At 35.1% G+C, this 461,373-nt stretch carries 364 protein-coding genes, 8 tRNA genes, 3 pseudogenes and 1 riboswitch (2 of these 376 running past the window's edge); of the genes and pseudogenes, 269 read left to right on the top strand and 106 right to left on the bottom strand.

Annotated features, from left to right (window positions below):
• The 4 genes from metF to QWY91_RS09970 form a co-directional block, all read left to right on the top strand.
• Nucleotides 1-890, top strand: the 3' portion of a protein-coding gene (gene metF, locus QWY91_RS09985) for a methylenetetrahydrofolate reductase [NAD(P)H] (RefSeq protein ID WP_290234424.1). It extends 67 nt beyond the left edge of the window; 890 of the gene's 957 nt are visible here — the last part of the coding sequence; its start codon lies beyond the left edge, outside the window; it ends in the stop codon at nt 888-890.
• Between the two features lie 497 nt (nt 891-1,387).
• Nucleotides 1,388-1,489, top strand: a riboswitch (SAM riboswitch).
• Nucleotides 1,490-1,612: 123 nt separating this feature from the next.
• Nucleotides 1,613-4,999: a bifunctional aspartate kinase/homoserine dehydrogenase I gene (gene thrA / locus QWY91_RS09980; protein WP_386270375.1), complete on the top strand. Its 3,387-nt coding sequence runs from the start codon at nt 1,613-1,615 to the stop codon at nt 4,997-4,999.
• A 281-nt stretch (nt 5,000-5,280) separates the two neighbouring features.
• Complete coding sequence (locus tag QWY91_RS09975) at nt 5,281-5,529, top strand: retropepsin-like aspartic protease (protein ID WP_290234422.1); 249 nt, start codon at nt 5,281-5,283, stop codon at nt 5,527-5,529.
• Nucleotides 5,530-5,597: 68 nt separating this feature from the next.
• A complete protein-coding gene (locus tag QWY91_RS09970; RefSeq protein WP_290234419.1) occupies nt 5,598-6,041 on the top strand; it encodes a hypothetical protein in 444 nt (147 codons plus the stop codon).
• Nucleotides 6,042-6,056: 15 nt separating this feature from the next.
• Here QWY91_RS09970 and gldA read toward each other — a convergent pair whose 3' ends face one another.
• On the bottom strand, nt 6,057-6,953 hold the full coding sequence (gldA, locus tag QWY91_RS09965; protein WP_290234417.1) for a gliding motility-associated ABC transporter ATP-binding subunit GldA: 897 nt from the start codon (nt 6,951-6,953) through the stop codon (nt 6,057-6,059).
• Between the two features lie 419 nt (nt 6,954-7,372).
• Between gldA and QWY91_RS09960 the strand changes: the two genes are divergently transcribed.
• Genes QWY91_RS09960 through QWY91_RS09945 form a run of 4 tightly spaced genes read left to right on the top strand, consistent with a single transcriptional unit; the run spans nt 7,373 to nt 11,281 of the window.
• Nucleotides 7,373-8,197, top strand: a complete 825-nt coding sequence (locus QWY91_RS09960; protein ID WP_290234414.1) for a prephenate dehydratase — start codon at nt 7,373-7,375, stop codon at nt 8,195-8,197.
• The gene (locus tag QWY91_RS09955; protein WP_290234412.1) at nt 8,197-9,342 is read left to right on the top strand and encodes a pyridoxal phosphate-dependent aminotransferase; all 1,146 of its coding nucleotides are present in this window, start codon (nt 8,197-8,199) and stop codon (nt 9,340-9,342) included. The genes QWY91_RS09960 and QWY91_RS09955 overlap by 1 nt, the downstream gene beginning before the upstream one ends.
• Nucleotides 9,339-10,187 (top strand): prephenate dehydrogenase, encoded by an 849-nt coding sequence (locus QWY91_RS09950; protein WP_290234409.1) that lies wholly within the window; start codon nt 9,339-9,341, stop codon nt 10,185-10,187. The genes QWY91_RS09955 and QWY91_RS09950 overlap by 4 nt, the downstream gene beginning before the upstream one ends.
• Nucleotides 10,188-10,198: 11 nt before the next feature.
• Nucleotides 10,199-11,281: a bifunctional 3-deoxy-7-phosphoheptulonate synthase/chorismate mutase type II gene (locus tag QWY91_RS09945; RefSeq protein ID WP_290234407.1), complete on the top strand. Its 1,083-nt coding sequence runs from the start codon at nt 10,199-10,201 to the stop codon at nt 11,279-11,281.
• Nucleotides 11,282-11,373: 92 nt separating this feature from the next.
• Here the strand turns inward: QWY91_RS09945 and QWY91_RS09940 are convergent, their stop codons facing one another.
• A complete protein-coding gene (locus QWY91_RS09940) occupies nt 11,374-12,015 on the bottom strand; it encodes a hypothetical protein (protein WP_290234405.1) in 642 nt (213 codons plus the stop codon).
• 61 nt (nt 12,016-12,076) lie between these two features.
• On the opposite strand from QWY91_RS09940, the gene rsgA reads away from it, so the two are divergent.
• From rsgA to QWY91_RS09890, 10 genes are all read left to right on the top strand, one after another.
• Nucleotides 12,077-13,024, top strand: a complete 948-nt coding sequence (rsgA, locus tag QWY91_RS09935; protein WP_290234403.1) for a ribosome small subunit-dependent GTPase A — start codon at nt 12,077-12,079, stop codon at nt 13,022-13,024.
• On the top strand, nt 13,021-13,473 hold the full coding sequence (dtd, locus tag QWY91_RS09930) for a D-aminoacyl-tRNA deacylase (protein ID WP_290234401.1): 453 nt from the start codon (nt 13,021-13,023) through the stop codon (nt 13,471-13,473). Before rsgA ends, dtd begins: the two co-directional genes overlap by 4 nt.
• Nucleotides 13,474-13,524: 51 nt before the next feature.
• Entirely contained in the window at nt 13,525-15,435 is a 1,911-nt protein-coding gene (locus QWY91_RS09925) for a DUF3858 domain-containing protein (protein WP_290234397.1), read from the top strand.
• 11 nt (nt 15,436-15,446) lie between these two features.
• Nucleotides 15,447-17,450, top strand: coding sequence for a DUF3858 domain-containing protein (locus QWY91_RS09920; protein WP_290234395.1), 2,004 nt, complete (start codon nt 15,447-15,449; stop codon nt 17,448-17,450).
• On the top strand, nt 17,419-17,745 hold the full coding sequence (locus tag QWY91_RS09915) for a nucleotide pyrophosphohydrolase (RefSeq protein ID WP_290234393.1): 327 nt from the start codon (nt 17,419-17,421) through the stop codon (nt 17,743-17,745). Before QWY91_RS09920 ends, QWY91_RS09915 begins: the two co-directional genes overlap by 32 nt.
• 1 nt (nt 17,746) lies before the next feature.
• On the top strand, nt 17,747-18,010 hold the full coding sequence (locus QWY91_RS09910) for a hypothetical protein (protein WP_290234392.1): 264 nt from the start codon (nt 17,747-17,749) through the stop codon (nt 18,008-18,010).
• 15 nt (nt 18,011-18,025) lie between these two features.
• Nucleotides 18,026-19,249 (top strand): 3-phosphoshikimate 1-carboxyvinyltransferase, encoded by a 1,224-nt coding sequence (locus tag QWY91_RS09905; protein ID WP_290234390.1) that lies wholly within the window; start codon nt 18,026-18,028, stop codon nt 19,247-19,249.
• A 92-nt stretch (nt 19,250-19,341) separates the two neighbouring features.
• Entirely contained in the window at nt 19,342-20,391 is a 1,050-nt protein-coding gene (gene queA / locus QWY91_RS09900) for a tRNA preQ1(34) S-adenosylmethionine ribosyltransferase-isomerase QueA (protein WP_290237085.1), read from the top strand.
• Nucleotides 20,392-20,492: 101 nt separating this feature from the next.
• Complete coding sequence (gene rlmN / locus QWY91_RS09895; protein WP_290234389.1) at nt 20,493-21,539, top strand: dual-specificity RNA methyltransferase RlmN; 1,047 nt, start codon at nt 20,493-20,495, stop codon at nt 21,537-21,539.
• A 43-nt stretch (nt 21,540-21,582) separates the two neighbouring features.
• Entirely contained in the window at nt 21,583-22,560 is a 978-nt protein-coding gene (locus tag QWY91_RS09890) for a polyprenyl synthetase family protein (protein ID WP_290234387.1), read from the top strand.
• 43 nt (nt 22,561-22,603) lie between these two features.
• Here the strand turns inward: QWY91_RS09890 and QWY91_RS09885 are convergent, their stop codons facing one another.
• The 4 genes from QWY91_RS09885 to QWY91_RS09870 form a co-directional block, all read right to left on the bottom strand.
• Complete coding sequence (locus tag QWY91_RS09885) at nt 22,604-22,846, bottom strand: hypothetical protein (RefSeq protein ID WP_290234385.1); 243 nt, start codon at nt 22,844-22,846, stop codon at nt 22,604-22,606.
• 84 nt (nt 22,847-22,930) lie between these two features.
• Nucleotides 22,931-23,146, bottom strand: a complete 216-nt coding sequence (locus tag QWY91_RS09880; protein WP_290234383.1) for a hypothetical protein — start codon at nt 23,144-23,146, stop codon at nt 22,931-22,933.
• A gap of 48 nt (nt 23,147-23,194) precedes the next feature.
• Complete coding sequence (locus QWY91_RS09875; protein WP_290234381.1) at nt 23,195-23,962, bottom strand: TIGR03915 family putative DNA repair protein; 768 nt, start codon at nt 23,960-23,962, stop codon at nt 23,195-23,197.
• Nucleotides 23,952-25,223, bottom strand: coding sequence for a putative DNA modification/repair radical SAM protein (locus tag QWY91_RS09870; protein ID WP_290234378.1), 1,272 nt, complete (start codon nt 25,221-25,223; stop codon nt 23,952-23,954). The genes QWY91_RS09875 and QWY91_RS09870 overlap by 11 nt, the downstream gene beginning before the upstream one ends.
• A 125-nt stretch (nt 25,224-25,348) precedes the next feature.
• Between QWY91_RS09870 and QWY91_RS09865 the strand changes: the two genes are divergently transcribed.
• From QWY91_RS09865 to bglX (QWY91_RS09840), 6 genes are all read left to right on the top strand, one after another.
• Nucleotides 25,349-28,105: a LuxR C-terminal-related transcriptional regulator gene (locus QWY91_RS09865; RefSeq protein WP_290234376.1), complete on the top strand. Its 2,757-nt coding sequence runs from the start codon at nt 25,349-25,351 to the stop codon at nt 28,103-28,105.
• 223 nt (nt 28,106-28,328) lie between these two features.
• The gene (locus QWY91_RS09860; protein WP_290234373.1) at nt 28,329-31,304 is read left to right on the top strand and encodes a SusC/RagA family TonB-linked outer membrane protein; all 2,976 of its coding nucleotides are present in this window, start codon (nt 28,329-28,331) and stop codon (nt 31,302-31,304) included.
• 14 nt (nt 31,305-31,318) lie between these two features.
• On the top strand, nt 31,319-32,797 hold the full coding sequence (locus QWY91_RS09855; RefSeq protein ID WP_290234370.1) for a RagB/SusD family nutrient uptake outer membrane protein: 1,479 nt from the start codon (nt 31,319-31,321) through the stop codon (nt 32,795-32,797).
• Nucleotides 32,798-32,859: 62 nt separating this feature from the next.
• Complete coding sequence (locus QWY91_RS09850) at nt 32,860-34,242, top strand: glucoamylase family protein (RefSeq protein ID WP_290234368.1); 1,383 nt, start codon at nt 32,860-32,862, stop codon at nt 34,240-34,242.
• A 41-nt stretch (nt 34,243-34,283) separates the two neighbouring features.
• Complete coding sequence (locus QWY91_RS09845; RefSeq protein ID WP_290234364.1) at nt 34,284-35,015, top strand: carboxylesterase family protein; 732 nt, start codon at nt 34,284-34,286, stop codon at nt 35,013-35,015.
• 141 nt (nt 35,016-35,156) lie between these two features.
• On the top strand, nt 35,157-37,454 hold the full coding sequence (bglX, locus tag QWY91_RS09840; RefSeq protein WP_290234360.1) for a beta-glucosidase BglX: 2,298 nt from the start codon (nt 35,157-35,159) through the stop codon (nt 37,452-37,454).
• 72 nt (nt 37,455-37,526) lie between these two features.
• Here the strand turns inward: bglX (QWY91_RS09840) and QWY91_RS09835 are convergent, their stop codons facing one another.
• Nucleotides 37,527-38,423: an alpha/beta hydrolase gene (locus tag QWY91_RS09835; protein WP_290234358.1), complete on the bottom strand. Its 897-nt coding sequence runs from the start codon at nt 38,421-38,423 to the stop codon at nt 37,527-37,529.
• A 106-nt stretch (nt 38,424-38,529) separates the two neighbouring features.
• On the opposite strand from QWY91_RS09835, the gene QWY91_RS09830 reads away from it, so the two are divergent.
• Complete coding sequence (locus QWY91_RS09830) at nt 38,530-38,979, top strand: GatB/YqeY domain-containing protein (protein ID WP_290234355.1); 450 nt, start codon at nt 38,530-38,532, stop codon at nt 38,977-38,979.
• Nucleotides 38,980-39,007: 28 nt separating this feature from the next.
• Nucleotides 39,008-39,081 (top strand) — tRNA-Arg (locus QWY91_RS09825).
• A 137-nt stretch (nt 39,082-39,218) separates the two neighbouring features.
• On the opposite strand, the gene QWY91_RS09820 is transcribed toward QWY91_RS09825, so the two are convergent.
• From QWY91_RS09820 to QWY91_RS09810, 3 genes are read right to left on the bottom strand one after another with little or no spacing between them, the layout of a single operon-like run.
• Nucleotides 39,219-39,509, bottom strand: a complete 291-nt coding sequence (locus QWY91_RS09820; protein ID WP_290234353.1) for a DUF3861 domain-containing protein — start codon at nt 39,507-39,509, stop codon at nt 39,219-39,221.
• A 4-nt stretch (nt 39,510-39,513) separates the two neighbouring features.
• Nucleotides 39,514-39,975 (bottom strand): DUF2798 domain-containing protein, encoded by a 462-nt coding sequence (locus QWY91_RS09815; RefSeq protein WP_290234352.1) that lies wholly within the window; start codon nt 39,973-39,975, stop codon nt 39,514-39,516.
• Between the two features lie 57 nt (nt 39,976-40,032).
• Nucleotides 40,033-40,617 carry a Crp/Fnr family transcriptional regulator gene (locus QWY91_RS09810; RefSeq protein ID WP_290234349.1) on the bottom strand — a complete coding sequence of 195 codons (585 nt, stop codon included), beginning with the start codon at nt 40,615-40,617 and terminating at the stop codon, nt 40,033-40,035.
• Nucleotides 40,618-40,967: 350 nt separating this feature from the next.
• Here QWY91_RS09810 and QWY91_RS09805 point away from each other — a divergent pair, with 350 nt between their 5' ends.
• The 5 genes from QWY91_RS09805 (at nt 40,968) to QWY91_RS09785 (ending at nt 48,454) form a co-directional block, all read left to right on the top strand.
• A complete protein-coding gene (locus QWY91_RS09805; RefSeq protein ID WP_290234347.1) occupies nt 40,968-41,900 on the top strand; it encodes a FecR family protein in 933 nt (310 codons plus the stop codon).
• A complete protein-coding gene (locus QWY91_RS09800; protein ID WP_290234345.1) occupies nt 41,893-42,480 on the top strand; it encodes an RNA polymerase sigma factor in 588 nt (195 codons plus the stop codon). The genes QWY91_RS09805 and QWY91_RS09800 overlap by 8 nt, the downstream gene beginning before the upstream one ends.
• A 79-nt stretch (nt 42,481-42,559) precedes the next feature.
• Entirely contained in the window at nt 42,560-45,499 is a 2,940-nt protein-coding gene (locus tag QWY91_RS09795; RefSeq protein ID WP_290234342.1) for a TonB-dependent receptor domain-containing protein, read from the top strand.
• Nucleotides 45,500-45,714: 215 nt separating this feature from the next.
• Complete coding sequence (locus tag QWY91_RS09790; protein WP_290234339.1) at nt 45,715-47,121, top strand: tetratricopeptide repeat protein; 1,407 nt, start codon at nt 45,715-45,717, stop codon at nt 47,119-47,121.
• Nucleotides 47,122-47,131: 10 nt separating this feature from the next.
• On the top strand, nt 47,132-48,454 hold the full coding sequence (locus QWY91_RS09785) for an alkaline phosphatase family protein (RefSeq protein ID WP_290234338.1): 1,323 nt from the start codon (nt 47,132-47,134) through the stop codon (nt 48,452-48,454).
• A 68-nt stretch (nt 48,455-48,522) separates the two neighbouring features.
• Here QWY91_RS09785 and QWY91_RS09780 read toward each other — a convergent pair whose 3' ends face one another.
• Nucleotides 48,523-51,498 (bottom strand): AsmA-like C-terminal region-containing protein, encoded by a 2,976-nt coding sequence (locus QWY91_RS09780; RefSeq protein ID WP_290234336.1) that lies wholly within the window; start codon nt 51,496-51,498, stop codon nt 48,523-48,525.
• Between the two features lie 447 nt (nt 51,499-51,945).
• Between QWY91_RS09780 and QWY91_RS09775 the strand changes: the two genes are divergently transcribed.
• From QWY91_RS09775 to QWY91_RS09750, 6 genes are all read left to right on the top strand, one after another.
• On the top strand, nt 51,946-53,703 hold the full coding sequence (locus QWY91_RS09775; RefSeq protein WP_290234334.1) for a phage tail-like protein: 1,758 nt from the start codon (nt 51,946-51,948) through the stop codon (nt 53,701-53,703).
• 341 nt (nt 53,704-54,044) lie between these two features.
• Nucleotides 54,045-55,757, top strand: coding sequence for a sulfatase family protein (locus QWY91_RS09770; RefSeq protein WP_290234331.1), 1,713 nt, complete (start codon nt 54,045-54,047; stop codon nt 55,755-55,757).
• Between the two features lie 71 nt (nt 55,758-55,828).
• On the top strand, nt 55,829-58,117 hold the full coding sequence (locus QWY91_RS09765) for a TonB-dependent receptor (protein WP_290234329.1): 2,289 nt from the start codon (nt 55,829-55,831) through the stop codon (nt 58,115-58,117).
• A 62-nt stretch (nt 58,118-58,179) separates the two neighbouring features.
• Nucleotides 58,180-60,489 (top strand): glycoside hydrolase family 3 protein, encoded by a 2,310-nt coding sequence (locus QWY91_RS09760; RefSeq protein ID WP_290234327.1) that lies wholly within the window; start codon nt 58,180-58,182, stop codon nt 60,487-60,489.
• Nucleotide 60,490: 1 nt separating this feature from the next.
• A complete protein-coding gene (locus QWY91_RS09755; protein WP_290234326.1) occupies nt 60,491-61,381 on the top strand; it encodes an alpha/beta hydrolase in 891 nt (296 codons plus the stop codon).
• 6 nt (nt 61,382-61,387) lie between these two features.
• Entirely contained in the window at nt 61,388-63,739 is a 2,352-nt protein-coding gene (locus tag QWY91_RS09750; protein WP_290234323.1) for a beta-glucosidase, read from the top strand.
• Nucleotides 63,740-63,887: 148 nt separating this feature from the next.
• On the opposite strand, the gene QWY91_RS09745 is transcribed toward QWY91_RS09750, so the two are convergent.
• The 8 genes from QWY91_RS09745 to QWY91_RS09710 all read right to left on the bottom strand — a co-directional run bounded on the left by QWY91_RS09745 (nt 63,888) and on the right by QWY91_RS09710 (nt 75,442).
• On the bottom strand, nt 63,888-65,450 hold the full coding sequence (locus QWY91_RS09745) for a carboxylesterase/lipase family protein (protein WP_290234320.1): 1,563 nt from the start codon (nt 65,448-65,450) through the stop codon (nt 63,888-63,890).
• A gap of 415 nt (nt 65,451-65,865) precedes the next feature.
• Nucleotides 65,866-67,146 (bottom strand): TolC family protein, encoded by a 1,281-nt coding sequence (locus tag QWY91_RS09740; RefSeq protein WP_290234318.1) that lies wholly within the window; start codon nt 67,144-67,146, stop codon nt 65,866-65,868.
• A 69-nt stretch (nt 67,147-67,215) separates the two neighbouring features.
• A complete protein-coding gene (locus QWY91_RS09735; RefSeq protein ID WP_290234315.1) occupies nt 67,216-70,350 on the bottom strand; it encodes an efflux RND transporter permease subunit in 3,135 nt (1,044 codons plus the stop codon).
• Nucleotides 70,351-70,387: 37 nt separating this feature from the next.
• Complete coding sequence (locus tag QWY91_RS09730; protein WP_290234313.1) at nt 70,388-71,443, bottom strand: efflux RND transporter periplasmic adaptor subunit; 1,056 nt, start codon at nt 71,441-71,443, stop codon at nt 70,388-70,390.
• A 314-nt stretch (nt 71,444-71,757) separates the two neighbouring features.
• The gene (locus tag QWY91_RS09725; protein WP_290234310.1) at nt 71,758-72,669 is read right to left on the bottom strand and encodes an AraC family transcriptional regulator; all 912 of its coding nucleotides are present in this window, start codon (nt 72,667-72,669) and stop codon (nt 71,758-71,760) included.
• Nucleotides 72,670-72,876: 207 nt separating this feature from the next.
• Nucleotides 72,877-73,572: a nitroreductase family protein gene (locus tag QWY91_RS09720; protein ID WP_290234308.1), complete on the bottom strand. Its 696-nt coding sequence runs from the start codon at nt 73,570-73,572 to the stop codon at nt 72,877-72,879.
• A gap of 91 nt (nt 73,573-73,663) precedes the next feature.
• Nucleotides 73,664-74,575 (bottom strand): bifunctional metallophosphatase/5'-nucleotidase, encoded by a 912-nt coding sequence (locus tag QWY91_RS09715; RefSeq protein ID WP_290234307.1) that lies wholly within the window; start codon nt 74,573-74,575, stop codon nt 73,664-73,666.
• Nucleotides 74,576-74,677: 102 nt separating this feature from the next.
• A complete protein-coding gene (locus QWY91_RS09710) occupies nt 74,678-75,442 on the bottom strand; it encodes a 5'-nucleotidase C-terminal domain-containing protein (protein ID WP_290234305.1) in 765 nt (254 codons plus the stop codon).
• Nucleotides 75,443-75,775: 333 nt separating this feature from the next.
• Between QWY91_RS09710 and dapA the strand changes: the two genes are divergently transcribed.
• The 12 genes from dapA to QWY91_RS09650 all read left to right on the top strand — a co-directional run bounded on the left by dapA (nt 75,776) and on the right by QWY91_RS09650 (nt 87,843).
• Nucleotides 75,776-76,666 (top strand): 4-hydroxy-tetrahydrodipicolinate synthase, encoded by an 891-nt coding sequence (dapA, locus tag QWY91_RS09705; RefSeq protein ID WP_290234302.1) that lies wholly within the window; start codon nt 75,776-75,778, stop codon nt 76,664-76,666.
• A 198-nt stretch (nt 76,667-76,864) separates the two neighbouring features.
• Nucleotides 76,865-77,698 (top strand): outer membrane protein assembly factor BamD, encoded by an 834-nt coding sequence (locus tag QWY91_RS09700; protein WP_290234300.1) that lies wholly within the window; start codon nt 76,865-76,867, stop codon nt 77,696-77,698.
• A 10-nt stretch (nt 77,699-77,708) separates the two neighbouring features.
• Complete coding sequence (locus tag QWY91_RS09695; RefSeq protein ID WP_290234299.1) at nt 77,709-78,041, top strand: DNA-directed RNA polymerase subunit omega; 333 nt, start codon at nt 77,709-77,711, stop codon at nt 78,039-78,041.
• A gap of 30 nt (nt 78,042-78,071) precedes the next feature.
• Nucleotides 78,072-79,274, top strand: coding sequence for a bifunctional phosphopantothenoylcysteine decarboxylase/phosphopantothenate--cysteine ligase CoaBC (gene coaBC, locus QWY91_RS09690; protein ID WP_290234296.1), 1,203 nt, complete (start codon nt 78,072-78,074; stop codon nt 79,272-79,274).
• Nucleotides 79,267-80,151, top strand: coding sequence for a type IX secretion system protein PorD (gene porD / locus QWY91_RS09685; protein WP_290234295.1), 885 nt, complete (start codon nt 79,267-79,269; stop codon nt 80,149-80,151). Before coaBC ends, porD begins: the two co-directional genes overlap by 8 nt.
• A 71-nt stretch (nt 80,152-80,222) precedes the next feature.
• Nucleotides 80,223-81,878 carry a DNA repair protein RecN gene (gene recN, locus QWY91_RS09680; RefSeq protein ID WP_290234292.1) on the top strand — a complete coding sequence of 552 codons (1,656 nt, stop codon included), beginning with the start codon at nt 80,223-80,225 and terminating at the stop codon, nt 81,876-81,878.
• 78 nt (nt 81,879-81,956) lie between these two features.
• Entirely contained in the window at nt 81,957-82,784 is an 828-nt protein-coding gene (locus tag QWY91_RS09675) for an enoyl-ACP reductase FabI (protein ID WP_290234291.1), read from the top strand.
• 139 nt (nt 82,785-82,923) lie between these two features.
• A complete protein-coding gene (locus QWY91_RS09670; protein WP_290234288.1) occupies nt 82,924-83,931 on the top strand; it encodes a glycosyltransferase family 2 protein in 1,008 nt (335 codons plus the stop codon).
• The gene (locus QWY91_RS09665; protein ID WP_290234284.1) at nt 83,924-84,880 is read left to right on the top strand and encodes a YbbR-like domain-containing protein; all 957 of its coding nucleotides are present in this window, start codon (nt 83,924-83,926) and stop codon (nt 84,878-84,880) included. Before QWY91_RS09670 ends, QWY91_RS09665 begins: the two co-directional genes overlap by 8 nt.
• Nucleotides 84,877-85,470 carry a dephospho-CoA kinase gene (gene coaE / locus QWY91_RS09660; RefSeq protein ID WP_290234281.1) on the top strand — a complete coding sequence of 198 codons (594 nt, stop codon included), beginning with the start codon at nt 84,877-84,879 and terminating at the stop codon, nt 85,468-85,470. The genes QWY91_RS09665 and coaE overlap by 4 nt, the downstream gene beginning before the upstream one ends.
• A gap of 63 nt (nt 85,471-85,533) precedes the next feature.
• Nucleotides 85,534-87,114, top strand: coding sequence for a sensor histidine kinase (locus tag QWY91_RS09655; RefSeq protein WP_290237084.1), 1,581 nt, complete (start codon nt 85,534-85,536; stop codon nt 87,112-87,114).
• 3 nt (nt 87,115-87,117) lie between these two features.
• Nucleotides 87,118-87,843 carry a response regulator transcription factor gene (locus QWY91_RS09650; RefSeq protein WP_270059027.1) on the top strand — a complete coding sequence of 242 codons (726 nt, stop codon included), beginning with the start codon at nt 87,118-87,120 and terminating at the stop codon, nt 87,841-87,843.
• Between the two features lie 102 nt (nt 87,844-87,945).
• On the opposite strand, the gene miaA is transcribed toward QWY91_RS09650, so the two are convergent.
• From miaA to QWY91_RS09610, 8 genes and pseudogenes are all read right to left on the bottom strand, one after another.
• Complete coding sequence (gene miaA, locus QWY91_RS09645; RefSeq protein ID WP_290234274.1) at nt 87,946-88,863, bottom strand: tRNA (adenosine(37)-N6)-dimethylallyltransferase MiaA; 918 nt, start codon at nt 88,861-88,863, stop codon at nt 87,946-87,948.
• Nucleotides 88,856-89,686, bottom strand: a complete 831-nt coding sequence (locus QWY91_RS09640) for an ion transporter (protein WP_290234270.1) — start codon at nt 89,684-89,686, stop codon at nt 88,856-88,858. The genes miaA and QWY91_RS09640 overlap by 8 nt, the downstream gene beginning before the upstream one ends.
• Nucleotides 89,687-89,707: 21 nt before the next feature.
• Nucleotides 89,708-91,708: a DUF3858 domain-containing protein gene (locus QWY91_RS09635; protein ID WP_290234268.1), complete on the bottom strand. Its 2,001-nt coding sequence runs from the start codon at nt 91,706-91,708 to the stop codon at nt 89,708-89,710.
• A 1-nt stretch (nt 91,709) separates the two neighbouring features.
• Nucleotides 91,710-93,074: an exonuclease domain-containing protein gene (locus tag QWY91_RS09630; protein ID WP_290234267.1), complete on the bottom strand. Its 1,365-nt coding sequence runs from the start codon at nt 93,072-93,074 to the stop codon at nt 91,710-91,712.
• Between the two features lie 18 nt (nt 93,075-93,092).
• Nucleotides 93,093-93,752: a YggS family pyridoxal phosphate-dependent enzyme gene (locus QWY91_RS09625; protein ID WP_290234265.1), complete on the bottom strand. Its 660-nt coding sequence runs from the start codon at nt 93,750-93,752 to the stop codon at nt 93,093-93,095.
• Between the two features lie 83 nt (nt 93,753-93,835).
• Complete coding sequence (locus QWY91_RS09620) at nt 93,836-95,071, bottom strand: DUF1015 domain-containing protein (RefSeq protein ID WP_290234263.1); 1,236 nt, start codon at nt 95,069-95,071, stop codon at nt 93,836-93,838.
• Between the two features lie 205 nt (nt 95,072-95,276).
• Nucleotides 95,277-96,163, bottom strand: a pseudogene (locus QWY91_RS09615) (3-hydroxybutyryl-CoA dehydrogenase).
• A gap of 21 nt (nt 96,164-96,184) precedes the next feature.
• Nucleotides 96,185-97,144: a Gfo/Idh/MocA family protein gene (locus tag QWY91_RS09610; protein ID WP_290234262.1), complete on the bottom strand. Its 960-nt coding sequence runs from the start codon at nt 97,142-97,144 to the stop codon at nt 96,185-96,187.
• Nucleotides 97,145-97,383: 239 nt separating this feature from the next.
• Here QWY91_RS09610 and QWY91_RS09605 point away from each other — a divergent pair, with 239 nt between their 5' ends.
• Entirely contained in the window at nt 97,384-98,028 is a 645-nt protein-coding gene (locus QWY91_RS09605; protein ID WP_290234259.1) for a protein-L-isoaspartate(D-aspartate) O-methyltransferase, read from the top strand.
• Nucleotides 98,029-98,331: 303 nt separating this feature from the next.
• Here the strand turns inward: QWY91_RS09605 and QWY91_RS09600 are convergent, their stop codons facing one another.
• Together QWY91_RS09600 and QWY91_RS09595 are read right to left on the bottom strand one after the other, a co-directional pair.
• Nucleotides 98,332-99,336, bottom strand: a complete 1,005-nt coding sequence (locus QWY91_RS09600; RefSeq protein ID WP_290234257.1) for a M28 family metallopeptidase — start codon at nt 99,334-99,336, stop codon at nt 98,332-98,334.
• Between the two features lie 97 nt (nt 99,337-99,433).
• Nucleotides 99,434-100,141, bottom strand: a complete 708-nt coding sequence (locus QWY91_RS09595; RefSeq protein WP_290234255.1) for an SGNH/GDSL hydrolase family protein — start codon at nt 100,139-100,141, stop codon at nt 99,434-99,436.
• A gap of 197 nt (nt 100,142-100,338) precedes the next feature.
• On the opposite strand from QWY91_RS09595, the gene QWY91_RS09590 reads away from it, so the two are divergent.
• Nucleotides 100,339-100,423 (top strand) — tRNA-Ser (locus tag QWY91_RS09590).
• A gap of 68 nt (nt 100,424-100,491) precedes the next feature.
• Here the strand turns inward: QWY91_RS09590 and QWY91_RS09585 are convergent.
• Both QWY91_RS09585 and QWY91_RS09580 read right to left on the bottom strand, forming a co-directional pair.
• A complete protein-coding gene (locus QWY91_RS09585) occupies nt 100,492-101,061 on the bottom strand; it encodes a hypothetical protein (RefSeq protein WP_290234253.1) in 570 nt (189 codons plus the stop codon).
• Nucleotides 101,062-101,369: 308 nt separating this feature from the next.
• Nucleotides 101,370-104,531: an Eco57I restriction-modification methylase domain-containing protein gene (locus tag QWY91_RS09580; RefSeq protein WP_290234250.1), complete on the bottom strand. Its 3,162-nt coding sequence runs from the start codon at nt 104,529-104,531 to the stop codon at nt 101,370-101,372.
• Nucleotides 104,532-104,960: 429 nt separating this feature from the next.
• Here QWY91_RS09580 and QWY91_RS09575 point away from each other — a divergent pair, with 429 nt between their 5' ends.
• From QWY91_RS09575 to QWY91_RS09555, 5 genes are read left to right on the top strand one after another with little or no spacing between them, the layout of a single operon-like run.
• Nucleotides 104,961-108,062 (top strand): SusC/RagA family TonB-linked outer membrane protein, encoded by a 3,102-nt coding sequence (locus QWY91_RS09575; RefSeq protein WP_290234247.1) that lies wholly within the window; start codon nt 104,961-104,963, stop codon nt 108,060-108,062.
• A gap of 11 nt (nt 108,063-108,073) precedes the next feature.
• The gene (locus tag QWY91_RS09570; protein ID WP_290234245.1) at nt 108,074-109,603 is read left to right on the top strand and encodes a RagB/SusD family nutrient uptake outer membrane protein; all 1,530 of its coding nucleotides are present in this window, start codon (nt 108,074-108,076) and stop codon (nt 109,601-109,603) included.
• Between the two features lie 25 nt (nt 109,604-109,628).
• A complete protein-coding gene (locus QWY91_RS09565) occupies nt 109,629-110,660 on the top strand; it encodes an IPT/TIG domain-containing protein (protein ID WP_290234242.1) in 1,032 nt (343 codons plus the stop codon).
• 56 nt (nt 110,661-110,716) lie between these two features.
• Complete coding sequence (locus QWY91_RS09560; RefSeq protein ID WP_290234239.1) at nt 110,717-111,940, top strand: glycoside hydrolase family 27 protein; 1,224 nt, start codon at nt 110,717-110,719, stop codon at nt 111,938-111,940.
• Nucleotides 111,941-111,948: 8 nt separating this feature from the next.
• Entirely contained in the window at nt 111,949-112,944 is a 996-nt protein-coding gene (locus QWY91_RS09555) for a glycoside hydrolase family 5 protein (protein ID WP_290234236.1), read from the top strand.
• Between the two features lie 82 nt (nt 112,945-113,026).
• Here the strand turns inward: QWY91_RS09555 and QWY91_RS09550 are convergent, their stop codons facing one another.
• Nucleotides 113,027-113,902: an AraC family transcriptional regulator gene (locus QWY91_RS09550; RefSeq protein WP_290234234.1), complete on the bottom strand. Its 876-nt coding sequence runs from the start codon at nt 113,900-113,902 to the stop codon at nt 113,027-113,029.
• A 191-nt stretch (nt 113,903-114,093) separates the two neighbouring features.
• Here QWY91_RS09550 and QWY91_RS09545 point away from each other — a divergent pair, with 191 nt between their 5' ends.
• The 6 genes from QWY91_RS09545 to bglX (QWY91_RS09520) are packed head-to-tail and all read left to right on the top strand — an operon-like array spanning nt 114,094 to nt 123,068.
• A complete protein-coding gene (locus QWY91_RS09545; RefSeq protein WP_290234232.1) occupies nt 114,094-115,212 on the top strand; it encodes a glycoside hydrolase family 26 protein in 1,119 nt (372 codons plus the stop codon).
• A 9-nt stretch (nt 115,213-115,221) separates the two neighbouring features.
• Nucleotides 115,222-117,057, top strand: a complete 1,836-nt coding sequence (locus tag QWY91_RS09540) for a sodium:solute symporter family protein (protein WP_290234230.1) — start codon at nt 115,222-115,224, stop codon at nt 117,055-117,057.
• 45 nt (nt 117,058-117,102) lie between these two features.
• Nucleotides 117,103-118,281 (top strand): glycoside hydrolase family 130 protein, encoded by a 1,179-nt coding sequence (locus QWY91_RS09535; RefSeq protein WP_290234228.1) that lies wholly within the window; start codon nt 117,103-117,105, stop codon nt 118,279-118,281.
• Nucleotides 118,262-119,452, top strand: coding sequence for an AGE family epimerase/isomerase (locus tag QWY91_RS09530; protein WP_290234227.1), 1,191 nt, complete (start codon nt 118,262-118,264; stop codon nt 119,450-119,452). The genes QWY91_RS09535 and QWY91_RS09530 overlap by 20 nt, the downstream gene beginning before the upstream one ends.
• A gap of 31 nt (nt 119,453-119,483) precedes the next feature.
• Nucleotides 119,484-120,767 (top strand): glycoside hydrolase 5 family protein, encoded by a 1,284-nt coding sequence (locus QWY91_RS09525; RefSeq protein ID WP_290234225.1) that lies wholly within the window; start codon nt 119,484-119,486, stop codon nt 120,765-120,767.
• A 3-nt stretch (nt 120,768-120,770) separates the two neighbouring features.
• On the top strand, nt 120,771-123,068 hold the full coding sequence (bglX, locus tag QWY91_RS09520) for a beta-glucosidase BglX (RefSeq protein ID WP_290234223.1): 2,298 nt from the start codon (nt 120,771-120,773) through the stop codon (nt 123,066-123,068).
• A gap of 363 nt (nt 123,069-123,431) precedes the next feature.
• Here bglX (QWY91_RS09520) and QWY91_RS09515 read toward each other — a convergent pair whose 3' ends face one another.
• Nucleotides 123,432-124,808, bottom strand: coding sequence for a sialate O-acetylesterase (locus QWY91_RS09515; protein WP_290234222.1), 1,377 nt, complete (start codon nt 124,806-124,808; stop codon nt 123,432-123,434).
• A gap of 450 nt (nt 124,809-125,258) precedes the next feature.
• Between QWY91_RS09515 and QWY91_RS09510 the strand changes: the two genes are divergently transcribed.
• From QWY91_RS09510 to QWY91_RS09465, 10 genes are all read left to right on the top strand, one after another.
• The gene (locus tag QWY91_RS09510) at nt 125,259-129,395 is read left to right on the top strand and encodes a hybrid sensor histidine kinase/response regulator transcription factor (protein WP_290234220.1); all 4,137 of its coding nucleotides are present in this window, start codon (nt 125,259-125,261) and stop codon (nt 129,393-129,395) included.
• A 311-nt stretch (nt 129,396-129,706) separates the two neighbouring features.
• Nucleotides 129,707-132,814 carry a SusC/RagA family TonB-linked outer membrane protein gene (locus QWY91_RS09505; RefSeq protein ID WP_290234219.1) on the top strand — a complete coding sequence of 1,036 codons (3,108 nt, stop codon included), beginning with the start codon at nt 129,707-129,709 and terminating at the stop codon, nt 132,812-132,814.
• Between the two features lie 11 nt (nt 132,815-132,825).
• The gene (locus QWY91_RS09500) at nt 132,826-134,403 is read left to right on the top strand and encodes a RagB/SusD family nutrient uptake outer membrane protein (RefSeq protein ID WP_290234216.1); all 1,578 of its coding nucleotides are present in this window, start codon (nt 132,826-132,828) and stop codon (nt 134,401-134,403) included.
• A 23-nt stretch (nt 134,404-134,426) separates the two neighbouring features.
• Nucleotides 134,427-135,272 (top strand): hypothetical protein, encoded by an 846-nt coding sequence (locus QWY91_RS09495; RefSeq protein WP_290234213.1) that lies wholly within the window; start codon nt 134,427-134,429, stop codon nt 135,270-135,272.
• 51 nt (nt 135,273-135,323) lie between these two features.
• Entirely contained in the window at nt 135,324-137,831 is a 2,508-nt protein-coding gene (galB, locus tag QWY91_RS09490) for a beta-galactosidase GalB (RefSeq protein WP_386270388.1), read from the top strand.
• 53 nt (nt 137,832-137,884) lie between these two features.
• Nucleotides 137,885-140,254 (top strand): glycoside hydrolase family 31 protein, encoded by a 2,370-nt coding sequence (locus QWY91_RS09485; RefSeq protein ID WP_290237083.1) that lies wholly within the window; start codon nt 137,885-137,887, stop codon nt 140,252-140,254.
• 87 nt (nt 140,255-140,341) lie between these two features.
• A complete protein-coding gene (locus tag QWY91_RS09480; protein WP_290234208.1) occupies nt 140,342-142,348 on the top strand; it encodes a glycoside hydrolase family 97 protein in 2,007 nt (668 codons plus the stop codon).
• Between the two features lie 57 nt (nt 142,349-142,405).
• The gene (locus QWY91_RS09475) at nt 142,406-144,655 is read left to right on the top strand and encodes a glycoside hydrolase family 3 C-terminal domain-containing protein (protein ID WP_290234207.1); all 2,250 of its coding nucleotides are present in this window, start codon (nt 142,406-142,408) and stop codon (nt 144,653-144,655) included.
• 2 nt (nt 144,656-144,657) lie between these two features.
• Nucleotides 144,658-146,184: an alpha-L-fucosidase gene (locus QWY91_RS09470; RefSeq protein WP_290234206.1), complete on the top strand. Its 1,527-nt coding sequence runs from the start codon at nt 144,658-144,660 to the stop codon at nt 146,182-146,184.
• Between the two features lie 59 nt (nt 146,185-146,243).
• Entirely contained in the window at nt 146,244-147,692 is a 1,449-nt protein-coding gene (locus QWY91_RS09465; RefSeq protein WP_290234205.1) for a cellulase family glycosylhydrolase, read from the top strand.
• A gap of 125 nt (nt 147,693-147,817) precedes the next feature.
• Here the strand turns inward: QWY91_RS09465 and QWY91_RS09460 are convergent, their stop codons facing one another.
• Nucleotides 147,818-148,144 (bottom strand): DMT family transporter, encoded by a 327-nt coding sequence (locus QWY91_RS09460; protein WP_290234204.1) that lies wholly within the window; start codon nt 148,142-148,144, stop codon nt 147,818-147,820.
• Nucleotides 148,145-148,462: 318 nt separating this feature from the next.
• Here QWY91_RS09460 and QWY91_RS09455 point away from each other — a divergent pair, with 318 nt between their 5' ends.
• Nucleotides 148,463-148,684 (top strand): hypothetical protein, encoded by a 222-nt coding sequence (locus tag QWY91_RS09455; RefSeq protein ID WP_290234202.1) that lies wholly within the window; start codon nt 148,463-148,465, stop codon nt 148,682-148,684.
• A 65-nt stretch (nt 148,685-148,749) separates the two neighbouring features.
• Here the strand turns inward: QWY91_RS09455 and QWY91_RS09450 are convergent, their stop codons facing one another.
• The gene (locus tag QWY91_RS09450) at nt 148,750-149,955 is read right to left on the bottom strand and encodes a response regulator (RefSeq protein ID WP_290234201.1); all 1,206 of its coding nucleotides are present in this window, start codon (nt 149,953-149,955) and stop codon (nt 148,750-148,752) included.
• Between the two features lie 175 nt (nt 149,956-150,130).
• On the opposite strand from QWY91_RS09450, the gene QWY91_RS09445 reads away from it, so the two are divergent.
• From QWY91_RS09445 to QWY91_RS09435, 3 genes are read left to right on the top strand one after another with little or no spacing between them, the layout of a single operon-like run.
• Nucleotides 150,131-153,220: a putative glycosyltransferase family protein gene (locus QWY91_RS09445; protein ID WP_290234199.1), complete on the top strand. Its 3,090-nt coding sequence runs from the start codon at nt 150,131-150,133 to the stop codon at nt 153,218-153,220.
• Nucleotides 153,220-154,446 carry a hypothetical protein gene (locus QWY91_RS09440; protein WP_290234197.1) on the top strand — a complete coding sequence of 409 codons (1,227 nt, stop codon included), beginning with the start codon at nt 153,220-153,222 and terminating at the stop codon, nt 154,444-154,446. Before QWY91_RS09445 ends, QWY91_RS09440 begins: the two co-directional genes overlap by 1 nt.
• 1 nt (nt 154,447) lies before the next feature.
• Nucleotides 154,448-155,989 (top strand): cellulase family glycosylhydrolase, encoded by a 1,542-nt coding sequence (locus tag QWY91_RS09435; protein ID WP_290234196.1) that lies wholly within the window; start codon nt 154,448-154,450, stop codon nt 155,987-155,989.
• A 5-nt stretch (nt 155,990-155,994) separates the two neighbouring features.
• Here QWY91_RS09435 and QWY91_RS09430 read toward each other — a convergent pair whose 3' ends face one another.
• Together QWY91_RS09430 and QWY91_RS09425 are read right to left on the bottom strand one after the other, a co-directional pair.
• The gene (locus QWY91_RS09430; RefSeq protein WP_290234194.1) at nt 155,995-157,194 is read right to left on the bottom strand and encodes a glycosyltransferase; all 1,200 of its coding nucleotides are present in this window, start codon (nt 157,192-157,194) and stop codon (nt 155,995-155,997) included.
• Between the two features lie 129 nt (nt 157,195-157,323).
• Complete coding sequence (locus tag QWY91_RS09425; RefSeq protein ID WP_290234191.1) at nt 157,324-158,571, bottom strand: oligosaccharide flippase family protein; 1,248 nt, start codon at nt 158,569-158,571, stop codon at nt 157,324-157,326.
• A 149-nt stretch (nt 158,572-158,720) separates the two neighbouring features.
• Between QWY91_RS09425 and QWY91_RS09420 the strand changes: the two genes are divergently transcribed.
• Nucleotides 158,721-160,781, top strand: coding sequence for a tetratricopeptide repeat protein (locus QWY91_RS09420; protein WP_290234190.1), 2,061 nt, complete (start codon nt 158,721-158,723; stop codon nt 160,779-160,781).
• 46 nt (nt 160,782-160,827) lie between these two features.
• On the opposite strand, the gene QWY91_RS09415 is transcribed toward QWY91_RS09420, so the two are convergent.
• From QWY91_RS09415 to QWY91_RS09400, 4 genes are all read right to left on the bottom strand, one after another.
• Nucleotides 160,828-161,964: a peptidase associated/transthyretin-like domain-containing protein gene (locus tag QWY91_RS09415; protein ID WP_290234188.1), complete on the bottom strand. Its 1,137-nt coding sequence runs from the start codon at nt 161,962-161,964 to the stop codon at nt 160,828-160,830.
• A gap of 88 nt (nt 161,965-162,052) precedes the next feature.
• Nucleotides 162,053-162,589, bottom strand: coding sequence for a YfiT family bacillithiol transferase (locus QWY91_RS09410; protein WP_290234184.1), 537 nt, complete (start codon nt 162,587-162,589; stop codon nt 162,053-162,055).
• A 193-nt stretch (nt 162,590-162,782) separates the two neighbouring features.
• Nucleotides 162,783-165,224: a DUF4114 domain-containing protein gene (locus tag QWY91_RS09405; RefSeq protein WP_290234181.1), complete on the bottom strand. Its 2,442-nt coding sequence runs from the start codon at nt 165,222-165,224 to the stop codon at nt 162,783-162,785.
• A 279-nt stretch (nt 165,225-165,503) separates the two neighbouring features.
• Complete coding sequence (locus QWY91_RS09400; protein ID WP_290234179.1) at nt 165,504-165,692, bottom strand: hypothetical protein; 189 nt, start codon at nt 165,690-165,692, stop codon at nt 165,504-165,506.
• Between the two features lie 396 nt (nt 165,693-166,088).
• Between QWY91_RS09400 and QWY91_RS09395 the strand changes: the two genes are divergently transcribed.
• The 13 genes and pseudogenes from QWY91_RS09395 to QWY91_RS09340 all read left to right on the top strand — a co-directional run bounded on the left by QWY91_RS09395 (nt 166,089) and on the right by QWY91_RS09340 (nt 181,681).
• Nucleotides 166,089-166,958: a glycerophosphodiester phosphodiesterase family protein gene (locus QWY91_RS09395; RefSeq protein ID WP_290234176.1), complete on the top strand. Its 870-nt coding sequence runs from the start codon at nt 166,089-166,091 to the stop codon at nt 166,956-166,958.
• A gap of 1,156 nt (nt 166,959-168,114) precedes the next feature.
• On the top strand, nt 168,115-168,444 hold the full coding sequence (locus QWY91_RS09390; protein WP_290234173.1) for a glycoside hydrolase family protein: 330 nt from the start codon (nt 168,115-168,117) through the stop codon (nt 168,442-168,444).
• Nucleotides 168,445-168,732: 288 nt separating this feature from the next.
• The gene (locus QWY91_RS09385; RefSeq protein WP_290237082.1) at nt 168,733-169,050 is read left to right on the top strand and encodes a PA14 domain-containing protein; all 318 of its coding nucleotides are present in this window, start codon (nt 168,733-168,735) and stop codon (nt 169,048-169,050) included.
• 49 nt (nt 169,051-169,099) lie between these two features.
• Nucleotides 169,100-169,354, top strand: a pseudogene (locus tag QWY91_RS09380) (hypothetical protein); the annotation flags it as partial.
• Nucleotides 169,288-169,815, top strand: a complete 528-nt coding sequence (locus tag QWY91_RS19370) for a fibronectin type III-like domain-contianing protein (RefSeq protein ID WP_353958663.1) — start codon at nt 169,288-169,290, stop codon at nt 169,813-169,815. The pseudogene QWY91_RS09380 and the gene QWY91_RS19370, both read left to right, overlap by 67 nt.
• A gap of 439 nt (nt 169,816-170,254) precedes the next feature.
• Complete coding sequence (locus tag QWY91_RS09375; RefSeq protein WP_290234171.1) at nt 170,255-173,560, top strand: SusC/RagA family TonB-linked outer membrane protein; 3,306 nt, start codon at nt 170,255-170,257, stop codon at nt 173,558-173,560.
• 10 nt (nt 173,561-173,570) lie between these two features.
• Complete coding sequence (locus QWY91_RS09370; RefSeq protein WP_290234169.1) at nt 173,571-175,379, top strand: RagB/SusD family nutrient uptake outer membrane protein; 1,809 nt, start codon at nt 173,571-173,573, stop codon at nt 175,377-175,379.
• Nucleotides 175,369-177,051, top strand: a complete 1,683-nt coding sequence (locus tag QWY91_RS09365) for a fibronectin type III domain-containing protein (protein ID WP_290234166.1) — start codon at nt 175,369-175,371, stop codon at nt 177,049-177,051. Before QWY91_RS09370 ends, QWY91_RS09365 begins: the two co-directional genes overlap by 11 nt.
• Before the next feature lie 55 nt (nt 177,052-177,106).
• Nucleotides 177,107-177,277 carry a hypothetical protein gene (locus tag QWY91_RS09360; protein ID WP_290234162.1) on the top strand — a complete coding sequence of 57 codons (171 nt, stop codon included), beginning with the start codon at nt 177,107-177,109 and terminating at the stop codon, nt 177,275-177,277.
• Between the two features lie 41 nt (nt 177,278-177,318).
• Entirely contained in the window at nt 177,319-177,957 is a 639-nt protein-coding gene (locus tag QWY91_RS09355) for a hypothetical protein (RefSeq protein ID WP_290234159.1), read from the top strand.
• Nucleotides 177,958-177,973: 16 nt separating this feature from the next.
• Complete coding sequence (locus tag QWY91_RS09350; RefSeq protein WP_290234156.1) at nt 177,974-180,199, top strand: pectinesterase family protein; 2,226 nt, start codon at nt 177,974-177,976, stop codon at nt 180,197-180,199.
• Between the two features lie 135 nt (nt 180,200-180,334).
• A complete protein-coding gene (locus QWY91_RS09345) occupies nt 180,335-180,619 on the top strand; it encodes an ArsR/SmtB family transcription factor (RefSeq protein WP_290234153.1) in 285 nt (94 codons plus the stop codon).
• Between the two features lie 21 nt (nt 180,620-180,640).
• Nucleotides 180,641-181,681 carry an LLM class flavin-dependent oxidoreductase gene (locus QWY91_RS09340; RefSeq protein ID WP_290234151.1) on the top strand — a complete coding sequence of 347 codons (1,041 nt, stop codon included), beginning with the start codon at nt 180,641-180,643 and terminating at the stop codon, nt 181,679-181,681.
• Nucleotides 181,682-181,811: 130 nt separating this feature from the next.
• Here QWY91_RS09340 and QWY91_RS09335 read toward each other — a convergent pair whose 3' ends face one another.
• Complete coding sequence (locus QWY91_RS09335; RefSeq protein ID WP_290234148.1) at nt 181,812-182,210, bottom strand: response regulator; 399 nt, start codon at nt 182,208-182,210, stop codon at nt 181,812-181,814.
• Between the two features lie 143 nt (nt 182,211-182,353).
• Here QWY91_RS09335 and QWY91_RS09330 point away from each other — a divergent pair, with 143 nt between their 5' ends.
• Nucleotides 182,354-183,265: a bestrophin family protein gene (locus tag QWY91_RS09330; protein ID WP_290234145.1), complete on the top strand. Its 912-nt coding sequence runs from the start codon at nt 182,354-182,356 to the stop codon at nt 183,263-183,265.
• A 145-nt stretch (nt 183,266-183,410) separates the two neighbouring features.
• On the opposite strand, the gene hxlA is transcribed toward QWY91_RS09330, so the two are convergent.
• Nucleotides 183,411-184,037: a 3-hexulose-6-phosphate synthase gene (gene hxlA, locus QWY91_RS09325; protein WP_290234142.1), complete on the bottom strand. Its 627-nt coding sequence runs from the start codon at nt 184,035-184,037 to the stop codon at nt 183,411-183,413.
• Nucleotides 184,038-184,084: 47 nt separating this feature from the next.
• On the bottom strand, nt 184,085-184,669 hold the full coding sequence (gene hxlB / locus QWY91_RS09320) for a 6-phospho-3-hexuloisomerase (RefSeq protein WP_290234140.1): 585 nt from the start codon (nt 184,667-184,669) through the stop codon (nt 184,085-184,087).
• A 191-nt stretch (nt 184,670-184,860) separates the two neighbouring features.
• Between hxlB and QWY91_RS09315 the strand changes: the two genes are divergently transcribed.
• The 4 genes from QWY91_RS09315 (at nt 184,861) to QWY91_RS09300 (ending at nt 187,333) form a co-directional block, all read left to right on the top strand.
• Entirely contained in the window at nt 184,861-185,703 is an 843-nt protein-coding gene (locus QWY91_RS09315; RefSeq protein ID WP_290234137.1) for a helix-turn-helix domain-containing protein, read from the top strand.
• Between the two features lie 109 nt (nt 185,704-185,812).
• Nucleotides 185,813-186,613 carry a porin gene (locus QWY91_RS09310; protein WP_290234134.1) on the top strand — a complete coding sequence of 267 codons (801 nt, stop codon included), beginning with the start codon at nt 185,813-185,815 and terminating at the stop codon, nt 186,611-186,613.
• 62 nt (nt 186,614-186,675) lie between these two features.
• Complete coding sequence (locus tag QWY91_RS09305) at nt 186,676-187,029, top strand: porin (protein WP_290234132.1); 354 nt, start codon at nt 186,676-186,678, stop codon at nt 187,027-187,029.
• A 127-nt stretch (nt 187,030-187,156) separates the two neighbouring features.
• A complete protein-coding gene (locus QWY91_RS09300; RefSeq protein WP_290234128.1) occupies nt 187,157-187,333 on the top strand; it encodes a BF3379 family histone-like protein in 177 nt (58 codons plus the stop codon).
• Nucleotides 187,334-187,427: 94 nt separating this feature from the next.
• Here QWY91_RS09300 and QWY91_RS09295 read toward each other — a convergent pair whose 3' ends face one another.
• From QWY91_RS09295 to QWY91_RS09270, 6 genes are all read right to left on the bottom strand, one after another.
• The gene (locus QWY91_RS09295) at nt 187,428-187,988 is read right to left on the bottom strand and encodes a hypothetical protein (RefSeq protein WP_290234126.1); all 561 of its coding nucleotides are present in this window, start codon (nt 187,986-187,988) and stop codon (nt 187,428-187,430) included.
• Complete coding sequence (locus QWY91_RS09290; protein ID WP_290234123.1) at nt 187,981-188,460, bottom strand: RNA polymerase sigma factor; 480 nt, start codon at nt 188,458-188,460, stop codon at nt 187,981-187,983. The genes QWY91_RS09295 and QWY91_RS09290 overlap by 8 nt, the downstream gene beginning before the upstream one ends.
• The gene (locus QWY91_RS09285) at nt 188,453-189,298 is read right to left on the bottom strand and encodes an alpha/beta fold hydrolase (protein ID WP_290234120.1); all 846 of its coding nucleotides are present in this window, start codon (nt 189,296-189,298) and stop codon (nt 188,453-188,455) included. The genes QWY91_RS09290 and QWY91_RS09285 overlap by 8 nt, the downstream gene beginning before the upstream one ends.
• A 115-nt stretch (nt 189,299-189,413) precedes the next feature.
• Nucleotides 189,414-191,036, bottom strand: a complete 1,623-nt coding sequence (locus tag QWY91_RS09280; protein ID WP_290234118.1) for an ArnT family glycosyltransferase — start codon at nt 191,034-191,036, stop codon at nt 189,414-189,416.
• Complete coding sequence (locus tag QWY91_RS09275; protein WP_290234116.1) at nt 191,026-191,664, bottom strand: lipid-A-disaccharide synthase N-terminal domain-containing protein; 639 nt, start codon at nt 191,662-191,664, stop codon at nt 191,026-191,028. The genes QWY91_RS09280 and QWY91_RS09275 overlap by 11 nt, the downstream gene beginning before the upstream one ends.
• The gene (locus tag QWY91_RS09270) at nt 191,661-192,374 is read right to left on the bottom strand and encodes a glycosyltransferase (protein ID WP_290234114.1); all 714 of its coding nucleotides are present in this window, start codon (nt 192,372-192,374) and stop codon (nt 191,661-191,663) included. The genes QWY91_RS09275 and QWY91_RS09270 overlap by 4 nt, the downstream gene beginning before the upstream one ends.
• 137 nt (nt 192,375-192,511) lie before the next feature.
• Here QWY91_RS09270 and QWY91_RS09265 point away from each other — a divergent pair, with 137 nt between their 5' ends.
• Nucleotides 192,512-193,453, top strand: coding sequence for an NAD-dependent epimerase/dehydratase family protein (locus QWY91_RS09265; protein ID WP_290234112.1), 942 nt, complete (start codon nt 192,512-192,514; stop codon nt 193,451-193,453).
• On the opposite strand, the gene meaB is transcribed toward QWY91_RS09265, so the two are convergent.
• Complete coding sequence (meaB, locus tag QWY91_RS09260) at nt 193,448-194,533, bottom strand: methylmalonyl Co-A mutase-associated GTPase MeaB (protein WP_290234110.1); 1,086 nt, start codon at nt 194,531-194,533, stop codon at nt 193,448-193,450. The genes QWY91_RS09265 and meaB overlap by 6 nt on opposite strands.
• 96 nt (nt 194,534-194,629) lie before the next feature.
• Here meaB and QWY91_RS09255 point away from each other — a divergent pair, with 96 nt between their 5' ends.
• Nucleotides 194,630-195,058, top strand: a complete 429-nt coding sequence (locus QWY91_RS09255) for an organic hydroperoxide resistance protein (protein WP_290234108.1) — start codon at nt 194,630-194,632, stop codon at nt 195,056-195,058.
• Between the two features lie 17 nt (nt 195,059-195,075).
• Here the strand turns inward: QWY91_RS09255 and QWY91_RS09250 are convergent, their stop codons facing one another.
• On the bottom strand, nt 195,076-195,666 hold the full coding sequence (locus tag QWY91_RS09250; protein WP_290234106.1) for a DUF2911 domain-containing protein: 591 nt from the start codon (nt 195,664-195,666) through the stop codon (nt 195,076-195,078).
• A gap of 165 nt (nt 195,667-195,831) precedes the next feature.
• Here QWY91_RS09250 and QWY91_RS09245 point away from each other — a divergent pair, with 165 nt between their 5' ends.
• From QWY91_RS09245 to QWY91_RS09230, 4 genes are read left to right on the top strand one after another with little or no spacing between them, the layout of a single operon-like run.
• Nucleotides 195,832-196,398 (top strand): RNA polymerase sigma factor, encoded by a 567-nt coding sequence (locus QWY91_RS09245; protein WP_290234104.1) that lies wholly within the window; start codon nt 195,832-195,834, stop codon nt 196,396-196,398.
• 54 nt (nt 196,399-196,452) lie between these two features.
• Nucleotides 196,453-197,079 (top strand): hypothetical protein, encoded by a 627-nt coding sequence (locus QWY91_RS09240; protein ID WP_290234101.1) that lies wholly within the window; start codon nt 196,453-196,455, stop codon nt 197,077-197,079.
• Nucleotides 197,060-198,448, top strand: a complete 1,389-nt coding sequence (locus QWY91_RS09235) for a YggN family protein (RefSeq protein ID WP_290234100.1) — start codon at nt 197,060-197,062, stop codon at nt 198,446-198,448. Before QWY91_RS09240 ends, QWY91_RS09235 begins: the two co-directional genes overlap by 20 nt.
• 25 nt (nt 198,449-198,473) lie before the next feature.
• On the top strand, nt 198,474-199,172 hold the full coding sequence (locus QWY91_RS09230) for a peptidoglycan DD-metalloendopeptidase family protein (protein WP_290237081.1): 699 nt from the start codon (nt 198,474-198,476) through the stop codon (nt 199,170-199,172).
• Nucleotides 199,173-199,185: 13 nt separating this feature from the next.
• Here QWY91_RS09230 and QWY91_RS09225 read toward each other — a convergent pair whose 3' ends face one another.
• From QWY91_RS09225 to QWY91_RS09190, 8 genes are all read right to left on the bottom strand, one after another.
• Nucleotides 199,186-199,665, bottom strand: a complete 480-nt coding sequence (locus QWY91_RS09225) for a DUF4199 domain-containing protein (RefSeq protein ID WP_290234098.1) — start codon at nt 199,663-199,665, stop codon at nt 199,186-199,188.
• A 658-nt stretch (nt 199,666-200,323) separates the two neighbouring features.
• The gene (secA, locus tag QWY91_RS09220; RefSeq protein WP_290234095.1) at nt 200,324-203,704 is read right to left on the bottom strand and encodes a preprotein translocase subunit SecA; all 3,381 of its coding nucleotides are present in this window, start codon (nt 203,702-203,704) and stop codon (nt 200,324-200,326) included.
• A gap of 89 nt (nt 203,705-203,793) precedes the next feature.
• A complete protein-coding gene (locus QWY91_RS09215; RefSeq protein ID WP_008272287.1) occupies nt 203,794-204,015 on the bottom strand; it encodes a DUF2795 domain-containing protein in 222 nt (73 codons plus the stop codon).
• 156 nt (nt 204,016-204,171) lie between these two features.
• Nucleotides 204,172-204,744 (bottom strand): cob(I)yrinic acid a,c-diamide adenosyltransferase, encoded by a 573-nt coding sequence (locus QWY91_RS09210; RefSeq protein ID WP_290234093.1) that lies wholly within the window; start codon nt 204,742-204,744, stop codon nt 204,172-204,174.
• Nucleotides 204,745-204,804: 60 nt separating this feature from the next.
• The gene (locus tag QWY91_RS09205; protein ID WP_290234090.1) at nt 204,805-204,978 is read right to left on the bottom strand and encodes a hypothetical protein; all 174 of its coding nucleotides are present in this window, start codon (nt 204,976-204,978) and stop codon (nt 204,805-204,807) included.
• A gap of 218 nt (nt 204,979-205,196) precedes the next feature.
• Nucleotides 205,197-205,907 (bottom strand): ABC transporter ATP-binding protein, encoded by a 711-nt coding sequence (locus QWY91_RS09200; RefSeq protein ID WP_290234087.1) that lies wholly within the window; start codon nt 205,905-205,907, stop codon nt 205,197-205,199.
• Nucleotides 205,908-205,951: 44 nt separating this feature from the next.
• On the bottom strand, nt 205,952-206,722 hold the full coding sequence (locus QWY91_RS09195; protein ID WP_290234084.1) for an O-methyltransferase: 771 nt from the start codon (nt 206,720-206,722) through the stop codon (nt 205,952-205,954).
• A 616-nt stretch (nt 206,723-207,338) separates the two neighbouring features.
• Nucleotides 207,339-209,207, bottom strand: coding sequence for an ABC-F family ATP-binding cassette domain-containing protein (locus tag QWY91_RS09190; RefSeq protein ID WP_290234082.1), 1,869 nt, complete (start codon nt 209,205-209,207; stop codon nt 207,339-207,341).
• A gap of 107 nt (nt 209,208-209,314) precedes the next feature.
• On the opposite strand from QWY91_RS09190, the gene QWY91_RS09185 reads away from it, so the two are divergent.
• The 29 genes from QWY91_RS09185 (at nt 209,315) to QWY91_RS09045 (ending at nt 242,024) form a co-directional block, all read left to right on the top strand.
• Entirely contained in the window at nt 209,315-210,106 is a 792-nt protein-coding gene (locus QWY91_RS09185) for a polysaccharide biosynthesis/export family protein (RefSeq protein ID WP_290234079.1), read from the top strand.
• Nucleotides 210,107-212,578, top strand: coding sequence for a polysaccharide biosynthesis tyrosine autokinase (locus tag QWY91_RS09180; protein WP_290234076.1), 2,472 nt, complete (start codon nt 210,107-210,109; stop codon nt 212,576-212,578).
• A 28-nt stretch (nt 212,579-212,606) separates the two neighbouring features.
• Entirely contained in the window at nt 212,607-213,374 is a 768-nt protein-coding gene (locus QWY91_RS09175; protein ID WP_290234074.1) for a class I SAM-dependent methyltransferase, read from the top strand.
• Between the two features lie 88 nt (nt 213,375-213,462).
• Nucleotides 213,463-214,323 (top strand): ABC transporter permease, encoded by an 861-nt coding sequence (locus QWY91_RS09170; RefSeq protein ID WP_290234072.1) that lies wholly within the window; start codon nt 213,463-213,465, stop codon nt 214,321-214,323.
• Nucleotides 214,323-215,606, top strand: a complete 1,284-nt coding sequence (locus QWY91_RS09165) for an ABC transporter ATP-binding protein (RefSeq protein WP_290234070.1) — start codon at nt 214,323-214,325, stop codon at nt 215,604-215,606. Before QWY91_RS09170 ends, QWY91_RS09165 begins: the two co-directional genes overlap by 1 nt.
• Nucleotides 215,603-216,310, top strand: a complete 708-nt coding sequence (locus QWY91_RS09160; RefSeq protein WP_290234066.1) for a sulfotransferase family 2 domain-containing protein — start codon at nt 215,603-215,605, stop codon at nt 216,308-216,310. The genes QWY91_RS09165 and QWY91_RS09160 overlap by 4 nt, the downstream gene beginning before the upstream one ends.
• Nucleotides 216,311-216,313: 3 nt before the next feature.
• A complete protein-coding gene (locus tag QWY91_RS09155) occupies nt 216,314-217,189 on the top strand; it encodes a glycosyltransferase family 2 protein (RefSeq protein ID WP_290234063.1) in 876 nt (291 codons plus the stop codon).
• The gene (locus tag QWY91_RS09150; protein ID WP_290234061.1) at nt 217,186-218,082 is read left to right on the top strand and encodes a glycosyltransferase family 2 protein; all 897 of its coding nucleotides are present in this window, start codon (nt 217,186-217,188) and stop codon (nt 218,080-218,082) included. Before QWY91_RS09155 ends, QWY91_RS09150 begins: the two co-directional genes overlap by 4 nt.
• 11 nt (nt 218,083-218,093) lie before the next feature.
• Nucleotides 218,094-219,032 (top strand): glycosyltransferase family 2 protein, encoded by a 939-nt coding sequence (locus tag QWY91_RS09145; protein ID WP_290234058.1) that lies wholly within the window; start codon nt 218,094-218,096, stop codon nt 219,030-219,032.
• A 3-nt stretch (nt 219,033-219,035) separates the two neighbouring features.
• Nucleotides 219,036-220,025, top strand: a complete 990-nt coding sequence (locus QWY91_RS09140) for a glycosyltransferase family 2 protein (protein WP_290234056.1) — start codon at nt 219,036-219,038, stop codon at nt 220,023-220,025.
• Nucleotides 220,026-220,040: 15 nt separating this feature from the next.
• Nucleotides 220,041-221,129, top strand: coding sequence for a glycosyltransferase (locus tag QWY91_RS09135; RefSeq protein ID WP_290234052.1), 1,089 nt, complete (start codon nt 220,041-220,043; stop codon nt 221,127-221,129).
• Between the two features lie 3 nt (nt 221,130-221,132).
• Nucleotides 221,133-222,275 carry a glycosyltransferase gene (locus QWY91_RS09130; protein WP_290234050.1) on the top strand — a complete coding sequence of 381 codons (1,143 nt, stop codon included), beginning with the start codon at nt 221,133-221,135 and terminating at the stop codon, nt 222,273-222,275.
• Nucleotides 222,275-223,297 (top strand): glycosyltransferase family A protein, encoded by a 1,023-nt coding sequence (locus QWY91_RS09125; RefSeq protein WP_290234048.1) that lies wholly within the window; start codon nt 222,275-222,277, stop codon nt 223,295-223,297. The genes QWY91_RS09130 and QWY91_RS09125 overlap by 1 nt, the downstream gene beginning before the upstream one ends.
• Before the next feature lie 89 nt (nt 223,298-223,386).
• Nucleotides 223,387-224,856 (top strand): hypothetical protein, encoded by a 1,470-nt coding sequence (locus tag QWY91_RS09120; protein ID WP_290234047.1) that lies wholly within the window; start codon nt 223,387-223,389, stop codon nt 224,854-224,856.
• Nucleotides 224,856-225,929, top strand: a complete 1,074-nt coding sequence (locus QWY91_RS09115) for a glycosyltransferase family 2 protein (protein WP_290234045.1) — start codon at nt 224,856-224,858, stop codon at nt 225,927-225,929. The genes QWY91_RS09120 and QWY91_RS09115 overlap by 1 nt, the downstream gene beginning before the upstream one ends.
• Complete coding sequence (locus QWY91_RS09110; protein WP_290234042.1) at nt 225,922-227,067, top strand: glycosyltransferase; 1,146 nt, start codon at nt 225,922-225,924, stop codon at nt 227,065-227,067. Before QWY91_RS09115 ends, QWY91_RS09110 begins: the two co-directional genes overlap by 8 nt.
• A 1-nt stretch (nt 227,068) precedes the next feature.
• Nucleotides 227,069-227,884 carry a polysaccharide pyruvyl transferase family protein gene (locus QWY91_RS09105; protein ID WP_290234040.1) on the top strand — a complete coding sequence of 272 codons (816 nt, stop codon included), beginning with the start codon at nt 227,069-227,071 and terminating at the stop codon, nt 227,882-227,884.
• A 108-nt stretch (nt 227,885-227,992) separates the two neighbouring features.
• Nucleotides 227,993-229,147 carry an acylneuraminate cytidylyltransferase gene (locus QWY91_RS09100; protein WP_290234037.1) on the top strand — a complete coding sequence of 385 codons (1,155 nt, stop codon included), beginning with the start codon at nt 227,993-227,995 and terminating at the stop codon, nt 229,145-229,147.
• Entirely contained in the window at nt 229,144-230,019 is an 876-nt protein-coding gene (locus tag QWY91_RS09095) for an N-acetylneuraminate synthase family protein (RefSeq protein WP_290234034.1), read from the top strand. The genes QWY91_RS09100 and QWY91_RS09095 overlap by 4 nt, the downstream gene beginning before the upstream one ends.
• Nucleotides 230,019-231,416: a glycosyltransferase family protein gene (locus QWY91_RS09090; protein WP_290234030.1), complete on the top strand. Its 1,398-nt coding sequence runs from the start codon at nt 230,019-230,021 to the stop codon at nt 231,414-231,416. The genes QWY91_RS09095 and QWY91_RS09090 overlap by 1 nt, the downstream gene beginning before the upstream one ends.
• Nucleotides 231,416-232,576: a glycosyltransferase family 4 protein gene (locus tag QWY91_RS09085; protein WP_290234028.1), complete on the top strand. Its 1,161-nt coding sequence runs from the start codon at nt 231,416-231,418 to the stop codon at nt 232,574-232,576. The genes QWY91_RS09090 and QWY91_RS09085 overlap by 1 nt, the downstream gene beginning before the upstream one ends.
• Nucleotides 232,569-234,101 (top strand): glycosyltransferase family 2 protein, encoded by a 1,533-nt coding sequence (locus QWY91_RS09080; protein WP_290234026.1) that lies wholly within the window; start codon nt 232,569-232,571, stop codon nt 234,099-234,101. The genes QWY91_RS09085 and QWY91_RS09080 overlap by 8 nt, the downstream gene beginning before the upstream one ends.
• A gap of 1 nt (nt 234,102) precedes the next feature.
• The gene (locus QWY91_RS09075; protein ID WP_290234023.1) at nt 234,103-235,095 is read left to right on the top strand and encodes a glycosyltransferase family 2 protein; all 993 of its coding nucleotides are present in this window, start codon (nt 234,103-234,105) and stop codon (nt 235,093-235,095) included.
• A gap of 9 nt (nt 235,096-235,104) precedes the next feature.
• Nucleotides 235,105-236,217 carry a glycosyltransferase family 4 protein gene (locus tag QWY91_RS09070; protein ID WP_290234020.1) on the top strand — a complete coding sequence of 371 codons (1,113 nt, stop codon included), beginning with the start codon at nt 235,105-235,107 and terminating at the stop codon, nt 236,215-236,217.
• Entirely contained in the window at nt 236,214-237,272 is a 1,059-nt protein-coding gene (locus tag QWY91_RS09065; RefSeq protein WP_290234017.1) for a glycosyltransferase family 4 protein, read from the top strand. The genes QWY91_RS09070 and QWY91_RS09065 overlap by 4 nt, the downstream gene beginning before the upstream one ends.
• The gene (locus QWY91_RS09060) at nt 237,263-238,627 is read left to right on the top strand and encodes an O-antigen ligase family protein (protein ID WP_290234015.1); all 1,365 of its coding nucleotides are present in this window, start codon (nt 237,263-237,265) and stop codon (nt 238,625-238,627) included. Before QWY91_RS09065 ends, QWY91_RS09060 begins: the two co-directional genes overlap by 10 nt.
• Entirely contained in the window at nt 238,584-239,606 is a 1,023-nt protein-coding gene (locus QWY91_RS09055) for a glycosyltransferase family 4 protein (RefSeq protein ID WP_290234012.1), read from the top strand. Before QWY91_RS09060 ends, QWY91_RS09055 begins: the two co-directional genes overlap by 44 nt.
• Nucleotides 239,596-240,603 (top strand): glycosyltransferase family 4 protein, encoded by a 1,008-nt coding sequence (locus QWY91_RS09050; RefSeq protein ID WP_290234010.1) that lies wholly within the window; start codon nt 239,596-239,598, stop codon nt 240,601-240,603. The genes QWY91_RS09055 and QWY91_RS09050 overlap by 11 nt, the downstream gene beginning before the upstream one ends.
• A gap of 32 nt (nt 240,604-240,635) precedes the next feature.
• A complete protein-coding gene (locus QWY91_RS09045; protein ID WP_290234008.1) occupies nt 240,636-242,024 on the top strand; it encodes an exopolysaccharide biosynthesis polyprenyl glycosylphosphotransferase in 1,389 nt (462 codons plus the stop codon).
• Nucleotides 242,025-242,208: 184 nt separating this feature from the next.
• On the opposite strand, the gene lnt is transcribed toward QWY91_RS09045, so the two are convergent.
• On the bottom strand, nt 242,209-243,801 hold the full coding sequence (lnt, locus tag QWY91_RS09040) for an apolipoprotein N-acyltransferase (protein ID WP_290234005.1): 1,593 nt from the start codon (nt 243,799-243,801) through the stop codon (nt 242,209-242,211).
• Between the two features lie 173 nt (nt 243,802-243,974).
• On the opposite strand from lnt, the gene QWY91_RS09035 reads away from it, so the two are divergent.
• The gene (locus QWY91_RS09035; RefSeq protein WP_290234004.1) at nt 243,975-244,715 is read left to right on the top strand and encodes a CDP-alcohol phosphatidyltransferase family protein; all 741 of its coding nucleotides are present in this window, start codon (nt 243,975-243,977) and stop codon (nt 244,713-244,715) included.
• An 11-nt stretch (nt 244,716-244,726) separates the two neighbouring features.
• Here QWY91_RS09035 and lptB read toward each other — a convergent pair.
• The 4 genes and pseudogenes from lptB to QWY91_RS09015 all read right to left on the bottom strand — a co-directional run bounded on the left by lptB (nt 244,727) and on the right by QWY91_RS09015 (nt 247,661).
• Nucleotides 244,727-245,466: pseudogene (gene lptB, locus QWY91_RS09030) on the bottom strand (LPS export ABC transporter ATP-binding protein).
• Nucleotides 245,467-245,506: 40 nt separating this feature from the next.
• Complete coding sequence (locus QWY91_RS09025; protein WP_290234002.1) at nt 245,507-245,863, bottom strand: carboxymuconolactone decarboxylase family protein; 357 nt, start codon at nt 245,861-245,863, stop codon at nt 245,507-245,509.
• Complete coding sequence (gene tatC, locus QWY91_RS09020) at nt 245,860-246,696, bottom strand: twin-arginine translocase subunit TatC (protein ID WP_290237080.1); 837 nt, start codon at nt 246,694-246,696, stop codon at nt 245,860-245,862. Before tatC ends, QWY91_RS09025 begins: the two co-directional genes overlap by 4 nt.
• Nucleotides 246,696-247,661 (bottom strand): KpsF/GutQ family sugar-phosphate isomerase, encoded by a 966-nt coding sequence (locus tag QWY91_RS09015; RefSeq protein WP_290234001.1) that lies wholly within the window; start codon nt 247,659-247,661, stop codon nt 246,696-246,698. Before QWY91_RS09015 ends, tatC begins: the two co-directional genes overlap by 1 nt.
• An 85-nt stretch (nt 247,662-247,746) precedes the next feature.
• Between QWY91_RS09015 and recQ the strand changes: the two genes are divergently transcribed.
• The gene (gene recQ / locus QWY91_RS09010; RefSeq protein WP_290233998.1) at nt 247,747-249,942 is read left to right on the top strand and encodes a DNA helicase RecQ; all 2,196 of its coding nucleotides are present in this window, start codon (nt 247,747-247,749) and stop codon (nt 249,940-249,942) included.
• A gap of 153 nt (nt 249,943-250,095) precedes the next feature.
• On the top strand, nt 250,096-250,299 hold the full coding sequence (locus tag QWY91_RS09005; RefSeq protein WP_290233996.1) for a hypothetical protein: 204 nt from the start codon (nt 250,096-250,098) through the stop codon (nt 250,297-250,299).
• Nucleotides 250,300-250,376: 77 nt separating this feature from the next.
• Here the strand turns inward: QWY91_RS09005 and QWY91_RS09000 are convergent, their stop codons facing one another.
• Both QWY91_RS09000 and QWY91_RS08995 read right to left on the bottom strand, forming a co-directional pair.
• Nucleotides 250,377-251,162 carry a hypothetical protein gene (locus QWY91_RS09000; RefSeq protein WP_290233995.1) on the bottom strand — a complete coding sequence of 262 codons (786 nt, stop codon included), beginning with the start codon at nt 251,160-251,162 and terminating at the stop codon, nt 250,377-250,379.
• A 25-nt stretch (nt 251,163-251,187) separates the two neighbouring features.
• Complete coding sequence (locus QWY91_RS08995; RefSeq protein WP_290233992.1) at nt 251,188-251,895, bottom strand: class I SAM-dependent methyltransferase; 708 nt, start codon at nt 251,893-251,895, stop codon at nt 251,188-251,190.
• A 20-nt stretch (nt 251,896-251,915) separates the two neighbouring features.
• Here QWY91_RS08995 and QWY91_RS08990 point away from each other — a divergent pair, with 20 nt between their 5' ends.
• Nucleotides 251,916-252,410, top strand: coding sequence for a YkgJ family cysteine cluster protein (locus tag QWY91_RS08990; protein WP_290233989.1), 495 nt, complete (start codon nt 251,916-251,918; stop codon nt 252,408-252,410).
• A gap of 6 nt (nt 252,411-252,416) precedes the next feature.
• On the opposite strand, the gene QWY91_RS08985 is transcribed toward QWY91_RS08990, so the two are convergent.
• Nucleotides 252,417-253,655: an exo-beta-N-acetylmuramidase NamZ family protein gene (locus QWY91_RS08985; RefSeq protein ID WP_290237079.1), complete on the bottom strand. Its 1,239-nt coding sequence runs from the start codon at nt 253,653-253,655 to the stop codon at nt 252,417-252,419.
• A gap of 13 nt (nt 253,656-253,668) precedes the next feature.
• Here QWY91_RS08985 and QWY91_RS08980 point away from each other — a divergent pair, with 13 nt between their 5' ends.
• Nucleotides 253,669-254,901: an ABC transporter permease gene (locus QWY91_RS08980; protein WP_290233986.1), complete on the top strand. Its 1,233-nt coding sequence runs from the start codon at nt 253,669-253,671 to the stop codon at nt 254,899-254,901.
• A gap of 11 nt (nt 254,902-254,912) precedes the next feature.
• On the opposite strand, the gene QWY91_RS08975 is transcribed toward QWY91_RS08980, so the two are convergent.
• On the bottom strand, nt 254,913-255,374 hold the full coding sequence (locus tag QWY91_RS08975) for a copper resistance protein NlpE N-terminal domain-containing protein (protein WP_290233983.1): 462 nt from the start codon (nt 255,372-255,374) through the stop codon (nt 254,913-254,915).
• Nucleotides 255,375-255,516: 142 nt separating this feature from the next.
• Here QWY91_RS08975 and QWY91_RS08970 point away from each other — a divergent pair, with 142 nt between their 5' ends.
• From QWY91_RS08970 to QWY91_RS08840, 27 genes are all read left to right on the top strand, one after another.
• Complete coding sequence (locus QWY91_RS08970) at nt 255,517-256,494, top strand: PLP-dependent cysteine synthase family protein (protein ID WP_290233981.1); 978 nt, start codon at nt 255,517-255,519, stop codon at nt 256,492-256,494.
• A 96-nt stretch (nt 256,495-256,590) separates the two neighbouring features.
• Complete coding sequence (locus tag QWY91_RS08965; RefSeq protein ID WP_290233980.1) at nt 256,591-258,684, top strand: amino acid carrier protein; 2,094 nt, start codon at nt 256,591-256,593, stop codon at nt 258,682-258,684.
• A gap of 346 nt (nt 258,685-259,030) precedes the next feature.
• Nucleotides 259,031-259,756, top strand: coding sequence for an SGNH/GDSL hydrolase family protein (locus QWY91_RS08960; protein ID WP_290233978.1), 726 nt, complete (start codon nt 259,031-259,033; stop codon nt 259,754-259,756).
• A gap of 60 nt (nt 259,757-259,816) precedes the next feature.
• Nucleotides 259,817-261,094 carry a DUF2851 family protein gene (locus QWY91_RS08955; protein WP_290233976.1) on the top strand — a complete coding sequence of 426 codons (1,278 nt, stop codon included), beginning with the start codon at nt 259,817-259,819 and terminating at the stop codon, nt 261,092-261,094.
• Between the two features lie 16 nt (nt 261,095-261,110).
• The gene (locus QWY91_RS08950) at nt 261,111-261,338 is read left to right on the top strand and encodes a PspC domain-containing protein (RefSeq protein ID WP_290233974.1); all 228 of its coding nucleotides are present in this window, start codon (nt 261,111-261,113) and stop codon (nt 261,336-261,338) included.
• A 155-nt stretch (nt 261,339-261,493) separates the two neighbouring features.
• Nucleotides 261,494-263,578, top strand: coding sequence for an amino acid carrier protein (locus QWY91_RS08945; protein ID WP_290233972.1), 2,085 nt, complete (start codon nt 261,494-261,496; stop codon nt 263,576-263,578).
• Between the two features lie 16 nt (nt 263,579-263,594).
• Nucleotides 263,595-264,440 (top strand): ComEA family DNA-binding protein, encoded by an 846-nt coding sequence (locus QWY91_RS08940; RefSeq protein WP_290233970.1) that lies wholly within the window; start codon nt 263,595-263,597, stop codon nt 264,438-264,440.
• 124 nt (nt 264,441-264,564) lie between these two features.
• The gene (locus tag QWY91_RS08935; RefSeq protein ID WP_290233968.1) at nt 264,565-265,749 is read left to right on the top strand and encodes an acyl-CoA dehydrogenase family protein; all 1,185 of its coding nucleotides are present in this window, start codon (nt 264,565-264,567) and stop codon (nt 265,747-265,749) included.
• Nucleotides 265,750-265,888: 139 nt separating this feature from the next.
• Nucleotides 265,889-266,083 (top strand): 30S ribosomal protein S21, encoded by a 195-nt coding sequence (gene rpsU / locus QWY91_RS08930; protein ID WP_290233967.1) that lies wholly within the window; start codon nt 265,889-265,891, stop codon nt 266,081-266,083.
• 114 nt (nt 266,084-266,197) lie between these two features.
• Nucleotides 266,198-267,091 carry a tyrosine-type recombinase/integrase gene (locus QWY91_RS08925; protein WP_290233965.1) on the top strand — a complete coding sequence of 298 codons (894 nt, stop codon included), beginning with the start codon at nt 266,198-266,200 and terminating at the stop codon, nt 267,089-267,091.
• Nucleotides 267,092-267,124: 33 nt separating this feature from the next.
• Nucleotides 267,125-267,427 carry a ribosome hibernation-promoting factor, HPF/YfiA family gene (gene hpf / locus QWY91_RS08920; protein WP_290233964.1) on the top strand — a complete coding sequence of 101 codons (303 nt, stop codon included), beginning with the start codon at nt 267,125-267,127 and terminating at the stop codon, nt 267,425-267,427.
• 96 nt (nt 267,428-267,523) lie between these two features.
• Nucleotides 267,524-267,597, top strand: a tRNA-Thr gene (locus tag QWY91_RS08915).
• Nucleotides 267,598-267,793: 196 nt separating this feature from the next.
• Nucleotides 267,794-267,875 (top strand) — tRNA-Tyr (locus QWY91_RS08910).
• Nucleotides 267,876-267,911: 36 nt separating this feature from the next.
• A tRNA-Gly gene (locus QWY91_RS08905) sits at nt 267,912-267,984 on the top strand.
• 95 nt (nt 267,985-268,079) lie between these two features.
• Nucleotides 268,080-268,151, top strand: a tRNA-Thr gene (locus QWY91_RS08900).
• Nucleotides 268,152-268,208: 57 nt separating this feature from the next.
• Nucleotides 268,209-269,396: an elongation factor Tu gene (gene tuf, locus QWY91_RS08895; RefSeq protein ID WP_290233962.1), complete on the top strand. Its 1,188-nt coding sequence runs from the start codon at nt 268,209-268,211 to the stop codon at nt 269,394-269,396.
• 54 nt (nt 269,397-269,450) lie between these two features.
• A tRNA-Trp gene (locus QWY91_RS08890) sits at nt 269,451-269,523 on the top strand.
• Between the two features lie 15 nt (nt 269,524-269,538).
• Entirely contained in the window at nt 269,539-269,736 is a 198-nt protein-coding gene (gene secE, locus QWY91_RS08885; RefSeq protein ID WP_290233960.1) for a preprotein translocase subunit SecE, read from the top strand.
• 7 nt (nt 269,737-269,743) lie between these two features.
• Nucleotides 269,744-270,295, top strand: coding sequence for a transcription termination/antitermination protein NusG (gene nusG / locus QWY91_RS08880; RefSeq protein WP_290233958.1), 552 nt, complete (start codon nt 269,744-269,746; stop codon nt 270,293-270,295).
• Nucleotides 270,296-270,366: 71 nt separating this feature from the next.
• Nucleotides 270,367-270,804: a 50S ribosomal protein L11 gene (gene rplK / locus QWY91_RS08875; RefSeq protein ID WP_270058895.1), complete on the top strand. Its 438-nt coding sequence runs from the start codon at nt 270,367-270,369 to the stop codon at nt 270,802-270,804.
• Nucleotides 270,805-270,823: 19 nt separating this feature from the next.
• On the top strand, nt 270,824-271,522 hold the full coding sequence (rplA, locus tag QWY91_RS08870) for a 50S ribosomal protein L1 (RefSeq protein WP_290233956.1): 699 nt from the start codon (nt 270,824-270,826) through the stop codon (nt 271,520-271,522).
• 9 nt (nt 271,523-271,531) lie between these two features.
• On the top strand, nt 271,532-272,053 hold the full coding sequence (gene rplJ, locus QWY91_RS08865; RefSeq protein WP_290233953.1) for a 50S ribosomal protein L10: 522 nt from the start codon (nt 271,532-271,534) through the stop codon (nt 272,051-272,053).
• Nucleotides 272,054-272,110: 57 nt separating this feature from the next.
• Entirely contained in the window at nt 272,111-272,488 is a 378-nt protein-coding gene (rplL, locus tag QWY91_RS08860) for a 50S ribosomal protein L7/L12 (RefSeq protein ID WP_290233951.1), read from the top strand.
• A gap of 131 nt (nt 272,489-272,619) precedes the next feature.
• Nucleotides 272,620-276,432 (top strand): DNA-directed RNA polymerase subunit beta, encoded by a 3,813-nt coding sequence (gene rpoB, locus QWY91_RS08855; protein ID WP_290233950.1) that lies wholly within the window; start codon nt 272,620-272,622, stop codon nt 276,430-276,432.
• Nucleotides 276,433-276,506: 74 nt separating this feature from the next.
• Nucleotides 276,507-280,808: a DNA-directed RNA polymerase subunit beta' gene (gene rpoC / locus QWY91_RS08850; RefSeq protein WP_290233947.1), complete on the top strand. Its 4,302-nt coding sequence runs from the start codon at nt 276,507-276,509 to the stop codon at nt 280,806-280,808.
• A gap of 189 nt (nt 280,809-280,997) precedes the next feature.
• Nucleotides 280,998-281,312 (top strand): DUF3467 domain-containing protein, encoded by a 315-nt coding sequence (locus QWY91_RS08845; RefSeq protein ID WP_270058889.1) that lies wholly within the window; start codon nt 280,998-281,000, stop codon nt 281,310-281,312.
• 123 nt (nt 281,313-281,435) lie between these two features.
• Nucleotides 281,436-283,013 carry a Ppx/GppA phosphatase family protein gene (locus tag QWY91_RS08840; RefSeq protein ID WP_290233912.1) on the top strand — a complete coding sequence of 526 codons (1,578 nt, stop codon included), beginning with the start codon at nt 281,436-281,438 and terminating at the stop codon, nt 283,011-283,013.
• 3 nt (nt 283,014-283,016) lie between these two features.
• Here the strand turns inward: QWY91_RS08840 and QWY91_RS08835 are convergent, their stop codons facing one another.
• Nucleotides 283,017-284,384 (bottom strand): alanine/glycine:cation symporter family protein, encoded by a 1,368-nt coding sequence (locus tag QWY91_RS08835; protein ID WP_290233910.1) that lies wholly within the window; start codon nt 284,382-284,384, stop codon nt 283,017-283,019.
• Nucleotides 284,385-284,498: 114 nt separating this feature from the next.
• Nucleotides 284,499-286,088: a peptide chain release factor 3 gene (locus tag QWY91_RS08830; protein WP_290233907.1), complete on the bottom strand. Its 1,590-nt coding sequence runs from the start codon at nt 286,086-286,088 to the stop codon at nt 284,499-284,501.
• A gap of 162 nt (nt 286,089-286,250) precedes the next feature.
• On the opposite strand from QWY91_RS08830, the gene idi reads away from it, so the two are divergent.
• The 4 genes from idi (at nt 286,251) to QWY91_RS08810 (ending at nt 287,639) form a co-directional block, all read left to right on the top strand.
• Nucleotides 286,251-286,766 carry an isopentenyl-diphosphate Delta-isomerase gene (gene idi / locus QWY91_RS08825; protein WP_290237078.1) on the top strand — a complete coding sequence of 172 codons (516 nt, stop codon included), beginning with the start codon at nt 286,251-286,253 and terminating at the stop codon, nt 286,764-286,766.
• Nucleotides 286,766-287,176 carry a 6-pyruvoyl trahydropterin synthase family protein gene (locus QWY91_RS08820; RefSeq protein ID WP_290233905.1) on the top strand — a complete coding sequence of 137 codons (411 nt, stop codon included), beginning with the start codon at nt 286,766-286,768 and terminating at the stop codon, nt 287,174-287,176. Before idi ends, QWY91_RS08820 begins: the two co-directional genes overlap by 1 nt.
• A gap of 115 nt (nt 287,177-287,291) precedes the next feature.
• Complete coding sequence (locus QWY91_RS08815) at nt 287,292-287,555, top strand: hypothetical protein (RefSeq protein WP_290233901.1); 264 nt, start codon at nt 287,292-287,294, stop codon at nt 287,553-287,555.
• Between the two features lie 10 nt (nt 287,556-287,565).
• Nucleotides 287,566-287,639 (top strand) — tRNA-Thr (locus tag QWY91_RS08810).
• Nucleotides 287,640-287,815: 176 nt separating this feature from the next.
• Here QWY91_RS08810 and mqo read toward each other — a convergent pair.
• From mqo to QWY91_RS08770, 8 genes are all read right to left on the bottom strand, one after another.
• Entirely contained in the window at nt 287,816-289,324 is a 1,509-nt protein-coding gene (mqo, locus tag QWY91_RS08805) for a malate dehydrogenase (quinone) (protein ID WP_290233899.1), read from the bottom strand.
• 130 nt (nt 289,325-289,454) lie between these two features.
• Nucleotides 289,455-290,204 (bottom strand): DUF4369 domain-containing protein, encoded by a 750-nt coding sequence (locus QWY91_RS08800; protein WP_290233897.1) that lies wholly within the window; start codon nt 290,202-290,204, stop codon nt 289,455-289,457.
• Between the two features lie 115 nt (nt 290,205-290,319).
• A complete protein-coding gene (locus QWY91_RS08795) occupies nt 290,320-291,585 on the bottom strand; it encodes a DUF819 family protein (RefSeq protein WP_290237077.1) in 1,266 nt (421 codons plus the stop codon).
• Between the two features lie 67 nt (nt 291,586-291,652).
• On the bottom strand, nt 291,653-292,468 hold the full coding sequence (locus tag QWY91_RS08790; RefSeq protein ID WP_290233895.1) for an HAD family hydrolase: 816 nt from the start codon (nt 292,466-292,468) through the stop codon (nt 291,653-291,655).
• The gene (locus tag QWY91_RS08785; protein WP_290233893.1) at nt 292,458-292,637 is read right to left on the bottom strand and encodes a type II toxin-antitoxin system antitoxin; all 180 of its coding nucleotides are present in this window, start codon (nt 292,635-292,637) and stop codon (nt 292,458-292,460) included. The genes QWY91_RS08790 and QWY91_RS08785 overlap by 11 nt, the downstream gene beginning before the upstream one ends.
• A 3-nt stretch (nt 292,638-292,640) precedes the next feature.
• Nucleotides 292,641-293,543, bottom strand: coding sequence for an alpha/beta hydrolase (locus QWY91_RS08780; RefSeq protein ID WP_290233890.1), 903 nt, complete (start codon nt 293,541-293,543; stop codon nt 292,641-292,643).
• Nucleotides 293,540-294,022, bottom strand: coding sequence for a hypothetical protein (locus QWY91_RS08775; protein ID WP_290233888.1), 483 nt, complete (start codon nt 294,020-294,022; stop codon nt 293,540-293,542). Before QWY91_RS08775 ends, QWY91_RS08780 begins: the two co-directional genes overlap by 4 nt.
• Nucleotides 294,023-294,024: 2 nt before the next feature.
• Nucleotides 294,025-294,885 carry an SPFH domain-containing protein gene (locus tag QWY91_RS08770; RefSeq protein ID WP_290233885.1) on the bottom strand — a complete coding sequence of 287 codons (861 nt, stop codon included), beginning with the start codon at nt 294,883-294,885 and terminating at the stop codon, nt 294,025-294,027.
• A gap of 127 nt (nt 294,886-295,012) precedes the next feature.
• On the opposite strand from QWY91_RS08770, the gene QWY91_RS08765 reads away from it, so the two are divergent.
• Nucleotides 295,013-295,795: a S1/P1 nuclease gene (locus QWY91_RS08765; protein WP_290233883.1), complete on the top strand. Its 783-nt coding sequence runs from the start codon at nt 295,013-295,015 to the stop codon at nt 295,793-295,795.
• On the opposite strand, the gene QWY91_RS08760 is transcribed toward QWY91_RS08765, so the two are convergent.
• Together QWY91_RS08760 and QWY91_RS08755 are read right to left on the bottom strand one after the other, a co-directional pair.
• On the bottom strand, nt 295,792-296,367 hold the full coding sequence (locus QWY91_RS08760; protein ID WP_290233881.1) for an alpha-ketoglutarate-dependent dioxygenase AlkB family protein: 576 nt from the start codon (nt 296,365-296,367) through the stop codon (nt 295,792-295,794). The genes QWY91_RS08765 and QWY91_RS08760 overlap by 4 nt on opposite strands.
• Before the next feature lie 4 nt (nt 296,368-296,371).
• The gene (locus QWY91_RS08755) at nt 296,372-296,731 is read right to left on the bottom strand and encodes a DoxX family protein (protein ID WP_290233879.1); all 360 of its coding nucleotides are present in this window, start codon (nt 296,729-296,731) and stop codon (nt 296,372-296,374) included.
• Between the two features lie 135 nt (nt 296,732-296,866).
• Between QWY91_RS08755 and QWY91_RS08750 the strand changes: the two genes are divergently transcribed.
• Complete coding sequence (locus tag QWY91_RS08750) at nt 296,867-299,077, top strand: tetratricopeptide repeat-containing hybrid sensor histidine kinase/response regulator (RefSeq protein ID WP_290233877.1); 2,211 nt, start codon at nt 296,867-296,869, stop codon at nt 299,075-299,077.
• 73 nt (nt 299,078-299,150) lie between these two features.
• Here the strand turns inward: QWY91_RS08750 and QWY91_RS08745 are convergent, their stop codons facing one another.
• Both QWY91_RS08745 and htpG read right to left on the bottom strand, forming a co-directional pair.
• Complete coding sequence (locus tag QWY91_RS08745) at nt 299,151-299,975, bottom strand: hypothetical protein (RefSeq protein WP_290233874.1); 825 nt, start codon at nt 299,973-299,975, stop codon at nt 299,151-299,153.
• Nucleotides 299,976-300,077: 102 nt separating this feature from the next.
• Nucleotides 300,078-301,961 (bottom strand): molecular chaperone HtpG, encoded by a 1,884-nt coding sequence (htpG, locus tag QWY91_RS08740; protein ID WP_290233872.1) that lies wholly within the window; start codon nt 301,959-301,961, stop codon nt 300,078-300,080.
• A gap of 223 nt (nt 301,962-302,184) precedes the next feature.
• On the opposite strand from htpG, the gene QWY91_RS08735 reads away from it, so the two are divergent.
• The 3 genes from QWY91_RS08735 (at nt 302,185) to QWY91_RS08725 (ending at nt 305,439) form a co-directional block, all read left to right on the top strand.
• Nucleotides 302,185-302,859 carry a TetR family transcriptional regulator C-terminal domain-containing protein gene (locus QWY91_RS08735; RefSeq protein ID WP_290233870.1) on the top strand — a complete coding sequence of 225 codons (675 nt, stop codon included), beginning with the start codon at nt 302,185-302,187 and terminating at the stop codon, nt 302,857-302,859.
• Between the two features lie 52 nt (nt 302,860-302,911).
• A complete protein-coding gene (locus QWY91_RS08730; RefSeq protein ID WP_290233867.1) occupies nt 302,912-304,219 on the top strand; it encodes an ABC1 kinase family protein in 1,308 nt (435 codons plus the stop codon).
• Between the two features lie 212 nt (nt 304,220-304,431).
• Nucleotides 304,432-305,439, top strand: a complete 1,008-nt coding sequence (locus QWY91_RS08725) for a 3-oxoacyl-ACP synthase III family protein (RefSeq protein ID WP_290233865.1) — start codon at nt 304,432-304,434, stop codon at nt 305,437-305,439.
• 36 nt (nt 305,440-305,475) lie between these two features.
• On the opposite strand, the gene QWY91_RS08720 is transcribed toward QWY91_RS08725, so the two are convergent.
• The 3 genes from QWY91_RS08720 to QWY91_RS08710 all read right to left on the bottom strand — a co-directional run bounded on the left by QWY91_RS08720 (nt 305,476) and on the right by QWY91_RS08710 (nt 306,750).
• A complete protein-coding gene (locus tag QWY91_RS08720; protein WP_290233863.1) occupies nt 305,476-305,688 on the bottom strand; it encodes a hypothetical protein in 213 nt (70 codons plus the stop codon).
• On the bottom strand, nt 305,681-305,929 hold the full coding sequence (locus tag QWY91_RS08715) for a putative signal transducing protein (protein WP_290233861.1): 249 nt from the start codon (nt 305,927-305,929) through the stop codon (nt 305,681-305,683). The genes QWY91_RS08720 and QWY91_RS08715 overlap by 8 nt, the downstream gene beginning before the upstream one ends.
• Before the next feature lie 86 nt (nt 305,930-306,015).
• Nucleotides 306,016-306,750 carry a hypothetical protein gene (locus QWY91_RS08710; protein ID WP_290233859.1) on the bottom strand — a complete coding sequence of 245 codons (735 nt, stop codon included), beginning with the start codon at nt 306,748-306,750 and terminating at the stop codon, nt 306,016-306,018.
• A gap of 196 nt (nt 306,751-306,946) precedes the next feature.
• On the opposite strand from QWY91_RS08710, the gene QWY91_RS08705 reads away from it, so the two are divergent.
• Entirely contained in the window at nt 306,947-307,531 is a 585-nt protein-coding gene (locus tag QWY91_RS08705; RefSeq protein WP_290233855.1) for a DUF4136 domain-containing protein, read from the top strand.
• An 82-nt stretch (nt 307,532-307,613) separates the two neighbouring features.
• Here QWY91_RS08705 and pheT read toward each other — a convergent pair whose 3' ends face one another.
• Nucleotides 307,614-310,040 carry a phenylalanine--tRNA ligase subunit beta gene (gene pheT / locus QWY91_RS08700; protein WP_290233852.1) on the bottom strand — a complete coding sequence of 809 codons (2,427 nt, stop codon included), beginning with the start codon at nt 310,038-310,040 and terminating at the stop codon, nt 307,614-307,616.
• 152 nt (nt 310,041-310,192) lie between these two features.
• Nucleotides 310,193-312,292, bottom strand: coding sequence for an ATP-dependent DNA helicase RecG (recG, locus tag QWY91_RS08695; protein ID WP_290237076.1), 2,100 nt, complete (start codon nt 312,290-312,292; stop codon nt 310,193-310,195).
• A gap of 161 nt (nt 312,293-312,453) precedes the next feature.
• On the opposite strand from recG, the gene QWY91_RS08690 reads away from it, so the two are divergent.
• From QWY91_RS08690 to QWY91_RS08680, 3 genes are read left to right on the top strand one after another with little or no spacing between them, the layout of a single operon-like run.
• On the top strand, nt 312,454-314,565 hold the full coding sequence (locus QWY91_RS08690; RefSeq protein ID WP_290233850.1) for a M1 family metallopeptidase: 2,112 nt from the start codon (nt 312,454-312,456) through the stop codon (nt 314,563-314,565).
• 3 nt (nt 314,566-314,568) lie between these two features.
• A complete protein-coding gene (locus tag QWY91_RS08685) occupies nt 314,569-315,471 on the top strand; it encodes a patatin-like phospholipase family protein (protein WP_290233848.1) in 903 nt (300 codons plus the stop codon).
• On the top strand, nt 315,471-316,379 hold the full coding sequence (locus tag QWY91_RS08680) for a patatin-like phospholipase family protein (RefSeq protein WP_290233846.1): 909 nt from the start codon (nt 315,471-315,473) through the stop codon (nt 316,377-316,379). Before QWY91_RS08685 ends, QWY91_RS08680 begins: the two co-directional genes overlap by 1 nt.
• Before the next feature lie 238 nt (nt 316,380-316,617).
• Here the strand turns inward: QWY91_RS08680 and QWY91_RS08675 are convergent, their stop codons facing one another.
• The 4 genes from QWY91_RS08675 to QWY91_RS08660 form a co-directional block, all read right to left on the bottom strand.
• A complete protein-coding gene (locus QWY91_RS08675; RefSeq protein WP_290233844.1) occupies nt 316,618-317,766 on the bottom strand; it encodes an acyltransferase family protein in 1,149 nt (382 codons plus the stop codon).
• Nucleotides 317,767-317,858: 92 nt separating this feature from the next.
• Nucleotides 317,859-318,734, bottom strand: a complete 876-nt coding sequence (locus tag QWY91_RS08670) for a LytR/AlgR family response regulator transcription factor (RefSeq protein ID WP_290233841.1) — start codon at nt 318,732-318,734, stop codon at nt 317,859-317,861.
• A gap of 153 nt (nt 318,735-318,887) precedes the next feature.
• A complete protein-coding gene (locus QWY91_RS08665; RefSeq protein WP_290233839.1) occupies nt 318,888-319,409 on the bottom strand; it encodes a DUF7935 family protein in 522 nt (173 codons plus the stop codon).
• A 95-nt stretch (nt 319,410-319,504) separates the two neighbouring features.
• On the bottom strand, nt 319,505-320,791 hold the full coding sequence (locus tag QWY91_RS08660; protein WP_290233836.1) for an amidohydrolase: 1,287 nt from the start codon (nt 320,789-320,791) through the stop codon (nt 319,505-319,507).
• A gap of 170 nt (nt 320,792-320,961) precedes the next feature.
• On the opposite strand from QWY91_RS08660, the gene QWY91_RS08655 reads away from it, so the two are divergent.
• The 3 genes from QWY91_RS08655 to QWY91_RS08645 all read left to right on the top strand — a co-directional run bounded on the left by QWY91_RS08655 (nt 320,962) and on the right by QWY91_RS08645 (nt 324,234).
• A complete protein-coding gene (locus QWY91_RS08655; RefSeq protein WP_290237075.1) occupies nt 320,962-323,286 on the top strand; it encodes an ATP-dependent helicase in 2,325 nt (774 codons plus the stop codon).
• Between the two features lie 111 nt (nt 323,287-323,397).
• Complete coding sequence (locus tag QWY91_RS08650) at nt 323,398-323,610, top strand: hypervirulence associated TUDOR domain-containing protein (protein ID WP_290233835.1); 213 nt, start codon at nt 323,398-323,400, stop codon at nt 323,608-323,610.
• 3 nt (nt 323,611-323,613) lie between these two features.
• Nucleotides 323,614-324,234 carry an L-threonylcarbamoyladenylate synthase gene (locus QWY91_RS08645; protein ID WP_290233832.1) on the top strand — a complete coding sequence of 207 codons (621 nt, stop codon included), beginning with the start codon at nt 323,614-323,616 and terminating at the stop codon, nt 324,232-324,234.
• A 353-nt stretch (nt 324,235-324,587) separates the two neighbouring features.
• Here QWY91_RS08645 and QWY91_RS08640 read toward each other — a convergent pair whose 3' ends face one another.
• From QWY91_RS08640 to QWY91_RS08630, 3 genes are all read right to left on the bottom strand, one after another.
• Nucleotides 324,588-325,433: an OmpA/MotB family protein gene (locus QWY91_RS08640; RefSeq protein ID WP_290233829.1), complete on the bottom strand. Its 846-nt coding sequence runs from the start codon at nt 325,431-325,433 to the stop codon at nt 324,588-324,590.
• Nucleotides 325,434-325,526: 93 nt separating this feature from the next.
• A complete protein-coding gene (locus tag QWY91_RS08635) occupies nt 325,527-326,522 on the bottom strand; it encodes a glycosyltransferase family 2 protein (protein WP_290233826.1) in 996 nt (331 codons plus the stop codon).
• Nucleotides 326,523-326,972, bottom strand: a complete 450-nt coding sequence (locus tag QWY91_RS08630; RefSeq protein WP_290237074.1) for a type I restriction enzyme HsdR N-terminal domain-containing protein — start codon at nt 326,970-326,972, stop codon at nt 326,523-326,525.
• Nucleotides 326,973-327,054: 82 nt separating this feature from the next.
• Between QWY91_RS08630 and holA the strand changes: the two genes are divergently transcribed.
• The 9 genes from holA (at nt 327,055) to QWY91_RS08585 (ending at nt 333,986) form a co-directional block, all read left to right on the top strand.
• On the top strand, nt 327,055-328,059 hold the full coding sequence (gene holA, locus QWY91_RS08625) for a DNA polymerase III subunit delta (protein WP_290233824.1): 1,005 nt from the start codon (nt 327,055-327,057) through the stop codon (nt 328,057-328,059).
• Complete coding sequence (gene menA, locus QWY91_RS08620; protein WP_290233822.1) at nt 328,060-328,962, top strand: 1,4-dihydroxy-2-naphthoate octaprenyltransferase; 903 nt, start codon at nt 328,060-328,062, stop codon at nt 328,960-328,962.
• Nucleotides 328,963-329,054: 92 nt separating this feature from the next.
• Nucleotides 329,055-329,738: a metal-dependent hydrolase gene (locus QWY91_RS08615; RefSeq protein ID WP_290233818.1), complete on the top strand. Its 684-nt coding sequence runs from the start codon at nt 329,055-329,057 to the stop codon at nt 329,736-329,738.
• Entirely contained in the window at nt 329,739-330,773 is a 1,035-nt protein-coding gene (locus tag QWY91_RS08610; protein ID WP_290233817.1) for an o-succinylbenzoate synthase, read from the top strand.
• 8 nt (nt 330,774-330,781) lie between these two features.
• Complete coding sequence (locus QWY91_RS08605; RefSeq protein WP_290233814.1) at nt 330,782-331,777, top strand: CPBP family intramembrane glutamic endopeptidase; 996 nt, start codon at nt 330,782-330,784, stop codon at nt 331,775-331,777.
• Nucleotides 331,778-331,850: 73 nt separating this feature from the next.
• Nucleotides 331,851-332,948, top strand: a complete 1,098-nt coding sequence (locus QWY91_RS08600) for an AMP-binding protein (protein WP_290233811.1) — start codon at nt 331,851-331,853, stop codon at nt 332,946-332,948.
• Nucleotides 332,949-333,106: 158 nt separating this feature from the next.
• The gene (locus QWY91_RS08595; protein ID WP_290233808.1) at nt 333,107-333,502 is read left to right on the top strand and encodes a hypothetical protein; all 396 of its coding nucleotides are present in this window, start codon (nt 333,107-333,109) and stop codon (nt 333,500-333,502) included.
• Nucleotides 333,502-333,702 (top strand): helix-turn-helix transcriptional regulator, encoded by a 201-nt coding sequence (locus QWY91_RS08590; RefSeq protein ID WP_290233806.1) that lies wholly within the window; start codon nt 333,502-333,504, stop codon nt 333,700-333,702. Before QWY91_RS08595 ends, QWY91_RS08590 begins: the two co-directional genes overlap by 1 nt.
• A 65-nt stretch (nt 333,703-333,767) precedes the next feature.
• A complete protein-coding gene (locus tag QWY91_RS08585) occupies nt 333,768-333,986 on the top strand; it encodes a PLD nuclease N-terminal domain-containing protein (RefSeq protein ID WP_290233803.1) in 219 nt (72 codons plus the stop codon).
• A 186-nt stretch (nt 333,987-334,172) separates the two neighbouring features.
• On the opposite strand, the gene QWY91_RS08580 is transcribed toward QWY91_RS08585, so the two are convergent.
• From QWY91_RS08580 to QWY91_RS08565, 4 genes are all read right to left on the bottom strand, one after another.
• Nucleotides 334,173-334,832 carry a hypothetical protein gene (locus QWY91_RS08580; RefSeq protein WP_290233802.1) on the bottom strand — a complete coding sequence of 220 codons (660 nt, stop codon included), beginning with the start codon at nt 334,830-334,832 and terminating at the stop codon, nt 334,173-334,175.
• 7 nt (nt 334,833-334,839) lie between these two features.
• The gene (locus tag QWY91_RS08575; RefSeq protein ID WP_290233799.1) at nt 334,840-336,750 is read right to left on the bottom strand and encodes an AHH domain-containing protein; all 1,911 of its coding nucleotides are present in this window, start codon (nt 336,748-336,750) and stop codon (nt 334,840-334,842) included.
• Between the two features lie 228 nt (nt 336,751-336,978).
• The gene (locus tag QWY91_RS08570) at nt 336,979-338,610 is read right to left on the bottom strand and encodes a M1 family metallopeptidase (protein WP_290233797.1); all 1,632 of its coding nucleotides are present in this window, start codon (nt 338,608-338,610) and stop codon (nt 336,979-336,981) included.
• Nucleotides 338,611-338,807: 197 nt separating this feature from the next.
• Nucleotides 338,808-340,436, bottom strand: a complete 1,629-nt coding sequence (locus QWY91_RS08565; RefSeq protein ID WP_290233794.1) for an acyl-CoA carboxylase subunit beta — start codon at nt 340,434-340,436, stop codon at nt 338,808-338,810.
• Between the two features lie 181 nt (nt 340,437-340,617).
• Between QWY91_RS08565 and QWY91_RS08560 the strand changes: the two genes are divergently transcribed.
• The 3 genes from QWY91_RS08560 (at nt 340,618) to ettA (ending at nt 343,078) form a co-directional block, all read left to right on the top strand.
• Nucleotides 340,618-340,797 (top strand): CAL67264 family membrane protein, encoded by a 180-nt coding sequence (locus QWY91_RS08560; RefSeq protein WP_270058836.1) that lies wholly within the window; start codon nt 340,618-340,620, stop codon nt 340,795-340,797.
• A gap of 25 nt (nt 340,798-340,822) precedes the next feature.
• On the top strand, nt 340,823-341,284 hold the full coding sequence (locus QWY91_RS08555; protein WP_290233788.1) for a DinB family protein: 462 nt from the start codon (nt 340,823-340,825) through the stop codon (nt 341,282-341,284).
• 102 nt (nt 341,285-341,386) lie between these two features.
• On the top strand, nt 341,387-343,078 hold the full coding sequence (ettA, locus tag QWY91_RS08550) for an energy-dependent translational throttle protein EttA (protein WP_290233787.1): 1,692 nt from the start codon (nt 341,387-341,389) through the stop codon (nt 343,076-343,078).
• Nucleotides 343,079-343,123: 45 nt separating this feature from the next.
• Here the strand turns inward: ettA and QWY91_RS08545 are convergent, their stop codons facing one another.
• From QWY91_RS08545 to QWY91_RS08535, 3 genes are all read right to left on the bottom strand, one after another.
• Nucleotides 343,124-343,750 carry a response regulator transcription factor gene (locus QWY91_RS08545; protein ID WP_290233784.1) on the bottom strand — a complete coding sequence of 209 codons (627 nt, stop codon included), beginning with the start codon at nt 343,748-343,750 and terminating at the stop codon, nt 343,124-343,126.
• Nucleotides 343,747-345,552, bottom strand: a complete 1,806-nt coding sequence (locus QWY91_RS08540; protein ID WP_290233782.1) for a sensor histidine kinase — start codon at nt 345,550-345,552, stop codon at nt 343,747-343,749. Before QWY91_RS08540 ends, QWY91_RS08545 begins: the two co-directional genes overlap by 4 nt.
• A 146-nt stretch (nt 345,553-345,698) precedes the next feature.
• Complete coding sequence (locus QWY91_RS08535; RefSeq protein WP_290233780.1) at nt 345,699-346,997, bottom strand: DUF2254 domain-containing protein; 1,299 nt, start codon at nt 346,995-346,997, stop codon at nt 345,699-345,701.
• Nucleotides 346,998-347,165: 168 nt separating this feature from the next.
• Here QWY91_RS08535 and QWY91_RS08530 point away from each other — a divergent pair, with 168 nt between their 5' ends.
• Nucleotides 347,166-347,606 (top strand): Hsp20/alpha crystallin family protein, encoded by a 441-nt coding sequence (locus tag QWY91_RS08530; RefSeq protein ID WP_290233778.1) that lies wholly within the window; start codon nt 347,166-347,168, stop codon nt 347,604-347,606.
• A 60-nt stretch (nt 347,607-347,666) separates the two neighbouring features.
• Here the strand turns inward: QWY91_RS08530 and QWY91_RS08525 are convergent, their stop codons facing one another.
• Complete coding sequence (locus QWY91_RS08525) at nt 347,667-348,263, bottom strand: hypothetical protein (protein ID WP_290233775.1); 597 nt, start codon at nt 348,261-348,263, stop codon at nt 347,667-347,669.
• Between the two features lie 183 nt (nt 348,264-348,446).
• On the opposite strand from QWY91_RS08525, the gene QWY91_RS08520 reads away from it, so the two are divergent.
• From QWY91_RS08520 to QWY91_RS08450, 15 genes are all read left to right on the top strand, one after another.
• On the top strand, nt 348,447-349,829 hold the full coding sequence (locus QWY91_RS08520) for a M20/M25/M40 family metallo-hydrolase (protein WP_290233773.1): 1,383 nt from the start codon (nt 348,447-348,449) through the stop codon (nt 349,827-349,829).
• Complete coding sequence (locus tag QWY91_RS08515; protein ID WP_290233771.1) at nt 349,830-350,237, top strand: hypothetical protein; 408 nt, start codon at nt 349,830-349,832, stop codon at nt 350,235-350,237.
• Nucleotides 350,238-350,338: 101 nt separating this feature from the next.
• Nucleotides 350,339-351,712 carry an MATE family efflux transporter gene (locus QWY91_RS08510; RefSeq protein WP_290233769.1) on the top strand — a complete coding sequence of 458 codons (1,374 nt, stop codon included), beginning with the start codon at nt 350,339-350,341 and terminating at the stop codon, nt 351,710-351,712.
• Nucleotides 351,713-351,723: 11 nt separating this feature from the next.
• The gene (locus QWY91_RS08505) at nt 351,724-351,954 is read left to right on the top strand and encodes a DUF8828 family protein (protein ID WP_290233766.1); all 231 of its coding nucleotides are present in this window, start codon (nt 351,724-351,726) and stop codon (nt 351,952-351,954) included.
• Between the two features lie 2 nt (nt 351,955-351,956).
• Nucleotides 351,957-352,523, top strand: a complete 567-nt coding sequence (locus QWY91_RS08500) for a phosphatase PAP2 family protein (RefSeq protein ID WP_290233764.1) — start codon at nt 351,957-351,959, stop codon at nt 352,521-352,523.
• A gap of 137 nt (nt 352,524-352,660) precedes the next feature.
• Nucleotides 352,661-354,274, top strand: a complete 1,614-nt coding sequence (gene xylE / locus QWY91_RS08495; protein WP_290233761.1) for a D-xylose transporter XylE — start codon at nt 352,661-352,663, stop codon at nt 354,272-354,274.
• A 170-nt stretch (nt 354,275-354,444) separates the two neighbouring features.
• The gene (locus tag QWY91_RS08490; protein WP_290233758.1) at nt 354,445-354,783 is read left to right on the top strand and encodes a hypothetical protein; all 339 of its coding nucleotides are present in this window, start codon (nt 354,445-354,447) and stop codon (nt 354,781-354,783) included.
• Nucleotides 354,784-354,851: 68 nt separating this feature from the next.
• Nucleotides 354,852-357,233 carry a TonB-dependent receptor gene (locus QWY91_RS08485; protein WP_290233757.1) on the top strand — a complete coding sequence of 794 codons (2,382 nt, stop codon included), beginning with the start codon at nt 354,852-354,854 and terminating at the stop codon, nt 357,231-357,233.
• Complete coding sequence (locus QWY91_RS08480) at nt 357,230-357,559, top strand: hypothetical protein (protein ID WP_290233754.1); 330 nt, start codon at nt 357,230-357,232, stop codon at nt 357,557-357,559. The genes QWY91_RS08485 and QWY91_RS08480 overlap by 4 nt, the downstream gene beginning before the upstream one ends.
• A 59-nt stretch (nt 357,560-357,618) precedes the next feature.
• A complete protein-coding gene (locus QWY91_RS08475) occupies nt 357,619-358,752 on the top strand; it encodes a DUF4625 domain-containing protein (protein ID WP_290233752.1) in 1,134 nt (377 codons plus the stop codon).
• Nucleotides 358,753-358,945: 193 nt separating this feature from the next.
• Nucleotides 358,946-360,358: an MBL fold metallo-hydrolase gene (locus tag QWY91_RS08470; RefSeq protein ID WP_290233749.1), complete on the top strand. Its 1,413-nt coding sequence runs from the start codon at nt 358,946-358,948 to the stop codon at nt 360,356-360,358.
• 137 nt (nt 360,359-360,495) lie between these two features.
• Nucleotides 360,496-361,623 carry a formylglycine-generating enzyme family protein gene (locus tag QWY91_RS08465; protein WP_290233745.1) on the top strand — a complete coding sequence of 376 codons (1,128 nt, stop codon included), beginning with the start codon at nt 360,496-360,498 and terminating at the stop codon, nt 361,621-361,623.
• A gap of 803 nt (nt 361,624-362,426) precedes the next feature.
• On the top strand, nt 362,427-363,914 hold the full coding sequence (locus QWY91_RS08460) for a xylulokinase (RefSeq protein ID WP_290233743.1): 1,488 nt from the start codon (nt 362,427-362,429) through the stop codon (nt 363,912-363,914).
• 4 nt (nt 363,915-363,918) lie between these two features.
• Entirely contained in the window at nt 363,919-365,229 is a 1,311-nt protein-coding gene (gene xylA / locus QWY91_RS08455) for a xylose isomerase (RefSeq protein WP_290233740.1), read from the top strand.
• Between the two features lie 247 nt (nt 365,230-365,476).
• Nucleotides 365,477-365,782 carry a hypothetical protein gene (locus QWY91_RS08450; protein ID WP_290233738.1) on the top strand — a complete coding sequence of 102 codons (306 nt, stop codon included), beginning with the start codon at nt 365,477-365,479 and terminating at the stop codon, nt 365,780-365,782.
• Nucleotides 365,783-365,816: 34 nt separating this feature from the next.
• Here QWY91_RS08450 and moeB read toward each other — a convergent pair whose 3' ends face one another.
• Both moeB and QWY91_RS08440 read right to left on the bottom strand, forming a co-directional pair.
• Entirely contained in the window at nt 365,817-366,908 is a 1,092-nt protein-coding gene (gene moeB, locus QWY91_RS08445) for a HesA/MoeB/ThiF family protein (RefSeq protein WP_290233736.1), read from the bottom strand.
• Nucleotides 366,909-367,244: 336 nt separating this feature from the next.
• On the bottom strand, nt 367,245-369,047 hold the full coding sequence (locus tag QWY91_RS08440) for an alpha-amylase family glycosyl hydrolase (protein ID WP_290233734.1): 1,803 nt from the start codon (nt 369,045-369,047) through the stop codon (nt 367,245-367,247).
• A 154-nt stretch (nt 369,048-369,201) separates the two neighbouring features.
• On the opposite strand from QWY91_RS08440, the gene QWY91_RS08435 reads away from it, so the two are divergent.
• The 13 genes from QWY91_RS08435 to QWY91_RS08375 all read left to right on the top strand — a co-directional run bounded on the left by QWY91_RS08435 (nt 369,202) and on the right by QWY91_RS08375 (nt 384,958).
• Complete coding sequence (locus tag QWY91_RS08435) at nt 369,202-372,048, top strand: glycosyl hydrolase 115 family protein (RefSeq protein ID WP_290233732.1); 2,847 nt, start codon at nt 369,202-369,204, stop codon at nt 372,046-372,048.
• Nucleotides 372,049-372,057: 9 nt separating this feature from the next.
• Nucleotides 372,058-373,242, top strand: a complete 1,185-nt coding sequence (gene uxuA / locus QWY91_RS08430) for a mannonate dehydratase (RefSeq protein ID WP_290233728.1) — start codon at nt 372,058-372,060, stop codon at nt 373,240-373,242.
• 4 nt (nt 373,243-373,246) lie between these two features.
• On the top strand, nt 373,247-374,053 hold the full coding sequence (locus QWY91_RS08425) for an SDR family oxidoreductase (RefSeq protein ID WP_290233726.1): 807 nt from the start codon (nt 373,247-373,249) through the stop codon (nt 374,051-374,053).
• A 184-nt stretch (nt 374,054-374,237) separates the two neighbouring features.
• Nucleotides 374,238-375,071 carry a 5-dehydro-4-deoxy-D-glucuronate isomerase gene (kduI, locus tag QWY91_RS08420; RefSeq protein WP_290233725.1) on the top strand — a complete coding sequence of 278 codons (834 nt, stop codon included), beginning with the start codon at nt 374,238-374,240 and terminating at the stop codon, nt 375,069-375,071.
• Nucleotides 375,072-375,077: 6 nt separating this feature from the next.
• Nucleotides 375,078-375,842 (top strand): SDR family NAD(P)-dependent oxidoreductase, encoded by a 765-nt coding sequence (locus tag QWY91_RS08415; protein WP_290237073.1) that lies wholly within the window; start codon nt 375,078-375,080, stop codon nt 375,840-375,842.
• Nucleotides 375,843-375,871: 29 nt separating this feature from the next.
• Nucleotides 375,872-377,275, top strand: a complete 1,404-nt coding sequence (gene uxaC / locus QWY91_RS08410; RefSeq protein ID WP_290233722.1) for a glucuronate isomerase — start codon at nt 375,872-375,874, stop codon at nt 377,273-377,275.
• Nucleotides 377,276-378,298, top strand: a complete 1,023-nt coding sequence (locus tag QWY91_RS08405; RefSeq protein ID WP_290233717.1) for a sugar kinase — start codon at nt 377,276-377,278, stop codon at nt 378,296-378,298. It abuts the gene before it with no gap.
• Between the two features lie 136 nt (nt 378,299-378,434).
• A complete protein-coding gene (locus tag QWY91_RS08400; RefSeq protein ID WP_290233716.1) occupies nt 378,435-379,103 on the top strand; it encodes a bifunctional 4-hydroxy-2-oxoglutarate aldolase/2-dehydro-3-deoxy-phosphogluconate aldolase in 669 nt (222 codons plus the stop codon).
• A complete protein-coding gene (locus QWY91_RS08395; protein WP_290233713.1) occupies nt 379,103-380,089 on the top strand; it encodes a TRAP transporter substrate-binding protein in 987 nt (328 codons plus the stop codon). Before QWY91_RS08400 ends, QWY91_RS08395 begins: the two co-directional genes overlap by 1 nt.
• A gap of 4 nt (nt 380,090-380,093) precedes the next feature.
• The gene (locus tag QWY91_RS08390; protein WP_290233712.1) at nt 380,094-380,561 is read left to right on the top strand and encodes a TRAP transporter small permease; all 468 of its coding nucleotides are present in this window, start codon (nt 380,094-380,096) and stop codon (nt 380,559-380,561) included.
• Nucleotides 380,558-381,847: a TRAP transporter large permease gene (locus QWY91_RS08385; RefSeq protein WP_290233709.1), complete on the top strand. Its 1,290-nt coding sequence runs from the start codon at nt 380,558-380,560 to the stop codon at nt 381,845-381,847. The genes QWY91_RS08390 and QWY91_RS08385 overlap by 4 nt, the downstream gene beginning before the upstream one ends.
• A 14-nt stretch (nt 381,848-381,861) precedes the next feature.
• Nucleotides 381,862-383,313 (top strand): tagaturonate reductase, encoded by a 1,452-nt coding sequence (locus QWY91_RS08380; protein ID WP_290233706.1) that lies wholly within the window; start codon nt 381,862-381,864, stop codon nt 383,311-383,313.
• Between the two features lie 28 nt (nt 383,314-383,341).
• Nucleotides 383,342-384,958, top strand: a complete 1,617-nt coding sequence (locus tag QWY91_RS08375) for a UxaA family hydrolase (RefSeq protein ID WP_290233704.1) — start codon at nt 383,342-383,344, stop codon at nt 384,956-384,958.
• Here the strand turns inward: QWY91_RS08375 and QWY91_RS08370 are convergent.
• A complete protein-coding gene (locus QWY91_RS08370; protein ID WP_290233701.1) occupies nt 384,953-385,975 on the bottom strand; it encodes a LacI family DNA-binding transcriptional regulator in 1,023 nt (340 codons plus the stop codon). The genes QWY91_RS08375 and QWY91_RS08370 overlap by 6 nt on opposite strands.
• A gap of 260 nt (nt 385,976-386,235) precedes the next feature.
• Between QWY91_RS08370 and QWY91_RS08365 the strand changes: the two genes are divergently transcribed.
• The 50 genes from QWY91_RS08365 to QWY91_RS08120 all read left to right on the top strand — a co-directional run.
• Complete coding sequence (locus QWY91_RS08365) at nt 386,236-386,358, top strand: hypothetical protein (RefSeq protein ID WP_290233696.1); 123 nt, start codon at nt 386,236-386,238, stop codon at nt 386,356-386,358.
• Between the two features lie 157 nt (nt 386,359-386,515).
• Entirely contained in the window at nt 386,516-387,949 is a 1,434-nt protein-coding gene (locus tag QWY91_RS08360; RefSeq protein ID WP_290233695.1) for a glycoside hydrolase family 28 protein, read from the top strand.
• A gap of 58 nt (nt 387,950-388,007) precedes the next feature.
• Nucleotides 388,008-391,088: a SusC/RagA family TonB-linked outer membrane protein gene (locus QWY91_RS08355; protein WP_290233692.1), complete on the top strand. Its 3,081-nt coding sequence runs from the start codon at nt 388,008-388,010 to the stop codon at nt 391,086-391,088.
• Nucleotides 391,089-391,091: 3 nt separating this feature from the next.
• On the top strand, nt 391,092-392,705 hold the full coding sequence (locus tag QWY91_RS08350; protein WP_290233690.1) for a RagB/SusD family nutrient uptake outer membrane protein: 1,614 nt from the start codon (nt 391,092-391,094) through the stop codon (nt 392,703-392,705).
• Between the two features lie 110 nt (nt 392,706-392,815).
• Nucleotides 392,816-393,847, top strand: coding sequence for a DUF4861 family protein (locus QWY91_RS08345; protein ID WP_290233688.1), 1,032 nt, complete (start codon nt 392,816-392,818; stop codon nt 393,845-393,847).
• Between the two features lies 1 nt (nt 393,848).
• Complete coding sequence (locus QWY91_RS08340) at nt 393,849-395,117, top strand: glycoside hydrolase family 88/105 protein (protein WP_290233687.1); 1,269 nt, start codon at nt 393,849-393,851, stop codon at nt 395,115-395,117.
• A 6-nt stretch (nt 395,118-395,123) separates the two neighbouring features.
• Complete coding sequence (locus tag QWY91_RS08335) at nt 395,124-396,752, top strand: glycoside hydrolase family 43 protein (protein WP_290233685.1); 1,629 nt, start codon at nt 395,124-395,126, stop codon at nt 396,750-396,752.
• A gap of 3 nt (nt 396,753-396,755) precedes the next feature.
• Complete coding sequence (locus QWY91_RS08330; protein WP_290233682.1) at nt 396,756-397,601, top strand: rhamnogalacturonan acetylesterase; 846 nt, start codon at nt 396,756-396,758, stop codon at nt 397,599-397,601.
• Nucleotides 397,601-400,051 carry a glycoside hydrolase family 95 protein gene (locus QWY91_RS08325; RefSeq protein ID WP_290233679.1) on the top strand — a complete coding sequence of 817 codons (2,451 nt, stop codon included), beginning with the start codon at nt 397,601-397,603 and terminating at the stop codon, nt 400,049-400,051. The genes QWY91_RS08330 and QWY91_RS08325 overlap by 1 nt, the downstream gene beginning before the upstream one ends.
• Nucleotides 400,051-401,010, top strand: coding sequence for an alpha/beta hydrolase (locus tag QWY91_RS08320; RefSeq protein WP_290233677.1), 960 nt, complete (start codon nt 400,051-400,053; stop codon nt 401,008-401,010). The genes QWY91_RS08325 and QWY91_RS08320 overlap by 1 nt, the downstream gene beginning before the upstream one ends.
• Nucleotides 401,011-401,012: 2 nt before the next feature.
• Complete coding sequence (locus QWY91_RS08315; RefSeq protein ID WP_290233674.1) at nt 401,013-401,996, top strand: pectinesterase family protein; 984 nt, start codon at nt 401,013-401,015, stop codon at nt 401,994-401,996.
• A 22-nt stretch (nt 401,997-402,018) separates the two neighbouring features.
• Entirely contained in the window at nt 402,019-403,254 is a 1,236-nt protein-coding gene (locus QWY91_RS08310; protein WP_290233671.1) for a right-handed parallel beta-helix repeat-containing protein, read from the top strand.
• Nucleotides 403,255-403,264: 10 nt separating this feature from the next.
• Nucleotides 403,265-404,029: a rhamnogalacturonan acetylesterase gene (locus QWY91_RS08305; RefSeq protein ID WP_290233667.1), complete on the top strand. Its 765-nt coding sequence runs from the start codon at nt 403,265-403,267 to the stop codon at nt 404,027-404,029.
• Nucleotides 404,029-404,376, top strand: a complete 348-nt coding sequence (locus tag QWY91_RS08300; RefSeq protein ID WP_290233664.1) for a cupin domain-containing protein — start codon at nt 404,029-404,031, stop codon at nt 404,374-404,376. The genes QWY91_RS08305 and QWY91_RS08300 overlap by 1 nt, the downstream gene beginning before the upstream one ends.
• Entirely contained in the window at nt 404,366-405,739 is a 1,374-nt protein-coding gene (locus QWY91_RS08295; protein WP_290233660.1) for a glycoside hydrolase family 28 protein, read from the top strand. The genes QWY91_RS08300 and QWY91_RS08295 overlap by 11 nt, the downstream gene beginning before the upstream one ends.
• Before the next feature lie 16 nt (nt 405,740-405,755).
• Nucleotides 405,756-406,997 (top strand): tagaturonate epimerase family protein, encoded by a 1,242-nt coding sequence (locus tag QWY91_RS08290; protein ID WP_290233659.1) that lies wholly within the window; start codon nt 405,756-405,758, stop codon nt 406,995-406,997.
• A 70-nt stretch (nt 406,998-407,067) separates the two neighbouring features.
• Nucleotides 407,068-407,919 (top strand): alpha/beta hydrolase, encoded by an 852-nt coding sequence (locus QWY91_RS08285; protein WP_290233656.1) that lies wholly within the window; start codon nt 407,068-407,070, stop codon nt 407,917-407,919.
• Between the two features lie 103 nt (nt 407,920-408,022).
• Complete coding sequence (locus QWY91_RS08280) at nt 408,023-408,661, top strand: DUF3826 domain-containing protein (protein WP_290233653.1); 639 nt, start codon at nt 408,023-408,025, stop codon at nt 408,659-408,661.
• Complete coding sequence (locus tag QWY91_RS08275; RefSeq protein WP_290233650.1) at nt 408,642-409,448, top strand: SDR family NAD(P)-dependent oxidoreductase; 807 nt, start codon at nt 408,642-408,644, stop codon at nt 409,446-409,448. The genes QWY91_RS08280 and QWY91_RS08275 overlap by 20 nt, the downstream gene beginning before the upstream one ends.
• Before the next feature lie 12 nt (nt 409,449-409,460).
• Nucleotides 409,461-410,324: a fumarylacetoacetate hydrolase family protein gene (locus QWY91_RS08270; RefSeq protein WP_290233647.1), complete on the top strand. Its 864-nt coding sequence runs from the start codon at nt 409,461-409,463 to the stop codon at nt 410,322-410,324.
• Nucleotides 410,325-410,403: 79 nt separating this feature from the next.
• Entirely contained in the window at nt 410,404-411,330 is a 927-nt protein-coding gene (locus QWY91_RS08265) for a dihydrodipicolinate synthase family protein (protein ID WP_290233644.1), read from the top strand.
• The gene (locus QWY91_RS08260) at nt 411,330-412,829 is read left to right on the top strand and encodes a sodium:solute symporter family protein (RefSeq protein WP_290233641.1); all 1,500 of its coding nucleotides are present in this window, start codon (nt 411,330-411,332) and stop codon (nt 412,827-412,829) included. The genes QWY91_RS08265 and QWY91_RS08260 overlap by 1 nt, the downstream gene beginning before the upstream one ends.
• 11 nt (nt 412,830-412,840) lie before the next feature.
• Nucleotides 412,841-414,550: a hypothetical protein gene (locus QWY91_RS08255; protein ID WP_290233638.1), complete on the top strand. Its 1,710-nt coding sequence runs from the start codon at nt 412,841-412,843 to the stop codon at nt 414,548-414,550.
• A 12-nt stretch (nt 414,551-414,562) separates the two neighbouring features.
• Entirely contained in the window at nt 414,563-416,167 is a 1,605-nt protein-coding gene (locus tag QWY91_RS08250; protein WP_290233635.1) for a glycoside hydrolase family 28 protein, read from the top strand.
• Nucleotides 416,168-416,454: 287 nt separating this feature from the next.
• Entirely contained in the window at nt 416,455-419,535 is a 3,081-nt protein-coding gene (locus tag QWY91_RS08245) for a SusC/RagA family TonB-linked outer membrane protein (protein WP_290233633.1), read from the top strand.
• Between the two features lie 11 nt (nt 419,536-419,546).
• Nucleotides 419,547-421,088 carry a RagB/SusD family nutrient uptake outer membrane protein gene (locus tag QWY91_RS08240; RefSeq protein WP_290233630.1) on the top strand — a complete coding sequence of 514 codons (1,542 nt, stop codon included), beginning with the start codon at nt 419,547-419,549 and terminating at the stop codon, nt 421,086-421,088.
• A 130-nt stretch (nt 421,089-421,218) separates the two neighbouring features.
• Nucleotides 421,219-424,218 carry a SusC/RagA family TonB-linked outer membrane protein gene (locus QWY91_RS08235; protein ID WP_290233628.1) on the top strand — a complete coding sequence of 1,000 codons (3,000 nt, stop codon included), beginning with the start codon at nt 421,219-421,221 and terminating at the stop codon, nt 424,216-424,218.
• A gap of 14 nt (nt 424,219-424,232) precedes the next feature.
• Entirely contained in the window at nt 424,233-425,864 is a 1,632-nt protein-coding gene (locus QWY91_RS08230) for a RagB/SusD family nutrient uptake outer membrane protein (protein WP_290233625.1), read from the top strand.
• Between the two features lie 50 nt (nt 425,865-425,914).
• Nucleotides 425,915-428,740 carry a glycoside hydrolase family 2 TIM barrel-domain containing protein gene (locus QWY91_RS08225; protein WP_290233622.1) on the top strand — a complete coding sequence of 942 codons (2,826 nt, stop codon included), beginning with the start codon at nt 425,915-425,917 and terminating at the stop codon, nt 428,738-428,740.
• A gap of 160 nt (nt 428,741-428,900) precedes the next feature.
• A complete protein-coding gene (locus tag QWY91_RS08220) occupies nt 428,901-429,485 on the top strand; it encodes an RNA polymerase sigma factor (RefSeq protein WP_290233618.1) in 585 nt (194 codons plus the stop codon).
• A gap of 160 nt (nt 429,486-429,645) precedes the next feature.
• Nucleotides 429,646-430,680 carry a FecR family protein gene (locus QWY91_RS08215; RefSeq protein ID WP_290233617.1) on the top strand — a complete coding sequence of 345 codons (1,035 nt, stop codon included), beginning with the start codon at nt 429,646-429,648 and terminating at the stop codon, nt 430,678-430,680.
• A gap of 104 nt (nt 430,681-430,784) precedes the next feature.
• A complete protein-coding gene (locus QWY91_RS08210) occupies nt 430,785-434,084 on the top strand; it encodes a SusC/RagA family TonB-linked outer membrane protein (protein ID WP_290233615.1) in 3,300 nt (1,099 codons plus the stop codon).
• Between the two features lie 15 nt (nt 434,085-434,099).
• Entirely contained in the window at nt 434,100-435,596 is a 1,497-nt protein-coding gene (locus tag QWY91_RS08205) for a RagB/SusD family nutrient uptake outer membrane protein (RefSeq protein WP_290233613.1), read from the top strand.
• Between the two features lie 85 nt (nt 435,597-435,681).
• Nucleotides 435,682-437,577, top strand: a complete 1,896-nt coding sequence (locus QWY91_RS08200) for a right-handed parallel beta-helix repeat-containing protein (protein ID WP_290233610.1) — start codon at nt 435,682-435,684, stop codon at nt 437,575-437,577.
• On the top strand, nt 437,561-438,655 hold the full coding sequence (locus QWY91_RS08195) for a Gfo/Idh/MocA family protein (protein ID WP_290233608.1): 1,095 nt from the start codon (nt 437,561-437,563) through the stop codon (nt 438,653-438,655). Before QWY91_RS08200 ends, QWY91_RS08195 begins: the two co-directional genes overlap by 17 nt.
• Before the next feature lie 15 nt (nt 438,656-438,670).
• Nucleotides 438,671-440,254: a sodium:solute symporter gene (locus QWY91_RS08190; protein WP_290233606.1), complete on the top strand. Its 1,584-nt coding sequence runs from the start codon at nt 438,671-438,673 to the stop codon at nt 440,252-440,254.
• 9 nt (nt 440,255-440,263) lie between these two features.
• Entirely contained in the window at nt 440,264-442,990 is a 2,727-nt protein-coding gene (locus QWY91_RS08185) for an alpha-d-galacturonidase (RefSeq protein ID WP_290233602.1), read from the top strand.
• An 80-nt stretch (nt 442,991-443,070) separates the two neighbouring features.
• Nucleotides 443,071-445,269, top strand: a complete 2,199-nt coding sequence (locus QWY91_RS08180; RefSeq protein WP_290233601.1) for an alpha-L-rhamnosidase-related protein — start codon at nt 443,071-443,073, stop codon at nt 445,267-445,269.
• A gap of 5 nt (nt 445,270-445,274) precedes the next feature.
• Nucleotides 445,275-445,718 carry a MaoC/PaaZ C-terminal domain-containing protein gene (locus QWY91_RS08175; RefSeq protein WP_290233598.1) on the top strand — a complete coding sequence of 148 codons (444 nt, stop codon included), beginning with the start codon at nt 445,275-445,277 and terminating at the stop codon, nt 445,716-445,718.
• Nucleotides 445,718-446,881, top strand: a complete 1,164-nt coding sequence (locus QWY91_RS08170; protein WP_290233596.1) for an ABC transporter substrate-binding protein — start codon at nt 445,718-445,720, stop codon at nt 446,879-446,881. Before QWY91_RS08175 ends, QWY91_RS08170 begins: the two co-directional genes overlap by 1 nt.
• On the top strand, nt 446,871-448,040 hold the full coding sequence (locus QWY91_RS08165) for a CaiB/BaiF CoA transferase family protein (RefSeq protein ID WP_290233593.1): 1,170 nt from the start codon (nt 446,871-446,873) through the stop codon (nt 448,038-448,040). Before QWY91_RS08170 ends, QWY91_RS08165 begins: the two co-directional genes overlap by 11 nt.
• Nucleotides 448,037-449,179: a CaiB/BaiF CoA transferase family protein gene (locus tag QWY91_RS08160; RefSeq protein WP_290233590.1), complete on the top strand. Its 1,143-nt coding sequence runs from the start codon at nt 448,037-448,039 to the stop codon at nt 449,177-449,179. The genes QWY91_RS08165 and QWY91_RS08160 overlap by 4 nt, the downstream gene beginning before the upstream one ends.
• A 9-nt stretch (nt 449,180-449,188) precedes the next feature.
• Nucleotides 449,189-450,052, top strand: a complete 864-nt coding sequence (locus QWY91_RS08155) for an amidohydrolase family protein (RefSeq protein WP_290233588.1) — start codon at nt 449,189-449,191, stop codon at nt 450,050-450,052.
• Complete coding sequence (locus tag QWY91_RS08150; protein WP_290233585.1) at nt 450,049-451,083, top strand: L-rhamnose/proton symporter RhaT; 1,035 nt, start codon at nt 450,049-450,051, stop codon at nt 451,081-451,083. The genes QWY91_RS08155 and QWY91_RS08150 overlap by 4 nt, the downstream gene beginning before the upstream one ends.
• Complete coding sequence (locus QWY91_RS08145) at nt 451,080-452,126, top strand: Gfo/Idh/MocA family protein (protein ID WP_290233582.1); 1,047 nt, start codon at nt 451,080-451,082, stop codon at nt 452,124-452,126. The genes QWY91_RS08150 and QWY91_RS08145 overlap by 4 nt, the downstream gene beginning before the upstream one ends.
• 20 nt (nt 452,127-452,146) lie before the next feature.
• On the top strand, nt 452,147-452,467 hold the full coding sequence (locus QWY91_RS08140) for a hypothetical protein (protein WP_290233581.1): 321 nt from the start codon (nt 452,147-452,149) through the stop codon (nt 452,465-452,467).
• The gene (locus QWY91_RS08135) at nt 452,464-453,708 is read left to right on the top strand and encodes a glucuronyl esterase domain-containing protein (RefSeq protein WP_290233579.1); all 1,245 of its coding nucleotides are present in this window, start codon (nt 452,464-452,466) and stop codon (nt 453,706-453,708) included. The genes QWY91_RS08140 and QWY91_RS08135 overlap by 4 nt, the downstream gene beginning before the upstream one ends.
• A gap of 86 nt (nt 453,709-453,794) precedes the next feature.
• Nucleotides 453,795-454,928, top strand: a complete 1,134-nt coding sequence (locus QWY91_RS08130; protein WP_290233576.1) for a glycoside hydrolase family 130 protein — start codon at nt 453,795-453,797, stop codon at nt 454,926-454,928.
• A complete protein-coding gene (locus tag QWY91_RS08125; protein WP_290233575.1) occupies nt 454,909-458,202 on the top strand; it encodes a glycoside hydrolase family 2 TIM barrel-domain containing protein in 3,294 nt (1,097 codons plus the stop codon). The genes QWY91_RS08130 and QWY91_RS08125 overlap by 20 nt, the downstream gene beginning before the upstream one ends.
• Nucleotides 458,202-461,373, top strand: the 5' portion of a protein-coding gene (locus tag QWY91_RS08120) for a glycosyl hydrolase (protein ID WP_290233574.1). Its footprint extends 230 nt past the window's final position; only the first 3,172 of its 3,402 coding nucleotides appear in the window; its start codon is at nt 458,202-458,204; its stop codon lies off the right edge, out of view. Before QWY91_RS08125 ends, QWY91_RS08120 begins: the two co-directional genes overlap by 1 nt.

The following is a 461,373-nucleotide window of genomic DNA, read 5'->3' as shown; positions in this document are numbered from 1 at the left end:
CGCAAAAGGGGAAAAACATTCAGGAATTATATGATAATATAGATCCTCTGATGGAATTTAATCCTCCGTTTATAGATGTGACAACTTCTAGAGAAGAGCATATTTATATAAAACGAGAAGATGGATTGTTGGAGCGTAAAATTACCAGAATGCGCCCAGGTACGGTAGGAATTTGTGCAGCTATTAAACATAAATATAATGTAGACACGATTCCGCATGTGTTGTGTGGCGGTTTCACTAAAGAAGAAACTGAATATTTATTAGTCGATTGTCATTATTTAGGAATCGAAAATATCATGGCGCTTCGCGGAGATGCGATGAAACATCAGCGTTATTTTGAACCTACTAGCGGAGGACATTGTTATGCAAATGAACTTGTAGGACAGATAAAAAACCTCTCTAGAGGAAAATATTTAAATGAAGTGATAGATTCTGAAAATCATGCAGATTTCTGTGTTGGTGTAGCGGGATATCCTGAAAAGCATTTGGAATCTCCTTCTTTAGAAACCGATCTTAAAAAGTTGAAAGCTAAAGTAGATGCCGGTGCCGATTATGTAGTGACCCAAATGTTCTTTAATAATCAGGCGTTTTTTGAATTCGTAGATAAGGCTAGAGAAATGGGAATTAACGTACCAATTATTCCGGGGATCAAACCTATTGCAGTAAAAAAACATTTACAATTATTACCGCATGTCTTTAGTATAGATCTTCCGCAGGATTTAATAAATAGCGTTGAGGCTTGTAAAAGTAATAAGGAAGTCCGCCAGGTTGGTATCGAATGGGCTATTCAGCAAACTAAAGAATTGAAAGAAGCTGGAGTACCATTATTACATTTTTATTCCATGGGAAAAAGCTCGAATATTAAAAAGATTGCTGAAGCGGTTTTTTAGTCTTTAGATCGCTTTGCTGTTAGATTTTAGATGTTAGAAAATAGACCTTTTTAAAGCGGATTAAAAAGAAAGAAATTAAGAGTCGGGATTTTTCAACAATTTTTAATTATATCTAATATCGTCCTACTTTTTGTTATCGTAGTAAAAACAATGAAGAATTGCGCGGCTGGCAGTGGAGTTCTGCCTAGCGAAGCGGTTGCAGAACGCATGTGTAATTTTTCAGCAGTTTTTCAAGATATCAAAAATAAGACTAGACCTTTTTGTTTCTTTTTATGGCAATGATAAAAAGAAATTATATGGACTTCTCGATACATCAAATTTACATTTCCTTTTAAAATTTACTACTCGAAGTGAAAAAAATGTAGTGGGTTGAATATTAGAAGATGACAGATAGCCGAAATCTAAAATTCTCACTACTAAATACTATTTGAAAAAAATGTTGGTCGATCGCAAATTATTACCGTAATTTGTTAAAACGAAGTTCAGAAACTTACTGATTGTTATCAAGAAAGGCTGAGGGAATAGACCCGCAGAAGCCTTAGCAACCCTTTGCCAACAAAGAAGGTGCTACGTTCTACCGATTATCGGATAGATAACAGAAATATTCTTCAACGAATTATTCTCAAAACTTTTCTTGATAGTAACTAAGCACGCACCCATTAAATGGATGTTCAGCTTATTTCAGTCTGTTTTAAATTTTTAAAGTTTAAAAATTAGAAAAGTTGAAACAAGATTTATTACAATTACAACTTAAAGAGTTTACTACGATTAGTGGTGTAACTCAAGATATCACATTATCGTATCATGTATTTGGTCAGCCTTTACATACTGCGCCGATTGTAATGATTAATCATGCACTTACAGGAAATTCTGAAGTAGCAGGCGAAACTGGTTGGTGGAAAGATATTGTTGGTAAAGAGAAATGTATCGATACAGATAGCTATACTATTCTGGCATTTAATGTTCCCGGGAATGGTTACGACGGGATTCTAATCGAAAATTATAAAGATTTTGTAGCTCGAGATATAGCAAGAATCTTTCTTTCGGGTTTAGATTCGTTAAAAATCGATCATCTTTTTGCACTGGTTGGTGGTTCGCTAGGCGGCGGAATCGCCTGGGAAATGGCTGCGCTAAATCCAAAGATTACCGATAATCTAATCACAGTAGCAACCGATTGGAAATCTACCGATTGGTTAATCGCAAATTGCCAAATTCAGGAGTTATTTTTAAATAATTCTAAAAATCCTGTGCACGATGCTCGTATGCACGCGATGTTGTGCTATCGCACGCCAGAATCTTTTAAATCACGTTTTAAACGTACCACAAACGAAGAACTTCAGGTTTTTAATGTAGAAAGCTGGTTGTTGCATCATGGCGCTAAACTTCAGGAAAGATTTCAGGTAGGTGCTTATAAATTTATGAATCAGCTTCTAAAAACTATCGATGTTTCTCGCGGTAGGGCAGAGTTAGATAAAGTATTAGAAAGTATCAATGCGAATATTTGCATTATCGGGGTAGATTCTGATTTGTTTTTTACTGCGGAAGAAAATAGAGAAACCTACAAACAATTAGCACAAAATAGTAACAAAGTGACTTATGGCGAAATCCACTCGCTACACGGTCACGATGCATTTTTAATTGAATTTAAACAACTGGAAAATATAATTACCGGTATTTTTCAAAAAGCGAATAAGATGAAAGTAGTAAAGTTTGGCGGAAAATCTCTAGCCAACGGAGAAGGTATATCTAGAGTTTTAGAAATTATAGAAGAAAAGATACAAAACGAAGAACGTATTGCGGTAGTGGTTTCAGCACGAGGAAAAACCACCGATCAGCTTCAAAATTTATTAGAAAAAGCTTCAGAGAACGAAGATGTTTCTTCAGCATTCGAAAAGTTTAAAGCCTATCAGATTTCAGAATATAGTTTTGTAGATTTTTCCGAAGAATTTAAAAGTATAGAAAAGCTATTAGAAGGTGTTCGTTTACTTGGCGATTACAGTCCTAAAATTAAAGATCAGTTACTTTCTCAGGGCGAATTAATGTCGGCTAAATTAATTACTGAAATTTTAAAACAACGCGGGTATAAAGCAAATTTTACCGATACTCGCCTGCTGATTAAAACCGATGAAAAATTCGGAAATGCACAGCCATTAGAAGCACTTTCTAAAGAAAATGTAGTGAAGCATTTTGAAGAATTTAAAGGAAAAACGGTAAATATTGTTACTGGTTTTATAGGCTCTAATGTTAAAAACGAAACCACAACTTTAGGTAGAAACGGAAGCAATTATACCGCCTCTTTAATAGCTAATTATTTAGATGCCGAAGAATTACAGAATTATACACATGTAGACGGGATTTACACCGCAAATCCAGATTTGGTGCCCAGTGCGCAGCGAATTGAGCAGCTTTCGTATAACGAAGCAAACGAGCTTGCTAATTTTGGAGCAACAATTTTACACGCCAAAACTATTATTCCGTTAATCGAAAAGAATATTCCGCTTCGAATTTTAAATACGTTCAATAACGACAATCAGGGAACTTTAATTACCGCGAAACCTAATAAAGAAGGCATGAAGTCGCTTTCGGTTTTAGAACATATGGCGTTGCTGAATTTAGAAGGTCGTGGTTTGTTAGGTAAATCGGGAATAGATGCGCGAATTTTCCGAGCGTTAGGAGATGCAGAAATTAGTGTAAGTATTATTTCTCAGGGTTCTTCGGAACGTGGAATAGGTTTAGTAGTAGATGCCGAAAATGCAGGACGAGCGGTTAAAGCTTTAGAGCGAGAATTCGAAAGTGATTTTTACTCGAAAGATGTCAATAAAATTTCGGTGGTCGATGATGTTTCTGTCATTTCTATTGTGGGGCAGGACTTAAGTACCTTCCACAAACCTTACGATGCGTTAATTAGAAACCAGATTGTTCCATTACTTTTCAATAATACTGTAACCGGAAAAAACGTGAGTTTGGTCGTGAAGAAAGCAAAGTTGAATAAAGCTTTGAATGTAATTCACGGGGAGATTTTTGAGATTTGTAAAAAGATCAATATTGCGATTTTTGGTCATGGTACGGTTGGCGGAACCTTGATCGATCAGATCTTAAACTCAGCAGCTACTATTGAAGAGCGTAAAAAAGTAAAACTGAATATTTTTGCGGTTTCGAATTCCAGAAAATTAGTATTGAATGCTAGAGGAATTAATGCAGATTGGAAAACGGAATTAGAAAATTCAAACCAGGAAGCGTCAATCGAAGATGTAATTAATTATACCGAATTATTTCATCTGGAAAATTTAATTGCAGTAGATAATACGGCGAGTCAGCAATTTGTTCAGCATTATAATATGTTGGTAAATCATGGGTTCGATTTGGTTTCTTCCAATAAAATCGCTAATACCTTAGATTTCAAATTTTATAAGGAATTACGAGAGAATCTGGAGAAAAATCAGAAGCAATATTTATATGAAACCAATGTTGGTGCAGGCTTACCTTTAATTGATACTATTCGAATTTTACATCTATCCGGAGAGAATATTACCCGAATTCGTGGTGTGTTTTCAGGAACATTGAGTTATTTATTTAATTCTTTTTCTGCTGAAGATCGGAAATTTAGTAGTGTTTTAAAAGAAGCTATCGATAAAGGTTTTACTGAACCTGATCCTCGAGAAGATTTAAATGGAAATGATGTTGGCCGAAAATTATTGATTTTGGCTAGAGAACTGGATCTTCAGAATGAATTTGGCGATGTGAAAATAAATAATCTTGTACCGGAAGATTTACGGGGTGACGATGCTTCAACTTTTGTGTCTAGATTGGAAGAATTAGATGCTACTTATCAGAAAATAAAAGAGGAGCAAGAACCAAATCACGTATTACGATATATTGGAGATTTGTCGGGAGATTTGCAACAAGATAAAGGAGAATTGGAAGTGAAATTGGTTTCTGTTCCAGATGATAGTAGTTTAGGACAAGTAAAAGGAGCCGATTCTATTTTTGAAATTTATACGGAATCTTATGGTGATCGTCCAATAGTTATTCAGGGCGCGGGAGCCGGAGCTGCAGTTACCGCTCGTGGGGTTTTTGGTGATATTTTAAAACTTTCAGAAAAGAAATAGATTGGAAATAGAATATTCATTTTATCATTAAAAGATTACGTCACCCTGAACTTGTTTCAGGGTCTCATCTCATATTTTAAATACCTAAGCCTCATATTCGATAAAATATGAGGCTTTTTTGTAACAAATCTATTTCTGAATCGTGTTATAAGAAAGAGGATATTATGAAGAGAGGATTTTTATTAGTTACGTTTTTACTTATTTCTAGCATTTTTTACGCACAGAATTATTCCTAAGAAAAGATTGAAATTCCGTTTAAATTGACTCCGAATGGTCATATCATGATTAAGGCGACTGTGAACGGAGTAAGCGGCAATTTTGTGTTCGACACCGGAGCAGGTTTAAATTTGCTAACTAAAGATTTTGCTGATAAAATCGATAATCTTGATAAAACGCATCATTTTTATACTGGCCATCGTGCAACTGGAGAAGCTATTACTACCGATTTATATCAGTCTGATATTTTAGAAATAGGCGATTTTAGTATAAATAACGAACAGTTTGCAGTTATGATATCGATTTTCCGTTAGATGGATTAATTTCTTTAACTCCGCTTCAGCAAAAAGCTTTTACGATTGATTTTGCTGAAGAAAAATTGGTGATAGAATCTAAAAAATCACTTCAGCAGCGAAAAGCAAATATGAAATTTGAAATGCCGTTAGAAATCAACAACGATCGTAATGTTAAAGTAAGCATCGGTACAATGGTGAAACTGGATTCTTTAGAATTGCATGTTGGTCTGGATAGCGGTGCCGGTTTCGATGTTTTCCGATTTAATTCTAGATATATGGAAGCGCTTGGGATTGATTCTACACAGATAGAAACTAAATATATCCCAAGTTCTTTTAAGCCCGAAGAAGGAAATCAGTACTATTTTACTGAAGTTACTAGTCTTACCGATCTAAAAAAGAATGCTGAAAATACCGATTTTCGAGCAACATTTATTGATGGTTTAATTCATGAAGGAATTATGAGTATCAACTGGATTGGTGAAATAATTACTTTTGATATGCCAGACAAGCGAATAATTGTAACTAAATGATGTAGGTTGATTTTTCTATTTTTGAGTCAGCTCCGTAAATAAACTTTCTAGATTTTTAGTTTTTTGGTTTAGCTGAAGCGTTTTTAGACCGTTATCATGCGCAAAGTCAAAAACCGCAGATCGCATATCTTCAGAGGTATCGAAAGTTAGCTCATATTCAAAACCACCGATATTTTTAGCATCTTTTAGATGCGGCAAGCGTTGTAAGGCGATCATTTCAATTCGATAATCAAATTCTACCAAGATAATTTGTTCCTGTCCTTTTCGAAGATCAGTTAGTTTTTGATTGGCTACAATTTCCCCATGGTTAATAATGATCACGCGTTCGCAGAGTGCTTCCACCTCTTGCATAATATGCGTAGAGAGGAAGATGGTTTTATTCTTGGCAATATTCTTAATTAAACTTCGAATTTCGATTAGCTGATTAGGATCTAGACCGGTTGTGGGTTCATCTAAAATTAGTACTTCAGGATCGTGCAAAAGTGCCGCGGCCAAACCTACACGTTGACGATATCCTTTAGAAAGCTGATCGATTTTTTTATTGGCTTCTGGAGTAAGATTCGTTAATTCGATAACTTCTTCTATTCGGTCTTTTTTAATTCCGTAGACTTTCGCATTGAAGCCTAAATATTCCCGAACATACATTTCAGTATATAAAGGATTGTGTTCGGGTAGGTAACCAATGCTTTTTTGTAGATTATGCAACTGGGTGTCGATTGCATAATTATTCACACTGGCAGTGCCTTCTGAAGGTTGAATATATCCGGTTAAAATCTTCATTAATGTAGATTTTCCGGCACCATTAGGTCCAAGAAAACCAACAACCTCTCCTTTTTCAATATCAAATGAAACCTGATTTAGCGCTTTTTGTTCTCCGTAAAATTTGGAAATTTTTTCTACTGAAATAGACATATTAGAAGATTTTGATCAAAAATAAGCATAAAATATACCTTTGAAAGCTTATTTAGGAGTTTTAGGTCGCAACCTCTTCAAGCGGTTTATAGCGCTTCACTATTTTTTATCTAAAATCGGGCGCTGTTATTAAGATTTGAATGCAAATTTTCTTCAAAAGAAACGGAATAAGCTTAAGATTCGTAAAAAATCAATTAAATTTAAAAAAAGACAGCAAATGATTTTTCAAATAAAAATATAATTATACTTTAGTCGATGTAATAACAGACAAATGAATCATTTAATTACTTGGAACACATTCTTTTATTTTTATTTCTATTTTAAAGAATAGAGATCGGGAATGGTATGTAATTAAATAAACAATATTATATAAAAGTCTCGATCTAAACGTCGGGACTTTTTTTTATATCAAATTTTGAATGAATAAAGTGGTAGCGATACAGGGAATCCAAGGCTCATTTCATCATCTGGTGGCGCAAGAGTTTTATGGTAAAGAGGTGCAGGTAAAAGAATGTATGTCTTTTCAGGAGCTTGCGCAAAGTCTGGTAAATGATGAAACTGAGGAAGCTGTGATGGCGATAGAAAACTCGATCGCCGGTTCAATTCTTCCTAATTACGCACTTATAGACGAAAACAATCTAAAAGTAGTTGGTGAGCATTACATCCCGATTGCGATGAATATGATGGCGCTTAAAGGACAAAAAATCGAGGATATTAAAAAAGTATATTCTCACCCAATGGCTTTATTGCAGTGTAAAGAATTCTTTAAGCAATATCCACACATTAAGTTGATTGAAGATACCGATACTGCTGAGGTCGCCAGAAGAATTGCAGCAAAAGAATCCAAACACGTTGCCGCTGTAGCCAGCACTGCTGCAGCTTCAATTTTTGGACTGGATATTTTAGCTTCAGATATTCATACAAAAAAGAGTAATTCTACTCGATTTTTGATCATTAGTAAAAAGGAAAAAGAACCGAACGGCGAAAAGATCGATAAAGCTTCACTGAAGTTTGAGTTAGAAAGCCGCACCGGTAGTTTGGTTTCCGTATTAAATATCATGAGAGATTTTGATCTGAATATGACCAAAATCCAAAGTATGCCGATTATCGAAACTCCGTGGAAATACAGCTTTTTTATTGATATCACTTTCGATGATTTTCAACGATTTTCTAAAGCCATGGAAGTTTTAGGAATAATGACCGAGCAATTAAGAATTTTTGGAACATATAAAAATAAAGTGTAATGATACCAGCCAATAGGTTAGAACACGTAAAGGAATACTATTTCTCATCGAAATTGAGAGAAGTTCGTACCTTACAGGCCGCCGGTAAGCCGATTATCAATTTAGGAATTGGTAGCCCAGATTTACCGCCACCGCCACAGGTAACTGCAGCCTTAAATGAAGGTTTAACTCATAACGGGGCACATCAATATCAGCCGTACAAAGGGACAGCTGAATTTAGAAATGCAATTACCGGGTTCTATCAAAAATATTATCAGGTATCATTAAACCCGGAGACTGAAACCGTTCCTTTAATGGGAAGTAAAGAAGGAATTCTACATATTTCCATGGCATTTTTAAATGAAGGTGACGAGGTTCTAATTCCTAATCCCGGCTATCCAACTTATACGTCGGTTTCTAAACTAGTCGGAGCCAATGCGATTTATTATGATCTGAATGAAGAAGGAAGCTGGTTGCCAAACTTTACAGCATTAGAGCAAAAAGATCTAAGCAAGGTAAAAATTATGTGGGTTAATTATCCACATATGCCAACAGGAGCTTCAGCAACAGATGAGGTTTTTGAAAAGCTGGTAGCCTTCGGGAAAAAGCATCAAATTCTTATTGTAAATGATAATCCATATAGCTTTATTCTGAATGAACATCCTAAAAGTATTTTAAAAGCTGAAGGAGCTAAAGAGGTTGCTTTAGAATTAAACAGTTTGAGCAAAAGCTTCAATATGGCAGGATGGCGAGTTGGAATGTTATGCGGAAGCGAAGAAAATATCAATACAGTGTTGAAGGTGAAAACCAATATGGATAGTGGGATGTTTTATCCAGTACAGGCAGGAGCAACTGAAGCATTGAAATTAGATAAAAACTGGTTCGATTCTCAGAATAAAATTTATCAAAGCCGAAGAGCTAAGATTTTGGAATTAGCTTCAGCTTTAAATTGCACACCGGGTAAAGAACAGGCGGGAATGTTTATCTGGTGTAAAGTACCAGAAGGAAAAACTTCCGAAGAATTTGTGGACAATCTGTTATATGAGCACAGCATTTTTACAGCTCCAGGATTCATTTTTGGAGATATGGGCGAAGGTTATATTCGATTTTCGCTTTGTACTGCGGAAGAAAATATAGACGAAGCCATTAAACGTATTAAGGCATGAAAGTAAGTATTATAGGTGTAGGCCTTATTGGTGGTTCATTTGCTTTGGCGATTAAAGAATCTTTTCCTGAAAGTACGATTATCGGTATCGATAAAAGCGAAGTTCATGTAAAAGAAGCTTTAAAAATCGGTTTTATTGATGAAGCCGGAACAATGGAAGATCTGGCCGATAGTGATGCTGTGATTGTTGCCGTTCCCGTAGATATTAGCATCAAGGTTTTGATTGAAGCTTTAGATAAAGCCGGTGATAATACCTTGGTGATCGATGCGGGATCTACTAAATTCAAGTTATGTGAAGCGGTAAAAGATCATCCAAAACGTAGAAATTATTTATCTGCTCATCCTATTGCAGGAACCGAATTCTCTGGACCTTCAGCAGCGATAAAAGATTTATATAAAGATAAGACCAATATCGTTTGTGAAGTAGAAAAGACAGCTTTTAAACTTCAGGAACGAGGAATGGAAATTTTCAGAAAAATAGGAATGCGTATTCGATATATGGATCCAGATTCTCACGATCGTCATATTGCTTATGTGTCGCATTTATCGCATATAAGTTCTTTTATGCTGGGTAAAACAGTACTCGAAAAAGAGAAAAACGAGCGTGATATTTTCGATTTGGCGGGTAGTGGATTTGCTTCAACAGTAAGGCTGGCAAAAAGTTCGCCGGCAATGTGGTCGCCTATTTTTGAACAAAACAAAGAGAACGTGCTGGAAACTTTGAATGAGTATATTCAGAATCTAAGCACATTTAGAGATTTGATTGCCAATGACGAATTTGGCGAAGTGTACAACGAAATGGAACGTACAAATCATATAAAATCAATTTTAAACGGAATTAGCTAAAATTATTTATCATGGAAAACAAGAAAGAATTAAGAAATTGGTTAGACGCATTCGGATTAGATCATCCTTTGGTAATCGCAGGACCATGTAGTGCCGAGACTGAAGCGCAAGTACTAAAAGTAGCTCACCAGTTAAAAGATACCGATGCTACAGTATTACGAGCAGGAATCTGGAAACCAAGAACAAGACCTGGAAATTTTGAAGGTGTTGGTGCGCTAGGTTTAAAATGGTTGCAAAAAGCAAAAGAAGAAACAGGGATGTTAACTACTACTGAAGTTGCAAACCCTCACCATGTAGAGCATGCGTTAAAACATGATATCGATATTCTTTGGATTGGAGCCAGAACTACGGTTTCTCCATTTATGATTCAGGAAATTGCAGATGCATTACAAGGAACAGATAAAACTGTTTTAATAAAGAATCCTGTAAATCCAGATTTAGCTTTATGGTTGGGAGCTGTAGAGCGTATGTATACTGCCGATATTAAAAATCTTGGTGTAATCCATAGAGGATTTTCTAGCTACGAGAAAACAAAATACCGTAACAATCCAGAATGGCAGATCGCGATCGAATTACAAAATAAATTTCCGGATCTTCCACTAATTTTAGATCCATCGCATATTGCAGGACGTCGTGATATTATTTTTGATCTATGTCAAACTGCTTTAGATCTTAATTTCGATGGATTGATGGTAGAAACTCATTATGATCCAGATAATGCTTGGAGTGATGCGAAGCAGCAAATTACACCAGCTACATTAGTTCAGATTATGAAAGATCTTAAAATTAGAAAAGAAGTTTCAGAAAGCGAAGACTATCAAAATAAATTACAGAATCTAAGAGCTAAAATCGATATTGCAGATAATCAACTAATCGAACTTTTAGCGAAACGTATGAAAGTTTCAGAAGAAATAGGACATGTGAAAAAATCACAAAACGTAGCTATTCTTCAGACAAAACGTTGGAATGAGATCTTAGGAAAAATGGTATTAGAAGGTAACCAACATGGTCTTAGTGAAGAGTTTGTATTAAAGTTATTTAAAGCTGTTCACCAGGAATCAATTAACCACCAACAGTCTATATTGGATAGCTAGGAATTCAATTTATTCTTGATTTTCCCAAAATAAAAATGGCTGCTCACGTTTTACCGGAGCAGCCATTTTTATTTCTAAGAAATTTAATATTCTTATTTTGTATAAGCTAATCTTCTAGATGCTTTTCTCATTAGTTTATTAATCAATTGGTCGTTAGAGCTTCCTAAGCTTCCAACAACACGCTTGTTATAATTCCAAAGTAAAGTTCCATCTTCAGCATTATTTATACTCATGTTCACGGTAGCCGAATTAGTTGTTCCCCAAAAACCAACAAGCAGTCCTAAGGCAATAGAAGCACCATCAGACATAGGTTTATCGGTTTCGAATTTACCTGTAATTACGGCATCTACCTCTAAAAGCTGAGCAAGTTCCTCTGGAGTTGTAATTTCCATGTCTATTTCATTTTTCTTTAAAATAGCATTGGTTTTGTTAGGATCTTGGACATCAATTAAAAGTTTTCCTCGTTTTTTTCTTTTCAGAAACCAAGAGTACATAGCGGTCTGGATCGATTGTCCTTCACTGATTTCCATTTCCTTTAATTGTTCTGGGGTAATTTCTTTCATTTGTTTAGGTCGAAGACTTACCTTTGCTGAAAATGGAATAATTGCTATAGATTGATGATCTTTAGCAATAGTTTCAAAATCCGGATGCTCAAAAAGATGTGTTTGAGCTTCAACGGTTAAGCCTACTAATAAAGTAAGCACAATAAGCAGTTTAAATGTAATTTTGTTCATTTGTAATTTAATTGAGAATGCTAATATATCTTAAAAATTTGTTAATAAACAAATTTATTTAATGAAAGGAACGGTTTATAAATCTACGGGAAGTTGGTATCAGGTAAAAGCTGAGAATGGTGATTTTTATAATTGCCGTATAAAAGGGAAGTTCCGTATTAAAGGAATCAAAAGTACTAATCCTGTTGCGGTAGGGGACGAGGTAGAGATCGATCTTGATGATGACTCTGAGGAAACTCAGGGTGTAATCAAAAAGATTAGTGATCGGGATAATTATATTATTCGGAAGTCGGTAAATTTATCTAAGCAAACACATATTATTGCCGCTAATATCGATCAGGTTTTTTTGATGGTTACTTTTAATAACCCGCCAACTTTCACCACTTTTATTGATCGCTTTCTAATTACGGCGGAAGCTTACCATGTGCAAGCTGTATTGCTTTTCAATAAAATAGATACTTATGATGAAGAAGAAATTTTAGAAATTAAATTTTTGGCTAAACTTTATCGCGATATTGGTTATGAATGCCTTGGTATTTCAGCAAAAACCGGTAAAAATGTTGATAAAGTAAAGGAAATGATGCTTGGGAAAACTTCGATGTTTTCGGGGCATAGTGGTACCGGGAAATCTACATTAATCAATGCTTTAGAACCTTCACTTAACCTTAAAACTCTAGAAATTTCTGGACAACATAAACAGGGACAGCATACGACGACTTTTGCTGAAATGTTCGACTTAAGTTTCGACGCTCGAATTATAGACACCCCGGGAATTAAAGGATTTGGAGTGGTGGATATCGAAAAAGAAGAGCTTGGTAATTATTTTCCTGAATTTTTTGAACTGAAACAAGATTGCAAATTTCACAATTGTCTGCATCTCAACGAACCGCATTGTGCTGTAAAAGATGCGCTGGACGATGGTGAAATATCCTGGTCTAGATATAAAAGTTATTTGCAAATTATAGAAGGGGAAGACGATCCTTATCGCGTAGATCAATACAAAAAATGAGAGTAGTTTTACAACGAGTAACAAAAGCTTCGGTAACTATCGAAAATCAATTAAATGCTGAAATTGATTTAGGGCTCTTATTGTTAGTTGGGATAGAGCCAGAAGATGCTTCTGAAGATATCGAATGGCTTTGTCGCAAAATTGTAAATATGCGAATTTTTAATGATGCTGAATGCGTTATGAATAATTCGCTATTGGATGCTGGTGGGGATGCAATAATTGTAAGTCAGTTTACACTTCATGCCAGTACCAAGAAAGGAAATCGTCCCAGTTATATTAAAGCAGCAAAGCCGGATATTGCGATTCCGCTTTACGAAGAATTTATCCAAACTTTCGAAAAGCATCTGGGGAAAAAGGTTGGTACAGGTAAATTTGGTGCCGATATGCAGGTAGAGCTTTTAAACGATGGTCCGGTAACTATCTTAATAGATTCTAAAAATAAAAGTTAAAATATCTTAAAATTTTGATATATTGCAAAACGAAATTCATCAGTTTTAGCAATGAAATTTTTATTCTCCAGCTTAATGCTTCTCACTGGAATGCTGTGTTTTGCACAAAATTCTTATCAAAGCATCGTACTTAAAAATGAACTTACAGAGCAAGCCAATGCAATTCTAAGAGATGAGCATGTGCTTATCGAGATCGAAGATGTCGACGATATGACCATTACGACAAAGCGAGTGGTCACTGTCCTAAACAAATACGGCGAAGGTTTTGTAAGAGCTTATGATTTTTATGATGATGGTGATGCAAAGATAAAGTCGCAGTCTGCATTGATTTTCAATAAGATGGGGCAGGAAATTAAGAAATTTAAGCAGCGAGATTTTAAGGATCAAAGCGCTGTAGGCTCTTCAAATTTATACTCCGATAATCGTGTTAGCTATTTGGATTATTCAGCAATGGATTATCCATATACTGTTGTTTATGAGAGTGAAGTTAATATGTCGACTACCGTTTTTATACGAGCTTTTCAGCCAGTAAGCAGCTACTTTTTGAGTGTCGCTTCCAGTAAATACGAATTAAAAAATCCAAATCGTATACCTATACGTTACATCGAAACAAACTTGGATAGTATTCAGGTTGAGAAAAATATAAATGATTTTGAGCTCACCTATACCTTCAAAGATATACCAGCTTATAACTACGAGCCTTATAGTCCTGAAGTTTCTGATATGGCACCAAAAGTTAAGGTGGCTTTAAATGACTTTAGCTTGATGGGCGTAGAAGGAAACGCAAGCGACTGGAAAGCGTTTGGGAAATGGCAGTACGAAAATCTTTTAAAGGGTAGAGATGAACTTTACGCCACGACTATAGCTGAAGTTTCAGAATTAGTAAAAGATGCCGCTAACGATTATGAAAAAGCGAAGCTTATCTACGAATACATGCAAAGTAAAACACGATATATAAGTGTACAACTAGGTATAGGTGGTTGGGAACCAATATTAGCTCAGGAAGTAGATCGCGTTGGTTATGGCGATTGTAAGGGCTTAACTAATTATACCAAAGCCTTGTTAGCATCGCAGGGAATAAAGGCAAATTATGCCGTAGTATATGCGGGAGACGAGCAAAAAGATATCGATCCGGCATTTGCATCGATGCAGGGAAATCATGTTATTTTAAATGTTCCTGGAATTGCTGAAGAAGATGTCTGGTTAGAATGTACCAGCCAGTCTATTCCTTTTAATTATTTGGGCGATTTTACCGATAACCGTCATGTTCTTTTAATCAAAGAAGAAGGTGGTGAAATTGTGAAAACTCCAAAATATACAGGTGAAAGAAATCTCGAACAAACGTTTTGTGAAATAGATCTTTCTGAAGATGCGTTTACAGCAACGGTGACGAGAGAGAGCAAGGGGATTCCATACGGTAATAATTATCATATTGAGAATCAGAAAGAAAAGGATAAGAATATTTACTATAAAGAGAAATTAGGGAATTTACAGGGAATTCATATTGATCAATTGAAATTTGAAAATAACAAAGATCAGACTAGCTTCTCAGAACAATTAGATTTTAGTGGTAAGAAATTTCACACCACGGCTGGAAATAGAATTTTACTTCCTTTAAATTTTATTCAGCCAGAAATTAATGCGGTAACTAAAACTGAAAATCGTAAGTATCCTATAGAGATAGTTCGGGGCTTTACCAACAAAGATCAGTTTGATTTTAAAATACCAGAAGCTTATGCGGTAGAAGCATTGCCAGATTCAGTAAAAATAGAAACAGATTTTGGTAAGTTTAGTTTTTCTGTTAAGGTGTCTGATAAAGATCCCAGGCTGCTTCAGGTAAAGCGATCGATAAGCATCAACGAAGGAAAATGGTCTCCAAATCAATTTAGCGATTTTAGAGCGTTTTTAAATAAAATCAACATCCTAAGTAATCAAAAAGCTGTTTTGGTTAAAAACGGCTAAAACCTACAATTATGCGTTCTAAATTTTATCTTTTAGTTGCGATTCTAATCATCGGAAGCGCAATGCAGGCTCAGAATTACAAATTCGGTAAAGTTTCTGAAGAAGAAGTTGCAGAAACTGAAGACCCTTCAAATAAAGAAGCAGATGCAGCTTATCTTTATAAGAAGCAATTTACGTATTACGATTATAATAGTAATACAGGTTTTTCATTAGTTACTAAATATCGTTATCGTATTAAACTTTACAATGAAGATGGTTTTGATTGGGGTACTGTGAATTTGACAAGGCATATTAGTGGGAATGATGAAGAAAAAATTTATGCTATAAAGGGATATACTTATAATTTGGAAAACGGAAAACTTGTCGAAGAGAAATTAAGGAAAAATGAGATTTTTTATGAAGAAACTTCAAAATATCGAGCAACGGTAAAATTCACGATGCCTTCTTTAAAAGCAGGTAGCGTTGTGGAATTTGAATATGAAAAAAGATCTCCATTTTTAACTTCTTTAGACGAAACAGAATTACAGGCTAGAATTCCAATTAAAAAACTAGACGTGAAAATTGAGATTCCTGAATTTTTTGGTTTTGTGGCTCATTACAATCAACTCTCCTCTCTATTTTTTCCAATAGAGCAAGATCAGGAACAATTTAATATGAATGCACAGCATACAAAATTTATGCAAACCGTATACGAGATTTCTGAAGAAGAGATTCCTGCATTAAAAGAAGAAGTTTATATCGACTATTTAGATAATTACGCAGCGAGAATTAAATGGGAATTGCAGTATACTAAATTCCCAGATACTCCTATGGAATATTTTAGCCATAATTGGGACGATGTAGCGAAGTCTATTTATGATGAAGGAGGTTTTGCCAACGAGCTAAGAAAAAGTAGCTTCTTTAAAGATGATCTTGAAGCCTTGTTGCAGGGTGTAAACCAACCACAAGCTAAGATTGCGGCAATCTATAATTTCGTTAAAAGCAAAGTTGTTTGGAATGATTATATAGGTTTTATCGCAGAAAATGGAATTCGCAAAGCGTATAAAGAAGGAAGCGGAAATACGGGTGATATAAATCTATTATTAACTGCAATGCTTAACTATGCCGGTTTAAATGCAGATCCGGTTTTGGTAAGTACAAAAAGTAATGGGGTGCCTGTATTTCCAACAAGATCTGGCTTCAATTATGTAATTGTAAGCGTAGCGATAGATGATCAACTAATTTTGCTAGATGCTACAGATCGTAATGCTGCTCCTGGAGAGTTGCCAGAAAGAGCTAGAAACTGGCAAGGGAGAATTATTAAAGATGATGGTCGATCTGATTGGGTTTCGTTACTTCCTAACTATCGTTCTATAGAAAGAAATTTTATAAATGTTCAGATCACTGAAGATTTTAAACTAAAAGGAAAGTATACAGGGATGTATAATCAATTGGTAGCAAAACGATTTCGAGATGATTTTGTAGGAGTAGATGCTGAAAGTTATAAACAGCTTTTACAGGAAGATAAAGGCGATATTACCATTACTAACCTAAAAAAGGAAAATGTCAAAAAAATAGGAGCAGATATAAAAGAAAGTTACCAATTTGAATTAAATCATGGTATAGAAGTTATTGGTGATAATATTTATTTGAATCCTCTTTTATTTTTAGCTGAAAAAGAAAATCCTTTTAAGGCAGATGAAAGAACATATCCGGTGTACATGGATTTTCCTGTAACGTATTCTACAGTAGTTAATTTTATGGTTCCCGAAGGATATGAGTTGGAATCTCTGCCAGAAAATACTATTGTGAATATCAATGAAAACGGTGCTGTTTTTAAATTTATAATAAATTCAAGTGCAAATTTCCTTAGGTTAGAGTCTTCCATCGATCTAAATAGATCAATTTATCCGGCTGAAGATTATGTCCATTTAAAAAACTTCTTCGATGAAATTGTGAGTAAACATTCAGAAGCTATAGTTTTGTCTAAAATTGAAGAAAGCGATGAATCTACAGAACTCACAGAAGGCCGTTGATAATTGGATCAAAGAACACGGAGTAAGATATTTTAACGAATTAACCAATATGGCGCAGCTAACCGAAGAGGTTGGCGAAGTAGCGCGTATTATTGCTCGGCGCTATGGTGAGCAAAGCGAAAAAGAAAGCGACAAGGATAAAGACCTGGGCGAAGAACTTGCAGATGTAATGTTTGTAGTATTATGCCTTGCGAATCAAACTGGGGTAAACCTTCAGGAAGCTTTTGATAAAAAGTTGGATATTAAAACCAAACGAGATCACGACAGACATCATAATAACGAAAAACTGAAATAAAATGAAGTTTAAGGAAATTATGTCCAGTAAAAAATATTGGAAGTCTGTAGCTATTTTGGGCTTTTTATTCGTTTTAATCTACAACGTTGTGATGATGGTTATCGATTATGGAGGATTTGCTTTTAAAGATTACTATCAAGAGAAGATGGCAGACGGTAAAATGATTACTTTTGTTATAGGTCAGATTGTAGGAATGGTCGTTTATGGTATGATTGTATCATATGGCCAATTCCGAAGAAAAGAAAAAGACCAACTAAAAAAATAATCAACTTTATTTTCCATGAAGTTTAAAGTAAATCATTCAAGCCAGAATATAAAAGGAGCCTTGCAAATTACAGGTTCCAAAAGTGAATCTAATCGCCTTTTAATTATAGAATCGCTTTTTAAAAATCTTGAGATTACAAATCTTTCTAATAGTGACGATTCTCAGGTTATGAAAAAAGCCTTGACTTCTAACGAAGTTGAGGTAGATATACATCATGCCGGCACCGCTATGCGTTTTCTTACCGCTTATTTTGCGGTAAAAGAAGGTAGAGAGACGGTTTTAACCGGTAGTAAGCGTATGCAAGAGCGGCCAATTAAATTATTGGTAGAAGCGCTTCGATCTATGGGAGCTGAAATTACCTACGAGAAAAACGAAGGATATCCACCAATTCGAATTCAGGGTAAAAAACTTCAGGCAAATTCGGTTAGTTTACAGGCAAATATTAGTAGTCAGTATATTTCAGCTTTGATGCTAATAGGAGCTTCACTTCCGCATGGATTAACGATAAGTCTAGAAGGACAGGTTACCAGTACACCGTATATTCTTATGACCCTAGAGATGCTTCAGCGTTCAGGTATTCAGGGAAGTTTTGAGGATAATACTATTACTATTGAAGCCTGTTCAGCATTAAGTCCTAAAACTATTCCGGTAGAATCAGATTGGAGTTCCGCATCGTATTTTTATAGTATAGCTGCCTTATGTGAAGAAGCGGAGATTAGTTTATCGAATTATAGAAAAGAAAGTTTACAGGGAGATTCTTGTCTGGCTAAAATTTACAAGCAGTTTGGTGTAACTACCAGTTTTGGAGAAAATAGCATAATGCTTAAAAAATCAAAATGTTCTAAACCTGCAAGTATTTCAGAAGATCTACGAAATTCACCAGATATTGCACAAACTATAGCGGTTACTTGTCTAGGCTTGGGTGTGGGATGTAAACTTACAGGATTGCACACGCTTAAGATCAAAGAAACGGATCGTTTAGTTGCACTTAAAAACGAAATAGAGAAATTGGGAGGTGAAGTTGTAATTTCTAACGATCATTTAGAATTGCTGCCTGCAACCAGTTTAAAAGAAAATATTGAAATTGCTACATATAACGATCATCGTATGGCTATGGCATTTGCGCCAATTGCTTTAAAAACACCGGTGATTATAGAGGATGCAATGGTGGTATCAAAGAGTTATCCTGATTTTTATAAAGATTTGGAAAGCTTAAATTTTACGGTTCAAAACGCCTAATTTAAATTAAATTCTTAAATAATACCGCAATTACTTGACAACCCCTGTTTTGAGGTTGTATATTTGCAGCCTTTAAAATTTCAAATATGGGAATGAAACTTTCAAACTTCAATTTCGAACTTCCGCCGGAATTACTTGCCGAGTATCCAGCAGAAAATAGAGATGAAGCGCGCCTAATGGTTCTTAACCGAAAAGAGCAAACTATAGAGCACAAACAATTTAAAGATCTTATCAGTTATTTTGAGCCAGAAGATGTGATGGTTCTAAATAATACAAAGGTTTTTCCTGCTCGTTTGTACGGGAACAAAGAAAAAACTGGTGCCAGAATTGAAGTTTTCTTATTAAGAGAATTAAATCCTGAAACTAAATTATGGGATGTTTTAGTAGATCCTGCTCGAAAAATTAGAATCGGGAACAAACTTTATTTTGGAGAAGATGAAAGTTTAGTTGCCGAGGTTATAGATAACACCACTTCTAGAGGAAGAACATTACGTTTTCTTTACGATGGATCTTACGAGGATTTTAGAAGAAAACTAAAAGAGCTTGGAGAAACACCGCTTCCTAAATATATAAAAAGAGATGTGCAACCTGAAGATCAGGAGCGTTATCAAACTATTTATGCAAAAGAAGAAGGAGCTGTAGCAGCGCCAACTGCGGGACTTCACTTTTCTAAGCACTTGCTAAAGCGTTTGGAGATTAAAGGTGTTAATTTTGCTGAAGTAACCCTTCACGTAGGATTAGGAACTTTTAGTCCTGTTGAAGTAGAAGATCTTAGCAAGCATAAAATGGATAGTGAGGAAGCCTTCGTTAAAGGTGATGCTGTAACAACGATTAATAAAGCTAAAACAGAGAAACGTAAGATTTGTGCCGTTGGTACTACTGTGATGCGTGTTTTAGAAAGTTCAGTTTCTTCTAATCAAACATTAAACGAATTTGGTGGATGGACAAATAAATTTATTTTCCCTCCTTACGATTTTAGTATCGCTAATTGTATGGTAACAAACTTCCATACTCCAAAATCGACATTAATGATGATGATTTCTGCTTTTGCTGGTCATGATTTTATGATGAGAGCTTACGAAGAAGCAGTGAAAGAAAAATATAGATTTTATACTTATGGTGACGCCATGTTAATTATATAAGTAAATAGAATATCGATTAAAAAGCCACAATTATTTCAATTGTGGCTTTTTGCATTTAATGAGGTAATAAATTATCCTTAGAATCTTTGTAATTTTGTACTGTGGAAAAGAAGAAAAAAGATATACGCGCATTAACTAAAATACAACTACAAGAATTTTTTGTAGAGAATGGCGATAAATCCTTTAGAGGTTCGCAGGTTTACGAATGGCTTTGGAGTAAGGGAGCGCACAGTTTTGAAGAAATGACGAACATTTCTAAACAAACGCGAGCGATGCTTCATGATAACTTTGTGATCAATCATATTCGTGTCGATCAAATGCAGCGAAGTAATGATGGGACTATTAAGAACGCTGTAAAGCTTCATGATAATCTTACGGTAGAATCTGTTCTTATTCCCACAGCGAAGCGTACAACGGCTTGTGTGTCTTCTCAGGTTGGATGTAGTCTCGATTGCCAATTTTGCGCGACAGCGCGTTTAAAGCGTATGCGAAATCTCAATCCAGATGAAATTTACGATCAGGTTGTCGCTATTGATAATGAAAGTAGATTATATTTTGATCGGCCTTTAAGTAATATTGTATTTATGGGAATGGGAGAACCGCTTATGAATTATAATAATGTGATGAAGGCTGTAGATAAAATTACTTCAAATGAAGGATTAGGGATGTCTGCAAAGCGAATTACGATTTCGACCTCGGGAGTGCCTAAAATGATCAAGAAACTGGCAGACGATGAAGCCAGAATAAAACTCGCAGTGTCTTTACATGCCGCTACAGACGAAGTTCGAACTAAGATTATGCCTTTTAATGAAACATTTCCATTAGAAGATCTTAGAGAATCGCTAGAATACTGGTACTCTAAAACCAAGAGTAGAATCACCTACGAATATATTGTTTGGAAAGATGTAAACGATACTCGTAAAGATGCTATGGCTTTAGTTAGATTTTGTAAATACGTTCCTTGTAAAGTTAATTTGATCGAATATAACCCAATCGATGATGGTGATTTTCAGCAAGCTTCTTCACAGGCGACAGATATGTATCAAAATTTATTAGAACAAAATGGAATTACTGTGACCGTTCGTCGCTCTCGTGGTAAAGATATAGATGCTGCTTGTGGCCAATTGGCGAATAAATCGGCTTCTTAATTAATCCTCGTTTTTCCTGAAATAACCTATCTTTGGGCACTTTATGAAGGTAATCTCTCAAATAAAACTTCCTGTTGAAAAGGAAATGGAACTTTTCGAAAAAAAGTTCTTCCAATCGATGTCTTCACAAGTAGCGTTACTCAACAGGATTACACATTACATCGTAAACCGCAAAGGGAAGCAAATGCGTCCCATGTTTGTGTTTTTGGTAGCCAAGATGGTTTCCGATGGGAAAGTGAATGAAAGGACGTATAGAGGCGCTTCAGTAATAGAATTAATTCATACCGCAACACTAGTACACGATGATGTTGTGGACGATAGTAATCGTCGTCGAGGTTTTTTCAGTATAAATGCGCTTTGGAAAAACAAAATTGCGGTGCTGGTTGGTGATTACCTTTTATCTAAAGGTTTGCTACTTTCTATAGATAATAATGATTTTGATTTGCTGAAGATTATCTCGGTAGCTGTTCGAGAAATGAGTGAAGGCGAATTACTTCAAATAGAAAAAGCTCGTCGTCTGGATATTACAGAAGAAATTTATTATGAAATTATTCGGCAGAAAACGGCTACTTTAATCGCTGCCTGTTGTAGCTTAGGTGCTGCGTCAGTTAAACCGGAATCGGAAGATGTGGAAGAAATGCGCCGATTTGGAGAGCTTATTGGAATGGCGTTTCAGATTAAAGATGATCTTTTTGATTATGGAGATGATAAAATTGGAAAGCCTACCGGAATTGATATTAAGGAGCAGAAAATGACCTTGCCCTTAATTTACGCCTTGAATAATTCAGATAAAAAAGAAAAGTCTTGGGTTATAAATTCGATTAAAAACCATAATAAAGATAAAAAGCGTGTAAAAGAAGTAATTGCTTTTGTAAAGCAAAAAGGCGGCTTGGATTATGCGACCAAAAGGATGGAGGCCTTCCAGGAAGAGGCTTTAAAAATCATCGAAAATTATCCACAATCTCAATATAAAGATTCTTTAGAACTAATGGTTAATTATGTAATCGAAAGAAAAAAGTAAAGGCTACAATTCTGTAGCCTTTGTTATTAGGTTTTGCGATAGCTTACATATCATCATTAGCTTCTTCGCCGTTAACGTCATCGGTTTCATGAATTTCTTCATCAACCTCTTCTTTAACTTTTTCGGCACCTCTTTCAATTTTCTCTCCAGCTTCCTCTACATTGTCTTCGATATCTTCGCCAATAGCTTCTACTGCTTCCTCAGTTTTCTCTCCAGTGGATTCTCTACATGAATAAAGCGATATTGCAAAAACTGCAACGAAAACTGCTAAAATTAGTTTTTTCATGATTATTATATTTTTTTGTTAATTACAATAGCTAAAAAAAGCCACTACAAAGAGTGGCTTTCGTTTTTTCACTAAATGCGAAAATTACATATCGTCGTTGTTCTCTACTTCGTCCTCAACTTCTTGACCTGCATCTTCTACAGCATCTTCAGTATCTTCGGCAGCGTCTTCAACGCCATCTTCGATATCGTCACCCATTTGTTCCATATTTTCCTCAGCATTCTCTTCAGTAGTTTCTCTACAAGAATACATTGAAATTGTCATTGTTGCTACAGCAAATAATAAAAATAATTTTTTCATCGTTATAATGTTTAATTAGTTGAACAAGCAAATTTAAACTATTTTTTATTACATGACAGTGGTCTTTTCCGTTAAATATTTCCAATAACGTTTAGGTACATTTTGAAGGTGTAATTTTGAGTTTTTTCGGGATTTTATATTGGTGGATGTGAAATATGATTTCCATAATTTTTGAAAGTCAATTTCTTTATTATGGAGAATATTCTCTTTATTTTTTGAATTATTGTTAAAATTAAGGCTTATGGGTTCTACTTTTTTTAAATTATAATAAAGGCCAAATTTGCGTTTTTTATCATAAATTATCCATTTTTGATCGGGATATCGGTTCTTAAAATGTTTTAAAATTAGGGGTAAAACGTTAAAATCTGGAGCTATTTTTGCAAAAAATATTCCGTCTTTTAGCAATTCGAATCTAATAAACGCTTCCATTCTATGCTTTTCGCGTCCTACTTTTCTATCTATTTGCGAAATTTTTAAGATCGGTGGATAGGAAAAATCATCAGAGAGATCGGTTTTATGTTTAAATATATGCTGAAAAAAAGCTACAATTTCAATTTCAATTCCGGGGATTTCTGAAAGGAAAGATCTATAAATGCGATGTACCGCTTTTTTAGATGTATACGCTTGAAAGCTTTGTAGAACTCTTTCTGATTTTTCAGTATCTGTGTATATAAGTTCTTTCTCAGCGAAAAAGTCGGGTTTTTCATTTCCTTCAGGATGAATACTAAAATCTATTATCTTTTCTTCATATATCTGGAATATACATGTGAGCAGTCCCTGGAAGGTTCCATCATAAATAAGAATTTTATGAGGCATGATCAAATAAATTTAATTGCGTAGAATAGTCTTTTCTGAACTTGCTCGAACTTGTTTTTATAATCTTAGATTTGATTTGTTCTGCAGTTAGATCTTTTTTCTCCCATAATCGCGAATCACATACGATAAAATATTTTGCACGATTTAAGGCAACACCTATCGCTTTAAGATGTTCCCAGTTTAGTTTACGGTATTTTCTTGCCTGTAAAATTTTAAATACCGATCGCATTCCCAAACCTGGTACTCTTGCTAACATAGATTTATCGGCAGTATTGATATTGATAGGAAATAAGTGTTGATTTCTAAGCGCCCAACTTAATTTTGGATCTATATCTAAATCTAAATTTGGATGATTTGTGTTCAATAATTCCCTGACGTCAAAACCGTAGAAACGAAGAAGCCAATCGGTTTGGTATAATCTGTTCTCACGCAGCATAGGCACCTGAGAGGTGATGGCAGGAAGTCGTGGATCTACAGCTACAGGAACATAACCGGAATAGTAGACCCTCTTCATATTATATTTTTTATAATAATAATGAGCAGAGTACATAATATCGCGGTCACTTTCACCCGTTGCGCCTACAATCATTTGAGTACTCTGTCCTGCAGGTGCATATTTAGGTGTACTTCTTATTAGCTTACGGTCTTCCTTAAACTGAATAATTTCATTTTTTACCTTTTCCATTGGTTTGGTGAAATCTTCATGCTTTTTCTCTGGAGCGAGAAGTTTTAATCCAGAAACTGTAGGAACTTCAATATTGACACTTAAACGATCGGCATAAAGACCTGCCTCATACATTAGCTCATCACTAGCGCCGGGAATAGATTTTAGATGAATGTAACCATTAAAATTTTCTTCTTCTCTTAATTTTTTAGCTACTCTAATTAAGCGCTCCATGGTATGATCTGGACTTTTAAAAATGCCAGAGCTAAGAAAGAGTCCTTCAATATAATTTCGTCTATAGAAATTGATTGTTAGATCAACTACTTCCTGAACCTTGAAAGCAGCTCGTTTAATATCATTACTTCTTCTAGTTACGCAGTACGCGCAATCAAAAATACAATGGTTAGTTAGTAAGATCTTGAGCAAAGAGACACAGCGACCGTCCTCTGTATAACTATGACAAATTCCCATTCCAGAAGAATCCCCCAAGCCATTATTCTTATTTTTTCGATTGCTTCCGCTGCTTGAGCATGAGACATCATATTTAGCTGCATCAGCTAAAATTTCCAACTTCTCATTTATTCTTTCGAAATTCATCCTCGTCTTTTTTCAAAAATAGGAATAAATCCTATTGTAAGGATATTTTCCAATGTTAAATCTTTTGCTAAATAATTTTAGTTATTATAATCTAATATTTATTGTAATTTTGAAGAATGAAAAGCATGAACCCTACCTGCTCAAAAGAAGTTTTTAAAAGCTTGCTTTTATTTTTCAATATATTATTGATCAGTAATTTAGCTGTTGAAAATTCTACTGCACAACAACTAAATCCACCTATACAAAATTATACATCGTTCGAATATGGTGCTGCTAACCAAAACTGGGATTTGTCTATAAACGATAGTGGGATTATATATGCAGCAAATAATAAAGGGTTATTAGTCTTTAATGGCTTAAAGTGGAAAACTTATAATTTAAAAAGTGGTTCCATTATTCGCTCTGTATATGCTCATGCGGGAAAAGTGTATACAGGTTCGTATTTAGAGTTCGGGTATTGGAAGAAAAATACTAAAGGAACTTTTGTTTATCATTCACTAGAACATCTTTTCAAAGAAATAGAGCTAAGTAGTGAAGAATTTTGGGGTATTAAGGCATATCATGGTAATATCTATTTTCGATCCTTCGCTGGTTTATATAAATATGACGGAGAGCAAATAATAAAAATTGAAAGCGGAGTTTTTACGAGTATGCGGTTGTATAAAGATCGCTTATTCGTCGCTAAGGGCAGGGATGGTTTATTCATTTTAGATGAAAATGATAGACTTATTCATTTTAAACCTTCAGAAATAATTCAAAATACAGTTGCAGATATAATTGTGCACAACGAAAAATTAGTAGTTGGAACTAAAGATAGATTATATCAATTGAATGAGAAAAGCAATCAATTTGAAGTAGTCAGCCCATTAATCAATAGTTTCATTAGCAAGGCAGAGCTCAATAAGGTGAGTAGTTTGTCTGATGATATTTTAGTGGTTGGTACTTTAAAAAATGGTTTTTTAACATGGAATAGTGAAACTGGAGAATTTCAAACTTTCGATAGAACTAACGGCCTGCAAAATAATACCATTCTTTCTATGGATGCTTTTCATGGTAATTTATGGTTAGGTCTCGATAACGGAATTGATAGAGTAGAAGTTCAATCTCCAATTAATTTTTATACCGATAGCTTTGGAGAGTTGGGTACTGTTTACGATATGATTAAAGAAGATGATCATTTTTTTCTTGCCAGTAATACAGGTGTTTATTATTTGGATGATAATGGACTAAAATTGCTTCAGGGAGCGGAGGGACATTCTTGGAATTTGACAAAAGCAGAAGAGAAGATTATTAGCAATAGTAATGCTGCCACTTTTCAGGTTTTTAAAGATCGAGTGCTAGCTTTAGATAAGGCAACCGGAAGTTTTGATAGTGAAATATCTCCTAGCAATGATTTATGGATCGGAACCTATACTGGGATTGCAAAATTGAAAGACACAGGCTTGGTTCGCTACGAGAATTTAGATTTCCCTGTAAAGACCATTTTGTTTGAAAATGAACGTGTTTTATGGGCAGCCCATCCCTATGAAGGTGTTTATCGAATTAGCCTGAGTGCAGATCAGAAAAAAACTACTGAAATCTATCGATTACCTAGTTCAGATAGTCTTCAATTTTTTAATCCCGAAATCTATAAGATCAATAATCAAATTGCAGTTTATTCTAACTCTAAATGGTATCGTTACAATTCGTTTTCAGATCATCTAGAAATTTTTGAGGAACTGAAGCATTTAAACGCATATCGACTTCTAAATACGCGAAGAGGTAATTACTGGTTTATAAATACGCGGAATAACGATTTGTTATATACAGATCTTAAGAATCAAAATCTAATTGTTCCATCCTGGCGATTGGAAGATCGCTTAGTTAAGGACTATGAGAATATTATTTCCACTTCAGATTCTACATTTTACGTCACACTTAAAGATGGATTTGCTAAACTAAATCTGAAAGGCTTAGAAGGGGAACGCAAAGATGTTTTTATTGCAAAGCCTTTTGTGACAGGTTTTAGAGGTGTGGAAAAGAAGTATGAATTAAACGATATTCCTGAAGTTAGTTTTAAAGACGCCAGATTGTTACAGTTTGATATTGGCTATCCACTTTCTGACTCACGTGAAATTGAATATCGATTAATAGGAGGAGATACTGTAAAAGGACTTTTAGATAATGGCGATTTGGAATTTCAAAATTTATCCTACGGAAATTACGAATTGCAATTGCAACCTCTGGGAAGTAAAAATGAAACAACTGAATCATTTAAGTTCACGGTACTTTCGCCTTGGTATTTATCAAATATGATGAAGTTAGTTTACGTTATAATATTTATTCTTTTGATAGCCTTGATATATTGGTATAATCGACAACGATTAAAAAAACACCGTAGCCTTATTGAGCAGAAATTCGAGAAAGAACATAAGGAACGTATAAATCGTCTGGAAAAAGAGCGGCTTTTGGACGAAATTGATATGAAGCGCAAGGAGTTGGCAAATACAACCATGATCGCAGCCAAGAAAAATGAAGTTCTTATGGAAATTCAGGGTGAATTGAATAAGGATAAGTCAAAAATGAATGAATATCGCTTAAAGAACATTATGACTAAAATTAATGCTGCGATAAAAAACAAAGATGAGTGGCAGGTTTTTGAAACCAATTTTAATGAAATACACGAAGATTTCTTCAAAGATGTTCTTGCAGTTTATCCAGGTTTAACAAGTAAGGATTTGAAATTATGCTCTTATCTAAAAATGAATCTGACTTCAAAAGAAATTGCTCCGCTAATGGGAATTTCAGTAAGAGGGGTAGAAGTACATCGATATCGTCTCCGAAAAAAAATGGAATTGGATAAAAACGAGAATCTAACAAATTATCTTATTAAAAATTTCTAAATTTTTAAAAATACGCGCTTATTTTTCTGATTTAATACTACTACAACACTACATCATCCCGCTATTTCATCTTCTGTAATTTACTACAAATTCCACTTAGATCACTTATTATCAGGTAATTAAAAATATAATTCATGTGATGTAGTAGATGTGTACTATATCGTTTGCGTTGTTTGAGCTTCTAAAGCTATATTTCGCTAAAATTAAGTAAACATTAAACCGTATGAAATTCAAATTAATTACTGTTTTTGTCATGCTTCTATCTTATATAGGTATGGCACAAGAGACCAAAACCATTAGCGGTACTGTTACAGATACTGCCGATGTGCCACTGCCTGGTGCACAATTAAAAGTACAGGGGAAAGAGATTTTTACTGTTACCGATTTTGATGGTAATTTTTCTCTAGAAGAGGTGGTAGAAGGTGATACTTTTAAAGTTACCTTTTTAGGTTTTCAACCTACTGATATTACTGTTGGTTCGCAAGATCAATACAATATTAAACTTCAGGAAGAAGCTTCGGCTTTGAACGAAGTCGTTGTAATTGGGTATGGAAAAGCCGAATCTCGTGATTTAGCGGGAACAATCTCAAACCTTAAGGCTGAAGAAATTAATGATTCTCCTACGACGTCTGCGTTGCAGGCTGCGCAAGGTAAACTTCCTGGTGTACAGGTTGTAAATGATGGATCACCGGGATCTGTTGGTAATGTAAGAATTAGAGGTGCAATTTCTGTACTTGGTGGTGCAGATCCGCTTTATGTAGTTGATGGAGTTATTACTCAGGATATAAGTGGTATTGCAAACTCAGATATTGAAAGTTTTGATGTCTTAAAAGATGCTTCTTCTACTGCTATATACGGTGCTAGAGGTGCGAATGGTGTGGTTTTAATTACCACCAAATCTGGAAAAGGAAAAATGAAAATTTCTCTTTCTTCTACTACAGGTATTAATACTTTGGTAAACGGAGTAGACATGGCTAACGCACAAGAGTATGCGCGTTATACAAATGAAGCTTTAGTTCGTGGAGGCAACGAACCTGCATTTTCTGATGCAGAAATTGGAGGCCTTCAAACTACAGATTGGATGGACCAGATAACTAGAGAAGGTTTATATCAAAATTATAATATATCTGTTTCAGGAAGTAAGGAAGATGTAGATTACTACGTTTCTGCCAACTATTTGGACGAAGAAGGGATATTAAAAGATAACGATTATGAGCGTTTAACTGTACGTTTAAATAATACGTATCATTTGACTGAAAATATCCGTATTGGTCATAATGTAAGTTTAGTGAGACAAAGAGGTTTTAATCCTTCATTTTCTAATTTCACGAATGCTTACAAACAATCACCACATATTCCTGTAAGAGACGAAAATGGAAACTATAGAAGTACTAACGTGAATAACGTTGGAAATCCTGTAGCGAATATTGAAAACAATAAGAACGTTAATGAGCAAGTACGAATTTTAGGTAATGCTTGGGGTGAAATTGACATTTTCGATTGGTTAACTTATCGTTCTAGTTTAGGTGTGAATGTGCTTAGAGAGAAAAATAGAAGTTATGGCGCTAGATACATTGTAGCTAACGAAAGTGGTAATCAAATTAATAATCAAAATCAGATATTAACGATACGTGATTATGATGAGGAGCGATTCAACTGGGATAACTTTTTAACTTTTGATAAAAAATTCGGTAAACATGACATCAATCTTACTTTAGGATTAACTTCAGAAAGAATAGCATCTGAGGAATTAGAAGCTGCACGTCGAGGTGTACCACCTTCAGACAACTTATTGTACTTAGGGATAGGTGAGCAAGAAGGGCAAACGATAACTAATGAGGGTGACCGCTCTAGTCGTCTTGCTTATTTCTCACGTTTACTTTATAATTTTGATAAGCGATATGTATTTAATGCAACTATTCGTAGAGAAGGTTCGTCCAAATTTGCAGAATCTCAGCGTATAAAATACTATCCATCTTTTGGTGTTGCCTGGAATATTGATAATGAAGAATTTTTTAGCAATCAAGACTTCCTTAGTAACCTTAAATTAAGAGGTAGTTATGGATTGGTTGGTAATGATCGTATTGATTCTGGTCTTTTCCTTCAATTAATAGATTTTTCAGCTTATCCATTCCCAGGTGGTGTTGCAATTGGAGGTTCTTCAATTCAGCAGTATGATGAGAATCTTACTTGGGAAACCACTACAGAACTGGATTTAGGTATTGAGTTTGGATTGTTGGATAATAGATTGAGTGGGGAATTCACGTATTACGACAAACAAACCGATGATATACTTTTCCCATTGGCTTTGCCACAAACTTCAGGTGATGATAGTTTTGTAACTAACGCAGGAAGTATTCAGAATACAGGTGTCGAGTTTGCTTTAAACTGGTCTGATGCTTCAGAGAGTGGAGATTTCAGCTATAATATTGGTTTCAATATTACTAAAAATGAGAACGAGCTTACTAACATTAATCCGGTGATAGCAAATGCAACTCCGTTTATTGATAGTGGAGATCTAGAAAATGGACAAATTGTTACTAGAACGGTAGAAGGTAATGAACTTGGTACATTTTGGTTATATAAAACAGATGGTGTTTTTGAAAATCAAACGGAGATCGATAATAGCGCGCAACCAGGAGCTAAAGTTGGAGACTTTAGATATGTAGATACTAATGGTGATGGATCTATTACGCAAACCGATAGACAATACATGGGATCTTATCAGCCAGATTTTTACTACGGTATTAATTTAGGAGTAACATATAAGCAAGTAGACTTTTCTACCTCTTTATTCGGAAACTCAGGAAACAAAGTATTTAATGGTTTAAGAGCACAAAGATTTAGTGGAGAGAACATAGATTCAGATTTATTCGGAGAGAGATATACCGCAGGTAATACTAACGGAGGTCCGGCTGCTTTCAATGAAGTGCCTCTTCCATCTGATTATTACTTAGAGGATGGCGATTTTCTTCGAGTAAATAACATTACCGTAGGTTACAATTTCTCAGAAAATATTCTGGAAGCAGTTCAACTTTCGCGCTTAAGAGTGTATGCTACAGCACAAAATGCACTAACGTTCACAAAATATAGCGGATTTAATCCTGAATTACCAAGAGGAATTCTTGATAGCGGTTTAGAATTGGATGCTTATCCAACCACAGCTAAGTTTCTTTTAGGATTAAATATTGACTTTTAAAAAATAGTATGATAATGAAAAATTTAAGACTTCAATATAAAACAATGACAAAGACCTTAGTAGTGGTTTCTGCACTACTGGCAATGTCTTGTTCAGACGATTATTTAGACGTAAAACCTGAAGGTCAGGCTACTACAGGTAGTGGGTATTTTCAGGGAGAAAATGTAGAACAGGCAGTTGTTGCTTCTTATTCTCACTTGTTAGATTATAGTCAGCATTCTTTTTCTTTCTCTGGTATTTTCAGTATAGCATCAGACGATGCAGATAAAGGAAGTTCCCCAGGAGATACAGGAGCAGATAAAGCTAAATTAGATAATTTTACTCACGAGCCTACAGATGTTTCCGTAGGTGGAATATGGGGAGCAAATTATCGCGGTGTTGCTACCGCAAATACTGGGATTGATATTGTAAATGAACCTGCAAATAATTTAGCTGAATCAAGTATAGCAGAATATCAGGCAGAATTCAAATTCTTTAGAGCATATCATTATTTCACGCTAGTAAAAGTTTTTGGTGGAGTTCCGATTATTACTGAAGAAACAGATCCTAACGATCAGGAAGCGCTTCTTGTAAGAGATAGTAGCGAAGATGTTTACAATTTTATCGTAGAAGATTTAACTGAAGCTTCAGAAAATTTACCACAAACTCCTGCGCAAACAGGTAGAGTTACCAGAGGGACAGCTAAAACTTTACTTGCCAAAGTACAGATGTATCAAGGGAACTGGGAAGAAGTTTTAGAGCTGACTAATGAGGTGATCGCTTCAGGGCAGTATGCTTTACATCCTAACTACGAAGAGCTTTGGAGAATACAGAATGAAAATACTGTTGAGTCAATATTTGAAGTTCAGGGAAGCTCTTCAGAAAATTTAGGAATTAACAACCTTGCAGAGCACCATGGAGTGCGTGGCCAATGGGGATGGGGATTTGATGTTCCTTCACAAAGTCTCGTAGATGCTTATGACGCTGCTGGAGATGATATTCGTAGGGATGCAACAATTATTTTCCGTGGAGAAGAAATGTACGATAATGATCTTTATGAAAGTGATCCAAATATCTCTGCCGTAGTAAGTGAAGATGCACCTAATCCTTACTATAGTGAGAAGATGTATTTTGGCCCACTTGCAGCGAATGCATTGGATAAAAATCTAATATTGCTTCGTTACGCAGATGTATTACTTATGAATGCTGAAGCAAATAATGAGTTAGGAAATTCAAGTGCAGCTCTTGCAAGTCTTAATGAAGTAAGATCTCGTGTAGACTTATCAGCAATTACTACCACCTCTCAATCTGAACTTAGACAAACCATTTGGAAAGAAAGAAGATTAGAATTTGGTATGGAATTCGATCGATATTTTGATGTGATTCGACAAGGTAGGGGACAACAGATTTTTGGACCGCTTGGTTTTCAGTCTGGTAAAAATGAAGTATTCCCAATTCCTCAAGATCAGATAAGCCTTTCAGGAGGGCTATTAAAACAAAACCCTGGATACTAATAAATCTATTTAAAGGTGTTTCGGGATGTTCCCGAAGCACCTTTACTTTTTAAGCTTAACCGATGAATCTAAATAAACACATATTATATCTTTTGTTTTTGGGCCTCGCATTTACCGCATGCAATGACGCTTCAAAAGAAAAATCAGAAGACAAAAAAGAAACTACTCAGGATTCAAACAAACTGAGTGAAGAAGCTTTACTGGATACCGTCCAAAAGCAAACCTTAAAATATTTTTGGGATTTTGCTGAACCTAATAGCGGAATGGCCAGAGAGCGATACCATCCAAACGGAGATTATGGCGAAAATGATCCCGACATCGTCACTACAGGAGGATCTGGATTTGGTTTAATGGCAATTGTTGCTGGTGTAGAAAGAGGTTTTATTCCTCGAGCAGAAGCCGTTAAGCGTTTCGATAAAATCGCAACTTTCCTAGAAGAAACACCAAAATATCATGGTGCTTTTCCTCACTGGATCAATGGAAGAACTGCCGGAACTCAGGAATTTGGTAACGACAGTAAAGACAATGGCGGTGATATTGTAGAAACCTCATTTTTAGCTCAGGGATTTCTGGTAGTGCGCCAATATTTGCAAGATGGCAATGAAGAGGAAAAAGCTGTAGCAGCGAAATTCGATAAATTATGGGAGAATATTGAATGGGATTGGTACACCAATAATAAAAACGGCATTTTTTGGCATTGGTCACCAAATTATGAGTTTCAGAAAAACTTTATGATCGAAGGTTACAATGAATGTCTAATCACTTATATCATGGCTGCAAGTTCTCCAGGACATGGCATAAAACCAGCAGTTTACCATGATGGATGGGCAAGAAGCGGAAATATTACTACAGATAAAAAAGCTTACGGAATTCCGCTAATATTAAAATTTAATACCAATGGCGATAAAGCGGGACCACTTTTTTGGGCGCATTATTCTTACTTAGGTTTAAATCCAAAAGGATTGAGTGATCGTTATGCAAATTATTGGGATTTAAATGTAAATCATAGCAATATTAATTACGAATATGCTCAGGAAAATCCTAGTAACTTCAAAACATATAGCGAAAATAGCTGGGGCTTAACTGCAAGTTATACTAAGAATGAAGACGGAAGTGTAGGATATACAGCACATTCTCCAGATGATGATAAAGGTGTAGTAGCACCAACTGCAGCGGTAAGTTCTATCCCTTATACGCCAAAAAAGTCTTTAAAAGCAATGCGATATTTTTACGAAGATCAGCATGATTTACTTTGGGGACCTGCCGGTTTTTACGATGCATTCAGTTTAGATGGCGGTGATTGGGTAGCTGAAAGATATTTAGCGATCGATCAGGGACCAATGATGGTAATGATAGAAAATTATAGAAGCGGACTTATTTGGGATCTGTTTATGAGTGCTCCTGAAGTTAAAAATGGACTCGAAAGACTCGATTTTAAAAGATAAAGGAATCAAGTTCAAGTAAGCTAAACTCAAAAAAAATAAATATGAAAATATCCAAAATCGCAATATTAGGATTGTTTATTTTCTTCGGAATTACTTCGGAAGCACAAACCGACGGCATTTCAGAAAATCAATTTAAAGAAACAGTTGAAGTTCCTGTAGATATGGGATACTTGCTTTATAAACCTGAAGCCTATAAGAAATCTAAAGAAGATTATCCTTTAATTGTATTTCTACACGGTGCTGGAGAGCGTGGTACCGATCTTCAGAAAGTAAAAGTAAATGGCCCATTTCAATATTTAAAAGAAGGAAACGAAATCGATGCGGTAATTCTTGCCCCGCAGTGCCCAGAAGGTACGTACTGGCAACCCGATGAAGTTGCAGGTCTAATAAAGAAAATTATTAAAGAAGAACATATTGATCCCAGTAGAGTTTACTTAACCGGTCTAAGTATGGGCGGTTATGGTGTGTGGGCTACAGGTGGAAAATATCCTGAATTATTTGCTGCAATGGCTCCGGTTTGTGGTGCAATTTACAGACCAATTTATAGAAATGCGCAGCATCTTAAAACAATGCCAATCTGGGTTTTTCATGGAGCGATGGACGATGTAGTTTTACCACAAAACAGCAACAATATGGTGATGGCTTTAAAACAAGCCGGTAACGAAGATGTAAAATATACGATCTATCCTTTTGCCAATCACAACAGCTGGACTGAAACTTATAATAACCCTGAATTATATAACTGGTTATTAAGTCAGGAGAAAAAGAAATAAAGAAGTGTATGCATTTCAGCAATATTAGAAATCTGGAAAGCATTTAAACAGATTTCAGAAATAATAGATAGTGCCTAGAATTTTAAAGAATGCATGGCAAATCTATCGAATAATACTTAGTACAACCCTAAATAAATTTACATGATAAAGAAAAGTTTAATCACACTATCACTAATTACCGGATGCTTTTTTGCCCCAATAAAAAACGCGACTGCACAAACCACAAGTGATTCTAAGATGAATGCTAAAGTTGATGAGATTTTAGCCGAAATGACTATCGAAGAAAAGATAGGTCAGCTTAACTTATTAAATCCAGGTGGCGGTGTTGCAACCGGAGCTGTGGTAAGTGATAACGTTCAGCAAAAAATTAAAGACGGTGAAGTAGGCGGACTTTTTGGTGTGGCCGGTCCCGATAAAATTAGAATTGCACAGGATTATGCCGTAAATGATACCCGATTGGGAATTCCGTTACTTATCGGGTCTGATGTAATTCACGGGTACAAAACAACATTTCCAATTCCGTTAGGAACTTCTGCGAGCTGGGATCTAGAAATGATCAAAAAAACGGCACAAATCGCAGCGCAAGAGGCGACCGCAGATGGAATTAACTGGAATTTCTCGCCAATGGTAGACATCGCTCGCGATCCAAGATGGGGACGAATTGCTGAAGGCGCCGGGGAAGATCCTTACTTGGGATCACAGATCGCTAAAGCAATGGTCGAAGGTTACCAGGGTGACGATCTTACTAAAGAAAATACGATGATCGCTACCGTTAAGCACTTCGCTTTGTACGGAGCTTCAGAAGCTGGTAGAGATTACAATACTACCGATATGAGCCGTGTAAAGATGTTTAACGAATACTTGCCACCCTACAAGGCAGCTATCGATGCTGGTGCAGCCAGTGTGATGAGTTCGTTCAACGACGTAGACGGTGTTCCTGCAACTGGTAATAAATGGTTATTAACAGATTTGTTACGTGACCGCTGGGGATTTGATGGTTTTGTAACTTCAGATTATACCTCTTTAAATGAAATGATCGCTCATGGTATGGGAGATCTTCAGGATGTTTCTGCTTTGGCCTTAAAAGCCGGGTTAGATATGGATATGGTTGGTGAAGGTTTTTTAAAAACGCTAAAAAAATCTTTAGATGAAGGAAAAGTTACAGAAGAGGAAATTACGACTGCAGCACGCCGAATCTTAGAAGCAAAATATAAATTAGGCCTTTTTGAAGATCCTTATAAATACTTAGACGAAAACCGACCTGAGAAGGATATTCTTTCCGAAGAAAGTAGAGCTTTTTCAAGAAAAGTAGCTGCTCACTCTTTTGTTTTATTGAAAAAAGATGCGCGTGTATTACCGCTTCAAAAAAATGCTAAAATTGCGCTTGTTGGTCCATTAGCCAATAATAAAAACAATATGTTGGGAACCTGGGCGCCAACGGGAGATCCACAACTTTCTATTCCGGTTTTAGAAGGAATAAAAAATGTTGCTCCAAAGGCTAAAATTAGTTACGCTCAGGGAGCGAATATCACCGATGATAAGCAATTTGCTGAGAACATAAATGTTTTTGGACCACGGGCTGAAATTAGTGAAACTTCTCCTGAAAAAATGTTGGAAGAAGCACTTAAAGTGGCTAAAAAATCTGATGTGATTGTCGCTGTGGTTGGTGAAGCAAGTGAAATGAGTGGTGAAGCTGCAAGTAGAACCAATCTATTGATTCCTGAAAGTCAGAAAAAAATGATTCGTGAATTGGCTAAATTAGGAAAGCCAATGGCGCTAGTTTTAATGAGTGGTCGTCCTTTAAATATTTCAGAAGAATCTGAATTAAATGTAGATATTCTACAAGTTTGGCATCCAGGTGTTGAAGCAGGTAACGCCATTGCAGATGTGATTTTTGGCGATTACAACCCTTCAGGAAAAATTACCGCATCTTGGCCAAGAAATGTTGGGCAGGTACCGGTTTATTATTCCATGAAAAGAACAGGGAGACCCGGTGAAGCTGAAGGATTTGAGAAATTTAAATCTGAATTTTTAGATGTAGATAATTCTCCTCTTTATCCTTTTGGATACGGACTTAGTTATACCGATTTTGAATATAGTGATATAAAAGCAAGTTCAGAAGACTTAACTATGGATGGTACAATCACTTTGAGCGCAACTATTACGAATACTGGAGAGCATGATGGGGAAGAGGTAGTACAATTGTATATTCACGATAAAGTGAGAAGTATTACGCCACCAATGAAACAGCTTATTGGTTTCGAAAAAATGATGCTGAAAAAAGGAGAATCTAAGACCGTAACTTTTGAAGTTAGCGCTGATGATTTAAAATTTTATAACAGTAGTCTTGAGCATGTTGCTGAAGCCGGCGAATTTGAATTTTTTATCGCAGGAAGTTCAGATAACGAGTTTAAAAATACATTTACACTTAAGGAATAAACCAATTCTAACTAACCAGTTTTATAATTTCCAAAACAAAAAACCGATGATAAATTCATCGGTTTTTTGTTTTTAAAAAGTATGCTCAATTTGTTGATTTTGATTATTTAAAAAGACATCATCAAAATATTGAAAAACCATTGGTAAAAATTCAAAAGGAATTCTAGATATTTCGTGTCCGGCTTCAGGAAAGGTATTAAGCATGTAAGATGTATTTAATTCCTTCAATTTATTAGCAAGACTTCGGGAACCATCAAGAATTAGATAACCAGGTTCTTCTTTTCCGCAGAAATGGTGCGGTGCAGTGTTGTAAGGAACCAGATTATCGGCAGTTCCATGGAAAAATATAGTAGGAACTGCATTTACTTCATCAATATAACACTTATCGACAATCGCGCCCGCTAAAGATAAAATACCCTGAAATTTAATATTCTCGTATTTAGCGGCATCTTTAAAAAGCAAGTCGCGATTGAAAGCGGCGCTTAGAACAGCTTCGGCGCCTGCGCTACTTCCGCCAATAATAATTTTTTCAGGATCGATATCAAACTGCTGTTTCTCCTGAATCATAAAGTTTACAGCATCCAAAAAATCTTCAGCAGCCAGTTTAAAAGTTCCTATTTTTCCTTCGGTATCAAAATCACAACCAAAAGATTGATCTTTTCGAGTTAAGCGATAGGAGATTTGCACCGCAACATAGCCATAACTGGCAGCGATTTTGGCCAATTTCACCTCGTCAGTATTACGCGGACTTCCATAACCAAATCCGCCCCCGTGCATAAAAATAAATACTGGTCTGTTTTTAAATGAATTTTCAGGTTCGTAAATATCTAGGTAAAGATCTTGTTTGTCTTTTTTTGCGTAATTAAGCGTTTTACGCGGTTTCACTTTATAGAGACTGTCGGTAAAATGTTGTTGTGCAGAAACTTGTAGTGTAAGAATTAAAAATATGCAAATAGAAAGGCTTCTCATTACTTCAAAATGTTTTTGATATAAGTTGAAAATAGCGATTTTTGGCTGAATTTAAAGTGGTTTTTTCGATTTTAAAATTTTATCTTCGCACTTCAAATTTATTACGATGAGCTTAGAAAAAGACGTAATGACGCAGATGAAAGCTGCGATGAAAGCAAAAGATTCGGCAGCTTTAGAAGCTTTAAGAGCGGTTAAAGGAGCCATACTTTTGGCAAAGACTGAAAATAGTCAGCAGGAATTAACGAAAGAGCAAGAAGTGAAAATTGTTCAGAAGTTGGTAAAACAGCGTAAAGATAGCGCGCAGGTTTACAGAGAGCAGAATAGAGAAGATTTAGCTGAACCGGAAGAGAAGCAGATTGAAGTGATTGCTCAATTTCTACCAGAACAGTTAAGTGAAGCTGAAATTGAAGCTAAAGTAGAAGCAATTATTGCTGAAACTGGAGCTGATGGAATGAAGGATATGGGTAAAGTTATGGGAATAGCTTCTCAACAACTTGCTGGTAAAGCTGACGGAAAAACGATTTCTACTGTAGTTAAGCAAAAGCTTAGCAATTAATAATATTATCCCGAGTATTCTCGGGAATGGCCCCGTAGTTCAACTGAATAGAATATCAGATTTCGGCTCTGAGGGTTGCAGGTTTGAATCCTGCCGGGGTCACTTTTTAAGAATAACAATAGATTAAAAAACCACGCAAATCCTAGGGATTGTGTGGTTTTTTGTTTTAATATCCTTTATTAAATCTAGATCTTTCTTTTATTAGTCAATTGCTATTGGATGAATTATTATTCATGGAACTAACTCTTCTTTAGTTTTGTCATAAACTTTTTTATTTCAGGAGCGAGTTCAGAAAATAGTTCGTTTTTCCTGTTTTTTAGCATGACTTCAGTGAAGAGTTTTAGACCTATGGCAAATTCAATAGATTGATTTTCGTTTTTAAAATGTTTTTTTTCTTTGATGCGATCGATAATTTGAAAAATTTCATCATGATTTTCAAAGTCTATCTCCAAAGTTTTAGCTTGGTAATCTGCTTCTTTTGCAGTCTGAATCTGAGCTAATTTCAAATTATATTTATTACTTCTTTTCATCGTCTTAGCTTACTTGACTTTCAACTTTAAATCTCTGAATACGATTCATAATCCAGGGTTTTATTATAAAAGAAATAAGCAATCCTAGACAAATACCAATAGGTACAGACTTTAGAAAAGCACTAAACCACTGATTTACGAAAGACGATGTAAATCCAAAATTGATGGTCACTACAATAAAAGAGATAAAAAACTCCATCGTACAGCCAATTAGTACGCCTATTAAAATCTTTTTTGCCAGTGAATCATTTTTAAGGAAAAGCGATACTAATTTTGTAATCATTAGTGTACTAAGCATTCCTAGTGGCGAGAAGATAAAAAGGCCTATTACTATTGAAGTAAACCATTCTTCAAGAAATTGAGGTGCAAAACCTAAGTTCACCCAAGTAAAGAAAAAGGTAATGGAGCCTACAATGGTTAATAGTATTAAAAATATGGGAGAGAAAAGCTTTATTTTTCGCATCATCTATTTTTTATGAGGCGCAAATTTCAATATTTAAGCACTTTAAAACATTGATCTAGTTTATTGTTTTTCGGTATAGAATTCTTTACGTACTCTACTAATAATTTCTGGAGTGAGATCTAAATAATTGGCAATATTTACGTTAGAGAGTCTGTTTTTTAAATTTTGATTTTCTGTGACGAATTGAATGTATTTCTCTTTTGCAGTTTTTCCTGAACGACTAATCATACCGTGATGGGAATGCTCATACACAGATTCTAGTAATTGTCTGTAATATTTTTCCAGCGCGGGGATTTTTTCTAAAATGTCATCTTTATCCTGAAGTGTTAGCGTTAAAATTTCACTGTCTTCGATCGCCTGAATGTACAAGAGAGATGCTTTTTTATTGTTGAAACTACTAGGGTCGATAAGCCAATAATCTTCGGGTGCAAAATAGATAACATGCTTATTCCCTTTATCATTAATATGATAAACCTGAAAACATCCTTTACTTACAAAAGCTTCAAAATTAGAAGGATCGCCTTCTCGAATAAAAAACTCATTTTTCGCATATCTTTTTGGTGTAAATTTTTCCTTTAGAATAGCCCATTCATCCTCTTTTAAATTGACTGAGTTTTTAATATTTTCCTTTAGTTTGCTAAACACCTTTTTTGATTTTCTTCGACTCTTTTTCCATTGAAACGCTTGTTGCAAGATATAATTTTCTGAATTATGAATAAATGGATAATGGTGGAAAAGTCCTCGGTTTTCTTTACATCGATGCTTAAAATATGAGTAGTCTTAGACTATGTACTGAATGAAACCTTTAATGAAAATTCCTTTTTCAGATTTTTTGAACTATGTCGTCTTATTGCCGGCTTCAAAATTATCGATAACAGAAACTACCCGTATTAAGCTTCCGTTATTAACAATTTTTTTCATTTTACAATTTATTGATTTTCGTTTTTACGGGTTAATTCAACTTTCGGGACTCCTAATAGTAAAGGACCTGATGAATGAAAAAAATAACTAATAAAGAACGTAAATGTATTCGGTATTTATCTGGAGAGATGTCTCTGGAAGACCGGTCGGTTTTTGAAATTGAGCTATCCTTGGATGAAGAGCTAAATGATTTCTTTAAAACCTATAATGCTGTATGGAATGATTACGATAAGGAAGAAGCAATTCCGGTAAGCTTTCAGGAAAATGCATTTACTCATAAAAATATAGCGCTAGTAAGCACATTTATATTACTAGGCTTTGTATTATTTATAAGTTTTTCTTGGTTTGATACGCTTCCTAGCAATAATCAAATCACTGCTAATAATGGCCAAAGAAAGATAATTTATTTAAATGATAGTAGCAAGGTGATCTTAAATAGTAATAGCACACTCTACTATCCTACGGTGTTTGAGGATTCTAGAGAAGTTAAACTTGATGGAGAAGCTTATTTTGAAATTACTAAAATTCCTGATCATCCTTTTATAGTAAATAGTCAAAACTTCAAAGTAAAAGTTCTAGGGACACATTTTTCAGTAAATAACAGAGCTGCTAAAAAGGAAATTGCATTAGATGAAGGTAAAGTAGAGTTTATCCAGAATAACAATAATGATAAAATCACTTTATCACCTCAAGAACGTCTTATTTGGGATACCGAAAATAATCAGGTTCATAAAGAGAATTTTGATCCTAGAAAGGAACTCGCCTGGACAACTAATACATTACTTCTTGATAATGTTTTATTTAAAAATGCACTTAAAGATATTAACCAATTCTATGGAGTCCATTTCGTAATTAATGATAATGATTTACTAAATCAACATATTACAGGAAGCTTCAAAGACCAGAATCTGGATCATTTTATTCAATCTCTAGAATTTATTGCAAGTGTAGAGATTCAGGAGTTACAAGAAAAGATTTTCCTAATTAAATCTATTGATCATGATTAAGCCATTAAAATCAATAATTCCCAGCAAAAGTACAGATCAACAGCTTTTTAGAAGGATGAGTAATGGTGAATATAAAGCATTGAATATTCTTTTTAATAAATATTATACTCCTCTTTGTCAGTTTGGGCGACTATACGAAAGAGACGAGACGCTGGTAGAAGAAAAAATATCCGACGTTTTTATTCAGTTATGGAATAAAAGAAAACTATTGAAAGATATCGCTAATCCAAAATCATATTTATATGTAACAGTTAGAAATAAATTATTAAAAAAAAGTACTAATAAGATAGATCTTCAGTATCTCGATGATCATTCTAATCATACTGGTTATTTGCATGCACCTAGTATCGAGGAAGAAACGATCGTTCAGGAAACTAAAGATAGTATTCAGCATTATTTAAATAAAATATTGAATGTTCTACCTAAAAAGTCCAGAAGGATCTTTGTAATGAGCAGGGTAGAAGGATTTAAATATAAAGAGATTGCTGAAATTATGGAGATCTCTCCAAGAACAGTAGAAACCCACATCGCTATCGCCGTCAAATACCTAAGTAAGCAACAAAAATTTCCAAAACCCTAAAAGCAGAAAATCATTGAAGAGTTAATTCAAAATTTAACTCAAAAAAACTAACAAAAAAATGGTAAGAAAATTATTTTTAATGCTCATAATATGTTTGAGTATAAATGTTTACCCTAATACTATTGGGGATTTAAAAAAATCATATTTAAACTCCGTAAAACCAGAACGAAATTTAATTGTTCTTGATTTGAAAGACAGTCCATTAAATGCTGTCTTTACAGAAATTGAATCACAAATTGATAAAAAGTTTATTTATTTACCAGATCATCAAATATTTAAGTCTAAAGTTTCATTAGCATTTAAAGAAGTTGCCTTAGAGGAGGTTCTTAAAAGGATAGAAAAGCTTGTAGATTTAAAATTTAGAATTACAGAAAACGGAATATTAGTTAAAGAAGCTAATAACTCTTCAGCTGCAAGTCTTCAGCAGGTTAATATTGAAGGAACGGTAATCGATGAGCAATCGTTACCAGTACCGGGAGCCACTGTAATGCTGATTTCAGAAAAAAGAGGAACCGCTACAGATTTTGACGGAAATTTCAGCATATCTCTACGTGATAGTAATTTTCCTATAGAGCTTAAAGTTACTTACGTAGGTTATAAAACAAAATATGTACCTGTTACTGAAGCAATGGATGATTTACAAATTGTTTTAGAAGCTTCAGCAGAAAGTCTAAATGAAGTAGTTATAACTGGGCAGGGCGCTGATGTTAGAAAAAAACGTTTAGCTACCTCTGTAGTTACTATAGATGAAGAAAAGTTAAATAAGATCTCGGCACAGCGAATAGATCAAAAATTATCGGCAGAATTGCCCAATGCTCAGATTAATCTTACTGGAGGCCAAGCGGGAGCAACGTCTATTATTAGAGCCAGAGGAGTAAATTCTGCATTTTTAAGTTCTACTCCAATTATTTATTTAGATGGTGTTCGAATGGATAACCTGAATACGCAAATGCAACTTGGCGGAACTTCTCAAGGTTCAGCCATTAGTGCCTTGGCTGACATTCCCATGGATAATATTGAAAAAATTGAATATATCAACGGAGGTGCCGCAACTACTTTATACGGCTCTGATGCAGCAAATGGAGTGATACAAATTTTTACTAAAAAAGGAGGTAAATTAGGCACAAATTTAACCGTAGCGGTAGAGAGTGGTGTAGAGACTCCTACCAATGATTATTTACATTTTGACCAAACAGACGATTTATTATTTAGAAATGGAGTGTATCAAAAATACAGGCTAAATCTAAGTGGTAAAGGAGAGAAAGGTTTTGGTTATACATTTTCAGGGAGCTTTAGAAATAGTTCTGGCGTACAGATTCAAGATCAAAATAATAATTTGAAAGCAGATTTTAGTACAGGTTTTAAAGCCTCGCTTAATGACCAACTGAATTATGAAAGTTCTTTTATTTATGTTCATAATGAATATAAAAGAAATAGAAATGGAAACCAGGGAGGTTATACTGGATTATGGTTCGCTGAGGATGGCGCATCTGCAATTACCGGCCCTGGCTTTAATAATCGATTAGATGAGCTAAACGATCAAGAATATCAGGAAATTAAAGATTATATTAGTAATGCTGAAAGCCTGCAGGATAATCAGATCGTTGTTAATCGTTTTACAACCTCACAGATTTTAAAATATAAGCCGCTTAAAAACTTAAACTTTAGATTTACAGGCGGTCTGGATTATCGTGCTCAAGATCAAAGTACAGTTGTAACGAATGAATACCTTACTGCTACAAGAGGGCAGGAGGTTATGGATGAAGGAAGTATTCAGAATGTTCAGAGAAACTATCTGGGGCTTACATTAGAACTTACTGGACAGCATAATTGGGATTTAGATAATTTCTCCTTAATTACGACTTTTGGAGGCCAATTTTTTAGAACCAAAGATCATCAAATTCTTTATAGCGGAACTAATATTAGAGACGGAGCGCAAACAATTAGTGATGCAGCCGTAAGAGATAGTGATGAGTATTTGAGCGAAGTTTTAAATTATGGATTTTATCTTCAGGAGAATATTGGATTTAAAGATAAGTTGTTTCTGGATTTGGGTATTCGTGGAGATCGTAACCCTTCATTTGGAGAAAATATAGGAACACAATTTTATCCAAAAGCGGGACTGTCTTATATGCTTTCTTCGGAATCATGGTTCAATTCAAAATTATTTAATTCGTTTCGTCTGCGAGGTAGTTATGGAGTTGCAGGAAATTTGCCACCAGCGTATGCCAACGAAAAAACTATTCGATTTAATGGATTTTTGGGAGAACAATCTGCTTACTTTGGACAGCCAGGAAATGATAATCTAAAACCAGAGAAAACAAGTACTTTTGAAGGTGGTGTCGATATATCACTTTTAGATAGTAGAATAAATCTTTCAGCAGGTTATTATAGGGCACAAACTAAAGATGGCTTGTTTTACGTACCATCTGCACCATCTACCGGATATAGCGTTAGTCAATTATATAACATTGGCGAAATCGAGAATTATGGTTTAGAATTGAGTGCTAATTTTATTCCTATTGATACCAAAGATGTTAATCTTAGTATTAATGCTTCCTTTAATACTTTGCATAATGAAGTATTAGATTCAGGCGGAGCTCCTGCCTTTAATATAAATGGATTTAGTTCACGTACATTACAAACGGTTGTTCAGGAAGGATACCCTATAGGTTTCTTAAGAGGTAATAAGGGTACGTTTGATGAAAATGGTGTGCTGGATACTACCGATCCGCAATCTTATTTAGGTACCACAATTCCCGATGTTTTTGGAAATCTTAGCTTAAATTTCACTTACAAGAATTTCAATTTATTTACCAATGCTTCTTATCAGTCTGGTGGATACGCTCATAATTGGGATGCTCAATTTAGATATTATTACGGAGCATCAGAAGACTATATCCCTGCTGGTGAAATAGAGGCTAATGGTAGAGCTAATTGGTTAGCATTTACCGATCGATTTGTAGAGAAAACAGATTTTCTGAAAATAAGAACTATTGGTGTTAGTTATACATATTAACCTGAAAATAAGGATCTTTATAAATCTGTAACCTTTGGTGTTACTGCCGTTAATCCCTTAAACTTTGCTTCCTCATCGTTCGATCCAGAGGCTACCATTAGTGGAGCAGCCCAAGGACAGGGAGGAGCAAGTACTGGCGGTATATCTTACGCAACATACTCTGCACCTAGACAATTTCTAGGGTCAATTAGAATTAACTTATAAAAACATTCATAATGTATTCTTATATACGTAAAAGCACAATTGCAGCGATTCTACTTTTCTTGTTAGTAGGCTGTGTAGAAAATCCTAATGTAACTGAAGAAGTTTATTTAGAAAACCCTAATGCAATGCGAAGTTGGGTGGTAGGTTTAAAACGTCAGCTAGCTATAACAACTAACACTGTTAATATTAATACCGCTATAGCCTCAGATAACTATTTCAATAATTATTCGCAATACAGTAAAGTTTTTGATCGATTACAAATCGATTATTTTGATACCGATGTAAATAGTTTACAGGTTGATATACAGGAGTTGAGAGAAATGGCAACATATGGAATTGAAAATGTTTTACCGGCAGATATCTCTACTACTAGCGAACAGGAAGCCTATCTACATTTCAGTCTTGCTTACGCTAATCTTTTAGGAGGTGAATTATTTATTGGTTTACCTAACAGTAGTTTGGGTACTGTAGAATCTGGAGAAAATTTGCTTCAAAACGCTTTAAATAGTTTTGATGACGCCATTGCATTAGAAACTTCTGATGAAATGATAAAAGTATATCAATTATTAAAAGCAAGGGCTTACTACAACTTAGGAGATCGAGATAATGCTATGAGCATTGCAAGTCAGCTTTTAGATGAAAATATTCTTTTCCAAATTGATTTTGACGGGAAAAACGGAGTGAGTAACGAAATGCAAAACGCGACTTTCGATGCGCTACCAAATCGACTAGCTCCATTGCCTAGATTAGACTTTTTAGATCCAAAATATTATTCTGTAGGAACTCCACAAACCGATCAAAAACCTGTAGCAATTGCAAAAGTAGAAGAAGCGTATTTGATTTTAGCTGAAGGACAATTGGCACAGTCAGATTTAGCCGGAGCTAAAACTACACTTTCAGCATTAATAGATGTCGTAGAAAACCGCCCTAAGGCAATGGTAGATGATAGCAGAGAAACTAGAAACGGAGGGAATCGAGAGGATTATCCTACAGATGCAGTAGCAGTTAAGTTTTCAAATGGAGATGAGTTTAAGCAGGGATATATTTTGAACAGGCAAGAAGAATCTATACCTGTGCATACTGTTTCTGGTACTAATATTACCAAAGAAGATGTGATTAATACAGCATCCGTAGATGAACTTCTTTATTTAACCTATGTACTTCGTCAGGAAATATTTATAAGTGAAGGAAGACGATTGACAGATCTTGGAATCAAATTTCCAATTTCTCAAATTGAACAAGATAATAATCCAAATGTAGATGATAGCTACACCATAGCACAAATTCCTCCATTTTTATCTGGTGAAACCATCGATGATTTTACTGTAAATGAAAACGGCGATATAATAATAACAGAAGATTTAAACAAACAAATCATAGACAATAAAGAATCATCGATTGTTGTTCCATTTTTTTAAAAAATAATTTATGACCATAAAAAAAATAATATTCGTTTTCGGTATAACACTTTTGCCTTTTTTGGCAAATGCTCAAAAAGTAGAGCATGTTATATTAGTAAGTATAGATGGCTTTCGACCAGATTTTTATAGAGAGAGCAAATGGCCTACTCCTAATTTAAAAATGCTGGCTGAAAATGGTGTATCAGCAGATGAGGTAAGAACAATTTTTCCTTCAGTCACTTATCCTTCTCATACCACATTAACAACGGGCGTATTGCCTGAGAAACATGGTATTTATTATAACACTATAATTGAGGACGATGGAAGTCCTGGAGGATGGGTTTATGATTTTAAAGAAATAAAGGCGCGTACGTTGTGGGAGGCTGCAAAAGATGAAAACTTGAAAACAGCTTCAGTATCCTGGCCAATAACTGTAGAAAACCCTTTTATAAATTACAATATTCCTGAATTTTGGTCTTTTACAGATCCAATGGACCGACGTGGAGCTACATCAGAACACTCAAATCCAAAAGGTCTTTTTGAGGAGGTTATGGAAAATGCGACTGGAGATTTAACTAAGAATCAATATAATCTCACTTCACTTAGAATGGATCAAAACTTAGGAAGAATAGCAACGTATATTTTGGAAGAATACCAGCCAAATCTCTTGACCTTACATCTCCCTAATTTAGATGGAGCCGAACATACCTACGGAAGAGAAGGCGTAGAGGTTGCCAGAGCAATATCCGGAGCAGATCAGGTAGTTGGGCAAATCTTTGATGCTGTTAAACGTATGGGGATGGCAGATAATACAGTAATTATAGTTACTGGAGATCATGGTTTTGTAACAACTCATACCAGTATTGCTCCAAATATTTGGCTTAAGGAAATGGGACTTGAGGATAAGGCATATTTCTTCTCTGTGGGGGGGTCAGCTTTTTTGCATGTGTTAGCCAAAAATAAAGACAAAGTAATTGCGGCAGTAGCAGAAGGATTGGAAAATCTGCCTTTAGTCCAGCAAGAAATGTTTAGAATCGTAAAACGAGAGGAGATCGAAAATATGCAAAGTGACCCTAGGGTGAAATTTGCAATATCAGCTGCACCCGGATTTGCTTTCAGTAATGAGAAAGAGGGAGATTTGCTTCAGAAGAAAAAAGGAGGAAAGCATGGGTACTTTCCCGATTTCTATAATATATACACAGGATTTATTGCAGCTGGAAAAAACATTGATCAAAATGTGAAAATTCAGCATATGCAATTAGAAGATATAGCAGTAATAGTAGCTAAACTTTTAAATCTAAGTTTGCCTGAAGCCACAGGTGTTTTGTATCCAGGTATTTTAGTTGAATAAAGTTTGATTTGTTTTTGATTTGAATAGGTCGTCTTATCTGTAGACGGCCTATTTTTTTATTCTAAATATCACTCAAACTTTAATTCTTCTAAAATTTTAGCTTTCTTCCTAATAACACTAGAATCAGCCTTTTTTTGTAAACGCTTTTTATCTGTAAAGTAATACTTGTATTTGGCGCGGGTGATAGAAATATCATAGTCGTCAAAATCTTTGCCGGCAACATCGACTCCAGTTTTAAAAGGCACAGGAGATTTTAAAACGGAGATGTGATAATCATAAGTCATATCTAAATGTTGCACGCCACCAATAGCTAAACGATAACGATCAATTTCTAGCAACGCCGGAAGAATATGAACATCATCTTCTTCAAATTCCATTTCAACTTCTAAATTTTTAACTGGGTTTTTCTCTTTACTTTTAAACATAAAGGTTTTTGCCAGCTCTCTAAAAGTAGGTCCGTCGAGCACCATAATATCTTTAGCCTTCATGGCAGCAATTCCTCGTAAACTTGAAGCTTCAAAATCTAATTGTTGGTTGAGGTTCGCTTTTCCTTTAATTCTAAAATCTGCTTTACCTTCAAAAGCTTTAGTGGCTGGAATTAAAGAATCTAAAGCAGGAACCATTTCGTGTAATTTCCCCATTTCAATATCCGTCATATAAAACTCAAAGTCGAGAGAAGGTTTTTGCTTGTCTTTTGCTGTATAGGTTAAACTGGCATCTAAATTTGCTGCTAGGGTATTGAAGTGTAAATGATTCAACTTAAGATTCCCATTTTCAACCAATGCTTTTCCGTAAATGTTGTTTAATTCCATCTTCCCAAATTCCAATTTTTTAATATTGGTATTGAGCTGAAATGCTAAATTCTCCGGTACTTTAAATGCGTGCTTTTCTTGTGCTAAGCTAGCGTTTTTATTGGTTATGGTTTCATTCGTATCTTCCGTAGCGGCAACTTGATCTGCTAGGCCGGCAAAAACTTTCATTAATTGGTTGGCATTAATTCGAGTAGCGTTTACCGATAGATTTGCAGTGACTAATTCGCCGTTTTTTAAGCCAATGGCGTGATCGAGATTTCCCGTGAGTTCAACATCAGAATCCCCAAAATTTAAAGTAGTTTTATCTAAAGTAAGGTTGTCATTTTCAAATGCAATTTTAGAAGTAGGCATTTCTAAACGATGAACAAGCTTTGGATCGTAAGCCATTAAATTTTTAAAATTCACAGTACCTTTAGGAAGCCATTTTTTAGGGGCTTTTTTAGTAAGCTCAAGCTCATAATTTCCCTGGGCAATGGCCACATAAGATGTATGGAGTCCTACCGCAATACTATCAATGCTAAATTGAGAGTTGATTGAAGTTGATTGGTCTTTTTCTTTGGGATGTACTTCGGCATCAATTTGTGCATTCTGAATAAAACCCCAAATTGAATCTTGTGCTTTAAAGTTTAATTTTTTAAGCGCAATCTGACCGTTTAGTTGTGCTTTGCGTTTTCCAGTTTGTTTTACCCAAACTTTTCCCGCTAATTTTTCTGCGGAAGCTTGAAACTGATTTTTAAATTCAACATTAGAATTGATAATATCAATTTTAGAGGCTAAAGTGTTGTATTCCTCTTTATCTTTAAAGAAATGAAGGTCTAAACGTTTTGAATTAATCGACAGACTATCTTTTATCGAAGCAACCGCTAAGTCTTTCAGCTGAACTTCACCTTCAATTTCTAAATCTTCAAACTCGCTATTTTGTAATTGAGAAGCTAAGAAATTAGTATTTATTTTTGTGAAAATAGTTCCAGCAGCTTTAATGTTTTCGTCAAAAGGAAAAGCTTGGTAAAGTTGGGTAAGGTTTAAATTTCCATTCACTTGTAATTGAACTTTTGGGTCGAGTAATACTTGCTGAATATCTCCTGAACTTTGCAAATTAATTCCGGTACCCACCACTTTTAAATCTTGTATAGTGGCGAAAGAGTTTTCAGGTTTTTGCGCATCTATTTCTGAAGTGATATGCGCGGTTAAATCACTAATTTTTCCGGGGAAATCTGTGTACGCCAAAGAGGCATTTTCTAGTTGTAAACTTCCGCTTAGTTTAGGGTATTCATCTTTAGCATAAAAACCTTCGGTATGTAGCTGAAGTTGCAAATCTCCCTGGGTTGTGACTTCCTTTTTAGCTAAATAGGTAGAAGGAATTAAATCAATAATGTTCTTCAACGATTTCGTTTGAAGTTCACTGTCAATATTGATAAAGCTACGTTTTTGTTGCGGATAGAATTGAACTTCACCTTTGTTTTGAAAAGCAATATCATTCACTATAAAATTACTTTTTTGAATGCTCAATAAGGTGTCTGAAAATGAAAAATACAGCTCAGCATCCATTCCGGTTTTTTCAATTTTAAACTGTTTCTCCGGAACACGATAAATGGCAATTTCTTTATTCAGATTTTTAAGGTTAAGCCCTAAACCCTTGTCATCTTTAGCAAGATTTAAAATCAGATTAAAATCGTTGATGGCATAATTTAGCTGAGAAACGCCATCTTTATAGCGAGCGTGTGCGTGATTGATTTCTAAATTTTCAATATTAAACGCCTTAATTTCTAATTGATCGGTAGTGTCTTGTGGTTCTTCTTCGGCCAACTCGGGCTTTAAAATGTTCCAATTAGAATCGCCTAAAGAATCTAACTGAAAGTAAATTTGAGGTTCATTAAGCTGAATATTCTTAATATCAACTTCATCTTTTTGCAAAAATTTATAGAGATTAAATGAAAGTTTAGCCTCTTTAAATTGAACCAAGGTATCTTGATCTGCATAGTTGGGAGGAGGCAATAAAAGCCCCTCTTCAAATTTCAATCCGAAATTTGGAAAGCTTGAAAAAAAAGTAAGTTCAATGCGTTCACATTTTACTTCACCTACTAAAAATTCATTGGCAATAGCCAGCGCTTTTGGGGTGATTTTTTCTGGGGTAAATATAAAATTCAGTAAAACACCAATTGCTAAACTTAGAACTAAAACAAGAGCAACAAGTATTCTTAAACTTCTTCGAATTATTTTCTTTGTTTTCATTCTAGTATAGAATATAGTTTTCTGGGGTAAGAGAACAATTTTTTATTACAAATATTGAAATCTTTCAACGTATTGTAAAATCTAATATTTTATAAACGTATTAAATCTGTTGCCAGATTTTAAAATAAGAAAAGGTTTATTTGGAAGAAGATACGCCGGTTCTGAAGAAATGATCAAGTAAACAAACGAAACGCATCTTGATATTGCACAAATCTCAAAGAAAATATAAATGTGTGTTCCGACTAATTTTTTCAGTAATTATAAATGAGCAAAGCTATTAATGACCACATTAAAATATCTGAATTTTTGCATAACATGAGGTTTTCTTAAAACCGTTCGATCTCATATTGATTGAATTCAACGATACCCCTTTGCAACTCATCGAATAACTGGTCCTTAGAGTAGGGTTTAGAAATAAATTTGTCTGGATATAAAAATCCCTACGCTATGAAAACCAATAATATAATCTTTTTTATCTGTCTTTTAATGTCAGGTATGGCCTCTTCACAAATCGGTATAAATACAACCAAGCCCGATCCTTCCTCTATAGTAGATATTCGAAGTAAACATGCCGGTGTACTAATCCCAAGAGTTGAACTAAATTCTTTAGTAGATCGAGTTACTGTGCCAAATCCCGTTCTTGGTTTATTGGTTTACAATGATATTAAACTTAAGGATTTAGAAGAGCGTTTTTATTTTTGGGATGGTGAAAAATGGGATAAAATTCAATCTCAAAATGATTTCGATTATTTGGAAAATAGGATCGATAGTTTGAACTCTGGTAGCGGCGCTGGTTCATTTGCATGGGGTTTAGAGGGGAATGATCTTGGATATTCAGGAACATCAGATAGGTTTATTGGAAGTACTACGTATTCAGAATTAAACTTTAAAGTAAATAACGAGCAGATAGGTAATTTTCATCCTAACGGAGGAGTAAGCTTAGGTATAGGCGCTATTACAGATAATAGTCAGCGTTCCTTTGCATTGGGGCAAGAATCTGATGCCAGTGGTAATCAAGATGCTTTTGCGATAGGTACAAAAGCCAAAGCTAATACAAATAGATCTGTAGCCTTAGGTTATAATGCAGAAACAAATCAAACTAATGCCTTTGCCCTTGGTGTAAATTCAAAAGCTGACGGTACAAGTTCATTTGCAGTAGGAAGTAATTCAAAAGCTTCAGCTACCGATGCTTTTGCCATAGGTACAGGAGCAGATGCGTCTTCCAGCGCCTCTTTAGCGATAGGGCAGAATAGTAGATCTTCCAACGTAAATTCATTAGCTATCGGGGTTTCAGCGAATGCGTCAAATCAATTTAGTATCGCACTAGGTAATGGTGCAACTTCTAGTGGAATGCACGCCATGTCGATTGGAGGAAGTTCTACCGCAACCGCAGATAAATCTATAGCTTATGGTTTTAAATCTGTAGCAGATGGTGTAAATTCTATAGCTTTGGGTTACGAGGCCAAAACAAAAGGATTAAATGCTGTGGCTATCGGTTATGGAGCGAAAGCTGATCAAGATAATACTGTAATTATAGGGAATGCTGGATATGACAGTAATGGAGGGAAGAATGATTGGTATAAATCTAAAGTAGGAATAGGAACTTATAAACCAGAAGCTAGTTTAGATCTACACGGAAGCTTCAAATTAGTGGATGGGACAGAAGGAGCTGGTAAAGTTTTAACTTCAGACGGTAACGGAAACGCGAGTTGGAAAGATGCTTCTAGCGCCGGTGGTTCTTCTACAAATAATAATGATGAAGTTTTTGGAGATATTTATAATGATGGGGCACAATCTTTACGAAAAGATAGAAGCGCTTTTAGTATTAATTTCAATAAATCTTCTTACCTAAAGAATTCGCAAATGTCTAGTAACGGCATAATGGTAGAAAAATCTGGTGTTTATGAGGCCAATGCTACAATTTCTTTGCAGATTGACAATAATGTTACTGAAAATACTATTTATGAATTTTATTTCGCAAAATGGTCTAACAAAGTTGATGGTTCTTCAGTTTTTATAACCATAGATAGTTCTGTGAAGGGTGGCGAAATCTTTACAATTAGTTTAAATAAGCTCGTTGAACTGAATCAATGGGAACAATTAGCAGTTTATGCCAGAAAGTATAATAATAGGGGAGAAGGTGATAAATTATCTTTGGTAAGTGGAAGCTCAAATTTCAACTTGAAAAGAGTAGGGACACTCTAAAATAAAAGTAGTCTAATCCAAATTATGATTTTTGAACAGAAATTTTCAAGCCCCTAGTAAGGGGCTTTTCTTATTTTTTGAATTATCTGAATATATCAAATCAGTAATTTTAGAGCATAGTGATTACTAAATATTAATATTATTTAAATTTAAGTGTGAATTTATTTTAGGATCCATTTTTCTCGTAATTTCAATAATAACAAGGAATTCAGAAAGAATTAAGTTTTATTAACTTGAAAAGTTTGCTGAAATCACATTGCTTCTTTTTGAAACTTGAATAAAATGCTGTAATATTGCTTTTAAATGAAACAATGGAATATTGCGAAAACGATGTAAGTTCTATGAGTAAAAGATTATTTAAACCTTTAATTGTTATTGCGATTTTGCTAGTTAATAACATGTTTTCTCAGCAAAATGAGCGTCCAAACATCGTTTGGATCACTTGTGAAGATATCTCTCCATATATAGCTGCGTTTGGTGATGAAGTAATAAAAACGCCTAATATCGATAAGTTAGCAGAAGAAGGTGTGAAATACACTTCAACCTATACGGTAGCAGGAGTTTGCTCGCCAAGTAGAGCTGGTATTATTACTGGTATGCATCCTATTTCTACAGGAGCTCAGCACATGAGAACCAAAGCGATTGAAGCTAAATTTATGCCTGAAGGAGTACCAATGTATGATGCTGTTTTGCCTGCTGAAGTAAAAGCTTTCCCAGAATATTTACGTAAAGAAGGATATTATACAACTAATAATATGAAAGAAGATTATCAGTTTAAAGCTCCGGTAACAGTTTGGGATGAGAGTAGCTCAGCGGCGAGTTATAAATATAGAGATAAAGATCAGCCTTTTTTTAGTGTATATAATTTGTTTATTACTCACGAATCTCAGGTAATGGAGTATCCAGAAACTTTAACTGTAGATCCTGATGATGTAGAAGAAGAAATTCCTGCGTATTATGAAGACTCTCCTACAGTGAGAAAAGATTTTGCCAATTTGCTTACGCATATCGAAATGATGGATGCTCAGGTTGGTGAACTGATAGCGCAATTGAAAGAAGATGGACTATATGAGAATAGCTACATTTTCTTTTTTAGTGATCACGGAGGAAATCTACCTTGGATGAAAAGAGAAATTTTAGAAAGAGGTACTCATATTCCTTTTGTGGTAAAATATCCAAAAGGGGATCATGCTCAAACTGAAGTAAAGGATTTAACAAGTTCAATAGATTTTGCGCCTACAGTTTTGTCTATTGCAGGAATTGAGCCGCCAGAATATTTGCAGGGACAAGCTTTTATTGGTGAATATGCTTCAGAAAATAAAAGAGATTATGTGTATGCTGCCAGAGATAGAATGGATGCACAATACGATAGAGTACGTTCGGTAAGAGATGATAATTTCAGATATATTTATAATTATCATCCTGAACTTCCAAAATATCAGGATCTTAATTACAGAAAAGGTATTCCGTTAATGCAGGAAATCCTTGATAAAAAAGAAGCCGGAAAAATCACTAATCCTTATTTAGCAGATTGGTTTGAACCTACAAAACCAGTTGAAGAATTATATAATGTAAGCGAGGATCCAGATGAAGTACATAATCTAGCAGAAAATCCAGAGTATCAAGATAAATTGAAAGAAATGCGTTTAGCGTATTTAGACTGGGTTTCCCGAGTGGGTGATTTGTCTTATATGTCAGAACCTGAAATGGTAAAAGAGTATATGTGGAAAGGTAATGGAGAAGCACCACAAACTAAACCAGTAGAAATCATTCAGGCTAAAGATGGAATTCATTTGGTAGCGCAAACACCGGGCACTTCTATTGGATATAGAATTGTAAAGAAATCTGATAAAGAAGAAAAATCAGAACACGTGGTTAAATCCTGGGATTATGAAATTATATTTAAGATGAAATCTGAAGGAGACCTTGTGGAAACTCCTAAACGATGGAAGGTTTATGACAGCCAGACTTTAAAACTAAAAAAGGGAGAGCGTTTAGAAATTAACGCTATGCGTATAGGTTATAAACCATATAAGACAGAATTCGTAAAATAAAAAAACATTTTCCCATTTTGAGAATAACTCAGAATGGGAAATTTTTAAATCAATTTTTTAAAAGTTTCAAAATGAAGCATTATATTAGTGGGATTATTACTAAAAGGAGTTTAGGCTTATTCTTTGCCGGATTTTCTTTATGCTTTACGCAATCGATTTTTGCACAAGAGGAAAAAGAAAAAAATATAAGTGTTCAAGACTCAGTTGCATTGCAGCAAGATTTAAAAGGAGATAAAGACGCAGACGGAAAGAAAAACGGAAGCGATCGAAATGTGATGTTAAACGCATCCAGCAATTCTGGTCCCAGAGATGTAAATATAGGATTACCAGGAAGTGTAGGAGGTATAACTATATTTGAAAATGATTTACCAGTAGTGTATTTGTTTTGGCCAGAATTACCGAACAAAACCTGGAGACAAAGTGTAAGTTTAAAAAGTACCGGTCTTCTGAAAATGGATGAACTTGCTAGTACCACTGGCGATTTAGGTTTTGCAGTAAACTCCTACACACAAACCGGTACGGAAGAATTTCAATTAAAAGGAAAACTTTCAGGAAGCCATTTTGGATGGTTTCAGGGAGATGTAAATGTTTCAGGGCCTATTTCAGAAAACGGATGGTCTTTTACCGCAGGAGCTTTTGTAAACTTTGATCCTAGTACTTACGATTTAGGATATAACGATTACGCCGATCAAACAAAGATTTTTAGAGCAGGCTTAACTAAGCGATTCGAAGATGGCAAGGGAGAATTTAATGTTTCTTATAAATATGCAGATTCTTATGTAACTCAGAATTATGCTGTTTTTGAATATGGACCAGATGGAGAAGCTAAAGAAACAGACAATTTTAGAATTGGCCGTGATTCTTATATGGTGCGAGATGGAAGAGTTCGATTTAAAGATGTAGATGGCGGAGATTATTACTGGGGAGAATTTGATGGTAATGCTAATACCAATGTTTCTCATAACCTAGATATCTTTGGTAATTATAAAATGGATAATGGGTGGAATTTTAAATATTCTACGCGTTTACACTTAGCAAAAGCATCGTTGTTATATAGCATTCCTATTAGTATACTGGATGCTAACGCCTCAGATAATTATACAATTGCTAATACCGGAGAAGCTTATACGGGAGCTGTAGGAACTCAATTGGGAATGAATTCACCTGAAATCCCAACAACCTCAATTATGGGAAGATTTTCTATTAATAAGAAAATCGATGATCACGATTTAACTTTTGGAATTTTAGAACAGTATTATAATGTAGATGATTTTGTGTCTAATAGATCTGTTTTCTTTCAAACAGTAGAAAATCAACCACAGCGATTGATAAGTCCAGCTACAGATCAATATGGATTCTATGGTTATAATGGAGGTTCAGAATTTCACAGCGGTAAAGAAAATAAATTATCTGTTTATGGTAGTGACAATTGGCAGGTTAACGATCGTTTGAATTTAAGCTATGGTTTATTTTTAAGACATCAACACCTAGATGGTGAATATTCACTCACTCCTAGAGGAGCAGATTTCACAATTCAGGATGCTGCAATTGAGCCTATTAACAAAGATTGGTTTCATATAGCAGGTAAATTTAACGCTACTTATAATTTAACCAATAAATTCGGATTATTAGCGAATTTCCAATATACTGAAGAAAACGGTAGATTAGAAAGTTATTCAGCTGCAGCAACTCCTAACACTAAAACAAGTAAAAGTCCGCTAGGCGCTTTTGGAGTATTCTATAATAGTGATTGGTTAAGCTTAGTTTCTCAAGTTACTTATTTGACAAAAAACAATTACCTAAAGCGTTTCAATTTAGTTAATCCGCAGGATGATACTGAGCAACAGCAAACAACAACTTATTATGATATTGAAACATTAGGGTGGACAACAGACGTTGTACTTACTCCATTTAAAGGTTTCAGTATGCATGGTTTGTTAACGCTACAAGATCCAAAATATAAAGATTTTAATTTTTCTGCTTTTGGTAACGACTATGATTTTAGTGATAAAACAGTATTAGAAATTTCTAAAGTTCTAGTAGAGCTAGATCCTAGTTATACGTATAAAGATTGGAGAGTTTGGGCAAGCTTTAGATACTTTAGTGAGCAATACGCCAATATTAATAACGCGCTAACTTTTGCTCCACGTTGGGAAAACTTTGGAGGATTAAGCTATAAATATAATGAGCATATCAATATTGGAGTTACTTTAATAAACTTCTTAAACCAAACAGGAGCTAAAGGAACTATTAATGGAGCTGAATTGATTCAAGATCCAGAACCATATTACGGAAGATTGTTAACTGGTTCTTACATACGCCCGTTTACAGCACAACTTTCTGTAAACTTCAATTTCTAAAATATAAACATTAGCAAAAAGCATTCAAATCTGAATGCTTTTTGACTTTTATACTACAAGCTATGAAAACAAAAACGTGTTTAGTACTAAGCTTAGCTCTAGGGATTCAAATGGGATTTTCACAACAAAATGATATCAAAACAGTAACGAGTAAATCGGGTACTGTTTTGAAGTATCATAAAGATTTTGGTGTGAAAATTATAAAAGACGGTAAAGAGTCTTTTAAAGATTTGAACCAAAACGGAAAGCTGGATGCTTACGAAGATTGGCGCCTTCCGGTAGAAGAGCGTGCTAAAGATTTGGCTTCAAAAATGACGGTTGAGCAAATTGCAGGATTAATGTTATATAGTCAGCATCAGTCTATTCCTTCAGGTGAAGTTGGTTTTGGAGCAGGGACTTACGATGGAAAGCCTTTTTCTAAAAGTGGAGCGAAAGCTTCAGCAATTTCAGACCAGCAAAAGCAGTTTTTAAAAGACGATGAATTACGTCACGTTCTTTTAACAGCAGTAAAATCCCCTGAAGTTGCTGCAAAATGGAATAACAATGTACAAGCTTACGTAGAAGGTTTAGGCTTAGGGATTCCGGCAAATAATAGTTCAGATCCAAGAAACACTGCTACCGTAACTTCAGAATTTAATGCGGGTGCTGGTGGAACTATTTCTTTATGGCCTGATGGTTTGGCAATGGGCGCTACTTTCGATCCTGAATTGGTAAAACAATTTGGCGAAATAGCGGCACAAGAATACCGTGCTTTAGGAATTACCACGGCACTTTCTCCTCAAGTAGATTTAGGTACAGAACCACGTTGGTATCGTATTGCTTATGTGTTTAGTGAATCTCCAGAGCTTGTAAAAGCAATGGGAAAAGCCTATATCGAAGGTTTTCAAACTTCAGATAAAGATTCAGAAATCAACAATGGTTGGGGTTACCAAAGTGTAAATGCGATGGTAAAACACTGGCCGGGTGGTGGTCCTGAAGAAGGTGGGCGAGATGCACACTGGGCAATGGGAAAATTTGCGGTTTATCCTGGAGATAACTTCAAAGATCACTTAAAACCTTTTACTGAAGGTGCTTTTAAATTAGATGGAGGTACAGAAAAAGCTGCAGCTGTAATGCCGTATTACACTATTAGTTTTGGTCGTGACGATATCTATAATGAAAATGTGGGTAACGGATTCAGTAAATATATGATTACTGAATTGCTTCGTGATCAATATGGTTACGACGGCGTGGTTTGTACCGATTGGTTAATTACTTCAGATGAAGGAGCAACACCAGCTACTTTTGCAGGAAAACCTTGGGGAACCGAAGAGCTTTCTGTTGCCGAGCGTCACTATAAAGTTTTAAAAGCAGGAGTAGATCAGTTTGGTGGAAACAACCAAAAAGGTCCTGTTTTAGAAGCTTACCAAATGGGAGTTGAAGAATTTGGAGAAGATTACATGCGTAAACGCTTTGAGCGCTCTGCAGTTCGTTTACTCAAAAATATCTTTAGAACCGGTTTATTCGAAAATCCTTATTTAGATGTTGAAGAAACCAAAGCTATTGTAGGTAATTCAGAGTTTATGCAGGCAGGATATGATGCTCAGGTAAAATCTGTAGTAATGCTGAAAAATAAGAATCAGGTATTGCCGGTTAAAGAAAAGCAAAGCGTTTATATTCCTAAAATTTATACGCCGGTAACTACCGACTGGTGGGGGAATCCAACACCCGCAAAACTAGATTATCCGGTAGATATAGAATTAATAAAGAATTATTATAACGTAACCGATAATCCAAAAGAGGGAGATTTCGCCTTGGTTTTTGTGAAAAATCCACAAACTAAAGAAGCGGGGTATAGCGAAGTAGATCGTAAAGAAGGAGGTAATGGGTATGTACCTATTTCACTTCAGTATGAAACCTATACCGCAACTACCGCAAGAGAACATAGTATTGCAGCTGGAGATCCGGTAATAGATCCTGAAATTAAAGATCGCTCTTACAAAGGAAAAACCTCAACTTCTTCTAACATTATGGATTTAAGAACTATTGAAGATACTAAAATGTTGATGGGAGATAAACCGGTAATTGTTTCTGTAACGGCGAACAAACCGATGATCTTTAGTGAGTTTGAAAGTAAGGTAGATGGGATTGTACTCAGCTTTGGAATTTCAACGCAAGCGGTGATGGATATTGTTTCAGGTAAAGAGGAACCCTCAGGATTATTGCCTTTGCAAATGCCGGCCAATATGGAAACGGTAGAGGCACAAAAAGAAGATGTTCCTTTCGATATGATTCCGTATAAAGATTCAGAAGGAAATACATACGATTTCGGTTATGGTTTAGACTGGGATGGTGTAATTAAAGATGAAAGAACTTTAAAATTTAAAAAATAAAATGAAAAAATTCTCAAAAATAATCACTTCAGTTGTACTACTGTTAGCTGTTTTTCAAATGACAGCCCAAGACCAGGTAGTAAAACTTTACGAAGGAAAAGCACCGGGATCTGAAGATTGGAACTGGAAAGAAGCACAACAGTATTCTAAAATTTTTGAGACTGAAGTGGTGTACAATGTTACCGATCCTTCTTTATTGGTTTTTAAACCTGAAAACCCTAATGGAACCTCCATAATTATTGCTCCGGGTGGGGGGTTTCAAACCTTATCTATTAACCGAGAAGGGATTGAAGTAGCTAAAGAATTAGCATCAAAAGGAGTGACTGCTTTTGTCTTAAAATACAGATTGATTCATTCTAAAACCGATAATCCGGCGAAAGAACTTATCAATAATTTACAAGATCGTGATGCCCATTACAAGCGTAGTGAGCGTGTACAAAAGATGGCGGGTAACGATTGTAAAGCAGCTATCCAATATGTAAGAAATAACGCTGATAAGTTTGGGATCAATACCGATAAAGTTGGTGTTATTGGTTTTTCAGCTGGAGCAACAGTTATTTTAGAAAGTGTACTTAATAATCATGAAGCTGAAAATTTACCAAATTTTGCAGCTTCACTTTACGGAGGACCAACAGATGATTTAATGAATGCTGAAATTCCACAAAATGAGCTTCCTTTATTTATCGCCGCAGCAAGTGACGATCAATTAAAATTGGCTCCAAAAAGCATAGCATTATATAACAAATGGCTTCAAGCCGAATATCAGGTAGAACTACATATGTATGCAAAAGGTGGTCACGGCTTTGGAATGAAAACTCAAAATTTACCGGTAGACTCTTGGTACAAGAGATTTGAAGACTGGTTAACTCAATATAAATACCTCAATAAATAATAGAATATGAAAATGAAAAATTTAAAAGTTTTAGCTTTTATAGCTTTAGGAACTTTTCAATTTGCGAATGCACAAAAAGCACCACAATTAGGAAAAGCTTCTGTAGATGAAGTCATCAATGCAATGACGCCAGAAGAGAAAGCAGAATTGTTAGTAGGTCCCGGGATGCCTGGTTATGCAGGTTTAGTTCCTTTAGAAGGAGAGCCAAACGTACGCGTTTTAGGTCAAGCCGGAGGAAACGAAGAAGTAAACCGTTTGGGGATTCCTAAAACTGTTTTTGCTGATGGTCCTGCGGGATTAAGAATTCAGCCAAAGCGAGAAAATAATCCAAATACCTATTATGCGACTGCATTTCCTGTAGGAACTGCCTTAGCTTCTTCTTGGAATACCGAGTTGATCGAAGAAGTGGGTAAAGCGATGGGTGAAGAAGTAAAAGAATACGGAGTAGATGTTTTGTTAGCTCCAGCTTTAAATATTCATAGAAATCCGTTAAACGGAAGAAATTTTGAATATTATTCTGAAGATCCTTTAGTAGCTGGTAAAATTGCTTCAGCTTACGTAAAAGGAATTCAATCTCACGATGTAGGTACGTCAATTAAGCACTTTGCTGCTAATAATCAAGAAACTAATCGTTTATCGGTTAATGCACATATTTCAGAACGTGCAATGCGCGAAATTTATTTACGTGGTTTTGAGATTACGGTAAAAGAATCGAATCCGTGGACGATTATGACTGCTTATAATAAAATTAACGGGGTGTATGCTTCAGCTAATGAAGATTTACTAACCAAAGTTTTAAGAGATGAGTGGGGTTACAAAGGATTAGTAATGACAGACTGGTTTGGTGGTTATCCAGGTTTTGGTTCGATCACAGCAGAAGGAAGCGTTAGTGATGTTGTTGCTCAGATGGAAGCTGGTAACGATTTATTAATGCCGGGTACTAAAAACCAAAAAGAAGCTTTAGTTAAAGCGATTAAAGAAGGTAAGGTAGACGAAGCAGCTATTGATAGAAACTTACGTAATATCTTAAATTATATTTTAAAAACACCTACGGTAGCTAAATACAAATACAGTGATAAACCAGACTTAAAAGCGCACGCCGAGGTGACTCGTAATGCTGCAACAGAAGGTATGGTATTATTGAAAAACGACGAAAACGCATTACCTTTTACTAATAAAAAAGGTACTGTTGCTGTTTTTGGAGATACCTCTTATGATTTTATTGCTGGTGGTACTGGTAGTGGAGATGTAAATGAAGCGTATACCGTTTCTTTAATCGAAGGCTTAGCTAATACAGGTTACACCATTGATGAAGATCTTCAAAATGCTTACGTTCCTTATGTAAAAGAAGCGACAGCAAAAGAAATGAAGCGTCGTCAAGAAGAAGGTGGTATATTAGCCTCTGTACAACGTCTTCCTGAAATGCCTTTAGCAAAAGATATGGTAGCTGAAAAAGCTGCATCTTCTGAAGTTGCTGTAATTACTATTGGTAGAAACGCTGGTGAACAACACGATAGAAAAATAGATAATGATTTCTATTTAGGTCAAGATGAAATTAAAATGATCAATACGGTAAGTGATGCTTTTCACGCCGAAGGAAAAAAAGTGATCGTTATTTTAAACATTGGTGGTGTGATTGAAACTGCGAGCTGGAAAGATAAAGTAGATGCTGTTTTACTAGCTTGGCAAGCCGGTCAAGAAGGAGGAAACTCTGTTGCAGATGTATTCTCTGGAGCTAAAAACCCTTCAGGAAAATTAACAATGACCTTCCCAATGGATTATAACAACGAACCTTCTGCGGCTAACTTCCCGGGAGTTCCTGCAAACAATCCTAAAGAAGTATTTTACGAAGAAGGAATCTACGTAGGATACCGTTACTTCAATACATTTAATGTGAAACCATCTTACGAGTTTGGATTTGGAGAATCATATACTTCTTTTGAATATTCAGACTTAAAATTAAGCGAAACTAATTTTGAAGATGAGCTTGAAGTTTCTGTAAAAGTAAAAAATACCGGAAAAGTAGCGGGTAAAGAAGTAGTAGAGGTTTACGTTTCTGCTCCAGCAAAAATGGTAGATAAACCTGCTGAAGAATTACGTGCTTTCGGAAAAACTAAACTTTTAAAACCAGGAAAATCTCAGAAGTTGAAGTTTACGATTAAAGCAAAAGATTTAGCTTCTTTCGTAGATGCTAAAAGTGCTTGGATCGCTGAAAAAGGAACCTACAACTTAAAAGTTGGAGCTTCTTCTTTAGACATTAAATTGAATAAAGAGTTCACTTTAGCTAAAGACATTACTGTAGAGAAAGTAAACAACGCTTTCGATCTTGATACAGAAATGGAAACGTTGAAGAATTAATTCTTTAAATAAAGTCATTACAAAAAAGCCTTATCATTTGATAGGGCTTTTTGTTTTTATAAGATTTATTAATCTGAATAGATTTGTGTGGCCTGATTTGAATTAAGAAGCTGTTTCTATTGCTGTCTTTAGTACGTGCCAAGTTATTTTATTCAGTAATTTTTCCTTCAGGAGATAGTCTCCATTTGAAGTAGTCATCCAAAACAAGTAATGCTTCTTTATCTGGTACAGGTCCCGTGTGTGGATTTGAAGTTAAGTACATAACTTCAGAATCGGTTGAGCCAAATATCGGCCACTTTGGAACTGAATCTCCATTAGGGTTTCCGTATTTCGCAAAGTTAGTCCAATAAGTGCTCATTGTCTCAGCAAGGTCAATATCTTCTGATGTGATCTCAGGTCGTTGTTTGTCTAAAGTTTCAAAAACATACACAATATCTTGACCATGTGGAGAACCATGATCATACTGGGGGGAATCTTCTTGGAAATCCTGATGTTGATCAAAATAATACAAATAGACAGGAGACTCACCTGTTTTAGATTGAAGATTTGCCCAGGTCCATGTTTGCCAGCCAAAGGCTGCATCTCGGTTTAAATTTCTTGCGCTTCTGGTTATTTTATTTGTTCCTAATGGGTAAGCAGCCAATAGTGTGTCTGCATATTTACCATAGCGTTTTTCAGCATTTGTCTTAAATTCCTCCGGACTGCGCTCTCTGGTAAAACTCAATCCTTCGTCAGAATTGTAACCGATTAATACCGGGATATCATTATATTTACCTTGCTCGTAGAGTGTATATTGATTCTTAGGTATAACATAACCATCAATGATAGGCCAGGCTCCACCCATTCCCATTCCCATAGGCAACTTATCTACGTCCATATTTCGCATTTTCTCCACTGAATTTGCTCCGGCAGATTCTGCGTAACTTTTCCCTGCATTTTCTGCTTGTTCAAGAGTTTTCATATTTTCTCCAGGATACGTAACCGGTCGGGTTGGGCCAAAGGAACCGCCACTCTGCGATATAGCTCCGTGAAATAAGCCTTTAGCCAATGGAGATGCACATAGCATGCTTACTGAAATACCTCCAGCAGATTCACCAAAAATAGTCACCTGATCGGGATCACCACCAAATGCTTCAATATTTTTTTGTACCCATTGTAGTCCTGCAATTTGATCGAGCAATCCGTAATTACCAGAAACTCCATTTGGGTTTTCAGCACTTAATTCAGGGTGTGCCATAAAGCCCAGTTGGCCTACACGATAAGCAATGCTAACGACCACCACATCTTTTTGAGCAAGATTTTCACCAGTACAAACTGGTTCTGCTGTTGATCCAAAACTGAATCCACCGCCGTAAATCCAAACCATTACCGGTAATTTTTCTTGTTTATTTTTAGCAGGGGTCCAAACGTTTAGGTACAGACAGTCTTCGCTTTTTCCTGCTGGCGGATTACCAGGTTGATACGGAGACGGAGCGAATTCTGTTACGTTTTTAACTCCCTCCCAATGTGCAGCAGGTTGTGGAGCTTTCCACCTTAAATCTCCCAAAGGTGGCGCTGCAAAAGGAACACCTTTAAAAACCGCCAAATCTTTTTCAATTTTGCCTTTTAAGATTCCTTGCTCTACCGATACCTGAGACATTGCAGTGTCTTGAGAATAGACCTTTGTAGTAAAGCATAAGATGCAGAAAACTATGCTGAGAAAATAATTCATTTTGGTTATAATTTAATTGATTTTTTTTGACTTATTTTTAGATACGCTTTTATTTCGCTGTTTAAGACTACTGCATGAATTACTCTTTAATTTATTCAATTGAAGATCATTTATATTCCAGTTCTTTAGTTTGAACGAAATCGTTGTACTAATTTAAATGTTTTATTTACATTTCTTCTAATAAAGAATAGTATTTGATTAAGACAAGCTGGACTTTATTAATATTTAAATATTGAATTTCAGTATTTTATATCTAAACTAAAAAGCCCTTAAAAACGAGAATCGTTGTTTTTAAGGGCTTTTTTATAAAATGTTTATTCAATAATCGAGATAAAAAGACTCTTATACTAATAGAAATCAAAATCTGTTTCCTCCTAATTTATTACAGGGTTTCCGCAAGAGATTGTTTGAGCAATTAGTAGTCTGCAATAGCTTTTTTATACTTTGCTTCGTTAATTTTTAAGGTAGCTTTTGTTTCAATTAGATTAGCATAGGCTTTTTGCCATAGCACTTGTCCTTCCAACACATCTTTTCCGGTAATTATACCCGAATCAAATTGATTTTTGAGTAACCTTAAGTTTTCTTGAGCTTGTTCTAAAGATTCTTCAGAAAGTTTTACTTCTAAAATAGAACGATTTAAGCTTAAACTAGCATTCTTGATTTCGATACCTAATTCTTCTTTGGTGTTTTCAAGTTTAAGTTTTTGAACTTTAACTTCAGCCTGTTGCTCAGCTACTTTATGTTTTCGGCCACCCCAATCAAAAATGGGAATGCTTAAATTTACAAGTCCAATGGCTGAGGTGAAACTATCAGAACCGTCAGAAAAATCTATTTGTTTCCCTGCGGAATAAATTCCATTTACAGCAACAGATAGGGAAGGCTTACGATCTGCTTTTAATAAATCGGTTTGAATGTTTTGAATTTGTACCGATTCTTCTAACATATTAATTTCAGGACGTTGATTTACAAATTCACTAGGATCTTCAATATTCTTTGGAATGATTTCTAACTCGTTAAATTCATCTTCCAAAATAAAATCCATTGTATTTAAACCAATGAGTTGCGCAAAAGAATATTTAGAAACAATTAGACCATCTTTAGCTTCCTGCAAGGTTATTTGGGCATTATTAAGTCTCACCTTTACACGTAATACATCATTTTTATTAATAAATCCTGCGTTGTATTTATTGGTAAGATCGGTATGAAGTGTATCCAATAGTTTGAGCGATTTTTTAGCCAAATTCACTTTTTCGTAAATGCTTACTAAATTCCAATATTGAGTTTCGGTTTCTAATAGAATCTCTTGCTGCGTTAACTCTTGTTGTGAGGTTTGCAATTGTACAGAAGATTGTGCTAGCTTTTTTCTGTTACGGATTTTTCCGCCTGCATAAAGAACTTCACTCAACACCAAACTCCCATTAACACTAGTTTCAGGCAACATAGTTTGCATTGGCTCGCCTAAATATAAGCCTACAACACTTGCTTCTAAACTGGGTTTATTCGCTGCCTTTGCTGAAGATAAAGCTTCAAAAGCTCCTTTTAATTCTTCATTAGCTTGTTTAATCTCTCGGTTATTAGATAGTGCCATTTTTTTGGCAGCATCGAGCTCTATTTTTATATTCTGTGCTGTGCTGTTCAGACTCAACAGAAAAACACTAACACAAAATAGGCGTGTTATGATTTTATAAATAGTCATGTGTTTTATTTTCAATTAAAGAATAGAGCAGTATTTCAATTTAAATCCATACTGCTCATCTTGATTTATTTAAGAATGCTTGGGTTTGTAAAGAATAGGATCGTTAACATCAGTTTGATTTCTATCCACATCTTGTTTAGGCTTTATACAAAGACTATATAATACCGGCACTACAAAGAGCGTAAGCACCATAGAAAATAATAATCCAAAAGCTAGTACACTTCCTAATGGGGCCCACATTGGCGATTGGCTTACTATCATTGGGATTACCCCAACGGCGGCAGCTCCAGAAGTTAAGAAGATAGGGCGCATTCTACGTTTAGAAGCTGCCATTGCAGCGGCTTTAATAGAATAGCCGTGATCTAAAATCAACTCATCTGTATAATCGACCAGAATAATTCCGTTACGCACCACAATACCAATGAGACTTATAATTCCCATAAAAGCGGTCATTCCTAAAGGATTTCCGGTGACAAACAATCCGGTAAAAGCTCCTAGTAAACTCAATGGAAACGTACTCAGTACAATTAAACTTTTTCCTAAGTTTTTAAATTGAAAGAGTAGCGTTAGAAAAATAAGAATCAAGCTCACTCCCAAAGAAGTCATCATATTAGGTTGATTGTCACGGGTAGATTCTGCATCCCCTCCGTATTCAATATGTACTCCTCTAGGCAATTCAATCTCATCTATTTTAGGTTGAACAGCTCTAAGAATACTAGATGGAGTAATTCCCATTTGAGCTTCAGAAAGAACAGATAATGCTTTAAGACCATTACGGTGGGCAACCATTCCGGTATGCCAAGACATATCTAAACTCGCCACATCTTTAAGCGGAACTTTTTTACCGTATGCAGAACTGATGTGAATGTTAGACAATGCATCAAAATCTTTACGGTTTATAGAATCATAGCGCACAAAAATATCTACCGGTTTATCGGCTTCCCACATTGTAGATAATGCGTAACCTTTTAAACCAGCACCTAAAGCCTGAGTAATTGCCGCATTACTTATTCCTAATCGGGCAGCACGATCTTCATCTATATCTAATTTGAGTCCTAAATAATCGTTTTCTGAATCTAATCTTACATAATTAGGACCTTCAGCATTTTCAAGAATATCTTTAACCTGAAGCGCCACTTTGTTAAGATCATTATCGTTTTCTCCAAAAACTCTTACCGCAATTGGTGCACCTTCTTGTAAACTCAATTGTTTAACCTGAATATGCCCATCTGGTAAATAGTTTTTAAACTTCTCGAGATATTCTTTAGCCAGATCATCTGCATCATCATTGCTCGTTGTGGTAATGAAAATCTGCGCGTAATTTCTACGTGGCGTTTCGGGAGCATAAGCAGTATGAAAACGAGGAGAACTCATTCCTATAAAACTTGTGACATCAGTAATTCGTTCTTCTTTTCTTAAGATATTTTCTAGATCAATAACCGTTTCTTCGGTACGTTCTAGACTTGCTCCAACCGGTAAACGAACTTCTAAATTGAATTGATTACGTTCACTTTTAGGAAAGAATTTCTCTTTTAAGTTTCCTGCAACTCCAAAGGCACTGATGACTGATAGAAAACCAACTAACAAGGTAACTTTTGGCCAGCGGAAAGCCGTTTCAATACATTTATCAAAAAACAGCTGTAAATAATCTAGCAAACTCTTTTTGCGCACTTTACGTTCGCTCATTTTGTGTTTAAGTCCTTTTTTGATAAATACATAGCAGGTATAAGGCGTAAACACTAAAGCAACCACTAAAGAAGTACATAAGGCCAAGCCAATAGCTACGGGTAAAGAAGACATAAAATCTTGAGCAACACCATCCATAAAAATAGCTAGTGGAGCAAAGGCAAAAATAATTGCAATAGTCGCTGTAAAAATAGGGAGCGAAAGTTGCTTTGCAGATGTCCACGCTGCCGTCCAGGGCGTGATTCCTTCATCTAGTTTTTCAATGTAATTATCTACGACCACAATGGCATCATCTACCACCATCCCGAGAACAATAATTAAACCGGCTAAAGTTACCTGATGTAAATACAAGCCAACCATATTCATTAATCCAAAGGTGATAATAATAGAAATAGGGGCAGTAATTGAAGCAACAGCAGCCACTCGAAAGGGAAGTAAAAGCATCACGACAATAATTACTGAAGCAATAGCCATCCCAAATTCGATCATAAAATGACCAATACTATCGTCTACAATTTCAGGTTGGTTAACGATGGTTTTAATATGAATATCTGAAGGAAATTCAGCTCTAATCTTATCTATTTTTTCTTGAACGGTCTCTCCAAAAGCAACAATATTATTGCCGGGCTGCATATTGATAGACAAAACCATTGCTTGTTCTTCACCTACACGCACATAAGATTCTCTTTCTTCAAAACGGCGTTCTATCGTTGCTACATCTTCTAAGCGAACAACAATTCCTTCTGGAGTGGTGTAGATAATTTGATTGGCGATTTCTTTTTCAGACTGAAATCTACCAGAACTGTAAACAGGTATCAAGGTGTTTGATCCCATATTTAATTCCCCAGAATATTGAGTGACGTTAGCTTGCTGAAGTTTGTTAATTAACAAGCTCATATCAAAGCCATACTGGCGTAATTTTTCATCGTTTACACTGATGTAAATTTGACGCTGTTGCTCTCCACTTCTGTTAATTTTAGAAACTGTAGGGATTACTTTAAGTCCGTCATCTAACTTATCTACATATTCTTCAATTTCAGCATAAGTACGTTCTGAAGAAGAAACAGAGAGAATCATGGCGGTAACATCACTAAAATTGCTATTTACAAAAGGTCCAACAACACCTTTAGGTAGGTTGGGCAGCAAATTAGACTGCATGTCTAATTGTAGCGTATGCCAAAATTGTTTTCTGTTTTTTACTGAAGAATAAATCTCTACCGTAATAAAAGATTGTCCTTCTCGGGTTTCAGATTTCGTTTTAGCCTTTCTTATCTCTTCAAAAGAAAAAAGGTATTCTTCAATCTTATCGGTTACTTCCTGTTCTACTTGATACTCATCTGCTCCAGGATAGAATGCATAAATCATCGCGGTAGGCATTACAATATCCGGATCTTCACTTCTAGGCATATTAAAAAGTGAATACAAACCAAGTATAAGTAATAGAACTATTACTACTTTCACTACCTGGTTGTGTTTCATCACCGATTCCAAATAGTGTATTTTTCTTTTCTTTGTCATATTAAAATCCTCTTAGAATTTTTTAAAATTTGATCTATTAATACTGAATAGGACTTCCATCAACCAGTTTAGAGTTTCCTTCTGTAATTAGAAGATCTCCTTCTTGTAGTCCACTCGAAATAATTACCTGATTCATTCCTGTAGCACGTTCTATCGTGATACGTTTTTTAATTGCTGTTTTATTAGGTTGTGCAAGAAAAACATAGGCGATATTATCGGTATCTTTTAAAATACTCGTAGTTGGTATGCTGATTCTGTCTTGAGAAATTCCTGTATTAATATGAAGTTTACTTAGCATACCCGGTAGAATCGCACCATCATTATTGTCTAATTTCACCTTCACTTCAAAAGTTCGGGAGTAGTTATCTGCCTGAGGAACCAAAATACTTACTTGACTTGTACGCTTTTCGTTTAAAGCAGGGATCTCAACTTCTACAGAATCTCCAATAGATACGTGAGCAATATCACTTTCTGAAATAGAAGCGGTAGCGTACATAACATTGGTTTTTGTGAGTATGAAAGCCGGAGAACCGGGAGATTGCATAGCGCCAGATTCTGTTACTTTTTTAGTAATTATCCCTGTAAAAGGAGCTACTAGTTTAGTGTCTTCAAGATCTTTGGCAGCCAAATTCATATTAGCTTTCGCCTGAGCTTTATTTGCTTTAGTGACAACTAGATCACGTTCTGGTAAGCTTTTTAAATCAAATAGATCCTGACTACGTTTAAGTTGATCTTCAGCTCTGGTATAGTTGGCTTCAGCAACAGCAAAAGCGCTTTGGTAACGCGTTTGTTCTAAAGATGCTAAAAGCTGGCCTTTGTTAACATGCTGACCTTCTTCTGCATATATAGCCTGAACCCGACCATTAACACTAAACGACAAGCTAACAGTATTGTCGGCTTCTAGATTACCACTGTAATTAAACTGTTCTGAGCCTTTGCTGCCGGTCACTTTTTGAACTGAAACACGATAAGCGGTGGCCTCTTGTTTTTTTTGAGCGGAGTCGTTACAGCTAGTTAATGTTGAAATCATTAAAAGCATAGTCACTACTAAAGGATATGCACTGTTCTTTCTTAGAAAAAAAATAAGCTTCATTGTTAAGTTCTAATTATTATAAATATTGATTTCTATGATGAGTGCCTTAATTGTTAAAATTCAGTAAGGTGCTCATTTCGACGTGCAAAGGTGCGGTATATTTAAAGCTGTGGTAAGGTTAGAATACAGCCAAAATTGGTCTAAAACCATCATTTTATGTTCGTAAAAAGATTGAGTTTAGTCAATTTTTATCAATATTTATATAGAGAAGATTGTTCTTACGCTAAGTAATATAAGGGCGCGTATATGGTGTAACTTAAAAATTACACGTTATAGGTGTTTTTAAAAATGGTCTAAAAAGCGCTATAGTGGAATTAGCCTTGGGCGAGGTTATTACGATAGGCGGAGGGGGAATGTCCTGTAGCTTTTTTAAAATATTTACCAAAAAAAGATTGATCACTAAAATTGAGAGCTTCGGTTATTTGAGCGATACTTAGACTTCTGTTTTCTAATAAAATTTTGGCTTCAAGGATCACTGCTTCATCAATTAATTGGCGAGCTGTTTTCCCTGAAATACTTTTAAGCATTTTAGTAAGATGTCCGGGAGTAACATTTAATTTATCAGCATAAAACAGTACACTGCGTTCTTCTTTAATGTGTAACTTTAATGAGTTAATAAAGTTTGCTGAAAGTTCTTCTTTTCTAGAAATTTCAATAGGCAATAAAGGATGTTGCTTTTCATATAAAGCCCTTAACTCATAAAAAATTAAATTGAAGGCATGAATGATCTTATGCTCGATATGATCTTCATCAATATTTTTTGTTTTAAGACGAAGATAGGTCGCTATAGAAATGAAAATTTCTAATTCATCAGCATTTAAAGAAACCTTTTTACTGTTAGTCGAAGAAAGTAGCTTAAAGGATTCTAGCGTCCTGCTTTGAAGCGTGTTTTTGAGTGCGAAATTTTTTGTAAACGTGAGGATGATTGCTTTCGAATCTTCTAAAAAATCTATGGATTGTGTGACCATATGGCCCGAAACCGAAATTAGATCGTTAGGCTCTAGAATATGCGTATTTAAATTAAGCTCTAATTTAACTTTACCCTTTAAAAGCAATATGATGAGGTGATGATTGGTACGGAAGGGAAACGTAAAGCCGGAAGCCTCTCCTTTTAAATGGCTTTCTTCAAAAATGCTAAAACCCTCTAGGAAATTTCTATTACCTCTTAATAGATGAAGCTCTTGCTGATCATATTCCTTAATTGCATATGGTTTCCAATCGTTCATTTAAAAAAGAAATAATTTTGTCAAATATAATTGACTTTTTTTAATTGAATAAATTAGGTTGAAATCAATAAAAAATACTTCAGTAAGCAGTAATTGTAAAATGTGTATTTTAAAGATGAGAATTTGAAGAAATAATTTTATAAAAAAAGCCTTATCATATCGATAAGGCTTTTTCAATGCTTTTGAAATCTTCTCTAAATCGAGAAATTATTTCTTTAAATCTCCAATCGTTTTATCCATTGGTGCGTCGTTAAATTCGGCAGCATCATCGATCGTCATTTCTGTAATAAAGTCTTCTTTAGGTGTACGAACTTTTTTCATATTTACCAACCAGTCGTTTTCTTCTTCGCGGTAACCTAAAGGTAAAAGCAGTGTGCTTTTATAACCACTACCTTCTAATTTTAATAGCTGATCTAGTTTTTCAGGAACAAAACCTTCTACTGGTGTTGCATCAACTTTTTGTTCAGCAGCTGCAGCAATTGCCATAGCGAAAGAAATATAACTTTGCTTTGAAGCATGCTCGGCTTGCCATACTTTACCTAATGGCTCATAAAGTCCAAGAATATTTGCTTTATAATCGTCCATTGTTTCATGTGGTAAACCACGCTCGTCCATGGTGTAGTTGAATACTTTAGAAACACGCTCATCAGTATAATGATCCCATGCAGCGAAAACTAAAAGATGAGAGCAATCGCTAACCTGACTCTGATTCCAAGAAATACCTTTTATTTTATCTAATAAATCCTGGTCTGAAATCACAATGATTTTATACGGCTGTAAACCTGAAGAAGAAGGAGCCAAACGCGCGGCTTCTAATATATAATCCAATTTATCTTGAGGCACTTTTTTGCCATTCATTTTCTTAGTGGCATATCGCCAATGTAAATCTTCTAATAAACTCATTATGCTATTTTTTTTAAAGTAATGGCTTAGGCGTGATAAAGATCATTTGCTTACAAGATAAACAATTTTAGATTTACGCGCCCTTGGTATTTTAAGGTTGAACCTTCATGCTTTTTCCGTTGCTAGCGGCTGAATTCTTTCCATCCAGATAGAAATCAATTCGGCCTAAATAAAGTCCGTAGCATCCTACTTGATTAATCATCACATTTTTTTCAACTTTATTCTTAACCACAATTGGTTCATCTAAAAAAGTATGAGTGTGCCCGCCAATAATCAAATCGATATTATCGGTTTTAGAGGCTAGTTTATGATCGTCTACTTTTTGACTATCGTATTTATATCCTAAATGTGAAAGACAAATTACCAGATCGCAGTTTTCTTCGTTCTTCAGAATAGCGCTCATATCTGTAGCAACTTCTATCGGGTCAAGATACTGCGTTTCCTTATATAGCTTGTCGTTAACGAGACCTTTCAATTCGATTCCTACACCAAAAACGCCAATTTTCACATCATTTTTTGTAAACACTTTATAGGGTTTAGTCTGCCCGTGCATGATGGTATTGCTGAAGTCATAATTCGAAATAAGGAAATCAAAGCCGGCATTCGGAAGTTGTGAAAATAACCCATCGATACCGTTATCAAAATCATGATTCCCTAAAGTAGCGGCATCATATTTTAATTTACTCATAAGTTTGAATTCCAACTCTCCACCATAGAAATTAAAATAAGGCGTTCCCTGAAAAATATCTCCCGCATCCAGCAAAAGAGTATTAGGGTTTTCCTGTCTAATTTTTTCAATTAAAACAGCTCTTTTAGCCACTCCGCCCATATTTGGATTTCTATGGTGATCTGGGCCAAATGCTTCGATGTGACTATGCACATCGTTAGTGTGCAAAATCGTAATATGTTTAGAAGCTTCAAAAAAACTAAGTGAAGATAAACCACCTAATCCTACAAATGCTGAAGCTGCTGATGTTTGCTGAATAAAATTTCTTCTTTTCATTCCTATAAATTCAGATTGGGAATTTGTTTTTTAATCTTTTAAAGGCTGTATAAGCAATCTTTAGAAACCGCTTGGCTTTTTTTCTATCGCTAAGAGGTTCAGCTATTCTTTAATAAATCTATCGTCCTGTTTTGCTGCAATCGTATCGATTTTTTCGAAATAATCAATAATAGCATTTCTCAATTTATAATCAATATTGTATAAATTAATCGGGTCTTTAAAAAAGTTCATGCTATCTCCACCTTGTTGCAAATAATCTGATGTAGCCACAAAATAATTTTGCGCTTCATTAATTGGTTTTCCGTTTACGCTGGCTTCAGTGATATGATAATCTTTATCCATTTTAATTTTAATGCCACTCACAGGATGTGCAGATTTTCCATTTTCCAGATAAGAAAGCAACTCTTTTACCTTTTTTCCAGATAATTCAGCAATTACAATTTGATTTTCAAAAGGCATCATGTTGTAGGCATCACGAGTTGTAATATCCCCTTTGTTTAATTCAGCACGAATTCCGCCATAATTCAGCAAAATAAAATCAATAGAATTACCAGTGCGATTTTCAAAAACAGGATTCGATTGTTCTATTACAATATCGGCCATTAGATTACCAATACCGGTATTCATCCCTTTTTCACCTTTGCTTAATACACTTGGATTATAAGCTAGAGGATTGTCGAGCGTTTCATTTAGATGTTTTTTAAAGGGAGCGATAAAATTCTCAATTTCCTGATCGGCGCTTACAGTACTGTCAATTGGGATTTCTCGACCGTCAACTTTAGTCTCTGGTGTTTCGGGGTTAAATTTGCACGATTGTAAAGCAAAAATGCTAACTGCGAAAAAAAATAACCAAACGTCTTTTCTCATGTCTATATTTGTTGCGCTGCAAAGGTAAAACAGATTCAGAAAGTATGCTGAGTTTCTTCGGAAGAATTTGAACGCGTTAAATACTGATGTGTATTTATTGTAACAAAAAAAACAAACCTGTTAAATATAGAAACAGGCAGCGATATTGAAGATGTCCTGCTAGTAAAATTCTATATGAAATTATTTACATTTGTCGGCCAGCATCATGTGAAATTTGCTTGAATAAAGCTTTTGATAAAATAGAAATTTATTAACTGAAGAGTGATCATTAGTATAGATTACTATTTAAAAAATGATGCTGAAATATTGATAAAATTAAACGAATACGAGAAGATGAGCGCGTTTGTAGGCACAGGAGTAGCATTGGTAACTCCTTTTAAAAATGATCTAAGTGTAGATTTTGAAGCTTTAGAGCGATTGGTAGAAGATCAAATCGCAAATGGTATCGATTATCTTGTGGTTTTAGGAACTACGGGAGAATACACAACGCTTACTAAACAGGAAAAAGAACAGGTAATTAAATGCATCGTCACAGTAAATAATAATCGTCTTCCTTTAGTTTTGGGAATAGGTGGAAATAATACTATGGCAGTGGTAGAGGAAGTGAAAACTACAAACCTAAAAGATTTTCAGGCCGTTCTATCGGTTTCACCATATTATAGTAAACCCTCGCAAGAAGGAATTTTTCAGCATTTTAAACTGGTAGCAGAAGCTTCACCGCTTCCTATAATTCTATATAATGTGCCTGGAAGAACAGGATCTAATATGTTACCAGAAACTATTGCTAGAATCGCTAATGAATGTGATAATGTAATAGGAGTGAAGGAAGCTGCGGGAGATATTGTGCAAGCCATGAAGTTAATTAGTCATGTGCCAGAAGGTTTTAAAGTGATTTCTGGTGACGATATGATTACACTGCCAATGACGCTTGCTGGTGGGGCAGGAGTAATTTCTGTTATAGGACAGGGCTTTCCTGCTGAATTTTCACACATGGTTCAATTAGGTTTAGAAGGAAACGCAAAAGAAGCTTACCAATTACATTACAAAATAGCAGCATCTATAGATTTGGCTTTTGCTGAAGGGAACCCGGTAGGTATCAAAGCTATTTTAGAAAAGAAGGAAATATGCAGTAAGAATGTAAGATTACCATTGGTAAATGCTTCAGAGGGCTTACAAATCAAAATTGGTGATTTTATTAATCAATTTTATACCGCTATCGTTTAGCAGAAATTCGATTAATTTCGATATAAATTTAAGCTGCTATAGGCAGCTTTTTTTCGTTTAGAGTAAAGGAAAATTTACGAATAGAAAAATAAACTTCGCTCAGGTATAATAAATAAAGGCTTTTACTGTTAATGTTGTACGTACGGAAAGTTTTTTTTATAATTCCAAAAACTGTACTTTTGCAAGATGTTTTTACAAATGATGAGAAAAGGATTACTCTTACTAGGTTTTATTTTTATTCTTCAGTCCTGTAGTGACTACCAAAAAGTGTTGAAAAGCGAAAATGCAGGTGACAAATACACCTTCGCAGAAAAACTTTACAATGAAGCTAAAGAAGAAGACAGTAACCGCAAATATAGAAAGGCGCTTCGTCTCTTTGAGCAGATTTTACCACAGTACCGCGGGAAACCTCAGGGAGAGAAATTAAGTTACCTTTATGCCGATTCTTATTATCAGGTAGGAGATTATTATTTGTCTAGCTTTGAGTTTGAGCGTTTTGTTCAGTCTTATCCAAATAGTGATAAGGTAGAAGAAGCGTCTTTTAAATCGGCTAAAAGTTATTACGAAGAATCACCGCGTTTTGATTTAGATCAAACAGATACAAATAAGGCTGTAGAAGCACTACAAAATTATCTTAACAAGTATCCTGATGGTAAATACGCAGAGCAAGCCAATGTAATGGCGACTGAGTTACGTTTGAAGTTAGAGAAAAAAGCATTTGAAATAGCAAAACAATATTGGAGAATTGGTGGGAATTATCGTGAAGGAAACTTTACGGCAGCAATTACCTCTTTCAATAATTTTATAGCAGATTATCCTGGTACACCATATCGCGAAGAAGCGTTTTACCTAAGATTTGATGCAGCATATTCCTATGCTATTAATAGTTATAGGAATTTAATGCAAGAACGTTTACAAGAAGCACAAGAATATTATCAGGCGTACAAGAAAAGTTATCCTGATGGTGAGTATGTTGCGAATGTAGACGAAGCATACGAGGAGATACAAGCAAGGTTGAAAACTTTTAATTAGTTTAAGGAAAATGGATATTAAAAAAACTGAAGCAGCGGTTAACACTACTACGCTCGACAAAAATCAGATTGATGCCCCTACAGATAACATCTACGAGGCAATTTCAATCATCGCTAAAAGAGCTAATCAGATCAATTCAGAGATCAAAAAAGAGCTACTGGAAAAGCTGGATGAGTTTGCAACTTACAACGATAGTTTAGACGAAATTTTCGAAAACAAGGAGCAAATTGAAGTTTCTAAGTTTTACGAAAGACTTCCTAAGCCACATGCTTTGGCAGTAGAAGAATGGTTAGGCGATAAAATTTACTATCGTAACACCAAAGATTCAGAAGAAGCAATCTAATTAAGATTCTTAATAATAGATTCTAATATTATGTCTGTACTACGAGGCAAAAAAATACTTTTGGGTATAACCGGCGGTATTGCAGCTTACAAAACGGCCTCGTTAGTTCGACTTTTTATTAAGGCCGGCGCAGAAGTCCGCGTGGTGATGACGCCGGCTGCAAAAGATTTTATAACTCCGCTTACCCTTTCTACACTTTCCAAAAACGAAGTTTATTCTTCTTTTACTGAAGAGGAAAACGAAGTTTGGAATAATCATGTAGAATTAGGATTATGGGCAGATTTAATGCTCATTGCACCCGCAACAGCCAATACACTCTCTAAGATGGCTTCGGGTAATAGTGACAATTTGTTACTAGCAACCTATGCTTCGGCAAAATGCCCGGTCTATTTTGCTCCTGCAATGGATTTAGACATGTATAAGCATCCCTCTACCAAAAATAATTTTGAAACTTTAGAAAATTACGGTAATTCAATGATTCCTGCGGGAACCGGGGAACTTGCCAGTGGACTAAGCGGTAAAGGTAGAATGGCTGAACCTGAAGAAATTATTCAGTTTTTAGAAAATCATTTGTCGGCTTCTTTGCCTTTAAAAGGTAAGCGAGTGATGATCACCGCAGGTCCAACTTACGAAGCTATAGATCCTGTACGTTTTATTGGGAATCATAGTAGCGGTAAAATGGGTTATGAAATTGCAAAAGCTGCCTCAAATTTAGGCGCTGAGGTAATTTTGGTTTCTGGTCCTACACATTTGCAGATAGAAAAAGATCTGGTGAATTTAATTAAAGTCACCACTACCCAGCAAATGTATGATGCAGTTACGGAGCATTTTGGAAATGTAGATGCAGTTATAGCAGCTGCGGCAGTTTCAGATTACACGCCAGAAAAAGTAGCTGATCAGAAAATTAAAAAAGCAGACGAGACTTTAACTATAAAACTCACCAAAACTCAGGATATTTTAAAAGCTTTAGGGGAAAATAAGCAGCACCAAAAATTAATAGGTTTTGCTTTAGAAACCAATAACGAATTAGAGAATGCAAAATCTAAGCTGAAAAAGAAGAGTCTTGATTTTGTTGTTTTAAATTCGCTACAGGATAAAGGTGCGGGATTTCAAAAAGATACCAATAAAGTAAGTTTTGTTTTTTCTGAAGAAGTAAAAACTTTTGGGTTAAAGCCCAAATCTGAAGTCGCTCAGGATATTCTAAATGAATTAATCAATCTGTTTCATGAATAGAATAATTGCAATATTAGTTTTGTTTTCTTGCTTTCAGTTGAAGGCACAGGAACTTAATTGCAGTGTTCAAATCAACGCAGAACAAACAGGGCAGGCTAATTTAAGCGTTTTTAAAACCTTAAAAAGTTCCCTTCAGGAATTTGTAAATACAACTAGCTGGACGGGTAGAGAATTGCCGCCAGAGCAACGAATTAATTGTAGTATGTTTATTACAATAAATTCTTTTGAAGGAGAAAATTTTTCAGCAAGTATCCAGGTGCAATCTTCCAGGCCTGTCTTTGCGTCAGATATGGTTTCTCCTATATTCAATTATAGTGATGACGATTTCAATTTTGCTTATCGAGAATATCAGCCATTAAATTATAATCAGAATTCTTATAGCTCTAATTTGGTTTCTGTGGTAAGTTTTTATGTTTATACAATCTTAGGCTTAGATGCCGATTCTTTTCAGCAAGATGGCGGAACTCCTTTTTTTGAAGAAGCTAAACAAATTGTCACGGTAGCCCAGCAAAGTAATAGCAGTGGCTGGCAACCAAGCGGGAATACCAGGTCCCGCTTCAGGATGAATGCAGATTTACTTTCAAATTCTTTTAAAGAATATAGAAATGCAATGTATACTTATCATAGACAAGGCTTGGATAGGATGCACGAAGATCTTACTGAAGGAAAGAAATCTATTGCTGTAGCTTTGGAAAGCTTAAGGACAATGAATTCTGTTCGCCGAAATTCGTTATTATTACGAATGTTTTTTGATGCAAAATCAGATGAAATAATCGATGTTTTTTCTGATGGCCCCGATGTTGGTACTCGCGGGCTTACCCAAAAGCTAAACAGCATGGCACCAAGTTATGCTAGAAAGTGGCGCCAAATCCAATAAGAATATTTCTTTTAAAGGCAGTTGATTTCCGCCAATATCTCCCTTATATTTAGACTCAAATTCTAAGAAAATTGCTTACATCTTTATCTATTAAAAATTACGCGTTGATCGAAGATATCAACATGAATTTACAGCCTGGTTTTACCATTATTACTGGAGAAACCGGAGCAGGGAAATCTATTATGCTGGGTGCATTAGGTTTGCTTTTAGGAAATCGGGCAGATTATAGTTCGATTAAAAATCCTGATAAAAAATGTGTAATAGAAGGAGTTTTTGATGTTTCTAATTATGGCTTAACGAACTTTTTTGAAAAAGCCGACTTAGATTACGAATCCAAAACGATTATTAGAAGAGAAATTTTAGCTTCTGGGAAATCTCGTGCCTTTGTAAATGACACGCCGGTAACGCTGGCAAGTTTAAATGGATTAGGAAATTATTTAATTGATATTCACAGTCAGCATGAAACTTTAAGCTTAGGAAACACCGATTATCAGTTTCAGGTAATAGATACTATCGCCAATAATGATGCTTTAAATTTAGAATATCGAGAAGCTTTAAAAGATCTTCGAGCTTTACAAAAGCGTCAGGAAGTTTTAAAAGAAGAACAGGCACAGGCAACCAAAGAGTACGATTATAATGTGTTTTTGCTGAATGAAATAGATGAGGCAAAGCTAGAATCTGGAATGCTGGAAGAGCTAGAGGCCCGCTATGAAGAGCTAAATAATGTTGAAGAATTAACCGAACAGGTAAATTCGGCAATCAACTTTATCGCTCAGGAAGAAATAGGGAGCTTAAGCACACTAAAAGAGGTTCGAAATAATTTAGCTAAAATATCGAGATTTTCAGCGAATTACGAAAGTATGCACGAACGTGTGCAAAGTGTGATTATCGAATTAGATGATATTAATGCTGAGTTGGAAGCGGCTTTAGAAAGTACAGAAGCCGATCCTCAGGAATTGGAGAAGACAAACGATAAGCTTCAGATAATTTACAACCTTCAGAAGAAGCATAACGTTTCAGAAATTTCAGAATTACTAGAAATTGCAGATGATCTAAGAAAGCAGGTGGCTGTTAGTGAAAATGCAGACGAAGCTTTAGCTGAAATCGCTTCAGCAATAAAAAAACAAGAAGGTAAATTATCGAAATTTGCCAAAAGTCTTCACGATCGCAGGCAAAAAATTATTCCTCCGTTTGTAAAAGAAACAGAGGCAATGCTAAGCGGATTGGGAATGCCAAATGCTAAATTGAAAATTAGCTTAGAACAGGGAGAAAAGTTTTTTGCTAACGGAAACGATACTTTAGGATGGTATTTAGCGGCAAATAAAGGCGGAAGTTTCAAAGAAATACGCAAAGCAGCTTCGGGAGGAGAATTATCCCGAATCATGTTGGCCGTAAAAAGTATTTTAGCAGCTCAAAGTAATCTGCCAACGATTATTTTTGATGAAATTGATACCGGAGTATCTGGTGATATTGCACAAAAAATGGGTGAGATTTTACAGAAAATGGGGCAGAGTATGCAGGTGTTAGCGATTACACATTTACCACAAATTGCCGGTAAAGGAAGTGCTCATTTTAAAATATTTAAAGAAGATACGGGAGAAGTAACCAGTACCAAGATTAGAAGATTAGAACGAGAAGAGCGTATCGACGAATTAGCGATGATGTTGGGAGGAAATGCTATTGGAGAATCGGCTAGGGCACACGCGGTATCGCTGCTTGAGAATTAATAGATTTTAAAAAACCTTTGGCTGCAGTGAATTTTACTATCTTTACCGGCTGAAAGAATCTAAAAAACATATTTCGACATGTCATATAACCTTTTAAAAGGAAAAAAAGGAATCATTTTCGGGGCATTAGATGAGAATTCTATTGCATGGAAAACAGCGGTAAAAGCCCACGAAGAAGGTGCTGAATTTGTGCTTACCAACGCACCAATTGCCATGAGAATGGGAAGCATTAAAAACTTAGCTGAACAAACCGGAGCTGAAATTATTCCTGCGGATGCTACAAAAGTTGAAGACCTAGAAAATCTTGTAGACAAAGCGGTAGAAATTCTTGGAGGAAAAATAGACTTTGTACTTCACTCTATCGGGATGTCTGTAAACGTTAGAAAAGGAAAGCATTACACCGATCAAAATTATGATTTTACGGCTAAAGGCTGGGATGTTTCTGCAGTTTCTTTCCACAAAACAATGCAAGCACTTTACAAAAAAGATGCAATGAATGAATGGGGTAGTATCGTAGCGCTTTCTTATATGGCGGCACAACGTGTATTTCCAGATTATAACGATATGGCCGATAATAAAGCCTATTTAGAAAGTATCGCTCGTAGTTTTGGTTATTTCTTCGGAAAAGATAAAAAAGTGAGAGTAAATACTATTTCTCAATCGCCAACACCAACTACAGCAGGACAGGGTGTAAAAGGTTTTGATGGGTTTATTGCATACGCCGATAAAATGTCTCCACTAGGTAACGCAACAGCACAAGAATGTGCTGATTATACCATTACTTTATTTTCTGACCTAACTAAGAAAGTAACTTTACAGAATTTATATCACGACGGAGGTTTCTCTAACGTAGGCGTTAGCCAAGAAGTTATGGAAGCTTTTGTAGAGAAAGAAGGCGAAAAGTAATTTTTGCTGAAATTTAAAACTGAATTTATCTTCAAGTTTTGGCTTATCTATATCGTTAAGCTTAGCTTAATTTGAGATAAATTCAGTTTTTCTTTTTTAACTTCACTTATAAAATAACATAGCTGTTATTCATCTGAAAATGAATAGAGAATATTCTTTTATCGTTCCTGTTTACAATCGTCCTGAAGAGACTAGAGAGTTGCTACAGAGCATGACCGCTCTAAATTTTAATCGAGATTTTGAGGTTGTAATTGTAGAAGATGGTTCTAGCCATACCTCAAAAGAGATTATTAAAGAGTTTGAAGGTACACTTCATATTAGCTATTATTTTAAGGATAATTCAGGTCCCGGTAAATCCAGAAATTATGGGATGCAGCGAGCTAAAGGAAATTATTTCCTGATTTTAGATAGTGATGTAATTTTGCCTGAAGATTATTTAACTCAGGTTGATAATGGTTTAGAAAAGAATTATTGTGATTGCTTTGGCGGTCCCGATGGTGCTCATAAAACCTTTAGCGATATTCAAAAAGCTATAGATTTTAGTATGACTTCTTTTCTTACCACCGGAGGAATTCGTGGTGGGAAGAAAGCCGTCAATAAATTCCAGCCTAGAAGTTTTAATATGGGACTTTCTAAACAAGCTTTTAAAGCAACAGGTGGTTTTGGTAGCATTCATCCTGGTGAAGATCCAGATCTTTCTTTACGTTTAGAAAAGCTGAACTTTACAACCTGTCTTATTCCTAAGGCGGTCGTATTCCATAAAAGAAGAATAGATTGGGAGAAATTTTATAGTCAGGTTTATAAATTTGGTCTTACCCGACCTATCTTAAATCGTTGGCATAAAGGGAGTGGTAAGATTACCTATTGGTTTCCCTCGGTATTTATTACAGGATTTGTAATTTCTTCATTAGCCACACGTTTAGATATTTGGTGGATGTTAGGATTATATGTATTTTATTTTCTGGTATTATTTTTTATGGCCAGTATCAAAACAAAAAGCCTCAAAATTGGATCATTAGCCGTTATAGCAACGATAATTCAGTTTTTTGGATATGGTTATGGATTTTTAAAATCTTCATATACCATGTTAATTCGTAAAACAGATCCGGAGGAAGCTTATCCGGGATTATTTTTTAAAGATGCGTAGTTACGGAAACATAGGAGGAAAAAAAATCAAAAAAGCCAACGTACAGGTCTTCGGCTTCTTTTTGATATTTTCTGCAATTTTATGGGTGTTGGTTCAACTCTCCAAAGAGTATAACCGTAATGTAGAAATCCCTCTTACTTATGTAAATATGCCGCTCGATAAAAGCTTGCATGATTCTCCTAAAAGTTTGAAATTTAATTTGGAGGCTAAAGGTTTTTTATTGATCTGGAAGTATCAGCTATTTAAACCGGGATTAACGATAGATTTAAGTAATACTTCAGAGGTTGGCTCTCAATTAATCTATAATATCAAAGACAATAGAAATACGATCGAAAATCAGTTAAATATAGATTTCGATAATGCTAATTTCCTGAAAGACTCTCTGGTTTTCGATTTTCAGCCAAGAAAAGAAAAAAGAATCCTCGTTTCACCCAAAACTGATTTGAATTATGATGTAGGTTTCTCGGCTATCGAAAATGTACATCTAGAACCCGATAGTGTAACAGTTAGCGGCCCTCAAAATATTATAGATACTTTAACCAGTATTACTACGAAGTCCATTAAAGGTGATAATTTAAGTAAAAGTATTTCTGGTACGATTGCGATCGATACCAGTAATTTGGGAATGCTAAATTTCTACCGAAATACAGTAGACTACAACCAGAAAATCGAAAAATTTACCGAAGGAAATGTTGAAATTTCAGTAGAAGTGATTAACGTTCCAAGAGGAACTAATCTTACTATATTCCCTAAAAAAGTAGTGGTTTATTATCAGGTAAACCTTAAAAATTACGAGTACGTAAAAGGAGAGCAGTTTAAAATTATATGTGATTTTAATGAAATTCAGGATGGTGTTGGCTACATGCTGGCTAAGGTTAGTAAGAAACCAAGGTATGTGAACAATGTGCGTTTAAACGAGCGTAAAATTCAATTTATCATTAAACGATGATCAAAGTAGGGCTTACAGGAGGTATTGGTAGTGGTAAAACCACCGTTTCTAAGATGTTTAAAGAACTTGGCGTTCCTGTTTACATCGCAGATGATGCCGGTAAGGAACTTATGAACTCGTCTACTGAAATTCGTGAAAAGATTATCAATTTATTAGGGAAAGAATCCTATAACGAAGATTCGCCAAATCGTCCATTTATCGCTTCTAAAGTATTTAAAGATAAAGAACTTTTAGAGCAGCTAAATGGTATAATTCATCCTGCCGTTGCGCAGCATTTTAAAGAATGGATTGCGCGCCAATCTTATCCATATATTATATACGAAGCCGCAATTTTATTCGAAAAGGGTAGCCAGAAAAATTTTGATTTTACAGTTTTGGTTTCTGCGCCAAAAGAAATACGAATTAAAAGACTTCTAGAGCGAGATAATTCTAATCGGGAAGACATCGAAGCCAGAATGGACAATCAATGGGATGATGCTGCTAAGCGTAGAATAGCGGATTTCGAGATTATAAATGAAGAAATTGAACATTCTAAGAAACAAGTTGTACAATTAAACGATATTATCTTAAAGTCGGCTAAAATTTCCTAAGTTCTCTGTTAACATTTGGTTAAACCGGTTATGCTCTAAATGTTAAAATATTACTTTTGGGGCATGAATAGGAAGTTGTTTGTACTACTCGTTGTCTTAATGAGTTTATCTCTTATCGGTATTATTTTCGTACAGGGCTACTGGATTAAGAGTACAGTTGAGGACAGAGAAGAACAGTTTTCTTATAGCGCAAAACAGGTTTTAATTAAAGTTTCAGAACAAATTCAGAATAAAGAATTTGAGCGCTATATTTTTGAGTACGAAGCTCAGCTACAAAATTCTGAACAAACGATAGATAAAGTTACTTTAACCGAATATCTAATCGCTACACGTGATGAGTTAAAGAATGAAGACGTTTTTAACTTTGGCAGTATACAAGAGGCAGATTATAAGATTTCTTCTGATTTTCTTGGTGCCGAGCAGAAGAACGATAGCATTCAGATGAAGAAGCTTATAAACCGTAAAGTAACCAAAATCGTAAAAGATGTAGGTAAGGATAGCGGTGCTACTCAAACACCTTCAGATATTATGGAGCGTGTGATGCGTTTAGAGGATTACGAGAAGGAGATTTTGCGAGATGTTATATCTGAAGCAGCTGCGAGACAACCCTTAAGAAAACGAGTTTCAGAGAAAACGATACGTAATTTGCTAAGACGTGAATTAGCAAGTCGCGATCTTAATACTAAATTTGAGTTTGCTGTATTTAGCAATTCTATAGAGACAGGAGTGCATTCAGAAAAATTTGATGTAGCTCATCCTGCTACCTATGGCGTGCCATTATTTTTAGATAGAGCAGGAAATAGCAATTATCAGTTACTGGTTAATTTTAAAGGCAAAAAAGGTGTCGTATTATCTTCAGTGACTCTAATGGCTGTTTTATCTATAGTGTTTACTCTAATCATCGTTATAGCATATTCTAGTGCGTTATCACAGTTAATAAGACAGCGTCAAATATCGCAGATCAAAACTGACTTTATCAATAATATGACGCATGAATTTAAAACGCCAATTGCTACAATTAATCTGGCGTTAGATGCGATAAAAAATCCGAAAATTATTGCAGATGAAACTAAAGTGTTTCGATATCTGAAAATGATTAGAGATGAAAATAAAAGAATGCACGCTCAGGTCGAAAATGTATTGCGAATTTCGAAATTAGAAAGAAATGAGCTCGATTTAAGAAAAGAGCGCATGCAATTGCATGACATTGTTTTAGACGCAATAACTCATGTAGAGTTAATTGTTGAAGATCGCGGAGGTTATATTCAGACGCATTTTGGAGCCTTAAAATCTTCAATATTAGCAAACGAGGATCATTTTACCAATGTGATAGTGAATATCCTTGATAATGCGATTAAGTATAGTGAAAAAGAGCCCAGAATCGATATTTATACTGAAAATGTAAAGAATTACATTATTGTGAAAATAAGAGATCAGGGGGCGGGAATGACAAAAGGTGTTCAGAAAAAAATATTTGAAAAATTTTATAGAGAACACACTGGTGATATTCATAATGTAAAAGGACATGGTTTAGGATTAGCTTATGTAAAGCAAATTTTGGACGATCACCACGGTCAAATTAGCGTTAATAGCGAAAAAGGAAAAGGAAGTACGTTTATAATTAAATTACCACTAATATCATAATATATGGAAACTGAAAACAAGAAAATTTTACTAGTAGAGGACGATCCAAACTTCGGAACCGTTCTTAAAGATTACCTTGCAATGAACGATTACGAGGTGACTCACGCAAAAAACGGAATGGAAGGATTCGAAAAATTTAAGAAAGATGATTTCGATCTTTGTATTCTAGATGTGATGATGCCTTATAAAGATGGATTTACCTTGGCGAAAGAAATTCGTGAAAAGAACGAGGAAATTCCAATTATCTTCTTAACCGCAAAAGCGATGAAAGAGGATGTATTAAAAGGATACAAAGTAGGAGCAGACGATTACCTAAACAAACCTTTTGATAGCGAAGTATTGCTTATGAAGATTAAAGCAATCATGCAGCGTAAAGCTACAGATAGTGTTGCAGATAGTAAGCAATTTGAGTTTGAAATCGGAGGTTTTCACCTAAATTCTAAACTTAGATTTTTAACCTATAAGGACGAAGAAGCTCAAAAACTTTCTCCTAAAGAAAACGAATTACTTCGTCTGTTGGCCTTACATGAAAATGATTTAATGCCAAGAGAGTTAGCCTTAACTAAAATTTGGAGAGACGATAACTACTTTACTTCTAGAAGTATGGATGTTTATATCGCAAAATTACGTAAGTATCTTAAGAAAGATGAAAACGTAGAGATTTTGAACATTCACGGTGAAGGATTTAGACTTGTTGTAAAAAACAAGGAAGAAGAAAGCAAAGCATAATTTTAATAAAATAAAAATTTTCAGTTTCAGGGGAAGGAATATTCTGTTTTAAAAGAGCAGAATATTCCAATACCTTTACTGAATTAGCTTTGTTAAAATTATTTAATGTAGTTTTTTTATTTCTTCGGAAATAAAAGCATTGATGTCTTCAGGTTTGCTCTTATAATCAAACCAATGAATATTGTCATTTTTTCTGAACCACGTAAGCTGTCTTTTGGCAAAACGACGCGTATTTTTTTTAATTTCTGAAATGGCAAAATCCAACTCGATTTCGTTATCTAAATAACTGAAGAGTTCTTTGTAGCCAACAGTATTTAAGGCATTCAAATGTTTTTTTGGATAGAGGTTCTTGGCTTCTTCTAAAAGTCCGGCTTGCATCATCAAATCTACTCGTTGATTAATGCGATCGTAGATTATTTGTCGATCTGCCGTAAGACCAATCTCTATGGTTTTAAAATTTCTTTGCGATTTTTTCTGGTTACGGAAAGAGGAAAACTTTTTGCCAGTACCTATACAAATTTCAAGCGCCCTAATAATACGATGTGGATTTTCTATATCAGCATTTGCGTAATATTCAGGATCTAAATTTTGCAATTTTCTTTGAAGTGGTTGTAAACCTTCTTTCGCTAAAATTTTATTAAGTTTTTTACGAATTTCAGGATTAATATCCGGGAAATTATCTAAACCTTCAATGACACTTTTTATATACAATCCACTTCCTCCAACCATAACCACTACATCATGATTCAGAAATAATTCAGTTAATTTTGAAATAGCTTCTTTTTCAAAATCACCAACAGAATATTGATCTTCTATAGAAATTTGTTGTATAAAATGATGTTTGGCAGCCGATAATTCTTCAGGAGAAGGCACCGCAGTACCAATATTCATTTCCTTAAAAAACTGTCTGGAATCTGCTGAAATAATTTCAGTATCAAAATAATTTGCGATATGTATTCCTAGTGCGGTTTTTCCAATCGCTGTGGGTCCAACAACACTAATAAGTATTTTGTTATTCATTTAATTTATTTCCGCAATTATGACAAAATTCGGCATCGGCTAAGTGTTGGTCTTCGTTGCAATGAGGACAAACCTGAGTATTGTCGGCAATACTTTCGTCGGTAGCTTTGCTATATTCTGCACCAACGATACCCGTAGGGACTGCGATAATTCCGTATCCAACAATCATTAATAGTGAAGCTAATAGTCGCCCAAGTGGTGTGATAGGAGCTATATCGCCAAATCCTACCGTAGTAAGCGTTACAATACACCAGTAGATGCTTATTGGAATATTTGTAAATCCACCGGCTTTCCCTTCTATTAGGTGCATTAAGGTGCCCGTAATTATACAAATAATAAAGACGGCGAATAAGAACACAAGTATCTTCGCTTTACTTTTTTGAAGCGCAATCATCAGTTTGTTAGATTCGCCAACGTAACGGGTGATTTTAAGTACTCTAAAAACTCGTAATAATCGTAAAGCTCTAATAGCAAAAAACAGATTCTTGCCGCCCATAAAAAAGCCGAGATAGCTTGGAACAGTAGATAACAGATCTACAATTCCGTAGAAACTAAAAATATAGCTTTTAGGCCGCTTTATAACCACTATCCTTGCAATATATTCGATGGTGAAGAAAATTGTAATAACCCATTCTGCAATAAAAAACTCCCAGTAATACTTTACGTGAAGATGAGTTATGCTTTCTAACATAACTAAGGCGACACTAAAAACGATAAGCACTAAAAGTACAATATCGAATATTTTCCCCATTGGAGTATCAGCTTCATAAATGATTTCGTAAAGCTTTTTCTTCCACTGTGGCCTGTTATCTATACTCTTCAAACGTAATTTGTTTTAGCGAATTTAAATGTTCTTTTCCTGCAATACAATTATAGATTGGGTTTGAATAGTTACCAGTTTATCCATAAACTCTTTAAGATAAGGATAATATTCTGAAGCATACATAGCTTGTGAAAATACTACTCTTAAATTTACAAAGATATTTTCAGTATCTATTTTTTGTGCTGTAAATTGGATCTTTGCTGCGTTATTAGGAATACCGATCACTTGTTGTGAAGGTATTTCTTTAATATCAAGGTTAGCAGGTATTTTAATTAATATACTGCTGGAATAAACATCCTTGTAACCAAAGTCTATTGGATATTTTCTTTTCTCTAGTTTAAAAGGATTTTCTTTCCAAAACAGAAAAGTGAAGGGATTTAAGTAAACCTTATTTCCAACTTTCTGAGAAGGATTTTTAATCTCGTAGGTAAGACTCAAATTTTCATCTGTATCTTCTTCCCCTTCGTAAGTTAGATCAATAAGGTCGTAACTATCACGAACAGTATTTAGGGCTTTTAAAAGGTTTTCTTTATCTGTATCTCTTTCAATTTTTTTGCGTGCTGCGGACGCATGATAGCCTACAAGGTTTTGTTTAGATTTAGTAATAGAACTTCCGTCCTTATTTACGATCAAGCTATCACGATAAGCGATTTGAGAATAGCCCTCTGGATTAATATCTATCCAACTACTCTCGTTATCAAAATCTAGTTTTCTACCATATTGGTTGAGCGCTCTAAAAGGAAGTTGACCAAATTCTAAAAACTCATCTGTGGCATCTAGCATATATTCTTTGCCATCATTATCCAATAAAACAAAGAGGTAATTGAAATCGGATAATACAGGTATTATCTTTTTTGGAAACCCCTGGTTACGTGTCGCACTAATTACCGGATAAACTTTATATCCTTCGTTATTATAAAAATTATGAAGTAAAACATTTAAAGAAGAGACATTACCGGTATGATCTTCCAAAAGATCTTTTAAATTCATTTTATCGAAAAGTCCATATTCTTCATTCCATTTGTAGTGATCTCGTACAAAATTATATATGGCTTTAGCTTTATCGAGATTATTATCTTGAGACGCAATTTCTGCTGGTAATAATTCATTCACCAGTCGGTCTTTTCTTAGTTGTCTGCCAATATTTTTATCTGTTCTAAATTCTTTGTCTACATCCTTCCATTCTTTAGTATACTTGCGCTCATAACCATCTAACATGGTGATTTGCTTAAGCTCATACTCGATACGTGAGATGTAATTATATTTAGAAGTAAGATATTCCTCTTCAATAAATGCAGGGATTTCTTTCATTGCATAGGTAGTAACGATGCAATCTCCTGCATTTTGAGATTGTCCTGCATAAAAGCACTTTTTCTTTACTTCAGCATCATTTTGATCTAACTGCAATTCGCCTCTTTTTATGATATTGTAATCATAATTTGCCGGAATTTCAGTTCTATATCGGCTGTAGGCTTTTGGAATTTCCTTCTGAAACCACCAGGTATTAAAATTGAATGTATACGGAGTTTCCTTGGTGTAAGAGTAAACCAATACAGCGCCAGGCTGAACGTCTGGAAAGGTGAATTTTATATAATCATATTTTTCGTCCTCTTCAGTAAAAATTTTACTTTGGGATAATGCGGTACTACGGATTGATGATCCATCCAGATAGGATGTAAACGCCTTTAAATCGTGGATTTTTTCAGATTTGCTACTACCTTTATAAAGAGGTATAACAATACTGGCTTCATCGTAACCTTCTTTATTTAAGATTTTAATTTTCGCTTCATAATCTGTAAATAAATGAAAATCGCTATCATCATCAATTCTGCTGAAGCCATTTTCAAAAATGTAAAAAGCATTTGCAGTGGTGTCTGGTAAGTAGATTGTTGCTGCCAGATCTTCTTTGGTAACCCTGATGTTGTCTACATTGAAGTTTTGTTTGTTGAAAAGAGAATCTGCTTCTTGAGCGAAAAGGCTAGTGCTGAAAATTAGCAAAAGCGGTAATAATAATTTATTCATTTTACTGAAAATTGATGATTTTAAGCTTTTTATTTCTTCTTAAATAACTTTGGATGATATGTTGAGCATCTCTATCATTCGTCATAGGTGTAATGATAGATTTAATAATGCCTAATTTATTTATTTGATGATTCAGATTATAATAACCAACACCTTTAAATTTTCCGCCTTCAATTAAAAGTGCACTTTTTTCGTCGATCTCGCGACCACGATCAATAACCAACATATTTTGATCTGTATAGGAATACTTCTGGATAAGTTGTAACACTCGCTCATTGTAATCCTCTGGGCTTTCTTCGCCTACGCAAGCACCGTGACAAGTTTTAATGGTGTAGTTGAAGCAACTTCCCGTACCGGGATGCTCGCCAGAAAGTCTTGCGCAAAGCTCATATTCTTCTATCCAATTGGTAAGCGTATTTCTTGCAGATCGTAGACTGCTGAAGGTCGTAATACAATTTTTTGCAGATCTTGCTTTGCTTATTTTTAAATTGATATAGCCATCATTATCGGTATAATGATAAAGACCATGAGTGAAAATGTTCTTCTTTAGAGCCCGATTATATTTGGGTTTATTATTTTTTATTTCCTGATTTTCACGAAGCAGCGCTATAAGTTCGTTTCCGGTAGATTCGTAAGATACCGATGCTACTTCCTTCTGCATTTCTCTAGCCTTCGCATGCTCGTTCGTAAAATGCTGATTAATGCGTTTCTTTATATTCTTACTTTTACCAATATAAATAATCTCACCATCTTCGTCATGCAGATAATAAATCCCGGTTATCGAAGGTAAATCATCTAGAATATAAACCAGTTTACTATCTAATTGTCGTTTAGGTTCTTGCCTAACGTTATCTTTTAAAATTTCTTTTTTGGTGTCTTTGGCCAACAGCATTTTAAACAACTTAACGGTAGCCTGTGCATCACCATTAGCACGATGTCTATCGCTTAACGGAATTCCCAAAGCTCTTACCAGTTTTCCTAAACTGTAAGAAGGCATATCTGGGATTAGTTTTTTAGAAAGCTCTACGGTACATAAAGATTTTCGCTGAAATTCGAATCCTAAGCGTTTATATTCTGTTCTAAGAATTCGGTAATCAAATTTTGCATTGTGAGCAACGATAATGCAATCCTCAGTGATCTCTATTATTCGCCGAGCCACTTCGTAAAACTTAGGCGCATTACGAAGCATCTCGTTATTAATTCCCGTAAGACCAACCACAAAAGGTTGGATAGGACGTTCGGGGTTAATCAAACTTATAAATTGATCTACTACTTTTTCCCCATCAAATTTATAGATAGCAATTTCGGTGATGCCTTCCTCGTTATACTTTCCGCCTGTCGTCTCTATGTCTAAAATTGCGTACAAAAAATTTCCCTTCTATTTTTAGTTGTAATTACGAGCTCCAAATATAGAACTTCCAATTCTAATCATGGTGGTTCCGTGTTTTACGGCAACTTTATAATCGCCACTCATTCCCATGGAAAGCTCCTTGATAGCTGGATATTTTATTCTGAAATCTTTAAATACCGAATGAAGATAATCAAACTCTTCAGCAACTTTATCATCATTTTCAGTATTCGTTGCCATTCCCATTAATCCAACCACGGCAACATTTTCAAATTCCTTATATTCATTAGATTGTAAAATCGCTTCAGCATCACCTGCAGAAATACCAAATTTAGAATCTTCTTCAGCAATTTTAATCTGAAGCAAACATCTAATAATACGATCGTGCTTTTTGGCTTGTTTATTCACTTCTTTTAAAAGCTTTAAACTATCTACCGCATGGATTAATCCAACGTACGGCGCCATGTATTTTACCTTATTTCGCTGTACGTGGCCAACCATATGCCATTCAATATCTTTTGGTAAAGCTTCCCACTTGTCAGTCATTTCCTGGATTTTGTTTTCTCCAAAAATGCGCTGTCCTACTTCGTAAGCTTCCATAATATCTTCATTGGGCTTAGTTTTGCTAATAGCCACAAGATCTACAGTATCAGGAAGTTCTTCAGTATATTTTTTGATATTTTCAGCAACACTCATTCTCGTTCTGTTCTTTAATTTGCTAGGTTGTTTTATAACTACTGCAAGATAATAATTAATAGAATCAAATAAAGTATTCCTTCTTAAAACTCGTAAATGGTAAGTCCGCTTCGCAATTTAGGTTCAATATAAGTGCTTTTTGGAGGCATGGTAAGACCTTCGTCTGCAATTTTTTTAATTTCTGAAATGGAAACCGGTAACATTCCAAAACCAATCGCAAATTCGCCGTTATCGATAAGGTTTTTCATTTCCAGAATATCATTTTTGCCGGGAATATAACTGATGCGTTTATCATTTCGTAAATCGTTAATTCCCAAAATAGGTTTTAGAACAAGATCATATAAAATCTGGCAGTCTAGCTGGCTAAGCGTATCTGTAAAATGCATGCTGGTTTTGCGCAAATACAACGAATAGAATTCGCCATCCAGATACATCTTAAAATGATGCTTTTGCTCCGGTTTGTATGCATCTAACTTTCTATTTTCAATTCTGAAATGCTCATCAAGTTTAATGAGAAAATCTTCCTTAGAATAGTCATTTAGATCGGTGATTAAACGGCGAAATTGGTAAATTTTTAAATGATTTTCAGGTATAAAATAGCTCAGAAAATGATTGTAAGATTCCTTCCCGGTATGATGTTCGTTGTTTTTAGCCGATTCTTGAGATAATAGAAATGAGGAAGCCGAGCGATGGTGTCCGTCGGCAATATAAATACTTTCCATTTTCGAAAAGAACTGCTGAATTTGCTCAATTTCGGCTTTACTGTCAACCTTCCAGAGATAATGCATTTCGCGTTGTCGCGTTGCGAACTCATATTCGGGATTTTGTTGCATAATTTTCGCAAGAATTTCCTGAATTTCCGGTTGATCTTCATACGTAAGCAATACCGGTTCGGTATTAAAACCTACTGTTTTTACATAATCTTTAAATAAAGATTCTCGACTTGCGATGGTCTCCTCATGCTTTTTGATGATTCCATTTTTATAATCCTCGGCGCTGGCAGCAGCAATTATTCCGCAGCAGGATAAATCACGAGTTTCCATCTTGTAAATGTAAAAACATGGATTTTCGTCCTGAACAAAGGTATTTTCCTCTTTAAATTCCAGATAGCGATTTTTTATGAGCTGAAATTTTTGAGTTCCGCTTATGGTTTGCTGAAATTTATAACCAGGATTAAGAATATGAAGAAAGGAATATGGATTATAATCCAAACGAGCACGCATTTCAGCTTCGTTGTATTCGCCGTAAGGTCGGGAAGCCACCAATCCCGCTTTAGCGCGTTGTGGTCGTACTGCTTTAAATGGAGTTATTTTTACCAATTCTTCTGAAATTTAATTCAATGTTTTTTATCTCTCTGAAATACAATCGCGAGAAATAATAGATATTTATCGCTGAGGTGTTATTGGTTTAACTCTAGAGTCTCAATTAAAAAATGTCATGATAAGATTCTAAAAGAACTCTGATGTTTATCGGATTAAGATGCCGTCTTATTTAGACTGATATTTTAAAAAATAAGCTTCAATTTTATACAAACTGAGCTGATATTTTTTCAGCTTTTTTACTTTCCGAATAATCATAAAAGCCTTCACCAGATTTTACGCCCATTTTCCCGGCCTGTACCATGTTTACCAGTAATGGACAAGGAGCATATTTTGGATTTTTAAAGCCATTATACATCACTTCTAAAATAGAAAGACAAACATCAAGACCAATAAAATCGGCCAATTGCAAAGGTCCCATAGGATGTGCCATTCCCAATTTCATTACCGTATCAATTTCGTAAACACCGGCAACGCCATTGTAAAGCGTTTCAATCGCTTCATTAATCATCGGCATTAAAATTCGGTTTGCAACAAATCCGGGTAATCATTCACCTCAACTGGTGCTTTATGTAGATTTTCAGCAAGTTTCATAATGGTTTCCGTTACCTTATCAGAAGTGTTGTAGCCTCTAATAATTTCAACCAACTTCATGATTGGCACCGGATTCATAAAATGCATACCAATAACACGCTCCTGATTTTTAACTAAGGAAGCAATTTTGGTAATCGAAATAGATGAAGTATTTGAAGCTAAAATGACGTTCTCGTCGCAGATATCGTTTAACTGACTAAAAATTTTCAGTTTTAAATCTTCATTTTCGGTAGCCGCTTCAACAACAAGATCAACATTTTTTACTCCTGAAGGAATATCAATAAAGCTTGAAATATTGTCTAACGTCTGCTGTTTATCTTCTTCAGAAATCTTCTCTTTTGCGAGCATACGATCTAGATTTTTAGTTATCGTATCTACTCCTTTTTGAAGATTTTCTTTAGAAACATCAATAAGATTTACGCTAAATCCATATTGGGCAAATGTATGTGCGATTCCATTTCCCATTGTTCCCGCACCAATTACTGCAATAGTTTTCATACTGTATTCCGGTTTTGTGGTTTAAAAATTAGCAATCACCGCATTGGCGATTTTCAGTGCTTTTGCACCTTGTTCTAAAGTCACGATCGGGGTAGTATCGTTATTAATAGCATCGGCAAAAGTTTCCAATTCATCTAGAATAGCATTGTTTGGGGAAACCGATGGATTATCAAAATAAATTTGTTTTTTAACTCCTTCAGCGTTTTGCAAAATCATCGCAAAATCATCTGGCGTGGTTGGCGCATCCTTCATTTTTACAACTTCACATTTCTTCTCTAAGAAATCGACCGAGATATAGGCATCTCGTTGAAAAAATCTGGATTTACGCATATTTTTCATCGAAATTCGGCTAGCTGTTAAATTAGCAACACAGCCATTTTCGAATTCAATTCTTGCATTGGCAATATCTGGAGTATCACTAATTACTGAAACGCCGCTTGCGTTGATACTCTTAACTTCAGACTTCACCACACTTAAAATCGCATCGATATCATGAATCATTAAATCCAATACCACAGGAACATCTGTTCCGCGGGGATTAAATTCAGCCAAACGATGCGCCTCGATAAACATTGGATTTTCAATACGATCTACAACCGATCGAAAAGCCGGGTTAAAACGCTCTACGTGGCCTACCTGTCCTTTCACGCCATTCTCTGAAGCTAATTTAATAAGTTCTTCAGCTTCCTCGAAAGTATTAGTGATAGGCTTTTCTATAAACAAGTGTTTTTTTGCTGAAATCACTTTTTTAGCCACATCAAAATGTGCAAGCGTAGGAGTAACCACGTCTATAACATCTGCATCTGCGATTAGCTGATCCAGATTATCATAAGCTGTATAGCCAAATTCTGAAGCAATTTTTTCTGAATTTTCCTTATCGGCGTCGTAAAAACCAATAAGATTATATTTTGAAGATTGATTGAGTAATTTTAAATGGATTTTACCCAGGTGGCCGGCACCTAGTACCCCAACTTTAAGCATAAGCTTTAATTTTTTACAAAAATACTATTTTGATTGTAAACAGATTATATTTTTATCTTAATATCATGCTTGGTTTTGCTTGGAGCAATAGAATTTGTTTCCCTATTTTTGCTCGATAATTATTATTTTGAAGAGGCTTTTTTAGTTGAAAATAAGACTAGAAATCTTAAGCTTTTTCAAAATAAAAACTACTTGAATTAAGCCGTTTTAAACGGTGTAAACAAAAAAACTGCTGAGAATTGTATAAGGATACTTTTAGACATAAAGGGAAGAGACAACAATTGGTAAATACAATAACCAAAAAAGGAATTACAGACCATCGTGTGTTAAACGCGGTTGGTAAAATTCCGCGTCATCTTTTTATGGATAGTAGTTTCGAAGATCATGCATATCAAGACAAAGCTTTTCCTATAGCGGCAGATCAAACTATTTCTCAGCCCTTTACGGTGGCTTTTCAAAGTGAACTTTTAGAAATTACTGAAGGTGAAAATGTATTGGAGATCGGTACCGGAAGCGGATACCAAACTGCGGTTTTGTGCGAACTTGGAGCCAGAGTTTACAGTATCGAACGCCAACGAGAACTGTATCGAAAAACAAAGGCGTTTTTAAATAAAATCGGCTATCGTCCTAAATATTTAAGTTTTGGCGATGGCTATAAAGGTTTGCCATCTTACGCTCCTTTTGATAAGATTATTGTAACTGCGGGAGCACCATTTGTGCCGAAGGATTTATTGGGGCAACTGAAAGTAGGAGGTAGGCTCGTAATCCCGGTAGGAGATGATGTACAGATTATGACTTTATTTGTTCGAAAATCTCCAACAGAATTCGATAAAACTGAGTTTGGTGAATTTCGATTTGTACCGCTATTAGAGGATAAAAATTGATTCAATTATCAGGTAGCAGTAATCAAAAACCAATTAACAATTATCAATAACTAATTAGCAGTTAACAATTCTCATTTTTCAATAGGTGTTAAATTGTTTGCAGTCGCATTGGACATTAGACATTATTTAATGAATCTTAATTGTGCAAGTCCTTTGAGAATCGAAACAATTTAGAATCATTTATTTCTGGAAATAGAACATACTAAACTACCAACAATCCAAAATACTATTCAGCAACAGTTAAAAATTAAAAAAGCCTCATGAAAATCATGAAGCTTTTTTTGATTGTTTCCGCAGAAATAATTATTCAGCTTTATCAACAACTAAACGTTCTTCGCGGTTAGCGATTTCCCAAGCGGTTAAGAACACAAGTTGGGCTCTTTTAGATAATGCTTCGTAGTTAATTTTATCTGGCGTATCGCTAATTTTGTGATAATCGGCGTGTACTCCATTAAAGTAAAAAATTACTGGCACATTGTTTTTTGCAAAGTTGTAATGGTCACTTCTATAATAAAAACGGTTTGGATCATTCTCGTCGTTATACGTGTAATCCAAATCCATATTCATAAAATTAGCGTTTACATTTTCACTAAGTTCATGAAGATCTGTACTTAATTTATCACTACCAATAAGGTAGATGTAATTGTCGTTACCTTCGTGATCTGGATCTATACGACCGATCATATCTATATTTAGATTGGCAACAGTTTCCTCTAATGGGAAAATTGGATTATCGGTATAAAATTTAGAACCAACAAGTCCTTTTTCTTCTCCGGTATTGTTCAGGAAAACGATAGATCGTTTTGGCGTGTAACCATCTTTAACAGCTTCAGAAAATGCCTGTGCGATCTCTACAACGCCCATACTTCCAGAGGCATCATCATCGGCACCGTTAAATACATTTCCTTCATTATCCATCCCTATGTGATCGTAGTGCGAAGAAATTACTAAAACTTCTTCTGGCTTTTCACTTCCTTTGATATACGCTACTACATTTTCAGAAGCTTTGGTGTCTCCTCTAAAGTAACTTTTTGGAACTTCCTGAAAATAATCATCACCTCCTAAAGCAGAAGGAATATCAAACTTTTTATATTGCTCTTTTAAATATTCGGCAGCTTTTTTCTGTCCAGGTTCTCCTGTTTCACGACCTTCAAACTCGTCGCTTGCAAAAGTGTACACGCGTTCTTTAAGATCTGAAGACGTAATAGTTTCAGCATATTTCATTGGATCGGCTTTGTCTACATCTTTTTGATGAGCGCCACAGCCTACTAAACTTGCAGTTAGTGCAAATACTAGAATTTTTTTCATATGAATTTATCGAATTTTATATAAGAATGCACAATATAGCAGTTTATCTGAAATTAAGGAGTTCTGCTGGTTTTTTTCTTCGGAAGTAAGCTAGCAATTACTCCTTCAGCGCCTTATCGATAGCCTTTTTAACCATAGGTTCCATCACATCGTATCCTGCTGAAGTTGGATGCACGCCATCTGCAGCGTATTCTTTTTTCATTCCTTGTTGCTCATTCGCTAGGGCAGGGAAATAGTCCAGAAAGATATGGCCGTTTTCCTTAGCATAGTCTTTTAGCCAGTTGTTTACTTCAGCGATTTTAGAAACGGGTTCCAATCCTGGTCGCCAAGGATAATCATCTACCGGTAAAATAGAACTTAAAACCACTTTTATATTATTGGCTTTGGCTAGTTGTGCCATGGCTTTAATATTATCGGTAATCATCTTTACTGAAGAACGTCCCGTATTTCCCGCAACATCATTTGTACCCGCTAAAATCACCACTACTTTAGGCTTAAGATCGATCACATCTGGAGTAAATCTTATAAGCATTTGTGGTGTGGTTTGTCCGCCAATCCCACGCCCTATATAATTATTTTCTTTAAAAAACTCTGGGTGCTTGTCGTACCAACCATGCGTGATCGAGTTGCCCATAAAAACAGCAGTAACCGGTTTGCCTTCCATTTTTACTTGCTGGTTGGCTTCACGATACCATTTTAAATTTGCCCAATCCTGGCTCATAAGTTTTTTGTATTGCTGTTGCTGAGCAAAAGCCCCGGCACTGATGGTTAAAATGCCTAAATAGATTAAATGTTTGAGTTTCATGATGTAATTAAATTATACCCGTAAATTTAAATAAAAGAAGGTAGGCATTTTTCTATCTCTAAAAAAAATCAATCCTTTTTTACTGAAAATCAGTTTTGTATATATTGAATGAATTTTTTTTCAAAATTTCTTGTGTAGAAATGAAAAAGCTTACTATATTTGAACCCGCAATCAGCGAATAGCTGATGAGACACTCAGGAGAAATGGCAGAGTGGTCGAATGCGGCAGTCTTGAAAACTGTTGAGGGTCACACCTCCGGGGGTTCGAATCCCTCTTTCTCCGCAATAAAAACCGCAGATTTATCTGCGGTTTTTTTATTTATGAGAGTATTTAAAAAAAGAGTTTTACTTCTAAAGTTGGCCGCTACGTTTTCCCATCATTGGTTTTAGTTTATCCCATAGTGATTGCTCTAGGAGTTCCATAAGGTTTAAATGTTCTTTTTTATCGTACTCGGGAATGCTGGGTTTAAATACTGAATTTTTTATTTGAATATCTGCGGGTATCCAATATTTTAAATTTAAAGCGTAGGTTGATTTCGCTCCCGCTCCTAAATGTTCGTGCATTCGCTTTAGAAAACTATTTCCTTGACTAATTCCTACATAAAGTGTTTTGCTAGATCTTTGATTAAACTTAGAATAACAGCGATCTTCGTATTTATTTTCTTTAGCAGCTTTAAAAGCTTTCTCTATTTCTTCTTCGTTAGAATCATCAATTAATTGAATACAATAAATGGGATCAAAATCAATCTCGCTAAAAGCATTTTTAGTCAGTTGGCCGATATCGCAAGCTGACTCCTTTAATTGAGTTGAATTTATTTCTAAGCTGAAATTAGTAGATTCAACCTCAACTTTATCAATTAAAAGTAGTGTGTTCTTCAATAAAATTGTGCTGTAATCTTTTAGCTCCTTCCAATCGATCATGATTTAATCTTTTCTGTGTCATGCTGTGCTTGACACAATATCTCATCCTACTTTTTTAATTTTGATAAGATCCTGAAATCGAAGATTCAACGAAGTTAATCAAGTTTAGGGTGACGATGTTTTAATATTTAAGCTATCTATGCGATAGCGTTTCATCTCTCACCATTCCTATTTTCGTTTAGCGGTGCTGGTGAATCGCCAGATTGTAATTTCAACTAACTACGAATTTTCTACAATGGCGATTTAGCTCGCGTCATTCTATTTTTTAAGTGCTCGTGAATAAAAATCATAAGCTTTTATAGAAAAGATTAAGATTGTTCAACGATTTTTATTTCTTCATCGGTTAGGCCGTATAATTCGTACACCATTTGGTCGATTTGGTGGTCGAGCTGATTGATTTGCGTTTGCAACTCTACCGCTTTTTTCTTGTTGTCTTCAAAAAGTTCCATCCACTCAAACTCCGCTTTTTTGGTGAGTTTTGGGATTTCTTCTTGCTCGTTTTTACGGCGTTCTCGATTTTCCTTAGTAATGGCTTTATTGAGTTCTTTAATAAACTCCCCAAAATCTAGCTCATGCCAGTTTTGGAGTTTTTTAGTGAGTTTTTCTATCGGAAATTGCGATAATAAGTAGTTTTGGAATTTATTTACAACCACCTTGATTTTCTTATTTTTTTCTATAATTTCAATTGCAGCAATCTGAAGATTATTGCTTTTAGAAAGATTAATCTCTTCACTTATAGGCAAACTCTTTATATCTTTAGGATTTAGCTTTGGGAATGTTTTTTTTGCAAAGTTTGAAACTTTTACAGAAGCAAACCAACTGATCATTTTTGAGTTAACAATAGCTAACAACTTATATAAAATATTTTTGTCAAGTTTTTCATCCAATTTAAATGGAGTAATGCTATGCCCATAATAAAATCTATCTTCTAAATAAGTGCATTGAATACGTCTTCCTGATCCAGGAACCTCTCTAAATAGTAATCGAGCACCTTCAAAGAATCTCGGTTCTCTTGGCGAAGCTAACCAATCACCGTATTGAAGCCATTCTGTTCCTGTAACATAATAGTATCTTCCGATATTTTTTCCATCTAACCAAATACCGCAAGAATCATCTATTTTATTGGGATGATGAAAAGCTCTAGATTTTATGATTTCCTTGGATTGTCCTTTATAACTATCATAAGGTGTTAATCCTTGAATAGCTTCTCCATAACTCCCCAGTTTTTTAGATTTATTGAAAATTTTTTCAGTTATTTTTATAGTTAAGGGACTTACTTGGTAATCAATTATTAATAGCGGTTCTGACTTCCATCTAGATATTTCATAATACCATTTGGGTTGATTAAGTGGTATTATTTTAAAGTATTTATTTTTAGTGGAATCTTCTTTTCTAAATGTAGCAATTACGCTATTTACGTTTACATCTTCAAACACTTTTTCACCACAAAATTTGAATTCTAAAGGAATTGAATGGTTTAATAAATATTTTCGGATATTTAAGGATTTATCTAATCTCAAAAATAATTCAGGAGTTATAAAGGAGAGTAAACCAGAATTTTTTAAAATAGTGATTCCTTTTTCATAAAAATATAAATAACTTTCAAATTTATATTGATAGCTTATATAGCTTTTTTGGATAAATTTTTTATTTGTTTCATTGAATTCAGCCCCATAAGGCGGATTCCCAATCACCACATCAAAACCACCCTTAGCAAAAACTTCCGGAAATTCGGTTTCCCATTTAAAAGCTTTATCGCCGGCAACACTTTTAGCGTCTATTAGCGAGTTTCCGCATTTTATACTATTGCTTAAATCGTTTAATTTTCTACGGGGTTGTGCGGTACGTAGCCAAAGGGAAAGTTTGGCAATTTCTACACTTTCTTCGTTAATATCTACGCCATAAATATTGTTCTCTAAAATGGTATTTTCAATATCGCTAAACACAATAGCACCGCCCAATACTTTCGCTTTTAGCTCGTCGATATAGGTGTGTTCTGCAATGAGAAACTCTAACGCCTGGTTTAAAAATGCTCCCGATCCACAAGCAGGATCACAAATAGTTAGCTGTAATAACCAATCTCGATACGTATCTAGCGTGGCGAGTAATTTCTTTTTGGTGGCAATGTGGGTTCCTTTTTTAACTTCAAAATACTCTTCTTCCCGAAATTCGAGTTCGGTTTTCTTTTCTTCGCAAAGCTTGCCTACCGTATTTTCTACAATATATTTGGTAATATATTTAGGCGTGTAAAACACCCCATCTTTTTTACGTTTACTCTTTTGTTTGTCAAAATTATCGCCTTCAATTTCCGCATTTACGCTTTCAATTTCGTTGAGCGAATTTTCAAAAATATGCCCGAGAATGTTTACATCTACTTGGCTTTCAAAATCGTATTTCGATAATTTTGCGGTGTGTTTTGCTAGTAATTCATCGTTAATTTCTAGTAAATTTAGTAGCGCATCCGGTTTAAAAAGTCCGCCATTATAGGCAAAAATTTCAGCTTTTTTATCGGTGCCTTTTCGGCCGGTGTCTAAATACTTAAAATAGAGTTTAAAACGCTCGTATAGTGGTTGGTTAACATCGAGATCTTTTAATTGGTGCCAATCCTCTATAATTTGTAAAATGGCGTTGGGTGGTAACAATCCGCGATCTTCTGCAAAAAAGATAAACAAAAACCGATCGATTAATTTCTGCGATTTTTTAAATAATGTGAGTTTTACATTTTTTTCTAACCGATCAAATTCCGTTTGTAAAGCTTCATTATCGCTTTGCTGCGTTTCCGAAACCAATTCAGAATGTCGCAAATTTTTCAACTTCTTTGCATTATTCCTTACTAAATCGCGGTATAATTCGCGTTTAAAAATAGAATAATCTTTATAAAAACCTTTGGTAATTTGTTCTTCTTCAACTAAAGAAGCTTCTTTAATTTTTAAGGGTAACCCGCTTATTAAATTATCCTGCTGAAGGCATAAATATAGCAGTGCAAACTGATCTTGCGTTAATTGAAATAAATTGAACTCTAAAAACTCGGTGGCATCGTTAATATAAAACCGAAGTTTCTCGAAATTGGATGTAATTACATATACACAGCCCTTTTGGTTGGCTTTATAATCAAAGGCTTGCTGCCGAATCCCTTCTAAGTGTTTGGTGTTGGTTCCTTTTAGCTCGATAACGCCTAAGGCTACTTCATCTTTTAAAATAGCACCATCAGCCTTGCGCGAGTTGGTTTGGTTTTTATATTCGGCTACCAAATTGTAATTGGTATTGGGCTTCATGGTATAACCTAGAATGTTTACAAAGAGCTCCGTTAAAAAAATACCCTGATATTCTTCTTCTTTAGAGCTTTTAATATTTTCCTGAATTTTAGAATCTAAAAAATAGCGACTAAAGGTTTTGTAAGCTTTGCTAATTACTAAATTATCTTGAGCTTTTAGATGTTTTTTTAATACGGAAGTCTGAAATAATGCCATTAGCTAATTAAAAATATCTTTAAAATTTAAAAATAACTAAAAGTATTTTTTAGCATCTGTTTTAATTATAAAATTTAAAGGAAATAGTAGTCTTCTGTTTCATCAGCACTTAATCATCTGTGTAGATTTTTTCTACTTACTACATGTAACACCGCTTCACCCTATGATATTCAATAATTTTGAAAATTTGTAAAGAGATGATATTCAAGATGGAAAAATGTTTTAGCAAAGAAGATAAAGTAACCCATTTCGGAATTATCAATCATCGTATGATTTTGATAACAAATTGACAAAATAATATTAATATACTAACCACTATACTTATAAATTTGAATTCTATATTCTACATACCATTTTTTGAAGAATACTTAAATTTTTCTACGAAAAGGTTGTAGTAATTTAAATACTTACAAATTTAAATTAGATCAAATGAAAGAATTAAAGAAAGGCTTGTGGATTCCTTTTTTACTATTGGCTACTTTAACTGTTTTTGGTCAGCAAAAGACCATAGAAGGTACGGTAAGAGATTCGGATAATATTCCGCTACCCGGTGTATCGGTAATAGAGAAAGGAACCAATAATGGTGTAATTACCAATTTTGACGGTAATTATAGTATTGATGTTAGTGAAGGAGCTACCATTTTATTTAGCTATGTGGGCTATAACTCTAAGGAATTTAGCGTTTCAGGTAAATCTAATATCGATTTAATATTAGAGGAAAATATTGAAGGCTTGGGAGAAGTAGTGCTTATAGGTTATGGATCTCAAAGAAAGGAACAGATTAATAGCGCGGTGTCGGTAGTCGATATGGAAAATATTAGAGACCAACCTCAGGCAACCGTAGATCAAATGTTACAAGGCCAGGCGGCCGGAGTTACCGTAACTAATGATTCAGGGAAACCGGGAGCGGCGGTTTCAGTAAAAATTAGAGGAGCAACATCTTTAACCGGAAGTAATGAGCCGTTGTATATTATAGATGGTATACCGGTTTCGGGAGATGCGCGTAATACTGCGACTAGTGGAAGACCAATAGCAGGAGGAAATTTTGCTGGTGATGGGGAAACTACAGTAAACCCATTGGCATCGATCAATCCTAGTGATATCGAGAGTGTAACTGTTCTAAAGGATGCCTCGGCTACTGCGATTTATGGTTCTCGCGGGGCTAATGGTGTTGTTTTAATTACTACAAAATCTGGTAAAAGTGAGATAGGGAAAATTACTTATGATTCTTATATCGCATTTAGATCACAATCTAAACTTTTGGATGTGATGAATCTTAGACAATATGCTACGCAGCAAAATGCATTAGCAGATATTTATGGACTAGAAACGAGAATAGAATTTCAAAATCCAGACTTACTAGGAGAGGGGACCGATTGGCAGGAAAAGTTATTTAAAACAGCCGCTACAAAAAATCATCAGTTATCATTTTCGGGAAGAAAGAAAGATTTTACGTATTACCTTTCAGGTGGTTACTACGATCAAGAAGGTACTATCGAAGGCTCTAGTTTAAAGCGCTATACGTTTAGAACAAATTTAGATGGTAATGTGAGAGATTGGTTGCGAGTAGGAGCTAATTTATCTACATCTGTAACTGATGAAAATTTGGTGTTTAACTCGAGTAGTAATGGTATTATAAATTACTCTGTACTGTCTGCTCCAGATTTAGCGGCGTATACTGGTGATGGAGAATTCCAGGTTCAGGAAAATAACGACTTAAATATCTTTTTCAACAATCCTTTAGGAATGGCATTGTCGATTGATACCGATCTTATCCGTAAAAGCTTTTTAGGGAATACCTATTTAGAAGCTGATATTATCGACGGTTTAAAGTATCGATTAGAGTTTGGTGCAAATACAGAATTTAGTGAATTCGACAAGTATACACCTAAAGCAGAATTTTTAAATACTGAAGAGGCTGTTCTTAATGTAAGAAGACAAAATTGGTATAGCTGGAACTTGAAGAATTTATTAACCTATAATAAGAGTTTCGGGAAACACAACCTGAATGTGTTATTAGGACACGAATCTTCAGAAAATGTATGGTCGGGAGTTGTTTCTCAAGGGAATGGCTTTGTAAGCGATCAAATTAGAGCATTAAATGTTGCAGATGTCACTACTTCTACAGATTATAAAGGGAGTGCTGCTTTACTTTCATTCTTTGGTCGTGTAATGTACGATTTCAATAATAAGTATAGTATTAGTGCGACCTATAGAGCTGATGGTTCTTCAAAATTTGCTGAAGGAAATAGATGGGGATACTTCCCAGGAGTTTCCGGATCCTGGAGAATATCTTCAGAATCTTTTATGGATGATCTAGAATTTTTAAGTGATCTAAGATTCCGTGCAGGTTATGGCGAAACTGGTAATCAAAATATCGGGAATTATACTTACGGTAGTGCACTATCTTCTTTTAATTCTTTAGACGGAGTTGGATTTTTAGTGGCTAATCTAGGTAACCCAGATTTAAAGTGGGAGTCTATGAAGCAAACCAACTTTGGTTTGGATATGGCATTTTTTTCGAATAGACTTCAGCTAACGGTAGAGCGTTATAATAAAGCTTCAAAGGACTTTTTATATACCATTCCGTTACCGGCTTATTTAACAGGTGATCAAGGTTACGAAGGTGGTGTTAACAATCCTACGGTTAATGTTGGTGAGATGGAAAATATTGGGTGGGATTTTTCTTTAAAGTATAACACAGCTGGCGATAATGATTTCTCTTGGAATACTTCTTTAATCGTATCTCAATATAATAATGAATTGACCCAGATAAACGAGAGTCTTAATTTGATTCAGGAAATTGCAGATTTAAATTACAATGATTTAACGGTAACCAATTCAGTAATAGGAAAGCCAATTGGTCAGTTCTATGGCCTAGAAGCTGATGGATTAATCACAGCAGAAGAACTTGGGAATGTAGGAATGTACTTTGGTGAAACCCCCGAAGTTGGCGATGTTAGATATGTGGATATTAACAATGATGGTAACATATCTGAGGATGATTTTACATTTATAGGAAATCCGCATCCAGACTTTACTTTTGGCTTTACTAATAATTTTGAATACAAGGGAATCACACTGTCTGTATTTTTACAAGGTTCTTACGGAAATGATCTACTTAACTTAACCAGAAAGTACGGAACTTTTAATGCAAATCTTTACATTAATCAGCTAGCAGAAGCAGGTGATTTTTGGACACAAGAAAATACTGATGCTAGTTTACCACGGCCTCAGTTAGCAGATCATGATAACAACCGATTGTCTTCACGTTTTGTAGAAGATGGTTCTTATCTAAGATTACAAAATGTAACGCTAGGGTACAATTTACCTACAGATGCGATCTCTCAAGTCAACTTATCTAGATTAAGAATTTATGTAGGTGCCCAAAACCTATATACGCTTACAGATTACAGTGGATATGATCCAGAGGTTGGATCGATAAATCAAAATTCATTACTAATGGGAATCGATAATGGTCGATATCCTTCACCGGTAACTTATACCATGGGACTAAATCTTGAATTCTAATTTAATAAAACATGATACAATTTTTATATAACTTCCGTAGACTTGCTTTAGGCTTGGTTTTATTAGCTAGTATCTCTTCTTGTAGCGACTTTTTAGAGCGACCACCAGAAGATAATTATTCAGATAATGATTTTTATTATACTAACGATCAGGTAAATTCTCGAATTGCACCTTTATATTATAAGCCGTGGTGGAACATGTTTAGTACCTCTTTCTGGCCAATGACAGAAACAATTTCAGGGAATATGTTTAACTATACGCATTTATCCTTTACTCAGTTCACGGTAACATCGTCTAATCCCATGTTAGAAAACACGTGGGGTAGTTTATATTCTGTAGTCGCACAATCTAACGAACTTATCAATAATTTAGACGATCGGGTTGGTGGCGATGTAGATCAGGAAACCATAGATATTGTAAAAGGTGAAGCCTATTTTCTAAGAGCAGTGGCTTATTTCTATCTTGTTAGATTTTGGGAAGAAGTTCCGATAATAGAAAATACGTATGATTATATCTATAGCCCACAAGTTCCTAAGAATCCAGAACAAGATATTTACCGATTTATAGAAAGTGATTTAACTATGGCGATAGATTTGCTGCCTGAAAAAATTAGAGGTGCAGATTATGCCAGTAATAAGAGAGTTTCAGTTGGTTCTGCGAAGGCAGTACTTGCAAAAGTGTATTTATCTCAGGAGAAATTTGCTGAAGCTAAAAATTTATCAGCTGAGGTAATTAACTCTGGAGAATTTCAGCTTTTAGATAATTATGCCGACTTATTTTTAACTGAAAATAATAATAACGAAGAATCGATTTTCGCTATACAATGGACGATTTCGACAGATTATGGATCTGGTAACCAAAGTAATATTGCTAATTCTGCCGGTGGTTATGGCCTTGGTAATATAGGGGATTGGAATGTTTTTGGACCGTCGCAGGATATCCTGGATATTTACCCTGGCGGTGATCAACGAGAGGTAGAAAATATTATGATTCCCGGCTATACTTACGACAACCTTTATACTTCTTCGGGAGAACAGTTTACCGTTCCAGAAGATATTGATGCAGCATCATCTGGTTCTGCAATAAAAAAGTATGTGGTAGGCGGAGACGATCCTTATGATAACTGGGGAATGACGGCTAATAATACGTACATCATGCGATATGCAGATTTGCTTATGCTTTATGCGGAAGCTACTATGGGAGGAACAGGAACTACTTCAGATGCTACGGCACTCATGTATTTTAATAGAATAAGAGAAAGAGCTGGATTAGTGGAATTGCCTAGTATTACTAACGAAACATTATTGGAAGAACGTAGAAGAGAATTTGCTTTCGAAGGAGAATATTGGTTCGATATTAAGCGATTATTATCTACCAACGATGCAGTGGAATATTTAAGTTCTCAAAATAGAGGAGATCAAAACTTTGATCAATTTTACACGGCTACAGCAGAAGATTTAATTTATCCGATACCAGCAAACGAATCGGCGTCAAACCCATTACTGTTAGAAGAAGCAGTACCATATGATTTTGAGGATTAATGCAATAATTTTAAAACGAATCAAAATGAAAAATATAAACAATAGTATCAAATATGGTGTTATGGTGATTTGTTTATCACTAAGCATACTGTTTACATCCTGTGACGATAATGACGATTTAGTTACAGCGCCAGAAATAGAAAGTATAAGTCTTGCTGCAAACGATTCTGTCGTGATGGGTGGGATGCGTCAAAATATGTATATTCTTAGAGGAAGTGGATTTAGTTCTTTGCAAAAGATATATTTCAATGATTATGATACTTATTATAATCCAACCTTAGTAACCGATGAGGTTATTTTTGTAACGATAGATGCAAACACGCCGTACGATCAGCCTTCAGAAATGTTGAGACTTGTGACCAGTACAGCTGAATTAGAATATGAGTTTGATATTTTGCAGCCGGCACCGGGGATTACATCTTTTAGTCCTAAAACAGGAGATGTAGGAACGCAGGTAACTATTGTAGGAACTGTTTTTGTAAATTTAGAAAGCGTTTATTTTGGTGAAAATCAAGCGACGATTATATCCAATACTGATACCGAAATTGTGGTTGAAGCTCCAGCAGTTTCTGCGCCATCGCCAATTATAATTACTACAGCTGGTGGAACTACAGAATCTGAGAAGTTATTCGGAGGCTTGTTATTTAAATTATATGATGAACAGTTAAATCCAGATTGGTGGATTGGTGGCTGGGGTGTTACCAACGATTTTGCTAATACCGAGAATGTACTTACAGGAGAAGTTTCTTTAAAAGTTGAAATTAATGCATGGTCTGGTTTTCAGATTGGGAATGGTGGAGCTCCTGTTTTAGCAGCCGACTATAATACATTACAATTCGAAATTTATCCGGAGAATGACGGTAACATTATGGTGGTGTCTAATGGAGATTTTGATAATGGTTATCTTGTTTCTGTTACAGGTGGAGAGTGGCAAACTGTATCCATACCGGTAGCCGATTTAAGCCTTGCAGGGCTGGAGTCTTTAGATAGCGTTATTCTGCAAGAATTTAATGGTACAGGTAATGTTTATTATATCGATGATTTTGGTTTACTGTAAGAGTTTATCAGCGACTTTTAAAAACAATTAATAAATTTTAGAATTTGATAATCAAGATGATTAATAAACTAATATTAGCTATAATATGTTTATGTTTTACTGGACCTAATATTCAGGCTCAAAAATTTGATAATCTTGCTGAGACACCCCCTATGGGGTGGAACAGCTGGAATACTTTTGAAACTAATATCAATGAGCAGTTAGTAAAAGATATTGCAGATAAATTTGTAGAATTAGGGCTTAAGGATGCAGGTTATGAATATATAGTTCTTGATGACGGGTGGATGTCCAGAGAAAGAGATGAAGAAGGAAATCTTGTTCCCGATCCTGAAAAATTCCCGAATGGGATGAAAGCTGTGGCAGACTATGTGCATGCTAAAGGCTTAAAATTTGGACTCTACAATTGTGCCGGAGGAAAAACATGTGCAGGATATCCCGGTAGTAGAGGGCATCAATATCAAGATGCTAAATTATATGCCTCTTGGGGAGTAGATTTCTTAAAATACGATTGGTGCGATACCGGAAAATTAAATGCAAAGGAATCTTACATAACGATGAGAGATGCTCTTTATGAAGCAGGCCGTCCAGTTGTATTTAGTATATGTGAATGGGGAGATAACGATCCCTGGGAATGGGCAGAAGATGTAGGACATATGTGGCGAGTTACCGGCGATATTATTAATTGTTGGGACTGCGAAGTAGGCCATGGATCCTGGGCATCTTTCGGGATCTGGAAAGTAATAGAATTAAGAAGTAAGGAGAAAACAAGAGAAGTAGCAGGGCCAGGACATTGGAATGATTATGACATGATGGAAGTTGGTAATGGAATGACAGATGCCGAGGATCGTAGCCATTTTGCAATGTGGAGCATGCTTAATTCACCTTTAATAATGGGGAATGATCTTAGAAAGGCAACTAAGGAAACCCTTAAAACACTTACTAATAAAGAAGTAATAGGTGTAAATAAAGATCCTTTAGCAGTACCTGCTTTTCGATTTAATAATGAAAATAATATAGAGATTTGGGCGAAACCTTTAGAAAATGATGCTTGGGCGCTTGTTTTTATTAATCGTAACGATGAAGCGGTTAGCATAGATTTCGACTGGAAGAAACATCAATTGGCAGACGATTTAAGTCAGCAGTACTTCAAGCCTTTAGATAAAGATTATGAGATTAGAGATCTGTTTCAGCATAAAAATATGGGAAATACCAGTAAGAATTTAAAAGCATTAATTGGTGTACACGATGTTTTGATGGTTACTTTAACTCCAAATTCGTAAATTCTGATATGAATTTTAAATTTTGTCTTTTTGCTATTTTGATGTTGGTGTGTTTTGACCTATCGGCACAAAAGGCTATGGATCGTTTGAAAGTAGATCACAATGAATTTGTAAATGCAAAAGCAGAAGTTTTAGTATTTAGAGGCGTAAATACGAGCGATCCAGACAAATTGGTGAATGACGATTTATGGAGCGAGGATTATTTTAAAGAAATAAAGAATTGGGGAGCAACAATAGTACGATTTCCAATTCATCCTGAAGCATGGCGAGAAAGAGGAGAGAAGGAATATTTGAAAATTCTAGATCAGGGTATTGAATGGGCTAATAAATATGATTTATATGTGATTTTGGATTGGCACAGTATCGGTAATCTTAAAACCGAGCGTTATTTGGCAGATATGTATTTTACTACGTTGCAAGAGACGCTTGCTTTCTGGAAACTGATGGCTCAGCATTACGGCGATAATACAACCGTTGCTTTTTACGAGCTTTTCAATGAGCCAACCACCTATAATAATAAGTTTGGTAAAATTTCCTGGAAAGAGTGGAAAGAGATTATGGAACAGCTTATAACAGCAATTCGTTCTAACGGAGGTAAAGGTATTCCGCTAGTTGCAGGGTTTAACTGGGCCTACGATTTAAATCCTATTAAAAAAAATCCCATCAATGCGGCTAATATTGGTTACGTGGCTCATCCTTACCCGCAAAAACGGAAAAATCCTTGGGAGAAAAAATGGACGAATGATTGGGGTTTCGCAAAAGAAAAATATCCCGTTATTTTAACCGAAATTGGATTTTGTGATGCGTCCTCACCCGGTGCCCACGAGCCTGTCATTGGTGATGAGGAATATGGGGATGCAATAACTAATTATTCAGATAAAAATAATATCTCATACCTGGTTTGGGTTTTCGATAAAGATTGGTCACCAAGAATGTACAAGGATAGAAATTTTACGCCAAGCCGTCAAGGACGATATTTCAAAAAAAAGATGCTTAGTTATTAAGAATTTGAATTTACAAAATAGAAGAAAACAATCGATTAACGACTGATTGTATTTTGTCAATTTTAGAATCGAAATTGTCAATTTAAAGGACTCTTTTTATTCCGCTAAATTCTTCTCTGTATTTACTTGGAGTACATTTTTTACTGTTTTTAAATACTCTGTTGAAGTTGGCGATATTATTGAATCCACATTTAAAAGCAATTTCTGCGATGCTCAAATCTTTTTCAATTAACCATCTGGCAGCATAACCGATTCGAGTATCATTAACGTACTCTACCAGGGTTTTTCCTGTTCTTTTTTTGATGAATCGATTAAAAGAAACCTGACTCATATTTACCAGATCAGCTACTTCTTTTAAACTTATTTTTTGATGGTAGTTAAGCTGAACGTACTCGTAGATTATTTTAATTTTATCGCTGTTTTCAAAATTTTTAAAGTCGGACGTATAAGTAGAAAGTAGCTTTTGATTTCTTGAACTTGCTAAATCATGTAGGATAGAGATTAGTTCTAGAAAGTAATCTATGCTGTCTATTTTTGATAAACTCATGATGCGAGGAGCAATTTCATCTGATATTTTTTTTGAAAATAAAATACCATGTGCCGATCGCTCGAACATATCTTTTATAGGTTTCATAATACGCCTATCCAAAAGTTTAGTGTCAAATAAATCATTATGAAATTGAATTGTTATCTCGTGAATTTTAGTGCTTTTACAATTGTGAAGCTCCCACCCGTGTTGAAGATTTGGTCCTACAAGAACCAGTTCAATATCGTCAATTTCTTCCATAGAATCACCTACCACGCGTCGAACTCCCTTTCCATTCAGCAGAAAATTCAATTCGTATTCCGGGTGAAAATGAATAGGAAAATCAAATTCATCTTTAATTCTGTCAAACACCAAAAAGCTATCTTCTGGAGCAAGAGGTGTGATCTCGCGATGTACATTTGTTTGTATCATATTGGATAAAAAGAAAAAAATCAATTATTAAATGATAAAATTATATTAATAGAGGATTACTTCCTCTGCTAAATTTGAGAATTGATAATTTATCATGCTAATTGAGAATGAATTATTAAAATAACGCAGCAAACATTATATATTTAAAATCGTGTCTAATATACAGTTAGCATAGAAAATAAAAAATTTAAATGAAATATTTTGTCAGAATACTAATACTATTTAATCTAATTTTTGTTGCTTCCTGTGGTTCATTACCTCGTCAATCAAATACTATTCTTGCAGATCGCGAAGCTAATCCTAATGTGGTAGCATTACGAAAACGTTTGTTGGAAATAGCAAAAGAAGGTATAGCCTTTGGTCAACAGGACGCAACTGCGTATGGATTAGACTGGTATTTACAAGATCAACCTGAAGTTCTGACGAGTGACGTAAAGAAAGTCGTGAACAAACAGCCAGCTTTGCTAGGTTTTGATCTTGGTCATATGGAATTAGGAAATACTTACAATCTCGATACAGTGCCTTTTGCTTTGATGAAGCAACATACGCAGAAAATATACGAAAAAGGAGGTCTCATTACTTTTAGCTGGCATTTAAATAATCCGGTTAGCGGCGGAAGTTCTTGGGATACAACTTCAGCTGTCACTGAAATATTAAAAGATGGACCCGTAAATCAAAAATATGAGGATTGGGTAAAGAAAATTAGTATGTTTTTTAAGTCATTAAAAGACGAAGAAGGAAAACAAATCCCTGTAATATTTAGACCACTTCACGAAATGAACGGGGCCTGGTTTTGGTGGGGAAAAGGACGTTGCACTCCAGAGGAATACAAGAAATTGTGGATAAAGACACAAGAGTTATTATTAGCAAACGATGTGCATAACTTACTATACGCCTACTCTCCAAATATAATGTCTTCTTCTGAAGATTTTGAAATGTTTTATCCTGGCGATGATTACGTAGATATTCTGGGTGTAGATATTTACAACCATAGCGGTGATCCAGAGTTTATGAAAGCCGTTAGTAGTAATCTTAAGATACTGAAGGAGAAAAGTAGTGGCAAAAATATGCCTTTTGCGTTATCTGAAACTGGAAACTTCAGCATGGCTGCTAATCCTGAATGGTGGACAGAGGTGCTTTATTCAACTATCCAAAATAGCGGAATATCCTGGGTAATGGTTTGGAGAAATGCTAGAAAAGATCACTACTTCAGTACATATCCTTCTGAGGTTACAGAAAATGACTTTATGCAATTTGAGCAAAAAGAAGATATCCTTTTTCTTCCAGAGCTTAAATCAATACACAACTAACTAAACTTTATGTTACAATTAATAGACGTACTTATAATTCTAGCCTATTTGGTAGGAACCATTGTTATTGGTCTAGCCGCTAGAAAACAGGCTCAAAAAAGTAAAGACGATTACTTAATGGGAGGTAAGTCGCTTCCTTGGTATATGTTAGGTTTATCGAACGCATCTGGGATGTTTGATATTTCAGGGACTATGTGGCTGGTGACCCTAACTTTTGTCTATGGTTTTAAGAGTATCTGGATTCCGTGGTTATGGCCTGTTTTTAATCAGGTATTTTTAATGGTTTACTTATCTGTATGGTTACGTCGATCTAATGTGACTACCGGTGCCGAGTGGATTTTATTCCGATTCGATAGCGGGAAAGGTGGCCGTAGATCCCATACCATCATTGTGATATTTGCTATACTTAGTTGTTTGGGTTTTCTGGCTTACGGTTTTATAGGTTTAGGGAAGTTTGTAGAGATATTTATTCCTTGGGAGTTGATCTCTCCGTTTATTCCTTTTGATGTTGCACCAGCTTATATTCCACATTTCTACGGAATAATCTTTACGCTTTTTGCTGTTTTTTATTCGGTATTGGGAGGAATGTCGGGTATCGTATGGACAGATGTTTTACAATACGGAATTATGACGATTTCCTCGATAGCTATAGCGGTTATTGCATGGCAGGCATTTGGAGAGAATACTTTAAACGTTCCTGATGATTGGATGAATCCCTTTTTCGGCTGGGAACTCGATATGGATTGGACAGGTATTATTGATGAAGTAAATACTAAAATAGCCGAAGATGGGTATACGCTGTTTGGTCTGTTTTTTATGTTGATGGTATTTAAAGGAATCTTATCGAGTATTGCAGGTCCTGCTCCTAACTATGATATGCAGAAAATACTTTCTACTAAATCTCCTTTAGAGGCAGCAAAAATGAGTGCCTTTTCTTTAGGAGCCTTAATTCCAACACGATATTTGATGGTTGGTGGTTTTTCGATCTTAGCAGTTCTTTTTTACGATCAATTAGATTTAAAAACAGCCGGAGTGCTGGATTTCGAAAAAGTTTTACCTGCAGCGATAGAGCAATTTGTACCGGTAGGTCTTCTAGGATTACTATTAGCAGGTCTACTTGCAGCCTTCATGTCTACGTTTGCAGGTACACTAAATGCAGCCCAGGCTTATTTGGTAAACGATATTTATCTAAAATATAAAGAGCCAGATGCTTCTTCAAAGAAAATAAAGAAAATGAATTACCTAAGTGGTATCGTAGTGGTTCTAATTAGTATTGTACTTGGGTTTTTTGTACAAGATGTAAATTCAATATTACAATGGATAGTTTCTGCACTTTATGGTAGCTATGTAGTATCAAACGTATTAAAATGGCACTGGTGGCGTTTTAACGGCGAAGGATATTTTTGGGGAATGTTATCTGGGATTTTACCGGCATTAATATTTCCAATATTTACCGATACGCTAGATTTATATTATTTCCCAATCATTCTTTTAATTTCCATTGTTGGTGCTATTGTAGGAACGTATTCTGCGCCTCCTACTAATGAAGCAGTTTTAATGGATTTCTATAAAAAAACCAATCCTTGGGGATTTTGGAAACAAATTGCCGATAAAGTGGCGTTGGCCGATAACAGCTTTAAAAAGAATAAAGGCTTTTCCAGAGATATGTTTAATGTAGTGATAGGAACCTTTGCTCAGACTTTAATGGTTATCATTCCTATTTACATCATTATTAGAGAATATTCATTAGTGCTCTATTGTTCCATAGCTTTATGTATTGCGATAGTGATCTTAAAATTTAATTGGTGGGATAGAGTAAAAAAAGATAATACCCAAATAAGTTAAAAATTCAAGCCAATGAAACCTTCAGTAGATATAAAAAATAATTCAATGAAAACGATCCCCAATTTTGCTCAGCTAGAGGCAAATCATCGTAAACTGATTGAAAAAACTAATAAACCATTATCACTGTTTAATGGAATATATCAGCGTTACGAAAATCCTGTCGTAACAAATGCTCATGCGCCTTTAGAGTGGCGTTATGATCTAAATCCAGAGACTAATCCTAACGGTCTGGAAAGAATTGGGATTAATGCTACCTTTAATCCGGGAGCTATTAAATGGAACGGTAAGTATCTTTTAGCAGTACGTGTAGAAGGAAACGATCGAAAATCGTTTTTTGGAATTGCAGAAAGTCCTAACGGAATCGACAATTTTGAATTTTGGGAGAAGCCTATAGCCTTACCGCAATATGGAGAGCCAGATACCAACGTGTACGATATGCGATTAACAGAACATGAAGATGGTTGGATCTATGGTATTTTCTGTACAGAACGAAAAGATAAAGAGCGTTTAGAAGATACTACTGCAGCAGTTGCTAATGCCGGGATTGTTCGAACTAAAGATCTACAGAATTGGGAGCGTTTACCCGATTTAATATCCAATTCGGGGCAACAACGAAATGTTTTGATGCATCCAGAATTTGTCGATGGAAAGTATGCTTTATATACGCGCCCACAAGACGGATTTATCGAAGTAGGTAAAGGCGGCGGAATTGGTTTAGGGTATATTAAAGATATGGCTAATCCTGTGTTAGAAGATGAAACCATTATCAATCATAAAGCCTATCATACTATTTATGAAATGAAAAATGGTCAAGGACCTGCACCTATAAAAACAGAAGAAGGTTGGCTGCATTTAGCGCATGGCGTTCGGAATACAGCAGGAGGTTTACGCTATACGCTATATATGTTTATGACCGATTTAAATGATCTTTCAAAAGTGATTTATCAGCCCGCAGGGTATTTTATGGCTCCAAATTACGAGGAAACTGTAGGGGATGTTCCTAATGTTTTATTTGTAAACGGATGGATTAAAGATGAAGATGGAAAAGTATTTATTTACTATGCTTCTTCAGATACTCGTTGCCATGTTGCGGTTAGCTCGGTAGATCGTTTGGTAGATTATGCAAAAAATACACCAAAAGATAATTTTACTTCAGCGAGTTCAGTAAACGAAATTATCGATTTGGTAGATCGAAATAAAGCCTATGGAAATTCAAAAAGCTAATTTTAAAAAAGAATTATATCAGGAGTTAGAAACCATTGTCCAGTATTGGCAAAAAAACAGTATTGATGCTGATTTTGGCGGATTTATAGGAAGAAGAGATCACTTCAATAAACCAGATTTTAAAGCCGATAAAGGGGTTATTTTGAATACGCGTTTGTTATGGACGTTTTCGAAAATAGCTAATTTCAATAAAGATTTTAATACTGAAAAAGAAGCCAATCGTGCTTTTCAATATCTGAAAAAATATTTTAGAGATGCTGAATTTGGTGGCGTTTTTTGGGTACTCGATTATCTGGGAAATCCTGTAAATCGTAGAAAACAAATTTACGCGCAGGCTTTTTTAATTTATGCGTTAGCCGAATATTATAAGCTTTCGAAAAATGAAGAAGCACTTAATTGGGCTTTAGAAGTTTTCGGATTGATAGAAAAGCATGCCAAGGAAGCTGAATTTGGCGGTTATATTGAAGCTTTTAATCAGGATTGGTCACCAATCGACGATATGCGACTTAGCGAGAAAGATCTAAATGCTTCTAAAACCATGAATACGCATCTTCATATTCTAGAAGCCTATACAACTTTAGCTGAGGTTACTAATTCTGAAAAAGTAAAAGCTGCTTTAGAAAATCTAGTAACGCTTCATCTTGATAAATTTTTTGATGCTGAAATTGGCCATTTTCAATTGTTTTTTGATACAGAATGGAAAGTGCAAACACATTTAGTTTCCTACGGCCACGATATTGAAGCTGCATGGTTATTACTAGCAGCAGCACACCAAGTAAATAATCCAACGCTTACTAAGAAGGTAGAAAAAGCAGCGCTTTATATTTCCGAAGTATTTTTAAAAGAAGCTTACGAGAAATCTGCCGGTATTATTAATGAAAAAGACTTAGATACCAATCATGTAGATACCGATAGACATTGGTGGCCACAAGCAGAAGCGATGGTTGGTTTGGCGTATGCAAATAGTATTCAGTATTCTAAAGAATATGAAGCAAGTATATACGATATCTGGAATTTCACCAAAGAATATATTATTGATAAAGAACATGGCGAATGGCATTTCAGAATCGATAAAAATTTCAAGGCTCATGAAGATGAAAACCGATTAGGAATGTGGAAATGCCCGTATCACAATAGCCGAGCGCTAATAGAGCTCATAGAAAAAATTTAAAACTTGTTGAATCAGCCTAACTAAAATTAAAATGATAAAAAGACTATTTTCAGTAATTATACTTTGCATTCTTTGTTATTCATGTCAAAGTGTAAAACCAATTACCGTTAAAGACGGTCAATTTTATAAAGGAAAACAACCTTATTATTTTGTAGGTGCTAATTATTGGTACGGGCCATTAATTGCAGCGCCTAATATTGGCGATCGAGAACGGTTAATTAAGGAACTCGATATGCTTGATAGTTTGGGAGTCGATAATTTAAGAATTCTAGTAGGAGGCGAAGGCGGTATCGAAGATTCTCAGGTAAATCCTGCGTTACAATACGAGCAGGGAAAATACAATCAAGATTTGTTAGAAGGGCTCGATTTTTTAATGAACGAAATGCGTAAACGTAATATGTACGCTGTTTTGTATCTTAACAATAACTGGATCTGGTCTGGCGGAATGTCTACCTATTTGCGTTGGAATGGTTATGGGGATGTACCTAATCCATTTTTAGAAGAATATACATGGCCTCAATATTTTGAGTATACGCAACAATTCCATACGTGCGAACCTTGTCAGGAGGCTTTCAAAAAACATATTAAATTTATAATGACAAGAACCAATTCGGTTAACGGAATGGTGTACACCGATGATAATACAATTATGTCTTGGCAAGTAGCTAACGAACCAAGAATTTTTTCTGAAGAAGATAGAAAGCCATTTGCATCGTGGTTAGCAGAAACGGTAACCTATATGGATTCTTTAGATCCTAACACACTAATTTCTACCGGTGCTGAAGGGAAAGCAAGCTATTTACAAGATTTAGATACGTATAAAAATTTACATGCTACCGATAAAATAGATTATCTAACCGCACACATGTGGCCAAAAAACTGGGGTTGGTATGATAAAAATAACGAAGCAGCTACTTTACAAACATCTATCAAAAATGCTCATAATTATATCGAGGAGCATATTGAAGTAGCTAAGGCTTTACATAAGCCATTAGTACTTTCAGAATTTGGATTTCCTAGAGATGGAGAAAGCTTAGAGCGTGGTTCTCCGGTAACCTATAGAAATCAATTTTATACTTCGATATTAGAAGAATTAAAGACAAGTTTTGAAAATCAGAATGTATTAAGCGGACTTAATTTTTGGGGTTTTGCCGGAATTGCAAAAACAAACCCAAATCAGCCAAAATGGAAAACCGGAGACGATTTTACTGCAGATCCGCCACAAGAGCCACAAGGATTAAATTCCATCTTTGCTGAAGATACATCAACGCTGCAGCTAATGAAAACTTATAACAGTATACTTTCTAACGACTAGTTTATGAAACTCAAAAGAATAACAACGCCCATTCTTATAGCTGCCATAAGCTTAACTGCAAATGCACAAACTTCTTCATCTATGAAACTTTCTGAAGCAGAAATTACAACAAAAGTAGATTCGTTACTTAAACTAATGACTCTTGAAGAAAAAGTAGGTCAGACTGTACAGTATAACGGTTTTTGGGATGTTACCGGGCCGGCACCAAATGGAGCTAACGAAGCTAAGAAATACGACGATTTAAAAAACGGAAGAGTAGGTTCCATGCTAAGTGTTCGTGGTGTTAAAGAAGTGCGTGCGGTACAAAAGATTGCAGTTGAAGAAAGTAGATTGGGAATTCCCTTAATTATTGGTTTCGACGTAATTCATGGGTATAAAACTTTAAGTCCGATTCCTCTGGCAGAAGCAGCTAGTTGGGATTTAGAAGCCATAAAAAAGTCGGCTCAAGTTGCCGCTTCAGAAGCAGCAGCATCAGGAATAAACTGGACATTTGCTCCGATGGTAGATATTTCTAGAGATCCGCGTTGGGGAAGAGTAATGGAAGGCGGCGGAGAAGATCCGTATTTAGGAAGTAAAATCGCTGTTGCTCGAGTAACAGGATTTCAGGGAGAAGACCTTACCGACCCGTTAACTATAGCAGCTTGTGCGAAACACTTTGCAGGATACGGATTTGCAGAAGCAGGTAGAGAATATAACAAAGCTGAATTTAGCGCAGTAACCCTTCATAATGTAGTATTGCCTCCATTTAAAGCCGCAGTAGAAGCCGGAACGAGAACTTTAATGAATGGTTTTAATGAGTGGAACGGTCTTCCAGTAACAGCAAATAAATATTTATTGCGTGATGTTTTAAAAGATAAATGGGATTTTAGCGGATTTGTAGTTTCAGATTGGGCATCTATCCAGGAAATGATCACTTGGGGATATGCTAAAGATGAAAAAGAAGCAGCGATACGTGCCATAAATGCGGGAACCGATATGGACATGGAAGGGTATGTTTACAACGAAGCGTTAGAAGAATTAGTGGAAAATGGAACTATTGATGAAGAAGTATTAAACGATGCTGTTCGCCGAATTTTAAGCGTGAAGTTTGAATTAGGATTGTTTGAAGATCCATATCGATATTGTGATGAGGAAAGAGAAAAAACAGTTATAGGTAGTAAAGAAAATCATGAAGCAGTATTAGATATGGCTAAAAAGTCGATCGTACTGCTGAAGAATGAAAAAAACTTGTTGCCACTTCAGAAGAAAAATCAGCATATAGCGATTATTGGCCCGTTGGTAGATGATGATAATAGTCCTTTAGGAAGTTGGCGTTTAGGATCTGATGATCATACTGGCGTTAGCTTTTTAGAAGGTATGCAGGCTTATAAAGGCAATAAAATATCGTATGAGAAAGGTGTAAGCTTAATTTCGAACGATCCGCAATTTACTAAAGAATTACATGTAAATACTTCAGATACCACTGGATTTTCTAAAGCTATTGAAACCGCAAAGACAGCCGATGTTGTTGTTATGGTTTTGGGAGAGCATGGTTTCCAAACCGGTGAAGGTAGAAGTAGAACAGTGCTAGAATTACCGGGTTTACAACAAGAATTATTAGAAAAAGTGTATGAGGTAAACAAAAACATCGTACTTGTTTTAAATAACGGAAGACCGCTACTACTTAATTGGGCAGCCGAAAATATTCCTGCTATAGTTGAAGCTTGGCAGCTAGGTACTGAAAGCGGAAATGCAATTGCTCAGGTATTATACGGAGACTACAACCCGAGTGGAAAACTACCAATGACTTTCCCGAGAAGTGTAGGCCAAATTCCTATTTACTATAATAAAAGAAATACAGGAAGACCCGTAGATCCGGCACCGGGACAAGAGCAAGTATTCTGGTCGAAGTATATTGATGAGGAAAACTCACCATTATATTCGTTTGGATACGGATTAAGTTATACCAGTTTTGAATACACTAATTTAAAATTGAACAAAGATTCTTTTAAAACTTCAGGAGAAATAGATGTACAGGTTACATTAAAAAATATAGGTGATGTGGCCGGTAGAGAAGTCGCACAGCTTTATATTCATGATAAATATGCAAGTATAATTAGACCAGTGAAAGAACTAAAAGGATTTCAATTAGTAGATCTGAAAAAGGGTGAATCTAAAACCATACATTTTACGTTAACCGATAAGGAGTTAGGTTTTTATGATGCTGAAGGAAATTATAAAGTAGAATCTGGTGAATTTTCAGTCTTTGTTGGCGGAAGTTCAGAAGCTTCTTTAGAGACAACATTTACTTTAGAAGATTAGCCTATAATATGTACTACATACAATTAAAAAACCTCATCTTAAGATGAGGTTTTTTGGTTTATATCAATAATCAATTGATTGTCCGCAATCAGTAATAATTGTTTTTTTTTCGTCATTTCGAATTTGATCCGGAATCTCAAATGTATTAGGTTGTTGTTGAGACCATGAATAAAGTTCAGTTTGACGAAACTTTATTCGAAGAGTGTAAATATCTCTAGATTTGTCTCGCTATTAAATTTTAAAGTTTGAAAAGGTGTTCTGCTAAAATGCTCCTTGGGCTTGCCACGGAGAAATTTACTATGATTCATTCCGGAGTTTTAAAATAATCAATGATAGATGTTTTGATGCTATTTTTTTACTGAATTAATCAATCGTCGTTTCGAAACTTGAAGCAGGTAGATCAGCTGAATTATATAAGTTAGGAACAATTGCATTTTTCCAGGCAAAGCGTACATAAGCAGGATTTTTGAAAGGAGATCTTAGAATTACTTTGTTGTTTTTAATTTTAGCTTTTACAGCTTTAAATTCTTTATTTTCTCCGGCAACTTCAAATTGTTTATCAGCATTTTTCAAATACAATCTTTCTGAATTCGAAAAGCTGATAATAATTTTATTTTTTTCAGCATGAACACTTTCAACTAACGGCCCGTAAATTTCACCAGAGAATTGATGATATTTTTCTTTTAAAGCAATATTAGCGAAACGCTCGCCAACGGGCTTTTTATTTCTTGGATGAATATCTTCTAAATTTCCTACATCTCCCGTTGCAACCATACCGGTATTCGGTAATTCTAGCACTTCTCGTTGTGTATTTCTAATCATAACTCCATCATCATTATCATCTCCGTAATTATAAGGAGCAATTTGTGCGTAATAGAACGGGAAGTTATCATCCCATTTGCTCCGCCATGATTGTATTAAGGTGCTAAACGTATTTTTATAAGAACCAGCATTAGGCGTATTGCTTTCTCCTTGATACCATAATACTCCGGCAATTTTAAAAGGAATTAATGGAGCAATCATCGCATTGTAGTTGTAAGCCGGCTCATTAGGACCCCATTTTTCTTGCGGTAATTTTGTAGCTGACGCTGTTAAAGTAGCATCTTTATCAAAAGCTTCAGAGGGAATCCAAACTTCAGCAGCAGTTCCGCCCCAATACGAACCAATTATACCAACAGGAACATCTAATTCTGTAGTTAATTTTTCAGCAAAGAAATAAGCGATAGCACTAAAATATTGCATTGTTTCCGGGCTATTTACTTGCCAGGAAGCACTAATATCAAGTTGAGGTGTTGTAGCTGTTTTTTTGGGAACTCTAAAAAAACGAATATTCTTATTAGTAGCATTTTTAATTGCCTTTTTATCGCCAATCATTCCGGCAGAAGCGCTCCATTCCATATTCGATTGTCCGGAAGCCAACCAGACTTCACCGAGCAATACATTTTTTAGATGTATATGATTATAGCCAAAAAAGTCTAAGGAAACAGGTTTTTTAGTATTAGTTGTTTTTAAGGTTAGTTTCCACTTTGCATGTCGATCTGTTGTTGTTGTAAGTGTGTCTTTAGAATTCCAAGAAGCAACTAGTTTTATTTCTTCACCGGGACTACCCCATCCCCAAATAACGACATCACTATTCCTTTGCAAAACCATGTTGTCTGAAAATATGCTGGGTAAACTAACATTGGCAATTGCATTTATGCTGAATAAAAATAAGGCTACGTAAATACTAATATTCTTCATATTACGACTAATAATTTTGAAGGAGAAATTTATTGAATTAATCTTCTAAAATAAGCTATCCAATTAAAGATGCCTACTTAGAATAGATCAATTACTTGTATTATTTTTGCAAAAGAATAGCCTTAAGTTATACAAAAGGCGAGAAGTGCTAAATTTATTAGAGTTTTAGAAAATTGAGAGAATTAGCTAAGGTTAAATTGATGTGCAAGTTTGGCTACATTCTAAAAATAATCTAAACTTGTAGTCATTTAAACTATTAGATTCTGAAGGCAATTACGATTTTTTAGTCTGTTGTAGTTTTTGGTGTGTTTTGATTCAAATTCTATAATTTTAAATCGATTTTTAAATGATTTTGTAATTTTCTGTATTCTCAGCCTTCAGCCTATAAACCTTGATAACTTTAAAGGAGCGATCATAAAGTATTACATTTATAACTAATCTAAACCGATAATGAGAGGTATTTACTTCTTATATTTTTTTATTTTTTATTCCATTTCCTGCTGGTCTCAGTCAGGTAATGTTTTAGAGGTATTAGATCCCCAATATAGGTTTTCTCATAAAGGCGTAATAGACGGTCTTTCACCCGGAGTTGTTAATGATTTCTATAAAGAGAACAAGGGTTTTCTATGGATTGCGACAACTTCTGGATTAAACCGTTATGATGGTTATGAGTTTGATCTTTACAGTCCTAAAACGTCAAATGCATCAGCCATTCAATCAAGATATTTTAAGAGGGTTTTTAGTGGACCTTTAAGTCGTATATGGTGCAAAACGCCGGAAGGAATAAACATATTCGATCCTGTTTCTGAAAGTTTTACTGCAGACCAAACCGAGATTCTGAAAAAATTAGGAGTTTCTGGTAAGCCTATAAGAGATATTGTAGAAATTGAGAGCGATATTTTTTTGCTTATTCATGAGAAAAATGAGATAACAAAGTATGATCGTAACAGCAAAAAGGTATTTGTATCAGATGAATATAACGCACTTTTAAAAAATGAAGAGTTAGAAATATCTTCGGTGGTCACGCAAGAGGACGGGAATTTATTTATAATTTTTAAAAACGGGTTGATTCATCAACTTGACTCAGAGAAGCTTTCCCTAGAAGCGGAATACGATCAGCTTCAAAAGAACTTCGATGATACTTCTCATGATTTTAGAATGATAAGTGATGACAAAGGAGATCTTTGGATTCATCTTTTTCAGGATTACGGGGTTTTTTATTTTAAGTATAGGGAAGCAAAATTGTTCAATTTCACAAAAGATTCAGAACAGCTTCAACTAAGCACCAATCTGGTGAGTGATATTGAAAAAGATGGAGATGGTAATATTTGGGTAGGATCAGATTTAGGAGGCATTAATGTGATAAATCCCAGCGAGCTGTCGGTAAGATACATCAAGAATAATCCGGAAATTGGGAATTCGCTATCTCAAAATAGTATCACTTCACTTTACCGTGATGATAAAGGTATAGTTTGGGTTGGTACTTTTAAAAACGGAATTGATTATTACCATCCTAACATTATACGTTTCCCTTTACAGAAAAAAATATTATCTGATCCTGCAAGCTTACCTTTTAATGACGTAAATGTTTTTGCTGAAGATGATGCCGGCAATTTATTTATAGGAACCAACGGTGGAGGTCTAATCGAATTAAATAAAAAAACAGGAAAATATATACAATATAAGCACAATCCTGTTGATCCAAAGAGCATTTCTAGCGATGTCATCGTTAGTATGGTACATGATAGCAAAAATCGATTATGGATAGGCACCTATTTGGGAGGTTTAAATTTGATGACTAGTGAAGGTTTTAAACATTTCCGTAGTAATTCTGAAGATAGTGCGAGTATTGCAGGAGATAATATTTGGGAGCTTTTTGAAGATTCTACTGGTAAATTATGGATAGGGACTCTAACTGGTGGTGTTGATATTTATGATGAAGAGCGAAATCGTTTTATTCACTCCTACGATAGCGGAGGTAAATATCCAATCCATGCAAATTATATATCTTCTATTGCAGAAGACCAGAATGGCCAAATTTGGATAGGAACTTCTAACGGCGTAGATGTCATAAATAAAGAAAAGGGAACTGTTGATCATTTAACGCATCAACCAGATGATAAATCGAGTTTAAGTGATAATAACATCTTAGCCATTTATAAAGACGATGATGATCATATATGGGTAGGATCACAGCAGGGATTAAACTTATATAATCACCAAGAGAAAGTTTTTTATCACTACGGAAAAGAGGACGGCTTACCCGGCGATAAAATTATCGGTATTGTTGAAGATAACGACAAAGATCTATGGATAACTTCTTCTTTTGGTATTGCACAATTGAAGAAAGGTAATCAAGATTCTTTAAAGAGTAAAATTGATTCCGATTTCAAAATATATAATGATCTTGATGGTTTACAGGGCAATCTCTTCAATGAGAATTCTATTTTTAAAAATAGTGAGGGTGAAATTTTAGTTGGCGGTTTGCATGGTTATAATGTTTTCAAACCGCAAGAGTTTAAATATAATCAGGAACAACCTGAAATCATTTTTACAAAATTCAACTTATTCAACCAGGAAATCAAAGCAGGTGAAATTGTAAAAAAAAGAACCATTTTAGAAAAACCTTTACATGAAACTGAAGCAATCACGCTGAAGCATAATCAGAATTTCTTTTCGATTGAATTTGCTGCTTTAGATTTCTTTCAGCCTTCTAAAAATAGTTATCGCTACAAATTAACTGGTGTAGATAATGGATGGCAAAACTTAAGAAGTTCGCAAAGAACAGCATCCTATACCAATATTGATCCCGGCGAATATACATTTATAGTCCAGGCTTCTAATAACGATCAGGTTTGGAATAGGGATGGGAAGCAGTTGAGCATAACGATTTTGCCTCCTTTTTATAAAACGATTTACGCTTATATACTCTATGTAGTATTCATTTTAAGCTTATTGTATTTTGCTCGAAGAAGAATTATTAAAAAACAACAGCGAAGTTTTGAGGTGAAACAAGAAAAAAAAGAAGCAGAGCATTTACACAAAATGGATCTAATGAAAATTAGATTTTTTACGAATATTAGTCATGAGTTCAAAACGCCGCTTTCGATGATTCTATCTCCAATTTCAAGATTGAAAGAACAGCAGCACTTAGGTTCTCATGTAAAGGAACAAATTGATACGATTAACGATAATGCTCAGCGTTTACTAAACTTGATAAATCAAATTCTGGATTTAGGTAACGTCAAGAATGATACACTTCTTAATTCTTCAAAAGCTAATATTGTTGAATTTATAGACGACATCGTTACCGATTTTAGGGAGTATGCAGAAAGTCGTGGTATCAAACTTAATTTTCATAGTAAACAAAAAACATTTTATACCGTCTTCGATCTGGATAAACTCGATAAGATCATTTATAACTTACTATCGAATGCAGTTAAATTTACACCGAAAGGAGGAAAGATAAATGTTCATTTAGATGTTCAGGGATCACTCTCAAATAGTCCCGAAGAGAATAAAAAATGGGTTATTATTGAAGTTGAAGATACTGGAGTAGGAATTGCTGAAAAAGATCAAGAACATATTTTTGATCGGTTTTATAAGGCAGATCTAGACACTGATATTAATAAAACAGGAAGCGGTATTGGTTTAGCCTTGGTAAAGGAATATGTGAAGCTGTATAATGGGAAAATTTCATGTGCTAGTGAACCTGGTAAAGGAACAAGCTTTACTATCAAATTGCCATTGCAAAACATTCCTGAAAAAGAAATGTCTAATAGTTTTCAGAAAAACACCAATAAAATTATAGGTCAGGACGACAATCTTCCTACAGTATTGATTATTGATGATTCTCGCGAATTTTTAAATTATCTGGGACAACAGTTAAAAGAGCAGTACAACATATTTATAGCTACAGATGGCGAAACTGGCTGGAAGAAAACCTTATCTATAGTCCCAGATCTAATTGTATGCGATTGGGAGATGCCTGGTATCAAGGGCACAGATCTATGTCTTAAAATTAGAAATGATTCTCGTACAAAGCAGATTCCTTTTGTATTACTATCAGGGAATCAAAGCGAAGAATATAAATTGGCGGGCTTAAAGGCTGGAGCAAATGATTACGTGACTAAACCATTCAAGTTAGAAGTTTTAAAGTCTAGAATAGAGAACCTTATCCAACAGAGAAAGTCATTTCAAGAAGCGTATCGTAAAAAAATTGAAGTTCCAGATGTTGTGAACCGGGTGCAGATAGAGAGTGAGGATGAAAAATTGATGCGTAAAGTACTTCAGATTTTAAAGAAAAAATATCAGGATCCAGAATTTACGGTTGAGCAGCTAGCTCTAGATATTGGTGTGAGCAGGTCTTATCTATACAATAAATCAATGAGTCTTTTTGAGAAATCCCCATTAGAACTCATTACTGATATCAGACTAGAAAAAGGAAAAGAGTTGCTGAAAAAAAGCCAGCTTACTATTTCTGAAATAGCATTTCAAACAGGCTTCAATAATCCAAAATACTTCACCAAAAATTTCAAGAAGAAGTATAAGATGTTGCCTTCCGCTTACAAAAAAGGTCAATCTTAGTATTATTTAACTTAACTCTTATTTCCTAGCATTTTTCGGGAATCTCTTAATTTTCAATTTTGATCCAAAATCAAATGGTCTAAATGTTAAACTTTGCTGAGGCCAATGTTTTAGAGGGTTCAGAGAAATCATAAAAACATATTGTCCCTTTATAAAACGATTCGATACCCTAAGACAGCCTCTGTATTTGATAATTTTGTCCTCATTACTATAACGTTTGAAATTATTGTCTTTTCATTTTAAGCGCTATAATTTTTTAAATAAAAGAAAATTGAGGATTATTTTAAGAATTTCTTATTAAAGAAGTGTATATGAAACAACAAACTATTTTTAAAATGAGGTTAAAACCTTATTTCTTAGCTACGATTTTTTTTGTGTGCAGCATGTCTACTGTCTGGGCACAGCAGAAGGAGATCACAGGTGTTGTCACCTCGGCTGACGATGGAATGCCGATTCCCGGAGTTAGTGTAATTGTAGAAGGAACCAGTAGAGGTACTACTACAGATTTTGATGGTAATTATCAAATAGAAGCTGCATCTGCAGAAAGTTTATCATTTAGCTACATCGGTTTCGAGACTAAAACACTTAGTGTTGGAAATCAAACTGAATTAAATGTGAGTCTACAGGTATCAACATCAGAGTTGGATGAAATTGTAGTAGTTGGTTATGGTACGCAGCGTAAAAAAGTATCTACCGCTGCCACATCTATGGTAGAATCTGAAGATTTGATTCAAACTGCGAGTATAGATGCAACGAGTGCTTTGCAGGGACAAACTTCTGGGGTAAACATTACTTCAACTTCAGGACAACCTGGGGCTAATATGACCGTAAATATTAGAGGTGTAGGAACCGCTGGTAATAATTCTCCTTTATATGTTGTAGATGGAGTTGTTGTAGAAAACGGTATTGGCTATTTGGACCCTTCAATAATAGAACGAGTAGATATTCTAAAAGATGCTTCCGCTGCTTCTATTTATGGTGCTCGTGCTGCTAACGGTGTAGTATTGGTAACTACTAAAAAAGGTAAGGAAGGCGTAACTAGTGTATCTGTGAATAGCTATGTAGGTTTTCAGGAAGTAGCCAGAACTTTAGATCTATTAGACAGTCGAGAATATGGAATAATTATGAATGAAGCCCGAGTAAATTCAGGATATGCTCCTTTATATACTCAGGAAGAGTTGAATAATGCTGCAAATACAGATTGGCAAGATGAATTATTTAATAATGGTGCCATCAAACAAAATCATTCAGTATTAATTTCCGGAGGAACTGAAAAAGTAAATTACTCTACAGGACTTTCTTATTACGGACAGGAAGGAATTATTGGTAGCCAAACCGATCAGTCAAAATACGATCGTATTACTTTCAATAATAACATCACTTACGAGATAATTGAAGATCATTTAAAAATTGGAGAAAATTTCTCCTATTCAAATGAATATAATAAAGGGGTGTCTGATGCCGGAATTTATAGTAACAACATAAGAGGATTTTTAAATGCTCCGCCTACGATGTCGGTTTACGACGAAAATGGTGATTATGCGGGATCAGATATTAGTTCCGATATTACAAATCCATTAGGTTCACTTTATTACGGTAATTTTAATGAAAGCAAAACAAATAGGGCTGTAGGTAATATTTTTGCTGAAGTCTCTCATAGCGACTTTACCTTTAGAACTAGTTTTGGAGCAGATATTAATGATAATACGTATAGAGCTTTTAATCCAATTTATGAGCTATCTAGTGTAGCGTATAATAATACCTCACAAGTTACCCAAAGCGCTAACAAATCAATTTCTTGGATTTGGGAAAATACCTTGAATTATCAAACTACAGTAGCAGATGTTCATAATATTGATGTTCTTCTAGGGACTTCAGCCAGACAAAATATATACGAGGGTCAATCGGCTACAGGAAGAGATCTTACCTTCAATGATTTTGAGCATGCTTATTTATCTAATGCTACAGATCAAACACAAAATTCTGTTAGCGGTAATAGAGTAGATTATAGTATTCAATCTTATTTTACAAGATTATTATACGATTACGACAGTAAATATTTATTTACAGCCACATTAAGAAGAGATGGTTCTTCTGAGTTCGGTAGTAATAATAAATACGCTTATTTTCCTGCATTTTCTGTAGGTTGGAATATCGATAGAGAGAACTTTTTCCCGGATAATTCTTTTATAAATTCTCTTAAATTAAGAGGAAGTTGGGGACAAAACGGGAATGATCAGTTTAGCCAGCAGTTTGCTTATATTTCTACGATTAGTTCTTACAATAAAAATTACCATTTTGGTACTGGTGATAACGAAATGCCATTAGAAGTAGGATCCAGTCCAGACGATTTATCTAATCCAGATCTTAAGTGGGAAACTTCAGAGCAATTTGACCTTGGTTTTGATGCCAGAATATTTTCAGATATCACAGTAACTTTCGATTATTATCGTAAAGAAACTAAAGACTGGTTAGTACAAGCTTCCGTTCCTCTTATCGCTGGAGCCAACGCTCCATTTATCAATGGAGGTGATATTCGTAACGAAGGGGTAGAATTTAGTGCTAGTTATAACACCGATTTAGGGGAAGATTGGAGTCTTACTGTAAATGGTAATATTTCTTATAACAAGAATGAAGTTCTAAGAATTGCGAATTCTGAAGGTATAATTCATGGAGATAGTAATTTACTTTTTCAGGGATTGGACGAGATGAACAGAGTTGAAGTTGGACATCCAATTGGTTATTTCTACGGATTAAAAACCGACGGGATTTTTCAGAATGAAGATGAGATTCAGCAATATGCTCAAAACGGAGCTTTAATTCAACCAAATGCTCAACCCGGTGATGTTCGATTTTTAGACTTAAATGATGACGGCAGAATTAATCAGGATGATAAAACTGAAATTGGAAATCCAAACCCAGATGTAAACTTTGGTTTTAATGTGCAATTACAATACAAAGCCTTTGATTTCTCTGTTTACACTTACGGGATGGCAGGTTTTCAAAATGTTTACGGGGTAAGAGATTATTCACGACCGTTTAATAATTATACTACAGAAATTGTAAATCGTTGGACAGGTGAAGGTAGTTCTAACACATTACCAAGAACAACCTGGGGAACAACTTCTAACGGAAACTACACCCGCTTCTCTGATCTTTACGTAGAAGATGCCGATTTCTTGAGAATCAAAACAGTTAATTTGGGTGTAGATTTAACCAAACTTACCGATCAACTTGATGCCTTTTCAAGATTCCGTATATACGTGACAAGCAACAACCTATACACATTTACAAATTACAAAGGTATGGATCCTGAAATCGGATTCGGAAATGCTAATCAATCATGGGCTCGAGGAATAGATGTTGGATATTATCCACAACCTAGAACTTATATGGTAGGCTTAAATGTGAATTTCTAAAAGATAAAATAATGAAAAAGTATATAAAGATATTAGGGATAGCTACATTAGGAATTATGGCTTCCTGTTCTGATGATTTTATTGAAAACAGTCCTTATACTGAAAGAACTGAAGATAATTTTTACAAAACTCCAGATGATGCTTTCGAAGGTTTAGTTGCAGCTTACGACGTTTTGCAACGAGAAGGTTATGGAGGATTCTTGATGGTTTCAGAAATAGCTTCCGATAATTGCTTCGGAGGTTTTGGTACAGCCGATAATCAGGTTTCTCTAGAATGGGATCGTTTTGAATATGGATCTGATTTAGAGATGAATCGTCCTGTTTGGGAAATTTCATACATGGGTATCTATAGAGCCAACATCGTACTTGAAAATCTGGACGGCATCGATTGGACAGGAAATGAAGATCTAAGAACTCAATACGAAGCAGAAGCGAGATTTTTAAGAGCGCATTATCATTTTGAACTTGCCAGAATGTTCGGTGAAATTGTGCCTTTAGATCACTCTTTAAGTCCAGAAGAATTTGAAAGTCCAAGAGCTCCGGCGGAAGAAACCTACGCACTGATAGCCGAAGATTTCAAATTTGCCGCAGATAATCTAAGCGATGACAATTACAGCTTAAATAATAGTGCAGATTATGGTAGAGTTACAAAATGGGCAGCTGAAGCTTACTTAGCTAAAACATTCTTATTTTATACCGATTATTATGAGACTTCAGATTTGGCCGGAGTCGTTTCTAAACAAGAAGCAACAATCTATATTAATGATGTCGTAAATAATAGTGGTCACGAACTAATTGAAGATTTCTCAAGGCTTTGGCTTGCCTCTTCTATCGATAATTATGTAGGTGAAGGCAATGCTGAGATGGTTTGGGCAATTCGATTTAATGGTTCCGGTAATGGAGATTGGGGACTTAACGAAGGAAATCGCTTTCAGGTAAATATTGCAACCCGAGGAAGTAATTTAGGCCCATACGCTTACGGTTGGGGAGGTGCTCCGGTAAATCCTGAACTATACGATGCCTACCAAATAGGTGATACAAGACGTGATGCTACAATAATTAACTACGAAGAAGAAGGGCTGGAATTTGATAACGATGTACGTAGCCAACGCCAGCATACAGGATTATCCTGGAAAAAATATGCACCTATTACTAATGAAGCTGGGGAAGCAGTAGTAGCAGCAAATGGTGGTGATATTCAAATTGATGGTTACGAAGATTTTGCAGTGATCCGTTTTTCAGATGTATTATTAATGGCTGCAGAATTGAATATGGATAGCGATCAGGGATTTGCTAAGGATTGTTTAGACCGCGTAAGAGCGAGAGCATTTCAAGACGATGATCATTCTATAGCTGTAACCAAAGAGAATATAATGGAAGAAAGAAGGCTAGAGCTTGCTTTAGAAGGAAAGCGCTATTTCGACCTTATTCGTTGGGGATTAGATCGTGCAAAACAGGCGATTGATAATTCTGGTGACGGTGCACAATTCGACGTGACCTTTAGAACTGAAACTAATGGATGGTTTCCAATTCCACAATCTCAAATTCTTTTATCTAATGGAGCTATAGAGCAAAATCCAGGTTGGTAATTCTAATTTAAATTCAAGAAATTATGAAAAATATTAATTACATCGTACTTGCAATATTCGGTTTGTTGCTGGCTTCTTGCCAAGATGAATATAGCTTTCCAGAAGTAGCGTTAGAAGGTGATCAGCTAAATTTCATGGTAACTCAGGCTGATGGAAATGACAATGAGATACATCTTCGTAGCATAGAATCAGACTTTATCTCCTACTGGAGTTATTCTGATTCCGAAGGAAATGAAATAGGTACATCTAATGAGGATAGTTTAAGTATAACCTTTCCTTTTGCTGGTACTTACAACGTTTACTATACCGCTTACACTAAAGGTGGCCCGGTTGAAGCCGATCCTGTTACCGTAGAAGTATCATCAAATGATGAAGAATATTTTAGCGCAGACGAGTGGGCAATGCTAACCAATGGTGTTGAAGGAAAAACCTGGGTTTTAGATATGGCTAATCCTATTGGATGGGCAGGTTTGGACTACCCCCATAACGAAAGCGGAGCAGATTATTGGAACTGGTTTCCAGATTATGCTGGTAACGAATGGGTAATGGAAAATAAAGATTGGGGAGAAATTTCATTTAATCTTGATGGTGGTTACAATGTATCTGTAACACAAACGGCATTAAATTCTGATAGCCAAACAAGTTCAGCAGGAACTTTTAATTATAACATCGACAATCATAGAATAAGATTCAATGGTGGTGTAGAGTTACTTTACGGAGGTGATTATTATGGCGATGTGAGTAACTGGACTTCTGTAAATGTAGTTGAGATTTCAAACAATTCATTAAGATTAGCAGTAGTTCGTGATCAATCCAGAACTGGAGAAGGCATGGCTCAGATCGTTTTCCACTACAGACCAAAGGAATAGATATCAATAAACCGGTAGCAACAAAATCTACCGGTTTTCTATAAACTAACTATGATTGCTTTGAAACAGTACATTACTCGTTACTTCTCTACTGGAATATTTATTTTATTCGTATTGTGTTTTCTTTCCTGTAATAGTCAGGTTACGACATCTGACTTTGAGGATCGTAAAGTCTTATTTACAGAAGGATGGGAATTTCAACAGAACGAAGATATAACCAATATCAAAAAGATATTAGACTCAGATAGTTGGGATGATGTCAATCTACCCCATGATTGGAGTATTTCTAAAGATTTTGATGAGAATAGCCCTACCGGTGTAGGTGGTGGAGCACTTCGTGGCGGTATCGGCTGGTACAAAAAAAGCTTCGCAATTTCAGCTAAAGATAGTTCTTCTGTATTCAAAATTCAATTCGACGGAGTTTATCAGAATAGCGAGATTTGGATCAACGGAACCAATCTTGGTAAACGCCCTAATGGATATATCGGTTTTGAATATGATATTACCAGATATTTAAAATTTGGAGAGGAAGAGAATGTTATTTTGGTAAAAGCCGATAATAACGATCAGCCAAATTCCAGATGGTATTCGGGCAGCGGTATTTATAGAAACGTGTGGCTTAAAAAGTTGAATAAAGTACATGTCCCACAATGGGGAACCTTTGTGACCACTCCTGAAATCAATAATGAAGAAGCCGTTGTAAATATCAAAGCTAAGATTGCAAACCAATTTTCTGCAAAAAAGAATATTTCTGTTGAAATAAAGATACTGAACGGCGATAAGCTTATCACTAAAACCAAAGGTTCAGAATTTCAGATATCTTCAAATAATGAGAATGAAGTAGAAGAACAGCTTACGATTACAAATCCAAAATTATGGTCTGTAGATAAGCCTTTCCTATATACAGCGCAAGTAAATATAATTCAGGGAGATGAAGTTTTAGACCGCTACGAAACCAAATTTGGGATTCGCGATTTTAAATTTGACTTAGAAAAGGGTTTTATCTTAAATGGAAAATCCTTAAAAATTCGCGGTGTCTGTCTCCACCATGATCTTGGACCGTTAGGAGCAGCGATCAACACTCGCGCCATAGAACGCCAGTTAGAAATTCTAAAAGAGATGGGCGTCAACGGTATACGAACAGCACATAACCCGCCAGCTCCAGAATTACTTGATTTATGTGATCAAATGGGATTCATCGTAATGGACGAAGCTTTTGATATGTGGACTAAATCTAAAACTAAAAGCGATTATAGCCAATATTGGGAAGAATGGCACGAGAAAGATTTAAGAGATCTAATTAAAAGAGATCGCAATCATGCCAGTGTTTTTATGTGGAGTATCGGTAACGAAATTCAGGAGCAATGGAGTGAAGAAGGTGCTAAAATAGGTAATGAGTTATCTGAAGTGGTGAAGAGCATGGATACCACCAGACCGGTTACAGCAGGTATGAATCCGCCAGTACATGTTTCTGATGAAGAGGTTACCATACAATTTGAAGAAACTGCAGATCAACCTAATGCGCTTGCAGGTTCAGGAGCTTTGGATATTATAGGTTATAATTATGCTCATCAAACTTGGGAGAAACACCAACTGAATTTTCCAAATACACCATTTATTGCCACCGAAACAACTTCTGGTCTACAAACCAGAGGCTATTACGAATTTCCTTCAGATACAACCAAAATTTGGCCGGTACGCTGGGATAAAAAGTTTACTGGGGGTAATAAAGATAATACAGTTTCTGCATTCGATCAGGTGCGTACACCATGGGGATCGTTGCACGAAACCAGTTGGAAAATCATTAAAAAGAACGATTTCCTTTCTGGATTTTATATCTGGACAGGCTTTGATTATCTAGGAGAGCCTACACCTTATGAGTGGCCTTCCAGAAGTTCTTATTTCGGAGTTATTGATTTAGCAGGTTTCCCTAAAGATGTGTATTACATGTATAAAAGTGAATGGTCTAAAGACACCGTTCTTCATGTCTTACCACATTGGAATTGGGAAAAAGGAAAAACTGTAGATGTTTGGGCTTATTACAATAATGCAGATGAAGTTGAATTGTTTCTGAATGGAGAATCCAAAGGAACTAAACGGAAGCAAGACGACGATCTTCATGTGATGTGGCGTTTCCCCTTCCAGCCAGGAACACTTAAGGCGGTTTCTAGAAAAGAAGGAAAAATCGTCAAAGAAACCATTATTGAAACTGCAGGTAGTGCGGAAAAATTAGTGCTATCGCCAGATCGAAAAACAATAAAAGCAGATGGAAAAGACTTATCATTTGTTACGGTAACCATTACCGATAAACAAGGCAACATTGTTCCTAGAGCGAATCATAACATATCCTTCAGCTTAGAAGGACCTGGAAAAATTTATGGAGTTGCTAGCGGCGATCCCACTAATCATCAATCTTTCAAAGGAACCGAGCATACTGCCCTAAACGGAAAATGCCTAGTGATCCTGAAAGCTGATGAAGAAGCCGGAACATTAAAATTAACTGCAACTGCTGAAGGTTTAGAAAAAACTTCAGTAATCATACAATCGAAAAATAAATAGTGTACTCAATGATCTTTAAAACGTTTAAAAATTACCCTAGTCCTTTAAAGATAATGCTATCGGTAGCATTAGGAATTAGTTCTTTGGGATTTTCACAAGTTCAGAATGCAGATGTTTTGAACGAACCCGTAGATGTAAGTAAGGATTTTGAAAACTATCAGAATACTTTTTATTTCGCTGATGAGTTGATGGATTTTAATCCTAAAACAGGAAAAGGAACTTTAAAATATAAGCGTTACGAGTATCAAACGCGACAGGCATTCAATAATATGTTGATGAAGCCAGATACCGTTGCTGCTAATGAATTTCCTGCTACAGAATACGCAGAAGCGCCTGAACTTCCTTTTGAAATTCAGTTTGTTTCAGATCGTACAGTTCGCTTAAAAATGACTTCCGGTCCGCAATTCAATCAACCAGAAACTTCTCTTATGTTGGTTGATGGTACTGCTCCAAATCACCCTGAATTATGGGATTATTCAAAAATAGACGAAGGACATCAATTTAAAAGTGAGCACGGTAAAGTAGAAATCATAGCTAAACCATGGCACGTAAATATCTATGATGAAAACGGGAAGCTATTAACCAGTACGTTGCATAATTCAGATGTTCAAAATACGTATACACCGGTACTTCCTTTTTCTTTTGTAAGGAGAAATAGTGATTATTCCAGAAGTTTTAGTCCGGTTTTTAGTCTTCAACCAGATGAGAAAATTTTTGGATGTGGAGAATCTTTCACCCAATTCAACAAGCGCGGTCAAAAAGTAGTTTTATATACCGATGATGCTAATGGGGTACAAAACGAAACCATGTATAAACCTATTCCTTTTTATATGAGTAGTCGAGGCTATGGGGTATTTATGCATACTTCGACTCCAATTACGGTAGACTTTGGGAAATATTTTAATGCAGCAAATAAGATGATGCTTGGCGATGATGTTGCAGATTTGTTTTTCTTCCTGGGAGACCCTAAAGATATTTTGGATGAATATACAGATCTAACAGGTAAAGCCGCAATGCCACCACTTTGGTCTTTTGGTTTTTGGATGAGTAGAATAACTTATTTTTCTGAAAAAGAAGGCCGTGAAGTAGCTAAAAACCTTAGAGACTATGAAATCCCAAGTGATGTAATCCACTTCGATACGGGCTGGTTTGATGTTGATTGGAGAAATAATTACGAATTTGCTAAGGAACGTTTTGATGATCCTGAAGCCATGATGGCAGATATGAAGGAGGATGGATTTCATGTAAGTCTATGGCAATTACCATACTTTACACCTAAAAACACTCTTTTTAATGAAATCGTAGATAATAACTATGCGGTTAAAGATCGAAAAGGAAATATCCCTTACGAAGATGCTATACTGGATTTTTCGAATCCCGAAACCGTAGAATGGTATCAGGGAAAACTGAAACATCTGCTGGATCTTGGAGTAAGTGTCTTTAAAGTAGATTTTGGAGAAGCAGCACCTTTTAGCGGTATCTATCATTCGGGAAGAACAGGTTTTTACGAACACAATCTATTCCCATTACGCTACAATAAAGCAGTTGCAGAAATTACTAAAAAAATTAATGGCTATACGCTAATATGGGCAAGAAGTACCTGGGCGGGGAGCCAACGTTATCCTTTACATTGGGGTGGTGATGCTGCCACTACAAATTCGGCAATGTCTGCAACCTTAAGAGGTGGTTTGTCCTTAGGACTTAGTGGTTTTAGCTTTTGGAGCCACGATGTTGGTGGTTTTGTAACCAAATCTCCTGAAAATATTTACAGAAGATGGACGCCATTTGGAATGTTATCGTCACATGTAAGAAGTCACGGGGAGCCACCAACAGAACCTTGGGAATACAGCAAAAGTTTCTTGAAAGATTTTAGAAATGCAGATAATATGAGGTATAAACTTATGCCTTATATCTACGCACAGGCTAAAGCAAGTTCAGAGAAAGGACTTCCAATGATGAGAGCATTATTTGTAGAATATCCCGATGATGCCGGATCCTGGCTTATTGATAATGAATATTTATTTGGCGAAAGCATGCTGGTAGCTCCTTTATTCGAAGAAGAAACTTCCAGAGATGTGTATTTACCAAAAGGCACCTGGATAGATTATCAAACGCATAAAGTTTATCAAGGTGGATGGCATACGATCGAGGCTGGCGATATCGCGATAATAGCTTTGGTTAAAAACGGAACCATTTTACCGCATATCAAACTAGCACAATCTACTAAAGATATGGACTGGACTAATTTGGATCTTCAGGTGTTTGCTGATAAGACAACCAATTCAGCCACCGGAAAAATTTATTTACCTGACGGAAAAAAATTAGAAAATATTTCAGTTGAAAAAGATGGGAATTTATATCAGCTGAAGCAAAATCCTTTATCAGACAAAATCAATTTCAAAACAGAAACAATAATAAAATAACCCCGAAAACCTGAAATCTTACTTACAGTCTTCAACTGATATTAGATGAATTCCGTAGTAAAAAATTAAGATAAAAATCCATTTACAATGTACAATAAAATACCCCTTATTATTGCGGCAAACTTGCTATTTCTCTGCTGCACGTCGCAAGAAAAAAAACAGTCTTATACTTTAGATTCTCCAAAAGGCGAAAATAGTATAACCTTCAATTTAGACGGAAATTCCCCGAAATATGCTGTAAATCATGGTGAAACGAAAGTTATTTTACCTTCAGAAATGGGTTTCGTCTTTAAAGATGGCGATAGTCTTCAGCATAACCTAGAGATTATTGATGTTGAAGAATCTTCAGAGGATGAAACCTGGCAACAGGTATGGGGAGAAAAGCATGAGATTAGAAATCACTATAATCAGCTTACTGTTCATCTAAAAGAAAACGCTGAAAAACAGCGAAAATTAGATATTGAATTTCGTGCTTTTGATGATGGTATTGCATTTAGATATGTTTTCCCAGAGCAAGGTATCAAAGACAGTATTTTTATAATGGACGAGCTTACCACTTTTAATCTTGCAGATGATGGCAAGGCGTGGTGGATCCCTGCTTACGACGAGCAACGCTATGAGAATCTATTTACAGATTCTAAAGTGAGTACCCTAGATACCGTCCATACTCCGCTAACCATTGAGAGTGAGAGTGGATTAGCTATCAGTTTTCATGAAGCTAATCTTATAGATTTTGCCAGTACTACTTTGGCGCATACCAATGGTACGACACTTAAAACAGATTTAGTCCCTTGGGCAGATGGAGTAAAAGTAAGGACTACCAAATCTTTTACAACACCATGGAGAACCTTGCAAATAGCCTCTAAACCTACAGATTTAATTACAAGTTATTTGATTTTAAACTTGAATGAACCCAATGCAATAGCAGATACTAGTTGGATAAAGACATTTAAATATTTAGGAATATGGTGGGGTATGCATATTGGTAAATTTTCTTTTTGGGAAGGAGAAAAGCAAGGTGCTACTACAAAAAATGCAAGACAGTATGTAGACTATTCTAATAAGTTAGGAATAGATCATCTTTTAATTGAAGGATGGAATAAAGGTTGGACGCCTTCCTGGTACGAAAATGCAATGCATCAGTTTAGTTTTACTAAAGACGCTGATGATTTTGATCTTAAAGAGGTTACTGATTATGCTGCTGAAAATGGAGTAGAGATTGTTGGTTATCACGAAACAGGATCTAATCTTGAGAATTATTTGAGTCAGATAGATTCCGCTTTTGCTTTATATAAAGAACGAGGAATTCACACCGTAAAAATTGGTCATGTAGGTTCTAAGCTGAATATGAAAGAATGGCATCATGGCCAGTACGGCGTTAATTATTTTAGATATGTGGTGAAAAAGGCTGCAGAATATGGGCTGGAAGTTTATTTCCACGAACCTATAAAAGATACCGGAGAGCGTCGAACATATCCTAATATGATGGCGCGTGAAGGTGCCCGAGGACAGGAGTACAACGCGTGGAGTGATGGGAATCCGCCATCACATACTGCAATACTACCTTTTACACGCTTACTTGCGGGACCTATGGATTTTACTCCTGCAGTTTTCGATGTAGAAGTAAAACAAGGTTACCCGGGAAGAAGAGTGCATAGTACTACAGCTAAGCAGTTAGCATTAATGGTGGTTCTATATTCTCCTTTGCAAATGTTGGCCGATCTTCCTGAAAATTATGTAGATAAACCGGCTTTTCAATTTCTTACCGATGTCCCTACCGATTGGGAGGATACTAAAGTTCTAAATGGCGAAATTGGAAAATACATCACTACCGTAAGAAAAGATATAGCTAGCGAGGATTGGTATTTAGGTAGCATTACCAACGAAGAATCCCGAAATTTAGAAATAACTCTTGATTTTCTAGATGAAGGAGCAACTTACGAAGCACAAATTTATGCTGATGCACCTGGCACCGGGCAGGAAAACAATCCAACAGCAGTCGCTATTAATAAGAAAAAAGTAAACGCTGGTGATAGCCTAACATTGAAGCTTGGCGAGAGTGGTGGAGCGGCAATCAGATTTAAGAAACAATAATAGAACCATACCAATTAAAAAATAAAAGCTTTTATAGCGTTTATAAACTGATTTTATATGAAAATTAAATCTAAAATAATAACTGTCTTTAGTTTGAGTCTTTTTCTGAATTTTATGGCCTGTAAAGGCGATAAAAAGCTTGTTAAAAATGACCAAAATGAGAGTACAGAAAAAAGATATTTAGGAAAACCGGTTACTAAAGATTTTGATTCCAAAATAGATGAGCTTATTGCTGAAATGACATTGGAAGAAAAAACCGGACTTTTACATGGTAATAGCATGTTTGCTACCGCAGCAGTAGAGCGTTTGGATATTCCAGAGCTAAAGATGGCAGACGGTCCCTTAGGAGTGCGAGAAGAATTGGAAAAAGAATCCTGGACACCATTAGGTCTTGATGATGATTATGCGACCTACTATCCTGCTGGTGCCGGTTTATCGGCAACATGGAATCCAGAGCTTGCTTATACCTTTGGGAATAGCGTAGGCGAGGAAACAAGAGCTCGTGGTAAAGATGTGCTTCTATCGCCGGCCATCAATATTATCCGTACACCGCTAGGTGGTCGTACTTACGAATATTTTACAGAAGATCCATTTCTGAATAAAAAACTCGCTGTTCCTTTTGTTGTAGGTATTCAAGATAATGATGTAGCTGCATGTGTAAAGCACTTTGCCGCGAATAATCAGGAAACACATCGCGATTATGTTAATGTGAAAATCGCTGAAAGACCTTTGCGTGAAATCTATTTACCAGCTTTTGAAGCTACTGTGAAAGAAGCGCATGCTTATTCTATGATGGGTGCTTACAATAAATTTAGAGGCGAATATCTTTGTGAGAATGATTATATGCTGAATCAGGTTCTTAGGGATGAGTGGGGATTTGAAGGTGTAGTGATCTCAGATTGGGCTGCAGTACATACTACTGTAAATTCTTTAGAAAGCGGACTTGATATTGAAATGGGAACGCCTAAAGATTTCGATAAATATTTTCTAGCTCAGCCGCTTATTGACGCTGCGAAGGCCGGAGAGATTTCTGAAGAAGAAATTAATAAGCACGTAAAACGTGTGCTTCGTGTAATGTATTCTGTAAAAAGTATGGGATCTGATGATCGCAAAAAGGGAAGTATAAGCACAGAAGCGCATTTTAAAGATGCCTATAATATTGCAGCAGAATCGGTTGTTTTGTTGAAAAATGAAAATGACTTATTGCCATTAAAAGCTAGCGGAATTAAAACTTTGGCTGTGATTGGTGATAATGCAAAGAAGAAAAATGCACTGGGAGGATTTGGTGCTGGTGTAAAAACGAAACGTGAAGTTACTCCACTGGAAGGATTGAAAAATCGTTTACCAAAATCGGTGAATATTCAATTTGCCCAGGGATACGAAGAGCGTTATTCTAAAACTGAAAAAGCAAAATTAGGAGATGTTACGCTTAGTGGTCCTGTAACTATCGACGAACTTGATCCCAAATTGGTAGAAGAAGCGGTGAATGCTGCTAAAAATGCAGATGCTGCAATCATATTTGCCGGTTCTAATAGAGATTACGAAACAGAAGCTTCAGACCGTGCAAGTCTAGATTTACCATTTGGTCAAAAAGAATTGATAGAAAAAGTATTAGAAGCAAATCCAAATACCATCGTTGTGATGATTGCTGGAGCACCATACGATATAGACGAGATTAGTCAAAAATCTTCAGCTTTAGTTTGGAGTTGGTTCAATGGTTCAGAAGGAGGAAATGCGTTAGCAGATGTTTTATTAGGAGATGTAAATCCTTCAGGTAAATTACCGTGGACAATGCCTAAAAAGCTGGAAGATTCTCCAGCCCATGCTACTAACAGTTTTCCTGGTGATGAAACAGTAAGTTATGACGAAGGAATATTAGTGGGATACCGTTGGTTTGATACTAAAAATATAGCTCCGCTTTATCCTTTTGGATACGGACTTTCATATACAGATTTCAATTTTTCTGAAATTGAAACTAGCGAGAAAATGTATACTGAAAACGATACAATTTCAATACATCTAAATGTTGAAAATACAGGAAAGTTAGCTGGAAAAGAAGTGGTTCAGGTATATGTATCTAAAAAACAAAGTAGTGTTGAGAGAGCTGATAAAGAACTAAAAGCCTTCAAAAAAGTTGAGGTTTCAGCAGGAGCAAATACTTCAGTAAATCTTCAACTTCCGGTAAAAGAGCTTGCTTATTACGACGTTTCATCAAAAGATTGGGTAGTAGAACCGGGTACATATAAATTGAAATTAGGAAATAGTTCCAGAAATATTTTAGGGGAACTAGAGATCACAATTCAGTAATTATGAAATCAAAATTTCTCCAATATTGGTTATTTTCATGCTTAATTATTTTTGCGTCTTGTAAAAATGACAAGAAAACGAGTTCAGCAGAAAAGGATACAGCCGCATCAAAAGAATATGCAGCAGATTGGGATTCTCTAGCGAAATACAATGAAGCCGCAGATTGGTTTAAGAAAGCCAAGTTCGGTATTTACGCCCATTGGGGAGTTCTTTCTGTACCTGCTTATGCGAACGACTGGTATCCCAGAAATATGCATATTAAAGGCAGTGATGAATATAAACATCATGTAGCTACATACGGCGAACCATCAGAATTTGGTTATCACGATTTTGTACCCATGTTTAAAGCTGAAAAGTTTAATGCTGAAGAATGGGCGAAATTATTCAAAAAGGCTGGAGCAAGATTTGCCGGAATCGTAGCAGAACATCACGATGGCTGGAGCAACTGGGACAGTGAAACCAATCCTTGGAATGCAGCAGATATGGGACCGCATCGCGATTTGGTTAGAGAGCTTGAGAAAGCTATTCATGGCAATGGGATGAAGTTTATCACTTCTTTCCACAAAGCAAGAACACTACAATTATTTCAGCAAGATTCTACAAAATGGGAGGATGATACTTCGTATTTTCCTTACGATCCAGAAATGCCAACCTCATCACAAGATTCTTTGATAAGCATCATGTATGGGAATATTCCAAAAAAGCAATTTTACAAAAATTGGTTATCAGAACTTCATGAGGTAATTCATCAATATGGTCCAGATTTGATCTATTTTGATAGTAAACTGGATAAAATTCCAGATTCGATCAAAGTACAATTTGTAGCCGATTATTTTAATTATGCTGAAAAGAATAATAAAGAGGTCGTTATTACTCATAAAGAAGGAGAGTTACCTAAATCGGTAAGTCTGGAAGATCTCGAAAAAGGTAGAATGAACCAGAAAACCGAAGAATATTGGTTAACAGATGAAACTGTATCTGTGGGAAGCTGGAGTTATACCAATGATCTTGGATTAAAAACTTCAGACGAAATTATTGATTTGCTAGCTGATATTGTAAGTAAAAACGGTGCTTTAATGTTGAACGTTTCACCTATGGCTAATGGTGTAATTCCTGAAAATCAACAACAAATTTTGTTGGAAATCGGTAAGTGGCTAGAGGTTAACGGAGAAGCTATTTACGATACTGATACCTGGAATGTTTACGGGGAAGGCCCTACAAAACAGGAAAAATCGGGAATGTTTTTGGATAAAATCACTTATACCGCCCAAGATGTTCGATATACTAGAAAAGGAGATGCTGTTTATGTTATTTTCTTAGGATGGCCGGGAAGTAATAAAGAGGTGTTATTAAAATCTTTTTCAGAATCATCTGCTAACGAGAAATTCTCTATCGTAAATGCAAACTTCTTAGGTAATGAAGAAGAAGTTCAATTTGATTTGCAAGCTGATGGTCTAAAATTATCTACACCTTCAAAAAAGCTTAGCGAAAGTGCATGGGTTTTAAAATTAGAAACTACTACTAAATAAACTGATAACCAGCAAATCTTAGGATTTGCTGGTTAAAATATTAACCTAAAACTGTTATTATGAAATTACTAAAACTAACATTTGTTTTTTTGGCTGTAATAGCCATACCTTTTTTGGTCTCTTGCTCAGACGATGATGAGGTTGTTGCTTCAAAGTCATTGGATTTTTCTGTGTATCCTGGCGAAATCGATTTCGCATCCAATGGAGGGAATAACGTTCTAAATATCAATAGTAGCGAAGCCTGGACTATTGAAGGAGGAGGAGAGTGGCTTTCCTGGTCTGAAGGTTCTGCAGAGGGAAGCAAAAAAGTGAATTTAAGCGCTTCACAAAATCAGGATACCATTTCGCGTTCTTCGATGGTCACTATAACTTCAGGGGACCAGTCTTTTGACGTTAATATTTCTCAGCAGGCTATGGTTCCAGAACCTTCAGATGAAATTGTTTTTGCAGTAGAACCAGATAGTACAGACATGAGTGAAATGAGTGCTGTTGAATTTGCCAGCCAAATAGATATTGGATGGAACTTAGGAAATTCTTTAGAAGCTATTGGAGGAGAAACTGAATGGGGAAATCCTATGGTTTCAAAGCGTTTAATAGATTCTGTAAAGGCAGCTGGATTTGAGGCCGTTCGTATTCCTGTGGCCTGGAGTAAATTTTCAGATGAAGCGAATTATGTAATTCAGGATAGCTGGATGGACAGAGTAGAGGAAGTGGTAAACTACGTTCTTGATAACGACATGTATGTTATTATGAATATTCACTGGGATGGTGGATGGATGCAGCCAACGTATGCAGATCAAGATGAAGTAAATGAGCGTCTGGATATTTTGTGGACGCAAATTGGTAATCATTTTATGGATTATGGACCAAAACTTTTATTTGCCGGTACTAATGAAGTTATGGTAGAAAATAACTATAATGCTCCTACCGAAGAGTTTTACACTGTTCAAAATAGTTTTAATCAAACTTTTGTGGATGCTGTTAGATCTACAGGTGGAAAAAATGCTTACCGATATCTGGTAGTACAAGGTTTCAATACCAATATAGATCATACTATTAATTTTGCTGAAATTCCTGATGATGTTGTAGAAGAACGCTTAATGATGGAAGTGCATTACTATGATCCTTATAATTTTGCGCTAAATGCAGATAGCAATATTACGCAGTGGGGAAGCAATGCAACCGATCCAAATAAAGTTGAAACCTGGGCTAACGAATCTCACGTAGATCAACAATTTCAGCGAATGAAGACTAATTTTATCGATCAGGGTGTCGCAGTAATTTTGGGAGAATACGGAGCAATTGCTCGTACAAAAATTTCGGGACATCAGGCCTATAGAGAAGACTATTTTGAATATATAACCCAGGCAGCACAAACCAATGGTTTAGTGCCAATCTACTGGGATAATGGAGATATGGGACAAAATGGATTTGCAATGTTTAATCGCAATACAGGTGAAACATTATATCCAGATTTGATGGATGCATTGGTGGAAACCAATCAATAATCTTTTGAAAATACATTCTATAAAAATGAAAAGGAGCTCATTAGAGCTCCTTTTTTTTATTCAAAGAGGGTTAATTCCGGTATCAATTTTTCAGCATTGCTAAATCTAGGCGGAGTTTCTGGCTATTAATGTGATACCAATTTTAAGCCAATGATAGACCCAATAAGTGTCGTGATAAAAAACAATCTCCAAAAGCTGGCAGGTTCTTTAAAAACAAAAATCCCCAATAATACGGTTCCTGCTGCTCCGATGCCAGTCCATACTGCATAAGCAGTTCCTATTGGCAAACTCTTCGTTACTTTTATAAGTAAGCTCATGCTAAACACAAGGCACAGTAAAAATGCACCAAACCAAAGTTTGGATATAATTCCTTCAGTTTGATTCGCTTTACCCAGGCATAAAGCAAAAGACATTTCAAAAAGACCAGCAATTATTAGGAGAAACCAATTCATAGCATTAGATATTTCAGCAAAAATAGAAAAGAATTATCAATGCTATTTTGAGGTTTAAATCAATGCATATTTTTTAATAAAGTATTCTTTTTCGTAGAGCTTCGTTTATATCAGTTAAAATAACATTTGAAGCCACCATTATACTCGATTAGAATGAATGAGTTTGAACGGAACTAAAAGTCTTGTTTTTATAACTATTTATGGGTCAAAATCTTATCTGTGTTCAATGTTAAGTTTTTCAAAGTATAGCAAAACTTAATACACTTCTTAATCAAAAGTTAACAGAAAGTTATATAATTGTGAAATAATTAGTTTCCGATGGAGGTAATAGTGCAAAAAATGAATAAAGTTTATATTGAAAAAAGGCGAACTCTTGGTCTTTATCATATCGTACATCAAAGCGATTGTCCTATAATTCCCAATAATTCAGATTGTGTTGAAATGAATAGCTCACCTGAAATAGACGCAACCATTACAACTTTAAAAAAGAAGTATGATGAACTTGAAAAATGTCAGGTTTGTTTCAATAAAGAAGAGTAAATAATTCAATTTTCATAGTAAATAAAAAAGCTAAAGTCGTTTTTATAACTTTAGCTTTTCTAATATTAGATTACTTTTTGCTTACCTGATTCTAAGACGTAATTGTAATTTTCTTTCTCTATATTTTCAGTGTTTTTTCGTTTGTAATGAATCGCAATGTGCCCTAACTGAAAGACGATTTTTATTGAATCTTTCATCGATAGTTTAGAGCCGTCAGCATGAACCCATCTTTTTAAAGGCTGCTCACAGATAAATGATTCTGCTTTTTTAGCACCAAAATATTTTTTCATCCTCATAAATATTTCAACATCAAAAAGCCACTTGGTAATAAAGGTATCTTTAAACGCTATTTTGATAATTTCCTTATCCATTATTTTAGCCCCACATTGGGTGTCTTTAAAATTCATTCTAAGAATTTTGCGGATAATATAATTGATCGTTAAGCTAATAATTTGTCTGGCAGATTCTTTTGCGATGTTTGCTCCCATTCTGGAAATTCGGCTACCACTAACAATTTTAAAATTAGAGTTTTCGATAGTCTTTACTAAATCATCAAAATCACTAAGATCTGTAGATAGATCGGCATCCAAAAATCCAATATAATCTAAGTCGGTATACTCGGCCATGTGCAGCATACCAAGTCGAACAGCTTCAGCTTTTCCGCCATTTTTTTCGCAATCATATACGGTAATGTAATCTTCTCGACCTTTTCTTAGATCCTTTAAAACCTTTAGTGTGTTATCTTTACTTCCATCGTTAACAAAGCATAAATGATAACCAGAATGTCCTTCAACAAAATTGGTAAACTCTTTACTTAATAATCTGTTTTCTTCATTGTAACAAGGGATTACAACACCAACACATCTTTTCTCTATAATCGTATTTTGCGAAACACTTTTTTGTTCCTTATTAACTGAACCTATTAAGCGCTTTACTCTTGCTGAAACTTCATCAAGACTCAAAGGCTTTTTCATATAATCTTCCACGCCTAAATCGAAACTCTCAACAATCAAATTATCATCGGTATTACCAGATAAAACCATAACTGGCGTCTGGCTATTCTTTGTACCTCTTATATATCTAATAATTTCTATACCTGAAATTACTGGCATATTAATATCAACTATTACTAAATTTGGCTGAAAACTATCAAATATAGATTTCGCTTTTAGAGCGTCAGTCTCTGTGATTACTTCATAACCAAGTTCTGTTAATCTTCTTTTTAAAGGCAAAAGCACTAATTGCTGATCGTCGATGGCTAAAATTTTCATGGCTTTGGTTTATTATTGTGATTCAAAAATAGATTGATTTCTAGTGTGTTACGATCTTATTAGATGAAGATCGAATTTTACTTAGATGAATGGTTAAGTTGTATCGATAAATGGATTGCGGTATCGATAAACATTCCTTTATATTTATTGTAGTTTTATAGGAGTATTATAACGAATGAAGGAAAAGACTAATAAATATTTAATAGTTGCATTGATTATAGGCGTTCTTTTTCACGGAACTGCTATTTTCTTCACTATAGAAAATACTTACGATGCTTTAATTCATCTGTTTTTTGCAGATCATTATGCGAATAGTTGGTGGGAACCATGGAATTATGAGTGGTACACCGGTTTTACCGTAATGGGCTATCCGCCGCTCGTCCATCAGGCAATGGGCTTGTTAAGTTATATTGGTGGATTAAAATTCGGGTTGTTCACGGTGGGGATTATAGGCATTATGCTCTTTATCACCGGAGTGTATCGATTCTCCCTAATGATGCTGGCCGATCGTAAAGCAGCCGGTTATGCGGCCTTATTAGCGGTTTTTTCCTCATCTTTTGTAGAAACGCTTCATATTTTTGGTCAGTTGCCAAGTATTGTTGGTGTTTCAATTTTGATGCATTGTATGCCTGAAATATATATGTGGATCAAAACCGGCAAGCTTGGCTCGCTGGTGAGAGCGATTTCTTTGTTAGCAGTAACAGTTACGTCACATCACGTTACGCCAATCTTCGGAATGGTCTTTTTTATTTTTCCTTTAATCGGGATGGCAGTGATGGATAACTCACGCGAAAGAGTGAACCATATTAAGGAAGTTACTTTTAATGTGTTCCTGAAATCATTTATTGAAGCTTTTAAAAGAATCGTTTTATTCGGCGGAATATCGCTGGTAATTATCGTTACCTGTATTCTCCCGTATTGGATCAATTCAAAGAAGAATCCAATTACTCAGGTTCCAATTCCGCATGGTAGTCGGGATAATTTTCTTGAAGTAACCTCTTCGGGATTGGTGTTTTTTACGATTCCATGGGGGATTTTGTTATTCTTGTTGCCCTATATTTTTTATCGATATTATTCAAAAAGGTACATCTTTTTTGGTCTTTCCTTTACATTATTGACCATTTTGGGAACAGGAGGAACTACGCCGGTGCCTAAAATGATGTTGGGCGATACGGCATTTAATATTTTAACCTTAGATAGATTTACGCTTTGGGCGTCGATTATGGCTTTACCGATATTCGGTGAATTTGGTTATCGTTTTGCTGAAGGTGATTTGCGATGGCGAATTCAGGAGAAATTGGGAGCGGTTTATCATCGAGTTTTAGGCGCATTTTTAGTGGGTTTATTTCTTTTTATGGCGATATTCACCATTACGCTGGGCTATTTTAGACCGATGCAGCCACAAAAAATTAAAACCCTGCCTATTACCAATTTCCTGAATCAGGATCAGCATGATCACTGGCGATTTTTAACGCTGGGATTTGGCGATCAGATGGCTTGGCTTTCTGCGCAAACTAATGCCTTAACCGTCGATGGAAATTACCATAGCGCAAGGCGTTTGCCCGAATTAACGACCCGAGCAGTGGAGCGATTGGAAAACTCAAAATTCCGTGGAGTTGAAGGAATCGGTTCATTACAACAGTTTTTGACCGTTCCAGAAAAATATAACCTGAAGTACATCTTTTCTAACGATAAGTTTTACGATCCTATTTTATATTTCTCGGGTTGGCAGCGGTTGCAGCAATTAGAAAACGGAATTATGGTTTGGGAAAAGCTCAACGTGCCCCCGCTTAGTAAAATTCTGCCAAAAGAAGATGTTCCGGTTTTCTTGAAAATTATGTGGGGCGTGATTCCTGTTTTAACCGTTTTAATTGCCTTTTTTATAAATATCCAGTTAATCTGGTTTCAGACGTTGAAAATCAAAATTCCTAATAAGCCAGATTTTTTAAAGTTTAAAACCAATTATGATGGATTCAGCTGGAATCTCATCAAGATTAGTCATATTTGGGCCGTCATTTTAAGTGGAGTTATTTTCTACGGAGTTTATCTCTTTTACATTAAAAATGCGACTCAAATTAGTGCTGAAAATGTAGTCAAATCTTACTATGATGCACTCGATTTTAAAGAATTTGAAAGAGCACATTCGTATCTAGATCCTAAAAGTGATGTGACCATTGCGCAGTATATGTTAGAAGTTTCAGTGACCGATGGGATTTTAAGTTCCTACGCTAAAATGGACTCGATTGGTTTAGAAGTTTTAAGCGAATCTAAAGACCGTGCAAAAATCCTAGCGCATACCGAGTGGATTACGCCACTCGAAAAGATCGATAAAACCTACGAGCACGATGTAGTAAAAATAGGAGGAAAGTGGTTTATAAAACCAAGTACTTTCGATCTGGATATTCCGCCAGATCAATTATTTTCAGATAATCTTACGCAGTTTTACAATCACGGCCGGCGTAGAATTACCACGCAGCAAACCTATCATCAGGATGTTTTAAAACAGCCGGTTTTAGAGGTGCTTTCAGCAAAATTGGTTAAAAAAGGCGATCGTTATGCGATTATTGGGGAAATTCAAAATGTAGATAATGTTCCCGCAGATGTCGTGATTAAAGGAACGCTTTATAACGAGGATAATAAAGAACTTGCCGGGTATAGCGCAAAATATGTGATGAGTCATAAGTTACTTCCGAAGGAAATTAGCAGTTTTAGAGTCGATTTTGAAGGTATTGCGTGGTTAGGAAAAGATGATAAAATTCCCGAAACTTTTAATCCAGATGAATTTACACCGGTAGAATTACCCGAGCCACCAACAAAATTCAATTTGCAATGTGCAGGAAATGTTGCGAATACCGATTTGTATAAAAATGTTGCGCTATCTGATATTACGTATTCTAAAGATGAAATCTCTGGAACTTTGTTTAACTACGGAATACAGGAAGTGACTATTCCAGAGCTTATCTTTTCGTTTTATGATGAAAATACGCAGCTTGTCTGGGTAGAACAAGATTTTATGCGAGAAGGAGTGCGGGTGCAACGCAAACAATATTTTGATTACGATTTGCCCAATCTTGAAGAAGTAGAGATTATTAATTCTTCTATGGATAATATTTTTGTAAACGGGCTACCAAATAAAGAGATCGCAATAAAAGTAATTCCCGATCGTAAAGAAAATCACCCTAAAGAGCAGATGCAGTCCTTGGACGGGAAAGGTTTTAATTTTATTAAATTAGAATTGAATAATTACGTAGGAAATCCAAAATAATGAAGCTAAAATTAAAGATCATCATATTGCTGAGTTTGGTCGTTTTAGGCTCTTCTTTTGGATATTTTTATACAGAAATATATTCAGCTGATGTTGAACTTTTAAATTCTAAATCAGCATACATTGCAGGAGAGGAAATCCAATTTAACTTTAGCAATATTGATGAAGAATGTAGGTTGTATCTTCATCATTCCTATTCGCAAACCATTCTAAAACCCGAAATCGATAATGATAAATTTAGCTTTTCTATTCCTAAATTTCTGAGCACTAAAAGTGGAAATGTAAATTGGATTTTGCTGAAAAAAGAAAAGAAACTAAAAACAGGCAATTTTGAGATCTTACCAAAAGTAGCCTCAGAAACGGTGATCGAAAGTTATTTTGGACCAAGAAGTATTCAGGCGGGAGATCGTGATTTTTCGATGTTAGTCGTCGTGCCTATGGATGCAATGGATAATCCTTTGCCCGATAGTACAAGTGTGATGCTTCATAAACAATATTACCAAGAGATTGATTCCGTAGAAATCTTTACCGATAAACTCATGGCCTGGAGAAATATTATGGCCTATCGAAAAACTGGAAACATCAATGTTTCTTCGAATGTTTTGGGGGTAAATTCTATAGAATTAACGACCAATGTTTTTCCATCTAATGCTACCGATTTTGAGATTTCATCTTTTAGAAATCATGATTTTGCCGACGGGAATCAGATTGCAGAATTTACTACTTCAGAAATAAAGGACGAATGGGGAAACATTATTAGCGACGGAACTTTAGTTTCTTTTTATATCGAAAATGAAGCAGGAACCATGCTTACTACCCGAGGAAGTTCTATTGAAGGTGTGGCTACGGCAAAAATAATTCATCCCGATCATCCCGATACCTGGAAGATCAAAGGGTATGTGACCGGCTTGGCAGAAAGTAATGAGATTGAAATTAGTTTTAGACAGGCTTTAAAAGATTTTGACGTTGAATTTTCTAACGGAAATCGATTGATAAAAGTTGGTCCGCTACAAAGTTTTATGAATCAACTAATTCCCGATGGTGCCGTTGTTAAACTAAGAATTTATCATAAAAATGAATTTGTTGAAGTGAAGCAGGAAACTTCCAACGATGGTTTTGTGACCTTTCGATTGCCTAAAAGTTTTTATCCTGAAAAAACCTATAGTTTTAAAATTGAAGCTTTAGGAAAAAGCAAAACCACAGACGTATTGAAATATGAAGAATAAGATGAGTAAAAATATCTATCGGGCGGGTTTGATCCTCACTTTTGTTGGGCTTAATGCTTTGGTGGTTTTTGGATTAAGTTCGGTTTTAGCCTGGTTAAATACGGGAGCCGAGCGCACGGGAATGTTGCATACTGAAGTTTTGAGCAAAGATGTGTATCTACCCGATATCGAATGGAAAAGTTTGGAAAACCCCGGTCGGCCAATGGAGCAACAGACATTAGGTGAAATTCAGCAGGATTATTTAAATGCGTGGTATGTAAAGCATGTAGCGTATAAAACCAATAATCCCTACGGAATCGAAGATTATTATACCGATAGCTCGCGCGTTAACCTTTTTAAGACTATAAAATTTAATAAGAAAAACGATATTCATCTAGAAGCGACCACTTTAAATCATTATCCAAAATTAGAGTTTTATAGTGCAGACGGGCAGTTAGTGGTGATTACCGATAACGAGGTGGTCGAGTATCAGGAAATTTATGAAAGCGATCAAAAATTGTTGACTCATCAGGATACCTCATCTTATCGAGTAATGATGCTGTTGGAAGACGGTTTTTGGCGAATTCGGCATATAGTAAAACAGCCTGCAAAACCACAAAAGGATTCTGTTTCTACCAATAAACTGGCTGAAGTTAAAGGCAAAAAAATCTATGTAGAAAATAAAGAATTCAAAGTAAAAGGAATCAATTATTACCCAAAAGCTTCTCCTTGGGATATGTTTGGAGAAAACTTCAATAAAGATACTATCGCCAAAGATTTTCAGATTATAAGAAATGCGGGTTTAAATAGTATTCGGATTTTTCTTCAGTATGAAGATTTTGGTAAGGCAGAAGTGCTTCCGCAGAAATTAGATAAACTTAGAACCGTTTTAGATATTGCTGAAGAAAAGGATCTAAAAGTAGTAGTTACTTTATTTGATTTTTATGGAGATTATTCGGTGTTGGATTGGACGCTAACACATCGGCATGCCGATCAGATTGTTTCAGCATTCAAAGATCATCCGGCGGTATTGGCCTGGGATTTAAAAAACGAACCCGATCTGGATTTCGAAAGCCGCGGTAAAGATTTAGTGTTACAATGGCTTTCACATATAGCAGATGAAGTTAGAAAACACGATCCCAATCATTTAATTACGGTGGGATGGTCTTCGCCAGAGGCCGCTGTAAATCTTCAGGAAGAATTGGATTTTGTGTCTTTTCATTTCTATAAGAACCTTGAAAAATTAGCTTCGGACTATAAGATTCTTGAAGATAATATTCCGAATAAACCTTTAGTAATGCAAGAATTTGGGATGAGTTCGTATCATGGATTATGGAATCCTTTTGGAACCGATGAAGAAGATCAGGCGCAATACCATAAAAAAATGCAAGACTTCTTTAAAAAAGAAGATCTTGCATTTATGTCTTGGACGCTGTATGATTTCGAGGAAGTTCCTTCGCAGGTGGTGGGTAGATTACCATGGAGAAAAAGCAGACAAAGATTCTTTGGATTTTTAGATCATCGGGGAGAACCAAAGCCTGCTTTTAACTACATTACTAACTAGCATCATCACACAACACTCACTCCATTTTTTATATTTCTATGTATTATTTTTTCAAATTCTTCTAAATACATATCGGCAATTTTCTCCATTGGTAAAGAACAAGATGCTTCGTAATTCTTTTTACCCAATTCTCTACGATACCCATCGTTAGAAATTATAGCATCGATAGACTTTGCTAAAGAATCTACATTAGATGGGGTGAAAAACTGCCCACGATAGCCTTCTTCTCTTACAAGGATTCCCAAGTCACCTAAATCTGGAAGCACCACGGCTTTCCCATAACTTCCTGCCTGATGTAAAACTCCGGAGCTTCCGGTAGTTGAGGTGTAGGGAAACACAACTACCGCACTCTCTCCAAAGATTACCGGTACATCTTTTTCTTCAACATACCCGGTAAATGTAAGATTAGGAACATTCTTATACTTCTCCTTCATGCTTTCAATATAACCCGGGGTATTTGGGCTATCTGTTCCTGCAATTACAATTTCCATTTCCTCATTCGAGGTTTTTCTTAATTGTTCTATGGCTTCGATTAAGATTTCAACTTTCTTATAAGTTCCAAATTTGCCAAAAGTCATGATCTTTTTTGGACCTTGTGGCAGATCGTAGTTTGGTTCTGGTGGTGTTTCGAATGCACCATGCGGAATCAACATTACGTTCTTTTTTCTATATTTTGACTTCAGAATATATTCATACTTACTAATAGTTACGGCAACCAAATCTGCCTGTAAAACCAATCTTGTTAGCGTGGTGCCGATGCCGTTGTATAATTTTTGCATCAATTTATTCTGAGTAAACCCAGCTTTCTCTAAGTCAACTGTTTCAAGAATATTGTGTAATAACACGATTGTTGGGATTTTCTTTACTCTGAAAATCATAGGAAGCATTAATCCTAGAGCCGCCGCAATTTTCTTATCACCAAACTTCATGAATTGCAGATTGAATAAAATAGCATCTGGTTTTTCAGCTGAAATTGCTTTGTAAATATTCAAGACGTTTGCATAGCTATTAAACTTCCAGCAATCTTTAACCGTGATTTTGCAATTCGCATCAAAGTCAATTTGCTTTTCTTCTTCAGTATGATCGGTAATTAATACGATCTCTTCAACTTCATCTTTTAAAGCAAAATGCTTTACCAAGTGGTATCCATACTCCGTTAATGTTACTTTACTAGGAGGGAACGCTGTTACAATTGCTAGTTTCATGGTAATTTGGTTTTAAAATTCCTTTTTACAGGAACTAGTTATGTGAGGAGTACCTCGATTAATTTTTATTGATAGTTCAAATATCTACTTAAACCTCGCTTTATTTTTTCTTCTTCGATAAATGGTAAATTACTGTAGGTGAGTTTTCTTTTTGTGTTGATAAAAGAAATAACCAAGCTGAATTAAAAGCAGTAAAACCATGATGATAATCTGTACTATAACCACCTGTTCTAAAGAATCATGGAAGAAAACGATCAATCCTACCTGGCCTAAACCAAATACTCCAGATAAAGCCACCGGCATATAGGTATCGATCGATAAAAAGTAGTACACAAATACATTAGAAATAGCAAATAGAGACGTTGCCAGGGCATACTTCCAAAGTAATGGCGCAATACTGGTGTACGCATCACCAAACATGATATCTATAATTAACTCAGGTACAAAATAGGTCACCGTAATAATACTTATAGCCAAAAGGCTAACAAAACCAACGTATTTAAAAAGTACAGGTAATGTGTTCTCGCCATTCTTCTTTTTTTGCACCACGGTTGGCAATAAGATCATCACAAACATCCAGGCTACAAAGTAAACTAATCGACCAATCAAAGCTAAAGAAGCGTATAATCCTGCGTCGTAAGAGTCGAAGTAATGTTTAACCAGTAAGATGTCACTATTATTAATAATTATCTGTGTTAGCTCGTAAAAAGCGGTAATAGCGATAAAGTTTACCAAGCTTTTACGATCAGATGCTTCTAAGGTCACTTTGGTAAAAAAGTTGCCACTTTTTTTAAACGGAATTAACCCAAAAACAAAAGAGATTAAAATTCCTGAAGCGATTAAAACCGAAGATCCATTAGCCAAAAGCGTTACCAATAGTAAAGTGATTACTAAACGGCTAAACATTTCGGTTTGATAGGTGGCTGAAAGTTTATAGAAACTTTTGCTTCCCTGATAAAAACCGCGGTTTACGCTCATTAAAAAGTAAAGCGGAATCCCAACGCCAAAAATGACAAACATCCATTTGCTATCGGTATTAAAAACCTGCTGAAGTTGTCCTGCAAAAAGTACCACCGCTATCGAGGAAATAATTCCAATAATAAGGCTTGCTTTTTTTACGTAGTTTAGAAAATGGAGTTGTTTTTCAGTCTCATAACCGGCCGTAAACTTTGCTACAGTTAACTGAAAAGTCATCGCTATAAAAGACAAAACCAGTAAAAAAGTAATTAAAATCGCAGCATTAGCGAATTGCTCTGGTCCCAAAATTCTACCTAACAATAGGTTGTAGAGGTAGTTACCTACATTTACTCCCATTGCGCTTAACATAAAGAACTGTTCGGGAGTAATTTTTCTTACCTTTAGTTGTGATAAAAGCATTGTTAGTTCGGTTTTAGATTAATTATTAGAGCAAATATCCACCACATTTCAGTGAAAAGAAATTCTATTTCGTTGAGCGGAAGTTTTATGTAGATGAATGAAGGCGAGAACAGACTTAACTTGCAACTACAAAAATTAACCAATTACCCATGAAAAAACTTAGCCTATTATTTTTCTTGTTTTTAGGAATTCAGTTACTATCTGCTCAAGACATGCAAGAAGGTTTTGAATATCTTGAAAAGGGAGATTTTGCAAAAGCAGAAACTTTTTTTGAAGGCATTTTAAAAGATTATCCAGATAATAAGACCGCTAATTTGTGTTATGGTAGAGCAGTCGGTTTAAATGGAGAAGCGCAAAAAGCGACTTCAATTTTTACCGATTTACTAAAAGAGTATCCCGGAGATCTAGAAATCGAATTAAATTATGCCGAATCACTTTTATGGGGAAAACATTACGATGACGCTAAAGAATATTACAGCGATCTGGTACAAAAATATCCTGAAAACTTTGCTGCACTTTTAGGTTTTGCCAATACGCTTTCTAATTTAAAAGAATACGATAATGCCCTAACTTATGTAAATCGAGCTTTGGGAACTTCACCAGGAAATCCTAATGCTATGGTTTCTAAAAAATATATACGCCTTGGATTTGCATATCAAAAAATGCAAAATCAGCAATATGAGCCAGCGATTGCGTTATTGAATGAAAATTTGGAAGACTTTTCTGGCGACCGGGAAACATTACTGAACAAAGCAAATATCTATTTGATCACTAAAGAAACCGAAGAAGCTAAAAATGTATATTTAGAATTAGCTAAAAACGCTAAGGATAGTGTTGTTGCTTTTAACGGGATGGCTTTGGCAGCTCATATTGCTGAAGATGATAAAGAATCTCGGGACCTTGCTGAAAAAGCAATTGAAAAAGCTGAAACTTTAGGAGATTCAGTTTCAATACAGGCTTCAAAAGAACGATACGCTCAAACTTTGGTTTGGAATAAAGACTTCAAAAATGCCGAATCTTATATTTCAGAATTACTTGAAACTTATGGAGAAGAAAATTGGGTTTTATCTTTAAGAGCAACTTTAGGGATGTATCGCAGCGACTTTAAAGAAAGTGTGTCCGATTATCAACAAATATTAGAAAAAGACTCGGCTTCTTTCGACGGAAATCTTGGAATTGCGAACGCTTATTTTGCCGATGGTGAAACTGAAAATGCTTATGATGCGGGATATCAAACTTTAGAAGTCTTTCCAAATCAAAAAGATGCGACTAATTTTTTAGGAAAATTAGATCGAAGTTTTACGCCAACGGTAGAAGAGAAAATAAATTACACGTTCGATAATGGAGATAACAAGGCCTATGCCACCAATACGAATATTGAATTTCCGGTAAGTACAAAATTGAGCTTCAACGCTAATTACCACTATCGAAAAACAAGAAATAGTATTACTGAAAATGAAGCTACTTCAAATAATTTCAGTTTAGGCGGAAGTTATAAATTTCATCCAAAAGCGAGTTTTCACGTTTTAGGAGGAATAAATTCAGCAAACTCTTTCAGCAATAATTATAACCAGTTTTTAGCGCAAGCTTTTTTTAAGATAAAGCCTTACAAGTTACAGGATTTAGAAGTTGGGTATAATCGAGAGGTGCAAAACTTTAATGCTGATCTTTTAGATCGAGAAATTGTAGTAAATAATTACTATCTGAATTATAATATGGGAACCAATTTTAATTTAGGTTGGTTCACGCAGTATTATTTTAGCTCGCAAAGCGATGAGAATAGTAGAAATTTATTGTTTACCTCTTTGTATTATAATTTCTTGTCGAAGCCGGTTTTAAAAGGTGGGGTTAATTATCAATTCTTAAGTTTTAAGAATCAGGTGCCAACAGTTTATTTTAGTCCGGAGCGATTTAATGCGGTTGAGGTTTTTGCAGATTTTCTAATGGATGAAAATGCAGTTGAAGCTAAGAGTTTGTACTATGGCTTAACTGCAGCCGTAGGGTATCAGTTTATCGAGGACGATCCTAAACAGTCGACTTACCGAATCCAGGGAAAATTTGGTTATAAATTTTCTGAGCGTTGTTTAGCGAATTTCTACGGAACCCGAAGTAACATTGCTTCAGCTACAGCAGCCGGATTTACTTTTACTGAATTTGGATTTAGACTGAAGTGGATCTTTTTAAATAAGCCGGTTTTTGAAACGAGGTAAAATAATGATCAGGAATAGGAATTTTAACTATTCCTGATTTTTGGAATTAATTACCATAAATATCGTTTAAAATCTCCAATTCTGCTGTGGTCATGGGAAGCATTTCACTATTGGTCCATTGCTGCTTTTGTTTGAATTTAGCCACGGTTTTATTGAATGCCTTTTTCGAATTATAATTACTTCTAAATTTTTTGACTTTTTTTCCTTGAATCAATTTATTGAATGCAATTTTACCCTTCATCTCATAATGATAGATGGAATCATTTTTTAAAAGCGCTGTTTTATCATTTGCGATTTCTGCGTAAGACAGAAATTGTTTACTGTTCTTGTTGGTGTTGAATTTAATTAACGAAGCAACTCGTGTAGTATAATTTGGTTCCTCATGTGTTAGTTCTGGCATTTCGTTTCTTAGATATTCAACTTTTATTTCTTTTATGGCGAGTTGGTTTTTACTCAAAAAAATATGTCCGTTTGCTAAATTTTCTTCTCCAGATATGTCAATTTTATAGATTTCTTCTTCCTCGTTTTCAATTCTACCTGCAAAGCTAAAGTTCATTGTTTTTAGTTTTTCTAATACTGGAGCATTCTTTAGGCTAGGATCCATTATATTTAAAAACTCAGCTACACCACTTAAAAGATTCAATGGCTCATATTTTTCTGTCTTTTTAACCTCAGAAATTTTGGTTTTATTTTCCGCTTCGAGAGAAGCTTTGTAGGATAAAAAGTCTGTTTCGATCATTTCTACTCCTTTTCCCTCTTTCTTTAAACTATATCTAAATATGCCTTCTTGATTAAAAGGCTGTGAAAAAAAGTTCTTTGGGATATTCTTAAATGCTTTTAAAATGGTGTCTTTCGCATTAAAATTATGCAAAACAACTTCATCTAAATTATAAGCGAGCGCTTTTAAATATAAGGTATCCTTTAACTGTGTGGCAGTCAATTGTCGTGTTTGATAGCCTACATGAGAGAGTTTATAGTTTTTAAAATCCTTAGGCGTGAAAACAATCCCGTCCTGATTGCTTACACTTCCCTGATTAGTACCATACTCTAGATTGGCGTATGGAATAGGCTCTAGACTTAGCGAATCTAAAACTAGCGCTTGTTGGGATAACATAGTTGCGGAACACATCGTACAGAGAGCAAATACAAGTACTCTGAAAACCTGAGAATGATAAATAATCATAGAATAAAGTCTTAAACTGATGGGGTAAATTAGTTAAAAGACTTATAACGGCAATGTCTAAAATTTATTTTTTTAGTTTCCTTGCAAACTACTCAAATTTCCCTTTGTAGAATAATGCTTGTTCGATATGCGCAAGGTGGTGATTAGAATGCCATGCGTACATTCCAATAGCTGTTTTTAGACTGTATTTTTGATTCCTTTCTGGGTGATAGAAAGTTTTTTGAAGTTCATTTTCGCTAAAATTCTCGATTAATTTTACCCAACGATGATGTAAACCTTCTAACAATATTAAGCTTTGGTGAATATCAGACGAATAATCATCGAGCTCTGCCCAGGCTGTTTCATCATAACCTCTAATGGCAGGATCTTTTTCGGTTAAAGCGATTTTAAATCGAATAATACTATTCATGTGACTATCGGCAAGGTGATGGATCACTTGCTTTATCGTCCAGCCTTTAGGGCGATATTGCCAGGATAATTCAGCTTCAGAAAGATTACCAGTAAGATTCTTCAATATAGAAGGTAGATCTGCAATATCTTTTGTCCAGATTTTAATTTGTTCCGAAGTGATTTCCGTAGGATTTATAAAAGTGCCTATAGGATATTTTAGTTGCTCGAGTGTCATGCTCTTAGATTGAAAAACGAATTTAGTAAATTATCTCGGGGTAAGCCCACAAGACATTTTTTGGAAATAGATTTTTAATTTTGAGGCAAGCCTCGGGGTATTATACCCTTTGGCGGTGCCAATAAAAAAGAAAATGCCGGGTAACCACTCCCGGCATTTTCACTCATAACTAACCTAACCAACTAACCAATCATTAATTCACAACTAAACTTATTTGTGACTTGTCTTTATTATCTACGATAATTATGCTGTTATAGATTCCCGGAGGTACACTTTTTAATTGTATAGGGACTTCTATTTTTCCGTTTTCTAATTCATATTCTTTGTTATGTACCATTCTACCAATCATATCAAAGATCATTACTTTTACTTTTTTACTTTTTTTTGGTAAAACCAAATTGGTATTATTTCTAAAAGGATTTGGGTAATTAAATGCTTTTCTAATAGGATTTTCTACCACAGCAATTGGTTGCTCCTGTGAAGGTATATCCCTGAAAGTTGTAAACTGAACATTCTCTACATTTACATTAAATTCCTGAAATTTTGTATAATCTCCCTTTACTGAGAATACAATTCCTTTTAAAGCTTCTCCTTTAAACGCTTCAGAATCATTACGGAAATCTGATAATCTTATATTATGTGTTTTTGCTTCAGTATTATTTTCTATAGCGTAACGATATCTCTTATTCCAGTCTGTTAAGCCTTCAGTTACTAAAATTACTTCAACAGGAAGATTGGTTTTAGTTATAAATTCCAGAGCTTCAAAATTTTCAGCATAAAAAAGTTGATCGCCTGCAAGAATATTTCTGAAGATATTTAAGGTTCCGTAAAGCTCACCATTTACCTGTACGTTTCTTTCGATTTGATAAGAATTACTGCTGAAATTATCCAATTTCGCCTCTTCTATTCTGAAGGAATTAATTTTAGTTTCAGTATCAGCATAATCAATTCCCCATGGCCCATCAGCAAGATAAAGCGCATCTGATTTTGGTGAATTATTCCCCTGAATTTCTAAACCTACATCAAATAAACTTCCGGCATCTACGACAACTTCCTCTTCGTAAGATGAAGACAAACCTATGCTTTGATTGAATTCATTTTCTGAAGCAACTTCAGTAGCCCGGATATTCCCCTGAAGATTTACAGCAGTAGCGCCCGAATTATTCTTTATTTTTAAATGTAGATTTCCGTTTTTATAAACTCCTTTTTTTACAAATACACTTGGGATTTCATTATTTTTATTGCTGAAGCTTAATCCGTTAACCGATTGAAAGGTATCAATAACATGCTTTGCTAAAGTGCTAACCTGGCCCATAGAACCTCCCCAAACCTGAAAGTTTGCATAGTTACCGGCAGGATAATCACCAATATTCCAAAAGCTGTATAACCTATTCCCAGAATTATTTAACTGAATAGAAAAATTAAGCGCATATTCTAACTGCCCGCTAGCTCTTAAAATTTTGATCATAATGATCTTGTGACCTGCTAATTTTATTGTTCTAATATCTTCTAAGCTAGAACTATTTAATCGGTCACAAATTACCTTAGAGTGATCGTAGATTCCGCCATCGGTTAATGTAGCCAGCGCTGCCGCGACTCTTTTGTCTCCTTCGTAATAATCTACAGAAAATATTTCTTTGGCATTAGTGATCGCAAGTAAGTCCTCTGGACTCGACTCGTAAGATTGCTCAGAACCAAACATTCCAGTCTCTGGTAGTAGGGATCCCAGATTTACCTGTGAGTTTTTCATGAAATGGCTCTGAGCTTTATATTTAGATTGTTTTCTTTTACTGGTTTTAAAGTTGTTTTGTTTAATTCTATTAAAGTTTCTTTTTGCAATTAAAGAAGCTAAATCACCATTACTTTCTAATCCACCCATATTTGCAGAACTTACATCTGTAGCAGATTTTATATCCACAAAATTGGCAGTTCTAATCGCATCGTAAGGGTTAGCAGTTACATAGAAAAGAGCATCATTAAAATCTTGATCACAACTGGCGTAATCTCTTCTTATATCTTCAAAACCAAGAATTACACGTTTGTTTTCTGGATCTTCTAATAATACATTGTGATATCTTAAATCTTCATCGGCTTCAGGATTATAATCGGGATTAGAAAATAATTGCCATAACCCATCGGTTACTTGGCCTTTCCATGCATTTGCTAAAAGAACCCAACCGATTGCGGTACCTGCTTTAAAATCACCAATTTTAACTTTATCTCCGGCATATAGTCCGCCGCCAGAACCAGCAGCAGAAACATTTGGGAAAATAATCGTAATATCTTCTCGATTAGGTCTTGGTGGTTTTGGCGCATTAATATCGTAGGTGTAAAAACCCAATACATTTTTATAACCAGCACCTTCCTGAACAAATGTAACCCACACCGCAGCATCTTTATCCAGAATTAGATCGGTATCATAGCCGGCACTAATGTAGTGAGGATTATAATCTGGTACAGGATAACCTTCAGGAAGTGCATCAGAAATCCTTTGTATAGTTTCTGCACTTATATCATCTCGACCAACTAAGTAATCTGGAACACCTTGATTGTCATAGGTTCCTAAAAAATTATAATTCTGTGCGCTTGTGGCTAAAGAACACAAAAAACCAAAAAGAAGTAGTAGTTGTTTCATAACGCGACTTATTTATAGCACGAAAATAAAGCAGGGACTACTTTTTTAGGAACTTAAATCGTTAGGCTATTTTTTAGTGTCGACGAGTGGTAATGGTTCTGGGATAAACTGAATGAAATTTTACGATTTAAAAAATGAACTCGTAGAAGTAGGAAAGAAAATTATGAGTGTGTTGACTTATCGAACGAAAAATTACGGCTGATAAGTCAACACATCATATAAAATTAATTGAAACTGTCTGAATCGGGTTTTTCGTCGATTCGACTTTGGAGGTTGTTCTTACTTTTCTAAATTAACTACCGCAATAAGCACATAATTGTCCTTACGGTTCATGGTTAAATTCACAGATTGAATGCTGTATTGTTCTTCTAAATGATTTAGCATTCGTTCTCTAACAAGGTTTTCTATTATAAAAGGATTTTCAAAATCAATAGGTTCATGAATTTCCAGATTAAAAATCTTCTGCATTATTTAAAATTTATAGTTTAATAGTTTCTCGCATCAACGAACACTAGTACCACATTATTGTAATCGTAGCTTCTTTTGTCTAATTTTTCAGAAAGCAAATAGTATCGGAATTTAAATGTTTTCTTCCGAAAGCATCTTTCAATTAATCCAGATCTAATATTCAATTAGCAATTAATAACTATAGGATAACTTCTAGTATATTTTCTTATTGTAATTTTGAAGCAATAAGAATGGTTTTTTTCATAGAAAATCAGTTTAGTGGGTTTAGAAATTGAGGAGCGATTTCTCCTCAATTTTCTAAACATCAATTTTACGATTCAAATTAAATAGTATTCTTATTTTAAAACGTCTGCAATATACTGTGAAGCGAAGAGAGAATTCAAATATTAAAAACCCATGAAATACCAAGCTTTATTTATATTCCTGCTAATTTCTAGGTTTTGTGGAGCGCAATCAAACTCTTCATTTCAGTACACTAGCGAAAATCTTTTTGATCCTTCTGCCGATGTAATTCTAGTAGCTGCCCACAGAGGGATGCATATTAACTTTCCTGAGAATTCATTAAAGTCTATCGAGGATGCCATTCTTCATAATATTGATATTGTTGAAGTTGATGTTCGTTTAACCAAAGATGGAATTCCGATTCTAATTCATGATAAGAAAGTTGATCGCACCACTACAGGTTCTGGTAAGGTGAAAGATTTAACTTATCAGGAAATTTGCGAATTTTCTCTTTTGGATAGTGCTGGAATGCCTACTGAGTTTCAAGTTCCGTCACTTGCAGAAGCATTAGATTTTGGTAAGAATCAGGTCGTATTCGATATCGATCTTAAAGTGAAGTCTAGACATATTAAAAAAGTGGCTCAGGTTATAGAAGAATGCGAAGCTGTTAATTCCGTATTTTTCTACGATAGCAGATATGCTGTGATGCGAAAAATAGCGAAGTATCTTCCTTCAGCAATGCGTATGACAAAAGTGAATCCCAATCGACGAGCTATAAAAAGAGCAATGGTAAGTGTTAATCCAGATATTGTTCATCTGGGTAATTCAGAAAGCCAAAGGGAATCCTCGTTTATAGAAAAAATGCAGGGGAAATATCGGAAACCTGTTTTTGCAAACGCTCTAGGCAAATTGGATAAGGCGTTGGAAGTTAGTCCAGATACCCTCAATTACTTCATAAATAAAAGAATCAATATTATTCAAACCGATAAACCCGATGTTGTATTGGAATACCTCATTGCAAATGGAAGACATATAAAAATTTAATTCTATAGAAATTTAAAGCAGGTATCGCTTGCTTTAATTATAATCGTCAATCTATTAAGGATCTGATGATTCTAAAGGGTTGTGCTGTAAAGACATTTTTTAATGGTGTAATTCTACAGCGGTATCATTTCTCCTTGATTTAATTTTAGCCGGTAAATAGCCTAATTCTTCTAAGAAAGATTCACTGCTCACATACTTGGCTGTGGCCCTTAGTTTTGACAACGATATCTGCTTTATTCATGGCTATTTCATAGTTATTTTATAATCTTATGGCATTTCTTAGATTGGTAGTGGGATGTCTAGTAAGTGGTTCTATAATACAATCTGAAGGGATATGATATTTGGTAATTACCGTTTTTTTTCATTTCGATAGCCGCGAAATCTTCAGCTCTTAAAGGATGAGCGTGACCACCGCTAATTATTATTAATAGGGCTTTACCTCCAAAATATTATTTTACGCCAAGTTTGATGTTTAGAATTTCTAATGCCGATAGGCAATCACGATAATTTTCGGGCCGTTACCCAAAATTAAAATCGAAACATACGAAAACTCTTCAAAATCGATATTCTTGATGTTTTTAACTGTTTTTTGTTCTGTAATACCTCTAAAGGCTCGCAGCACGTTGGTTCATCACGATGATTCATGTATAACAGGAATACTACAAAGTTAAGCGATCGTGACATATTGAGGCAATTTTACTCTTCCATAAATATTTAGGTTATAATATATGCCTTTAGCACTAAGATTCCATATTTTATGAATGCCTGATCTTCTAGATGATAAAAGAAATATAGGCGTCAGCATAAAGAATATAAGTTTTTATTAATTCTTTTAGAATCATTATAAATTTCTTTTTTTTCATTGTTGGGGCTATCAAGATTTTTTGAGTAGTTTTTTATAACTTTTAAAATAGTTTATTTGGGCTTTTAGGAGTTTCGATAAGCTAGTATCTTCCAGTAAAACCTACTGAATCTTACTTTTGTTTTGAATGGCATTTCAAAAATGAAAGCTATTTTATGCTATTATTTTATAAATAGGCTTAGGTGTTTCTTGGACAAAGTTTGTAAGAAAAGCCATGTAATTGGTAGTGAAATGTCCGGAGGTGTTAAAAATGTAAATATTTCAGATTGTAAATTTATATGAAACGATACGGGTTTGCGTTTTAAGAGTACTCGTGGTCGTGGCGGAGTAGTCGAAGATATTTATATATCTAATATCAATGTGACGGGAATTACCACGGATGCCTTACGTTTTAATTTATATTACGGCGGAAAGGCTCCGAATCTTTCAGATCTTACCAATATAAAGAAAGATGAAAATGATTCTCCCGAAGTTTCCATAGAAACACCGGCTTTCAAGAATATTTATATGAATAATATTCAGATTATTGAAGCCGAATCTGCCGGATATCTTAAGGGACTTCCAGAAATGAACCTGAAAAATATAAAGCTTGAAAATTTAACGGAGCGCCTAAAAATGCGGTGACCATTTTATATAGGATAAAAAAACAAATTATCTACAGAAGTTGAGATCCTTTACGAAGAAGGCACACCAATTGCCAGTGAAATCCCAAATATGTCTACGATACCTTCCATCTACTTAGAAAATAGCGAAGGAAAGCAGGGTTTAGATGCCTTTTATTGCGATAATAAAGATTGAGAAGGAGAAGCATTATTTTCAAGAACCGACGATAATAGTGATTTTATTTGGGATATCAATCCGCCTGATCCTCGTTTAGCTTTGCAAAATTATAGCGTAAAATAGGAAGGTTTTATAAAAGTTCCTGAAAGTGGACCCTATTACTTTAGCGATTGGGGAAAACCTTATTTTGATTTTAAAATCGGCGACACGACTGGAGGCGGGAAACATAAACATCATCCGTCCTTGAATCCAAAAGAAATAAAACTTGAAGCTGGAAAAAAGTATCCTATCACAGTAAAATATAGCAATTTATACGGAAATTCTGAAGCAAGTATGAAATGGAGCAGGCCAAACAGCAGTTCTAAAGCCAAGGCCATTAAAATAGCAGGGCAGTCTGATATCGTTGTTTTGGCTTTAGGTTTAAATGAAAGATTTAAGGTGAGGAAATGATCGTTGAGGTTGAAGGTTTTTCTCGGGGAGATCGTACAAGCTTACATTTGCAAAAAATCACGTCGATTTATTGAAGGCTGTTGTAGCAACCGGCATACCCGTATTTCTGATCCTGATTATTGGTAGTGCATTGTCGATTAATTATGCTAATGAAATTGTAGACGGAATTCTAGCTGCAGGACATCTCGGAGAGCAGGGTGGAAATGTAATTGTCGATGTTTATTTGGCAATTATAATCTGGCAGAAGGCTACGATGAATCTATTAAAAATCTACCGATCAATTGCCAGATTTCGAAGATTATAATATGGAGAGGGGGGACTTACAAGTATTATAGAGGAGATCCTTTTTATATTTTTGGAAATGGTTTAAGCTATACCAGCTTTAAATATTCAGATCTTCAAATAACCATTATCGATATAGATAAAGAACTGAATTTCTCTGTAAAGGTTACAATTACTGGATATTATAATGAAGATGAAAATGTTCAGCTATATGTTCAGGATGAAAAAGCGAGTACGCCAGTACCTATTCTTCGATTAGCAGCTTTTGATCGTATTTATCATAAAAATGGAGAAACCAAAGAAATTAATTTGAGCATAAATCCAAGGCAACTAGCCATGATCAATAAGAATGATAAATTGGTGATAGAACCAGGTTGGTTTGGTGCAAATGTCAGAGGAAAATTGCCTGAAATCACAAAAACTCAGATAAATTTTTTAAAGATATTTCGAATTAAAGAAGAAGATATTTCTGTTAATTATTAATGATAATTATATTTGTTTTAAATTTTCGGGGGAAATTATTTAGTTTCTGAGAAATTTATTCCAAAAGTTTTATTCTATGAGTTCAAATACCTCGAAAACTTGTCTCTCTAATAAATTTTTAAAGTTCTAAAATCCTCTGTGGACTTGCCATGGACAAATTTACTGAAAAATCGAATACATAGGCTGTAATCTGATGCTCTGATAGTGGATTTTGATGCTAAATTGATTAACGTATTTATTTAAATATTGATGTATAATGAATATTTAAAATAATTTTATAAAATATACCGTTAATATTTGATAATTAATTATCTATTATGTAAACTTGTAATGAAATTAACTTTCTTGTAACATTTCAATCGAAAACGATGTAGTTCGTTTTAAAAGAAATTAAAAAAAATTAAACTAACGTGTAATCGATTGCAAAACGAATTTACTTATGAAATACAACTACCATAAGATGAAAAATTCTTATTTGAAAATCACAAAATTTGAGCTTAAGAAGAATGAAATTTTGAGTTTCGTGATTTTTGTTCTATTTGCTTTTACGGGTTATTCCCAGGAAATAACAGGTATAGTGAAAGATACTAAAACAGGTGAACCTTTAATGGGGGTAACGGTTTTAGAAAAAGGTACGCAAAATGGTGCGGTAACAGATTTTGACGGTAATTTTAATATTACTGTTTCGAGTACAAATACGATATTGGTGTTTTCCTATGTAGGTTTTAAAACTCAAGAGAGAAACTTGGATGGAGCTAAGACTATAGAAGTTGCATTGGAAGAGGATCTAAATCAGTTAGGCGAAGTTGTTGTGGTAGATTATGGATATGGTAATGTAAAGAAGGAAGATATGACTGGATCTGTTGCCACAATGTCAAGCAAAGAATTTGCAAAAATTCCTGTCTCCAGTGCAGCTGAGGCATTAGCAGGTAGACTACCAGGGGTTAATGTGCAAACTGCAGATGGGGAACCTGGTGCTGCGATTAATATTAGAGTTCGTGGTGGCGGATCTATAACGCAAGATAACTCACCTTTGTACGTGGTGGACGGCTTTATTGTTGGCGGTATAAACGATATTCCACCTAATGATATAGAGACTATTAATGTTTTGAAAGATGCCGCTGCTACGGCAATTTATGGTGCTCAAGCTGCGAATGGAGTAGTTGTTGTAACTACAAAAAGTCCAATCGTTGGTAGAGTTTCTATAGATTATAACAATTTTTTTCAATGGAACTTTCTTCCTAAAGATAGGAAATATGAAGTTTTATCTCCTTACGAATACGTTTTCGCTAATTATGAATATGCAAAACTAAGGTCTGAAGCAGATGTTAGAAATTATGAACGCTATTTTGGAGTATACGATGATATCGATTTATACCGATCGATGAATGGTACAGATTGGCAGGACGAATTATTTGGAGACGCTAAAGTTACCCAATTTCATAATTTAACGGTAAGTGGAGGAACTCAACAAACAAAGGTACGCCTAAGCGTTAGTAATAATAATGATGAAGGATTACTTTTAGGATCAGGCTACGAAAGAACAGCGATCAACTTTAAATTGAACCAGCAATTGGTTGAAGATAAACTAGATTTGGATGTGTCAGCTCGTATTACCGATACTGAAATTGACGGAGCAGGAACGTCAAGAAATGCACAGATTGGAATTAAGGAAGCAGTTCAAACTAGGCCGGTAAATGGATTAGCAGATGAATTAGATATAGATCTAAATCAATTAGGATCTGATAATGATTTTCAGCAGTTTTTATTGAGTCTAATAAGTCCGGTTGAATTATCTAAACAAGATTGGAGAAAGAGAACCGAGAACGACTATGTTTTGAATGCTGCAGTAAACTGGAATATTTTAGATAATCTTAGTTTTAAAACAACTTATACAAGATCTAAAGATTACAGAGAAGAATTACGGTTTTACGGTCCGTTAACAGGAGAGTCTTTCAATAATGGAGGAAGCTTACCTTTAGGGTATAAGGATAACAGAGAGAGCTATTCTTATCGATGGCTAAATACATTGAATTTTAAATATAAAGAATTAGAAAATCATAGTTTTGATTTGCTTTTAGGTCACGAGGTTTATTCTAATGGAGGAGATCAATCTTTCATCAGAGCAGAAGATTTTAGACTATCCATAACCCCTGAAGAACTTTTTGCGAACATGGCTTTTGGTAGAGTAGATAACCAATATACCAGAGAATTTACAGAGAGTAACAGGCTATCCTTCTTTGGTAGGTTAGATTATCAATTTATGGGAAAATATTTAGCAACGGTAACTGTAAGAGCAGATGAATCCAGTAAATTTTCAAAAGAAAATCGTCTTGGTATCTTCCCTGCCGTAGCATTGGCCTGGAAGATAGATCAGGAAGATTGGTTAAAGGATTCAGATGCGATTAATTCGTTAAAATTGAGAGTTAGTTACGGGCAAACCGGTAATGACAGAATTGATAATACAGCTACTCAATTCTTATTTAGCGCGACAACCAACCGGGGTCCTGGTTTTGGAAATACAGACAATGTATATTACACTCCAAGTAGTGATGTTTTGTACAATCCGGATCTGGTTTGGGAAACTACAATAAATAGAAACTTAGGTTTGGATTTTGGACTTTTTAGAAACAGATTAAATGGTAGTTTAGATGTATATTATAATACTACAAAAGACTTGCTACTTAGGTCTGCTATTCCTAATAATACAGGCTTTGCAGAGCAATGGAACAATATAGGAAGTACATCTAATCGCGGGGTAGAACTAGGCTTTAACGCATATATTGTAGAGAATGAAGATTTCAATTTCTCTACAACTTTTAACTTTGGGTTGAATAGGGCAAAGATCGAAGAATTAGATGGTACTGATGAACGATTTTTTAGATCGAACTGGGCAAGTACAGATCTAAATAATATCAACGATTATTATTTAAAGTTAGGAGGGACTATTGGTGATATTTACGGTTACGTAACCGATGGATACTATATGGTAGACGATTTTGAAAGCTATGATGAAGTTGCCGAGGAATATATATTGAAAGAGGGTGTACCGGCATCTGGTGCTGTGGTAGGAAATTCAGATATCCGCCCTGGGTTTCTTAAACTGAAAGACATAAATGGCGATGGAGTTATAAATGCTGATGACCGCCAGGTAATAGGAAATACCTTACCTAAGTTTCAAGGTGGTTTAGGATTTAATGCGAGTTGGAAAGGCTTTGATGCTTCGATCTTTTTTAACTTTCAGTATGGTAATGATGTTTACAACACAGGGAAAATTCAATTTAATCAATTTCGTCGCGTAACCTATGGTAACTTATTACAAACCATGAGTACAGATAATCGTTACACTTACATAGATGCCAGTGGAGATATAACTGGAACACCCGGAGGAATTGTTACAGACTTAGATCAATTAGCAGAATTGAATCAAGATAAAAATATGTGGTCTCATGCGAGCCATGGTATTGCAGGTGCCGTAGTTCATTCCTGGGCAATCGAGGATGGATCTTTTGTAAGATTAAATAACTTAACTCTTGGTTACAGCCTGCCAAAAGATTTAATCTCTAAAGTGGGAATGAATCAATTTAGAATATATGCGAGTGGAAGAAACCTGCATATATGGACCAATTATTCAGGATATGATCCTGAGGTAAGTACATCTGGAAGTAATTTAACTCCAGGTGTAGACTATTCTTCTTTTCCAAGAAGTAGGTCGTATACATTGGGACTTAATTTAACTTTCTAAAAAATTTACTATGAAAAATAGAATTTTATATATCATATTTTTAGGGATTTTGACGATCTCCTGTTCAGACGATTTTATGGAACCGGTATCAAGATCGACCTTTGATAATCAATATATTTACTCAAATGTAGATGATGCCAGAAATGGGGTTAACGCAGTTTATTCCTATTTTAATCAGGATGCGTTTAGATCTCGATTATCTAATAATATGGCAGGGAATACCGATATAGAACATGCATCTGGCTGGACCAGTGAGTCAGACCGGTATCAAATTTGGGATCTGGAAGCTTTACCAAGTAACCGTGACTTAGATATTGTATGGACATACGCTTATAGAGCAATTAGGGATGCAAATATTTCTATAGAAAGTATAAAAGCTAGTGGCTCATTGGAATCTGAAGATCCAAACGAACAATCTGATTTTTATCAATTATTGGGTGAGGCGTACACTTTAAGAGCGTATTGGTACAGCATGCTTATCTTTTATTTTGGAGATGTACCTTATGTAACATCAGCACCAGTTGCTGGAGATGATTTCAATTTGCCAAAAACAGATCGAAATGAAATTCTTTCCGGAGTTATTCAGGATCTAATTGATGTCGAATCTAATATGAAATGGGCAGATGAATTGCCTTACGGAATAGAACAAGTAAGCCGTGAATACACTTTGGGAATGATTGCAAGATTATCCTTGCAAAGAGGTGGTTATTTTTTAACTCCAGACCTAAGCATGGATAGGGAAAGTGATTATTTAGATTACTATCAAATTGCAAAAGATTATTCCCAGAAATTAATTGAATTAAAGGATCGCTCTTTACCTGAAGATTTTAGACAGGTATTTTTAAATCAGGCAAAATTCATTTCACCTGTAAATAGCGATATTTTGTTTGAAGTTCCCTTTTCTACAAATAGTGGAGATGTAGGTTGGAATATAGGTATGACTGTTATAGGTGGCCCAACAGCATCACATGATTATGGATCGGGAAATAATTATATGTCTATTCCTCCTACCTATTATTTTTCTTTTGATACATTGGATATCCGTAGAGATGTTACCTGCGGATTGTACCAAATAAATGAACAATTTGAGAAAGAATTCGTAGAAGCTTCTTACGATATTTCACAAGGTAAATGGAGTAGGCACTTTTTAGATAACCCACCAGGAGCATCTTCAGCAAAAGGAACAGGAATAAACTGGCCAATGCTTAGATATTCTGATGTTTTATTAATGTACGCAGAAGCCGAAAATGAATTAAACGGCCCAACAGCTTCAGCACAGGAAGCTCTTGCAAGAGTAAGACAACGTGCTTTTGAAGATACATTCTGGCCAGAAAAAGTGGATCAATATATTAATTCTATTTCTGGATCTAAAGAAAGCTTTTTCGAAGCAATAGTCGATGAAAGAGCTTGGGAGTTTGGTGGCGAAATGATTAGAAAGTATGAGTTAATTCGTTGGGGTATTTATGCTGAAAAAACAAAAGAAACCGTAGAAGAATTAAAAAATCTAGCTGATGCTGCATTTGCAGGAACTACAAACCTGCCAATTTATATGTATTGGAGAACTGATGAAAGCGGCGATTTTGAGATCTTGAATCCTAATCGAAAAGTAGTTGCTCCGCCAGATGAAACCTGGAATCAGGTTCCGTTTTTATTAAGCCTGCATAGTGACGAAACTCAATATCAGGAATGGATTCTTTACGATTGGGAAAATTACTACAATGGTCCAAATCCAGGTGTGGCAAGATATATATTCCCAATACCTACAATTGCTATCGAGAACAGTCAGGGAACTTTAAAAAATGATGGTTATGGTTTTTAATATATTAAGAGGACTTAAAATTAAGTATGCCCTAAATATTTTTGTTATTCTTGTTGGAGTGATCATGTTTAGTGCTTGTGAAAAAGATGATGAGGATTTTGATAGAACACGTCTTTTTAGACCCGTTTTAAATGAAGATCTATATTCTGAAGGAAACGTAATTATCGTAAATCTAGGTAATATGCGGAGTGCTGAATCGTATACGATAGAAGTTAGTCGTGATACGTTTGCTAATGTAGATTTTACAATAGAAACAGATACTAATTATGTAGAGATTAACGAAGATTTAATCGGTCAAGAACTCTATTGGAACACTTTATATCAAATTAGAGCAACAGCGCATGCTGATGATCCTGAATTTGATAGTAAAATTTCAGATCTGGGAAATGTAAGAACCCAAAGATTTCCATCAATACTGAATGTTCCAAGTCGCTTTGATGTGATCGATACGGCTGCCAGGGTAACCTGGACGGCAGCAGGAGCTCCGGTAACCGGAATCCAGATATATGCTGCGGAAGATCTTTCTTTAAATACGCCACTTTTCGAAGAACGATCGGTGAATCAGGAAGAAAGGGATTCAACTGAAGCTACCGTTACAGGTTTAGACCCAGATACCGAATATCAGATCGCGCTGTATAGTGAAGATCAATTAAGAGGTTGGGTAAATTATACTACTTTACCAATGGATATCGATCCTAATGATGCTAATGTTATAGATATTAGAGGTGCTACAGATTCGCTGGCGGTTTCTAATGCAGTTGCGTCTGCTCCAGATGGTGCAGTTGTTTTAATTTCTAGAGGAAGCGTTTATAAATTTCCGGAGCAAAACTTAAATAAATCCATTACCATTCGTGCAACTTACGGTTTTGGTGAAAAACAAGCCATGCTGTACACTACAGGTAACTGGGATATAGATGATAATTCAAACATTGATCATGTTCGATTTATAGATCTTAAACTTCGAGGAGAGGATTATACTGGTGATTACGTATTCAATCCAAACAGAAGCAATGTAAATGTAGGTGAAGTATTATTTGAAAAATGTCATATTTCTAATTTTAGAGGGATAATGAGAATAAGAACAACAGTGCAGGTAGAAGAATTTACCATTAGTAATTCTATCGTAGACACTATTGGAGGATACGGAATACTTACTACTGACACTGATCCATCTACAGATACACCAACTGCATCGGTACAGGAGATCAACTTATTGAACAGTTCATTTAATTATATCGATACCGGGATTCAGTCTAGAAACAACTCACAGTCTATAACCATAAACGGTTGTTCCTTTGCCAATTTTATCAATACCGGAGGCCAGTTTTTTAGATATAGAGGAGGTGATGGTAATGATAACGTAACTAACGGAATTACGATAAGTAATTCAATATTTGGGCATAGTTGGGATTTAAGCGATAGCGATAACTACGGAATCCAGGGAATTGGCCAGGGATTAGGAAATACCAACTTCAATATTGTAAATAACTATTCTACGGCGAATTTCTTCTTTAGTGGGGGCGAAATTCCAGGTTTCCCAATTGCGAATTACAATGGTACCCAGGATGATCTTTGGATGAATGTAGCTACTGAGAATAATTTTAATTTTCAGGATAGAGGATTCTCAGGAAGATTTGATACTGGTGATCCACGATGGAGAATAGAATTATAGACTAAATAATGATCAAAGCTGGAATTTTTCCAGCTTTGTTTTTTAATCCAATATTTTGAAAATTATTCTATATTTTTTTGCAGCACTCATTTTTTCTTGCTCTGGTGATCTTGATCAAAGTGAGGAAGAATCGCCTGTTGGCCACGAGCCTGTTCAGGAAGAAGCTTTCGCATTTCCTAATGCTGAAGGTTTTGGCAAGAATGCGACTGGTGGTCGTGGGGTGTAATATATAACTGGCAGGGCAATAGTATCTATTGCTGAGAAGCCATGAACGTTAACATTGTAAATAACTATTATAAACCGGGACCTTCAACCTCAAAAAAAGAACGAATCGTAGCCATCGATAAAAACCTTAATGTGGATAGTGAAGTTTATAATATTTGGGGTAAATTTTTCATTGATGTAAATTTTGTAGAGGGTAGCGAAAGAGCAAGTGAAAATAATTGGGAGTTGGGAGTATATAATCAAATACATAGCAAATACGGTAGTTTAACCCCAGAAGATAAGAATGCAATGAAGATTGAATCTCCTCATCCTATCGATGATAATGTAGAAACTCAGAGTGCTCAGCGGTCTTATGAAGCCGTAATGGCTAAGTCTGGCAATACCATGTTTAGAGATAAAGTAGATGAGCATGTAATTGCAGATGTACAAAATAAAAGTTTCACCTATACTGGATCGCGTGGAAGCACAAACGGAATAATTGATACCCAAAGTGATGTTGGTGGCTATCCAGAATTAGATAAGGGAACTGCTTTAAAAGATTCAGATTTAGACGGAATGCCAGACGATTGGGAAATTGAAAACAATTTGGATCCTGAGAAGTTTGATGCAAACGATAACGATCTTAGTACAGGTTACGATAATCTGGAAGTATATTTAAATAGCCTAAGCCCAAACATATAATCCGAAAAAAACAATCATGAAATACCGAATATCGATAAAATATCAGCCTTTTTTTATACTGAATCTTTTTCTATTATTTTTCTTTAGTTTAAACTCTGCTTCAGGACAAAATCTGGCATTTCCTGGTGCTGAAGGTTTTGGGAGATACACCAAAGGAGGAAGAGATGGTATCGTTTATAAAGTAACGAATCTTGACGACAGCGGGGAAGGAAGTCTTAGAAAAGGAATTCAAAAAAAAGAACCAAGGATTATCGTTTTTGAGGTTTCAGGAACCATTAATTTAGAATCATCTTTAGATATAAATCGCGGTGATCTCACTATAGCCGGGCAAACAGCACCGGGAGGAGGAATCACTTTAAAAGGATATCCGATAAAAGTTAAGGCGAATAACGTCATCATTCAATATTTACGGTTTAGGATGGGCGATATTAATGGTGTAGAAGACGATGCTCTAGGAGGTCGCGGTAATTCAGATATTATGATCGATCATTGCTCGATAAGTTGGGCAACAGACGAAAATTCTTCATTTTATTGGAACAAAAATTTCACCATGCAGTGGTGTATAATTTCAGAAGCATTAAATAGATCGGTACATCATAAAGGTGCACATGGTTATGGCGGAATCTGGGGCGGGCAAAATGCCAGTTTTCATCATAATTTAATTGCAAGCAATAGTAGTAGAAATCCACGTTTCGGAGGATCGTCTTCGGTTCCTAATAAAGAAGATGAACTGGTCGATTTCAGAAATAATGTCATTTTTAATTGGGGATTCAATAGTATTTATGGTGGCGAAAAAGGACGATACAATGTGGTAAATAATTACTTTAAACCTGGGCCTGCCACAAAAGAAGATGTAAAAGACCGAATTTTAAATCCTAGTAAACCTTACGGCCAATTTTTCGTAGCCGGAAATTATGTAGAAGGTTCACAAACTGTGAGTAGAGATAACTGGAAAGGTGGTGTACAATGTGACGATCCGGCTAAAACTAAAGCATCTAAAATGTTCGATATTTTGAATAATATTAATACTGAAGAAGCTTATGCTGCTTACAACAATGTCCTGAAACAAGCCGGTGCCAGTCTTTATAGAGATGAGGTGGATCAACGAATAATTACAGAAGTAAGATCTGGTAAAACCACTCTTGAAAACGGAATTATAGATTCACAGGAAGACGTTGGTGGATGGCCCAATCTAAAAAATGGAAAAAGTAAAAAAGATAGCGATGGCGATGGAATACCAGATGAATGGGAGAAAGTAAATAATCTAAATCCTAATAAAAACGACGCTACGCAATATCAATTAAGTGAGCAGTATACCAATCTCGAAATTTACATTCAGGAATTAACAAAATCGGCCCAGTATGATTTTATCGTAGCAAGTGATGGGAGTGGCGATTTTAAAACCCTTAAAGTACTAATTAACAAACTGCCCGATTTCAGAAAAAATGCGACGCGAGTGTTTATAAAAAATGGGATTTATAAAGAAAAACTGGTTTTACCAGCTTCTAAAACCAATATTCAGTTTATCGGGGAAAGTAAAGACAGTACAATAATTACTTATGATGATTATGCGAGCAAACTTAATCGCTTTGGGGAAGGTTTGGGAACAACAGGATCGACGTCTTTCTTTATTTTTGGGGACCATTTTTTTGCAGAAAACATTACTTTCGAAAATAGTGCCGGTCGCGTGGGGCAAGCCGTAGCCGTTAGGGTAGACGGAAACAAAGCTCATTTTAAGAATTGCAATTTTCTGGGCAATCAGGATACGCTTTATCTACATGGCAAAAATAGTCAGCAATTTTATGAAAACTGTTATATCGAGGGAACGGTAGATTTTATTTTTGGCTGGTCTTCAGCCGTATTTTATCAATGTAAGATTAAAAGTAAACGAGACGGCTATGTGACAGCAGCTTCTACCGAAGAAGGTGCGAAATACGGTATTGTTTTTATAGAATGTGATTTTACTGCGGAAGGAATTGAAGCAAATTCGGTTTACCTTGGAAGACCATGGAGAAATTATGCGCAAACAGTCCTTATCAATTGTCATCTTGGAGATCATATTAGAATTGAAGGCTGGCATAACTGGGGAAAACCAGAAGCTGAGGAAACCGTGTTTTATGCAGAATATAATTCAACCGGCCCGGGTGCATCAAATAATCGGGTTGATTGGGCAAAAAGCTTATCTAAAAAACGAGCGAATAACTTTATTAGGATATTGGAAAATATAAAAGAAAAGGAATAGAAAAAAATTATGTTTTTGTGAAAAATAGTATAGGATTAGTGTTTATAAATTTTCTCTACTCGACGTAAGGTTTTTGCACTATTTGCTACAAACTATGTGTAATGCTGTATTAGCTAAATTATTTAATTAGAGAATTTGAATTTAAAAGAAGTAGAGAAAATAGCTAAGGCTTTAAGTGATCGAAATCGACTGCTTATTATGAAGGCGATCCAAAAGAACGAAGGTAAGTTAGATTGTTCTGCGATTGTCGATTCATTAGATTTATCACAACCTTCCATAAGTCATCATATTAAAAGACTGGTAGAAGCCGATTTGATAATTCCGTATAAGGAAGGACGATTTTATTTTTATTCTCTGAATCAGAATATCTTAAACGATTATTTAGCTACACTCAAAAACTTACAAAGCTTCAACGATTAATATATTGAAACATTTAAATATATGAATAGTAAAGACATAAAATATTCGATACTTGAGCTTGCTCATGTGTCAAAAGGAAATACATACAAACAGACCTTAAATAATTCACTAGAATTAGCAAAATTAGCTGAAGATGCAGGTTATCATAGGTTTTGGTTTGCAGAACACCATAATATGGAGCACGTTGGGAGTACTGCGACTTCAATTCTTATGGGATATATAGCTGATAATACTTCTAAAATTAAAGTTGGTTCTGGAGGAATTATGCTACCAAACCATTCGCCATTAGTGATTGCTGAACAGTTTGGAACTTTAGCACAATTATATCCTGGCCGTATAGATCTTGGTTTAGGAAGAGCTCCCGGAACAGATCCTAAAACTGCGAGTGCAATACGATCTGATTTTATGCAGGCTGCACAATCTTTCCCAAACGAAATTGCTAAGATTGAACGTTATTTTTCGTCAGAGAATAAAACTTCAGAAGTTAGAGCTCCTATAGCTGAAAGTGCAGATGTGCCGCTTTATATTTTAGGTTCTAGTACTGATAGTGCGCACTTAGCTGCCAGAAAAGGTCTACCTTATGCTTTTGCCAGCCACTTTGCAACAAAACATTTACAAAATGCATTACGAATTTATAGAGAAGAATTTTCTGCTTCAGAAGTTTTAGAGAAGCCTTACTGTATGGCAGGTGTAAATGTAATAATTGCTGAAACCGATGAAAAAGCAGATGAATTATTTACAACATTAATACGAATGTTTCTGGGGATTTTAACCGGAGAAAGAGATGGCTTGAAACCGCCAACTCCTATGACATCTGAATTGAAAGGCGTTTTAAATCATCCATCAGTTCAGCAAATGCTTAAATATTCTTTCGTAGGAAGCAAAGCAACTGTAAAGAAACAAGTGAATGAATTTTTGGATGAAACTAATGTAGATGAATTAATAGCAGTTTCTGCGATGTATGATGCTGAAGATCGAATAAAATCAGTTAGTACATTTGCTGAAATAATGCAGGAAATCAATAAAGAATCCAAGAAACTTGAAGATCAAAAAGTGGTGTAATTCTTAAAAAATAAAGATCACACTTCTCAAAGCTGACTATTCTGAAAATGAACTAGTCAGCTTTTTTATTGATACTAAGGAAGTTTTAGGTAAATATTTTCTAAGGTTTTTTGAAAATAGCGTTGAGGTACTAAATTTTTTCTACCAAGAGTTTTTGAAATAGATTTTTACTTGGTTCAACTTTAATAGGTTTACTAAGATAACCATCCATACCTACCATTTCACCTTTTTCTATCATATTCTCTAATTTATTACCGCTTAGGGCTACTATGCGCGTAGGGCGCTTAGCTTCTATTTTTTTTATCAATCTACTTGCTTCAAATCCATCAATTCCCGGTAACTGAATATCCATTAAAATAAGATCAAAAATTGGTGAATCTCTATAAATCGCTACGCCTTCTTCACCGGTAGCAGCAGTTATAACTTCAGCACAATCAAAAATTTTATTGATAATCGTCTTTACTAAAAACAGATTAACCGGATTATCATCTACCGCTAAAATTTTAATTGGTTTCTCGAACTCTTTCATAGTAAATCTTAAAAATACTAAGCACGTTTTTTAATTGATGGTTATATACTTAAATAAGGAGTAAAAGTATTAAAATACTTATGAATATCCATTTGTATTGAAATAATATCATTTTTTATTTAAATTAGGTGAAAAATCTATGAATGTTAATATCCAATAAAGTTAGAATATCCAGTGTTATAGAGGGATCCTGGACTTATTTTTTAATTGATTTTCTAACCTGTAGTGTAACTTATGCGTTATCAGAATATTTTAATATTATTAATATTCCTATCCCGGCATTGCTGCCAACAATTTTAGGTACAGCACTTGCATTTTTTATTGGTTTCAACAATAATCAGGCTTACGATCGTTGGTGGGAAGCTAGAAAGATATGGGGCGGACTCGTAAATGATAGTAGAAGCTGGGCGAGACAATTATTATTTCTGAAAAAAACAACGGAAGAAATTCAAGGAGAAGACAGAAATTTCATTGAAATTTTAGTGCGCAGACATATCGGTTTTGTTTACGCTTTAAACAGAGGTCTGAGGAAATCTGCAGAAACCGATTATTTAAATTTCTTAAGTGATGATGATTTTGAATACCTAAGACATGAATCCAATAAAGCGAATGCAGTTTTAAATCTTCAGACAAGAGATTTAAACGAATGGTATCAAAAAGGAAAGGTTGATGGATTTCAGTTTATGCAATTAAACCAAATGCTTATCAATTTTTGTGATCATATGGGGAAATCTGAGCGTATCGCTAATACCGTTTTCCCAACTACTTATAATTACTACACGAGAGTTTTTGTCTGGATATTTATTGTGTGCTCAACCCTTGTTACTGCAGAAAGCATCGGAGTTTGGTCGATCGTTTTTGGAACCTTAATAGGATATGTATTTCTAACCATTCATAAAATAGGGGTTTCCCTTCTTAATCCTTTTGAAATGTTACCTACCGGAATTCCTTTAAACTTAATATCACGAACTATAGAAATAAATCTATTAGAAATGCTTAGAGATAAGAATATTCCAAAACAAGTGGAAAGTGTAAATGAAGAATATGTACTTTAAGGAAAGAAACCTTCTTTTGAATTTATTTCGGTGAATTTCAAAATAACTAGTAATTCTAGGTATTTTAATATGGAAGCACAAAAAAGGGCTGGTAATTACCAGCCCTTAGACAAATCTACATTATAAATAATGTATTATTTTAGAACTAGTTTAAAGCTTCTTTCAATGCTTTAGCTGCTGCTGCTGGATCTTCAGCACCATAAATAGCGCCACCGGCTACGGCAACAACTGCTCCAGATTCTTTAACCTTTTTAATGCTATCGATGTTAACACCACCTGCGATAGATACTGGCACACCAGCTCTAGAAGCTTCTTCTACAAGAACATCAATAGAGTATCCTGGTTTTGCTTGCTCATCTAAACCTGCGTGTAATTCTACAAATTCTACACCTAGTTTGCTTACTTCTTGCGCACGTTGTACACGATCTTTAACACCAATAGTATCAACAACTACCGCTCTATCGTATTTTGTAGCAGCTTCAACAGCACCAATGATAGTAGCATCATCAATAGATCCTAAGATAGTGATATAATCTGCTCCTGCTTTAAAAGCCATTTCAGCTTCTAATCCACCAGCATCTGCAGTTTTAAAATCAGCAAAAACCATTTTGTCTGGAAATGCTTCTTTCATTGCAGTAATTGCACGTACACCTTCACTTTTAATAAGTGGTGTTCCTAATTCAATAATATCGATATAAGGAGCTACTTTTGTAGCTAAAGCTATTGCATCTTCTGTGTTTAGTAGGTCGATTGCTACTTGTAATTTAGTCATAATCCTCTATGTTTAATTTATATTCTTCTCTTTCTTTACTTTTTGATCTATTCCATATTCGCATGCATCTCCCACAATTTCTCTGCGCTGCTATCAGATTGCTTCCATAAATAGTGGATAAGAGCATCGAAAATCAATAAAAACGATTGCTCAAAAAGGCTTCCTGCGTATTGCTGAGAAATAGAATTGCCATGCTCTTGTTTTCCCGCTGCCGGGATTACTATTGTGTGATCTGCTAATTCTGCTAATGGAGAAGAGTTATCTGTTGTAAAGCATACCAAATCTGCTTCGTTTTTCTTAGCAGTTTCAGCAGCATTTAATATAGATTTTGTCGTCCCCGAGCCAGATACCGCAATTAAAAGATCCTCTTTAGTGATAGCCGGAGTGGTAGTTTCACCAACGACAAAAACTTTATACCCCAAATGCATTAAACGCATCGTTGCTGCCTGTACCATAAAGCCAGTTCTACCCGCGCCAGTTAAAAATATCTTTTTAGCATTTTTAATTGGATTTTCTATCGCCTTAAGGCTGTCTAAATTTAAAGAGTGATAAAGATTTACATGTTCATTAATAATGATCTCGTAAGCATTTTGAATGCTAGTATTGTGGTTATCCTGATTGTTATTGTCCATAATAATCGTCTTTAAATTATCTCCCTGTTTTAGGAGGTACAAAATTAAGTCACGCTAGAGATCAAATTGGTATAAAATCTGGCAGATATGTGGTACAATTTGCCAGATTGTGATTTTTGTTGGGTAAAATTAGCTAGTTTTGTGGTACTTTTTGGAAAAGCCATTTTTTCCAATCTTTAATGATTTTGAATATGCTAAGTGATAAGGTTTTATATATACGAGATTTGATTGATTGTCCTGCCTCTTATTTGGATGATCCCGGGAGAAGAGAATTTTTTGAAATTGTATGGCTTAAAGATGAGAAAGCTTTGCATGTTCCTCAACATTCATTTCAGACCGTGCAGGGAGACTGGATTTATTTAATCCCGCCATACCGGGTGCATCAACTGAATAAAGCAGGAAAAAAAGGAGTGCTATTGTCTTTTAAAAGAGAACTGCTGGAAGATGATCTGAAGGAATTTTTATTAGACGTTTTCAGAATGTTCAATATTCAGGGCGAATTTTCATGTTTGCAGGTAACCGAGCAAAGTTCTAAAGGCTTAAATTCAGTTTATAATTTACTATCTGAAGAATATCAAAAGGATGAGATGAATCTAATTATGATGAAAGCACTTTTGAAAGTGTTTTTGTTGCAATTAATTCAGTTAAAAGATGAGCATTTTACTCAACATGATATTAACGAAAAGCGCATTTATGAGTTTATGCTGCTGCTGGAATCTAATTATTTAGAAGAGCGAGATACTTCTTTTTATGCTGAAAAATTAGGAATAAGCGCTAAGCGATTAAACCAGATTCTTAAAGAGAAATTAGAAAAAACCGGACTTCAGCTAATTCATGACCGACTAATTCTAGAAGCAAAACGACAAATTATACATAGTGAAAATACGATTAAAGAGATTTCATTTAACCTGAAATTTAAAGATCGATCTTACTTCAGTAGGTTTTTTAAACAACATTCAGGGATGACGCCGCAGGAGTTTCAGGCGAGTGTAAAAAGTCACGTTATTCAGCATGAAAACACTTTAATTAGCTGATATTTAGATTCTTTATTTCTGTTTAAATGTAAATTAAATGTTTCTTTAAGGCTAATTCAATGTTAAGAGATTAATTATTTCTATTTTTGAAACCATACTATTGTGACTTATGAAGTGTGGTTTTCCTTTTCTGAGGTTTCTTATAATAATTGCTGTTTGCTTAAATGCGAGTGTCTCTTTTTCCCAAACCAATGAGGAGAATTCTGAGGATGTTTTGCAGGATTGGCAGTTTCAATATGGAGCGAACGGATTCGAATTTAGATCGAGAGACAATCAATATTCACTTCAGATTCAAAGTAGATTACAGTTTCGATTTGCAACACCCGGGGATAACGATCCTCTTTCTTTCAACGACTTTAGTGAAAATAGCGGAAATGTATTCAAAATAAATCGCTCGCGTATTAAAGTAGGTGGGCATGCTTATAAACCCTGGCTAAAGTATTACTGGGAATACGATTTAGGGCAATCGAATTTGTTAGATTATAGATTAATGATCGAGCCCTGGGAATTCTTGAATTTTAAAATTGGTCAGTTTAAGGTAGAATATAGTAGAGAACGTCGTATAAGTAGTGGAGCGCAACAAACTGTAGATCGTTCTATTTTAAATAAAGCTTTTACCGTAGATAGGCAACAGGGAATAGAACTTTATGGAAGATTAAGAAGATCGGGATCGCTCGATTTTAATTACTGGCTGGGTGTTTTTACTGGTGCCGGTCGTGGCGCTACAGAAAATGATAGCAAGGATCTAATGTATTTTGGTCGTTTGCAATGGAACATTTTTGGAGAAAATATTGGTTTTAGAAGTAGTGATTTAAGCATTCATAAGAAACCGGGAGCGATAATCGCTGTGGCTGGATCTACTAATAGGAGTCAGCATACCAGATTTTCTTCATCTGGCGGGGATTTTTAGAAGGTTACGAGGGGCAAAACCCGGGGCAGTACCATCTTAAACAAGCCAATATCGAAACCGCATTGGTTTATCAGGGTTTCAGTTGGCAATCAGAAATTCATTGGAAAAAAATCGAAGATCGCATAAATTTGAGAGAAACGAATTTGAGCGGTTACTATCTGCAAGCTGGTTATTTGGTGCATCAAACTTTTAGCTGGTGGCCAAAACCTTTAGAAATAGCTGCACGGTACGCCAATTATACTCCGAATACGCAAGCGGAATCTAATTTAGATGAAATGACCTTAGCCTTCAACTGGTTTTTTAAAGGGCATCGTAATAAACTCACTATGGAGATATCAGAATTTGATCTGATCACTGAAGATTTGGGAACAAAAGATGAGTTGAGATTCCGAATTCAATGGGACATTTCAATCTAATTTTATTAGCAGTTCTAATAATATGCTAAAATTGGGCTTTCTAACGGGGAATTTTGAAAGAAAAGCCTGTAAAAATCGAATATTATTTTATTTTCGCCTGTCTAATTAATCTTATAAATATTATAACATGGAAAAGTTGGTAGAAAATATCAATGAGACATTCGAATCTTTTAAAGCTGATGCTGAAGCTCAGTTAGAAACTGGAAACAAAGCAGCCGGAACTCGTGCTAGAAAAACTTCTCTAGCTTTAGAAAAGCTACTTAAAGAATTCCGTAAAGAATCTATCGCAGCTTCTAAACAATAAAACAAAAAGCCTCTCCAAATTGGAGAGGCTTTTTTACTTCATGCCTTTTTTAGAAGTCCATTCCACTTTTTATATTATTTTTTTAATCTACTTTTTAAAACTGTATTTGCTCTAAATTCTTGATAATTGTCAGTTCTTTTTTAATCTGAAAAGCAATTAGAAATAGGAGCGCTACGAATGTTAACACAGCTGAAACTATAATATAAGTATAGAATCCCGAAGAAAGATTTTGTTTAAAACCGGGCAGCAGCAATAAGAATCCAATAACATATATCCCAAATAAAATTGGCGTCCAGATATAATGAATTTTTTTTCTGGATTTGTAATAGCGCAGCAATTGGTTATCGAATGCTTTCATACTTTGATAACTAACAAAATTTTCTTTTTGAATACCACTCGCATATTCAACACCCATTCGAATACTAAGACATGCAAGCATTACTCCCAAACCTAAAAATGTCTGGGAATATTTATAAGCTGAGATATAGAAGAAAAAACCAATCAAAATGATAATCGTGATACCTAAAACTAACTTTGTTATTTTTTGTTTACGATTTATATAATTCGATTTTTTTATAATTTCTTCGGAATTGTTTTGTGGTGCTGGTGTTTCTTTTAGCAGCCATTCATTCTTTATTTTTTCAAAATCATTCATTTTTTACACATTTTGAAAGTTGATCTTTAATTCGGTGAATTCTTGTTCTTACTGAAGCATGATTGATTCCAATCACCCTGGCAATTTCTTTTTGCGGCAAACCTTCAAGTTCTAATAATATGATCGATTTATTTTCTGCTGAAAGCTGATCGATGCAACGATACATACTGGAAAATTGAGTTTCGGTTTCTGATTGCTCTATGGGATTGTCGCCGGCAATTTCTATTTTTAGCGGTTTGGTCTTTTTCTTCCGTAATTCCTGTAAACACGTATTTACGGTAATTCTATAAATCCAGGTAGAAGTGGAAGCTTCACCTCTAAAATCATCTAAATATTGCCACACTTTTATAAAAATTTCTTGCGCTAAATCTTTAGATAAATCTTCGTCGCCACCTAGATACCCTAAACAAAGACGAAAAACTTTTGGGTAATTTGTGGTATATGTTTTCTCGAATATGATTTTCTTATTCATCGATACTTAAGGCGATATTAATTTCATCTTTTAACCATTCTGGCTGGTCATACATTATAAAATGCTTTGAATTTTTAGCAAAAATAAGTTCGTAGCTTTTCAGGTTTTCGTACTGGTTTTTATAATTTTTTTCAGCTGTTTCTTTTCCATAAGGAAGGTCTGCAGCAAGAATATAAACCGGAATATCAATATTAGATAATTTCTGGCGTAAATCTAATTTCAGAAGATCAGTATACCCATAAACATAGGTTTTGCGATCAGCCTTCATAAAATCTTTAGTAATCAACTCTTGGTCTTCAGGATTTGTGCTCATCCCAATAGCCATTTGTATAGCCATATTTTTAAATTCCGAAGTATCCATTTTTAATAAAAGCTCATTATATGGATTTTCATATGCTATGGCATCACTATTATAATTTGGCAACATTAGGGCACCCATGGCAGGTAAAGCGTCTATTAAGATCAATTTTTTAAAGTTTGCGTTTTCTGAAGTCAACCACAATCCTAAAGTTCCACCCATACTGTGACCTATTATTACCGGATTTTTAAGCTTATTTTTAATAACGTAAGTTTCGATATCCTCTTTGATTGTTTTAAGCCATGGAGTAGGGATAGGAGCAACATCGCCGAAACCTGCAAAAGTGAATGCGTGTATTTCGTGATTTTTAGAAAGGTCTTCGATTAAAGTCTTATAAACTTCAGATGTACTTGTGAAACCGGGAAGAAGTAAAATCGGCTCGCCGCTGCCATACTTTGTAACTTCAAAACTGCTTTGACTAAATGTATGGTTTGTAAAAAGCAGTGAACAAAAACTAAGGAATAAAATGAAATTTTTCATAAGAAAAGATTTAAGATTTATCCTTTAGATACTTTTTGCGCTAAATGTTACATACTTAATTTAAATATTTTCTGAAAAGAATGGAAGAGTTGCTTAGATGTTTATTCTATTGTTATTACTCTTTTTTGAGTAAATAAAAATCGCGAATCAAGCGATCTTTATATCCAGATTTGTTCGGATTTACTTGATTTAAGTCATACCGATCAACTTTTTCGATAGAATACTTAGAAAACATTTCTGAAGTGATAGTGTCATTTGGCGGTATTAGTAAGCCAAAAATTTTCTCTTTCGGCAAAGAGAAACTAGCATTATCTTTTAATATGGGAATCGGCTCACCATAATTCCAAATAATTTCCGGACTAAAAGACTTGTATTCGTAAACTTCAAATTGCTGTTTTTCGGATAGCTTTCTTAATTCAGAAAATGCCTTGTAATTAGGATTATTAATAAGAGTATCCACGAGTGGAAAACCAAAAATTATGGTTATACAGATAAAGCTTATAGTGAGATAAAAAATCTTTGCAATTTTTTTCTTTTTGAAGAAGTAGAATATTCCAAACCCAATACCTGCTAAGGCAATAGATGTTAGAATGTACCATAAATAATAAATTCCGCTAAGTTTTAAAAAAAATGGAGCAACGATAGGAAAAGTAATACCTAAAATCGCGATGAGCCCAAAATTAAAATGAACAATCCATTTCTCTTTCAGCTTTGAAATTGAATAATTTCTGAATAAATATTCTATGTAAAATGAGGTATTTAGTGCCATAGGAATCAGCACCGGTAGGAGATATCTAGACTTTTTCTCGGGGATGATTGAAAGAAGTATTACTGAAATAAGTGTCCATAGAATAGCAAATTGGTATGCTTTTTTATTGCTAACTTTATTTTTTAAGTAAGGGTAAAGTAACGCAACGAAAGACGGAATTGTCCAGATGCCACTTTGTGTAAAGAAGCTCCAATAATAATAAAACGGCCTTGTATTGTAATTGCCCCAGTTAGCTGCTTCGTCTTTAGCGATATCTAAAAATGCAATGGGGTCTGCTATTCTTACATAAGCAAACCACCATAATCCAACTGATAAACCAAGAATTAAAAACACGATCAGAGCAGGCCATTTTCTTTTAGAATGGTGAAGTTTATAAACTATAGTATAAGCAATTACAAAAGGTAAGAATAGCGTATAAAAAGACACTGGACCTTTACTTAGTATAGAAAATCCAAAGAAGATTCCTCCCAACAATGTGTTGTGCCATAACTTTTTATCATCATTAAATAATTGGAACAAAAAGTAAATAGATACCATCATAAATGAATGAGTAAAAATGTCCCATTGTCCATTTCTACCAGAAAAGATGATATAAAAAGAAGTAACTGCAACAAGTGCTGCTATAAATGCTTGTTTCCTTGTAATATTTATTAATTCTGAAAATTTGTATAAAGAAACTGTAAGCAAAGTTGCTGCGCAGGCAGCTGGCATGCGTAAAGCCCATAAACGCTCAATGCCAAATATTTTAGCCGAAATTGCAGTTAACCAGGTAGGTAAAGGAGGTTTTTCGTATCTAGGAATATCGTTTAAAGTGGTAAGCAACCAATGATCTAAAGTTAACATCTCTCTAGCCGAACCAAAATTTCGAGCTTCCATAATATTTATGTAGATAGCATCCAGATTAAAGAAAAATATGAGGATGCAAACACAAATTAGGGCAAGCAAATATCTATGAAATTTAAGCTTCATTTAATTGTTGTTTAGTTTTTTGATTTAAGATAATATTTCTTACATAAACTATACTTCCAAAAATATGTCCTGTAAATAAAACGGGATCTTTTCTAATAATGGCGTAAACTAAAATTAAACTGGCGCCAATAAGGCTTAATATCCAAAATCCCAATGGGAGGACACTTTCCTTTTTTCTTTCAGAATAGATCCATTGATATAGAAACCGAAGATTAAAAATAATTTGAGCAATCGTACCTAATATCACCAGCCAGAAAGGAATGCTTTCGTTACCAAAGAAACGTTGCAAATCTAATGTTCCATTATTGTAATTGTAAAGTAGTATAAAAGCAGGAAATAAATATATGAGTAACTGAAATATGCGTTTGATTTTATCCCATTCTCCTTGCAGCTGTAAATTTCTAATATAGATATAGTAGGTAATAGCCTGTCCAAACATGATCGAGAAATCATCCTGTAAATCGCCATAAATAAAGAGCAGAAAAGACGCTATTAAACTCAACTTCCAGAAAATACTCGGACTCAAGACTTTTTGATGTTTTTCAGAAAGGATCCATTGCAACAATAAACGTCCAGAAAAAAGAATTTGAGCAATAAAACCTACACTATATATAAGCCAGGGATTCATCCTTTTTTCGCTACATTGTAGTTAATATATTTCTTCTTCATCCAGAGGTAAGCAAAACAATCTACTAGTGGCCCAAAAAGCCTATTCCACAGATGAAATTTAGCTTCACCAGCAATCCGTGGATAATGTCTTACGTGTATCTGTTTTACTTTTCCATTCTGTAACATTATCATAGCTGGTAGAAAACGGTGTAATCCTTTAAACATCGGGATTTTTTTCGCATAGTCTGCTTTTATAATTTTTAAAGGACAACCGGTATCATTCATTCCATCATGGGTAAAACTTTTACGAATTCCATTAGCAATAAGTGAAGACATGTTTTTAACGAAAGAATCTTTACGATCAGCGCGCCATCCAGTAACTAGATCATACTCACCAATATCTTTCATTAAAAGATTAAAATCTTCGGGATCTGTCTGAAGGTCAGAGTCTATATAGCCAATTAAAGGTGTAGTGGCGTGATCAAACCCAGCTTTTATGGCGGCACTCAGTCCGCAATTTTTTTCAAAAGAGATAAAATAAAAAGACTCATTTAGACTACAAATCTTTTCTATAAAGGAAAGGCTATTATCAGAGGATCCATCGTTAACTAATAGTATACAGGTTGGTTTGCTGGCAATTTTAAGGTATAGAGAAAGTTGTTCTTCTAATCTTTCCAGATTTTCTTCCTCATTATAAATTGGTACAATAATCGTAAATTGATATTCCATGCTTACAAATTATTTACAAATGTATCTTTTAATAGAAAAAGTAAGAAGGTTATAAAGATAAATATAGATTATAAGTGAAAATCCACGTAATTTGGACTCAATAGTTTTATTTTACTGTTGTAATTACAATTAAATTTATGAAAGTTTTAGTTACTGGTGCTGCTGGTTTTATTGGATCCCATGCTGCTGAGGCACTTAATAAAGAAGGTTATCAGGTTACAGGAATAGATAATTTCTCAGAATATTATGATGTCAAATTAAAAAAGCTGAATTCTGAGTGTCTGCAAAGACATAATGTAAAAGTTATTAATGCAGATTTAAGAAAAACTGAAGATTTTAAAAAGCTTTCTACCAATTTTGATTTTATTGTTCATTTTGCAGCACAACCAGGAATTTCTAAAAGTAGCAGTTTTGATCAATACCTTCAAAATAATATAATCGGAACGCAGAATCTAATAGAGTTTGCTCACCAAAACAGAAAATTGAAGCATTTTTTTAATATTTCTACATCTTCAGTTTACGGTTTAGAGGCTACCTTTCCTGAAAATACTGCACCGCAACCGGCTTCCTACTATGGAGTCACCAAACTAGCCGCAGAGCAATTGGTTTTGGCCGAATCTCGTGCAAAACGATTAAATAGTAGTTCTTTAAGATTGTATTCGGTTTATGGACCACGAGAGCGTCCTGAGAAACTCTATACCAAATTAATATCCTGCGCATATCGCAATGAGAAGTTTCCACTTTTTTCCGGAAGCGAAAAACATTTAAGAAGTTTTACTTACGTGGGTGATATAATAGATGGACTACTTTCTGCAGTTAAAAAGCATCACGAATTAAATGGTGAGATAATCAATCTAGGTACAGAAGCAGAGTATACTACCCAGGAGGGTATTGATTATGTTGAAAAACTATTAGGTAAAAAGATCGAATTACAAACTGTGCCGAAGCGAAAAGGCGATCAATGGCACAATAGAGCTAATATTACTAAAGCTAAAAAAATACTGGAATATACCCCTAAAACGACTTTAAAAGAAGGCCTGCAAAAACAAATTAATTGGTATAAAAGTAATTTCCTATAGTTTACTATACTTTTCTAAAAGCTGTTTTGCAGCAATAAAAGGAGTTGTTTTTTGATCGAAGATTTCTTGTAATTGTTCTTCCAAGGCAACTTTTATCTCAGGGTTTTGATAAAAAGACTGTTTCAATTGTTCGTTAATGGTTTGCAGTAGCCAAAACTTACTTTGTTGTTTTCGGTTTTGCTCGAAATAGCCATTTTTCTTGGTGTTTTTTTCAAAGGACTCGATAAGATCCCAAACCGCCGCAATTCCTTCATTGTACAAAGCACTACTCATCAATACTTCGGGTTTCCAGGTACTTCCCTTGGCAGGATAGAGTTGTAGCGCCCGTTTAAACTCTAATTTGGCATTTTTGGCAGGTTTTAAATTTTCACCATCGGCTTTGTTAATAACGATAGCATCAGCCATTTCCATAATTCCACGTTTTATGCCTTGTAATTCATCACCAGCTCCGGCTAATTTCAACAATAAAAAGAAATCGGTCATGCTATGCACGGTGGTTTCACTTTGACCTACACCTACGGTTTCAATCAAAATCACATCAAAGCCGGCGGCTTCACATAAAATAATACTTTCTCGTGTTTTTCTGGCAACGCCCCCAAGAGAATCGCCAGAAGGACTTGGACGGATAAATGCATGATTTTCTTTTACCAGATTTTCCATTCGAGTTTTATCACCCAGAATACTTCCTTTAGAAATACTGCTGCTGGGATCCACAGCCAAAACAGCCACTTTTTTACCTAATTTTAAAAGATGACTTCCAAATGTCTCGATAAAAGTACTTTTACCTACGCCCGGTACACCGGTAATTCCTATTCTAATCGATTTCCCTGCGGAAGCTAAAGCTCCTTCTATAATTTCTGAAGCTTGTTGCTGATGCTTCACTTGGTTGCTTTCTACAAGTGTAATTGCTTTGCCTAAAGCTGTTTTATTTCCATTTAATAATTGCTGAAGAAGCGTTGTCGTATTTTGCTTTCTTTTCCGAAGATTCTTAATTCTTTCAGCAGCGCTATCACTTACATTTTCTGAAGCAGAAATGCCTTTGTGTTGAGATAATGCAGATTTGTTTGTGGACTTCGCCAAGGTGCGCTTATTTATGACAAATTTATGAATTCATTCTTTGAATGCGAATTTATGGAATAGTATATTGTTATTGAATAATATAAAAAATTCAAAAAGATGAAAACTTTGTATTCAGCTAAAGTAACTACCGAAGGAGGTAGAGACGGTAGAACTACTAGCGAAGACGGAATATTAGATATGAAACTTTCCAAGCCAAAAAGTCTTGGAGGAGAAGGTGGAGACCATAGTAATCCAGAGCAGTTATTTGCTGCAGGATATTCAGCTTGCTTTGGAAGTGCTTTAGAAATGATTGCTAAAAATGCTGATGTAGATCTTGGCGATTATAGCGTAACTGCTACGATCGATTTGGGACAAACAGAAGATAAAGACTTAGAGCTTTCTGCTATTTTGGATATTTATATTCCAGACATCGATGTAGAAACCGGTGAAAATCTAATTAACGAAGCTCACGAAGTTTGCCCTTATTCTAGAGCAACCAGAGATAATATCGACGTGACTTTAAACCTTCTTATTGACGAAGATTAATTTTTTGGAATAAAGATTTAATTTAGAGAAGAGGCTTCTAGTGTAGGAGTCTCTTTTATTTTTATAGGAACTGTCACACTAGTTTGATCCCAGGATAACGCTAGAAAGACTAAATCATTAGCTTCTTCAAAATAAATAGTGAATTGTTCTACAGTTTTATTTAGATTACTCACGGGAACTTCAACAATCAGTGCATCAAAATCTACATCGCGATAAGGCAAGCCTTTAAGATCTATCCCCCAGGGATACATTTTTGTATTAAAAATTACTTCCCAACTATCTTTTTTAGGGATCGTCCATAATGTATAATCTCCTTTTTTCAACAAACTGCCATCTACCATAACATCTTTATTGGTTTTAAAGATGGTAGCCTCGTTTGCACCCGTACGCCAAACAGAATCGTAAGGAACAAGATCCCCAAAAATTTCTCTTCCTTTTTTATAAGGACGATTATAGAAAACTTCAAGACTTAAGTCTTCATTATTAAAGACCACAGTATCATCTGGGCTATATGCTTTGGTATTATAACGAACTGCAAAAAAGATCACTGCTGCCACCAAAAGGCTTATTCCTAAAATTTTTAATAGTAACTTCAGGTTATTATTCATAGTTAAATATTAGGGCTAAACTTAGCATTTGCATCTGGCGGTTTAATATTCTAAAATAAGGATATAAATTGATTCTACATTTTTAATTAAAAGAAATCGAGTTTTTGCAACATGTTTAATTTTAGATCGTCTTTAAAGTGAACAACAACCAATCAAAAAACCATTTTGTTACAACATCAGTTAATAGAAGATTGTAAGAACAACAGCCGCAAAGCGCAGCTAAAGCTTTACAATAAATACTGTGAAGGTATGTATTACGTGGCATTTAGGTTTATGAACGATACCCAGGAGGCAGAGGATGCGATGCAGGAAGCTTTTATAAAAGCTTTTGCAAAACTGCATCAATTTACCGGAGAGGTCACCTTTGGAGCCTGGTTAAAAAAAATCGTCATAAACAAATGTCTAGATAAGCTAAAAGCAAAGAAGCTAGAGCTAGTTGCGATGAACGAGCAAGTTCTTGGAAAAGTCGACGAAGAAGAAGACTGGAGCGTTAATGATGGGATTACCGTCGAAGATATTAAAATAACGATCAGTGAACTTCCAGAAAAGTATCGTTATTCTTTAATGCTATTTTTAGTAGAAGGTTACGATCACGAAGAAATTTCAGAAATACTGAATATTACTCAGGTAGCTTCCAGGACGCTGGTACACCGCGGAAAGAAAAAATTGCAAGAAAAGATCAGGAATCTTGATAATCAATCAGGAGAAATGAATAGAAAAACACAGTTTTAAATCGAAGGATTTTTTTAGATGATCATTCGATAAAAAATTAAAAAGCTAAGAGATATGGGACAGGATATAAGAAAAATGCTGAAGGAAGATAAGGAAAGACAGAAACATAAAATGCCAGATGGGCATCAGTCCAGATTTGAGGATCGTTTAAATACAGCTTTTCCTGAAAAGAAAAAATCAGGCAATAGTAGGTGGTATTTGCAAATCGCAGCAATATTGGTAGTGGCGTTAGCTGCAGGAGGATTTTTCTATTTCAGTGGAAATTTTAATGGAATAGACTCCAACGGAACTCAGGTTGTAGAAACTACAGATGAGAAGCCTACTGAAAAAGAAGCACAAGATTCAGCAATAACAAAACAATTTCAGTTAAGTGAGGTGTCGCCACAGTATAAAAAGATCGAAGATTATTATATGGCAAGCCTTAATATGGAACTCGCAAAACTGGAAATTAACGATAAAAATAAAGAGCTTATCGATTCTTTCATGAAGCAACTTACAGAGCTGGATAAGGAATACAAAAGATTAAATAACGAATTAAACGAGTTGGGGCCCAATGAACAAACCATCGAAGCTATGGTCGCTAACTTACAGCTTAGATTAGAATTGTTGTTCAAACTAAAACAAAAGCTAAAAGACATTAAAGAATCAAAAGATAATAGTTATGAAAATATACAAGCTTAATTATATAGTACTCTTCCTTTTTGGATGTAGTATAACAATGTCTGCACAAGATATGTTGCAGCGTGAGTATGATGTAAACGATAATGTAATCGTAGATGTAGATGCAAAAAACACTAATATCATCTTAGAAAGTTGGAACAAAAACAGCGTTTCTATAGAAGCTTTCATAAACGAAGGTGTTTCTAATAACGAAGCAAACACATTAATGGATAATTGGAAGTTGTCTACCAGTGGGTCTAAGAGTAAAGTGCAAATATTATCAAAATCAGATAACAATAATTGGAATATAACTGCTAATGATGCAGAACTGAACGATGCGCTAGCGCAATTACCAGAATTATTAGGACCGATAATGAATAATTTAGTAAACCCATTATTAGAAAGTATGGCGCAAAATCCGTTACCGCCAGATATGTTTGCGAATATGGGCGAGTTGAATTTCGATTACGAAGCTTATCGCAAAGACGGAGATGCTTATCTGGAACGATATGAAAAACAAGTTGATAAAAAATTCGGCAAAGATTTAGAAAAGAAGATGGAGAAGTGGGCCTCGAGTTTTGAGCAAAATGCAGAAATTAATGAGGAAGAGTTCGAAAAAAGCATGGAAAAGTGGGGCGAGTCCTTTGGATCCAGTATGGAAAAATGGGGCGAATCTTTTGGAAAGAAAATGGAAGCCTGGGGAGAAAACATTGAAAAACAAATGGAAGAAAAGTATGGTGACGAAGGCGGTCCTAGCAAGATTATAATGACTCGTAATAACAGCAATTCTAAAGCCCAAAAAACCATTAGAATCAAGGCTCCTAAAAACGCCAGGATTAAACTGAACGTTCGCTACGGGAAAGTGGAGTTGGATGAAGCTCAAAATTTAAGAGCGGAGCTTTCTCACGCCTCTTTCAAAGCAAATAGAGTTAGTGGTAAAGATACGCATGTAAAAGTTTCTTATACTCCGGTAAAAGTGGATAATTGGGATTACGGAGTGCTAAATGCGTCTTATTTACCAAGCTGTGATATTAATACCATAAAAAGTATCAAACTAATTTCTAATAGTAGTGATATAGCAATTAACAGATTAAATGAAACCGGAATTTTATCGGGTACTTTTGGAAGTTTAGAGATCAATAATTTGGGGAGTAATTTCAAGAATTTGGATATTAATTTGGAGAATAGCGACTTAAAATTAAAGTTACCACAATCTTCTTTCAGGTTTAGTTATAACGGAACACAAAGCGATGTGAGATATCCGGGGAGTTTAAAGGTAGATAAAACTTCATCTTACGATAATGAAATCCTTAAGGGGTATAATAAAAGTTCTAATTCAGATTCACAGATTAGTATTTCAGCAAGATTTAGTGATGTTTTGCTAAATTAGGACACAAAGGTTACTTTTGGCAAAAATGCAATCTATGAAGGCTAATTTTGCTGAATACATTTCCGGGTTAACTGCAGGTTTTACTCCAGTTGTAGGAGGCGATCTTAAACAGGAAGATTTTATTGCTATCGACTTGTCTGCAAATAATCCGGAACTTTTAAAATTAGAGCAGCTTTCTTCGGAAGCGTTTTCATTCTTCATAGAGCACAATCTAAAAGTTGCTGGTAAAAAGGCAGCTTTTGGCGGTTATAATGAGGTAAGAAAACTTTACCAGCGTAGCCGGCTTTTCAATAAAAACGTAGATGAATTTTTAAACCGAAATATCCATATTGGTCTTGATATTTGGACAGCTGAAGGTACCGATGTTCTCGCTGTTTTAGATGGGAAAATTCATAGTTTTAAGGATAATACCAATTTTGGTGATTACGGGCCTACGATTATTGTAGAACATAACTTTCAGGAAGAAACTTTCTACTCCTTGTATGGACATTTAAGTAGAAATTCTTTAAAAAATATTGAAGTAGGGCAGCAGGTACAAGCGCAATCTAAAATAGCCGAATTGGGTGCTGCGGAAGAAAACGGAGATTACGCACCACATTTACATTTTCAAATCATAAGAGATATACAGGGAAATAATGGCGATTATCCAGGAGTTGCCTCTAAAAAAGATTTAGATTTTTATCTTGAGAATTGTCCAGACCCTAATTTATTGCTGAAGATATAAGCTTATTATTTTATTACTCTTTTTTTCTAGTAATTAAGGCCACAATCGCTCCGGTCACTATTCCCATAGCAAGCGCATTAAAAATCTGCATAAATAGATACATTTTTGTGCTATGCATCGTTTCAGCGTTTTCTGCGGTCATGCCCTGTTGTTCAGAAAATTCGATCATGTTCTGTAAATAATCTGGACTAATTACTGTAATCGCAAAATACTGAATTAGCGGAGTAAGAATGGTAATTACGCCAGTAAGTATAACGCCGCTCATAAATCCCTGTTGCCATCCAAATTCTTCATTTGTAAAGTATTTATCACGCTTTTCTTTCAAAGCCGCGTAATAAATTAAAAAAGCTATCACAGCAAAAAATAATGAATACACACCTTGTACATCAATATTCTCATCATGCCAGCCCATTACTTTTTCAAAAGTAATCCAGATAAGTTGAGCGATCACAAAAGTGATCCCCCATTTTACTTCAACCTTAAATTTTTTCATTTTGGATACTAGTGTTTCAGAAACAAAAATAAGAAAGCCTTTGTTAAGTGCGGTTAGGTAGAGATAGAATTTTGACTTTAGATCGCTTCGCTAATAGAACATAGAACATAGAATAAAGAAAATAGACTAAAGTAGAGAATGGAGAGAAGAGACTTCAAGAAATAAGAATCTGAAATGAAGATCGTTTATTTTGAATTGAGTTATGAAATTTGAACTATAGAAATTTATCGCAGTAAACATTCAAATTGGTAATTTTTGGCTTCAATTTTAATGAATTGTCGCTGTAAACTGTCAACTCCCATATTTTGAATTCTACAAGTTGTCGTCTCGATATATCTGAGCTCTTACAAGTAGTTAAGTAACGTTGAAAGATCTCATTCCGGCTCTAAAAGGATTTCTCGACTTGTTTCTCGCTAGAAATGAGTTATTTTTTAATTGATTATCCGTAATAATTATTTGTTTTCGTCATTCCAGACTTGTTCCGGAATCTCATAGGGTATTAAAAAAGATAAACTTGTGGATGAGCCCCTGAATCAAGTTCAGGGTGACGACAGCTTATTATAATTCATTCCGGATATTCAATTTTTTAATTATATTCATCTTTAAAACAAAAAAAGCTGCCTCTAGGAGACAGCTTTTTAAATCTATATTAGGTAAATTATTCCGCTTTTTTAACGAAAACCCATTGTCCGCTTTCCAGTAATGGAATAGCTTGCTTATATTTTACCGTTTTATTTTCACCTCTAGTAACATGTTTAATTACTATTTTATCATTACGACCAATTTTTGGTTGTTCGCGAGTAATAGTTTCAGTTACCTGGGGGCGCTGTTTCTGTTGCGTTGCAGCACTTGCAGCTTGTCCTGCCGCACGAGTTTGAGCAGCACGCTCATCTAAATTCTGAATTTCCTCTTTAGAAACTTCAACTTTTTCCTGACGGCGTTTTCTTGCTTCGTGAATATTAGACATATTTCCTTCAGGAATTTCTCCTTTAAACAAGAATCCAATTACATCACGATTTACATCTTCCAGCATCGCTTTAAATAATTCAAATGCTTCGAATTTGTAAATCAATAATGGATCTTTTTGCTCGTGTACCGCTAACTGAACACTTTGTTTTAACTCATCCATCTTACGAAGATGCGTTTTCCAAGCATCATCGATAATTGCAAGTGTAATATTTTTCTCGAAATCTTTGATAAGCTGAGCTCCTTCAGATTCGTAAGCTTTTTCAAGATTAGTTACTACTTGAAGCGTTTTTTGGCCATCACTAAATGGAACCGAAATACGCTCAAAATTGTTGCTTTCATCTTCGTAAACTTGTTGGATTACAGGATAAGCACGAGCGGCGCTGTGTTTAGTTTTCTCCTGATAATGCTCGTAAGCTGCTTTGTAAACTTCAGCAGTTATTTTTTCCGTATTCATTTTTCCGAAGTCAGCTTCAGAAATTGGAGAACTCATAGAGAAATAACGAATCAATTCGAATTCGAAATTCTTGTAATCGTTCGCCATTTTATTCGTTTCAGAAATTAATTCAGAAATATCGAATATCATATTAGCAAGGTCTACTCGTAAACGCTCACCGTATAAAGCATGGTAACGACGTTTGTAAATAACCTCACGTTGCGCATTCATTACATCATCATATTCTAATAGACGTTTACGAATACCAAAGTTATTTTCTTCAACTTTTTTCTGTGCTCTTTCGATAGATTTAGAAATCATTCCATGCTGAATCACTTCGCCTTCTTCCAGACCCATACGGTCCATAAGCTTGGCAATTCTTTCAGATCCAAACAAACGCATCAAGTTATCTTCTAACGATGCGTAGAACTGTGAACTACCTGGATTTCCCTGACGACCAGCACGACCTCTTAACTGGCGATCGACACGACGAGAATCGTGACGTTCTGTACCAATAATCGCTAAACCACCAGCTTCTTTTACTTCTTTAGAAAGTTTAATATCGGTACCACGACCAGCCATGTTGGTAGCAATTGTTACAATACCACCGTTACCAGCTTCAGCAACAATATCTGCCTCTTTTTTATGCAATTTCGCATTCAGAACGTTGTGAGGAACGTTTCTAAGTTTAAGCATTCTACTTAAAAGCTCAGAAATTTCTACGGAAGTTGTACCAATAAGCACCGGTCTTCCAGCTCTGGAAAGCTCGGTTACATCATCGATTACCGCATTATATTTTTCTCGTTTCGTTTTGTAAACAAGATCATCTTTATCGTTTCTGGCAATTGGGCGGTTGGTAGGAATTTCAACAACATCTAATTCGTAAATCTCCCAAAATTCACCAGCTTCAGTAACCGCAGTACCCGTCATTCCTGAAAGTTTGCGGTACATTCTAAAGTAATTTTGAAGGGTTACGGTAGCAAAAGTTTGCGTAGCATCTTCAATTTTTACATTTTCTTTAGCTTCGATCGCCTGGTGTAAACCATCGCTATAACGACGCCCGTCCATAATACGACCGGTTTGCTCGTCTACGATTTTTACTTTATTATCCATTACCACATATTCGGTATCTTTTTCGAATAGAGTGTAGGCTTTTAAAAGCTGTCTTAGTGTATGGATACGTTCACTTTTCACGCTATAATCGCGGAAAAGCTCTTCTTTTTTCTCTGCTTCTTCTTCTTTAGAAAGACCTTCCTTTTCGATTTTGGCGATTTCCATACCAATTTCTGGTAAGACGAAAAAGTTAGGATCATTTTGTCCAGAAAGATGTTCGATACCTTTATCGGTAAGATCGATCTGGTTATTTTTTTCTTCGATAGTAAAGTACAATTCGGCATCAACCTTATGCATTTCGCGGTTGTTATCCTGCATGTAATGATTCTCAGTCTTCTGTAGTAATTGTTTATTACCTTCCTGACTTAAATACTTAATTAATGCTTTATTCTTCGGAAGCGCTCTATAAGCACGTAGAAGTTGCATTCCGCCTTCTTTTTGATCTCCTTCAGCAATTAGTTTTTTAGCAGCCTGTAGAAATTCGGTTGCTTTTTTACGCTGAATTTCAAAAATATTAGCAACAGCTGGTTTTAGCTGATCAAATTCGTGCACATCTCCTTTAGGAATAGGTCCTGAAATAATTAACGGAGTACGAGCATCATCGATTAAAACCGAATCCACCTCATCCACAATCGCATAATTATGAGGACGCTGCACCAAATCGTCTGGAGCGTGAGACATGTTATCTCTAAGATAATCGAAACCAAATTCGTTATTTGTTCCGTAAGTAATATCTGCGTTGTAAGCTTTTCTACGTGAAGCTGAATTAGGACGGTGATAGTCTACACAATCTACACTCAATCCATGAAATTCAAAAATAGGTGCCATCCAGGCACTATCACGTTTTGCCAGATAATCGTTAACAGTTACCAGGTGAACCCCATTACCGGTAAGTGCATTAAGATAAACAGGAAGTGTGGCAACAAGTGTTTTACCTTCCCCAGTTTGCATCTCGGCAATTTTACCCTGGTGCATCGCTACACCACCAATTAACTGCACATCGTAGTGAATCATATCCCAGGTTACCGGTTTACCGGCAGCATCCCAAGAGTTGTTCCATATCGCTTTATCGTCCTGAAGATTTACGTAATCTTTCTCTGCAGAAATCTCGCGATCATAAGCAGAAGCAGTAACTTCTAATTTTGGATTATGAGCAAAGCGTTTTGCTGTTTCTTTTACCGTGGCGAAAGCCTCTGGTAAAATCTCGTTTAAAACACCCTCTGAGATTTCGTAAGATTTATCTTTTAATCCGTCGATTTCAGCGTAAATATCTTCTTTACGCGTAATATCATCAGAAGTATCAGCTTCATTTTCAAGATTTTCAATCTGTTGATTTACATCTTTTAAAGCCTCTGCAATTTTTGATTTAAACTGAGTAGTTTTAGCGCGAAGCTCATCCAAACTTAATGCCTCAAAATCAGCTTCAAGCGCTTTAATTTTATTTACGATTGGTTGTATTTCTTTGACATCCTTTTTGGATTTGTCGCCAACAAATACTTTTAATACAGATTCTAAAAAACTCATAGTTTTCCTATTATTAGGGGTTCAAATATACGCAAAAAAAAAGCCTCATTAAATAATGAGACTTTTAACTTTATTGGTATAAATGTAATTTAATATTCATCTTCATTCCACAGATAATCTTCATCTGTTGGATAGTCGGGCCATATTTCTTCTATAGAATCATACGAGTCACCTTCATCTTCTATGGCCTGAAGGTTTTCTACAACCTCTAGTGGTGCTCCTGTTCTAATGGCATAATCAATTAACTCATCTTTGGTTGCCGGCCATGGTGCATCACTAAGATAAGATGCTAATTCTAAAGTCCAGTACATTAGTTAATCGGGTTTTTTAATTTCTGCAAAAATAATTTTTTTACTGAAATTCCCAAGAAAAAAGTCTAATTTTTATTCAATATTATTAAGAACATAAGCAAAAGAACTAAAAAGTAATGAAAACAGCGGTTGTTGAACCTCTCTTTTGCTGATTCCTTATGATTTTTCAGGAATCCATTTAATTTCTTCAGCTTGTAATTGTTTGGTCAATAGTCGTGCCAGCACAAACAGGTAGTCAGAGAGTCGGTTTAAGTATTTTAGCACTTCATCATCAAAAGGCTCTTCATTATATAGTGCTGTACTTAAGCGTTCTGCGCGGCGACAAACACACCTGGCTATGTGACAGAATGACACGCTTTGATGCCCTCCCGGTAGCACAAAATGGGTCATTTCGGGAAGTTCCTCGTTCATTCGATCCATTTCAGTTTCTAATAGATGAATGTGTTCTTCGGTAATTCTGGGAATATTTAAGCGAGATTTGCCATTTTTTAGCGTCGCTTTTTCAGGATCTGTAGCTAAAATCGACCCCACTGTAAACAATTTATGCTGGATATCTAATAAAACTTCAGCGGTTTTGGTATCTATTTTTTGATCTCGAATTAAGCCAATATGAGCATTAAGTTCGTCTACTGTTCCGTAGCTCTCGATGCGAATATGATGCTTCGGGACACGAGTGCCTCCAAATAATGCAGTCGTGCCTTTATCGCCAGTTTTAGTATAAATTTTCATTCAGTATTTTTTTCAGAAGAACAAATAGGAGCGCGAAGTTACAAAAGTAAATAGTGTAGCTTATTTAGTAGTTCTCTCTTTTTCTTCTTCTTTTTTGCGAGCCTGATATCTTCTACGGAAGTCGGTATTTTCGTTTCGTCTTTTTTTGCGCTGTTTGGCGCCCATAGAGAAGACAAGCAAACCAATGGCTATGATAACGAGATAAATATAAGATTCCTGATCTAAATGAAACACAAGCTTAAGATTCTAGGTTAAGACTGCAAAGTTAAGATTTTTATGGAAAGCAAATAATTGTTATTGATCAACTACAAGCTTTCTTTAGTTGAAATAAATGCTTCAAGAATAAAAATCTTAGCAGTTTTCAATTAAAGTAATTTGAGAATAGTTTGAAATAAAACATTTACAAACTAAGCATTCCAAATTTTAAATAAATATGAAATCCAGCTTCGAATTTATATATTCTGACTACTCACTACTTCTTTTCTAGTATCACTTTCAATAACACCATCACGAAGTCTAATAATTCTATGTGCGTGCTCTGCAATATCTTCTTCGTGAGTTACAAGGATTACGGTATTTCCGGCAGCATGTATTTCATCAAAAAGATTCATGATCTCTACCGAGGTTTTAGAATCCAGGTTTCCCGTCGGTTCATCGGCAAGAATGATAGAAGGTTTGTTAACCAAGGCTCTTCCCACAGCAACACGTTGGCGCTGCCCACCAGAAAGTTGATTAGGTTTATGATCCATACGATCACCAAGCCCAACATTGGTTAAAACTTCTTCAGCTCTTTTTTTACGATCGGCTTTAGATGCACCAGCATAAATCATAGGAAGTGCCACGTTATCTAATGCAGTAGTTCGCGGTAAAAGGTTAAATGTTTGAAAAACAAAGCCAATTTCTTTATTACGAACTTCAGCAAGATCGCTATCGGTCATTTGGCTTACATCTTTTCCGTTTAGGATATACGAACCGCCGGTTGGTGTATCTAAGCAGCCTAAAAGATTCATTAAGGTTGATTTTCCCGAACCAGAAGGTCCCATAAAAGCGACATATTCACCTCGATCGATATCCAAATCGATGCCTTTTAGCACTTTTACAATCTCCTGTCCCAAAGGAAAGTTACGAATGATGTTTCTAATTTCGATTACCTTACTGCTCATAGAAAACCAATTTATAGCAATATGACGCTAAGATTTATATTTTGTTACAATCTAATTTTAAAATGTTGCTTAGCCTGTTCGCTACGGAAGAAAACAAGTCCCAAATAAAACGTATCTACAGTTACCTGCACTGCGGGATGATCTTGAATTTCTTCCCAAGCTTCTTCCATTTCTTCGGAAAGATGAATGTCATCAAAAATAAAAACGGAATTATTATGCGCCGTTTTAAGCAGCGCTTCAAAATAGTGAAGGGTGGCTGTTTTTTGATGATTACCATCGAAATAGATGAAATCAAACTTAGAGGATTGGGAGAGATTTGATAAATAGTTGTCAAATTCACCAATTTTAGACTGAATATTTTTGAAGCCAAATTTGTCGAATTGCTGCTTGGCGATTTTCGCAGTTTGGGGACAGCCTTCTAAAGTTATTAAATTTGCATTTTCTACGGAAGCAATTGCTGCGGAAGCAATACCCAAACTTGTACCAAGTTCCAGACAATCTTTAAGCTGAAGATATTTCGTAATACGGAATAAAAATTTAACCTTTTTTGAAGTAATTCCAGCGACTTTAGCAATTTCAGTAACCTTTCTTTTATTGCTTTTAAAAACTCGACTACCAGCACCAAAATCGGTGACTTCAATTTCAGAAGTGTTTTTTAGAAGATCAACTTTGTATTCTTTGATTTGTTGGTATTCAGGATATTTATTTTTATCGTAAAAACAATTAGTCACCAAATCGTATACAAAAGGAGAATGCAATCCATGCTGATTTTGCGAAGCAAGTAGAAATTTTATATAAGCTTTTAATTGATGCAATTTTCTAGTTAGGACTTTATGGTTTGAATGATCAATAATCAATTTTTAATCTTGCTGTTGTAAAAAAGCAGCTCAAAAATATATAAATTCAATATTAACGCTTAGCTAAATTTTAAGTAATTTTCGTAATCAAACTATAAAATTCTCTTGTCTAAATTATAGAGGCAAAGTAATCCTCTTACTACTTCTTAATTCTAATTCGTAAATTATGTTCCTTTCTTTTTTCCATGTGCATTCCTCTCCCTACGGTCGTCGGATGCAATAAAAAGAAACAAAAAAGTCTAGGCTTACGAAAATTGCTCTAAATTGTATGTTTGGAAGCTAAATTTTAGGAACTCGCTTCGCTCAAACAGCCTAAAATTTTACGCTTCTTTCACTTCCAATTTTAAAAGCAATTTTCGATAGGCCGGTTTTCGAAGCTAGTAGTCTTTAGTTCTTAACGAAGAAATGATTCAAAATTTATCATTCAACATTCAACATTCAACATAAATTTTTAGCATATTTTCAAATCAGCACATCTTCAAATTATCTTCTGTCTCTTCTCTCTTCTCTCTTTTCCCTTCTCTCTTGCTTTCAGAAACAAGATCTTAAATCACGGAAGGGTTATATCAAAATTCTAGCTTTCCATTTTCTCCATAAGCTCAAACCATCTTTCTGTTTTCGATTCAATTTGCTTATTGATGTTTTCTAACTCCAAAGAGGTTTCATCCACTTCTTCGCCGCTCAGTTCCTGAAGAAATTTTTTCTGAACTTCTTCTTTCTTTTTTTCAAGTTTAGCGATTTCTTTCTCTAATTTTTGATATTCCTTTTGTTCGTTATAATTCAGACTAGATCCTGTACTATTCGTTTTCCAATCGGTTTTGGAGTCTTTAGAGGGGCTTTCTATTTTCTCTTCGGCAGGTTCAATACTTCCTTCGTAACTTCGGTAATCAGAATAATTACCAGGGAAATCTTCAATTTTATTATTTCCGGGGAAAACAAAAAGGTGATCTACGATCTTATCCATAAAATACCTATCGTGAGAAACGACCAATAGACATCCCGGATAATCTAAAAGAAAACTCTCCAGTACGTTAAGTGTAACAATATCTAAATCGTTAGTAGGCTCATCCAGAATTAAAAAGTTTGGGTTCTGAATTAAAACGGTACACAAATACAATCGCTTTTTCTCGCCACCGCTTAGTTTTTCAACAAAATCGTATTGCTTTTTACGGTCAAATAGAAAGCGCTCCAATAATTGCTGAGCAGAAATTTGTCTTCCTTTCTTAAGTGGAATAAAATCCCCAAATTCTCGAATTACATCAATAACTTTCTGCCCTGGCTTTACTTTGATGCCATTTTGGGTGTAATATCCAAATTTGATAGTTTCTCCAACAACAACTTTACCGCTGTCTGGCTGAAGTGAGCCTGTAAGAATATTTAAAAATGTCGATTTTCCAGTACCGTTTTTACCAATAATCCCAGCACGTTCTCCTTTCTGAAAATTGTAGTCGAAATTTTCGAAAAGCAATTTGTCTTCGAAACTTTTAGAAATATTGTGGAGTTCGACCATTTTGCTCCCAAGACGCTCCATGTTAATTTCCAGTTGCACTTGGTGATCTTTACGCCTTTTGGAAGCTCGATCTTTTATTTCATGAAAATCGTCGATTCTCGATTTTGATTTCGTAGTACGTGCCTTAGGCTGTTTGCGCATCCAATCCAATTCCTTTTTAAAAAGCTGTTTGGCTTTATCGGTATTGATATCTTCCATCGCCATTCTGGATTCTTTTTTGTCCAGGTAGTAAGAATAGTTTCCTTTATAGGTATAGAGATTTCCTTCGTCTAGTTCTACAATTTCGTTACATACACGTTCCAGAAAATACCTGTCGTGAGTAACCATAAAAATGGTGAAATTTTCTTTTCTGAAAAATTCTTCCAGCCACTCGATCATATCCAGATCTAAATGGTTGGTAGGCTCATCCATAATAATGAAATTAGGCTTTTGCAAAAGCATATTCGCTAACGCCAGTCGCTTTTTTTGTCCGCCCGAAAGATTTTTTACTTCTTTCTGAAGATCTTCTAATTTTAGCTGAAAAAGAATCTGTTTATACTGAGTCTCGAAATCCCAGGCTTGTGCCGCATCCATTTCTTCAAAAGCTTTTTGATAAGCTTCCGCATCTGAAGGATTTTCTAACGCAGTTTCATAACGTTTGATGATTTCAAGAATTTCGTTTTCCGCAGAAAAGATAGTTTGTTCTACCGTTAAATTAGGATCTAAGTCGGGTTCCTGAGGTAAAAACGCAGTCTTAATATTCTTACGATAGACTACATTACCTTCATCTGGAGCATCAAAGCCAGCCAGGATATTTAGAAGTGAGGTTTTTCCGGTTCCGTTTTTAGCAACAAAACCAACCTTTTGCCCTTCATTTATTCCAAAGGAGATATCGGTAAATAGAATTCGTTCGCCATAGGATTTGGCAATATTTTCAACAGAAAGATAATTCACAAGTGTTCAGTTTAACCGCAAATAAAGTTAAATTATCGATATTCATCTTAATTATTTCATTATTAATTGACAAGAATTATATTTGTTAAAAATTTGTGAAGCCCCTTATGTCTAGAATTTTATTATTCCTAGTGCTTGCGCTATCTTTATTGTCTACTTCCTGTATTTCTACAAAGAAGTTATCTTATCTTCAGGAAGATAAGGCGAGCATTGATAGTATTGTAGATGTACATCGTCTAAATAAACCTTACCGCGTACAAGTTGGCGATCTTCTGAGTATAAGAGTGAAAGCTTTAGATCAGGATATCGTAGGTATGTTTAACCCTGTGAATGAAGGGAATACTGATGCTACCGGAGAAGAAAGAATGTATTACGATGGTTTTGCTGTTGATGAACATGGTAATATTAGAGTACCAACCTTAGGAGAATTGAATGTGATGGGGTATACGGTCGAGGAAATAAGGGAGAAGATAGAAAATCAATTATTATCGGAATATTTTAGAGCAGAGGCGAACATTTTTGTAACTGTAAAGCTTGCGGGAATACGGTATACTACCATTGGAGAAATAGGCGCTGGGAGTAATGTTCTTTATAAAGAGCGAGTTACGATAATGGAAGCGATAGCCAATGCGGGAGGAATTAGCGATGTCGGAAACAGAGAAGATGTGAAGATCTTAAGGCAATATCCCCATGGCGAGGAAGTGCATCATATAGATTTAACGAATTTAGACGCTGTTAAGAGTGCGTACTACTATATTCAGCCTAATGATTTGATCATTGTAGATCCATTACCTCAAAAATCTTTAGGGGCTGGTACAACCGGAATCGAAAGTTTTAGAACCATAGGCACAGTTTTTTCGTTAATTTCAACAACAATCTTATTATTTACTAGGTTTTAAATGGCGAATGAAGAGGATCATATTTCAGATGTAGGATCAACCTTTGATTTTAAAGGTTTTGTGCTAAAAGTTATTAGTTACTGGAAACTTATATTGTTTTCAGTAACAGTAAGTTTAGCAGTTGCTTACTATAATAATGTTAGAAAATTGCCGGTATATCAATTAGCAAATTCAATTTCTATTAAGGACGATCAAAATCCTTTTTTTACCAGTAATACAAGCTTAACATTTAATTGGGGTGGTACATCAGACAAAGTAAATACGGCTATTACCATTTTAAGATCAAGAACTCACAATGAAGAAGTTGTAGAGCGTCTTGGGTTTTACGTGGATTACAAAAAAGATGGAGAATATCAACGAGTAGACGCCTATGGCGAGACTCCGTTCGAAGTAGTTGTGGATACGAATAAGTTCCAAGCTTTAAATATCAGCTATAAAATTGTACCTGTAAGTGAAGAAAATTTCAAAATTACGGCATCAGTTCCTGGTAGATTAACACTCCAATCTTATGGTTCTAAAGACAAAAAAGCCGGTGGGACCAAAGAAATAGAGTTTAGTAAAACATTCAAATTTGGAGAAAAAATTAAAACTCCTTTTTTGAATGCTACATTAATACGCTCAGAAAAAAGACTTCAGGAAGACAAGAGTTTTTATGTTAGCTTTTTGAATTTTGATTCTGCCGTTTCCAGATATAAAAATGTTTCTGTAAAGCCAGAATCTAATGGTGCATCAGTTTTAACGCTAACCCAATCTGGTAACAATAAAGCAAGAATAGTCGATTATCTAAATGGATCGGTTAATGTTCTTAGTGACAATATGTTAGCGAGAAAGAATCTTTTTGCTACGAAGACTATCGCATTTATAGATAGTAGTTTAAATGTGAAATCTCGCGAATTAAGGTTGGTAGAAAGCGAACTTAATTCTTATAAAAATGATAATGAGATCTTAGATATCTCCGCGGAAAGTCAGCAGCTTTCTAGTAAGCTTTTAGATCTCGATTCTAGAAAGGAAAATATAACCAGACAGTTGTCGTATTACCAAACGCTGAGAACCTATTTAGAAACTCGAAACGATTATTCTGATATTCCGGCGCCATCGGTAGCAGGAATTTCTGAAGGTAGTATAGCTAATGCTGTTTCTCGTTTAATAACCTTAGCTGAAGAACGAAGCAACTACCAGTACTCGTTAAAAGAAGGAGCTCCAATTTTCGCAGATATCGACAGGCAAATTAATAGTGTTAAATCTGTTTTGCTTGAAAATATTACAAGTTCCAAAGGATTGCTTCAAAGTGAATTGAGGGATATCAACGGACAAATATCCACTGCCGAATCAAAAATTAGAGAGCTGCCGAAGGAAGAGCAGGATTTATTAAAAATTCAGCGAAAGTATAATATTAGTGAAAAAACATACAATCTGTTTTTAGAAAAACGTAATGAAGCGGGACTTATAAAAGCAGCCAACGTTAGCGATGTGCTAATCATAGACAAAGCTAAGGACATTGGTGGAGGAAGGGTAGGACCTAATACGCAGCTCAATTACGTAATGGCAGTAATGGTTGGGGGAGTTATACCGTTGACCTTTGTGTTTTTATTGGTTTTTTTAAATACTAATATCCACAACGCTCAGGAAGTAGAGCGTTTATCTCCCATACCAATTTTAGGAATGATAGGTAAAAGCAAGATGAGTAGTAATCTTGCGGTTTTTGAAAGTCCAAAAGCTTCAATTTCTGAAGGCTTTAGAGGCTTGCGATCCAGTTTACAGTTTATGTACAAAAAACAGGGCGTTGAAGGAGCTAAAACGCTTTTGATCACTTCTTCTGTTTCAGGAGAAGGGAAAACCTTTTGCGCAATGAATATGGCCACCGTTTTCGCAATGAGCGAAAAGAAAACGGTACTTGTGGGGCTGGATTTGCGTAAGCCCAAAATTTTTGATGATTTTGGATTGAATAATGAATTAGGAGTTAGCAATTATTTAATTCAAGATGCAAGTTCTAAAGAAATTATTCAGGAAAGTAAAATACCTTTTCTGGATGTAATTACCGCAGGGCCGGTGCCACCAAACCCATCAGAATTACTGATGAATGATCAAATGGAAGCGCTGATAAAAGAACTTAGGCAAACTTACGATTATATTATTTTGGATACACCACCAATTGGTTTGGTCGCAGATGCATTAAATCTAGTAAAATTTACCGATGCCACTATTTATATGGTGCGACAGGATTATACCAAAAGGGGTATGTTAGAGTCGATTAATCAGAAATATGCCAAAGGAGAGATAAAAAATATAAGTTTTGTACTGAATCACTTCGTACATCGAGCGAAATATGGCTATGGCTATGGCTATGGTTACGGCTATGGTTACGGCTACGGCTATGGTTATAATCGTTATAATAACGGGTATGGTGAAGCGCCATCTACACGATCTCAATTCAAGAAATCATGGGAGAAGTTTAAGCGCAAGTTTGAATAAAATAAGTTATTAGTGACTGTCTAATATTATGAAAGCGAGAACCAGAGAAGAAATAAATCAGACCGAAAGAGATTATTGGAATCAGAATAAATTGGATAGGACTAAAATCAAGAAGCTAAGAAGGCATGCTTTTTTTTATTCTTATAAGCGAGAGAGAAAGATTATCAATAAACTACTTCTGGAATTTGATGATAAAGATGTTCTAGAAATTGGTTCTTATACCTGGGCGGCCTGGTTTGATAAATCCACCAAACCTAAAAGTTTAACCTGTATAAATATTTCAGAACAGGAATTAGAAAATGGCAAAAAGCACGCGAGTTCGAGAGATTTTCCAATAAACCATTATTTGATGGATGCCAATGATTTATCTTTTGCAGATGAATCTTTTGATATTGTGTTCGGGGGAGCAATACTTCATCATTTGGATATCGAAAAATCAATAAGCCATATTCATAGAGTATTAAAGCCTGGCGGTAAGATAATTTTTTTGGAACCCCTAAATATGAATCCGATTTATAAGATTTACAGAAAAATGAATCCACAAGAGAGAACGCCAGATGAACACGCTTTGGTTTCAAAAGACATTAAAATAATCAAAGAGAAATTCACATTTGATCATTATTTTTTTGATTTTTTCACTGTCATGTTTGGAGTCGTTTCTCTAAAAGTTTATGGTGATAAAAACTACGATAACTGGATAAATAAATTAGCGTCTAATTTGGATATTTTTATTTCAAAAATTCCTTTTTTTTATGTGCTCTTCGCCAGAGTCATCCTTTACGGAAATAAAAAATAACAAAAATATTTAAGTTGAGATAGAATTTAAATTATTAGAAAATAGCGAGAATAATAAATCAAAAAGCTGCAAAGCCTCCAAAAAGTTTATGAATTCCATAGAAGATAACTGGTTATATGAAATTAGTCCCAAAAGGAAGCTAATCGACCTTAATTTCCAAGAGATTTGGCGATATAGGGATTTGTTGATTTTGTTCGTAAAGCGAGATATCACAACGGTTTATAAGCAAACTATACTTGGGCCGCTTTGGTTCTTTATTCAGCCTCTATTTACTTCTGTAATATATACGTTGGTGTTCAATAATATCGCAAGTGTATCTACAGGTAGCGTTCCTAATTTTCTATTCAATCTTACGGGAATTACAGCATGGAATTATTTTAATCAATGCTTTACCAGTACATCGAACACTTTTAATCAAAATGCAGCCCTTTTTGGTAAAGTGTATTTTCCTCGGGTTATTGTTCCTCTGAGTAAAGTAATTGCTGGATTAGTAAAATTCGGAATTCAGATTCTTATTCTAATTGTTTTTTACATCTATTTTATTTATCAAGGTAGTTCGGTTACACCAAATGCTAATCTCATTCTATTTCCTGTGTATGTGATATTAATGGCTTTTATGGGTTTAGGATTTGGGATGATTATTTCAGCAATGACAACTAAATATCGTGATCTTACCGTACTTATCGGTTTTGCGACCTCTTTGCTAGTTTATATTTCAGCGGTGCCTTATCCTTTAAGTCAGGTGGAAGAAAAGATGCCAGACATTGCATGGATTGTTCGTTTAAATCCGTTAACCCAGATTATAGAAGGATTTCGATATATGATTTTAGATGAAGGTATTTTTAACCTAGGATCTTTTTTATACACTATAGGAATTAGTCTAGCTTTATTTCTTATAGGTTTGATTACCTTTAATAGAACAGAAAAGAATTTTATAGATACTGTATAATGAGTGTCATTTTAAAAGCAGAAAATATTTCAAAACAGTATCGATTGGGTACGGTTGGTACAGGCACTATAAGCCATGATTTTAATCGGTGGTGGCATCAAATAAGAGGGAAAGAAGATCCTTATTTGAAAGTAGGAGCGGTAAACGATCGATCTGCAAAAGCAAATGAAGATTATGTTTGGGCGCTTCGAGATATTAATTTTGAAGTAAAGACGGGAGAGGTTTTAGGTATTATTGGTAAAAATGGTGCCGGAAAATCTACTTTATTAAAATTACTTTCGAGGGTAACTTCGCCCACTACCGGAAGTATTAAAACAAAAGGACGTATTGCTTCGTTGCTTGAAGTTGGGACGGGTTTTCATCCAGAACTGACTGGCCGGGAAAATATATATCTTAATGGTGCTATTCTAGGAATGACAAAGCCGGAGATACGTGCTAAAATCGATGAAATTATAGCTTTTTCCGGTTGCGAAATGTACATTGATACACCGGTGAAAAGATATAGCAGCGGGATGCGAGTACGTTTAGGTTTTGCAGTAGCAGCTCATCTAGAACCTGAAATATTAGTAGTCGATGAGGTTTTAGCCGTTGGTGATGCTGAATTTCAAAAGAAAGCTATTGGAAAAATGCAAGATCTATCTACAGGTGAAGGAAGAACGGTCCTTTTCGTGAGTCATAATATGGCCTCTATTCAACAGCTATGTACGCGATGTTTGGTTCTGAAAAATGGTTCTGTTCAATTTGAAGGGGATGTAAAAGAAGGAATAAACCAATATTTAGCAGAAGAAAAGGACGATAAGCAAAGTGGGCAATTTTTTCCGCTCTCAATAAAAAATGCCAGAATCCATGAGCTTGCTATATATGACAACCAAAAGAAAATTAATAATTTAATATCAGGTGAATCGTATTACTTCCGAATTTCTATCGAAAACATTTCCAATAAATCGATGGAATTGAATTTAAGACTTCAATTTTTCGATGAAAATAAGCGTCTGATAACTACGTTAAATACTTATCATACAGATGATTTTTTGCGTATTTCAGTTTCTGAAAAGATAACAACACAATGTGTTATAGAAAAATTAGCGATTACCTCTGGTAATTATATATTGGGGGTGCAATTATTAAATTTAGACGATCGAGAGTTATTATATGAAAATGAAAGATTTCTTGATTTTAAGGTTGCGAACGGCGACTTTTATAAAACCGGGAAATTACCTACTATAAAAAATCTAGGATTTCTACTGTCTGAATATAGCTGGCAAAAACTTAAAGATGCATGATTTCACATAAACATAAATGCATTTTTATTCATATTTCGAAATGTGCTGGATCCAGTATTGAAACTGCCTTTGGAATAGATGTTTCAAATAATTCTGAAAGTAATAACAGCAATCTTTTTGGATGGAATGAAGAATTAAAAATGCACCTTCAACATGCTACTCCAGAAGAATTGATTCAAAATAATTTATTAAGTTCTCATGAATGGAACAACTACTATAAGTTTATAATTGTAAGGAATCCATGGGATCGGCTATATTCAGACTATTGTTGGTTGAGTAAAGAACAAAATATTAACGATAGCTTTTTCAATTATATAAATGCTACTGGGAAATTTAGTAAAGTTCTAAACTGTAAAAATATTCTATATAGAGGTGATCATTTAAAATCTCAAATCAATTATTTTTGCCTAGATAATCAAAAAATAGATTATGATCAGGTGATATTTTTTGAACAAATCCAGAATGGATTAGAAAAAGTTTGTCGGGATTTGGAATTACCAAGTTCTTTTTTTAGCAAGAAAGTGAATATGGGAAAGAAGAAAAAAAATCATTATTCTTTTTTCTATAATCAAAGAAGAAAAGATATTGTAAAGGAAAAATTTAAAAATGACATAGAATTTCTGAACTATTTTTTTGAAGACAGAAAGGATGGATTAATAGATTATATTCGTAGTAATTCATCATCTAAATCCTTTATAATTTAAATCATGTCTTGTTTAGTATCTATCTGTATACCAACATATAATGGTGGAGTCTACTTACAAGAGGCTTTAGATTCCATTCTTCAGCAGAATTTTAGAGATTTTGAAATAATAATAAGTGATGACCAATCTAAAGATGAGACCCTTAAAATTGCTAATAAATTTAAAGAAGCTGTAGATTTTCCCGTTAAAATTTATAATCATAATCCAAATGGTATCGGTGCAAATTGGAATAATTGTCTTGAAAAAGCTAAGGGTAAGTATATTAAATTTTTATTTCAAGACGATATCCTATATTCTACTTGTATATCAGACATGACAAAGTTCTTAGAAGATAACAAAGATATATCTTTAGTGGCGTCTAAAAGAGATTTTATCGTAGAATCTAATTTGAATAAAGATTTAAAAAAATGGATACAGACCTATGGGAATCTTCAATGTCAATTCAAAAATCTATCGCAAACTTTGGTTTTGGATAAAAAAGTTTTTCGATCAGATTTTTTTTTACAATCACCTTTAAATAAGATAGGAGAACCTTCTGTAGTTATGTTTAGAAATGATATTCTAAAAAAAGTAGGATATTTTCGGGAAGATTTGAAGCAAATTTTAGATTATGAGTTTTATTATCGAATCTTAAAAAAACAACAAATTGCAATCTTAAATAAAAAATTAGTAGCTTTTAGAATTCACGATGATCAGGCTACAAATATCAATAGATCTTCTAAGATCAATGATTATAAAATATACAACGAAATTTTATATAAGGAATATTTTTGGTTATTAAATAAAGATTACCAAAAGAAGTATTTTTTAGAATTTCATCCATTCGCACCTATAGTAAAATATGCGATTAAACTAAAAAATAAAGTTTTGAAAGCATGATAATAGTCGTTACTTACAATGGTCTAAAATGGATTGATGAATGCTTGCAATCATGTGGTGATTTTCCTGTAGTTGTAGTCGATAATAATAGTTCGGATAATACAAAAGATTTTATTAAAACAAATTATCCGAATGTTCATCTTATAGAGCAAAATAAAAATTTAGGTTTTGGGCAAGCTAATAATATAGGGATTGAGTATGCAATTAATCATGGCGCAGATTATGTTTTCTTATTAAATCAGGACGCTTATTTAATAGAAGATTGTTTAGGAAAATTAATAAAAATCATTCAGGACAAATTAGAATATGGAATTTTAAGTCCGTTCCATTATACAAAAAGTTTTACAGGATTAGATGCAAATTTTTCAATGTTCATGTCAAGATATAATATTTCGAGGGATTATATTTTCGACGCAAATGAAAACAAGATAAAAGATATCTATTCAATTCCCTTTGTAAATGCTGCCGGTTGGCTTATACCTAAAAGAACGCTCAAAAAAGTAGGCTATTTTGATTCGCTATTTTTTCATTATGGAGAGGATCGAAATTATTGTCAAAGAGTTTTGTATCATAATATGAAAATTGGAATTGTTCCTAATGCTAAAATGATTCATGATCGTGAATTTAGAGAGGTAAAACCCGTCTTGAAATATTCAGATGACTACTATGAAGAATATATAAGATATTCTAAAGTCGAATGGGCTGATATAAACTTAAAAAACTTTGATAGTAAATTTTCATTGCATTTAAAACAAATTAGACGAAGCTATTTTAAATCATTTTTCAAGTTTAAATTTCGAAAAGCAAAAGAGATTTTATCTAAATATAGAATTCTAAAAGGACTCTATCCATCCTTAAAAAATAGTAGGAACAGAAATTCAATTAAAATTTAATAATTAAGTTCATGCATCCACATCTTGTTTCTATCATCATACCTACTTATAATCGATCTAATTTAATTGGAGAAACTCTTGACTCTATAATAGCTCAGAGTTACAAAAACTGGAATTGTACTATAATTGATGATGGATCTGATGATTATACGACTGAATTATTGGAATTTTATATTCAAAAGGATAATCGATTTTCTTTCTATAAAAGAACGGAAAACTATTTACCTGGAGGCAATGGAGCTAGAAATTATGGTTTGAATTTAGCAAAAGGTGATTATATTATTTTTTTTGATAGCGACGATTTAATGACGGAAGATCATATAGAAGTTAAAATAAAGTCACTATTAAAACATAAGGTTGATTACGTCATTACTAGAACTAGATTTTTACATGGTAGCAAATGTGATTTTGACCATTATTATACTTTTGAAAAATACGAAATAACACTTTACAATTATCTGTTTCAAAAAATTAATTGGTTAACCTATGATACTTTAATCAAAGCAACTTTAGCAAAATCAATATTATTCAATGAAAAATTATATACTGGTCAAGAGTATAATTATTACTCTAAGTTGACAGCTAAATCTACCCATTGTATTTTTATAGATAAAGTTGTTACTTTAAGGAGAAAACATGAAGTTTCCAAACAAGGTGGATTAAAAAATGATAAAAAGGCTGAAATAGAAAGTGCAATATTGAAAACTTGGTTTACTTACATAGATTTAGAAGATAAAATGAGTATAACCATTAAAAGAAAAGTTTTATTCAATATTCTCGATTGGTGTTATTTATCAGGTAAAACCTTAGTGCCGGATAAATCTATCTTTCTTGATCGTCTAAATGAAAATTTCAAAAACGGTGCTTTAAAATATAGATTAATGATTTGTTTCAAAAAATATTTGGGAAGAGGATATTTTTTTAGGCAAAAATTTAAAGTACAATTATAAAAAGTGGTTGATTCAAAATTAGTTTCCATAATCATCCCAAGTTATAACCGGGCTCATTTTATCGGTGAGACCCTGGACTCTGTGATTGCACAAACTTATCAAAACTGGGAATGTATTGTGGTAGATGATGGATCTACAGATTATACTGAGGAACTCTTGGAATTTTATTGCCATAAAGATGTTCGAATTCAATATCGTCATCGACCTGATCATAAACCGAAAGGAGCGAATGCATGCAGAAATTATGGGTTTAAATTAAGTAAGGGGCAATATGTAATTTGGTTAGATAGCGACGATATTTTATTAGAAGAATGTTTAATGCGACGAGTAAGTCGTATAGCAAAAACCAGTCTTGATTTTATTTTTTCTAACACCGCTGGTTTGGAATCATATTCAAATAAAACAAACGAACAGCTTAATTTGTTGTCCACTAAAGATAATCTTTGTGACTTTTTGTATTTTTTTGCAAGTTATAATTTACCTTGGTGGTCCACTTTAAGTGTAACCTACAGAAGAGAGTATTTGCTAAATTTTAGTTTCGATGAAAATCTAAAAAGATTTCAAGATATTGATTTCTACATTCAAATTCTAATTGAAGAGCCTTCTTTTGAGCACTTAGATTTGATCGATAATTTATATCGTTTTGACAAAAGCTACAAGATCGAAAGCGTTGTATCCAGTGACTTAATTTTATCTTGTTTTCTTAGACTCAATATGAAGTATTTTAAATACTATACTGACGATCCAAAATTACGCCAATGCTTTCGAAAATTTTTGTATAAATTAATAAAAACCTATCTCTATGAAAATAATTTAACTTTTTTTAAATTTTATTTTAAATCAATTTTAAATTATAGAATGCACTTTCTTTTGGATTTTAAAGATTTTGCAATAATCCTCCTAAATCTTTTAATATCAGTTTTAAATATTAGGAATTATAATGGTATTGGAATGCATAAGGTGAAAATTATTACCGATAGAAACTTAAATTAATTATTATAAAAGAAATTGAAAATTTTAATAGTAACGCCATTTTTCGATAATTTAGGAGGAAGTGAACTTGAAACTATCCATACGGCAAATTATATTAGTGAACTTTCTCATGTCTCGAAGGTATTTATATTTTCAAATGAAAATCCTAATTATAAGTTTTTGGAAGGTATTGAGATAAGTAATAAAATAGAATTTATATCTTATCCTTATATCATCAGAACCACTTTTTTAAAAAAATGGAATGCTAAATATCTTTACTGGAAACTAGTTTATTTTTTCAAGCAAATTGATTTTGTTTATATTATAACAAAAAATACCCAGGATTTTTATTATCCAATTATCAAATCTTTTTTTAATAAAAAAAAGATAATTATAAAATATACTACTATAAGATATATTCAATTATCGCCTTTACATATTTCTTTACTTAATAGTGTAAATCAAAATCTAGTGACATCAGAAAATCAAGTAGATTATTTTATTAGACAAGGAATTAATAATATAAGTTGCAATGAGGTTTTAACTTTCTCGGAAAGCATTCTTTTAGGTCAATCACCATGCAAAATTTACAAATATGATTTCGGAGTTATTTCTAGAATTAGTCCTGAAAAACAATTAGAGGATACAATCTATTTAATATCTGAACTCAAAGCTAGAGGTCTTAGGAAGCGTTTAATTATTATAGGAACTGGTGAGATTTCATATAGGAACTTTTTAATTTCAGAAGTTAGTCGTTTGAAATTAAATGATTTAGTAGATTTTGATTTTAATGAAATACCATATGATGTAGTGCATACTAAATTTAGTCTGTTTAAAATTTTTCTAATTACTTCATCTTATGAAGGAGGCCCTAATATTGCTTTAGAGTTGATGGCAGCTGCAAAAGTAATTCTTACGTATAATGTGGGTGCAATGCCAATTAGACTTGGAAAATTCGAGTTTTTAGTAACTTCTAATTTTCATGGTCTTATATTGAATTCTATCTATTTACTTTCTCTTCCTGATGAAATGTTTTTGAAGCTTTCCAATGATATTAGATCAGAATATTTAATGAAATTTAGAAATGAATTTACAGAGGATTATTTAAAAAGTAAATTAATTTAAATAATGAAAATATTGCTTATTTCTATGCCTTCCATCCATGTTATTAGGTGGATAGAGAATATAAAAGATCAGAATTGGGAATTATATTGGTTTGATATTTTAGATAGAGGCAAACTAAAAACCAACTTGGAAATAACGCAATATACAAATTGGAAAAAACGAAAATTACCATATATAAAAGGAGAATATTTTTTAAGTAAGAAAACACCAGATTTTTATCAAAAAATTAAATATATCTTAGAAATAACGGAGTCTGAGCAATTCGAATTAATCTTAAATGAAATTGATCCAGATGTTGTACACAGTTTCGAAATGCAGGAGTGTTCTTATCCTTTAGCAAATATTCTTGATAAAGAAAAATACAGACATATTCCTTGGATATATTCATGTTGGGGCAGTGATATTTATTACTATCGAAATTTAAAAAGCCATAAAAGAGAGATTATTGATGTATTAAAGAGAATTAATTATTTACACACAGATAATAATCGTGATCAAAATATAGCACGAGAATTAGGATTTAGAGGAAAAACATTTGGTGTCTACCCCGGAGGTGGAGGTTACCAAATTCCATCAAAAGAAGTGTTTTATAATCCCAAAAGGAATATCATTCTGGTTAAAGGCTATCAACATACGTTTGGAAGAGGTTTAGTAGTAGTAAAAGCTTTAGAAGAAATTTTATCAAAAATACTTGAAAGTGGATTTCAGGTGACAATATTTGCGGCTCATCCTACAGTTATAGACTATATTGAAGAAAAGTCTTTGCCCTTTAAGACATATTCTCGCCATGCTTTAAATCATATAGATGTATTAAATATAATGCAAAAAACTTCTATATACATAGGAAATAGTGTTTCAGATGGAATACCAAATACATTGATAGAAGCTATAGTGAATGGAGCTTTTCCTATTCAATCCAATCCCGGCGGTGCCAGCGAAGAGATAATTGAAAATGGCAAGAATGGTTTGTTAATCGATGATGCAGATTCTATTGCAACTGTCGAATCTTTAATCAGGAAAGTTTTAGATGATAAAGAGCTCATTTCTATGGCTCCTAGTATAAATTATTACTTATCAAAATCTCGTTTTGATTATAATTTGGTAAAAAAGCAAATTATATACAGTTATAATAAAATATTGGACTGATGAGAAAAGGAAATAATCCCAATAAAGATAAAGTTCTCTATGATGCTAGGTTTGTACATCAGGTTATTATCCCGGTTTATATCCCCAATCAACAAGATTATTTTAAGGATGCTTTTAAAATTTTCAAAAAGTGCATTCAATCGGTCTTAGAAACTATAAGTTTAGAATATACGTTTATTACTATAATAAATAATGGAAGTTGTGCTGAAGTTGAAAACTATCTTTTAGTTTTAAAAAGTGAGAAGAAAATTCAGGAACTTATCAATACGTCCAATATTGGTAAATTAAATGCAATCTACAAAGGTGTAGTAGGGCATAATTTTGATATAATAACTATTGCAGATGCCGATACCATGTTTCTACCGGGTTGGCAGTATGAAACTATTCAGATTTTTAATTCGTTTCCAAAAGTTGGAACGGTTGGGATAGTGCCGCAGTTTAATATGTATGCGAACTTTTGTACTAATGTAATTTTTGATAATTTTTTCAATAAAAAAATGCGCTTTTTAAAGGTGGCTGAACCTAAAGAGATGCAACTATTTTATCAAAGTATTGGTTGGGATATGAAAGAAGATCATTATTACTTGCAATATATTTTAGGGATAGAAAAGAGCGATGTGAAAGCCTGTATTGGTTCCAGTCATTTTGTAGCGACATATAGAAAAGAGGTTTTGAGCGAAATAGAAAAATATATACCGGCAAAGATGGGCAGCGATAGTGAACGTTTGTTAGATGTAGCTGCACAAAATAAGGACTTATGGAAACTTACAACCTTTAAAAATTACGCCTACCATATGGGGAACGTTTATGAGGATTGGATGGATGAGGTGAAATTTCATCAAACCAAAAAGAAATTAGAGTATAAGAGGCTTCAATTAACTCAACCTTCAAAATTAGCTTTTCTGATAAAAAATAAGTTTTTTAAAACTATTTTGCGCATCAAACTCATTAATGATTTCTTCTTCAGATACAAAGGTTTATCTAAAAATGTGTTAAAGCAATATAATAAAACTTATTATTAAGTTATGATATAAATATAAGTCCATTTTATGGTAGAGATGAGATTACTCTTGAAAATTGGAAGAATTAATCAGATTAGTTTTAGAAGAAAATGAAAAATAACACCAATTTTGAATTAGATATTTATTTTCGTGAATTGGAAAATAAATTTCCTGTTGAACAATGGTGCATCAGTGGAATATATGTATGGCCTTATATCCGCATTAAGTTATATCTTTTTTTACTTTCAGAACAAATAAATCGAGATAAAGAGAATAAAGTTGATAAAACTAGTTCAATTAGTCGAAAAAAAATAAAAAATAGAAGTTTCAAAAAAACAGTAAAGCTGTTAAAGGCAATAATTAGTCATGAAATATTTTTTTCAAAACTTCAGAGAAAAAAGATAGTATTTGTAGGTTCTCATTTTCACAGAATTCAAGAACAGGGTTTTGCTTTTAATCGTTTTTTTGACAGTATGATTAAAAGTAATCATCTGGAAAATGAAGTTTACTTTTTAGAATATCAAAAAATTATAGCTAATAGCTATAATAAAAAGGTGATTATTAATTTACAAAAGCGAATTGATGCTTTCAGAAATATTGATACAGCCTTCAAGTCTAAAAAAAAATCCTTTGAAAATGATAGTGAACTTTATAAATACGATTCTTTTTTAAAGGAAGTGACGAAGGAGTTTATTAAAGTTGAATCTCTCAATTTGGAGGCGAAGAATTTAAGAAATTGGGTTAAGAAGATAAATTCCCTTTCTAATTTCTATATTCGGTTTTTCAAAAAAGTTTCTCCCGACAAACTAATTTTTTGCGGTTATTATGCGTGGGATAATTTGTATGCTGCAATCTATAGTGCAAATAAACTCAATATTAAAACTATAGATTTTCAGCATGGTCCACAAACAAATCATATGGTTTTTTCTGATTGGTTTAAGATACCAGAGTCTGGTTACAATCTGATGCCCAAAGAATATTGGGTATGGGATCAAGAGTCTAAACTTAATATTGAAAAATGGTCGGCAGATAAAAAAGATATCATCGTTAAAATTGCTGGTCACCCTTACTTGCAATATAAAAAAACGAATGATAAAAGTGTAAAGAGCGCAGTTGTATTTAGCATGCAAACATTTCCACTGGAAAGAATGATTCCGAAAGAGATAATAACGTTGATGAAAAATTGGAGTTATAAGTGGATTTTTAGATTGCATCCTAGAAACTCTTTTTCCATTTCAGAAATAGAGAATTTTTTTGATAACTTTGGAGTCGATCGTCATATTTATGATTTAGAATTACCTAATGAAAAATCTCTTCCAGAAACCTTTTCTATTGCTCATTTACATTTTACAGGATTTTCTGGCTGTACTTTAGAAGCTAGGTCCTTAGGTGTGCCTACAATTTTGATCGATCCAATAGGTAGTGATTTTTTTAAAGAATATTTTGATGAAAAATTGATATTTTGGCTTAGCCCCAAATCTGATGATTTCTTTGAAAAATCAACCCAAATTCTGAATGATTTTGTGTTACAAAAATCTGGTCAAAATAGGTCAAAAGTTATAAATCCATTACATTTTTAATGCTTAGTCTTGTTCTTACATATCGCAACCGTCAACTAGAAATTGTAAAACGTTGTTTAGATTCTTTACGAGAGCAAAGCGATCAAGATTTCAAGGTTTTCTTAGTCAATTATGGAAGTTCAGACAAATTCACCACTGCTTTAGAGAAGCAAATTAAAAACTATAATTTTATAGACTATATTTTTGTATCCACATACGGTCAACTTTGGAATAAGAGCAGAGCAATAAACATAGCATTACAAAAATGTAATTCACCTCTTTTTTTAATGGGGGATATCGATTTGTTGTATCATCCGGAAATGGTGAGAAAATGTAAACAAATATCGCAGAAAAATGATATAGTTTACTTTAAGTATGCGTTCTTAGATAAAAAAGAATCCTCTAAAGATGGAACTTTCTTTGACTACAATCCTTCATTTACGGGAAATGAAGGGGTCACAGGAACAACTTTATATAAAACATCTATATTAAAAAAAATAAATGGTTACGACGAGTTTTATCATGGTTGGGGTGCAGAAGATACCGATGTACACTTGCGATTAAAGAATGCTGGTTTTTCAGTGCATTTTTTTGACGAAGAAATTTTAGTTAAACATCAGTGGCATCCTAAGCAATACCGAAGCAAAAAAAGTGAATTTCCTTATCATACCAATTTAGAGAAAATTAATCATCGATATATGATGATGCAAAATCAGAATAAAGTTACTCATGCTAATTTGAAATTTGTTTGGGGCGAAATGCCAAATATTGTAAAATTTACAGAATTACGAAATCCTATAAATAGAATTATATTAACTTCAGAATGTAATCAATTTGATGCATTTCTTACAGGTGTTTTTCCTATTTTATCAGAATCATCTTCGATTAAAATTAAGACTGATAGTCTTGGAAAATCTATTAAAAATAGATTAAAGAAAACTATTGGAAAAAAATATATACGAACATATTCGATGGAATATATTAATAATAAGCTTTTAGAAGCTATTATTCTACAGCATAGGCTTTCTATATATCACTACCAAATAGATTGGGAAAAAGAAGAACTAACTTTAAAAATAGTTCCCGATGCCTAAAAAAAGGAAGATTTTAATGGTATCAATGCCAAGCTTACATTTTTTTAGATGGGTCGATCAACTAAAAGATAGCGATTTTGAAGTGTATTGGTTTGATATCACCGGGGCCGGGAATTTTATAGAACGTATAAGCTGGGTACATCAAATCACCAACTGGAAATTGCGATGGAATTTCCCGGGTAGAATCTTTTTGAAATCTAGATTTCCCCAATTGTATCAGGGTATCTCAAAATATAATGAACGTACTCTTTCGCAGGAATTTGAAAAAACGGTTAATGAAATTCAGCCTGATACCGTACACAGTTTTGCATTATATGTTTCCTGTACTCCTATTTTATCTGTTATGAAAAAGCATACTGAATTAAAATGGATATACAGTTCTTGGGGGAGCGATCTGTTTTATTTTCAAAATAACACTAATTATTTAGCGGATATAAAGAAGGTGCTCAAGCGTGTAAATTATTTAATAACAGATTGTAAGCGAGATTTTCAAATAGCTGAAAAATATGGTTTTAGAGGACAATTTTTAGGAGTTTTTCCTGGGGGTGGAGGTTTTAAAATTGGCGAACTTAATAATTTCAGGGAAACACAAGAGGATAGGAAATTAATTTTAATAAAGGGATATCAAGGACGTTCTGGTAGAGCAGTACCTATATTAAAAGCTATTTCAAAACTGACAGAAGAACTTCAATTATATAAGATTGTAATTTTTGGTGCCGATCCAGAAGTTTTTGAATACTTAAAAAAGTCTGATTTAAGAACTTGGGATAATATTCAGGTTTTAGGAAAAATTCCACATGATAGAGTGTTAAAGCTAATGGGATCTTCTAAAATTTATATAGGTAATAGTAATTCAGATGGGATGCCGAATACATTATTAGAAGCAATTTGTATGGATGTTTTTCCTATTCAGTCGAATCCGGGAAATGTAACTTCAGAAATAATAGAACATGGTAAAAATGGTTTACTAATTTCTGATTGTGATGATGTTGTTGAAATAATATCACATTTAAAGCAAGCGATAACTACAGATATATCTAATACTTATAAGATAGTTAACGATGATTTGAAGCAATCATTAGATTTCGAAAATGTCAAAAATCGTGTTTTAAAAGTCTATAAAGCAATATTAAATTAAAATGCCAAAAAAAATCCGACTTTTCTGGTGGAACGAACGTGAAATACAACATAAAGCTAAAGAGAACTATGGTGATCTCTTGGGTAAATATTTAGTCGAAAAAATATCCGGGAAAAAAGCGGAATTTGCTTGGCCAAAGAAATGGAGCTATAAAGATTGGTTTTCGCCAATATATGCTACCGTTGGTAGCATATTAACGCACGTCAATACAAAATGTATAGTTTGGGGAAGTGGCATTATTAGTAAAACATTACCAGTTAAAAACGCTAAATTTCTAGCTGTAAGAGGCCCACAGACAAGAAAGTTCTTAATAGATAAAGGTTATCAGGTTCCCGAAGTATATGGCGATCCTGCCATTCTGTTGCCAGATTATTACCAACCATCAATACCGAAAGTTTATAAAATAGGTATCATTCCACATTATAATGACTACCAATTGGCTAAGAAATTAATTGTTGGGCTAGAGGGAGTAATACTGATTGATTTCATGACAAACGATGTTGAAAAAACTACGCGAGAAATTTTAGCTTGTGAGCGTATTATTTCTTCTTCTCTACACGGTATAATTGTGAGTCATGCATATCGAATTCCGGCGGTTTGGCAGAAATTTTCAGATAAAGTATTTGGAGATGACATTAAATATCAAGATTATATGGAGTCTGTTCAAATTCCATTTTACCAACCTGGAATTAGAGAAAACTCATATTCATTTTCAGAATTAGATTCTTTATTTGATTCTTATCATACTTTACCAGATACAAAAAGAGTCGAAGAACTCAAAAAGGGCTTATTAGATGTGTGTCCTTTCAAGCAGTGATACCATTCGTCGCCTAATATTGACTAATTATAGAGAAATTTTAGCTTTCATCGAAATTAAATTATGAGGAATTTATAAGTAGTATATTTGTAATCAATTTACAGGTTAATGAAAGCAATCGGTTTTATTCCATTACGAAAGGGTTCTAAAGGTATTTTAGGTAAGAATAAGCGCAAAATGTTAGGTCGACCTTTATTTTGTTGGGTACTTACCGAAGCAATATTTTCGAAACTTGACGAGATAATTGTTTTTACCGATGATGAAGAAATCATCGATTTTATTGAAACACAATTCCATTGGTCCAAAAAAGTGAAAGCAGTATTACGTTCAGAAGAAAGCGCTACAGATACGGCTTCCACTGAAGCTGCTATTTTGGAATATTCTAAAGCAGTAGATTATAACTTCGATTTATTTTGCTTATTGCAGGCAACATCTCCGTTCACTACGCTAGATGATATAAATGCAGGTATTTCCAAAATTGAAGAAGGGGCAGACGCTTCTTTAAGTGTAGTGAAAACTCATCGTTTTACATGGGATAGTAACGGAAAATCATTGAATTACGATTATAAAAATAGACCGAGACGCCAGGATTTTAAAGGATTGCTAGTTGAAAATGGTGCTGTATACTGTACTACAACGAAAGCATTAAAAAGTAGTAGAAACCGTATTAGCGGAAATATCACACCTTTTGAAATGCCCGAGGTTTCCTATACCGAAATTGATAGCGAAGCCGATTGGCTAAGTGCAGAGAACTTGTTAGCAACGAGGCTAAGAAACCAAAAAGAGAGTAAGAAAATCACCCATTTAGTATTAGATGTAGATGGTGTTTTTACTGATGGGAAAGTATTGTTTTCTGAAAATGGAGAATTAGCAAAATCTTTTGACATGCGCGATGGTATGGGATTGGAAATCCTACGACAGCATCAAGTTACTGTAATGGTAATGACATCAGAAAATTCTGCTCTTGTAGCTGCAAGAATGAAAAAACTAAAAATAGATACCGTCTTTCTTGGAGCAAAAGATAAGTTTGGATTACTTCAAGAATATTGTATAAAAAACAATCTGGCGATGAGTAGTTTGGCTTATGTAGGCGATGATGTAAACGATATGGCTAACATGTGTTGCGTAGGCTGGTCTTTTGCTCCACAAAATGCGATGGATGAAATTAAAAGGATTGCTGACGTAAATTTAGCAAAGAAATCAGGAGAGGGTGCTATTCGAGAAGTAGCTCAATTTATACAAAAATACAATACTAGATTTTGAACACTTATAAAAAACCTTACGTAATCGCCGAAATTGGATGTAACCACAAAGGCGATATGGAAATTGCAAAAGAGCTAATTAAGGTAGCCAAAATATTTTGCAAAGTAGATGCTGTAAAATTTCAGAAACGTAATAATAAAGAGTTGCTAACTGAAAATCAGTATAACGCTCCGCATCCTAATCCCATAAATGCTTATGGAGAAACATATGGAGAACACCGTGAGTTTTTAGAATTTACAAAGGCTCAGCATCAGGAGCTGAAAGACTTTTGTGAAGAAATGGAAATTTCCTATTCTACTTCGGTATGGGATTTAACTTCGGCACAGGAAATTGCATCTTTAAGTCCAGAGTTTATTAAGATTCCTTCAGCATGTAATAATCATTTCGAAATGTTGGGCTGGTTGTGCGATAATTATTCAGGAGAAATTCATATTTCAACCGGAATGACAACTAAAAATGAAATTTCAGAATTAGTTGAATTTTTTATTGAAAAAGGGAGAAATAAAGATTTAGTAATTTATAATTGTACCTCTGGATATCCTGTTCCTTTTGATGATGTATGTCTTTTAGAAATTTCAAGGATGAAATCGCTTTATGAAAATAAAGTAAAGCATATTGGTTTTTCTGGACATCATTTAGGAATTGCAGTAGATATAGCTGCTTTTACGTTAGGAGCAAATGTGGTAGAAAGACATTATACATTAGATCGTACCTGGAAAGGAACCGATCATGCTGCTTCTTTAGAACCTTCTGGAATGCGAAAGTTAAGTCGAGACTTAAACGCAGTATATCAAGCTTTATCTTTTAAAGAGAAAGATATTTTAGATATTGAAGAAGTACAACGAGAGAAATTGAAATTCAGGAAAAATTAATGGCAAAAAGAAAGGTCTTTGTTTTTCTGCCAGATGGCGTAGGCTTACGCAATTTCGCGTATACTAATTTTAATGATCTAGGTCAGGAAATGGGCATGGATGTTATTTATTGGAATAATAGCATTTTTCCATTGCAAGAAGAATTAGGACTTAAGGAGGTTAAAATAGGATTGAATAATTTAAATCCTATGACACCAATTTATTCTAGAGCTCGTAAGCGAATAGAACTTAATTTATGGCAGAAAGAATTTAACGATCCGGTTTACGAGACTTACAAATTCCCTTTAAAATATAACGGACTCAAGAAGACTACTCGTAGTGTGATGACGAGCTTTTTAATTGCTACTAATAATTCAGAAAATGGTTTAAAAGCTATTAAAAGGCGCATCTCTAAATTAGAATATAAAAATCCTAAATACCAGTACTGTAAAAATCAACTGGAGAAATATAAGCCTGATTTAGTTTTGTGTACAACCCAACGTGCTACTCAGGCCATAAGCGCATTGCTGGCCGCTAAAGATTTAGGAATTCCTACAGCTACTTTTATTTATAGTTGGGACAATGTGCCTAAAGCTATGTTGGTGGTAGAAACCGATTACTACTTTGTTTGGAGCGGTTTAATGAAATCTGAAATGTTGAAATACTATCCTTTTCTAAAGGAAAATCAGATTATCGTTACTGGAACTCCTCAATTTGAACCTCATTTTAATCCAGACTTAGTTATACCTAAAGCTAAATTTTTTGCAGATTACGGATTAGATGAAGCCAAAGAATATATTTGTTTTTCAGGAGATGATACAACTACATCTCCACTAGATCAATATTACTTAGAAGATTTAGCCTTAGCAGTACGCCAGCTAAACAAGCAAGATCATAATTTAGGCATTATATTTAGAAAAGCACCAGTAGATCACACAGGGAGATATCAAAAAATTGTAGAGAAATACAAAGAGGAGATCACGCAAATCGATCCGGCCTGGAAAGCGATGGGAGAACAATGGAATACAATTCTTCCTGAACCTTTTGATTTTTCATTGTTAGCAACAGTTTGTGAACATTCTGAATTGGTTGCTAATGTATGCTCTTCTATGGTTTTTGATTTTGCCATTCATAATAAGCCTTGTATTTATTTCAATTACGAACAACCTCAATTACAAAAAGGTATTCGAGATATTGGACAAAACTACAAATATGTGCACTTTAGATCAATGCCTTCAGAAAATGCAGTGGCTTGGGCTACTTCCAAAGAAGGTTTACAAGATACTTTAGAGAATTTATTAAAAGATCCAAAACCTATTGTAGCTCAGGCACAAAATTGGTTTACGGTGATAGTTGGGAAACATCCGAAAGTTGCTTCTAAGAATATTTGGAATACTATAAAAAATATCTTGAACTAATGCATATAGGTTTTCTAACACCCGAATATCCTCATGATAAAATAAGTCATTCCGGCGGTTTAGGAAGTAGCTTGCAAAATTTGGTAAGATCATTACAAGCAAAAGGAATAAAAATAAGTGTTTTTGTATATGGTCAAAAAGCGGATACCGAATTTGAAGAAAATGGGATTCATTTTTATTGTATTAAACAGAAGACCTACAAAATTGGCGGATTTTATTTATATCGAAAATATATAAATAGAAAACTAAATTATTGTATCCGAGATACCAAGATAGATTTATTAGAAGTTCCAGATTGGACAGGGATAACAGCTTTTATGAATTTTACAATTCCGGTAATTATGCGTTTTCATGGTAGTGATACCTATTTTTGCCATTTAGAAAATCGTCCTCAGAAATTTAAAAATCGTTTTTTTGAAAAACACGCCGTAAAGCGTGTTTCTGCATTTATTGCACCAACAACTTTTGCGGGTGTTCTTTCTAAAGAGTTGTTCAAGATCAATGATGCAGTAATAAAAACAATTCATTATGGATTGGATTTATCACAATTCGATAATGAAAATCCAGAGAATTTTGAATCTTTCTCTATTTTATATTTAGGTACTTTAATTCGTAAAAAAGGTGTTTTAGAATTACTTGATATTTTTGAAAAAGTAAAGCAGAGTTACCCAAATTCAACATTACTATTAATTGGAGGGGATTCTGCGGATATCAAAACAGGAAGTTCTTCAACCTGGAAATTACTTCAGCAAAAAATTAAGGAAAAGGATATTTCCGGTATTCAGTATTTAGGTAAGATGCCATATCCTGAAGTGAAAAAGCATATTAAAAAAGCTCATGTTTGTGTTTTTCCCTCCTATGCAGAAACTCTGGGAATGGTTACTATAGAATCGATGGCTTTACAAAAAGCAGTGGTCAATACTAATATTGGTTGGGCTAAAGAAATAATAGCTCATGGAGAAGATGGACTGATGGAACACCCATCAAATCATGAAGCTTTTGCAGAAGCGATAAAACAGATTTTTGAAGGTGATCATTTTAGAGAAAAGCTTCAAAAAAATGCCCGATTAAAAGTTGAGGCAAATTTTGATATTCAGCAAAAAGCAATTGAAAATATTGAATTTTATAAGGAAATTTTAGCTACCCAAATTTATGATTAAGCTAATTCATCAACATAGCAAGAAGGTGTATGCTGTTTATAAAGATAGGGAGCAGTTAAGTGGCTATTCAGAAAATCTGGTTAAAACTTTTTGGAAATTGGCTGAAGATTTCCCTACAGAAAAAATTATATGGATAGAAGAAGCACAACAAAATAATTTAAATGAGAAGGCTTTTGATGATGTCTTTCATCATCATTTAATAATGGCTTCTTGTGCCATTAAATCTTTATATTTTAGTAGCGATATTGGCTATGTAGATCAATTTCCATTTGCTAATATTAATCTAGAAGTTCAATATCCTACTTGGCTTATGAGTAGCGATATGGGAGGAATTTATGCTTCAGTCGTTCTGAAATTCAAAAATGAATTTCAAAATATATCCAATTTTGAATATTTACTAAATGCGATTGCCAAATTAGGACAGCACCATGGACTATTTTGTTATCATGCGCCACAATTAGCGATAAAAATTGAAAAGAATTTAGAATATACTGCTACGGTAGTTGATTTGTTCTCTTTTGCTTTTCAATTTTATAAAAAAGTAAGAGGAATTATTTTATTATTATGTTTCATCCGATACAAAAAAAAATATCCTTTAAAATCATTGATTTTTAGTTGTTTAAAAACTAATTTTTTTTCCGTAGAAATAGATTTTTCCGATATAACCATTCAATCGTCTAAAGCTTCTATAGATCACTCAATAGATGTGGTTATTCCCACCATTGGAAGACCTAAGCATTTATTAAATGTTTTAGAAGATTTGAAAAAGCAAAATTTCCTTCCTCAAAAAGTAATCATCGTAGAACAAAACCCGGATAAGGGAACGACATCAGATTTTGATTTTATTATTGAAGACTGGCCATTCGAAATTCAGCATATTTTCACTCATCAAACAGGAGCCTGTAATGCAAGAAATAGTGCTTTACAGAGAGTTACCGCTTCATGGGTTTTCTTTTGTGATGATGATAATAAATTTGAAGCTAATTTATTAGAGAGTGCTTTTTCTAAAATTGAAAAATATGGATTGGAAGTTTTAGTAACTGCGTACCGAACAAAACAAGAAGTTCTATTGTATAAAAATCCGAAGCAATGGGGAACATTTGGAGCAGGCAATACTATTATAAAAAAAGCCTGTCTAAAAGAAGTAGCATTTGATCTATCTTTTGAATATGGCTATGGTGAAGATATGGATTTTGGCATGCAATTGCGAAATCAAGGTATTGATATTGTATACCATCCAGAAATTGAAATTGTTCACTTAAAAGCTCCAATGGGAGGTTTTAGAACTAAAATCATAAAGCCCTGGGAGCAAAAAGAACCATTTCCTAAACCATCGCCAACGGTTATGCGTTTTATTCAGAAAAATTATACACGAGCACAGCGAAGAGCGTATAAAATTATTTTATGGCTTAAATTTTACAAAGTTCAGGATATTAAAAATCCTTTAAAGTATAGGAAAAGCATGCAAAAGCGTTGGGAAACAAGCAAATCCTGGGCACAACAAATTTCAAAGAAAGCAATTTAAAATGGAAAGTAAGTTTTCCTTAATAATTTGTACATATCAGCGACCTAATGCGCTTTTAAAACTGCTGAGATCAGTGGAGGAACAATCATTATATCCTTCCCAAATAATTATTGTGGATGGTTCAACAACTCCAGACAGTAAGAGCTTGATTGCAAAACAGAACTTTAGAAATATCGAATATTTTTTGGTTACTGAAAAAGATAGAGGTCTAACCAAACAAAGAAATTTTGGAATAGATAGAGTAAGCTGTGATAGTTTAATCACGTGTTTTTTAGATGATGACGTAGTGCTACAATCTAATTATTTTCAGAAGCTTATGGAGACTTATCAAAAATATCCGGGGGCTTTGGGTGTAGGAGGTTATATTATTGAACCAAATACAGAATGGAAAAAAACAGAAAATAATAAAACTTTATTCAACGAATTTGAATTTGATGGTTGGAAGAGAACATTAGGCAGTAGGAATAGTTTGCGAAAAAAGTTCGGCTTATTAAGTGATCAGCCTCCTGGATTTATGCCAAAGTTTTCTCATGGTTTCTCAACAGGTTTTTTGCCTCCATCGGATAAAATTTATCCGGTAGAATTTTTTATGGGATGTGCAATGTCCTTTAGAACTGAATTTTTCTCGAAACTTAGGTTTTCAGCTTATTTTGAAGGCTATGGATTATATGAGGATATGGATTTTTGTTTGAGATTATCTAAACTAGGTTCGTTGTACGTAAATACTGCAGCAAAACTTCATCATTATCATGAGCCGTCCGGTCGTCCTAACCAATTTGAATATGGAAAGATGGTTGTTGAAAATGGTTGGTATGTTTGGCGAATTAAGTATAATAGACCGACAATAAAAGCAAAACTAATGTGGTATAAAATAACCGGCTTACTAACATTGGTGCGTTTAGCAAACGTCTTTACAACTTCGAAAAAACAGGAAGCATTTACTGAATTTTTAGGCAGATGCTGGGCAATTTTTGCTGTAACTTTTAAAATGTGATTTTTGGTCATGAAATTTGCCGTTATTACTCATGTGATACATAAAAAGTTAGATAAAAAATTTCTAGCCTATGCTCCTTATGTGCTTGAAATGAACCGCTGGTTTAAAAATGTAGACGAGGTAAAAATTGTAGCTCCTTTAGAAGGAAATCAGTCTTCTAAAATTGCAGTAGCTTATGAGGCTTCACAATTAGAATTAAAGAAAATTCCGCGATTTTCTTTAATTTCAGTAGCAGCAATTTTTAAAACCATTTTTAGACTGCCATTGCTTTGCTGGGAAATTATCAAAGCAATGACTTGGGCAGATCATATCCATTTACGGTGCCCAGGTAACATGGGATTATTGGGGTGTATTATGCAGATTTTTTTTCCTTCCAAACCTAAAACTGTAAAATATGCGGGTAATTGGGATCCAGCTTCAAAACAACCATGGTCTTATAGACTTCAAAAATGGATAACTTCAAGCACTTTTTTAAGTAAAAATATAAAAGTACTCGTATATGGAGATTGGCCGAAACAAACTAAAAATATCAAATCGTTTTTTACGGCCTCTTTTTCTGAAACAGAAATTGTAAAAACTGAATATAAAGAAATCGATGGTAAGATAGTATTTATATTCGTGGGGAGTTTGGTGGAAGGCAAGCAGCCACTATATGCAATTAAAGTTGTAGAAAGTTTAAATAAAGGGGGCGTAAATGCTTTTTTAAATTTATACGGTGAAGGCCCTCTCAAAGAAAGTTTAGAGCTTTATATTAAAGAAAATAATCTTTCGACTTTTGTTCAAATCTGGGGAGGAATTCCATTGAAATATCTAAAGCAGGAATATAAAAATGCTCATTTTTCAATTCTACCATCTAAAAGTGAAGGCTGGCCTAAAGCTGTTGCAGAAGCTATGTTTTTTAATTGTGTTCCCATTGCTACTGCGGTATCCTGTGTTCCCTGGATGCTGAATTACGGAAAAAGGGGAGTAATACTTAACCAAAATTTTGAAGAAAATATATCTAATATCACTAGAGTAATTGAAAATCCCCTAGCGTATAAAGCTATGGCAAAAGATGCTGGACAATGGTCACAAAAATATACGCTGGAATATTTTGAATCTGAAATTCGTAAGCTTTTATGAGATTATTGCAGATTATAGATTCCTTGGAAGCTGGTGGGGCTGAACGCATGGCAGTTAATTTTTACAACTATCTGAATGGTGTAAAAGGTATTCGTGCTTTTTTAGTAGCTACTAGAAAAGAAGGGATTTTAAAAAAAGAATTAAAGATCCCGTCTAATTATCTGTATTTGGGAAGAAAAAGAGCTATAGATATCAAAGCTATTTTAAAATTAGTAAGATTTGCCAAGGAAAAAAGTATAACCCATGTGCATGCCCATGGTAGTTCTTATTTTATTGGAAGTATGTTAAAGCTAGCTATTCCGAAATTAGTTTTTATATGGCATGATCATTATGGCAATAGTGAATTTCTTAACGAAAGGCGCTATTCAGTTTTAAAATTATGCAGCAATAATTTTGATGGAATAATTGCAGTAAATAAAAAATTGGCAGATTGGAATAGCAAAAAATTAAATTGTACCAATTGCACCCAAATAAACAATTTTGTTCAACTTGCTGAAAATGCAGATGAAAATGTGAAGTTGGAGGGGAACCAAAAAGTAAAATTGATTTGTGTAGCAAATTTTAGACCTCAAAAAAATCATCTATTTTTACTGAATGTTATCGCTAAACTGAGTGATAAAGATCTGAGTCTACACCTTTTTGGTAAGCACTTTAATGATGAATACGGTAATAATATCTTAGAGCTGATAGAGAAGATGACTAATGTTTTTTATTATGGTTCAAAGCCCATTAATAGGGAAATACTTAATCAAGCTTCCATCGGTATTTTAGTTTCGAAATCAGAAGGCTTACCACTAGTTCTATTGGAGTATGCTGAAGCTCAATTAGCTGTTATTTGTACAGATGTAGGTGAGTGCAAAGCCGTTATTGAAGATACCGGAATAATAATTAATTCTGGCAATGAAGATGAGTTGCTGGCGGCAATTAATTCTTATGCCGAAGATAGTACCAAGCTAAATAGCTCCGCATTAAAATTTCATGAATTAGTGAAAAGAAAATTTGGAGCTGAAAAAATTATAAAACAAACCATTGAGTTCTATAAAAGATGCAGTTGACGATAGATCAAAATAGAAAAGAATACTTTCGACTTTTGCTGCTTCATGTGGCTATAGCATTTGCAATATATTTATATAGACCTATCTCTGTACTTATTAGCCATGGGATGTTGTTATTTTGGTTAATTTATATTCTTCAGAAAAAGAATAAAAATAATGAGGCTCTAATGGCAGCAGCCTACGTTGCAGGAAGCGAAGTGTATTTTAGAATGACTGCCGGTATGATATTTTATGAAACCGGAAAATATATGGTTGTGGTTTACATACTTATAGGTATGTTTTTTAAAGGAACATCTTCTAAAACAGTACCCTACTGGTTTTTTATATTAATGATGGTACCTGGTATTTTGGTTTCAGCAATTAATATAAGCTATGGTGCTGAGTTTAGGAAGTTAGTTGCATTTAATTTAAGTGGTCCTGTTTGTTTAGGTGTAGTAGCAATTTATTGTTACTATAAAAAGATAAAAAAAGCAGATTTCGAGAAGGTAATTTTAATGTTGCTTTTACCACTTATATCGAATATGATATATCTGTATTTATATACACCTTCTCTAAAAGACTCAATTATCAGTGTTTCAGCAAATTACTCTGCTACAGGAGGATATGGTCCTAATCAAATTTCTACCATTTTCGGGATGGGATTCTTTCTTATTTCTACAAGACTTTTTCTAGTAAGAGACAAATTAATAAATCTTGTGGATTTTGTTTTGCTTGGTTTAATGGCGTATCGGGCAATAGTTACGTTTTCCAGAGGTGGTGTTATTACTGGCGTAATCTGTATCAGCACATTTTTGCTGTTCTTTTATTATAAACAAAATGCAAAAACTAGATCAAGTATTTTCAGGAAAATACTATTTATAGCAGTTGCAGGGGTGGCAGTATGGTCATTTACATTAGTTGAGACCTCTGGGTTAATAGGGAATCGATATACTAATAAAGATGCTTCGGGGAAATTAAAAGAAGATATTACTACCGGAAGATCAGAATTAATCGAAACCGAGTTGCATGCATTTACAAGCAATCCTATACTTGGAATCGGAATTGGAAAAGGAAAAGAATATCGAGAGGAACAATTGGGTATCATAATAGCAACACATAATGAAATTAGCCGAATGCTATCAGAACAGGGTATTCTTGGTCTTATTAGTTTATTGATTTTAATTTTTGTTCCTGTAGTATTTTGGTTTAAATTCGAAAACAATTATTATTTTTTGGCCTTTTTAGCCTTTTGGTTTTTAACAATTAACCATTCAGCCATGCGAATTGCTTTACCAGCCTTCGTTTATGGCCTGGCATTACTTTATATAGTAGATGACAAAAAAGATCCTGTACATAGGAAACGACTTGCGCGTTAATAGTTTTACAGCGACCTATATTTCTTTCCTAAGTAAAATGCTTAGACAGGAAGGATTTGAGGTGAAAACTGCATCATCTAAGCGAAATAAGGCAGTGCGTCTTTTGGAGATGCTTGGCCTAATTGTCAGGTTTCAGAAATCTACAGATATCGTCCTTATTGATACTTATGGAGCTACAAATTTTTACTATGCGTATTTAGTAGGCCGTTTCTGTCAAATGTATAACATACCATATATACCAATTTTACATGGTGGTAATTTGCCTGAACGTTTGGATAAAAATCCTAAATTCAGTCGGAATTTATTTGGTAATGCCTTTCAAAACATTGCGCCTTCGAATTTTCTGAAGAGCGAATTCGAAAAAAGAAATTTTAATCGAATCTGCCTTATTCCTAATTCAATAGATCTACAAAATTACCCTTATAAATTACGTAAAGATTTTAGGCCTAAATTGTTATGGGTGCGCCGCTTTCAGTATAGATATAATCCTAAAATGGCATTAGAAGTTTTAGAGCTGTTATCGACCAAGTATAGTGATGCAGAATTATGTATGGTTGGTCCCGAGAAAGATGGGAGTATGCAGGATTGTAGACGCTTAGCAAAAAAGAAGAATCTAAAAGTTAAGTTTACCGATAAGCTTAAAAAATTAGAATGGGCAGCATTGTCTAAGGATTTCGATTTTTTTATTAATACTACTACAATTGATAATACACCACTTAGTGTTATTGAAGCTATGAGCTTAGGTTTGCCCATAATCTCAACAAATGTAGGTGGGATGCCTAATCTGATTACCCATACTAGAGATGGTATTTTAGTTCCTTCGGGAGATGCGCAAGAAATGGTTTCAGAAATATCTAAAATTATTGAAGATCCAATGACAGGAGAATCTCTAGCTTCAAATGCACGAAGTAAGGCTGAATCTTTTGATTGGCAAATGATAAGAAAAGAATGGTTAGAGGTTATTAATAATGGCTGCTAAAAAAATTCTTTATATAGGAAATAAACTAGCAAATACTGGGCGTACACCAACTTCGGCTGATATTTTACCTGGATTACTCGAAAAAGAGGGGTATGTGGTATATTCATTTTCAGCAAAAGAGAATAAAATTTTACGTCTGCTAGAAATGCTTAGAAGCGTGCTACTATTTAGCGATAAGGTAGATTGGATAATTATAGATGTATATAGTACGCAAAATTTTTGGTACGCCTATTTATGCGGAAAGCTTAGTAAAACGAAAGGCGTTCATTATATAAATATTTTACATGGCGGAAATCTGGAGAAAAGGCTACGCAAAAAGTTCTTTTCGTTTTTCCGAAACGCTAAATATAATATCGCGCCATCCGAATTTTTTTATTCAAAATTTTCGGCTGTAGGATTAACGAATTTGAAGTTTATTCCAAATTCAATAAAGCTAGATGAATATAATTTTAAAGAGCGTTTTCAAGTTTCACCAAAGATAATTTGGGTTCGTGCATTTGCTGAAATTTATAATCCAATGTTAGCGATTCAGCTACTCGAGTTGTTAGTACAGAAATACGCTAACGCAGCGCTTTACATGGTTGGTCCAGATAAAGATGGTAGTATGCTGAAGTGTAAAAACTATGCTGAAATGAATAAGTTACCAATCACTTTTACAGGAAAACTAGATAAAAAACAGTGGCACAAATTAGCTGGAGATTGTGATATTTTCTTGAATACTTCTACCATTGATAATACACCAGTAAGTATCGTAGAAGCTATGGCGCTAGGTTTGCCTTTGCTAAGCTCTAAAGTTGGCGGTATTCCTTATCTTATTGAAGATGGTAAAGATGGAATTTTATTTGAAAGTAACAATCTGAATGATTTAGCCAATAAAACTTTTAAATTATTAGATAAGCAGTTAGATGCGAATAGTATAGCGAAAAATGCTAGAAAGAAAGTTGAAAAATTTGACTGGGAAAATGTAAAAGGTCAGTGGAACGATTTACTGACTTAAAAGAGTATATTTAATTGCATAAATTAACGGAAATGGCAGACAAACCCCTACTACATTTCGAAATTTCAGAAAGGAAGGTTCTTCTACGAATATTCGATGTGTTGTTTGTTCTTTTAACGCTTACATTACTGCAAAGTTTTACCAATTTTAGTTACTTCAGGATAAGTAAGGAATTTTGGTATTGGACAGTTTTGCTGGTGGTCTATTTAAAACTTTTTGCTCATGTTTTTGAACTATACGACCTTCAGAAAGCAAGTCATTTTGATATAGTACTTAAAAATGTCCTGTTAACTACTTCAGTAACCGTTCTATTTTTCATTTTAACTCCGCTGTTAAGTCCGAGTTTACCCGATAACAGAATTCAGATTCTATATTTTTTTCTTACAATTTTATGTACACTTTTATTGTGGCGTTGGGCTTATATCTCTCTAATCGCTTCACCAAGATTCAATAAAAGAGTAATTGTCGTTGGTGATAGTTTCGATATTCAAATGATTGCAGAAGCTTTTAAGAAAGCAGATCCAAATTACGAGGTCGTTGGTTTTGTAAATACTGATGAACAAGTTGAGGTTGAAGACGAAAATTTTTTAAGGTTCGAAGTTGATAATTTAAGAAAATCAGTTGAAGAATATCATATTAAAGAAATTGTTGTTTCAAGCGGTTACAAAGGCGGATTAATGCTTCCGCTTTACAACGAACTGAGTTTTCTTTTGAATGAGGGATTCCCAATTAGAGATTATATGCAGGTTTATGAAGATATTACTGCAAGAATTCCGGTGCAAAATGTAGATCACGATTTCTACAGATATTTTCCATTTAGCCGAAGTAATCAAAACAAATTCTACCTTTTCAGTTTACGTTTGTTTGATATTCTCTTCTCTTTAATGGGAATATTTATTGGTCTCGTTCTTACGCCTTTCGTGCTATTAGGAAATGCATTAGCTAACCGTGGACCATTGTTTTATACGCAAGAAAGAATTGGACAAAATAGCAAAACATTTAAGATTGTTAAGTTTAGAACGATGGTTAAGAATGCAGAAGAGCAGGGGCCAAGATATGCTGAAAAAAATGATCTTCGAACCACGCCCTTTGGTAAATTTATGAGAAAAGCCAGAATCGATGAAATTCCGCAATTTCTGAATTTATTAAAAGGGGAAATGAGTTTGATAGGTCCAAGACCAGAACGCCCGGTCTTTGTACAAGAGCTTTCGAAAAGTATTCCTTTTTATAATATTCGGCATGTAATAAAACCTGGTTTAACGGGCTGGGCGCAAGTAAAAGGAGATTATAGCGGAGAAGAAGCCGGCGCTTTAGAAAAACTTCAGTATGATCTATTTTATATAAAACATCGAAGCATTTTCTTAGACCTCAATATCATTCTGAAAACCTTGAGTACTGTAATTTCTATGCGCGGACAGTAGTCAGCATATATATGTTTATACTTTTAAAATTGAGAAACTAGAATATAGTTTAGACAGAACAAAAAGTATTTTTTAATGCTGAAATATCTAAAAATGTAATTTTTATAAACCCAATTTCGATGAATTTGCCATTAATTTTCAAATACTCAGATTGAAAGCTAATAAGTAACCTCACCGCTTTTTGCTAAAAATACTTACTGCGTTTAATTCCTACCATAGCAAATAGGAATATAAAGAGCGCTAAAAACTTCGAAACTCGGGCGATATAATCTCCATATTTGGAGTAAAAAGTAATTTTATTATTCAGAATAATATCTCCAGATATGGTTCCGTGTTCCTCATATTCTAATTTTTGTTGAATTTCGCCAATAGGATTAATAATTTCTGAAATTCCCGTATTTGCACTTCTGGCAACCGATCTTCTATTTTCAATAGCTCTTAATTTGGCATAGCTTGCATGTTGTCGATGTCCCGCCGTATTGCCCCACCAAGCGTCATTTGTGATAATGCTCAAGAAATTGGCTCCATTCTTTACATAACCGGTAACATATTCACCATAAATGGATTCGTAACAAATAATTGGAGCTGTTGAAATACTATCTTTTATTTTGAATACCGCTCTTTCTTTTTGCGTAGTTTTCATAGCGACTGTTCCGCCCAAATCGATCATTACATCGCCCAAAATAGGTTTAAGAATATCCTGATAAGGGAAATTTTCAACTCCGACAACTAATTTTGATTTATGATAAATCTGGTTTTCAGTATTATTTTTAATTAGAAAAGCCGAATTGTAATCATTAAACCAGTCATTTTCGCCTAATTGGTTGGATTGAGAATTCACTAAGTTTGGATTTGAAAAACGCTCGTAAAATGAAACGCCACCTAAAAAGCTCAAATTTGGCTGAAGCTGTGAAATTTGTCTTCCAAAAAAGGCAGCTTCAGATTTGTTGAATCTTGATAAAACTGTTCCGTCGGCAAAAACGGTCTCAGGAGCCAAAACAATTTCAGTTGAATCTGTAATTTTTTCCGAAGTCATATTCAGCAATAACTCGCCGATTTTTGTATCGTTCGTGTTATACTTTTCGGTATAAGGATTAATGTTGGGCTGAAGTATTAAAGCGTTAATTCTTTCTTGCGGCATCGTATAGTTCCATAACAAAATGTAAGAAGCAAGAATTGGTAGCCCGATTAATAAAATTGTTTTCACACCGGCGCGATATAAAATCGTTTTATCCTTAAATTCATTGAAAGCAAGGATAGCCTTAAAAATCACAAAATTGCTTAGTAGAATCCAAAGTGTTCCTCCAAAAGTTCCCGTAAATTCATACCACTGTATCCAATTAATGTATTCTGAAAATCCGTTACCAAGATTTAGCCAGGGCCATGAAAAATCCCATCCTAAATGAACTTTTTCGAACACGATCCAGAGGCTTATAAAAAAACTAGCGGAAGCTCTAAATCCAGTTCGTTTGGCGATAATGTGATAAATCAAAAACACGATCGACATGAGTAAAGAGTTCGCTAAAATAGCGAATGCACCGCCAAAAGGCGTTGAGAAATAGATCCAATAAGTTGTAATAACATTCCAAATAAAGAAGCTTACATAAGCAACTCCAAAGACTTTCCATTTTTGGAATTTAGCTTCAGAATTTCGAATATTGAATTCTGCTAAAAGCAGGGGCGTAAATCCTAAAAATAGAAGCAGCGGAAAACCATTAGTAGGCCAACCAAAAGCAAGTAAAAGTCCGCTTAAAATTGCAAAAAGAATATTCTTCATAATTAAAATTTTTAAGCTGAAATCTATTTTTTGAAGGTAATCAGCTTTAGGAAATTGCTTTCGATTTTGCAGGCAAAAATACTAAACTCAGTTTGAAAAAAGGTTTTAAGGAAATTTTATTAGACATTGAAGTGTAAATACCTATTTTAGAGGATTAATAATCTAACCAATCAATGAAGAAACATATTCCCAATCTTATAACGCTTTGTAATTTATTTAGTGGAAGTATTGCTGTGATTTTTGCCGTTCAGGGAAATTTAGTCGCTGCAGCATTCTTCGTAGCATTAGGAATATTCTTCGATTTTTTTGATGGTTTAGCTGCCAGGGCTTTAAATGTGAAAAGCGATGTGGGTTTACAATTAGACTCTTTAGCAGACGTGGTGACGAGTGGAGTAGTACCTGGGATAGTAATGTTTCAATTATTTACTATGGCATTGCCTGGCGAAGATGGCGTTCCACAGTGGACTTCTGAAACGAATTGGTTAGAGTTTACATTTAATCCGTTAGCTTTATTTGGACTACTTATCATTTTAGGATCGGGTTACAGACTCGCTAAATTTAATGTTGATGATCGCCAAACTGATTCTTTTATTGGTTTACCCACTCCGGCAAATGCTTTATTGATCTTATCGCTACCACTTATTTTAACCTATCAGCCTAATAGCTTTGCTACAGATATCATTTTGAATGAATGGTTTCTTTTTGCATTAACCATCATTAGCTTTATTATTTTGAATGCTGAATTACCATTGTTCGCTTTGAAATTTAAAAACTATGGTTTTAAGGGAAATGAGATCAGGTATATTTTCCTAATTCTCTGTGTCGTTTTAATCGTGCTGTTTCAGTTCCTGGCAGTGCCGATGATTATTTTGAGCTATGTGCTATTATCTATTTTTTCCGGAAATAAAAGCTGAAAGTAGATTTTCTAATCAAACAATTTCTTCTTTCTAAGCTCGAAGTTTTGTCCTAGATAAACCTTACGAACCATCTCGTCTTCGGCAAGTTCTTCAGGGATACCATGTTTCAGGATACTTCCTTCAAACATGAGATACGTACGATCGGTAATCGCTAAGGTCTCCTGGACGTTGTGATCGGTAATTAAAATTCCGATGTTTTTGTTTTTTAACTGTGCCACAATACGCTGGATGTCTTCAACCGCAACTGGATCTACCCGGCAAAAGGTTCATCTAAAAGAATAAATTTTGGATCGGTAGCTAAAGCACGAGCGATTTCTGTCCGTCTTCTTTCTCCACCACTTAATAAATCCCCTCGGTTAGTTCGAATATGGTTTAATCCAAATTCTTCGATTAGGGATTCCATTTTCATTTCCCGCTCTTTCTTAGAAAGTTTGGTGAGCTGAAGCACACTCATAATATTATCTTCTATACTCAGCTTCCTAAAAACTGAAGCTTCTTGTGCCAAATAGCCAATCCCATGTTGTGCCCGTTTATACATCGGGAATTTAGTAATGTTTTCTTTATCAAGAACAATACTACCACTATTTGGTTTGATCAAGCCAACAATCATATAGAAAGAAGTAGTTTTTCCGGCACCATTAGGACCTAGAAGACCTACGATTTCCCCCTGATTAACTTCAAGAGAAATCCCTTTTACTACTTTTCTACCTTTATATTGCTTTATAAGATTATCGGCTTTTAACTTCATGTCTTCGATTTAGTTCAGTATAAACATAAATTATACCGATTTATTTTTCGGTATTAGCTTCTTCAAGAGAGTCCCAGTATTCAAAAGCTCTTCTTAAATGCGGTATTACAATTGTACCACCTATAAGCGTACCGATACTTAAAGTCTCCATTACTTCTTCACGTTTCAATCCTTCTTTAAAACTGCTTTCTAAGTGATATTTAACGCAATCATCACAACGTAGCACAAGAGAAGCCACAAGACCTAAAAGTTCTTTCGTTCTTTTGTCTAAAGCACCTTCAGCAAAAGCATTGGTGTCTAAATTGAAAATACGTTTTAGAACTTTATTATTCTCTCCAAGAATCTTATCGTTCATTTTTTGGCGATACGAATTAAACTCGTCAACCTGATTGATCATAGCTTATTTTTTTCTTTAATTTCTTTTTTGTAGATAACTTTTGATATTACAATACTTACTTCGTAAAGTATCAATACCGGTACTGCAACGATAATCTGACTGACAATATCTGGCGGAGTAATTACAGCCGATAAAATTAGTACAATTACTAATGCATATTTTCTATATTTTTTTAAGAATTGTGGAGTAACCACACCAACTTTAGTTAGAAAGTAAATAAGTATAGGAAGCTCGAAAATTAATCCTGAAGCAATAACTGTCGTTCTAACTAAGCCTATATAATCACTTAAATCGAATTCATTTAAAACAAGTTCACTAACCTTATATTTTCCTAGAAAATTGATGGATAATGGCGTAACCACATAGTATCCAAAAAGTACGCCAAGAAAAAATAAAAGTGAGGTTACAAAAATAAAACCTTTAGCATGTTTTCTTTCTTTCTCGTGCATAGCAGGTGCGACAAATTTCCAGAATTCAAACATAATTATAGGAAAGGCAATAATAAACCCTGCTGTAATAGAAGTCCAAATATGAGCAGAGAATTGACCGCCCATAGTTCTACTTTGTATCGTAAATGGTAACTCTTGAAAGCAAAATCCACCGTCGATGCCAAGTGCTTCAGATACTCTACATAACATACTATATGACCAGAAATCACCTTTACTTGGGCCAAATAAAAGAACATCAAAAATAAAGCTTTTTAAAAGAAAGGCTATTGTTGCTGCAATTACTACTGCAAGAACAGCTCTTATCAAATGCCATCTTAATTCTTCAAGATGATCTAAAAAAGACATTTCTGGTTCCTCTTGCTGAGGCTGGCTTATTTTTTTCATCATAAAATTCCTTCTCTTATTAAATTATGAATATGCACCACGCCACTATACGTTCCGTTTTTTGTAGCTAATAATTGCGATATTTTGTTCTCCTCTAAGACATCGAGAGCTTCCACAGCTAAAGCATCTTCATCGATACTTTTCGGGTTTTTGCTCATAATATCTTTAGCAGTAAGATTTTTAAATTCTTCGTTATTCTTCAGCATTCTACGAATGTCACCATCTGTAATAATACCAATAATTCGATCCTTCTCCAAAACAGCCGTTACTCCTAGCATATTTTCAGAAATAACAATAATAGCATCGGTGACTGTAGTCTCAGGAGAAACACTGGGTTTCATATTCTGGGCCGCAATATCCTTAACTCGCAAATATAGCTTTTTTCCGAGACTGCCACCTGGATGATATTTTGCGAAATCTTCACTAGAAAATCCTCGTAGTTTTAAAAGACAAATGGCTAAAGCATCACCAATTACTAATTGCGCTGTAGTACTAGTTGTAGGAGCAAGATTATTTGGACAGGCTTCTTTTTCTACATAAGAATTAAGAATAAAATCGGCCGATTTGCCTAGAAACGAATCTTTGTCTGCAGTAATGGCTATAAGTGTATTATGGAAATCTTTGATAAAAGGGACCAATACCTTTATTTCAGGGCTATTTCCACTCTTACTAATACATAATACAATATCATCTTTTTGAATAATACCTAGATCACCATGAATAGCATCTGCAGCGTGCATAAAAATAGCAGGAGTTCCGGTAGAATTTAGCGTTGCAACAATTTTATTAGCAATAGCTGCACTTTTTCCAACCCCGGTTACAATTACTCTACCTTTAGCATTGTAAATATTTTCTACCGCCGCTACAAAGTCATTATCAATAAGATGTTCTAAATTTGCAATGGCTTTAGCTTCAATTTTTACAGTTTCCTTTGCGGCGCTTAGAATTTTTTGCTGAAGTTTCAAATTTTGAAATAATTATGGATTGCAGATACTAAAGAAATATGTATATTTAGATGTGCAAATGTATGTAAAATTGTAACACAATTGAATGAGTTTGACTGAAATTGATTTACATAAAGAACTGAAGAAATATTTTGGTTTTAGCCAATTTAAAGGTCTTCAGGAAGATGTTATTGCAAGTATCGTGAATAGAAATGATACTTTTGTAATTATGCCAACAGGAGGAGGTAAGTCCCTATGCTACCAGCTGCCTGCATTAATTGAAGAAGGAACTGCAATTGTTGTATCGCCCCTTATCGCCTTAATGAAAAACCAGGTAGATGCCATTCGAGGAATTTCTTCGGAATATGGCGTTGCTCACGTTCTTAATTCGTCGCTAAATAAGACTGAAGTTAAGCAGGTGAAGGAAGATATAGTGAATGGCGTTACTAAACTTTTATATGTAGCTCCCGAATCTTTGACAAAAGAGGATTATGTTGATTTTCTAAAACAGCAAAAAATCTCTTTTTTAGCAATTGATGAAGCGCACTGTATTAGTGAATGGGGCCATGACTTTAGGCCTGAATATCGAAATTTGAAAAGCATAATACAGCGTATAGGAGATAATATTCCAATTATTGCGCTTACCGCAACAGCTACCCCGAAAGTTCAGGAAGATATTCTTAAGAATTTGGGCGTTCAAAAAGCAAAAACATTCAAAGCTAGTTTTAATAGGCCTAATCTTTATTATGAGGTTCGACCTAAAACCAAGAATGTAGATGCCGATATTATTCGTTTTGTAAAACAGAATAATGGTAAGAGCGGAATTATTTATTGCCTTAGCCGTAAAAAAGTAGAAGAGTTAGCACAAACCCTACAGGTAAATGGGATCAATGCGATACCTTATCACGCAGGTTTAGATGCCAAAACACGTTCCAAACATCAGGACATGTTCTTGATGGAAGATGTAGATGTGGTTGTAGCAACTATTGCTTTTGGTATGGGAATCGATAAACCCGATGTGCGATTTGTAATTCATCATGATATTCCAAAAAGTATAGAAAGTTACTATCAGGAAACCGGAAGAGCCGGTCGTGATGGTGGCGAAGGGCATTGTCTGGCATTCTATGCGTATAAGGATATAGAAAAATTAGAGAAGTTTATGAGTGGTAAACCTGTTGCAGAGCAGGAGGTAGGCCATGCATTGCTTCAAGAGGTAGTGGCTTATGCTGAAACTTCAATTTCGAGAAGAAAATTTATACTTCATTATTTTGGAGAAGAATTCAGCCTGGAAACAGGTGATGGAGCTTCGATGGACGATAACGTTCGTAATCCTAAAAAGCAACATGAGGCTAAAGAAGAATTGGAACTTCTTATTAATGTAATTAAAGACACAAAGCAATTATATAAATCGAAAGAGGTTGTAAAAACGATTGTCGGAAAAAGTAATGCTTTAATTCTATCTCATAAAACCGATCAAAATCCACTTTTTGGTAAAGGAAAAGATAAGAATGAAGGATTTTGGATGGCACTTACAAGACAGGCACTTGTGGCCGGTTATTTACGTAAAGACATTGAAACCTACGGTGTTATTAAATTAACAGCAAAAGGAGAAGAATTTCTGAAAAATCCTGAGCCATTCATGATGACTCACGATCATATATTTAGTGAATCTTCAGATAATGCAGCGGTATCTTCCAAAGTGTCAACTGGAGTCGATGATAAATTGGTGAGCATGCTTAAAGAGCTGCGAAAAAAGGTAGCTAAGAAAAATGGTGTACCTCCTTTTGTAGTTTTTCAGGATCCTTCTATAGACGACATGGCGCTTAAATATCCTGTAGACCTTAAAGAGCTTGGAAATATCTTTGGAGTCGGAGAAGGCAAAGCAAAAAAATACGGTAAAGATTTCGTGAATCTTATCGCCAGGTATGTTGAGGATAATGAAGTAATACGACCAGACGATTTGGTTGTGAAGTCTACTGGAGCGAATAGTGCTTTAAAACTTTTTATTATACAGAGTGTAGATCGCAAATTACCATTAGATGATATTGCCTCTGCAAAGGGTATGACGATGCCTGAGTTTATCAAGGAGATGGAAGCTATTGTTTATAGTGGAACAAAGCTGAATATCGATTACTATCTGGAAGATGTTTTAGATGAAGATCAACAGGAAGAACTCCATGATTATTTTCTGGAAGCTGAAACCGATAAAGTTGAAGAAGCTTTAGAAGAGTTTGATGGTGATTATGACGATGAAGAAATTCGTTTATACCGAATTAAATTTATTAGTGAAGTTGCAAATTAAAATTTGTGAAATGAATAAACTGAAATCTGCTTTTCTTACGAAAAAATTTAAGTATGGTCTTTATTTTGGTCTGGTGATTGGAATAATTTTAGGAATCTATCTAATAAACTCTGGTGTAATTAGATAATATATATGTAGTACAAATTAAGATTTATGAGTATACTTTCAAATCCGAACAAAAATCAAGCTAAATGGTTATTAGTTGTTGGTCTAATTTTACTGGCCTTTGGCGGAAGTTTTGAATACTTCGTTGGTGGATATGATTCCTGGAATGGAGCAATATATGGATTTTCATTTTCATTAATGATTATTTCAATATTTACTATGGCTAAATTAAAAACTTCAAAAGGCAATTAGTAAATATATTTAAAAGAACAAAAAAAGCCTTTTTAGAATTTCTAAAAAGGCTTTTTTTGTTATGATTTTTTCAGAATTTATTTTCCGCCATTAGCGCGTAAATCGGCAATACATTCTGGTCCCATTTCTGGAGGTGTACCACGAACCTGATTTATAATGCCGCTACCAAATTCCAGAGAAGCGCGCATTAAACAATTTTCTTCAGTACAGTGGCCATCATTTTCTTCATCTTCATGATCGCTTTGTAATTCTGTTCCCACATTTACAAGTCCGAATAAATGCCCAAATTCGTGATTTAAAACAGCGGTTTCTATCACACTTTTACTAGGAGCGTTTACTCTGTTTGCAAACTTATTAATCGTTTCTCCATAAATAACCATAGAAGTATTTCGGTAAGCAGAGCCTAAGATGAAACGCTCGTCGGTGTCTCCTTCATTACTTCCATCTGCAAAATAAATATAAACGCTAATTTCATCTCCAACACTATAATAGCTGCGTTCTTCTTTTTCAATATCATAAACTTCTTCTATTTCGAAAGATGATAGGCCAGAGGATTCTACCTCTCGATAAGTTATAGCTATACCGTCTGGTTTGAATGTTCTTTCTTCTAAGAACGCTTTAAAGTTTTCCATCGCAGTGGTAGTCGGCTGAAAGCCGCTTACATAAAGCACCTCGATATTCATCGAAGTATACTCATCATCACTCAAAAGATCGTGTGCAGATTCTCCCAATCCACGCTGATTTAATGATTTATCAATTACCGGGGCGTCATCTGTGATATCATTTCCGTTGCTGTCGCTAGAACATGAGGTTACTGCAACGAACAGGCAAAGCGTATAAAAAAGTTTGTACAAATTTTTCATAGATAGTATTATTCAGTTTTCAAATTTAATCATTTTTTAGCGTCAGTTTGGCTAAATAATCAAAGTGGTCGCCTTCTACTATTAACTCGCAATTAAAATTATTCTTTTTAGCAGCCAATTTCAGCATGTCAAAATCTAAATATAGCCAGGGAAAATATTCCGATTGCTTACCTTTATAACTTATACTAAAGTCGATCTCTCCAATATATTTACGATCAAATTCGTCATTAGGTTCTTCTTCGTCTTCCAAAAAGCTGAGGTCTGAAGAATCTATTAAGATCTGTCCTTCAGGTTTTAAAAGTTCTTTGCAAATGTTTAAAAAGTTATCGGTGTTGATGAGGTTACCTATAATGCCGGTTCCATTCATTAAGAATAAAAGCGTGTCATATTGCTCATTTTCAGCATAAAAATCTTGCACTTTAGCATTATCTACTCTGCGTTCTTTTGCTATAGCGATTGAACCTTCAGAAGTATCAATTGCTTTTACATCAATTCCTTTTTGCTGAAGATAAAGCGAATGACTACCAGCACCACAACCTACATCCAACACTTTGCCATGCGAAAGTTGCAAGGCTTTTTGCTCGGTTTTAGGCATTTCAGAATAGCTTCTGAAGAGATACTCGATAGCGATCTCATCGTCATCAAAATCTGGTGAATGTACAATAATAGGGGTTTCATCTTTATCGAAATAGAAAGCTTTCATAGCCATCCCGAAGATATCTTTTTCCTTCATAAACTTGTTATCTTTGTGGCATGCACGAAATATTAAAAGAGCTGCCAGGAAAGGCCAAAGATAAGCAGAAGGAAAATAAAAAGTTTTTTTCTAAGCTAAAGAAACGTCCACCAAAAGATTTAGACGTTCAAATGCAGGAAATGCATGAGGAAGAATTCTCTAGAACTAATTGTTTAGACTGCGCTAATTGCTGCAAAACTACCGGTCCGCTTTTTACGAATAAGGATATTGAACGCATCAGTAAATTCCTCAAACTGAAACCGCAGCAGTTTATCGATCAATATCTTCGGGTTGATGAAGATAAAGATTACGTATTACAGGAAGTTCCCTGTGCATTTTTAGGGCATGATAATTATTGTTTAATCTACGAAGTTCGGCCAAAAGCCTGCAGAGAATATCCACATACCGATAGAAAAGACTTCCATAAAATATCGAATCTTACTATAAAGAATACCGCGATTTGCCCAGCTGCTTATAATATTATTGAAGAAATGAAGAGGCGTTTGAAAGTTTAGTATAAATTAGTACAGCAAATATTGTTGTCTTTTGTCTTTAAACTTTTCAAGGCCCGGCTGCCAGGTTTTTTTAATAGCTTCTGCAGTTAATCCATTTTCGATTTGTTGCTGAAGTTTTTTTGTACCGGCAAGTTTGGTGAAAAAACTATTAAAAAATTTCGATTTTTCCTTAGTATTTTGGTAAGCGACTATTAACCATTCTAAATTGATTTCATTTAAATACTGTGTTTTACTAAGATCTTTTCCGTAGCATTTCACATTTAAATGTTTAGGGTTTTTAGAGCCATCCATTGATTTTGGAGTGTAAGAGTAATCGAACTTTTCAGGATTAAAATATGGTGATCCAAAAACCTGAAATTGTTTATCGGTGCCACGACCTGCATTTACATTGGTGCCTTCAAAAAAGCAAAGACTAGGGTAGAGGTTTATAGATTTATCGTTGGGTAAATTGGGAGAAGGTTTTACAGGTAAGCTATATTTCTTTTGATGATCGTAATTTAGCATGGTTATCACTTTAAGATCACATGAAATTCCGTTTTTTAACCAGCCTTCACCATTAATCATTTTTGCGTATTCGCCCATGCTAAGTCCGTGTACGGTTGGAATTGGATGCATGCCCACAAAGCTTTGATACTCTTTCTCTAAAATAGGACCATCGACATAGTGACCATTAGGATTTGGACGATCAAATACTAAAAGCTGTATATCATTTTCGGCACAAGCTTCCATTACGTAATGTAGCGAAGAGATGTAAGTATAAAATCTTGCGCCAACATCTTGTAGATCGAAGATCAAAATATCTATATCCTTCAGTTGTTCTGATTTTGGTTTTTTATTGCTTCCGTAGAGAGAAATTACCGGGAGGCCAGTTTTAGGATCTTTACCGTCCTCAACCTTCTCTCCGGCATCTGCTTTTCCTCTAAAGCCATGTTCAGGCGCAAAAACTTTAATTAGATTGACATTTAAGGCTAAAAGAGAATCAACTAAATGGATAGACGCTTTATTTTTATTCTGAATTAAAGAAGACTGATTACCTACTATACCGACTTTTTTATTCTGAAGAAGTGGTAGATAAACTTCAGTTCGATTAGCACCTACCTCAATTTCTTCTGAAGTTATATCGTTTACCTGTTCTTTAATAGAAGGTTTTTTTTCAGGATCTTTTTTCTCAGCTTCCATGTTTCCGCAGGAAAGAATTAAAATAAGAGGGAATAAAAATGTACTTTTGAACAACCGATTAATCATATAAGTGTAGATCTTGAATTTTGAGTTTTTCATAGTAAAACGTTTAATAAACGCCAATAAGGATAAAAGTAGTATATCCTCACCTATAATAAAAATTGCGATTACAGCAATTGCGATAGGAGTGATTATGATGCTGGTTTCTTTTGCTACGGGGCTTGGGCTTCAGGAAAAAATAAGAGAAAAAATTGCCGCTTTTAATGGCCATATTGTAATTACGAATTACGATAATAACAGTAGCGAAGTTACTCTGGAACCAGTTTCTATAAATCAGGATTTTTATCCAGATTTTGAAAGTGTGAGCGGGATAACGCATGTGCAGGGTACAGCAACCAAAGCTGGGATTATAAGAACCGCAGATGATTTTGAAGGTGTGATCGTAAAAGGAGTAGGTGGCGATTACGACTGGCATTATTTTAAAGAATTTCTTGTAGAAGGCAGATTGCCTGATTTTTCTTCTAATTTAAATGATGAAGTTTTAGTTTCACGTTACTTAGCGAATAGACTTGGGTTATCACTTGATGATCGTGCGCCTACATATTTTGTGCGAGAAGGAAAAGATCGCCCTTTAGTAAGAGGATTTAAAATAGTTGGTATTTATAATTCAGGATTTCAGGATTTTGATGAGTTATATTTAATAGCAGATCTAAGGCATATTCAGAAACTAAATAATTGGGAAGACGACGAAGTTGGAAATTTTGAAGTTTTTATCGACGATTTTGATAAGCTTGATGAAAAGTGGAATGAAGTTTATTTAAATACCGGCTCTTTTTTAGATGCTCAAAATATTAGTCAGAAGTATTATAATATTTTCGAATGGCTTTCACTTTTCGATTTTAATATTGCGCTGATAATTGGTATTATGATCTTGGTTGCGGGAATAAATATGATCACTGCCTTATTGGTGTTGATCTTGGAAAGAACACAGATGATCGGAATTTTTAAAGCGCTAGGAACTCAAGATTGGTCGATTCGTAAGATTTTTTTATATAACGCCGGTTATCTAATCTTTCTAGGTTTGTTTTGGGGTAATCTTATTGGTCTTGGAATATTGTTTATTCAGAAATATCTAAAATTGATTCCTTTAGATCCTGAAACTTACTACGTGAGTGAAGTTCCTATTTCTATCCAGTGGGATTATATTTTGGCTGTGAATGTGGGTACTTTGATACTTTGTATGATAATGTTGTTGATACCCTCTATGATTATCTCAAAGATATCACCGGTAAAAGCGATAAAGTTCGAATAAACGGATAGTGTTTATTTTGTTATCGAATCTTTGGAGATCATTCTAAGCGTATAGTTTTTAGTACTATCTGCTGCCATTCTTTCGACTTCGGGATTATTCCAGGAAAGCACATTATCAGAAACACGAAATTTTTGATTGTTCAATATGATTAGTGAGTCATTTTCACTCCATTTAAATTGTCCGCTTTCTGTTTTTATTTCTCCGGCAGTATCGTCATTTTCGTTATAATTCTGAACAATTTTATAAGAACCATCTTCTTTCAACTGAAGTTCCACAACGATACCTTTACAATCGGTACACGGTAAAGTTACCTGATAGCTACCAGCATAATCCCATTTTTGTTTTGGGCTCTTTTGCTGCCACTCAGCCTTTGTGTTTTCGGGTTGTCCCTTATTTTCATTCTTGCACGAAACACTAAATAACAAAGTCATAACTGATAGAAAGATAACCTGTTGCGCGATAAAATTTCTCATGTCTGCCAAATTTTGCGCAAAAGTAATTTGATTTATATAAAATCAAATCAAAAAAAATACTAAAATTTCATGTCAAGTTTTAATTTTTCTTAAACACTATTCTCTTGTTATAATACCTACATTGTGATTTCAAAAGAAATTGATGAAATACGCAGAAAATATACTTGAAACCATAGGAAACACACCTTTGGTTAAAATGAATAAGCTTACCAAAGAAATAGACGCACTTGTACTTGCAAAATATGAGACTTTTAATCCCGGAAATTCTGTTAAGGATCGTATGGCCATAAAAATGGTAGAGGAAGCCGAAGCGCAGGGCTTAATTAAACCTGGGGGAACTATTATAGAAGGTACCAGCGGAAATACAGGAATGGGATTAGCTCTTGCGGCAATTGTAAAAGGCTATAAAATGGTTTGCGTTTTATCTGATAAACAAAGTAAAGAGAAAATAGATATTCTTAAAGCTGTAGGTAGCGAAGTTATAGTTTGCCCTACAGACGTTGCTCCCGATGATCCTCAAAGTTATTATTCTGTAGCAAAAAGAATGGCTCAGGAAACGCCAAATTCATGGTATGTAAATCAATACGACAATTTAGCGAATACAAAGGCGCACTACGAAAGCACAGGTCCTGAAATTTGGGAACAGACTGATGGTAAAGTAACTCACTTTGTAGTTGGTGTAGGTACAGGAGGCACCATTTCTGGTGTAGGAAAATATCTTAAAGAACAAAACCCGAACATTAAAGTTTGGGGAATCGATACTTATGGTTCGGTCTTTAAAAAGTATCACGAAACTGGGGAATTTGACGAAAAGGAAATATATCCTTATGTAACCGAAGGCATCGGGGAAGATATTTTACCCAAAAATGTAGACTTTAGCGTTATAGACGGTTTTACGAAAGTTTCAGATAAAGATGCTGCTATTTTCACAAGGAGATTAGCTAAGGAAGAAGGTTTTTTCTTGGGGAATTCTGCCGGTGCAGCAGCTAAAGGATTGTTACAATTAAAAAAACATTTTACAAAAGATGATGTTGTAGTGGTTTTATTCCACGATCACGGAAGTCGATATGTAGGAAAAATGTTCAATGATGAATGGATGAAAGCCCACGATTTTATATAACATTTTTGATGTTAACTATAATTATTTGGTTTCTACCATTCTTTTCGTTAGCCTAAGGCCAATAATATACAAGACTATAAATTTAATACTATACTTATGATAAGAAATTACATCGTCTTTCTCGTATTTTTTCAGTGCTGCTGTGCCACTTTGTTAGCGCAGGAAGATTCGAATTTCCAGGTCACGGTTGCTACCAGTAATCCATCGCAGGAAATTAATGATGCCGAAGCAGTTGTGAAAGTACAGGGAGGAACGCCTCCTTACGAATATAAATGGAGCCAAAAAGATACTCCTTTAGATGCAAGTAAGGCTACAGGCTTTATCGAAGGTCGCGAACAGCAAGTTGTAGTGACAGATGCTGACGGTAACGAGGTGAAAAAAACGTTTAAGGTAGAAGCTGAGGCAATTGCTGAAAAGGTAAATAGCCGTGTACAACCCGCAGTAGACTTCTTGGAAAGTATATTATTCTGGGATCCCTTTGAGCCTATGGGTTTATATGATCCTGTTGTTTATACGGAAGACCGACCTGTATTAATTCCCGATTTCGATGCAAAAACCGAACAGAAATATACCCTTAAGAGTTGGGTGGCTCCGGAAGGAAACAAAATAAAAGAAGGGGATAAAATAGCAGTGGTTCAGAAAGGTAATGAAAAAGAAGTTCCCGTTTATGCACCTGCAGGAGGAACTCTTAATCATGTAGTAAAAGAAGGAGCCGTTGTTTTTAATCCTGAAGATAAAACCGATGTGATCAAACAAAATGCGCATCAGGTAGCAAAGATCACTTACGATTCGCCACAGCCGGTGTTGCATCCTAATGGTGATGTGAAAAAGAATAGTATTCCTTTTATAGTAATCTGGCTTATTTTAGGAAGTATCTTCTTTACGTTTCGTCTTGGATTTATCAATGTTAGAGGATTTTCTCATTCTATAGAATTAGCGAAAGGAAAATATGATAATCCAGATGCCCCTGGTAGAATTCGCCATTTTGAGGCGATGACCACGGCGGTGTCTGCTACTGTAGGACTGGGTAATATTGCCGGTGTAGCGGTTGCAATTTCTCTAGGTGGAGCAGGAGCTACATTTTGGATGTTTATTGCAGGTTTCTTCGCGATGTCTTTAAAGTTTGTGGAATGTACTTTGGGAGTAAAATACAGACACATTAATGATGAAGGAAGAATTTTTGGTGGACCAATGAATTACCTTCGTTACGGACTTGAAAAAAGAAACATGAAAGGTCTTGGTAAAGGTCTTGCTATTTTATTTGCGATTTTAGGAGTTGGAGCCTCTTTTGGTGGTGGAAATATGATTCAGTCTAATCAGGCTTTTAAAATTGTTTCAGATCAGCTTCCATTTTTAGAAGGTAACGGATTCTTTTTCGGAATTGGTTTCGCGGTTTTGGTAGGAATTGTAATTCTTGGCGGAATAAAAAGTATCGCTAAAGTAACCGGGAAAGTAGTGCCATTTATGGCATTAGTTTATGTATTGGGTTGTCTTGTAGTAATAGGAACCAATATTGAAAATATAGGAAATGCATTTCACGCAATATTCGAAGGTGCTTTTTCTGCAAGTGCGCTAAAAGGTGGATTTATAGGTGTTTTAATTGTTGGTCTTCAAAGAGCAGCATTTTCTAGTGAAGCAGGTGTTGGTTCAGCAGCTATTGCGCATAGTGCTTCGAAAACAAAAAATCCTATTGCAGATGGATACACATCTTTAGTAGAGCCTTTTATCGATACTATGGTGGTTTGTACAATGACTGCGTTAGTGTTGATTTTTACAGGAATGCACGAAGTTGATGGCATGGGAGGCGTAGAATTAACTGCCGATGCATTTGGTAGCGTAATCTCTTGGTTTCCTGCAGTGCTTGCTTTTGCAGTATTTCTTTTTGCTTTTTCAACGATGGTATCATGGTCTTACTACGGAATGCGTTCTTGGACTTACCTTTTTGGAAGAAGTAAAAAATCTGAAATTATCTACAAAGTATTGTTTTTAATATTCGTGATTATAGGAGCTTCAGTAAGTTTAGGTGCGGTACTTAGCTTTTCTGATATGATGATTTTAGCGATGTCTTTCCCTAATATTATCGGTCTTTATATTATGTCTTCGGAAATCAGAGAAGATCTAAAAGATTATCTGAAGCGTTTGAAAAATGGTGAAATCTTCATCAACCCGAAATATGAAAATGCAGATTAATTGCATCTTATTTTTAATTAAATAATAGCTAGGTAGATTATTCTATCTTTTGGAAGCCATAATAACCTTATGGCTTCCGTTATATCTGGTATAAAGCATTTCAAAAATTCAAGGCTATTTCATGGTCTCGCGAAAGACATTTCGAGGAAGAAAAAACTTCTATCCTAAATTTTGGCTTCATTTTACTCGGGAATTCGAAAGAGTTGGATCGTCTGCTGATGTTTTAAGAAAATCTTTAAGTAGCAAAGCTTCTGAAATGTTTATTTTTACTGCATAGTTCATTTCAACTAAATGCTTTTCAATATCTAATTTTTCAATAATACCTTTGAGTAATAAAACCAAGAATATGAGAATTTTTTACCTATTTTCAATAGTGATCTTCATGGCATTCAATATTTCATGTAGTTCGGGTAGAAGTGTCAACCAGGAGCGTGACAATTCTCCGGAGGCAGCAAAGGATGAGCCAAAATATAGTTACCTGGCTTTGGGTGATTCTTATACGATTGGGGAAAGCGTGGATGCTTCGCAGCGATGGCCGGTTCAGCTAAGCGAACAATTAAAAGATCGCGGGTATGCAATGGCTGCACCTAAGATTATAGCGAAGACGGGTTGGACAACAGCCGATTTAATTGCCGGAATTAATTCTGAATTAAATGTGCAGCGCGATTTCGATCTTGTTTCTATTCTTATTGGTGTTAATAATCAATATCAGAATAAGCCCATAACAGAGTACGAAGAAGAACTAAGAGAAATTTTTCGAAAAGCGATCAATCATTCTAAAACAATGGAAGCCGGAGTTTTTGCAGTGAGTATTCCCGATTATGGGTTTACGCCATTTGGTGCGGCGCATAAAGATGAGATTGGACGAGATATTGATGCTTTTAATGAAGTTTTTAAACGTGTTGCCCAAGATTTTAATGTGAGCTTTTATAATATTACTCCTATTTCTAGAAGAGCCGAAGATAATCCTGATTTGGTCGCTGATGATGATTTACATCCCAGCGCACTTATGTACAAAATTTGGGTGGAAGATTTTATCTTGAATGTTGTAGAAAAATTACCTCAGGAATAATATACTTTTTCATAATTCTGAAGATTAGTGATTTATGTAATTCTTTCTTAACTTTAAGAGGTGAAGGAAGATTTTCTACATTATATCTGGCAATTTCAGAAATTCGATCAGTCTCCACTTGAAACTGTAAATGGTGAATTTTTAGAAATTTATCATCCCGGAACGCATAATCTTGATAGCGGTCCCGATTTTTTCGCTGCTAAACTAAAAGTTGATACTCAGGTTTGGGCGGGAAATGTAGAAATTCACTTAAGATCTTCAGATTGGTACCTACATCAGCACGAAATCGATTCGGCATACGATAATGTGATTCTTCATGTGGTTTGGGAACATGATGCCGATATTTATAGAAAAGATGAATCTATTTTACCAACGCTTGAACTTAAAAATATCGTTTATCCCGAGATTCAGCATAATTATTATAGACTATTTACTTCAGATAAAGATTGGATAAATTGCGAACAGTTTTTTCCTAATTTCAACGATTTTGATGTGGAGTCCTGGTTAACACGTTTGTATTTTGAACGTCTGGAAACGAAGAATAGTTTGATTACTGAATTGCTTAACCAAAGCAATAACGATTGGGAAGCGGTTTTATTTAAATTATTAGCTAAAAATTTTGGATTAAATAGAAACGGAGACGCATTTCTAAATCTAGCAAATACTATCGATTTTGAAGTTATTAGAAAACTTTCGAAAGATCAATTTCAGTTAGAAGCAGTTTTGCTTGGACATGCGGGTTTGCTCGAAGATAATTTCGAATCAGATTATTTTCATCGCTTAAAGAATGAATATTTATATCTTCAGAAGAAATTCAGTTTAGGGAATGCTATAGAAACTAGCCCGGTATTTTCTAGGCTTCGACCAGATAATTTTCCAACGATACGTCTTGTACAATTGGCGTCAGTTTTGGTCGAAACCAGTTCACTTTTTTCAGCTGTAATTAAAGCAAAAACGAAACAAGAAATTTATACTATTTTTTCTATTGATGTTCCTGAGTTTTGGAAAACTCACTATAACTTCCGCAGTAATCACAAGCCTAGAAATAAAAAGCTATCTAAAAATTTTATCGATTTACTAATCATTAATACCATAGTCCCACTTCTATATGCTTTTTCGAAAAATCGCTTAACTGAAAATGAGTATTATCTGGACCTTATTGCTGAGGTAAGCTTAGAGAAAAACACGACTGTTCAGAATTTTCAGACTTTAAAACCAAGAATCTTTAAAAATGCGATGCATTCTCAATCATTGCTTCAGCTTAAAAAGAATTATTGCGATCCTAATCGATGTTTAAAATGTGCTTTAGGAGCAAAGTTTATAAAAGGTAAATATTAGTTATATTTGGGGTGTGATGAAGAATATTTACAATTTGCGATATTATCTAGAACGTAATGGATTTTACGTTTCCTCTCGTTTAGCCGATAAAATTGGCATGCGGGCAAAAAGTGTTAGGCTGTTTTTTATATATGTAACCTTTTTTACCTTCGGGATAGGTTTTGCAGTTTACTTAACACTTGCGTTCTGGTTAAGGCTTAAAGATCTAGTGTATACCAAGCGTACTTCGGTTTTCGATCTTTAATATGTTTCCCCATTAAATTACGGGGTGTGTTGATGATTATTTGAAGTTTCATTAACAAAACCTTGACATTTTAACGACTTAAAATTTGAAATAGCCTAATTTTTTAGCATCTTGCTGGGCGGAAATTTAAATCTAAACTAAACACTAATCTTAATATGAGAAAGTACTTACTTTCAATGTTATTGCTACTCCCCATAGCACTACTTCAGGCGCAAGAGCTGGAAGTAAATACCAAAGTCGGGAACCCCTCAAATAAAATTAACGACGGTTTTATAGACGTTGAAGTAACTGGAGGAACTCCACCTTACACATACAAGTGGTCTGATAAAGACACTCCATTAAGTTCCTCGAAAGCTGAAGGACTTACCGAAGGTGTTCCTTATATGGTAGTTGTTCAGGATAGTAATGGTAATTCTAAAACTGTTGAGGCGAAAGTTCAAGCAGAGGCAATTACAGAAAATTTTAATGGCGTTTTTACTCCAGCGGTTCAAGGTTTAACCGCTGTTCTTTTTTGGGATCCTTTTGCAGCTATAGGAGTATACGATCCTATTGTTTACGCAGATTCCAAAAATGTTGAAACTCCGGGTTGGACAGCCGAAGTTCAGGATAAATTTGTTTTGAAAAATTGGCTGGTAGAAGAAGGAACTCATGTAGAGAAAGGCGATCAAATTGCCGTGGTGACTTCAACTAATAATCCTGAGAGACCAGTATACGCCAGCGCATCTGGTAACCTGAAGTATTTGGTTAAAGAAGGCGGAACAATTTATGATTATCAAAGAACAGAAGATTTAATTGAAACTGGAGCGCATTTCTTAGCGCAAATCGAATATGATGAGCCGGTTATCTTAACGCATCCAAATGGTGATCCTCAAACGCATCCAATTCCTTTTATTGTAATATGGTTAGTTTTTGGAGCTTTATTCTTTACCATTAGAATGGGCTTTATCAATATTAGAGGATTTAAACACTCATTTCAATTAGCGAGTGGTAAATATGATGATCCTGATGCTCCTGGTACAATTACGCATTTCCAGGCATTGGCAACTGCAGTTTCTGCTACGGTTGGTCTTGGAAATATTGCCGGTGTAGCGGTAGCAGTTTCACTTGGTGGAGCAGGAGCTACTTTTTGGATGATTATTGCAGGTTTACTTGGGATGTCTTCAAAATTTGTGGAATGTACGCTGGGAGTAAAATATAGACATATTAATTCTGAAGGCCGAGTTTTTGGAGGACCTATGAATTACCTGCGTTACGGTTTGGAAAAGCGTAATATGAAGAGTTTTGGTAAATTTTTAGCCGGATTCTTTGCAATATTAGGTGTTGGTGCTTCTTTTGGTGGAGGTAACATGTTCCAGGCTAACCAATCCTTTGAAATTTTATCGGGACAATTTCCTATGTTAGAAGGTAATGGATTTTGGTTCGGGATTATCTTAGCTGTACTTGTGGGTATCGTAATTATTGGTGGTATTAACAGTATTGCCAACGTAACCGGTAAGATTGTTCCAGTAATGGCAGGAGTGTATATTTTAGGTGCATTTGTTGTAATCGGAATTAATATAGAAAATATAGGGCCTGCATTTAATGCAATTTGGGATGGTGCATTTAGCCCTTCTGCATTAAAAGGAGGTGTAATAGGTGTGCTTATTGTAGGATTCCAAAGAGCAGCATTCTCTAACGAGGCCGGTGTAGGTTCTGCAGCTATTGCGCATAGTGTTGTAAAAACTAATAATCCACCTTCTGAAGGTTTTGTAGCTTTATTAGAACCTTTTATAGATACGGTTGTGGTTTGTACTTTAACTGCTTTAGTTCTAATATTTACAGGAATGCACGAGGTTGAAGGCGTAGGAGGTACGCAGTTAACATCAGATGCTTTTGCAAGTGTGATAGACTGGTTCCCTTATGTGCTTTCTGTAGCAGTGTTCTTATTCGCTTTTTCAACGATGATTTCTTGGTCTTATTACGGAATGAGAGCCTGGACGTTCCTTTTTGGAAAAAGCACGAAATCAGAACTTATTTATAAAGTATTCTTTTTAGTATTTGTTGTAATTGGAGCGTCAATAAGTCTTGGTGCTGTACTTGATTTCTCTGATATGATGATTTTATCGATGTCTTTCCCTAATATCATTGGTCTTTATATTATGAGTGGTGAAGTTAGAGAAGATCTTCGTGAATATTTCAGAAAGCTGAAAGCAGGAGAATTATTTACTAAGGACGGAAAGCCAAAGACAACTATGCAATAGTGAAATAAAAGTATTTATGAAATACTGGAAATCCCATTTCGTTTTCAATAAAAGTGAACGGAATGGGATTTTTGTTTTAATAGTAATTATTGTTCTTCTTCAAATTATATATTATAGCGATCCTTTTTCCGCTTCAGAAGAAAGTATTTCAGAAAAGGAAGCTATTGAATTAAAATCTTTTCAAAGTAAACTTGATAGTTTAAAAAACATCCAAGGTAATAAGGATACGATTTATCCTTTCAACCCTAATTATCTAAGTGATTATAAGGCTTATCGTTTAGGGATGTCTGTAGAGGAAATTGATCGACTTTTGAAGTATAGAGCAACCGGAAAATGGATAAATTCTTCTTCAGATTTTCAAAAGGTTACTAAGGTTTCTGATAGTTTATTGAACAGTATCTCGCCGAATTTCAAATTTCCAGATTGGATAAAAGCTACTTCCGTTTCAAAAAAGTCAAGCTTTACAAAAATTGATATCAATACCGCTACTGCTGTAGATCTTATGCAGGTAAAGGGAATAGGTGAGAGCCTTGGAAAGAGATTAGTGAAATATCGAACGCTTATTGGTGGTTATCGTAGTTTTATTCAGCTTCAGGATGTCTATGGCTTAACATCCGAAACCAGGCTAGAACTTGAAAGTCATATGAAGAAAATTCCGCAGAATTTTTCCAAACATAATATTAACGAAGTTACTGTGATTGAGCTTTCGGAAATACCTTATTTAAATTACGAACTTGCCAGAGCGCTTGTAAACTATAGAATTTTACATGAGAAAATAAATTCGGTTGAAGATTTGATAAAAATAGAAGGCTTTCCAGTGGATAAAATTGATAGAATTCAATTATATTTAAGTTTTAATTGATACATTGTAAAAAAGTACTGTGTTCTTAATTTTAAGCTTGTTTTAGATTCTAGTTTTAAAAATGGCTATATTTTTGCGGTGTTTTTAATAGAATCATATCGAAGATTTTTCAATAGTATACTAAATGAATTCCATGTATTTTAACGAAGAGCATGCTCTGTTTAGAGAGAGTTTTAGAGATTTTTTACAGAAAGAAGTAGTTCCGCACATCGATAAATGGGAGGAGACTGGAACTATTGATCGTTTTATCTGGCAGAAATTTGGCGAGATGGGTTATTTTGGCCTATATCAGCCGGAAGAATACGGTGGGTTAAATCTTGATATATTCTATACGATTATTTTTCTTGAAGAATTACAGAAAATTAATTCAGGTGGTTTTGCAGCTGCTATGTGGGCGCATGCTTATTTAGCAATGACACACGTTAAAATAGAAGCTAATGACGCTTTAAAAGAGAAGTATCTTATACCAAGTATAAATGGTGAAATGATAGGAGCGCTTTGTGTTAGTGAACCTTTTGGTGGCTCTGATGTAGCAGGTATGCGAACTACGGCAGAAAAGAAAGGCGATACCTACATATTGAATGGCTCAAAAACCTTTATAACAAACGGAGTTTATGCAGATTATTTAGTTGTCGCTGCTAAAACAAGCCCGGAGTTAAAGAGTAAAGGGATGAGCATCTTTATTGTTGATAGAAATGCAAAAGGAGTTTCTGCTTCTAAATTAAATAAACTAGGTTGGAAAGCTTCAGATACAGGAGAAATCGCATTTGATAATGTAGAGATTCCTGCAGATCATTTATTGGGAGAAGAGGATAAGGGGTTCTCTTATATAATGCAACATTTTGCTATGGAGCGTTTAATTATGGGAGTGAACGCACATGCAAGAGCTGAATTTGCTTTAGATTACGCTATAGATTACATGAATGAGCGTGAAGCATTTGGAAGGAAGATCAACGAATTTCAGGCGCTTAGACATAAAATTGCAGATATGGTAAGCGAGGTGACTGTAATTAAAGAGTTTAATTATGCTACCGCTTATAAATTAGGTAATGGGGAGTATCCTGTTAAAGAAGCGAGTATGTCTAAGTTGTTAAGTACCAAAATAGCTGATGAGGTTATTTATGGTAGTTTACAAATGCTAGGCGGTTATGGTTATATGGAAGATTATCCTTTGGCCAGAATGTTTAGAGATAGTCGATTAGGACCTATTGGTGGAGGTACTTCTGAAATTTTACGAGAGATAATTTCTAAAATGGTGATTGATAAGAAAGAATATAAAGCGCCTGTAAAAGAAGTTTTTAAATCTTAAGATAATGATTGAAAGCGTAGTTCATATTACGCAAATTTCATTCAAATTATAATTTTTGAATAATAATTAAATATTAGTTGGTTGTAAGTAAAATTCGATTATATTTGCAGCCTAATTTTCAACGAAAGGAGGTGGATCTATGTTAATAATACCAGTAAAAGACGGAGAGAACATTGATAGAGCGCTTAAGCGTTTTAAGCGTAAATTCGATAAGACAGGAACAATGCGACAGCTAAGAAGTCGTCAGCATTTTACAAAGCCGTCTGTAGAACGTAGGGCGCAAGTGCAAAAAGCGCAATATATTCAGCACCTTAGAGATGAAGAAGATATCTAGTATCTCCTTTCTTATTAAAGTATGAATGTAATCATTGAAGCCCTGCTTCTTTGGTAAAAATATCTAACTGTTGGTAAATTAAGTTTCTTAACTTTGTTTATCAACAGTTTTTTTATGTCTATTATTCAGTTTAAAGACTACCTTCTCTTAGAGAAGAATTATTCAGCTCATACCATTAAAGCTTATGAAGCTGATTTACTTTCCTTTCAGGATTTTATTGAAACTGAATTCGACGGCTGTGATTTTCAGCAAATAAATTATTCTCAGATTCGTAGTTGGATTGTTTCGCTATCTGAAGCCGGTGTTTCTAACAGGAGCATAAATCGTAAGATTTCTTCAGTTAAATCTTTTTATAAATTTTTACAGAAAGTAGGAGAGGTGGTTGTTTCTCCACTTCAAAAGCATAAACCGCTTAAAACCGGTAAGAAAGTCCAGATTCCATTCTCAGAAAAAGAAATTACAAAAGCACTAGAAAGTATAAATATCGATACGTTCGAAGGTGCTAGAGATAAAGCAATCATAGAATTATTTTACTCAACAGGATTAAGGCGTATCGAATTAATCAATCTCAAGCTAGCAGATTTGGATTCATCTCAACTTAATATTAAAGTTTTAGGTAAAAGAAATAAGGAGCGATATGTGCCGTTATTAAAATATGTCTTTAAAAGTATAGAATATTACCTAGCAAAACGTGAGAATGAACAATTGAAAGTGTCTGCGGATTATTATTTGTTTGTTTCCTCCAAGGGAGATAAAATGAGTGAAAGTCTTGTTTATAGAATTATAAATAACTATTTTAGTAAGGCGTCGGGTAAGTTAAAAAAGAGTCCGCATATACTTAGGCACTCTTTTGCGACGCACTTACTTAATCAGGGAGCAGATTTAAATGCTGTAAAAGAATTGTTAGGGCACTCTAGCCTGGCTGCAACACAAGTTTATACTCATAATAGTATTGCAGAGCTTAAAAACATTCATAAAACAGCTCATCCTCGCAATAGTAAGAACTAGCTTAACCTTTTGTTTAATTAAATTTTTGACGTTATGAAAGTAAATGTGCAATCTGTAAACTTTAATGCAGATCAAAAGCTGATTGATTTTATTCAGAAGAAAATGGATAAACTTGAGAATTATTACAGCAAAGTGGTTTATGCAGACGTTTTTTTAAAAGTTCAAAATACCAGCGACAAAGCCAATAAAATTACAGAAATTCTTTTAAGTATTCCTGGAGAAGAAATAATGGTGAAGAAGACTTGTAAAAAATTTGAAGGGTGTGTGGATGAGTGTGTTAACTCTCTACAAAGACAATTGATTAAAAGAAAAGAGAAATCGAAATTATATGCTTGATGAAAAAAAATCAAATTTTATTTTGAGAAAGGAATAATTTGTATACATTTGCAGTCCGTTAGAAATAGCGGGCTTTTTTGTGAAAGAAAGTATGTTGCCGATGTAGCTCAGCTGGCTAGAGCAGCTGATTTGTAATCAGCAGGTCGTGGGTTCGAGTCCCTCCATCGGCTCTTGAAATTTTGAATCTGAAAGCTTTGGTTTTCTTAACTTATTGGAAGTAAGTGAGCTGAAAATTTTTCAAAAAATTTTTGAAAAAAGCTTTGGATGGTGCTGATAAATTACTTTAATTTGCAGCCGATTTGATACCATCATAAAGCTTTGCCTTTTGGGTTGTAGTTCTATGAAATAATGGTATGATAATTTTGAGGGGAGATACTCAAGCGGCCAACGAGGGCAGACTGTAAATCTGCTGACTACGTCTTCGCAGGTTCGAATCCTGCTCTCCCCACAATAACCAACAAAGAATTTTAATTCTTTTTAAAATGCGAAAGTAGCTCAGTTGGTAGAGCGTCAGCCTTCCAAGCTGAATGTCGCCGGTTCGAACCCGGTCTTTCGCTCTAAGAAATTATCATACGAGTTCAACAATATCCGTAAGCTACATGATGGCTTATGGTTTTTGTTGTTTAGCGAAATTGGGCTTGTCCCTTTTTTTGCCGACGTAGCTCAGGGGTAGAGCGTTTCCTTGGTAAGGAAGAGGTCACGAGTTCAATTCTCGTCGTTGGCTCTGGTTTAGTATAAAATTGAACACTAATATATAACTAAGATTAAATAAGTATTAATTATGGCAAAGGAAACTTATGATCGTTCCAAACCGCACCTTAACATCGGTACGATTGGACACGTAGATCACGGAAAAACTACTTTAACTGCAGCTATTACTAAAGTTTTGGCTGACGCTGGATTTTCTGAAGCAAGAGCTTTCGATCAAATCGATAACGCTCCTGAGGAAAAAGATAGAGGTATTACTATTAACTCTTCTCACGTAGAGTATGCGACTGGAAACCGTCACTACGCTCACGTTGATTGTCCTGGTCACGCCGATTATGTAAAGAACATGGTAACTGGTGCTGCTCAGATGGACGGTGCTATCCTTGTTGTTGCTGCAACTGATGGTCCTATGCCACAAACTCGTGAACACATACTTCTTGGACGTCAGGTTGGTATCCCAAGAATCGTTGTATTCTTAAATAAAGTTGACCTTGTTGATGATGAAGAGCTTTTAGAGCTTGTTGAAATGGAAGTAAGAGATCTTCTTTCTTTCTATGAATATGATGGTGATAATGGTCCTGTTATTTCTGGATCTGCTCTTGGTGCTTTAGAAGGTGATGATAAATGGACTCAGTCTGTATTAGACCTTATGGAAGCAGTTGATAGCTGGATTGAACTTCCTCAGCGTGATGTTGATAAAGATTTCCTTTTACCTATCGAAGATGTATTCTCTATTACAGGTCGTGGTACAGTAGCAACTGGACGTATCGAAACTGGTGTTGCTAACACTGGAGATCCTGTAGAGATCATCGGTATGGGAGCTGGTAAATTAACTTCTACAATTACTGGAGTTGAAATGTTCCGTAAAATTCTTGATAGAGGTGAAGCTGGTGATAACGTTGGTATCCTATTAAGAGGTATTGAGAAAACTCAAATCTCTAGAGGTATGGTTATTACTAAGCCAGGTTCTGTAACTCCTCACGCTAAATTTAAAGCAGAGGTTTATATTCTTAAAAAAGAAGAAGGTGGACGTCACACTCCATTTCATAATAACTACCGTCCTCAGTTTTACGTACGTACAACTGATGTAACTGGAACAATTAACCTTCCAGAAGGAGTAGAAATGGTAATGCCTGGTGATAACCTTACAATTCATGTAGAGCTTATTCAGCCAATTGCAATGAATGTTGGTCTACGTTTCGCTATCCGTGAAGGTGGTAGAACTGTAGGTGCTGGTCAGGTAACTGAAATTTTAGACTAATATAGTTTGAATATATAAGGTATCCTGTTTTTCAGGATACCTTCTCTTTATCTTACGGGTTTAGCTCAGTTGGTAGAGCACTGGTCTCCAAAACCAGGTGTCGGGAGTTCGAGCCTCTCAACCCGTGCAAATATATTTAGTAATGGCAGGAATTGTTAATTATTTATCTGAGTCTTATAACGAATTAAAAAACCATGTTACCTGGACAAGTTGGCCTGAAGCTCAAAGGTTAACAATACTCGTTGCAGTTTTTTCAATTGTTTTCTCATTAGTAATATGGGGTGTTGATACTTTATTCAGCAACGTAATTGAAGGATACTTTGAATGGGTAAAATCGTAATCTAATTATGGCAGACGTTAAGGATAAAAAGTGGTATGTTGTTCGTGCTGTAAGTGGACAAGAAAATAAAGTTAAAGATTATATAGAGCGAGAAATCGCACATATGGGGATGGAAGATTGGGTGGACCAAGTTCTAGTTCCTACCGAAAAAGTTATTCAGATTAGAAATGGAAAGAAAATTAACAAGGAAAGAGTTTATTTTCCTGGTTATATAATGGTTCAAGCTAATCTGGGTGGTGAAATTCCTCATATTATAAAAGGTATTAATGGTGTTATAGGTTTTCTAGGTGAAACTAAGGGTGGAGATCCAGTTCCGTTAAGACAATCTGAAGTTAATCGTATGCTAGGTAAAGTAGACGAATTAGCTGTTAAGACCGATAATATAGCAATTCCATTTACTTTAGGAGAAACCATTAAAGTTATTGATGGTCCATTCAACGGGTTTAATGGAACTGTAGAAAAAATTAATGAAGAGAAAAGAAAGCTTGAAGTTATGGTTAAGATCTTTGGAAGAAAAACTCCATTAGAGCTTAGTTATATGCAAGTTGAAAAAGTATAATTGTTACAAAGTTTTTTGATAGTTTTTTATTTGCTTCCACTCTAATAAACTATCTTCTAAAAATGTAAAAAATGGCAAAAGAAGTAAGTAAAGTTGTAAAACTACAAGTTCGCGGAGGTGCTGCTAACCCTTCACCACCAGTTGGACCTGCTTTAGGTGCTGCCGGAGTAAATATCATGGAATTCTGTAAGCAATTCAATGGTAGAACTCAGGATAAACAAGGTAAAGTGCTACCAGTAGCAATTACTGTTTATTCTGATAAGTCTTTTGATTTTGTAATCAAGACTCCACCAGCAGCTGTACAGCTAATGGAAGCAGCAAAGACTAAAAAAGGTTCAGGTGAGCCGAACAGAAAGAAAGTAGCAAGTGTGTCTTGGGATCAAATTAAAGATATCGCAGAAGATAAAATGCAGGATTTAAATGCATTTACTGTGGAATCTGCAATGAAAATGGTTGCTGGTACTGCTCGTTCTATGGGTATAACTGTAAAAGGTGATGCACCGTTTTAATCCAAAAAGAATTTAGAAAATGGCAAAGTTGACTAAAAAACAAAAAGAAGCTCAGTCTAAAATCGAAAACGGGAGAACCTATTCGGTTGCAGAAGCTTCTGCCTTAATAAAAGAAGTTTCTAGTGAGGGCTTCGATGCTTCAGTGGATTTAGCGGTTCGTTTGAATGTTGATCCTCGTAAAGCCAATCAAATGGTAAGAGGTGTTGTAACACTTCCTCATGGAACTGGTAAAGATGTTAAAGTTCTTGCGTTAGTTACTCCAGATAAAGAAGAAGAAGCTAAAAACGCAGGTGCAGATTACGTAGGTCTTGATGAGTATCTTGAGAAAATCAAAGGTGGTTGGACAGATGTTGATGTTATCATTACGATGCCTAGCGTTATGGGTAAATTAGGTCCATTAGGTCGTATTTTAGGACCTAGAGGTTTAATGCCTAACCCAAAGACAGGTACGGTAACTATGGATATCTCTAAAGCGGTATCTGATGTGAAGGCTGGTAAAATCGACTTTAAAGTAGATAAAACTGGTATCGTACATGCAGGCGTTGGAAAAGTATCTTTCGAATCTGATAAGATTGCTGGAAACGCGAGAGAATTATTAACTACGCTTGTAAAACTGAAACCTCAGGCAGCAAAAGGTGTGTATATTAAAAGTATTCACATGTCCAGTACTATGGGCCCTGGTGTAGCAATAGATACAAAAAGGTTTACTGAGCAATAATAAGGTATTATGACAAGAGAAGAAAAATCAAAAGTAATAAAAGATTTAACTGCCCAGTTAGCTGATACTTCAACTATCTATATTGCAGATATCTCAGGTTTAGATGCCGGAACAACCTCTAATTTACGTAGAGCTTGTTTTAAAGCTAATGTACAACTTGCGGTAGTTAAGAATACGTTACTAACTAAAGCAATGGAGGCTTCAGATAAAGATTTTGGAGAACTTCCTGCCACTTTAAAAGGTAACACCTCTATTATGATTGCTGAAACTGGTAATGCTCCAGCTAAAGTAATCAAGGAATTTAGAAAGAAAAACGAAAAACCGATTCTTAAGGGAGCTTTTATAGACGAAGCTATCTATGTTGGAGACGAGTATTTAGAAGCTCTTTCTAACATTAAATCTAAAGAAGAGGTTGTTGGGGATATCATTGGATTGTTACAATCTCCTGCTAAAAATGTTGTTTCGGCACTTAAATCTAGTGGTGGAAAAATCGCAGGAATCCTTAAAACTCTTTCTGAAAAAGAGGACTAGTATAGTACGCACTTTTTAATAAATATAACTTTTACAAAAATTTTAAAACGATAGAAAATGGCAGATTTAAAAGAATTCGCAGAACAGTTAGTTAACTTAACAGTTAAGGAAGTTAATGAGTTAGCTGATATATTAAAAGAAGAATATGGTATTGAGCCTGCTGCTGCAGCTGTAGCGGTTGCTGGTGGTGCTGCCGGTGGCGGTGAAGAAGCTGCTGAAGAGCAAACAGAGTTTGATGTAATTCTTAACGCTCCAGGAGGATCTAAATTAGCAGTAGTTAAATTAGTAAAAGAACTTACTGGTTTAGGTCTTAAAGATGCTAAAGCATTGGTAGATGGTGCGCCAGCTCCAGTTAAAGAAGGAGTTGCTAAAGATGAAGCAGAAGCTTTAAAATCTCAATTAGAAGAAGCAGGAGCTGAGGTTGAGCTTAAATAAGCTTGACGAGAGCAATATTATTTAGGTTTAGACCTCAGGATACGCTCCTGAAGGTCTAAACCCTTTTTGCGTATATAGAGCTTAGGCTTTTTATCGCACCATTTTTTATATAAATTATAATCCGTCCATTGATGTTAGCAAAGCAAACTGAAAGATTGAGTTTCTCTTCTGTAAAGAACAGACCTGACTATCCTGACTTTTTGGATATCCAGATCAAGTCTTTTCAGGATTTCTTTCAATTAGAAACAAAATCAGAAGAGCGGGGAAATGAAGGTCTTTACAATACCTTCCTTGAAAATTTCCCAATTACGGATACCCGTAACCAATTTGTATTAGAATTTTTAGATTATTTCGTAGATCCACCACGATATTCTATTCAAGAGTGTATCGAACGTGGTCTTACCTATAGCGTGCCTTTAAAAGCTAGGCTTAAGCTATATTGTACAGATCCCGAGCATGAGGATTTTGAAACTATCGTTCAGGATGTTTACTTAGGAACTATTCCTTATATGACGCCTAGTGGAACGTTTTGCATTAATGGAGCAGAACGTGTTGTTGTATCTCAGCTTCACCGTTCTCCAGGAGTATTCTTTGGACAATCATTCCATGCAAATGGAACTAAATTATATTCTGCCAGAGTAATTCCTTTTAAAGGTTCCTGGATAGAATTTGCTACTGATATCAATAGCGTTATGTACGCTTATATTGATAGAAAGAAAAAATTACCTGTAACAACTCTTTTCCGCGCAATTGGATTTGAGCGCGATAAGGATATTTTAGAAATCTTTGATCTTGCAGAAGAAGTTAAGGTTTCTAAAACAGGACTTAAAAAAGTTTTAGGTAGAAAATTAGCAGCTCGTGTTCTTAATACATGGTATGAGGATTTCGTAGATGAAGATACTGGAGAAGTTGTATCTATAGAACGTAACGAGATTGTTTTAGATCGTGATACTGAACTCGACAAAGATCATATTGAAGAGATTCTTGAAACAGGAACTAAAACAATTCTTCTTCACAAAGAAGATAATTCTACCGGTGATTATGCAATAATTCATAATACACTTCAAAAAGATCCAACAAACTCTGAAAAAGAGGCTGTTGAGCATATTTATCGTCAGCTACGTAATGCTGAACCGCCAGATGAGGAAACTGCTCGTGGAATTATCGACAAGCTTTTCTTCTCAGACCAACGTTATAGTCTTGGTGAAGTAGGACGTTATAGAATGAATAAAAAGCTTGGTCTTGATATCGGTATGGATAAGCAGGTGCTTACCAAAGAAGATATCATTACCATTATAAAATATTTAATTGAGTTAATTAACTCTAAAGCAGAGATCGATGATATCGATCACCTGTCTAACCGTCGTGTTAGAACTGTTGGAGAGCAATTATCTCAACAATTTGGAGTTGGTTTAGCACGTATGGCTCGTACCATTCGTGAACGAATGAATGTTAGAGATAATGAGGTATTTACACCTATAGATCTTATTAACGCGAAGACGCTGTCTTCAGTGATTAATTCATTTTTCGGTACAAATCAGCTTTCTCAGTTTATGGATCAAACAAATCCACTAGCTGAGATTACTCATAAGCGTCGTCTTTCTGCATTAGGACCTGGTGGTCTTTCTAGAGAGCGTGCTGGTTTTGAGGTACGTGATGTTCACTACACTCACTACGGAAGATTATGTCCTATTGAAACTCCAGAAGGACCTAACATTGGTCTTATTTCTTCTCTTTCTGTATATTCGAAAGTAAATGGAATGGGATTCATTGAAACTCCTTATAGGAAAGTTTCAGAAGGACAAATCAATATTTCAGAAGAGCCGATTTATCTAAGTGCAGAAGAGGAAGAAGGAAAAATGATTGCTCAGGCAAACATTCCTACGACAGATGATGGCACAATAGACACAGATAAGGTAATTGCTCGTATGGAGGGTGACTTCCCGGTAGTAGATCCTAAAGAGGTTCATTATACCGATGTTGCTCCTAACCAGATTTCGTCAATTTCGGCTTCATTGATTCCGTTCTTGGAGCATGATGATGCCAACCGTGCATTAATGGGATCTAACATGATGCGTCAGGCAGTGCCGTTGTTAAGTGCAGATTCTCCTATTGTAGGAACTGGATTAGAAAGACAGGTAGCTACAGATTCGCGAGTATTGATTAATGCTGAAGGAGAGGGTGAAGTAGAATATGTAGACGCTCAGAAAATTACTATTAAGTACGATCGTACGGAAGAAGATAGAATGGTTAGTTTTGATTCAGATTCTAAAACATATAATCTTATTAAATTCCGTAAAACAAACCAAGGTAGTTCTATTAACCTGAAGCCAATTGTGAGCGTTGGGGATAGAGTAACTAAAGGACAGGTATTATGTCAGGGTTATGCAACCGATAAAGGTGAATTAGCACTTGGACGTAATATGAAAGTGGCCTTTATGCCTTGGAAAGGGTATAACTTTGAGGATGCAATTGTAATTTCAGAGAAAGTTGTAAGAGATGATATCTTTACTTCAATTCATATCGATGAGTACTCACTAGAAGTTCGTGATACTAAATTAGGTAACGAAGAACTTACTAATGATATTCCAAACGTTTCAGAAGATGCTACTAAGGATCTTGATGAGCATGGTATGATCAGAGTAGGTGCTGAAGTTAAGCCAGGAGATATTCTTATTGGTAAAATTACTCCTAAAGGGGAAAGTGATCCAACACCAGAAGAAAAACTTCTTAGAGCGATTTTCGGAGATAAAGCAGGAGATGTTAAGGATGCTTCATTAAAAGCTTCACCATCATTAAGTGGTGTTGTAATTAATAAGAAGTTGTTTGCTCGTGCAATTAAAGATAAGCGCAAGAGAGCACAAGATAAAGAAGACGTTGCTGTTTTAGAAAAGAAATACGAAGCTAAGTTTGCAGTACTTAAGTCAAATTTAATTGATAAGTTATTTGCAATCGTAGGTGGAAAAACAGCTCAGGGTGTTCAAAATGATTTAGGTGAAGAGGTATTACCAAAAGGTAAGAAGTATACATTAAAGATGTTAAACTCTGTAGATGATTATGCTCACCTTACTCAGGGTACCTGGACAACAGATGATCATACTAATGCACTTGTAGCAGATCTTCTTCATAATTATAAAATTAAGGAGAACGATCTTCAGGGTAACCTAAGAAGAGAGAAGTTTACCATTTCTGTAGGAGATGAGCTTCCTTCTGGAATCTTAAAACTTGCTAAAGTTTATATTGCTAAAAAACGTAAGCTTAAAGTAGGGGATAAAATGGCAGGACGTCACGGTAACAAAGGTATTGTTGCTCGTATCGTTCGTCAGGAAGACATGCCATTCTTAGATGATGGAACACCAGTAGATATTGTATTGAATCCACTTGGGGTACCTTCTCGTATGAACATCGGTCAGATTTATGAAACTGTTCTTGGATGGGCTGGTCAGAAATTAGGTAAAAAGTATGCAACACCAATTTTTGATGGGGCATCTTTAGACCAGATCAATGAGCTTACAGATGAAGCTGGCATTCCTAGATTTGGACATACTTATTTATTTGATGGTGGTACAGGACAACGTTTTGATCAGAGAGCTACCGTAGGTGTTATCTACATGCTTAAGCTAGGTCACATGATCGACGATAAGATGCACGCACGTTCTATTGGACCGTACTCTCTTATTACTCAGCAGCCACTTGGTGGTAAGGCTCAGTTTGGAGGTCAGCGTTTTGGTGAGATGGAGGTTTGGGCTCTTGAGGCATATGGTGCATCAAGTACGCTACGTGAAATCTTAACCGTAAAATCTGATGACGTGATAGGAAGGGCTAAAACTTACGAAAGTATTGTAAAAGGAGAGCCTATGCCAGAACCAGGATTGCCAGAATCTTTCAATGTATTGATGCATGAGTTGAAAGGTCTTGGACTGGATTTAAAATTAGAAGAATAAAACACTGTTTATCGGAGCGGGCATACCGCTCCGGTTTTCAGGATTTTCACAATAATTAGATAGCAGCATTTATTATGGCTAGAAATAATGATAAGAATACAGTACAGAGATTTAATAAAATCTCTATCGGTTTAGCTTCTCCTGAGTCTATCCTCGCAGAGTCTCGTGGTGAAGTTCTTAAACCGGAAACTATCAATTATCGTACGCACAAACCCGAGCGTGACGGATTGTTCTGTGAGCGTATTTTTGGTCCTGTAAAGGATTACGAATGTGCCTGTGGAAAATATAAGAGAATACGTTACAAAGGGATCGTTTGTGACCGTTGTGGTGTAGAGGTAACAGAGAAGAAAGTACGTAGAGACCGTGTTGGGCACATTAATTTGGTAGTTCCTGTAGCTCATATCTGGTATTTCCGTTCTTTACCAAATAAAATTGGTTATTTACTAGGTCTTCCTTCTAAGAAATTAGATATGATTATTTACTACGAGAGATACGTAGTAATTCAGGCTGGTAATGCCAAAAATGAGGATGGAGAGCCTTTAAAGAAAATGGATTTCCTAACTGAAGAAGAGTATCTTAATATTCTAGATGAACTTCCTCAGGAAAATCAATATTTAGAAGATAGCGACCCAACTAAGTTTATCGCTAAGATGGGAGCTGAATGTCTTATCGAAATTCTTAAGAGAATAGATCTTAATGAACTTTCTTACGAATTAAGACACAAAGCAAATAACGAAACTTCTAAGCAACGTAAGACGGAAGCTTTAAAACGTCTTCAGGTTGTAGAAGCACTTCGTGATGCAAATAAAAACCGTGAGAATCTACCGGAATGGATGATTATGAAAGTAATCCCGGTAATTCCACCAGAATTAAGACCTCTTGTACCTTTAGATGGTGGTCGTTTCGCTACTTCAGATCTTAATGATCTTTATAGAAGGGTGATTATTCGTAACAACCGTTTGAAGCGTTTGATGGAAATTAAAGCTCCAGAAGTTATTTTACGTAACGAAAAACGTATGCTTCAGGAGTCTGTAGATTCATTATTCGATAATACAAGAAAGTCTTCTGCAGTAAAAACTGATTCCAACCGTCCACTTAAATCGCTTTCGGATTCATTGAAAGGTAAACAGGGACGTTTCCGTCAAAACTTACTTGGTAAGCGTGTGGATTATTCAGCACGTTCGGTAATCGTTGTAGGACCAGAACTTAAAATGTTCGAGTGTGGTCTTCCAAAGAATATGGCGGCAGAACTTTACAAGCCTTTCGTAATTAGAAAACTAATCGAAAGAGGAATTGTAAAAACTGTAAAATCTGCGAAAAAGATTATAGATAAAAAAGAGCCGGTAGTATGGGATATCTTAGAGAACGTTCTTAAAGGACATCCAATATTACTAAACCGTGCTCCTACGCTTCACCGTCTAGGTATTCAGGCATTCCAGCCTAAATTGATCGAAGGTAAAGCGATACAGTTACACCCATTAGCATGTACGGCATTTAACGCCGATTTTGATGGGGATCAAATGGCGGTTCACTTACCATTAGGACCAGAGGCAATTTTAGAGGCGCAACTATTAATGTTAGCTTCTCACAATATCCTTAACCCTGCAAATGGTTCGCCAATTACAGTACCTTCTCAGGATATGGTTCTTGGTCTTTATTATATGACCAAGCTTAAGCGATCTACAGAAGAAGAAGTTGTTTTAGGTGAAGGATTAACATTCTATTCTGCTGAAGAAGTAGTTATTGCTTATAACCAGAATAGAGTAGATCTTAACGCTCCGATTAAAATTAGAGCTAAAGATTATAATGAAGAAGGAAAACTTGTTTACCAAATTATCGAATCTACTGTAGGTAGAGTTTTATTTAATGAAACTGTACCAGAAGTAGCTGGATATATTAACGAGGTACTTACTAAAAAATCTCTTCGTGAGATTATTGGTAATATTCTTAAAATGACTAGTGTTCCTGAAACTTCAGAATTCCTTGACGAGATTAAGTCTCTTGGATATGGATTTGCATTCCGTGGTGGATTGTCTTTCAGCTTAGGTGATATTATTATACCAGCTGAGAAACAAACAATGATCGATGAAGCGAATGAGCAGGTAGAAGGAATTATTGGTAACTATAACATGGGTCTTATTACCAATAACGAGCGTTACAATCAGGTTATTGATATCTGGACATCTACCAATGCTGGTCTTACTGAATTAGCAATGAAGCGAATTCGTGAAGATAAGCAAGGGTTTAACTCGGTGTTTATGATGCTTGATTCTGGTGCTCGTGGATCTAAAGAGCAGATTCGTCAGCTTACCGGTATGCGTGGTCTTATGGCCAAGCCTAAGAAATCTAACTCTGGTGGAGGTGAAATTATTGAAAATCCGATTCTTTCTAACTTTAAAGAGGGTCTTTCAATTCTTGAGTACTTTATTTCTACTCACGGTGCTCGTAAAGGTCTTGCGGATACGGCTCTTAAAACTGCCGATGCAGGTTACCTAACACGTCGTTTGGTTGATGTTTCTCAGGATGTTATTGTAAATGAAGAAGACTGTGGAACATTAAGAGGTGTAGAAGTTAAGCCACTTAAAAAGAACGAAGAGATTGTAGAATCTCTTGGAGAAAGAATTTTAGGTCGTATTTCTTTAAATGATGTTTATAATCCAAGTACCGAGGAGCTAATCGTTGAGTCTGGAGCAGAAATTACAGAAGACATTGTTAAGACAATAGAAAACGCACCTATAGAAAGCGTAGAAGTACGTTCTCCACTTACCTGTGAAGCTAAAAAAGGTATTTGTGTTAACTGTTACGGTCGTAACCTTGCTACAAACAAACTTGTACAAAGAGGTGAAGCTGTAGGTGTTGTTGCTGCTCAGTCTATTGGAGAGCCAGGAACACAGCTAACGCTACGTACTTTCCACGTTGGGGGTATTGCAGGAAACATTTCAGAAGAAAACAAACTTATTACTAAGTTTAGTGGTATTGCTGAAATTGATGATCTTAAAGTAGTAAAAGGAGAGGCTCCTGATGGTAGCACTTCAGATATTGTAATTTCACGTACAGCGGAAATTAAGGTTAAGGATAAGAAGACAGGTGTTGTTCTGAGTACAAACAATATTCCTTACGGTTCTGAAATCTTTATTGAAAATGGTGTTGAAATAGATGAAGGAACTACAGTATGTCAGTGGGATCCATATAATGGTGTTATTATCTCTGAATTTGCTGGTAAGATCAAATATGAAAATATAGATCAAGGTGTAACTTATCAAGTTGAAATAGATGAGCAAACAGGATTCCAGGAAAAAGTAATTTCTGAATCTCGTAATAAAAAGCTTATTCCAACCTTGCATATCTTAGGTAAGAAAGACGAAGTGATTCGTTCTTATAACTTACCTGTAGGTGCTCACCTTATGGTTGATAATGCAGAAAAAATTGGTGTTGGTAAGATTTTGGTTAAGATTCCTCGTAAATCATCTAAAGCAGGTGATATTACTGGTGGTCTTCCAAGGGTAACAGAGCTTTTCGAAGCACGTAACCCATCTAATCCGGCAGTAGTTAGTGCTATTGATGGTGTGGTTTCTTTTGGTAAGATAAAACGTGGTAACCGTGAAATTATCGTTGAGTCTAAACTTGGTGAGGTTAAAAAGTATTTAGTAAAACTTTCTAACCAGATCCTAGTGCAGGAAAATGATTACGTTCGTGCAGGTATGCCATTATCCGATGGATCAATCACTCCGGAAGATATTTTGAATATTAAAGGGCCAAACGCAGTACAACAATATCTTGTTAACGAAGTACAGGAAGTTTATAGATTACAAGGGGTAAAGATTAACGATAAGCACTTTGAGGTAGTAGTACGTCAAATGATGCGTAAAGTAAGAATCGTTGATCCAGGAGATACTATTTTCCTAGAAAACCAACTTGTTCATAAATCTGACTTTATTGAAGAGAACGATAAAATCTTCGGAATGAAAGTTATCGAAGATGCTGGTGAATCTGAAAACTTGAAACCAGGACAAATCGTATCTTTAAGAGAGCTTAGAGATGAGAATTCAACACTTAGAAGAGAAGATAAGAATCTGGCTACCGCTAGAGACGTTGTTTCAGCAACTGCAACACCGGTTCTACAAGGTATTACCAGAGCGTCACTTCAAACTAAGTCGTTTATTTCTGCGGCATCCTTCCAGGAAACAACTAAAGTATTGAACGAAGCTGCGGTAAGCGGTAAGATCGATTCTCTAGAAGGTCTTAAGGAAAATGTAATTGTAGGGCATAGAATTCCTGCAGGTACAGGTATGCGTAAATACGATAGCATCATAGTTGGTTCTAAAGAAGAATTCGACGAAATGCTAGAGAAAAAGCAAGAAGTAAACTATAATTAAAAACGAAGTTCTGAAAACGAACATACGTGATAAATAGTAAAATCCCGTCCTGAGAAATTCAGTGACGGGATTTTTTGTATTTTTAAATAATATAAAGTGATAGTGCTTAAGAAGACGTTTTACATCAAATGCTTTTTATCCAACTATCGCACCGAATTCAATCTGTACGATTGAGCTAAAAAAATAAACATGAGTGAAGAAAAGAAGCCAAAACAGGGACAAATTAATATTGAACTGGATGAAGCAGTTGCAGAGGGAACCTATTCTAACCTTGCGATTATAAACCATTCGGTTTCAGAATTTGTTGTGGATTTTGTAAATATCATGCCTGGTAAACCGAAAAGCAAAGTAAAAAGCAGAATTATACTTACGCCACAGCACGCTAAACGATTTTTAAAAGCTTTAGCTGATAATGTTGAGCGTTTCGAAAAACAACATGGCGAAATAAAAGATTACGAGAAAACACCAATTCCTATGAATTTTGGTCCTACAGGACAAGCTTAATAAGCTCGCTAGTATAATTTAAACCCACGGTATATGCCGTGGGTTTTTCTTTTTTACGTTAGTACCTGATATTTGCTTAACTTTAGAAATACTTAAAAGTTATTCCATTTTTAAACATATTTTATGACCGATCAAAATTCACAATCTCAACCAACCAAAAGAATAGCAGCAGTCGATCTTGGTACGAATTCATTTCATGCAGTTTTAGTGGACATTTATCCTGATGGCAGTTTTCGCACGGTTAATAAGCTGAAAGCAATGGTCAGCCTTGCAGAGAAAGGTATGGAAGATCGATTAAGTAGAGAGGCAATGGATCGTGGATTAGAAGCCTTAAGTCATATTAAGTTTTTATGTGACAGTCATAACGTAGAACAAATTTTGGCGTATGCAACCAGCGCCATCAGAGAAGCCAAAAATGGAGGGGACTTTATTAAGGAAGTGGCAGACGAAGTAGGAATAATTGTTCGAGCCATATCTGGTAAAATGGAGGCAGAAATGATTGGTTTAGCTATTAAGCACAGTGTTGTTATCGAGGAAGAAATGGTTTTGATGGCCGACATTGGTGGCGGTAGTGTTGAATTTATTATTGGAAATCAAGATGAGTTTATCTATTACAATAGTCTGAAACTGGGAGTCGCAAGAATGGCGGCCGCTTTTATCGATTCAGATCCAATCGAAAAAAAGACTATCGAGAAATTAGAAGCACATTTTAAAAAAGAATTAGCTGAAGTATTACGTCTGGCCAAAAAGCATAATGTAAAAACCATCATTGGTTCTTCTGGTACAATGGAAAATATTGCAGAAATGGTCGCAAAGCGTAATGATATTACTGCGAAAAGAACACTTAACGAGCTAAGTTTCCAATCGGAGTCTTTTCTAGATTTATATCATGATTTTATCAAACTAGATAAAAAAGGAAGATTAAAAGAGAAGGGCTTAGAAGAAAAGAGAGTTGATATTATTAATCCCGGTATGGTTTTATTGAAATTTTTAATAGAACAATTTTCTATCCAAAATATTAAAATTTCTGAAGGAGCCTTGCGAGAGGGAATGATTTTAAATTATATCGATAAGAAGAAGGATGAGCTTCATCTAGATTTAGTGGCAAGTTTTGAAGACCCTCGGCGCCGAAGTGTTTTTGAGTTATTACGAAAATGTAATTGGGCAAAAGAGCATTCTCAACACGTCGCCAAATTTGCATTACAGCTTTTCGATGAATTTCAGGCAGATCTTAATTTAGAACAAAGCGATCGAGAACTGTTGGAATATGCAAGTTTGATGCATGATATTGGATATTATATTTCTCATAGAAAACATCATAAACATGCGCTCTATTTAATCCGATATTCCGATTTACTTGGGTTTACAGAAGATGAAATTAATATCATGGCTAATGTAGCACGTTACCACCGAAAATCCGCTCCAAAAAAAGGGCACAAACCCTATAAAAAATTAGATAAGAAATTAAGAAAGAGGGTTAAAAAACTCGCTGCTATAATTAGGGTTGCAGATGGTCTGGATAGAAGCCACTATCAAAATGTTCAGAATCTAGCGGTTGAACATACTGCGGAAAAAATCAATCTAGTTATCACTACTCACAGCGATCCAGAATTAGAAATATGGGGTGCTATGCGTAAAACTGCTTTATTGGAAGAGTTAACCGGAAAGAAAGTAGATGTATTTCCCAAATCTGAGAATTAAAAGTTATCCGTATTTTTTAAAATATAACTTAGCTTGTTTCATTACTCGTGGTGCTAATATCAACGTTGAAATCATGGTTGGTATCGCCATTAGCGCAAAGAAACCATCAATTATATTCAGTATAATACTTTGCTCTGTGGTTGCACCAAGCATAATACTGATAATGTAAAAATAATTGTACCAGTGCTTGTGTTTCGCGCCAACAAGAAACGACAGACATTTTGTTCCGTAGTAAGAATATGAGAATAAAGAGGAAATACTAAAAGCTGCGATACATATTAAAAGCAAATATGGTCCGACACCAGGAATGGAATCTCCAAAAGCCTTTGCCGTTAAAGCAACGCCACTTGCTTCGCTGGTTTGCCAAACTCCGGTCACCAAAATTGTAAGAGCGGTAAGTGTACAAACAATTAACGTATCAATTGCTGGTCCTAACATGGCAACAAGACCTTCGCGAATGGGCTGGGATGTTTTACTAGCACCGTGAGCCATTGTAGCGGTGCCAATACCAGCTTCGTTAGAAAAAGCTCCCCTTCGTATTCCTAATAGAATTAAACCGCCTAAGAGTCCGCCAAAAAGCGGATCGCCCTGATAATTATCTGCTGCAAAGGCATCTGTAAAAATTAAAGAAAGATACTGCGGAAGCTGTTCAAAATTTATCGCTAAAATTGCCACTACAGAAATAAAATATAAGACTACCATCGCAGGCACAAGTTTAGAAACTGTACGACTAATGCGATACAACCCACCTAATACCACAACAGAAGTTATGATAGTTAGAATAACGCCAATGGTAATATTAGAAACATTACCGGTCTCAATCCCATTGGGTTCTAATAGAATAAAGTTAATGGCTTTTGTAAGCTGATTTACATTGAAAATAGGTAGTGCGCCAATCAGTCCGGCTACACTAAAAAATATGGCTAAAAACTTCCAATTTCGGCCTAAGCCTTCAGTAATAAAATACATTACGCCACCCTGAATTTTCCCTTCAGAATCTTTGCCGCGATACATCACCGCCAATGTATTAGTGAAAAACTTAGTTCCCATTCCAACAACAGCACTAACCCATAACCAAAAAACGGCACCGGGACCACCAACTGCAATAGCAACAGCGACACCAGCGATATTTCCCATACCAACGGTACTACTCAAAGCTGTGGCTAAAGCCTGGAAATGACTAATTTCTCCAGGATCATTTGGATCGTCATATTTTCCCTTTAGAAGATCTATAGAATGCCCCAGATATCTAAATGGAAGAAATTTGGAATAAATCAATAAAAAAATTCCTCCACCAATAAGTAAGATCACTAAAGGCAATCCCCATACGGCAGAGGCAAAATCTGCGACGAACTTGTCGATACTTTCCATAGTTCAGCTTTATGCTGAAAATATAGTAAATAAACAGCTATTCTTAGTCTTTTCAGCTTAAGTTTATAGCTAGTTTATGCTATAATATTTCAGTATATCCTGAAATTGAATTACTTAAAATTCCGAAGTAAAATGGAATTTAATAGACGGATATTTTTGCTGCGTCATCTGTAGCGAAAATTGGGAGTCGGCTAAAAATACCAACTGGCCTTGTTTGTCTTTCGCTAAAAATTTAGATTTTACACGCTTAAAGTCTTTAAACTCTTCGCTCTTTTCATCTTCAGCTTCTACCCAGGTTGCTTTAAATACGTTCAGGTTTTCGTAAGTACACTTCGCACCATATTCGTGCTCCAAACGATATTGAATAACCTCAAACTGTAATGCACCAACGGTACCAATTACTTTACGACCATTAAACTCAAGCGTAAATAACTGGGCAACACCTTCGTCCATCAATTGATCAACGCCTTTTTCCAATTGCTTAGATTTCATAGGATCGGCATTGTTAATATACCTAAAATGCTCTGGTGAGAAACTAGGAATTCCGCGGTAATTCAGGTTTTCTCCTTCAGTTAAAGTATCACCAATTTTAAAGTTTCCGGTATCATGTAATCCAACAATATCACCGGCATAAGAAGTATCTACAATCTCTTTCTTTTCAGCAAAAAAAGCATTCGGACTCGAAAATTTCAGGTTTTTATTATGGCGAACGTGGAGGTAGTTTTTATTTCTTTCGAACTTTCCAGATACGATTTTAATAAATGCTAGGCGGTCACGATGCTTAGGATCCATATTGGCATGGATTTTAAAAACAAAGCCTGTAAATTTATCCTCGGCAGGTTCTACTATACGAGTATCACTTTCTTTTGGTCTTGGTGGTGGCGCAATATCGATAAAGCAATCCAGCAATTCGCGCACTCCAAAATTATTTAAAGCTGAACCAAAAAATACCGGTTGTAAACGGCCTTCCAGGTAGGCCTTGTTATCAAACTTAGGATAAACACCCTGTGCTAGTTCTAATTCCTCACGAAGCTCATCTGCGGAATCAGTACCAATTAGATCATCTAATTCTGAAGAACTTAGATCTGAAATTTCGATAGTATCTTCGATATCTTTTCTAGGATCTCCTGTAAAAAGATTGACATTTTTCTCCCAAATATTGTAAATCCCTTTAAAATCATACCCCATACCAATAGGATAGGAAAGTGGCGTTACGGTAAGATTTAATTTTTGTTCGATTTCATCTAAAAGCTCAAAAGCATCTTTACCTTCACGATCCATTTTATTGATAAAAACGATCATGGGAATGTTACGCATTCGGCAAACTTCAACTAGTTTTTCAGTCTGTTCCTCAACCCCTTTTGCTACATCGATAACTACAATTACGCTATCTACTGCTGTTAAGGTTCTAAAAGTATCTTCAGCAAAATCTTTGTGACCGGGAGTATCCAGAATATTAATCTTAATATCTTTATATTCGAATGCCAAAACCGAAGTAGCTACAGAAATTCCACGCTGGCGTTCAATTTCCATAAAGTCACTCGTTGCTCCTTTTTTGATTTTGTTAGATTTTACAGCACCCGCCTCCTGAATAGCACCTCCAAAAAGAAGGAGTTTTTCTGTAAGCGTTGTCTTACCCGCATCAGGGTGAGAGATAATACCAAAGGTTCTTCTGCGTCTTAGTTCTTTCTGAAAAGTTTTCATCTACCGATATTTGTGGCGCAAAAATACTATTATTTTAAGGAATTTTAAACATGCCTTATGTTTAGTATTTGAAGCTTAATGATTAATATTGATTTTTAGCTGTAGAAATAGGCATTTTTAAGATGAGCACTATTTTGTACATTTGGAGATCTAAATTTTATGATGGGAACAGATCAAGTAATTTTAGTTAACGAGAAAGACGAGCAAATCGGCTTGATGGAAAAAATTGAAGCGCACGAAAAAGCGCTCTTACATCGGGCATTTTCGGTTTTTGTATTCAATAAAGAAGGGAAGCTTATGTTGCAACAGCGTGCATTAACCAAATACCATACACCGGGACTTTGGACAAACACCTGTTGTAGCCACCAACGTGAAGGCGAATCTAATGTAGAGGCAGGCAAACGTAGGTTGATGGAAGAAATGGGTTTTAGTACCGATCTTAAAGATACCATATCTTTTATTTATAAAGCACCTTTTGAAAACGGCTTAACCGAACATGAGTTTGATCATATTCTGGTAGGACATTTTGATGAAAATCCAAAACCTAATCCTGATGAAGTACACGCTTGGAAATGGGTAAGCCTGGAAGAGGTAAAGGAAGATATGAAGGTAAATCCCGGGGTTTATACCGAATGGTTTAAGATCATATTCGATAAATATTATAATCATATTTCGTAATGAGATTAACTGTAAACAGAAAAGCTCATTTTAACGCGGCACACCGATTGTATAAAAAAGAGTGGAGCGACCAGAAGAACTTTGATGTATTTGGGAAGTGTAGTAATCCAAACTATCACGGGCATAACTACGAACTTACCGTTTCGGTAACCGGTGAAATAGATCCGGAAACTGGTTTTGTAATGGATTTAAAACGATTAAAAGATCTTATTTATACGGAAGTAGAAACTCCTTTTGATCATAAAAATCTAAATGTTGAGGTTGAAGAATTTAAAAGTTTAAATCCAACTGCTGAAAATATCGCTGTAGTGATCTGGAATAAATTAAGAGATAAGCTACGAGAAAATTTAGACCTTCAGGTAACTTTGTACGAAACGCCACGCAATTTTGTGACTTATAAAGGCGAATAAATTTTTAGATTATAATCTGAACGAAGTTAAGGCCATAATTTTTTTGAAAAAAAAATCCAGAAAAGTGTTTTTATATTCGGAAAATGAATTAAATTCGCAGCCGAAATTATAAGATATGGCAAGTAAAAGATTACTTAAGCGGGACGCGAATAATGTATTCGGTGATATTATTGAAGCTGCATACATCCATCAGGAAACAACTCCTGAAGATTCTGCAAAAACTGAAGCCATAGTGGACGAAGCTATCGCAGATTTTGACGAAATTATCGCTGAGATCAACAAGAAAGATGTTGAAAATAAAAAACAACATTTTAAAGCAGTTCAAAAAGATTTGAAAGTAAAAGCTGAAAAGCTTGTTGGAAAAATAAATGCTCTTTAATTAGAGTGACGCCGATGTAGCTCAGCTGGCTAGAGCAGCTGATTTGTAATCAGCAGGTCGTGGGTTCGAGTCCCTCCATCGGCTCAGAATAAAAAAACCTCCTTAGAATTTCTAAGGAGGTTTTTTGTTTTTATATACTTTGTAAATTAAGATTCAAGATTCAAGATTCAAGATTCAAGATTCAAGATTCAAGATTCAAGATTCAAGTCCATATTCTATTATTTAAAATTTAATTTTCACTACTCACTATTCACAACCAATTAATGCAAGGCATCCAATTCTAGCAGCTTAGACGTTTTTCGCTGAATTTCTCTAAATTCCTCTTTATTGTCTTCTGAAATTTCTCTGTTCCAGAAAGGGATCATTTCGTCCAACTTCGCTTTTACAGGTTCTTGTTCTAATTTTTCAGGAAAAGCGATCTTCAAAATATCTATCATTATGTGAACTGTAGTTGAAGCTCCCGGGGAAGCTCCTAAAAGGGCTGTAATCCTTCCATCTTTAGAATGTACCACATCGGTACCAAATTCAAGTGTTCCGCCTTGTTCTTCATCCTTTTTAATGATTTGAACTCTTTGTCCGGCTACTTTCAATTCCCATTCATCCGATTTAGCATTTTTTACAAAATTCCGTAGCTCGTCCATTCGATCTTCATGATCCATCTGGATTTGCCCAAGTAAATATTTAGTAAGTGGTATATTGTGCCAAAAAACGCCCCACATCGATGGAATGTTGGTGAAATTGATCGATTTAGGTAAGTCTAAATAGGAGCCTTCTTTTAAAAACTTAGTGCTAAAACCTGCAAAAGGACCAAATAATAACTGTTTTTTGCCATCAATATAACGGGTATCTAAATGTGGTGTAGACATTGGTGGCGCATCTGGGCCAGCCTTACTATACACTTTAGCATCGTGCTTCTCAATTACGTCCTGATTTTTACAAAACAACCATTGGCCGCTTACAGGAAAACCACCATAGCCTTCTTTTTCTTCGATCTCTACTTTTTGCAGCAAAGGCAAAGCTCCACCGCCAGCGCCTATAAATACGTGTTTGCTGTCGTAATAGGTTTTATACCCCGTTTTATTATACTTAGCTTCTATAAGCCATTCGTCTTTTGTGTAAGGATCGATATCTAAAACATCATGATCTAAAAGAATAGGAACTTTATATTCTTCTTCTAAGATTCTAAAAAATTGCTCGGTTAAATTACCAAAATTAACACCGGTTCCCAGTTCCATTCGCGTTCCCGCCACAGGTTCGTCAATATTACGACCTTCCATAATTAGCGGAAACCATTTTTCTAAATCTTCAGGTTTTTCAGAAAATTTCATTTCTTCAAACATGAAGCTTTTGGTCATTTCAGCATGTCTTTTTTTGAGAAAATCAACATTGTCTTGTCCCGTCACCCAGCTATGATGTGGCGAGGAGTGAATAAAGCTTTTAGGCTTTTTTAGCAACCCTTTTTCTAGTAAGTAAGACCAAAATTGCTTTGATTGCTCATATTGCTGAAAAATTTGCTTGGCTTTAGAAATGTCAATCGAGCCGTCTTCTTTTTCCGGAGTATAATTAAGTTCACAGAATGCAGAATGTCCCGTACCTGAATTATTCCAGGCTTCTGTACTTTCCTGAGCTACTTTTTTAAGACGTTCAAAAATAATAATCTTAGCATCGGGATCGATAATTTTAGTCATAAGTGCTAGCGTCGCACTCATAATTCCGCCACCTACGCAAATAAGATCGTATTTTTCTTTTGGATTTGGTTTAGCAATCATAAAAGCCTTTTTCTCAAATTTAAAGAAAAGGCTAGGGAACAACTACTAAGGTTCTCTTAAAGATTTAATGAGAATGCTACCGATTTTTCAGGCTTGTAGTTAAATTTTAATTCAGCTGTTGCTTTGAATCTTAAGAATTAGCTTCAGTATTATCAGCTTCAATTTCGTCTTCTAATTTTTCTTCCTCGCGGCGCTCTTTCAGGAATTTTTTAAGCTGTTTACCGTATTTCGATTTTCTAACATCTTTTTCTAAAGAGCTATAAATAGTGTCTAGATATTTGATGTTGGCATCAAAAACCTCAGATAAGGCTAGGTAAGGAGCAACTTCTAGATCTTTATTGTTAAGAGCAAAGTTTACCGTGTAAAGATATTTGCGCTTTAAAAGGCTTTCGTAGCGTTTGTCTAATTCTATAAGTTTATCATCATCTTCGGCTTTTTGAGCTTCGAAGTTTTCTTTTATAATTTCCAGGTTGCTATCATTAAACCTGCTCATCATTTTACGATATTCTATAAGTTTCTCCTGATTTACAGAACCGGTAATTTTCGCATCGGTTTCAAATTTTTCAAGCGAAGTTATAATCTTTGTTTCGCCTTCATCTGCAAAGAAATCTAAGCGATCGTCAAATTCAGAATTGTCCACTTTGTTTAAATATAGATACATCATCTGTGGACTATCGATATCTGCTTGTAGTAAGAAATTAGAATCGCCGTTAATTTCTACAGAGTCTACACTCACCAAAGAAGTGTCATCGATCATTTGAAGAAAAAGCGTACCTTTTTTAAGTCCTTTAATGTTTCCAGAAACTTTAAGGTTCGTTTCTTTTTGGGAACAGGCGATAATGGTAAGAACAAGAAGTAAAAGTAAGCTAATTTTTTTCATTGTATCGTATTGGTTTAAGCAGCGCAAATATCTTATAATTTTCTATTTTATCTAACTATTGAAGATGTAAAATTTATTTTTTAATTTTTTACTGAAGGACAAATCAATTAATTATCTAACTTCCTGAAGCGATCTGCATAAGCATGGTACATAATATGGCTCCGTAAGTTCCAACCACATATCCAAATACGGCCAATAGAACACCAACAGTTGCTAATGATGGATGAAAAGCTGCGGCTACTACTGGAGCTGAAGCTGCACCACCAACGTTTGCCTGGCTTCCTACCGCAAGGAAGAAGTAAGGTGCTTTTATCAATTTAGCGGTTACCAGTAAAATGACTACATGTATAGTCATCCAAACTAAACCTATGGCTATTAATCCAGGATTTTCGAAAACCGAACCAAGATCCATTTTCATACCTATAGTGGCCACTAAAACATAAATAAAAATGCTTCCAATTTTACTAGCTCCGGCTCCTTCGTATTGTTTAAATTTAGTAAAAGACAGTAGAATTCCAAGAGCGGTGGCAATGGTGATCATCCAGAAAAATTCCGAAGAAAAAGAGGCTAATGTGCTTTTTTTATCCTGAAAAACATCAAAAGTACGCACTAAGAAACTTGAAATTTCATCGGCACCAAAATGAGCAATCCCAACTGCTCCAAAGGCAAGTGCTAGGATAATCATAAAATCGGATAAACTGGGAATTCGCTTTACACTATCTGAATATGCCGAAACCTTATTTTTTAAATCGGTTATGGCAGAGTTATCTGCTTGCAGCCATTGGTCGATTCGGTCGCTTTTACCAACGCCTAAAAGAACGATAGCCATCCAAAGGTTCGCAACAACAATATCTACAAGTACCATACCACCATACTTTTCCTGGTTGTACTGATAAATCTCTAACATCGCAGCCTGGTTTGCACCGCCGCCAATCCAACTACCGGCAAGAGTAGATAGACCACGCCATGTAGCATCGAACCCTGCGCCACCAACAGTTTCTGGTGATATTGCAGAAATGAGTAAAATAGCAATTGGGCCACCAATAATAATTCCTATAGTGGCAGCAAAGAACATAATTAAAGCTTTGGGACCTAAATTAAATATTGCTTTTAGATCGATACTTAAAGTCATTAATACTAATGACGCAGGTAGAAGATACCTACTAGCCATAAAGTATAAATTAGAAACCGAAGCATCAATTAATCCAGCCGAATTCAGTATAGCCGGAATTAAATAACACATTAATACTCCCGGAACAATCTTATAAAATTTTGCCCAAAATCCAGTTTTGATCGATGAGGTATAAAAAACAAAACCAAGCGACAGCATTAGTAATCCTAATACCACAGCATCATTTGTAAAAACCGGCATGTCTTCCATAAAAATAAGATTTGCAGGCAAAATACAAATTATATTCTACCTGCATAATTTTAGTTTTTAATAGAAATTATAATGAAAACATTGCCTGAAGACTTTTGGCTACGCCATCTTCTTTTCCGTGTCCTGTCATTTTAGTAGCAACGTCTTTTACCTCTTGGCGAGCATTCGAAACGGCAACACCCATGCCTACACCGCCAACCATTTCTACATCATTGTAATTATCACCAAAAGCGATAGTATCCTTAGTAGATATTTTATAATGATGATCTAGTAGATATTGAATTGCTGAAAATTTTGAAATCTCTTTATTGGCAACTTCCAAATAGTTTTTATTTGAGCGATAGAAGTGAAGTTTATCTTTATAATTTTCGCTTAAGAAATCGCTAATCTTATCTATTTTTTCTTCGTCACCCATGGCCATGATCTTATGCGGGCCTTTATTTTCTGAAGTCCATTTTTCAATAACTTCAGCATTTGATTTTATTTGGGGGCTTACCTTAGTATTATTTTCTTCGCGATTAGACCAAAAATCGGTTTGCGGCACATACCATTCATCGTGGTGGTATAAACTAAGGTGTACATCAAGATTGTTTTCAGTATTAAATTGATGTATCGCTTTTAGAGAATCCATTGGGATTTCTACCGAGCTGATTGGTTTATCGTCAACCAAAACTAGTCCGCCGTTATAGGCAATTATGGGAAGTTCTCTTATATCGAGTTCTTCCTGCAGATGATGCATTGCATCTGGCATTCTAGCTGAAATTAATACAACAGGTAGTTTTTCTTTTACTTCTTTAATAGTTTTTATAGTGAAATCGGAAAGTTCTCTTTCTCCATTTAAGAGCGTACCGTCGATGTCTGAAAAGACAATTTTATAATTCATTAGTTTTCTTTTTTTTATCTTTAGGGTGTCTTTTTGCTTCTTTTAAACATTTGCTAAGCATCCATTCAATCTGCCCATTGGTACTCCGAAATTCATCGGAAGCCCATTTCTCAACAGCTTTTAGCATGTCTTCATCTACCCGTAATGCAAATGCTTTTTTCTTAGCCATATTCTATAATTCCTGAATGAATTTTGTTAGTGCTGGGATTAACTCCGGATGCACTATCAATTCTCCCTCTTCATTTGTTCGTGTTTCGGCTTCAGATTTTAAAACATGATTCATATTTTTCAAAAGTAACAATTCAGCATCATTTACCACAATTTTTAAGGCTTTTGCATCTTCAATACTCACCTGCTTATCTTTATCACCGTTGATAATTAAGATAGGAATGGACAATTCTTGGATTTCTTTTTTAGGTTCGTAGTGATCCCAGGATTTTATGAATTGTTGTACCGATGGTCTAAAAATACTCATCAAAAATGGATTTACTTTTTTGATCGTATCGGTATCTTGTAATTCCTGAAAGTGAACTCTTGTTGTGTCCCCATAAGCGGGTGATTGATTGGTCACCTGCTCTATGATTTTAGTGCTCATTTTTTCTGAAGGCCCGGCAAGAGAAATAAAGCCAGAAGCACGATCTTTTGCGGCAATCATACCAACTAGAGATCCCTGGCTATGGCCAATTACGACTATTTTTTTATAGCCCAATGTATCTTTTAAGTAGTGGATTCCGGTAACCGCATCTTCAATAAAATCTTCGAAAGAAAGATCAGCTTCCGTTAGGTTGAGTTCACCAAGTCTAAAAATTCTTTTGTCGTATCGAAAGCTAGCAATATTATTTTCAGCCAAGCCATGTGCTAACATTTCTAGACTATGATTATTTATAACTGGAATATTACCATCGCGATCGGTAGGTCCAGATCCTGCGATAATCAGTGCGGCAACTTCGGTTTTTTCTGAAGGCTCGCAGATTGTACCGTGAACATATTTATTCACTTCTATATCTTTATCTTCAAATTGAGCGAAACAAAAATTGATGCTCAAAATCGATAATATGAATAGTATTTTTTTCATTCTTCAGAATTATTAAAGTATCTACGAATTACCTGGTCGACTTTATTTGGTTGCTGTGTCCCGATTAGAAAATAGCGTCCCTTTCTTGTTTTCAGCTGAATTCCCTTGTTTCCTTTTACATTATAGGCTTTTGGTTTGCTTAAGCCACGAATTCCCCAGCCACCATATTCGCTAACGGGTTTGTATTTTCTAGTATGCACTTTTTCAAGCTCTTTCCATCTAAACTCTTTTTTAGTAAATCGAAATGGACTAAACCAAACTTCGACTCCATATTTGTCGATTTTTGTGTGCATTTTTACTAAAAATATTCCAACGCCTATTATAGGTCCTATTGCTTTACTTACTATATTGAAGGTAGAGAATTGCTCTAGCGGTTTTTCGTAGGAGAAAAAGTTTATTATAATCCCTAGGATGACTATTGTACAGATAACGATTAACCACCATTGCGTAAACCGTTGCTCTTCTTTAAATACTCTCATATTTAATGGTTAAGTGTACCGGCATTTACAACGGGAGAGGCATCTTTATCGCCACAAAGTATCACCATTAGATTGCTTACCATGGCAGCACGGCGTTCTTCATCTAGATTCACAATTTCTTTTTTACTTAATTCATCCAAAGCCATTTCTACCATACTAACGGCGCCTTCAACGATTTTATGTCGAGCGGCTACAATAGCTGTGGCTTGTTGTCTTTTAAGCATTGCACTGGCAATTTCGTTAGCATAAGCCAAATAACCAATACGGGATTCTAACACTTCGATTCCGGCGATTTCTAAGCGCTCATCTAGTTCTTTTTCTAGTGCATCGCTCACTTCGTTAACACTACTTCTTAAGGTAATATCTTCATCTAAACCTTCATCTGCAAAATTATCGTAAGGATACATGCTAGCCAGCTTTCTAACCGCTGCATCGGTTTGGACCACTACAAAATTTTCAAAATTATCAACATCAAAAGAGGCTTTGTAAGTATCATTTACACGCCAAACCAAGATAGTGCTTATCATTACCGGGTTTCCCAGTTTATCGTTTACTTTCAGTCGTTCACTGTCAAAGTTTCTGGCACGCAAAGAAATCTTCTTTTTGGTGTAAAAAGGATTCACCCAAAAAAGACCATTCTTTTTTACAGTACCGCGATAATCTCCAAATAATAAAAGCACCCGCGATTCATTAGGATTCACTAGAATAAACCCCGGTGCAAGCAAGATGGCTAAGAAAATTCCTAAAATAAACCATGGATTTTTGATAGCAATAAAGCCTAAAATACTTCCGAGAAATAGGATTGCAAAGATGAAAAGCATGAAATAGCCATTCGATGGAGATGAAGATTTTTCTTGTGTCATTTGTGGTTAAATTTTTAATTGATATTAAAATGATATCACTAATATATTGAAATAAAATTGATCGCTTTAGATGTTTAACATTTAAATTACTTAAGCTTAGTTATATTTGCAGCAAAATTGAAACAGAATGAAAAGAGTATTGATTGTACTTTGCGTCGTATTAATTAGCAATCTTAGTTTAGCCAACGATATAGAGTGGGGCAAAACAGGCCATAGAACCACTGGTGAAATTGCGCAAGTCCATTTAAACAGAAGAGCTAAGAAAGCAATTGATAAATTACTTAACGGGAATAGTCTTGCGTTTGTAGCAAATCATGGGGATGACATTAAAAGTGATCCTTCTTATAGAAAATATAGCCCTTGGCATTACGTAAATATAGATCCAGAGGCAACTGAATACGATGCTGAACATGCTAGTGAAGATGGCGATCTTGTTGGCGGAATTAGAAAGTGTATCGAAGTTCTGGAAGATAAAAACGCAAGTAGAGAAGATAAGCAGTTCCATTTAAAAATGCTTGTTCATTTTGTGGGAGATTTGCATCAACCATTTCACGTTGGGCATGCTGCAGATTTAGGAGGCAATAGAGTAGATGTAGAATGGTTTGGAAAAAAGACCAATATTCATAGTGTTTGGGACAGTAAAATGATCGATTCTTATCAGATGAGTTATACTGAACTTGCTGAAAATCGTGATGAATTAAGCAAAATGCAAATTAAGGCTATCGAGAGCGGAAACTTATTAGATTGGGTGTACGAGAGTAGAGATCTTGCTGAAGAATTATACAAATCTGTTGAAGAAGATAATGATCTTGGTTACAAATATATGTACCAGTGGTTTCCAACAGTTAGACAACAATTACAAAAGGGCGGTATACGTCTTGCAAAGATTTTAAATGAAATTTATGGCTAATCCAAGATTTGCCTAAAAGTGAGGTTAATTCGTGGCGAAACTTGTTTTTTAGTTTTAGGAAGCTGATGTTTCCAGTAATGCTGAGTTTCCCCTGCCATTATAAGTAAACTACCATGAGCTAGAACAAATTTTTGTTTTAGCTCTTTTTTTGTTTTATGCTGAAGATGAAACATCCTTTCTCCTCCTAAACTTACCGAGGCGATAATCGGGTTTTTTCCCAGTTCTTTTTCATCATCACTGTGCCATCCCATACTGTCCCGCCCATCGCGATATAAATTAGCTAGACAAACATTGAATTTTGAATCTGCCGCTTCTTCAATCTTTTCTTCTAATTGCAGAAGTACTTCAGGTAAAGGATTAGGTTTCATTACGATATTCGAATAGGAATAAGACTTCTTGCCAAAAAGATTCGTCAACCTTGGTTGCATCATTTCTTTTCCGAAGATTTTAATGGGTTCCTGAATCCAGTTGGTTTCATTATATAACTCTTCGAAAACCGAGTTTGCAAATTCAGAATTTAAAAAATCGGAATCATATATTAATTTGGCCTGGGGAAGATCAAATTGTTGCATTACATTAAAATTTCAGGTAAAACCACGCCCACCAAATTAATAAAAGCTGCAACAGAATTCTAAGAATTAAAAGCCATTTTGGTAATCCTGCGCCCGCTTCAGGAGAAGAAAGCATGTGAAAGTGAACAGTAAAAAAAATAAGCAACATGGCAATAATTCCGTATATCGCGTAGTTTTTAGTCATAGAAAAGCAAACCGCAATTCCCAGAATAATTTCAGCAATTCCACTTAAATAAACCATGTTAAGGTGCGCCGGTATATATAGCGGCATGATCCTCACATACATTTTTGGTTTTATAAAGTGATTGATGCCAGCTATAGTATACATGAATCCCATTAAATACAAATGCCATGGATATTGCATAAACGTTGTCTTTTTTAATATAAAATAAATTTACGGCTGTTTAACCAAGTTTTTATCATGTTTGGCTTATTTTTTTGGGTAATTGGCTTAAATCGAGTAATTTTCGCTGTTTTATGTTTTTAACTTTCATTTAGCTTGACAAAAAAAATACTCATCTTAGGATTTTTAGCAAATCTGGCATCTTTATCTTTGGATGCCCAGGTGAGTAAGGATAGCCTTGAAAATCTATTAGAGACTTCTATACAGTATTTTGATAATTATAATTATCATAAGGGTATCCAATGCTCAATGAATTTGATAGGCTTGGCTGAAAAGGAAGCGGGTCAGAATTATTATTTATATCATGCTCATAATAATTTAGGAACTGCCTACGAAGAGCTAAGAGACACCACCAGAGCTAAATCTCATTACATAAAATCTTTAAAGTTTGCAGCTGCAGCAGATAATGATACTTTGCTGATGTGGTCTTATAATAATTTAGGAAATATTTATTCTGAGGCTAGCGATAATTATCAAAAGGGTATCGATTATTATAACCGAGTAATAGATCTTGCTACCAAATTAGATAATAAAGAAGAACTTATAGCTCCAAACATTAATATTGCCTGGACCTATCTTGATAACGATCAAGCTTCTAAAGCGAAAACGTATTTAGATAATGCCACAAAAATTCTGAAAAATCAGGAGATGTCTTATATAAATGCTGAACTTAATACGCTTTATGGTAGGTATTTCTTAGCATCAAATGAAATTGATTCTGCCGAGGTCTATTTTGAAAATGCAGTAAATATTGTAAATCGCGATAGCTTAGAATACGAAGGTGCCGAAGCTTATAAGTGGTACGCTGAAATGCTTTTCAAAGCAGGAAACTATCAAGAAGCCTATAACGCTTTAAAGCAGCAAAATTTTTATGATTCGAAAACTTTTGAGCATATAAAGACTACTCAAATACAGGCCGCTAATGCGAGATTCGACGTTAATGAATATCAAAAAAATCTGGAAATTGCTAGAAAAGAAAAGGAATATCAACAGAAAATAATCGACAAATCTAACGAAAAGCTCATTCTACTGATAGTTGCCGCTATTGTCTTATCTATAATCTTGATATTTCTTTACAAAATCAACAGTTCACGAAGAGTATTAATTAGCGAGCTGCAAGAAAAAAATCTGGAGCTCCAAAAATCGAAAGAAGCGACCGAGCGGCTTTCTAATCTGAAAACACAATTTTTTTCTACCGTAAGCCATGAGCTTAGAACACCACTGTACGGCGTTATTGGCTTAACCTCTTTATTGCTTGAAGATAAACATCTAAAGAGTCATCAAGATGATTTGAAGTCTCTAAAGTTCTCAGCAGATTATCTTCTCGCTTTAATAAACGATGTACTGCAAATTAATAAAATGGAATCTAAAGAGGTGAAAATAGAAAACAACCCATTTCATTTAGGAGATTTGCTGCATAGTATTACGAATACACTTGAATTTACCCGAATTCAGAATAGAAATAAAATGCATCTTGAAATTGATGAAGTTGTACCTCAATATTTAATAGGAGACTCGGTAAGATTGTCACAAATAATGGTGAATCTTATGGGAAATGCTTTAAAATTCACCGAGAGAGGAAACATTTGGGTACGGGTAAAACGTGTGGAAGAAACTTCAGAGGAATGCAAACTTCAATTTGAAGTAGAGGACGACGGTATCGGAATACCGCAAAGCAAGCAAAAAGAGATTTTCGAAGAATTTTCTCAAATAAAACCTACTAACTATAATTACCAGGGAACAGGTTTAGGTTTACCAATTGTGAAAAAGATGCTTAAATTATTCGAATCTGATATTCATTTAAATAGCATTGAGAATAAAGGTTCAAATTTTAGTTTTGAAATCTGTTTTCAGATAGATAAAGAAAAATTAGATTTGTCTAAAGCTGAAACGGAAAATACAAACAGTTCTATACCAGAAGATATGCCTAAAGACTTACAAAGTCGTATTTTAATCGTTGATGATAATCGCATAAATCAGATCGTAACCAAGAGAATTTTAGAGCAGAAAAAATTTGATTGTGAAATTGCCCAAGATGGGAATGAAGCTGTAGAAAAAGTTAAGGATGGCAACTTTGATCTGGTTTTAATGGATGTAAATATGCCCGGAATAAGCGGGATGGAAGCTACCCGAAAAATACGGGAATTTAATATTGAAATTCCTGTGATTGCTTTAACTGCTGTAGAAGTAGAAGAAATTAGAGAGGAAATTCACAATGCAGGGATGAATGATATCATCATTAAACCCTATGATACACAGCAATTCTATCAGGTAGTTTATAGAAATATTATGCCGATAGTTTTATAGCTGCTTCGTAGCATTTTCTGAAATTTAGAAAATGCATTTATCTAAAGAACTACTAAGTTCTCCAAAACGCATACTACTTCTGAATCTCCTTAGCTTGCTTTGGAGCTTTAAAAAAGTTCTGTTTAGGATCGATAAAATGAATATTGAATATTTCTGCTTCACCAATTTGATCTTCTAATCCGTTTTCTTTAGACCAATTATGGAATGTCCATTTTGTTGCAAATGGAATCTTATCAATGAGTTTGTAGTCATTATAGTTAATAGCATGAGGATTTGCTTCCGCAGTATTTATTTCTTTATTGAGCGTCACGATATAAGCGGCAGCATCTAATTTTCCATCTTCTGCCGGATAAATTATATACCAGTCATCCGGCGCATCACCTATATTTTCTCCAAAACTAAGTTTGGCTGAATTTACCAACGAGCTTTCCATCAATCTCTTTTCTGGCATTTCCCATTTTGTGCCTCTGTCAGTAAGTTTAAATGGTAGTGAGAAAAAATATTGCCAGGTAAACATATCGAATCTTGCATCTTTATAATTTTGATCTGCCAGAAGGATCCAAGCTTTTTCTCCATCATATACTAACGAAATTCCATCTTGCTTTTCCACTTTAATTTTTCCGGAATTGGTTAGGGTAGTAATTTTTGCCTTTAATCGCTCTTTTCCACCAAAGGTTAGGGAGATATCGAATTCTACCGCTTCATGCTTTAAAAAAGACGATTTTTGATGTGCTTTTTCAATCGAAACTGGGAATTGCATTGCCGGAGAAATGGCGCCATCACCTATACTGCCGTTGGGCTCGGTCATTATTTTATCTTCCGAAGTATTTGATTCAGGCTTATTTTTACAGGCAAATAGTAGAAAGATAGTGTAAAATAGAAGTAGTTTTTTCATCATCGTAGTTTTTAGTTTAGTAGTTTTTTTGCTTAAAGCTTTCAATAAAAAAAGCGCTACTCTAATAAGAGCAACGCTTTTTTGAATATAGTTAATGTGAAAAGATTATTTCACCATATCAAAGCTACGCTTGATAAAGTTAGTCAATTCTTCACCTTTTAGAAGGTTTTGTGAAAGTCTCGCAAGGTCTAAAGACTGTTTAATTAGACGTTGTTGAGTTTCTTCTTCTGCACCTAGAATTTCAGATGTTAATGGATGGTTTGTATTTACCACAAGATTGTACATCTCTGGCATGTTACCCATTCCAAACATACCACCGCCACCGGTTTGTTGCATTTCTTTCATTCTACGCATAAACTCTGGCTGCGTGATTATAAGTGGCGCTGCATCACTATCCATCGCTTCCATTTGAATAGTATACTTTTCTTTTGGCACAACTTTTTCAAAATCACCTTTTAATTTCTCTTTCTCATCATCAGATAATTTAGAGATTTTCTCTTCATCGGTTTTGATGAGGTTATCTACATGATCAGAATCTACTCTGGTAAACGTAACTTTTTCTTCTGAAGATTCTAATTTCTGTAACAGGTGAGAAATAATAGGAGAATCTAATAACAATACTTTATAACCTTTGTCTTTCGCAGCCTGGATGTAGCTGTGTTGCTCATTTTGATTAGAAGCATAAAGAACAACAAGATTACCTTCCTTATCGGTTTGGTTATCTTTTATCGTTTCTTTTAATTCTTCAAAAGTATAGTACTCGTTATCGATTGTCGGGTAAAGAGCAAATTTCTGCGCTTTTTCGAAAAATTTATCTTCGGTAAGCATACCGTATTCGATAACCACTTTAATATCATTCCATTTTTCTTGGAAATCTTCACGATTATTGTTGAACAGTGATTTCAATTTATCAGCAACTTTTCTTGTGATATAGCTTGAAATTTTCTTCACTGCACCATCTGCCTGAAGATAAGAACGAGATACGTTTAAAGGAATATCTGGTGAATCGATAACTCCGCGTAACATGGTCAAAAATTCAGGAACAATACCTTCAACATTATCAGTTACGAAAACCTGGTTTTGGTAAAGCTGAATTTTATCTTTTTGAACGCTCATATCCTGAGTCATCTTAGGGAAATAAAGAATCCCAGTAAGATTAAACGGATAGTCTACATTTAAGTGAATATGGAATAAAGGATCCTCGAATTGCATTGGATACAACTCACGATAAAAATCGTTATATTCCTTTTCTTCTAAATCTGTAGGCTGTTTTGTCCAAGCTGGATTTGGGTTGTTGATAATATTATCAACTGTCTTCGTTTCTGGCTTAGCATCTTCTGGAGCATCATCAGGAAGCGGAAGTGTTTCTTCTTTGGTTCCAAATCGAATTGGGATAGGCATAAACTTGTTATACTTCACCAATAGCTCTTCAATTCTATTATCTTCTAAAAATTCTTCATCCTCTTCGTTTACATGAAGAATAATTTCTGTACCGCGTTCTTGCTTGTCAGAATCTTCTAAGGTAAACTGTGTAGTTCCCTCACAAGTCCAGTGCGCTGCAGGTTCATCTTTATAAGATTTTGTTATAATTTCTACTTTATGGGCAACCATAAATGCCGAGTAGAAACCAAGTCCAAAATGCCCAATTATACCACTATCTTTAGCAGAATCTTTATATTTGTCCAGAAATTCTTCAGCACCAGAGAAAGCTACTTCGTTGATGTATTTTTCAACTTCTTCTTTGGTCATCCCAATACCCTGATCGGTAATATGGATTTTTTTGTTCTCTTTATCTACTTTAATGTCAATTACAGGATTACCATAATCAACATCTGTTTCACCAATATTTGTAAGGTGTTTTAATTTTAATGTTGCATCGGTAGCGTTAGAAATTAATTCTCTAAGGAAAATTTCGTGGTCGCTGTAAAGAAACTTCTTAATCAGCGGGAAAATGTTATCTACAGATACATTAATCTTTCCAGTTGCCATATATTTTTAGTTTTTAGTGTCAAATACAATCTCTACTAACCAAAAAAAATACCATTACAGTTTTGCTGTCAACATGGCATAAGTCTTGCATTAATATTATGGCTACAATAGCTAAAATATTGAAGTTCAAAAATAAGAGAAGAAATTTTTAACAAACATTTTGTTTAACTAATATCATTTTAAGTTAAACAATTTATATATTTGATAAGAGAAAAAGGAAATTATGGCAACGACAAAGAAAGCAACTACAACAAAAAAGAAATTAGATTCACATAAACTAATTAGTCTTTACATGGACTATGTGTTGGAGAATGAGCATGCGCCAAAGACTGTCTATAAATTTTGTAAAGAGAATGGAATAGCCGAGGAAGAGTTTTATAATTTCTACGGAAGTTTTGAAGGTTTGGAGAAAGGAATCTGGGAAGCATTCTATCTTAACACCATCGGAGTAATCGAAAAGAGCCCAGAATATCCTGGTTTTTCGAATCGTGAAAAAATGCTCACTTTCTATTACACCTTTTTTGAAGTGTTAACAGCGAATAGAAGTTACGTGCTATTCACATTGAAGAAGGAATCGACCCGAATGAAAAATCTCGAGCAGTTAAAAGGTTTACGAAAAAATGTAAAGTCTTTTGCTAAAGGTTTAATTCAGGATGATAATAAAGAAAAATCTTTAAAGTTTTTACAACAGCCAGAAGAAGTATTTTCTGAATCTGCATGGATACAATTGTTATTCTTACTTAAATTCTGGATGGACGACAATTCCGCTCAGTTTGAAAGTACAGATGTGGCTATAGAAAAATCTGTAAATACAGTATTTGATGTTTTCGATAATTCACCTCTAGAAAGAGTGGTTGACTTTGGGAAATTTCTATACAAGGAACGAATGGTAAAATAAATCATTCAAAAATTGCTATGAAAAAGGCCGAAAGGTCATAAAGAAAGATTAGATGAAATCGATAGATAAAATTCCCACGGGAAAAATCGGAAGAACCAGTAAGTTGGTTCAAACCGGGGCCAAAATCGGCGGTAATTACATTAAATATTATAGTAAAAAGGCGTTCAATAAAGATTTAACCAGAGATGATCTTGATAAAGACAATGCCAGTGATATTTATGACGGCTTAAAAAGCCTAAAGGGTAGCGCATTAAAAGTAGCACAAATGCTTTCTATGGAAAAAAGTTTGTTGCCAAGCGCTTACGTAGAAAAGTTTAGCCTTTCACAATTTAGTGTTCCGCCATTGTCAGCACCTTTAGTTCGTAAAACTTTCAAGAAATACAACGGAAATTACCCAGAGGATTTGTACGATCAATTCACGATGGAATCGGTAAATGCTGCAAGTATCGGGCAGGTTCATAAGGCTACTAAGGATGGAAGAAAGCTGGCCGTAAAAATTCAGTATCCCGGAGTGGCAGATAGTATTAGCTCAGATTTAGCAATGGTAAAACCAATTGCCACAAGAATGTTTAATCTTCAGGGACAGGATTCTGAAAAATACTTTAAAGAAGTTGAAGGTAAACTGTTGGAAGAAACAGATTATATCCTAGAAGTAAAACAGAGTAAAGAGATTTCTGAAGCTTGTGCGCATATTCCTAATCTGAAATTCCCAAAATATTACGAAGATCTATCTAGCGAACGAATTATTTCGATGGACTGGATGGACGGCAAGCACCTAAGCGAATTTGCTAAAGAAAATAAAGATCAGGATCAAGCAAATAAGGTAGGGCAGGCATTATGGGATTTTTATATGTTTCAGATGCACGGACTTAAAGAAGTACATGCCGATCCACATCCCGGAAATTTTTTAGTGGATAAAGAAGGAAATTTGATAGCTATCGACTTTGGATGTATCAAGAAAGTGCCCGATGATTTTTATGTTCCTTACTTCGAATTAGCGCAAAAGGAAAACATTAATAATCCTGAGTTTTTTAACGAGAAACTTTATGAGCTAGAAATCTTAAGGGAAGATGATACGGAGAATGAAATTAAATATTTTTCAGAGTTATTTCATCAAATGTTGAATTTGTTTACTAGTCCGTTTCACTCAGAAACCTTTGACTTTTCCGATCCCGAATTTTGGGATTCTATTACCCGGTTAAGCGAAAAGTATAGTAAGGACGAGGAATTAAGAAAGATGAATGGAAATCGAGGAAGTAAACACTTCCTATACATAAATAGAACATTTTTTGGTTTATATAATTTACTCCATGATCTTGAAGCAAAAGTAGAGATTAACAATTTTAGAGCATATTTATAGATTAGAGTTTTGATTTATTGGTTAGGTTGAGAAGCGCAATTTTATTTTAAAATTGCGCTTCTCTTTTTTTAAAAAATGCTTTTTCATAAAAGATTATATAATTAGGACAGCAAAATCTTTAGTTTTTTAATCTTTATGAGATTATAAGCTTAATAATTTAGATATTTGCTAAATTTAGAAGTGTGATTTTTAATAATTTAAAAATAATTTAAATGTATCAGTCTAAAATTGCCGGATTAGGAAAATATGTGCCAGAGAATGTGGTCACAAATGAGGATCTGTCTAAAATAATGGATACGAATGATGCTTGGATACAGGAACGTACCGGCATTAAGGAAAGAAGACATATTAAAAAAGGTGATGGCAATACTACCGCGGGGATGGGTGCTAAGGCCGCAAAAATAGCTTTAGAAAGAGCGAATATCAGTAAAGATGATATCGATCTTATTGTTTTTGCAACTTTAAGTCCTGACTATTATTTTCCTGGGTGCGGAGTGCAGATACAGGAGATGTTAGATATTCATACTTGTCCCGCATTAGATGTGCGTAATCAATGTAGTGGTTTTATTTATGGTCTTTCGGTTGCCGATCAGTTCATAAAAACCGGGATGTATAAAAATGTACTTTTAATCGGAAGTGAAAATCATAGTGGAGGATTGGATTTTACCACGCGTGGTCGATCGGTTTCGGTAATCTTTGGAGATGGAGCGGGAGCAGCGGTACTAACTAGAAACGATCATGTGGGACAAGGTGTTTTGTCTACACATTTACATTCGGAAGGTAAACATGCGCTCGAATTAAGTTTGAAGGGACCAAGCACAAATCATTGGGTTCCTGAAATTATTGCTGAAAATCCTCAAGAAGATATTCCATATTACCCTTACATGAACGGACTGTTTGTTTTCAAAAATGCGGTTGTTCGCTTTTCTGAAGTAATCATGGAGGGTTTAAAAGCAAATGGCTTAGAGATAAAAGATATCGATATGTTGATACCGCATCAGGCGAATCTTCGGATTTCTCAGTTTATTCAGCAGAAATTTAAATTGAAAGATGAACAGGTGTACAACAACATCCAGAAATACGGAAATACAACTGCTGCATCTATTCCTATTGCCTTAACAGAAGCTTGGGAAGAAGGAAAAATTAAGGAAGGAGATACCGTCGTTTTAGCCGCTTTTGGTAGTGGTTTTACATGGGCAAGTGCAGTAATGAAATGGTAGAAATTTGACAATAAAAAAAGCGGCTTTTGCCGCTTTTCAGTTTAATTCTTTTAAAGTTTTAAAAAACCTGTAAATCGCGAGAACGCCTACGACAACAAAGCCAATAGCTATTACGAACTCAAGTTCACGTTTTTTATATATTTCATAAAGCGTAATTACGCGATAAGTACCATATCCTAAAGAAAATATTCCCACGATTAAATACGCATAAATTCTGTTTTTAGAGGGAAGTTTTTTCTGTTTACTCATGTTCTGCAACATCATTTGGAAATGTCGCTTTCACTATAGCAGCGGCTTCGTTATAATGACTTTTTATCACAAAAAGCTGAACCTGTCCCGGTATTCCACCACCAAAACCTGCTCTCAATCCAGATTCCATATCATTTCTAACGCGATTAGAAATTCCGGATTTTCTAAACAATTCTTGTAAATATTGAACATTTACATCACTTCCTGTATACACGCGATCGTATGTTTCTTCAGTACTCATAATTTTCAGTTTAAGAATTCTAAAATACGAAGATTGCCAGTCTTTGCAGACTAATTTAATTAGAGTTTAACGTTCTCTAATTTTTGTTAGGCGTTGTAGTATTTGCTTTCCCAGATTGTTTCGCTAAAATTTTTACCTTTTTTAAATCCGTAAAATATAGCAAGACCACCAACCCATTTAAACACAAAAAATAAAATCATTAAAAATTCGGTTACATCTTGTTCACCAGCGTGAAAAAATAATTTATCCGGAATCAAAAATGTGATTACTAAGCTTAATAAAAACATTGAAAAAATGAAGTTTTCTAGCTGCTTAAAAGGCCACATTAATAATTTTCTGAAGGGGTGAAGATCATTGCCCCATTTGTGAACCAGATAATAATAATCATTTCCCATGGGAGCCATTAAAAGAGGATCGTCAGCATTATCTAATTTAAATAAATGGGCAGGTGCAATAATTCTAAAACCTCTAAGACTTGTGTTGTGATCGTTTTCCAGTTTACGTATTGCCATAATGGCATCGTAAGGAATTTTCGCTTTAAAATATTTTGAGCTCAAAAACCGTAAACGATAATTAACGCATATCTTTTCTATGTCGCTTATATGAAAAATACGATCTGCTTCAAGAAGATCAAAATTGAAATTATTCAGATCATTTTCATCACCGCCATCTTCTAATTTTTGGAGGATAGAGGCATCTTGTTGATCGTTTTCCTTAAATATCGAATAAATTTCCTGTAGAAACTGATCTTCTTTTTTTCGTTTATTTCTGGATTTTAGAAGTTGCTTTTCAATGTTGGTTCGGGGGAAGTTCATCATCATCAATCACTTTGCATGAACTACTAAATTATACATTATCAGTGTAAATACCAATCCTGTAAATGTTAATTCAGAATTTATGTTTCAGGTCAGTTTTCTCTTTACGTTTCTAAATGCCTGTTAAATTTATGTCTAAACTTTACTAAATGTTTTTGTCATACCAGTGAAAGCTGGTATTATGCGCAAAAATTTTTAAACTATGAAACTACTTAAGTGGTCAGGATTTCTTATAACTATTCTTCTTTTCGCAAGTTGTGGCGGAAGTAAATCTACCGATGTGGGTGAGAACCCAAAGGATTTAAAAAGTTATAATACTTATGCTTTTTTGCCTAATCAGAATAAAATTACCACTCCGGGATACAACAACGAGGAGATTAATTACGAGATTGTAAATACGGTAAACGAGAACATGAAAGATGAAGGTTATCGTTATGAAAAAGATCAGCCAAACGTGCTAATTTATGTGCACACGATGTTTGATGAAAAAGTTGAGGTAAACGCCGACCCTGTATACACCAGTTATTCTTACTATCGTCCAGATTTTTATATTGGTGATTATTACAAGCCTTTTATGTATAAAGATTACTATACAATTCAGCGAATTACTGGAGATAACATCGAACAGATCCCATACAAATCAAAAACTATTGTGATCGATTTTATAAACCGAAAAAACAATCAAATTATTTGGAGAGGGACAACCGATAACGTAGAAATTACTGATCGTCGTACCGCTCGTGCTGTTAGAAATTATGTAGATGAAATTTTTAAACAATTTCCATAATAAAACACCAGCTTACAGATAAAAAAGAAGGCTGAAATTATACAATTTCAGCCTTCTTTTTTTGTTTTATTTGAACCGAAAATTATCGAAGTTCAGCTTTTAATTCATTTTCGAATCTATACTGAAGTTTACTCATAATTTTATCGATTTGCTTATCGGTCATTGTTTTATTTTCATCCTGAAATGTAAAACTCACCGCATAACTCTTTTTACCTTCCGGAAGATTTTCGCCTTGATAAACATCAAAGAGATTGACTTCTTTTAGTAATTTCTTTTCAGTTTGGGTAGCGATATTTTCGATCTCAGCATAAGAAATCGCTTCGTCTAATAATAAAGCGAAATCACGTCTTACTGCAGGATATTTAGGAATACCTACAAATTTATTTGATTGCGTTTTAGTAATTTCGATTACTGCATCCCAATTAAAATCTGCAAATAAAACTTCCTGATCGATATCAAAATGCTTCAGGATCGATTTTTTAATCACTCCAAATTCCACCAATTTCGATTTTCCTGAACTCAATATAATTCCTTCAGCAAAAACATCAGATTTTACAGCGCTAGATTTTAGGATTTTAATTCCTAATCTTTGGAAAACCGCTTCAATAACTCCCTTCATATAAAAGAAAGTTCCTTTTTGTGCAGCAGAACTCCAACTTTCGCTGGCCTTATCGCCACTTACAAAAATTGAAAGATGTTTGTTTTCAACACGACCACCAGTGTAATTGTGATAAGTTTTTCCGAATTCGAAAAGTTTTAGATCTCTTCTTTTTCGGTTTAAATTATATCGAATACTTTCTAGCCCGCTAAATAACATCGATTGTCTCATTACTGAAAGATCGCCACTAAGGGGATTCAGCATTTCAACATTATATTCACCTTTTAGTTGTTCACTAAGTTCTAAGTGCGACGGACTTGTAAGTGAATTGGCCATGGTTTCGTAAAAACCTTGTCCTACTAGCTGATTCGCTATAATATTCTGAAGCTTATAATCTTCGAATTTCGATGAAATAGAAACCGAAGCATTAAACTTTTCGTTGAATTTTATGTTGTTATAACCATACACTCGCAGAATCTCTTCGATAACATCAGATTCTCGTTGAACGTCTACCCGATAAGAAGGGATTGTGAGTCCCATCCCTGTTTCGGTAACATTATTCACTCTAATTTCTAAAGAGGCCAAAATCGATTTTATAGTTTCCTCTTCAAGATTCTCTCCAATAAGTTTATTCACCTTATCGAAAGTTAAGAATACCTGAAAATCTTCTATTTTCTTGAAGTAAAGATCATCGACATCGCTGGTGATTTCTCCTCCTGCTAATTCGCTGATAAGAAGTGCAGCACGTTTAAGCGCATATTCTGTAATGCTAGGATCTATTCCTCTCTCAAAACGGAAAGAAGCATCGGTATTTAAACCGTGTCTTTTTGCTGTTTTACGAACGCTTACAGGATTAAAATACGCACTTTCTAAGAATATTTGCGAGGTACCTTCAGAAACTCCACTATTTAATCCGCCAAAAACACCGGCAATACAAAGTGGTTTTTCTTTATCACAGATCATCAGATCTTCTTCATGAAGTTCTCTTTCCACTTCATCTAAAGTCGTAAACTTAGTACCAGCTTCCAGCGTTTTTACATGAATTTCGTTACCTGCAATTTTAGAGGCATCAAAAGCATGTAGCGGCTGTCCCAACTCGTGCATTACATAATTTGTAATATCTACAACGTTATTTTTAGGCGTAATACCAATTGCTTTTAAACGGTTTTGTAGCCATTTAGGAGAGTCTTGTATTTTTACATCGCTCACTGTAATTCCGCAATAACGTGGAGCTAGAGAAGAATCATCAACAAAAATTGGGATTCTTAAACTTCTATTATCCACATGAAAATTACTTACAGAAGGAGTAATAAGCTCTAAACTTTTATTATCCTGGTGGTAACCGGCTTTTAAATCTCTTGCCACACCCCAATGGCTCATCGCATCGGCGCGGTTTGGTGTAAGACCAATTTCAAAAACCTGATCATTCTCGATTTCAAAAACTTCAGCAACAGGTGTTCCTGGAATAAGATCTTCTTCCATCACCATAATACCATCATGGCTTGATCCAAGACCAATTTCGCTTTCAGAACAAATCATTCCAAAGCTATGTTCACCTCTAATTTTGCCTTTTTTGATTTTCCATTCTTCACCTTTTTCATCATAAAGAACGGTACCTATAGTTGCTACCGGAACTTTTTGTCCTGCTGCAATATTAGGAGCGCCACAAACAATTTGTACTTCTTCACCATCTCCAAGATTTACCTTGGTGATGTTAAGTTTATCTGCATTTGGATGTTTCTCGCAGCTTAGTACATGCCCAACTACGATGCCTTCCAAACCACCCTTTACACTTTGAAAACTCTGAATTCCCTCTACCTCTAAACCTAGATCAGTTAGTAATTCGCCAGTTTTTTCGGCACCTTCAGGAAGCTTTATAAATTGTTTTAACCAGTTGTATGAAATTTTCATCTATGTAATTTTACAATCTACAAAGATAGCATTACCATTGATTTTGGCATAATCTAAGGTTCGTAAAATTATAGCCTATTTTGAAAGAATTTTATAGACTTTTTTAAGCTGAAATTAGGCACAAATAAATACCGAAACAACTGAAGTTTCCGCTAAGAAATATAATTCCAGATATTTTGATGTTTTGCAAGCTGTCCGTAGGTGAAGCGCAACACCTTATTTTTCTCTAAAGCCAATTTTGGATCTTCTTTTAGCACTTTCATCGCAACGTGACGAGCTGTTTTAAGCAGATCGTTATCCTTAACAATATCGGCGATTTTTAAATTTAGGACACCACTTTGTTGCGTTCCCATAATATCGCCAGGACCGCGAAGTTTCAAATCCACTTCAGCAATTTGAAAACCGTCGTTGGTTGCCGTCATGGTTTCTAGCCTTGTCTTACTGTCGTTAGATAATTTATGTCCGGTCATTAAAATACAATAACTCTGTTCAGCACCACGACCAACTCGTCCACGTAACTGGTGTAACTGTGAAAGTCCAAATCGCTCTGCACTTTCTATGATCATAACGCTGGCATTAGGTACATTTACACCAACTTCGATCACAGTAGTGGCGACCATAATTTCGGTCTTTCCTTCCGCAAAGCGCTGCATTTCGTAATCCTTATCCGCAGGCTTCATTTGCCCGTGTACTATCGAAATTTGATAATCAGGAAACTCACGAGCAATACTCTCATAGCCATCCATCAAATCTTTGTAGTCCATTTTTTCAGATTCCTGAATTAATGGGTATACCACATAAACTTGGCGTCCTTTATCAATTTCTTCTTTTATAAACCTGAAAACTTTCAAGCGATTGCTATCAAAACGATGCACCGTTCTAATTGGTTTTCTACCGGGTGGCAATTCATCAATTACAGAAATATCTAAATCGCCATACAAACTCATCGCCAAGGTACGCGGAATCGGTGTTGCCGTCATTACTAAAACGTGCGGAGGGATTTTATTTTTACGCCATAATTTTGCGCGTTGTGCTACACCAAAACGGTGTTGCTCATCGATAATAGCCAAACCAAGATTATGGAATTTCACCTTATCTTCTAAAAGTGCATGTGTTCCAATTAAAATATCGATCTCGCCAGTTTCCAATTTTTCATGTAATTCTCGACGATGTGCTTTTTTAGAAGAACCGGTAAGCAAGAAGATCGAAAGATCCATTTGCGCACAAAGTTCTACCAAACCATGATAATGCTGAATTGCCAAAATCTCTGTAGGCGCCATTAAGCAAGCCTGAAAATCGTTGTCGATCGCAATAAGCATACTCATTAAAGCGACAATGGTTTTTCCTGAGCCTACATCACCTTGTAATAAACGATTCATTTGCGCGCCAGTTCCTAAATCGGCTCTAATTTCTTTAACCACTCTCTTTTGCGCACCAGTAAGATCGAAGGGTAGATGATTTTTATAAAATCCACTGAAATTTTCTCCAATTTCGCCAAAAACAAAGCCTTTTATTTTTTGTTTCCGAAGCTGATTTTTAAGCAGTAACTGCAGCTGAATGTAAAACAGCTCTTCAAATTTTAAACGGAATTGAGCTTTTGCAAGCAACTCCGCATTTTTTGGAAAATGAATATTAAATAGCGCTTCAGCTTTAGAGATTAGGCGAAATTCTTCTTTAATTTCATCACTTAAAGTATCATAAAAACGTGCTTTAGTTTCAGCAAAAAGCTGTTGTAGCATTTTGTTTACCGCGCGATTGGTAATCCCTTTTTTCTGCAATAATTCCGTAGAAGGATAAATAGGTTGCATTGCCGCACGCAATTGCTTTTTAAAATCGGCTAGCGTATCCATTTCGGGATGCGCCATGCTAAACGTACCATTAAACCAGTTAGTCTTTCCAAAAACTACGTATGGTGTATTCAGTTTCAAATTTTCCCGAATCCATTTATGTCCTCTAAACCAAACCAGTTCCATACGGCCGGTATCGTCTACAAAATCAGCAACCAAACGCTTCCCGCGTTTTTGCTCTACCATTTTAATATGAGTGATTTTTCCTACTACCTGTACTTCAGCAGAATTCCGTTTTAATTCAGAAATCTTATAAAAACGGGTTTTATCCAGATAGCGATTAGGGAAGAAATTCACCAGATCCTGATAGGTGTGAATACCTAATTCTTTCCGTAGGACATCAGCCCGGTTTGGGCCAACACCTTTTAAATAATCAATCGGAGTTTGTAGAATATTAGGATTCATAAAAAACGAAGATATTAAAATGCCTAATTTTAGAATTATTTCAGGCATATTTTATGCTATTTCTTTTTAAAATTATGATTGAAAGCCGAAAGATTGCGTTTAAAAGCAAGCTCTGGCGCTAAATTTTGTAATTTGCCATTACCAAACTACAGTTATTACCAATGAAGAAGGTTTTCTTTTCCCTAATAGTTTTAAACGCTTTTTTAATAAAGGCACAATCGATCTCTAGCGATAATCAAATTGAATTTGTTGATTTTAAAACGGTTGATGCTGAAATTAGCATTTATCCCGAAGCCGCTATTGTAAAAGGCAATGTGAATTATGAATTTGAAGTTTTAAAACAGGTAGATTCTATCTTTATTGATGCTGAAAACATGAGTTTTCGGGACGTATTTATAAATGGAGAGGAAGCCGATTTTCGTTTAGCTGAAGACAAAATCTGGATTAAAAATAAACTCAATCCTTCTGAAGAAAATCAACTTCAGCTGAAATATTCAGTTTCGCCAAAACAAACTATGTATTTTATAAATTGGAATCAGCCAGATTCCGAAGAAATTAGTAAACAGGTTTGGACACAGGGGCAAGGACGTTACACTTCGCATTGGTTGCCCAGCTTTGATGATATGCGAGAAAAAACTGTTTTTAATCTGAAGGTCAATTTCAATAAAGAATATCGGGTAATTGCAAATGGAATTTTAGAAAAAGAAAAAATGCTAAACGATTCTATTAAACAATGGAGTTTTAGCATGGAAGATCCTATGAGTAGCTATCTGGTTGCAGTCGCGGCAGGGGATTACGAAAGCAAGGAACTGCAAAGCGCAGCTGGGATACCTATTTCTTTATTTTATGAAACAAAAGATGAAAATTTAGCAGAGCCTACATATCGATATTCTAAGAAAATATTCGATTTTTTAGTAGACGAAATCGGCGTTGAATTTCCGTGGAAAAATTATAAACAGATTCCGGTTGAAGATTTCCTTTATGCCGGAATGGAAAACACCGGAACGACTATTTTTTCTGAATCTATGCTTACCGATAGTATTGGTTTTAAAGATCGTAATTATATAAATGTAAATGCTCATGAGCTGGCTCACCAATGGTTTGGTGATTTAGTGACCGAGACCGAAAGTAAACATCACTGGTTACACGAAGGATTTGCAACTTACTATGCTTTACTCGCCGAAAAGCAATTATTTGGTGAGGATTACTATTACTGGAAACTCTATGAAACCGCGGAGCAGTTAAAGAAAATGAGTGATCGCGGAGAAGGTGAAGCTTTACTTAATCCTAAAGCAAGCTCACTTACTTTTTATCAAAAGGGGGCTTGGGCATTGCATATTTTAAGAGAAAAATTAGGATATGAAGCTTTTAAAACCGGCGTTAAAAATTACCTGAAGTTATATAGTTTTAAGAATGTAACCACCGATAATTTTCTTGCTGAAATGGAAAATGTTAGCGGCCAGGATTTATCGCAATTTAAAAAAGATTGGTTAGAGCAATCGGCTTTTAAAGCAAATGCAGCGCTTAATTCTTTAGAACAGTCTGCTTTTATAAGAAGATATTTAGATATTGCTGCCGTAAGAGAGCAAAGCGTTGGGATTAAATACAATGTTTTAAACGGAGCTTTAGATTTTCCGGTAAACGATTATATAGGCCAGGAAGCGGTAATCCAACTGCAGGGGAATACTTCACAAGAGACGATAGATCTTTATAAGAAAGCTTTTGAGACCGGAAACATTTTTGTGCGACAAACCATTGCTTCTAGCATGAAAGAAATTCCAACGTCTTTAAAATCGGAATATGAAGATTTGCTGAATGATGATTCCTATCTCACTAAAGAATATGCTTTGATGACGTTGTGGACAAATTTTCCACAAGAACGTTCTAAATATTTAACCAAGACAAAAAATATCCAAGGCTTCTACGATAAGAATGTGCGGATGCTTTGGTTAACTTTAAATTTAGTAACTCCTGAATTTGATGCTGCTAATAGTCAGGCAAATTACGCGGAACTTTCGGGATATACTCAGACAAAATTTCCTTTCGAAATTCGGAAAAATGCCTTTAGTTATTTATTTCAGATAGATGCGTTTACAGATCAAAACCTAAAAGATTTAATGCAAGGCACACAACATCATACGTATCGTTTTCGAGATTATTGTAGGCAATTGCTAAAGGAACTACTAGGGCATCAAAAATACCGTCAAAAACTACAAAACTTATCTAATTCTTTTTCTGAAAAAGAACAAGAATATTTACAATCTCAATTATAAAAGATGAAGGCATTAGTGATTTCAGGAGGTGGTAGTAAAGGAGCTTTTGCGGGCGGTGTAGCGCAGCATTTAATTGAAGAAATGGGCAAAGATTACGACATGTATTTAGGAACCTCTACCGGTAGTCTACTTATATCGCATCTCGCTTTAAAGAAAGTCGAAAAGATAAAAAAAGTCTATACTTCAGTTAACGAGTCTAGTATCTTCAATTTACGTCCTTTCTTAATTAAGCATAAACATGGTTATGATCAGATTAGTATCAATCACTTCAATGTATTACGGAATTTAGCCAGAGGCCGAAAAACGTTTGGAGAAAGCAAAAATCTCAAAAAGCTTATTTTAAATACCTTTTCCGAAGAAGAATTTCAGCAATTAAAACATTCAGAAAAAGATATTTTAGTAACCGTTTCTAACTTGTCGCTTAATGAAGTGGAGTATAAATCGATCAAGGATTTCGAATATCAGGATTTTATAGAATGGATTTGGATTTCTTGTAACTATACGCCGTTTATGAGTTTAGTGCAGAAAAACGGTTGTGAATATGCCGATGGTGGTTTTGGATCGATGGTCCCGATCGAAGAAGCCGTTAAACGCGGCGCTACAGAAATTGATGCAATTATTTTAAAGACCGAGGTTAGTCATTTTAATCGTATGCCTTCCAAAAATGTGTTCGGTTTAATTACGAATTTATTCAATTTTGTGACCGATAGGGTGGAAAATCAAAATATTAAGATTGGTAAGTTTGCTGCAGCAAATAAAGATGTAATTATTAATTTCTACTACACACCAACGATATTGACTACGAATTCCCTTATTTTTGAACAAGAAAAAATGAAGCGTTGGTGGGAGAGTGGTCTCAACTACGCTAAACTGAAGAGTGAAGAAGTAAACCAAATCGAACCCTAATGCGAGCATTGGTGATTTCGGGCGGCGGCAGTAAAGGAGCATTTGCAGGCGGAGTAGCCCAATATTTAATGGAAGCCGAAAAGAAAAAGTATGACCTTTTTCTAGGCACTTCTACCGGAAGTCTTTTGATTCCGCATCTGGCGGAAGGTAATATTCAAAAAGTTTACGATCTCTACACGAATGTAAATCAGCGTAAAATTTTTAGTTTAAATCCTTTTATAGTTAAGAAAAAGGAAGGCCGGGAATATGTGACGATTAACTACTTTAACATGTTCTGGCAGTTTTTAAAACAGAAGCGAACTTTTGGAGAAAGTAAGAATCTTTTAAAGCATATTCGCAGGAATTTTTCTGAAGAGAATTTCAGAAATCTAAAGAATCAGGTAGGCGATGTGATTGTAACCGTATCGAATTTATCCAGAAACCGAGTAGAATACAAGTCTATTCACGATTTCTCTTACGATGATTTTTGCGACTGGATCTGGATTTCCTGTAATTATATTCCATTTATGAGTCTGGCCAAAAAAAATGGTTACGAATATGCCGATGGTGGTTTAGGCTGTGTAGTTCCTATTCGGGAAGCGATAAAACGAGGTGCAACTGAGGTTGATGCCATTATTTTAGAGGCTGAAAATATGGAATACAATAAGGTTTTGGGTAAAAATCCATTCAGTTTAATGATGAATTTATACAGCTTTGTTTTAGATCAAGTCGAATATCATGATGTGATTGAAGGAAAACTTGCAGCGCTTAATAAAAATGTGAAGTTGAATATTTTCTATACTCCGACAAAACTTACCGAAAATTCGCTTGTTTTCAATAAAAAATTAATGACCGAATGGTGGAAGCAGGGCTATGATTACGCTGAGAAAAAAGTAAAACAAGATAAAGAAGCTGAAAAGAAGGCCTAAAGCTGAGGTTTAGTAGAAATTAGAATTTAGAAAAGAGAATTGAAACCGCTTCACCGTTAGAAAATGGATGATTTGATAATGTGCTGATTTGGAAATTTGATGAGGCGGGAATGAGACAATTTGAAAATGAGACTTCTCCATTCCGCTGCGCTTTGTCATCTTGCCGGCGAGGCAGGGGCAAAAAATTATACCACTATTTGCGATGAAATGTAGATATCTTTTTAGTGCCTTTCCAGAATTATTTTATTCGTTTCTTCTTCATCCCAAATAAAAATCTCATAGGGTTATATGGTCTAATTAGTAAATGATACGTTAGAACTATTATGGAAAAACATACAATTAGTAAAAATAAAATTTTCAAAGACACTGCATCTTTAGTTCCGACGACATAGTAGGCTATTATTACAATAATTGTTTGATGTAAAATATAAAATGGATACACTGCTGTGTTCATATAACTAAGTAGCTTACTTTTTTTGTTTAAATATTTCTTTCCGTAGCCTAAAATTGCTAAAACCCACATCCAAGAATTGAAGTTTATAAGACCTATAAAAAGATATGTTTGTGGTTTTTCAATCCAATTTTCCCAAATATCAAAAGGTTCCCAGCCGTTCCAACGCAAAATATCTATTAATACAATAGATAAAAAAGCAAACTTCAAGAATAAGTTTCTTTTAGATTGCACTATGTCCATTACCTGATAAAATTTAAAGAAAAGTAAACCACCAATGATAAAGAATATAAAGAAGGAGTGTCTTGCTATGTCATTTATTAAGTCGTGCGTAGTTTCATAACGAACCGACAAAAATGTATATGGAATTATAGCTATAAAGACGTAAGCAAAAATAGAATAATGCTTTTTAAAAAATGAATCTAATATCCGTGTGAATTTATTGTTCTTTTTTAATGCATAGAATAGTGGAATTGATAATATGTTATAACAAAATAAGTAAGGGATAAACCACAAATGTAACCAATGAAAATTCCCATTTGGCCACCATTTAAATTCTAAAAATGATTGATAAAATTCGATATAATTTTGGTCAATTCCTTCTAATTTTCTTTCAAAATATATTTGTGGAGCTACAAGAATAAAAGTCCAAATAATAGTTGGAATTATTAAACGCATAAATCTCTGAATGGTAAATGCTTTCCAATCTAATCGGTCCATTAAAATGTAGGAAATGTATCCAGAAACAAAGAAAAGTAAAGGCATTCTAAAAGTGGCCATCCAATAATTTATTTCCAAGAGAACATTGCTTGTTTCTGTATTTTTGATATGCCAATCCCATTCTGCCACGAACACCATAAAAACGTGATAAAAGAACATCATTAAAATGGCTATTACTCTTAATGAATCGATGTAGTAATATCTACTTGTTTTCATTCCTATTTTTTTCGTCGAAAATAGAATTACTTAAGCTTATTATGTAGAATTTGTGATGGTTGACAAGCCTTTGTGATAGTTAGCAAAACCTCTTATGCGCGTTTCATGTTTAAATTAAAATGTTCAATCATATTTCTTGAGACAGGAACGATATATTGATCAATTTGAAGTTGATAACCTTGAGCATTCCCTTTAATGTTTTCTATGTATTTACTATTTACGAGATACGAGCGATGTGTTTTAATTATGGATGGATGTGTTTTTAAATTAGCTTCTAGGTTTTTCATCGTACCCCGAATTAGTTCCTTATCCTGAGGATTTTTCTGAAGATATATTTCCAAATAATTCCCTTCAGATTTTGCGAACATAAAATCGTCTATGTTGAATTCAAAATTGTTAATTTTAATTCTGTCTTTACTATGGAAAGCTAAATTGGAATTATCGTTAATTGTATTATTCAAAGAATTTGCATTACTCCTATGTTTGTTATTTAATCTATTGAAGTTGTAAGGGATTAAAATAGTAACAAATAAAGAGCCTACTAAAAATGTATTTCTAATCTCTTCTTGCAAATAATGTAATGACCAATTGTTTTCGTTATTATAAATCAAATCCCGAATCAAATATTGACCTAGACCTACAAGGGTAAAAAAAAGTAAGATTAAAATCACCTCTTTTGCTATATTCCATTTGTGTTCGAGTCTAAATAATTTTCCTATTATAGAAAGTATAATAAGAATGATTACGGGTGTAATAGAATGAATTATCGATATCCAGAAATAATTCATTTTATGTTCTGAAAACTCGACATTAAAAGGTTCGAACGCGTAATTGAAAGAGAAGGTCATGAATAAAAAAAGAATAATAATTATTCTTAGACTTTTTCCTTCATAATAGAAAGGATATGGTTGTAAAAGAAGTGTAGTAATAAAATTCTTCACATTAGAGTAATAAAAATTTATCTGCATTAAAGAAAACTATTGATAATCTCTCTTTTGCTTGAATGATTTTTCTTCTTTGATAAGTTTTATTGTAATTCTAATCTATTATAAAATCTAATTCAGAAATATAGATCGTTGTAAGTATTTTTACGCCTTTAGTTAAAAACTATCAACTAAAGATTAAACAAACTCCTTTACTTCATTCTTTACATAAGTCAGTGCAGCAACCGTTGGTGCATCTTCGTCCATTAGAATAGTTAATACTTTTTCCTGCAGCATCGCGGCATTTTCTACCGTGTTATCTGCAGCGGTCTGTCTAATTAATGAAATAGTAGCATTTTTGGCTGTTTTTACATAATTCCAGCATTCATTAGAAACATAAATTTGCTGTGCCAGATTATGTTCAAATTCCTGATCGATCGCAGATACCAAAGTATTCGCATATTGAATTTTATCGGCATTTTCCGGGCGAATTCTAACGAGTAAATTTCCTGGTGAAATACGTTCTAAGAAAAGAGCCATTCGCTCATAAGCCTGAAGTTTTAACGGTAATGCTGTTTTTTGATTTTCCTGATGTAGAAGAAATCGGCGTCTTCGGTTTTCGTTTTCAGAATAGGTCTTAAAAAAATAAAAAGCCACGCCTCCAACAATCAAAGCTGGTAAAATGGTATAAAGTAATTGCAATAAATCGGTATCGCTCATGGTATTTGTTCTAAAATCGAAAGGTACCCTTTCTTGATTTAAACGCCAAAGTTAAAGAAAAAGTACCTTTCGGAAATTTTAGAATTTCCTGTTTATTATTGTGGCGGATTCAAATAATCCAACGCCAATTGTGTCATTGCTTTTACACCGAGTAATAATCCGCTTTCATCAATAAAAAAGTCGGGCGTATGATGTGGCGCTGGTTCATCACTGTTTAAAGGTTGTCCACCTAAAAAGAAATAAAGACCCGGAACTTCTTCCTGAAAAAATGAAAAATCTTCGCCTCCCGTAGTTGCTTTTACTAATTCTACATGATCTTCACCAGCCACCTTTTGTAAGCTTGGAAGCATCTGGCTGGTTAGTGCAATATCGTTATAAGTAACCGCAGTATTATTCTGAATTTCAATAGTAGCTTCACCGCCATATGCTTCAGCTAGTTTAGGAACCATTTCCCTCATTCGGCTTAAAATCTTTTCACGCATATTTGGTTCTAGCGTTCGCACAGTTCCAATCATTTCAGCACTTTCAGGAATAATATTAAAACGTACGCCACTGGTTATTTTTCCAACAGTAATTACCGCAGCAGCATCGATCAATTTAGAATCACGGCTAATAATTGTTTGTAAACCATCGATAATTTTTGCTGATATAAGAATAGGATCAGTACCACTCCAGGGTTGTGAACCATGGGTCTGTTTTCCTTTTACATTGATCACAAAACGTTCTACCGCAGCCATCGTACCTTCAGGTTTATAGCGGATGGTGCCAACAGGTGTTTCAGAATTTATATGTAATCCAAAAATCGCATCTACATCGGGATTTTTTAAAACCCCTTCTTTGATCATCAATGCGGCGCCACCTTCTTCACCCGGTGGTGGTCCTTCTTCAGCAGGTTGAAAGATAAATTTTACGGTACCATGAATTTTATCTTTGTGCCTAGAAAGAACTTCAGCAACGCCCATTAGAATCGCGGTGTGCGTATCATGACCACAAGCATGCATTACTCCGGTTTGTGCTCCTATAAATTCGGTAGTTACTTCAGATTTAAAAGGGAGATCATTTCTTTCCGTTACCGGTAAAGCATCAATATCTGCTCGTAATGCGACCACTTTTCCGGGATGATCACCTTTCAGCAAAGCGACTACTCCGGTTTTAGCAACTTCAGTTTCAACTTTAAGTCCTAGGTTTTTTAAATGTTTTGTGATTTTTTCAGCAGTTTCAAATTCACGATTCGAGAGTTCAGGATGCTCGTGGAAATCTCTTCGCCATTCGATCACCTTATCTTCTATAGAGGTGATATCTTTTTGGATATCGTTATCTAATTGCTGACCGTAACTGAGTAGAGAGAAAAAGGAGAGGGATAAAAAGTACAGTTTTTTCATGTAATATTGTTAAAATGGAATTGATTAGTGAGTAATGAAGTAATCTGACTAAAAATAATAAAAATTCTAAACTATTCTGAATAAGCTAATCGGTGTTTAAAACTAATGAGCTGCTAAGTTTAGAAATTGATTCATTTTGGTTAAATTCACGCTTTTAAAATTTGAAGGAATTGGAAGCTTATTTATCCGAATTGAATGATGCCCAAAGGGCACCAACGTTGCAGATTGAAGGTCCTATGATTGTAATTGCGGGTGCCGGCTCTGGCAAAACCCGTGTGCTTACCTATAGGATCGCATACATGATGAGTAAAGGTATTGATGCCTTTAATATTCTTGCGCTAACTTTTACCAATAAAGCCGCGAGAGAGATGCAGCATCGTATCGCGCAGATTGTAGGTAGAAGTGAAGCTAAAAATCTGTGGATGGGAACATTCCACTCGGTTTTTGCTAAGATTTTGCGTTTTGAAGCCGATAAGTTAGGTTATCCTTCCAATTTTACGATTTATGACACGCAGGATTCACAAAGTGTGATTAGAGCGATTATAAAAGATATGCAGCTTGATAAAGATGTGTATAAATATAAGCAGGTATATAGCCGAATTTCGTCTTATAAAAACAGTTTGATTACTGTGAAAGCTTACTTCAATAATCCTGAATTAATGGAGGCCGATGCGATGAGCAAAAAGCCAAGAATGGGCGAAATTTATCAGGAATATGTACAGCGTTGTTTCAAAGCGGGAGCAATGGATTTTGATGATTTATTGCTGAAAACCAATGAGCTTTTAAATCGCTTTCCTGAAGTACTTCAGAAATATCAAAACCGTTTCCGTTATATTTTAGTAGATGAGTACCAGGATACCAACCACTCGCAGTATCTTATTGTAAAAGCATTGTCTGATAAATTTCAGAATATATGTGTGGTGGGTGATGATGCGCAAAGTATTTATGCCTTTCGAGGCGCGAATATTAATAATATCCTGAACTTCCAGAAAGATTACGAAGGTGTAGAGATGTACCGCTTGGAGCAGAATTACCGTTCTACCGGAAATATTGTAAATGCAGCCAACTCGATTATCGATAAAAACCAGACCAAACTGGATAAGGTGGTCTGGACAGCTAATGATGATGGCCCAAAAATAGTGGTTAATAGATTGCTTACCGATGGTGAAGAAGGAAGATATGTAGCAAGTTCTATTTTCGAGAATAAGATGCAGAATCAAATGGCGAATGGTGATTTCGCTATTTTATACCGAACCAATGCGCAAAGTCGTGCGATGGAAGATGCATTGCGAAAAAGAGATATTCCATACCGAATTTACGGAGGATTGTCATTCTATCAACGTAAAGAAATTAAAGACGTTTTATCATATTTACGATTATTAATAAATCCTAAAGATGAAGAAGCTTTAAAGCGTGTTATTAATTATCCGGCTCGAGGTATTGGGGCAACAACGATGGATCGATTAAGTATCGCTGCCAATAAATACGGAAAATCGATTTTCGAAGTTTTAGAAAATCTGGATCATCTTCCTGAGATTAAAATTACTAAGAGCACGCGTACAAAGCTGGACAATTTTGTAAATATGATCAAACATTTTACAATTTTGGCTCAGAATGCCGATGCCTTTACCGTAGCCGATACTGTAGCAAAAAAGACCGGTTTGGTGCAGGAACTTAAGAAAGACGGAACGCCAGAAGGTATTGCCAGAATTGAGAATATTGAAGAATTACTAAACGGTATTAAAGATTTTGTTGAAGAACAGAAAGAGCTGGCAGATGCTAATGGTTCTATAGCAGAATTTTTAGAGGATGTGGCTTTAGCAACCGATTTAGATAAGGAAACAGAAGATGAAGATCGTGTAGCCTTAATGACGATTCACTTGGCTAAGGGATTAGAGTTTCCATACGTTTATATTGTTGGTTTGGAAGAAGATTTATTCCCTTCTGGAATGAGTATGAATACGAGATCTGAGCTAGAAGAAGAACGTCGCTTATTTTACGTGGCGGTAACCAGAGCCGAGAAACAGGCGTTTCTAACCTATACGCAAAGTAGATATCGTTGGGGAAAACTGGTGGACGCTGAGCCAAGTCGATTTATTGAAGAAATAGACGAGAAATTTTTAGATTATATGATTCCGCAGGATGATTATAAATACAAACCGCTTATCAATACCGATATTTTTGGAGATGAGGTTGATAAATCCAAACTGCGGCAAACAAAACCAAAAGCAGGTACGCCACCACCGGCACATAAGCCTACCGAGGAGCAATTAAGGAAACTAAGAAAATTAAGACCAGCAGCTACAGAGCCTGCCAAAGCTACAAATGCTATTCAGCTTGAAGTTGGTAATGAAGTAGAACATATGCGTTTCGGAAAAGGAAAAGTTCTTGGAATCGATGGAGTTGGACAAGATAGAAAGGCTGAAATAAATTTTGAAAATGGTGGTATTAAAAAGCTGCTGCTAAGATTCGCAAAATTGAAATTGCTTTCTTAATAGAGTCATTTTAGTTTTATAACCTCGGAATTGAATTATGGGGTTCAAGTTAAATTTCTGTTATTCAGATATTCTGAATATGATTTTCTTTTTACCTTGAAAAGAAAAAAGATGATTCAAAAAGGAAGTAATGTAAAGTGGGATTGGGGTAACGGAACTGCGACTGGCAAAGTAACCGAAACGTATACTGAAGAAGTTACCAAAACTATCGATGGAAGTGAGATTACCAGAAAAGGAGAGCAGGGAAATAAAGCCTTGTATATCGAGCAGGAGGATGGAAGCAAAGTCCTAAAACTAGAAAAAGAAGTTAAAAAAGCAGATTAATATATGGCAGAGATTGTTCGTATATATAACGAAAATCCAAATCCGCGTGAGATTTCCAAAGTTGTAAAAACTTTACGAAATGGCGGTCTTGTGATCTATCCAACCGATACCGTTTATGGTTTGGGTTGCGATATCACTAACAATACTGCGTTAGAGAAAATTGCTCAGATCAAAGGGGTGAAACTAGATAAAGCGAACTTTAGTTTTATTTGCCACGACTTAAGTAATCTATCAGATTATGTGAAGCAAATAGATACCGCTACATTTAAAATATTGAAGCGTTGCTTACCTGGGCCTTATACTTTTATTCTACCGGGAAATAATAATTTACCAACGGTATTCAAGAAAAAGAAAACTGTCGGGATTCGTATTCCAGATAATAATATTTGTAGAGCTATTGTCGAAGAGCTTGGGAATCCAATTGTGTCTACTTCAATTAGAGATGAGGATGAGGTTATTGAGTATACCACAGATCCTGAATTGATTCTTGAAAAATGGGATAATCTTGTTGAAATTGTTATTGATGGAGGATATGGAGATAATACTCCGAGTACTGTGATCGATATGACCACTACCGAACCTGAAGTTATAAGAGAAGGAAAAGGAAGCTTAGAAATAATGTAAGTTGAAAAACATATTATAAAAATTAAAAACCCTTAGCATCGATGCTAAGGGTTTTTAATTTTAAAAGCAATTTCAGATTATAAGATACTTGCAATATTTTCTACAAAGTAATCGTGAGCTTCTTGGGAAAGTCTTGTTTAATAAATATGGGGTAAAATAAACGAAGCTTTCAGCTGATTTCAAATACAACTCAAATTGATCGAGGGAGCTCCGCATGGTTTGATTTTTACCCATAAAGATGAGCTTAATAAAATTTTGGTAGATTTTTTGAAATCTTAGTAAAATCAAATTGATAAAATAAAAAAAGCCTCGCAATTGCGAGGCTTTTCAATATAATAAAATATCTTATTTTCTTAGTTTGAAGCTTTAGAAGCTTGCTCCATACCTTCTTCAATCATTCCGTAGAACTGATCTAGTTTAGGAAGTACTACGATTCTTGTTCTTCTGTTTCTTGCACGACCTTCAGCAGTATCGTTAGATGAAACTGGCATGTAATAAGATCTACCTGCAGCTGTCATACGCTTAGGATCTACATTAAATTCATCCTGAAGGATTCTTACCACAGAAGTAGCTCTTTTTACAGAAAGATCCCAGTTATCTTGGAACATCGAAGTAGAGATAGATTGATCATCTGTGTGACCTTCTACCATAAACTCGATGTCTGGCTTGTTTTTAATTACGCTAGCAACTTTCCCAAGAACTTCTTTAGCTCTGCTAGTTACGTTATAACGCCCACTATCGAATAACAATTTATCAGAAATAGAAACGTAAACAACACCTTTTTCAACATTGATTTCGATATCATCATCGTTCATGTTTCCAACAGCTCCTTTTAAGCTAGTAACAAGTGCTAGAGTAACAGAATCTTTCTTGTTGATTGCATCACGCATACTTTTGATCGCAAGATCTTTTTCTTTGATGCTCTCTAAAGAACGCTCAAGATTTTCAGCTTCTTTCTTAGAAAGCGTAGCAAGATCACCAACGTTGTTCAATAATGCAGCATTTGTATTATTGAGAACTTTAATACGCTCTGTCATGTCTGTTTTATCTTCAAGACAAGCGTTCAATTTTACAGTGGCGGTATTAAGCTGATCCTGAGTTTCTTTTTGTTTTGCTTCAAGTTCAGCGTATTTCTTATTAGATACGCAAGATGAAAGCAAGATAGCCACAGAGGCTGATAAAAGCATGATTTTTTTCATAACTTGTTGTAATTATTGTTAATGTTAGATTTTCCAAAAGTATCAAAAAAATATAAAGCTTAAAAGTAGTATTAACAATACTTTAGGTAGGCTTTATATTATATTTTTATAAGTCGTTTTATGCAATATGAAATATTTAAAAACAACCGATTTAATCTCAAAATACTGAATATTAGACGATTTTTCACTTCTTTTTTTATTCATTTTCGAAAAATTTGAATAAAAATGAGCATGAGCTTTTAAAACGGCTGTGAAATGGCTAAAATCACCTTGAAATAGGAATTTTAATCCCGCGGCACCGTCCAAAACCATTCTTTGTAACACAATTTTACGCATTTTTTTCTTGGGGAGGTTTTTTACAAGCATAAAAAGACTGTTTCTAAAGTTGTAATACGTCTTTTTAGGATCCATCTTATTTAAAGTTGCTCCTCCAACGTGGTAAACGATAGAATTGCCCGCGTATTTTATATTGTATCCAAAATTTTTAATTCTCCAGCATAAATCAATTTCTTCCTGGTGGGCAAAGAAATCTTCATCAAAACCTCCAATTTGCTCAAACACTTTATTTCTAATCGCTAAGCAGGCACCACTAGCCCAAAAAATTTCAGCATTATCATTAAACTGTCCGTAATCTTTTTCAACCGAATCGAATATTCTTCCACGACAATAGGGATAACCAAACTTATCAATAAAACCTCCGGCTGCACCAGCATATTCAAAATGATCTTTCTTTTTATAATCTAAGATCTTTGGCTGTGCTACAGCGGTTTTAGAATCTTTGCTGAAAATATCTAAAATCGGTTCTAACCAATTTTTGGTAACTTCAATATCACTATTTAAAAGGATCAAGATTTCTTCGGAAAGATGCTTCAGGGCATCATTATATCCTTTAGCATATCCTCCGTTTTCTTTATTCTGAATAATTTTTACTTCAGGATAATTATTCCGTAGAAATTCTATCGAATCATCGGTTGAAGCATTATCGGCGACATAAATAGTTGCTTCCGTAGAAAATTGAATGACCGATGGTAAAAACTGTTTAAGCAAGTCTTTCCCATTCCAGTTTAAAATAACAACTGCTACTTTCATTTATGCTTGTTTATATGCCGGGATTTCTGGTAAAAACTGATATTCTCCTGCTTCGTAATCCATTTTGCAATAATAATGCAACAATCCATTGGTGACCATTAAATAATCTGCATTTAAAGTCATGTTATATTGTGCAATTTGATCGAAAACATTTTGTGTGATTTTAATATGCGGTGCTTTACACTCTACAATTAGATGAATACTTCCGTCACTATTATAAACTACTGCATCGTAACGCTTGATTAACTTACCTAGCTTCAGTTGCTTCTCTACATTAATCAAACTTTTAGGAAATTCTCTTTCTTTTATTAAGAATTGTACACAGTGTTGGCGCACCCATTCCTCTGGAGTTAGAATTATAAATTTTTTCCGCAGTTCGTCAAAAACAGCTATTTTATTTTGACTATTTTTGAACCTGAAATTATATTTTGGAAAATTGAGGTCGATCATAGACCCCAAAAATACTAAAGAATACAACATCCAAAAGCCTTTAGAGGTAAAACTAATTTCAGCCTAAAAGTTTCTTTTCTGCATGGACGACGCTAAACAGATTGTTACCGATATTAAAAACGGAAAGATTGCGCCTATTTATCTTTTGATGGGTGACGAACCTTATTTTGTAGATAAAGTTGCCGATTATATTGAAGATCATTTGCTACAGGAAGACGAAAAAGGCTTCAACCAGATAATCATGTACGGTAGGGATACCAATCCCGATGAAATTGTAGGAAATGCCAAACGTTATCCTATGATGGCCGAGCGGCAGGTGGTAATCGTTAAAGAAGCACAGGATTTATCACGAACGATAGATAAATTGAGCGATTATGCCGAGAATCCACAACCGACTACGGTTTTAGTTTTATGTTACAAGCACAAAACACTAGATAAACGTAAGAAGGTCTATAAAACCATCAAAAAGAGCGGAGTAATTTTAGATAGTAAAAAGCTTTATGAAAATCAGGTTTCCGATTGGATAGTAAAGAATTTAAAATCTAGAGGCTTGGGAATTTCACCTAAAGCTTCGCAAATGCTGGTAGAATTTTTAGGTACAGATTTGGGTAAAATCGATAACGAGTTACAAAAACTGCAATTGGTTTGTGAAAAAGGAACCGAAGTTACTCCAGAGCTCATCGAACAAAATATAGGTATTAGTAAAGATTTCAATAATTTTGAGCTGCGTAAAGCTGTTGGCCTTAAAGACGAAATTAAAGCCCATCGCATCATAAATTACTTTTCTCAGAATCCTAAGGACAACCCTTTAGTAGTAACAATTTCACTATTGTTCTCTTACTTTTCACAAATTTTGCAATATCATGGATTGCCCGATAAATCTAAAATGAATGTGGCAAAACAACTAAAAGTGAATCCCTATTTTGTAAATGACTATACGGTGGCAGCTAGAAATTATCCGATGAAAAAAGTGAGCTACGCCATTAGTGTTTTGCAAGAGGCCGATGTAAAGAGTAAGGGAGTGGGAGCAGTAAACTTATCCTCGGGAGATCTTTTAAAAGAAGTTTTAGTAAAAATTATGCGTTAAATGAAGAAAATAAATTCCTGGGTAAATGCTGCCCGATTACGAACGTTGCCTTTATCACTTTCGGGTATTTTAGTAGGAACTGCAATCGCTGCCCAGCAAGGATATTTTAATTTAGGTATTTTCTCGTTAGCACTTGCGACAACTTTAGGATTACAGGTTTTATCTAATTTCGCCAATGATTATGGCGACGGAGTAAAAGGAACCGATAACGATGAGCGTATTGGTCCTCAGCGAGCCATACAAAGCGGCTTAATTACACATGCTGAAATGAAGAACGGCATTATTGCGACTTCTATTCTTACATTTATACTGGCTGTGTTATTAATATATGCTTCGTTTGGAAGAGAAAATTTTTTATATAGCTTGGTTTTTATAGGATTAGGTGTAGCTTCTATAGTCGCTGCGATTAAATATACAGTTGGCAATTCGGCTTATGGATATCGCGGTTTAGGCGATATATTCGTATTTATTTTCTTCGGAATTGTAGGAGTTTTTGGCTCCTTTTTTCTGTATGCGAATAATTTAGAATGGACAGTGCTAATGCCTGCTGCGGCAATCGGACTATTAAGTGCAGGAGTACTTAATCTTAATAATATGCGAGATCGTATTCCAGATGAAAAATCAGGTAAAATCACGCTAGCGGTAAAATTGGGCCAAAAAGCAGCCAAAACCTATCATTATTTTCTAATTCTTGGTGCTATATTATTGATGGTAATTTACTCCGCATTATTTTATGGGGGTTGGGATGATCTTATTTTTTATGTCACTTTCATTCCACTTGTGCTTCATATAAAAAGAGTAATGCAAAACGAGTCTCCGGCTTTGCTAGATCCTGAATTAAAAATATTGGCACTATGTACTTTCGCAATGTCCATATTGTTTGGTTTAGGGCAAATATTTTAAGTTGAAGTTTAACAAAATTATAGAATTCTAAATTCGGCTTCTCTTTAACTCAATTTGTATTTTAGAAGCAATTCAAAAAAAAGAAATTGATTATGGAACTTACTTTTTACGGTCAAAATTGTCTTGGCCTCACAATAGGAGCTATTAATGTAATTGTCGATCCTTTTATATCAGGGAACGAGAATGCAAAGGGAAAGGTAGAATTAGATACCATTAAAGCAGATTTTATTTTGGTTACCCATGCGCACCAAGATCATGTGCTAGATGTGGAAACCGTTGCTAAGAATAACCCGAAAGCTGTAATTGTTAGTAATGCTGAAATTGCTTCCTATTACGAAGAGAAAGGATTTAATGTTCATCCTATGAATCACGGCGGAAGCTGGAATTTTGACTTCGGAAAAGTAAAATACGTACAAGCTTGGCATAGTAGTACCTTCCCAGATGGGGCTTCAGGTGGTTTGCCAGGAGGTTTTGTAATTCAAACGGGAGAAAAAAATCTATATATTGCCGGAGATACTGCGCTAAGTATGGATATGAAGTTAATTCCGTTATTTACCAAGCTTGATTTAGCTGTGTTGCCAATTGGCGATAACTTTACTATGGGAGTCGATGAAGCTATAGTAGCCAGTGATTTTATTGAATGTGATCGTATCGTAGGCTGTCATTATGATACCTTTGGATATATTGAAATAGATCATGCTGAATCTAAAAAGAAATTTGCCGATAAAGGAAAAGAACTCCTTTTAATGGAAATTGGAGAAAAGATGAGTGTATAAATGCAAGCAACATATAAAAAACATATTTTAGAATTTAAACGCCCCAGTGGAACTTCCCGGGGCGTTCTTACTGTTAAGGAAACCTGGTTTATCAAAATTGAAAATGGCAATAATTTGGGTTATGGGGAATGTGGAATCTTAAGAGGATTAAGTATCGACGATCGCCCAGATTATGAACAACAGTTGAAGTGGGCTTGCGATAATATCGAATTAGGAAAAGATAAACTTTGGGCAGAATTAATAGAATTCCCTAGTATTCAATTCGGGATAGAGATGGCGTTTCAATCTTTAGAAAGTAAATCTAAATTCGATTTATTTCCTTCCCCTTTTACTCAGGGCAAAGACGCGATAGCTATTAATGGTTTAATATGGATGGGCGAGAAGACTTTTATGAAATCTCAGATTGAAGATAAATTGAAGTCAGGTTTCAATTGCATAAAAATGAAAATCGGAGCCATCGATTTTGAAACTGAGTTAGAATTGCTGAAGTATATTCGCTCGCAATATTCCGCAGAAGAAATAGAACTACGTGTTGATGCCAACGGTGCTTTTGATCCTAAAAATGCATTAGAAAAATTAAAGCATTTAAGTGAATTAGATCTTCACAGTATTGAGCAGCCGATAAAGCAGGGAAATTTGGAAGAAATGGCAAAGCTTTGTGATGAAACTCCGTTGCCTATTGCTTTGGATGAAGAACTAATAGGCGTTTTTGATGTAACAAAAAAGGAGAAATTGCTACAAACTATACAGCCACAATACTTAATTTTTAAACCGAGTTTGATCGGTGGTTTCAAAGGAACTCAACAATGGATAGATCTGGCAGAAGCTAATAATATTGGTTGGTGGAATACAAGCGCTTTAGAAAGTAATATTGGGCTAAATGCGATTTCACAGTTTACCTACGAACAGAAGGTAAGAATGCCACAAGGATTAGGAACGGGAAGTTTGTACACCAACAATATAGAAAGTCCATTAGAGGTAAAAAACGGAGAAATTAGTTATAATCCCAACAATACCTGGGATTTCAATTTTTAAATTAAAGAATGTATATAGAGCAGGCCTTTAAAGGCAAGAGCAGCGGTGCAAGGTATTTATTTGGTACGATAGCAATTTTTTTTAGTTGGGTTATTTTACAAACTCTTCCATTTATTATTGCTTTAGGGTTCAAATATGGCTATAATGAAAAACTGATAGCTGTTTTTTCCGACCAGAATCGAATGATGTCTGATTTTAGTAGCAATACCACTTTTTTCTTTATGTTGTTGGGTTTTGCTTTATCTCTATTAGTACTCTTTTTGTTAAACGAGGGGATTCATAAAAATAGCATCACCAACCTAACAACCAGCAGAAATAAGATAGATTGGAGTAGATTTTGGTTTTCATTTTCTACCATAGCCATATTAAATGTAATATTGATTTTAGTAGATTATTTCTTCGTAAGTCCCGATGATTACGTCTTTAATTTCAATTTGGTTCCTTTTCTGATTTTAATGCTTATTGCAGTTGTATTTGTACCACTGCAAACTAGTTTTGAGGAATATTTCTTCAGAGGTTATTTAATGCAGGGAATAGGAATAAAAACGGGCTATCGCTGGATTCCATTAGTGATTACTTCTTTTATTTTTGGAGCAATGCATTATGCAAATCCAGAAGTGACGCAGATGGGAGATTTAGTAATGGTTTCATATTTTGGAACTGCAATTATGCTGGGTGTCATGACGCTGATGGATGAGGGATTAGAACTTTCTTTAGGTTTTCACGCCGCAAATAACCTTGTAGCTTCGTTATTGGTTACTGCAGATTGGACAGCATTTAACACTGAATCTATTTTAAGAGATATTTCTAATCCTACTGCAGATTGGGAAGTCTGGATTGGGGCATTAGTTATAAATCCTATTATTTTACTAATCTACGCTAAGCGGTATAAATGGAATAACTGGGGAACTCGTCTATTCGGTAAAGTACAACAACCTATCGTTTCACAGGTTTCTGAGATAAATGATATTGAAGATTTGTCAGAAATTAAGAAAGATTACTAAAAATTAATTAAATTTAAATAATCGTAGCAATTTAATAACTTTGATTAGTCAGGATTTATTGATTTTTGATAACATGGCAGACTATTATAAGGTTCCAGAAACGCATCCTAATTTTAAGCTGAATAAAAAGCATTACAGTAACGCAGAATTGCGCCAACTTGCATTTAAGTTTATAAAAGAAGGAGAAGCTTTTGAAGAAGAAGTAGGAAACTTCATCTTAGAATGGTTAAAACCTCACGATTTTGTTGAGGTTAAAACTTCAGGTTCTACAGGAAAGCCAAAAACCATTCAGCTAAAAAAAGAATATATGGCAAATTCGGCTATGGCCACTGCCAAATATTTTGATCTGCCAGAAGATACCAAAGCCTTACTTTGTCTTCCCGCAACTTATATTGCAGGGAAAATGATGATCATTAGAGCTATAATTTGCGGTTGGCAACTCGATTTGGTACCGCCTTCTTCTACACCGTTAGATCAGGTTTTTAAAATCTATGATTTTTGTGCAATGATACCTTTTCAATTAGATAATTCTGTTGGGCGATTGCATTTAGTTAGAAAACTAATTGTAGGTGGAGGAGCAATGTCGCTTAGACTTCAAAAGATGGTTAAAGAGGTTAATACCAAAGTTTACGAAACTTACGGAATGACCGAAACCATTACGCATATCGCGGCTCGTAGAATTAATCCTACTAAAAAGAAAAAGCAAGCACGGCCTTTTAAAGTATTGCCCAATATCAATATTAGTAAAGACGAGCGGGATTGTTTGGTAATCAAAGCACCAAAACTTTCCGACGAAATTATTACTACAAATGATGTGGTAGAAATTGTGACGTATAAGAAATTCAATTGGAAAGGTAGAATTGATAATGTAATCAATAGTGGTGGCGTAAAGTTACATCCTGAAGAAATAGAGAAAAAACTTGGTAAAATTATAGATTCTCGCTTTTTTATTACCTCTCTGCCAAATGATTCATTAGGAAACAAATTAGTGCTATTTATTGAAGCTGCCTTTTCAGAAGAACACCTCACAGAAATGAAAGCTAAAATATCTAATCTTAAGTCTTTAGAAAGATTTGAGCATCCTAAAAAGATTTATTTTGTTGAAAAATTTGAGGAAACCAGCAGCGGTAAAATTCATCGAGATAATACTCTTAAAAGTAGGGTGAGTTAGATGAACTTTTATTACTGAAAAAGTACTATCTGCTTTTATATTTCTGAATATCGTTATTCTCTCTATTAATATAGATTTCAAAATATAATTTTTCATCAAAATTTTTAAAACTCATAAATGTAAAGTATTTTTGTCATTTAGACTTAAAGTCTTTACATATGAAAAATACAGATCTTAAATTACTTCCGCATAAATTTAAAATTTTTGGATATTCAATATTGGTTATTTCCATTGTATTTTTTCTTCTTAATATCTTTGATATATTATTTATAGAAAAGGAACTAGCAAAGAATATTTTTTGGAATACTTTGCTTGTGGCTTTACTAATTTTAGCTGTATCGAAAGAAAGTATTGAAGACGAGCGTACTTTGAAATTGAGGATAATAGCATTTGCTTCTACTTTTCTCTATGGCGTTGGTTTTATTATTATATCTCCGTTCGTTAATATAATTTTTGAAGGAAGATGGGAAAATGATATTCAAGCTCATCAATTGTTATTTACCATGTTCTTATGGTATTTTGGAATTTTCTTTTACACTAGAAAGTTTAACTAATGAAAAATACAATCAAAGTTGAACGGGCTAAAAAGAGTATGACCCAAGAGGATTTGGCAAAATTAATTGGAGTTTCCAGACAAACAGTAAATTCTATAGAGAAAAATCGATATGCACCTTCTACAATTTTGGCTTTAAAACTATCAAGAATTTTCGAATGCTCTGTCAATGAAATTTTTCAGCTGGAGGAAAAAGATTAGTGATTTTTCATCAAAATGACTTTTTTTAGACGAAAAGTCTTAGATTTATAAAAATTCAATCAACTATGCTACATCAAACATTGGCTATTGGCGCCCTGCAACTCATTCTCATCTTAATTACCTGTTTATTTGCATTATTATTCCCTTTGTTGGCGATAATCGATATTGTAAGAAACGATTTTAAAGGAAACGATAAGATCGTTTGGTTACTTGTTGTGATCTTTTTCAGTTTTTTCGGGACCTTGCTGTATTTTGTTATGGGTAGGAAACAACGACTAACATAAGATTGAAAAACAAAGCCTTAAATTATCGAATTTCAGGCTTTATTCTTAAGCTATTATAACTCGTATTTTTATTAAAACTAATATTTACGTAAAATTCAAGATCATTGAATCTTATAATTTATTTTTAAGAAAAAGCTTTATGTCAAATCTTTTTTAATATTTTCTTGCTTCGTTCAAGATTGAATTTTATTCTTGCTTTTCAAAATGAACACCAGTGATCTTAGATTTAATCATGATATTCTTTACTTCTTTAGAAATAAAGTATTTAAAACCTCCTTTTACATTGTCTATTGCAAAAAAGGGAACATCATTTGGTTTAAGAAATAAGTTTACAAATTTTATATTAATAAGTTCATCTTTATTTCTCAATAGTTCAATTGATTCTGCCTTAAACTCTTTATATGTAGAAACATTTATCTTTTTAACTTTTTGTAGTACTCCTCTCATTAAATAAATTTCTGACTTTTTATAATCAATTAATTGTTTATTAAATTTGATAGGATTCAATACCCAATAATCCACGATTTGTGATGGACTTATTTTTATTTTGCATTTAAATGATTGGAAATTATCTTTAATATAGTTATCCAAAATATTCTTCATTTTATTACTTACTAAAAGTTTTTCTGAAAAGCCCATAATTGGAGCACTAAGAAGATCTGTCAATAATGCATCTTTATTTAATATCCCAATCGCAGTTTTCGGCTCAAACGATATTTCTTTTTTACCAATATTGTCAATAAATTGAACATCGTTTAATGGGTCACAATTATAAATGGCCTCTTCAATTTGTGGATAAATACCAATTTCTTCTTGATTTATACTGGATTCAATTTTGTATACCATAATTTTATTAAAAATTTAAATCGTTTAAATGTTTATTTTTATTATCAGTTATTACTTGGCTGATATATTCAATTATCTCTTTTAATTGTTCATAGGATTTCTTGTCTGAAAGAGAAGCAGGAATATTATCCAGTAAAGCTTTAACTCTGGCATCATATGCAAAATGATTAAACTGATTTCTCCAAGTTTCGACTGGAATACCATTCAATAATTCATCAATATGAAATGGCTCATCCACATACTTTGCAGCTTTCTGTATAACTCTATGATTTCTAAGATTTCTCGATAATATATGATGGGCTTGCTGAGTGGCATCTCCTACCATAAGACCTAATTGTTTTCTAAATTTACTACTATTATATGCTCCAAAATCAACTAAATTATTTGCAATCTTAGAAGTCCAGCGTATAACTTTTCCATCTGCTATTTTAATTATTTTAACCCACTTTGTTGCTCCAGCAATAATTTTTGTTGCGGGTTTTAATATTTTTCCTCCGGGGACAATAGAAACTAATATCATTCCACCGGCTGCATATTGATTGGCCAGTTCTCCGTCAAAATCTTTTCCGTCAATTAAGATTATACCGTCTTCAATGGGCGTAGCATATCTACCCACTAATTTAGCGACTTTCCAAAATCCTTTAATTAAAAAATCTAAATCTGCGGTATTATCGACTGTATTCTTAGGTAATCTGTACTCATACCATCTTTTAATGTTGTAATTATAGATATAGTGATATCCTTCTATTTCTGGTTCAGTATTGGCCAGATTTAGGAGATCTTGTGGGTTAATAGCACGTTTGGTAGAAGATTGATATAATACCAAACCATTTTCCAGTAGATACATTTTTTCGGCTGGAGAAGGTTTATAGGTCGCCTTGTATTTTAAGCCGGATCTATCACGAAAAGTGCCTTTTTCAGAAAAGTTCCAGCGATTATCATCAGCCATTTCAACTTTAACGCGCATCCTGGCCTCCTCAATAATATTTTCTTTATAACTGCCATCTGGATTTTTGTTTGTATCCAAAAAATATTTTATTTCGTTATAAATATTTTGGTGACTCCCAAGCCATGGTCTTTCGTTTACCAAATCTAAATTTAAAATATGGCTAATTACATCACCGCCATCAATGTCGGTATAGCTTCCATCCGGATTAGGGTTAGTAATTATATCTTCCCCAGGGAACGAAGGACCTCCTGGGCCTCCACCGTTATTATAATCGTCATCTCCTATTCCAGGTGTTGGATTTTCTCCTGGATCTTCTTCATTACGTATTGTGCTGCATACCTTTCTTGGTTTGACATACAACCTCTCATCATTTTTGGAGCTGGCCTCTATAAAACATTGCTCTCCCGCTAGGTGAGGGTGCCCATAATCACACCAAATTTCTATTATTGTGTTACATACCGTAGTGAATTGACCGCCATAAGTTGAATTTAAATAGTATATATCATTAGTCGATATTTCGGTTATTTTTCTGGTACCCTTAAAATTAAAAGAATGGTGTTCTCCAAATTTATCTATTGGTTCCGAGGGGGTGTATCTAATTAAATAAGCTCTAAACTTATAATTTTCCTGCTCCTGTAACACTATATTTTCAAAGGAATTATCACTTGCTTCATTACTCTTTACATGAAAGGTGTAAGAGGTTTTTCCGTCTTTAATAATTTTTTGTATTTTGGTGGTGTCGATCAAAAATTTCTTTTCTGAAAATTTTTCGGTATGTCCTTTTGCATTAAGGAGGGATTTATTCCTTGTATGATTATTGATTACAGTATTTAATATTTTTTCTTGATCAAATGATTGATAACTAATGTCTTCTAGAATAATAATTTCATTTGATGTGTCGGGTGTTAAGTCGTCGTCAGTACAGCTAAAAAGAGATAATAAAACAACAAAAAGTAATAATTTCTTCATGAATTTTAAGTAATTAGTTTTACGTTTTGCAATATATCAATTAAAATTTTATCCCTAAGCGTTTTTTTTTGGAGTTATTTTATATAATCGTTCGGTATTTATCTTTTTGTTTTTTCTGCCTTATTTTATTTTTTAAGGCAGCAGAGAAACTATAGAAGGTATATAAAAAATAAAGGCTGAAATTATCTAATTTCAACCTTTAGTCTCTTCCGTTTTTAAAATAGGGGTTTATTTAAAACTCATGTTTACGTAAAATTCAAGATCATTGAGTTTTATTGAATCTTCACTAGAAACTTTTTTATCTAATTTTTTCCATTCCGTTGTTGGCTTTAAACGAGTTTCTTTTCCATCGATAAAAACATCTACTGGCATATCAAATCCTTCGACATCTGCTCTCCAACGATAAGCGAAAGTTTTACCATCTTTTTTGAATTGTAATTCAGGTATTCTACTATGTCTTAAATACTGATCAAATACAGGTTGTAAATCAGTTTCAACCGGCTTGTTAAAGAAGTCTTCTACTGTTTGTGTTTTAATAACTTTATGTTTGTAAGTCGCGGTATAATCTCTAAGCGTATTCCACCAAAGCTCATCATCATCGTATATACTTCTAATCGTATTTAGTAAGTTAGAACCTTTATAATACATATCGCCAGAGCCTTCAGCATTTACGCCATAATCACCGATTATAGTTTCTCTGTTTTGAATATTCTTACGCTGTCCTTTAATATACTTCAAAGCTGCTTCTTTTCCCCATCCACACTCTGTATAAATAGCTTCAGTATAAGTAGTGAAACCCTCATGGATCCACATATCTGCGATATCCTTGGCAGTAATACTATTTCCATACCATTCGTGACCAGACTCGTGTATGATAATGTAATCCCATTTCAACCCAACTCCGGTTCCAGATAGATCTCGGCCTAAGTAGCCTTTCATGTATTTGTTTCCGTAAGCCACTGCACTTTGGTGTTCCATTCCTAAATAAGGAGTTTCCACTAATTTATAGCCATCTTCTACAAACGGATAAGGTCCCATTTTATCGTAGAAGCATTCCATCATATCCTGAACTTCTTTGAATTGTTTCTTGGCCTTATCAAGATTGTAAGGAAGTACGTAATAATCTAAAGTTAGGTCTTGAAATTTATCTGAAAAATGCTCGTAGTTAGCGATGTTAATCATCACATCGTAGTTGTTTATAGGATTTACTGTTTTCCAACTCCACTCGGTATACCCATTTCCTAAATCCTTTTTACCAATCATTCTTCCGTTAGAGACATTCATTAGTCCGTTTGGTACGGCAATATCTAACTGAACACCATCTGGCTCATCACTTTGGTGATCTTTGTTTGGGTACCAAAGACTTGCACCGGTTCCCTGCACAGCAACACCAACCCAAGGATTTCCATCTTCGTCTTCAGTCCATACAAAACCGCCATCCCAGGGAGCGTTTTTAGCTACAATTGGATGTCCTGAATAGAAAAACTCTAAAGAATCGGTAGTGTTTTTAGCTAAAGCTTCTTCAAATTCCACAAAAACAGCGTTGTATTTTCTGTTATATTCAAGGTTTTTTCTGTGGAATACGATCGAATCGATATTCATATTTTCGAATAAATCGATTTGCATTGTTGGTAGTTTTTGTTCCATTTTAAAGGTGATAACATTACTACCACCAATATATTTTTCTGAAGGATCTACCTTTAATTTTAGATGATATTTTAAAGCATCGTAAGCGCGCTCTGCTCGAAGGGAACCGCGGAGCGTATCAGCTTCGGTATATTTTTCTTTGTTGCTTAGCACTTGTGAGGAAGCTGCAAAAGCGAGTATTGAAAATAAAAATGTTGAAAAAAATTTTTTCATTTCTAATGATTAAATTAAACAATGTGGTTTTAAACTAGTTATTTGAGGTTTGGTTGTTTTTTGAGATTTCACTAAATAGATCTTGTTCAGGACCAATCTTAACTTTACGCATTTTAGCCATTTCAAAATGTAGACCAAAATATTAAGATCCTGAATTCTGATATTTATATGAATGAGAAGGTTGAAAAAGACTTCTGTTAAGTTTGAATAACACCTAAATTAAAATCTTTTTCGATAGGAGCATGATTGGCAGCTTCAATTCCCGTTGAAATCCATCTTCTGGTATCCATAGGATTTATTACTGCATCTGTCCATAATCTTGCAGCGGCATAATATGCTGAAGTTTGCTCGTCGTATCGAGCTTTGATTTTTTCAAAAACCTTTTTCTCTTTTTCAGCATCCACCTTTTCGCCTCTTTTTTCTAATGAAGCGGTTTCGATTTGTGCTAAAACTTTCGCGGCCTGTGTGCCGCCCATTACGGCAAGCTCGGCACTTGGCCAGGCAACGATAAGTCTTGGATCGTAAGCCTTGCCGCACATTGCGTAATTTCCAGCCCCGTAAGAATTGCCAAGAATAATAGTGAATTTTGGTACGACAGAATTACTTACTGCATTAACCATTTTGGCACCATCCTTTATAATTCCGCCATGTTCACTTTTGCTTCCTACCATAAATCCGGTAACATCCTGAAGAAATACTAACGGAATTTTCTTTTGATTACAATTCGAAATAAAACGAGTGGCTTTATCGGCAGAATCGGAGTAGATCACGCCACCGAATTGCATTTCGCCTTTTTTGGTTTTTACAATTTTACGCTGATTGGCTACAATTCCAACCGCCCATCCATCCATGCGAGCATATCCGGTAATGATGGTTTCACCATAACCTTTTTTATATTCTTCAAATTCAGAATCATCTACCAAACGTTCAATGATTTGCATCATATCATATTGATCTGAGCGCTTTTTAGGTAAAATTCCGAAGATTTCCTTAGGGTCCAATTTAGGCTGAGTTGACTTTTTTCGGTTAAAACCAGCGGTATCAAAATCGCCAATTTTATCCATAATGTTTTGAATTTTTGTGAGCGCATCTTTATCGTCTTTGGCTTTATAATCGGTAACCCCGCTAATTTCAGTATGTGTTGTAGCACCGCCAAGCGTTTCGTTATCGATAGTTTCGCCGATAGCTGCTTTTACTAAATAACTGCCGGCAAGAAAAATACTTCCGGTTTTTTCGACAATAATGGCTTCATCACTCATAATAGGTAAATAAGCACCACCAGCAACACAGCTGCCCATTACAGCTGCAATTTGAGTGATTCCCATGCTACTCATAACGGCATTATTCCTGAAAATCCTTCCGAAATGTTCTTTATCTGGGAAAATCTCATCTTGCATTGGTAAATAAACCCCTGCGCTATCTACTAGATAGATAATCGGTAGTTTGTTTTCTATAGAAATTTCCTGTGCTCTTAGATTTTTCTTTCCTGTGATCGGAAACCATGCACCTGCTTTTACCGTCGCATCGTTGGCAACAACGATACATTGCTTACCAGAGACTTTTCCGATTTTCACAACAACGCCGCCGCTAGGGCAGCCCCCATGTTCCTTATACATGCCATCACCGGCAAAAGCACCTATTTCTATAGCTTCTTGGGGTGCATCCAATAAAAAATCGATCCGCTCTCTGGCGGTCATTTTTCCTTTTACATGATGTTTTTCTATACGTTTCTCACCACCTCCCAAATACACTCTTTTAAGATGATGGTTTAAATCTGAAACTAGTATTTTATTATGATCTTCATTTTTATTGAAGTTAATATCCATATATACAGTTTTTTGGAAGCAATTTTATGGTGAGCAAAAATGAATTTTAACCGTAGTTTGCTTGATTCTTTTCAAAAATAGTTTAAAAAAATTCACAATATTAGCTAAAATACAAAATACAGGCTATTTGATTTTTAAAATACTAATCAAAATATGCGATATTTGTAATAAATAACATTTTATGGGATTAAATAAGAACTCCATTTTCGCATGGGCGTCGTTCATTATTTTTTTGATAGCCACTGCGATTGTACTACTGGGTGTTTTAAAATATAAAGATCATGCAATAGGTTTTTCTGTAGTAGGAATTGGTTTTTTTGCCATTTCCTGGGTTTTTAATGCCCTAAAAGGCCGAATTTGATCATAAATTAAAAGAAGATAGCTATATGGAGAGAGAACAGTTAGTAAAACATCTTAATGGTGGTGAAGCATTTATGCCTATCACCAAAGTATTAGAAGAAATCTCATTTGATAATATTGGTAAGCGAATATATGATTTACCTTATTCTTTTTATGAGATATTTTTTCACATTACCTATACCCAAAAAGATATTCTGGATTATATAATCTTAGATGATTACAAAACTCCAAAATGGCCAGAAGGCTATTGGGACCAAAAGCAAACACCAGAAAGTGAGCAGGAATGGGAGCAGCTAAAAGAGCAGTTTTTTAAGGAAAGAGAGCAATTGTCGAAATATATTCAGGATGAGTCTAACGATTTAGACACGCCGGTAAAGAATAGCGATAAGCATTCTTTATTAAGAGAACTACTTTTAGTGATTGAGCATAATGCCCATCATACTGGTCAACTTATTCTTTTACTTCGACTTTTAGGCGATCACAAATAAATTGTATTCGTTTATTTGTATTTTTGCTCGGTTTTGTTTCTTTTCTATGGAATGAAACTCGATTTTAAATTAAATTGATTCAACCAAAAATTAAATAATTACATGGCAGATGATAAGAAAGTGATATTCTCGATGAGTGGGGTTACCAAAACCTACAAATCGGCGAATACACCGGTGTTAAAAAATATATACCTGAGTTTTTTCTACGGAGCAAAAATCGGGATTCTTGGTCTTAACGGTTCGGGTAAGTCTACTTTAATGAAAATTATCGCCGGGCGAGATAATAATTACCAGGGCGATGTGGTATTCTCATCAGGATATAGCGTTGGTTACTTAGAACAGGAACCAGAACTAGATGAAGAGAAAACAGTGCTTGAAGTTGTAAAAGAAGGCGCTGCTGAAACGGTAGCTATTCTAGATGAATACAACAAAATCAACGATATGTTTGGTTTGCCTGAAGTTTATGAAGATGCAGATAAGATGCAGAAGTTTATGGATAAGCAGGCAGAACTTCAGGATAAAATCGACGCAAGCAATGCATGGGAATTAGATACCAAGCTAGAAATTGCAATGGATGCTTTGAGAACTCCGGAGGCTGATAAGAAAATTTCAGTATTATCTGGTGGGGAAAGAAGACGTGTTGCGCTTTGTCGTTTACTTTTAAAAGAACCAGATGTTCTTTTATTAGATGAGCCTACTAACCACTTGGATGCTGAATCTGTACACTGGTTAGAGCATCATTTAGCGCAATATAAAGGAACTGTAATTGCGGTAACTCACGACCGTTATTTCTTGGATAATGTTGCCGGATGGATATTAGAATTAGATAGAGGAGAAGGTATCCCATGGAAAGGAAATTATTCTTCTTGGTTAGATCAAAAATCTAAACGTTTAGCACAAGAGCAAAAACAAGCAAGCAAAAGACAAAAAACTTTAGAGCGAGAGTTAGAATGGTCTAAGATGAATCCTAAAGGTCGCCAATCTAAGCAGAAGGCGCGTCTTAAGAATTACGATAAATTGCTTAGTCAGGATCAAAAACAGATGGATGAGAAACTTGAAATTTACATCCCGAATGGTCCAAGATTAGGAAATAATGTGATCGATGCTAAAGGAGTAAGCAAAGCTTTTGGCGATAAATTACTATACGAAGATCTTAATTTCAATTTGCCTCAGGCTGGTATTGTAGGAATTATTGGTCCTAACGGTGCTGGTAAAACGACCATTTTCAAAATGATCATGGGAGAAGAACAACCTGATAAAGGTTCTTTTGAAGTTGGGGATACTGCTAAAATTAGTTACGTAGATCAAAGTCACTCTAATATTGATACTGAAAAAACCATCTGGCAAAACTTTAGCGACGAGCAGGAGCTAATTATGATGGGCGGAAGACAGGTAAATTCCAGAGCTTACTTAAGTAGATTTAACTTTAGCGGAAGCGAACAAAATAAAAAGGTAAGCGCACTTTCTGGTGGGGAACGTAACCGTCTTCATTTAGCAATGACTTTAAAAGAAGAAGGAAACGTGCTTTTATTAGATGAGCCTACCAATGATCTTGATGTAAATACACTCCGTGCTTTAGAAGAAGGTTTGGAGAATTTTGCAGGATGTGCTGTGGTAATTTCTCACGACCGTTGGTTCTTAGATAGAGTTTGTACTCATATTCTTGCTTTTGAAGGAGAATCTCAAGTATACTTCTTTGAAGGTAGTTTCTCTGACTACGAGGAAAACAAGAAAAAACGTCTTGGTGGTGATATTATGCCTAAACGAATTAAGTATAAAAAACTTACCAGATAATTATAGAAAAAGGCTCCGATTAGGAGCCTTTTTTAATTATATGACTTATTCGCTTGTTAAGTTTTTCATTGCGAAATGCAATAAGCCACTAGAATTTTTTAGGTTCAGTTTTCGTATCATATTCTTACGATGGGTTTCTATGGTAAACTGACTACGGAAAAGAAGATCAGCAATTTCTTTAGTAGTTTTACCTTCTTTAATGAGCTGTAGAATTTCAAGTTCTCGTTTAGTTAATTTAAAATCTGTAGTCCAGACTTTTATATTGTTAACGGCTTTGGATTTTTCTTCATAAAAAACCTTTTCACCTTCAGCTACTTTTATAATCGCTTCTATAAGCTCTATTGTATTTACAAACTTCGGTAAATATCCGGCAACACCGATTTTCGTTAATTTCTGCCTGATATTTTCTTCAAAAAGCATAGAGAGACAAATAATCTTTAAAGAGCCAAAATAAGGTTTCATTTTTTTAGCTATACTTATCCCAGAGTTCCCCGGTAGGTTAATATCTAATAGCAGTACATCTGCTTTGTGAATTTCGTCTGACTGGAGCATAGTTTCACCATCTCTAAAATTGGCAATCACCTGTAAATCTTCCAGCGGATCTAAAATTTGCATAATTCCTTCAGTGAAAAGCGAGTGATCATCAACCAATACTAAATTAATCTTTGTCATTTTTCAAGAGGTATTTCGATGATACTTATCATCCCTAATTCGGTATTTTCCATATGAAAAATCCCCTGATGATAAGATACTCTAGATTTGATATTCTTTATCCCCATGCCTTTTGTGAATTTACTTTTTAGACCAATACCATTATCTTCTAATTGTAGGCTACATGTTTTTTCATCACAATTTATAACAATATCTATTACAGTTGCTTTAGCATGCTTTATGATATTGGACATAAGCTCTTGGAAGATTCTGTAAATATTAACCGCTTTTATAGTTCCTATACACTCATCCTTTCCAAGTACGGTCAGGTTTATTTCGATATTAGTATTTTCCAATAGTTTTAAATCTTGCTGAATGGTTTTAAAAAGGCCAACACTTTCTATATTCTTAGGTGAAATTTGAAAAATCAGATTTTTAAATTGAATTTGCGCCAAATCAAAAACACCGTCAATTTGTTTTTTGTTATCAGATCTGGATTCTAATAGCAAGCGCAGGGCATTCATGGTATTTCCTAGTCCGTCGTGAAGATTTCTAGCAATGATGTTTCTTTCATTTTCCTGAACTTTAATAAGTGCGGTACTTAGTTCCTCACTTTTTCTTTTAGCCTGAATAATTTTTGCGTTCATGGCTCTTAATTCTTTTCGATAATTCAGCAAGAAAGCTATGGTAAGGCTTAAAATTTCAAAAGATACACTATTGATAATATTTCCGGGAGCCATATAAATTGTAGAACCACCCAGTTGAAGGGTATTTGTAGTGAAGAATATGAGTGACAGAATCAACAAAATATTGCAACACATATAGTAAATAGCTTGCTTATTTCCTTTTACAATTGAATGAATCAAACTAACAACTAATGCACTTAAATTTAGGATAAAACAAATGTGAAGTAGTAATCGATATTGGTCGAAAATAGCGTTGTTTTCTGGTAATATTATTTTTGATGCTACGAATAGTAATAAAATAAAAAGAATAAAATTGTTTACATATTTTAAGATTTTAAACCATTTGGGAAAGTTTGTTTTTTGATTAGTGAAATATTGAAAGACTTTGGTATGAAAATATGTTGCGAACAACGCAAAAAACATCTTTGGAAATCGTACCCAAAAAAAATGTAAAAAGTCTGGTACTAAAAGCGTGTCATACATGTACTCGACCGAGTTGAATGCGATCATGCTTAAAATATAACCGAACATAAATCCGTATAACTTTCTTCGAATAATGATATAGAGGAGTAAATTGAATAGTGCTGTAAAAATGAAGTAGCCAAAATAGCGCCCCATTAAAAAAGCGTGGTTCGTTTCGTAAATATAAATGTCCTTGGCAGTCGTAAAATCGGTAGGAAAGTAGAGATTGGCGTGTCCCTGTAATTCGGTTTTAAGAATTAAGGTCTTTGTTTCGTAAGGTTTCATTTCTATTTGAAAAGAAAGACATCGTATAGGTATCGCTCGTTTTTTGATTCTTTTGGCTGCCGATGTTTTTCCTATTTGGTCTAGTTTTCCATCTTTATATTCATATAAAATGAAAAGTACGCCGTCATTATAATAGCTCCAGAAGTAATCTTCTGTTGTATTTTGGTCATTTTTTACAGTAAGTGCAAAATAATGTTGACATTTTGTAAACCCTCTATTCACCACACGGTTAGCGGGCATGTCTTTAAATTCGCCTTTCTCAAAAGCATTGATTAATGCTTCTTCAGAAATTTCAGAACAACTCTTATACGATTTTAAGAAATCTACAATGTGCTCTGGATACGCACCTTTTACAAAAAGGGTATCATCACCAGATGCAAAAGTCAACATTGGTGATAGTAAACTTAGAAAAATTAAAAGTTTTCTTAGCACTTTAATTATCAAGTGATTGGAGATAGTTAAAAGTAGCTAAATGGTTCGAAGTTTATGTACCTAGCGCTAGGTATTTTATCAATTAGAGCTGCAAAAGCTACTAATTAGGTCGTGCTAAGCTCAATATTTAAATTTTTTGCGAGTTTTTTTATAAGAGCAATATCAGTATCACTTTCTATAGCTTTTATTCCACTTTCAAAAAATGTTTTAGCTTCTTCTTTGATTAATTTTTTATAGTATACTTCCTTTTGTTCTTGCTGTAAGAGATATTCGAACATCAAACTAATTTTCTGAATGATGATCAAATCGTGAGAGCAATAAGTTCTTACTGTTACTAAAACATTATAAAGCAAGCTTTTAAAATCAACAGTATTCAATTTTAAGTAACATTTTTCCTCGCGGCTAATAACACTGCTGTCTTTTTTTTGCATTCGTAAGCCGAGTAATTCCGTTAAATAATCGATCGCATTTATTGCGGTTCCTGGATCATTAATTCCGGGAGACATGGCTTTGGCTATAATTTCAGTAAGTTGTTTAAAAGCAAGAACATAATTATCTGCAACCAATTCTTCACGTGCAAAATTGAAATTCGCTAAAACTTCATCTAATTTTTCTTTATCAATTTTCTGTTCGGAGCGAAGCACGGGAATACCTTTAAGAATAAAAATCCCTTTTACAGGAAGTATGTGCAATTTAGTATCTAACTCTTCGCAAAGATCCAAAAGGTTGGTAATTGAAATATTTTGGAAATATCCGCTTTCTTCAGCTTTGTAAGTATACCACTCGCCTGAATCTGGAAAATCCCTAAATTCCTTTGCTTCACTTTTTAAAAGTGTTTGTAATCTGTTTTTTGATAGATTGTAAATATTGTCTAAAATATTATTTACCTGTATACTTTTTGAAATGTTATGTATAAAATAGATAAAAGCACCCATACAGAAAACTGTAAAAACAATTCCCAGAAATACCGAGAAACCAGGCAATTCTTTTTTAGGCGCATCTGGGTTGATAGCAACCATAATAAAGATGCAATAAAGAATTGTTGCCAAATAGACTCCTAAAACGGTTTGATGTTTTCTATCTGAAATTAATCCCGGTAACAGTCTTGGCGAGTAATTAGTGGAGGCTTGATTAAGCAATACCATCACCATAGAGAAACTAAAAACCATCATAGAAATAAGTCCCGTTATGATAGCACCAAGAACACTTAGTGCGGTATCCCCATTGTTGACGATAATTGACGGAAATTCCTCTCTTATATAATCTGAAATTCCAAGACTTTCCAAATACAGCGTAAGTGCTGAAAATAGAAATCCTAAAAAGGCAAAAAGCGTAGGATAAAATGCAATTTGACTTCGTATGGAATTGAAAAACGAGAGTAGTCGCGTAAAAAGTTTCTTCATCGAATTAGTAAAAGTTCGCACAATATAGGACGAAAATAAGCTAGTATGTTAAAAAGTCATGTTAAAAACCTGAAATACTGTCAAAATGACGTTAAAATTTATTTGGAATTCAAATTGCTATTGGATTAGTGTCTTTAAAGGAAAAATGTTTAATAAAAAATAAAAGTTATGAGTTTAATTAAAAGAAATGAAAACTGGTTACCATCTGTATTTGACGATATGTTTAAAACCGATTGGATGGGAGGGACTACCAACGTAAATAATATCGGAACAAGGATTCCTGCAGTTAATATTCAGGAATCTGATGAGAATTTTATTGTTGAGGTTGCCGCTCCCGGAAAAGTAAAAGACGATTTTAATATTGAATTAGATAATGATGTGTTAACTATTTCAGCTGAAAATAAGGTTGAAAAAGAAAATACCAACAAAGAAGGAAAGTATACTCGTAGAGAGTTTAGCTACAGTACTTTTAAAAGAGCTTTTAGTTTGCCAGATTCTATCGATAACACCAAAATTAGTGCGAACTACAACAACGGTGTTCTAGAAATTGCACTTCCTAAGAAAGAAGAAGCAAAAGTACAGGCTAAAAGAATGATAGAGATATCATAAGTTTAGGTTAGTTGATTAGTTAAAATGAAAAAGCCGAATCTTAAGATTCGGCTTTTTCTATTATTTTTTATTTTCTTCAGGAAGATATCTTAAGAAATACATGGTATCTCCACTAGGATGATCCCATTCATGAAATAATTGAAATCCGAACTTTTGATAAACGATCGCATTTTTTCGCATTCTCGTTTCGGCGTATAAAGGAAGATTATAAACCTGAGATCTTCTGTAAAATTCATTTTTCATTTCTACACCAACCTGCGTACCGGGACCTCTAGCTTCTTTTAAAATCCCCCAGAACCAACAATATAGATATTCGCCTTCTTGCGGTCGTTGTTTCTTAATGTAATCCTGAGTTTTTACAATTTTATAAGCGTTTTTTACTCCGGTTACATTAAAGACTAAACCTAATTCAGACCAGGCATTTTTCCAGAAATTTTCATCTTTCTTGCTGGTTTTAAATAAAATGGCAATTCCGTTTCCATCTTCACTAACAATAAGCGCATCTTTCTCGATCGCCTTATTTACCATATGCGTTGCAAGATATTCGTACCTTTTATGTTCGTTACCTCCCTTTTTCACAACATCCATAGACGATGGGATCTCTTTTAAAAGAGTGGTCACTTTTCTTATAATATCTGCTTTTTCTTCCTGATTCAAAATTCGATGATTTAGGTTGCGAATATAATAAAATCATAAGGTTTATGATTCGAGAAGTGTTTTCAATTCAATTAGAAGTTTAATATACGTTCTTCAGCAAAAGATTTTACGCCCTTTCAGCTTATAAAATTTTTCTATTGATTGATTTTGTAGTTATTTTAAACTCAAATTTATTCCGAAGAAATGAAAAGATTCCCCTTACTTATTCTCTTACTAGCCGTTTTGCCGGTTTTTGCACAATCTTCCTTAGAAAAAGATGAAGCAAAAATTAAAGAAATATATGATATGGCTTTAACCAATGGACAAAGCTACAACTGGTTGGGGCATTTATCGAATACTATTGGAGGGCGGCTTTCCGGATCTTATAATGCGCAACGAGCAGTAGATTATACTAAAAAAGAATTGGATAGTCTTGGTTTGGATAGAGTCTGGTTGCAAGAGGTTATGGTGCCAAAATGGACAAGAGGATTTAGAGAATATGCTTATATAGAAACTATTCCGGGAAGTTCTATGCCAATTAATATTTGTGCTTTAGGAGGTTCTGTTGCCACACCAGATGGCGGTACAAAAGCTGAAGTTATAGAAGTTAAGGATCTAGAGGAATTAGAAAAACTGGGTGAAGCAAAAATTAAGGGTAAAATAGTTTTCTTTAATCGACCTATGGATGCGACGAAGATTAATACGTTTAGCGCCTATGGCGGTGCTGTAGATCAAAGAGCCAACGGCGCAGCTGAAGCTTCTAAATTTGGAGCAGTAGGTGTCTTGGTGCGATCTATGAATTTGAAGATAGATGAATATCCACATGCGGGCAGTATGTATTATGGTGATATTCCCGAAGAACAAAAAATCCCTGCAGCAGCAATTAGTACAAAAGATGCAGAATATTTAAGCGGAAATTTAAAGCTGCAAAAAGATCTTAAGGTCTATTTTAAAATGAATTGTGAGAATCATCCAGATGTAAAAAGCTACAATGTAATTGGTGAAATTACAGGTAGCGAATATCCCGATGAATATATCGTAGTTGGCGGTCATTTAGATTCTTGGGATTTAGGAGATGGTTCTCACGATGACGGTGCAGGCTGTGTACAATCGATGGAAGTGTTGCGCCTTTTTAAAGAATTGAATTATAAACCGAAAAGAAGCATTCGTGTTGTTTTATTTATGAATGAAGAAAACGGATTGCGAGGCGGTAAAAAATATGCTGAAGTAGCGAAAGATAAAAATGAAAATCACGTCTTTGCGTTAGAAAGTGATTCTGGCGGATTTACACCAAGAGGTTTTACCTTTAATGCAAATGAGAATCAACTGCAAAAATTGAAAATTTGGGCGTCGTTGTTTAAACCTTATTACCTGCATATTTTTAAGGAAGGAGAAGGAGGAGCAGATATTGGTCCGCTTGAAGGATCTGGTACTGTTCTAGCGGGTTTGCAACCAGACTCTCAGCGTTACTTTGATTATCATCATGCCGCAACAGATACTTTCGATAAGGTGAGTAAAAGAGAACTGGAGCTTGGTGGTGCCAGCATGGCTGCCTTAATATATTTAGTAGATAAATACGGATTGTAATTGATTAATTTTCCGGCGATAAATATTTCAAATCCTAATTGGAGCAGCGAAGAAGATCTTACTTCTTTTTTGCTTCAAGATAAATTCATTTATAATAATTCTGAAGCCTATTTTCAAGACTATTTTATAGATCAGTATTTTTGTGATAGCCAAGGGAAAATATTTAAGGTTGTAGCTAAAAAAACACCAAGATCGATTTGGCAAAAAATCTTCTTTTTTTTGCCAAATATCTATAAAACTGAACTTGTTTTTAAAGCTACTAACGAATACATGACATTAAACGATCTTCGTGATTTTATGATCGAAAGGGTAAAAACGCTGGGTTATGGTAAGTTTGAAGTAAAATGGATTTTAAAACTAAGACAGGCAAATTCTTACGAAGATTTGATTTTGGGAAAGCAAATCTAGAGACTAATTAAAATTGTATGTTCTAGAATGATATTTTTTAATGATAAATCAATCTTAAGCCAGATAAAACCAACTATCTTTGCAAACTTAAATTTTTGATTTTGCAGCTTTCAGATTATACAAAAGAATTCGGGAAAAACCTAACTATTGCCTTTCCAGTAATGTTAGGGCAGTTGGGGCATGTTTTAGTTGGTCTTGCTGATAATCTGATGGTAGGTCGATTAGGCGCAGCACCGCTCGCAGCAGTTTCTTTGGGTAATAGTCTTGTTTTTATTGCCTTGTCGTTGGGAATAGGCTTTTCTTTTGCTATAACACCTCTTATTGCTGAAGCCGATGGATCTGGCGATATAGAGAAGGGAAGAAGCTATTTTCATCACGGCATTATTCTCTGCGGAATAAACGGTATACTGTTATTCTTACTACTATTAATAGCAAAACCACTTCTATATTATCTAAATCAGCCACCTGAAGTTGTAGATTACGCAATTCCCTATCTGGAAATCGTTGCATTTTCGATGTTGCCATTAATGATCTTTCAGGCTTATAAACAATTTGCAGACGGTTTATCACAAACCAAATATGCGATGTATGCTACCATTTTAGCCAATTTGGTAAACGTACTTTTTAATTATCTTTTGATTTACGGAATTTGGATTTTTCCTGAACTTGGTTTAGAAGGTGCTGCTATTGGAACCTTAATTTCAAGGTTTTTTATGCTTTGGTTCGTTTGGGAAATCTTAAGACGAAAATCGAAGTTTAAGCCCTATTTTGTTTGGTCTAGAAAAGAATTATTTAATTCAGAAATATTTAAAAAAATACTCAATCTTGGTCTTCCAACGGCCTTACAAATGCTATTTGAAGTAGCCATTTTCACTGCAACCGTTTTTCTTGCCGGTCTTCTTGGGACAAATCCCCAGGCAGCAAATCAAATTGCACTAAATTTAGCTTCGATGACGTTTATGATTGCTGTAGGTTTAGGAGTAACCGCAACAATACGTGTCGGGAATCAAAAAGGATTACGGCATTATAAAGAATTGCGTAGAATTGCCATGTCGGTATTTCTTTTAGTATTTATTATAGAAGCAATATTTGCTGTAGGTTTTATTTTACTGAAAGATTGGTTACCCGGTTTTTATATCGAAAATACAGAGGTTGTATTACTTGCAGCTCAATTATTAATCGTAGCCGCTTTATTTCAACTTAGTGATGGGATGCAGGTGGTAATTTTGGGCGCCTTGCGAGGTTTGCAGGATGTGAAAATTCCCACAGCAATCTGTTTTGTAGCCTACTGGATTATTGGCTTCCCGGTTTCCTGGTATTTTGGTAAAGCTGAAAATATGGGAAGTATGGGAATTTGGATGGGATTGTTAGCTGGATTAACGGCCTCCGCATTAATGTTGTATTTTAGATTCAATTATTTAAGTAATAAATTGATTGCGAATAAACCAAACGAAATTAAAAACGAAACTGCTTAAAATATTTTTAAATGGAATTTCCTAAATTTTTATTGGGTGATAATACCGATTATTCAGATGCTATTTTTGTAATTCATACTGAATTTCCTCGCTTCATTATAAATCTTGAAAATGATGAAGTGGAATGGCTGGAAGATTTTGACAAATCTGATGAAGAAGAATTAACTAACGAAGCAGAAAGTCTTATTCTGCAAGCTAATGAATTTTACGATCGCGAAGTAGAGCGATACGAAGATGATTAGTTATGGAGAAATTAATTGAATTAGACCATAAACTTTTTCTTTATTTAAACAATCTAGGTACCGAAACCTGGGATTGGATGTGGATTGCCATAAGCGATAAGTGGATGGCAATTCCATTTTACGCATTTTTGTTATACCTAATATTCCGAAACTTTGGTTGGAAGTATAGCCTTGTCACCATGGTGGCCATAGCTCTATTAATTACCTGTACCGATCAAATGGCGAATGTGTTTAAAGATGGATTTGCAAGACGACGACCATGCGGGCAGGAAGGCGTGATGGAGTATTCTAGGCAGGTCGCTAGCGGTTGTGGTAAATACGGATTCTATTCGGCACATGCTTCCAGTACTTTTGCCGTAGCGATATTTCTAGGTAATATATTCAAACGAAAAATACCTAAAATGATGCTGTATTTAATTATATGGGCATCTTTTGTAGCTTATAGCAGAGTATATCTGGGAGTGCATTACCCGGGAGATATTTTTGTAGGAATGCTTTTTGGGATTCTTATTGGCTATTTGCTATATCTGCTTCAGCAATTGGTGATTAAGAAAATGAAGCTTGGTTAAGATTCCTATCCTGACCAACTTTTATACGTATCATTAAAATTTTATTTTAATTCTATTCTACCTATAAATATATACGCCTTTTATTGAAAAATATGTAAATATGCACTATACTTGTAGTCTACTTAACTATTAGTAAAATGGCAGATAAAAGCACTTTTAATAACAAATTGATAATTTTAATCACCTTAGTAGCAAGTCTTGGGGGATTATTATTCGGGTATGATACCGCTGTAATTTCAGGAGCAGTAGGAGCTATGAACGCATATTTTATTAATCCGCTCGATTCCGATAACGTTTTAGCCTCTGGAGCGATTATAGAATTTAAAAGTATTATTAGTGTTGTTTCTGTAGGCGTTCTTATTCTGTTTGGTTATTTTCTCTTTAAATTTTTCAAAAAAATAACCTCGATCGCAATCGTTATTGTTTTCCTACTCATAACGATTCCTCTTTTTAAAATTTATTTTCTGGATTTACCAGAAGTACTTACCGAAAACCTACGTAATTCCATATTAGGGTTTATGACTAGTAGCGCATTAGTAGGTTGTATCTTAGGAGCTTCCTTTGGCGATTTTATAGCAAATTCTGTAGGTAGGCGAAATGGTTTAATTATTTCGGCGGTTTTATTTTTACTTTCTGCGCTGGGATCTGGTTATCCAGAGGCATTCAATATTTTTGGAATACAAACACTTTCTTCTTTTATAATCTACCGAATTATTGGTGGGATGGGAGTGGGGATAGCAAGTATGTTGGCACCGCTTTATATTGCTGAAATGGCACCTGCAAATATTAGAGGGAAAATGGTTTCCTGTAATCAGCTGGCAATCGTTTCTGGTATGCTTATCGTTTATTTCGTGAATTATTTTATAGTTCAGGGACAATCTGAAGAATGGATTTCTTCTTTAGGTTGGCGTTATATGTTTTTATCTGAAGTAATTCCCGCATCATTGTTCTTTTTACTTTTATTATTTATGCCGAAAACACCGCGTTTTCATGTTTTAAAAGGTAAAGAAGATCAGGCAAAATCGATATTAGATAAACTGAATGTTCAGGCTTCTTCAGACCGAATTCTTGCTGAAATAAAGAAATCATTTCAAACTAAAAAAGCGCATTGGTTATTTTATGGGTGGCCTGTAATTATTGTTGGTCTTTTGCTTTCCATATTTCAGCAATTTGTAGGGATTAATGTGGTTTTATATTACGCTCCAGAAATTTTTAAAGGCATGGGTGTAGATACAAACGCCTCTATGATTCAAACTATTATTGTTGGAGCTATTAACCTGATTTTTACGATTATCGCTATAATGACGGTTGATAATTTTGGAAGAAAGAAACTATTATTAATCGGTAGTGTAGTGATGGGGATTAGCATGATCGGTCTTGGTTTTTCGTTGTTCTCTGGTACTGTCGGTTTTACTTCGCTTATTTTAATGTTAGTTTATATAGCAGCTTTTGCAGTTTCTTGGGGACCGGTTACATGGGTTTTACTTTCTGAAATTTTCCCTAATTCTATTAAAGGTGTTATGGCTGTAGCTGTAGCCGTACAGTGGTTAGCGAACTTGGTTATCTCTTGGACGTTCCCAATTATGAATAATAATCCATTTTTGGTTGATAATTTCAACCACGGATTTTCCTATTGGGTTTATGGCGCTTTCGCAGTAATTTCAGGAATATTTGTATGGAAATTTGTGCCTGAAACAAAAGGACGCTCTCTTGAAGATATGGAACAACTTTGGCTGAAAAAGGAAAAATAAGAAAGAGTCTTCAGAAAGCATAATCTCAGCTAAATAGGTTTGATAACCAATGAAATGGAGTAGAAACCTGAAATTAGAAGAATATTTCTGCTATTTTCATGAGCTTGCGACCGAATAATTTGTGGCTTATAGTCTTGTAAGCGTTCAAATAGTTATTACATTTGCGGCTCATGAAAAATTCATCTGGATATATTTCAATCTTTACTGCGCTCTTAGTAATCTTTGCGCTGGTGTATCCTTATGTTCATATTTTTGATCATGATTTTTCAGCAAATTTATCAAAAGAGCACTACCATATCGCTCAAATGGATAAGACATTCGTAAAGTCCAATCTGGACTGTAAGATTTGTGATTTCCATTTCTCTGGATCAGATGATTTAGAATTTGTCTCTTACGATATTTTTATTCCGCTTAAAGAAAGTATATATTCACTTTCACTTACCCAAACGCTAAGGGATTATCCAAATCCTTATTTTTCTTTACGAGCACCACCGGCTCACCGTGTATAATTAGGTCTAACTTTTAGTAATTCATTTTACTAAGAATATGTTACATTTTTATTTACGGTTTTATTTCTATGAAAATCTTTTGGATAGGTTTATTCTTATCCCTGTTTTCTTATAATTCTTACTCGCAAGATTATAATAAATACACGTTATCAGGTAAAGTTTTATCTGAAACAGGGGATGCCTTAGATGGCGCTTATATTAAAATTAATGAACAATATTACTGGACATCTTCAGATGGTGATTATTCGGCAAAGTTAACCGAAGGTGATTACCAACTTCAGGTTTCCATAATTGGTTATCAGTCGGTTGATACTTTAGTTCATCTTACAGAAAATTCAGTATTAAATTTTGAATTAGAACGAGCGGTTAACGGTCTCGATGAAGTTTTGCTAGAAGGACATCAACATAAAAAGACAAGTCAAAATGTTTTATATGTTGATAACGAATACTTAGAAGATCAGTTTAATGGATCTTTAGCGGCAAGTTTAGAAAAACTACCGGGCTTTAATGCAATGCAAATAGGATCTGGAGCTTCTAAGCCAATTATTAGGGGATTAGGTTTAAATAGAGTTGCAATAGCAGAAAATGGTGTAAAGCAAGAAGGACAGCAGTGGGGAGCAGATCACGGGCTAGAGATCGATGCACTACAGGTAGAAAATCTTGAAGTGATAAAAGGCGTTGGCTCTATTGCTTATGGTAGTGATGCCTTAGGTGGAGTTGTTCGAATTAATAACAATACTATTCCTAAAGAAGGTATTTCGGGTAGCCTTTATAGTTTCACTAAAAGTGTAAACAACAGTCTGGGAAGTTCTGTAAAGCTCGCTTATAGAAAGAACGATTGGTTTGCGAAAGCAAAAGTTACGGGGCTCACCTATGCAGATTATAAATTACCGGCAAAACAGATCTCTTATCTAAATTTTGATATTCCCATATTTGATGAACAACTTAAAAATACAGCCGGAAAAGAGCTGGATTGGTACGGCCAATTTGGAGTAATTAAAGACAATTTTACCTCTACAATTAGTGTAAGTAATGTATATCAAAAATCCGGATTTTTCCCCGGTTCTCATGGTATACCAGATATTAGCAGAGTACAACCCGATGGTGATGCTAGAAATATAGAAGAGCCATTTCAGCGGGTAACTCACTTTAAAGTGATTAGTAATTCCGATTTTGATTTTGAGAATGGAAAACTAGATGTAGATCTTTCTTATCAAAAAAATCATCGGCAGGAATGGAGTTTATTTCATACACATTATGCAGGCCAAGAACCACCTGAAATAAACCCTAATCTTGAGTTAGATTTTGATTTATCGACTTACGGTGCTAAGGCAACTTACCACCACAATTTCAACAAAGAACATGAAACTCAGGTAGGAGTCGATTTTCAATGGAAAGACAATACAATTGAAGGTTATAATTTTCTTTTGCCAGAATATCAGTCGGCTAATTATGCCATGTTTGCTATTCATGAGTTTCAACCTTCTTCAGAAAACTTATGGACGTTGGGAATGCGTTTTGATTACGGAACCATCGATATGAAAGGATTTTATGATCCTAATTTATACGAATTTCTTATCGGAAATAATCAATCTGAAGAAACTGCAAATAGCTACGCTCAAAGAAGTCGGGATCTGGATAGAGATTTTAGCAGTTTCAATATAAGGTTAGGCTGGGATCATGAATTTGATAAACATTGGAGCAGTAAGATTAATTTAGGAACTGCCTTTCGTTTGCCAACCGCAATCGAACTTGGAGCTAACGGAATTCATCATGGTTCTTTTAGACACGAGCAGGGTGATCCAGATTTAGATCCAGAAAAAGGCTTTATGGCCGATATTAGTCTAAATTATGCCCAAAATTCATGGAAAATTAATCTTAGTCCGTATGCATATTTTTTCAGTAATTATATTTTCCTAAAACCTAGTGGTACATTCTCTTTGTTACCACATTCTGGCCAACTTTATAGTTATACAGAATCTGAAGCTTTATTAACAGGATTCGAATTTAGTATCGATAAGCAAATAGCACGTTGGCATATTGGGCTGGCGGGGGAATACTTATATAATCAGCAATTAACTTCAAATAGTTCACGTAATTTCCCATTGCCTTTTACGCCGGCCAACAATCTTTTTACTGAAGTAGGTTATCAACTTTTTAATTCTTCAGAAATTTTTGATAATTCAGAAATAAGTATCAATAATCGATTGGTTATGGAGCAGGAAAGAATTGCCCAGGGAGAGGAAATCACGCCGGGTTATGGATTGTGGGGATTAGGATTCCGTAGTGATTTAAAATTCAATAAGTTTCAGGCTAAAGTTAATTTAAGAGTAGATAATCTGTTCAATAAAAAATATTTTAATCATACCAGTTTTTATCGCAGACTACAGATTCCAGAAATGGGTAGAAATATACAACTAAGTATTAAAATTCCATTTGGGCAATCATGAGGAATTTGGTGTTGATATATATTAGTCGGTTGCTATTGCTGCTTTTACCATTTGGGCAAATTTTATGGTCTGCACATTTGGTTTTAGAAGAGCATGCCAATTCTTTTGAGGTAAATGATCTGAAATTTGAGAAAGTAAGCTCACCGCACTGGTGTTCAGATTTTCTACATGGGGAACATCGTGGGTTACTTCCTAATAGTATTTCCGAAGAAGAATTAATTAGCATTTTAGTAAAAAAACGGACTTATCTTGATGTTAGTTCTTATACAAAAACCTCAGACTATTTAAGATTTTATGTGCGTGGACCGCCCGTGTGGAGTATTTAATTCAGAAAAGAATAGAATGCAGATTTAAAGAAACACACATTAAAACATAGAATTTTAAAATGAAAAATTTTTCAATAAAAGTAATAGGTCTACTAACGATAGCATTCTTTGCATCTTGTAGTAGTGATGATGATAATATTTTAGATACAGAAAAACCTGAAATCACAATCAACGATCCCGTAGAAGATGAAGCTTTCGCAGTAGGCGGGGAGTTACATTTTGATGTCGATTTAAGCGATAACGATGCGTTATCTTCTTATAAAGTTGATATTCATAATAATTTTGATGGGCACACCCATTCTGGCGTTTTAAACAGCACTGTAGCTATAGGTACAAAGCAGGCAACAACAGTGAGCCCTTGGTCTTATAATGAAACTTTCCAGATCGAAGGGACGCCTCAAACCTATCATGCACACGAGCATATCCAAATTCCAGCAGAAATTGCAGAGGGTCCTTATCATTTAGGAATAACTGTAGTTGATGCTTCAGGAAATGAAAATCAGGTTTATGTTCAGGTGATTATTGGTGAAGATCATACAGGAGAAGAGCATGGTATTAGTATTACTGATATCGAAAGTGAAGATGTTGGTCGAGGATCAGAGATGCATGCCGAAGCTCAGGTAACCGCTGAACACGAAATCAGCTCAATTTCAGTAGGTATCCATGGTCACGGTCTTAATCCTGAAGATGGAGAAATCAAGTGGACTTTTGATGAAACTTATGATGATTATAGCGGTACTTCTGCAGAATTTCATGAGCATATTGATATTCCTGAAAATGCTGCTTTAGGAGAGTATCACATGACAATTACCGTTGTTGATGCTGAAGGAAATTCTCATTCAGAAGGAGTTCATTTTCATATCACGGAAGCAAATAACAATGCAGACGCCATTTCTTTCTCAGAATTAACTGTAGATGAAGAAGTAAAAGCTGGAGAAGAAATGCATGTAGATACAGAGATTGCTAGTGAACATGGTATCGAAAATGTAGAAATTCATATTCATTTTGAAGACGGTGAAGGCTGGTCTTACGAGGAAGATTTTACTTATGAAGAAGAAACTTCGATCGATTTTCATAAGCACATCGATGTACCAGCGGATGCTGCAATCGGCGAATATCATTTATCTATAGAAGTTACAGATCACGATGGTAACACTGCAAGTACAGATGCGCATTTTAACGTAGTAGAATAAATAGTTGTTATTCTCACTTTCTAAAAATGCTAAAGTTTAAAAAGGAGATCTTTCGGGATCTCCTTTTTATTTTTATGAAGTATGAAACACGTAAGGAAATTCAATATTTGTAGCAAGTGTTACTGTGTAATCTTTAATCTTCTGTTATTTTTGTATTCAGAAATTAATAATTACTTCCTGTAAAAATATCATTATGAAAATAGAGCAAATATATACGGGCTGTCTTGCACATGCCGCTTATTATATAGAGAGCAATGGAGAAGCAGCTATATTTGATCCTTTAAGAGAAGTACACTCATATATACAAAAGGCAGAAAGTGATAATGCGAAAATCAAATATGTTTTTGAAACTCACTTTCATGCCGATTTTGTGAGCGGACATTTAGATCTTCAAAAGCAAACGGGAGCGCAGATCGTTTTTGGACCAAATGCTAATCCAGATTATGATGCTTTAATTGCTGAAGATGAGCAGATTTTTGAAATTGGTGCTTATAAAATAAAAGCCATTCATACTCCTGGCCATACTATGGAGAGTACTACCTATTTAGTAATCGATGATCTTGGTAAAGAACATGGAATTATTACTGGGGACACTTTATTTATAGGTGATGTTGGTCGCCCAGATCTTGCGCAGCATGTGGTTTCAGATTTAAATCAAGAAAAACTGGCCGGTCATTTATTCGATTCGTTAAGAAATAAGATAATGCCACTAAGCGACGATCTTATTGTTTATCCTAGTCATGGTGCTGGATCTGCTTGTGGTAAAAAAATGAGTAAGGAAACAACAGATACTCTAGGCAATCAAAAGAAAACAAATTACGCACTAAGAGCCGATATGACCAAAGAGGAATTTATAGACGAGCTATTGAATGGTCTTGCTGCTCCGCCAAAATATTTTCCGCAGAATGTTCTTCTGAATATAGGAGGCTATAAAAGTTTTGAAAGCGTAATGGAACAAGCGGCGACGGCGCTTACTCCAGAGGAATTTGAATTAAAAGCGAATAGTGAAGCTTGCTTAATTTTGGATACACGTAATGCGACTGCTTATGCTGAAGCTCATATTCCGAATAGTATTAATATTGGTTTAAGCGGAAGTTTCGCACCATGGGTAGGAGAAATGATTCCGAGTCTGGAAACGCCTATCTTATTGGTAACCGAAGAAGGAACCGAAGAAGAAGCGATTACCAGATTATCTAGAGTAGGTTACGATAATACACAAGGATATTTAAAAGACGGGTTAAAAAGCTGGAAAGACGCTGGTAAAGACTTGGAAAGTATAAACCGAATTACTGCGGAAGAACTACAGCAGGAATTTGAAAAAGGAACTGCAATAATCGATGTTCGTAAAAAAAGTGAATTCGATTCAGAACATATTGAAGGAGCGATAAATGTACCGCTTAGTCAGATTAATGAACATTTAGAAAGCTTCCCAAAAGAACAGAAGTTTGTGATTCATTGTGCGGGAGGTTACCGTAGCATGATTGCGGCTTCGATATTACAACAGCGGGGATGGTCTGATCTTACAGATGTGACCGGAGGTTTCAAAACGATAAAAGAAACATCTATTCCAAGAACAGCCTACGTTTGCCCAAGTACATTATTATAGTTTTTTCAGAATAATTGTGTAGATAATACAAAGGCTAGCTTTTTAAGCTATCCTTTTTTATTGATTCTATAAGAATCGATGATTGCTAGGTTATGATTTTTGTGTCCAACTGCTTACTTTTGAATAAAATTGGTGCCATGCTCAAAACCTTAAAATTCTGTATTCTTTTCTGTGGAATTGCTTTCGTTTCATGCAAAAATTCTGAGAAGAATAGCGCTGCAAATTCGTCTTCTGAAGATGGACAACAAACGGAGTTTGAGGTAAACAAGGTAAACGCTGAAGATTTGTTGCGAAAACAACCAGAAAGCATCCAAGCACCAGAGGGTATGGTTTGGGTTTCAGGAGTTAAATTCACTATGGGAGCAAAAGATGGTGACCCTTATGCTTTGCCTAGAGAAAAACCGGCGCACCCAGTGGCTGTAGATGGATTTTTTATAGATCAGACTGAAGTTACCAATGCCCAGTTTAAAAAATTTGTTGCCGCAACCGATTATATAACGGTTGCTGAACGTCCTATCGATTGGGAAGAAATAAAGAAGCAGGTTCCGCCCGGTACGCCAAAACCTGCCGATAGCGTTTTGGAACCAGGGTCGATGATATTTCGAAAAGAACTTGAAAATATTACCAATCTGAATGATTATAGCCAATGGTGGGAATGGAAGCGTGGAGCGAACTGGAAACATCCGCAAGGTCCGGAAAGTTCAATAGAAGGAAAAGATAGTTATCCGGTAGTTCACGTAGCCTACGAAGATGCTTTAGCGTATGCCGAATGGGCAGATCGTGATTTACCGACCGAGGCAGAATGGGAAGCTGCTGCTTACGGTCAATTGCACGGTGGAATTTATACCTGGGGTGATGATTCATCTAAACTTAATGAAAATGCCAATACGTGGCAGGGACAATTTCCTGTGAAAAATAATCCTGAAGATGGTTATAAATATCTGGCACCTGTAAAGTCTTTTCCTCCAAATAGCTTAGAATTGTTTGATATGACCGGGAATGTGTGGGAGTTTACAAAAGACAATTTCGATACCCGGTATTATAAAAAAGCAATTAAGCAAGGCGAATTATTAAACCCAAAAGGATCAACTTCTTTTTATAATCAGGATAACCCTTATCAAAAAGAAAAGGTAATTAAAGGAGGTTCCTTTTTATGTAATAAATCTTATTGTTCCAGCTACCGAATTTCAGCCAGAATGGGAACATCTATGGATTCTGGTACAGATCATTTAGGATTCAGAACGGTATATAGGGTTGAAGAGTAGTTTTTAAATACTGATTTTCAGCCTTTAGCTGCTAGCTTTTTATTGAATTCAAATTAAGTTTTTTGATAGTCGTTAGAGATTAGCTCTCAGCTCTCAGCACTTAGCCCGAAGCTCTAGCAAATCTAAAATTGTAATTTTGTAAAAATTTCTATCATTTCGGAATTGACCTGGGATCTCATCATAATTAACGCCTATTTAGCGATTTAAAAATTGATCTTTTGTATCTACGGCTTGTTTTTGATAGCCTTTTCGAAGCATTTTATAATCCTATTTTATAATATTGGTATTAGATGCTGAATCTAGTTCAGCATGACGACATGGTGCATTCAATTCATCAGTTTTTAGGACTGTAAAAGTTTCCGTCTTACCGGCTATAACCCGCGATCTCATTAACTTTTAAGCTCAAATATTAAAATATCTCGGATTCCACTTCGACGCATTCATCGTATAAAATTCAAATTTGAAATATTGGAGGTATATTTTTTATAGCCTTTATGGCTCAACTTTTAGTTCTTCAAAAATTAAGTATTCTATATAGCCAATTCAAATCTCAATTTTTTAATTTACTCACTACTCACTACTCACTACTCACTACTCACTACTCACTACTCACTACTCACTACTCACTACTCACTACTCACTACTCGATTCCCGCCTATCAATATCATAAAAATTGACAGATCGTTTTTATCTATTGATTATTTTATGCCTTAAATATTGACAAATATCAAAAAATAAAGTATACTTGTAGTCAATTAAACTATTAGTGTAGTTTAATTTGAAATTATAAAAACTATCATTAAATGTATTTTTTAGGAATTGATTTAGGAAGTAGCTCTGTCAAATTATCCATTTTTGATGCGGAATCTCAGAAAAGTATTGCTGCAGTGGGAGAGCCAAAGTCTGAAATGGCAATGGAAGCGGAAAAACCCGGATGGGCAGAGCAGGATCCAAATCAATGGTGGGTAAATGTAAAAGTGGCACTAAATCGTTTAAAATCTGAGTATAATATTGAGCTTTCGAAAATTAAAGCAATCGGTATTGCATATCAAATGCATGGCTTGGTGTTAACCGATAAGAATTTGAAACCAGTCCGTCCTTCCATCATTTGGTGTGATAGCCGGGCTGCAGCCATAGGAGAGAAAGCTTTTCATGAAATTGGTGAAGAGAAATGCCACGACATGATTTTGGGAAGTCCGGCGAATTTTACCGCTTCAAAATTAAAATGGGTCAAAGAAAATGAACCTGAAATTTATCAAAAAGCGGCTTATATGATGCTGCCTGGGGATTATATCGCAGCTTGTTTTAGCGAAAAACCTCAAATAAGTAAAGGTGGATTATCAGAAGGAATGCTATGGCATTTTAAAGAAAATCGTCTGGCGACTGAGATTTTGGATCATTATGAAATATCAGAAGATCTAGTTCCTGAAATCGTTTCTAATTTTGGTGATCAGGCTACAATTTCTTCAAAAGTTGCTAAAGAATTGGGACTTTCAGAAGATGTGAAAATCACGTATCGCGCAGGGGATCAGCCTAGCAATGCGATGTCACTTAACGTACTTAGCCCGGGCGAAATTGCCACCACCGCAGGAACTTCCGCAGTAATTTATTCGGTTAGTGAGAATCACGCTTTCGATAAAGACAATCGTATTAATACATTCTTACATGTAAACAATCAGGAGGAGGAAAATAGAAACGGAGTGATGGTTTGTATTAATGGTTCTGGGATTCTTTATCAATGGTTGCGTAATATTTTATCTACCGGAAATGATGAATTATTAGACTACGATTATTTAAATGAAATGGCCGCAAAATCGAGCCCCGGTAGTGAAGGTTTGATCTTCCATCCTTTTGGGAATGGCGTCGAAAGAATTTTTCAGAATAAAGAAGTATCCTCGGGAATTTCAAATCTCAACTTCAATATCCATAAAACTCCGCATCTCGTTAGAGCAGCTTGTGAAGGAATTGTCTTTGCGATGAATTACGGTTTCGAGATCATGCAAGAGGTTGGTGCCTCAGGTAAAACAGTGCGTGCGGGTAAGGATAATTTATTTTTAAGCGAAGTTTTTAGAGAAATTTTCGTGAATACCACAAATACCACGCTTCAACTTTACAAAACTAATGGCGCTGATGGCGCGGCAAGAGGAGCGGCTTTTGGTTACGGTCATTACGAAACATTAGAAGAAGCTTTCGATAGCCTTGAATGCTTACAAACCATAGCCCCAAAACCAGAGTTAGTAGAAAAATACAAGACAATATATAATAACTGGAAAAAAGCGATTAAATTTTAATATTATGAGTAATTATTTCAAAAATATCGATACCATAAAATTTGAAGGTAAGGACAGTGATAATCCTTTAGCTTTTAAATATTATGACGAAAATAAAGTAGTAGCCGGGAAAACTCTAAAAGAGCATATGAGATTTGCGGTAGCTTACTGGCATACTTTCAACAATAAAGGAGGCGATCCATTTGGTGCTGATACCGAAGTATTTGAATGGGATAAAAAAGAAGATCCTGTGGCGCGCGCAAAAGATAAAATGGATGCTGCTTTTGAATTTATGACAAAGCTTGGTGTACCTTATTACTGTTTTCACGATGTAGATCTTGTGGATGAAGCGCCAACTTTAGGAGAGTTTGAAAAGAGAATCCAGATCGTTACAGAATATGCTAAACAAAAGCAGGAAGAAAGCGGACTAAAATTACTTTGGGGAACGTCGAATTTGTTTAGTAACCCACGATACATGAATGGCGCATCTACAAATCCTAATTTTGATGTGGTTGCTTATGCTGGTGCACAGGCTAAAATAGCACTAGATGCAACAATTGCTTTAGGAGGCGAGAACTATGTTTTTTGGGGTGGTCGTGAAGGTTATATGAGTCTGCTGAATACAGATATGAAAAGAGAGCAGGATCATTTGGCTAAGTTTTTAGGAATGTGTAGAGATTATGCCAGAAAAGAAGGTTTTAAAGGAAATTTCTTTTTGGAGCCAAAACCTATGGAACCTACTAAACATCAATACGATTACGATGCTGCGACTTGTTTAGGTTTTATTAATAAGTACGGACTTAAAGATGATTTTAAACTAAATATTGAAGTAAATCACGCAACACTAGCCGGTCATACGTTTGAGCATGAATTGCAAACAGCGATTGATGCTGGGATGTTAGGAAGTATAGATGCTAACCGTGGAGATTACCAAAATGGTTGGGATACCGATCAATTCCCGATCGATCTTTTTGAAGTAACGCAAGCCATGATGATCATTCTTGAAGGTGGCGGTTTACAAGGCGGTGGAATAAACTTTGATGCGAAAGTGAGAAGAAACTCTACTGATCTTGAAGATAAGTTTATTGCTCATATCGCCGGGATGGACGTTTTTGCAAGAGGTTTAATTACTGCAGATCATATCCTGAAAAATACAAAATACAAAAGCTTGAAAAAAGATCGTTATGCAAGTTTCGATAGCGGTAGCGGTAAAGATTTTGAAACAGGAAAACTTACTTTAGAACAATTAAGCGAATTAGGAAAAGCAAATGGAGAACCAAAACAATTAAGTGGAAAACAAGAGCTTTACGAGCAAATTATTGCCAATGCATACTAAGATTTATAATATATTCTGAAAAAAAGACCGCTATATTGCGGTCTTTTTTGTTTTATGATAAAGGAAGCCCAAAAGTATTTGTAGGAAAATTGTAGGATTGACGCTGGTTTTCGAAAGAAATAGTCAGAATTTGATGTAGGGTAATTTTAGTAAAAGTAAGAATATCCCTTCTTGCGGGTATTGAGATGCCTTTAACCGAATAATACATTTGTAAGTATAATAGTTTAACCATTTATACTTATCAATTATGTATCATTTAGTTTTTCGTCACTTTTCGGTTTTAGAGCAATTCATTTCAGAATTCAATGAAAGTAAATCTTTGCTGTCATCAGCCTCAGATAAAAAAGAACGATCTAAGGCAGAGTATAAAATGGATCTTGTAATTTTCAATTTTGAAATTTATACTTCAAAATTTCCTGAAATTTATAATTTCTTTCTTGGTAAAATTAATGATGAATTTAAAAGAAGAGAAGAATGGGATCGCTTACGATCAAAAGATAATTTTGTGCCGTATTTAAGCAGACTAATGAATTCATTTCAGGTTGAAGCTTAAGGCAATATTTAGGTGCTTCTTAAGAATTTAGAAATTATAATTTGAAGCTTTCAACTTTAGAAATGGCATTCATTCCGCCTTTTATATTGATAAATTCACCAGTTAATCCTAGATCTTCTAATAATCGAATAGCTTTTAAACTACGCACGCCCGACTGGCATAAAAAGAATACTGGTTTTTGCGTTCCTATAGTTTTATAATTCGAATTAAGTTCGTTTAACGGTATATTTTGCCACTGCTGAAGAGAAGTATCTTCGAGATTTTGCTTTTTTATTTCATCAGGATTTCGAACATCGATTAGTTGGATATTTTCAGTATTCCATTTTTCTAAAAACGACTCAGCGCTGATATTGTTAATTTCTGAAGCACAGCTAAATTCATAGGATTTTTGAAGCTTTTCAATTTCTAAATTCTCAGGATTTAAACTGAATTTTATTTGCTGCTGAAGTTGACTCAATCCGTCAAACAATACTAATGTACCAGAAAGAATTTCACCAATTCCAGTAATTACTTTTACCGCTTCTAAGGCTTGTAAACTTCCTATAATTCCCGGGATAATTCCCAAAACGCCATTTTCGTTGCAATCGGGAATTGTTTCAGGATTTGGCATTTCAGGAAAAAGACAGCGATAAGTAGGACCGCCTTTGTAATTAAAAACACTAACCTGGCCTTCAAAAGCTTGTATAGCTCCGTATACTAATGGTTTTTTAAGAATCACACAGGCGTCGTTTACCAGATATCGCGTCGGGAAATTATCTGATGCATCAACCACAACATCAAAATTAGCGATAATATCTAAAGCATTTTCCGTAGTAATAAATGTGGAAAAAGTAGTGATTTCAATTTCGCTGTTTAAAGCTTGTAATCTTGCTTTTGCAATTTCAACTTTAGGTTTTCCAATATCATTTTCAGAATATAAAATTTGGCGCTGCAAATTGCTAATATCAATAAGGTCGTTATCTACAATACCAATTTTCCCCACACCCATTCCGCATAAATATTGCAAAACAGGAACACCAAGACCACCTGCACCCACAACTAAAACACTGGCATTTGCAAGTTTTTGCTGTCCTGCTTCTCCAAATCCCTGAAGCCGCGTTTGCCTTGTATATCTTTCGTTATTCAATTGTTATCACTTTAAATATTGATGGTATAGATGTTCTTCAAAATTGTATGCTATAAATATAAAAACTAGGATATAAATTTCATCAGAAAATCTAAATACTTCCTATGTGTTCATAGTGTAGAAGAGGGCTAAAAACTGTAAAGTCTGAAGAAATTAATCTTCAGACTCTACAAATGTTATTTTATCCGTAATTTATAATAATTCGTAGTTTCGTCATTCCGGAATTGATCTGGAATCTCATATTGTATTGTGAAAAAAATTATAGTGATAAGATTCTGAATCAATTTCAGTGTGAGCACATCTCATTATGGATTATTGCGGATATTCAATAAAATATTAGTTAAGGGTGTAAATTAGGGCTGCATAAGCCGGAATATTAATTTTACCGGTCCATTCCTTTTGATCGGTCGCTTCATGAAGTTTATGAACATCCTGAACCTGTAGGTCTGAAAACTCTTCATCATAACCTTTCCAGGTGCTGTTGAATTTTATTTTCCAATCCATTTGCTCCAGTATTCCAATTCCGTAATCCTGATAATCTTTATTGCAAAAATTGAGTACCACAAGTACAGGATTCTTATCGGTGATTCGCTTAAAAGCCAATATTTTAGTTTCGCTATTGCAATGAACAATTTCTGTATGCTGACCTCTTAAACCATCTGCGCCAGGGTTTATTCCTGTTCTAAGTTTAATAAGATCAGTGCTTAAATGATCGATACCTTCCATTCGCTCCAATTTGTCCCAATTCAACTGCACGCTATCCTGAAAATACCCGTCTTCCAAAAATTCCTGTCCCTGGAAAATCATAGGTATTCCTGGCGAAGTCATTACCAGTGCCATACCTAAAATTGCACGTTTTTTTGCAAAAACGCTTTCTGCATCTCCTGGCTGTATTTCTTCTGGTACACGAGCTTTGCCGTTAGCAACTTCGTCGTGAGATTCGGTATATATCACACGGTTAAAAGCATCATTATTATATTTGTATGTTATCGCATCAACGATTTTTTGTAAATCACGGTCGTCGTCCTGCATTGTAGTTAAGACTTCACGAACTGGATGCACAAACTTCATGTCCCATTGTGTTCCGTAACCTAAACCACCGTTCCCAACATCTGCAGTAACAATATTATCTGCCTTTAGGTCTTCAGCTACCGTAATTGTATTAGGATATTTAGATCTAATTTCAGCATTAATATCACGCATCATGGTAATTCCTTCTAAGATTTCAGTATCAAACCCTAAACCACCACCTTCGTAGCGTATGTACGAAGTCGCGTCCATGCGTAGTCCATCACAATGGTATTTTTCAATCCACATTAGAGCGTTATCTCTAAAGTATTGTCGCACTTCAGCGCGGCCGTAATCCGGGCGCGTATCACCCCAAGGCGTAGCACTGCGGTGATCGTTATAGAAGTAAATTCCGCCTTTATCATTCTCATGCCAGCCATCGAACTGCCAAAGATCAACATCAGATGGGCCTAGATGGTTGTAAACAACATCCATAATAACTCCAATTCCGCGTTGATGCGCAGCTTTTACTAATCGAAAAAGGCCTTCAGGCCCGCCATAATCCTGTTCTATAGCAAAGGGATGTGCAGGATTATAACCCCAGGAAATTCCGCCGGCAAACTCGGCCACAGGTAATAATTCAATACAGTTAATTCCAAGACCTTTTAAATAGTCTAGTTTTTCTATAACATCATCAAACGTTCCTACTTGATCTGGATTTTTGCGGTTGAAAGTTCCTACGTGTAATTCGTAGATCACGAGAGAGTTCCAGGAAGGTAATTGAAATTCATCATTTTCCCAGTCAAAATTTAAATCCCTAACGATAGAATTTCCGTCACTATTGGTAACTTCAAAAGCGTATGGATCATTTCTGTAAAAAGATTGATCTCCGTTGTGGATGAGAAATTTGTATTGATCCCCTTTTTTAGCTTTATCTGTAGTGCCGGCCCAATAGCCATTTTCTTCAGCTTCCAGCTCCAAATCATCCGGATTCCATTCATTAAAATCTCCTGTAACTGCAATACGATTTGCATGGGGAGCCCAAACTCTAAATGTGGTAAAGTTTTCTTCTATAATTGCGCCCATGCCACTTGATGGCGCTATAGGATAAGTAGTGGAATCATTTTTCATCTTCATGGTCTGTATTAGTGATCTAAATTTACTACTGAAAAGAATTGGAAATATTTATTTGTGAGATATTTAACCACGCACATTTATTAAAATTCATGATAGAACAGGACGAGCGATTTCAGCAGTTTACTATATTTATGCTTAAAACGTTTTAATGCTCCAATTGAGATATATTTTATGTTGCCTTTTCTTTATTACTATTCATTGCTTTGGCTTCCAAAAGCAAGAAATTAAAAATGAAGGATTTTCTATAAGTACGATTTACTACGAAAAAACCGGCAACAGTTTAGATTCTATTTCAGCTCATTTACTTTCTGAAGATCTATTTAAAATTACGGGAGATAAACCTGCAATTTCCACTTCTGAAGAAACACTTCAAAAAAGCAGTATTTTAATTGGAAATATTAATGCTGAATTTATTCAGAAACAACTTGCAGTTACAGTTCCGAAGACTTTCAAAAAACAGAAAGAAAGCTATTATCAAGGTTGGTCAAAAGACAAGAAACATTTTATTATCGCCGGAACCGATCCTCGCGGAACCGCTTATGGGGTTTTCGATCTTGCTGAAAAAAATGGGGTATCTCCGTGGTACTGGTGGGCAGATGTTCCGGTAAAAAAGTCTGGTAAATTGAAGTTTACCGAAAAGGATTATTTTTCTAAAGCACCTTCGGTAGAATTTCGCGGGATATTTTTAAACGATGAAGATTGGGGATTGCAGCCTTGGGCCGCTAAAAATTTTGAAACCGAAACCGGTGATATTGGCCCTAAAACCTATGCTAAGATCTTCGAATTATTATTAAGGCTAAAGGCAAATGCTATTTGGCCGGCTATGCATCCCAGTACCAAGGCATTTTTTCATTATCCTGGAAATAAACAAATAGCAGAAAAATATCATATCGTTTTAGGAAGTTCGCACGCAGAGCCCATGTTGCGAAATAATGTAGATGAGTGGAAAGATGATTTTGGTCATTTTGATTATAAAAATAATAAGGCTAAAATCAACGAATATTGGGAAAGTAGAATCGAAGAATCTAAAGATTTGGATGCCATTTTTACGGTTGGAATGCGTGGTATTCACGATAGCGGGATGGAAGGCGTAAACAGTATCGAAGAAGCCGCTACTGTATTAGAATCGGTAATACAAAATCAGCGATCGATGCTAGAAAAACATCGAGATAAAAATGCTGCTGAAATTCCGCAAGCTTTCACGATTTATAAAGAGGTTTTGGATGTTTATGACCATGGAATGGATTTACCAGACGACGTTACATTGGTTTGGACAGATGATAATTATGGTTATATAAGGCGATTAGGAAATCAACAAGAACAGGAGCGTATTGGCGGTTCTGGCGTGTATTACCATGCTTCGTATTGGGGACGACCACATAATTATTTATGGCTTAGTACGACCAATCCCGCTTTAATTTGGGAAGAAATGCATAAAGCCTATGAAATGAATGCTCGTAAAATTTGGATTCTGAATGTTGGATATTTGAAACCTGCGGAATATAACATGCAACTTTTTCTGGATATGGCTTACGATATGAGTCAATTTGAATCTGCTTCGGAACTTGAAAATCATAGAAATGAATTCTATACAACTATCTTCGGAAAAGAACTAGGAACTCAAATTTCAGCATTAAGAAAAGAATATTACGACTTTGCATGGGAACGGAAACCGGAATTTATGGGATGGAGCCAAACCGAACCTAATACGGAAGTTAAGTCTACTTCATATTCAGCATTTGATTACGGCGATGAGATTCAGCATCGATTAGAAACATATCAAAATTTAGGAAGGCAATCAGATCGTGTTTTTAAAAATAGTCCAGATTCGTTGAAAAACGGCTATTTTCAATTAGTACATTATCCAATTAAGGGCGCAATGTTTATGAATCAGAAACAGTTGAATCGTGATTTAGCTGAAAAATATGCAAAACAAGGTCGAATTTCAGCAAAAAGCTATCAGCAAAAATCATTGGATTCTTACGATAGTATTCAGAAGATAACAGCGAGATATAATACTATTTCAGATGGAAAATGGAAAGGAATCATGTCTATGAAACCTAGAAATTTACCGGTTTTCGAGAAACCAGAATTCAATTATAAAATTAAGAATACTGAAAAAACAGTTGATTTTTATATTGAAGGTGAGCACGACAGAACGAATAAGTTACCTACTTTTTACAAAGGCGCTAACGATACCTATTTTCTGGATATATTTCTTACCAAAATAGGAATTGTAAAATGGAGTTTGAATGATCTACCGGAATGGATAATGGTTTCGAATAGAAGTGGCGAATTAAATTCAGATTTCAATGCACTTCAAAACCGAATTTATTTTCAAATAAACTGGGATCAATACACAAAATCTAGAAATAACGATGATCATTTTATACTTCAATTAGGTAGAGATTTTCATCAAATAGATCTTCAAATTAAAGAATATGAGCATCAAGAATCTGGCGTTTTCGAAAAAAACGGATTAGCCGTTGTGTATGCTGAAAACTTTCAGGAACAATCAGCTTTCAGAAATTATAAATGGCAAAAGATAGCTGATTTAGGTTATTCTGGGGCGGTTATGCAAGCAATGCCTTTAAATGAAAAACCATTGGATACTATAGATTTTCAGATGAAACATCCTAAACTGACTTACGAGATTTCGACCGAGAGTACTGCCGAATCAGCAGTCTTAATTTTGAATGCACTTCCAACGCATCCAATTACTAATAAACATGGTGTGAGAATAGGTGTTAAATGGGATAACGAACCGATTAAGATTCTGAATTTTGAAACGCAAGGTAGAAGTGCAACTTGGAAAGAAAATGTACTTAGTAATAAAGCTGAAGCGAAATTGCCTGTAAATCTTACAAAGCCGGGAAAACATACTTTAAATATTTATATGATCGATCCGGGAGTTGCCTTAGATTTTATATATTTAAAAACAACCGATAAATCTTTACCTTACGGTTTATTAAAGGAAACAAAACTAAAAAACTAAATAAAAACAATGATTTTCGAACAAAGCTGGCGATGGTATGGTCCCGATGATCCGGTATCGCTAAATTCTATAAAACAAGCTGGTGCGCATGGTGTGGTTACGGCATTGCATCAAATTCCTGTTGGCGATATTTGGTCACAGGAGGCTATTCAGGAACGAATTAATTTGCTAGAAGAGAGCAATCGATTACATTCTTTTAAATTACATTGGAATGTTGTAGAAAGCTTACCAGTGCATGAGTTTATAAAACAAGGACGACCAGAAAGAGATCAGTTAATCGAAAATTATAAAGAAAGTATCAAAAATTTAGCGGCTTGTGGCGTTAAAACAATTTGTTACAATTTTATGCCTATTTTGGACTGGCTAAGAACAAACGTTCGGTTTGAATTAGAAGACGGAAGCACGGCTTTATTACACGAAATGATCGATGTAGTGATTTTCGATGTTTATATGTTGCAACGCAAAGATGCTGAAAAATCGTATTCTGATGATATTTTGCAAAAAGCGCGTGAGAAATACGATAGTCTTTCCGACGAAGAAATTAAAGTTTTAAAGCAAAGTCTTTTAATGGCGCTTCCTGGCGATAAAGACGGATTTACTATTGAAAAGTTGAAAAATGGATTGGCGCAATACGATAATATCTCCAGAGAACAACTTCAGGATAATATGATTTATTTTCTAGAGGCGGTAATTCCGGTTGCTGAAAAGTATAATGTAGTTTTAGCGGTACATCCGGATGATCCGCCGTGGCCGGTTTTTGGACTTCCCAGAATTGTGAGCAATGCTGAAGACTTGAAATTTATTTTTGAAAAAGTCCCATCAAAGCATAACGGACTAACATTTTGTAGTGGAAGTTTAGGCGCTTCGGAAGAAAATAATCTTCCCGAGATTATAAAAACTTGGTATGATAGAATTCATTTTGTGCATCTACGCTCAGTAAATCGTGTAAAACCTTATCATTTTTATGAAGCCAATCATTTAGAAGGAAGCGCTAAAATGTTCGATTTGGTAAAGAATTTTTATGAATGCTCTAAAGGCAAAAATAGACTTTTACCGATGCGACCAGATCACGGTCACGAAATGATGGACGACCAAGGGAAACCTTATTATCCTGGATATTCTGCAATAGGAAGGTTGCGTGGTTTAGCAGAATTACGAGGATTAGAATTCGGAATTATAAACGCATTGAAATAATTATATGTTTGAATTAAACGGAAAAGTAGCTATTGTTACTGGAGGAAACGGAGTTTTAGGCGGAGCAATCGCTCATGGTTTATCCAAAAACGGCGCTAAAGTGGCCATTTTGGGTAGAACGAAAGAAACAGTTAATAGTAGAGTTGAAGAAATTAAAAATAATGGAGGAGAAGCTCTAGCCTTGGTCGCTGATGTTTTGGATAGATCAAGTTTAAAAAGCGCAAAGGAAAAAGTACTTTCGGAATGGGGAAGTATTGATATCCTGGTAAATGGCGCCGGCGGAAATAAAAAAGGCGCGGTGATTACTCCAGATCAGGAATTTTTTGATCTTTCTATGGAAGCCTTAGATGGTGTAAATCAATTGAACTTCAACGGAACCGTATTACCAACACTTGTTTTTGCTGAAGAAATGGTAAAACAGAAAAAGGGAAGTATCATAAACATCTCTTCTATGGCAGCGCAGCGAACAATTACTCGAGTGATGGGTTATTCAGCTTCTAAAGCAGCGATAGATAATTTTACTAAATGGCTTTCCGTAGAAATGAATCATAAGTATGGCGAAGGTTTGCGCGTAAATGCTATCGCCCCTGGATTTTTCGTAGGGGAACAAAACCGAGATCTATTATTAAACGAAGATGGTTCTTTAACCAGCCGCGGACAAAGAATTGTGAATCAAACTCCTATGGGACGTTTTGGAGAACCAGAAGAATTGCAGGGCGCTGCGGTATGGTTAGCTAGCAACGCCTCAGCTTTCGTCACTGGAACAGTAATTCCTATCGATGGTGGCTTTAATGCGTTTAGTGGAGTTTAATAAATAATTTCTAAACTAAGATTATATTAAATCTTTACTAAAAAAAGAGAAGAATAATTTGTGTAATCGATTGCATAATTCTAAATTAGTATCAAATATTTCTCAGGCTAGTCCGGGATGCAATTTTCAATAATTTTGAATAACTTGCTCTTTTACCATACAAAATCAGAAAATAACTAAAATTATGACAACATCAGAATTTAGATATGCACATCATCCCGAAGATGTGAAAAGATATACAACAGAAGAACTTCGTAAACATTTTCTTATTCCGGAGCTGTTTGTAAAAGATGAAATAAAATTAACCTATACCATGTATGACCGCTATATAGCAGGGGGTGCATTTCCGGTTGATAAAGCTTTGAAATTGGAACCTATCGACGAGTTAAAAGCAGAAAACTTTCTAGATCGTCGTGAATTAGGGGTTATAAATGTAGGTGGTAAAGGTAAAGTAACCGTGGATGGTGAAGTTTATGAAATTGGTCATCGTGAAGCTATTTACGTAGGTAGAGGATCTAAAGAGGTAATTTTCGAAGCTACAGACGAGCAGCCTTATTTTTATATTAATTCGGCGCCTGCACATAGAGTAAATCCTACCAAAAAAGTAACTAGAGCAGAGGCAGAGATCGTTGAGTTGGGAGATAGTAAAACTTCGAACAAACGTGTGATTAATAAATTAATCGTCAATAGCGTGGTAGAAACTTGTCAGCTTCAAATGGGGATGACAGAACTTCAAGAAGGTTCAGTATGGAACACAATGCCACCACACACGCACGAGCGTAGAATGGAAGTTTATTTTTACTTCGATTTAGAAGAAGGGCAAACCATTAGCCACTTTATGGGACAACCTCATGAAACTCGTCACGTATTTATGAAAAATCACCAAGCCATTATTTCTCCGGAATGGTCTATTCACGCCGGTGCAGGAACTTCAAACTATACGTTTATTTGGGGAATGGCAGGTGAGAATTTAGATTACGGAGATATGGATAAAGTAACTCCAGACGAACTTAAATAAGAAGCAATTATGAGTTTATTTAGTTTAGAAGGAAAAACAGCTTTAGTAACCGGATGTAAACGTGGGATAGGTTTTGCCATGGCAGAAGCCTTAGCAGAAGCCGGAGCAAATATTCTTGGAGTTTCTGCTTCTTTAGAATTAGAAGGTTCGGCAATCGAAAAGCGAATCAAAGAAATAGGAAAAGATTTTACAGGATATCAGTGTGATTTTTCAGATAGAAAATCACTTTATGCATTTATTGAGAAAGCAAAATCTGAAAATCCACAAATAGATATTTTAATCAATAACGCGGGTACGATAATGCGTAAGCCTGCAGCAGAGCATCCAGACGAATATTGGGATAAAGTGATTGAAGTAAACCAAAATGCGCAATTCATTTTAACTCGGGAAATAGGAAAAGAAATGATTGAGCGTGGTCACGGTAAAGTGATTTTTACCGCTTCGTTGTTAACCTTCCAAGGCGGAATTACCGTTCCTGGTTATGCTGCTTCTAAAGGTGCAATTGGTCAATTGACGATGGCTTTTTCTAACGAATGGGCTGGCAAAGGCGTTCAGGTTAATGCAATTGCTCCTGGTTACATTGCTACAGATAACACTCAGGCTTTGCGAGATAATGAGGAAAGAAGCGAAGCTATATTAGCCAGAATACCGGCAGGACGTTGGGGTGAACCAAAAGACTTCAAAGGTCCCACTATATTTTTAGCTTCAGAAGCTAGTGATTATATGAGTGGTAGTATCGTGACCGTAGATGGCGGCTGGATGGGAAGATAATTTTTCTCAAAATATTGAAAATAAGAAAAATGAGTACAAAAACATTTATAACCGATAATTTCCTTTTAGAGAATAAGTATGCAGAAGAGCTGTATCATTCTTATGCAAAAGATCAACCAATTATCGATTACCATAATCATTTACCTCCAGCGCAGATCGCTGCCGATACACAATTCGAAAATATTTCTAAAGTGTGGTTGGCAGGGGATCACTATAAGTGGCGTGCGATGCGAACTTTAGGGATAAACGAAAAGTTTATTACCGGCGATGCAAGTGATAAAGAAAAGTTTGAGGCGTGGGGGAAAACAGTTCCGCATACACTTAGAAACCCGTTATATCACTGGACGCATTTAGAGTTAAAACGTTATTTCGGGATTGAGGAGTTGCTAAATGAAAAAAATGCTTCTTCAATTTATGAAAATGTAAATGCGCAACTTCAACAGAAAGAAAATTCTTGTAGAGGTTTGTTGAATAAGATGAATGTAGAAACTTTATGTACTACAGAAGATCCAACAGACAACTTAAAACATCATCAAACCATTAAAGAACAAAATATCGGGGTAAAAGTTAGTACAGCTTTTCGTCCAGACAAATCAATTTTAATTGATGCAGATGGTTATACCGATTACTTGAAAGAATTAGGTAAAGTTGCCGAGATAGATATTCAGAGTTTTCAGGATCTAAAAGATGCACTTTTAAAGCGTATTCAATATTTCGATGAAAATGGATGCAAATTATGTGATCATGGGTTAAATTCTATGAGCTATGAGGAATTCACAGAAGCTGAAGTAAACGCTGTATTTAAAAGTAAACTTGCAGGAAAAGAAATCTCATTTGGTGATATAGAGAAATTTAAAACTGCCATACTTTTATTTTTAGGTGAGACTTATCATCAATATGGATGGGTACAGCAATTCCATTTAGGAGCGCTTCGTAATAACAACAAACGTATGTTGGCGCAATTAGGGCCAGATACAGGTTGGGATTCTATTGGGGATTATAATCAGGCTGAAAAGCTTTCTAAATTTTTAGACACGCTCGACGGAAAAGATAAATTAACCAAAACCATTTTATACAATCTTAATCCTTCCGATAACGAGATTTTTGCCACAATGATTGGTAATTTTAATGACGGTAGTGTAAAAGGAAAAGTACAGTTAGGTTCTGGTTGGTGGTTTTTAGACCAGAAAGATGGTATGGAAAGACAGATGAATGCACTTTCTAATATGGGATTAATTAGCTGTTTTATTGGAATGTTAACCGACTCTAGAAGTTTTCTTTCTTTCCCAAGACACGAATATTTTAGAAGAGTGTTATGTAATCTCTTCGGAAAAGAAATAGCTTCGGGAGAACTACCGGAAGACATGGAATTAGTTGGAAAAACTATTTCTAATATTTGCTACGGAAATGCCAATGATTATTTCAATTTTTAGATGAAGAAATCAAATCAACATAAAAAGATCGTTTCCTTCGGGGAAGTTTTAATGCGATTATCGCCTGCGGAAAACAGAAAGCTTCCGCAGGCTTCTTCCATGGATTTTTATTTTGGAGGAACTGAAATGAATGTCGCGGCTTCACTCTCTTATTTTGGAGAAAAAACGCAACAAGTAACTAATGTTTCAAACGATTTAGTGGGGGATGCAGCGATCACCGCTATGCGAAAATTCGGAATTGATGTTTCTGCGGTAAATAAAGTAGATTACCCGTTAGGCCTTTATTTTTTAGAGGTGGGTTCTGGAATGCGTGCTAGTAAAATCGCATACAATCGTTTACATGGAAGCTTCGCTAATATAACACCAGATTCTGTAAATTGGGATAACATTTTAGATGATGCCGGTCTTTTACACTGGACGGGTATTTCTCCGGCAATTTCAGAGGGGGCTTATAAAACTTTAAAAATCGGACTCGAAAAAGCGAGAGCTAAGGGATTAACTATTACTGCAGATCCTGCTTACCGTAGTAACCTTTGGAAATATGGCAAAGATGGTTTCGAAGTGCTTAAAGAGCTGGTAAACTTATCTACTATATTTATTGGTGGAGTAAACGAAATAAATGAAATTCTTAAAACTGATTTCGATTTCTCTAAAGATGGATTTATCGAGGCGAGTAAAGCTTTAATCAAAGAATGTCCTTCTATAGAAAAAGTTTTCGATAAGGTAAGAACCGGTGTAAGCGCTAGTTGGCAAAAAGTTTATGGTAGAGCCTGGATAGGTGACGAATATATCGAAACGAAAGAATTAGAAATTACAGATGTTATTGATCGTATAGGAACCGGAGATGCTTATGCAGCCGGACTAATTTATGGTTTGATTCATTTTGAAGATCAGCAGGCGTTAAACTTTGCAAATGCAGCTTGTGCATTAAAACATACTATTTTAGGAGATGCTAATTTAGTAAGCCCTGAAGAAGTATTAGAAGTGATTGACGGAAGTACGGGTGGAAGAATTAAAAGGTAGTTTTTTGATAAAAGACACAAGATTTTCTTCAATTTATTTTAGAATTTCATGCTGATAATAACTTGAATAAATTCTGTATTAAATTAGAACTGAAAATCTACAAATAGGAAATAATTTAACTTATAACCATTATTAAATGGCAACATATTCAAGAATAGCGGTAGTGCAACAGATGAAAGAGACAGGAATAGTTCCGGTTTTTTACCATTCTGATACACAAACTTGTAAAGAAATTTTAAAAGCCTGTTATGATGGCGGAGCTCGTGTCTTCGAATTTACCAATCGCGGTGATTTCGCTCATGAGGTTTTTGGTGAATTAGTAAAGTATGCTGTGAAAGAATTGCCAGGTATGATGCTTGGTGTAGGTTCGGTAATCGATGCTGGTACGAGTGCACTTTATCTTCAGTTGGGTACAAACTTTATTGTTTCTCCTTTGGTTAATGCTGAAATGGCTAAAACCTGTAATCGTAGGAAAGTGGCTTGGATGCCAGGATGCGGTTCAGTAACAGAGATAAATTATGCTGAAGAATTGGGAGCAGAGGTTGTAAAGATCTTCCCGGGCTCTCAGGTTGGTGGGCCTTCATTTGTGAAAGCGGTTAAAGGGCCTTTACCCTGGGCAAGTATTATGCCTACAGGTGGTGTCTCGCCCACTAAAGAGAACCTACAAGAATGGTTTTCTGCCGGTGTTCACTGTGTAGGGATCGGATCTAAACTTTTCATTAAAAATGAAGATGGAAAATTTGATCTACAAAAAGTTCAGGCAAAAGTTGAAGAAGCCATAAATATTGTTGAATCATTAAGATAATGAAGATAATAGGAAAAAAATACTTGTTTTATTTTTCGTTATGCAGTCTGTTGCTATTAGCAGGCTGCCATTCGGAAGATCAGACAAAAGTAATACGCCTGGGACACGGGCTTGATACTTCTCATCCAGTGCATAAGGCTATGAAGTTTATGGCCGATCGGTTGGAGGAAAAATCTGGAGGATCGATGACTATTGATATTTATCCCAATCAGCAATTAGGGTCTGAAAGGGAATGTCTTGAGTTGTTGCAGATAGGGAGTTTAGGAATGACAAAGGTTTCTACCGGAGTTCTCGAGAACTTTGCACCAGAGCTGAAAGTTTTCGGCTTACCATTTTTATTTAGAGATCGCGATCATCGTTTCAATGTCTTAGAAGGTAAAATAGGACAAGATCTTTTGCTAGCTAGTGAACGAAATCGTTTGAGAGGTCTTACGTTTTACGATGCCGGAAGTAGAAGTTTTTATAGCACTAAACCTTTAAATACACCTCAAGATTTAAAAGGACTAAAAGTGAGGGTGATGGAAAGTCAAACCGCGATCAATATGGTAAAAAATCTTGGTGGTTCTCCAACACCAATTAGTTGGGGAGAACTTTACACGGCACTACAACAAGGTATCGTAGATGGCGCGGAAAATAATTTACCTAGTTTCTATCTTTCTTACCATTACGAAGTATGTAAATATTTTATGGTCGATGAGCATACAGCATTGCCAGACGAATTAATAGTGAGTACTATTATCTGGGATAAATTGAATGAGCAGGAACAAAAGTGGTTGAAAGAAGCCGCTATGGAATCTGCCGAATATGAGAAAAAAATCTGGCACGAAGCCGAACAGCATGCTTTAGAAGAAATTAAAAAAGCGGGAGTAAAAGTTACCTATCCAGATAAAGAAATATTTCGTGAAAAGGTAGAGCCTATGTACGAAAAATTTAAAGAGGACCCGGTAATGGAAAAAACAATAGAAGCAATACAAGCTGTACAATAGAATTATGAAAAAAGTATTAGACAAACTACTGGGAGGGTTTTTGGTGTTTTTAATGACTTTGATAGTAATTGCCGTTTTATGGCAGGTTTTTTCAAGGTACGTTTTACAAAACCCAAGTTCAGTAACCGAGGAAATTGCCCGGTATTTATTGATTTGGATTGGTTTATTAGGAGCGGCTTATGCCTCTGGACAACAGGAGCATTTAGCAATCAATATTTTACCACCTAAATTAAACCCAGACAACAGAATTAAATTAATGATTTTTATAAATATCCTGATCATTCTTTTCTGTGTGACGGTATTGATCATCGGAGGAGGAAATTTAGTATTAATGAATATAGAACTAGGGCAGGATTCAGCAGCATTACATCTGCCATTATCTGTAGTATATACAGTAATACCACTAAGCGGTGCGCTGATTATAATTTATAAGTTGAACGAAATTTTTAATCCTAAAAAATACTTATTATGATTACAGAAATACTCATTTTGGTCATTTCTTTCGTGATCTTATTAAGTATAGGAGTGCCTGTAGCATGGTCTATTGGAATTTCATGTTTGGTTACGATTTTATTTTCTATCGATCCAATCGCTTCATTTACTACAGTATCCCAACGCATGGCCACAGGCCTAGATAGCTTTTCGCTATTGGCGATTCCGTTTTTTATTCTGGCGGGACAAATAATGAATCAGGGGGGAATCGCGAATCGCTTAATTAAATTTGCGAAAGCTTTGATTGGCTCCTTGCCCGGTGGTTTAATCTATGTAAATGTGATTGCTGCCATGTTATTTGGAGCTATTTCTGGATCTGCAGTTGCGGCCGCTTCTGCTATTGGAGGGATCTTAGGACCGCCAATGGAGAAAGAGAACTATTCTAAAGAATTTGGAGCTGCGATAAATGTAACTGCATCGACAACGGGATTGATTATTCCACCTTCAAACGTGCTAATTGTGTATTCGTTAGCTAGTGGTGGCGTTTCTATTGCGAGTTTATTTTTAGCGGGATATATTCCGGGTATTTTAATGGGATTGGCGTTAATGCTAGTTGCTTCAGTATGGATAAAAAAGAAGAAATATCCTCCGGGAACCAAATCTAGCTTTAAGCTAATTACAGTTAGTTTTCTTGATGCTTTACCAAGTTTGTTATTATTGGTAGTAGTTATTGGAGGAATTGTTTCCGGAATCTTTACAGCTACAGAAGCTTCAGGAATTGCTGTGCTTTATACTTTGATTCTAGCGACAATCTACCGTGAAATAAACCTCAAAAAACTATATAATATTTTCCTAAGTTCAGTAGGAACCACTTCAATTGTATTATTACTTATAGCAACCTCTATGAGTATGAGCTGGGTAATGTCTTTTGAAAACATTCCGCAGACCGTTAGCGATCTACTATTAGGCTTAAGCGAGAATAAATATGTTATTCTTATTATAATCAATTTGCTCTTACTTTTTGTAGGAACGTTTATGGATATGACGCCAGCCGTATTAATTTTTACACCAATTTTACTTCCTGTTATGCAGAATTTAGGTGTAGATCCTGTGCATTTCGGGATGATTATGGTAATGAATTTATGTGTTGGATTATGTACACCGCCAGTAGGAGCCGTACTCTTTATTGGGGTAGGAGTAGCGAAGACGACCATCCAAAAAGTAATGAAACCCTTGTTACCATTGTACGTGGTTATGTTTATTGTTTTATTATTAGTGACTTATATCCCAGAAATTAGCCTTTGGCTGCCAAAATTATTTGAATAAAATAAGATTTTAACATGGAAAAATTGAACCGAAAAAACGCAAATCTTACATCGACGCTACCAATAAAGGTAGTGCAGTTTGGCGAAGGAAACTTTTTGAGAGCCTTTGTAGATTTTGTGATTGATAAATTAAATAAAGAAGCCGATTTTAATGCTGGGGTTGCTGTAATTCAACCTTTAGCCGGCGGACTTGTAGAAATGCTGAATGAGCAGGATGGGTTATATAACCTGTTTATGAAAGGAGTGAAGCAGGGCAAGGAAATTCAGGAGCAACGAACAATTTCCTGTATTCAAAAAGGAATAAATCCTTATAAAAATTACGAAGATTACTTAAAATTAGCTGAAGAAGAAGCTTTAGAATTCGTGATTTCTAATACTACAGAAGCAGGTATTGCTTACGATGAAAGCGATACATTAGAAGGAACACCGCACAAAAGTTTTCCTGCTAAATTGACAGCACTTTTATATAGAAGATTTAAACATTTTAACGGAGATTCAGCTAAAGGATTAACGATTATTCCTTGCGAGTTGATTAATTATAATGCCGATACCTTAAAGAAAATTATACTTCAATATGCAGAATTATGGAAATTAGAAGCCGATTTCGTAGCTTGGATCAATAACAGTAATAGTTTTCACAACACCTTAGTAGATCGAATTGTTCCTGGGTATCCTAAAGCTGATATTGATGCATATCAAAGTGAACTTCAGTTTGAAGATAAATTGATTGTTTCCGCAGAAGTATTTTTACTTTGGGTAATCGAAGGAGGAGAAACTTTAAAAGCAAAGATTCCATTTGATAAAATTGAAGAAAATATTATCGTAGTAAAAGATATGCAGCCCTATCGAACCAGAAAAGTTCGAATTTTAAACGGCGCGCACACCACTATGGTTCCTTTTTCTATTCTCTTCGGAAATGAAACCGTTAAAGAAACTGTAGATCATGACTTTACGGGAGCCTTTGTAAAAGAAGCAATTTTTAAAGAAATAATCCCAACACTATCATTATCTGAAGAGGAGCTGAAAGCTTTTGCTGAAGAAGTTTTAGACCGTTTTAGAAATCCTTTTATTAAGCACCAATTAGCAAGTATCGCTTTAAATTCAATTTCAAAATTTAAAGTTAGAGTCTTACCTAGTTTATTAGCTTTTCAGAAAGATTGCAATCGATTACCTTTGCATCTTACTTTTGCATTCGCTTGTTTAATAAGATTTTATAGAGGCGAATGGAATAATCATACTTTGCCGATTAATGATGATGATGCGGTTGTTGCTGAACTCAAAAGAGTTTGGGAAATGCACAGTTATCAGGAAATTAGCGGAGAAATATTGAAAAACGAAAAATTTTGGGACAGCGATCTAACAAAAGTTCCAGGTTTACAAGACAACATTGCCTTAGCTTTAGAATTGATTGAAACTAAAGGTATAGAGGAAGGATATAAAAATTTTACTGAAAAAGCTACAATCTAGTACTTATTCAGCTTAAAACTTAGGAGAAATGAAGAATAAATTAATTAAAGTACATCCAGACGATAATGTAGCTATTGCCTTGATAGATCTTTGGCAGGGTGATAAGATAAATTTTGAGGGCGAAGATGTAATCATACTTTCTGATGTTAAAGCGAAGCATAAAATTACGATGGTTGATCTAGAACCTGAAAGTAAAATTTTTATGTATGGCGTGTTGGTAGGAAAAGCGACTAGCAGCATTAAGAGAGGGGACGTACTTACAGTAGATAATGTAAAGCATCAAGCGAGTACAACTACCGGCAAAACCGAAAGTCCAAGCTACAAAAAGCCAGACATTTCTAAATGGAAGGACAAAACCTTTATGGGCTATCATCGTGAAGATGGTCAGGTAGGCACAGCGAATACGTGGTTATTTTTTCCTTTAGTTTTTTGCGAAAATCGAAATGTGGAATTATTGAAAGATGTTTTTGAAAAAGAATTATCACTTCATAAGTCTACCAAGCAGCGAAAATTATTGAGAAATCTAATTAGTGGTAACGATATAGATTTTAATGAAGAAGAAACTGAAAAGGAAGAAGAGGTTTTTAGTAATGTAAATGTTCGTTTTATAACCCATCAAGGAGGTTGCGGTGGTATACGCCAAGATGCTGTTTCTTTATCTAAACTTTTAGCGGGATACGTAAATAATCCAAATGTTGCGGGAGCAACTGTGCTAAGTTTAGGATGCCAGAATTTACAAATAGATATTTTTCAGAATGCACTGGATGCTATAAATCCAGATTTGAAAAAGCCGGTATTAATTTACGAGCAGCAGCAGGAGGGAACTATTGATGATATGCTGAATAAAATTATCCAAGAATCTTTTCAGGGTATTAAAAAAGCAAACGAAATTCAACGAAAACCAGCACCGTTATCAAAACTTAAATTAGGTTTAGAATGTGGTGGATCTGATGGATTTTCAGGAATTTCAGCAAATCCTTCATTAGGTTACGCGTCAGATTTATTGGCAGCCTTAGGAGGTTCACCTATTTTATCTGAATTTCCTGAATTGTGCGGGGTTGAACAGGAATTGGTAAATAGAATTGTTGATGATGAAAAAGCCAAGCGTTTTCTTGAATTAATGCGAGCTTATGAAGATGCGGCTGAAGCTTCTGGATCTGGTTTCGATATGAATCCGTCTCCCGGTAACATTAAAGACGGTTTGATAACTGATGCTATGAAATCTGCCGGAGCTGCCAAAAAAGGAGGAACATCACCTATTCAGGATATTTTGGATTACGGAGAATATGTGACTAAACCAGGATTAAATTTATTGTGCACACCGGGGAACGATGTTGAAAGTACAACAGCTATGGTAGGTTCTGGCGCAAATGTGGTTGTTTTCACCACAGGTTTGGGTACGCCAACAGGAAATCCAATAACGCCTGTAATTAAGCTTTCATCAAACTCAATTTTAGCAGCTCGAATGCCTGATATTATCGATATAGATAGCGGAGCTGTGATTAAGGGAGAAAAAACGATCGAAGAGATGGGAGAAGAAATTTTGGAATATATAATTGATGTCGCTAGTGGGGAGATTACCTCAAAAGCAGATCAAAATAACCAAAATGACTTTATTCCGTGGAAACGTGGAGTTTCTTTATAATTTTCTATTAGAAGAATCTCTAACATAAAGCTCGGGAGCCAGCACAACTTTCTTTTCTGTAGTAAGTGTCTGGCTCTCTTTCGTTTGTTCTAAGAAAACCTGAGCTGCAATCTTACCCATTTCAAGTGGCGTTTGATCGACAGAGGTAATCGGTAATTCCATGTATTTTGTAAATGGCTCGTTACTGAAACCAACCACACATACTTCTTCAGGTATTTTAATTCCATTTGCTTTTAATTCTTGGATTGCACCTAAAGCCGCATAATCACTAGAAGAAAATATTGCATCGGGCTTTTCATCAAACTCCCATAAATCTTTAATTGCTGACGCACCAGATTCCAGTTTACTATTTACCTGAACACTAAATCTTTTTAAAGGTGTAATCTTGTGATCCCTGAGGGCTTTTATATAACCTTCGTGTCTATTCTTATAAATTTCTAAATTTAAATCTCCAGAAAAGTGAGCTATTTTTTTACAACCTTGGTTTATAAGATGTTCGGTAGCTAAATAACCTCCTTTGAAATCGTCTATTACTACCGAGCTTAAACCTTCTACATCCTTTTTACGGTCAAAGAAAATTAGCGGAGTATTTTCTGCAATTGTTTTTTTTATGTGCGACGTATCCTGTGTGGTTTTTGCAACAGACATAAAAATACCATCTACCTGAGTGTTTAGTAATGTGTCAATTTGTTTAACCTCATTACGAACATCTTCATGCGTTTGACAGATAATTACATGATAACCGTGTGGTGATAATTCTTCTTCAATACCACGTATCACACTAGAGAAAAAACTGCGATTTATATACGGAACGATAACCCCTACATTATTTGTACGGCCGCTTTTTAATGCTTGGGCAAGTCGATTTTGCTTATAATTCATCGCTGCTGCCGTTTCCATAACCAATTCCCGAGTTTTCTGACTAATTTTAGGATTGTCATTCAACGCTCTAGAAACAGTTGCTGCACTAATTTTTAGCTTTTTGGAAATGTCATAAATAGTAACTTTCTCTGCCATTCAGGGATTCACTTTTAAAGGTTACAGTTCTTGCTTTACGTGGCACAATATAGGAATAACAATTAAAACAGAATGATTCCGATATTAGTAATATAAAGCCATTAGGCTTAGTTAAATGATAATAGGGAAAAACATTTTTTATATTTTATCATATTTTTTAAGTTTTTATTTGGTTATTGATAATAAATACATAATTTAGTGCAATCGATTACAAAATGTAAGTTCTGAATTTATTTGAATTATAATAAAATTGCATTTAGGTGAAATACTGTTATTCAAACTCTCAGGGCCCTGGAGCCGATGGCGACCGAGTGAAATGGGCGAAAAAATTATCCAAAGAAGAGACCTCCAGATATTCGGTTTCTAATATTATTGATTTCTAATTCAACTTCGCAATTAATAAGCTTTAATAATACCAATACTACATTTCGTTAGCTAGGATTTTTAGTTTTTCTTAGTTTTAAGACTATAAATTATGTTAATTGATAAAGGTTTTATATTTTAGTGCAATCGATTACAAAACGTGTTAAAGATAATTATATGAAAAAACTGCTCTTAGTTTTTACGATTATTACGGCTTTTATGGCCTGTAAAACTCATTCTGAAAAGAATAAGAAGGACAATATGGAAAACGAAATATCAGAAACTGATATTTGGAAGAAAGCAGATAAAATTATCGCAGATATTACAGTGCCTCAGTTCAAAGATCAATTGTTTGATATTACAGAATACGGAGCGGTTGCAGATGGTACAACTAATAATTCTGAAGCATTTAAAAAGGCGATTGCAGCTTGTAATGAAGCAGGGGGAGGTAAAGTTATAGTTCCTGAAGGAAAATTTCTTACAGGTCCTATTCATCTAAAAAGTAATGTGAATTTACATTTAAACGAAGGCTCAGAGGTTTTATTCAGTAAAGATGCAAAAGATTATCTGCCGGCAGTTCATACCTCTTATGAAGGTGTAGAATTAATGAATTATTCGCCTTTAATCTATGCTTACGAACAGGAAAATATTGCTGTTACTGGTAAAGGAACATTTGATGGCCAGGCCGACAATGATAACTGGTGGCCATGGTCTGGTGCAGAGCGTTATGGACATAAGGAAGGTGAGGCGCATCAAAAGCAAGATCACAATTTACCCGCACTAAGAAAAATGAATGAAAAAAATACGCCAGTTTCAGAACGAAATTTTGGAGAGGGACACCAATTGCGTCCAACATTTTTTCAGCCTTTTGGTTGCGAAAACGTTCTAGTTAAGGATGTAACTTTTACTAACGCCCCTTTTTGGGTAATTCATCCTATCAAATCAAATAACGTAACTGTAGATGGTGTAACCGTTAATAGTCATGGCCCTAATAACGATGGATGTGATCCAGAATACGCAAAAAATGTACATATTAAAAATTGTTTATTTAACACAGGGGATGATTGTATAGCTATTAAATCTGGCCGAAATAATGATGGAAGGCGTGTCGCTATTCCTAGTGAAAATATCGTTGTTGAAGATTGTAATATGAAGGATGGTCACGGAGGTGTTGTTATGGGAAGTGAAATTTCTGCCGGTGTTCGTAACGTTTATGTAAGAAATTGTATCATGGATAGTCCCAACTTAGATCGTGCGATTCGTATAAAAACAAACACTCTAAGAGGTGGTTTTGTGGATGGAGTTTATGTTAAAAATATTGAAGTAGGACAGGTGAAAGAAGCTATGCTTAAAGTAAATCTTCATTACGGAATTTATGATAACCAAGAGGGCGAGTTCTTTCCAAATATTTCTAATATCTATCTAGAAGACATTAATGTAGAGAATGCAGGAAAATATGGAATCTTAATTATTGGACGTGAGGGCTCGAAAATTTCGAACATTAATCTTAAGAATATAACCATTAAAGGAGCAGAAACTGCTACAAAAATCACCGATGCTGATCCTGTTAATTACGAAAATGTAACTATAAACGGTTCAAAAATGAAATAGGAATCAGACTTGAAATATGTAACTAATCGAATACTAATTCTAAATACTTGTATGAATAATGAAAACGAACTTTAGAAATTATCTAACGATGTTTTTTTTAATCCTGTCCATTGGAATTTCCAATGAAATTTATGCGCAGGATTTAAAAACAATATCCGGTACCGTAAGCTCTGAAGCAGATGGTATTCCTCTTTCGGGAGTGAATATTTTTGTGGAAGGAACAAATTACGCTACGGTATCAGATTTTGATGGAAATTTTACAATTGAAGCTCCATCAGATGCGACACTAACTGTAAGTTATATAGGCTTTACAACGAAAACGATTGAAGTGGATGGCAGATCAACTATAGATATTCAAATGCAGGACGATGTTCAGGCATTAAGTGATGTTGTAGTTGTTGGTTACGGAAAGGTGAAAAAGACAGATTTAACAGGATCTGTAGGAACAGTAGGAGGTGAAGACTTAGCTGAAAGGAATATGACCAATCCTCTAGAGGCCTTACAGGGTAATGTTCCCGGAGTACAGATTAGCAATTCTACCGGTAGAATTGGAGATGGTTTTGATATTACCATTCGAGGTAAAAATTCTATTAGCGGGAATGTTTCTCCTTTATATGTTGTAGATGGAGTGCCTACAAATAGCATTGATTTTTTGAATCCTCAGGATATTGAGCGAATGGATATCTTGAAGGATGCATCATCTACTGCGATTTATGGTTCAAGAGGTTCAAACGGAGTAGTGATTATATCCACTAAGGACGGAGCGGGAGCTAAAGCTGGCTTCAATGTTTCTTTCGATAATTTTGTTGGTGTACGTGAGGTTACTCGTTTGCCTGAATTAATGTCTCCGGAAAAATGGTGGGGATATCATCAATCGGCTTACTTACCAACCGCAGCCAAAGATCCGTTAACGGGAACAGTTACACCAGAAACGCTAAGAGATGCGGTTTCAGGTGGTGGTAATAATTCAGAATTATTCAATAGAGTAGCTAATGGTGAGTCTTTTGATTGGTACGATGAGGTTCTTAAAACAGGAATTCAACAAAATCATTATCTAAATGTTTCAGGAAGATCAGATAATGGAGTTGGTTATAACTTAGGTTTGGGTTATCAAAAAGAGACCGGAAATATCGAAAATGAGAGTTTAGAAAAATATACTCTTAAATTAGGTATTAATCATCAGGTAACGGACAAAGTATCTTACGGTACTAATCTTACGATTACTTTATTGGAACAAAACTTCGGTAGTGATGTCGCCATGCGTGATGCATTTAGATTAAACCCTTATTTGAGTCCGTATGGATTGGATGGTGAACTTTATCCATTACCAGGAAAACTTCAGGATAATGACGGAAACTTTTTAATCAATAAAACAAGTACGTATAATCCTATTCTGAATATAAATAATACTACCGATGTTAATAAAAGCTGGAATATTCTTTCCAGTACTTATTTTCAATATGATCCTTTAGAGTGGTTAGAATTGAAAACAACTTTTTCAACAGGAATTGAAAATTACAGAATTGGAAGATCTTGGGGTGCACAAACTTCAGTAGGTATTGATAATGATAATTTACCTTCGGCTGAAATCCAGAATGGAGAAAATTTCAATTATACATGGGATAACCAGTTCAATATAAATCATCAGTTTAACGAAGATCATAACGTAAACTTACTTGGATTATTTAGTCTTTATTCTGCCGAAGGAGAAACATCTTCTCAGTCTGCCAGAAGAATTCCATTTGAAACTAAATTCTATAACATCGGTAGTGGTGATCCTGGTACTTATGATATGAATTCTAATTACCAGAAGCAAACGCTGGCATCTTATGCTTTAAGAGCCAATTATTCGCTTATGGATAAGTATTTACTAACCGCTTCTGCTAGATGGGATGGCTCGTCTTTGCTAGCAGATAACTGGGATAGCTTTTTTTCTGGAGCATTAGCATGGAAGCTAAAGCAGGAAAATTTTCTTAAAGATGTAGATGCTATTTCAACCCTTAAGTTGAGAGTAAGTTATGGATTTACAGGAAATAATATTATTGCTCCATATTCAACTATAAATACTTTAGATTCTCGATATTTCTATGATTTCGGCGGTCAGGTAACCACGGGTTGGGTGCCGGGTTCTTTAGCTAATCCATTTTTAAAGTGGGAAAAAACCAGAGAAGTTAATTTTGGGATAGATTTTGGATTCCTGAATAATAGAATAGAGGGTAGTGTAGATTATTACGATAAACTTTCAGACGATCTATTATTAGAACAACAATTGCCATTGGAAAGTGGATGGGATAATATTACAGCAAATATAGGCTCAGTAAGTAATAAAGGGGTAGAGATTGCATTAACAACCAGAAACATTCAAACATCAGATTTTAGCTGGACCACAAATTTCACCTTTACTAGAAACGTAAATGCTATCGAATCGATTTACGGTCAGGATCAGGTAGATGATATTGGTAATAACTTGTTTATAGGGGAGTCTATAGATGCGCATTATAATTATAAGTTTAATGGTATCTGGCAGGCAGATGAAGTGGACGAAGCTGCCGGTTATGGAATGGAAGAAGGACAGGAGAAATTGGTAGATGTTAATAATGATGGCCGGTATACTCCAGAAGATAGAATTATTCTTGGATCTTCAAATCCAGATTGGTCAGGGAGTTTATTTACCAATTTTAGATATAAAAACTGGGATTTATCAGCATCGTTAATCACTAATCAAGGAGTGTTGGTGTACAGTAATTTCCACTCTAACTTTGCAGATGTAAGAGATCGTGGTCGCCAAAAACTAGACTTAAATTGGTATATTCCAGAAAACGGTGCGGGTATTCCTGCACAAGTATCAAATACATATCCACAGGCAAGAAATGAAGGTTCTTTTTGGAGAAATGATGGAGTTGGATATTATCATGAAGCATCTTTCGTAAAGGTCAAAAACATTGGTTTAGGATATAATATATCTGATAAAATGCTAGATAATTTGAACCTGAAGAAATTGAGAGTTTATGCAAATGTTTTAAATCCATTTGTGTTTACAGATTATGAGGGATATGATCCAGAGTGGGCCGGAGCATCTTTAAATACTGGTAGGCCTAGTTCGATTACATATCAGTTAGGATTTAATTTAAATTTTTAGAAGATGAACAAAATATATAAAATCAGCTTTCTATTATTTTCCATGATTTTGATATCATGTCAGGATTATTTAGAAGAAGATAATAGATCCAACGAAACAACAGATTTTTATTTAACAACTGAAGGATATAATTTGCTGGTAAATGCTAATTATGGATTCTTAAGAGAAATTTATGGAGGTGAGCCTTGGCTTTTCGCTGCAGGAACAGATATGTATGCTGAAGGTCGTGAGAATGAACCACCGGGTTTAAGTCGTTATACGCAACTTAATTCTAACTCTAATGGTGTAGGGCACTTATATAATGTTTGTTATAAAGCTATACAAACTGCTAATATGGGAGTTTACTATGGTGATTTAACAGAGCAATCTCCAGAACTATCTCAACAAATTGGAGCTATAAAGTTTTTAAGAGCAAATTCGTATTTTTTACTGGTTCAAACTTACGGTGATGTTGCTTTAATCACAGATTATATACAAGAACGTAAGCTAGAATTTGATCGTAATTCAGCGGAAGATGTTTATAGTTTTATTATAGCTGAGTTGGAAGAGAGTCTTGATATGGTAAACGATGATCCATATAACGGGAGAATAAATAAAAGAGCAGTTATGGATCTATTAGCGAAGGTATATCTTACCAGAGCGTACGAAGATTTTGGAAGTTCAGCTGATTTTACGCAGGCAGCAGAGTATGCAGATGCGGCCATAAATGGGGAAGAATTAAGTCTTTCTTTTGCTGAACTTTGGACTCCTGATTATACCATTAAACAAGGAACTATATTTTCAGTGCAGTACGACGAAAGTTCTGTTAGTACAGATCCTTTTGAATTAGGACATAGACAATCTTCGTATTTTGGCCCATATCAAGGAGGATCGGAAATAGCTGGTGAAGCACCTTACAGAACGTATACGCTATGTCCTACACAATACGCGATAGATCTATTTACAGAAGATGATGATAGATGGTATACAACTTTTATGACTGAAGTATACGATCCATATTTTGCTTTTTATGAAACCGATGATTACGAAGGTTTACCGGTACAACATTATTATGAGGCAAGTTGGAATGATAATGATGATTTTAAGGAAGCTTATTTAGAAGAGCATCCAGATGCAGTATATCATGATTACGGAAGTTATGTGCCTTCAGTAAATCCTTCTAATGATTATCAAACGATCCCAGTTAAGAAATTCGACGATCCAGAAGCACCTTTCGGAATTAGTACAAACAGGAATGACATTGTAATTTCTAGACTTGCAGAAGCATATCTTGTAGCTGCAGAAGCCTATCTGCAATCTGGTGATGCAACGACTGGCCTGGCAAGATTGAATGAAGTAAGAGAACGAGCAGGAGTAGAAGATGCTTCATTATCAGATTTTGATATTGACTATATCTTAGATGAAAGAGGTCGAGAACTTTTAGGTGAATACCACAGATGGTTAGACCTTAAAAGGACGGGAACTTTAGTAGATAGAGCTTCAATGTATCATTACCTAGTAGAACCGGGTAATTTCAACGGAGCTAATGGAGAATTGAAAATTTTAAGACCAATACCTCAATCAGCGTTGGATCTTAATCAAAATAATGAATTCCCACAAAATCCGGCATATCAATAGTTAGTACATGTTTAGATTTTATTTTTAAGTTGATTGGTTAGTCAGAAGAGAAGCTTTGAATTTTAAAGCTTCTCTTTGGCTATTTATAGAACTAAAAACCGAAAACAATTATGAAGAGAATTATCCTACCAACATTTATGGCTTCAGCCTTATTTTTTACCGCGTGTAAAGAAGAAAAAAAGGAAGCTGACAATCAAAATGAAACCACAGAAGAAGTCAAAGAAACCAATTGGCAAAAGCCCGATAAAAATGCAAAAACTTACGCAGAACTTTCCATTAGAAAAGGAGATGACTGGGAACCAAAAAAGTTTGGCGGCGGTGATTTCGAAAATGTTGAATCGCTAGAGTTGCCAGAAGGTCATAGCGATCATGCGTATTATATTCGGTATGAAGGCCCGGGATGGGAAAACAGTCAGGTTGGATTTAGATTTTATTTAGATTGGCGAAATGCGATAGATATTTGGGGGAAGAAAACAGACACTGTTGTTTTACCTTATGTGGGCCAAGAAAACTATGAGGATTATCACCATGATTCAGGATGGGGACAGGATATTCTTAAAGCTGGAAAATCTGTAGGTCTTGGCGGTTACGGAAGGTTTATGAACGATTCTGTAGCGCATTTTAGAAATGTTGAAAAAACCATTGCTTCCGTAGAAAATTCTTCTGCAAGTTCTTCGGTGATGATCGATTATGATGGATGGAAAACCGGAGAAGATACCATTGATCTTGATGCTAAATTTACGATTTACCCAGAAGGAAGGTTTAGCAAAATTAGCTTAACTCCTTCCGCTGAAATTGATGGATTAACTACAGGAATTGTCAAATTTGATGATGTTTCTTTAATGCAGAAGAAAAGCCAAAATGGAGAATGGGGATATATTGCAACTTATGGCACACAAACTTTAGTGAGCGATGAAGATCAATTAGGAATGGCTATTTTTTATAAAACTTCAGAAGTAGAAAAAATTCAGGAGGGACCACATGATCATTTAATTATTTTTAAACCAACAACGAGCGATGTTGCATATTACATACTTGCAGCCTGGGAACAGGAAAAGGATGGGATAGAAAATAAAGAAGATTTTATTAGCAGTTTGGATAAGCATTTAAACACACTTCAAGAAAACGAAAAATTAGACTAAGATGAAAAAAAAAGAATATAGTATAGTTATAAGCTCAGCGTTTCTTGTTTTGGTGTTTTTGATGATGTTTTCCTGCAAGAACGAAAATAATGAAACTTCAGAAACAGCAGAAAATGATTCCAATAAAAATACTTCAGAAAAAGCAATTCCAGAAGATTTAAAATGGTCTGAACGCATGATGCTTTCAGAAATAAAAAGATTCCCAAAAGCTTCAAAACTCGATTTTGTAGATAAACCGAGGTGGAGTTATACAAACGGACTTGTATTGACAGCGGCTCAACGCGTTTATAAACAAACTCAAAAAGAAAAATACTACGATTATATTTATGCTTATGCAGATGAGCTTATCGAAGAAAATGGTATCATAAAAACCTACGATATAGAAAAATATAATCTGGATATGATAAAGTCTGGAGATGTTTTGCTGTATTTATATCCAAAAACGAAAGAAGAACGTTTCAAAAAAGCGGCAGACACTTTGAGAAAGCAGCTTGCTGGCCAGCCAAAAACTTCAGATGGTGGTTTTTGGCATAAAAAACGTTATACACATCAAATGTGGTTAGATGGATTGTACATGGCAGAACCTTTTTATGCGCAGTACACCAAAATGTTTTCTGAAGGAGATAAAGCTGAAAAAGCTTATAATGAAATTGTACGTCAGTTTGATTTAATTCAGGAACATACTTTAGATAAAGAAACTGGATTATTATATCACGGTTGGGATGAAAGTAAAGAGCAGAAATGGGCGAATAATGAAACCGGAACTTCACCTAACTTTTGGTCTCGTGCAATGGGATGGTACGGTATGGCGATGGTAGATGTTTTAGACTATTTACCAGAAGATCACCCTGGTAGAGAAAAAATAATCGGTTATTTAAACCAATATGCTGAAGCATTGCTAAAAGTTCAGGATCAAGAAACAGGACTTTGGTATCAGGTTTTAGATAAGGGAGATCAAGATGGAAATTATTTAGAAGCTACCGGATCTTCGATGTTCGCATACACATTTGCTAAAGGAGCTAACCAAGGATACCTTTCTCAAAAATATTTAGAAGAAGCCGAAAAAACATACAAAGGAATAATAAATAATCTGGTAACTGTTGAAGATGACGGAACTGTGAACTTAAACCAATGTTGTGCGGTAGCGGGTCTTGGCGGAGACCCGTATCGTGATGCTTCTTTTGAATATTATGTGAATGAAGAAATTCGTTCTAACGATCCTAAGGGAACAGGTCCTTTTATTATGGCTAGTTTAGAACTGAATAAATAATTGAAAATGAAGGTTTTTCCGATATATTTATTTTTACTGATTGCTGGTTCCATTTTGGCTCAAAACAAGGATAATTATGTTTCTGAAGTTTGGGTGGCAGATCAGGGAGATGGGACATACACCAATCCAATCTTACATTCAGATTATTCAGATCCGGATGTAGCTAGAGCAGGAGACGATTATTATATGACGGCTTCCAGCTTCAATGCAGCGCCGGGCTTGCCTATTTTGCATTCTAAAGATATGGTGAATTGGGAGTTGATTAATTATGCATTGCCACAACAAGTACCGGTAGAGCATTTTAAAACGCCACAACACGGTAACGGAGTTTGGGCGCCAGCCATACGATACCACAATAATGAATTTTATATTTATTGGGGAGATCCTGACTTCGGAATTTATATGGTGAAAACCGATGATCCTGCAGGTGAATGGGAACAACCGGTTTTAGTTATGGAAGCTAAAGGAGCAATTGATCCGTGTCCGCTTTGGGATGAAGATGGTAAGGCTTACCTGGTTCACGCTTGGGCAGGAAGTCGCGCAGGTGTAAAAAGTTTATTAACAGTGAGAAAAATGTCTACTGACGGGAATAAGGTTCTCGATGAAGGGAGACACGTTTTTGATGGTCACGAAAATCACGAAACTGTAGAAGGTTCTAAATTTTATAAACGAAATGGCTATTACTATATTTTCGCTCCAGCAGGTGGTGTTTCCACAGGTTGGCAGTTAATTCTTCGTTCTAAAAACATCTACGGACCTTATGAAGAAAAAGTGGTGTTAGAACAAGGGAGTACAGAAATTAACGGTCCGCATCAAGGTGCTTGGGTGGAAACACCAAAAGGAGAAGATTGGTTTTACCACTTTCAAGATAAAGATGCTTACGGCAGAATTGTGCATTTACAACCAATGAGTTGGGAAAATGATTGGCCGGTGATGGGAGAAGATCAAGACGGTAACGGAATTGGAGAACCAGTTTTTCAGCATCAAAAACCGAATGTTGGAAAGTCTTATGCCATAGTAACGCCAAAGGAAACCGATGAGTTTACTAGCGATAGTTTAGGGATTCAATGGCAATGGAATGCGAACTCTAATGTGTTATGGCACGCCAAATTACCGGGTAACGATTATTTGAGATTATTCAGTATAGCTCAGCCTGAAGAAGCAAAAAATTTATGGGACGTTCCGAATTTATTACTACAAAAGTTTCCGGCACCAGAATTTACGGTAAGTTCAAAAATTACGTTGATTCCTGAAGACGCTAAGAAACAGCACAAAGCAGGCTTCATTATTATGGGTAGAGATTATTTTACGCTAACCATAACTGAAAAAAACGGAAAATTCTTCTTGCAACAGACAGAGGCAAAAAATGCCGATAAAGGAGCCGAAGAAAAAGTTTTAGAAGAAAAACAACTAAAATCGAATACGGTTCACGTAAAAGTTGAAGTTTCAAAACCCGATGCTAAGTGTCAGTTGATGTATAGTGAAAATGGCAAACGTTATAAAAAAATAGGCAAACCTTTCCAAGCTCGAGTAGGAAAATGGATTGGCGCTAAAGTTGGTCTTTTCAGTATAAGTCCGGCAGGTGCAAAAAGAGGTGGCTATGCCGATGTTGAATATTTTAGAATTACAGAATAGAAAATGAATAATTATAAAAAAATAGTAATTATTGGGTGTGCAGCTATATTATCATTTGGCTGTGCTAACAAAAATAAAGAGGCTACTCCAGAATCTAAGCAAGAAGAATCTACACAAGAAACTTCTCAGACCATATTTTTGATTGGTGATTCTACAATGGCAAATTATGCCGATGATTATGAACCGGGTAAAGATTATATGAAAACTCGCTACCCGGTTACAGGCTGGGGACAGGTATTTCAGCAGTATTTTGTAAAAGATAGTTTAGCACAATTAAATAATATTCTTGTTTCAGATTCAATCAAAGTAGATGATCATGCGCGTGGCGGGAGAAGTACCCGAACCTTTTTCCAAGAAGGGCGATGGAGAAAAGTTTTTGAAGAACTCAAAGAAAACGATTTAGTACTTATGCAATTCGGTCATAACGATGCAGCAGAAAACAAACCGGAGCGTTATGTCGATATTGAAGGTTACAAAGAATTTCTAAGACTTTTTGTAAGTCAGTCTAGAGAAAAAGGAGCTACGCCTATTATCTTAACTCCGGTAGCTAGAAATTATCCTTGGAAAGATGATCATTTAGAAAATGTACACGGTGAATATGATCAAGCTCCAAAAGATGTTGCTGAAGAAATGAATGTAGAATTAATTGATTTAAATCAGTTGTCTATGGATTACTTTTCTAAAAAAGGCAAAGATTTTGTATCTGAAAATTACTTTATGAATTTACCTGCAGGTACTTATGAAGCTTATCCAGATGGTCAAGATGATAACACCCATTTTCAGCCTGAAGGAGCAAAAGCAGTTGCACAATTGGTATTTAACGAATTGAAAAAAATTAGCATAAAATAATGAAATTAAGTTTCGTATTCATATTGATGAGTTTTCAAATGGTTGTCGCACAACATCAAAACCAACTTTGGTATGATGAGCCTGCGAACAATTGGAACGAGGCTCTACCTATTGGTAATGGTCGCATTGGAGGGATGATTTTTGGAGATCCCACCAAAGACCAAATTCAATTGAATGAAGAAACAATTTGGGCGGGTGAACCAGGAAATAATATTCCACAGGGAACATTTTCTAATACTGAAGAAATTAGAAAATTGTTATTTGCCGGTAAGTATCAAGAAGCGCAAGAATTAAGTAATGCTACTTTTCCGCGTCGCCCGGAAGAGGATAATAACTACGGAATGCCTTATCAAACGGTAGGTAGTTTATGGTTAGATATTAAGCATAATAATGTTGAAAATTTTAAACGAAGTTTAGATATTGAAAATGCAATAGCAACGACATCTTATACTTATGATGGAGTTGAATATAAGCGAGAATATTTAGTATCGCATCCCGATCAAGTAATGATCATTCATTTAACAGCTAGTGAACCCGGTAAATTATCATTTAAGCTGAATTATTCAACACCTCAAGAAAAGAATTCAGTAGTCGTTCAAGATAATGCACTGATTCTTAAAGGAACTTCTGGTGATTACGATAACAAAACGGGAAGTGTAAACTATCAATCGGTTGCTTATCCAAAGATAACTTCGGGAAAAATAATAGAAGGAGAAGACGAATTACAAATAAAAGAAGCCGATGAGGTTACGATTATAGTAAGTATAGGTACAAACTTCAAAAACTATAAAGACCTTTCGGAAAATTCAGAAAAAGTAGCTCAAAACTATTTGAATGAAGCAAGGAAAAAGTCATATTCAGTAATTAAAAGAGATCATATAAAAGATTACCAAGCCTTATTTAAACGTGTTTCTTTAAATCTGGGGAATCAAAATAATGATAGTCAAAAATTACCAACTGACGAACGTTTAGAGAAATTCGCTAAAGAAGAAGATCTTTCTTTAGTGGCATTATATTTTCAGTTTGGGCGTTATCTGTTAATTTCTAGTTCGAGACCTGGCGGACAACCTGCCAATCTTCAGGGAATTTGGAATAATGAGGTGGCACCGCCTTGGGATAGTAAATACACGGTAAATATTAATACCGAAATGAATTATTGGCCGGCAGAAGTGACTAATCTTTCAGAATTACACCAGCCATTATTCAAAATGATTAAAGAACTATCAGAAACCGGTCAAGAAAGTGCAACAGAAATGTATAAGGCACGAGGCTGGAATATGCATCACAATACCGATATATGGAGAGTCACCGGAATAATCGATGGCGGTTTTTATGGAATTTGGCCTATGGGCGGCGCTTGGTTAACGCAGCATATTTGGCAACACTACTTATTTACCGGAGATAAAAAATTTTTAGCAGAATATTATCCGGCGTTAAAGGGAATTGCAAGATTTTATGGAGACGTTTTGCAAGAAGAACCAGAACATAATTGGTTAGTTGTGGCTCCCTCAATGTCACCGGAAAATAAATATGAGGATGGAGTTGGAGTAAGTTATGGTACAACGATGGATAACCAATTGGTTTTCGATGTGTTTTCAAATGCCATAGAAGCTTCAGAAATATTAAATACCGATAAAAAATTTAGGGAAGAATTAGAATCAAAGCGAAAGCGTTTACCACCTATGCAAATAGGAAAAATTTCACAATTGCAAGAGTGGATAAAAGATTGGGATAGAAAAGGAGATCATCACCGCCATATCTCACATTTATATGGTTTACATCCTTCAGCTCAAATTTCTCCGTTTAAAAATCCAGATTTGTTTCAGGCTGCACAAAATACCTTGACGTATCGTGGCGATAAATCTACGGGATGGTCTATGGGCTGGAAAGTTAATTTTTGGGCTAGATTACTAAACGGAAATCGAGCTTACGATTTAATTAAAACGCAACTTACTTTAGTACAAGATGGCACCGAAGAAGGAGGGACTTATCCTAATTTATTAGATGCCCACCCACCATTTCAGATCGATGGAAATTTTGGATGTACCGCCGGTATTGCAGAAATGTTGTTGCAATCACACGATGAAGCTTTGCATCTTTTACCTGGATTACCAGATTCTTGGAAAGATGGCGAGATTAAAGGTTTAAAAGCGCGTGGAGGTTTTGAAATAGATTTAAAGTGGAGCAATAAAAAGCTTCAACAAGTAAAAATAACCTCTGATAATGGCGGTGTTTGTCGTATTCGTTCTGAAGTTAAATTGTTTACTGAAAACGGAAAAGAATTGAAAATAGCTAAGAGTGAGAATAAAAACAGCTATTACCAAAAGCCGGAAATAAAGAAGCCATTAGTTTCAGATAAAGCTGAATTTTCAAGTCTAGAATTACCAACGTATTATGTGTACGATTTGGATACAGAAGAAACTAAAACATATATACTAAAATCTAACTAATGTATAGTAGTAGCATTAAAAATTTCATTGTTGTGTTCGTAACTTTTGTTACGGGGGTTAGCACTTCTGCTCAGCAAAAAGCAGAAGTGCGCCCTTATAATATAACGACGACAGTAAAAAAATATGAAAAAAAATACCCGTTTATTAAAGGGATTAAACCTTTAGTATCTGATCGATTTATAGCCGAAGAAGACATTCCGTATAAAGAAACACAAACTTCGGTTTTAAAATTGGATGTGTATTATCCTTCTGAAAAAAATGATAAAAATTGTCCTGGCGTGTTGTTAATTCACGGTGGCGGATGGATTTCCGGAAGCAAAGAAAACCAGCGTATTATGGCGCAGCATTTAGCCGAAAATGGATTTGTAGCTGTAACTGCTTCTTACCGATTAAGTCAGGAAGCTGTTTATCCAGCTGGAGTGATAGATTTAAAAGATGTATTACGTTGGATGCGAAAAAACGCTGAAACTTATAAATTAGATCCGAATAAGATTGCTGTTTTAGGAACTTCCGCAGGAGCGCAGTTAGCTACTTTAGTTGGGGTAACGCCTGATTCAGAATTGTATCATGAAAAAAATGAAGCAATTTCTTCAGCAGTTCAGGCTATTGTAAATGTAGATGGTATAGTTTCATTCGTTCATCCCGAAGCTGCTGCTGAAGGAGAAATAGCAGGATTATGGTTAGACGGAGGTCGAGATGAAAATCCCAAAAACTGGAAAGAAGCTTCACCTTTAGAATATGTGAGCTCCAATACGCCCCCCACATTATTTATCAATAGTTCGATGCCAAGATTTCACGCGGGTCGTGATGATATGATTAAAATTTTAGAGAAAAATAATATCTATTCTGAAGTTCATACTTTGGATGGTTCTCCACATTCATTTTGGTTATTAGAACCTTGGTTTGAGCCTACAGTAGATTTTACAGTTTCCTTTTTAAACAAAATATTTAAAAATTAACAATGAAGAAATTACTATCCATATTTGTTTTATTTCTAATAGTTCAATGTGCTATCGCTAAAGATCCTTACCTTAAACTAACGGTAGCTCAAGATGGAAGTGGCGATTTTAAAACCATTCAAGAAGCTGTTAACTCTACTCGAGATTTAGGTCCGGGCGAGGTTGAAATATTTATCAAAAACGGAACCTATCAAGAAAAATTAGTGATTGCTACTTGGAAGCATCAACTAACTTTAGTTGGCGAAAGCAAAGAAAAAACCATCATCACAGGAAGTGATTATTCCGGTAAAATCGATTCGGTTACCGGTAAAGAATTATCAACATTTACATCTTCTACGGTTTTGGTTCAGGGAGATGATATACATTTTAAAAATCTTAGCGTTCAAAATACTTGGTGTGATCGCGGTCAAGCAGTGGCACTTCACGTAGAAGGAGATCGTTTTATTGCTGAAAATTGTAATTTACTAGGTTGTCAGGATACTTTATATACAGCCACAGAAGGAAGCAGACAATATTACAAAAACTGTTATATTGAAGGAACGACCGATTTTATCTTTGGAGAAGCAACTTGTGTGTTTGAAGATTGCACGATTAAAAGTTTAAGAAATTCTTACATAACCGCGGCGGCCACACCTGAAAATCAGGAGTTTGGATATGTTTTTTTTAACTGTAATTTAATTGCGAAAGAAGGTGTAGATAAAGTGTATTTAGGAAGACCTTGGCGTTCTTACGCACAAACGGTTTTTATCAATTCAACTTTAGGAAATCATATCGTCGAAAAAGGTTGGGATCCGTGGACGGGAGATAAGATGTTTCCAGAAAAAGAGAAAACTACTTATTACGCAGAATATAATAGTAAAGGAAAGGGAGCATCACCTAAAACTCGTGTAGGTTGGTCACACCAATTATCAAAAAAAGAAATCAAAAAATATACGTTAGAAAATATTTTTTCTGGAAACTGTGATTCTTGGAACCCGAACAAATAGGACGAATTCAAATTAGATAATTATGAAATTACTATTGAAAAAATTCAAATATTGCTTTTTCTTTATAGTGACAATATTTGCTTCTTGTAGTTCTTCAGATGATAACTCTACAGAAGAACCCGATCCTGTGCTTCCAGAAACTCCAGTAACTAGTAATGCGATTAAAGTTAGCAATGCCGAAGATTTAAGAGATGCTTTACTAGATGCAGTTGCAGGAGACTCAATCTTAGTGGCTCCAGGAACGTATGAATTCGGAACATCATTAAAAATAGCTGCTTCAGGTTTACAAAATGATTCTATAGTCGTGATGGCAGAATCGGATAGGCCAATTATTGATTTTTCAGCAATGCAAGAAAATAGTGCTAATCGAGGTTGGATCATTGATCAGGATTATTGGAAAATTATTGGTTTCAAAATACAAGGAGCTGGCGATAATGGTATGTTTATTAGTGGAAGTAATAATCATATTGAATTTTGCGATTTTCTAAGAAATAAAGATAGCGGACTTCAAATCGATAATGGTGGTGCAAATAACCTTATTTTAAATTGTGATTCGTATTTTAATGCAGACTCTACCATCGAAAATGCAGATGGATTTGCTTGTAAATTAACAGCTGGAACAGGTAATAAATTCGAAGGCTGTCGTGCCTGGAATAATTTAGATGATGGTTGGGATGGATATTTAAGAAATAATGATAATATCACGACTACTTACATTAATTGCTGGGCAATTAATAATGGCTATTTAGAGGACGGAACACCAGGATTAGGCGATGGAAATGGGTTTAAAACCGGAGGAAGCGATACCAAAGATTTAAAACACCATGCAACTTACATAAGATGTTTGGCGGTTGGTAATATTTATGACGGATTCGATCATAACAGTAATCGTGGAACGTTAACATTATTTAACTGTTCAGCTTATAATAACGGAAGAGATTATGCTTTTGGAAGTACTAATCCACTAGAAAAATTAATTATAAAAAATTCTATTTCCTTAAACGGAACAAATAGTTTTAAAGCATCTTCGGTAGAAATGATGAATAATAGTTGGATGGATGGTTTTGCAGTTTCTGAAGATGATTTTGAAAGTCTATTAGTAGATGAATTAACAGCAGCTCGCCAAGCAGATGGAAGTCTGCCAGAAGTTAGTTTTATGAATTTAGTTTCAGGAAGCGATTTGATAGATGCCGGAGTTGAAATTGAAAGTGTTGAATTTAATGGAACCGCTCCAGATTTAGGAGCTTTTGAATATTAAAATAAAAATTATGAAAGTTGTATTTGCTTGTTTTTTAATGCTATTATCGGTGCAAAATTATGCGCAAAAAACGCCAAGTTTGTATTTAATCGGAGATTCTACAATGGCCGATAAGCGTGATCCCGAAGAAAACCCGGAACATGGTTGGGGACAAATGCTGCCAGAATTAATGACCGATAATATTCATATAGAAAACCATGCTGTTAATGGAAGAAGCAGTAAAAGTTTTTTAAGTGAAGGGCGTTGGAAAACTGTTCATGATAAATTGAAATCCGGAGATTTTGTAATTATTCAGTTTGGTCATAATGATCAAAAATTTAATTCACCAGATCGTTACACCAATCCTTTTACAGGTTACCGTTATAACCTGGGAAAATATGTAAAAGAAACGCGAGAAAAAGGTGCTATACCTATTTTAATGAGTTCAATTGTTCGTAGAAATTTTAATGAGAACGGCACCTTGGTCGATACGCATGGTGAATATCCTTTAGTGGTTAGAATGGTCGCTAAAGACTTAGATGTTCCATTTATCGATATGCAATGGCTTACGGAACAATTAGAGGTGAAGTATGGCGAAGAAGAATCTCGAAATTTACATTTACATTTTGCTCCCGGGGAAGTGACTTATTACGTGAAACGTAAAGATGATGATACACATCTTTCAGAAAAAGGCGCAACTCTAGTAGCAACTTTAGCCTTACAAGAAATAGCGAAAAAAGATTTACCTTTAAAGAAGTATATCAAAAAATCAACGCTAACTAAAGAAATATTATAATGTATACGCCTCCACTTTTCTTTAAAGATAATGATGCTGAATGGGAATATGCGGCTGAAGGAATTACCAGAAAATTCATTGGCTACAATCCGCAATTAATGATCGTAAAGGTCAAATTTGAAAAAGGTGCCATTGGCGATTTACACGACCATTTTCATACGCAAGGATCTTATGTGGCTTCCGGAAAATTCAAAATTACAATTAATGGCCAATCTAAAATTTTAGAAGCTGGAGACGGATTTTTTGTATTGCCGAATACAGAACACGGTGCTGAATGCTTAGAGGCGGGAGTATTGATTGATGTTTTCAATCCTATTCGGGAAGATTTTCTAGAGGATGAAAAATAAAATAATTTTATTTATCCTGCTGTTATTTCCGTTACTGAATTTCGGTCAGCTTTCTTCCGAAGAAAAAAAAGCGAAAATCGATGAAATCGTTAACCGAATTCAGCTACCGGAAATTCCTAACGTTGAGGTTTCAGTTTTAGATTATGGCGCTACACCAAATTCAGTAAAAAACAGTAAAAAAGCATTTGATAAAGCCATTAAGGCGCTAAAGAAAAAAGGTGGCGGAAAATTAATCGTTCCAAATGGCGAATATCAAATAAATGGACCAATTCATTTAACCAGCAATATGGAACTTCATTTATCTGAAGACGTCTTGCTGAATTTTGGAACAAATCCTAAAGATTATCCAATGGTACTTACCAGTTGGGAAGGAACGATGCTTTATAATTATAGTCCGCTGATTTACGGAAAAGATCTTGAAAATGTAGCCATTACAGGAAGCGGTACAATCAACGGAAACGGTAAAGAATTTTGGCAAACTTGGAAGGCAAAAGAAGATCCTGCTAAGCAAAAAAGTAGAGAAATGAACCATAATGCTACTCCGCTGAAAGATCGGCAATTTGGAGAAGGAGGTTATCTGCGTCCGCAGTTGCTACAATTGGTCAATTCAGAGAACATTTTAATAGAAAATATTCGTATTGAAAATGCCCCATTTTGGTGTGTACATTTATTAAAATGTAAAAGCGCTACTTTACGCGGACTATCCTACGATTCGCATAATAGCAATAATGATGGGATCGATTTAGAATACACCAGCGATGTTTTGATTGAAAATATCACTTTCGATAACGGCGATGATAACGTAGCTATAAAAGCCGGGAGAGATGATGAAGGCAGGGCCAATTCAGCAACTCCTTCAGAAAATATTGTGATGAGAAACTGTTTGCTGAAAGGCCTTCATGCCTTTGTAATTGGGAGCGAAATGAGTGCTGGCGTGCGGAATGTTTTTGTGCAAAATTGCAAAGCGCACGGCTACCTAAAACGCGGGATCTATTTTAAGACCAATCCCGATCGTGGCGGTTATATTAAAGATATTTATGTCGATAATTTGAAATTCGATAAAACAGAGGATCTTTTTTATATCACTTCTTATTATCACGGAGAGGGATCAGGACATAACTCAAAAATTTCCGATATTTATATTAACGATATTCATTGTGAGGAGGTTACAGGAGCCGCAGTGGTTATTCAGGGATTTGAAGAAAGCAAAGTAGAAAATGTTCAGTTAAAAAATATCAAAGTCAACAAAGCAAAAAACGGAACTACCATTACTAACACTCAAAATGTAGTAGTAGATAATCTTATTATCGGCGAGGAAGCCGGAGTACCAACCGCAGCAGGAAAAGATGTAGGCAAAAATTAATCTTAAAATTTAAAATATGGCAGAATTAGGGAAATTTTCATTTGGAACGGGAGATCGATTTGGAAAAGAAGGTAAAGCGCAGTTAGAAGCCATTATAAAGATTCAGAAAGACGGAGTAGCTGTTACGCCGGTTTGGAACAAATCAAATCGAGAACATCAAACGGTAAATACCCAGCCGAAAAGTGTACTAGAAGAAGCGGATAACGCAACAACCGAGCTAAATTTCACACAAGATTATTTTGTAGATGCCGATCATATAAACAAAGAAACTGTAGATCCTTTTTTGAATAACAGCAATTTTTTTACGATCGATGTCACTAATTATATCAATAAGAAGTCGGATTCAAAAAATATCAGAGCTTTTAAAGAGTTTTTTCAGGATTATTTATCACCTTTTAAAATTGAAGGAATTATAGCCAAAATCGATATTTCTGAAGCACAATTTCAAGAAATGACGAATACTTTTCTTTTTGCTATGAAGAAGGCTTCCGAGGTTTATTTTCATATCAAATCGAATAAAGAAGACACTTTTTATACGGAAGTTTCTATCGATGAAGTCGAAAATCCACAAACGCCAACCGAATTATTTTTCGTGCTTTCAGCTTTGGCATTTTATAAAGTGCCGGTCACTACTATCGCTCCAAAATTCACCGGTAACTTTTATAAAGGAATCGATTACGAAGGAGATTTAGAACAATTCAACAAAGAATTTGAAGCTGATTTATGCGTATTGAAATTCGTTAAAACTGAATTTGGTTTACCTGAAGAATTAAAATTAAGCGTGCATAGTGGGAGCGATAAATTTTCGATTTATCCCATAATCAATAAACTGATAAAAAAGCATAATAGCGGTTTACATTTAAAAACTGCTGGAACGACATGGCTGGAAGAAGCTATTGGTTTAGCAGAAAGTGGTGGCAAGGCTTTTGAGTTTATTCAGCAATTATATACTGAAGCTCTAGATCGCTATGATGAACTTACTGAAAATTATACGGAAGTTTTGGATATCGACAAAGAAAAACTTCCGCAGAAAAATGCATTTGAAACCGGAGAAGTATTTGCTGAAGCTTTAAGGCATGATTCTGCAAACCAAAATTACAATCCTCATTTTAGGCAATTGATGCATTGCGCTTACAAAATTGCCGGAGAAAAAGATGAATTTTATAGTTTGTTGGATTCTTGCCGTAACAAAATCGAGGAGAATGTAACTTTCAATCTTTACCAAAGACATTTAGTGCCGTTGTTTATTAATAATTAGATAGATTATGAGATTACGAACTTTTATATTAATTAGTTTTTTTACTTGTACAATTTTAAATGCTCAAGACATGGAGTTAAATCTTTGGGAAGATAAAATTCCCGGAAGTATAGAAAATGAGAATGTTGAGGAAGAACAGAAGTTTGAGAATGATCAGCTTTCTAGAGCTAGTATGGTAAAGGAACCAAAAATTTATGCATTTTTAGCTAAGGAGAATTCATCTAAAAGTGCTGTTGTTATTTTCCCAGGGGGCGGTTATAGCCATTTATCGATGAGCAAGGAAGGTTTTAAGGTTGCAGAATGGTTAGCTTCAGAAGGAATTTCTGCCTTTGTAGTTAAATATAGATTACCAGATGACCGAATTATGGAAAATAAATCTGTTGGGCCACTTCAGGATGCACAGCGGGCAGTAAGACTGGTTAGGAATAATGCTGAAAAATGGAATCTTGATTCAGATGAAATAGGAATTATGGGTTTTTCGGCAGGAGGACATTTAGCAGCCACACTTTCTACTCATTTCGATAAAAATGTTTATTCAGAAACGATGAATAAAAGTGCTCGGCCGGATTTTGCAATTTTGGTTTACCCAGTAATAAGTTTAACTAACGAAATTACACATCAAGGTTCGAGAAGACGACTTTTGGGAGAAACTCCTTCGATAGATTTAGTTGAACATTTTTCAAATGAAACTCAGGTTTCAGAAAATACACCACCAACATTTTTAGTTCATGCGATGGATGATCATGCTGTACCGGTAGAAAATAGTCTAACTTATTTAAAAGCGCTAAAAGAACATAATGTTTCTGCTGAAATTCATATTTACGAAAATGGAGGTCACGGTTTTGGTTTAGCAGAGCATCTTAATTATAACATATGGCCCACATTATTATTAAATTGGCTTAAGTTTAAAGCTTACTACTAATGTGAATTAGCACAATTAGAATTACTGGACGGTACAGGATAGAAAATTAGGTTTTTAATTCGAAGTTTATATTTGAATTAATTAATGCTATTTCTTAATGAAAATGAATAAAAATGTTCTGGTATTTCTATTTTTAATAGGCAGTTTAATAAGTAGTGCTCAAAATACTGCAACAAGAAAAGCGAAGAGTGATCTTGATCAGGAAACTAAAGCTTCACAATGGGTCTCTAGTCTTAATTTAAAAGATAGCTTGAAAATTGAAAGAGTTGAAAAGTTGGTATCTAATCATCTTAAGACTATTCGAGATTACCATAATTCTCACCCATATACCGAAGTACCTGAAGGAATAAATCCAAAAACAGGTGATAAGTTGACAGAATTGGATAGAAGAATAATAGCACATTCTGGAAAATCACCAAAAATTCATGAAAACTTAATGTCTGGTTTACGTAGAGATCTTTCTGAAGAAGAGGTAAATCAAATTTTAGATAAGCATAGTGTTGGCAAAGTTAGTTTTACGATGAAAGGATATCATGCCATAGTTCCTGATCTTTCAGGAAAAGAAGAAACTTATATAAGAGAACTTCTGGAAAGAGCTAGAGAGCAATCTATTGATTTTAAAAACATGGAAGAAATTTCTGCAATTTTTGAGATATATAAAACCAAAGCTGAGAACTACCTGAATGCCAACGGAAGAAACTGGCGTCAGCTTTATAAAGATTATGCAAACAGAAACAAGTAATTTGATGAAATCAGACTTTAGCTTATCAGGAAAGAATGTAGTTATTACGGGAGGAAGTAGCGGTATTGGTGAAGCTATTTCTAGAAAGTTCGTAGCCCACGGAGCCCATGTCATTATTTTAGATCTAAATATAGATAAAGAGAGTACAATAAAAGCAGAGACAAAGAATTTTGAGGGAAGTCTAGAATTTATAGCCTGCGATATTTCTAATTTTATGGAGACTCAAAACGTTTTCAATAAAATAAAAAATAATAAGACTATAAATGTATTAATTAATAATGCTGGTATTGCCCACATCGGTAATATTGAGAATACTTCAGAAGAAGATTTAGATAGAATATATAATATCAATGTAAAGGGAGTTTATAACTGTTCCAAAGCGGTTATTGAATCTATGAAAAACCAGATGACCGGATTAATTCTCAACATGGCAAGTATAGCATCGGTGGTGGGAATAGAAGATCGTTTCGCTTATTCAATGTCAAAGGGTGCTGTATTGACAATGACTTATTCTTTGGCCAAGGATTATTTGAAATATAATATTCGTTGTAATGCAATTTCTCCTGCAAGAGTTCATACACCATTTGTAGACGCTTTTATTAAAAAGAATTACCCAGATGAAGTGGAAACGAAATTTGAACAGCTTTCGAAAACTCAGCCATTAGGTCGTATGGGATTGCCAGAAGAAATCGCAAGTTTAGCGCTTTATTTATGTTCCGACGAGGCAAGCTTTATAACTGGAACTAATTTCCCGATTGATGGCGGTTTTATTAAATTAAACGGATAAATAATACATATAATGAAGTTAATAAGATTTGGAGAAGCCGGCGAAGAAAAGCCTGGAGTAGAATTAGAAGATGGAATGAGGCTTGATGTTTCAGGATTCGGAGCAGATTATGACGATGACTTTTTTGGAAAAGGGGGAATTCACAAACTTGAAGCTTGGCTGAAAAGCAATAAATCATCTTGCGAAGTTATTCCTCCTGATATTAGGTTGGGTCCACCAGTCAAAAAGCCATCCAAATTAATATGTATTGGCCTCAATTACGCCAAACATGCCGAAGAAAGTGGAGCTACGATACCCGATGAACCGGTTATTTTTTTTAAGGCTACTAGTGCTATAGTTGGACCAAATGATAAACTAATTATCCCTAAGGGCAGTCAAAAAACAGATTGGGAGGTCGAGTTAGCCATTGTAATCGAGAAGAAAGCGAACTACGTAAGCAAAGATGAAGCTATGGATTATGTTGCTGGATATGTTTTACACAATGATTATAGCGAAAGGGAGTTTCAATTAGAAAGATCTGGACAGTGGGTTAAGGGAAAGAGTTGTGATACTTTCGCTCCACTAGGTCCTTATTTAATAACTAAAGATGAAATAAGTGATCCTCAAAATCTCGGATTATGGTTAAAATTAAATGGTGAAATTAAACAGCAAAGTAATACGAACGATATGGTTTTTGGAATATCAGAAATTGTTAGTTATCTAAGTCAGTTTATGAGTTTGATGCCAGGTGATATTATCTCTACAGGAACACCATTTGGAGTAGGTATGGGGCTTAAACCACAACGTTATATCAAACCGGGTGATACCATAGAATTAGGAATTGAAGGGCTAGGTGCTTCTAAGCAGCATGCCGTAGCTTGGGAAGATTTTAGCTAATATTAGCAAACAGAAGGTACAGGATAGTTATTAGATATCTTAAAATTAAATTTAGAGAAATAAACTATCGATTAACAAAATGAACAGCAATTCACAAATACCTACTTTCAAGGGAATTATAACCCCTATGATTACCCCAATGCTCAACGAAGACGAGCTTGATTTGAAAGGTCTCGAAAAACTTATAAATCATATTATAGCGGGAGGAGTACATGGCGTTTTTATTCTAGGAACAACTGGAGAATCTACCAGTCTGCCCTATCCAATGCGGCATAGATTAATAGAAGAAACCTGTGCTATGGTTAATAAGAGAGTACCTGTTCTAGTAGGTATTACCGATACAGCAGTTTCCGAGAGTTTGCGTCTTGCAGATACAGCAGAGCAGTGCTGCGCATCAGCATTGGTTGCAGCACCTCCGTATTATTTTAATTTAGGACAGCCAGAGCTTATAGAATATTACGAATATCTTGCAGATAGGATTAGCCTACCCATGTTTTTATATAATATGCCTTCTCACACAAAAATAAATATAGAACCAGAAACAGTAAAAAAACTCTCTGAACATACAAATATTATAGGCTTAAAAGATTCATCAGGAAATACGGCATATTTTAATAAGTTGTTATACCGAATGAGGGATAATAAAGATTTTTCATTTTTTGTAGGCCCCGAAGAAATAACAGCGGAAACTGTTTTACTTGGTGGTTCGGGAGGTGTTAACGGAGGTTCCAATATGTTTCCAAAATTGTACGTTAAACTTTATGAAGCAGCAGTAGCAGGAGATATTGAAAAGGTAAAGCAGCTACATTCTGTTGTTATGGAAATATCTTCAGAAATCTACAATTTAGGACGATTTGGATCTAGTTATCTTAAAGGTCTAAAATGTGCTTTGGGCTTACTGGGTATTTGCAATGATTATATGTCTGCTCCCCTACATCGTTTTAAAAAAGAAGAAAAAGATCGCCTTGCTTTAAATCTTCAGAATATTCAAAATAAGCTTTCTTAATGAAATTGCCCGTAATAGATATCATTGTATTTTCAATCTATCTTGCAGCAATTTTATTTTTTGGAATTTCTTTCTTTTTTAAAAAGAATCGAACTTCAGAAGATTATATTACTGGCGGGCAAAGATTACCATCTTGGGCAATAGGGATGTCAATATTCGCAACATTTGTTAGTAGTATAAGCTTTCTTGCACTTCCAGGTAAGGCTTATCTTAGCAACTGGAATAGTTTTGTTTTTAGTCTTTCCATTCCTTTTGCGGCCATTATTGCTGTTAAATATTTTGTTCCTTTATATAGGCGAATACAAAGTCAATCGGCTTATTATTATCTTGAAGAGCGCTTTGGTCCTTGGGCTAGAAATTATGCTTCAGTTTGTTATTTATTGACCCAACTCGCGCGCATGGGAACCATATTATATCTACTTGCACTGCCCACTAATGCACTATTAGGCTGGGATATAAGCAGTATTATAATAGGAACAGGAATATTTGTGATAGTTTATGCCGCTATGGGAGGTATTGAGGCCGTTATATGGACAGATGCTATACAGGGAATCGTTTTAATTTCGGGAGCTTTAGCTTGTTTAATTATAATCATCTTTTCTATGCCTGAAGGTGCTGGGCAGATTATAGAAATTGGCTTAGAATACGATAAATTTAGCCTAGGTAGTTATGGTTTGAACCTTTCAAAATCTACCTTTTGGGTTATTCTTGTTTATGGCTTGTTTATTAATCTTCAAAACTTCGGAATAGATCAGAATTATGTTCAGCGATATATGAGTGCGAAAACCGAAAAAGAAGCAAAGAAATCCACCTGGTTTGGAAGTTTATTATACATCCCAGTCTCTTTGTTATTTTTTGCTATAGGAACAGCTCTTTTCGCATTCTACAAGGTGAGACCAGATCTTCTTCCAGAAAATCTTCAGGATATTACACAAGCCGATCGTATTTTTCCTTATTTTATAGTAACAGAGCTTCCACAGGGCGTTACGGGATTATTGATTGCCTCCATTTTTGCAGCAGGTATGAGTACGATTTCTACAAGTATTAACAGTGGCTCTACGGTTATATTAACTGATTTTTTTAAAAGAGGACAAAAAAAAATATCGCGAAAATCTGAATTTCGAGTTTTGACGATTTCAGGAGTTATTTTAGGAATTCTAAGTATACTCGTATCTCTTGCAATGACATCAGTGAAAAGTGCACTTGATGCCTGGTGGGCTTTATCTTCCGTCTTTAGTGGTGGAGTTCTAGGCCTTTTTCTATTGGGGTTTTTCGGTAAAAAAATTAAGCAACTGGAAGCAGGAATTGCCGTAACCATTGGCATTCTAGTTATAGCTTGGATGGGGCTAACACCTGTGTTTTTAAAATCTGGAGAATGGCTGAGTTTTAAAAACCCACTTCATACTAATTTAACTATAGTGGTAGGAACCTTAGTAATTTTCCTTTTCGGATTCCTTTTGAATATGCTCTTACACAGAAAAAATAATGTATTAAACTAAAAGAAGCTACTATGAGTGCTAGTTTACTTTCACACGAAATCAAAGAAAATACTTCCAAAGCAGTCATCGGAGTTTTTGCTCCATGTGATCCAAGAATAGACGACAATAGCAGAAAACGTTGTAAAAATTTGGTTAAGCAGGTAGCAGGTTCACTCTCTGGTGCTATAAAATTTCCAGATGGTTCTGCTGTCCAACTGGTTTATTCCGATATTTTGGTAGATCTTGAACCACAGGCAGACCTTGTAGCTAAACAGTTTTTGCAAGCAGGCGTAAATGTGCTTGTTTGTATTCCTGACACTTGGTCTTTTCCACAACTTACTACTATCTCTTTATTGTCTCATTTCCCGAAAGATATTCCAGTAAACTTTACTACGGGAAATAGTGCCACCCGTCCTGGAGTGGTTTACACCCATGCGACAAATGGAGCAATTGCACAATATGGTAAACTTTCACACATCAATATAGGAAGCTGGCCAGATAAAGGTCAGAATCCAAAATTAAGCAAGGAAACATTAGAATCATTAATAGACTGGTGCTATGGTGCGGCAACTTTTCAGGGATTAAAAGGTAGACGTGTCGTTGTTTTTGGTCATGATTCCATGGGAATGGAAACTGCTTTGCCTCATGTGATGGAAACAAGAAATCGATTTGGAATCGAAATTACGCGGCTGGATATGAAATTACTGGCAGATATGTTGCAAAAGGAGACTTATGATAAAGAGGAGCTCAAGAAGTTGAAAAGTTGGCTGTTTTCACATGCTAAAGATCGTGTAGAACTCCCCGAAGAAAATGATGAAGAACTTCTCGAAAAAAGTTTAGCACTTTACTTAATTGTTCGTGACTTGATGAAAGAGCTGGATGCTGTAGGCGGCGGATTTATGAGTCAGCTTGAATGGGGTTCAGATGCTCGTGGAATTCAGTTACCTGTTGCCGATATTATGGAATCCCTGTTTAATTCGACATTTGATCATAATGGAGAAAAAGAAGTTATGCCTTTCGCTACTGAAGCTGATGTACAGGGATTGTTAACTCAGCTTTTTATGACCTGGCTTTCTGGGGGAAATCCTCCATTGTTTATGGACTTCAGAAAAGTATATGGAAAAGCTGATGTTTCAGAATTAGTGAAAAAACACAAATATAAGGTTGGAGAAAATGATAAATGGCTTGAGAAAGGCTTTGTAGATGGAGTTAATTCAGGTTCAGCTTCCTTTAACTGGGCATCAGTACCATGTGATTCAGAAAAAGAGATTATGAAAAATATCAGTTTTCCCAAAGCCGTGGACTATTTCTATTATTTGGGAAACTCAGTTCACTTTAAATCTCCAGGTGGTATTAAAGGTATTGCTGCACGATTGTCGTTTTCTTCTCTTAGCGGAATGTTCTCCATACTTTGGGATGAGGCAGAGACAATAGAATTACCAGAAGAAATTGCAACAGAAATCTGTGAAGGAGCCAATCCTACTTGGCCGCACACTTTTGTTGTTCCTAAATATGCTACTATGACAGAGTACAAACAGTATGCACCTGCTAACCATTTGCATATGACTTGGAATCTAAAACCTACAAGATTACAATACTGGATGGATTTTACCAATGTTCTTTCACTTACTCCATGGCAAAGCAGACCACAGTTTATTGAAGGAGAAGATCGTCCTTTACCGCTAGTTTATTTATTAAATGGAGGTGAAGAAAGAACAAAAATTAAACTTGCTGGCAAATAATAAGAAGATGCTATGAATTTATTTTTTAAATTTTTATTTCTTCTGGTTTCAGGACTTCTTTTTTTATCCTGTAATAATTCAGTAAAAAAAGACCATACAAAATCAAGTGAGTATCAGTTTTACCCTTTAGACAGTCTGTTGACTATCAATCAGGTTGGCGCAGAAAATTTACCTGATACTATTGCTGCCATTGATGCTCCTTTCGATATGCCTGAATTTAAGATACCTGTATTTAAAGATAAAACGATTAATATTCTTCAAAAAGGTGCAAAGGAAGAAATTAAAATCACTAAAATCATTCAGAATGCTATTAATGAGGTTAGCGAGCAAGGTGGTGGAAAAGTTATTATTCCTAAAGGAAAATGGAAAACCGGTAGAATTTCTCTAAAAAATAATGTAAATCTATACTTAGAAGAAGATGCCGAACTTTACTTTTCGGGAGAACTAGAAGATTACAGGCCAGCTGTTTTTACACGTCATGAAGGTGTTGAAGTAATGTCTTTGGGAGCATGTATCTATGCATATAATCAGGATAACATCGCTATAACCGGAAATGGGACTATTTATGGTCCAGAAGATGGACCGGTTAAAAACCAAATGATGACCGAGGATGTAACAGAAAAATTTGTTCCAATAGAAAAACCAGTAGAGAAAAGGATTTATGAAGGCTACAACGGAGAATCTATTTTTTTGCCTATGCTTATTTCGCCGACAAATTGTACTAATGTTTATATTGAAGGAATTACATTAGAGCGAACAGCTTTTTGGAATATTGTTCCCGTGTATTGTGATGGTGTAATCATTAGAGGAGTTACTGTTAATTCTGTTGGTATTCCTAGAGGTGATGGGATAGACATCGAATCTTCCAGAAATGTTTTAATTGAGTATTCTACTCTTAACAATGGGGACGACTGCTTTACAATGAAAGCAGGTAGGGGAGAGGATGGTATGCGTGTTAATAAACCAACCGAAAATGTGGTTATTCGTTATTGTCTCGCGAAACAAGGGCATGGGGCAATAACGGTAGGAAGTGAAACCGCTGGAATGATTAGAAACCTTTATATATACGATTGTGTTTTTGATAATACAGGTGTTGGTATCCGATTTAAAACCAGAAGACCACGTGGCGGTGGAGGTGAAAATCTATATTATAAACGCTTGCGAATGAATCTTCACGGCACTGCCTTTAAATGGGACATGCTTGGCCAGCCAATGTATGTAGGGGAATTAGCAAAGCGAAAACCTAAAAGAAAAAAAAATAATCTAACACCTAAATTCAGTAATATTACTATAGAAGATATTTTGGTCGAAAAAGCTAAGACTTTTGTGAAAATTTATGGTATACCAGAAGCTCCTATGACCAATCTGAAAATGCAAAATGTGGAGGTCTTAGAAAGTGAAGAACTTTTTGTTGCTAACGATGCAAGGGATTTATTTTTTAATCATATTAAAGTTAAAAGCAGTGATTCAATTATGAAGTTTTTGGATGCAAGAAACATAACATTTAAAGATGCGATATTTCACGTTTCTGGGGATACTTTAAAGATTAAAAGAGAGGGTAATCTTACAGAAAACATTTATTTTAAAAATACAAATATTCCGTTTGTTCGTAATTAGATGTGTGGTTGACGCTGATTTATATCAAGAAGGCTTTTATTCAAAGTAAGTGTTCTTATTTTCAGATACTTATTAAATTTCTTTCCTTAATAACTTTTCCTTTTAAATCAATGGCATCATAATTTTAAAAAAAACTTCAGAGAACTTAGAATATAATAATTTCCGATGTGAAATTTTAGATATCTTTTTAAAAACAGGATGCGACAGGATACTTTCCTATTCATTAGTTAATAATTTTAAGAAACGTTTAGAACGTCTTTAATTTTTTTAACTAACCTAAAAAGATCATGCCAAACTTTAGAATAAAAATATATTCTCTGTTTATCTTTTTTACTATTTCTCTAGTAACTTATGGACAAACTTCAAAAGTTACTGGTACAATTACAGATGAAAATAATGTGCCCCTACCTGGAGTAAATATTATGATAAAGGGAGCTAATGCCGGAACCCAATCTGATTTTGATGGTAATTTTAGTATTGATGCTAATAAAGGACAAGTTTTGATCTTTTCTTTTGTAGGAACGAAAACGATTGAGATAGTAGTAGGAGAAAATCGAAACTATGATGTTGTTATGGTATCAGATCAGGCAAGTCTGGAGGAAGTTATAATTGTTGGTTATGGTTCTCAGAAAAAGGAGAATCTTACTGGAGCTGTTGGATCGGTTTCTGGAGAGACATTAAATGAAAGACCTGCTCCAAACGCAGGAAATTTAATTCAAGGAAGGGTGACCGGACTGCAAGTTACCCAATCTAGTGCGGAACCTGGAAGAGATAATCCAGAATTTCTAATTCGTGGTAGAGGTTCTTTTGGAGGAAGTACAGCACCCTTAGTTTTAATTGATGGTGTAACAGGATCATTGAACAATTTGTCACCAAATGATATTGAGAATATTACTGTATTAAAAGATGCGGCTTCTGCCTCAATTTATGGTGCTCGAGCAGCGAATGGGGTAATTCTTGTTACTACAAAATCTGGGCAAAAGGGTAAAACTGAATTTTCATATAGAATGAATTATGCAGTTCAAACTCCGACAGCTCTTCCCGATTTAATAACTAACTCTGCGGATTATATGGAAATGTATAATCAAGCTGCTGAAAGATCTGGAGTTGCTTTTAGGTATCCAGAAAGTGATATTATAGCTTATCGAAACGCGGACAATGATCCTAAATATCCAAATTTTGATTATTTAGATTATTATTTCAATTCCGCAGCTTTAATCAATCACAGCCTATCAATATCTGGAGGTGCAGAAAAAAGTAGTTATAATATATCTTTGAATTATCTAGATCAGGAAGGAATGATTCCTGGTTATGATTTCGATCGTTATAATGCTCTACTAAATTATAATAATAAAATTTCAGATAAAATTGATATTGGAACAAGTATTAAAATGACTTATAAAAATCGTAAAGAACCACCTTTTACTGGAGCAAATATGGCGCTATCAATTTATGCTGCCGGGCCTAATTACAGTCCATTTCTACCAGATGGAAGCGGTAGAGTTGTTTCCAGAGCTTATCAAAATGAAGGCAGAAATAGAAATCCTCAAGAATATTATCTGATGGGGGACAAATATACTAAAGAATATAATTTAAATGCTCAAGCGTTTGTAAATGTAAAACTATTGAAGGATTTGGTTTGGTCAACCACATTTGCCGTGAATTACGTAGACGAATTTTTTAAGATGCATCAGCAGAATTACGATGCCTATCTTTTTCATGAATTTGATGAAACAGGTGATTATAGACAATCTACTTATGGACCAGATATTTTAGGTGTTACAGATCAGTATGCTAAGGAGATTAGTCCTACAGTATTCAGCACTTTTACTTACGATAAATCAATTAATGAATTGCATAATTTTAAGTTGTTAGCTGGATTTGAGCAGATTTCTTATCAAATAAGAAGTCTAAGAGGAAGAAGAATCAATTCTGTACTTCCGTCTTTGGAAGAATTGTCTGGTTATTCTTCAGAAAGAGAGTCTCTGTTTTTCAGTCATCCGCGCTTACCGGGATTGATAAATCCATCAGAATGGGCAATGCGATCATTTTTTGGTAGGCTGAATTACAATTTTGATAGTAAGTATTTATTTGAAGCAAATTTTAGATACGATGGTACTTCAAAAGTTTCACCTGATAATAGATGGGGATTTTTTCCATCATTTTCGGCAGGATGGTTGATTTCGAAAGAGAAATTTCTAAAAGATATGGACTGGATCAAGACTTTAAAGATTCGAAGTTCTTATGGTACATTAGGAAATCAAGATATTGGAACTTATTTATATCAGGATGTATTAGAAATCGATAATGTTAATTATTCATTTGATAATGAAACCCTGCAACAAGGAGCGGTTCTAGAGGTGTTTAGAGATCAGGGGATTAAATGGGAATCTACAAGTGTTTTAGATGTAGGTCTTGATTTTCAGTCTAAGAATAATTTGATAGGAATAACATTTGATTGGTTTAGAAAACACACTTACGATATTTTAGCTTTTCAGCCCGTTCCTGCAAGTCTTGGCTTAGATGAACCAACTCTCAACGATGGAGAAATGCTAAATCAGGGTTTTGAACTGGAGCTTACCCATAGAAATAGCATCGGAGATTTTAATTATAATGCAAACTTTCTATTTTCGAGAGTAAGAAATGAGCTTCTAGAAATACGTGTACCAAATTACGGATCTAGAATTAGGGAAGAAGGTCTTCCATACGATTCTCATTATTTATATGAGTGGGATGGTATTTTTCAAATAGAAGATATTAATAATCCGGATGTTCCTTTTCATCAATTGAATGCAAATCCTAGACCTGGAGATCTAAAAATGAAAGATCAAAATGGAGATGGAGTAGTAGACGCGGAAGATAGAATAGTAGTAGATGGGGCTTATCCCGATTTCACCTATTCTTTTGGATTTAATGCTAACTATAAAAATTTTACTTTCAGTGCTTTCTTTCAGGGAGTTAATGGGATAAAGACAAGATTAGAAAACTGGGGGGTCGATCCTTATATGCAAGGAACCGCTCCAACACAAGAATGGAGAAATGCATGGACTGCAGAAAATCCAACGAATGATCTTCCAGCTTTATATATTGCTGGCTACCCAGGTGTTGCTAGCTATAAAGCTTCGACCTTTTATTTAAAAGATGCATCATATTTAAGATTAAAGAATATAAATATAGGGTACGATTTGCCAAGTAGTGTTTTACAAACATTAAATGCCAAAAGAATGAATGTTTATTTCTCGGCTGATAATCTTTTAACCATTACAGATTTCGAAGGGGGCGATCCGGAAAGGACATCGCTTACTGGGAATTTGGCACAATATCCTCAAGCCAAAGTTTACAATTTTGGATTAAATGTTACTTTCTAAATAAAAATAATATGAAAAGTTTAAATATAATTATTCTGGTAATGAGTGTATTGCTAATCTTGTCCTGTAATAATGACTTTTTAGATAAAAATCCACCAGATACAATCTCTACCCAAAACTTCTGGACTTCACAGGAAGATGTAGAAACTGCCCTAGCGGGGGTATATTATAGACTACAAGAAAATTTTCTTGGCTATGAGAGAATATATTTAGATGGATTAACAGATAATGCCTTTCTTGATCCCGGAAATTCTAACCAGTCCAATCTGGGAAATGTGGCATTGGGGAATATTTCGGCCAATTTGGGAGGAGCCATTCCAAATATGTATGAAACTCCTTACCGCGTTATTGTAGCTTGTAATTATTTTTTAGATAATATTGATAAGGCACCTATAGAGCAATCAGAAATTTTAACTTATAGAGCAGAAGTACGATTTATTAGAGCTTTAGCCTACTTTGATTTAGTAAGAACTTTTGGAGGAGTAATAATCTATCGAGATTATCCTCAAAATTTAGAAGAGGTTAAAATTGCAAAAAGCACTGTTCAGGAGGTCTATTCTTTCATCCAGGAAGATCTGCAATTTGCCATAAATAATCTGCCACGAAAAGATTTTCAAGGTCATGCTGTGAAAGGTAGTGCTAATAGTCTTTTGGGGCGTGTATTAATCACTCAAGAAAAATTTGGTGAAGCTTTGCCCTATTTAAAAGCGGTCATTGATTCTGAGGTTTTTGGTCTTGCAAATAATTACAAATTATTATTTCTCACAAATGGGCAAATAGATCCCTCCATTAATAAAGAAATAATTTTTGCAACTCAATACCTTTCGCCTAATAATCCTCAAAGAATTAGACCGGGTGCAGGTGGCCATGATGTTGAGTTAGGATGGTACTCATTGCTTCAGCCCTATAAAGGCCTGGTTGATAGTTACGAAATGATTGATGGTAAACTGCCAGAGAATTCTGCGATTTACAATCCCAATAATCCTTACGAAAATAGAGACCCACGTTTAGATATGACGATCAAACTTCCTAACGAAATTTGGAAGAATAACCAAGGCGAAGTTTGGGATGGAAGTTATAATTCTTATACAGGATTTCTTACTGAAAAGTATGTAGATCTTTCAAAGGCACCGTTCACTTCGTCCACAGCTATAAACACCGATCAGGACTATATACATATTCGCTATGCTGATGTTCTGCTAATGTTTGCTGAAGCTCAAAACGAGGTTAATGGCCCTAATGATATGGCATATAATCCAATCGATGAAGTTCGAAATAGGCCAGGTGTAGCAATGCCTCCTGTAGACAGAACGCGATACAACACTAAAGAAGAGTTAAGAAATTATATACGTAGAGAAAGAAGAGTAGAATTCGCACTTGAAGGTATAAGATATAACGATTTAAAAAGATGGAAAATTGCAGAAGATGTTATTTCAAACATAACCAACCCTTTGGGACAAAATCCAATCTTTAGAGATTTTAATTATCTTATGCCTTTCCCTCAATCTGAATTAGATAACAATCCAAATTTAGTGCAAAATCCAGGATACTAAAATTATATTAACGATTCATAATAAAATCTAAGATTTAATTATTACCTCAAGGCTGAATTTGGCGTTAATCCAGGCTTTATTCGGTTAATATCATCCATTAATTTTTTAAATCATCAAACAGTAAAATATTATGAAAAAAACGATAGTAAAGGCTATTTTAGGGATAAGCTTTTTTTTTATTAATCTGTTTGTTCATGCTCAGTCTAAACAAGTTGAAGGAACAGTTAAAGATGAAAATAATATACCGCTACCCGGAGTTAACATTCGAATAAAAGGGACCAATGCAGGAACTCAGTCTGATTTTGATGGTAATTTTAGTATTGAAGCCAACGATGGACAAATTTTGATTTTTTCTTTTGTAGGAACGAAAACGATTGAAAAAATGGTAGGAGTAAATCAAAATTATGATGTTGTTATGGCATCAGATCAGGCAAGTCTGGAGGAAGTTGTAATTGTTGGTTATGGTAAAAAAAATAAAAGAAATATAACAGGTTCGGTAACTTCAGTGGAAACTGAGCAGATTGAATCACAACCTAATACAAATGTGGCTCAGGCACTTCGTGGTAGGGTTGCTGGTGTGCAGTTCAATGATAATGGAAGACCTGGGCAAGGAGGCAGCATTCTCATAAGAGGGCAAGCATCCTTGACTGCTGGAAACGATCCCTTAATTATTGTGGATGGAGCTTTTTTTTACGGAGAATTAGCAGATATTAACCCTAACGACATTGAATCCATGCAGGTACTTAAAGATGCTAGTGCAACCGCAATTTATGGCTCGAGAGCGTCTAATGGTGTTATACTGATATCTACAAAAACTGGGGTGCAGGGTAAACCAACAATTAGATTAAATGTATATTCTGGGATATCAGATTATTATGATAAGGTACCTCTATATGGTCCAGAAGCTTACCTTCAACGTAGACGAGATTTTAATATTCAAAATGCAAATGAAGGAGAAACACCTATTACCGATGTAGAACGAATTTTAGATACTGAAACTGAATTAGAGCAATATAATGGCGGAAAAACAATAGATCCCTGGGAATTTATTGCGCAAGATGCAATACAGCAATCTTATAACTTAAGTATATCCGGAAGAATGGATAATACTAGTTATTATTTATCCGGTAATTTAGTGAAAGAAGAAGGTTTGATCTATGGAGACCAGTCAGAAAGAGTTTCCATACGTATGAACTTGGAAAACAATATTACAGATTGGTTGAAGATAGGCCTGAATAGCTCTTACACTCAAAGAGATTTGTCTGGCATTCCAGCCTCCCTATCTTCAACATATTGGTTAAGTCCTTATGCTAAAGTTTACGATGATAATGGAGATTTACTGCCTTACCCAACAAATGATCAATTAGTTACCAATCCTTTATTTGAAGCTTCACAAAGAGAGAATGAAGAAGTTTCAAATAATCTTTTTGCAAATATTTTCGCAGAGATAAACTTTCCATTTTTGGATGGTCTGTCTTATTCTTTTAATTATAATCCAAATATTCAATGGGATCATGATTATACATTTATTCCTATTTATATAAAAAATGGGATAAATAATACTGGAGCGGCAGGTAAGACAAATGAAAATGAATTCAACTGGCAAATAGAGCATATTTTAAAATATGCTAAAAATTGGGGCGACCATGCTTTAGATCTCACTTTGCTTTATGGTAATAATAGTAGTTTTTACGAAACTACGACTGCTGAATCAAGTAATTTTTTTACGGATGTAAATGGTTGGAATAATCTTAATATAGGAGAAGTTCAGAACTCATATTCATATGCTGAAGACAGAACTGGAACTTCTGAAATGGGAAGATTAAATTACCAATATTTAGACAGGTACCTTGTTACCTTAACAATGAGGCGTGATGGTTCATCAGTTTTCGGTACAAATAATAAATACGGAATTTTTCCTTCAATGGCGTTAGGGTGGATAGCATCTGATGAAAATTTTTTAAACAATGTTAATGATATTGATTTATTAAAATTTAGGTTGTCTTTTGGACAAGTAGGTAATCAATCCATAGATCCTTATTCTTCTTTAGATCGCTCTGCTTTCGATCAGTATGTTTTTGGCGAAGGCAGTCAGACCTATACGGGCTCTTTTCCACTCTCTGGAAATATGCCTAATCCAAACTTAAAATGGGAAACATCTACATCTTTCAACGCCGCAGTAGATTTTACAATTTTAGACAGAAGAATAGATGGTACAGTTGAATATTATGATACTAAGACAATAGATTTATTAACGGCAAGAAGCATTCCTGTGATAAATGGATTTTCTAGTGTGCTCACTAATATCGGTGAATTAAATAATAAAGGTTTAGAAGTAAGTCTTTCTACGATTAATATAGATTATCCTAAATCACAATTTCGATGGAGCTCATCAATTATTTTTTCAACTAATAAAAACAAAATTGTTCGTCTATATGGGAATGATAATAATAGAGATGGTATTGAAGATGATGATGTTAGTAACCGTTGGTTTATTGGCCAACCTATAAATTCAAATTTTGATTACGTATTTGACGGTATTTATCAGGAAGGAGATGATATTCCAGAGGGTTATATGCCAGGATGGGTAAAAGTAAAAGACATAAATAATGATGGAATCATTACACCTGAAGATCGAACAATTATTAGTCAGGGGCAACCAAAATATAGACTCGGATTAGGAAATAATTTTGAATACAAAAATTTCTCCTTTTCGTTTTTTGTAAATAGTGCACAGGGTTGGGAAGCACCTTTAAATATTCTGGATCCAAGCGGTTATTCAGGAAATAGTTTTCCAGGAAGATCTGTAAATATGGTTGATGCAGGGTATTGGACCCCTGAGAATCAATCTAACACAAGACCATCCCTTAACTGGACTAATCCATTAGGAATGTCTTTTTATCAAAGCAAAGATTTTATAAGGCTTCAGGATGCTACACTAGCTTATAAATTTGATTCTGATTTTGTAAACTCTTTAAATATGAAAAATTTGAAAATTTATGTAAGCGGAAGAAATTTACTGATTTTTACAGATTGGATGGGTCCTGATCCCGAAAGTGGATATAACAATATAAATAATTTATATCCTTCAGCTAGGACCATAGTAGCCGGGCTTGATTTAAGTTTTTAATAAAAATTCTTGATATGAAATTAAATAAAAATCCACTAAAATATTTTTTAATTGGAGCAAGTTTTCTAATGTTTCTTACTTCATGTAATAAAGAATTTTTGGAAGAAGAACCATTGGGCTTTCCAAATTCTAATAACATCTTAAAAGATATAGGCGGTTTTGAAAGTGCAATTGTAGCATTACATGTTGCGGCTAGAGAAATGTATTTTTATCCTGATGGTTCGAGAATGAACTCTTTGTGGCTTGGAACCGATGTAGCATATACGGGGGACAGATCACTTGCCGATTTTGAGAATTACCAAACTTGGTTAACACCAACTCAGTTTTCTGTGGAATTCTATTGGGATTGGGCATATTTGGATGTTATTCCAAGAGCAAATACTATCATAGAATTTGCGAATGGTCCAGATGCGGTTTGGGAGAGTGAAGAACAAAAAAATACAGTTATAGCTGAAGCCCGGTTTTTTAGAGGTTATGTATATAATATTTTAGCAAAACTTTATGGAGATGTTCCTCTAGTTAATCAGATTTATAATAATCCAAAGACTGATTTTGTGAGAAGTCCTAGAATAGAAGTTTACGATTTTGCCAAAGAGGATCTTGAATTTGCAAGCCAGTGGCTACCAGTAGAGGCACCTTTTGATGGACGAATTGAGAAGGGCGCTGCAGACCATCTATTGTCTGAGGTATATATAAGTCTAGGTGATTTTGATGCTGCAGTGGCAAGTGCTTCTAAAGTTATAGAATCTCCAAGATATGAATTGATGACTGAAAGATTTGGAAATTATCTTGACAAGCCGGGAGATGTTTTCGCAGATTTATTTAAGGATGAAAATCAAAATCGTTCTAGTACTACCAATACAGAAACAATATGGGCTTTGCAATTCGAATTTCAAACTCCAGGAGGAACAGCCGGGGGCGCCAAATGGTATTCTAATGGATGGTTAAGAGCGTGGGGACCTAAATGGTGGAATATAAAAGATCCGCAGGGTAATTCTGGAATGCAGCTTACAACAGATAGTTTAGGGAGAGGAGTCGCCTGGGTTCGACCTTCAACATATTACTATGATAAGATATGGAATGAAGATCCAATGGATATGAGAAATTCGAAATACAATATTAAAAGAGAATATTATTATAATAATCCTGATTCTCCTTATTTTGGAGAGAAAGTAAATCCCTCAATTACGAATCTTGATACATTAGTTCAGTATTATCCGATGGTCATGAAAATAGAACCACAGTTATTTCCTGAAGGCCCAACTTATGGTAGAGCCTTTAAGGATACTTACGTTATGCGACTTGCAGAAACATACTTATTGAGAGCGGAGGCATATTTTCGTAATGGTAATCTTGAAGAAGCTGCAAACGATATAAATACGCTTAAAAAGCGAGCCAAGGCAGAATTGATAACAGCATCAGATATTAACATAGATTATATATTGGATGAACGTGCCAGAGAACTAATTATTGAAGAACCAAGGCGTTTAACTTTAAATCGATTGGGTTTGTTGTCAGAACGGGTAAGAAAATATAATCCGGAAAGTAGTTCAAGTGTGCAGGATTATCACAATCTTTTTCCTATTCCTCAATCTGCTATAGACGCTAATATTGATTCAGAACTCCGCCAAAATCCTGGTTACTAATTTTTTTTGTATAAAAAATCTAAGCTTTCCAACTCTAACTCGGAAATTAAATGAGATCATTTTTCAAACTAGTTATATTTTTTACTTACGTATTTTTTCTTTCAGAAGCCTTTGCTCAGGAAACAGAAATTCAATATTTATCTGGTACCGGTAGTGACCAGACTGTAGACTGGAAATTTATGGTTGATGATGGGAGAAAAGCAAACGAATGGACTACAATTCCTGTACCTTCTAATTGGGAGCAATTCGGTTTTGGAATTTACAATTACGGACATGCAGAAGACGAAGATAGAGGGAAGGAAATAGGTCATTATAAGTACGAATTTAATATTCCATTAGAGTGGAAAAATAAACAAATAGAAATCGTTTTTGAGGGATCGATGACGGATACCGAAGTTAAAATTAATGGTAAACTTGCAGGCCCGGTACATCAAGGAGCTTTTTATCGTTTCAAATACAATATTTCGGATTTACTGAATTTTGGTTCTGAATATAATTTACTGGAAGTGAGCGTCAAAAAACATTCCAAAAATGAATCCGTGAATCAGGCCGAAAGACATGCCGATTACTGGATTTTTGGCGGGATTTTTCGTCCGGTATACTTACAGGCAAAACCTTTTCAAAACATAGAAAGAGTAGCTATTAATGCGCAGGCCGATGGTCAGTTTGAAGCAGAAATTTTTTGTAATAATATTCATAGAAATGGGAGTCTGGATGCTCAAATCTTTAGTTTAAATGGAGATCCAGTCGGGGAGACTTTTACCATTGACCTTAATAAGGGCTCAAATTCCGTAATAATTCAATCAAATTTTGAAAATATCCAAACTTGGAATCCTGAAGATCCAAATTTATACAAGGTAGAGTTCAGATTGAAAAATAATAGTAAAACTATTCATGAACTCACACAAAACTTTGGTTTTAGAACAATCCAATTGCGAGAGCGAGATGGAATATATGTAAATGGGACAAAAATAAAGTTTAAAGGTGTAAACAGACATACTTTCTGGCCAATAACAGGCCGAGCCTCTAGTAGAACAAGAAGCATAGCGGATGCGGAATTAATTAAAAGTATGAATATGAATGCGGTGCGTATGTCACATTATCCGCCCGATCAACATTTTCTGGAAGTAGCTGATTCTTTGGGACTCTTTGTACTGGATGAACTTGCCGGATGGCATGCATCCTATGATACTGAAGTAGGCAGCAAGTTAGTAAAAGAAATGGTTATTCGTGATATTAATCATCCTTCTATTGTATTTTGGGACAATGGTAACGAAGGAGGACATAATACAGATCTAGACTCACTTTTTCAGAAATACGACATTCAAAATCGTAGAACAATACATCCTTGGCAAAGCTTCAACGGGTTATCGAATGAGCATTATCGACCTTATAATTATGGAGTTGGAACATACTGGAATGGCCAGAATGTTGTTTTTCCAACTGAGTTTTTACACGGAATGTATGATGGTGGTGCTGGTGCTGGTTTAAATGATTTTTGGAACAAAATGATTTGGGATAATCCGCTTGCTGCCGGAGGATTTATTTGGGTTTTTGCTGATGAAGGAGTGAAGCGAACAGACACTGGAGAAATTGACACCTATAATGGAGCTGCTGCTGATGGGATTTTGGGCCCTTTTCATGAAAAAGAAGCTAGTTATTACGCTATTAAAGAAATATGGTCTCCCGTGCATTTCCAGGATAAAAGTATAAGCAAATATTTTGATGGTAAACTCAAGATTGAAAATCGATATTTCTACACCAATTTGAAGGATTTAAATTTCAATTGGGAACTCAAAAAAATATCATTACCAGGTGATAATTCATCTGTAGAAAAAACTGAAGGGAAAGCTAACTCACCAAATATCGCACCGAATCGTATTGGAGAATTAGAACTTGATCTTCCTGAGAATTGGTTTGAATTTGATGTTCTACATGTTTCGGTTACCGATAAGTTCGGTAAGGAAATTTATACCCGGAGTTGGCCTATTAAAATGCCTCGAAACCTTATAAAAGGGTTAATTAGTCAACCCGTGAATAAAACCTCTTTGAGTGTAACAGAAGAAGAGGACGAATATAAAATTAAGGCTGGAAATGTAGAATATCTTATTGATAAGAATAATGGACAATTAAAGCATGTGGCTAATAGAAAAGGTGAAATACCTTTTAATAGTGGTCCTCATCTAAGTGCTGGTAAAGTTTTATTTGATTCTTTAAACATCCAAAAATCAAATGACTCAATTACAATAACATCTTCATTCAAACCAGAATCGAGAATGAAAGAATTTATTTGGATATTTTATCCTACGGGTTGGGTAAAACTGGAAATTTTTTACAAGCCAGAAGAATACGATGTAGATTTCGATTACATGGGTGTAGATTTTTCATATCCCGAAAATTTAGTCGAAGGCGTTACATGGCTTGGGGATGGTCCTTATCGAGTTTGGAAAAACAGAATGCAGGGCGTGGAATATGGAATTCATCAAAAAGATTACAACAATACTATAACTGGTGTTTCACCTATGGTTTATCCTGAATTTAAAGGGTATCATTCAAATTTGTACTGGGCAAAAATTGAATCAAAAGAACAGTCGTTTTTGGTAGCAACGGCTACCGATGATGTATTTTTGAGATTATATACTCCTGAATATCCTCAAAAGGAGTTCGAAGCTCGAACGTCACCTCCTTTTCCAGAACAGGATATTTCTTTTATGCAGGCAATTCCTGCTATTGGAAGTAAGACAAATCAGCCAGAACGTTTGGGGCCAGATGGGCAAAAAAATATTTTCTTCGATTACGGCACATTTGATGACTGGCGCATACGAAGCAAAAAGATGATATTGTTTTTCAATTTTTCTATAGCGGATGATGATTAATCTATCCATTATTTTTTTTTCAATTCATTCAATATGCTTGGGGCTATCATTGTTTATTGTTTTGGAATATTAAACGATTAAATGGGAAAATTAATTATTGAAATTGTTTAGTAACAATTATGACATCTACTTTTAAGATGAATGGTATTTAAAAAAACATATGTCATTTGAAGCACAAAATAAACCTGAATTTAGCGATGAAAAGGAAGCATGGCAAAAACTTCGTGTTGGCTCATTAGATGCTTTGGGTTTTTTTTACGATAAATACGCTGATGATCTTTTCAATATAGGAATTTCTATCAAAAGAGATCGTGCTTTAGTAAAAGATGCAATACATGATTCGTTTATTGAACTTTATAAATACCATAGTAATCTTTCTATCGTAAAAAATATTAGATCTTATTTAATCACTAGCTTTAAAAGAACGCTATTTAAAAGTATAAAAGCAAAAGATATTATTTTAAAATCTTATGATTTTGAAAATAATTTGTATGCTTTAGACACTTCTAATGCAGAAAATACCATTATAGATATGGAGCTTTATTTTTTTAAAAAAAATAAACTACAAAAAGCATTGAAGTGTCTCACTCCTCATCAAGCTACCGCCCTAAAATTGAAGTTTATAGAAGACCGAAGTTATTCTGAAATAGCAGCAAATCTTAATGTTTCTATATCCTCTGCACGTACTTTAGTATACCGTTCAATAAAAGAACTTAGAAAAAAAATTATCATATTATTTTTCTAAGTTGATCCATCTTCAAATTAAGTATTAGAATATTAAATTCGTAATCAAATAAGTAATAATTGTTTTTTTATTAAAAAAAACAGAAAAGGTGTCTATATATCAACAATAAAGTTCTCTATACAAATAGAAGCCTAAATATAGGGGGAATTAGTTTGAAATTATGAATAATAATAAGGATTATATGCTTTGCAAATTTGAAAAGCAACTATTACGAAGACGCATATTACAATCTGCAGCGCAATTGAAAAAGCAAAAGTTGAAAAGAAAAATGGCACGTGTTTTTTCAATTTCTGCTGCTGCTTCACTTTTATGTGTAATAGGTTTATATTATTTTTTCCAATCTTCGCTTTCATCTCCTAAAGAAGATTTTGTACAACATACTCCAGAGGTTAATTCATATGATTCAGAACAGGTCATTGTTATGTTAGGTGAAAAAAAAGTAATTCTAAATAATAACGAAAATAAAATTCAATATTTATCATCGGGAAGAAAAGTGATTATAGAAGATGATAAATTTATAACACTGAATTCTCAACAAAATGATAAAATTGTATTAAATACATTAATAGTTCCTTACGGTAAACGTGCTCAACTGAAACTTTCAGATGGCTCAGAAGTTTGGCTAAATTCTGGCTCTAAACTCATCTATCCTACTATTTTTAATAGCGAAAATAGAGAGGTTCATTTGGAGGGGGAAGCAATTTTCGAGATAAAACATGATCATAATAAACCCTTTAGAGTTCTTACAGAATACCAGAATGTAGAAGTTTTAGGAACTGTTTTCAATATTTCTGCTTATGCAGATGATTCAATTCATCATACGGCATTAAAAAGTGGTAGTGTAAGAATAGCTTATAAAAAGAGTAAATACGAATCATTTAAGATTACACCAGGAAGGATTGCCGAATATCACGTTAGAACAGGCAAGTCTTTGAATAAACATGTTGATCTTAGTAGATACTTTTCATGGCGAGATGGTTATTTTATTCTTAAGAATGAAAAGCTTGAATCTATATTTACGAAGCTTTCAAGATATTATAACATAAGAATTAATTATACAGCAAATTCTGATGTTATGCAAAAAAGATTTTCTGGCCGCCTTCATCTTAACGAAAATATTGAATCTGTGCTTAAAATATTACAGACCTCCGGTTTCGATTTTGAAATTAAGGATCATTCAATAATCATTAAATAATATAAGAGCCTATGAACTGAATTATGAACTAAAAATGCCATATGTGTGAAAGGCATGTGAAATTTATATGTATTGCTTATCAATCTAAATTGAAACATAAAATTATGAAACCTTATAAGGAAAATGTTAATAAACCTATGCAAACTTTCTTTCAAAAATTACTTATTGTATTTATGAAATCCTGCATGCTGATTCTTGTTTTAAGTTTAACAAGCCTAAATGCGAAAGATATGTACTCGCAAATCAAAATTGATATTGATGTTAAGAATGTTACAATTCTTCAATTATTAAATATAATCCAGGAAAAAAGTGATTATATTTTTTTGTACGAAGATAGTATTTTAGAAGAAACCGATGTTATCACCTTATATAAACAAAATGCCGAAATTGATGACATTTTGGAATCTATTTTAGATAAAAGAAATATAAAATTTGGGATTAACGATTTACAGATAGTTCTGTATAAAGAGAAAAATATCCAACCTGAAAAATTTGATCTTATTCAAAACTTTAATATTTCAGGTAGTGTCGTAGATAAAACCGGAACACCTCTAACTGGTGCCACAATTATGGAAAAAGGTACTAATAATGGTACCCAAAGCGATTTTGATGGTAATTATTCACTTGAGCTGAATAGTTCAACTAGTACCTTAATCATTTCATATATGGGCTTTGAAACCCAAGAAATTTTAGTAAATAAAAATAACGAAATCGATGTAGTTCTGCTGGAGGATTCTGCTGCTTTAGAAGAAGTTGTTATTGTTGGATATGGAACGAGTAGAGTTAAAGATCTTACCGGAGCTGTAACTAGGGTTACTGAAGAGTCATTTAATAAAGGGGTTATCACTTCTCCGGATCAATTAGTACAAGGTAAAGTGGCTGGTGTAAATGTGGTAAATAATAGTGGTGCCCCAGGTGGCGAAGTAACATTTAGAATTAGAGGAGCTTCTTCAGTTAGATCAGGGAATCAACCTCTTTTTGTAGTGGACGGAGTTCCCTTATCGGGAAGGAATACCAAACCTAATTCAACAGCCGCAAACGGTGGGTTAGGAAATACGGCTGGTTCCAACCCTCTTAACTTTATAAATCCAAACGATATCGAAACTATTGATATCCTAAAAGATGCTTCAGCCACAGCAATTTACGGGTCTAGAGGCGCGAATGGTGTTGTTTTAATTACAACTAAAAAGGGAAAACGGGGTGAACCTTCGATTAATTTAGTATTGGATTCAGGAATAAGCTTTTTAAGTCGAAAACCTGAAATTATGGATTCCAATCAATTTAGAGCTGCATTAGAAGAACGTGAACTTGAAGGCTATGATGGAGGGAGATCTGTTGATGCTTTCGATGCTATTATGCGAACGGCTGTTACTACTAATCTTAATTTAGCTGTGAGCGGTGGTAGTACGAAAAGCAATTATAGGCTCTCTGCCGGAATACTAGATCAAAAAGGTATTATCAAAGAAAATGGTTTAAAAAAGTACACGGCCAACCTAACTACAAGTTTCAAATTTCTATCAGAAGATCGATTGAAACTGGATCTTAGCCTCCTCGCCTCGAATACCATAGATAACGCTGCGCCTATCACAGAAGATTCAGATATTTATGGAAGTTTAGTTGGTAATGCTATTGAATGGAATCCAACTGTCCCTTTCAAAAATTCTCAAGGTGAATTTGTACAAAGAAATTACTTAGAAGGGGAGAATGATGTTGCTGGATTACCTACTAATCCATTAGCATTAATTGACTATTACAACGATAAAAGCGATATTACCAATATTTTGGGCAGTTTTGCAGTCACTTTTGAAATTGTTGATGGATTAAATTATAAATTTCTTTTAGGTCTCAACCATTCTAAGGGAAATAGAACTATAGATACTTCTGGAGAATTATTTTTCAATACAATAACAGATTTAGGCTTGGCTGTTGTTAATAATTCTGTTCTAAATAGCAGTACATTAACTCATACTTTAAATTACGATAAAGACTTTAATACTTTTCATTTCAATGCATTAGTTGGATATGAATTCCAAGAATATAGTGGATACAGAAATAATATCTCAGCTAAGGGTTTTCAGCTCTTCAATATTCCGGGATCTGATATGTTACAAAATCCTACCCAGGACAATATAGCAGTTAATTCTTCTCGAGATGCTGTAAACGAGTTGCAATCCTATTTTGGAAGAATCAATGCAAATTTCTCAGATCGCTTTTTGTTAACTGGAACTTTGAGAGTTGATGGGTCAACTAAATTTGGTGATAATAATAAATATGGAATTTTCCCTTCTTTCGCAGGTGCATGGGTGCTTAGTGAAGAAACCTTTTTTGATGATTCAGAGAATGTTGATAATTTAAAATTTAGAGTTGGATGGGGTAAAACTGGAAATCAGGAATTTCCGTCAGGAGCCAGTCAAGAAAGATATGAGGTGGGAAGGCAGCAGATATATTTAGCCAATGTTGCAAACCCTGATCTTAAATGGGAAACATCTGAAACCTATAATATTGGACTTGATTTTGTCTTTTTCGATTATAAGTTAAGTGGCTCTCTAGAATATTTTAATAAAAAAACAAAGGATTTATTATTTCAGCGCGCAGCTATTCAACCGGCACCCGATGCTCAATTTTGGACTAACCTTCCAGCTACTATACAGAATGAAGGCTTTGAATTAATGCTGAACACTATAATAAAGGAGACCGATAACCTAACTTGGGAAATTGGAGGCAACGTAAGTTATCTTAGAAACATATTTAAAGATTATGATGGTGCACCGGTACTTACTGGTCAAATTAACGGAAATGGATTGGGAGGCGGTTCAAACTCCCAAGTGCTAATTAATAATCAACCTCTTTTTGTATTTAATATGGTCGAGTTTCAAGGTTTTGACGAAAATGGTGTTGCTCGCTATTCCGATGAGAAGAAATTTGTCGGAGATCCAAATCCTAATGTTTTATTTGGGGCAAACACGAGCTTAAGCTACAAAAGTTTTGACTTCAATATGAGTTTTAATGGAGCCTTAGGACATCAAGTTTATAACAACACCGCGAATGCCCTAATAACATCTGCTAATTTCTCCTTAGGTAGAAATACTTCTAAACAAATAGCCTTTAGCAATGAGAGTTTAGGAAATTCAAATGTGGTCTCTACAAGATACCTCGAAAATGCAGATTATTTAAGATTACAAAATGCCTCTATTGTCTATAATTTTAATGTTAAGGAAAATTTTTTAAAAAATTTGCGACTTTCCTTAACGGGTCAGAATTTATTGCTAATTACCGGATATAGCGGTTTTGATCCTGAAGTTAATACGAATAGAGGTGTAGGTGGAGTGCCATCCTTTGGCATCGATTACATTTCTTATCCACCAAGCACTACAATTTTGCTAGGCTTAAATGCTACTTTTTAATGAAAATATAATTCTATGAGAACTTTAAAATATTTATTTATAACATTTTTTATTTTGTCTTCTTGCTCAGACCTAAGTGAAGATTTGAAATCTGATCTGGATTCTAAAACAGCTGAAGATTTTTTAGAAGAAAATACTGATATAGAAGCACTACTTGAAAGAGTATATAGGGACTTCGATAGTAATTTCATTCAGCACTCAGGCAGTGTATGGGCACTTCAGGAAATAAGTGCAGATCATGCCATAGTGCCATCAAGGCCTTCAGGGTGGGATAATGGCGGTGTTTACAGACAATTGCATACACATTCCTGGATGCCAGAAAACTCGATGATAAATGATGTATGGAGAAGACTGAATCGCGGTATTTTTGATGCTACCAATGTTCTTAATTTCGTTTCAAATATTGAAAAAGAAGCAGAAACTCGATTTTTGAGAGCTTATTTTATGTACACCCTTTTGGACCTTTATAATAGAGTCCCATTTAGAAATCCAGGTGATGATTTATTACAACCTTCAACCGTTTTAGAAGGATCTGAGGCTGTTAATTTTATTATTGATGAAATAGAAGAGTCTCTTCCAAATTTGCCAGAGAATGTTCCGGCATATCTGGCCTCTAAGAATGCAGCGCGAGGTTTGCTTGCAAGAATCTATCTAAATCGTGGTGTTTATAATGATAGAGAAAAACCAGAATTTTTAGCCGAAGATTTGGAGAAAGTAATTTTGTATACTAACGCTATCGTTAATAAAGATTTTGATTTTTATTGGGATAATTTTGGGCCTGATAATAATGAAATTTCATCAGAATTGATCTTTACTATAGAAGGTGAAGGAGGAGTTAGATCACATTCCCTTTGGGTGTGGTGGCATGCTATTTTTCCCTCTGAAATTCGTTTGCCTAATGGCGGAGGATGGAATGGTTTTGCTTCAACTCCCGAGTTATACGATCTTTTCAATAATAAGGAGGATATTAGAATATATTATGAGCATCCAATTACCACCTCACTAGGGTACAACGCGGGTTTATTAACTGGTCAGCAATATGATTCAGAAGGAGAACCTTTACCAAATGTAGTTTTTACAAAAGAGATTCCTAACATCATAGGAGCTACGCTATGGAATGGATATCGACCTGTAAAATATATTCCTGATTATGAAAATCCCGGAGCAGCTGATAATGATATAGTTCTTATTCGATATGCAGATGTGCAACTTATGAAGGCAGAAGCATTGCTAAGGTTAGGATTAGAAGACGAAGCTTTAACTGTGGTTAATGAATTGAGAACTATGAGAGATCTTGATCCCTTAACTGTATTAAATTTAAGAGTCTTGCTTGATGTTAGAGGACGTGAACTTTTTTGGGAAGGTCATCGTCGTCAGGATTTAATAAGGTTTGGTGAATACTTAAAAACCTGGACCCTGAAGGAAAAATCTATGACGAAATATTTAATTTATCCAATTCCTCCTGCCGATGTATTAGATAACCCTAATTTGAATCAGAATCCAGAGTATTGAGCATATATTTAATTCTTATCCTGTAAGTACAGGATAGAATAAAATTGATGAATAACTATATTGATTAAATAAAAACTTGCCAACTATGCCTAATAAAACCTGCTCTAAAATATTGACTTTAATTGTCCTATTAACTGGGGTATTTTCTCAGGCCGCAGAGGTCTACGTTTCCCCAAATGGTAAAGATAGTAATACAGGAGATAGTTTGAATCCATTGGCAACAGTTTCAGCTGCACTGCGAAAAGCAAGAGAATTAAGAAGATTAAATAAACTGGACAAAAATGAAGGTATTCAAATAATTATGAAGGATGGCCTTTACCGACTTTATGAACCAATTCTGTTACGTCCGGAAGATTCTGGAACACCAAATTCTCCCACAGTTATCAGAGCTGAAGGAAAATCAAGGCCGATTATTTCTGGTGGAATTAAAATTGAAAACTGGAGAAGAGCTAATACCACAGACTTAAATTTTAAAATAGAAAATAATGCTAATAATGTTTGGGTCGCCAATCTTCCTCATTTTGGAGGAAATATAGTTGACTTTCGACAAATGTGGGTAGACGGCGAAAAAGCAAAGAGAGCTACTAACCTTGGGGAAAAAGAATTAGATAGAGTACTTTCTGTAGATACTGAAAATGAAATCATGTGGATTCCAACTCCGGAATGGGATTTTAAAAATCCAGAGGATTTGGAGTTTATAATTCATCAATGGTGGGCAATCGCTAATCTTCGAGTGAAATCTCTTGAGAGACGCGGCGATAGTACAGCAGTTAAATTTCACCAGCCGGAAAGTAAAATTGAATTTGAACATCCATGGCCAGCACCATTTATAGATTCTAAAAAGGAGTATAACGGAAATTCCGCTTTTTATTTTACTGGAGCCGCCGAATTGTTGAGCGAACCTGGCGAATGGTACCTCGACAAAAGAAACCTTAAGGTTTACTATTACCCGAAGAACGGAAAGAATCCAAATAAAACTGAAATTATCGCTCCCGTTTTAGAAAATCTTGTAAAGATCAAAGGAACTTTAGATAAAATAGTTTCTAATATTCAGTTTGAAAATATAAATTTTCAACATTCTACCTGGATGCGACCATCAAAAGAAGGTCATGTGCCCCTTCAGGCCGGTTGGTCTATAATCGATGCCTATAAATTAGAAGAACCAGGAACACCAGACAAAGCCGCATTGGAAAATCAAGCATGGATAGAAAGACAGCCAGCTTCATTTGAAGTACTCAATGCCAGGAATATTAAAATTAGCGGATGCAAATTCAGTCATTTAGCTGCTACGGGATTAGATTTTATTAGTGGTGTGACAGAAAGTGAAATTATAGGCAATGTTTTCGAAGATATAGGAGGAACGGCTATACAAGCCGCTTTTTTTGGAGGCTCTGAGTTTGAGGCTCATTTGCCTTACCAACCAAAAGATCACCGGGAGATAGTACACCATCTAAATATTCATAATAATTACATAACCAATGTCACTAACGAAGATTGGGGATGTGTAGGCATCAGTATTGGTGTAGCTCACGATATTGATATTAGTCATAATGAAGTTTCAAATATCAATTATAGTGGGATTTGTTTGGGATGGAGTTGGACTAAAACGATTTCGATTGCTAAGAATAATCGGATTCATGCTAATAGAATTCACAATTTCGCTAAGCAAATGTATGATGTTGGCGGTATTTATACCCTTTCAGCTCAGCCAAATACAGAGATTAGTGAAAATGCAATATATGATCTAAAGGAGGCACCTTATGCGCACATGCCACATCATCATCAATATATTTATTACGACGAGGGCTCTTCCTATATAAGATCTATAAATAACTGGACTGAAAAGGATAAATTTTTTGAGAACAGTCCGGGACCGGGTAATTTGTGGGAAAACAATGGCCCTGGAGTAGCAAAAGAAATTAAGGATAATGCAGGTCTACAACCTGAGTTTCAAAAAATAAAAAATGAGTACGGAAAATAAAAAACTACGATTAGGGATTTTAGGTTTGGGAGAAGGTAGAAGTACTATTTCTGCAGCACTTTCCAGTCCCAAGGTTGAGTTGATGAAGATGTGTGATCTCAATCTCGAAGTTTGTAAGAAAAGAGCAAAGGAATTTGATTTTCATGAATATACTACAAAATTTGAAGATTTGCTTAATGATCCTACCATAGAGGCTATAGCAATCTACACCCCAGATCATTTGCATGCTACTCATATTAAACTGGCGCTGGAACATGACAAACATGTAGTTTGTACGAAACCCTTGATTGATGATCTTAAAGAAGCTTCAGAATTAGTTAAGCTTCAGGAAAAAACTGGAAAAAAGTTATTTGTAGGGCAGAGCAGCAGGTTTTTTCAACCGATGAAACGACAACGACAGGATTTTGAGAATGGTTTAATTGGAGATTTAGTTACTGTGGAAGCATACTATAATGCAGATCATCGATGGTTTCTGGAAAAACCCTGGGCCCTAGAAAATTCTTTTAAATGGCTATATGGAGGCTTAAGCCATCCGGTAGACTTCATTAGATGGTATTTGCCAGAAATTGAAGAAGTTATGGGTTACGGTATGCTAAGTGAAAATGGTAAAAAAGGTGGGTTGAAACACTTCGATACCATGCAATTTATATACAAATCTAATGATGGTAGGATAGCCCGTGTGGGGGGAGCTTATTCGGGGCCGGTACAACCAGTACAGCGGGATAGTGAAATGAGCTGTATTCTTCGCGGAAATTTAGGATGTAGCCAGGGAGATTATATGGATTTACGATACGCTATAACAGATAAAGATAGTGAAGAACGTATAATAACGTGGGAACATAAGTTAAAGCATTTTTTCAGATTTGAAGGGAAAAGTCATCATGCCGGAGAATACGAGAACTATTTGAATTATTTTGCGGATAGTATTCATCAGAATTTTACGGCATACCCCGATTTAATAGAAGGAATAGGTACAATTGTTCTATTAAAGGCTATGGAGCGATCTCTTGATTCTGGTAAACCGGAAAAAATCTCAGCAATTATTGAGGAATTCAATCTGCAGAAACTACTATCCTAAATTTTAAGATTATTTATGGAAATTCATGACTTATTGACCATAACTGATTTTATCGTTGTGGGTGTATATATTTTAATTCTTGTAGGGATAGGTTACTGGGCCAGCTTTAGAGATAAAAAAGATGTAGACGAGAATCTATTTTTAGCAGGTAATTCCCTTAATTGGACTAGTATTGGTTTTACCATGTGGGGAACTAACGTTGGGCCTTCAATGTTGATAGCTTCCGCTAGTATTGGCTATACCACAGGTATCGTAGCGGGAAATTTTGCCTGGTATGCTTTCATTTTCATTTTTTTACTTGCAGTTGTATTTGCTCCACGTTATCTAGGAGCTAAAACGCAGACTTTACCTGAGTTTATGGGTAAACGCTTTGGTGATTCCACGCAAAATATTTTGGCCTGGTATACGATCGTAACGGTATTAATTAGCTGGCTATCTCTTACACTTTTTGCAGGAGGTATTCTTATTCAACAGATTTTAGGAATTCCCATGTGGCTCTCCATTATCGTTTTAATCATCATAGCTTCTTTTTTTACTATCGCTGGCGGACTAAAGGCTATAGCAGCTACTAATGTATTCCAAATGATTTTACTCATCGTAGTTTCTTTGGCTCTTACGATAACTGGAATTTATAAGATTGGAGGTATTGAGACATTAATATCTGAAACACCTTCAGAATATTGGAATCTTTTTCTTCCTGCGGATGACCCAAACTATCCTTGGATTGCAATTATATTGGGCTATCCAGTAATGGGAGTGTGGTTTTGGTGCACAGATCAATCCATGGTGCAATCGGTTTTGGGAGCGAAAAATATTAAACAGGGACAGCTAGGAGCCAATTTCACCGGTTGGCTTAAAATACTGGATGTTCCGTTATTTATTCTTCCAGGAGTAATTTGTTTTATTCTTTATCCTGACTTGCAAAATCCAGATGAAGCCTATATGACTATGGTCACTAAAATGTTCCCTGTAGGAATGACGGGTCTTGTGATGGCAGTTTTAATAGCCGCATTAGTTAGTACAATAGATTCTGCTCTAAACGCATTAAGCACAGTTTTTACGATCGATATTTATGTAAAGAAATTTAAACCTGAAGCATCTCAGAAGAGGATAGTTAAAATAGGAAGAGCGGTAACTGTAGTGGGGGCATTATTAGCCATTTTTATCACACTTGCTATTAATAGTATTAAAGGCTTAAATTTATTCGATGTTTTTCAATCAATTTTAGGATTTATTGCTCCCCCAATGTCCGTAGTTTTCCTTTTCGGTGTGCTTTGGAAAAAAACAACCACCCGCGCCGTAAATGTCATTCTTATTTTAGGAACCATTCTGAGCATGGGCGTAGGCGTCTTCTATTTGTGGGTTTTCCCAGCAGCAGATTATGATTTTTGGCCACATTTTCTATTGCTTTCTTTTTACATTTTCGTATTTCTTTCTGTACTAATTGTGATTCTTTCGCTTAACGAAAAATCGAAAAACCAATATGTAAGTACGCTCGACTATGGGGAATTATCAAAATTGAAACCTTCAGCTAAAGTGATGTGGGCGGCCTTATTTATCGTAATGATAGGTCTTTATATATTCTTCAACGGAAATTAAAAAGCGCTAATGAAAACAATTTTCAGTACATTCTTAATCATTTTTTCAATGCAACTGAATGCTCAGATTGCAATTTCATTTGATAAAGAATCACCAAGAATAAATTTTGGTTCAGAACGGTTGATGCTGGAACTGGATCGTATTGGAGAAGATATTCGATTCCTTGAAGATGTGCGAAATGATAATTCAGAATCTAAAAGATTAATCATTGTGGCTGAAAAAGATTCCGATTGGTTTATAAAACATAATTTCGAAAGTTATCAGCCTAAAATTACCAATTCAAAGGAAGCCTTCAGAATTTCTTCTGAAGGCAATAGAATATATGTCATTGGGAATGACGAGTCCGGTGCACTTTATGGAGCATTGGAGCTTGCCGATAGAATCAAATCTGAAGAAAAATTACCGAAAAATCTAGATTTTAGTGATCAGCCGGAGATGGTTTTGCGAGGAACTGCTATAGGAATGCAAAAAATGAATATTCTTCCAGATAGACATGTCTATGAATATCCATATTCTCCAAATAATTTCCCCTGGTTTTACGATAAGGAACTATGGATAAAATATTTGGATATGCTGGTTAAAAATCGATATAATTCTCTGTATTTATGGAACGGACATCCATTTGCATCCTTAGTGAAATTAGAAGATTATCCCTATGCACTTGAGGTAGATGAAGAAACTTTCAGAAAAAACGAAGAAATATTCGAATTTCTAACAACAGAAGCTGATAAACGCGGAATTTGGATAATTCAAATGTTCTACAATATTATCGTTTCCAAACCTTTTGCAGAACATCATAATATCTCTACTCAGGATAGAGGACGTGAAATTACTCCTTTACTGGAAGATTATACTCGAAAATCAATAGCGGCTTTTATAGAGAAATATCCTAATGTTGGGCTTCTGGTCGCACTGGGAGAAGCTATTAGCGGCATTGAAAATGATATAAACTGGTTTACAAATACAATTATTCCCGGCGTGAAGGATGGCATGCAAAGACTGGGAAGAGAAGATGAACCACCAATCATTTTGAGAGCGCACGATACTGATGCTCCAAAGGTTGTGCAGGCTGCGTTTCCCTTGTATAAAAATCTCTATACCACACATAAGTATACTGGTGAGTCTTTAACTACTTATGAACCACGAGGTCCTTGGACAAAAATCCATCAGGATTTAAGTAATCTGGCTTCGGTACATATTTCAAACGTTCATATCCTTGCAAATCTGGAGCCATTTCGTTTTGGTTCTCCTAATTTTATTCAAAAGACAGTTAAAGCTATGCATGAAATTCACGGAGCAAATGCCTTGCATCTATATCCTCAAGCTTCTTATTGGGACTGGCCATATACCGCAGATAATACGGCACCCCGTTTACTGGAAATGGATCGAGATTGGATCTGGTACAGCGCCTGGGGAAGGTATGCCTGGCAAAAAGAAAGAGAAAGAAATGAAGAAATTAAATTCTGGAGCGACGAATTTTCTAAAAAGTATGGCACTGATCGGGCTGTCTCTGAACAAATTCTAACGGCTTATGAGGAGACAGGGGAAATTGCTCCTAAAACTCTGAGGAGATTTGGAATCACTGAAGGAAACAGGCAAACCTTATTACTAGGCATGTTTATGAGTCAGTTGGCTAATCCATATAAGTGGCGCGTTTATCCGGGATTTTATGAATCCACCGGGCCAGAAGGAGAAATTCTGATTGAATACGCCGAAAAAGAATTTAACAATGAACCACACATTGGAGAAACGCCCCTACAAATTATTCAGGAAATTGAAGCCCATGGTAAAAAAGCTGTTGAGGCTATAGATAAGGCAGAACCGAATGTAAGTATAAATAAAGAAGAATTCATTCGACTTCAGAATGATATTCATGCCTATAAGGCATTTGCAGATTTCTTTACAGAAAAAGTAAGAGCAGCCATGCTTGTATTAAGATATGATCATTCGGGAGAGAAAGATGCTCTTTTAAAAGCAATTCCTCATCTGGAAAACAGTTTGAAACACTATCGTAAACTGGTTGAATTGACCGAGGGAAATTATTTTTATGCTAATAGTATGCAAACCTCCATGAGGCGGATTCCTATTGGTGGGGATGATGGAAAATATAAGCTGTGGTCTGAAATGTTACCGCTTTACGAACAGGAATTAGAAAATTTTAGAAAAAATTTAAATAATATTGACTCTTCAGTAAAATCTGATTCACAGGACGAAAAAGTTAAAGCATGGACACCTGCTGAAGTTGAAATTCTCTCGGGGCAGGAAACTTATTCGGTCGCAGTGGGAAGTCTTGTATACGATAAAATGAGTGCGCAAATTATTAAAACTGCTCCTGAAATTTCAAAACTAACCGGCGTAAAATTTAAGGAGAAGAATCAGATAGCAAATGGAACAATTCTCAAGTTTGAAAACTCAAAACCTGTGAAAGTGGTGGTAGGATTTTTTGAAGATGCCACGGATAAAGAAAATCTAATAGCTCCTACCTTAGAAAATAATGCAGCGGGTAATACTAGGGGACAGGCTGATATTACAATTGCTAATGCTTTGAAGTTGGATGATTATCCCAAAATAAATATACATACCTATCAATTCGAGACTGGTAAAAATGAACTTCAATTGGATAGAGGAAGAGTGTTAATACTTGGATTTATCTCGGCAGGGCAAAAAATAAATAGCAGGGATGCGGGTCTTGTAGGTAAAAAATCGGTAGACTGGTTATTTCAGGGTTCTAATTAAAAAAGAAAAACAGGGAGGTACAGGATAAATTCATAATAAATATTAGAGATATTTAAAATATAACTTAGGCCTATTAGTTCATGAAATCATTGAAATACTCCTTTATAAAAATTGCCGCAATTCTAATAATATCTCTTTGTAGTTGCAATATCGCCATTTCCCAGGAAGAGAATATAGGGGAAAGTAGTGCAACCTGGATTTGGTATCCTGGTGATTTTGAAATATGGCTGAGCAATAAGATGCAAGTACGTCGGACAGAGCGGGAAGCGGTATTTCCGCCACTTTGGCGCTATTACAGTCCGTTTCCTCTCGTCACTTTTCAAACAGATGTCAATTTACCGGAAGAAGATGAGGTTACTATTTATTCAGAAGGTTCTTTTCAGTTATTGATTGACGGTAAACAAATTTATGGTCAGCCAAAATCTGTCACGATAGAAGCAGGGAAACACACTATTTCGCTTAAAGTTTATAATCAGGAATTTTTACCGTCTATTTATATACAGGGAAAATATATTAATTCAGATGAATCCTGGATCGTTACTAATGAGGATAAATTATGGATTGATGAGAAAGGTAACGCACAGCAATCAGGAACACCTTGGAAACCGGTGGGATCTTGGAAGTTCAATTCGCCAGTTGAAAAGCCTTCAGATTTTAGGCTTGAAACAGAACCCTGGAATGCGAAGACAATAGAACCTATTGGTGATGGAGAATTGGTTGATTTTGGTAAGGAAACTTTTGGATACATAAAAATACACGGAATTAAAGGTGAAGGAAGGTTAGCTTTATATTACGGTGAATCTCGCGAAGAAGCTTTAGACCCAGCAAAATGTGAAACTCTTGATTATATAAAATTCAACGGAAGCCAGGCTTTAGAATATACTCACGATGAATCAAAAGCTTTTCGATATGTGCAGGTACAGGCCGATCCTTCCATAAAATACGACTCCATTTCTATGCTATATGAATATCTTCCACTTGATTATCGTGGGAAATTCAATTCTTCAGATGGGTTGCTTAATGAAATCTGGGATGTTTCGGCTTACACTATGCATCTTACTTCAAGAGAATTTTTTATCGATGGTATTAAAAGAGATCGTTGGATCTGGTCTGGAGACGCTTACCAGAGTTATTTGATGAACTACTACCTGTTCTTCGATAATAATTCCGTAGAAAGAACACTGCTTGCATTAAGAGGAAAGGAACCAATAACGGCGCATATCAATACCATTATGGATTATTCACTGTATTGGTTTGTGGGCATATATGATTATTATCTCTATACCGGTGATATAAGTTTTATTGAACAGTTCTATCCAAGAATGAAAAGTCTTATGGAATTTGTTCTAGGTAGACGTAATAAATCCGGGTTCTTGGAGCCTTTAGAAGGTGACTGGGTTTTTATCGATTGGGCTGATGGTTTGCCGAAAACAGGTGAAGTAAGTTTTGAACAAATGTTACTTGCGCGAAGTCTTCAGGCAATGTCAAAAAGTGCTGAAATTGCTGGGGATAAAAATGATCAAAAGCGATATGAAAATTTGGCTAAACAAATGCAGGAAAAGCTGTTTGATGTTTTCTGGGATGAAGAAAACCAAGTCATGAAGCACCAGCGTATAAATGGGGAAATGCAAGAGACGGTTACGCGTTACGCTAATATGTTTGGTATATTTTTTAATTACTTTAATGAAGATCAAAAGCAAAGTGTAAAAGAAAAGGTTTTGTTGAATGATGATATTCTGGAGATAACCACTCCGTATATGCGTTTTTACGAATTAGAGGCTCTTTGTGCGATAGGCGAACAGGAATATGTGCTGGAAGAAATTAGAGATTATTGGGGAGGTATGCTGGAATTGGGAGCTACTTCATTTTGGGAAAAGTATGATCCTTCAGATGAAGGAGACGAACATTTATCGATGTACGGACGGCCTTACGGGAAAAGTTTGTGCCATGCCTGGGGCGCCAGTCCTATTTATCTCTTCGGTAAATATTATTTAGGGATCAAGCCAACTGCTGCAGGTTATACGCAATATGAAATTAGGCCAAATCTTGGCGGACTCGATTGGATAGAAGGAAAAGTGCCTACTCCCAATGGAGATATTGAAATTTATGTAAGTAAAAAGGAAATTCGGGTAACGGGAGTTAAAGGAGAAGGAAATTTGATTTTTACAAGCAAATCAAAACCAAAAGGGACAGCTAAAATTACCAATCTTGGAAATGATGAATATGAAGTAATTATAAATCCAGATAAAGAATACAAAATCAGCTATAAAGCTATCTAAAATATATGTTTATACAGAAATATTACCAAGAATTTGAAATCGGTGAAGAGCGAACAACGATTGGTCGCACCATAACCGAAACCGATATTGTGATGCATGCTGGACAAACAGGTGATTTTTTCCCGCATCATATGGATAAAGAATGGTGTAAAACACAAACTTTCAAAAAGCGAATCGCACACGGTACCTTGATCTTCTCAGTAGCTATCGGCATGGCGGCCAATGTGATTAATGAAGTTGCAATGACCTATGGTTATGAAAGGCTCCGGTTTACCCATCCTGTCTTTATAGGGGATACTATCCGTGTAAAAATTAGTATTTCTAATAAAAAAGATCATAAAAAACCACAATATGGTATTGTGACTGAGAAAGTAGAGGTTTTTAATCAGTACGATGAGCTAGTGATGTTTTGTGAACACTTATTGTTAACCGAAAAGAAAGAAGGCTAATGGCTGATTCTCCAAAAATATTGAAAGGAATAACCTGGGGACATACACGCGGACTTGTTCCTTTACAGGCATGTGCGCAACGCTTCAGAGAAATGTATCCCGATGTTCATATTGAATGGAGGCAACGTACATTGCAGGAATTTGCCGATTATCCAATTGAAGAGCTTACAAAAAGTTACGATCTTTTGGTTATTGATCATCCCTGGGTAGGATGTGCTGCGAAAACACATTGTGTATTACCGCTTGAAGAACACTTACCAGAAGAATTTATTAAGAATCAGCAGGAAAACCAAGTTGGAGGATCTCATGACAGCTATAATTTTGGAGGACATCAGTGGGCACTGGCAATTGATGCTGCTGCTCCGGTACCAAGTTTCAGAACTGATTTACTTCATAAAAATGATGCCGAAATTCCTAAAACCTGGGAGCAGGTTTTGGATCTGGCTAGAAAAGGGAAAGTTGCCGCCCCCGCTATTCCAATTGATCTATTGATGAATTTCTACATGTTTTGCCAGGCTCACGGTGAGATGCCATTTCAATCTGAAGAATTAATTGTTCGCGAAAAATCAGCTTTCCTTGTAATGGAAAGAATGAAAGAGTTTTACAGTTTGCTTGATGGCAAAATGTTTCAGGCAAATCCCATTAAGGTTGCAGAGATGATGACTTCCGGAAATGATTTCTGGTATTGCCCTTTTGCTTATGGATATGCAAATTACACACACAGGGGTTATGCGAAATATCAGCTACATTACGGTGACCTTGTAAGCTTTAATGGAAAAAAATTAAGAAGTACATTAGGAGGAACCGGTTTATCGGTTTCAGAATTCAGCGAGCATAAAAAGGAAGCTTTGAAATTTGCTCAAATGGTAGCCTCAGAAAGATACCAGTCAACTGAATTTGTATTACATGGAGGCCAGCCTGGTCATCGGAAAGCCTGGCTTGATGAAACCAATAATTCGATCAGTAATAACTGTTTTCAAGACTCCTTAAAGTCTCTGGATAATTCCTATTTGCGGCCAAGATATAACGGGTATCTACATTTTCAGGATCATGCTGGTGATCCCTTACAGCAATTTTTGAAAGGAGAGAAAAAAATGAAGGATGCCTTTATTGAAATGAATAGTATTTATGAGGAAAGCCTGAAAATGAAAAATGAAAAATAAAACCAATAATAAACCTTTAAAGGGAATTTTGGTACTGGAGTTTTGCCAGTATCTTGCGGGGCCTTCAGCTGGTCTCCGGCTTGCTGATCTTGGAGCAAGAGTGATTAAAATAGAAAATCCCGGCAAAGGTGATTTATGCCGAATTTTACCAATTAAAGATCAATGGGTTAAAAATAATTCTTTGCTTTTTCACACTATAAACAGAAATAAGGAAAGCTACACTGCAAATTTAAAATCGGTAGAAGAATTAGATAATATTAGAAAATTGATAGAAGAAGCTGATGTTATAATCCATAATTTTCGACCAGGAGTAATGAAAAAGTTGGGTTTAGACTTTGACCAAGCTAAAGAATGTAATCCTGAATTGGTTTATGCGGAAATAAGCGGTTATGGAAAAGTTGGTCCTTGGGGAAAAAAACCCGGACAGGATTTATTGGTACAGGCTATGAGTGGACTTATGTACGCTAGCGGAGATAGAGATGATGCTCCGACACCTTTTGGACTGGCGATAGGCGACATTTTATGCGGAGCGCAAGTTGTTCAGGCTATACTTGCTGCTTTGGTTTATAAAAATCGAAAGAAAAAAGCGATTAAAATAGAAGTGAGTTTGCTGGAGTCCCTTATCGATTTTCAATTTGAAATTTTCACCACTTACTTTGCCAGTGGTAAGCTTCCTAAAAGATCTTTGGTGAACAATGCACATGCTTTACTTGGAGCGCCTTATGGAATATACAAAACCAAAGATGGGTATATTGCTCTTGCAATGATTCCGTTGCAGGATTTAAAAGAAATTATCCAGTCTGATCTGCTGAATGAATACGATCAATCTATGGTTTTTTCAAAACGAGATGAGATCAAATCAATTCTTGTCGATTTGATTAAAGAGAACTCTTCAAAATTTTGGATAGAAAAATTACTAGCTAAAGGTCTTTGGGCCACATCTCTCAAAAATTGGAAAGAGCTTAAAAATTCTCAATCCTATGAATTTTTAAAACTGGAACAAGAAATTCAAATTTCGATAAACCAAAGCTTTAAGACTAATCGATGCCCAATTCGAATAAATGGTGAGATTATGTGGGGATCTGTTCCCGCGCCAGATTTAGGTGCAGATAATGAAGTTATTAAAAAAGAATTCAATTTAAATCCGGAGCATTCATGAAGTTACTGGAAGGAATAACAGTTATAGATTTCTCGCAGTTTCTTTCGGGACCTTCTGCTAGTCTACGTTTATCCGATTTTGGTGCGCGTGTCATTAAAATTGAGAAAAAAGGTTCAGGTGATATTTGTAGACAACTTTATGTTTCAGAAATTAAAATAGCTAATGAATCTACTTTATTTCACACTATAAATAGAAATAAAGAAAGTTTTGCTGCAGACTTAAAAGATGAGAAGGATAAAAATAGGGTTTCAAAATTAATCAAAAATGCAGATGTGCTTATGCACAATTTTAGGCCTGGAGTTATGGAAAGACTAGGATTTTCTTACGAAAAGGTACAGCAAATTAATTCAAAGATCATATATGCTTCCATTAGTGGTTATGGCGATGAAGGAGAATGGAAAAAATTACCTGGTCAGGATCTGCTTTTACAATCACTTACCGGTTTACCATATTTAAATGGGGAAAGCACAAAATTGCCTACACCTATGGGAATAAGCGTAGTTGATATTCTTGCTGGAACACATCTGGCTCAGGGTATTCTCGCAGCATTGGTAAAACTGGATAACACTGGAAACGGAAGTCTTGTTCAGGTTAGTATGCTAGAATCTGCACTGGACTTCCAATTTGAAGTCTTTACCACTTTCCTTAATGATGGTGAGGAGCTACCAGAAAGAAGTGAAAAAAATCATGCGCATTCCTATGTTGGAGCGCCTTACGGAGTGTATAAAACCAAGAATGGATATTTAGCGCTTGCTATGGGTAGTATTCCAAAACTGGCTGAGCTCTTAGACTGTATAGAGCTGGGGAAATTCAGTGATTCTAAACAGTGGTTTATAAAGCGAGATGTGATAAAAGCGGTTCTAGCGAATCATCTAAAAATTAATACTACTCAACATTGGCTAAATATTCTGGAACCAGCAGATGTCTGGTGTGCAAAGGTGTTTAGTATGGAAGAATTGAGGCAGGAAGAAGGTTATAAATTATTGGATATGGAAATGAGTGTGAAGACCAGTAAAGGCGAGACTATAAGAACAACACGCTGCCCCATTAAAATTAATGGTAAAAAACTAAATTCTGAAGTTGGCGCACCATTTCTTGGAGAGCACAATGATTCAATTGCCAGAGAATTTAATCTATAGCCATAGCGAATGAACATTATCGACACACATATTCATATTTGGGATTTACAAAAAGCAGAATATAAATGGCTGAAGGGAGATGCTTCAATTCTGAATCAAACTTATTCACTGGAACAATTAGAAATTGAAAGATTCAAAACTAATGTGAAATATGGGGTGTTAGTGCAAGCGGCAAATAATTTTGAGGATACAGATTGGATGTTGAAGGTTGCTGAAGATACCGATTGGATTAAAGGAGTTGTAGGGTGGCTTCCACTTGATAATCCAGAAAAATGCAGAAGATCCCTTGAAGATATCTATTTGCACAATTCTTTTTTTAAAGGTGTACGGCATCTTATTCATAATGAAAATGATCCCGAATGGTTACTTCAAAATAAAGTTATCGAGAGTTTGAAGATTCTTGCTAAGTATGGTTTACCCTTTGATATTGTGGGAGTAATTCCAAAGCATATTGAAGTGGCAATGAAAGTTAGCAAAAAAGTGCCCAAATTAAAAATGGTATTTGATCATTTAAATCAGCCTCCCATTCAAGATCAATTGAAATTCGGAGCGTGGGGAATACTAATGAAAGAGGCAGCTAAAAATCCTCAATTTCATATGAAAATTTCTGGTTTGGGTACTACTTCAGGTAAACTGAATACTTGGAGTAAAACAGATATTTCAGACTATATTGAATTCATTATTGACCACTTCAGTATTAATAGATGTATGGTGGGTGGAGACTGGCCAGTTTCATTACTAGCCGGAAACTATTCTTATACCTGGAAGCAATATGAAGAAACCCTAAATGATATTTTAAACAAAGAAGAACAGCAGATGATTTACCTTAATAATCCTAATTCTTTCTATAATTTAAAAATTATAAATGTATGAGTGTAGTAGGAGGAATAGCCTTTCATGCCGTAGGAGCTGCTTTTGCAGCCTTATGCTATACACCACAGAAGAAAGTTGTTAATTGGTCATGGCAAACATATTGGTTAGCACAGGCTTTTATTTGTTGGTTCCTACTTCCAATTTTGGTTGCTTGGATAACAATTCCAGAATTACTACAAGTATTGCAGGAAGCACCTAAAGATGCTATGTGGAAAGCCTTTGCACTGGGATTAGCATACGGCATTGGAGGTACCGCATTTGGATTAGCAATAAAATACATTGGTTTTTCACTTACTTACGCAATCTCCATAGGGCTTTCTTGTGTGATTGGAACTTTGTTACCGCCATTAGTGAAGGGAGAACTGGGAGAGGTTCTGTCCCAATCAGGTTCCCAATGGATTATTATGGGAATGCTTTCGGGAATATTAGGAATTGCATTTTGTGGTGTTGCTGGTAGATTCAAAGAAATAGACCTTTCAAGAATTAATGGAAATAAAGGCACAACATTTTCAGTGGCGAAGGGTTTACCATTATGTATTCTTGCAGGAGTTTTATCTGCTCTTTATGGCTTTGCAATAGATCAGGGTGAACCTATAGCAGATATAGCCTTTGAGCATGGTGCGGGAACTTTTCAGACTAATGTAGTTTACATATTTTCTAATACAGGTGCTTTTATCACAACCGCGGTATATTGTATTTTTTTGCATAATAAAAACAAAACTTGGAGAGAGTATCGGCTTTCAAAATCACCACAATTAAACCTCAATTATATTTTAGCAGCTATTACCGGTTTTTTGTGGTATTCTCAATTCTTTTTTTATGGACTAGGTCATGTTAGGATGGGACAATATAAATTTACTAGTTGGGCTATACACATGATTATGCTTGTATTGTTTAGTATGGTTGCAGGGCTTGCTTTAAAAGAATGGACGCATGCTAGAAAGAAAACTATTTTTGTTTTAGCGTTGGCTATTTTGGTGCTATTATTCGCAGTATTTTCATTAACTGTAGGAAATTCAAACGCGACATGAGACAAAAAGCAATTGAAATCATTAGCATAGGGGGCGGTGGTATTGTGAAGGATGCACACTTACCTGCATATAAAATTGCAGGATATAAGGTGAAAGGAATTTTCGATATAGATATTACTAAGGCTCAAAAACTTGCAGAAGAATTTGAGATTAGTACTGTTTATGAGAGTGTTACTGATGCAATTAAAGATTTTGATGATAGGTCAATTTTTGACCTGGCTGTTCCTGGAAAGGAAATTCTTGGAATTTTAGAGCAAATCCCAAATAATTCAGTAATACTTATTCAAAAGCCTATGGGTGAAGACTTGAAGATGGCTAAAAAAATCTTGGAACTATGCCGAAGAAAAAATTTAAAAGCCGGAATTAACTTTCAGTTACGTTATGCACCTTATATAAGTAAAGCAAGAGCATTGATAAACGATGGAAAACTTGGAGAAATTCATGATATCGAAATTAATGTAAATGTATTTACCCCATGGCATTTATGGGATTTTCTAAAATCCTTACCTAGAATGGAAATTCTATATCATAGTATTCATTATATAGATTTGGTTAGATCATTTATGGGCGATCCGAAAAAAGTATATGCTAAGTCCATTAAACATCCAGAAAGTAAGGAATTAGCTCAGGTTCGTTCCAGTATCATAATGGATTATGGAGCGTACAAAAGAGCGAATATTTTGACAAATCACAATCATGGTTATGCTCAAAAATATCAACGATCTTTCATTAAAATTGAAGGAACAAGGGGAGCTGTGAGAATTGAAATTGGCGTACTCAAAAATTATCCAAATGGAAGTAAGGATAGATTCGAATATATTTTATTCGATAAGCATAAAGATTGGCAGGATGAACCAGTTGAAGGAACTTGGTTTCCCCATGCATTTATAGGTTCCATGCAAGAAATGATTACAGCGCGACAGATTCTAGAATATATACCTGATAATAGTGTCCAGGATTGTATTCATACCATGGCTGCAGTAGAAGCGGCTTACATTTCAAGTAAGGAAGGCGGGATAAATCCCTCTTTATTAGAAGTATAAATATTGAATTATAAAATAGTATGATAGGTTTTGAATTAAAAGTAAAAGGCGAAGTTTTCAACGCGGCTTTGAATAAAGGTGTTTTAACTGTTATCTTAACAAAACATAATAATATAATAGATATTCATTTTGGAGGACTAAATACGGAAAATGACGAAAATCTTCATTGGCTAGATACCACGTTAGGATTAGATGAAGAAATTAAGGTGACGGTAAAAGATATCCTTAAAAATTCTGAACCGAAGAGTATAAGGAAAAAAGAAAAAAGGTCCCAAGATAAGATTGATCTTCAGAAATATTATAGTCTTAAGAAAAAACTAGAAGGAAAGGGTTTGATATGAGAATGCTTTTTTTAACAGTACTTTTTTTAGGCGCTATTTTCAACATAACTGCCCAAAATAAAAAGTCTAATGGACTAAAACTGCCTGACCCGCTACTATCAGAAAACGGCACTAAAATAAATAATGTTGAAAAATGGGAAAATATACGACGACCAGAAATCCTAGAAATGGTGAAAAATTTAATGTACGGAACCTCACCCGAAGCTCCTGGTAAACTCAAATTTGTACTTTTTGATCAATCAGAAAATGCATTGAAAGGTAAGGCTATTCGAAAACAGGTGGCTGTTTATATTTCAGGGAAAACCGATTACCATTTACTAGATTTATTAATCTATCTACCTAAAAATATGAATAAGTCTGTACCGGTATTTTTAGGATTGAATTTCCAAGGAAATCACGCCATTAATAAAGATCTTGCGATTCGCCTTTCTGATAAATGGGTTTGGATAGGTGCTGGAGGTTCAGAAAAAAATCATCCAACTGAAAGATCTCGGGGTGCGGTTTCTAGCAGGTGGCCTATAGAAATGATACTGGACAAAGGATATGGAGTTGCCACCGTTTATGCAGGCGATCTTGATCCTGATTACTATGATGATTTTAAAAACGGAATTCATGCATTGTATCCAAAATTACAGAGTCGTGATGATAATTTTAGTACCATGGGAGCATGGGCGTGGGGATTAAGTAGGTGTATGGATTATTTTGAAATAGATAACGATATTGATGAAACCAAAATCGGTATTTTCGGCTTTTCAAGAATGGGAAAAGCAGCGATCTGGGCCGGTGCGAACGATGAGCGTTTTGGGATGGTCATAAGTAACGAATCTGGTGGTGGAGGCGCGGCACTATCTAAAAGAAAAGTAGGTGAAAACCTTGCGCGACTTAACAAAGGAAATCGGCATTGGTTCAGTAAAAGTTTTAGTCAATTTAATGAACATGAAGAAAATTTACCTTTTGATCAACATATGGTTCTTGCGTTAGTCGCACCAAGACCTATTTACGTTGGCAGTGCAGAAGGAGATCCAGGATCTGATTCCGAAGGCGAGTTTCTATCTTTAAAGCATGCGTCTTCGGTTTACAATTTATTTGAAATGGAAGGCTTCAAAAATACTCAATTTCCTCATGTAGATAGTCCAGTTTTTAAAGAAGGAATGGGGTATCATATTCGCTCCGGTACACATGACATTAAAGAATACGATTGGCAGCAATTCTTAAAGTTCGCAGATCGCTGTTGGAAGTGAGGAATTCACGTAAGTACAGGATAGCGATAACCTTTTCGTTTCTTATATTGCATTGTTACTTATCTTTTAAGTCTAACTATCTGTAAATGAAAAAATACAATAATTCAATTCTGGTAATAACAGTTCTTATATTTCTAATATCCTGTTCTGCGAAACCTGAGAAAGAATCTTATAAAAAGAGAGAAATTACCGACGCGGTAATGGAAGAAATCTATGAAGAAATAAAAACCCCATACAAGTATGGTTTGGTTATGGTTCCAGAAAATAATTCCTATAAAATGGATTGTCCCAGTGTTTATCAAATAGATAGCACCTGGTACATGACTTATTTAATTTACGATGGTAGAGGTTACGAAACTTGGATGGCAAAAAGCCAGAATCTTCTAGATTGGGAACATTTGGGTAAAGTAATGTCTTTTTCTAATGACACTACCCAATGGGATCGAAATCAGAAAGCTGGCTACATCGCATTGCAAGATCCCACCTGGGGCGGAAGTTACAAATGGACAAGTTATGAAGATAAATACTGGATGAGTTATTTTGGAGGAGACAGTGAAGGTTACGAAGCCGGAACGCTATCTCTCGGCATGGCTTATACCGATAAGGTTCCGGATGAACCTGTGGAATTTAAAAGATTACCAGAACCTATTCTTACACCTAATGACGACGATGTTAAGTGGTACGACAATAGCACCATGTATAAAGAATCCGTAATCCGTGATTTTCAAGGAGAAACTGGTCACAAATTTATAATGTATTATAATGCTCGCGGAGATAGTTTAAATCCTGCTCGTGGCGCAGAACGAATTGCAATGGCAGTTTCAGATGATATGAAAAACTGGAAAAGATATGGCAACGAGCCCCTTATAAATCATCATACAGGAATTTCAGGAGATCCTTATATTCAGCGAATAAATGATACTTGGGTAATGTTCTATTTTGGAGCCTTTTGGAAGGAAGGAGCTTTTAACAGATTTGCAGTTTCTAATGATTTGATAAAGTGGAAGGACTGGGAGGGTGAAGATCTTATAGCTTCTTCTGAGCCTTATGACGAGTCGTTCGCACATAAATCCTTTGTTGTTAAGCATGATGGCGTGGTTTATCATTTTTATTGCGCGGTTAATAAACCTTTTCAGCGCGGTATTGCGGTAGCAACATCAAAAGATTTAGGTAAAAGTGATATTCATTTTGTAGCGCCAGATGAAAATAAAAAAGACTAAAAAGTTTCTAATTATAGTATTTAGTTGCCTATGGCTTCCTCTTTCTGCACAAACAGTAACTGGAGAGGCTGCAGGAATTCCAAAAATTCCCGGTTTACATCAACCTAATCCCTGGGAAAACCCATTAGTTACAAGTATAAATCGTGAACCGGCAAGAGTTACATCATATTCTTACCGTACTATTGAAGATGCTCTAGAAGGTGATCGAGATAAAAGTCGGTTAAAAACGTTGAATGGGCAATGGAATTTTAATTATGCAGTGAACCTTAAAGAAGCACCAGCAGACTTTTATGTATCAGAAGTTGAAAATTGGGATACAATTGAAGTTCCTTCAAATTGGGAATTAAAAGGCTACGATATTCCGATTTATAAAAGTGCAGTTTATCCTTTTCGACCTATCAATCCACCATTAGTTCCAAAAGATACAAACGGGGTAGGATCGTATCAACGAAATTTTACAGTTCCAGCTGAATGGAAAGATTTAAACATCACACTACATTTTGGAGCGGTAAGTTCAGCATTTAAAGTGTGGCTCAACGGAAAGTTTTTAGGATACGGGCAGGATAGCTTTTTACCATCAGAGTTTAATATAACGCCTTATCTGAAGGAGGGGAATAATACACTTTCAGTTCAGGTACTACGCTGGAGTGATGGAGCGTACTTGGAAGATCAAGACCACTGGAGACTAAGTGGTATTCAGCGAGAAGTTTTTATTATGGCCGAACCCAAACTACATATAGAAGATTTTTTCTTCCAGGCCAAATTGGATAAAGAATATAAAGATGCTTTATTTCAATTAAGACCTGAAGTTGAAAATTTGACTGGTGATACTATTATAAATTACCGGTTGGAAGTTCAGTTATATGATGATCATCATAAACCCGTTTTCGACAAGGTACTGGATACAGCAGTTTCAGAGATTATCAATGAAAGTTATCCAAGATTGGATAATGTGCGTTTTGGTTTTTTTGAAAAAATGATCAAAGAACCAAAAAAATGGAGTGCTGAGGTTCCAAACCTTTACACAATGTTATTGATACTAAAAGATGAAAAAGGAGAAATTTCTGAAGTGAAATCTTCAAAGATAGGATTTCGGTCTATCGAATTTTCTAAAAAGAATAGCAAATTACTTATTAACGGTAAGGAAACTTATGTGTATGGAGTAAATCGTCACGATCATCATCCGATTAAAGGAAAATCCCTAAGTAGGGAAGATATGGAGAAAGATATTAAAACCATAAAGCGCTTTAATTTCAATTTAATTCGAACTAGTCATTATCCAAATGATCCCTATATCTACGAGTTATGTGATAAATATGGCTTAATGGTGATGGATGAAGCTAATCTAGAAACCCATGGAATCGGCGGCAAGCTGAGTAATGATCCGGAATGGAATCACGCTTACATGGAGCGCATGACGCGGATGTTGGAGCGCGATAAAAATCATCCAAGTATTGTATTCTGGAGTTTGGGTAATGAAGCTGGGACAGGACCGAATCATGCTACTATGGCCGCATGGGTACATGATTTTGACATTACCCGGCCCGTTCATTATGAGCCAGCTCAGGGTGATCCGCGGCTGGAAGGTTATTTAGATCCTCAAGATGAAGGGTATCCTTCTACAGGAGATCATTCGCACCGATTTGAAAACCCAAAGGATAAGTCTTATGTAGATATTGTAAGTCGATTCTATCCTGGTGTATTTACTCCAAAATTTCTTGTCGATAAGCAGGCAGATGATCGTCCAATCTTATTTGTGGAGTATTCTCATTCTATGGGAAATTCTACTGGAAATTTAAAAGAATTATGGGACGAATTTAGATCGCTTCCTAGAGTTATTGGTGGCTGTATTTGGGATTATAAAGATCAGGGCTTAGTAAAATTAGATCCCGAAACAGGTGAAGAATTTTACGCTTATGGAGGCGATTATGGAGAGAAGCTTCATGATGGAAATTTCAATATTAATGGAATCGTCGCATCAGACGGCAGGCCAAAAGCTGCGATGTACGAGAATAAATGGGTCTATCAGCCCGTGACTAGTAGTTTAGTGGATAATAATAAACTACGAATCACTAATCGTAGCTCAGTTCAAAATTTATCTGTTTATGATGCCGTTTTGATTCTATTAGAAAACGGTAAAGTTATTAAAGAAGAGATTCTTAACCCCTTAGATGTTGAGCCGGGTAATTCAAAAATGATCAGTTTAAAGTCCTTTTTACCCAAACGGAATAAAAACTCTGAATATTTATTAAATATTGAATTCAAAACCAAAGAAGATAAACTTTGGGCTGAGTCAGGATATACAATAGCTTCAGATCAATTTATGATTCAGAAAAAACCTGAAATTCGAACTGATCTTTCAGAAAAACTAGATGTGAGTGTTTCAGAAGATGCCGAAAAGGCAGTGGTTCAATCTTCAAAATTTAAAGCTGTATTCGATAAAACAAACGGAGCGTTATCGTCGTGGACTGTAAATGGAGACGAGCAGGTGTTTGCTCCCTTATTACCGAATTTTGTACGCCCACTTACTGATAATGATCGAAAAGGTTGGAAGCCGAATAAGATTCTTAAACAATGGTATAAAGCTGAACCAATTCTGAAAAATTTTATTCTTAGTTTAGGAGGCGTAGGATCAACGATCACGAGCACTTACGAGGTAATAAAAGACAGTGCATCTGTAGAGATTACTTATAAAATTTTACCTGAGGGAGTGATTAAACTTGAATATGCTCTAAACGCATCAGAGGCCTTACCCAATATTCCTAAAGTAGGAATGCAGCTCGGGATTCAACAGACTTTTGATTTAGTAAGCTGGTACGGTAAAGGCCCAGTAGAGAATTATATCGATAGAAATCATGGTTTTACTATTGGTCGTTATTCAGAAAAGCTTGAGGATTTTATAGAACCTTATGTAATGCCTCAAGAAAATGGAAATAGGACTGATGTTCGCTGGATGGCTTTAACCTCTCCTAAACGAGATAAAGGATTCCTAGTTGTCTCTGAGCAGGAAGCACTTAGTATGAGCGCCTGGCCTTATACCCAAGAAAATTTAAATGAAGCCAGTCATACTACAGATCTGAAAAATCCTGGATTTATTACCTTAAATATAGACCTGATTCAAATGGGTGTTGGAGGCAATGACAGCTGGTCTCAAGTAGGACAACCTATGGAAAAATATCAAATTCCATCAAAAAATTATGATTATAGTTTCTATTTAATCCCTTTTAATGATAATGGAGGTTTGGAAAACATATTAAGAAAATTCGGTTATTAATGATAAAAAAAAGTATCCTTCTTATTGTATTCATTTTAGGAACCTTTTCTATGGACTTAGCGTTCTCTCAGGAGAAAGATTTAGCCTATGAAAATTCTAAACCATGGGTTTATTGGTACTGGATGCAAAGTGCTTATTCCAAAGAGGGTATTACGGCAGATTTAGAAGCGATGAAAGAAGCCGGAATTGCTGGTGCTTATTTAATGACTATTAAAGGTCCGACAGATCCCCCACTTATAGATCCTCCTATTTTACAATTAAGTGATCAGTTTTGGAAGTTAGTGGGTTTTGCTATTGAAGAAGCAGATAGGCTCGATTTACAAATAGCCATGCACGCTGCAGATGGTTTTGCGGTAGCCGGAGGTCCATGGATTGAGCCAGAACAATCTATGCAAAAAGTGGTCTGGAAAGATACAATTCTAAAGGGCGGAACAAATCTTAAGCTACGTTTACCGCAACCCGAAGCAATCGAAAATTATTATGAAGATATCGCCACCTTCGCTATTTTAAGAAAATTTGATGAAAAAACTTCAATTTCTAGAACTCCATTGGTTAGTTCAAGTAAAGAAGATATCGATGCATCATTTTTAACTAGTCCTGTTAAAAATGATGAGTTTAAGCTATACGAAAAAGGATGGGTGCAGTATGAATTTGATGATCCGTTCCTATGCAAATCAATACAGGTAGAAAGTAAGGGTGTCAACTATCAAGCACAGAGGCTTCGAGTTTTGGTAAGTGATGATGGCGAGAATTTTAGAGATTTAGGTCGATTGGTAGCTCCGCGACATGGTTGGCAGGACTCAGGGATTCCTTATACTCATAGTATAGAACCCGTAACAGCTAAATACTTTCGTTTTTTATATGACCCTGAAGGATCTGAGCCCGGAGCCGAAGATTTAGATGCAGCCAAATGGAAACAGTCCCTGAAGGTGAGTAAAATTATTCTTTCCAATCAGCCGAAAATAGGCAATTTCGAGGGCAAATCCGGATTGGTCTGGAGAATTAGTCCAGAAACGACCAATATCAAAAATGAGGATTATTTGTCTGAAAATGAAATAATTGATATTTCTGAATATGTTGATAGTTACGGCGACTTAAATTGGAACGCACCAAAAGGAAATTGGAAGATTATACGTTTTGGTCATACTACCACCGGGCAGGAAAATGAGACCGGAGGAGCAGGAAGGGGTTTGGAAGTAGATAAATTTGACCCTGAGGCAATTAAATTTCAGTTTCAACAATGGTTCGGGAAATCGGCAGACATAGCTGGAGCCGATTTAGTTCCTAAAGTACTAAGCATTCTGCATATTGATAGTTGGGAAGCTGGCAGTCAAAATTGGAGTAAGGTATTTAGAAAAGAGTTCAACAGTAGAAGAGGATATGATATTATTGAATTTCTACCTTTAATGGCTGGTATTCCAATGCAAAATCAGGAAACTTCAGAGCAGGTTTTATATGATGTTCGTAAGACAATTTCAGAATTAATAGTTGATCATTTTTTTGGAACTATAAATGACGAAGCAGAGAAACTAGGTGTAAAGTTTAGCTCAGAAAATGTAGCACCAACTATGGTTAGTGATGCGTTGATGCATTTTAAAAATGTTGATTTTCCAGGCGGTGAATTCTGGTTGAAAAGCCCAACACATGACAAACCGAATGATATGTTGGACGCTATTTCCGGAGGTCATATTTATGGTAAAAATACTATTCAGGCAGAAGCTTTTACAGAACTTAGGATGGATTGGAATGAAGATCCTGAGTTGCTTAAACCTATGGCAGATCGCAACTTTGCTCTTGGGATTAACAGGTTTTTTTATCATGTTTTTGTGCATAATCCATGGTTGGATCGTAAACCAGGAATGACTTTAGACGGTGTAGGTCACTATTTTCAACGAGACCAGACCTGGTGGAAACCCGGAGAAGCCTGGGTAGAATATTGCCGCAGAGTTCAATACCAACTTCAAAAAGGAAAACCCGTAATAGATCTAGCAGTTTTTACGGGTGAAGAATTACCTTCTCGTGCTGTGCTTCCAGATAGACTACTTCCTTTTATTCCGAATATTTTTGGAAAAGAACGTATAGCTTCTGAGGAAATGAGATTAAATAATATTGATCAACCGACCGCTAAGATGCCTAAGGAAGTCACCTATTCTAAAAATGTAACTAATTTGAACGATTGGGTGAATTTTATGAATGGCTACAAATACGACTCTTTTAATCCAGATGTCTTGCTTAATGATGCAAAAGTAGTCGATGGAAATATTCAATTTAAAGGAGAAATTCAGTATAAAACATTATTATTTCCTGGAGGTAGAAAAATGGCTCCAAATGCTATGATTTCAACAGAAGTTGCAGAAAAAATACTTCAACTTATTAAAGATGGTGCTACAATTTTTGTTGCTGAAAAACCGAATAGGATATCTGGATTTTCAAATGCAAAAGACAAGCAGCAATGGCAAGAAATAATTGATGAGATATGGTCTGGCTACAAAGCTGATTTAGATTTAGAAGAAAGTAATATTTGGAAAATAGGAAAAGGGAAAGTAATTCAATTGCCTTATTTTGGAAAAGATTTTAATCAAATAGGAATAGAGCCTGATGTATTATTTCCCCATGTAAGCCGAAAAAAAACTGAAAGTTTTGCATGGAATCATAGAAAATCTGAAGAGGAAGATATTTATTTTTTTAGTAATCAAACTTCAGAAAAACAAGAAGTGAATATCTCTCTAAGAAATACTGATAAAAAAGCCTATATATATGATCCGGTTACCGATGAAACTACTGCACTTCAAAACTGGAAAATTGAAAATAAAAGAACTGAGTTTCCATTAAAATTCAGTAAAAATGGCTCTTTATTCATAATATTTAAGGGGAATACTTCAAAAAGCGAAGTGTCTAGGGGGCAAAACTGGAATAGCTATACGCAGATAAAAAAACTAGATGAGCAATGGAATTTATCTTTTGCAAAAGAATATAATGGACCAAAGAAGTCTCTGGATATAAATCAACTTTTTGATTGGTCTACATCTAGTAACGACAGCATTAAACATTATTCTGGAACTGCTGTATACTCTAAAGAATTTAGGTTTGAGAGTAACGCTAAGAATGTTTGGTTGAACCTGGGCGAATTCTCTGATATTGCTGAAGTCTTTCTAAATGGAGAAAATGTAG

The organism is Zunongwangia endophytica (assembly GCF_030409505.1).
GTDB classification, from domain to species: Bacteria; Bacteroidota; Bacteroidia; order Flavobacteriales; family Flavobacteriaceae; genus Zunongwangia; species Zunongwangia endophytica.
This window is presented reverse-complemented; position numbering and strand designations above follow the sequence as displayed.

What these genes read in the sequence shown, in the direction of transcription:
- QWY91_RS09975 (WP_290234422.1), top strand. Translation starts at nt 5,281, where the DNA reads ATGATTAAGGCGACTGTGAACGGAGTAAGCGGCAATTTTGTGTTCGAC.
- gldA (WP_290234417.1), bottom strand. Translation starts at nt 6,953, where the DNA reads ATGTCTATTTCAGTAGAAAAAATTTCCAAATTTTACGGAGAACAAAAA.
- QWY91_RS09960 (WP_290234414.1), top strand. Translation starts at nt 7,373, where the DNA reads ATGAATAAAGTGGTAGCGATACAGGGAATCCAAGGCTCATTTCATCAT.
- QWY91_RS09955 (WP_290234412.1), top strand. Translation starts at nt 8,197, where the DNA reads ATGATACCAGCCAATAGGTTAGAACACGTAAAGGAATACTATTTCTCA.
- QWY91_RS09950 (WP_290234409.1), top strand. Translation starts at nt 9,339, where the DNA reads ATGAAAGTAAGTATTATAGGTGTAGGCCTTATTGGTGGTTCATTTGCT.
- QWY91_RS09945 (WP_290234407.1), top strand. Translation starts at nt 10,199, where the DNA reads ATGGAAAACAAGAAAGAATTAAGAAATTGGTTAGACGCATTCGGATTA.
- QWY91_RS09940 (WP_290234405.1), bottom strand. Translation starts at nt 12,015, where the DNA reads ATGAACAAAATTACATTTAAACTGCTTATTGTGCTTACTTTATTAGTA.
- rsgA (WP_290234403.1), top strand. Translation starts at nt 12,077, where the DNA reads ATGAAAGGAACGGTTTATAAATCTACGGGAAGTTGGTATCAGGTAAAA.
- dtd (WP_290234401.1), top strand. Translation starts at nt 13,021, where the DNA reads ATGAGAGTAGTTTTACAACGAGTAACAAAAGCTTCGGTAACTATCGAA.
- QWY91_RS09925 (WP_290234397.1), top strand. Translation starts at nt 13,525, where the DNA reads ATGAAATTTTTATTCTCCAGCTTAATGCTTCTCACTGGAATGCTGTGT.
- QWY91_RS09920 (WP_290234395.1), top strand. Translation starts at nt 15,447, where the DNA reads ATGCGTTCTAAATTTTATCTTTTAGTTGCGATTCTAATCATCGGAAGC.
- QWY91_RS09915 (WP_290234393.1), top strand. Translation starts at nt 17,419, where the DNA reads ATGAATCTACAGAACTCACAGAAGGCCGTTGATAATTGGATCAAAGAA.
- QWY91_RS09910 (WP_290234392.1), top strand. Translation starts at nt 17,747, where the DNA reads ATGAAGTTTAAGGAAATTATGTCCAGTAAAAAATATTGGAAGTCTGTA.
- QWY91_RS09905 (WP_290234390.1), top strand. Translation starts at nt 18,026, where the DNA reads ATGAAGTTTAAAGTAAATCATTCAAGCCAGAATATAAAAGGAGCCTTG.
- queA (WP_290237085.1), top strand. Translation starts at nt 19,342, where the DNA reads ATGAAACTTTCAAACTTCAATTTCGAACTTCCGCCGGAATTACTTGCC.
- QWY91_RS09890 (WP_290234387.1), top strand. Translation starts at nt 21,583, where the DNA reads ATGAAGGTAATCTCTCAAATAAAACTTCCTGTTGAAAAGGAAATGGAA.
- QWY91_RS09885 (WP_290234385.1), bottom strand. Translation starts at nt 22,846, where the DNA reads ATGAAAAAACTAATTTTAGCAGTTTTCGTTGCAGTTTTTGCAATATCG.
- QWY91_RS09880 (WP_290234383.1), bottom strand. Translation starts at nt 23,146, where the DNA reads ATGAAAAAATTATTTTTATTATTTGCTGTAGCAACAATGACAATTTCA.
- QWY91_RS09875 (WP_290234381.1), bottom strand. Translation starts at nt 23,962, where the DNA reads ATGCCTCATAAAATTCTTATTTATGATGGAACCTTCCAGGGACTGCTC.
- QWY91_RS09870 (WP_290234378.1), bottom strand. Translation starts at nt 25,223, where the DNA reads ATGAATTTCGAAAGAATAAATGAGAAGTTGGAAATTTTAGCTGATGCA.
- QWY91_RS09865 (WP_290234376.1), top strand. Translation starts at nt 25,349, where the DNA reads ATGAACCCTACCTGCTCAAAAGAAGTTTTTAAAAGCTTGCTTTTATTT.
- QWY91_RS09860 (WP_290234373.1), top strand. Translation starts at nt 28,329, where the DNA reads ATGAAATTCAAATTAATTACTGTTTTTGTCATGCTTCTATCTTATATA.
- QWY91_RS09855 (WP_290234370.1), top strand. Translation starts at nt 31,319, where the DNA reads ATGAAAAATTTAAGACTTCAATATAAAACAATGACAAAGACCTTAGTA.
- QWY91_RS09850 (WP_290234368.1), top strand. Translation starts at nt 32,860, where the DNA reads ATGAATCTAAATAAACACATATTATATCTTTTGTTTTTGGGCCTCGCA.
- QWY91_RS09845 (WP_290234364.1), top strand. Translation starts at nt 34,284, where the DNA reads ATGAAAATATCCAAAATCGCAATATTAGGATTGTTTATTTTCTTCGGA.
- bglX (WP_290234360.1), top strand. Translation starts at nt 35,157, where the DNA reads ATGATAAAGAAAAGTTTAATCACACTATCACTAATTACCGGATGCTTT.
- QWY91_RS09835 (WP_290234358.1), bottom strand. Translation starts at nt 38,423, where the DNA reads ATGAGAAGCCTTTCTATTTGCATATTTTTAATTCTTACACTACAAGTT.
- QWY91_RS09830 (WP_290234355.1), top strand. Translation starts at nt 38,530, where the DNA reads ATGAGCTTAGAAAAAGACGTAATGACGCAGATGAAAGCTGCGATGAAA.
- QWY91_RS09820 (WP_290234353.1), bottom strand. Translation starts at nt 39,509, where the DNA reads ATGAAAAGAAGTAATAAATATAATTTGAAATTAGCTCAGATTCAGACT.
- QWY91_RS09815 (WP_290234352.1), bottom strand. Translation starts at nt 39,975, where the DNA reads ATGATGCGAAAAATAAAGCTTTTCTCTCCCATATTTTTAATACTATTA.
- QWY91_RS09805 (WP_290234347.1), top strand. Translation starts at nt 40,968, where the DNA reads ATGAAAAAAATAACTAATAAAGAACGTAAATGTATTCGGTATTTATCT.
- QWY91_RS09800 (WP_290234345.1), top strand. Translation starts at nt 41,893, where the DNA reads ATGATTAAGCCATTAAAATCAATAATTCCCAGCAAAAGTACAGATCAA.
- QWY91_RS09795 (WP_290234342.1), top strand. Translation starts at nt 42,560, where the DNA reads ATGCTCATAATATGTTTGAGTATAAATGTTTACCCTAATACTATTGGG.
- QWY91_RS09790 (WP_290234339.1), top strand. Translation starts at nt 45,715, where the DNA reads ATGTATTCTTATATACGTAAAAGCACAATTGCAGCGATTCTACTTTTC.
- QWY91_RS09785 (WP_290234338.1), top strand. Translation starts at nt 47,132, where the DNA reads ATGACCATAAAAAAAATAATATTCGTTTTCGGTATAACACTTTTGCCT.
- QWY91_RS09780 (WP_290234336.1), bottom strand. Translation starts at nt 51,498, where the DNA reads ATGAAAACAAAGAAAATAATTCGAAGAAGTTTAAGAATACTTGTTGCT.
- QWY91_RS09775 (WP_290234334.1), top strand. Translation starts at nt 51,946, where the DNA reads ATGAAAACCAATAATATAATCTTTTTTATCTGTCTTTTAATGTCAGGT.
- QWY91_RS09770 (WP_290234331.1), top strand. Translation starts at nt 54,045, where the DNA reads ATGAGTAAAAGATTATTTAAACCTTTAATTGTTATTGCGATTTTGCTA.
- QWY91_RS09765 (WP_290234329.1), top strand. Translation starts at nt 55,829, where the DNA reads ATGAAGCATTATATTAGTGGGATTATTACTAAAAGGAGTTTAGGCTTA.
- QWY91_RS09760 (WP_290234327.1), top strand. Translation starts at nt 58,180, where the DNA reads ATGAAAACAAAAACGTGTTTAGTACTAAGCTTAGCTCTAGGGATTCAA.
- QWY91_RS09755 (WP_290234326.1), top strand. Translation starts at nt 60,491, where the DNA reads ATGAAAAAATTCTCAAAAATAATCACTTCAGTTGTACTACTGTTAGCT.
- QWY91_RS09750 (WP_290234323.1), top strand. Translation starts at nt 61,388, where the DNA reads ATGAAAATGAAAAATTTAAAAGTTTTAGCTTTTATAGCTTTAGGAACT.
- QWY91_RS09745 (WP_290234320.1), bottom strand. Translation starts at nt 65,450, where the DNA reads ATGAATTATTTTCTCAGCATAGTTTTCTGCATCTTATGCTTTACTACA.
- QWY91_RS09740 (WP_290234318.1), bottom strand. Translation starts at nt 67,146, where the DNA reads ATGACTATTTATAAAATCATAACACGCCTATTTTGTGTTAGTGTTTTT.
- QWY91_RS09735 (WP_290234315.1), bottom strand. Translation starts at nt 70,350, where the DNA reads ATGACAAAGAAAAGAAAAATACACTATTTGGAATCGGTGATGAAACAC.
- QWY91_RS09730 (WP_290234313.1), bottom strand. Translation starts at nt 71,443, where the DNA reads ATGAAGCTTATTTTTTTTCTAAGAAAGAACAGTGCATATCCTTTAGTA.
- QWY91_RS09725 (WP_290234310.1), bottom strand. Translation starts at nt 72,669, where the DNA reads ATGAACGATTGGAAACCATATGCAATTAAGGAATATGATCAGCAAGAG.
- QWY91_RS09720 (WP_290234308.1), bottom strand. Translation starts at nt 73,572, where the DNA reads ATGAGTTTATTAGAAGATTTACATTGGCGATATGCCACTAAGAAAATG.
- QWY91_RS09715 (WP_290234307.1), bottom strand. Translation starts at nt 74,575, where the DNA reads ATGAAAAGAAGAAATTTTATTCAGCAAACATCAGCAGCTTCAGCATTT.
- QWY91_RS09710 (WP_290234305.1), bottom strand. Translation starts at nt 75,442, where the DNA reads ATGAGAAAAGACGTTTGGTTATTTTTTTTCGCAGTTAGCATTTTTGCT.
- dapA (WP_290234302.1), top strand. Translation starts at nt 75,776, where the DNA reads ATGAGCGCGTTTGTAGGCACAGGAGTAGCATTGGTAACTCCTTTTAAA.
- QWY91_RS09700 (WP_290234300.1), top strand. Translation starts at nt 76,865, where the DNA reads ATGATGAGAAAAGGATTACTCTTACTAGGTTTTATTTTTATTCTTCAG.
- QWY91_RS09695 (WP_290234299.1), top strand. Translation starts at nt 77,709, where the DNA reads ATGGATATTAAAAAAACTGAAGCAGCGGTTAACACTACTACGCTCGAC.
- coaBC (WP_290234296.1), top strand. Translation starts at nt 78,072, where the DNA reads ATGTCTGTACTACGAGGCAAAAAAATACTTTTGGGTATAACCGGCGGT.
- porD (WP_290234295.1), top strand. Translation starts at nt 79,267, where the DNA reads ATGAATAGAATAATTGCAATATTAGTTTTGTTTTCTTGCTTTCAGTTG.
- QWY91_RS09675 (WP_290234291.1), top strand. Translation starts at nt 81,957, where the DNA reads ATGTCATATAACCTTTTAAAAGGAAAAAAAGGAATCATTTTCGGGGCA.
- QWY91_RS09670 (WP_290234288.1), top strand. Translation starts at nt 82,924, where the DNA reads ATGAATAGAGAATATTCTTTTATCGTTCCTGTTTACAATCGTCCTGAA.
- QWY91_RS09665 (WP_290234284.1), top strand. Translation starts at nt 83,924, where the DNA reads ATGCGTAGTTACGGAAACATAGGAGGAAAAAAAATCAAAAAAGCCAAC.
- coaE (WP_290234281.1), top strand. Translation starts at nt 84,877, where the DNA reads ATGATCAAAGTAGGGCTTACAGGAGGTATTGGTAGTGGTAAAACCACC.
- QWY91_RS09655 (WP_290237084.1), top strand. Translation starts at nt 85,534, where the DNA reads ATGAATAGGAAGTTGTTTGTACTACTCGTTGTCTTAATGAGTTTATCT.
- QWY91_RS09650 (WP_270059027.1), top strand. Translation starts at nt 87,118, where the DNA reads ATGGAAACTGAAAACAAGAAAATTTTACTAGTAGAGGACGATCCAAAC.
- miaA (WP_290234274.1), bottom strand. Translation starts at nt 88,863, where the DNA reads ATGAATAACAAAATACTTATTAGTGTTGTTGGACCCACAGCGATTGGA.
- QWY91_RS09635 (WP_290234268.1), bottom strand. Translation starts at nt 91,708, where the DNA reads ATGAATAAATTATTATTACCGCTTTTGCTAATTTTCAGCACTAGCCTT.
- QWY91_RS09625 (WP_290234265.1), bottom strand. Translation starts at nt 93,752, where the DNA reads ATGAGTGTTGCTGAAAATATCAAAAAATATACTGAAGAACTTCCTGAT.
- QWY91_RS09610 (WP_290234262.1), bottom strand. Translation starts at nt 97,144, where the DNA reads ATGCTTAAAGTTGGGGTACTAGGTGCCGGCCACCTGGGTAAAATCCAT.
- QWY91_RS09600 (WP_290234257.1), bottom strand. Translation starts at nt 99,336, where the DNA reads ATGAAAAAAATTCTAGTATTTGCACTAACTGCAAGTTTAGTAGGCTGT.
- QWY91_RS09595 (WP_290234255.1), bottom strand. Translation starts at nt 100,141, where the DNA reads ATGAAACTCAAACATTTAATCTATTTAGGCATTTTAACCATCAGTGCC.
- QWY91_RS09585 (WP_290234253.1), bottom strand. Translation starts at nt 101,061, where the DNA reads ATGATCGATTGGAAGGAGCTAAAAGATTACAGCACAATTTTATTGAAG.
- QWY91_RS09580 (WP_290234250.1), bottom strand. Translation starts at nt 104,531, where the DNA reads ATGGCATTATTTCAGACTTCCGTATTAAAAAAACATCTAAAAGCTCAA.
- QWY91_RS09575 (WP_290234247.1), top strand. Translation starts at nt 104,961, where the DNA reads ATGAAAGAATTAAAGAAAGGCTTGTGGATTCCTTTTTTACTATTGGCT.
- QWY91_RS09570 (WP_290234245.1), top strand. Translation starts at nt 108,074, where the DNA reads ATGATACAATTTTTATATAACTTCCGTAGACTTGCTTTAGGCTTGGTT.
- QWY91_RS09565 (WP_290234242.1), top strand. Translation starts at nt 109,629, where the DNA reads ATGAAAAATATAAACAATAGTATCAAATATGGTGTTATGGTGATTTGT.
- QWY91_RS09560 (WP_290234239.1), top strand. Translation starts at nt 110,717, where the DNA reads ATGATTAATAAACTAATATTAGCTATAATATGTTTATGTTTTACTGGA.
- QWY91_RS09555 (WP_290234236.1), top strand. Translation starts at nt 111,949, where the DNA reads ATGAATTTTAAATTTTGTCTTTTTGCTATTTTGATGTTGGTGTGTTTT.
- QWY91_RS09550 (WP_290234234.1), bottom strand. Translation starts at nt 113,902, where the DNA reads ATGATACAAACAAATGTACATCGCGAGATCACACCTCTTGCTCCAGAA.
- QWY91_RS09545 (WP_290234232.1), top strand. Translation starts at nt 114,094, where the DNA reads ATGAAATATTTTGTCAGAATACTAATACTATTTAATCTAATTTTTGTT.
- QWY91_RS09540 (WP_290234230.1), top strand. Translation starts at nt 115,222, where the DNA reads ATGTTACAATTAATAGACGTACTTATAATTCTAGCCTATTTGGTAGGA.
- QWY91_RS09535 (WP_290234228.1), top strand. Translation starts at nt 117,103, where the DNA reads ATGAAAACGATCCCCAATTTTGCTCAGCTAGAGGCAAATCATCGTAAA.
- QWY91_RS09530 (WP_290234227.1), top strand. Translation starts at nt 118,262, where the DNA reads ATGGAAATTCAAAAAGCTAATTTTAAAAAAGAATTATATCAGGAGTTA.
- QWY91_RS09525 (WP_290234225.1), top strand. Translation starts at nt 119,484, where the DNA reads ATGATAAAAAGACTATTTTCAGTAATTATACTTTGCATTCTTTGTTAT.
- bglX (WP_290234223.1), top strand. Translation starts at nt 120,771, where the DNA reads ATGAAACTCAAAAGAATAACAACGCCCATTCTTATAGCTGCCATAAGC.
- QWY91_RS09515 (WP_290234222.1), bottom strand. Translation starts at nt 124,808, where the DNA reads ATGAAGAATATTAGTATTTACGTAGCCTTATTTTTATTCAGCATAAAT.
- QWY91_RS09510 (WP_290234220.1), top strand. Translation starts at nt 125,259, where the DNA reads ATGAGAGGTATTTACTTCTTATATTTTTTTATTTTTTATTCCATTTCC.
- QWY91_RS09505 (WP_290234219.1), top strand. Translation starts at nt 129,707, where the DNA reads ATGAAACAACAAACTATTTTTAAAATGAGGTTAAAACCTTATTTCTTA.
- QWY91_RS09500 (WP_290234216.1), top strand. Translation starts at nt 132,826, where the DNA reads ATGAAAAAGTATATAAAGATATTAGGGATAGCTACATTAGGAATTATG.
- QWY91_RS09495 (WP_290234213.1), top strand. Translation starts at nt 134,427, where the DNA reads ATGAAAAATATTAATTACATCGTACTTGCAATATTCGGTTTGTTGCTG.
- galB (WP_386270388.1), top strand. Translation starts at nt 135,324, where the DNA reads ATGATTGCTTTGAAACAGTACATTACTCGTTACTTCTCTACTGGAATA.
- QWY91_RS09485 (WP_290237083.1), top strand. Translation starts at nt 137,885, where the DNA reads ATGCTATCGGTAGCATTAGGAATTAGTTCTTTGGGATTTTCACAAGTT.
- QWY91_RS09480 (WP_290234208.1), top strand. Translation starts at nt 140,342, where the DNA reads ATGTACAATAAAATACCCCTTATTATTGCGGCAAACTTGCTATTTCTC.
- QWY91_RS09475 (WP_290234207.1), top strand. Translation starts at nt 142,406, where the DNA reads ATGAAAATTAAATCTAAAATAATAACTGTCTTTAGTTTGAGTCTTTTT.
- QWY91_RS09470 (WP_290234206.1), top strand. Translation starts at nt 144,658, where the DNA reads ATGAAATCAAAATTTCTCCAATATTGGTTATTTTCATGCTTAATTATT.
- QWY91_RS09465 (WP_290234205.1), top strand. Translation starts at nt 146,244, where the DNA reads ATGAAATTACTAAAACTAACATTTGTTTTTTTGGCTGTAATAGCCATA.
- QWY91_RS09460 (WP_290234204.1), bottom strand. Translation starts at nt 148,144, where the DNA reads ATGAATTGGTTTCTCCTAATAATTGCTGGTCTTTTTGAAATGTCTTTT.
- QWY91_RS09455 (WP_290234202.1), top strand. Translation starts at nt 148,463, where the DNA reads ATGGAGGTAATAGTGCAAAAAATGAATAAAGTTTATATTGAAAAAAGG.
- QWY91_RS09450 (WP_290234201.1), bottom strand. Translation starts at nt 149,955, where the DNA reads ATGAAAATTTTAGCCATCGACGATCAGCAATTAGTGCTTTTGCCTTTA.
- QWY91_RS09445 (WP_290234199.1), top strand. Translation starts at nt 150,131, where the DNA reads ATGAAGGAAAAGACTAATAAATATTTAATAGTTGCATTGATTATAGGC.
- QWY91_RS09440 (WP_290234197.1), top strand. Translation starts at nt 153,220, where the DNA reads ATGAAGCTAAAATTAAAGATCATCATATTGCTGAGTTTGGTCGTTTTA.
- QWY91_RS09435 (WP_290234196.1), top strand. Translation starts at nt 154,448, where the DNA reads ATGAGTAAAAATATCTATCGGGCGGGTTTGATCCTCACTTTTGTTGGG.
- QWY91_RS09430 (WP_290234194.1), bottom strand. Translation starts at nt 157,194, where the DNA reads ATGAAACTAGCAATTGTAACAGCGTTCCCTCCTAGTAAAGTAACATTA.
- QWY91_RS09425 (WP_290234191.1), bottom strand. Translation starts at nt 158,571, where the DNA reads ATGCTTTTATCACAACTAAAGGTAAGAAAAATTACTCCCGAACAGTTC.
- QWY91_RS09420 (WP_290234190.1), top strand. Translation starts at nt 158,721, where the DNA reads ATGAAAAAACTTAGCCTATTATTTTTCTTGTTTTTAGGAATTCAGTTA.
- QWY91_RS09415 (WP_290234188.1), bottom strand. Translation starts at nt 161,964, where the DNA reads ATGATTATTTATCATTCTCAGGTTTTCAGAGTACTTGTATTTGCTCTC.
- QWY91_RS09410 (WP_290234184.1), bottom strand. Translation starts at nt 162,589, where the DNA reads ATGACACTCGAGCAACTAAAATATCCTATAGGCACTTTTATAAATCCT.
- QWY91_RS09405 (WP_290234181.1), bottom strand. Translation starts at nt 165,224, where the DNA reads ATGAAACAACTACTACTTCTTTTTGGTTTTTTGTGTTCTTTAGCCACA.
- QWY91_RS09400 (WP_290234179.1), bottom strand. Translation starts at nt 165,692, where the DNA reads ATGCAGAAGATTTTTAATCTGGAAATTCATGAACCTATTGATTTTGAA.
- QWY91_RS09395 (WP_290234176.1), top strand. Translation starts at nt 166,089, where the DNA reads ATGAAATACCAAGCTTTATTTATATTCCTGCTAATTTCTAGGTTTTGT.
- QWY91_RS09375 (WP_290234171.1), top strand. Translation starts at nt 170,255, where the DNA reads ATGAAATACAACTACCATAAGATGAAAAATTCTTATTTGAAAATCACA.
- QWY91_RS09370 (WP_290234169.1), top strand. Translation starts at nt 173,571, where the DNA reads ATGAAAAATAGAATTTTATATATCATATTTTTAGGGATTTTGACGATC.
- QWY91_RS09365 (WP_290234166.1), top strand. Translation starts at nt 175,369, where the DNA reads ATGGTTTTTAATATATTAAGAGGACTTAAAATTAAGTATGCCCTAAAT.
- QWY91_RS09355 (WP_290234159.1), top strand. Translation starts at nt 177,319, where the DNA reads ATGAACGTTAACATTGTAAATAACTATTATAAACCGGGACCTTCAACC.
- QWY91_RS09350 (WP_290234156.1), top strand. Translation starts at nt 177,974, where the DNA reads ATGAAATACCGAATATCGATAAAATATCAGCCTTTTTTTATACTGAAT.
- QWY91_RS09340 (WP_290234151.1), top strand. Translation starts at nt 180,641, where the DNA reads ATGAATAGTAAAGACATAAAATATTCGATACTTGAGCTTGCTCATGTG.
- QWY91_RS09335 (WP_290234148.1), bottom strand. Translation starts at nt 182,210, where the DNA reads ATGAAAGAGTTCGAGAAACCAATTAAAATTTTAGCGGTAGATGATAAT.
- QWY91_RS09330 (WP_290234145.1), top strand. Translation starts at nt 182,354, where the DNA reads ATGTTAATATCCAATAAAGTTAGAATATCCAGTGTTATAGAGGGATCC.
- hxlA (WP_290234142.1), bottom strand. Translation starts at nt 184,037, where the DNA reads ATGACTAAATTACAAGTAGCAATCGACCTACTAAACACAGAAGATGCA.
- hxlB (WP_290234140.1), bottom strand. Translation starts at nt 184,669, where the DNA reads ATGGACAATAACAATCAGGATAACCACAATACTAGCATTCAAAATGCT.
- QWY91_RS09315 (WP_290234137.1), top strand. Translation starts at nt 184,861, where the DNA reads ATGCTAAGTGATAAGGTTTTATATATACGAGATTTGATTGATTGTCCT.
- QWY91_RS09310 (WP_290234134.1), top strand. Translation starts at nt 185,813, where the DNA reads ATGAAGTGTGGTTTTCCTTTTCTGAGGTTTCTTATAATAATTGCTGTT.
- QWY91_RS09300 (WP_290234128.1), top strand. Translation starts at nt 187,157, where the DNA reads ATGGAAAAGTTGGTAGAAAATATCAATGAGACATTCGAATCTTTTAAA.
- QWY91_RS09295 (WP_290234126.1), bottom strand. Translation starts at nt 187,988, where the DNA reads ATGAATGATTTTGAAAAAATAAAGAATGAATGGCTGCTAAAAGAAACA.
- QWY91_RS09290 (WP_290234123.1), bottom strand. Translation starts at nt 188,460, where the DNA reads ATGAATAAGAAAATCATATTCGAGAAAACATATACCACAAATTACCCA.
- QWY91_RS09285 (WP_290234120.1), bottom strand. Translation starts at nt 189,298, where the DNA reads ATGAAAAATTTCATTTTATTCCTTAGTTTTTGTTCACTGCTTTTTACA.
- QWY91_RS09280 (WP_290234118.1), bottom strand. Translation starts at nt 191,036, where the DNA reads ATGAAGCTTAAATTTCATAGATATTTGCTTGCCCTAATTTGTGTTTGC.
- QWY91_RS09275 (WP_290234116.1), bottom strand. Translation starts at nt 191,664, where the DNA reads ATGAATCCCTGGCTTATATATAGTGTAGGTTTTATTGCTCAAATTCTT.
- QWY91_RS09270 (WP_290234114.1), bottom strand. Translation starts at nt 192,374, where the DNA reads ATGGAATATCAATTTACGATTATTGTACCAATTTATAATGAGGAAGAA.
- QWY91_RS09265 (WP_290234112.1), top strand. Translation starts at nt 192,512, where the DNA reads ATGAAAGTTTTAGTTACTGGTGCTGCTGGTTTTATTGGATCCCATGCT.
- QWY91_RS09255 (WP_290234108.1), top strand. Translation starts at nt 194,630, where the DNA reads ATGAAAACTTTGTATTCAGCTAAAGTAACTACCGAAGGAGGTAGAGAC.
- QWY91_RS09250 (WP_290234106.1), bottom strand. Translation starts at nt 195,666, where the DNA reads ATGAATAATAACCTGAAGTTACTATTAAAAATTTTAGGAATAAGCCTT.
- QWY91_RS09240 (WP_290234101.1), top strand. Translation starts at nt 196,453, where the DNA reads ATGGGACAGGATATAAGAAAAATGCTGAAGGAAGATAAGGAAAGACAG.
- QWY91_RS09235 (WP_290234100.1), top strand. Translation starts at nt 197,060, where the DNA reads ATGAAAATATACAAGCTTAATTATATAGTACTCTTCCTTTTTGGATGT.
- QWY91_RS09230 (WP_290237081.1), top strand. Translation starts at nt 198,474, where the DNA reads ATGCAATCTATGAAGGCTAATTTTGCTGAATACATTTCCGGGTTAACT.
- QWY91_RS09225 (WP_290234098.1), bottom strand. Translation starts at nt 199,665, where the DNA reads ATGAAAAAATTTAAGGTTGAAGTAAAATGGGGGATCACTTTTGTGATC.
- secA (WP_290234095.1), bottom strand. Translation starts at nt 203,704, where the DNA reads ATGAGTTTTTTAGAATCTGTATTAAAAGTATTTGTTGGCGACAAATCC.
- QWY91_RS09215 (WP_008272287.1), bottom strand. Translation starts at nt 204,015, where the DNA reads ATGTACTGGACTTTAGAATTAGCATCTTATCTTAGTGATGCACCATGG.
- QWY91_RS09210 (WP_290234093.1), bottom strand. Translation starts at nt 204,744, where the DNA reads ATGAAAATTTATACTAAAACTGGCGATAAAGGCACGACTGCATTATTT.
- QWY91_RS09200 (WP_290234087.1), bottom strand. Translation starts at nt 205,907, where the DNA reads ATGAGCAGTAAGGTAATCGAAATTAGAAACATCATTCGTAACTTTCCT.
- QWY91_RS09185 (WP_290234079.1), top strand. Translation starts at nt 209,315, where the DNA reads ATGTCTAGAATTTTATTATTCCTAGTGCTTGCGCTATCTTTATTGTCT.
- QWY91_RS09180 (WP_290234076.1), top strand. Translation starts at nt 210,107, where the DNA reads ATGGCGAATGAAGAGGATCATATTTCAGATGTAGGATCAACCTTTGAT.
- QWY91_RS09175 (WP_290234074.1), top strand. Translation starts at nt 212,607, where the DNA reads ATGAAAGCGAGAACCAGAGAAGAAATAAATCAGACCGAAAGAGATTAT.
- QWY91_RS09170 (WP_290234072.1), top strand. Translation starts at nt 213,463, where the DNA reads ATGAATTCCATAGAAGATAACTGGTTATATGAAATTAGTCCCAAAAGG.
- QWY91_RS09165 (WP_290234070.1), top strand. Translation starts at nt 214,323, where the DNA reads ATGAGTGTCATTTTAAAAGCAGAAAATATTTCAAAACAGTATCGATTG.
- QWY91_RS09160 (WP_290234066.1), top strand. Translation starts at nt 215,603, where the DNA reads ATGATTTCACATAAACATAAATGCATTTTTATTCATATTTCGAAATGT.
- QWY91_RS09155 (WP_290234063.1), top strand. Translation starts at nt 216,314, where the DNA reads ATGTCTTGTTTAGTATCTATCTGTATACCAACATATAATGGTGGAGTC.
- QWY91_RS09150 (WP_290234061.1), top strand. Translation starts at nt 217,186, where the DNA reads ATGATAATAGTCGTTACTTACAATGGTCTAAAATGGATTGATGAATGC.
- QWY91_RS09145 (WP_290234058.1), top strand. Translation starts at nt 218,094, where the DNA reads ATGCATCCACATCTTGTTTCTATCATCATACCTACTTATAATCGATCT.
- QWY91_RS09130 (WP_290234050.1), top strand. Translation starts at nt 221,133, where the DNA reads ATGAAAATATTGCTTATTTCTATGCCTTCCATCCATGTTATTAGGTGG.
- QWY91_RS09125 (WP_290234048.1), top strand. Translation starts at nt 222,275, where the DNA reads ATGAGAAAAGGAAATAATCCCAATAAAGATAAAGTTCTCTATGATGCT.
- QWY91_RS09120 (WP_290234047.1), top strand. Translation starts at nt 223,387, where the DNA reads ATGAAAAATAACACCAATTTTGAATTAGATATTTATTTTCGTGAATTG.
- QWY91_RS09115 (WP_290234045.1), top strand. Translation starts at nt 224,856, where the DNA reads ATGCTTAGTCTTGTTCTTACATATCGCAACCGTCAACTAGAAATTGTA.
- QWY91_RS09110 (WP_290234042.1), top strand. Translation starts at nt 225,922, where the DNA reads ATGCCTAAAAAAAGGAAGATTTTAATGGTATCAATGCCAAGCTTACAT.
- QWY91_RS09105 (WP_290234040.1), top strand. Translation starts at nt 227,069, where the DNA reads ATGCCAAAAAAAATCCGACTTTTCTGGTGGAACGAACGTGAAATACAA.
- QWY91_RS09100 (WP_290234037.1), top strand. Translation starts at nt 227,993, where the DNA reads ATGAAAGCAATCGGTTTTATTCCATTACGAAAGGGTTCTAAAGGTATT.
- QWY91_RS09090 (WP_290234030.1), top strand. Translation starts at nt 230,019, where the DNA reads ATGGCAAAAAGAAAGGTCTTTGTTTTTCTGCCAGATGGCGTAGGCTTA.
- QWY91_RS09085 (WP_290234028.1), top strand. Translation starts at nt 231,416, where the DNA reads ATGCATATAGGTTTTCTAACACCCGAATATCCTCATGATAAAATAAGT.
- QWY91_RS09080 (WP_290234026.1), top strand. Translation starts at nt 232,569, where the DNA reads ATGATTAAGCTAATTCATCAACATAGCAAGAAGGTGTATGCTGTTTAT.
- QWY91_RS09075 (WP_290234023.1), top strand. Translation starts at nt 234,103, where the DNA reads ATGGAAAGTAAGTTTTCCTTAATAATTTGTACATATCAGCGACCTAAT.
- QWY91_RS09070 (WP_290234020.1), top strand. Translation starts at nt 235,105, where the DNA reads ATGAAATTTGCCGTTATTACTCATGTGATACATAAAAAGTTAGATAAA.
- QWY91_RS09065 (WP_290234017.1), top strand. Translation starts at nt 236,214, where the DNA reads ATGAGATTATTGCAGATTATAGATTCCTTGGAAGCTGGTGGGGCTGAA.
- QWY91_RS09060 (WP_290234015.1), top strand. Translation starts at nt 237,263, where the DNA reads ATGCAGTTGACGATAGATCAAAATAGAAAAGAATACTTTCGACTTTTG.
- QWY91_RS09055 (WP_290234012.1), top strand. Translation starts at nt 238,584, where the DNA reads ATGACAAAAAAGATCCTGTACATAGGAAACGACTTGCGCGTTAATAGT.
- QWY91_RS09050 (WP_290234010.1), top strand. Translation starts at nt 239,596, where the DNA reads ATGGCTGCTAAAAAAATTCTTTATATAGGAAATAAACTAGCAAATACT.
- QWY91_RS09045 (WP_290234008.1), top strand. Translation starts at nt 240,636, where the DNA reads ATGGCAGACAAACCCCTACTACATTTCGAAATTTCAGAAAGGAAGGTT.
- lnt (WP_290234005.1), bottom strand. Translation starts at nt 243,801, where the DNA reads ATGAAGAATATTCTTTTTGCAATTTTAAGCGGACTTTTACTTGCTTTT.
- QWY91_RS09035 (WP_290234004.1), top strand. Translation starts at nt 243,975, where the DNA reads ATGAAGAAACATATTCCCAATCTTATAACGCTTTGTAATTTATTTAGT.
- QWY91_RS09025 (WP_290234002.1), bottom strand. Translation starts at nt 245,863, where the DNA reads ATGATCAATCAGGTTGACGAGTTTAATTCGTATCGCCAAAAAATGAAC.
- tatC (WP_290237080.1), bottom strand. Translation starts at nt 246,696, where the DNA reads ATGAAAAAAATAAGCCAGCCTCAGCAAGAGGAACCAGAAATGTCTTTT.
- recQ (WP_290233998.1), top strand. Translation starts at nt 247,747, where the DNA reads ATGAGTTTGACTGAAATTGATTTACATAAAGAACTGAAGAAATATTTT.
- QWY91_RS09005 (WP_290233996.1), top strand. Translation starts at nt 250,096, where the DNA reads ATGAGTATACTTTCAAATCCGAACAAAAATCAAGCTAAATGGTTATTA.
- QWY91_RS09000 (WP_290233995.1), bottom strand. Translation starts at nt 251,162, where the DNA reads ATGAAAAATTTGTACAAACTTTTTTATACGCTTTGCCTGTTCGTTGCA.
- QWY91_RS08995 (WP_290233992.1), bottom strand. Translation starts at nt 251,895, where the DNA reads ATGAAGGAAAAAGATATCTTCGGGATGGCTATGAAAGCTTTCTATTTC.
- QWY91_RS08990 (WP_290233989.1), top strand. Translation starts at nt 251,916, where the DNA reads ATGCACGAAATATTAAAAGAGCTGCCAGGAAAGGCCAAAGATAAGCAG.
- QWY91_RS08985 (WP_290237079.1), bottom strand. Translation starts at nt 253,655, where the DNA reads ATGATTAATCGGTTGTTCAAAAGTACATTTTTATTCCCTCTTATTTTA.
- QWY91_RS08975 (WP_290233983.1), bottom strand. Translation starts at nt 255,374, where the DNA reads ATGAGAAATTTTATCGCGCAACAGGTTATCTTTCTATCAGTTATGACT.
- QWY91_RS08970 (WP_290233981.1), top strand. Translation starts at nt 255,517, where the DNA reads ATGAAATACGCAGAAAATATACTTGAAACCATAGGAAACACACCTTTG.
- QWY91_RS08965 (WP_290233980.1), top strand. Translation starts at nt 256,591, where the DNA reads ATGATAAGAAATTACATCGTCTTTCTCGTATTTTTTCAGTGCTGCTGT.
- QWY91_RS08960 (WP_290233978.1), top strand. Translation starts at nt 259,031, where the DNA reads ATGAGAATTTTTTACCTATTTTCAATAGTGATCTTCATGGCATTCAAT.
- QWY91_RS08950 (WP_290233974.1), top strand. Translation starts at nt 261,111, where the DNA reads ATGAAGAATATTTACAATTTGCGATATTATCTAGAACGTAATGGATTT.
- QWY91_RS08945 (WP_290233972.1), top strand. Translation starts at nt 261,494, where the DNA reads ATGAGAAAGTACTTACTTTCAATGTTATTGCTACTCCCCATAGCACTA.
- QWY91_RS08940 (WP_290233970.1), top strand. Translation starts at nt 263,595, where the DNA reads ATGAAATACTGGAAATCCCATTTCGTTTTCAATAAAAGTGAACGGAAT.
- QWY91_RS08935 (WP_290233968.1), top strand. Translation starts at nt 264,565, where the DNA reads ATGAATTCCATGTATTTTAACGAAGAGCATGCTCTGTTTAGAGAGAGT.
- rpsU (WP_290233967.1), top strand. Translation starts at nt 265,889, where the DNA reads ATGTTAATAATACCAGTAAAAGACGGAGAGAACATTGATAGAGCGCTT.
- QWY91_RS08925 (WP_290233965.1), top strand. Translation starts at nt 266,198, where the DNA reads ATGTCTATTATTCAGTTTAAAGACTACCTTCTCTTAGAGAAGAATTAT.
- hpf (WP_290233964.1), top strand. Translation starts at nt 267,125, where the DNA reads ATGAAAGTAAATGTGCAATCTGTAAACTTTAATGCAGATCAAAAGCTG.
- tuf (WP_290233962.1), top strand. Translation starts at nt 268,209, where the DNA reads ATGGCAAAGGAAACTTATGATCGTTCCAAACCGCACCTTAACATCGGT.
- secE (WP_290233960.1), top strand. Translation starts at nt 269,539, where the DNA reads ATGGCAGGAATTGTTAATTATTTATCTGAGTCTTATAACGAATTAAAA.
- nusG (WP_290233958.1), top strand. Translation starts at nt 269,744, where the DNA reads ATGGCAGACGTTAAGGATAAAAAGTGGTATGTTGTTCGTGCTGTAAGT.
- rplK (WP_270058895.1), top strand. Translation starts at nt 270,367, where the DNA reads ATGGCAAAAGAAGTAAGTAAAGTTGTAAAACTACAAGTTCGCGGAGGT.
- rplA (WP_290233956.1), top strand. Translation starts at nt 270,824, where the DNA reads ATGGCAAAGTTGACTAAAAAACAAAAAGAAGCTCAGTCTAAAATCGAA.
- rplJ (WP_290233953.1), top strand. Translation starts at nt 271,532, where the DNA reads ATGACAAGAGAAGAAAAATCAAAAGTAATAAAAGATTTAACTGCCCAG.
- rplL (WP_290233951.1), top strand. Translation starts at nt 272,111, where the DNA reads ATGGCAGATTTAAAAGAATTCGCAGAACAGTTAGTTAACTTAACAGTT.
- rpoB (WP_290233950.1), top strand. Translation starts at nt 272,620, where the DNA reads ATGTTAGCAAAGCAAACTGAAAGATTGAGTTTCTCTTCTGTAAAGAAC.
- rpoC (WP_290233947.1), top strand. Translation starts at nt 276,507, where the DNA reads ATGGCTAGAAATAATGATAAGAATACAGTACAGAGATTTAATAAAATC.
- QWY91_RS08845 (WP_270058889.1), top strand. Translation starts at nt 280,998, where the DNA reads ATGAGTGAAGAAAAGAAGCCAAAACAGGGACAAATTAATATTGAACTG.
- QWY91_RS08840 (WP_290233912.1), top strand. Translation starts at nt 281,436, where the DNA reads ATGACCGATCAAAATTCACAATCTCAACCAACCAAAAGAATAGCAGCA.
- QWY91_RS08835 (WP_290233910.1), bottom strand. Translation starts at nt 284,384, where the DNA reads ATGGAAAGTATCGACAAGTTCGTCGCAGATTTTGCCTCTGCCGTATGG.
- QWY91_RS08830 (WP_290233907.1), bottom strand. Translation starts at nt 286,088, where the DNA reads ATGAAAACTTTTCAGAAAGAACTAAGACGCAGAAGAACCTTTGGTATT.
- idi (WP_290237078.1), top strand. Translation starts at nt 286,251, where the DNA reads ATGGGAACAGATCAAGTAATTTTAGTTAACGAGAAAGACGAGCAAATC.
- QWY91_RS08820 (WP_290233905.1), top strand. Translation starts at nt 286,766, where the DNA reads ATGAGATTAACTGTAAACAGAAAAGCTCATTTTAACGCGGCACACCGA.
- QWY91_RS08815 (WP_290233901.1), top strand. Translation starts at nt 287,292, where the DNA reads ATGGCAAGTAAAAGATTACTTAAGCGGGACGCGAATAATGTATTCGGT.
- mqo (WP_290233899.1), bottom strand. Translation starts at nt 289,324, where the DNA reads ATGATTGCTAAACCAAATCCAAAAGAAAAATACGATCTTATTTGCGTA.
- QWY91_RS08800 (WP_290233897.1), bottom strand. Translation starts at nt 290,204, where the DNA reads ATGAAAAAAATTAGCTTACTTTTACTTCTTGTTCTTACCATTATCGCC.
- QWY91_RS08795 (WP_290237077.1), bottom strand. Translation starts at nt 291,585, where the DNA reads ATGGAAGACATGCCGGTTTTTACAAATGATGCTGTGGTATTAGGATTA.
- QWY91_RS08790 (WP_290233895.1), bottom strand. Translation starts at nt 292,468, where the DNA reads ATGAATTATAAAATTGTCTTTTCAGACATCGACGGTACGCTCTTAAAT.
- QWY91_RS08785 (WP_290233893.1), bottom strand. Translation starts at nt 292,637, where the DNA reads ATGGCTAAGAAAAAAGCATTTGCATTACGGGTAGATGAAGACATGCTA.
- QWY91_RS08780 (WP_290233890.1), bottom strand. Translation starts at nt 293,543, where the DNA reads ATGAAAAAAATACTATTCATATTATCGATTTTGAGCATCAATTTTTGT.
- QWY91_RS08775 (WP_290233888.1), bottom strand. Translation starts at nt 294,022, where the DNA reads ATGAGAGTATTTAAAGAAGAGCAACGGTTTACGCAATGGTGGTTAATC.
- QWY91_RS08770 (WP_290233885.1), bottom strand. Translation starts at nt 294,885, where the DNA reads ATGACACAAGAAAAATCTTCATCTCCATCGAATGGCTATTTCATGCTT.
- QWY91_RS08765 (WP_290233883.1), top strand. Translation starts at nt 295,013, where the DNA reads ATGAAAAGAGTATTGATTGTACTTTGCGTCGTATTAATTAGCAATCTT.
- QWY91_RS08760 (WP_290233881.1), bottom strand. Translation starts at nt 296,367, where the DNA reads ATGCAACAATTTGATCTTCCCCAGGCCAAATTAATATATGATTCCGAT.
- QWY91_RS08755 (WP_290233879.1), bottom strand. Translation starts at nt 296,731, where the DNA reads ATGCAATATCCATGGCATTTGTATTTAATGGGATTCATGTATACTATA.
- QWY91_RS08745 (WP_290233874.1), bottom strand. Translation starts at nt 299,975, where the DNA reads ATGATGAAAAAACTACTTCTATTTTACACTATCTTTCTACTATTTGCC.
- htpG (WP_290233872.1), bottom strand. Translation starts at nt 301,961, where the DNA reads ATGGCAACTGGAAAGATTAATGTATCTGTAGATAACATTTTCCCGCTG.
- QWY91_RS08735 (WP_290233870.1), top strand. Translation starts at nt 302,185, where the DNA reads ATGGCAACGACAAAGAAAGCAACTACAACAAAAAAGAAATTAGATTCA.
- QWY91_RS08730 (WP_290233867.1), top strand. Translation starts at nt 302,912, where the DNA reads ATGAAATCGATAGATAAAATTCCCACGGGAAAAATCGGAAGAACCAGT.
- QWY91_RS08725 (WP_290233865.1), top strand. Translation starts at nt 304,432, where the DNA reads ATGTATCAGTCTAAAATTGCCGGATTAGGAAAATATGTGCCAGAGAAT.
- QWY91_RS08720 (WP_290233863.1), bottom strand. Translation starts at nt 305,688, where the DNA reads ATGAGTAAACAGAAAAAACTTCCCTCTAAAAACAGAATTTATGCGTAT.
- QWY91_RS08715 (WP_290233861.1), bottom strand. Translation starts at nt 305,929, where the DNA reads ATGAGTACTGAAGAAACATACGATCGCGTGTATACAGGAAGTGATGTA.
- QWY91_RS08710 (WP_290233859.1), bottom strand. Translation starts at nt 306,750, where the DNA reads ATGATGATGAACTTCCCCCGAACCAACATTGAAAAGCAACTTCTAAAA.
- QWY91_RS08705 (WP_290233855.1), top strand. Translation starts at nt 306,947, where the DNA reads ATGAAACTACTTAAGTGGTCAGGATTTCTTATAACTATTCTTCTTTTC.
- pheT (WP_290233852.1), bottom strand. Translation starts at nt 310,040, where the DNA reads ATGAAAATTTCATACAACTGGTTAAAACAATTTATAAAGCTTCCTGAA.
- recG (WP_290237076.1), bottom strand. Translation starts at nt 312,292, where the DNA reads ATGAATCCTAATATTCTACAAACTCCGATTGATTATTTAAAAGGTGTT.
- QWY91_RS08690 (WP_290233850.1), top strand. Translation starts at nt 312,454, where the DNA reads ATGAAGAAGGTTTTCTTTTCCCTAATAGTTTTAAACGCTTTTTTAATA.
- QWY91_RS08685 (WP_290233848.1), top strand. Translation starts at nt 314,569, where the DNA reads ATGAAGGCATTAGTGATTTCAGGAGGTGGTAGTAAAGGAGCTTTTGCG.
- QWY91_RS08680 (WP_290233846.1), top strand. Translation starts at nt 315,471, where the DNA reads ATGCGAGCATTGGTGATTTCGGGCGGCGGCAGTAAAGGAGCATTTGCA.
- QWY91_RS08675 (WP_290233844.1), bottom strand. Translation starts at nt 317,766, where the DNA reads ATGAAAACAAGTAGATATTACTACATCGATTCATTAAGAGTAATAGCC.
- QWY91_RS08670 (WP_290233841.1), bottom strand. Translation starts at nt 318,734, where the DNA reads ATGCAGATAAATTTTTATTACTCTAATGTGAAGAATTTTATTACTACA.
- QWY91_RS08665 (WP_290233839.1), bottom strand. Translation starts at nt 319,409, where the DNA reads ATGAGCGATACCGATTTATTGCAATTACTTTATACCATTTTACCAGCT.
- QWY91_RS08660 (WP_290233836.1), bottom strand. Translation starts at nt 320,791, where the DNA reads ATGAAAAAACTGTACTTTTTATCCCTCTCCTTTTTCTCTCTACTCAGT.
- QWY91_RS08650 (WP_290233835.1), top strand. Translation starts at nt 323,398, where the DNA reads ATGATTCAAAAAGGAAGTAATGTAAAGTGGGATTGGGGTAACGGAACT.
- QWY91_RS08645 (WP_290233832.1), top strand. Translation starts at nt 323,614, where the DNA reads ATGGCAGAGATTGTTCGTATATATAACGAAAATCCAAATCCGCGTGAG.
- QWY91_RS08640 (WP_290233829.1), bottom strand. Translation starts at nt 325,433, where the DNA reads ATGAAAAAAATCATGCTTTTATCAGCCTCTGTGGCTATCTTGCTTTCA.
- QWY91_RS08635 (WP_290233826.1), bottom strand. Translation starts at nt 326,522, where the DNA reads ATGAAAGTAGCAGTTGTTATTTTAAACTGGAATGGGAAAGACTTGCTT.
- QWY91_RS08630 (WP_290237074.1), bottom strand. Translation starts at nt 326,972, where the DNA reads ATGATCGACCTCAATTTTCCAAAATATAATTTCAGGTTCAAAAATAGT.
- holA (WP_290233824.1), top strand. Translation starts at nt 327,055, where the DNA reads ATGGACGACGCTAAACAGATTGTTACCGATATTAAAAACGGAAAGATT.
- menA (WP_290233822.1), top strand. Translation starts at nt 328,060, where the DNA reads ATGAAGAAAATAAATTCCTGGGTAAATGCTGCCCGATTACGAACGTTG.
- QWY91_RS08615 (WP_290233818.1), top strand. Translation starts at nt 329,055, where the DNA reads ATGGAACTTACTTTTTACGGTCAAAATTGTCTTGGCCTCACAATAGGA.
- QWY91_RS08610 (WP_290233817.1), top strand. Translation starts at nt 329,739, where the DNA reads ATGCAAGCAACATATAAAAAACATATTTTAGAATTTAAACGCCCCAGT.
- QWY91_RS08605 (WP_290233814.1), top strand. Translation starts at nt 330,782, where the DNA reads ATGTATATAGAGCAGGCCTTTAAAGGCAAGAGCAGCGGTGCAAGGTAT.
- QWY91_RS08600 (WP_290233811.1), top strand. Translation starts at nt 331,851, where the DNA reads ATGGCAGACTATTATAAGGTTCCAGAAACGCATCCTAATTTTAAGCTG.
- QWY91_RS08595 (WP_290233808.1), top strand. Translation starts at nt 333,107, where the DNA reads ATGAAAAATACAGATCTTAAATTACTTCCGCATAAATTTAAAATTTTT.
- QWY91_RS08590 (WP_290233806.1), top strand. Translation starts at nt 333,502, where the DNA reads ATGAAAAATACAATCAAAGTTGAACGGGCTAAAAAGAGTATGACCCAA.
- QWY91_RS08585 (WP_290233803.1), top strand. Translation starts at nt 333,768, where the DNA reads ATGCTACATCAAACATTGGCTATTGGCGCCCTGCAACTCATTCTCATC.
- QWY91_RS08580 (WP_290233802.1), bottom strand. Translation starts at nt 334,832, where the DNA reads ATGGTATACAAAATTGAATCCAGTATAAATCAAGAAGAAATTGGTATT.
- QWY91_RS08575 (WP_290233799.1), bottom strand. Translation starts at nt 336,750, where the DNA reads ATGAAGAAATTATTACTTTTTGTTGTTTTATTATCTCTTTTTAGCTGT.
- QWY91_RS08570 (WP_290233797.1), bottom strand. Translation starts at nt 338,610, where the DNA reads ATGAAAAAATTTTTTTCAACATTTTTATTTTCAATACTCGCTTTTGCA.
- QWY91_RS08565 (WP_290233794.1), bottom strand. Translation starts at nt 340,436, where the DNA reads ATGGATATTAACTTCAATAAAAATGAAGATCATAATAAAATACTAGTT.
- QWY91_RS08560 (WP_270058836.1), top strand. Translation starts at nt 340,618, where the DNA reads ATGGGATTAAATAAGAACTCCATTTTCGCATGGGCGTCGTTCATTATT.
- QWY91_RS08555 (WP_290233788.1), top strand. Translation starts at nt 340,823, where the DNA reads ATGGAGAGAGAACAGTTAGTAAAACATCTTAATGGTGGTGAAGCATTT.
- ettA (WP_290233787.1), top strand. Translation starts at nt 341,387, where the DNA reads ATGGCAGATGATAAGAAAGTGATATTCTCGATGAGTGGGGTTACCAAA.
- QWY91_RS08545 (WP_290233784.1), bottom strand. Translation starts at nt 343,750, where the DNA reads ATGACAAAGATTAATTTAGTATTGGTTGATGATCACTCGCTTTTCACT.
- QWY91_RS08540 (WP_290233782.1), bottom strand. Translation starts at nt 345,552, where the DNA reads ATGTTGACTTTTGCATCTGGTGATGATACCCTTTTTGTAAAAGGTGCG.
- QWY91_RS08535 (WP_290233780.1), bottom strand. Translation starts at nt 346,997, where the DNA reads ATGAAGAAACTTTTTACGCGACTACTCTCGTTTTTCAATTCCATACGA.
- QWY91_RS08530 (WP_290233778.1), top strand. Translation starts at nt 347,166, where the DNA reads ATGAGTTTAATTAAAAGAAATGAAAACTGGTTACCATCTGTATTTGAC.
- QWY91_RS08520 (WP_290233773.1), top strand. Translation starts at nt 348,447, where the DNA reads ATGAAAAGATTCCCCTTACTTATTCTCTTACTAGCCGTTTTGCCGGTT.
- QWY91_RS08505 (WP_290233766.1), top strand. Translation starts at nt 351,724, where the DNA reads ATGGAATTTCCTAAATTTTTATTGGGTGATAATACCGATTATTCAGAT.
- QWY91_RS08500 (WP_290233764.1), top strand. Translation starts at nt 351,957, where the DNA reads ATGGAGAAATTAATTGAATTAGACCATAAACTTTTTCTTTATTTAAAC.
- xylE (WP_290233761.1), top strand. Translation starts at nt 352,661, where the DNA reads ATGGCAGATAAAAGCACTTTTAATAACAAATTGATAATTTTAATCACC.
- QWY91_RS08490 (WP_290233758.1), top strand. Translation starts at nt 354,445, where the DNA reads ATGAAAAATTCATCTGGATATATTTCAATCTTTACTGCGCTCTTAGTA.
- QWY91_RS08485 (WP_290233757.1), top strand. Translation starts at nt 354,852, where the DNA reads ATGAAAATCTTTTGGATAGGTTTATTCTTATCCCTGTTTTCTTATAAT.
- QWY91_RS08480 (WP_290233754.1), top strand. Translation starts at nt 357,230, where the DNA reads ATGAGGAATTTGGTGTTGATATATATTAGTCGGTTGCTATTGCTGCTT.
- QWY91_RS08475 (WP_290233752.1), top strand. Translation starts at nt 357,619, where the DNA reads ATGAAAAATTTTTCAATAAAAGTAATAGGTCTACTAACGATAGCATTC.
- QWY91_RS08470 (WP_290233749.1), top strand. Translation starts at nt 358,946, where the DNA reads ATGAAAATAGAGCAAATATATACGGGCTGTCTTGCACATGCCGCTTAT.
- QWY91_RS08465 (WP_290233745.1), top strand. Translation starts at nt 360,496, where the DNA reads ATGCTCAAAACCTTAAAATTCTGTATTCTTTTCTGTGGAATTGCTTTC.
- QWY91_RS08460 (WP_290233743.1), top strand. Translation starts at nt 362,427, where the DNA reads ATGTATTTTTTAGGAATTGATTTAGGAAGTAGCTCTGTCAAATTATCC.
- xylA (WP_290233740.1), top strand. Translation starts at nt 363,919, where the DNA reads ATGAGTAATTATTTCAAAAATATCGATACCATAAAATTTGAAGGTAAG.
- QWY91_RS08450 (WP_290233738.1), top strand. Translation starts at nt 365,477, where the DNA reads ATGTATCATTTAGTTTTTCGTCACTTTTCGGTTTTAGAGCAATTCATT.
- QWY91_RS08440 (WP_290233734.1), bottom strand. Translation starts at nt 369,047, where the DNA reads ATGAAAAATGATTCCACTACTTATCCTATAGCGCCATCAAGTGGCATG.
- QWY91_RS08435 (WP_290233732.1), top strand. Translation starts at nt 369,202, where the DNA reads ATGCTCCAATTGAGATATATTTTATGTTGCCTTTTCTTTATTACTATT.
- uxuA (WP_290233728.1), top strand. Translation starts at nt 372,058, where the DNA reads ATGATTTTCGAACAAAGCTGGCGATGGTATGGTCCCGATGATCCGGTA.
- QWY91_RS08425 (WP_290233726.1), top strand. Translation starts at nt 373,247, where the DNA reads ATGTTTGAATTAAACGGAAAAGTAGCTATTGTTACTGGAGGAAACGGA.
- kduI (WP_290233725.1), top strand. Translation starts at nt 374,238, where the DNA reads ATGACAACATCAGAATTTAGATATGCACATCATCCCGAAGATGTGAAA.
- uxaC (WP_290233722.1), top strand. Translation starts at nt 375,872, where the DNA reads ATGAGTACAAAAACATTTATAACCGATAATTTCCTTTTAGAGAATAAG.
- QWY91_RS08405 (WP_290233717.1), top strand. Translation starts at nt 377,276, where the DNA reads ATGAAGAAATCAAATCAACATAAAAAGATCGTTTCCTTCGGGGAAGTT.
- QWY91_RS08400 (WP_290233716.1), top strand. Translation starts at nt 378,435, where the DNA reads ATGGCAACATATTCAAGAATAGCGGTAGTGCAACAGATGAAAGAGACA.
- QWY91_RS08395 (WP_290233713.1), top strand. Translation starts at nt 379,103, where the DNA reads ATGAAGATAATAGGAAAAAAATACTTGTTTTATTTTTCGTTATGCAGT.
- QWY91_RS08390 (WP_290233712.1), top strand. Translation starts at nt 380,094, where the DNA reads ATGAAAAAAGTATTAGACAAACTACTGGGAGGGTTTTTGGTGTTTTTA.
- QWY91_RS08385 (WP_290233709.1), top strand. Translation starts at nt 380,558, where the DNA reads ATGATTACAGAAATACTCATTTTGGTCATTTCTTTCGTGATCTTATTA.
- QWY91_RS08380 (WP_290233706.1), top strand. Translation starts at nt 381,862, where the DNA reads ATGGAAAAATTGAACCGAAAAAACGCAAATCTTACATCGACGCTACCA.
- QWY91_RS08375 (WP_290233704.1), top strand. Translation starts at nt 383,342, where the DNA reads ATGAAGAATAAATTAATTAAAGTACATCCAGACGATAATGTAGCTATT.
- QWY91_RS08370 (WP_290233701.1), bottom strand. Translation starts at nt 385,975, where the DNA reads ATGGCAGAGAAAGTTACTATTTATGACATTTCCAAAAAGCTAAAAATT.
- QWY91_RS08360 (WP_290233695.1), top strand. Translation starts at nt 386,516, where the DNA reads ATGAAAAAACTGCTCTTAGTTTTTACGATTATTACGGCTTTTATGGCC.
- QWY91_RS08355 (WP_290233692.1), top strand. Translation starts at nt 388,008, where the DNA reads ATGAAAACGAACTTTAGAAATTATCTAACGATGTTTTTTTTAATCCTG.
- QWY91_RS08350 (WP_290233690.1), top strand. Translation starts at nt 391,092, where the DNA reads ATGAACAAAATATATAAAATCAGCTTTCTATTATTTTCCATGATTTTG.
- QWY91_RS08345 (WP_290233688.1), top strand. Translation starts at nt 392,816, where the DNA reads ATGAAGAGAATTATCCTACCAACATTTATGGCTTCAGCCTTATTTTTT.
- QWY91_RS08340 (WP_290233687.1), top strand. Translation starts at nt 393,849, where the DNA reads ATGAAAAAAAAAGAATATAGTATAGTTATAAGCTCAGCGTTTCTTGTT.
- QWY91_RS08335 (WP_290233685.1), top strand. Translation starts at nt 395,124, where the DNA reads ATGAAGGTTTTTCCGATATATTTATTTTTACTGATTGCTGGTTCCATT.
- QWY91_RS08330 (WP_290233682.1), top strand. Translation starts at nt 396,756, where the DNA reads ATGAATAATTATAAAAAAATAGTAATTATTGGGTGTGCAGCTATATTA.
- QWY91_RS08325 (WP_290233679.1), top strand. Translation starts at nt 397,601, where the DNA reads ATGAAATTAAGTTTCGTATTCATATTGATGAGTTTTCAAATGGTTGTC.
- QWY91_RS08320 (WP_290233677.1), top strand. Translation starts at nt 400,051, where the DNA reads ATGTATAGTAGTAGCATTAAAAATTTCATTGTTGTGTTCGTAACTTTT.
- QWY91_RS08315 (WP_290233674.1), top strand. Translation starts at nt 401,013, where the DNA reads ATGAAGAAATTACTATCCATATTTGTTTTATTTCTAATAGTTCAATGT.
- QWY91_RS08310 (WP_290233671.1), top strand. Translation starts at nt 402,019, where the DNA reads ATGAAATTACTATTGAAAAAATTCAAATATTGCTTTTTCTTTATAGTG.
- QWY91_RS08305 (WP_290233667.1), top strand. Translation starts at nt 403,265, where the DNA reads ATGAAAGTTGTATTTGCTTGTTTTTTAATGCTATTATCGGTGCAAAAT.
- QWY91_RS08300 (WP_290233664.1), top strand. Translation starts at nt 404,029, where the DNA reads ATGTATACGCCTCCACTTTTCTTTAAAGATAATGATGCTGAATGGGAA.
- QWY91_RS08295 (WP_290233660.1), top strand. Translation starts at nt 404,366, where the DNA reads ATGAAAAATAAAATAATTTTATTTATCCTGCTGTTATTTCCGTTACTG.
- QWY91_RS08290 (WP_290233659.1), top strand. Translation starts at nt 405,756, where the DNA reads ATGGCAGAATTAGGGAAATTTTCATTTGGAACGGGAGATCGATTTGGA.
- QWY91_RS08285 (WP_290233656.1), top strand. Translation starts at nt 407,068, where the DNA reads ATGGAGTTAAATCTTTGGGAAGATAAAATTCCCGGAAGTATAGAAAAT.
- QWY91_RS08280 (WP_290233653.1), top strand. Translation starts at nt 408,023, where the DNA reads ATGAATAAAAATGTTCTGGTATTTCTATTTTTAATAGGCAGTTTAATA.
- QWY91_RS08275 (WP_290233650.1), top strand. Translation starts at nt 408,642, where the DNA reads ATGCAAACAGAAACAAGTAATTTGATGAAATCAGACTTTAGCTTATCA.
- QWY91_RS08270 (WP_290233647.1), top strand. Translation starts at nt 409,461, where the DNA reads ATGAAGTTAATAAGATTTGGAGAAGCCGGCGAAGAAAAGCCTGGAGTA.
- QWY91_RS08265 (WP_290233644.1), top strand. Translation starts at nt 410,404, where the DNA reads ATGAACAGCAATTCACAAATACCTACTTTCAAGGGAATTATAACCCCT.
- QWY91_RS08260 (WP_290233641.1), top strand. Translation starts at nt 411,330, where the DNA reads ATGAAATTGCCCGTAATAGATATCATTGTATTTTCAATCTATCTTGCA.
- QWY91_RS08255 (WP_290233638.1), top strand. Translation starts at nt 412,841, where the DNA reads ATGAGTGCTAGTTTACTTTCACACGAAATCAAAGAAAATACTTCCAAA.
- QWY91_RS08250 (WP_290233635.1), top strand. Translation starts at nt 414,563, where the DNA reads ATGAATTTATTTTTTAAATTTTTATTTCTTCTGGTTTCAGGACTTCTT.
- QWY91_RS08245 (WP_290233633.1), top strand. Translation starts at nt 416,455, where the DNA reads ATGCCAAACTTTAGAATAAAAATATATTCTCTGTTTATCTTTTTTACT.
- QWY91_RS08240 (WP_290233630.1), top strand. Translation starts at nt 419,547, where the DNA reads ATGAAAAGTTTAAATATAATTATTCTGGTAATGAGTGTATTGCTAATC.
- QWY91_RS08235 (WP_290233628.1), top strand. Translation starts at nt 421,219, where the DNA reads ATGAAAAAAACGATAGTAAAGGCTATTTTAGGGATAAGCTTTTTTTTT.
- QWY91_RS08230 (WP_290233625.1), top strand. Translation starts at nt 424,233, where the DNA reads ATGAAATTAAATAAAAATCCACTAAAATATTTTTTAATTGGAGCAAGT.
- QWY91_RS08225 (WP_290233622.1), top strand. Translation starts at nt 425,915, where the DNA reads ATGAGATCATTTTTCAAACTAGTTATATTTTTTACTTACGTATTTTTT.
- QWY91_RS08220 (WP_290233618.1), top strand. Translation starts at nt 428,901, where the DNA reads ATGTCATTTGAAGCACAAAATAAACCTGAATTTAGCGATGAAAAGGAA.
- QWY91_RS08215 (WP_290233617.1), top strand. Translation starts at nt 429,646, where the DNA reads ATGAATAATAATAAGGATTATATGCTTTGCAAATTTGAAAAGCAACTA.
- QWY91_RS08210 (WP_290233615.1), top strand. Translation starts at nt 430,785, where the DNA reads ATGAAACCTTATAAGGAAAATGTTAATAAACCTATGCAAACTTTCTTT.
- QWY91_RS08205 (WP_290233613.1), top strand. Translation starts at nt 434,100, where the DNA reads ATGAGAACTTTAAAATATTTATTTATAACATTTTTTATTTTGTCTTCT.
- QWY91_RS08200 (WP_290233610.1), top strand. Translation starts at nt 435,682, where the DNA reads ATGCCTAATAAAACCTGCTCTAAAATATTGACTTTAATTGTCCTATTA.
- QWY91_RS08195 (WP_290233608.1), top strand. Translation starts at nt 437,561, where the DNA reads ATGAGTACGGAAAATAAAAAACTACGATTAGGGATTTTAGGTTTGGGA.
- QWY91_RS08190 (WP_290233606.1), top strand. Translation starts at nt 438,671, where the DNA reads ATGGAAATTCATGACTTATTGACCATAACTGATTTTATCGTTGTGGGT.
- QWY91_RS08185 (WP_290233602.1), top strand. Translation starts at nt 440,264, where the DNA reads ATGAAAACAATTTTCAGTACATTCTTAATCATTTTTTCAATGCAACTG.
- QWY91_RS08180 (WP_290233601.1), top strand. Translation starts at nt 443,071, where the DNA reads ATGAAATCATTGAAATACTCCTTTATAAAAATTGCCGCAATTCTAATA.
- QWY91_RS08175 (WP_290233598.1), top strand. Translation starts at nt 445,275, where the DNA reads ATGTTTATACAGAAATATTACCAAGAATTTGAAATCGGTGAAGAGCGA.
- QWY91_RS08170 (WP_290233596.1), top strand. Translation starts at nt 445,718, where the DNA reads ATGGCTGATTCTCCAAAAATATTGAAAGGAATAACCTGGGGACATACA.
- QWY91_RS08165 (WP_290233593.1), top strand. Translation starts at nt 446,871, where the DNA reads ATGAAAAATAAAACCAATAATAAACCTTTAAAGGGAATTTTGGTACTG.
- QWY91_RS08160 (WP_290233590.1), top strand. Translation starts at nt 448,037, where the DNA reads ATGAAGTTACTGGAAGGAATAACAGTTATAGATTTCTCGCAGTTTCTT.
- QWY91_RS08155 (WP_290233588.1), top strand. Translation starts at nt 449,189, where the DNA reads ATGAACATTATCGACACACATATTCATATTTGGGATTTACAAAAAGCA.
- QWY91_RS08150 (WP_290233585.1), top strand. Translation starts at nt 450,049, where the DNA reads ATGAGTGTAGTAGGAGGAATAGCCTTTCATGCCGTAGGAGCTGCTTTT.
- QWY91_RS08145 (WP_290233582.1), top strand. Translation starts at nt 451,080, where the DNA reads ATGAGACAAAAAGCAATTGAAATCATTAGCATAGGGGGCGGTGGTATT.
- QWY91_RS08140 (WP_290233581.1), top strand. Translation starts at nt 452,147, where the DNA reads ATGATAGGTTTTGAATTAAAAGTAAAAGGCGAAGTTTTCAACGCGGCT.
- QWY91_RS08135 (WP_290233579.1), top strand. Translation starts at nt 452,464, where the DNA reads ATGAGAATGCTTTTTTTAACAGTACTTTTTTTAGGCGCTATTTTCAAC.
- QWY91_RS08130 (WP_290233576.1), top strand. Translation starts at nt 453,795, where the DNA reads ATGAAAAAATACAATAATTCAATTCTGGTAATAACAGTTCTTATATTT.
- QWY91_RS08125 (WP_290233575.1), top strand. Translation starts at nt 454,909, where the DNA reads ATGAAAATAAAAAAGACTAAAAAGTTTCTAATTATAGTATTTAGTTGC.